This is a genomic window from Rhizobium sp. CFBP 13644, from assembly GCF_014842165.1.
Classification (GTDB): Bacteria; Pseudomonadota; Alphaproteobacteria; order Rhizobiales; family Rhizobiaceae; genus Agrobacterium; species Agrobacterium tumefaciens_C.
Map to the genome: position 1 here is coordinate 511,378 of NZ_JACYVF010000002.1, position 414,885 is coordinate 926,262.

386 protein-coding genes, 6 tRNA genes, 3 other RNA genes and 5 pseudogenes are annotated in these 414,885 nt (G+C 57.3%); 232 read left to right on the forward strand and 168 right to left on the reverse strand.

What is annotated here, in order from left to right; genetic code table 11:
- Positions 1-151: 151 nt before the first annotated feature.
- The 3 genes from IFT53_RS07565 to IFT53_RS07575 all read right to left on the reverse strand — a co-directional run bounded on the left by IFT53_RS07565 (position 152) and on the right by IFT53_RS07575 (position 2,597).
- The gene (locus tag IFT53_RS07565) at positions 152-1,048 is read right to left on the reverse strand and encodes a DMT family transporter (RefSeq protein ID WP_042617291.1); all 897 of its coding nucleotides are present in this window, start codon (positions 1,046-1,048) and stop codon (positions 152-154) included.
- A gap of 124 nt (positions 1,049-1,172) precedes the next feature.
- Positions 1,173-1,445: a hypothetical protein gene (locus IFT53_RS07570; RefSeq protein WP_155398778.1), complete on the reverse strand. Its 273-nt coding sequence runs from the start codon at positions 1,443-1,445 to the stop codon at positions 1,173-1,175.
- Between the two features lie 234 nt (positions 1,446-1,679).
- Positions 1,680-2,597 (reverse strand): EAL domain-containing protein, encoded by a 918-nt coding sequence (locus IFT53_RS07575; protein ID WP_042617289.1) that lies wholly within the window; start codon positions 2,595-2,597, stop codon positions 1,680-1,682.
- A 205-nt stretch (positions 2,598-2,802) separates the two neighbouring features.
- On the opposite strand from IFT53_RS07575, the gene IFT53_RS07580 reads away from it, so the two are divergent.
- Complete coding sequence (locus IFT53_RS07580) at positions 2,803-4,005, forward strand: pyridoxal phosphate-dependent aminotransferase (protein ID WP_042617288.1); 1,203 nt, start codon at positions 2,803-2,805, stop codon at positions 4,003-4,005.
- Between the two features lie 49 nt (positions 4,006-4,054).
- Here IFT53_RS07580 and IFT53_RS07585 read toward each other — a convergent pair whose 3' ends face one another.
- On the reverse strand, positions 4,055-5,170 hold the full coding sequence (locus IFT53_RS07585) for a calcium:proton antiporter (RefSeq protein ID WP_192064179.1): 1,116 nt from the start codon (positions 5,168-5,170) through the stop codon (positions 4,055-4,057).
- A gap of 187 nt (positions 5,171-5,357) precedes the next feature.
- Between IFT53_RS07585 and IFT53_RS07590 the strand changes: the two genes are divergently transcribed.
- Positions 5,358-5,609, forward strand: coding sequence for a DUF2188 domain-containing protein (locus tag IFT53_RS07590; protein ID WP_192064178.1), 252 nt, complete (start codon positions 5,358-5,360; stop codon positions 5,607-5,609).
- 99 nt (positions 5,610-5,708) lie between these two features.
- Here IFT53_RS07590 and IFT53_RS07595 read toward each other — a convergent pair whose 3' ends face one another.
- From IFT53_RS07595 to trxB, 4 genes are all read right to left on the reverse strand, one after another.
- Positions 5,709-6,821, reverse strand: a complete 1,113-nt coding sequence (locus tag IFT53_RS07595; protein ID WP_192064177.1) for an alkene reductase — start codon at positions 6,819-6,821, stop codon at positions 5,709-5,711.
- A 48-nt stretch (positions 6,822-6,869) separates the two neighbouring features.
- A complete protein-coding gene (locus IFT53_RS07600; RefSeq protein WP_192064176.1) occupies positions 6,870-7,160 on the reverse strand; it encodes an ArsR/SmtB family transcription factor in 291 nt (96 codons plus the stop codon).
- A gap of 583 nt (positions 7,161-7,743) precedes the next feature.
- Positions 7,744-8,640, reverse strand: a complete 897-nt coding sequence (locus IFT53_RS07605) for a LysR family transcriptional regulator VtlR (RefSeq protein ID WP_042617283.1) — start codon at positions 8,638-8,640, stop codon at positions 7,744-7,746.
- A 23-nt stretch (positions 8,641-8,663) separates the two neighbouring features.
- On the reverse strand, positions 8,664-9,638 hold the full coding sequence (gene trxB / locus IFT53_RS07610) for a thioredoxin-disulfide reductase (RefSeq protein ID WP_192064175.1): 975 nt from the start codon (positions 9,636-9,638) through the stop codon (positions 8,664-8,666).
- Positions 9,639-9,880: 242 nt separating this feature from the next.
- Here trxB and IFT53_RS07615 point away from each other — a divergent pair, with 242 nt between their 5' ends.
- The 6 genes from IFT53_RS07615 (at position 9,881) to IFT53_RS07640 (ending at position 14,872) form a co-directional block, all read left to right on the forward strand.
- The gene (locus IFT53_RS07615; RefSeq protein WP_192064174.1) at positions 9,881-10,348 is read left to right on the forward strand and encodes an Lrp/AsnC family transcriptional regulator; all 468 of its coding nucleotides are present in this window, start codon (positions 9,881-9,883) and stop codon (positions 10,346-10,348) included.
- A 51-nt stretch (positions 10,349-10,399) separates the two neighbouring features.
- Complete coding sequence (locus IFT53_RS07620; RefSeq protein ID WP_192064173.1) at positions 10,400-11,125, forward strand: glycosyltransferase family 2 protein; 726 nt, start codon at positions 10,400-10,402, stop codon at positions 11,123-11,125.
- Entirely contained in the window at positions 11,110-11,682 is a 573-nt protein-coding gene (locus IFT53_RS07625) for a hypothetical protein (RefSeq protein ID WP_192064172.1), read from the forward strand. Before IFT53_RS07620 ends, IFT53_RS07625 begins: the two co-directional genes overlap by 16 nt.
- A 324-nt stretch (positions 11,683-12,006) precedes the next feature.
- Complete coding sequence (locus IFT53_RS07630) at positions 12,007-12,825, forward strand: glycosyltransferase family 2 protein (RefSeq protein WP_192064171.1); 819 nt, start codon at positions 12,007-12,009, stop codon at positions 12,823-12,825.
- Positions 12,825-13,853 (forward strand): glycosyltransferase, encoded by a 1,029-nt coding sequence (locus tag IFT53_RS07635; RefSeq protein ID WP_192064170.1) that lies wholly within the window; start codon positions 12,825-12,827, stop codon positions 13,851-13,853. Before IFT53_RS07630 ends, IFT53_RS07635 begins: the two co-directional genes overlap by 1 nt.
- On the forward strand, positions 13,850-14,872 hold the full coding sequence (locus IFT53_RS07640; RefSeq protein WP_192064169.1) for a glycosyltransferase: 1,023 nt from the start codon (positions 13,850-13,852) through the stop codon (positions 14,870-14,872). The genes IFT53_RS07635 and IFT53_RS07640 overlap by 4 nt, the downstream gene beginning before the upstream one ends.
- Here the strand turns inward: IFT53_RS07640 and IFT53_RS07645 are convergent.
- Together IFT53_RS07645 and greA (IFT53_RS07650) are read right to left on the reverse strand one after the other, a co-directional pair.
- Positions 14,856-15,917: a glycosyltransferase family 4 protein gene (locus tag IFT53_RS07645; RefSeq protein WP_192064168.1), complete on the reverse strand. Its 1,062-nt coding sequence runs from the start codon at positions 15,915-15,917 to the stop codon at positions 14,856-14,858. The genes IFT53_RS07640 and IFT53_RS07645 overlap by 17 nt on opposite strands.
- A 24-nt stretch (positions 15,918-15,941) precedes the next feature.
- Positions 15,942-16,418, reverse strand: a complete 477-nt coding sequence (gene greA / locus IFT53_RS07650) for a transcription elongation factor GreA (RefSeq protein ID WP_042617272.1) — start codon at positions 16,416-16,418, stop codon at positions 15,942-15,944.
- A 222-nt stretch (positions 16,419-16,640) separates the two neighbouring features.
- Here greA (IFT53_RS07650) and IFT53_RS07655 point away from each other — a divergent pair, with 222 nt between their 5' ends.
- Positions 16,641-17,873 carry a putative DNA modification/repair radical SAM protein gene (locus tag IFT53_RS07655; RefSeq protein ID WP_192064167.1) on the forward strand — a complete coding sequence of 411 codons (1,233 nt, stop codon included), beginning with the start codon at positions 16,641-16,643 and terminating at the stop codon, positions 17,871-17,873.
- Positions 17,873-19,357 (forward strand): UdgX family uracil-DNA binding protein, encoded by a 1,485-nt coding sequence (locus IFT53_RS07660; protein ID WP_192064166.1) that lies wholly within the window; start codon positions 17,873-17,875, stop codon positions 19,355-19,357. Before IFT53_RS07655 ends, IFT53_RS07660 begins: the two co-directional genes overlap by 1 nt.
- Here IFT53_RS07660 and IFT53_RS07665 read toward each other — a convergent pair.
- Entirely contained in the window at positions 19,354-19,794 is a 441-nt protein-coding gene (locus IFT53_RS07665; RefSeq protein WP_192064165.1) for an SRPBCC domain-containing protein, read from the reverse strand. The genes IFT53_RS07660 and IFT53_RS07665 overlap by 4 nt on opposite strands.
- Before the next feature lie 103 nt (positions 19,795-19,897).
- Entirely contained in the window at positions 19,898-23,383 is a 3,486-nt protein-coding gene (gene carB, locus IFT53_RS07670) for a carbamoyl-phosphate synthase large subunit (protein WP_192064164.1), read from the reverse strand.
- A gap of 258 nt (positions 23,384-23,641) precedes the next feature.
- Here carB and IFT53_RS07675 point away from each other — a divergent pair, with 258 nt between their 5' ends.
- On the forward strand, positions 23,642-24,310 hold the full coding sequence (locus IFT53_RS07675) for a glutathione S-transferase (RefSeq protein ID WP_192064163.1): 669 nt from the start codon (positions 23,642-23,644) through the stop codon (positions 24,308-24,310).
- Positions 24,311-24,369: 59 nt separating this feature from the next.
- Positions 24,370-25,263 (forward strand): KPN_02809 family neutral zinc metallopeptidase, encoded by an 894-nt coding sequence (ypfJ, locus tag IFT53_RS07680; RefSeq protein ID WP_192064162.1) that lies wholly within the window; start codon positions 24,370-24,372, stop codon positions 25,261-25,263.
- A gap of 1 nt (position 25,264) precedes the next feature.
- On the opposite strand, the gene IFT53_RS07685 is transcribed toward ypfJ, so the two are convergent.
- Together IFT53_RS07685 and mcpU are read right to left on the reverse strand one after the other, a co-directional pair.
- Positions 25,265-25,744 (reverse strand): DUF2938 domain-containing protein, encoded by a 480-nt coding sequence (locus tag IFT53_RS07685; RefSeq protein ID WP_192064161.1) that lies wholly within the window; start codon positions 25,742-25,744, stop codon positions 25,265-25,267.
- Positions 25,745-25,885: 141 nt separating this feature from the next.
- Complete coding sequence (mcpU, locus tag IFT53_RS07690; RefSeq protein ID WP_192064160.1) at positions 25,886-27,970, reverse strand: methyl-accepting chemotaxis protein McpU; 2,085 nt, start codon at positions 27,968-27,970, stop codon at positions 25,886-25,888.
- 319 nt (positions 27,971-28,289) lie between these two features.
- On the opposite strand from mcpU, the gene IFT53_RS07695 reads away from it, so the two are divergent.
- Positions 28,290-29,687 carry an MATE family efflux transporter gene (locus IFT53_RS07695; protein ID WP_192064159.1) on the forward strand — a complete coding sequence of 466 codons (1,398 nt, stop codon included), beginning with the start codon at positions 28,290-28,292 and terminating at the stop codon, positions 29,685-29,687.
- A gap of 203 nt (positions 29,688-29,890) precedes the next feature.
- Here the strand turns inward: IFT53_RS07695 and carA are convergent, their stop codons facing one another.
- On the reverse strand, positions 29,891-31,096 hold the full coding sequence (gene carA / locus IFT53_RS07700; RefSeq protein WP_042617750.1) for a glutamine-hydrolyzing carbamoyl-phosphate synthase small subunit: 1,206 nt from the start codon (positions 31,094-31,096) through the stop codon (positions 29,891-29,893).
- A 324-nt stretch (positions 31,097-31,420) separates the two neighbouring features.
- On the opposite strand from carA, the gene IFT53_RS07705 reads away from it, so the two are divergent.
- The 4 genes from IFT53_RS07705 (at position 31,421) to IFT53_RS07720 (ending at position 37,711) form a co-directional block, all read left to right on the forward strand.
- Positions 31,421-31,873, forward strand: coding sequence for a GatB/YqeY domain-containing protein (locus IFT53_RS07705; RefSeq protein ID WP_042617262.1), 453 nt, complete (start codon positions 31,421-31,423; stop codon positions 31,871-31,873).
- Positions 31,874-32,196: 323 nt separating this feature from the next.
- Complete coding sequence (dnaG, locus tag IFT53_RS07710) at positions 32,197-34,176, forward strand: DNA primase (protein ID WP_042617261.1); 1,980 nt, start codon at positions 32,197-32,199, stop codon at positions 34,174-34,176.
- Between the two features lie 388 nt (positions 34,177-34,564).
- Positions 34,565-36,619, forward strand: a complete 2,055-nt coding sequence (rpoD, locus tag IFT53_RS07715; RefSeq protein ID WP_042617260.1) for an RNA polymerase sigma factor RpoD — start codon at positions 34,565-34,567, stop codon at positions 36,617-36,619.
- Positions 36,620-36,751: 132 nt separating this feature from the next.
- The gene (locus tag IFT53_RS07720) at positions 36,752-37,711 is read left to right on the forward strand and encodes a DUF930 domain-containing protein (RefSeq protein WP_192064158.1); all 960 of its coding nucleotides are present in this window, start codon (positions 36,752-36,754) and stop codon (positions 37,709-37,711) included.
- Between the two features lie 6 nt (positions 37,712-37,717).
- On the opposite strand, the gene IFT53_RS07725 is transcribed toward IFT53_RS07720, so the two are convergent.
- Complete coding sequence (locus tag IFT53_RS07725; RefSeq protein ID WP_192064476.1) at positions 37,718-40,270, reverse strand: HWE histidine kinase domain-containing protein; 2,553 nt, start codon at positions 40,268-40,270, stop codon at positions 37,718-37,720.
- Positions 40,271-40,685: 415 nt separating this feature from the next.
- Between IFT53_RS07725 and IFT53_RS07730 the strand changes: the two genes are divergently transcribed.
- Together IFT53_RS07730 and IFT53_RS07735 are read left to right on the forward strand one after the other, a co-directional pair.
- Complete coding sequence (locus IFT53_RS07730) at positions 40,686-41,108, forward strand: secondary thiamine-phosphate synthase enzyme YjbQ (RefSeq protein ID WP_042617748.1); 423 nt, start codon at positions 40,686-40,688, stop codon at positions 41,106-41,108.
- 140 nt (positions 41,109-41,248) lie between these two features.
- Entirely contained in the window at positions 41,249-41,590 is a 342-nt protein-coding gene (locus IFT53_RS07735; RefSeq protein ID WP_042617747.1) for a hypothetical protein, read from the forward strand.
- Positions 41,591-41,693: 103 nt separating this feature from the next.
- Here IFT53_RS07735 and IFT53_RS07740 read toward each other — a convergent pair whose 3' ends face one another.
- A complete protein-coding gene (locus tag IFT53_RS07740) occupies positions 41,694-42,431 on the reverse strand; it encodes an SIMPL domain-containing protein (protein WP_192064157.1) in 738 nt (245 codons plus the stop codon).
- Between the two features lie 185 nt (positions 42,432-42,616).
- Here IFT53_RS07740 and IFT53_RS07745 point away from each other — a divergent pair.
- Positions 42,617-42,692 (forward strand) — tRNA-Ile (locus IFT53_RS07745).
- A gap of 36 nt (positions 42,693-42,728) precedes the next feature.
- On the opposite strand, the gene IFT53_RS07750 is transcribed toward IFT53_RS07745, so the two are convergent.
- Complete coding sequence (locus IFT53_RS07750; protein ID WP_192064156.1) at positions 42,729-43,049, reverse strand: low molecular weight protein tyrosine phosphatase family protein; 321 nt, start codon at positions 43,047-43,049, stop codon at positions 42,729-42,731.
- A gap of 155 nt (positions 43,050-43,204) precedes the next feature.
- On the opposite strand from IFT53_RS07750, the gene IFT53_RS07755 reads away from it, so the two are divergent.
- The 3 genes from IFT53_RS07755 (at position 43,205) to IFT53_RS07765 (ending at position 45,692) form a co-directional block, all read left to right on the forward strand.
- Positions 43,205-44,272 carry a hypothetical protein gene (locus IFT53_RS07755; protein WP_192064155.1) on the forward strand — a complete coding sequence of 356 codons (1,068 nt, stop codon included), beginning with the start codon at positions 43,205-43,207 and terminating at the stop codon, positions 44,270-44,272.
- Positions 44,273-44,456: 184 nt separating this feature from the next.
- The gene (locus tag IFT53_RS07760; protein WP_042617255.1) at positions 44,457-44,909 is read left to right on the forward strand and encodes a hypothetical protein; all 453 of its coding nucleotides are present in this window, start codon (positions 44,457-44,459) and stop codon (positions 44,907-44,909) included.
- 222 nt (positions 44,910-45,131) lie between these two features.
- Positions 45,132-45,692, forward strand: a complete 561-nt coding sequence (locus tag IFT53_RS07765; protein WP_192064154.1) for a dual specificity protein phosphatase family protein — start codon at positions 45,132-45,134, stop codon at positions 45,690-45,692.
- A gap of 57 nt (positions 45,693-45,749) precedes the next feature.
- On the opposite strand, the gene IFT53_RS07770 is transcribed toward IFT53_RS07765, so the two are convergent.
- Complete coding sequence (locus IFT53_RS07770; RefSeq protein WP_192064153.1) at positions 45,750-46,997, reverse strand: AGE family epimerase/isomerase; 1,248 nt, start codon at positions 46,995-46,997, stop codon at positions 45,750-45,752.
- 189 nt (positions 46,998-47,186) lie between these two features.
- Between IFT53_RS07770 and metH the strand changes: the two genes are divergently transcribed.
- Entirely contained in the window at positions 47,187-50,957 is a 3,771-nt protein-coding gene (gene metH, locus IFT53_RS07775; protein WP_192064152.1) for a methionine synthase, read from the forward strand.
- Positions 50,958-51,147: 190 nt separating this feature from the next.
- Positions 51,148-51,528, forward strand: a complete 381-nt coding sequence (locus IFT53_RS07780; RefSeq protein WP_042617252.1) for a pentapeptide repeat-containing protein — start codon at positions 51,148-51,150, stop codon at positions 51,526-51,528.
- A 72-nt stretch (positions 51,529-51,600) separates the two neighbouring features.
- Here the strand turns inward: IFT53_RS07780 and IFT53_RS07785 are convergent, their stop codons facing one another.
- The 6 genes from IFT53_RS07785 to IFT53_RS07810 all read right to left on the reverse strand — a co-directional run bounded on the left by IFT53_RS07785 (position 51,601) and on the right by IFT53_RS07810 (position 57,757).
- Entirely contained in the window at positions 51,601-52,644 is a 1,044-nt protein-coding gene (locus IFT53_RS07785; RefSeq protein ID WP_192064151.1) for a zinc-dependent alcohol dehydrogenase family protein, read from the reverse strand.
- An 81-nt stretch (positions 52,645-52,725) separates the two neighbouring features.
- On the reverse strand, positions 52,726-53,784 hold the full coding sequence (locus tag IFT53_RS07790; protein WP_192064150.1) for an ABC transporter ATP-binding protein: 1,059 nt from the start codon (positions 53,782-53,784) through the stop codon (positions 52,726-52,728).
- Between the two features lie 11 nt (positions 53,785-53,795).
- Complete coding sequence (locus IFT53_RS07795; RefSeq protein ID WP_192064149.1) at positions 53,796-54,578, reverse strand: ABC transporter permease; 783 nt, start codon at positions 54,576-54,578, stop codon at positions 53,796-53,798.
- Positions 54,575-55,465: an ABC transporter permease gene (locus IFT53_RS07800; RefSeq protein ID WP_446737659.1), complete on the reverse strand. Its 891-nt coding sequence runs from the start codon at positions 55,463-55,465 to the stop codon at positions 54,575-54,577. Before IFT53_RS07800 ends, IFT53_RS07795 begins: the two co-directional genes overlap by 4 nt.
- 95 nt (positions 55,466-55,560) lie before the next feature.
- On the reverse strand, positions 55,561-56,667 hold the full coding sequence (locus IFT53_RS07805) for an ABC transporter substrate-binding protein (RefSeq protein ID WP_192064148.1): 1,107 nt from the start codon (positions 56,665-56,667) through the stop codon (positions 55,561-55,563).
- A gap of 205 nt (positions 56,668-56,872) precedes the next feature.
- Positions 56,873-57,757 carry a MurR/RpiR family transcriptional regulator gene (locus tag IFT53_RS07810; protein ID WP_192064147.1) on the reverse strand — a complete coding sequence of 295 codons (885 nt, stop codon included), beginning with the start codon at positions 57,755-57,757 and terminating at the stop codon, positions 56,873-56,875.
- Positions 57,758-57,935: 178 nt separating this feature from the next.
- Between IFT53_RS07810 and IFT53_RS07815 the strand changes: the two genes are divergently transcribed.
- The 8 genes from IFT53_RS07815 (at position 57,936) to IFT53_RS07850 (ending at position 67,769) form a co-directional block, all read left to right on the forward strand.
- Positions 57,936-58,709 carry an N-formylglutamate amidohydrolase gene (locus IFT53_RS07815; RefSeq protein ID WP_192064146.1) on the forward strand — a complete coding sequence of 258 codons (774 nt, stop codon included), beginning with the start codon at positions 57,936-57,938 and terminating at the stop codon, positions 58,707-58,709.
- Positions 58,710-58,883: 174 nt separating this feature from the next.
- Positions 58,884-60,398, forward strand: a complete 1,515-nt coding sequence (locus IFT53_RS07820) for an amino acid permease (protein WP_192064145.1) — start codon at positions 58,884-58,886, stop codon at positions 60,396-60,398.
- Positions 60,399-60,460: 62 nt separating this feature from the next.
- Complete coding sequence (locus IFT53_RS07825; protein WP_192064144.1) at positions 60,461-61,831, forward strand: glutamine synthetase family protein; 1,371 nt, start codon at positions 60,461-60,463, stop codon at positions 61,829-61,831.
- Positions 61,832-61,863: 32 nt separating this feature from the next.
- Positions 61,864-63,252 carry an aldehyde dehydrogenase family protein gene (locus IFT53_RS07830; protein WP_192064143.1) on the forward strand — a complete coding sequence of 463 codons (1,389 nt, stop codon included), beginning with the start codon at positions 61,864-61,866 and terminating at the stop codon, positions 63,250-63,252.
- Positions 63,249-64,394, forward strand: a complete 1,146-nt coding sequence (locus IFT53_RS07835) for an iron-containing alcohol dehydrogenase (RefSeq protein ID WP_192064142.1) — start codon at positions 63,249-63,251, stop codon at positions 64,392-64,394. The genes IFT53_RS07830 and IFT53_RS07835 overlap by 4 nt, the downstream gene beginning before the upstream one ends.
- Positions 64,395-65,065: 671 nt before the next feature.
- Positions 65,066-65,779: a ParA family protein gene (locus IFT53_RS07840; protein WP_042617239.1), complete on the forward strand. Its 714-nt coding sequence runs from the start codon at positions 65,066-65,068 to the stop codon at positions 65,777-65,779.
- A 66-nt stretch (positions 65,780-65,845) separates the two neighbouring features.
- Positions 65,846-66,490 (forward strand): TetR/AcrR family transcriptional regulator, encoded by a 645-nt coding sequence (locus tag IFT53_RS07845; protein ID WP_192064141.1) that lies wholly within the window; start codon positions 65,846-65,848, stop codon positions 66,488-66,490.
- A gap of 49 nt (positions 66,491-66,539) precedes the next feature.
- Positions 66,540-67,769 (forward strand): MFS transporter, encoded by a 1,230-nt coding sequence (locus tag IFT53_RS07850; RefSeq protein WP_192064140.1) that lies wholly within the window; start codon positions 66,540-66,542, stop codon positions 67,767-67,769.
- Positions 67,770-67,803: 34 nt separating this feature from the next.
- Here IFT53_RS07850 and IFT53_RS07855 read toward each other — a convergent pair whose 3' ends face one another.
- Both IFT53_RS07855 and IFT53_RS07860 read right to left on the reverse strand, forming a co-directional pair.
- Positions 67,804-68,454: a histidine phosphatase family protein gene (locus IFT53_RS07855; protein ID WP_244656247.1), complete on the reverse strand. Its 651-nt coding sequence runs from the start codon at positions 68,452-68,454 to the stop codon at positions 67,804-67,806.
- Between the two features lie 123 nt (positions 68,455-68,577).
- On the reverse strand, positions 68,578-69,927 hold the full coding sequence (locus tag IFT53_RS07860) for a L,D-transpeptidase (protein WP_192064473.1): 1,350 nt from the start codon (positions 69,925-69,927) through the stop codon (positions 68,578-68,580).
- A gap of 178 nt (positions 69,928-70,105) precedes the next feature.
- Between IFT53_RS07860 and IFT53_RS07865 the strand changes: the two genes are divergently transcribed.
- The 3 genes from IFT53_RS07865 to IFT53_RS07875 all read left to right on the forward strand — a co-directional run bounded on the left by IFT53_RS07865 (position 70,106) and on the right by IFT53_RS07875 (position 71,793).
- Positions 70,106-70,945 carry a DUF4432 family protein gene (locus IFT53_RS07865; RefSeq protein WP_192064139.1) on the forward strand — a complete coding sequence of 280 codons (840 nt, stop codon included), beginning with the start codon at positions 70,106-70,108 and terminating at the stop codon, positions 70,943-70,945.
- Positions 70,946-71,068: 123 nt separating this feature from the next.
- Positions 71,069-71,407 carry a TIGR01244 family sulfur transferase gene (locus tag IFT53_RS07870; protein ID WP_042617235.1) on the forward strand — a complete coding sequence of 113 codons (339 nt, stop codon included), beginning with the start codon at positions 71,069-71,071 and terminating at the stop codon, positions 71,405-71,407.
- Between the two features lie 44 nt (positions 71,408-71,451).
- Complete coding sequence (locus tag IFT53_RS07875) at positions 71,452-71,793, forward strand: RidA family protein (protein ID WP_042617234.1); 342 nt, start codon at positions 71,452-71,454, stop codon at positions 71,791-71,793.
- A 198-nt stretch (positions 71,794-71,991) separates the two neighbouring features.
- Here the strand turns inward: IFT53_RS07875 and IFT53_RS07880 are convergent, their stop codons facing one another.
- From IFT53_RS07880 to IFT53_RS07895, 4 genes are all read right to left on the reverse strand, one after another.
- Positions 71,992-72,765: a HugZ family pyridoxamine 5'-phosphate oxidase gene (locus tag IFT53_RS07880; RefSeq protein ID WP_192064138.1), complete on the reverse strand. Its 774-nt coding sequence runs from the start codon at positions 72,763-72,765 to the stop codon at positions 71,992-71,994.
- Between the two features lie 60 nt (positions 72,766-72,825).
- A complete protein-coding gene (locus IFT53_RS07885; RefSeq protein ID WP_192064137.1) occupies positions 72,826-74,478 on the reverse strand; it encodes a thiamine pyrophosphate-binding protein in 1,653 nt (550 codons plus the stop codon).
- Positions 74,475-75,680 carry a CaiB/BaiF CoA transferase family protein gene (locus tag IFT53_RS07890; protein WP_192064136.1) on the reverse strand — a complete coding sequence of 402 codons (1,206 nt, stop codon included), beginning with the start codon at positions 75,678-75,680 and terminating at the stop codon, positions 74,475-74,477. The genes IFT53_RS07885 and IFT53_RS07890 overlap by 4 nt, the downstream gene beginning before the upstream one ends.
- Positions 75,681-75,772: 92 nt before the next feature.
- Positions 75,773-76,714 (reverse strand): alpha/beta hydrolase, encoded by a 942-nt coding sequence (locus tag IFT53_RS07895; protein WP_192064135.1) that lies wholly within the window; start codon positions 76,712-76,714, stop codon positions 75,773-75,775.
- Positions 76,715-76,834: 120 nt separating this feature from the next.
- Between IFT53_RS07895 and ettA the strand changes: the two genes are divergently transcribed.
- The 3 genes from ettA to IFT53_RS07910 all read left to right on the forward strand — a co-directional run bounded on the left by ettA (position 76,835) and on the right by IFT53_RS07910 (position 83,608).
- Positions 76,835-78,484, forward strand: a complete 1,650-nt coding sequence (ettA, locus tag IFT53_RS07900) for an energy-dependent translational throttle protein EttA (RefSeq protein ID WP_192064134.1) — start codon at positions 76,835-76,837, stop codon at positions 78,482-78,484.
- 217 nt (positions 78,485-78,701) lie between these two features.
- Positions 78,702-80,978, forward strand: coding sequence for a methyl-accepting chemotaxis protein (locus IFT53_RS23700; protein ID WP_192064133.1), 2,277 nt, complete (start codon positions 78,702-78,704; stop codon positions 80,976-80,978).
- 299 nt (positions 80,979-81,277) lie between these two features.
- Complete coding sequence (locus tag IFT53_RS07910; protein WP_192064132.1) at positions 81,278-83,608, forward strand: methyl-accepting chemotaxis protein; 2,331 nt, start codon at positions 81,278-81,280, stop codon at positions 83,606-83,608.
- Between the two features lie 113 nt (positions 83,609-83,721).
- Here the strand turns inward: IFT53_RS07910 and IFT53_RS07915 are convergent, their stop codons facing one another.
- Positions 83,722-84,180 carry a VOC family protein gene (locus IFT53_RS07915; protein WP_192064131.1) on the reverse strand — a complete coding sequence of 153 codons (459 nt, stop codon included), beginning with the start codon at positions 84,178-84,180 and terminating at the stop codon, positions 83,722-83,724.
- Between the two features lie 99 nt (positions 84,181-84,279).
- On the opposite strand from IFT53_RS07915, the gene soxR reads away from it, so the two are divergent.
- From soxR to metF, 3 genes are all read left to right on the forward strand, one after another.
- On the forward strand, positions 84,280-84,729 hold the full coding sequence (gene soxR / locus IFT53_RS07920; RefSeq protein ID WP_192064130.1) for a redox-sensitive transcriptional activator SoxR: 450 nt from the start codon (positions 84,280-84,282) through the stop codon (positions 84,727-84,729).
- A gap of 144 nt (positions 84,730-84,873) precedes the next feature.
- A complete protein-coding gene (locus IFT53_RS07925) occupies positions 84,874-85,887 on the forward strand; it encodes an ArsR/SmtB family transcription factor (RefSeq protein ID WP_192064129.1) in 1,014 nt (337 codons plus the stop codon).
- Position 85,888: 1 nt separating this feature from the next.
- Positions 85,889-86,785 carry a methylenetetrahydrofolate reductase [NAD(P)H] gene (gene metF, locus IFT53_RS07930; protein WP_192064128.1) on the forward strand — a complete coding sequence of 299 codons (897 nt, stop codon included), beginning with the start codon at positions 85,889-85,891 and terminating at the stop codon, positions 86,783-86,785.
- A gap of 435 nt (positions 86,786-87,220) precedes the next feature.
- On the opposite strand, the gene IFT53_RS07935 is transcribed toward metF, so the two are convergent.
- The 7 genes from IFT53_RS07935 to IFT53_RS07965 form a co-directional block, all read right to left on the reverse strand.
- Positions 87,221-88,447 (reverse strand): lytic murein transglycosylase, encoded by a 1,227-nt coding sequence (locus IFT53_RS07935; protein ID WP_192064127.1) that lies wholly within the window; start codon positions 88,445-88,447, stop codon positions 87,221-87,223.
- 157 nt (positions 88,448-88,604) lie between these two features.
- Positions 88,605-89,396, reverse strand: coding sequence for a glycoside hydrolase family 25 protein (locus tag IFT53_RS07940; RefSeq protein ID WP_192064126.1), 792 nt, complete (start codon positions 89,394-89,396; stop codon positions 88,605-88,607).
- 147 nt (positions 89,397-89,543) lie between these two features.
- A complete protein-coding gene (locus tag IFT53_RS07945; RefSeq protein WP_192064125.1) occupies positions 89,544-90,221 on the reverse strand; it encodes a class I SAM-dependent methyltransferase in 678 nt (225 codons plus the stop codon).
- Positions 90,218-91,468, reverse strand: coding sequence for a DUF3419 family protein (locus tag IFT53_RS07950; RefSeq protein WP_192064124.1), 1,251 nt, complete (start codon positions 91,466-91,468; stop codon positions 90,218-90,220). The genes IFT53_RS07945 and IFT53_RS07950 overlap by 4 nt, the downstream gene beginning before the upstream one ends.
- A 205-nt stretch (positions 91,469-91,673) precedes the next feature.
- Positions 91,674-92,735, reverse strand: coding sequence for a lytic transglycosylase domain-containing protein (locus IFT53_RS07955; protein WP_192064123.1), 1,062 nt, complete (start codon positions 92,733-92,735; stop codon positions 91,674-91,676).
- Between the two features lie 122 nt (positions 92,736-92,857).
- Positions 92,858-93,493 carry a LysE family translocator gene (locus IFT53_RS07960; protein ID WP_192064122.1) on the reverse strand — a complete coding sequence of 212 codons (636 nt, stop codon included), beginning with the start codon at positions 93,491-93,493 and terminating at the stop codon, positions 92,858-92,860.
- A gap of 166 nt (positions 93,494-93,659) precedes the next feature.
- The gene (locus IFT53_RS07965) at positions 93,660-94,871 is read right to left on the reverse strand and encodes a pyrophosphate--fructose-6-phosphate 1-phosphotransferase (RefSeq protein WP_192064121.1); all 1,212 of its coding nucleotides are present in this window, start codon (positions 94,869-94,871) and stop codon (positions 93,660-93,662) included.
- Between IFT53_RS07965 and IFT53_RS07970 the strand changes: the two genes are divergently transcribed.
- The 19 genes from IFT53_RS07970 (at position 94,864) to murB (ending at position 114,953) form a co-directional block, all read left to right on the forward strand.
- A complete protein-coding gene (locus IFT53_RS07970) occupies positions 94,864-95,148 on the forward strand; it encodes a hypothetical protein (protein ID WP_192064120.1) in 285 nt (94 codons plus the stop codon). The two genes, IFT53_RS07965 and IFT53_RS07970, sit on opposite strands and share 8 nt — an antisense overlap.
- A 57-nt stretch (positions 95,149-95,205) precedes the next feature.
- On the forward strand, positions 95,206-95,946 hold the full coding sequence (locus IFT53_RS07975; protein WP_042617742.1) for a J domain-containing protein: 741 nt from the start codon (positions 95,206-95,208) through the stop codon (positions 95,944-95,946).
- On the forward strand, positions 95,943-96,710 hold the full coding sequence (locus tag IFT53_RS07980; RefSeq protein WP_192064119.1) for an N-acetylmuramoyl-L-alanine amidase: 768 nt from the start codon (positions 95,943-95,945) through the stop codon (positions 96,708-96,710). Before IFT53_RS07975 ends, IFT53_RS07980 begins: the two co-directional genes overlap by 4 nt.
- Positions 96,711-96,943: 233 nt before the next feature.
- Positions 96,944-97,480, forward strand: coding sequence for a lytic transglycosylase domain-containing protein (locus IFT53_RS07985; RefSeq protein WP_192064118.1), 537 nt, complete (start codon positions 96,944-96,946; stop codon positions 97,478-97,480).
- A gap of 70 nt (positions 97,481-97,550) precedes the next feature.
- Positions 97,551-98,738: an NAD(P)/FAD-dependent oxidoreductase gene (locus tag IFT53_RS07990; RefSeq protein ID WP_192064117.1), complete on the forward strand. Its 1,188-nt coding sequence runs from the start codon at positions 97,551-97,553 to the stop codon at positions 98,736-98,738.
- 119 nt (positions 98,739-98,857) lie between these two features.
- Positions 98,858-100,051: an NAD(P)/FAD-dependent oxidoreductase gene (locus IFT53_RS07995; protein WP_192064116.1), complete on the forward strand. Its 1,194-nt coding sequence runs from the start codon at positions 98,858-98,860 to the stop codon at positions 100,049-100,051.
- A gap of 59 nt (positions 100,052-100,110) precedes the next feature.
- An RNA gene (rnpB, locus tag IFT53_RS08000) (RNase P RNA component class A) lies at positions 100,111-100,512 on the forward strand.
- 398 nt (positions 100,513-100,910) lie between these two features.
- A complete protein-coding gene (gene mraZ, locus IFT53_RS08005; RefSeq protein ID WP_192064115.1) occupies positions 100,911-101,351 on the forward strand; it encodes a division/cell wall cluster transcriptional repressor MraZ in 441 nt (146 codons plus the stop codon).
- A 14-nt stretch (positions 101,352-101,365) separates the two neighbouring features.
- The gene (gene rsmH, locus IFT53_RS08010; RefSeq protein WP_192064114.1) at positions 101,366-102,391 is read left to right on the forward strand and encodes a 16S rRNA (cytosine(1402)-N(4))-methyltransferase RsmH; all 1,026 of its coding nucleotides are present in this window, start codon (positions 101,366-101,368) and stop codon (positions 102,389-102,391) included.
- Between the two features lies 1 nt (position 102,392).
- Positions 102,393-102,947 (forward strand): cell division protein FtsL, encoded by a 555-nt coding sequence (gene ftsL / locus IFT53_RS08015; RefSeq protein ID WP_042617209.1) that lies wholly within the window; start codon positions 102,393-102,395, stop codon positions 102,945-102,947.
- Positions 102,947-104,686 carry a peptidoglycan D,D-transpeptidase FtsI family protein gene (locus tag IFT53_RS08020; protein WP_042617208.1) on the forward strand — a complete coding sequence of 580 codons (1,740 nt, stop codon included), beginning with the start codon at positions 102,947-102,949 and terminating at the stop codon, positions 104,684-104,686. The genes ftsL and IFT53_RS08020 overlap by 1 nt, the downstream gene beginning before the upstream one ends.
- A 58-nt stretch (positions 104,687-104,744) precedes the next feature.
- Entirely contained in the window at positions 104,745-106,205 is a 1,461-nt protein-coding gene (locus IFT53_RS08025; protein ID WP_192064113.1) for a UDP-N-acetylmuramoyl-L-alanyl-D-glutamate--2,6-diaminopimelate ligase, read from the forward strand.
- Positions 106,202-107,635: a UDP-N-acetylmuramoylalanyl-D-glutamyl-2,6-diaminopimelate--D-alanyl-D-alanine ligase gene (locus IFT53_RS08030; protein ID WP_192064112.1), complete on the forward strand. Its 1,434-nt coding sequence runs from the start codon at positions 106,202-106,204 to the stop codon at positions 107,633-107,635. Before IFT53_RS08025 ends, IFT53_RS08030 begins: the two co-directional genes overlap by 4 nt.
- Positions 107,636-107,758: 123 nt before the next feature.
- A complete protein-coding gene (gene mraY / locus IFT53_RS08035) occupies positions 107,759-108,859 on the forward strand; it encodes a phospho-N-acetylmuramoyl-pentapeptide-transferase (protein ID WP_042617741.1) in 1,101 nt (366 codons plus the stop codon).
- A gap of 4 nt (positions 108,860-108,863) precedes the next feature.
- Positions 108,864-110,273 carry a UDP-N-acetylmuramoyl-L-alanine--D-glutamate ligase gene (gene murD / locus IFT53_RS08040; protein WP_192064111.1) on the forward strand — a complete coding sequence of 470 codons (1,410 nt, stop codon included), beginning with the start codon at positions 108,864-108,866 and terminating at the stop codon, positions 110,271-110,273.
- A gap of 4 nt (positions 110,274-110,277) precedes the next feature.
- The gene (ftsW, locus tag IFT53_RS08045; protein ID WP_042617204.1) at positions 110,278-111,432 is read left to right on the forward strand and encodes a putative lipid II flippase FtsW; all 1,155 of its coding nucleotides are present in this window, start codon (positions 110,278-110,280) and stop codon (positions 111,430-111,432) included.
- 4 nt (positions 111,433-111,436) lie between these two features.
- Positions 111,437-112,573, forward strand: a complete 1,137-nt coding sequence (gene murG / locus IFT53_RS08050; protein ID WP_192064110.1) for an undecaprenyldiphospho-muramoylpentapeptide beta-N-acetylglucosaminyltransferase — start codon at positions 111,437-111,439, stop codon at positions 112,571-112,573.
- On the forward strand, positions 112,570-113,985 hold the full coding sequence (gene murC / locus IFT53_RS08055; protein WP_192064109.1) for a UDP-N-acetylmuramate--L-alanine ligase: 1,416 nt from the start codon (positions 112,570-112,572) through the stop codon (positions 113,983-113,985). Before murG ends, murC begins: the two co-directional genes overlap by 4 nt.
- Positions 113,982-114,953 carry a UDP-N-acetylmuramate dehydrogenase gene (gene murB / locus IFT53_RS08060; RefSeq protein ID WP_192064108.1) on the forward strand — a complete coding sequence of 324 codons (972 nt, stop codon included), beginning with the start codon at positions 113,982-113,984 and terminating at the stop codon, positions 114,951-114,953. Before murC ends, murB begins: the two co-directional genes overlap by 4 nt.
- A gap of 589 nt (positions 114,954-115,542) precedes the next feature.
- On the opposite strand, the gene IFT53_RS08065 is transcribed toward murB, so the two are convergent.
- Positions 115,543-116,847 carry an MFS transporter gene (locus IFT53_RS08065; protein WP_192064107.1) on the reverse strand — a complete coding sequence of 435 codons (1,305 nt, stop codon included), beginning with the start codon at positions 116,845-116,847 and terminating at the stop codon, positions 115,543-115,545.
- Between the two features lie 525 nt (positions 116,848-117,372).
- Here IFT53_RS08065 and IFT53_RS08070 point away from each other — a divergent pair.
- From IFT53_RS08070 to recN, 7 genes are all read left to right on the forward strand, one after another.
- Positions 117,373-118,299, forward strand: coding sequence for a D-alanine--D-alanine ligase (locus IFT53_RS08070; RefSeq protein ID WP_192064106.1), 927 nt, complete (start codon positions 117,373-117,375; stop codon positions 118,297-118,299).
- Complete coding sequence (locus IFT53_RS08075; protein WP_446737660.1) at positions 118,287-119,216, forward strand: cell division protein FtsQ/DivIB; 930 nt, start codon at positions 118,287-118,289, stop codon at positions 119,214-119,216. The genes IFT53_RS08070 and IFT53_RS08075 overlap by 13 nt, the downstream gene beginning before the upstream one ends.
- Positions 119,213-120,544, forward strand: coding sequence for a cell division protein FtsA (gene ftsA, locus IFT53_RS08080; protein ID WP_042616082.1), 1,332 nt, complete (start codon positions 119,213-119,215; stop codon positions 120,542-120,544). The genes IFT53_RS08075 and ftsA overlap by 4 nt, the downstream gene beginning before the upstream one ends.
- An 89-nt stretch (positions 120,545-120,633) precedes the next feature.
- Positions 120,634-122,379, forward strand: coding sequence for a cell division protein FtsZ (gene ftsZ, locus IFT53_RS08085; protein WP_042616081.1), 1,746 nt, complete (start codon positions 120,634-120,636; stop codon positions 122,377-122,379).
- A 274-nt stretch (positions 122,380-122,653) separates the two neighbouring features.
- Positions 122,654-123,616 (forward strand): UDP-3-O-acyl-N-acetylglucosamine deacetylase, encoded by a 963-nt coding sequence (gene lpxC / locus IFT53_RS08090; protein ID WP_192064471.1) that lies wholly within the window; start codon positions 122,654-122,656, stop codon positions 123,614-123,616.
- 201 nt (positions 123,617-123,817) lie between these two features.
- Positions 123,818-124,684, forward strand: coding sequence for an outer membrane protein assembly factor BamD (locus IFT53_RS08095; protein WP_192064105.1), 867 nt, complete (start codon positions 123,818-123,820; stop codon positions 124,682-124,684).
- Between the two features lie 16 nt (positions 124,685-124,700).
- Positions 124,701-126,374, forward strand: coding sequence for a DNA repair protein RecN (gene recN, locus IFT53_RS08100; protein WP_192064104.1), 1,674 nt, complete (start codon positions 124,701-124,703; stop codon positions 126,372-126,374).
- Here recN and IFT53_RS08105 read toward each other — a convergent pair.
- On the reverse strand, positions 126,371-126,985 hold the full coding sequence (locus IFT53_RS08105) for a LysE family translocator (protein WP_192064103.1): 615 nt from the start codon (positions 126,983-126,985) through the stop codon (positions 126,371-126,373). The two genes, recN and IFT53_RS08105, sit on opposite strands and share 4 nt — an antisense overlap.
- Positions 126,986-127,099: 114 nt before the next feature.
- Between IFT53_RS08105 and IFT53_RS24125 the strand changes: the two are divergent.
- Positions 127,100-127,312: pseudogene (locus IFT53_RS24125) on the forward strand (hypothetical protein); the annotation flags it as partial.
- Between the two features lie 171 nt (positions 127,313-127,483).
- Entirely contained in the window at positions 127,484-129,703 is a 2,220-nt protein-coding gene (gene ligA, locus IFT53_RS08115) for an NAD-dependent DNA ligase LigA (RefSeq protein ID WP_192064470.1), read from the forward strand.
- A 6-nt stretch (positions 129,704-129,709) separates the two neighbouring features.
- Here ligA and IFT53_RS08120 read toward each other — a convergent pair whose 3' ends face one another.
- Positions 129,710-130,606, reverse strand: a complete 897-nt coding sequence (locus IFT53_RS08120; protein ID WP_446737665.1) for a DMT family transporter — start codon at positions 130,604-130,606, stop codon at positions 129,710-129,712.
- 155 nt (positions 130,607-130,761) lie between these two features.
- Between IFT53_RS08120 and IFT53_RS08125 the strand changes: the two genes are divergently transcribed.
- On the forward strand, positions 130,762-131,352 hold the full coding sequence (locus IFT53_RS08125; RefSeq protein ID WP_192064101.1) for a 3'-5' exonuclease: 591 nt from the start codon (positions 130,762-130,764) through the stop codon (positions 131,350-131,352).
- A gap of 68 nt (positions 131,353-131,420) precedes the next feature.
- Entirely contained in the window at positions 131,421-131,909 is a 489-nt protein-coding gene (locus tag IFT53_RS08130; RefSeq protein WP_042616075.1) for a CreA family protein, read from the forward strand.
- Between the two features lie 42 nt (positions 131,910-131,951).
- On the opposite strand, the gene IFT53_RS08135 is transcribed toward IFT53_RS08130, so the two are convergent.
- Positions 131,952-132,419: a chemotaxis protein CheW gene (locus IFT53_RS08135; RefSeq protein ID WP_042616074.1), complete on the reverse strand. Its 468-nt coding sequence runs from the start codon at positions 132,417-132,419 to the stop codon at positions 131,952-131,954.
- A 221-nt stretch (positions 132,420-132,640) separates the two neighbouring features.
- On the opposite strand from IFT53_RS08135, the gene IFT53_RS08140 reads away from it, so the two are divergent.
- The 4 genes from IFT53_RS08140 to IFT53_RS08155 all read left to right on the forward strand — a co-directional run bounded on the left by IFT53_RS08140 (position 132,641) and on the right by IFT53_RS08155 (position 136,424).
- Entirely contained in the window at positions 132,641-132,799 is a 159-nt protein-coding gene (locus IFT53_RS08140; RefSeq protein ID WP_192064100.1) for a hypothetical protein, read from the forward strand.
- A gap of 127 nt (positions 132,800-132,926) precedes the next feature.
- Complete coding sequence (locus IFT53_RS08145; RefSeq protein ID WP_192064099.1) at positions 132,927-133,526, forward strand: SCO family protein; 600 nt, start codon at positions 132,927-132,929, stop codon at positions 133,524-133,526.
- Positions 133,527-133,621: 95 nt separating this feature from the next.
- Positions 133,622-134,500 (forward strand): 50S ribosomal protein L11 methyltransferase, encoded by an 879-nt coding sequence (locus IFT53_RS08150; protein ID WP_342365791.1) that lies wholly within the window; start codon positions 133,622-133,624, stop codon positions 134,498-134,500.
- Positions 134,501-134,588: 88 nt separating this feature from the next.
- Positions 134,589-136,424, forward strand: a complete 1,836-nt coding sequence (locus IFT53_RS08155; protein ID WP_192064098.1) for an aminopeptidase P family protein — start codon at positions 134,589-134,591, stop codon at positions 136,422-136,424.
- On the opposite strand, the gene IFT53_RS08160 is transcribed toward IFT53_RS08155, so the two are convergent.
- Both IFT53_RS08160 and IFT53_RS08165 read right to left on the reverse strand, forming a co-directional pair.
- Positions 136,414-136,728, reverse strand: coding sequence for an AzlD family protein (locus IFT53_RS08160; RefSeq protein ID WP_192064097.1), 315 nt, complete (start codon positions 136,726-136,728; stop codon positions 136,414-136,416). The two genes, IFT53_RS08155 and IFT53_RS08160, sit on opposite strands and share 11 nt — an antisense overlap.
- Entirely contained in the window at positions 136,728-137,441 is a 714-nt protein-coding gene (locus IFT53_RS08165; RefSeq protein ID WP_192064096.1) for an AzlC family ABC transporter permease, read from the reverse strand. The genes IFT53_RS08160 and IFT53_RS08165 overlap by 1 nt, the downstream gene beginning before the upstream one ends.
- Before the next feature lie 144 nt (positions 137,442-137,585).
- Between IFT53_RS08165 and IFT53_RS08170 the strand changes: the two genes are divergently transcribed.
- Positions 137,586-137,837 carry a DUF2164 domain-containing protein gene (locus IFT53_RS08170; RefSeq protein ID WP_197980168.1) on the forward strand — a complete coding sequence of 84 codons (252 nt, stop codon included), beginning with the start codon at positions 137,586-137,588 and terminating at the stop codon, positions 137,835-137,837.
- Here the strand turns inward: IFT53_RS08170 and pncA are convergent.
- A complete protein-coding gene (gene pncA / locus IFT53_RS08175; protein WP_192064095.1) occupies positions 137,834-138,460 on the reverse strand; it encodes a bifunctional nicotinamidase/pyrazinamidase in 627 nt (208 codons plus the stop codon). The genes IFT53_RS08170 and pncA overlap by 4 nt on opposite strands.
- Before the next feature lie 430 nt (positions 138,461-138,890).
- On the opposite strand from pncA, the gene IFT53_RS08180 reads away from it, so the two are divergent.
- Entirely contained in the window at positions 138,891-140,156 is a 1,266-nt protein-coding gene (locus IFT53_RS08180; protein WP_192064094.1) for a DUF2778 domain-containing protein, read from the forward strand.
- A 62-nt stretch (positions 140,157-140,218) separates the two neighbouring features.
- On the opposite strand, the gene IFT53_RS08185 is transcribed toward IFT53_RS08180, so the two are convergent.
- Positions 140,219-140,641, reverse strand: coding sequence for a DMT family transporter (locus IFT53_RS08185; protein ID WP_192064093.1), 423 nt, complete (start codon positions 140,639-140,641; stop codon positions 140,219-140,221).
- Positions 140,638-141,120 (reverse strand): DMT family transporter, encoded by a 483-nt coding sequence (locus IFT53_RS08190; protein ID WP_192064092.1) that lies wholly within the window; start codon positions 141,118-141,120, stop codon positions 140,638-140,640. The genes IFT53_RS08185 and IFT53_RS08190 overlap by 4 nt, the downstream gene beginning before the upstream one ends.
- A gap of 140 nt (positions 141,121-141,260) precedes the next feature.
- Here IFT53_RS08190 and IFT53_RS23950 point away from each other — a divergent pair, with 140 nt between their 5' ends.
- Positions 141,261-141,392 carry a hypothetical protein gene (locus IFT53_RS23950; RefSeq protein ID WP_269082217.1) on the forward strand — a complete coding sequence of 44 codons (132 nt, stop codon included), beginning with the start codon at positions 141,261-141,263 and terminating at the stop codon, positions 141,390-141,392.
- Positions 141,393-141,474: 82 nt separating this feature from the next.
- Here the strand turns inward: IFT53_RS23950 and IFT53_RS08195 are convergent, their stop codons facing one another.
- Positions 141,475-143,955 (reverse strand): ATP-dependent helicase, encoded by a 2,481-nt coding sequence (locus IFT53_RS08195; RefSeq protein WP_042616119.1) that lies wholly within the window; start codon positions 143,953-143,955, stop codon positions 141,475-141,477.
- Positions 143,956-144,244: 289 nt separating this feature from the next.
- Here IFT53_RS08195 and IFT53_RS08200 point away from each other — a divergent pair, with 289 nt between their 5' ends.
- The 4 genes from IFT53_RS08200 (at position 144,245) to IFT53_RS08215 (ending at position 153,892) form a co-directional block, all read left to right on the forward strand.
- A complete protein-coding gene (locus tag IFT53_RS08200) occupies positions 144,245-145,399 on the forward strand; it encodes an efflux RND transporter periplasmic adaptor subunit (RefSeq protein ID WP_192064091.1) in 1,155 nt (384 codons plus the stop codon).
- Positions 145,396-148,548, forward strand: coding sequence for an efflux RND transporter permease subunit (locus IFT53_RS08205; protein WP_192064090.1), 3,153 nt, complete (start codon positions 145,396-145,398; stop codon positions 148,546-148,548). The genes IFT53_RS08200 and IFT53_RS08205 overlap by 4 nt, the downstream gene beginning before the upstream one ends.
- A 121-nt stretch (positions 148,549-148,669) precedes the next feature.
- Entirely contained in the window at positions 148,670-150,082 is a 1,413-nt protein-coding gene (locus IFT53_RS08210) for an FAD-binding oxidoreductase (RefSeq protein ID WP_192064089.1), read from the forward strand.
- Positions 150,083-150,172: 90 nt separating this feature from the next.
- On the forward strand, positions 150,173-153,892 hold the full coding sequence (locus IFT53_RS08215; protein ID WP_192064088.1) for an AsmA family protein: 3,720 nt from the start codon (positions 150,173-150,175) through the stop codon (positions 153,890-153,892).
- A 79-nt stretch (positions 153,893-153,971) separates the two neighbouring features.
- On the opposite strand, the gene IFT53_RS08220 is transcribed toward IFT53_RS08215, so the two are convergent.
- From IFT53_RS08220 to IFT53_RS08245, 6 genes are all read right to left on the reverse strand, one after another.
- Positions 153,972-154,181, reverse strand: a complete 210-nt coding sequence (locus IFT53_RS08220; protein WP_042616118.1) for a ribbon-helix-helix domain-containing protein — start codon at positions 154,179-154,181, stop codon at positions 153,972-153,974.
- A gap of 228 nt (positions 154,182-154,409) precedes the next feature.
- On the reverse strand, positions 154,410-155,960 hold the full coding sequence (locus tag IFT53_RS08225; protein WP_192064087.1) for a Do family serine endopeptidase: 1,551 nt from the start codon (positions 155,958-155,960) through the stop codon (positions 154,410-154,412).
- Positions 155,961-156,205: 245 nt separating this feature from the next.
- Entirely contained in the window at positions 156,206-157,144 is a 939-nt protein-coding gene (gene hflC / locus IFT53_RS08230) for a protease modulator HflC (protein ID WP_042616058.1), read from the reverse strand.
- Between the two features lies 1 nt (position 157,145).
- Entirely contained in the window at positions 157,146-158,297 is a 1,152-nt protein-coding gene (hflK, locus tag IFT53_RS08235) for an FtsH protease activity modulator HflK (protein WP_192064086.1), read from the reverse strand.
- Between the two features lie 147 nt (positions 158,298-158,444).
- Entirely contained in the window at positions 158,445-158,972 is a 528-nt protein-coding gene (locus tag IFT53_RS08240) for a dihydrofolate reductase (protein ID WP_192064085.1), read from the reverse strand.
- The gene (locus tag IFT53_RS08245) at positions 158,969-159,763 is read right to left on the reverse strand and encodes a thymidylate synthase (protein WP_192064084.1); all 795 of its coding nucleotides are present in this window, start codon (positions 159,761-159,763) and stop codon (positions 158,969-158,971) included. Before IFT53_RS08245 ends, IFT53_RS08240 begins: the two co-directional genes overlap by 4 nt.
- A gap of 175 nt (positions 159,764-159,938) precedes the next feature.
- On the opposite strand from IFT53_RS08245, the gene ssrA reads away from it, so the two are divergent.
- From ssrA to IFT53_RS08260, 3 genes are all read left to right on the forward strand, one after another.
- Positions 159,939-160,309: a transfer-messenger RNA gene (ssrA, locus tag IFT53_RS08250) on the forward strand.
- A 149-nt stretch (positions 160,310-160,458) separates the two neighbouring features.
- On the forward strand, positions 160,459-160,968 hold the full coding sequence (locus IFT53_RS08255; protein WP_042616054.1) for an SspB family protein: 510 nt from the start codon (positions 160,459-160,461) through the stop codon (positions 160,966-160,968).
- Positions 160,969-160,995: 27 nt separating this feature from the next.
- On the forward strand, positions 160,996-161,208 hold the full coding sequence (locus IFT53_RS08260) for a DUF4169 family protein (RefSeq protein ID WP_192064083.1): 213 nt from the start codon (positions 160,996-160,998) through the stop codon (positions 161,206-161,208).
- Positions 161,209-161,222: 14 nt separating this feature from the next.
- Here the strand turns inward: IFT53_RS08260 and IFT53_RS08265 are convergent, their stop codons facing one another.
- The gene (locus IFT53_RS08265) at positions 161,223-161,780 is read right to left on the reverse strand and encodes a GNAT family N-acetyltransferase (protein ID WP_192064082.1); all 558 of its coding nucleotides are present in this window, start codon (positions 161,778-161,780) and stop codon (positions 161,223-161,225) included.
- Positions 161,777-162,667 carry a phosphoserine phosphatase SerB gene (gene serB, locus IFT53_RS08270; RefSeq protein ID WP_192064081.1) on the reverse strand — a complete coding sequence of 297 codons (891 nt, stop codon included), beginning with the start codon at positions 162,665-162,667 and terminating at the stop codon, positions 161,777-161,779. Before serB ends, IFT53_RS08265 begins: the two co-directional genes overlap by 4 nt.
- On the opposite strand from serB, the gene miaA reads away from it, so the two are divergent.
- The gene (gene miaA / locus IFT53_RS08275) at positions 162,666-163,592 is read left to right on the forward strand and encodes a tRNA (adenosine(37)-N6)-dimethylallyltransferase MiaA (protein ID WP_192064080.1); all 927 of its coding nucleotides are present in this window, start codon (positions 162,666-162,668) and stop codon (positions 163,590-163,592) included. The two genes, serB and miaA, sit on opposite strands and share 2 nt — an antisense overlap.
- Positions 163,593-163,606: 14 nt before the next feature.
- Here miaA and IFT53_RS08280 read toward each other — a convergent pair whose 3' ends face one another.
- Positions 163,607-165,577 (reverse strand): ATP-binding protein, encoded by a 1,971-nt coding sequence (locus IFT53_RS08280; protein WP_342365790.1) that lies wholly within the window; start codon positions 165,575-165,577, stop codon positions 163,607-163,609.
- Between the two features lie 423 nt (positions 165,578-166,000).
- Between IFT53_RS08280 and IFT53_RS08285 the strand changes: the two genes are divergently transcribed.
- From IFT53_RS08285 to IFT53_RS08295, 3 genes are all read left to right on the forward strand, one after another.
- Positions 166,001-167,758 carry an acetolactate synthase 3 large subunit gene (locus IFT53_RS08285; RefSeq protein ID WP_446737666.1) on the forward strand — a complete coding sequence of 586 codons (1,758 nt, stop codon included), beginning with the start codon at positions 166,001-166,003 and terminating at the stop codon, positions 167,756-167,758.
- A 19-nt stretch (positions 167,759-167,777) separates the two neighbouring features.
- Positions 167,778-168,350: an acetolactate synthase small subunit gene (gene ilvN, locus IFT53_RS08290; protein WP_192064079.1), complete on the forward strand. Its 573-nt coding sequence runs from the start codon at positions 167,778-167,780 to the stop codon at positions 168,348-168,350.
- A 176-nt stretch (positions 168,351-168,526) separates the two neighbouring features.
- Positions 168,527-168,871, forward strand: coding sequence for a hypothetical protein (locus tag IFT53_RS08295; protein ID WP_192064078.1), 345 nt, complete (start codon positions 168,527-168,529; stop codon positions 168,869-168,871).
- Positions 168,872-168,950: 79 nt separating this feature from the next.
- Here IFT53_RS08295 and IFT53_RS08300 read toward each other — a convergent pair whose 3' ends face one another.
- Together IFT53_RS08300 and IFT53_RS08305 are read right to left on the reverse strand one after the other, a co-directional pair.
- A complete protein-coding gene (locus IFT53_RS08300) occupies positions 168,951-169,796 on the reverse strand; it encodes an aldo/keto reductase (RefSeq protein ID WP_192064077.1) in 846 nt (281 codons plus the stop codon).
- A 139-nt stretch (positions 169,797-169,935) separates the two neighbouring features.
- Positions 169,936-171,903: a methyl-accepting chemotaxis protein gene (locus tag IFT53_RS08305; protein ID WP_213014964.1), complete on the reverse strand. Its 1,968-nt coding sequence runs from the start codon at positions 171,901-171,903 to the stop codon at positions 169,936-169,938.
- A gap of 350 nt (positions 171,904-172,253) precedes the next feature.
- Between IFT53_RS08305 and IFT53_RS08310 the strand changes: the two genes are divergently transcribed.
- Positions 172,254-173,381 carry an ATP-dependent DNA helicase gene (locus IFT53_RS08310; protein ID WP_042616044.1) on the forward strand — a complete coding sequence of 376 codons (1,128 nt, stop codon included), beginning with the start codon at positions 172,254-172,256 and terminating at the stop codon, positions 173,379-173,381.
- Between the two features lie 30 nt (positions 173,382-173,411).
- Here IFT53_RS08310 and IFT53_RS08315 read toward each other — a convergent pair whose 3' ends face one another.
- Complete coding sequence (locus IFT53_RS08315) at positions 173,412-174,215, reverse strand: MerR family transcriptional regulator (protein ID WP_244656246.1); 804 nt, start codon at positions 174,213-174,215, stop codon at positions 173,412-173,414.
- Between the two features lie 144 nt (positions 174,216-174,359).
- On the opposite strand from IFT53_RS08315, the gene IFT53_RS08320 reads away from it, so the two are divergent.
- Both IFT53_RS08320 and IFT53_RS08325 read left to right on the forward strand, forming a co-directional pair.
- Positions 174,360-175,115 carry a pyridoxine 5'-phosphate synthase gene (locus tag IFT53_RS08320; RefSeq protein WP_192064076.1) on the forward strand — a complete coding sequence of 252 codons (756 nt, stop codon included), beginning with the start codon at positions 174,360-174,362 and terminating at the stop codon, positions 175,113-175,115.
- A 77-nt stretch (positions 175,116-175,192) separates the two neighbouring features.
- Positions 175,193-176,458, forward strand: coding sequence for an NAD(P)/FAD-dependent oxidoreductase (locus IFT53_RS08325; protein ID WP_192064075.1), 1,266 nt, complete (start codon positions 175,193-175,195; stop codon positions 176,456-176,458).
- A gap of 222 nt (positions 176,459-176,680) precedes the next feature.
- Here IFT53_RS08325 and IFT53_RS08330 read toward each other — a convergent pair whose 3' ends face one another.
- Positions 176,681-177,568, reverse strand: a complete 888-nt coding sequence (locus IFT53_RS08330) for an SDR family oxidoreductase (RefSeq protein WP_192064074.1) — start codon at positions 177,566-177,568, stop codon at positions 176,681-176,683.
- Between the two features lie 134 nt (positions 177,569-177,702).
- Between IFT53_RS08330 and IFT53_RS08335 the strand changes: the two genes are divergently transcribed.
- The 8 genes from IFT53_RS08335 to IFT53_RS08370 all read left to right on the forward strand — a co-directional run bounded on the left by IFT53_RS08335 (position 177,703) and on the right by IFT53_RS08370 (position 183,898).
- Entirely contained in the window at positions 177,703-178,110 is a 408-nt protein-coding gene (locus IFT53_RS08335; RefSeq protein WP_192064073.1) for a winged helix-turn-helix transcriptional regulator, read from the forward strand.
- 172 nt (positions 178,111-178,282) lie between these two features.
- Positions 178,283-178,939, forward strand: a complete 657-nt coding sequence (locus IFT53_RS08340) for a TetR/AcrR family transcriptional regulator C-terminal domain-containing protein (RefSeq protein WP_192064464.1) — start codon at positions 178,283-178,285, stop codon at positions 178,937-178,939.
- 46 nt (positions 178,940-178,985) lie between these two features.
- On the forward strand, positions 178,986-180,005 hold the full coding sequence (ilvC, locus tag IFT53_RS08345; RefSeq protein ID WP_042616040.1) for a ketol-acid reductoisomerase: 1,020 nt from the start codon (positions 178,986-178,988) through the stop codon (positions 180,003-180,005).
- Between the two features lie 367 nt (positions 180,006-180,372).
- On the forward strand, positions 180,373-180,723 hold the full coding sequence (locus IFT53_RS08350) for a helix-turn-helix domain-containing protein (protein ID WP_192064072.1): 351 nt from the start codon (positions 180,373-180,375) through the stop codon (positions 180,721-180,723).
- 174 nt (positions 180,724-180,897) lie between these two features.
- Complete coding sequence (locus IFT53_RS08355; protein ID WP_192064071.1) at positions 180,898-181,569, forward strand: hypothetical protein; 672 nt, start codon at positions 180,898-180,900, stop codon at positions 181,567-181,569.
- Positions 181,570-181,694: 125 nt separating this feature from the next.
- The gene (locus tag IFT53_RS08360) at positions 181,695-182,399 is read left to right on the forward strand and encodes a hypothetical protein (RefSeq protein ID WP_192064070.1); all 705 of its coding nucleotides are present in this window, start codon (positions 181,695-181,697) and stop codon (positions 182,397-182,399) included.
- Positions 182,400-182,621: 222 nt separating this feature from the next.
- Complete coding sequence (locus IFT53_RS08365; protein ID WP_192064069.1) at positions 182,622-183,158, forward strand: hypothetical protein; 537 nt, start codon at positions 182,622-182,624, stop codon at positions 183,156-183,158.
- Between the two features lie 92 nt (positions 183,159-183,250).
- Positions 183,251-183,898 (forward strand): hypothetical protein, encoded by a 648-nt coding sequence (locus tag IFT53_RS08370; RefSeq protein WP_192064068.1) that lies wholly within the window; start codon positions 183,251-183,253, stop codon positions 183,896-183,898.
- A 57-nt stretch (positions 183,899-183,955) separates the two neighbouring features.
- On the opposite strand, the gene IFT53_RS08375 is transcribed toward IFT53_RS08370, so the two are convergent.
- Positions 183,956-184,408, reverse strand: a complete 453-nt coding sequence (locus IFT53_RS08375; RefSeq protein ID WP_192064067.1) for an RbsD/FucU family protein — start codon at positions 184,406-184,408, stop codon at positions 183,956-183,958.
- Positions 184,409-184,646: 238 nt separating this feature from the next.
- Between IFT53_RS08375 and IFT53_RS08380 the strand changes: the two genes are divergently transcribed.
- From IFT53_RS08380 to IFT53_RS08405, 6 genes are all read left to right on the forward strand, one after another.
- Positions 184,647-185,891 carry an aminotransferase-like domain-containing protein gene (locus IFT53_RS08380; protein WP_192064066.1) on the forward strand — a complete coding sequence of 415 codons (1,245 nt, stop codon included), beginning with the start codon at positions 184,647-184,649 and terminating at the stop codon, positions 185,889-185,891.
- A gap of 138 nt (positions 185,892-186,029) precedes the next feature.
- Positions 186,030-186,860 (forward strand): PhzF family phenazine biosynthesis protein, encoded by an 831-nt coding sequence (locus IFT53_RS08385; RefSeq protein WP_192064065.1) that lies wholly within the window; start codon positions 186,030-186,032, stop codon positions 186,858-186,860.
- Between the two features lie 125 nt (positions 186,861-186,985).
- On the forward strand, positions 186,986-187,969 hold the full coding sequence (locus IFT53_RS08390) for an ABC transporter substrate-binding protein (protein WP_192064064.1): 984 nt from the start codon (positions 186,986-186,988) through the stop codon (positions 187,967-187,969).
- Positions 187,970-188,038: 69 nt separating this feature from the next.
- Positions 188,039-189,727, forward strand: coding sequence for an ABC transporter permease (locus IFT53_RS08395; RefSeq protein ID WP_192064063.1), 1,689 nt, complete (start codon positions 188,039-188,041; stop codon positions 189,725-189,727).
- Positions 189,715-190,743, forward strand: a complete 1,029-nt coding sequence (locus IFT53_RS08400; RefSeq protein WP_192064062.1) for an ABC transporter ATP-binding protein — start codon at positions 189,715-189,717, stop codon at positions 190,741-190,743. Before IFT53_RS08395 ends, IFT53_RS08400 begins: the two co-directional genes overlap by 13 nt.
- A gap of 60 nt (positions 190,744-190,803) precedes the next feature.
- Positions 190,804-191,913 (forward strand): endonuclease/exonuclease/phosphatase family protein, encoded by a 1,110-nt coding sequence (locus tag IFT53_RS08405; RefSeq protein WP_192064061.1) that lies wholly within the window; start codon positions 190,804-190,806, stop codon positions 191,911-191,913.
- Between the two features lie 140 nt (positions 191,914-192,053).
- Here IFT53_RS08405 and IFT53_RS08410 read toward each other — a convergent pair whose 3' ends face one another.
- The 3 genes from IFT53_RS08410 to IFT53_RS08420 form a co-directional block, all read right to left on the reverse strand.
- A complete protein-coding gene (locus IFT53_RS08410) occupies positions 192,054-192,323 on the reverse strand; it encodes a hypothetical protein (RefSeq protein ID WP_192064060.1) in 270 nt (89 codons plus the stop codon).
- A 171-nt stretch (positions 192,324-192,494) separates the two neighbouring features.
- A tRNA-Thr gene (locus tag IFT53_RS08415) sits at positions 192,495-192,570 on the reverse strand.
- Between the two features lie 101 nt (positions 192,571-192,671).
- A complete protein-coding gene (locus IFT53_RS08420) occupies positions 192,672-193,025 on the reverse strand; it encodes a nuclear transport factor 2 family protein (protein WP_192064059.1) in 354 nt (117 codons plus the stop codon).
- Positions 193,026-193,384: 359 nt separating this feature from the next.
- On the opposite strand from IFT53_RS08420, the gene IFT53_RS08425 reads away from it, so the two are divergent.
- Positions 193,385-193,987 carry a DnaJ domain-containing protein gene (locus IFT53_RS08425; protein ID WP_192064463.1) on the forward strand — a complete coding sequence of 201 codons (603 nt, stop codon included), beginning with the start codon at positions 193,385-193,387 and terminating at the stop codon, positions 193,985-193,987.
- Positions 193,988-193,997: 10 nt separating this feature from the next.
- Here IFT53_RS08425 and IFT53_RS08430 read toward each other — a convergent pair whose 3' ends face one another.
- From IFT53_RS08430 to hemB, 4 genes are all read right to left on the reverse strand, one after another.
- The gene (locus IFT53_RS08430) at positions 193,998-194,552 is read right to left on the reverse strand and encodes a DUF922 domain-containing Zn-dependent protease (RefSeq protein WP_192064462.1); all 555 of its coding nucleotides are present in this window, start codon (positions 194,550-194,552) and stop codon (positions 193,998-194,000) included.
- Between the two features lie 72 nt (positions 194,553-194,624).
- Positions 194,625-195,395 carry an arginyltransferase gene (locus IFT53_RS08435; protein WP_192064058.1) on the reverse strand — a complete coding sequence of 257 codons (771 nt, stop codon included), beginning with the start codon at positions 195,393-195,395 and terminating at the stop codon, positions 194,625-194,627.
- A gap of 127 nt (positions 195,396-195,522) precedes the next feature.
- The gene (locus IFT53_RS08440) at positions 195,523-195,981 is read right to left on the reverse strand and encodes an RDD family protein (protein ID WP_042616030.1); all 459 of its coding nucleotides are present in this window, start codon (positions 195,979-195,981) and stop codon (positions 195,523-195,525) included.
- A gap of 74 nt (positions 195,982-196,055) precedes the next feature.
- The gene (gene hemB, locus IFT53_RS08445) at positions 196,056-197,069 is read right to left on the reverse strand and encodes a porphobilinogen synthase (protein WP_192064057.1); all 1,014 of its coding nucleotides are present in this window, start codon (positions 197,067-197,069) and stop codon (positions 196,056-196,058) included.
- Between the two features lie 147 nt (positions 197,070-197,216).
- On the opposite strand from hemB, the gene IFT53_RS08450 reads away from it, so the two are divergent.
- The 12 genes from IFT53_RS08450 (at position 197,217) to IFT53_RS08505 (ending at position 209,761) form a co-directional block, all read left to right on the forward strand.
- Positions 197,217-197,654, forward strand: a complete 438-nt coding sequence (locus tag IFT53_RS08450; protein ID WP_042616110.1) for a DUF6163 family protein — start codon at positions 197,217-197,219, stop codon at positions 197,652-197,654.
- 232 nt (positions 197,655-197,886) lie between these two features.
- The gene (ldtR, locus tag IFT53_RS08455) at positions 197,887-198,396 is read left to right on the forward strand and encodes a transcriptional regulator LdtR (RefSeq protein ID WP_192064461.1); all 510 of its coding nucleotides are present in this window, start codon (positions 197,887-197,889) and stop codon (positions 198,394-198,396) included.
- Positions 198,397-198,709: 313 nt separating this feature from the next.
- Entirely contained in the window at positions 198,710-200,041 is a 1,332-nt protein-coding gene (locus IFT53_RS08460) for a L,D-transpeptidase family protein (protein ID WP_042616027.1), read from the forward strand.
- Positions 200,042-200,234: 193 nt separating this feature from the next.
- Positions 200,235-201,524 carry a serine hydroxymethyltransferase gene (gene glyA / locus IFT53_RS08465; protein ID WP_192064056.1) on the forward strand — a complete coding sequence of 430 codons (1,290 nt, stop codon included), beginning with the start codon at positions 200,235-200,237 and terminating at the stop codon, positions 201,522-201,524.
- A gap of 158 nt (positions 201,525-201,682) precedes the next feature.
- Positions 201,683-202,162 (forward strand): transcriptional regulator NrdR, encoded by a 480-nt coding sequence (nrdR, locus tag IFT53_RS08470; protein ID WP_042616025.1) that lies wholly within the window; start codon positions 201,683-201,685, stop codon positions 202,160-202,162.
- A 3-nt stretch (positions 202,163-202,165) separates the two neighbouring features.
- A complete protein-coding gene (ribD, locus tag IFT53_RS08475) occupies positions 202,166-203,245 on the forward strand; it encodes a bifunctional diaminohydroxyphosphoribosylaminopyrimidine deaminase/5-amino-6-(5-phosphoribosylamino)uracil reductase RibD (RefSeq protein ID WP_192064055.1) in 1,080 nt (359 codons plus the stop codon).
- Entirely contained in the window at positions 203,245-203,856 is a 612-nt protein-coding gene (locus IFT53_RS08480; protein WP_192064054.1) for a riboflavin synthase, read from the forward strand. The genes ribD and IFT53_RS08480 overlap by 1 nt, the downstream gene beginning before the upstream one ends.
- A gap of 614 nt (positions 203,857-204,470) precedes the next feature.
- Entirely contained in the window at positions 204,471-205,103 is a 633-nt protein-coding gene (locus IFT53_RS08485) for a LysE family translocator (protein ID WP_192064460.1), read from the forward strand.
- 127 nt (positions 205,104-205,230) lie between these two features.
- Positions 205,231-205,677: a 6,7-dimethyl-8-ribityllumazine synthase gene (ribH, locus tag IFT53_RS08490; RefSeq protein WP_042616021.1), complete on the forward strand. Its 447-nt coding sequence runs from the start codon at positions 205,231-205,233 to the stop codon at positions 205,675-205,677.
- Positions 205,678-205,681: 4 nt separating this feature from the next.
- Entirely contained in the window at positions 205,682-206,179 is a 498-nt protein-coding gene (gene nusB / locus IFT53_RS08495) for a transcription antitermination factor NusB (RefSeq protein WP_192064053.1), read from the forward strand.
- A 20-nt stretch (positions 206,180-206,199) separates the two neighbouring features.
- A complete protein-coding gene (locus IFT53_RS08500) occupies positions 206,200-207,435 on the forward strand; it encodes an MFS transporter (protein ID WP_192064052.1) in 1,236 nt (411 codons plus the stop codon).
- A gap of 187 nt (positions 207,436-207,622) precedes the next feature.
- Positions 207,623-209,761: a sodium-translocating pyrophosphatase gene (locus IFT53_RS08505; protein ID WP_192064051.1), complete on the forward strand. Its 2,139-nt coding sequence runs from the start codon at positions 207,623-207,625 to the stop codon at positions 209,759-209,761.
- 66 nt (positions 209,762-209,827) lie between these two features.
- On the opposite strand, the gene IFT53_RS08510 is transcribed toward IFT53_RS08505, so the two are convergent.
- A complete protein-coding gene (locus tag IFT53_RS08510) occupies positions 209,828-210,367 on the reverse strand; it encodes an outer membrane protein assembly factor BamE (RefSeq protein ID WP_042616018.1) in 540 nt (179 codons plus the stop codon).
- A 228-nt stretch (positions 210,368-210,595) separates the two neighbouring features.
- Here IFT53_RS08510 and IFT53_RS08515 point away from each other — a divergent pair, with 228 nt between their 5' ends.
- From IFT53_RS08515 to IFT53_RS08555, 9 genes are all read left to right on the forward strand, one after another.
- Positions 210,596-211,144 (forward strand): ubiquinol-cytochrome C chaperone family protein, encoded by a 549-nt coding sequence (locus tag IFT53_RS08515; protein WP_192064050.1) that lies wholly within the window; start codon positions 210,596-210,598, stop codon positions 211,142-211,144.
- Positions 211,144-211,707: a YceD family protein gene (locus IFT53_RS08520; RefSeq protein WP_192064049.1), complete on the forward strand. Its 564-nt coding sequence runs from the start codon at positions 211,144-211,146 to the stop codon at positions 211,705-211,707. Before IFT53_RS08515 ends, IFT53_RS08520 begins: the two co-directional genes overlap by 1 nt.
- A 101-nt stretch (positions 211,708-211,808) precedes the next feature.
- Positions 211,809-212,873, forward strand: coding sequence for a phosphate acyltransferase PlsX (gene plsX / locus IFT53_RS08525; RefSeq protein ID WP_042616015.1), 1,065 nt, complete (start codon positions 211,809-211,811; stop codon positions 212,871-212,873).
- Positions 212,874-213,845, forward strand: coding sequence for a beta-ketoacyl-ACP synthase III (locus IFT53_RS08530; RefSeq protein ID WP_042616014.1), 972 nt, complete (start codon positions 212,874-212,876; stop codon positions 213,843-213,845).
- A 145-nt stretch (positions 213,846-213,990) separates the two neighbouring features.
- Positions 213,991-214,329 carry an integration host factor subunit alpha gene (locus IFT53_RS08535; protein ID WP_042616108.1) on the forward strand — a complete coding sequence of 113 codons (339 nt, stop codon included), beginning with the start codon at positions 213,991-213,993 and terminating at the stop codon, positions 214,327-214,329.
- 165 nt (positions 214,330-214,494) lie between these two features.
- Positions 214,495-215,025: a MerR family transcriptional regulator gene (locus tag IFT53_RS08540; protein ID WP_042616013.1), complete on the forward strand. Its 531-nt coding sequence runs from the start codon at positions 214,495-214,497 to the stop codon at positions 215,023-215,025.
- 204 nt (positions 215,026-215,229) lie between these two features.
- Positions 215,230-215,937 carry a nuclease gene (locus IFT53_RS08545; RefSeq protein WP_192064048.1) on the forward strand — a complete coding sequence of 236 codons (708 nt, stop codon included), beginning with the start codon at positions 215,230-215,232 and terminating at the stop codon, positions 215,935-215,937.
- A gap of 432 nt (positions 215,938-216,369) precedes the next feature.
- Positions 216,370-218,961 (forward strand): DNA-directed RNA polymerase, encoded by a 2,592-nt coding sequence (locus IFT53_RS08550; RefSeq protein WP_192064047.1) that lies wholly within the window; start codon positions 216,370-216,372, stop codon positions 218,959-218,961.
- Between the two features lie 77 nt (positions 218,962-219,038).
- Positions 219,039-219,188 (forward strand): hypothetical protein, encoded by a 150-nt coding sequence (locus IFT53_RS08555; protein WP_192064046.1) that lies wholly within the window; start codon positions 219,039-219,041, stop codon positions 219,186-219,188.
- On the opposite strand, the gene IFT53_RS08560 is transcribed toward IFT53_RS08555, so the two are convergent.
- Positions 219,189-220,070: a hypothetical protein gene (locus IFT53_RS08560; protein WP_192064045.1), complete on the reverse strand. Its 882-nt coding sequence runs from the start codon at positions 220,068-220,070 to the stop codon at positions 219,189-219,191.
- A gap of 174 nt (positions 220,071-220,244) precedes the next feature.
- Between IFT53_RS08560 and IFT53_RS08565 the strand changes: the two genes are divergently transcribed.
- The 4 genes from IFT53_RS08565 to IFT53_RS08580 are packed head-to-tail and all read left to right on the forward strand — an operon-like array spanning position 220,245 to position 222,360.
- The gene (locus IFT53_RS08565) at positions 220,245-220,970 is read left to right on the forward strand and encodes a DUF2815 domain-containing protein (protein WP_113087803.1); all 726 of its coding nucleotides are present in this window, start codon (positions 220,245-220,247) and stop codon (positions 220,968-220,970) included.
- 2 nt (positions 220,971-220,972) lie between these two features.
- Positions 220,973-221,383, forward strand: coding sequence for an endodeoxyribonuclease (locus tag IFT53_RS08570; protein ID WP_192064044.1), 411 nt, complete (start codon positions 220,973-220,975; stop codon positions 221,381-221,383).
- Entirely contained in the window at positions 221,380-221,700 is a 321-nt protein-coding gene (locus tag IFT53_RS08575) for a DUF7768 domain-containing protein (RefSeq protein ID WP_113087801.1), read from the forward strand. Before IFT53_RS08570 ends, IFT53_RS08575 begins: the two co-directional genes overlap by 4 nt.
- Before the next feature lie 9 nt (positions 221,701-221,709).
- Positions 221,710-222,360: an N-acetylmuramoyl-L-alanine amidase gene (locus IFT53_RS08580; RefSeq protein ID WP_192064043.1), complete on the forward strand. Its 651-nt coding sequence runs from the start codon at positions 221,710-221,712 to the stop codon at positions 222,358-222,360.
- Positions 222,361-222,363: 3 nt separating this feature from the next.
- On the opposite strand, the gene IFT53_RS08585 is transcribed toward IFT53_RS08580, so the two are convergent.
- Entirely contained in the window at positions 222,364-222,879 is a 516-nt protein-coding gene (locus IFT53_RS08585) for a hypothetical protein (protein WP_192064042.1), read from the reverse strand.
- 164 nt (positions 222,880-223,043) lie between these two features.
- Here IFT53_RS08585 and IFT53_RS08590 point away from each other — a divergent pair, with 164 nt between their 5' ends.
- The 6 genes from IFT53_RS08590 to IFT53_RS08615 all read left to right on the forward strand — a co-directional run bounded on the left by IFT53_RS08590 (position 223,044) and on the right by IFT53_RS08615 (position 225,033).
- Positions 223,044-223,226 carry a hypothetical protein gene (locus tag IFT53_RS08590; protein ID WP_192064041.1) on the forward strand — a complete coding sequence of 61 codons (183 nt, stop codon included), beginning with the start codon at positions 223,044-223,046 and terminating at the stop codon, positions 223,224-223,226.
- 3 nt (positions 223,227-223,229) lie between these two features.
- A complete protein-coding gene (locus tag IFT53_RS08595; RefSeq protein WP_192064040.1) occupies positions 223,230-223,460 on the forward strand; it encodes a helix-turn-helix domain-containing protein in 231 nt (76 codons plus the stop codon).
- A gap of 160 nt (positions 223,461-223,620) precedes the next feature.
- Positions 223,621-223,797 carry a hypothetical protein gene (locus IFT53_RS08600; RefSeq protein WP_192064039.1) on the forward strand — a complete coding sequence of 59 codons (177 nt, stop codon included), beginning with the start codon at positions 223,621-223,623 and terminating at the stop codon, positions 223,795-223,797.
- A gap of 2 nt (positions 223,798-223,799) precedes the next feature.
- A complete protein-coding gene (locus tag IFT53_RS08605; protein ID WP_192064038.1) occupies positions 223,800-223,964 on the forward strand; it encodes a hypothetical protein in 165 nt (54 codons plus the stop codon).
- A 189-nt stretch (positions 223,965-224,153) separates the two neighbouring features.
- A complete protein-coding gene (locus IFT53_RS08610; RefSeq protein ID WP_192064037.1) occupies positions 224,154-224,840 on the forward strand; it encodes a DNA polymerase in 687 nt (228 codons plus the stop codon).
- Entirely contained in the window at positions 224,812-225,033 is a 222-nt protein-coding gene (locus IFT53_RS08615) for a hypothetical protein (RefSeq protein WP_113087792.1), read from the forward strand. Before IFT53_RS08610 ends, IFT53_RS08615 begins: the two co-directional genes overlap by 29 nt.
- Before the next feature lie 50 nt (positions 225,034-225,083).
- Here IFT53_RS08615 and IFT53_RS08620 read toward each other — a convergent pair whose 3' ends face one another.
- On the reverse strand, positions 225,084-225,428 hold the full coding sequence (locus tag IFT53_RS08620) for a hypothetical protein (RefSeq protein WP_192064036.1): 345 nt from the start codon (positions 225,426-225,428) through the stop codon (positions 225,084-225,086).
- Here IFT53_RS08620 and IFT53_RS08625 point away from each other — a divergent pair.
- The 5 genes from IFT53_RS08625 (at position 225,427) to IFT53_RS08645 (ending at position 229,623) form a co-directional block, all read left to right on the forward strand.
- Positions 225,427-226,575: a hypothetical protein gene (locus IFT53_RS08625; protein ID WP_192064035.1), complete on the forward strand. Its 1,149-nt coding sequence runs from the start codon at positions 225,427-225,429 to the stop codon at positions 226,573-226,575. The two genes, IFT53_RS08620 and IFT53_RS08625, sit on opposite strands and share 2 nt — an antisense overlap.
- 76 nt (positions 226,576-226,651) lie before the next feature.
- The gene (locus IFT53_RS08630; protein WP_192064034.1) at positions 226,652-228,310 is read left to right on the forward strand and encodes a phage tail fiber domain-containing protein; all 1,659 of its coding nucleotides are present in this window, start codon (positions 226,652-226,654) and stop codon (positions 228,308-228,310) included.
- On the forward strand, positions 228,310-228,735 hold the full coding sequence (locus IFT53_RS08635) for a hypothetical protein (RefSeq protein WP_192064033.1): 426 nt from the start codon (positions 228,310-228,312) through the stop codon (positions 228,733-228,735). The genes IFT53_RS08630 and IFT53_RS08635 overlap by 1 nt, the downstream gene beginning before the upstream one ends.
- 22 nt (positions 228,736-228,757) lie before the next feature.
- An RNA gene (locus tag IFT53_RS08640) (hammerhead ribozyme type II) lies at positions 228,758-228,825 on the forward strand.
- 249 nt (positions 228,826-229,074) lie between these two features.
- A complete protein-coding gene (locus IFT53_RS08645) occupies positions 229,075-229,623 on the forward strand; it encodes an antirestriction protein ArdA (RefSeq protein ID WP_192064032.1) in 549 nt (182 codons plus the stop codon).
- A 176-nt stretch (positions 229,624-229,799) separates the two neighbouring features.
- Here the strand turns inward: IFT53_RS08645 and IFT53_RS08650 are convergent, their stop codons facing one another.
- Entirely contained in the window at positions 229,800-230,780 is a 981-nt protein-coding gene (locus tag IFT53_RS08650) for a hypothetical protein (protein WP_192064031.1), read from the reverse strand.
- 14 nt (positions 230,781-230,794) lie between these two features.
- Between IFT53_RS08650 and IFT53_RS08655 the strand changes: the two genes are divergently transcribed.
- The gene (locus IFT53_RS08655; RefSeq protein WP_192064030.1) at positions 230,795-231,262 is read left to right on the forward strand and encodes a MarR family winged helix-turn-helix transcriptional regulator; all 468 of its coding nucleotides are present in this window, start codon (positions 230,795-230,797) and stop codon (positions 231,260-231,262) included.
- A gap of 3 nt (positions 231,263-231,265) precedes the next feature.
- Here IFT53_RS08655 and IFT53_RS08660 read toward each other — a convergent pair.
- Positions 231,266-231,350 (reverse strand) — tRNA-Leu (locus IFT53_RS08660).
- Between the two features lie 55 nt (positions 231,351-231,405).
- Between IFT53_RS08660 and IFT53_RS08665 the strand changes: the two genes are divergently transcribed.
- On the forward strand, positions 231,406-232,572 hold the full coding sequence (locus tag IFT53_RS08665; RefSeq protein WP_192064029.1) for a tyrosine-type recombinase/integrase: 1,167 nt from the start codon (positions 231,406-231,408) through the stop codon (positions 232,570-232,572).
- 218 nt (positions 232,573-232,790) lie between these two features.
- Here the strand turns inward: IFT53_RS08665 and IFT53_RS08670 are convergent, their stop codons facing one another.
- Positions 232,791-234,251 carry a TrkH family potassium uptake protein gene (locus IFT53_RS08670; RefSeq protein ID WP_192064028.1) on the reverse strand — a complete coding sequence of 487 codons (1,461 nt, stop codon included), beginning with the start codon at positions 234,249-234,251 and terminating at the stop codon, positions 232,791-232,793.
- Positions 234,252-234,340: 89 nt separating this feature from the next.
- Between IFT53_RS08670 and ilvA the strand changes: the two genes are divergently transcribed.
- Complete coding sequence (gene ilvA / locus IFT53_RS08675; protein WP_192064459.1) at positions 234,341-235,615, forward strand: threonine ammonia-lyase; 1,275 nt, start codon at positions 234,341-234,343, stop codon at positions 235,613-235,615.
- A gap of 62 nt (positions 235,616-235,677) precedes the next feature.
- Complete coding sequence (locus IFT53_RS08680) at positions 235,678-235,980, forward strand: HlyU family transcriptional regulator (RefSeq protein ID WP_192064027.1); 303 nt, start codon at positions 235,678-235,680, stop codon at positions 235,978-235,980.
- A 74-nt stretch (positions 235,981-236,054) separates the two neighbouring features.
- Here the strand turns inward: IFT53_RS08680 and IFT53_RS08685 are convergent, their stop codons facing one another.
- The gene (locus IFT53_RS08685) at positions 236,055-236,669 is read right to left on the reverse strand and encodes an FMN-dependent NADH-azoreductase (RefSeq protein ID WP_192064026.1); all 615 of its coding nucleotides are present in this window, start codon (positions 236,667-236,669) and stop codon (positions 236,055-236,057) included.
- 134 nt (positions 236,670-236,803) lie between these two features.
- Between IFT53_RS08685 and IFT53_RS08690 the strand changes: the two genes are divergently transcribed.
- Both IFT53_RS08690 and ilvD read left to right on the forward strand, forming a co-directional pair.
- Positions 236,804-237,772 (forward strand): LysR family transcriptional regulator, encoded by a 969-nt coding sequence (locus tag IFT53_RS08690; protein WP_192064025.1) that lies wholly within the window; start codon positions 236,804-236,806, stop codon positions 237,770-237,772.
- A 148-nt stretch (positions 237,773-237,920) separates the two neighbouring features.
- Entirely contained in the window at positions 237,921-239,756 is a 1,836-nt protein-coding gene (gene ilvD / locus IFT53_RS08695) for a dihydroxy-acid dehydratase (protein WP_192064024.1), read from the forward strand.
- 90 nt (positions 239,757-239,846) lie between these two features.
- On the opposite strand, the gene IFT53_RS08700 is transcribed toward ilvD, so the two are convergent.
- Positions 239,847-240,338 carry a GNAT family N-acetyltransferase gene (locus IFT53_RS08700; RefSeq protein ID WP_192064023.1) on the reverse strand — a complete coding sequence of 164 codons (492 nt, stop codon included), beginning with the start codon at positions 240,336-240,338 and terminating at the stop codon, positions 239,847-239,849.
- Between the two features lie 137 nt (positions 240,339-240,475).
- Between IFT53_RS08700 and IFT53_RS08705 the strand changes: the two genes are divergently transcribed.
- Both IFT53_RS08705 and IFT53_RS08710 read left to right on the forward strand, forming a co-directional pair.
- On the forward strand, positions 240,476-241,153 hold the full coding sequence (locus IFT53_RS08705; RefSeq protein WP_192064022.1) for an SDR family NAD(P)-dependent oxidoreductase: 678 nt from the start codon (positions 240,476-240,478) through the stop codon (positions 241,151-241,153).
- A 163-nt stretch (positions 241,154-241,316) separates the two neighbouring features.
- A complete protein-coding gene (locus tag IFT53_RS08710; RefSeq protein WP_192064021.1) occupies positions 241,317-242,312 on the forward strand; it encodes a serine hydrolase domain-containing protein in 996 nt (331 codons plus the stop codon).
- On the opposite strand, the gene IFT53_RS08715 is transcribed toward IFT53_RS08710, so the two are convergent.
- Positions 242,309-242,662: a lysozyme inhibitor LprI family protein gene (locus IFT53_RS08715; RefSeq protein WP_042616003.1), complete on the reverse strand. Its 354-nt coding sequence runs from the start codon at positions 242,660-242,662 to the stop codon at positions 242,309-242,311. The genes IFT53_RS08710 and IFT53_RS08715 overlap by 4 nt on opposite strands.
- 165 nt (positions 242,663-242,827) lie before the next feature.
- On the opposite strand from IFT53_RS08715, the gene IFT53_RS08720 reads away from it, so the two are divergent.
- Both IFT53_RS08720 and IFT53_RS08725 read left to right on the forward strand, forming a co-directional pair.
- Positions 242,828-244,234 (forward strand): DegQ family serine endoprotease, encoded by a 1,407-nt coding sequence (locus IFT53_RS08720; RefSeq protein ID WP_192064020.1) that lies wholly within the window; start codon positions 242,828-242,830, stop codon positions 244,232-244,234.
- Entirely contained in the window at positions 244,231-245,547 is a 1,317-nt protein-coding gene (locus IFT53_RS08725; RefSeq protein ID WP_192064019.1) for a replication-associated recombination protein A, read from the forward strand. The genes IFT53_RS08720 and IFT53_RS08725 overlap by 4 nt, the downstream gene beginning before the upstream one ends.
- 10 nt (positions 245,548-245,557) lie before the next feature.
- Here the strand turns inward: IFT53_RS08725 and IFT53_RS08730 are convergent, their stop codons facing one another.
- Entirely contained in the window at positions 245,558-245,881 is a 324-nt protein-coding gene (locus IFT53_RS08730) for a DUF1883 domain-containing protein (protein WP_192064018.1), read from the reverse strand.
- Positions 245,882-246,204: 323 nt separating this feature from the next.
- On the opposite strand from IFT53_RS08730, the gene IFT53_RS08735 reads away from it, so the two are divergent.
- From IFT53_RS08735 to IFT53_RS08750, 4 genes are all read left to right on the forward strand, one after another.
- Complete coding sequence (locus IFT53_RS08735) at positions 246,205-248,001, forward strand: methyl-accepting chemotaxis protein (protein WP_192064458.1); 1,797 nt, start codon at positions 246,205-246,207, stop codon at positions 247,999-248,001.
- 167 nt (positions 248,002-248,168) lie between these two features.
- Positions 248,169-249,359, forward strand: a complete 1,191-nt coding sequence (locus tag IFT53_RS08740) for an extensin-like domain-containing protein (RefSeq protein ID WP_192064017.1) — start codon at positions 248,169-248,171, stop codon at positions 249,357-249,359.
- Positions 249,360-249,471: 112 nt separating this feature from the next.
- Positions 249,472-250,410, forward strand: coding sequence for an ABC transporter ATP-binding protein (locus IFT53_RS08745; RefSeq protein ID WP_192064016.1), 939 nt, complete (start codon positions 249,472-249,474; stop codon positions 250,408-250,410).
- On the forward strand, positions 250,407-251,168 hold the full coding sequence (locus IFT53_RS08750; RefSeq protein ID WP_042615997.1) for an ABC transporter permease: 762 nt from the start codon (positions 250,407-250,409) through the stop codon (positions 251,166-251,168). Before IFT53_RS08745 ends, IFT53_RS08750 begins: the two co-directional genes overlap by 4 nt.
- A 75-nt stretch (positions 251,169-251,243) precedes the next feature.
- Here the strand turns inward: IFT53_RS08750 and tyrS are convergent, their stop codons facing one another.
- Complete coding sequence (gene tyrS / locus IFT53_RS08755; RefSeq protein WP_192064015.1) at positions 251,244-252,497, reverse strand: tyrosine--tRNA ligase; 1,254 nt, start codon at positions 252,495-252,497, stop codon at positions 251,244-251,246.
- Positions 252,498-252,643: 146 nt separating this feature from the next.
- On the opposite strand from tyrS, the gene IFT53_RS08760 reads away from it, so the two are divergent.
- A complete protein-coding gene (locus tag IFT53_RS08760) occupies positions 252,644-253,777 on the forward strand; it encodes an anhydro-N-acetylmuramic acid kinase (RefSeq protein WP_192064014.1) in 1,134 nt (377 codons plus the stop codon).
- Positions 253,778-253,882: 105 nt separating this feature from the next.
- On the opposite strand, the gene IFT53_RS08765 is transcribed toward IFT53_RS08760, so the two are convergent.
- The gene (locus IFT53_RS08765; RefSeq protein WP_042615994.1) at positions 253,883-254,560 is read right to left on the reverse strand and encodes an alpha/beta hydrolase; all 678 of its coding nucleotides are present in this window, start codon (positions 254,558-254,560) and stop codon (positions 253,883-253,885) included.
- Positions 254,561-254,774: 214 nt separating this feature from the next.
- On the opposite strand from IFT53_RS08765, the gene IFT53_RS08770 reads away from it, so the two are divergent.
- The 8 genes from IFT53_RS08770 to sufA all read left to right on the forward strand — a co-directional run bounded on the left by IFT53_RS08770 (position 254,775) and on the right by sufA (position 262,273).
- Positions 254,775-255,944, forward strand: coding sequence for a cysteine desulfurase family protein (locus IFT53_RS08770; RefSeq protein WP_192064013.1), 1,170 nt, complete (start codon positions 254,775-254,777; stop codon positions 255,942-255,944).
- 179 nt (positions 255,945-256,123) lie between these two features.
- The gene (sufB, locus tag IFT53_RS08775) at positions 256,124-257,593 is read left to right on the forward strand and encodes a Fe-S cluster assembly protein SufB (RefSeq protein ID WP_192064012.1); all 1,470 of its coding nucleotides are present in this window, start codon (positions 256,124-256,126) and stop codon (positions 257,591-257,593) included.
- 56 nt (positions 257,594-257,649) lie between these two features.
- Entirely contained in the window at positions 257,650-257,991 is a 342-nt protein-coding gene (locus tag IFT53_RS08780; RefSeq protein WP_192064011.1) for a GIY-YIG nuclease family protein, read from the forward strand.
- A gap of 114 nt (positions 257,992-258,105) precedes the next feature.
- Complete coding sequence (gene sufC / locus IFT53_RS08785; RefSeq protein ID WP_042615991.1) at positions 258,106-258,861, forward strand: Fe-S cluster assembly ATPase SufC; 756 nt, start codon at positions 258,106-258,108, stop codon at positions 258,859-258,861.
- 21 nt (positions 258,862-258,882) lie between these two features.
- On the forward strand, positions 258,883-260,154 hold the full coding sequence (sufD, locus tag IFT53_RS08790) for a Fe-S cluster assembly protein SufD (protein ID WP_192064010.1): 1,272 nt from the start codon (positions 258,883-258,885) through the stop codon (positions 260,152-260,154).
- Positions 260,147-261,397, forward strand: coding sequence for a cysteine desulfurase (locus tag IFT53_RS08795; RefSeq protein WP_192064009.1), 1,251 nt, complete (start codon positions 260,147-260,149; stop codon positions 261,395-261,397). Before sufD ends, IFT53_RS08795 begins: the two co-directional genes overlap by 8 nt.
- Before the next feature lie 11 nt (positions 261,398-261,408).
- Positions 261,409-261,792, forward strand: coding sequence for an SUF system Fe-S cluster assembly protein (locus IFT53_RS08800; protein ID WP_192064008.1), 384 nt, complete (start codon positions 261,409-261,411; stop codon positions 261,790-261,792).
- Positions 261,793-261,883: 91 nt separating this feature from the next.
- A complete protein-coding gene (sufA, locus tag IFT53_RS08805) occupies positions 261,884-262,273 on the forward strand; it encodes a Fe-S cluster assembly scaffold SufA (RefSeq protein WP_192064007.1) in 390 nt (129 codons plus the stop codon).
- A gap of 143 nt (positions 262,274-262,416) precedes the next feature.
- On the opposite strand, the gene IFT53_RS08810 is transcribed toward sufA, so the two are convergent.
- The 6 genes from IFT53_RS08810 to IFT53_RS08835 all read right to left on the reverse strand — a co-directional run bounded on the left by IFT53_RS08810 (position 262,417) and on the right by IFT53_RS08835 (position 269,401).
- Positions 262,417-263,334, reverse strand: coding sequence for an MYG1 family protein (locus IFT53_RS08810; RefSeq protein ID WP_192064006.1), 918 nt, complete (start codon positions 263,332-263,334; stop codon positions 262,417-262,419).
- Positions 263,335-263,409: 75 nt separating this feature from the next.
- Entirely contained in the window at positions 263,410-263,892 is a 483-nt protein-coding gene (gene greA / locus IFT53_RS08815) for a transcription elongation factor GreA (protein WP_192064005.1), read from the reverse strand.
- 66 nt (positions 263,893-263,958) lie between these two features.
- The gene (locus tag IFT53_RS08820; RefSeq protein WP_192064004.1) at positions 263,959-265,167 is read right to left on the reverse strand and encodes an ABC transporter permease; all 1,209 of its coding nucleotides are present in this window, start codon (positions 265,165-265,167) and stop codon (positions 263,959-263,961) included.
- Positions 265,157-265,876: an ABC transporter ATP-binding protein gene (locus IFT53_RS08825; RefSeq protein ID WP_192064003.1), complete on the reverse strand. Its 720-nt coding sequence runs from the start codon at positions 265,874-265,876 to the stop codon at positions 265,157-265,159. The genes IFT53_RS08820 and IFT53_RS08825 overlap by 11 nt, the downstream gene beginning before the upstream one ends.
- Before the next feature lie 12 nt (positions 265,877-265,888).
- Positions 265,889-267,184, reverse strand: a complete 1,296-nt coding sequence (locus IFT53_RS08830; RefSeq protein ID WP_192064002.1) for an efflux RND transporter periplasmic adaptor subunit — start codon at positions 267,182-267,184, stop codon at positions 265,889-265,891.
- Positions 267,185-267,451: 267 nt separating this feature from the next.
- Positions 267,452-269,401, reverse strand: coding sequence for a methyl-accepting chemotaxis protein (locus tag IFT53_RS08835; RefSeq protein ID WP_192064001.1), 1,950 nt, complete (start codon positions 269,399-269,401; stop codon positions 267,452-267,454).
- 346 nt (positions 269,402-269,747) lie between these two features.
- Here IFT53_RS08835 and IFT53_RS08840 point away from each other — a divergent pair.
- Positions 269,748-269,824 (forward strand) — tRNA-Pro (locus IFT53_RS08840).
- 103 nt (positions 269,825-269,927) lie between these two features.
- Here the strand turns inward: IFT53_RS08840 and IFT53_RS08845 are convergent.
- Positions 269,928-270,074, reverse strand: coding sequence for a hypothetical protein (locus IFT53_RS08845; protein WP_192064000.1), 147 nt, complete (start codon positions 270,072-270,074; stop codon positions 269,928-269,930).
- Positions 270,075-270,316: 242 nt separating this feature from the next.
- On the opposite strand from IFT53_RS08845, the gene IFT53_RS08850 reads away from it, so the two are divergent.
- The gene (locus tag IFT53_RS08850) at positions 270,317-270,622 is read left to right on the forward strand and encodes an ETC complex I subunit (RefSeq protein WP_192063999.1); all 306 of its coding nucleotides are present in this window, start codon (positions 270,317-270,319) and stop codon (positions 270,620-270,622) included.
- A 14-nt stretch (positions 270,623-270,636) separates the two neighbouring features.
- A tRNA-Arg gene (locus IFT53_RS08855) sits at positions 270,637-270,713 on the forward strand.
- Positions 270,714-270,981: 268 nt separating this feature from the next.
- On the opposite strand, the gene IFT53_RS08860 is transcribed toward IFT53_RS08855, so the two are convergent.
- Positions 270,982-271,374 (reverse strand): hypothetical protein, encoded by a 393-nt coding sequence (locus IFT53_RS08860; RefSeq protein ID WP_192063998.1) that lies wholly within the window; start codon positions 271,372-271,374, stop codon positions 270,982-270,984.
- Positions 271,375-271,544: 170 nt separating this feature from the next.
- The gene (locus tag IFT53_RS08865) at positions 271,545-271,814 is read right to left on the reverse strand and encodes a DUF982 domain-containing protein (RefSeq protein WP_192063997.1); all 270 of its coding nucleotides are present in this window, start codon (positions 271,812-271,814) and stop codon (positions 271,545-271,547) included.
- 186 nt (positions 271,815-272,000) lie between these two features.
- Here IFT53_RS08865 and IFT53_RS08870 point away from each other — a divergent pair, with 186 nt between their 5' ends.
- Positions 272,001-272,249 (forward strand): BON domain-containing protein, encoded by a 249-nt coding sequence (locus IFT53_RS08870; protein WP_042619021.1) that lies wholly within the window; start codon positions 272,001-272,003, stop codon positions 272,247-272,249.
- A gap of 44 nt (positions 272,250-272,293) precedes the next feature.
- On the opposite strand, the gene IFT53_RS08875 is transcribed toward IFT53_RS08870, so the two are convergent.
- Positions 272,294-272,743: a DUF192 domain-containing protein gene (locus tag IFT53_RS08875; protein WP_446737667.1), complete on the reverse strand. Its 450-nt coding sequence runs from the start codon at positions 272,741-272,743 to the stop codon at positions 272,294-272,296.
- A 35-nt stretch (positions 272,744-272,778) separates the two neighbouring features.
- Positions 272,779-273,357, reverse strand: coding sequence for a cold-shock protein (locus tag IFT53_RS08880; protein WP_192063995.1), 579 nt, complete (start codon positions 273,355-273,357; stop codon positions 272,779-272,781).
- 187 nt (positions 273,358-273,544) lie between these two features.
- On the opposite strand from IFT53_RS08880, the gene gloA reads away from it, so the two are divergent.
- Positions 273,545-273,985 carry a lactoylglutathione lyase gene (gene gloA / locus IFT53_RS08885; RefSeq protein ID WP_192063994.1) on the forward strand — a complete coding sequence of 147 codons (441 nt, stop codon included), beginning with the start codon at positions 273,545-273,547 and terminating at the stop codon, positions 273,983-273,985.
- A gap of 56 nt (positions 273,986-274,041) precedes the next feature.
- Positions 274,042-275,379, forward strand: coding sequence for a D-Ala-D-Ala carboxypeptidase family metallohydrolase (locus IFT53_RS08890; RefSeq protein ID WP_244656245.1), 1,338 nt, complete (start codon positions 274,042-274,044; stop codon positions 275,377-275,379).
- A gap of 121 nt (positions 275,380-275,500) precedes the next feature.
- Here IFT53_RS08890 and IFT53_RS08895 read toward each other — a convergent pair whose 3' ends face one another.
- Both IFT53_RS08895 and IFT53_RS08900 read right to left on the reverse strand, forming a co-directional pair.
- A complete protein-coding gene (locus IFT53_RS08895; RefSeq protein ID WP_192063993.1) occupies positions 275,501-275,746 on the reverse strand; it encodes a hypothetical protein in 246 nt (81 codons plus the stop codon).
- 190 nt (positions 275,747-275,936) lie between these two features.
- Positions 275,937-276,012, reverse strand: a tRNA-Lys gene (locus tag IFT53_RS08900).
- Between the two features lie 269 nt (positions 276,013-276,281).
- On the opposite strand from IFT53_RS08900, the gene IFT53_RS08905 reads away from it, so the two are divergent.
- Entirely contained in the window at positions 276,282-277,028 is a 747-nt protein-coding gene (locus IFT53_RS08905) for a cytochrome c biogenesis CcdA family protein (RefSeq protein WP_192063992.1), read from the forward strand.
- Between the two features lie 35 nt (positions 277,029-277,063).
- Positions 277,064-278,008, forward strand: coding sequence for an AEC family transporter (locus IFT53_RS08910; protein WP_192063991.1), 945 nt, complete (start codon positions 277,064-277,066; stop codon positions 278,006-278,008).
- Here the strand turns inward: IFT53_RS08910 and IFT53_RS08915 are convergent.
- A complete protein-coding gene (locus IFT53_RS08915) occupies positions 277,986-279,200 on the reverse strand; it encodes a UbiH/UbiF family hydroxylase (protein ID WP_192063990.1) in 1,215 nt (404 codons plus the stop codon). The genes IFT53_RS08910 and IFT53_RS08915 overlap by 23 nt on opposite strands.
- Before the next feature lie 210 nt (positions 279,201-279,410).
- Between IFT53_RS08915 and pcsA the strand changes: the two genes are divergently transcribed.
- The 8 genes from pcsA (at position 279,411) to IFT53_RS08955 (ending at position 289,386) form a co-directional block, all read left to right on the forward strand.
- Entirely contained in the window at positions 279,411-280,136 is a 726-nt protein-coding gene (gene pcsA / locus IFT53_RS08920; protein ID WP_042619029.1) for a phosphatidylcholine synthase, read from the forward strand.
- 180 nt (positions 280,137-280,316) lie between these two features.
- Positions 280,317-281,873, forward strand: coding sequence for an ATP-binding cassette domain-containing protein (locus IFT53_RS08925; protein WP_192063989.1), 1,557 nt, complete (start codon positions 280,317-280,319; stop codon positions 281,871-281,873).
- Positions 281,863-282,951 (forward strand): ABC transporter permease, encoded by a 1,089-nt coding sequence (locus IFT53_RS08930; RefSeq protein ID WP_192063988.1) that lies wholly within the window; start codon positions 281,863-281,865, stop codon positions 282,949-282,951. The genes IFT53_RS08925 and IFT53_RS08930 overlap by 11 nt, the downstream gene beginning before the upstream one ends.
- Entirely contained in the window at positions 282,951-283,871 is a 921-nt protein-coding gene (locus IFT53_RS08935) for an ABC transporter permease (protein WP_192063987.1), read from the forward strand. The genes IFT53_RS08930 and IFT53_RS08935 overlap by 1 nt, the downstream gene beginning before the upstream one ends.
- A 45-nt stretch (positions 283,872-283,916) precedes the next feature.
- Positions 283,917-284,990 carry a BMP family ABC transporter substrate-binding protein gene (locus tag IFT53_RS08940; protein ID WP_042619032.1) on the forward strand — a complete coding sequence of 358 codons (1,074 nt, stop codon included), beginning with the start codon at positions 283,917-283,919 and terminating at the stop codon, positions 284,988-284,990.
- Positions 284,991-285,229: 239 nt separating this feature from the next.
- Entirely contained in the window at positions 285,230-286,588 is a 1,359-nt protein-coding gene (glmU, locus tag IFT53_RS08945) for a bifunctional UDP-N-acetylglucosamine diphosphorylase/glucosamine-1-phosphate N-acetyltransferase GlmU (RefSeq protein ID WP_192063986.1), read from the forward strand.
- A 112-nt stretch (positions 286,589-286,700) separates the two neighbouring features.
- Positions 286,701-288,527 (forward strand): glutamine--fructose-6-phosphate transaminase (isomerizing), encoded by a 1,827-nt coding sequence (glmS, locus tag IFT53_RS08950; protein WP_192063985.1) that lies wholly within the window; start codon positions 286,701-286,703, stop codon positions 288,525-288,527.
- A gap of 172 nt (positions 288,528-288,699) precedes the next feature.
- On the forward strand, positions 288,700-289,386 hold the full coding sequence (locus tag IFT53_RS08955) for a DUF502 domain-containing protein (RefSeq protein ID WP_042619035.1): 687 nt from the start codon (positions 288,700-288,702) through the stop codon (positions 289,384-289,386).
- Here the strand turns inward: IFT53_RS08955 and IFT53_RS08960 are convergent.
- Positions 289,371-289,628, reverse strand: coding sequence for a hypothetical protein (locus IFT53_RS08960; protein ID WP_192063984.1), 258 nt, complete (start codon positions 289,626-289,628; stop codon positions 289,371-289,373). The two genes, IFT53_RS08955 and IFT53_RS08960, sit on opposite strands and share 16 nt — an antisense overlap.
- Positions 289,629-289,633: 5 nt before the next feature.
- On the reverse strand, positions 289,634-291,739 hold the full coding sequence (gene recG, locus IFT53_RS08965) for an ATP-dependent DNA helicase RecG (RefSeq protein WP_192063983.1): 2,106 nt from the start codon (positions 291,737-291,739) through the stop codon (positions 289,634-289,636).
- A 170-nt stretch (positions 291,740-291,909) separates the two neighbouring features.
- Here recG and IFT53_RS08970 point away from each other — a divergent pair, with 170 nt between their 5' ends.
- The 3 genes from IFT53_RS08970 (at position 291,910) to IFT53_RS08980 (ending at position 296,181) form a co-directional block, all read left to right on the forward strand.
- Positions 291,910-292,227 (forward strand): succinate dehydrogenase assembly factor 2, encoded by a 318-nt coding sequence (locus IFT53_RS08970; RefSeq protein WP_192063982.1) that lies wholly within the window; start codon positions 291,910-291,912, stop codon positions 292,225-292,227.
- Positions 292,224-295,721: a transcription-repair coupling factor gene (gene mfd / locus IFT53_RS08975; protein ID WP_192063981.1), complete on the forward strand. Its 3,498-nt coding sequence runs from the start codon at positions 292,224-292,226 to the stop codon at positions 295,719-295,721. Before IFT53_RS08970 ends, mfd begins: the two co-directional genes overlap by 4 nt.
- A 130-nt stretch (positions 295,722-295,851) precedes the next feature.
- Positions 295,852-296,181 (forward strand): hypothetical protein, encoded by a 330-nt coding sequence (locus IFT53_RS08980; RefSeq protein WP_192063980.1) that lies wholly within the window; start codon positions 295,852-295,854, stop codon positions 296,179-296,181.
- A 6-nt stretch (positions 296,182-296,187) separates the two neighbouring features.
- On the opposite strand, the gene IFT53_RS08985 is transcribed toward IFT53_RS08980, so the two are convergent.
- From IFT53_RS08985 to IFT53_RS08995, 3 genes are all read right to left on the reverse strand, one after another.
- Complete coding sequence (locus tag IFT53_RS08985; protein WP_192063979.1) at positions 296,188-297,144, reverse strand: EamA family transporter; 957 nt, start codon at positions 297,142-297,144, stop codon at positions 296,188-296,190.
- Positions 297,145-297,196: 52 nt separating this feature from the next.
- Positions 297,197-297,868: a DsbA family oxidoreductase gene (locus IFT53_RS08990; protein WP_192063978.1), complete on the reverse strand. Its 672-nt coding sequence runs from the start codon at positions 297,866-297,868 to the stop codon at positions 297,197-297,199.
- 87 nt (positions 297,869-297,955) lie between these two features.
- Complete coding sequence (locus IFT53_RS08995; protein ID WP_192063977.1) at positions 297,956-299,791, reverse strand: extracellular solute-binding protein; 1,836 nt, start codon at positions 299,789-299,791, stop codon at positions 297,956-297,958.
- A 412-nt stretch (positions 299,792-300,203) separates the two neighbouring features.
- Between IFT53_RS08995 and IFT53_RS09000 the strand changes: the two genes are divergently transcribed.
- Complete coding sequence (locus IFT53_RS09000) at positions 300,204-300,851, forward strand: invasion associated locus B family protein (protein ID WP_042619042.1); 648 nt, start codon at positions 300,204-300,206, stop codon at positions 300,849-300,851.
- Positions 300,852-300,924: 73 nt separating this feature from the next.
- Here IFT53_RS09000 and hspQ read toward each other — a convergent pair whose 3' ends face one another.
- The 4 genes from hspQ to IFT53_RS09020 form a co-directional block, all read right to left on the reverse strand.
- Positions 300,925-301,254, reverse strand: a complete 330-nt coding sequence (gene hspQ / locus IFT53_RS09005; protein WP_042619043.1) for a heat shock protein HspQ — start codon at positions 301,252-301,254, stop codon at positions 300,925-300,927.
- A 79-nt stretch (positions 301,255-301,333) separates the two neighbouring features.
- Entirely contained in the window at positions 301,334-302,245 is a 912-nt protein-coding gene (locus tag IFT53_RS09010) for a DMT family transporter (RefSeq protein WP_192063976.1), read from the reverse strand.
- Positions 302,246-302,363: 118 nt separating this feature from the next.
- Positions 302,364-303,773 carry a type I glutamate--ammonia ligase gene (gene glnA / locus IFT53_RS09015; protein WP_042619045.1) on the reverse strand — a complete coding sequence of 470 codons (1,410 nt, stop codon included), beginning with the start codon at positions 303,771-303,773 and terminating at the stop codon, positions 302,364-302,366.
- 65 nt (positions 303,774-303,838) lie between these two features.
- Entirely contained in the window at positions 303,839-304,177 is a 339-nt protein-coding gene (locus IFT53_RS09020) for a P-II family nitrogen regulator (RefSeq protein WP_007753933.1), read from the reverse strand.
- Between the two features lie 348 nt (positions 304,178-304,525).
- On the opposite strand from IFT53_RS09020, the gene IFT53_RS09025 reads away from it, so the two are divergent.
- Entirely contained in the window at positions 304,526-306,004 is a 1,479-nt protein-coding gene (locus IFT53_RS09025; RefSeq protein WP_244656244.1) for an NAD(P)H-hydrate dehydratase, read from the forward strand.
- Here the strand turns inward: IFT53_RS09025 and IFT53_RS09030 are convergent.
- Positions 305,998-307,038, reverse strand: a complete 1,041-nt coding sequence (locus IFT53_RS09030) for a GlxA family transcriptional regulator (RefSeq protein WP_192063975.1) — start codon at positions 307,036-307,038, stop codon at positions 305,998-306,000. The genes IFT53_RS09025 and IFT53_RS09030 overlap by 7 nt on opposite strands.
- 338 nt (positions 307,039-307,376) lie before the next feature.
- Between IFT53_RS09030 and IFT53_RS09035 the strand changes: the two genes are divergently transcribed.
- The gene (locus tag IFT53_RS09035; protein ID WP_042619048.1) at positions 307,377-307,805 is read left to right on the forward strand and encodes a response regulator; all 429 of its coding nucleotides are present in this window, start codon (positions 307,377-307,379) and stop codon (positions 307,803-307,805) included.
- 49 nt (positions 307,806-307,854) lie between these two features.
- Here IFT53_RS09035 and glgX read toward each other — a convergent pair whose 3' ends face one another.
- Positions 307,855-309,930 (reverse strand): glycogen debranching protein GlgX, encoded by a 2,076-nt coding sequence (gene glgX, locus IFT53_RS09040; protein WP_192063974.1) that lies wholly within the window; start codon positions 309,928-309,930, stop codon positions 307,855-307,857.
- 124 nt (positions 309,931-310,054) lie between these two features.
- Entirely contained in the window at positions 310,055-310,270 is a 216-nt protein-coding gene (locus IFT53_RS09045) for a hypothetical protein (RefSeq protein WP_042619050.1), read from the reverse strand.
- Between the two features lie 185 nt (positions 310,271-310,455).
- Between IFT53_RS09045 and IFT53_RS09050 the strand changes: the two genes are divergently transcribed.
- From IFT53_RS09050 to IFT53_RS09060, 3 genes are all read left to right on the forward strand, one after another.
- Positions 310,456-311,394, forward strand: coding sequence for a LysR family transcriptional regulator (locus IFT53_RS09050; RefSeq protein WP_192063973.1), 939 nt, complete (start codon positions 310,456-310,458; stop codon positions 311,392-311,394).
- A gap of 112 nt (positions 311,395-311,506) precedes the next feature.
- Positions 311,507-311,668, forward strand: a complete 162-nt coding sequence (locus tag IFT53_RS09055) for an entericidin domain-containing protein (protein ID WP_042619051.1) — start codon at positions 311,507-311,509, stop codon at positions 311,666-311,668.
- 141 nt (positions 311,669-311,809) lie between these two features.
- Complete coding sequence (locus IFT53_RS09060; protein WP_192063972.1) at positions 311,810-312,562, forward strand: phosphodiester glycosidase family protein; 753 nt, start codon at positions 311,810-311,812, stop codon at positions 312,560-312,562.
- 10 nt (positions 312,563-312,572) lie between these two features.
- Here the strand turns inward: IFT53_RS09060 and IFT53_RS09065 are convergent, their stop codons facing one another.
- Positions 312,573-312,926: a hypothetical protein gene (locus tag IFT53_RS09065; RefSeq protein ID WP_042619053.1), complete on the reverse strand. Its 354-nt coding sequence runs from the start codon at positions 312,924-312,926 to the stop codon at positions 312,573-312,575.
- Positions 312,927-313,589: 663 nt separating this feature from the next.
- Here IFT53_RS09065 and IFT53_RS09070 point away from each other — a divergent pair.
- Positions 313,590-314,993 (forward strand): L-serine ammonia-lyase, encoded by a 1,404-nt coding sequence (locus tag IFT53_RS09070; protein WP_192063971.1) that lies wholly within the window; start codon positions 313,590-313,592, stop codon positions 314,991-314,993.
- A gap of 65 nt (positions 314,994-315,058) precedes the next feature.
- On the forward strand, positions 315,059-315,493 hold the full coding sequence (locus tag IFT53_RS09075) for a DUF1489 family protein (RefSeq protein ID WP_192063970.1): 435 nt from the start codon (positions 315,059-315,061) through the stop codon (positions 315,491-315,493).
- 126 nt (positions 315,494-315,619) lie between these two features.
- Here IFT53_RS09075 and IFT53_RS09080 read toward each other — a convergent pair whose 3' ends face one another.
- The 3 genes from IFT53_RS09080 to IFT53_RS09090 all read right to left on the reverse strand — a co-directional run bounded on the left by IFT53_RS09080 (position 315,620) and on the right by IFT53_RS09090 (position 318,022).
- Positions 315,620-316,228, reverse strand: a complete 609-nt coding sequence (locus tag IFT53_RS09080; protein WP_192063969.1) for a transglutaminase-like cysteine peptidase — start codon at positions 316,226-316,228, stop codon at positions 315,620-315,622.
- A gap of 532 nt (positions 316,229-316,760) precedes the next feature.
- On the reverse strand, positions 316,761-317,372 hold the full coding sequence (locus tag IFT53_RS09085; protein ID WP_192063968.1) for a PilZ domain-containing protein: 612 nt from the start codon (positions 317,370-317,372) through the stop codon (positions 316,761-316,763).
- A 77-nt stretch (positions 317,373-317,449) separates the two neighbouring features.
- On the reverse strand, positions 317,450-318,022 hold the full coding sequence (locus tag IFT53_RS09090; RefSeq protein ID WP_192063967.1) for a PAS domain-containing protein: 573 nt from the start codon (positions 318,020-318,022) through the stop codon (positions 317,450-317,452).
- A 232-nt stretch (positions 318,023-318,254) separates the two neighbouring features.
- Between IFT53_RS09090 and IFT53_RS09095 the strand changes: the two genes are divergently transcribed.
- Positions 318,255-319,013, forward strand: a complete 759-nt coding sequence (locus tag IFT53_RS09095) for a rhomboid family intramembrane serine protease (protein ID WP_192063966.1) — start codon at positions 318,255-318,257, stop codon at positions 319,011-319,013.
- A 148-nt stretch (positions 319,014-319,161) separates the two neighbouring features.
- Positions 319,162-319,596: a CBS domain-containing protein gene (locus IFT53_RS09100; RefSeq protein ID WP_042619697.1), complete on the forward strand. Its 435-nt coding sequence runs from the start codon at positions 319,162-319,164 to the stop codon at positions 319,594-319,596.
- 25 nt (positions 319,597-319,621) lie between these two features.
- Here IFT53_RS09100 and IFT53_RS09105 read toward each other — a convergent pair whose 3' ends face one another.
- Both IFT53_RS09105 and IFT53_RS09110 read right to left on the reverse strand, forming a co-directional pair.
- Positions 319,622-320,536, reverse strand: a complete 915-nt coding sequence (locus tag IFT53_RS09105; RefSeq protein WP_446737668.1) for a patatin-like phospholipase family protein — start codon at positions 320,534-320,536, stop codon at positions 319,622-319,624.
- 159 nt (positions 320,537-320,695) lie between these two features.
- On the reverse strand, positions 320,696-321,265 hold the full coding sequence (locus tag IFT53_RS09110) for a TetR/AcrR family transcriptional regulator (RefSeq protein WP_192063964.1): 570 nt from the start codon (positions 321,263-321,265) through the stop codon (positions 320,696-320,698).
- Positions 321,266-321,322: 57 nt separating this feature from the next.
- Here IFT53_RS09110 and IFT53_RS09115 point away from each other — a divergent pair, with 57 nt between their 5' ends.
- Positions 321,323-322,825, forward strand: a complete 1,503-nt coding sequence (locus IFT53_RS09115) for an MFS transporter (protein WP_192063963.1) — start codon at positions 321,323-321,325, stop codon at positions 322,823-322,825.
- Between the two features lie 14 nt (positions 322,826-322,839).
- On the opposite strand, the gene hisI is transcribed toward IFT53_RS09115, so the two are convergent.
- Positions 322,840-323,289, reverse strand: coding sequence for a phosphoribosyl-AMP cyclohydrolase (hisI, locus tag IFT53_RS09120; protein ID WP_192063962.1), 450 nt, complete (start codon positions 323,287-323,289; stop codon positions 322,840-322,842).
- Between the two features lie 165 nt (positions 323,290-323,454).
- Positions 323,455-324,081: a GTP cyclohydrolase I FolE gene (gene folE, locus IFT53_RS09125; RefSeq protein WP_042619248.1), complete on the reverse strand. Its 627-nt coding sequence runs from the start codon at positions 324,079-324,081 to the stop codon at positions 323,455-323,457.
- A 263-nt stretch (positions 324,082-324,344) separates the two neighbouring features.
- On the opposite strand from folE, the gene IFT53_RS09130 reads away from it, so the two are divergent.
- The 4 genes from IFT53_RS09130 to thrS all read left to right on the forward strand — a co-directional run bounded on the left by IFT53_RS09130 (position 324,345) and on the right by thrS (position 327,721).
- On the forward strand, positions 324,345-324,785 hold the full coding sequence (locus IFT53_RS09130) for an iron-sulfur cluster assembly scaffold protein (protein ID WP_192063961.1): 441 nt from the start codon (positions 324,345-324,347) through the stop codon (positions 324,783-324,785).
- Positions 324,786-324,788: 3 nt separating this feature from the next.
- The gene (yidD, locus tag IFT53_RS09135; protein WP_192063960.1) at positions 324,789-325,145 is read left to right on the forward strand and encodes a membrane protein insertion efficiency factor YidD; all 357 of its coding nucleotides are present in this window, start codon (positions 324,789-324,791) and stop codon (positions 325,143-325,145) included.
- A 14-nt stretch (positions 325,146-325,159) separates the two neighbouring features.
- Entirely contained in the window at positions 325,160-325,591 is a 432-nt protein-coding gene (locus tag IFT53_RS09140; protein WP_192063959.1) for a DUF2267 domain-containing protein, read from the forward strand.
- A 111-nt stretch (positions 325,592-325,702) separates the two neighbouring features.
- Positions 325,703-327,721, forward strand: a complete 2,019-nt coding sequence (gene thrS / locus IFT53_RS09145) for a threonine--tRNA ligase (RefSeq protein ID WP_192063958.1) — start codon at positions 325,703-325,705, stop codon at positions 327,719-327,721.
- Positions 327,722-328,109: 388 nt separating this feature from the next.
- Here the strand turns inward: thrS and IFT53_RS09150 are convergent, their stop codons facing one another.
- Entirely contained in the window at positions 328,110-329,090 is a 981-nt protein-coding gene (locus tag IFT53_RS09150; RefSeq protein WP_042619253.1) for a hypothetical protein, read from the reverse strand.
- 109 nt (positions 329,091-329,199) lie between these two features.
- On the opposite strand from IFT53_RS09150, the gene IFT53_RS09155 reads away from it, so the two are divergent.
- The 3 genes from IFT53_RS09155 to IFT53_RS09165 all read left to right on the forward strand — a co-directional run bounded on the left by IFT53_RS09155 (position 329,200) and on the right by IFT53_RS09165 (position 331,671).
- The gene (locus tag IFT53_RS09155) at positions 329,200-329,781 is read left to right on the forward strand and encodes a nitroreductase family protein (protein ID WP_192063957.1); all 582 of its coding nucleotides are present in this window, start codon (positions 329,200-329,202) and stop codon (positions 329,779-329,781) included.
- A complete protein-coding gene (locus IFT53_RS09160) occupies positions 329,781-330,389 on the forward strand; it encodes a flavin reductase family protein (protein ID WP_192063956.1) in 609 nt (202 codons plus the stop codon). The genes IFT53_RS09155 and IFT53_RS09160 overlap by 1 nt, the downstream gene beginning before the upstream one ends.
- Positions 330,390-330,519: 130 nt before the next feature.
- Positions 330,520-331,671 (forward strand): DUF2336 domain-containing protein, encoded by a 1,152-nt coding sequence (locus tag IFT53_RS09165; protein ID WP_192063955.1) that lies wholly within the window; start codon positions 330,520-330,522, stop codon positions 331,669-331,671.
- Positions 331,672-331,689: 18 nt separating this feature from the next.
- Here IFT53_RS09165 and IFT53_RS09170 read toward each other — a convergent pair whose 3' ends face one another.
- Positions 331,690-332,100: a hypothetical protein gene (locus IFT53_RS09170; RefSeq protein ID WP_192063954.1), complete on the reverse strand. Its 411-nt coding sequence runs from the start codon at positions 332,098-332,100 to the stop codon at positions 331,690-331,692.
- Positions 332,101-332,214: 114 nt separating this feature from the next.
- Between IFT53_RS09170 and IFT53_RS09175 the strand changes: the two genes are divergently transcribed.
- The gene (locus tag IFT53_RS09175) at positions 332,215-332,670 is read left to right on the forward strand and encodes a GNAT family N-acetyltransferase (protein ID WP_192063953.1); all 456 of its coding nucleotides are present in this window, start codon (positions 332,215-332,217) and stop codon (positions 332,668-332,670) included.
- A 27-nt stretch (positions 332,671-332,697) separates the two neighbouring features.
- On the opposite strand, the gene IFT53_RS09180 is transcribed toward IFT53_RS09175, so the two are convergent.
- Positions 332,698-333,891: an AI-2E family transporter gene (locus IFT53_RS09180; RefSeq protein ID WP_192063952.1), complete on the reverse strand. Its 1,194-nt coding sequence runs from the start codon at positions 333,889-333,891 to the stop codon at positions 332,698-332,700.
- A gap of 224 nt (positions 333,892-334,115) precedes the next feature.
- Between IFT53_RS09180 and IFT53_RS09185 the strand changes: the two genes are divergently transcribed.
- Entirely contained in the window at positions 334,116-335,843 is a 1,728-nt protein-coding gene (locus IFT53_RS09185; protein WP_192063951.1) for an ABC transporter ATP-binding protein, read from the forward strand.
- 10 nt (positions 335,844-335,853) lie between these two features.
- Here IFT53_RS09185 and IFT53_RS09190 read toward each other — a convergent pair whose 3' ends face one another.
- Positions 335,854-336,087 carry a hypothetical protein gene (locus IFT53_RS09190; RefSeq protein ID WP_192063950.1) on the reverse strand — a complete coding sequence of 78 codons (234 nt, stop codon included), beginning with the start codon at positions 336,085-336,087 and terminating at the stop codon, positions 335,854-335,856.
- Between the two features lie 157 nt (positions 336,088-336,244).
- Between IFT53_RS09190 and IFT53_RS09195 the strand changes: the two genes are divergently transcribed.
- The 7 genes from IFT53_RS09195 (at position 336,245) to IFT53_RS09225 (ending at position 344,039) form a co-directional block, all read left to right on the forward strand.
- Entirely contained in the window at positions 336,245-337,504 is a 1,260-nt protein-coding gene (locus IFT53_RS09195) for a glycerate kinase type-2 family protein (RefSeq protein ID WP_342365789.1), read from the forward strand.
- Between the two features lie 1,060 nt (positions 337,505-338,564).
- Complete coding sequence (locus tag IFT53_RS09200) at positions 338,565-339,431, forward strand: TIGR02587 family membrane protein (RefSeq protein ID WP_244656242.1); 867 nt, start codon at positions 338,565-338,567, stop codon at positions 339,429-339,431.
- 7 nt (positions 339,432-339,438) lie between these two features.
- Positions 339,439-339,846, forward strand: a complete 408-nt coding sequence (locus IFT53_RS09205; protein ID WP_192063948.1) for a hypothetical protein — start codon at positions 339,439-339,441, stop codon at positions 339,844-339,846.
- Positions 339,847-339,988: 142 nt separating this feature from the next.
- Positions 339,989-340,300 (forward strand): hypothetical protein, encoded by a 312-nt coding sequence (locus tag IFT53_RS09210; RefSeq protein WP_192063947.1) that lies wholly within the window; start codon positions 339,989-339,991, stop codon positions 340,298-340,300.
- Positions 340,301-340,330: 30 nt separating this feature from the next.
- A complete protein-coding gene (gene ligD / locus IFT53_RS09215; RefSeq protein ID WP_192063946.1) occupies positions 340,331-343,003 on the forward strand; it encodes a DNA ligase D in 2,673 nt (890 codons plus the stop codon).
- A 14-nt stretch (positions 343,004-343,017) separates the two neighbouring features.
- On the forward strand, positions 343,018-343,818 hold the full coding sequence (gene xth, locus IFT53_RS09220) for an exodeoxyribonuclease III (RefSeq protein WP_192063945.1): 801 nt from the start codon (positions 343,018-343,020) through the stop codon (positions 343,816-343,818).
- A complete protein-coding gene (locus IFT53_RS09225; RefSeq protein ID WP_192063944.1) occupies positions 343,815-344,039 on the forward strand; it encodes a hypothetical protein in 225 nt (74 codons plus the stop codon). Before xth ends, IFT53_RS09225 begins: the two co-directional genes overlap by 4 nt.
- 56 nt (positions 344,040-344,095) lie before the next feature.
- Here IFT53_RS09225 and IFT53_RS09230 read toward each other — a convergent pair whose 3' ends face one another.
- The 9 genes from IFT53_RS09230 to IFT53_RS09270 form a co-directional block, all read right to left on the reverse strand.
- A complete protein-coding gene (locus IFT53_RS09230) occupies positions 344,096-344,392 on the reverse strand; it encodes a PRC-barrel domain-containing protein (protein ID WP_192063943.1) in 297 nt (98 codons plus the stop codon).
- A 72-nt stretch (positions 344,393-344,464) separates the two neighbouring features.
- Positions 344,465-344,794, reverse strand: a complete 330-nt coding sequence (locus IFT53_RS09235; protein ID WP_082249954.1) for a GCG_CRPN prefix-to-repeats domain-containing protein — start codon at positions 344,792-344,794, stop codon at positions 344,465-344,467.
- Between the two features lie 105 nt (positions 344,795-344,899).
- On the reverse strand, positions 344,900-345,220 hold the full coding sequence (locus IFT53_RS09240; protein WP_192063942.1) for a hypothetical protein: 321 nt from the start codon (positions 345,218-345,220) through the stop codon (positions 344,900-344,902).
- Positions 345,217-345,972 carry an exonuclease domain-containing protein gene (locus IFT53_RS09245; protein ID WP_192063941.1) on the reverse strand — a complete coding sequence of 252 codons (756 nt, stop codon included), beginning with the start codon at positions 345,970-345,972 and terminating at the stop codon, positions 345,217-345,219. The genes IFT53_RS09240 and IFT53_RS09245 overlap by 4 nt, the downstream gene beginning before the upstream one ends.
- Before the next feature lie 357 nt (positions 345,973-346,329).
- Positions 346,330-348,219 carry a TniQ family protein gene (locus tag IFT53_RS09250; protein ID WP_192064454.1) on the reverse strand — a complete coding sequence of 630 codons (1,890 nt, stop codon included), beginning with the start codon at positions 348,217-348,219 and terminating at the stop codon, positions 346,330-346,332.
- Positions 348,220-348,466: 247 nt separating this feature from the next.
- The gene (locus IFT53_RS09255) at positions 348,467-348,961 is read right to left on the reverse strand and encodes a Mov34/MPN/PAD-1 family protein (protein WP_197980172.1); all 495 of its coding nucleotides are present in this window, start codon (positions 348,959-348,961) and stop codon (positions 348,467-348,469) included.
- A gap of 10 nt (positions 348,962-348,971) precedes the next feature.
- Positions 348,972-350,762: a ThiF family adenylyltransferase gene (locus tag IFT53_RS09260; protein ID WP_192063940.1), complete on the reverse strand. Its 1,791-nt coding sequence runs from the start codon at positions 350,760-350,762 to the stop codon at positions 348,972-348,974.
- A complete protein-coding gene (locus IFT53_RS09265; RefSeq protein ID WP_192063939.1) occupies positions 350,759-351,898 on the reverse strand; it encodes an SMODS domain-containing nucleotidyltransferase in 1,140 nt (379 codons plus the stop codon). Before IFT53_RS09265 ends, IFT53_RS09260 begins: the two co-directional genes overlap by 4 nt.
- A 2-nt stretch (positions 351,899-351,900) precedes the next feature.
- Positions 351,901-353,403, reverse strand: a complete 1,503-nt coding sequence (locus IFT53_RS09270) for an SAVED domain-containing protein (RefSeq protein WP_192063938.1) — start codon at positions 353,401-353,403, stop codon at positions 351,901-351,903.
- Between the two features lie 744 nt (positions 353,404-354,147).
- Here IFT53_RS09270 and IFT53_RS09275 point away from each other — a divergent pair.
- Positions 354,148-355,041 carry a hypothetical protein gene (locus IFT53_RS09275; protein WP_192063937.1) on the forward strand — a complete coding sequence of 298 codons (894 nt, stop codon included), beginning with the start codon at positions 354,148-354,150 and terminating at the stop codon, positions 355,039-355,041.
- The gene (locus tag IFT53_RS09280; protein WP_192063936.1) at positions 355,038-355,712 is read left to right on the forward strand and encodes a hypothetical protein; all 675 of its coding nucleotides are present in this window, start codon (positions 355,038-355,040) and stop codon (positions 355,710-355,712) included. Before IFT53_RS09275 ends, IFT53_RS09280 begins: the two co-directional genes overlap by 4 nt.
- Here IFT53_RS09280 and IFT53_RS09285 read toward each other — a convergent pair.
- The 5 genes from IFT53_RS09285 to IFT53_RS09305 form a co-directional block, all read right to left on the reverse strand.
- Positions 355,672-357,567, reverse strand: coding sequence for a TniQ family protein (locus IFT53_RS09285; protein WP_192063935.1), 1,896 nt, complete (start codon positions 357,565-357,567; stop codon positions 355,672-355,674). The genes IFT53_RS09280 and IFT53_RS09285 overlap by 41 nt on opposite strands.
- Complete coding sequence (locus IFT53_RS09290) at positions 357,564-358,625, reverse strand: TniB family NTP-binding protein (protein WP_192063934.1); 1,062 nt, start codon at positions 358,623-358,625, stop codon at positions 357,564-357,566. The genes IFT53_RS09285 and IFT53_RS09290 overlap by 4 nt, the downstream gene beginning before the upstream one ends.
- Complete coding sequence (locus tag IFT53_RS09295) at positions 358,622-360,940, reverse strand: DDE-type integrase/transposase/recombinase (protein WP_192063933.1); 2,319 nt, start codon at positions 360,938-360,940, stop codon at positions 358,622-358,624. The genes IFT53_RS09290 and IFT53_RS09295 overlap by 4 nt, the downstream gene beginning before the upstream one ends.
- Complete coding sequence (locus IFT53_RS09300; protein ID WP_244656241.1) at positions 360,937-361,809, reverse strand: hypothetical protein; 873 nt, start codon at positions 361,807-361,809, stop codon at positions 360,937-360,939. Before IFT53_RS09300 ends, IFT53_RS09295 begins: the two co-directional genes overlap by 4 nt.
- A gap of 92 nt (positions 361,810-361,901) precedes the next feature.
- On the reverse strand, positions 361,902-362,315 hold the full coding sequence (locus IFT53_RS09305; RefSeq protein WP_192063932.1) for a hypothetical protein: 414 nt from the start codon (positions 362,313-362,315) through the stop codon (positions 361,902-361,904).
- A gap of 696 nt (positions 362,316-363,011) precedes the next feature.
- On the opposite strand from IFT53_RS09305, the gene IFT53_RS09310 reads away from it, so the two are divergent.
- Positions 363,012-363,749 carry a hypothetical protein gene (locus IFT53_RS09310; RefSeq protein ID WP_192063931.1) on the forward strand — a complete coding sequence of 246 codons (738 nt, stop codon included), beginning with the start codon at positions 363,012-363,014 and terminating at the stop codon, positions 363,747-363,749.
- Here IFT53_RS09310 and IFT53_RS09315 read toward each other — a convergent pair.
- From IFT53_RS09315 to IFT53_RS23715, 3 genes and pseudogenes are all read right to left on the reverse strand, one after another.
- Positions 363,705-365,831, reverse strand: a complete 2,127-nt coding sequence (locus tag IFT53_RS09315) for a DNA cytosine methyltransferase (protein WP_192063930.1) — start codon at positions 365,829-365,831, stop codon at positions 363,705-363,707. The genes IFT53_RS09310 and IFT53_RS09315 overlap by 45 nt on opposite strands.
- Before the next feature lie 199 nt (positions 365,832-366,030).
- Positions 366,031-366,594, reverse strand: coding sequence for a type II toxin-antitoxin system VapC family toxin (locus tag IFT53_RS09320; protein WP_192063929.1), 564 nt, complete (start codon positions 366,592-366,594; stop codon positions 366,031-366,033).
- Positions 366,595-367,265: 671 nt separating this feature from the next.
- A pseudogene (locus IFT53_RS23715) lies at positions 367,266-367,762 on the reverse strand (Y-family DNA polymerase); the annotation flags it as partial.
- Positions 367,763-367,867: 105 nt separating this feature from the next.
- On the opposite strand from IFT53_RS23715, the gene IFT53_RS23955 reads away from it, so the two are divergent.
- Entirely contained in the window at positions 367,868-367,993 is a 126-nt protein-coding gene (locus IFT53_RS23955) for a hypothetical protein (protein WP_274604070.1), read from the forward strand.
- A gap of 64 nt (positions 367,994-368,057) precedes the next feature.
- On the opposite strand, the gene IFT53_RS24035 is transcribed toward IFT53_RS23955, so the two are convergent.
- Positions 368,058-368,612, reverse strand: a complete 555-nt coding sequence (locus IFT53_RS24035; protein WP_192063928.1) for a response regulator — start codon at positions 368,610-368,612, stop codon at positions 368,058-368,060.
- The gene (locus IFT53_RS09330) at positions 368,573-369,031 is read right to left on the reverse strand and encodes an HWE histidine kinase domain-containing protein (RefSeq protein WP_244656259.1); all 459 of its coding nucleotides are present in this window, start codon (positions 369,029-369,031) and stop codon (positions 368,573-368,575) included. The genes IFT53_RS24035 and IFT53_RS09330 overlap by 40 nt, the downstream gene beginning before the upstream one ends.
- Between IFT53_RS09330 and IFT53_RS09335 the strand changes: the two are divergent.
- Positions 368,967-369,149, forward strand: a pseudogene (locus tag IFT53_RS09335) (transposase domain-containing protein); the annotation flags it as partial. The gene IFT53_RS09330 and the pseudogene IFT53_RS09335 overlap by 65 nt on opposite strands.
- 16 nt (positions 369,150-369,165) lie before the next feature.
- On the opposite strand, the gene IFT53_RS09340 reads toward IFT53_RS09335, so the two are convergent.
- Positions 369,166-370,065, reverse strand: a complete 900-nt coding sequence (locus tag IFT53_RS09340; protein ID WP_192063926.1) for a DMT family transporter — start codon at positions 370,063-370,065, stop codon at positions 369,166-369,168.
- 4 nt (positions 370,066-370,069) lie between these two features.
- Positions 370,070-370,774 carry an SDR family oxidoreductase gene (locus IFT53_RS09345; RefSeq protein WP_192063925.1) on the reverse strand — a complete coding sequence of 235 codons (705 nt, stop codon included), beginning with the start codon at positions 370,772-370,774 and terminating at the stop codon, positions 370,070-370,072.
- 107 nt (positions 370,775-370,881) lie between these two features.
- Here IFT53_RS09345 and gcvA point away from each other — a divergent pair, with 107 nt between their 5' ends.
- The 3 genes and pseudogenes from gcvA (at position 370,882) to IFT53_RS09360 (ending at position 373,379) form a co-directional block, all read left to right on the forward strand.
- On the forward strand, positions 370,882-371,766 hold the full coding sequence (gcvA, locus tag IFT53_RS09350; RefSeq protein WP_192063924.1) for a transcriptional regulator GcvA: 885 nt from the start codon (positions 370,882-370,884) through the stop codon (positions 371,764-371,766).
- Between the two features lie 487 nt (positions 371,767-372,253).
- A pseudogene (gene dnaE2, locus IFT53_RS09355) lies at positions 372,254-372,855 on the forward strand (error-prone DNA polymerase); the annotation flags it as partial.
- A gap of 5 nt (positions 372,856-372,860) precedes the next feature.
- A complete protein-coding gene (locus IFT53_RS09360) occupies positions 372,861-373,379 on the forward strand; it encodes a thermonuclease family protein (protein ID WP_192063923.1) in 519 nt (172 codons plus the stop codon).
- Positions 373,380-373,747: 368 nt separating this feature from the next.
- Here IFT53_RS09360 and IFT53_RS09365 read toward each other — a convergent pair whose 3' ends face one another.
- Positions 373,748-377,065, reverse strand: a complete 3,318-nt coding sequence (locus IFT53_RS09365) for a PAS domain S-box protein (protein ID WP_192063922.1) — start codon at positions 377,063-377,065, stop codon at positions 373,748-373,750.
- Positions 377,066-377,492: 427 nt separating this feature from the next.
- On the opposite strand from IFT53_RS09365, the gene IFT53_RS09370 reads away from it, so the two are divergent.
- Both IFT53_RS09370 and IFT53_RS09375 read left to right on the forward strand, forming a co-directional pair.
- Positions 377,493-377,942 (forward strand): DUF892 family protein, encoded by a 450-nt coding sequence (locus tag IFT53_RS09370; RefSeq protein ID WP_192063921.1) that lies wholly within the window; start codon positions 377,493-377,495, stop codon positions 377,940-377,942.
- Between the two features lie 159 nt (positions 377,943-378,101).
- Positions 378,102-378,701 (forward strand): alpha/beta hydrolase, encoded by a 600-nt coding sequence (locus IFT53_RS09375; RefSeq protein ID WP_192063920.1) that lies wholly within the window; start codon positions 378,102-378,104, stop codon positions 378,699-378,701.
- A gap of 41 nt (positions 378,702-378,742) precedes the next feature.
- On the opposite strand, the gene ku (IFT53_RS09380) is transcribed toward IFT53_RS09375, so the two are convergent.
- Both ku (IFT53_RS09380) and ku (IFT53_RS09385) read right to left on the reverse strand, forming a co-directional pair.
- Positions 378,743-379,558 carry a non-homologous end joining protein Ku gene (gene ku, locus IFT53_RS09380; protein WP_192063919.1) on the reverse strand — a complete coding sequence of 272 codons (816 nt, stop codon included), beginning with the start codon at positions 379,556-379,558 and terminating at the stop codon, positions 378,743-378,745.
- 11 nt (positions 379,559-379,569) lie between these two features.
- Positions 379,570-380,469 carry a non-homologous end joining protein Ku gene (gene ku, locus IFT53_RS09385; protein WP_192063918.1) on the reverse strand — a complete coding sequence of 300 codons (900 nt, stop codon included), beginning with the start codon at positions 380,467-380,469 and terminating at the stop codon, positions 379,570-379,572.
- A gap of 202 nt (positions 380,470-380,671) precedes the next feature.
- Here ku (IFT53_RS09385) and IFT53_RS09390 point away from each other — a divergent pair, with 202 nt between their 5' ends.
- The gene (locus IFT53_RS09390; protein ID WP_192063917.1) at positions 380,672-380,851 is read left to right on the forward strand and encodes a hypothetical protein; all 180 of its coding nucleotides are present in this window, start codon (positions 380,672-380,674) and stop codon (positions 380,849-380,851) included.
- Between the two features lie 118 nt (positions 380,852-380,969).
- Here IFT53_RS09390 and tnpC read toward each other — a convergent pair whose 3' ends face one another.
- Genes tnpC through tnpA form a run of 3 tightly spaced genes read right to left on the reverse strand, consistent with a single transcriptional unit; the run spans position 380,970 to position 383,380 of the window.
- A complete protein-coding gene (gene tnpC / locus IFT53_RS09395; RefSeq protein WP_192063916.1) occupies positions 380,970-382,562 on the reverse strand; it encodes an IS66 family transposase in 1,593 nt (530 codons plus the stop codon).
- A gap of 52 nt (positions 382,563-382,614) precedes the next feature.
- Complete coding sequence (tnpB, locus tag IFT53_RS09400) at positions 382,615-382,968, reverse strand: IS66 family insertion sequence element accessory protein TnpB (RefSeq protein WP_192063915.1); 354 nt, start codon at positions 382,966-382,968, stop codon at positions 382,615-382,617.
- Positions 382,949-383,380 carry an IS66-like element accessory protein TnpA gene (gene tnpA, locus IFT53_RS09405; RefSeq protein ID WP_192063914.1) on the reverse strand — a complete coding sequence of 144 codons (432 nt, stop codon included), beginning with the start codon at positions 383,378-383,380 and terminating at the stop codon, positions 382,949-382,951. Before tnpA ends, tnpB begins: the two co-directional genes overlap by 20 nt.
- 89 nt (positions 383,381-383,469) lie before the next feature.
- Here tnpA and IFT53_RS23730 point away from each other — a divergent pair.
- Positions 383,470-383,616: pseudogene (locus IFT53_RS23730) on the forward strand (exodeoxyribonuclease III); the annotation flags it as partial.
- Between the two features lie 212 nt (positions 383,617-383,828).
- Here IFT53_RS23730 and IFT53_RS09410 read toward each other — a convergent pair.
- Together IFT53_RS09410 and IFT53_RS09415 are read right to left on the reverse strand one after the other, a co-directional pair.
- Positions 383,829-384,278: a HEPN domain-containing protein gene (locus IFT53_RS09410; RefSeq protein WP_192063913.1), complete on the reverse strand. Its 450-nt coding sequence runs from the start codon at positions 384,276-384,278 to the stop codon at positions 383,829-383,831.
- Complete coding sequence (locus tag IFT53_RS09415; protein ID WP_192063912.1) at positions 384,268-384,627, reverse strand: nucleotidyltransferase family protein; 360 nt, start codon at positions 384,625-384,627, stop codon at positions 384,268-384,270. The genes IFT53_RS09410 and IFT53_RS09415 overlap by 11 nt, the downstream gene beginning before the upstream one ends.
- A 233-nt stretch (positions 384,628-384,860) precedes the next feature.
- Between IFT53_RS09415 and IFT53_RS09420 the strand changes: the two genes are divergently transcribed.
- Positions 384,861-385,100, forward strand: a complete 240-nt coding sequence (locus tag IFT53_RS09420) for a hypothetical protein (protein ID WP_192063911.1) — start codon at positions 384,861-384,863, stop codon at positions 385,098-385,100.
- 81 nt (positions 385,101-385,181) lie between these two features.
- On the opposite strand, the gene IFT53_RS09425 is transcribed toward IFT53_RS09420, so the two are convergent.
- The 16 genes from IFT53_RS09425 to IFT53_RS09500 form a co-directional block, all read right to left on the reverse strand.
- Complete coding sequence (locus tag IFT53_RS09425; protein ID WP_244656238.1) at positions 385,182-386,318, reverse strand: hypothetical protein; 1,137 nt, start codon at positions 386,316-386,318, stop codon at positions 385,182-385,184.
- Positions 386,319-388,235, reverse strand: coding sequence for a mechanosensitive ion channel family protein (locus IFT53_RS09430; protein ID WP_192063910.1), 1,917 nt, complete (start codon positions 388,233-388,235; stop codon positions 386,319-386,321).
- A 10-nt stretch (positions 388,236-388,245) separates the two neighbouring features.
- Entirely contained in the window at positions 388,246-389,262 is a 1,017-nt protein-coding gene (locus IFT53_RS09435) for an HAD family hydrolase (RefSeq protein ID WP_192063909.1), read from the reverse strand.
- A complete protein-coding gene (locus IFT53_RS09440; protein WP_192063908.1) occupies positions 389,259-390,236 on the reverse strand; it encodes a formylglycine-generating enzyme family protein in 978 nt (325 codons plus the stop codon). Before IFT53_RS09440 ends, IFT53_RS09435 begins: the two co-directional genes overlap by 4 nt.
- A gap of 57 nt (positions 390,237-390,293) precedes the next feature.
- Positions 390,294-391,622 carry a hypothetical protein gene (locus tag IFT53_RS09445; protein ID WP_342365788.1) on the reverse strand — a complete coding sequence of 443 codons (1,329 nt, stop codon included), beginning with the start codon at positions 391,620-391,622 and terminating at the stop codon, positions 390,294-390,296.
- Positions 391,619-393,172 (reverse strand): VWA domain-containing protein, encoded by a 1,554-nt coding sequence (locus IFT53_RS09450; RefSeq protein WP_192063907.1) that lies wholly within the window; start codon positions 393,170-393,172, stop codon positions 391,619-391,621. Before IFT53_RS09450 ends, IFT53_RS09445 begins: the two co-directional genes overlap by 4 nt.
- Entirely contained in the window at positions 393,169-394,158 is a 990-nt protein-coding gene (locus IFT53_RS09455; RefSeq protein ID WP_192063906.1) for a vWA domain-containing protein, read from the reverse strand. Before IFT53_RS09455 ends, IFT53_RS09450 begins: the two co-directional genes overlap by 4 nt.
- The gene (locus IFT53_RS09460; protein WP_244656237.1) at positions 394,145-394,654 is read right to left on the reverse strand and encodes a DUF4381 domain-containing protein; all 510 of its coding nucleotides are present in this window, start codon (positions 394,652-394,654) and stop codon (positions 394,145-394,147) included. Before IFT53_RS09460 ends, IFT53_RS09455 begins: the two co-directional genes overlap by 14 nt.
- A complete protein-coding gene (locus tag IFT53_RS09465) occupies positions 394,654-395,589 on the reverse strand; it encodes a DUF58 domain-containing protein (RefSeq protein ID WP_192063904.1) in 936 nt (311 codons plus the stop codon). Before IFT53_RS09465 ends, IFT53_RS09460 begins: the two co-directional genes overlap by 1 nt.
- Positions 395,586-396,563: an AAA family ATPase gene (locus tag IFT53_RS09470; RefSeq protein ID WP_192063903.1), complete on the reverse strand. Its 978-nt coding sequence runs from the start codon at positions 396,561-396,563 to the stop codon at positions 395,586-395,588. Before IFT53_RS09470 ends, IFT53_RS09465 begins: the two co-directional genes overlap by 4 nt.
- Before the next feature lie 57 nt (positions 396,564-396,620).
- Positions 396,621-398,261, reverse strand: coding sequence for an arylsulfatase (locus IFT53_RS09475; RefSeq protein WP_192063902.1), 1,641 nt, complete (start codon positions 398,259-398,261; stop codon positions 396,621-396,623).
- Between the two features lie 141 nt (positions 398,262-398,402).
- Complete coding sequence (locus tag IFT53_RS09480) at positions 398,403-399,635, reverse strand: alpha/beta hydrolase (RefSeq protein ID WP_192063901.1); 1,233 nt, start codon at positions 399,633-399,635, stop codon at positions 398,403-398,405.
- On the reverse strand, positions 399,635-400,615 hold the full coding sequence (locus tag IFT53_RS09485) for a SphA family protein (RefSeq protein WP_192063900.1): 981 nt from the start codon (positions 400,613-400,615) through the stop codon (positions 399,635-399,637). The genes IFT53_RS09480 and IFT53_RS09485 overlap by 1 nt, the downstream gene beginning before the upstream one ends.
- A 32-nt stretch (positions 400,616-400,647) precedes the next feature.
- The gene (locus IFT53_RS09490) at positions 400,648-403,248 is read right to left on the reverse strand and encodes an SH3 domain-containing protein (protein WP_192063899.1); all 2,601 of its coding nucleotides are present in this window, start codon (positions 403,246-403,248) and stop codon (positions 400,648-400,650) included.
- A gap of 86 nt (positions 403,249-403,334) precedes the next feature.
- Positions 403,335-405,050, reverse strand: coding sequence for a tetratricopeptide repeat protein (locus tag IFT53_RS09495; protein ID WP_244656236.1), 1,716 nt, complete (start codon positions 405,048-405,050; stop codon positions 403,335-403,337).
- Between the two features lie 112 nt (positions 405,051-405,162).
- On the reverse strand, positions 405,163-405,450 hold the full coding sequence (locus IFT53_RS09500) for a hypothetical protein (RefSeq protein ID WP_192063897.1): 288 nt from the start codon (positions 405,448-405,450) through the stop codon (positions 405,163-405,165).
- A 244-nt stretch (positions 405,451-405,694) separates the two neighbouring features.
- Here IFT53_RS09500 and IFT53_RS09505 point away from each other — a divergent pair, with 244 nt between their 5' ends.
- From IFT53_RS09505 to IFT53_RS09515, 3 genes are all read left to right on the forward strand, one after another.
- Positions 405,695-406,447 (forward strand): hypothetical protein, encoded by a 753-nt coding sequence (locus tag IFT53_RS09505; protein WP_192064449.1) that lies wholly within the window; start codon positions 405,695-405,697, stop codon positions 406,445-406,447.
- A 29-nt stretch (positions 406,448-406,476) separates the two neighbouring features.
- Positions 406,477-406,662: a hypothetical protein gene (locus tag IFT53_RS24040; RefSeq protein ID WP_342365787.1), complete on the forward strand. Its 186-nt coding sequence runs from the start codon at positions 406,477-406,479 to the stop codon at positions 406,660-406,662.
- 281 nt (positions 406,663-406,943) lie between these two features.
- The gene (locus IFT53_RS09515; RefSeq protein ID WP_192063896.1) at positions 406,944-408,218 is read left to right on the forward strand and encodes a diguanylate cyclase domain-containing protein; all 1,275 of its coding nucleotides are present in this window, start codon (positions 406,944-406,946) and stop codon (positions 408,216-408,218) included.
- Between the two features lie 375 nt (positions 408,219-408,593).
- Here IFT53_RS09515 and IFT53_RS09520 read toward each other — a convergent pair whose 3' ends face one another.
- Together IFT53_RS09520 and IFT53_RS09525 are read right to left on the reverse strand one after the other, a co-directional pair.
- Positions 408,594-409,010, reverse strand: a complete 417-nt coding sequence (locus tag IFT53_RS09520; RefSeq protein WP_192063895.1) for a hypothetical protein — start codon at positions 409,008-409,010, stop codon at positions 408,594-408,596.
- Positions 409,007-410,938, reverse strand: a complete 1,932-nt coding sequence (locus IFT53_RS09525; RefSeq protein ID WP_192063894.1) for a DNA cytosine methyltransferase — start codon at positions 410,936-410,938, stop codon at positions 409,007-409,009. The genes IFT53_RS09520 and IFT53_RS09525 overlap by 4 nt, the downstream gene beginning before the upstream one ends.
- Positions 410,939-411,238: 300 nt before the next feature.
- Between IFT53_RS09525 and IFT53_RS09530 the strand changes: the two genes are divergently transcribed.
- Genes IFT53_RS09530 through IFT53_RS09540 form a run of 3 tightly spaced genes read left to right on the forward strand, consistent with a single transcriptional unit; the run spans position 411,239 to position 414,659 of the window.
- Complete coding sequence (locus IFT53_RS09530) at positions 411,239-412,333, forward strand: ABC-three component system protein (protein ID WP_192063893.1); 1,095 nt, start codon at positions 411,239-411,241, stop codon at positions 412,331-412,333.
- On the forward strand, positions 412,330-412,815 hold the full coding sequence (locus IFT53_RS09535) for an ABC-three component system middle component 2 (protein WP_192063892.1): 486 nt from the start codon (positions 412,330-412,332) through the stop codon (positions 412,813-412,815). Before IFT53_RS09530 ends, IFT53_RS09535 begins: the two co-directional genes overlap by 4 nt.
- Positions 412,812-414,659, forward strand: coding sequence for a coiled-coil domain-containing protein (locus IFT53_RS09540; RefSeq protein WP_192063891.1), 1,848 nt, complete (start codon positions 412,812-412,814; stop codon positions 414,657-414,659). Before IFT53_RS09535 ends, IFT53_RS09540 begins: the two co-directional genes overlap by 4 nt.
- Positions 414,660-414,885 lie beyond the last annotated feature (226 nt).

Sequence of the window (414,885 nt, forward strand, 5' to 3'; positions counted from 1 at the left end):
TTCAAAGCGGTTTTTGCGGCCAATAGCAGATTTTTTCTCGTGCTTTAGCAGTTGTGAAACGAAAACATCGCAATCGATAGGATTTTACACAAAATTTCGCGCAAAAAGAGTAAAGCTTTTCGGAGTATAGGTTCGCGTGAAGCTGTGTATTTTAAGAAATGCCCGTGGGGTTTTTGCGTTTTGACAATTCAGGAACCAGTTCAACCAGCAATATTGCGGTGAAAATAATGGCGCAGCCAATATAGCCTGCGGGCGAAATTTTTTCCTGCAGGAACATTGCCGCAAACATGGCCCCAAACAGGGCTTCGGACGATAGAAAGATCGCTGCCTGAGGCGCTGTCGTATAGCGTTGACCGATGACTTGCAGCACGAAAGCCAGGCCCGAGGAGACGAGACCGACATAAAGGATCTCATAGATCGAGGATGCGATAGCCGTGTAGTTGATAGGCTCCACGAAAGCGCCCGCGAGCATGCTCAGCACTGCACAGACGGCAAACTGTGTGCAGGAGAGTGCAAGGGGCCGGTTGCTTTGCATGACGAACCGCCCCGCCAGCGTGATCTGGATTGCCCAGAAGAAGGCGCAGACGATGCTCAGCATGTCGCCGGTGGTCAGGCTGCTCATGCTTCCTCCCGACAGGAGAAAAATACCGCACAGCATCATCAACGCGCCGGGCCAGACGACCCAATGCGGGTAGCGTCGGTAAATGACGACGGCGATGACCGGCACGAAGATGACATAGAGGGCGGTGAGGAAACTGGAATTGGTGACGGATGTCGTCAACAGCCCGACCTGCTGGGTGGTTGCTCCCATGAGGAGGGCAAGACCGACGAGAATGAAAGCCTTGAACTCGCCCCGGCTCGGCGGTGACTTCAAGCGGCGTGTTTCCATCATGGCGAAGGGCAGCACGGCAAATGCGGCAATGGCAAAGCGCAGACCCACAAACCAGAGCGGGCCAATCGTATCCATGGCGGTGGATTGCGCAACGAAGCCGCCACCCCAGATCGCAGCGGCGAGCAAGAGAACGAGATTGGCTTGAATGCGGGTCATGGGTCACCAAAAGCAGGGGCCGTGCCACTGCATAACCCTTTTCAACGTGGCGCTGATCTATCAGCTAAGAATTGCCACGGCAAGAACAGGGAGGGGCCTTTGCAGATGGTTCGAAGCGGGCCGATCAGTCGCGGCGCTGGCGCTGGAATGTCTCGCGAATGCTGTTCACTGTCAGCATGATGCCACCAACGGCCAGGGTCGCAAAACCTGTGACCAGAAGAACGATCACGAATATGCGGTCGGATGCTTGGGAGATGGGCGCGGCGGCAATGGCGGATGTGTGGATGGGATCTACCATTTCAGCGGCATGGGATGATGTGGCCAGCCCGGCTGCCATGGTGATCATCACGATAAGGGCGGCCAGCGCCATCCATAGCGTGAAAAGTATCCGTTGCATTCTCAGCCGGTCTGCAGACTTCCGATCATTGAGAAACATCGTTGCGGTCCCTGTTGCACGTCGTTGCGTGTCGATTTTTTTTAAGAAATGGAAGTCATGCGTCGCTGCAATCAGATTGCGCGACGAGGCTTTAAAATTGGCTTGGAAGTGGACGCCATGGCGACCGAAATCGGACCGTCCGGCGTATTTATTGTGGCCATATCAAGGCAGTGGTTAACGGGGTTTAAACAGCGTTCAAATTCCGCGTTTTCCGAAGGTGCGAACCGGTTTTGGACCACGCGGCTCAACCGGTGCTTTCGGGCGTGAAGCCTCCTGGCGCGGAGCGGCATAAGCCGGTGATCGCGCTCCGGAGGCAAGCTCCGGGAACCGGTCGTCGAAGGTCGTCGGCGCCAGCTCGGGGCGGGCCAGCGCATAGCCCTGCATCAGCGAGACACCGAGGTCCCTGCAGATGGCGATTTCACGTTCTTCCTCGAGTGCTTCGAAAATCGGCTCGATACCTTCGCTCTCGAACTGTTTGACGATGACGCGCAGCAAAGCGGCCCCTGCCGAATTGCGCATAAACTCGCGCGCCCACGCTGCCTCGAATTTCACGTAATCGGGCTTGATCAGCTTCACGCGTTCAATATCGGTATCACCGGCCACGAAGCCGGGAAGGGCAACGCGAAAACCCATGGCGCGCATGTGCCCGGCAAAATCTGCAAGAAGGCTCGCCTCGGAAGCGCCATTCTCGGCGATTTCGCACACGATGCGATCCGCAGACATGCCCGCTTGATGGGCCGAGAGGCGCATACGCTCCACTTCCTGCCGCATCTTGGCCGGGGTGCGAAACAGGCCGGGATGAAAGTTGACGAAGATGCGGGCGCGTGTGCGTTCCAGGGCGCCGGTGTTCAATATGTGGATGGTGCGCAGAATGCTGTCTATGGCCTCGATATCGCCGGGGCGCACCTGGGCAAACAATTGGGCCGGTGGCACCAGCTCAAGCCCCTGATAGGGGCGAACAAGACCCTCGAAGGAATCGATGTCGAGACGCCCATCGGGCAGGCGCCGGAAGATCGGCTGAAGCGCGGATTTTAGCGTAAATGGCGCATAGGTCGTGGACCAGGAGCCATCAGCTTCGCGCACAAGATTGGAGAAAATGCTTTTCGGTGTCATGTCGGTGTACCCGGAAGATCATTTCAACCTGTACACAGTAACGCAAAAGCGTTTCGTGCTGGTTAAGCAGCTTATAAAATGCCGTTGGGTAACGTTTTGATGGCATTTGGTCTTGAAAGAGACCTTGTCTTTCTACATACCAAGTCGCGCAGAGGGCGACCGTCGCAGACCTCTGCCGATGTCAATTTCAACAGGACCGATAAAAATGGCCTTCCTTGCCGACATTCTTTCCCGCGTAAAGCCTTCCGCTACCATCGCCGTTTCCCAGAAAGCCCGCGAATTGCAAGCGCAGGGTCGCGATGTCATTGGTCTTGGCGCAGGCGAGCCGGATTTCGATACGCCCGACAATATCAAGGAAGCAGCCATTGCCGCGATTAACGCCGGCAAAACGAAATACACGCCGGTTTCGGGTATTCCCGAGCTGCGCAAAGCCATCGCTGAAAAGTTCAAGCGTGAAAACGGCCTCGACTACAAGCCAGAGCAGACAATCGTCGGCACGGGTGGAAAGCAGATTCTTTTCAATGCCTTCATGGCAACGCTTAACCCCGGCGACGAAGTTGTTATTCCAACACCTTATTGGGTCAGCTACCCGGAAATGGTGTCGATCTGCGGTGGCACGCCGGTGTTTGTTCAAACAACGCTGGAAGGCAATTTCAAGCTGACGGCGGAAGCCCTGGAAAAGGCCATCACGCCGAAGACCAAGTGGTTCCTGTTCAACTCGCCATCCAACCCATCGGGTGCAGCTTACACCCATGATGAGTTGAAGGCGCTGACCGATGTTCTCGTCAAGCACCCGCATGTCTGGGTTCTGACCGACGACATGTATGAGCACCTGACCTATGGCGATTTCAAATTCGTCACGCCTGTCGAAGTCGAGCCATCGCTCTATGACCGCACATTGACGATGAACGGCGTTTCCAAGGCCTATGCAATGACCGGCTGGCGTATTGGTTACGCCGCTGGCCCGTTGCAGCTCATCAAGGCCATGGACATGATCCAGGGCCAGCAGACGTCAGGCGCGACATCCATCGCGCAGTGGGCAGCCGTGGAAGCGCTCAACGGCACGCAGGACTTCATTCCGGCCAACAAGAAGATCTTCGAAGGCCGTCGTGATCTGGTTGTCTCCATGCTCAATCAGGCCAAGGGCATCAATTGCCCAATGCCTGAAGGTGCGTTTTACGTTTACCCATCCTGCGCTGGCCTCATCGGCAAGACAGCCCCTTCGGGCAAGGTCATCGAGACGGACGAGGATTTCGTGACCGAGCTTCTGGAAACGGAAGGCGTTGCTGTCGTTCACGGCTCTGCTTTCGGCCTCGGCCCTAACTTCCGCATTTCCTATGCAACATCTGAGAAGTTGCTGGAAGAAGCCTGCAACCGCATTCAGCGCTTCTGCGCAAACTGCCGCTAATCGCGATTTTCTAATATTGAAGGCCCGGTCCAGACCGGGCCTTTTTGATTCATAGCCCCAAAAACAGCAGCATCACGAAGGCTGCGAACAGAATGAAGTGCGTCATGCCCTCGATGGCGTTCGTCTCGCCGTCATTCAGGTTGATGGCGGCTGCGAACAGGGTGATAAACACCATCACCGTCTGCACCGGCGTCATGGCCATTATGAAGGGCTGGCCGGTGTAAAGCGCAATGCCCTCCATGACCGGCACGGTGAGGATGACGGTGGATAGCGATGCGCCCATGGCGATGTTGACGACCGACTGCATGCGGTTGCGAAGGGCAGAACGCATGGCCGTCATGATTTCCGGTGCTGCCGAAATGGTTGCCACCACAACGGCCATCAATGCCAGCGGCGCGCCGCTGCCTTCCAGCCCGTTGCTCAGGAATGCCGACATGAATTCCGCCAACGCGCCGATGATGACGACGCCGATCAGAATGATCGCAATCGAGTAGGAGGCGGGGCCGTTTTCATCGTGCTCATCCGCTTCCTGCTGCTGCTCGGCGGTGGATTTCTTGCGCTCGTTGCGCGGATAGCTGTAGCTGAAGAAGTAGCTGTGTGGACCGACCTGCATCTTCAGGAACAGCGCATAGAGCGTAATCATCGCACCGATGGTGAAGATTGAATAATAGTGCCACTTCGCCTGCGGAATGAATTCCGGCACGATCATCGAAATGCCCATGGCTGTGAGGATCATTACGACATAGGTGCGCGCCGAATCGTCATTGTAAGGCTGTTCGCCGTGGCGAAGGCCGCCCAGAAGGGCGGCGATGCCGAGAATGCCATTGATGTCGATCATGACTGCGGAATAGATCGTATCGCGCACAAGTGTGGGCGAGGTGGATTCCTGCATGATGATGGCAAGGATCAGCACCTCTACGGCCACGGCAGAAAGCGTCAGGATCATCGTGCCATAGGGGTCTCCCACCTTGGTCGCTAGAATTTCGGCGTGATGGGCAACCCGCATCGACACCAGAATAATGACGCCGATCAACGCTGCAGCGACGATAAAGGACAGTGTCTTGCTTTGCTCCATCACCATATGCTCGGCGAAATAAGCGGCAACGGCGCAAGGCACGGCTGCAAGCAGCATACGCTCCTGTTTCAGCCTGGTGGCAATCGACATATTCGGCCTTCCGTATCATGGACTGATCAAAACCAATGCTGCGGCAAGATGTGACATTTGCACATTGGGTGATTTGGTAGGATAGTGGTGTTCAAGGACCTGGCGATTGTGCCGCGATCTCGTTCTTCAAATGCACGTTAGCGGCAAAGGTTGCCACGCTCCTTCAATCTATCAGGAGGAAGTGCGCATGACCAAAGTGGTCTACGAGATTGTTGAGCATGATGGAGGCTGGGCCTACAGGATGAGCGGCGCTTATTCCGAGGCATTTCCATCCCACTCCGACGCCGTTCAGGCAGCCCGCATTGCCGCTGCCGAACAGCAGGTGGGCGGTGAAGACGAAGAAATCTACTATCAGGATGAACGCGGCCGCTGGCACGTGGAACACAGCCTTGGTGGCGATAGGCCAGAGGCCGAAGTGGTGGACCGTAGTCCCGGCTGACCGACGGGGCGTCAAATCGCCCATGCATCGCCCAAGTTTTCTCGATGGTGCGGTACGCCGCGCATCCCCATGGGAATACGCGGCGTCTGATATCTGCGTTTAGGCAAGCGCCGGGTAGTCGGTGTAGCCTTCTGCGCCGCCGCCATAGAACGTCTGCTGGTTCGGCTCGTTGAGCGGTGCGTTGTCCTTCAGGCGCTGCACCAGATCCGGGTTGGAGATGAACGCCTTGCCGAAGGCAACCGCATCAACCTTGCCGCTGTCCGTCGCGCTGATGGCTGTTTCCCGGTCGTAACCGTTGTTTGCGATCCACAGGCCCTTGCCGCCGGCATTGGTATAGGCGGCTTTCAGCGCGTCATAATCGAAGGGCTTGTCGCCCTGCTTGAAATCACGCGGACCACCCGTTGCGCCTTCGATCACGTGGATGAAGGCAAGGCCGCGGCTACCCAGTTCGCGTGCAACATATTCAAACAGCGGCTGAGGCTCTGCTTCGAAAATGTCGTTGGCAGGTGTGACCGGGGAGAGGCGAACGCCTGTGCGGCCTGCGCCGATTTCCTTGGCCACCACATCCACGATTTCGAGCAGGAAGCGTGCGCGGTTTTCGATCGAGCCGCCATATTCATCGGTACGCTGGTTGGTGCCGGATTTCAGGAACTGATCGATCAGGTAGCCATTGGCCGCGTGGATTTCTACACCGTCAAAACCGGCATCGATAGCGGCGCGGGCGCCCTTGCGGAAATCATCCAGAACGACCGGAATTTCGCTGAGGCCCAGTTCGCGTGGCTCGGACGTCTCGGCGAAGGTGCCGGTGCCGTCATCATTGATGATGTAGGTCTTGGAATTGGCCCTGATGGCAGATGGTGCAACCGGCTGGCCGCCGTGGGGCTGGAGCGATGTGTGCGAGACGCGGCCAACGTGCCAGATCTGAGCGACAATCTTGCCGCCAGCCTTGTGAACACCCTCGGTCACGGCCTTCCAGCCGTTGATGGATTCCTGCTTGTAAAGGCCGGGAACATCCGCATAGCCCTGTCCCTGCTGGGAAACGGGCGTGCCTTCAGTCACGATCAGGCCCGCCGTCGCGCGCTGCTCGTAATAGGTGGCGTTCAGGTTGTTGGGAATGGCGCCCGGGGAGCGGTTGCGCGTCAAAGGGGCCATGACGACGCGGTTTGCCAGGGAAATATCGCCAGCCTGGGCCGGTTCGAACAGTTTTGTCATGAAATTGCTTTCTCTTCTTGGAGGTCGAGAGCGCCGAAATAGGCGCGCTTAAAGCTTCTGGTTCAGATAGCTGAGAAACTGGGAGATATTCTCCTCGTCACGCTCATAAAAATTCCACTGCCCAACCTTTCGCGATCTGACCAGCCCGGCTGCCTGCAAGGCAGCGAGGTGGGACGAGACTGTCGATTGCGATAGGCCCGATATCTCGAACTGGTGCGCACACACGCCCATGGTAAAGGGATGTGCCTGATTGAAGTGCTGTTCCGGCTGCTTCAGCCATTCCAGAAACTTCAACCGAACCGGATGAGCAATGGCCTTCAAGGCGTCTTCGTGGTTCATATCTTTCTCGTATATCTGTCCATTACGATATTTATATCGGGGATGATCGATATCAAGGGGAGGGCGCAAATTTGTTTCCCCGGGCTTCCCAGGCCAAAAAAAAGGCCGCTGGATCTCTCCGCGGCCTGACAGTTTGAAGGTCGAGACCTCCAGAGGGGAACAGCTGATGGGGCCAACAGGAGCCCGCTACAGCTTTAGAGAATATGGAATTGCAAGCGTTCAAGAACAAGGGCCATTTGTTCAACAAACGGCTGTTCATCAGAAAATTATTGCGGGTAAAAAAAGAGGGCCACCGGATTACTCCAGGGCCCTTATAAGTGTGAAGGTTAAAAAACCTCCAGAGGGGAACAGCTGACGCGGCGGAACTGGGAGGAAAAGCCGCCGTGTGCATCAGCTGTGTGCGATATGATGCTTATTTGGGCATCGATCAACTGTTTTTTGTGCAGGCCAGCCCTGCGCCCCACGCATCGCTCGGAAATCTTGTCATATTTATTTCGCATTGCTTTACACAATGACATAGGCCAGCAAGGCGATATTGCCTGCTAATTCTCTGTTTCGAAACGATAAATACGAATTTTTGGAATCAGAAATTCCAGTTGCGCGCCTTGGCAACAACGAAATCCCGGAAGACTTTCAGCTTGGCCGCATTCTTCAATTCATCCGGGTAGCAGAAATAGGTATCGAATGACGGAATATCTGCGGGCAAGGAAAGTTGGATAAGGCCGGGGTCGCGGCCAACAATATAGTCCGGCAGGCAGGCGATGCCGATGCCCAGCAGGCAGGCGCGCTTGATGGATGTCTGGCTGTTGATCTGCAAATGCGCAAGACGGGTATTGTCCGATGAGCGCCCGGCATTTTCCAGCCAGTTCACGTCCAGAAGATAGTTCGGCGCTGGCTCTCCAAACGAGATGACCTTGTGGTTATCCAGATCCTCGATGGACTGAGGCTCGCCATAGCGGTTGATGTAGGACGGGGCTGCATAGACGTGCATGTGCACGGTAAACAGCTTGCGCTGGATCAGATCGGACTGCTGCGGCTGGCGCAGGCGAATGGCGCAGTCTGCGTGGCGCATGTTCACATCCAGCTCCTCATTGTCGAGAATGAGCTGGATCGACATTTCCGGGTAAAGCTGCAGGAACTCCTGCACCTTGTCCGTCAACCATCCCTGGCCAAGGCCAACGGTGGTGGTAACGCGCAATTTGCCGCTCGGCTTCTCCGTCGTTTCGGTCAGCTGCATCTTGACCGTTTCAAGCTTCAGCAGAACGTCGTGCGCCGTGCGGTAGAGCAACTCGCCCTGTTCGGTCAGGATAAGGCCGCGCGCGTGGCGGTGGAACAGCTTGACGCCGACATCCTGCTCAAGCGCGCTGACCTGACGGCTGATGGCAGATTGCGAAAGGTGCAGTTTGTCTGCTGCATGGGTGAAAGATCCAGCTTCGGCAGCCGCATGAAATATGCGCAGTTTGTCCCAGTCTAACGGCATAGGCATGCGGTGTGTCGCCCTTCTTATTCTGCGGCAACGGCAAGCGGCGCTTGCGCTGCGAGATATCTTTCGGCTTCAAGTGCAGCCATGCAACCCATGCCTGCGGCAGTGATGGCTTGGCGATAGGTATCATCCGTCACGTCGCCGGCGGCGAATATTCCGTCCACATCGGTCGCGGTCGAATCGGGTGCTGTCCACATGTAGCCGTTTGGCTTCAGCTTCAGCTTGCCTTCGAACAGCTCCACAGCTGGCGCATGGCCAATGGCCACGAATACGCCGTGGACCGGCATCTCGGTGATATCGCCGGTCTGCGTGTTGCGAATTCTAGCGCCGGTAACCGATGGCGGCATGGGGGGCTTGGCGGGCGTGCCGACAATCTCGGCAATCTCGCTGTTCCACAGAATGTTCACATTCTCCTTTGCGAACAGACGCTCTTGCAAAATCTTCTCGGAGCGGAAGCTATCGCGGCGGTGAACGACGGTGACTGACTTGGCGATGTTTGAAAGATAGAGTGCTTCTTCTACGGCGGAGTTGCCGCCGCCAACGACGATTACATCGCGGTTGCGATAGAAAAAGCCATCGCAGGTGGCGCAGGCGGAAACGCCAAAGCCCTGGAAATGCTGCTCGCTCTCAATGCCAAGCCACTTGGCCTTGGCGCCGGTGCAGATGATCAGCGTATCGGCTGTCCACACAGCGCCGGAATCGGTTTTGACCGTGAAGGGGCGGTGGGTGGTTTCAACCTCGGTCACGAGGTCGTTCACGATCTCTGTGCCCACATGGATTGCCTGTTTCAGCATCTGGTCCATCAGAAACGGACCCTGAATAGGATCGGCATAGCCGGGGTAATTCTCAACATCAGTGGTGATCATCAATTGGCCACCCTGTTCCATGCCGGCGATGAGAACAGGCTCGAGCATTGCACGGGCGGCATAGATTGCGGCTGTGTAGCCTGCGGGACCGGAGCCGATGATCAGGACTTTTGCGTGACGGGCAGACATGGAACATTCCTTTCAAAACAAGGTGGCAGATGGGGACAGCCATGTTCCTGGCTCTATCGCGATACACCTTTTCGTTGTCTGGTATTTAAGGGCGTCCTGCGCCGATATTCAAGGGCAGCCTTGCGTTTCCAACAGCCCATACGGAACTCTACACGTAATTTTGTGTCGTGCCATTGAACTATTATTGCGAATCCCGCCGTGAAGAGTAGAAGGAAGCATAAAGCCGAACAAGGAAGACCCGCGTGGCCAGCGTCGAACTCGATGCCATCGATCTGAAAATACTGCGCGAACTGCAGCGCGATGGGCGCATGACGAATGTGGAACTGGCAGACCGCGTTGGTATTTCCGCGCCGCCATGCCTGCGCCGGGTGCGCAAGCTGGAAGAGGCCGGTATCATCGAAGGCTATCACGCCATGCTGAATGCGCCTAAGCTTGGCTTTGACCTCGTGGCCTTCTGCATGGTTGGGCTTAAGCGCCAGTCCGAAACCAACCTCAAAGCCTTCGCCGCCGCCACAGAACGGTGGCCGCTGGTGCGCCAGGCATGGATGGTCTCAGGTGAAAGCGACTTCCTCCTCCACTGCGTCGCCGAAAACCTCACACGGTTCCAGGACTTCGTGATCGAAGTGCTGACTGCGGACGAGCATGTGGATACCGTGCGCACCATGCTGACGATACGCCAGGTCAAACGGGTTGGGCTGGTTGGGGTGTGATGCGAAATCTTTTAAAGTATTTGTCTTCGACTGTTGTTGAAAGCTGAGCATATGAATATCGACATTTCAATCGTAGCAGGCCGCCGCCCCGACCTCCTTGAAAGAACGCTGGAAAGCTTTTCGCAGAATGCTTTCCGCTTTCATAATGTCGTCAACGTCTATGCCAACATCGATCCCATTTTTGGCGATGCGGACGATGAGGCGAAATGTATTTCGCTTTTGCAGACCCACTTCAACGCCCCGGTCATCCAGACACCGGAAGTGGCGGGTTTCACGGCTGCGGTGAAAAGGTTGTGGCAGGGCACAACCGCGGACTATGTATTCCACCTTGAGGATGACTGGATTGCGCTCGACACCCTTGATCAGAGGGTCGAGGACTGCTTTTCAGGCGACGTCAAACAAGTCTCGTTTCACAGCGCCAACCAGAATTGGGATATAGGTCGAAAAGGCCATTTGCACCGGGGCAAACATTATCTGAAATTCCTCGGCCTAAAGCTGCCGACCGGCACATTTCCAAAATTCACAACGTCACCCTCGATCATTGACGGCAAGGTAGCGCGTAACTGCGCAAAGCTGATGGACGTGGCTTTTGATCCAGAAAAGCAGTTTTATTCCAATGTGAACAAAGACATGGAAACCTACATAAGCGGCTTTAACAACTACATATTCTCTCCCAAGGGTGTGCCTGTGGTGGAAGACACTGGGCGAGACTGGCGTGACCAGCGCGGCATACAAAAGAAGATTGTGAATTCGGCAAGTTCTTGGGTGAAGGAGTAGCATCACGCCCGAACAATTTTGATGACTGTTTGGATGTGAAGAGCCAGAAGAACTTTCTTCTTACCTGCGAAAGTACCACGGGATTTTTGCGCAGGGTGGATTTTACTTCCGCCGAAGAGGAGCTGAGTAATGTCACTATACGCAAACAAAAGACAATAATGTCACAAAGCGATTTTACTAATCTGTTTTTGTCCGTGGGCGCATTACTCCCTCCTTACGAAAAATCGGCCTACAGCGTTAAGGGGTCGGGTATCGTTCAAAATGCAGTCGCGGCGCGTAAACCAATAGTCTACAGGAACGGCATGTCGATGGCCGATTTCCTAGGTCATGGAAATGCCGTCGCCGCAGACCAGGATCTCGCTCGCGGCCTTATTGCCATAGCTTCCAACGGCAAGGCATTTTCACGCGCAGTCGATACTGCTGCCTCTTATTTAGAGAGGATCAGCAGTCAGAATCCATTCTTAAGGGCCCTAGAGGATAATTCGCCGGTTCGCTGTTTGTACATATATGTGATCACTTCCATCACAGTTTGGACTGAATCGGATAGCATCAACTGAGATCCAAAGTTGTCGAATACGGAGAAATTTCTATATCTCAGCATCTGTAAGCGACTTAGAGATATATTATATTTTCTGACGATTCCTGATTCTGAATGTCGCACTCAAAATATATATAGCAATGAGATTTTTCGAGTAATTTAAGGCTAGAGACACCAAAAAAGATGCAAAGTAAAACAGTGATTTGCCGGGCAAGTCACTATCATGGCCTACATTCCCGCATCTTGTCTTCAAGGCCATTGCAAATTTGGGCAGCTCGGTTTTAAAGACTGTTCGGTAGGCCGTCGGCCACAGGTCGCCGCACTTACAGATGTAGGAGAACGAATGCAAAAACAGGGTGTCTCCGCTTTCATCATTTGCCTTAATGAAGAGGCATATCTCGGCAAGTGCATAGAAAGCCTAGAAGGCTGCGCCGAAATTGTGATCGTCGATTCCGGGTCGACGGACGGTACTCAGGCTCTGGTGCAAAGCTATATCGACCAGGGCTGGCCTATCAGGTTCATGTTTGAGCCATGGCGTGGCTATGCTGGCCAGAAGCAGTTTGCGCTGGAGCAATGCACGCAGGCCTGGTGCCTGAATATTGATGCCGACGAGCGGCTGGATGCGGCGTTGCAACAGGCCCTACCGCAGCTCCTTGAAGCGCCCGATACCATTGTCGGCTGGAAAGTCGCACGTCGTCCGTATCTCATCGGCTATGGCTACACGCCGGAAAACGTGCGTGAACGCAAGAACCTGCGGCTTATTCGTAATGGCAAGGGTGCCTATGATCTTTTGCAGAAGGTCCATGAGGGTATCGTGCCGTCAGGAGCAGTGAATGCTTCGGAGAAGGGCAGTTTGCTGCATTACCGGCCGCTGATTATCGATGAGCAGATATTGAAAGAAAACAAATATTCGACGCTAAAGGCTGACCAGCAATTTGCAGAGGGTCGCAAGGCTCGTCTTTCGAGTTTGCTGGTCTCGCCGCTTCTCTATTTTCTGCGCCTCTATTTCAAAAATGGCCTCTGGCGCTGCGGCTTACCAGGCTTTATCGAGGCGGCGACAGGCGGGGTCTATGCGTTTCTGACCCAGGCCAAGATTTATCAGCGTCATGCGCTGAACCGTCGGCCCAACGTCGATACGATCGTGCGCGAAAGGAACACGTGATGAAAGTGCTGCACATTCATTTTGGAAAAGAGGGCGGTGCAGAACGTTTCTTTGTAAACCTCGTAAACGCATTGGGCGAGCAGGGCGTTGAACAGCGCGTGTTGATCCGTCCGGGGCGCAGTTGGCGGGCCGCTATCGAAAACGCAGCGGTTGTATATGAAGGTGTATTTCGCCGAATTTCGCTGTCCCGGTTTCTGTTGTCATGGCGCCTGAGAAGGATCGTCAAAGATTTCAAACCAGATGTGATCATGACATGGCAATTGCGTGCGAGCCGTTTCATGCCGAATACCAAAACAGCGCTTCGAGTTTCCCGGCTGGGAGATTACCCGGAGCATTTGGGTTATTACCGAAACTCGGAAGTGCTTGTCTGTATAACGCCTGATATGGCGGAACGGGTAAAGAGCCTGGGTTGGGAGCGACGCATCGATGTTATTCCGAATTTCAGCAACGCGACCCCCATTCCGCCGATCTCTCGGCGTGCGCTGGACACACCTGAGGATGCCTTCGTCGTTGTCGCCATGGGACGGTTCGTAAAGCGTAAGGGGTTTGCGCATCTCATCCGCGTCATCAAAGATATGGAGGGCGCCTGTCTCTGGTTGCTGGGCGATGGTCCAGAGCGAGAAGAGCTATCCAAACTGGTGGAAGAGCTTGGTTTGCGGGATAGGGTCAAGCTTCCGGGCTGGAAAACCGATGCATACGCTTACCTTGCTGCGGCAGATGTTTTTGCCATCACCTCTCTGCATGAGCCGCTGGGCAATGTTTGCTTTGAAGGCTGGGGAGCCGGAAAGCCGACTGTTGCGTTTCGCGCAGAAGGCCCGTCCTTCGCCATGACCAATGAGGTCGATGCCTTGATGGTGGATTGTGGAGACGAAAAAGGTCTGGCCGATGCCATCAACCGGCTTCGAAACGATCCGGCATTGCGCGAAAAACTGGTTGAAGGTGGGCACGCAACAACCCGCGAGAGGTTCTCCAAGCAGGCCATTACGGACGCCTATCTGAAGCTGTTCGAGAAGGCGTCGATCAAATGAGAGTCCACCATTTTCACTTCGGGAAGGATGGCGGCGCAGAGCGATTTTTTGTCCATCTTGTCAACGCTTTTGCCAGGCGTGGGGTAGAGCAGAGTTGCGTGATACGGAAAAATCGCGTTTGGCGGAGGGATATCGAAACGGTAGCAGATATTACAGAGAGCAATTTCCGTAATGTCTCGCTGGATCGGTTTCTGCTTCCCATCAAGGTCCACGCGATGGCAGAGTCTCACAAGCCGGATGCGATCATGGCATGGGCACCGCGTGCCAGCGAATTGATGCCAGCCTATAAGGGCTGCATCAAGCTTTCTCGGCTGGGGGATTATCCAACCAAGCTGGATTATTTCAAGAATACCGACATCATCGTCTGCAACACGCCCGGTATCGGCGAACGCGTTCGCAGCCTGGGATGGACCCGTGGCGTTGAGGTGATTTCCAATTTTACGGATACGCAGGAAATAGCGCCCATTGCCAAAGCTCTGCTTGATACACCGGAAAATGCCCCGGTGGTTATGTCGATGGGCCGTTTCGTCAAGCGAAAGGGTTTTCACACCCTAATCGATGCCGTCGCGGCTTTGCCTGGGGTCTATCTCTGGCTGGTGGGCGATGGTGAGGAGCGGGAAAGCCTTGAGGCGCAAGTGGATGCACGCGGCATGCGTGAGCGGGTGCGCTTCCTGGGATGGCAGGACGATACACGTCCTTACGTTTCGGCTGCGGACATCTTCGTCATGCCCTCAAGCCATGAGCCGCTGGGCAATGTCATTCTCGAAGCATGGGCGCAGAAAAAACCTGTGGTCTCGTCCAGATCGGAAGGACCCATGTGGTTCATGCGCGATGGAGAGAATGGGTTGCTGACGGATATTGGTGATGACGCCGGTTTCGCGGCTGCCATCAGCAGCCTTTTGAATGACAAGGCGCTGTCCCAGCGCGTAGCGGCTGGCGGACATGAGACCCTGATGCGGCAGTTTTCAGAAGAAGCCGTTTCCTCCGCCTATATCGAACTCTTCAAGCGCAAGCCATAAGAGCTTCGTAGACGCTTCCGAGTTTTGCCGCTTCGCCGTCGATGGTAAAATTCTGCGCCACGTGCTGGCGCGCAGCCAGCGATGCCTCGGCGCGCTTTTTGTCGTCGCTCATCCAGCTTGATGCGGCTTGGCTCATGGCATGCAGATCGTCACGTGGAATGGTGGTTCCGGTCGCATGTTCCACAATCAACTCAGGGAACGCGCCGACATCGGTCGCGATAACCGGCGCTGCCGTTGCCATTGCTTCCAGGGGCGTCAGGCCAAAGCCTTCCCAGCGTTGGGGAGCTATGAACAGGTCTAGGGTGCGATACCATTCATTGATGTTGGTGTGCTCGCCCACAAACAGAATGCGGTCTGCAAGGCCTGCAGCACGCACCTTTTCCTTTAGGCGATTTTCGAATTCCACATGCGGCCCGGTGGCGCGGCCAGCAATGATGGCAGACCAGCCCGGCTGTTGTGGCAATGTGGCAATCATCGCATCCACGAAAAGGTCCGTGCCCTTCTGCTTGCGCACCCTACCAAAGCAGCCAACATGTTTCTGGTTGGGATCAAGACCCAGAGCGCGTTTCGCCTGCGCCTTGTCTGCCGGTGGGCAGAAGCGGTCAGTATCGATGCCGTGCATGATGACGGTGCTTGGCAGGTCCATATAGGACGCCGTCTTGTTGCTGGTCGCGATGATGGTATCCATGCGCGAAATCAGAAACTTCGTCCAGCCACTATGCTTGCGCTGGGACGCGGATGTGAAGACCACTTTCAGCTTCATGCGCAGCACATCCCGCAGGATGATGGCGGGAAGCATTTCAATATTGCGCCGCGCATGCCAGACGCGGGGCTTTTGTTCAGGTCCCATTTGCCAAAGCTTCCATAGGTCACGAAAGCGAACATGCGGCAGGCTGCTAGGCAAGCCCGGGCCGATGGCCGCCACCTTCTGCCCCTGCCTGTTCTGGACAGGCAGAAGCTGAATGATCGTAGAGGTTACGCCAGAGAGCCTGCGCTTGAAATTCGGCGCAAGCACCTGGACATCGGCCAAGTCAACATAGGGCAAGATTGATAACTCGGGCAGGGGGGATCAACCCCAGTTTACGGAGAGGATCTCATAGCCGCGCGAACCGCCGGGTGCATTCACCTCGATGCTGTCGCCAACTTCCTTGCCGATCAGCGCGCGGGCGATTGGCGACGAGATGGAAATGCGGCCCTGCTTCACGTCAGCTTCCTGATCGCCCACGATCTGGTAGGTCTTCTGCTCGTTGGACTCTTCGTCGATGAGCTTGATCGTCGCGCCAAACTTGATGGTGGTGCCAGACATTTTCGAAAGGTCGATAACCTCGGCGCGGGCCGTCAGGTCTTCAAGCTCGGCAACGCGGCCTTCATTGTGGCTCTGCGCTTCCTTGGCAGCGTGGTACTCGGCGTTCTCCGAGAGGTCGCCATGGGCGCGTGCTTCGGCAATGGCTTCGATGATGCGCGGACGCTCCTCCTGCTGGCGGAAGCGCAGTTCTTCCTGCAACTTGATGAATCCACCCTGCGTCATTGGCACTTTTTCTACCATTTTTTCTTCCTTCGCATTCGATCTGCGGTACCCGCAGACACAAAAAGAAACAGGTTCCGGAGCAAAACTACGGAACCATGTCAAAATCACAATTTCCGACACTATATCAGAAGACCGGAGTGATTTGCCAGATAATTTGAAGCCATCCATTTCTAGCAGATTTACGGCCTGATCATATTCAGTTATTGACTTATATTGCAAGAACATATAGTGAACATATGCATGAAAAAGTCAATAAAAGAGCGTTTGGCAGTCCTTTCCGATGCGGCAAAGTATGATGCATCCTGCGCCTCCAGCGGCACGTCGAAGCGCAATTCATCCGCTTCCGGCGGGCTGGGTTCAACCGAAGGTTCGGGCATTTGCCACGCCTATGCGCCGGATGGGCGATGCATTTCGCTGCTCAAGATTCTTCTGACCAACTTCTGCATTTATGACTGCGCCTATTGCATCAACCGGTCCTCCAGCAATGTCGAGCGGGCGAGGTTTACGGTGGAAGAGGTCGTCTGGCTGACGCTCGAATTTTATCGCCGGAATTACATCGAGGGCCTGTTTCTGTCGTCGGGCATTATCCGGTCGTCAGATCACACGATGGAAGAGCTGGTTCGGGTGGCAAAAGAATTGCGCGTCACCCATGGTTTTCGCGGCTATATCCACCTCAAGTCCATTCCCGAGGCATCGGCTCACCTGATCGAGGAGGCCGGGCTTTATGCCGACCGCCTGTCGATCAACATCGAACTGCCGACGGATCGCGGCATCAGCCAGTTCGCGCCGGAAAAGCAGCCCGTGAATATCCGCAAATCCATGGCTGACATTCGCTTGAAAATCGAGGAGGCGGGTGAGCCAACACTTCAGACCAAACGGGTCCGAAAATTCGCACCAGCGGGCCAGAGCACGCAGATGATTGTAGGTGCCGATGGCGCCAATGACACCACCATCCTGTCAACCAGCGCGCGGCTTTATGGCAGCTACGGTTTGCGCCGTGTCTATTATTCAGCCTTCAGCCCCATCCCGGATTCGTCGAAAAACCTGCCTCTTATCAAGCCGCCCTTGATGCGCGAACATCGCCTGTATCAGGCAGACTGGCTCTACCGCTTCTATGGTTTCGACATCGACGAGATTGCCTCGACCCAGAAGGACGGCATGCTTGATCTCGATATTGATCCGAAGCTCGCCTGGGCGTTGGCAAATCGCCAGCAATTTCCTGTCGATGTGAACAAGGCAGATCGCGAAACGCTGCTGCGGGTTCCCGGCTTCGGCACAAAAACGGTGAAATCCATTCTCTCTTCGCGCCGGTTCCGGCAATTGCGGCTGGAAGATATTGCCCGCTTTGGCGTGTCGTTGAAGAAGGTCAAGGCATTCGTTGTTGCCGCTGGCTGGTCTCCGGGCAAGTTGACGGAACGTCCAGACCTGCGGGCCATGTTTGCCCCGCAGCCAGAACAATTGTCCCTCCTGTAATGTACCTGATTTCGCTGGAGGGGCGGGGGGATTTTAGCGAGTGGCGCGATGCCGCTCGGCGGTTCCTATCGGCAAGTGTCGCACCACACGAAATCGATTGGCGGTTTCGTGGTGAGGAAACAGGCCTGTTTGGTTTTGAAGAGGGCGACCGTGTTCCAGAGGTGGATAGCGCCGCCAGCGTGAACGTACCTTCGGCCTTCATGCCCTTGGCACAAACCATTATCTGTCACAGCGATCCCTCCCGTTTCGCGCTGCTCTACCGTCTCCTGTGGCGGCTTTCGAAGGACAGGGCCTTGCTTGCGTTCAAGGCGGACGCAGATGTGGCGGAAGCGCGCAAGATGGAGAAAGCGGTTCGGCGCGATAGCCACAAGATGACGGCTTTCGTGCGCTTCAAGGAAGTGCCGCTGGGTGAGGGCATCGCGGGCCGCCGACGGTTTATCGCCTGGTTCGAGCCAGATCATTTCATCGTCGAGCGCAAGGCATCCTTTTTCCAGCGCCGTTTCACAGATATGGACTGGATGATCCTGACCCCGAACGGCTCAGCGCGCTGGGATGGCGAAACTCTGGAAACCTCGCGGCTGGCGGCGTCAAAGCCCGATCTCTCAGACGAAACAGATGAGCTGTGGCGCACCTATTATGCCAATATTTTCAATCCGGCGCGGTTGAAGATCAAGGCGATGACAGCCGAAATGCCAAAGAAATACTGGAAGAACCTGCCCGAGGCAGACCTCATTCCCGATCTTATTCTGAACGCGGAGAGGCGGGTTCTGGAGATGGGCGCGAAGGCGGCAACCGAGCCGCAGCTTTTCCACCATCGCCTTCAGGCCGCGGCGGAAAACAGGCCACCACCAGTCCTGCCGGATGCCGATACGCTCGAAGGTTTGAAACATCATGCGCAAGGCTGCACGCTTTGCCCGCTGCACTGCAAGGCCACCCAGACCGTGTTTGGGGAGGGGCCAGCCCATGCCGATGTCATGATTGTTGGCGAGCAGCCGGGTGATACGGAGGATCTTGCCGGTCGGCCCTTCGTCGGCCCGGCGGGAAAGGTCTTCGATCAGGTGATCGGCGAGGCGGGCATCGACCGCAAGGCGCTTTACGTGACAAATGCCGTCAAGCATTTCAAATATGAAGCACGCGGCAAGAAGCGCATTCACCAGCGCCCGGATGCGGGCGAGGTGCAGCGCTGCCGCTGGTGGCTGACGCGGGAGATCGATCTTGTGCAGCCGAAGCTCATTGTCGCCATGGGCGCGACGGCTGTGTTTGCCCTGACGGAATTGAGGGAGAAGCTGTCAGACCTGCGGGGCAGGCCGATACCGATGGAAGGCGGCAGAACGCTGTTCGTCACTGTCCACCCGTCCTATCTTTTGCGGATACCGGATGATCAACGGAAAGCGGAGGAGTTTCAGCGGTTTCGTGACGATATGTTGGCTGTCCAACGGTTGATGGAAATGGGCGCGAGGTCTGCCACCGCTGTCTCAGTCTAAGAGGCCAGTTTCTCAAGGAGCGAGCCAAGGCGGTCGAAATTCTGCTCGTTGGCGGCGTGAATGAACAGTTTCAAGTCCAGCAGCTCATCCGTCGCATCAAACACCATTTGCCAACGCAATGTCGTTCCCTCTGGCTCTTCGATGAAGTCCATGGCCATCGTGTAAACATGGATGGGCTCGTGATGCTCAAAGGTGATCCGTTCCGGCACCACAACGTCGCGAAACGTCGAGACGTTGTGAAACTCGTTGCCGTCAGAGGCTGTCATTGTCAGCTTCCACGTTCCGCGCGCACGAAAATCGAATGCGGTGATGGCGTTGGTAAAGCCGTCTGGCCCCCACCATTTTTCCAATAGGTTGGGATCGGCAAACGTCTGGAAAAGCGTTTCGCGATCAACCGGAAACAGTCTCTCGTTCAGGATTTCTATTGTCTCGGTCATGGTTCTCTCTACACCCTCGTCGAAGGGCAAACACAGAACAAAAGAAAACCGGCCAACATAAATGCAGGCCGGTTTTGCTAAGATGGGGACGGTCTAGCCTGGATCAGAAATAGCTCTGCAATGGCCGTACATCGAGGCTGCCTGCCTTCAGCGCCTTGATGGCAAGTGCTGCGGATTCGGCACCCGAAATCGTCGTGTAATAGGGCACCTTCTGCATCAGCGTGGCGCGGCGCAGCGATTTCGAGTCCGAGATCGCCTTGTTGCTGTCGGTCGTGTTGATGACCAGCTGGACCTGACGGTTGCGGATGGCGTCTTCGATATGCGGACGGCCTTCCTGCACCTTGTTGATCTTTTCAGCGTTGATGCCCTGTTCAGCCAGGAAGCGCTGCGTGCCGCCGGTTGCGAGAACCCGGAAGCCGATCTCCACCAGCTGGCGGATGGCAGGCAGAACCCGTTCCTTGTCATCATCGCGCACCGAAACGAACACGGCACCGGAGCGTGGCAGGTCAACGCTTGCACCCAGCTGCGCCTTGGCGAAGGCCAGGGCGAAATCTGTGTCGAGGCCGATGACTTCACCGGTCGAGCGCATTTCTGGTCCAAGCAGAATATCGACACCGGGGAAGCGGGCAAACGGGAACACGGCTTCCTTGACGGCGATGTGCTTCAGGTTGCGTGGGTCAGGCTTCTCGCCATAGGCCGCAATGGCCGCATCCAGCTTTTCACCGGTCATGATGCGGGCTGCAATCTTGGCAATCGGTGCGCCGATGGTCTTGGCGACGAATGGCACCGTGCGCGATGCGCGTGGATTGACTTCCAGCACGTAGATCGTGCCGTCCTTGATGGCGTATTGCACGTTCATCAGGCCGCCGACGTTCAGCGCCTTGGCCATCGCTGTTGTCTGGCGTTCCAACTCGTTAAGCGTTTCCTCGGATAGCGAGCGTGATGGAAGCGAGCAGGCGCTGTCGCCGGAGTGGATACCGGCTTCTTCGATGTGTTCCATGATGCCGGAGACGAAGACGTTCTCGCCATCGCACAGCGCATCCACGTCCACTTCGACAGCATTGGTCAGGTAGCTATCGAACAGCAGCGGGTTCTTGCCCAGCAGCGTGTTGATCTGGCCGGTCTTGTCGTTGGGGTAGCGCTGCTTGATATCCTCAGGCACCAGACCGGGAACCGTGTCGAGCAGATAGGTCTGCAACTGGCCCTCGGAATGAATGATCTGCATGGCGCGGCCACCCAGAACATAGGAAGGGCGAACGACCAGCGGGAAGCCGATTTCCGACGCCACAAGGCGCGCCTGCTCAACCGAGTAGGCGATGCCGTTGTTTGGCTGTGCCAGATCCAGCTTCATCAAAAGCTTCTGGAAGCGGTCGCGGTCTTCGGCAAGGTCGATCATGTCAGGCGCTGTGCCGAGGATCGGGATACCGTTCTTTTCAAGTGCTTCGGCCAGCTTCAGCGGCGTCTGGCCGCCGAACTGCACGATAACGCCAACCAGCTCACCCTTCTCCTGCTCAGCACGGAGAATTTCGATCACGTCTTCGGCCGTCAATGGCTCGAAATAGAGGCGGTCGGATGTGTCGTAGTCGGTGGACACGGTTTCCGGGTTGCAGTTGATCATGATGGCTTCAAAGCCAGCATCCTTCAGCGCGAAGGCGGCGTGGCAGCAGCAATAATCGAACTCGATGCCCTGGCCGATGCGGTTTGGGCCACCGCCGAGAATGACGACCTTCTTGCGATCCGAAACCTGCGCTTCGGAGCGCAATTGGCCGACGAAAGGCGTCTCATAGGTGGAGTACATATAGGCGGTGGGCGAGGCGAACTCGGCAGCGCAGGTATCGATGCGCTTGAACACAGGGCGCACATTCAGGCTGTTGCGCAGTTCCGCCACTTCCTTGGGACGCTTTTTCGTCAGGCTGGCAAGGCGCGCATCAGAAAAGCCCATGGCCTTCAGCGACCGCAGGTTTTCAGCATCCGTTGGCAGGCCGTGCTCACGCACACGCGCTTCCATGTCCACGATTGCCTTGAACTGGGCAATGAACCATGGATCGATCTTGCTGTTCTCATGCACTTCGGCTTCAGACATCCCCATGCGCAGAGCCTGTGCCACCATGCGCAGACGGTCTGGCGTTGGCGTGCCGATGGCAGCGCGAATGGCGTTCTTGGAGCCTTCGCCTTCTTCGTAGCCGGGGATTTCGATTTCATCGAGACCCGTCAGGCCGGTTTCGAGACCGCGAAGCGCCTTCTGCAGAGATTCAGCGAATGTACGGCCAATCGCCATGACTTCACCGACAGACTTCATGGCGGTGGTCAGGATTGGCGATGCGCCGGGGAACTTTTCGAAGGCAAAGCGCGGGATCTTGGTGACGACATAGTCGATGGATGGTTCGAAGGACGCAGGTGTCGCGCCGCCGGTGATGTCGTTGTCCAGCTCATCCAGCGTGTAGCCGACAGCGAGCTTTGCCGCGACCTTGGCAATCGGAAAGCCTGTTGCCTTGGATGCGAGAGCGGAAGAGCGCGAAACGCGCGGGTTCATCTCGATGACGACGAGACGGCCATCCTTCGGGTTGACCGCGAACTGCACGTTCGATCCGCCGGTTTCAACGCCGATTTCGCGCAGAACCGCAATCGATGCGTTGCGCATCATCTGGTATTCTTTGTCGGTCAGTGTCAGCGCGGGCGCAACGGTGATCGAGTCGCCGGTGTGAACGCCCATCGGGTCGATGTTCTCGATGGAGCAGATGATGATGCAGTTGTCCGCCTTGTCGCGAACCACTTCCATCTCATATTCCTTCCAGCCGAGAACCGATTCTTCGATCAGCACTTCGGTGGTTGGAGACGCGTCGAGACCGCCGCCGATGATTTCAAAGAATTCCGAGCGGTTGTAAGCAATGCCGCCGCCCGTGCCACCCATGGTGAAGGAAGGGCGGATGATGGCTGGCAGGCCAACCACATCAATCGCCTGTGCGGCAATGGCCATGGCGTGGCTGATGTAGCGCTGCTTGCGGTCTGTCTCGCCAAGGTTCCACTGGTTCTCGAGGTTGTCGAGCGCCTTGTCCAGCTCTGCGCCGGAAAGCTTGGCTTTCAGCTCTGCGCGTGCGGCTTCATGCGTCTTGCGGTCTGCGTCCTTGATGTCGGTGGCGTTGGCCAGCATCGACTTCGGTGTTTCCAGGTTGATCCGCTTCATGGCTTCGCGGAACAGAGCGCGGTCTTCCGCCATGTCGATGGCTTCAGGCTTTGCGCCGATCATTTCAACATTGTAGCGGTCGAGAACGCCCATGCGCTTCAGCGAGAGGGCGGTGTTCAGCGCCGTCTGGCCACCCATCGTTGGCAAAAGCGCGTCAGGACGTTCCTTGGCAATGATCTTTGCGACCACTTCCGGCGTGATCGGCTCGACATAGGTCGCGTCCGCCAGGTTGGGGTCCGTCATGATGGTTGCGGGGTTGGAGTTGACGAGGATGACGCGGTAGCCTTCCTCTTTCAGCGCCTTGCACGCCTGGGTGCCGGAATAATCGAACTCACATGCCTGACCGATGACAATCGGACCAGCGCCGATGATGAGGATGGATTTGATATCTTGGCGCTTCGGCATAGCTCTCGTTCCGCTTTTCGTGTTGCGCAAAAAACGGCCAAGGTGAAACTCACCGGCCGGGGGCGCAATTCCAATCTTTTCAGGCTAGAAGCGGCTTATAGGCAAATGTTTTGGCGAACGGAACCCCGAATCTTCGCTTTCCGACAGGAAAGTGCAATGATCATGGAACTGTCTTGCGGATTGATCCTCTCAACGACTAAAACCGTATTTATATTAGAATGAAATAAAGTTTATTCCAGAACGATAGAACGAGGCATTATGATATCAGTCCATTATCTCGACAATTCCCGCGCACACCGCATCCTTTGGCTGCTTGAAGAACTTGGGCTTGAATACGACGTAAAGGTCTATGCACGCGGGTCTGACATGCGGGCGCCCAAAACCCTGAAAGACGTGCATCCACTCGGCAAATCCCCCGTGATAGAGGATGGTGGAAAAATCTACGCCGAAAGCGGTGCGATCATAGAGTATTTGATCGATACCTATGGAAAAGGCGCGCTCAGGCCAAAGCAGGGTACGGATGCCTACAGGCGTTATGTCTACTGGCTGCATTATGCCGAGGGCTCTGCCATGCCATTGCTTGTGATGAAGCTGCTGTTTTCCCGTATTCCCCGTCAGGTTCCCTTTCTGCTGCGTCCCGTTGCAACTCTCATTTCCAAAGGTGTGGCAAGCAAATTCATCAATCCGCAACTGAAAGACAATGTTGCCTTTTGGGAAAGCGAGCTTTCGAAAGATGGCCTGTTTACCGGCGGTGAACTGACTGGCGCAGACATCGCAATGAGCTTCCCGGTGGAAGCCGCCATGAGCCGCGTGGATGGCGTTGATGCACAGCCTGCTATTCGGCTTTACCTGGATACGATCCGCGCCCGTCCGGCCTATCAGCGCGCGCTTAAAAAAGGCGGCGCTTATGTCTATGCCAAGAGCTGACCTAACGGAACGCTTTGCTCCATCCAGCGTTTAGGCAGGTCATTCAAGGGGAGACACATATGCAGTGGAGAGGGCGTCGGCAATCCGACAATATTGAAGACAGGCGCGGAATGTCATCCGGCGGCTCTGGTGGCGGTGGCTTCCGCCTACCCACTGGCGGGCGCGGCGGCGGCATCGGCATTGGCGGTCTCGTCGTCATCCTTTTGATCAGCTGGGCGCTTGGTATCAACCCGCTCACACTCCTGTCTGGCGGTGATATCGGGTCTGATGGCGGCAGCCAGCAGACGACTGGCACGCGGCCACAGGGTCAATCCAGCGATGAGACCACGGCTTTCGTCCGCACGGTTCTGGCCGAAACGGAAGACACCTGGGGTAAGCTCTTCAGTGCTTCTGGCGAGAGCTATGAAAAGCCGACCCTTGTTTTGTTTGCAGGTCAAGTCCGCTCTGCATGTGGCACGGCGTCGTCTGCCAGCGGCCCGTTCTATTGCCCTGTCGATCGCAAGGTCTATCTGGATACGCAGTTCTTCCGGGAGCTGGATAGCCGCTTCGGCGCGTCGGGTGATTTCGCGCAGGCCTATGTCATCGCGCATGAGGTGGGTCACCACATTCAAAACCTGACCGGCGTTCTGCCTGAGTTCAACCGCCAGCGCCAATCCATGGGCGAGACCGAAGCCAACAAGATGTCCGTGAAGGTCGAGCTACAGGCAGATTGCTACGCAGGCATCTGGGGCAAGTCCACGCAGCAGAAGGGCATTCTGGAAGCGGGCGATCTGGAGGAGGCCATCAATGCCGCCCACCAGATTGGTGACGATACGTTGCAGAAGAAGTCGCAGGGCTATGTCGTGCCGGATAGCTTCAACCACGGCACATCGGCGCAGCGCGCAGAATGGTTCCGTCGTGGCTTCGAAAGCGGCCGGGTGGAAGATTGCGATACGTTCTCCGCTGATATCTAAGCTAGGCGAGAAGCAGCGCCGTCACATACATGCCGAGCGCGAATATGCTGTGCGCGACGATATTGAGGGCGCGCACCTTCCATGGGTTGGGCGTCTTTGATGCCGCCCAGCCAATGCCGAGGCCCGGCTGTAGCAGGAACCAGCCTGCGCCAACGGTCGCGATGCCCACCAGCCACGGCAGCAAGAATGTGGGTGCTGCAAACCATCCATCAGGCACGATGAGAGCAAGAACAACGCCATAGACAATGCCAACCGCATAGTGTGACGCCCAGCCAAGGGCGTTCTCATGCGCGTAGGGTTCAGCGTTTGCGATTGTGTCGTGGAAGACCTTGCCCTTGGGCAAATGCCAGAACCAGCGGCCTATCGGACCCCAGTTCGCGGCAGGCTGGTGGAAGAAGCGGTGAAGTATGATGGCCCACACGTCCATCAAGGCGGTGCCGCCAATACCCATTAAAATACCAGCCCAAATCATATCCGACATGATTACCCCCACTGTTTTGCTGGCGGCAACCTCTAGGCTTTTTTACCACTTCGACAAGGGCAGGAAGTGCGTGGATTGGCAGCATGATGTGGAAAACCGTGGCCGCGTTAGCGGCCACGGTGTTGTCGGGTCAGGTGCGCACTACGCGGCGCGGCTGTAGCGTTGCTCACGCTGCGCGTTGGCCAACTGGAACTGCGCCAGCAGGGCGTTGAGAGCGGCGGCTTCCGTCGCCAGTCCGTGGCTTGCTGCCGTCTGTTCTTCGACCATGGCCGCATTTTGCTGCGTGCCTTGATCGATGGTGTTGATGGCGGTGTTGATCTCCTGCAAGGCGGTGGACTGTTCACGCGACGCCAGCACGATGGCGTTGATGTGCTGGTTGATTTCCTGCACTTCCGCAACGATGGTGTCGAGCGCCTTGCCAGCATTGCCAACCAGCGAGACGCCGGATTCAACCTGTGTCGTAGAGGCGCTGATCAACACCTTGATTTCCTTGGCGGCGTTAGCAGAGCGTTGCGCCAATTCGCGCACTTCCTGCGCCACCACGGCAAAGCCCTTGCCGGCTTCGCCAGCGCGTGCCGCTTCCACACCCGCATTCAGAGCCAGCAGGTTGGTCTGGAACGCGATTTCATCGATAACACCGATGATCTTGGAAATGCCGGATGAAGACTGTTCGATGCCTTCCATGGCCTTCACCGCATCGCCAACAACCACGCCGGACTTTTCAGCATTGCTGCGGGCACGGGCAACCAGACGACCGACTTCTTCAGCGCGCTTGGCGGAGTCCTGCACTGTGGTGGTGATTTCTTCCAGTGCTGCTGCAGTTTCTTCCACCGATGCGGCCTGCCGTTCCGTGCGCTTGGCAAGTTCGTCGGCGGAATGGCGGATTTCGCTGGCACCGGCGTCGATGGCACGTGCATTCTGGCCAACATTGACCAGCGCGCCGTTTAGCTTGCTGATGGATGCGTTGAAATCTTCACGCAACCGATCGATGCGTGCCACGAATGGCGTGGTGATGCGGTAACCCATGTCGCCATCGGAAAGATGCGCGAGGCCCTTGGCGAGGGAATCGACGGCGAACTGAATGTCGGAGGCATCCTTTGCGGAGAGTTGTTCGCGCTCATTGCGCTCCCGTTCGGAAAGGGTGCGGGTCTGTTCCGCGTCACCTTCCAGGCGACGACGCTCCATGGCGTTGGTGCGGAAGACGGCAACGGCTGCGGCCATGGAGCCGATCTGATCCGTGCGCTCCTGACCGGGAATGGTCACATCCAGATTGCCAGAGGCGAGCTGTTCCATCGCCAGCGTCATCTGCGAAACGGGCTTGATGACAAGGCTGTTCACGAGGAATGCGAGGAAGGCGATCATGCCCGCGACGGCCAGAATGGTAGCGACAACGGCGGCGATGCGGAACTGCGTAATGGATGCGAAGGCCGTGTTTTTGTCGATGACGAGGCCGACCGACCATTCGACACCGGGAAGGCCGGGCACCGCGATAAAGCTGGTGATCTTGTCAGCATCGCCAATGCTGGTCTGGGAAACGGCCTGAGAAATTTTCGGCGTTGCGACCGGGAAGAGATCAGCAAGCGTCTTGTTGATCATTGCTTCGTTGGGATGGATCAGGATCTTGCCATCCTTGTTGACAAGAAACGCATAGCCTTCGTTGCCAGCATCAACGGAGGCGATCATGGAAACCAGCGTTGTCAGCAGGAAGTCGCTTGCGGCAACACCAACCAGCTTGCCATCGCGCTTGACGGGCAGGGCGGCGCTTACCACTAGCTTGCCGGTGGTGGCATCGGTGTAAGGCTCGGTCAGAACGGTGGCATTGGCCTTGACGGCAGCCTGGTACCACGGACGCTGGCGTGGGTCATAACCTTCGCGCATCTTGGTCGATGGGAAGTTGTTGAACGCACCGGTCTCATCGCCGAAATAAGCGGACTTGAATTCGCGCGCCAGCACATCGTTGTGCAGGGCAAGCTCCAGCTTTTCCTTCGTTGTTGCCGTTACCATCGATGCGCCGACCATTTCGGTCATCATCACGCGGCCATTCAGCCAGTTGGCAATGCTCAGCGCAGACTGTTTTCCGGCAGCATTGATCTTGTCTTCAACGAAATGGTTGGCGGCATCACGCTGCAAACCATCAATATAAAAAGAGAAACCTACGAAAGCCGCGACGACCACGCATGAGGCGGCAGCGACGATCCGCGTCATTAAATTGGATTTTTGAGACACTAGCTGACCTCGGAAAGAGACCGGTGGGACCGGGTTTAATGGAGACATGCCCAATGGCGCGTACAGCGTGCGTCATGCACCCAGAAAATTGCTTATCATCAAGAATCTGTAGTGTTGAACGGTAAACAAACCCTGCAAAATTGACATGGTGCGTGATGTTGAGACCGCAAACTGTTGTAATTTATAATATATTATATTTTGATGACAGTTTTTGCGGGCGATATCATTCTTGCGCCAAGGGCGCGAATATCATAATCAGGGCTCGCGCTTCCCACACAGGTTGTATTGGGCGGCGGTCTTGCATTTTTGAGGTGAGCTAATGTCTTCGTCTGTTGCGGTTGAACGAGCTCCGCTGGGTCTAAACTCATGGGGCGCACATCTGCGTGCAACGCTTGCGCTTGGAATTCCACTGATCGGTGCGCAGCTGGCGCAGCTTGGCATTCACACCACCGATATGGTGATTGTGGGCCAGCTCGGCGCTGAAAAGCTTGCTGCCATGGTTCTCGCAGGCCAGTTCTTCTTCGTGGTCTTCATCTTCGGCTCGGGCTTCTCCGTGGCCGTGGTGCCAATGGTCGCCAATGCCTACGGGCAGGGGAATGCCATACAGGCGCGGCGCGCCTTGCGCATGGGCATGTGGGTTGCCATCGCCTACTGGCTTTTGACCGTGCCACTGTTTCTGAATGCGGAGAAACTCCTTCTGGCGCTGGGTCAAAACCCGGCAGTCTCGGCGCAGACAGGCGAGTATCTGGCCGTCGCGCAATTCGGCCTTTTGCCAGCATTGCTGTTTTATGTCATTCGCGGCCTTGTCAGCGCCATCGGCCGTGCGGGCATTGTTCTCTATGCCACCATCGCCATGTTGGTGCTCAATGGCTTTCTGGCCTATGCGCTGGTGCTCGGTCACTTCGGTGCCCCGGCCTTCGGCATGATTGGTGCTGCCTATGCGGCTGTCATCGTCAACACCTTCAGCCTCATCTTCATCATCGTCTATATCCAGACGCGCGATGAAACACGCCGATATGAATTGTTCGTGCGCTTCTGGAGGCCGGACTTTCACGCTCTTTGGGAGGTGGTGCGCCTCGGCTTGCCCATCAGCATCACCATTCTGGCAGAGGCCACGCTGTTTTCTGCCGCCTCCATCCTCATGGGGCAGATCGGCACGCTTGAGCTTGCAGCCCATGGCATCGCGCTGCAACTGGCTTCCATCGCCTTCATGATTCCGCTCGGCTTGGGGCAGGCGGCAACCGTGCGGATCGGTGTCGCGCATGGGCAGAATGATTATCCCAACCTCGTGCGGGCGGCGATCACAGTATATGGCGTGGCCTGTGCAATCGCTGTGTGTGGTGGCTTGTTGTTTGCCATTGCGCCTGAATATCTCGCCAGCTGGTTCCTCGACCCCAGCCTGCCCGGTGCCGCGGATGTTCTGGCCTATGCCAGCACGCTGGTCATTATCGCGGGCGTGTTTCAGCTGGTGGATGGCATGCAGGTGGTTGCCGCCGGGCTGCTGCGCGGTTTGAAGGATGCGCGGGTGCCGATGATCCTTGCGCTGATTTCTTATTGGCCCATTGGCTTCGCACTTGCCTGGGTCGCCGCATTTCCGCTCGGCTTTGGCGGACCCGGCGTCTGGTTCGGTTTCGTCGTCGGCCTTTCGGCGGCAGCCTTGCTGCTGACGACCCGCTTTTACGTGATGGTGAAGCGCCAAATGCAAACGGCCCGCTAACAGAACCTTGGCGGGCCAGATTAAGCTGTTCTGCCGGGCATATTTCCATCAGGATCAGCAACGATTGTCTCGACCATACCTTTTGGTATGCTCTTCACCAACCATCGCCGCCCTGACGAAAATCTGCTCCGGCAAAACACCTCAATCTGACCCGCCAAGGTTCTATGGCGGGCCGTATATTCTCTACATTTCCTAGAGTCTTATCAGCGCTCTGCCAGCGCTGCTTCGCCCTTTTTCTCCCGCAGCAGGTTCACGAAGCGGCGGAACAGATAGTGGCTGTCCTGTGGGCCGGGCGATGCCTCGGGGTGATGCTGTACCGAGAACACGGGCTTGCCGACGATGCGCAGGCCGCAATTGGTGCCATCGAACAGAGATGTGTGAGTCTCTTCAATGCCCTCTGGCAAAGACTTCGCATCCACCGCAAAGCCGTGGTTCATGGAAACGATCTCCACCTTGCCGGTGGTGAAGTCCTTGACCGGGTGGTTTGCGCCATGGTGGCCCTGATGCATCTTTTCAGTCTTTGCACCAACGGCGAGGCCGAGGATCTGGTGGCCAAGGCAGATGCCGAACATCGGCACTTCCGTCTTGATCAGATCCTGAATAACTGGAACGGCGTACACGCCCGTTGCAGCCGGGTCGCCCGGACCGTTGGAGAGGAACACGCCATCGGGTTTCAGCGCCATGATGTCTTCAGCGGACGTCTGGGCAGGAACGATCGTGACCTTGCAGTCCAGACCGGCGAACAGGCGCAGAATGTTGCGCTTCACGCCGAAATCCACGCAGACGACATGATACTTGGCTTCGGTCTGCTGAAGTTCGCTGTAACCCTCGTTCCAGACCCAAGGCGTTTCGCTCCAGACGGAGGACTGGCCGGATGTGGCTTCGATGGCAAGGTCGAGACCTTCAAGACCGCTCCAGGCCTTGGCTTCTGCCTTCAGCGCGTCGATGTCGAAAACGCCGTTCGGGTCGTGGGCGATGACAGCGTTCGGCGCGCCATTTTCGCGGATCCAGGCTGTGAGTGCGCGGGTGTCGATGCCGCAAAGGCCGATGATGCCGCGAGCCTTCAGCCATGCATCGAGATGCTTGGCGGCGCGGAAGTTGGATGGCTCGGTAATATCGGCCTTGAAGATAACGCCGACAGCGCCGCGGCGTGCGGCGGGCGTCAGATCTTCTATGTCTTCGTCATTGGCCCCGACATTGCCGATATGGGGGAAGGTGAAGGTAACGATCTGGCCCAGATAGGACGGGTCGGTCAGGATTTCCTGATAACCGGTCAGCGCGGTGTTAAAGCAGACTTCCGCCTGAACCTTGCCGGTTGCGCCGATGCCGGTTCCCTCGATCACGGTGCCATCGGCCAGAACGAGCATGGCGGTGGGTTTGCGGGTGGTCCAGGGTGCTGTCTCGGTCATCTCGTTTCCCGTTTCTGCCACTTCGGCCCGCCTCTTGAAAAGCAGGGGTAAAGCGGTCATCTTTTTTCGCGGATAAGGGCGCGCGAAAGCCTTCGCGTCGTAACCTTCGTTAAAATCCTGTGCAGGTGCCGGAAAATAACGAAAGGGGGGCGAAGGGTCAACCACGCCCACGAGAAATCCTAGGAATTTAAAGGCATCTGAATCAATGGCTTATGCAAATGATTTGCCGATGCATGGTTGCTCGTTTATGCAGCGGGCGAAAATATGACGGAAACGCCTTGCCCGGATTTGCCGGTGGAGATGGCTTTCCCAAGGAGAAATGACATGATCCGCGATACCTTCGCCGACGCTATGAAAGACGCCATGAAAGCCCGCGATACACGCCGGCTCTCCACGATCCGCCTCGTTCAGGCTGCCATCAAGGATCGGGATATCGCCAATCGTGGTGTTGGCAAGGATGCGGTGTCAGACGAAGAGATCCTGCAGATTCTGGCCAAGATGATCAAGCAGCGCGAAGAATCGGCCGGGATCTACGATCAGGCCGGACGCGCTGAGCTTGCCGAGCATGAGCGCGAAGAAATCGCCATCATCAAGGGCTTCATGCCGGAAGAAATTCCGCAGGAAAAGGTGCGCGCCATCCTCGAAGGCGTCATTGCCGAGACGGAAGCCTCTGGCTTGAAAGACATGGGCAAGGTGATGGCCGTTCTGAAAGAACGTTATCCCGGCCAGATCGATTTCGGCAAGGCATCGGCTTTGATCAAGGAATTGTTGAAGTAGGCCATGCGCTCTTAAAAAGATAAAAGGCAGGGCATATGTGGATGCCCTGCCTTTTTTGTTGCTGGGAAACGCGCTCGGGGGAAAGCGCTTGTTCGACGGAACGGGGAATTTCGCTCGAACCTTCCAGCATGCGACGACGCCGACTTTGAGCCGGTGAGGAGAGATTGAGCCGTTTTTCGCTCTGCTTCAACTTACAAATAGGTAATGTTTCGCGAGCGCGCTGCCTGTGAATAACGGGTATCACCCGTTTCGGCGCTTGGTAATTGCGCGTTGGTGGGCTTATATAACAGACTGGCCAAAACAGGCACTGATCCCAGGTAACAATGCGCTTTTCAAACTCATTTCTCGACGAGATACGTGACCGAGTGAACATCTCTGATGTTATCGGCAGACGTGTGACGTGGGACAGGAAGAAGAGCAACGCCTCCAAGGGTGATTATTGGGCATGCTGCCCGTTCCACGGTGAAAAGAGCCCAAGCTTCCATTGCGAGGACCGCAAGGGGCGCTACCATTGCTTCGGTTGCGGTGTCTCCGGCGATCATTTCCGGTTCCTGACTGATCTCGATGGCATGGGTTTTCCCGAAGCCGTGCAGCAGATTGCCGATATGGCTGGCGTGTCTATGCCGCAGCCGGATGTGCAGGCGGAACGCCGCGAGCGCGAGCGCGCCACGCTGCAGGACGTCATGGAAATGGCGACGCTGTTCTTTCAGGACCAGTTGCAGACGGCAGCCGGTGCGCGGGCCCGTGCTTATCTTCGCGATCGTGGGTTGACCGGCCGCACCATTGAAACATTCCGCTTGGGCTTTGCTCCCGATAGCCGCAATGCGCTGAAGGAACATCTGGCTTCCAAGGGCATTGCCAAGGAACAAATGGAGGCCTGTGGTCTGGTGGTGCATGAAAATGTGCCGGTATCCTATGACCGCTTCCGCGACCGCATCATGTTTCCCATTCTGTCCTCGCGGGAAAAGGTGATTGCCTTTGGCGGGCGCGCCATGGCCGCCGATGCGATGGCGAAATATCTGAATTCCAACGAGACTGAGCTCTTTCACAAGGGCAATGTACTCTACAATTTTGCGCGTGCACGGCGCGCCACCCAATCCTCCGGCACTGTCATTGCCGTTGAAGGCTATATGGATGTCATTGCGCTCTATCAGGCGGGCGTCGAAAATGCCGTGGCACCGCTCGGAACGGCGCTGACGGAAAACCAGCTCGACCTGTTGTGGAAAATGTCCACGCAGCCGGTGCTGTGTTTCGATGGTGATGGCGCGGGCATCCGCGCCGCCAGCCGTGCGGCAGATCTCGCCTTGCCGCATATCAAGCCGGGGCGCTCAGTGAGCTTTGCCCTGTTGCCTGACGGTAAGGACCCAGATGATCTGGTGCGCCATGAGGGCAGGGCACCGTTTGACCGGGTGCTGGCCGAGGCCAAGCCGCTGGCCGCGATGATCTGGAGCCGTGAGACGGCAGCCGTCACATTCGACACGCCCGAAAAGCGCGCCGAGCTTGAAAACCGCTTGCGGCAGATCGTGTCTGTCATTGGCGATGAAACGGTCCGCCGGTTTTACCAACAGGACATGCGCGACCGGCTGAATTCGTTTTTCCAGCCGCAGTTCCAGCGCAGCAATGGGCCGAACGGAAATTTCCGGCGTAATGATGGCAACAATAATCGTCCCGGGCAGAGAACCCCGGCGCGTGGAACGACCACGGGTTCGGGTAGCATTTCAGATCGGCTCAGCCAATCCGGCCTGGTGAAGGGATATCTCGGCGCACCCGCCTTGCGCGAAAGCGTGCTGGCGTTAACCATCGTCAATCATCCGCAGCTTTTGCTGGAGGAATATGACGAGATTGCCGCCATCGATTATGAGAACCGCGATTTGCAAAAGCTCTGGTCGCAGGTTTTGACCTATGCGGGCGAATGTGCGGCGGAACTTTCCCGCGATGGTCTGGTTCAACGTCTGGAGGCCCAGGGTTTCGATGCGCTGCTGAAAGCGATGAACCAGCAGGTGCGCAATGCGCGTCTGTGGACAGCGACCGAACAGGCGGCGCCGGAAGATGCGCGTGAGGGATATACGCAGTCGCTTTCGCTTCACAAGCGCACCAAGGCGCTTCGCTGGCAAAAGATCGACCTTGAGCGTGAAATCGCGGAAGCAACGGAAGCGGGAGACGGCGAGCACATGGTTCAACTGATGCGCGCCCTCTCGGAAGTGCAACTGGAGATCGGGAGAATGGAAAATCAGGAAGCGATCATCGATGGTTTCGGCGTCATGTCCGGCAGGGTCAAGGGGCCGGCCTATGGGCACGGTTAAGTGTTTGATGGCGGCGCAGGCTTGTGTTTTGCGCAGATAGACCTAAATAGGGGTTAAGTTGGTGAAGGCCCGCAAAATGTCGCTGCAATGACGGCTTTTTTGGTTTTTGGCCCTCGGTCTGGCCATAAAGGCTTGACGTGAAGGGAAATAGCGGGAATCACCATTCCAGGAAAGTAAGGTGGAATGGGCCTTGGCGGATCGAAACTGCGTAGAGAAGCATTTTTGGATGCACTGTCTTGATATTCCGCCAGTGGGAGCCGTGATTAAGCGGCAATTAAAGATCATTCCGTTAGGTGTTTGACAGTGATTCGCGGCCATTGCCGGATGCTCCAAGGGGCAAACGGTCATGCGGCGAAGCGGATTAGCGTCAGGGAAAGCGACGAGATAGATGGCAACCAAAGTCAAAGAAAACGAAGAAGCTGAAAACGAACGCGATGCTGCGACGGATGGGCCGCTTCTCGATCTTTCGGATGACGCGGTCAAGAAAATGATCAAGGCCGCGAAAAAACGCGGCTACGTCACGATGGATGAGCTGAACGAGGTTCTGCCCTCGGATCAGGTCGACCCTGATCGCATTGAAGACATTATGGCGATGCTCAGTGAAATGGGTATCAATGTCGTCGAAGACGAGGATGCCGAAGAGGCAACCACCGAAACCGAAGACAAAGAAGCCGACGACGAAGAGTCCGAGGGTGGCGAACTTGCGCCGTCCGCTGGCACCGCTCTCGCCACCGCCAAGAAGAAAGAGCCAACCGATCGTACCGACGATCCGGTTCGCATGTATCTGCGCGAAATGGGCTCTGTCGAGCTTCTGTCGCGTGAAGGCGAAATCGCCATTGCCAAGCGCATCGAGGCTGGCCGTGAGACAATGATCTCCGGCCTGTGCGAAAGCCCGCTTACGTTCCAGGCGCTGATTATCTGGCGCGACGAATTGAACGAAGGCACGACGCTTTTGCGCGAGATCATCGATCTCGAAACCACCTATTCCGGCCCTGAAGCCAAGGCTGCGCCGCAGTTCCAGAGCCCTGAAAAGATCGAAGCAGACCGCAAGGTTGCCGAAGAGAAAGAAAAAGCCCGCCGTCTGCGCAATCCCGGTGGCGAAGATGATGTGACCAATGTTGGCGGCGAAGGCCTTCCGCATGAAGAGGAAGAGGAGGACGATGACGAGTCCAACCTGTCTCTTGCTGCGATGGAAGCTGAACTGCGCCCGCAGGTTATGGAAACGCTGGATACGATTGCCGATACCTACAAGAAGCTGCGCAAGCTTCAGGATCAGCAGGTCGAGGCTCGCCTTGCTTGCACCGGCACGCTGTCCACCGGTCAGGAACGTCGCTACAAGGAATTGAAGGATCAGTTGATCACGGCTGTGAAGTCGCTGTCGCTGAACCAGAACCGCGTCGATAGCCTTGTCGAACAGCTCTACGACATTTCCAAGCGTCTGATGCAGAATGAAGGCCGTCTGTTGCGCCTTGCCGAATCCTACGGCGTCAAGCGTGACAGCTTCCTTGAACAGTATCACGGTGCGGAACTCGATCCGAACTGGATGAAGTCGATTGCCAATCTGGCCGCCAAGGGCTGGAAGGAATTCGCACGCGAAGAAAACAACACGATCCGGGATATCCGTCTGGAAATCCAGAATCTCGCTCAGGAAACCGGCATCTCGATTGCCGAATTCCGCCGCATCGTTTCCATGGTCCAGAAGGGTGAGCGCGAGGCGCGTATCGCCAAGAAGGAAATGGTCGAAGCCAACCTGCGTCTGGTGATTTCGATTGCCAAGAAATACACCAACCGTGGTCTGCAGTTCCTCGATCTCATTCAGGAAGGCAATATCGGCCTGATGAAGGCGGTCGACAAGTTCGAATATCGTCGCGGTTACAAGTTCTCGACCTATGCGACATGGTGGATTCGTCAGGCCATCACCCGTTCGATTGCCGACCAGGCGCGCACGATCCGTATTCCGGTGCACATGATCGAAACGATCAACAAGATCGTTCGCACATCGCGCCAGATGCTGCACGAAATCGGCCGCGAACCAACGCCGGAAGAACTGGCTGAAAAGCTGGCCATGCCGCTTGAAAAGGTCCGCAAGGTTCTGAAAATCGCCAAGGAGCCGATCTCTCTCGAAACCCCTGTGGGTGACGAAGAGGATTCGCATCTGGGTGACTTCATCGAAGACAAGAACGCGCTTCTGCCAATCGATGCTGCCATTCAGGCCAACCTGCGCGAAACAACCACGCGCGTTTTGGCATCGCTGACACCGCGTGAAGAACGCGTTCTGCGCATGCGCTTCGGCATTGGCATGAACACGGACCACACGCTGGAAGAAGTCGGACAGCAGTTCTCGGTTACCCGCGAACGTATCCGTCAGATCGAAGCCAAGGCGCTGCGCAAGCTCAAGCACCCAAGCCGTTCGCGCAAGCTGCGCTCGTTCCTCGACAGCTAAGGCCTAGTGATACGACAGATTGAAACCCGGTCAGTTCTTTTCTGGCCGGGTTTTTGTTTTTCAGGATGGTATTTGCATGTGTGAGGGGCGATTGCTCTCACGATTTAAGGACATGATGTTCTGATGGAACCGATGGCTAAGAACAGATGGTGGCAGGGGAGCTGGACGATTCCGGTTTCGCTTCTGCTGCATGTTCTCGTCGGCGCGACCTATCTACTGTCTTCCAACTTCACGCCTGCGCCAGCTGAGCCTGAAACGGTGAGCGTTGAAATGGTGGAGCCGCCGAGGCAAGAGCCGCCACCAAAGCCTGAGGAAAAGAAAGCCGAAGAGCCACCGCCGCCGCCCGCGCCGGAAAAACCAGCAGAGCCGCCACCACCACCGCCTCCGCCGCCCCAACTGGCGCCTGTCGCCATCAGGCCCGGCCCGACGCAGTTGGATGAACGCGACGAGCCCGGCCAGCAGGATGCCGGTGGGCAGGAGCAGAAAGAGCCCGAGAAGCAGCCAGATGTGGCGCAGCCTGCTCAGACGCTGCCTGACGTGGCTGAGGAGAAGCCTGAGCCTGCTGCAGCGGCTGAGAAGGCCACTGCAGACGAGGGCGAGATTGCTGCGGCTGAAGCACCGCCGCTGCCTGACGTGGCAACCGTTGCCTTGCCTGTGCCCAAGCCTGAATCAAAGCCAGCGCCGGAGCCAGCAAAGGCAGCACCTGATGGTGAGGAGGGGCCTAACCTCAAGCCCGCCAAGAAGATATTGGTCGGGGCAAAACGCCCCGGTGCCATGTTGCGCCAGATCATGGGCAACCTGAAGCCAAAGGATCGCGTGGCGCAATTGTGCGTGGCCGAGGCGATGGCTCAGATCAAGCAGGAGCGAAACGGGCAATATGACGGCCTTGAGCCGCATACAGGCAAAAACTATCCAATTGCCGGAAACCTGATGAATGCGCAGGGCGCATTCAATGTCGGTACGCAATGGTTCCCGATCAACTATCGCTGCGAAGTCGATATCGACAACTACATCGTGACCGACTTCCGCTACGCGATTGGCGCAAAGCTGACGCCTGATGACGTCAAGCGCTTGAAGCTTGTCGTTCGCTAGCCCCTATCAGGCAGGAACCTGCTTGCCGACAAGCTTACCGATGGATGCCAGCAAAGCATCCTCATCATAGGGCTTGTGGATAACAGGCACGTGGGAAAATTCCGGCGGTATCATGATGCCATCGGCATAGCCGGTGGCGAACATGAACGGAATGCCACGGCGCAGAAACTCATGGGCAACGGGTATGGAGGTATCCGAGCCGAGGTTGATGTCGAGAATGCCCACATCAGGCGTCACATTCTTCAATTTCTCCAGCGCGGTCGTCGATGACGTTGCTGTCTCGATATCTGTAATGCCGTGCGCTTCGAGCATGTACTCGACGTCCATGGCAATCAGCATCTGGTCTTCGACAAGAAATACCCGCAATGGTTCCTCCGGGGAATAGGGTCTGGAATAGGGCCGCTCCGATGCCGCAACTGCCTCTGGAGAGGTCGTGGGTCCCGGCGTTGCGTGGCGGGCTGGCAGCAGGATTTCGGCTTCGATGCCGTGCGGTGTGTAGGTGATCTTGCTTTTTCCGCCGAGGTCATAGGGAACGCTGCGGTTGATCAGCGCCGAGCCAAAGCCTGTTCTGGTCGGTGGTGTCAGCGTGCCGGGCACTGTCTCGCGCCAGGAAACAACGCAGTCACCGATATCGTTCAGTTCCCACAGCACGGAAAGCTTGCCACCGGCTGGCGCAAGCGCACCATATTTCGCGGCATTCGTTGCCAGCTCATGCAGAACCAAAGCCATGACCGAAAAGGCGCGTGCGTCGAGAAGAACACTTGGTCCACGCGCCTCGACTTCGGCATTCGGGGACCGGTGCGGAGAAAGCTCGGCATCCAGCAGATCCCGAAACAGGCCGCCGCCTTCACCGCGAATGACCTGGTCATGCGCAAAGGACAAGGCCTGAATGCGCCCCTTCAGGGCCGAGACATATTCCTCGAGCGTGCGTCCTTCCTGCGTGGGGTTGCCCACCAGAGACTTGATAATCGCAAGCACGTTTTTGACGCGGTGGTTCAGCTCTTCGTTCAGCATGCGTTGACGCACTTCTGCCTGCGCACGTTCCCCCGCCATCAACTCGCTGTGGCGGAAGGCAACCTCCACGAGGGCAACGCGGGCTGCCTCGGCAATCTGCCGGTCATCCTCGGTCCATGGCTGTGCCTGTTTGTAAACGGTCTCCTTCCACAGCGCAAAGCTCTTGCGCGGCGTCAGGCGGTCGCCAAGTGGGCCGGTCTCGTAGGATTTTTCTGGATTTCCACCCCAGTTCAGGGTCTGCACCAGTTCGCGACGGAAGAACAGCAGATAGTCATCCTTGACCTGCGACAGCGGAACAGCCAGCACGCCTGCAATCTCTCCTGAGAGATGTTCGGCTTCCGGCAAGTTGTGAATGAGTGAGTGGGTTGCCCACACGCGCCCTTCCGCAATGGAACTGACCAGTCGCCCCAGCTGCGGCGCCATATCTTCCGAAGGCGCGTGACCCTGGCTGCACCAGCGCCCATTCATCCACACAGCCACACCATCGCAGGGAAGAAGCGACCGGAAGTCAGCAAGGTTCTCCACCACCAGTTCTTCGATATTGTTATGATGTGCGGCAAGACGCAGGAACTTGTCCAGCGAGGCATGCGCCTCCTGCGCTGTGATGAGTTTCCGCTTCTGCTTCAGTGCCTGAAGGTGGAGGGAGAAAAACTCCCCGAACATCTCCGCTGCAATGCGTATGGGCATCGGCAGGATGCGGGGCGAATAGTGGTGGCAGGCAATCAGCCCCCAAAGTTGACCATCGATGATAATCGAGATCGACATGGAAGCCGATACGCCCATATTGCGCAGATATTCGCAATGAATGGGCGAGACGCTGCGAAGATGCGCAAAAGAAAGATCGAGCGGCTCACCCGATAGATCCAGCACAGGCTCCACCGCAATGCGCTCGCCGTTGGAATTGGAAATGATCCGCAATGTGTTTTTGAGATAAAGCGTTCGCGCCTGCTGCGGAATGTCGCTGGCGGGAAAATACTGGCCCAGAAAGCTTTCCAGCGCCGGCTGCTTTGCTTCGGAAATTACCTTTCCGGCACCATCCTGCTCAAACCGGTAGACCATCACGCGATCATAGCCCAACATCGCCTTGACGAGCCGCGTGGCGCGGGAAATCAGGCTGTCCACGCTATCGGCTTCGCGGATGCGGTCGATCATCAATTGCGCCGTGTGCAGAGGCTGCGCTTCCTCGCTGGCCGGTTCCAGCTCGATGATGGTCACGGATTTGTAGCGATGGATTGCAATGTCGAACAGCGTTCCAGCGGGCAGCTTGACGCTTGGCAAGAGCGCAGGGCGGCTGCGGTTTGCGGTCACCGTCAGCGCATTTCTCAAATCGTGAACGACAGTGGCGCCGAGAAATTCCTCAATCGGCTTGCCCGTCATCGAGGCAGAAATTCCCAGCATCTCGGCGCAGTTGACCGAATGGCGAAGCACCGTGCGCATGGCACTGTCGCAGGCAATCAGGCAGCCATGCGGCTGTATGTAACCGGGAATATGGATGGGTTCCCTGTCGCAGTTGGTAAGATCGACCTGCTGGTTTGGCGACGTCATAAAGTAGTCTTTCGATTTGGGAGAGAGGCCGTATCTATCGAGTTTCGTCTCATCCATAACCGAATATGCGATGTCGAAGAAGCATTGAGCCTTTGTGTGGAAACTGCAAGGGGATTGGTGTGGCTGCGCACTTGAAGATCGTCATACATGCGTCGTGCCGTTCCCCGTTGTGCTCGGTGTCACGCCCAACGCTCGATATGAAGAGGGCGCGCACAACATCACCTGTGCAGTAGAACGACAAGTCTCGGGATTTTGTTCCAATCAGAAATGCTAAACTATGGGAAGATTTTGCGGCCAGCGTTAATCGACCCCGTACCTTAGCCTTTACGGTCAAACCGTTCCAAACAGGATTTTCGCCACAGATAATGATATGGGTCGCTGCCACCTCATTCCCGACCTGAAAGTGAACATCGCCATGCCACAGAAGTTGATCGGTATTTCCACACGCGGGCAAGGGCTTTACGAGTTTACGGATGCGGCGCTGGCTTTCGTCAGATCGGTAGACCCGGAGGAAGGGTTGCTCACCGTGTTTGTGCGCCACACCTCGTGTTCGCTTCTGATCCAGGAAAATGCAGATCCGGATGTGCAGCGGGATCTCAAGACGTTTTTTGCACGCATGGTGCCGCCGTCCAGTGATCCATCGATGGATTGGGTCGTCCATACTGCGGAAGGCCCTGATGATATGCCTGCCCATATCAAATCAGCGCTGACGCAGGTCTCCATCGGCATTCCTGTCACCCATGGCGAGCTTGTGCTGGGAACGTGGCAGGGCATCTATCTTTTCGAGCACAGAGACCAGCCCCATAACCGGCAGATCTTCCTTCATCTCTCAACTTGAGGGATGGCGTCGAAATTTAGCAATCATGAATACAATCTGAATGTCCGGTTCTGAAAACATTCACACCGCTCTGGATATCGTCAGGACAGTCGACCGGGCCTTCTGGCATCCCGGCGAATGACAGGAAACGGAGTATGACAATGATCAGCACATTTGCAAAAGCAGGCGTTGCGGCCCTCATCGCCATCAGTGGCATTTCTGCGACGGCATCCACCGCGTCGGCAGGTCCAGATGTTCGCTACGGAATTTACGTGCAGGATGGCTATCGCCACGGCGGCCACCACGGCTGGGGCCGTCCAGATCGCGGCCGCGATCGTTGCGCACCCTGGATGGCTGAAGAAAAGGCCAACCGCATGGGTCTTCGCCGCACACGCGTGGTTGATGTTTCCCCGCGCCGCGTCGTCGTTGCCGGCATCAGCCGCCATGGACGGGATCGCGTTGTTTTCGCCAATGTTCGCGGTTGCCCGGTTATCCGTCGCTAACGGCACCAAGTCTATTTGAAAACAAAAATCCCCTCGTCATTTCAGTGGCGAGGGGATTTTCTTTTGTGGGGTGATGAGGCGCTAAACTGCGCCTCATCAGATGTTACTGTTGCAGCGCAAAGGTTACGTTGACCGTCACCTTGTAGCTGTTTTCACCCGCTGCAATCGGCACGCTATCCGATTTTTCCATTGCCGCTGCGCGCATCATCGTCTGCGGAACGGGCAGGGGCCGGTGCATGTTTTCACTGATCTCGATGATCGGACCCAGCTTCACACCGGCAGCCTCGCTCAGCGTCTTGGCCTTGGCTATCGCATCAGCCACCGCAGCCTTGCGCGCTTCCGTTACCGTTGCTTCCGGCTTGTCATTGGTAAAGCTGATGTCTCCGCCCTGGTTGATGCCCAGCTTGACCGAGCTGTCCAGAATCGAGCCGAGCTTGGCAAGATCGCGCACCCGCACCGTCAGCCCGTTATTGACCTGATAACCGGTGATTTCAGGCGCGATATAGACGCCGTCTTTAGGCTCGAACTGCTTGTACACAGGCTGAACGGACAAATTGCTGGTCTGCAAATCCCTGTCTGCGATGCCTGCAGCCTTCAGCGCGGCCTGTACCTCGGTCATTGCCTTGCTGGATTCACTCATTGCAGCCGCTGCCGTTTCGGCCTGCTTCATCACGCTGAACGACAAAACCGCCATATCAGGCGCGACGGCGGCATCGCCTTCACCGGATACGCTGATGACCGGCTCGCGTTTCGTATTTTCCTGCGCCGAAGCAACAAGCGGCGAGGCAACCAGCGCGGTAAACGCACACAGCGCCATTGAGCGTACTCGTATCGATGTCATTAAGCTTCCTCTTCATCATGTCCCTGATACGTGTGTTGCAGGAGATTATGTAGCGAATACGGCATAGTTCACACGTCGCCGGTTACAACGGCTTGTCGCGTCCAGAAATTTACGTTAAAGCCAAATCCGCGTCGGGTTGAACCATTGCAACCCCCGCATTCCGGCAAGGCTTCACGCACCGGAAAGGGCCTGTAGCTCAATGGTTAGAGCCGGCGGCTCATAACCGCTTGGTTGGGAGTTCGAGTCTCTCCAGGCCCACCATTTTTCATTTTACGCTCTTGCTCGGACTGTTCTGGCTCAGAGATATCTGGGTACCTTTGCTTCCAGCAATTTGACAAGCGCTGGGTCCATGAAGGTGTAATTGTCTGGAATATCCATGCATATCAGCCGTTTACCCTTGAGGGCAGTTCGATATCGGGCCTGCACTTTCGTGCGATGAGCCTTTTCCATCACGAAGATGATATCGGCCCATTCGATCAGTTCGTTAGAGAGCGGGGTCTCGGCGTCGTTGTTGGTACCGGCGGAAGAGACTTCTATGTGCGGCCAGGTTGAGAACACCTGTTCGGCGGTTGGGCTGCGGAGTTTATTCTGGCTGCAAACGAACAGGACGTTTTTCAACCTGATGAGCCTTCTGTTGGTTGCTGCGCGCTATTATCGCGGCTGTGTTGTGATAATGCGACTGATATAAAGTTGCTGATTGAATTTTCGGTCGAAAATGTGTGACAGCTACTTTAGTGAAAATATCATCTGTGGTTGCGTAAGGAGAATGTCCAGTGAGTGTGATGGTTGATGATCCCAATAATCGTAGCACTGGTGTCTTCGGCATTGTCATGCGCGTCTTGCTGGTCTCGCTGGTGGCTATCATGGGGTGGAACATTCTGCTGCCGGGGCTGGATCCAACTTTCGTGGATACACGGATAGGAAATGACGGTGCGTCGCGGCTCTCCATTTTGGCGGTGGGTGTGGGTCCAGTCCTGAACGCACTGGCGCTCGGGCAAATTGTTCGACTGGTTGCTCCGCATCTCTACAAGAGCACCGCTCTGCTGATTGTCGAAAATGTTGTGGCGCTATTGCTGGGCTTCTATCAGGCCGCTGGCATCGCCCAATCATTTTCAATGATGGGTTTTCTGGTTGATGAAAGCGCTTTTGCCTATTGGGTCATCGTCGCATCATTGGTGGGCGGCGTTGCAATCTCCTTGTTGCTTGCGCGGTTGGTTGCTTTGCCAGGCCTTGTTGCGGGTTTCTGGATTGTGTGGGTTCTGCCCGCACTGATTGGCCTGCCCGGCGAAGTTTCGTCTTCATTCGAACTTTTACGCACAGGTGCGGCTGATGGTGGGCAACTGCTGCTGGTTTTGCTCGTAATCGTCATCGGTGTCGCGCTGAGCTGGTTCGCCGCGCACTCGGTCATGCGGATCTCACGAGAGCGGACCGACTTTGCGGGCATCAAAAACCATGTGCATGTGTTGAATGTCGTCGTGTGGCCACCACTGCTGGCTGCCATCGCCGGTAGTTATCTTTTGACACCACTTGCGTATATCGCGCCCTTCCTGTTCGAAAATGCCACGTTGCTGAACATCTACACATCCGGAATCATGCCCGTTCTCATCGTCGTTTTCGTCTTCGGCTATCGCCGCTTTTTTTCAAATGCAGGCGTCACCATGCCGGTGTCAGTCGCGCTCGTGGTCGCGGTAACGCAGATCGCCTTGTTGCTGGGGGGAGGGTTTGTAACAAGACAGATGCTGTTGCCGCTCCCTCTCAGCAGCACCACTTTGCTTGTGCTGGTCACCGTCATCTACGCCCTTGTCGATGCAATCTGCAGGCCGTCAGCGCAGGCTACTTGAGCAGTCACGAAAAGGTGTTGCCTGCGGAGCGGTGGCCGGTGTTTCCCCTTTTGGTGGATCGCAGGCGGTGCGTGTAACTTGACACGCCCTGCGGGCCGCCGCATCGATGGGATGACATGCAGATTGATGAGGGAGGCACTATGACGAAACAAACGGCCACAGCGATAACAGGCGTGCCACGCGCATGATTTTCGGCATTGTTCTCTCCGCGATCCTCATCTGTGCGTTGATCGCCTATCCCAAACATCTCAAGAAGATCGTTGCCGCGCTTGCCATCATCTGGGCAGCCACGGCGGCCTATGTTCTGTTTGACTGGCTGCGGGCGGGTGAGCGGGTTGAGGCCATCATCGCCACTGCCAGCTTTGATCCGACCTGCGTGGAAGCGAATGCGCCGATCCGGGTGACTTTTCACAACACCAATGATGTCGCCGTGCGGCGTTTGACCTATACGCTGGAGGGTTTTGAGGCAGCGTTCAGGGCTTCCGTGTCGTTTGATCCCTATCAGGTCAGTGAGCGACGGCTGGAGGCGCAGGAGACTTTTGCTGCGTGCAGACCATTCCGGTTGCGCAACAATGAAAATGTCGATCCCCGGAATTTGGAATGGCGGGTCACGGTCAACTCTGCAGAGTTCGAATAGGCGAGATTGGTCGTGCAAACGACGATGTTCACGGTTTTTTGAAGCTGCACGAATCGTTCGAAAAAATCAGCTTATATAAACTGGCTATCAATGCTTTCGCGTCATTATGCCTTTGGCCGGTGACGTCGCGTGCAAGCGCGTTACAACTTCAGAACCCTTGTCTGGCCATCTTCGCAGTGTCATGTGAACCCCCACGTCTTGCACTACCAAGAAGGTTTTCAGTTGGTTTCAGTATCACGCGTCCTGAAAATTGGCATTCTCTGCCTCATCGCCGTACCGGCAACAGTCGGTGCGCATATGGGGTTCAACCAGTTGACTGGTAACTTCCATGAGGTCCTGCCCGGTGAGCTTTACAGATCGGGCCAGCCCAGCGGCGATGATGTCCAGAAATACGCCCAGCAGTTCGGCATCAAAACGATCATCAATCTGCGCGATGAAAATCCCGATGGCTGGTACAGCGACGAAAAGAACGCCGCTGATCGCAACAACGTCAAGATGATTGATTTTCCTATGAGTTCCGCCCGGGAACTGCCACAGGCTCAGGCCGAAGAACTGGCGCGGATCATGAAGGATGCGCCAAAGCCCGTCCTCATTCATTGTGAACATGGTGCCAACCGCACTGGTCTTGCATCGGCGATCTATGTCGGTGCTGTCGCGAAAAAAAGCGAAGCGGATGCCGAGTTCCAGCTTTCACCCTTTTACGGCCATGTGCCCATTCCCGGTGTGGGCCGTTACGCCATGTACCAGTCCTGGGATGATTTTGAAGAGACGATCGGGTTCTGATCGAGACCCGCTTTCCGTTTCGTCACCCTCGGGATAAGCCCGAGGGTGACGGAGACTTTAAAACCGCCCGCCTTTTTCCGAAATAACCTTCGTCAAGCTGCCATCTGCTGGAAACAGCGGAATGAGGCAGGCTTGCAGCGCGTGGTAAATATCGCCCTTGCCGGGGAAAATCGTGTTGGCGGGTGCCAGATTTTCCGTCAGTTCCTCGTGCCAGCCGCCATGCTTGTGGTCGATAAAGCTGTTGGCAATGGTGCTCCACACGCGGCGATAGCTGTCTTCGTAGAACTCGTCAGCGGGCAGATGCTCATTGAGGAAGTGCGCGGCACCGGCTGCTTCGCACATCGGCCACCACAGCTTTTCGGTCTTTTTCGGCGTGTTGTCCCAGTCCAGCGTGTAGAAGAAGCCGCCCTTGGTGCGGTCCCAGCCGAGAGACATGGATTGCACGAACAGCGCCTTGGCCGCCGCTGGCATCCACTCATGCTTGCGCTCACCCAGCACCCAGAGCTGGAGAATGAGGCGTGACCATTCCAGCCAGTGGCCGGGGGTCGTGCCGGAAGGGCGGAACATTTCGTTGCCGCTGTAATCCTTGGTGAGCACCCAGTTCTCGTCAAAATGCTCGGGCACGCGAAAATCCAGAGCGCCCGCAGCGCGACGAATGACGAGATCGGCAATGCGACCGGCCTTGCTCAAGTAGGATGTGTCGCCCGTCACTTCGAATGCCGCCATCAGGGCTTCGGTCAGGTGCATGTTGGAATTCTGGCCGCGATAATTCTCGACAGGCGACCAATCACGGTGGAATTCCTCGTGGATCGCGCCGTATTTTTCTTCCCAGAACCGTGTTTCGAGAACCTCGGTAATATCCGCCAGCATCTGGTCGGCCAGCGGGTGGCCAACGGCCTTGGCGGAGGATGCGGCCAGCAGCACGAAGGCGTGGCCGTAACCCTGCTTGGTGGCATCGACGGGCCCGTTCTCATCCACCTGCCAGAAATAGCCACCATGCTGGGCATCGCGGTGGTTGTTCCACAGATAGGTCATGCCGTGGTCGATCACATCGCCACAGCCGGGTCTGCCCAGCAGGTGGCCGAGCGAAAAGCAATGCACCATGCGGGCCGACATGTGGATGCCGCGCACGGGATTTTCCGCCTGCAAGGCCAAGCCCTGCCGGTCCAGGTCGAAAAACCCACCCTTGGGGTTGATGGCGTTGTACTGGAAGAAATCGAACAGACCTTCCGCCTGCTTGGCCAGCCATTGCCGGTGCCAGGGCAGGGTGCTCCAGTTTGACTTGCCGTGATCCGCTTCGGTCATGTTTTCCTCCGTATGATATGCTCCAGCAATTCTCTATATCTTTGGGACGTAACAGTGTCATCCATAACGGAAATTTCGTATCCTTGGCGTAGAAGGGTCGTGAAACCTGGAAATGAATGATATATTGACATAAAGATATCTTTATGTGACTGACAAAAGACGAAACACATGGGAATGAGGAGTGTGCCGATGTTGGACGATCTGTTTGGCCCTACGGGCAACAAGCGTGACGGCGCGGAAATCCTGAAGGCGCTTCAGCAGGCGGCGCGGGAACGCATACTCATTCTCGATGGCGCGATGGGAACGCAGATCCAGGGGCTTGGCTTCGATGAGGATCATTTCCGTGGCGACCGCTTCATCGGCTGTGCCTGTCACCAGCAGGGCAACAACGATCTTCTGATCCTCTCCCAGCCGGATGCGATTGAGGAAATCCATTACCGTTACGCCATGGCGGGTGCGGATATCTTGGAAACCAACACCTTCTCCTCCACCCGCATCGCGCAGGCGGATTATGAGATGGAAGGCGCGGTCTATGATTTGAACCGCGAAGGCGCGTTCATCGTGCGCCGTGCCGCCCAGCGGGCTGAGCGCGAAGATGGCCGCCGCCGCTTTGTGGCCGGTGCCATTGGCCCAACCAACCGCACAGCCTCCATTTCGCCAGATGTGAACAATCCCGGCTACCGCGCCGTCAGCTTCGATGATCTGCGGCTTGCCTATGGTGAGCAGATCGACGGCCTGATCGATGGCGGTGCCGATCTCATTCTCATCGAAACCATTTTCGATACGCTGAACGCCAAGGCCGCCATCTTTGCCTGTGAAGAGCGTTTCGCCGCCAAGGGCATTCATCTGCCTGTGATGATTTCGGGCACGATTACCGACCTTTCGGGCCGCACTTTGTCTGGCCAGACGCCAACCGCGTTCTGGAATTCCGTGCGCCACGCCAACCCCTTCACCATCGGCCTCAACTGTGCGCTGGGTGCCAGCGCCATGCGCCCGCACCTTCAGGAATTGTCCGAGGTTGCCGATACTTTCGTCTGTGCTTACCCCAATGCGGGTCTGCCGAACGAGTTTGGCCAGTACGACGAAACGCCTGACATGATGGCAGCGCAGGTGGAGGAATTTGCCCGCGAAGGTCTGGTCAACATCGTCGGCGGCTGCTGTGGCTCCACGCCGGATCATATCCGCGCCATTGCCGATGCCGTTGCCGGCCACGCGCCGCGCAAGCTGCCGGAGCATCGCTCCTTCATGTCGCTGTCTGGCCTTGAGCCCTTCACGCTGACCAAGGACATTCCCTTCGTCAACGTGGGAGAGCGCACCAATGTCACCGGCTCTGCCAAGTTCCGCAAGCTGATTACGGCTGGCGATTACACGGCAGCTCTGGCCGTTGCCCGTGACCAGGTGGAAAATGGCGCGCAGATCATCGACATCAACATGGATGAAGGCTTGATCGACAGCCAGAAGGCCATGGTCGAGTTCCTCAACCTCATCGCTGCCGAGCCGGATATCGCGCGCGTGCCTGTCATGATCGACTCATCCAAATGGGAGATCATCGAGGCTGGCCTGAAATGCGTTCAGGGCAAATCCATCGTCAACTCCATCTCGCTGAAGGAAGGCGAGGAGAAGTTTCTGGAGCAGGCAAGCCTCGTGCGCAATTATGGCGCCGCCGTCGTCGTCATGGCGTTTGATGAAGTCGGTCAGGCCGATACCTATGAGCGCAAGGTGGAAATCTGCACCCGCGCCTACAAGCTTTTGACCGAAAAGGCAGGCATTCTGCCCGAAGATATCATCTTCGACCCCAACGTCTTTGCCGTCGCCACCGGTATCGAAGAGCACAATAATTACGGCGTGGATTTCATCAACGCCACCCGCACAATCCGTGAAACCATGCCGCTGGTGCATATTTCCGGCGGGGTTTCCAACCTGTCCTTCTCCTTCCGCGGCAACGAGCCGGTGCGCGAAGCGATGCACGCCGTGTTCCTGTACCACGCCATTCAGGCGGGCATGGATATGGGTATCGTCAATGCGGGTCAGCTGGCGGTCTATGAAAGCATCGACCCGGAACTGCGCGAAGCCTGCGAAGACGTGGTGCTGAACCGCCGTGCCGATGGCACGGAACGGCTGCTCGAAGTGGCCGAGAAATTCCGGGGCGGTCCGGGCCGTGAAGCCAGGGTTCAGGATCTGGCCTGGCGCGACTGGTCGGTTGAAAAGCGTCTGGAACATGCACTCGTCAACGGCATCACCGAATATATCGATGCGGATACGGAAGAAGCGCGCCTTCAGGCCGCCCGCCCGCTGCATGTCATCGAAGGTCCGCTGATGGCGGGCATGAATGTGGTGGGTGATCTGTTCGGCTCGGGCAAGATGTTCCTGCCGCAGGTCGTCAAATCCGCCCGCGTCATGAAACAGGCCGTGGCCGTTCTTCTGCCCTACATGGAAGAAGAAAAGCGCCTGAATGGCGGCGAGCAGCGCAAATCCGCTGGCAAGGTGCTGATGGCAACGGTGAAGGGCGATGTGCACGATATCGGCAAGAATATCGTCGGCGTCGTTCTGGCCTGCAACAATTACGAGATCGTCGATCTCGGCGTCATGGTGCCAGCCACCAAGATTCTGGAAACGGCGATTGCTGAAAAGGTCGATGTGATCGGCCTGTCCGGTCTCATCACCCCATCTCTGGATGAGATGGTGCATATGGCGGCTGAGATGGAACGCCAGGGCTTTAACATTCCGCTGCTGATCGGTGGCGCGACGACGAGCCGCGTGCACACGGCGGTAAAAATCCATCCGCGCTACGAGAAGGGTCAGGCGATCTATGTCACCGATGCCTCGCGTGCGGTTGGCGTGGTCTCGGCCTTGCTGTCGGAAGATCAGAAGCCAGCCTATATTGAAGGCATCCGCGCAGAATATGCCAAGGTGGCGGAAGCCCACGCCCGCAACGAGCGTGAGAAGCTGCGGCTTCCGCTCGCACGGGCGCGTGCCAATGCTCACAAGGTGGACTGGTCGGCCTATCAGCCGGTCAAGCCGCAGTTCCTCGGCACCAAGACCTTCGAGACCTACGACCTTGATGAACTGGCGAAGTACATCGACTGGACGCCATTCTTCCAGACATGGGAACTGAAGGGCCGTTATCCCGCTATTCTCGAAGATGAGAAGCAGGGCGAGGCAGCGCGCCAGCTTTTTGCCGATGCGCAGGCCATGCTGAAGAAGATCATTGACGAAAAGTGGTTCCGCCCACGCGCCGTCATCGGCTTCTGGCCCGCCAATGCTGTGGGGGATGATATCCGCCTGTTTACGGATGACACTCGTTCGGAAGAACTCGCAACCTTCTTCACGCTTCGCCAGCAGCTTTCCAAGCGCGATGGCCGCCCCAATGTCGCGCTATCAGATTTCGTGGCGCCACAGGATGGCGGCGTGACGGATTATGTCGGTGGCTTCGTGGTCACGGCGGGCATCGAGGAAGTGGCGATTGCCGAACGCTTCGAGCGCGCCAATGACGACTACTCCTCCATTCTCGTCAAGGCCCTGGCAGACCGCTTCGCCGAAGCCTTTGCCGAGCAGATGCACGAGCGTGTGCGCAAGGAATATTGGGGTTATGCAGCAGGTGAGAGTTTCGCGCCGGATGAACTGATCGGTGAATCCTACGCAGGCATCCGTCCAGCCCCGGGCTATCCCGCCCAGCCTGACCATACCGAGAAGGAAACGCTGTTCCGCCTGCTGGATGCGACCAACGAAACCGGTGTTGTGCTGACGGAAAGCTATGCCATGTGGCCGGGCTCCTCCGTCTCAGGCCTTTATATCGGCCACCCCGAAAGCTACTATTTCGGTGTCGCCAAGGTGGAGCGTGATCAGGTTGAGGACTATGCGCAGCGCAAGGGCATGGCCGTAACAGAGATCGAACGCTGGCTCGGACCGGTGCTGAACTACGTGCCGACCGAGGCCGCCAAAGAGGTGGAGCCTGCCTGATACTCCACGCGAGGTCGTTACCGGTCTGATTCCGGTTTCGGCCTTTAGCTGTTGATTTTAAAAGGAAAAGGCGGAAAGCGGCACTGCCAGATTTGAAGTATGCACTTTCTGTTTCAGACCCGGTGGTCGTCAATGTCTTCATAATCTGACATTCTTCGGGTCGCGTTATGATTTGACGGAGGATAGGGCAATGGCTGAACCCCAGGAGCACAATCAATTCGATGGCCCTCAGATGCATGGAGCGCATTACAAGAACGCTGATATGTCAGGCGCTAACTTTGATGGTGTAAACCTCGCAGGCGCGCAGTTTTACGCCGTCTTGACGAAGGCAAGTTTCACCGACACCAATTTAAGCGAAGCGGTCCTTGACGATATCAACATGGCAGATGCGCGCTTCAATAACGTCAATCTGTCGGGAGCCGTCATCACGAATGCCAACCTATCACGCCTCACGATAAGCGGCGTGACATTGGCAGACTCGGACATCAGAGACGCCGATCTAACCGGCATGCGGATCAATGGTGTTCTCGTAACCGATCTGTTCAGGGCTTATGAACAGGCAAAAACCTGACGGCCATTTATTCCCGAGGCGACAGTACGGGCGCGGATTGCTTCCAGCTAGCCAAAGGCCTATCGCCTGATGTCACTCGAACCGGTCGATAATGCTGATGCCGCTATCGGTAAACGTGTTCATCCCGGGCAGGGCGGTGACGGCGTCTGTGAGCGAGATGTGGCGGCCGATTAGCTTTTCGGGGGAGAGCTTGCCGCTGCGGATCATGGCCAGCATGTCGTCATAGCGCCAGGCCTGCATGCCGTGGCTGCCGTAAATTTCCAGCTCGTGGGCAATGACCCGCGCCATCGGAATTTGTGGCATGGAATGGTCCGCCAGCATCAACCCCACCTGCACGTGGCGGCCGCGACGGCGCAGATTGCTGATGGAGTTGCAGCAGGTCTGGGGATGGCCGAGCGCATCGACGGAGACATGCGCACCGCCGCCGGTAATCTCGCGCACGGCTTCGCTCACATCGGCAACCTCGCGGCTGTTGATGGTGGCGGTTGCGCCCAGTTGCCGCGCCAGCGCCAGCTTGTCTTCGGCAATATCGATGGCGATGACCTGCGCGCCAAGCCCCGCGCCGATCATGATGGCGGAAAGGCCAACGCCGCCGCAGCCATGCACGGCCAGCCATTCGCCACCCTTCAAGCGGCCCTGATCGACCACGGCGCGGAAGGATGTGGCAAAGCGGCAACCGAGGCTCGCCGCCGTATCGAACCCCATGTCTTCTGGCAGATGCACAAGATTCTGATCGGCATAGTCGATAGCGACATATTCCGCGTAGGAGCCCCAGTGGGTGAAGCCCGGCTGGAACTGTGTTTCGCAGACTTGGCTGTTGCCGGAGCGGCACTCCTGGCAATGGCCACAGCCGGACACGAAGGGAACGGTGACGCGATCACCCACCTTGAACCGCATGACGTTTTTGCCAACGGCTGAAATCACACCCGCAAATTCATGGCCCGGCACATGCGGCAGCTGAATATCTGTGTCATGGCCCATCCAGCCGTGCCAGTCGCTGCGGCACAGACCCGTTGCCTTCACCTCGACGACAACGCCGCCCGGCGTTGGTTCCGGGTCCGGCAGGTTGGCTATGCGGGGTGCCTCACCGAAGGTTTCGTAAAACAATGCACGCATGACTATTCTCCTGAGACGACTTGAGATCGCGTCCTTTAGCTGGAAACGATCTAGCCGGATTTCTGAGGACGAAACAGTGCGTCACTCTGCTACAATCATCAAATCTTCTGATGCAAATTTCAGCGTGATGCGCTCGCCAATCGCTGGCGGTGTCTTGCCGGGATCATTGAACATGTCGAAGGACAGCGTCGCGCCGCCCACATCCATGCGGGTGCGGATGACCGAGCCTAAGAAGTGGCTGGAGGTGACAAGGCCCGATATCGCGACATCGCCGATGCTGGCTTCGCCCAGCGAACCCGCCTCGGGGCGCAGCGCCACCGTCACCTGCTCGCCATCTTCCTTGTTCAACGGCTTTTTCAGCGAAACCTGCTGATCGCCAATGCGGATGGTGCTGGTGGAGGCATCCACCACGGTCGCGTCGATGAGGTTCAGCGTGCCGACGAAGGACGCCACGAACCGCGTGGCCGGTTTGTTGTAGATGTCGAAAGGCGAGCCGATCTGGTCGGCGCGTCCGGCATTCATCACCACGATGCGGTCGGAAATGGTCAGCGCCTCCTCCTGATCGTGGGTCACGAAAATGGTGGTGATGCCGAGCTTGCGCTGAATGCTGCGGATTTCCTCACGCAGCGAAACGCGGATCTTGGCGTCCAGTGCCGAAAGCGGCTCATCCAGCAGCAGAACCTGCGGCTTTGGTGCCAGCGCGCGCGCCAGCGCCACGCGCTGCTGCTGCCCGCCAGACATCTGGTAGGGGTAGCGGTCCGCCAGATGATCGAGGTGGATCAGCGCCAGCATTTCCTTCACACGCGCATCGATCTCGGCCTTGGGCTTGCCCGCAATCTTCAGACCGAAGGCCACGTTCTCGTAGACATTCATATTGGGAAACAGCGCATAGGCCTGAAACACCATGCCGATATTGCGCTGGTTGGGTTTCAGGCTCGTCTGGTTCTTGCCGTTGATGGTGATCGCGCCTTCGCTCGGCGTCTCGAAACCGGCAATCATGCGCAGGATCGTGGTCTTGCCGCAGCCCGATGGCCCGAGGAAGGAAACGAATTCGCCCTGCTCGATGGCCATGTTGAAATCATGGACGACCTGCACCGCGCCGAAGGATTTTCTAATGTTCTGAAGTGTCAAAAAGCTCATAAAATAAATCCTCAGGCCTTGGGAGGCGCGCCTTTGTGATAGCGCGAGACGAGTTGGATAAGGCCCAGGCAGCCCCATGTGATGCCGAAGGAGATAACGGCGAGCGCGGCAGGCTCATAGGCACGGTTGGCACCCAGCAATTGCATATAGGGGCCAAAGGCCGGGCGGTTCAAAAGCGCCGCCATGGTGAATTCACCGATGACGATGGCAAAGGTCAGGAACGCGCCGGAGAGAACGGCAACCAGAACATTCGGCAGAATGATCCGCGCCAGAATGGTGGTCCATCCGGCGCCCAGACTTTGCGCCGCTTCCGTGAGTGTGGCGATGTCGATGGTGCGAAGCCCGGTATCGACGGCGCGGTACATATAGGGCAGGGCAAGCGTCGTGTAGCCGAAGATCAGCAGCAGGTTGGTGCCGGATGTCGATCCCGTCAGCGGCAGCCAGCTGGAGGTGTTGTAAAGCCTGATATAGCCGAAGACGATGACGATGGCCGGAATGACGAGCGGCAAAAGCGTGATGAACTCGATGACGGGCCGAAGGGCTGGCAGTTTCAGCCGCACCCAATAGGCCGTTGGCACCACAAGCAGGATGCCGAAAATAATGGTGCACAGCGCCATCATGATGGAAAAGGTGAATGTCTCCTGAAACCGCGGGTCGCTGAGAACCTTGCCATATGCGTCGAAGGAATATTCGCCGCGCCGCATTTTGAGCGAGAAATTCGTCATTCCAATCAGCGGCAGGGCGAAGTAGAGGAGGCCGAACAGCAATGCGCCCCAGGCAAAAATACGCTTCATTTCAGCCACCTCTCGCTGCGTGTGCGCATCCAGATATAGAGCGTGTTGGCAATGCAGGTCACAAGGATCATGCCGAAGGCGAGCGCGTAACCGAGATGGGGATTGCCCAGAACGTCACCACGAATTTGCGCAAACAGCAGAATGGGCACGATGTTGAGCGAGGAGCCCGTGAGCGCTATTGCCGTTGCGACAGCACCGAAGGCATTGGCAAACAGCAGAGAGAAGGTGCCGAGAATGGAAGGCAGCAGAATGGGAAAGGCCACCATGCGCCAGTACTGGAAGCCGCTGGCGCCCAGAATTTCCGCAGCTTCGCGCCATTCGCGCTTCAGGCCATCCAGAGCGGGCGTGATGATGAGGATCATCAGCGGGATCTGGAAGAAGAGATAGGTGACGGTCAGGCCCCAGAAGGACAGGATGTTGAAACCCAGAAGCCGCAGATCAAGCCCGAGCTGGGTTTTCAAAAACACGGTCACCAAACCGACAGGGCCGAGTGTGGCGATGAAGGCGAAGGCCAGCGGCACGCCTGCAAATTGCGATGCGACACCGGAAAAAGTCAGAAGCGGCGAACGGATTTTCTGCGGCAGACCACCCAGAACAACAGCGGTGGCAACGCCAAAGCCGATGAGACAGCCGAGCAGGGCGGAGGCAACGCTGATCTTGATGGAAATCCAGTAGGCGGAAAGAATGGATTCGGTGAACAGGCCAGCAATGTTTTCAAGCGTGAAATCGCCTTCCGGGTTCTGAAAAGCGCCAAGGACGATCTTCATCGTCGGCATGATCAAAAAAAGAAGAATGAAAATTGCAAATGGCAAAACGCCAAGCCATTCCAGCTTCGGGCGAAACCGTCCTGGTGGTCGCGAGGGCGCGCCCATAGTGTTTGATGACATACCACGTTCCCGAACGCCGCTATCATAGCGGTCTTTTCATTGTATAAAACCATCTGCCCCGAACTTTGAAAAGTCCGGGGCAGATGTATTGGTCGTTACTTCACGTTCGCGCCGACAACCTTGTCCCAGCCGCCGGTAACAGCAGCCTTGTTGGCATCAACGTCTTCCAGCGTCGGGAAGACAGCCTTTTCATAGGCTGCTGCTGGTGGCAGGGCGTCCAGAAGATCCTTTGGAATCTTGTTGGCCTTGGCAAGAGCGTTGAAGCGGATTGGGTGGCAGAAGCCCTTCAACCAGCCGAGCTGACCTTCGTCAGAATAAAGGTGCTCCATCCACAGCTTTGCAGCGTTTGGATGTGGTGCGTAGGCAGAGATGCCCTGCACGTAAACGCCAGCCAGAACGCCGGATGATGGCACGACAACTTCTGTAGGCGGGTTGCCGTTCAGAGTTTTCGCCCATGACAGCGCGTTATAGTCCCATGCAACGACGATTGGCGTCGCGCCCTGGGCCACGGTGCCAGCCTTGCCGATAACAGGCAGGAAGTTGCCAGCCTTGTTCAGCTCGCCGAAGAACTTCAGACCAGCTTCGCCAGCTGCCTTGCCGTCCTTTGCACCGCTGGCAAGACCAGCTGCGAGAACGCCGAGAATGGCCTGGTTGGAGGCGCGTGGGTCACCAGCAAGAGCGACCTGGCCGGAATATTCAGGCTTCAGAAGATCGGCCCAATCCTTTGGCGTGTTGGTCACGAGATCCTTGTTCACGAACAGGGACATCACGCCGTAATAATCGCCGTACCAGTAGCCTTCGGCGTCCTTCACATTGTCAGGAATCTCGTCCCATGTGGAAACCTTGTAAGGCTGCAGAAGGCCTTCCTTCTTGGCCTGTGGGCCGAATGCGAGACCGACGTCGATCACGTCAGGAGCCTGTGGGCCCTTATTGTCCTTGTTGGCCTTGATGGCTTCCACTTCGTCGGCAGAGCCAGCGTCCGGGTTCAGTTCGTTGACCTGAATTTCAGGATACTTGGCCTTGAAGGAAGCGATCACGTCGCCGTAACCGCACCAGTCGTGGGGCAGGGCGATGGTCGTCAGCATGCCTTCCTTCTTGGCGGCTGCAACGAGTTCTGCGCTCGGTGCGGCAGAGGCAATCGCGGTAGATGCGATGACCATTGCTGTGGTCAACGATAGCAGTCGGCGGCTGTGCGAGATCACGGTTAGTTCTCCTCTGTGTCTAATGCGTCTGGCGACGCTGATACGTGGGTTGCATGAATGTTATGTGACGCTTTCCCCGGACGGTTTCCCGCCGTCATCATGGCCTCTGCCATTTTCTTGCCATCATTGCGCCCATTCGTCGCCATGATATTTAAGAAACGACATAAATAATTCGTGTTGCGCCTTTCCCCTCCGAAGCCGCTTCTCACTTCTCCTCATTTTTCGGTTTTCGAAAAAGGCGGGTCTGTTCGAACAGGCCTTCCAGCGAGTTCATGCGCTTGCGGGTCTCATCCCAACCATTGTTCTGCACCGCCTCGATCAGCGCCTCCACGACGAAGAGAGTCACCACCGAGCTGTCCCAGGCCGAGGGCGCTTCGATACGCACGCGGAATGTGTGTTCTGCAAAGCGCGAAACGGGGGAGGTCCACTGGTCGGTGAACAGCAGAATGCGCACGTCATTGTCATGCGCCACCTGCGCCAGCGTCACCATGTCCTGCTCGTATCGCCTGATGTCGAAGATCACCAACACATCGCCTGCATTCATGTTCAGCATATATTGCGGCCATGAGCTGGAATTGGATGACATCAGCGCTGTCTTTGGGCGGATGACCTGCATGTGGGTGAAGAAATATTCCGCAATGGCACCGGTAATGCGTCCACCGACGAAGTAGATGCTGCGTTTTCTGTCCGCCAGAAGAGCTGCGGCATTGTCAAAGGATGCCGTATCGAGATCGCTCAGTGTATCGCGTAAGTTTCCGGTGATGGCATCAGCAAAGCGGTTGAGAATATGCAGGCCGGGCGCGTTGCTGGCCCATCGGTCATGCTTGGTAATCGGGTTGGAAATGGTGGCGTCCAGCTCCTGATGCAGCCGTCCCTGAAATTCAGGGTAACCCTTGAAGCCGAGCTTCTGCACCATGCGCGCAACGGTTGGCGTTGAGACACCGGCATTCTCGGCAACCACGGTCATGCTGCCAAGGCCCGAAACCGGGTAATTGCCGAGAAGACTTTCCGCTAAGCGCTTTTCGGCACGCGTCAGGCTCTCGTAATGAGCCTGGATAACGTCCGAAACGGTCGCGGCTGAAGTGTGCAAATTTTTCCCCTAGCCGGTCTTTTCGCCGGTCTGTTAGCGCAGATTAAGATACGGGGGGCGAGCGGAGTCAATCAAAAAAATGAAGAGAATATTTCAAAAATCATTTGACACTTCGGCGTGTGTGAAGAATTCTTTCCCAACTGTCGGGGGACAGTGATGTTGGCAGCGGGGGTACACCATGACGGTGCAAACGACGTTTTTCACACATGACGAGCCTGCGCCCGTTGTCGTGGAAAATCCGCACGGTGCAGGCCGCATTCTCCTTGTCTGCGAACATGCCTCTTGCACCATGCCAGCCCGTTACGGCACCCTTGGCCTGAGCGAGGATGTGCTGAAAAGCCATATTGCCTGGGACCCCGGCGCATTGGCTGTCGCAAGGCTCCTGTCGCAAAGTCTGGATGCGACGCTGATCTACCAGAATTATTCGCGCCTGATTTATGATTGCAATCGCCCGCCGGAATCGGCCTCGGCCATGCCTGTCATCAGCGAGATCTACAATATTCCCGGCAATCTGGCTCTTGACGATGCAGAGCGTTTCGCCCGCACCGCGGCACTCTATATCCCGTTCCAGTCCGGCGTCCGCGACCTGATTGACGCTAAGGGCGAGGCGGCTCTCGAGACCGTTCTCGTCACCATGCACAGCTTTACCCCTGTCTATCACGGCAAGCACCGCGAAGTGGAAATTGGCCTTTTGCATGATGCCGATGCGCGGCTGGTGGATGCGATGATGGAGCATGCAGAGGGCAGCAATTTCCGGGTCGAGCGCAACGAACCTTATGGCCCGCAGGATGGTGTCACGCACACGCTTCGCCTGCATGCGCTGCCCTCAGGTCTGTTGAACGTCATGATCGAGGTCCGAAACGACCTCATCGAAAATGAGGAGGGGCAGCGGGCTGCTGCCGATTTTCTGAGCGGACTTTTGAAAAAGGCAATCGCCGCTCACAGCCCATGAGGACTTGAGGACAATGAAGACCGCTGCATATCCACAAGAAGGCCATGAGGCCCGGAATGCAGCGTGGGAACAGCAGACGTGCAGGGCGTGGTGGGTTTGCCCATCATGCCGAAACTGGGGCAAAATCGGCCATTCCGGCTGACAGCCTGTTTTTCTTGATCAGGAGAGAACGGCATGGACAGTTCATCATCAGGCGTCAGCTATAAGAAAGCTGATGCATCCTATTTCGAAAAAAGAGGGCTCTCGCGTTACGCGGGCGTCTGGTCGCTCTGGGCGCTGGGCGTCGGTGCGGTCATTTCAGGCCATTTTTCCGGCTGGAACTTCGGCTTTGCCACCGGCGGCTGGGGCGGCATGCTGGTTGCGGGCATCATCATCGCCATCATGTATCTGGGGCTCACATTTTCCATCGCGGAAATGAGCCCGGCACTGCCGCACACAGGTGCTGCCTATTCCTTTGCGCGCACGGCCATGGGCCCATGGGGCGGCTTTATTACCGGGCTATGCGAAAACGTCGAATATGTTCTGACCCCCGCCGTCATCGTCACCTTCATTACGGCCTATGTGAACTCCATTCTGGGGCTCGATCCCGTCTATTCTCCGCTCTTGTGGGTGCTGTTCTACGCCATCTTCCTCGCGCTGAACGTCTACGGGCTTGAACTATCCTTCAAAGTAACGCTTGTTATCACGCTGATATCGCTCGCTGTTCTCGTCTTCTTCTGGATCAGCGCCATCCCCAACATGGATTTCTCGCGCTGGGCGCTCAACATCGGCGTCGGGCCAGACGGTGCAGCGGTTGAACTTCCCGAAGGTAATGGCTCCTTCTTCCCCTTCGGCATTTCGGGCGTTCTGGCCTCACTGCCTTTTGCGGTCTGGCTGTTCCTCGCCATCGAGCAGCTTCCTCTGGCAGCCGAAGAATCGGTTGATCCCAAGCGCGATATGCCAAAGGGCATCATTCTCGGCATCATCACATTGATGGTTTCGGCTTTCATGATCGTGCTGCTCAACCCCTCGCTGCCCGGCATCGGCGCATTCCATCTCGGCTCGTCGTTGGAGCCGCTGCTGGATGGTTTCAAGGCCGTCTATGGTGATGGTGGCGTGGTTCTGCTCGGCTTCGTGGCTCTCACGGGCCTCATCGCCAGCTTCCACACCATCCTTTATGCGCAGGGTCGCCAGATCTACTCGCTCTCGCGGGCGGGCTATTTCCCAACGCTTCTGTCGGTCACACACCCCAAGTTCAAGACACCGCATGTGGCCATGCTCACAGGCGCGCTGGTTGGCCTTACTGTCATGATGATCATCTGGTTTGCGCTGGGTGCCACGCAGGGCGGCAGCATCATCGGCAGCGTGTTGCTCAACATGGCGGTGTTCGGCGCGATGTTCTCTTACATCATGCAGGCCATCTCTTTCATCATGCTGCGCCGTAACCTGCCAGATATCGAGCGGCCTTTCCGCTCGCCGCTCGGCATTCCCGGCGCGGTCCTCACCATCATCATTGCCGTCATAACCTTGCTCTATCAGGTGCAGGACCCGAACTTCACCAAGGGCGTCATCTGGGTGGCGCTGTGGTTTGCCGTCGCGATAGCCTATTTCGCGCTGGTTGGCCGTCACCGCCTCATCCTTTCGCCGGAAGAGGAATTTGCGCTGGAGCACAAGCAGGCCGCACTCAATGCGGCGGCGTCAAAAGCTTGAACCAACTCCAAAGGGCGACCGGCAACGGTCGCCCCATTTGAACAACAGGAAACGAGAAAATCATGACGACGACCTACACATTCGACGAATTGAAAAAGGATGTCGCTGAGCGGCGCATAGACACGGTTCTGGCATGCGTCGTGGATATGCAGGGTCGTCTGATGGGTAAACGGTTTCAGGCTGAGTTCTTCGTGGAAAGCGCTTACGAGGAAACCCATTGCTGCAACTATCTGCTGGCAACCGATATGGAGATGGAAACCGTTCCCGGTTACAAATCCGCCGGTTGGGACAAGGGTTACGGCGATTATACACTGAAACCAGACCTCTCCACCCTGCGACGTGTGCCGTGGCTGGAAGGCACGGCACTTGTTCTGTGCGATGCCTATGACCACCACACCCATGCCGAAGTGGCGCATTCGCCGCGCGCTATTTTGAAGAAGCAGGTGGCGCGGTTGGAGGCCATGGGCCTCAAGGCCTTCATGGCCACAGAGCTGGAATTCTTCCTGTTCGACCAGAGTTTCGAGAACGCCCGTGCCAGTGCCTACCGCGATCTCAAGCCCGCAAGCCCCTATAGCGAGGACTACCACATCTTCCAGACGACCAAGGAAGAAGAGGTGATGCGCGCTATCAGAAACAATCTACAAGCCGCTGGTATTCCGATTGAAAATTCCAAGGGCGAAGCCTGCGCCGGTCAGGTCGAGCTGAATGTACGCTACGCCGATGCGCTCACCATGGCCGACCGCCACGCCATCATCAAGAATGCCTGCAAGGAAATCGCCTGGTCCAAGGGCAAGGCCGTCACTTTCCTTGCCAAGTGGAATTACGATGCCGCTGGCAGTTCCTCGCACATCCACCAGTCGCTGTGGAGCCTGGATGGCAAGACGCCCATGTTCCTCGATAAAAACGGCGAATACGGCATGTCGGATATGATGCGCCATTACGTGGCAGGGCTTCTCGCCCATGCCAGCGAAACGACCTATTTTCTGGCGCCCTATATCAACTCCTACAAGCGTTACATGGCTGGCACATTCGCGCCCACCAAGGCTGTGTGGAGCCTGGATAACCGCACGGCGGGCTACCGCCTCTGCGGTGCCGATAGCAAGGGTATCCGCATCGAGTGCCGCATTGGCGGGTCAGATATCAATCCGCATCTTGCCATGGCGGCCTTGATTGCGGCAGGTCTTGACGGCATCGAAAACAAGTTGGAACTTGAAGCCCAGTTTGAAGGCGATGCCTATGGCGGCAAGAACATCAGGGAGATCCCCAAAACGCTGCGCGATGCGACCGAACACCTCAATGGTTCAAAGATGCTGCGCAGCGCGTTTGGGGAAGATGTTGTCGATCACTATGTTCGCGCCGCAAAGTGGGAGCAGGAAGAATATGACCGCCGCATCACCGATTGGGAAGTCGCGCGCGGTTTTGAACGGGCATAACAACACCTAAAGTTACAGAAAGAACCACCATCATGGTCATGATCCAGAATATTTCGCCGATCGACGGTTCGGTTTATGCCGAGCGCGAGGCGATGTCGCTGGACGCGGCACGGGCTGCCGTATCGAAAGTGCGCGCCGCGCAAAAGTCATGGGCGCGCCGCCCCTTGGAAGATCGCGTTCAACTGGTGTTGAAAGGCGTAGCACGGCTGAACGAAATGGCCGCAGAAGTCGTGCCGGAACTGGCCCATATGATGGGCCGTCCGGTGCGCTATGGCGGTGAGTTCAAGGGCTTCAACGAACGCTCCAACTATGTGGCGACGATTGCCGCCGATGCGCTTGCGCCTCTGGTCATCGAGGAAAGCGGTAATTTCGAACGCCGCATCGAGCGTGAAGCCCATGGCGTCGTCTTCGTCATCGCGCCGTGGAACTACCCCTATATGACGGCCATCAACACCATTGCGCCCGCGCTTATGGCTGGCAACACGGTTGCCATCAAGCATGCCGCGCAGACGCTTCTGGTGGGTGAGCGCATGGTCCGCGCATTCGTGGAAGCGGGCGTGCCTGAGGATGTGTTCATCAACCTCTTCCTCGACCACCAGACCACATCGGCGCTGATTTCCGAGGGCCTGTTCAACTTCGTCAACTTCACCGGCTCCGTCGAAGGCGGTCGCGCCATCGAGCGTGCCGCTGCCGGAACCTTCACCGGCCTTGGTCTGGAGCTTGGTGGCAAGGATCCCGGCTATGTCATGGAAGATGCCGATCTGGACGCGGCGGTCGATACGCTGATGGACGGCGCGACGTTCAATTCCGGGCAGTGCTGCTGCGGCATCGAGCGTATCTATGTCAACGAATCCCTGTTCGATGCTTTCGTTGAAAAGTCCGTGGCCTGGGTGTCCAACTACAAGCTTGGCAATCCGCTAGAGCAGGAAACCACGCTGGGGCCGATGGCCAACAAGCGTTTTGCCAAGGTGGTGCGCCAGCAGGTGGCGGATGCCGTTTCCAAAGGCGCGAAGGCGCTGGTCGATCCCAAACTCTTTGCCGCAGATGATGGCGAGAGCGCCTATGTCGCGCCGCAGATCCTCGTCAATGTTGATCATTCCATGGAATTCATGACGGAAGAAACCTTCGGCCCTGCCGTCGGCATCATGAAGGTCAAGAACGACGACGAAGCCATCGCGCTGATGAACGACAGCAAATACGGCCTGACCGCATCGCTGTGGACGCAGGACGCGGCAAGGGCAGGGCGCATTGGCCGCGAGATTGAAACCGGCACCGTGTTCATGAACCGCGCTGACTATCTTGACCCCGCTCTGTGCTGGACCGGCGTCAAGGAAACCGGTCGCGGCGGCTCGCTTTCGGTCATCGGCTTCCAGAACCTGACCCGTCCAAAATCCTACCATCTGAAGAAAGTCACCCAATGAACATCGTCGCAAACTGGAGCTATCCAACCCCGATCAAGATGGGACGCGGCCGCATCAAGGAACTGGCCGACGCCTGCAAGACGCTGGGCATGAAAAAGCCGTTGCTGGTCACAGACCGTGGCCTTGCCACCATGGCCATCACTGGCCACGCACTGGATATTCTGGAAGAGGCAGGCCTTGGCCGCGCTCTCTTTTCCGATGTCGATCCCAACCCCAACGAGATCAATCTCGATGCGGGCGTGAAAGCCTTCAAGGATGGCGGCCATGATGGCGTCGTCGCCTTCGGCGGCGGTTCGGGTCTGGATCTGGGCAAGGCCGTTGCCTTCATGGCGGGCCAGACGCGCCCCGTCTGGGATTTCGAGGATATTGGTGACTGGTGGACCCGCGCTAATGCCGATGGCATTGCGCCCATTGTGGCCGTGCCCACCACCGCAGGCACGGGCTCGGAAGTGGGACGCGCCAGCGTCATCACCAATTCCAAAACGCATGTGAAGAAGATCATCTTCCATCCGAAATTCCTGCCCGGCGTCGTGATCTGCGATCCAGACCTAACGGTCGGCATGCCCAAGGCCATCACCGTTGGCACCGGCATGGATGCCTTTGCCCATTGCCTGGAAGCCTATTCCTCGCCCTTCTTCCACCCGATGAGCGCCGGTATCGCCCTTGAGGGTATGCGTCTCGTCAAGGAATACCTGCCGCGCGCGCATAAGGACGGAACCGACATCGAAGCCCGCTCCAACATGATGGCCGCCGCCGCCATGGGTGCCGTGGCCTTCCAGAAGGGGCTTGGCGCCATTCATGCGCTCTCGCACCCCATCGGTGCGGTTTACAACACCCATCACGGCATGACCAACGCCGTCGTCATGCCCGCCGTTCTGCGCTTCAACCGCCCCGCTATTGAAGAAAAGATCGCCCGCGCCGCTGCCTATCTCGGCATCGAGGGCGGCTTTGATGGTTTCTACAATTACGTGCTGGAGCTTCGCCACGAACTGGGCGTTCCTGAAAATCTGACGGCACTCGGCATCAAGCCCGACCGCGTGGACGAGCTGACCGCAGAAGCCATCAAAGACCCAAGCTGCGGCGGCAACCCCGTGGCCATGACGGCTGAAAACACCAAGGCATTGTTTCTGGAGTGCTTCTAACGGTTGAACCTTGCTGGCGGGTGCTTTGCACCCGCTGGCGGCTTATGACCATGCGGCGAGAGACCGACGTGCGGCACGTCTTCTCCCCATCAAAAATAAAATAAAAAAGTTTTCTCAATCTCTCAAAGACCCATGCCTACAATCTGCGCATCTTCACTGTTCGCCATGTATCGCGAGACATGAACGAGCAGGTGAAGAGTGGTGGCTGGCCGCAGACGTGTGGCTATTCATCAGGTGATAGTACCTGTCGGCCCGACCATTTGGCCTCGAAATTCCATTAACGGGTTTCGAGCAGGCCAAGCGGGAAGGCGGCAGAGAATGCAATGAACGACAGTCCAGACCGGATCATTCACGATCCGGTCTGGATAGACTTTGAGACCTTGAGGCCACGCAAATGCGCAGCCAACACCAATACACCAAAGACAACACCGCATTTGCGTGGTTTCTCTTGGGGGCGATGATGGATCAATCACGGGCGCAACGCGCTGCGTGACCGGCGAAGCTTGTCCGGTTTTTTGATAGTTCTAAACGGACGTGAGTGACGGCACTGCCTAAAATTGCATCCATCGTTACCAATTCATTAACCATATTGGTTAACAATATATCACGCACCATGAATATGGCGGTGCGTTGAAGAGCGATGATTTCAGGCTCTGCATTCGGGGGGCCTTATGCCAGTTATTACATTCGCAAATACGAAGGGCGGCGCAGGAAAAACCACTGCCGTTTTGCTGCTTGCCACCGAACTTGCCCGCATGGGTCACCGCGTCACCGTGCTGGATGCCGATCCGCAATTGTGGATTTCGCGCTGGGCGGACATGTCTGGCCCCATGCGCAACCTCTCCATCATCTCCAACGTCACCATGGCGTCGATGGAGACCCATATTCGCGAGAACAAAGCCAACACCGACTGTTTCATCATCGATCTGCCCGGCACCAAGAACCCGCTTTTGACCATGGCGCTCGGTATTTCAGACCATGTGCTGATCCCCGTTCAGGGCTCTGCCATGGATGCGCGTGGCGCGGCCGAAGTGCTTGAACATCTCGAGTTTCTGGATCGCAAGATGGGCATCAAGGTGGAGCATTCCGTCGTGCTGACCCGCGTCAATGCCATGATCAGCACCCGCTCCATGCTGGTGGTCAAGGCACTCATGGCCGAAAAGAACGTGCGCGTTCTCAACACGCCCATCGCCGAGCGCGCCGCATTCCGCGATGTCTTCGACTGTGGCGGCACGCTTGAGGCGCTGGACTGTCACAAGGTCAGCAATGTCGACAAGGCGCTGGAGAATGTGCGCAGCTTCGCAAACGAGGTGCTGCGCCTGATGCCGGCACGCGTTATTCGCTCAGACCGCGATATGAAATTCTTCCGCCGCAGCGCGGCCTGAAAACAAAGCACTTGCATGCGTCCGACCCTTTGAGGAGCCGGGCGCATTATTTTGCTTGATTTGGAAATGATCGTTTCCTATATTGCCTGCATGAGCAACGCACAGGCATCCTCACCCTCCATGCGCCAACGCGGTCGTCCGCGTGAATTCGATGTCGATACGGCCATCGATAAGGCCATCGGCGTGTTCGCCGAACGCGGCTTTCACGCAACCTCGGTTGGAGATCTGAGTGAGGCGATGGAGCTGACGCAGGGCAGTCTCTACAAAGCTTTCAAGGACAAGAAGGATATCTATATCGCCGCTGTGGAGCGTTACCGTCTCGTGCAGACGAAGCGTTTTGAAGCCGCTGTTCAAACTGGCAAGACCGGGCGCGAAAAGCTTCTGGCGGGCATGAACTTCTACGCGGATGCTTGTGTCGGCCGCTCCGGCGGGCAGGGTTGCCTCGTGGTTGGTGCTGCTGCCGATCTCGCCTCTCTGGATGATGATATGGCGCGTGTGGTGCGCGGTGCCATTGAGGCGCGTGAGAAAATTCTGGCGCGTCTGGTGCGCGAAGGACAGGCGGATGGCTCTGTCTCAAAGGCAATGGATGCGGATGCGCTGGCCAGGACGGCCCTGTGCCTTCTCTATGGCATGCGCGTGGTCGGCAAGACGGGCCTTTCCAAGCAACAGTTAGACGGCATTGTCGAAGTCGCCATGAAGGTCTTCGACTGATTTTGCTGCACATTTTGGAAATGAATATTTCCTAATTAGGAGGCGTGAGATGACATCGACAGTGCTTGGCGCAGAGCCCGCACAGGAAGAGGCGATCTCTTCGGCCATGATTTTTCTGCTGGCGAGTGCCTGTGGATTGATCTGCGCCAATATCTACTATGCCCAGCCGCTTGCGGGCATGATCGCCGCAGAACTCGGATTGTCAGCCGGAGCAACCGGGTTGATCGTGACGCTGACGCAGATTGGTTACGGCCTGGGTTTGCTGTTCGTCGTGCCGTTGGGCGACCTGATCGAGAACAGGAAGCTGATTGTCATCACTGTTGCCATGGCCGTTGCGGCGCTGGTTGCGGCAGCGGTCGCACCGCATGCGGCACAGTTTCTTGTCGCCGTGTTTCTCATTGGCGTCAGCTCCGTTGCGGTGCAGATGATCGTGCCTTTGGCCGCGCATATGACGCCGCCTGCCACGCGAGGCCGCGTTGTCGGCAGCGTCATGAGTGGGTTGATGGTCGGCATCATGCTGGCGCGGCCTGTCTCCAGCCTGCTGTCTGAATTCATCTCATGGCGCGGCGTCTTCTTCATGTCGGCAGCTGTCATGGCCGTGCTGGCGGTGGTTCTCTACCGTCTTTTGCCGCGCCGCATGCCGGATGCGAAGCTTCCATACCGCAGCCTGCTGGCCTCCATGGGCAAGCTTGCCGTCAGCACCCCGCTGCTGCAACGCCGCGCTCTCTATCAGGCTGGCATGTTTTCAGCTTTCAGCCTGTTCTGGACGGTGACGCCTCTGTATCTCAGCGGCCCAGCCTTCCGGCTGTCGCAGGGTGAAATTGCGCTGTTTGCGCTGGCGGGCGCTGCCGGTGCGGTTGCCGCGCCGATCGCCGGTCGTGTGGCCGACCGTGGCTGGACGTGGGGTGCCACATTGGCTGCATTGCTGGCGGCAATGGCGTCGTTCCTCATCACCCACATCGCGCCGGAAGGCTCTCATCTGTCGCTGGCCCTGCTCGTCGTTGCAGCGATCGTGCTGGACTTCGCCGTCACCACCAATCTTGTGCTGGGCCAGCGCGCTATCTTCACGCTGGGGGCGGAGTTCCGCAGCCGTTTGAACGGCATCTTCATGGCAACATTCTTCATGGGCGGCGCGGCTGGTTCCGCACTCGGCGGCTGGGCCTATGCGACAGGACAATGGACTGCCGCCTCATGGCTCGGCTTTACCCTGCCAGCACTCGCCTTCGCCTTTTTCCTCACCGAGCGTCGGTCTGAGAAGCGCCGGATGCGCCTGGGGTAATTTCCCTTTGCCTGATACGCAGCCCTTACGAAACTCAGGAATTTCGTGAGGGTTCAAGCTTCAGATGGGAGGCGTCAGCCAGTGAGATCACAGCCCGGCTGCGGAAAAAGTCGTCTTGACGGAGATGCGTGATGCTTCCCGACTTTGCGGGGAAGCTCAGGAAGCCTGAGGCATCAATCGGTATCTTCATCCATGCGGCGATGACCATGCTCAGTGTGAAGCCGTGGGTCACAATAATTTGGGTTGCGCATGGCCGATCTAAAATCGCATCCACGCAGGGAAAGACGCGGGTCGCGACATCGCGTCGGGTTTCTGCGCCTTCGATGCCGCAATCGTAATCTAGCCGATCATCATCCGGTGCGGGCCTATAGCGTGCATCGAGCCATTCTTGCGGCTGCCCGCCGGCAACGCCGTAACTGATTTCTCGCAGATTGGCTGTTTCCACCACGTTTACACCGAGGCGTCGGGCAATAGCCTCGGCTGTCTGGGATGCCCTGAGAAGGTCAGAGCTGTGGATTTCCACCGGTCGCTGGCCTACGAGCATCGCCAGACGTTCAGCGGTGGCCTCGGCATCGCGCTGACCGCGCGGCGTGAGGTCAGTATCATACCAGCCTCCAACTTTGTTCTCCACATGATGGATGGACTCCGTATGGGTCACGACAAAGAGGTCTTTCAAGGATGCCATCCCTCAGGTTCCTTTCGCACAAGCCGAATTCAGACGTGAAAGGACTCGATCCTGATTCTGATGTGAATTCCACATAAAAAAAGCCCAGCGCTTGAGCCGGGCCTTTTTGGGTTTGAAAGCTACTTATTCGGCGAATTCCACAACCACGCCGGGGCGGACCATTTTAGCGAGTTCCGTGGCATCCCAGTTGGTCAGGCGGATACAGCCGTGGCTGTTGGTCTTGCCGATCTTGGATGGTTCCGGTGTGCCGTGAATGCCGTAGGTCGGCTTGGAGAGCGCGATCCAGACCGTGCCCACAGGGCCGTTGGGGCCGGGCGGTATCTGCAGGATCTGGGTGTTCTGGCCCTGCGTGAAGTTGATCTTCGGGTTATAGGTATAGCCGGGATTGAGCGCGATGCGCTCCACCGTGTGCGTGCCGGATGGCGATGGTGTATCCGAAGAGCCGATGGTGGCAGGGTAGGCGGCAATTAGCACACCCGTTTCATCATAGGCGAAAACCTGCCGGATGCCCTTATGCGCCACGATGCGCGCAACCTGGCCCTTTTTCGTATCGCCGGGGCTAACCACTTTGATGATGGTGCCGGGTACGGTGAAATCGACGCCGGGGTTCAGCTCTTTCAGATAGGTCTCATCCATGTGGAAACGCTCTGCCAGCGCTTCCGATGTGGAAGTGTAGGCCATGGCTGGAAGCTGCGCCTTTTCGGCGTAGTCATCTGGAATGGAGGCGACATAGGGGCCTGCCGCGTCGGCTGCCGTAATCGTATAATCCACGATGGCCATGCCACCGGTGTTGCGCAGGCGCTCCAGAATATCCTCGGTGTTGTTGGGGTCGAGGCGCTCGCCAGTCATGTCCTGCCAGGCGGCAATGGCCTTGTCGACATTATCGCCCATCTTGCCATCGATCACGCCGGGCGAAATGCCTTCGCGGTCGAGAAACACCTGAAGCGCCACGATTTCCTGACGCGAACGATTGACCGGCGCCGTGACCGGCTGGTTGCGCTCGATCAGGTGATCGGGCTGCGGCACGGCAGCCGTTGTGCTTTCACCGGGAATGGGTTCTCCCAACGGGCCGCTTTCAACCGCGCCGGGGCGGGAAACGGAGCCGGTATAGGGATCGATATCGCTGCCATCGCCGCGATATTCCCGGTAATCCTGACCACCAATGTTGCCACGGGCACCATATTCCTGCTGCGGCTCGCGCATCTGGCCGGGGGCAGGCGGGTAATAATTATCGTTCTGCTGCGGATAATAGGGATCGCGACGACCACCGCCGTTTGGCATCTCGGTCGCGACAAGATTGCCGTAGCGATCATAATAGACCGTGCGACCCATGCGGTCTCGGCTGATCACAATATCGCCACGCTCAGGCATGAACTCAAGCACACGACCATCGGGCGAAACCAGCATGGGTTGCTGGGCCTGTGCATGGACGGGCACAAGCAAAGGGGTCGCCGCGACAGCGAGAGAGAACATTGCGTTAATTAAAAGTTTCACGATTCTGCGATCCCTTGGGTTCTTGCCCAATACACACACGTTAATCTTGACCCTATTGTGAAAAAGGTGAATTCGAAGTTAACGCAATCTTAATTTTACAACACGGCGATAGCATTTGCGTGATCGCCATGTCGATGAATGATTGAAGGAACCTTCCATGCGTGCTCTGAAAGCCGGAAAATCCCCCACCATCTTGTTAGACGAAACGTCTGTGCTCGATATCGGCTCCTGCATCGTTGATGGCACCGATATCGCTCCCGGAAGAGCCATTCCCGATGATGGCGACCCACGGATCGACCATTCGCTTGAAGGCTTCCTGTTTACCTGTGGACCCGACCACATCCGCCATCCGCAGCCCATAGCGGGGGCGGCGAGTGGTGAGAAATACCCGTTGCACGGTTCATTTTCGTCGCATGCAGCCGAGATAACCGATTGGGTGGTGTCGGACGATAATGCGCTGGCAGCCGCAAGGGTTCCCGTGCGGCTGGCGGATGGTGGCACGGCGCTGCTGAAGCGCGAATGGCGGATTGACGGGGCGACCGGTGTGGTGAGCCTTGATGACGTGGTCACCAACACCAGTGAACGTGCTCAAGCGGTTTTTCACATGTATCATATGAATGTGGGTGCACGTTTGTTTGATGATGGCGTGAAGCTTTCCGGCGCCATGTTTGAAGGTGGCGGTTTTGGCTGGCGGTTTGGCGAGGAGCCGGGCGGTGCGTTCTGTGTTCCGGCAGGTGAGGGCACGCAAGGCTGGGCGGAGATGACGCTGGGGCCGATTGCCGCGATTGGCGGGAAGACGCTGAAGGTCGCATTTCGGACCGATACGCTGCCGCACCTGCAGATGTGGCGCAACCAGAGCGACCCGGCGCATGTGATGGGCATCGAGCCTGTTTCGCACCGCTGGGTGGACCGCGGCGAGTTGGAGGCTGCGGGTGAGTTTATCATGCTGCAACCGGGCGAAAGCCGCTCCTATGGTTTGCGGTTTTCCATTCTCTGAACAGCCTTCTATTTGGAAAGGCGCGTCATTGACGCACCGGTTTTAACCCCTTACACCGGGTTCGGAATTTGGGACGGTGAGGGTTGAGACACCCGATTGCCGCCATCACCGGAGGACATGAAAATGGATATCAGGCGCATTGACGACGAATATTCCGTAACCGGCCAGATCAGCGTTGCCGATCTCGACGAGGTCCAGGCGCTCGGCTTCAAATCCATCGTCTGCCACCGCCCCGACGGTGAAGAAGAGGGACAGCCGCAGTTTGCCGACATTGCAGAACGGGCCGAGGCGCTGGGCATTGCAGTTGCGCATGTGCCGGTTGGCCGGTTTGGCGTGGATGCCGATGCGGTTGCTGGCATGGTGGATGCTCTGGATGAGCTGCAACGCCCCATGCTGGGTTACTGCCGCTCCGGTGCGCGCTCCACAGCCATTTACGAAAAGACCCACCACCTGCGCGGCTGAGTTTCAGCCTTTTAGACATTAGACGATCAACAGGAGATTTCAGCATGAGCATCAAGCGTATCGAACCCGGCAAGCGCATGAGCGCCGCAGTCGTTCACGGCAACACCGTTTATCTCGCCGGTCAGGTTGGTGAAGGCACGTCCGTGACGGAGCAGAGCAAGTCTGCACTGGCTGAAGTCGATCGCCTTCTGGCTCTGGCTGGCTCCGACAAGTCGAAGATCCTTCAGACGATCATCTACATCTCGGACATGTCCACCTTCGGCGAAATGAACGCCGTATGGGAAGCTTGGATCGACCCTGCCAACCCACCAGCCCGCGCCACCAGCGAAGCAGCACTGGCAACGCCGGATTACAAGGTCGAGTTCATTGTGACTGCCGCTATTTGAGTGGTTTGAAATTTGCAGAAAGCCGGTCCTTTGGGCCGGCTTTTTTGTTTTCGGGGGGGGGCGTACAGCGCTCACTTTCGTCATGCTCGGGCTTGTCCCTGATATCTGCAGGGTTTCAATTGTGGCAATGTGGTTAGATCCTCGGGACAAGCCCGAGGATGACGATAGCAACGGCGTTTTGTGTTTAATTCTAATGTTTTAAGAGCTTTCACTCGTAGCCTGATTCAACGCCATGCCAAACTGATTCACATCCACCACCCGCTCATCAAACCACAGCCGCGCAAGGTCGCTTGCCGAGGTCAGATTGATGCCGTCCGGATCGATCGACGTGATTTTCCATGCTCCGGATTTTTTGCCTGCAAGGGCAGCGAGCCTTGAGGCTTCGCCCCTGATGGCGTTGAGGCGGGCGATTTCTGTGTCCGCGGCTGCCATCAGTTCTTCTGCGCCTGATAGATCGGTGCGCAGATCTGCAGGCGTGATGTTGCTGGCGTTGCGAGCCGGGCCGCCATTGATCTGCACGCCTTCCACCTTGAGGCGGTAAAGCTGCGTATCTGGCAAGGAGAGATAGAGCTTGGCTTTGGGGTAGCGGGCGATATAGCGCGCCTTGGCGAGCGGCACGTCTTCAGCGCCCATCAATTCGGCTTCTCCCACAAGCGTCAGTCTCGGCAGCGTCAGCGCATCACCCTTGGTGAAGGCGGCCAGAACAAGAGAGATACGCGCATCCGCCTCTATGTTGCGGGCATGGAGTGCCAAACGGGCGGTAAAGAAGAAGGGTGTTCCATCCGGCTCGATGGCGATGTTTGTGGCGGTGTTGTAGGGATAGCCGCTTTCAGGATCGAGCGTGGCAAGGCCTGCGACGCGGCAGGTGTGCAGCACATCGCGCGCCACGCGGATGGCCTCGAAGGGTGCACCGGCGGAAGGTTCGATTTTTGCGCCGCGTGGGGTGATTGCTGCAATCGTCTGCTCTGCCATGATGCTCTCCGTTTTCAGACACGGTTTACATCATGGCAGGGCAATTTCCATTGCCTGATATCAGTTGCCTTCGCGAATTTGCGTCAGCGTGCGGGCAGGGGTGATGGCCTCAGGGTCTAGCTTGATCTCGATGATCGCAGGCTTGCCACTGGCGCGGGCGCGCTCATAGGCCGGGCCGAAATCTTCCGTCTTCTCGACAATCTCGCCGTGGCCGCCATAGGCCTTGGCGAAGGCGACGAAGTCCGGGTTGACGAGATCCGTTGCGCTGACGCGACCGGGATATTCCCGCTCCTGATGCATGCGGATGGTGCCATAGGTGCCGTTATTGACCAGCACGGTGATGATGGGCAGGCCATAGCGCACGGCGGTGATGAATTCCTGCCCGTGCATCATGAAGCAGCCATCGCCCGCAAAGCAGATCACTTCGCGCTGCGGGAACAGATGCTTGGCGGCGACTGCGGCTGGCAGGCCATAACCCATGGAGCCGGATGTGGGTGCCGATTGCGTGTTGAAGCGGCGGAAGCGGTGGAAGCGGTGCACCCAGGTTGCGTAATTGCCAGCGCCATTGGTGAAGATCGTATCTTCCGGCACGTTGGCTTCGATCCAGTCCATGATCGGTCCCATCTGCACCGGGCCGGGGCCTGTCTTTGGCGGGGTGGACCATGTGCGATAGGTCGCATGCATCTCTGCGGTGCGCTCTGCCCAGACGGGGTTTTCAGGTGCTTCGAGCGTTGAAAGCGCTTCGACGAATTCGCCGGGGGCGGCGCAAATGGCAAGGTCTGGCCGGTAGACGCGGCCAAGCTCTTCGGCCTGCGGGAAGACATGCACCAGCGTCTGCGACGGGTAGGGAATGTCGAGCAGCGTATAGCCGGATGACGGCATTTCCGACAGGCGGCCACCGAGCAGAATGATGAGGTCCGACTGTTTGATCTCTTTCGAGAGCGCCGGATTGATGCCGATGCCGACATCACCCGCATAGGACGGGCTCAGGTGATCAAACAGCATCTGGCGGCGGAAGGAGCAGCCGACCGGCAGCTTGAAGCGTTCCGCAAAGGTCTTGAACTGGGCTACGGATTCTTCCGTCCAGCGTGTACCACCGAGGATGACCATGGGGCGCTGAGCAGTGGCTAGCAGCTCGGCAAGCTTTGCCATCTGCTGCGGGCCGGGGTGGTTTTCGACAGGCGTGTAGGGCTTGGCCGAGGGTGCTTCGACCAGTTCCACCAGCATGTCTTCCGGCAGGCTGAGAACCACGGGGCCGGGGCGGCCCGATGTGGCGACGGCGAAGGCGCGGGTGACGAATTCGGGAATGCGGCGGGCATCATCGATTTCGCCGACCCATTTGGCGAACTCGGTAAAGGCGCGGCGATATTCGACTTCCTGAAAGGCTTCGCGCTCACGCGCATCGCGCTGGACCTGACCGATGAACAGGATCATCGGTATGGAATCCTGCATGGCGATGTGCAGACCGGCAGAGGCATTGGTGGCGCCGGGGCCGCGTGTGACCATGCAGATGCCCGGTTCGCCCGTCAGCCGCCCCCAGGTGTCTGCCATCATGGCCGCGCCGCCTTCCTGCCGGCAGACGACGGTTTCGATGCCGCTTTCGTACAGCGCATCCAGCACGGCCAGATAGCTTTCGCCCGGCACACAGGCCACGCGGGAAACGCCATTGGCTTTCAGGGCTTCGACAATCAATTGTCCACCGGTTCTCTTCATGGCGTCAGGTTCCTTTCAATCTCGATCAACTCGGCCAGCACTTCCTGCTGATGCTCGCCAAGGCGAGGGCTTGGGCGGTTATAATGGAGCGGCGTTTCGGACAGCACGATGGGTGTGCGCACGCCGGGAATAACGGTGCCGTCTGCGGCCTCAAGATCCACCCGCAGGCCGCGTGCCTGCACCTGAGGATCAGCAAACATGTCCTCGATGGAATTGATCGGCCCGGCGGGCACGGCGTTGGTTTCGCAGGCGGTCAACAGGTCGCGTTTCAGCCATTTCAGTGTTTCGGTTGAAACAAGCTGCCGCACCTCGACCTTGTGGGCGACGCGGGCCTTGTTGGTGGCATAGCGTTCGTCATCGGCCACCGCTTCGATGCCGAGGATTTTGCACAGGCGGCGGAACTGTCCGTCATTGCCAACGGCCAGAATGAGGAAGCCATCGGCGGTGGGCACGACCTCGTAGGGGGAAATATTGGGGTGGGCATTGCCCAGCCGTGACGGTGCCTTGCCTGACATGAGGTAATTCATGTTCTGGTTGGCCAGCACGGCAGATTGCACATCCAGAAGCGCCATATCGATATGCTGGCCCTGGCCGGTGCGCATGGCGTGGATGAGGGCGGCCTGAATGGCTGTGACGGAATAGATGCCGGTGAAGATATCGGCCACCGCCACGCCCGCCTTCATCGGCTGGCCATCCGGCTCACCGGTGATGGACATGAAGCCCGACATGCCCTGCACGATATAATCATAACCGGCGAAATCCGCATAAGGTCCGGTCTGGCCAAAGCCGGTAATCGAGCAATAGATGAGCTTGGGGTTCAGCGCCCGCAGGCTCTGGTAATCCAGCCCGTATTTTTCCAGCCCGCCGCGCTTGAAGTTCTCGATGACGACATCGGCGGTTTTGACCAGACGGCGCACGGTTTCGCGGCCTTCGTCGCTTTTCAGATCGACGGTGATGGAGCGTTTGCCACGGTTGGTGGAGTGGTAATAGGCGGCGGACAAGTTGTCGCCATCCTTGCTCTCCACAAAGGGAGGCCCCCATGCGCGCGTATCGTCTCCGCCATCAGGGCTTTCTACCTTGATGACGTCAGCCCCCATATCCGCCAGCATCTGTCCGGCCCATGGGCCCGCCAGAACACGGGCAAGCTCAATCACACGAATGCCTGCAAGCGGCGGCTGTTTTTTGCTGGAAATGTCTGCCATGTTTTTCTCACATTTTCAGAAATCTATAGCCGTGCAAACTTCTGCGTGCATGTGAAATAATCTCATGGCCTTATTCCGTTTTGGAACTTCGATCAGCCCTCTGTCTCTGTCACCTTCCGCGTCCACGCCGCAAAATCTGCGGCGGGGACTTCCCAGCCGATTTCGTTCAGGGTTTCGTGGCGCATGCCGGGATAGATGCGGTCTTTGACATCCGTGAAGCCTGCGGAGCGGAATTGTTGCGCCAGCCAGACGATTTCGCGGCCATTGTTGGTGGCGGCGTCTTCATTGCCGCTGACGAGGAGGATGGGCATGGCTTTGGGCAGACGCGAGATGAGTTTGGGCCCGCGATAGGACATTTCAAACACATCCTGCCACAGCGAGACGCTGGCTTCGAACTGGCAGAGCGGGTCTTCGACATAGGCATCGACTGCTGCCTTGTCGTGGCTCAGCCAATCGGCAGAGGTGCGCTTTTCCGGCATCTTGCTGTTCCAGATGCGGAAGGTTGCCTTGGGCAGAATGGCGCTGGGAACGTCTGAGCCCTTGAGCATCTTCTCGGTGCGCAAAATGACCTGCGCTACACGCCCCATGATGCCGGGGTTGAGGTTGGAGTTCCACACCGACAGCGCATCGAAACGGTCCGGGTGGCTGACGGCGGTGTTGAGTGCGATGAGGCCGCCCATGGAGTGGCCGAAGAGAATGACGGGAAGGCCGGGGTGACGTTCGCCAACCATGGTCCTGATGGCCATGACATCGGCCATCACCTTTTGCACGCCGTCTTTCCATGCGAAGCGCCCGATGGGGGCGTCATCGGCCTTGGTGCGTCCGTGGCCACGGTGGTCATGGGCATAGACCTCAAGCCCCTCAGCCGCCATGGCCTGCGCGAAGCGGCGATAGCGCCCGGCATGTTCCACCAGCCCATGGCAGATCATCAAAACGCCGCGTGCCGTGCCCACGGCTGGCTCGTGCCGATAAGCGACCGATGCACCTGAAGGACTTGCCAGTCGATTGATTTCACTGAAGGCCATATCGTCCATTCATCTCTCCGCGGCTCACGCTTATTGTTGGGGTAGAGGTTGCTCCCGGCCCCTAATTACCTTACATAGCGGCAAATTTCCCATTCGAATTTTCAAATCTGACGCGGAGCATTCGCTACAATGGCACGTCAATTCATCTACCACATGTCGGGGCTGAACAAGTCTTACGGCGCCAAGAAAATCCTTGAGAACGTCAACCTGTCGTTCTACCCGGATGCCAAGATCGGTATTCTCGGACCAAACGGTGCGGGTAAATCCACCGTACTGCGCATCATCGCCGGTCAGGACAAGGACTTCACCGGTGAAGCCTGGTTGGCCGAAGGTGCGACCGTTGGTTACCTCGAGCAGGAACCGCATCTGGACGAAACCAAAAACGCGTTCGAAAACGTAATGGTGGGCGTGGCTTCCAAAACAGCCGTGCTGGACCGTTACAACGAACTGATGATGAACTATTCCGACGAAACAGCGGATGAAGGTGCCAAGCTTCAGGACATCATCGACAGCCAGAACCTGTGGGATCTGGAACAGCAGGTCGAGATGGCCATGGAAGCCCTGCGCTGCCCGCCAAAGGATAGCGACGTTTCGCTGCTGTCCGGTGGTGAGCGTCGTCGTATCGCGCTTTGCCGTCTGCTTCTGTCGCAGCCGGACCTGCTGCTGCTCGACGAACCGACCAACCACCTTGACGCTGAAACTATCGCATGGCTGGAAAAGCACCTGCGCGATTACCCCGGCGCTGTGATGATGATTACCCACGATAGATACTTCCTGGATAACGTTACCGGCTGGATTCTCGAGCTCGACCGTGGCCGTGGCATTCCTTACGAAGGCAACTACTCTGCCTACCTGACGGCGAAAGCCAAGCGCATGCAGCAGGAAGCCCGCGAAGATGCAGGCCGCCAGAAGGCAATTTCGCGCGAACAGGAATGGATTGCATCCAGCCCGAAGGCACGTCAGGCCAAGTCCAAGGCGCGTATCAAGTCTTACGAGCAGCTGGTGGATGCCGCCGACAAGCAGCGCCCCGGCGACGCGCAGATCATCATTCCCGTGTCCGAGCGTCTCGGCCAGGTGGTGATCGAGATGCAGGGCATCACCAAGGGCTTTGAAGGCCGCACGCTGATCAACGATCTCTCGATCAAGCTGCCACCGGGCGGTATCGTCGGTATCATCGGCCCCAACGGTGCCGGTAAGACGACGCTGTTCAAGATGATTACCGGTCAGGAAAAGCCAGATAGCGGTACAGTTCGCATCGGTGATACTGTTCAGCTTGGCTATGTTGACCAGAGCCGTGATGCGCTTGACGGATCCAAGACCGTTTGGGAAGAAATTTCCGGCGGCGCTGAAATCATCAAGCTCGGCAAGTTCGACATGAACTCCAGAGCCTATTGCGGTGCGTTCAACTTCAAGGGTGGCGACCAGCAGCAGAAGGTGGGCAACCTTTCCGGTGGTCAGCGTAACCGCGTGCACCTTGCCAAGATGCTGAAGGCAGGCGGCAACGTTCTGCTCCTCGACGAACCGACCAACGACCTTGATACCGAAACGCTCGGCGCGCTGGAAACAGCACTCGAAAACTTCGCTGGCTGCGCCATCATCATCAGCCATGATAGAATGTTCCTCGACCGCCTTGCCACGCACATTCTCGCTTTCGAAGGCGATGGCCATGTGGAATGGTTCGAAGGCAACTTCGAAGACTACGAACAGGACAAGGTCCGCCGCCTCGGTGCCGACGCACTGAACCCTGGCAGCCAGGCCTACAAGCGCCTGACGCGCTGATCCTAAAGTTGTAAATTGTCAAAAAGCCGCTGCATGTTTTTCGTGCAGCGGCTTTCTTTTTGTGCAGTATATTCCACTCATCTTGAGAAATAATTTTTATATTAGAAATAACAATTCGTATTTAGGCTTATTTAATCAGTCTCTCCCCTATTTATACTCCTGCATATGAATTGCACGTGTGACGGGCATGACGGTCCCGGACCGGGAGTGAAATGTCATGAAGTTGGTTGATGTTGCAATCAGTAAGCGCCTCTGGACTGCGGTCGCTCTGCCGATGATTGCTGCAGGTTATCTGTCCTGTGTCAGCTTGGTCGAGCGACTGGGTGACTACCGCGAGATGAACAATGTGGTCGTTATTGAAGGCCAGTTGAAGAAGCTCAGCGATATTGCTCACTCACTGCAGGTCGAGCGTGGTTTGACTGCCGGGTTTCTTGGCTCGAAGGGTGCGAAGAATGTTGCGGAGCTTTCTGCTGCGCGGAGCCAGACGGATAGCATCGCCAACCAGTTCGATTCCATTTTGAGTGTCCTTGGCGAATTGAGCGATGGAACCACATCCAGCAATTTCTCCACAGCCAGCACAAATCTGACCGCAGCCGTGAAGCTGCGCCCTTCCGTCGATGCCTTGTCTGCGACGGGTCCTCAGGCATTCAGTGCCTATACGTCAGCTATTGGCAATATCGTGTCCATTGTCGTGAGCATGACCGGTGAGGTGAGTGATCCCGATATCGCCCGCCAGATGGGGGCCTATTCCGAACTGATGAAGGCAAAGGAATTTGCGGGGCAGGAGCGTGGTCTTGGCAATGGCTTCATCAACGCGAAGAAAATGGACCCAACCCGCTTTGCGGAGTTTGCTGCGATGGCTGGTGGCCAGAAATCGCTGATCGATACATTCATTCTGGCGCAGCCCCGTGAGCGCGGCGCGAAATTCATTGAACTTCTTTCTGGGGTTACCAAGGACATATCGGATTTTCGCCAGCGCATTCTGGCGCAGGGGCAGGATGCCGATTTGAGTGGGCTGGATAGTGCCGCATGGTTTGCAATGGCGACGAAACGGATCGACGTCCTGAAGCAAATCGAAACCGAAAGCCTGGAGCAAATCCTAAACCTTGCGAAAAATCGCGCCCATGACGCGTACCAAAACCTGATCTTGATCGGAGCGCTGACGCTGTTGGGTGGCATTGCCATGGTCGTGTTGTCGAGCGTCATGGCCATGACTGTCGTCCGGCCCATCAGAAGCATGGTCGCCTCCATGGGCAGGCTTGCCAACGGTGATATTGACAAGACGGCTGCTCCTTCCGGTCGCAAGGACGAGATTGGCGATATGGAGCAAGCCGTTGAAATCTTCCGGCAATCTGCGCTGCGCAACCGTGAGCTTGAAGCTGCGGAAGCTGGAAGCCGTGCGCGGGCCGAAAGTGAGCGTGTTGAAATGCAGCGCGTGGCCGAAGCAGAGGCCCAGGAACGCCTCATTCAGGCCACCAGCGCGTTTGCTCAAAGCATGAAACGACTGGCGAGTGGCGACATGCTGTGCGAGTTGCACCAGCCTCTCGCATCGCAGTTTGAGACATTGCGCCAGGACTTCAACAGCTCAGTGCGCCAACTGCGCGAAACCTTGACCAGTGTGGGCCAATCGGTTTCGACGGTGACAAGCGGATCGCACGAGGTCTCGTCCGCATCTGGCGATCTTTCGAAGCGCACTGAACAACAGGCTGCCTCGCTGGAGCAAACGGCGGCGGCGCTGGAGCAGATTACCGTCAATGTTACCTCCACGTCGAAGCGCTCCGCAGAAGCCCGTGGCGTGGTGCGGAGTGCCCGTGAAAAAGCGGGTCGCTCCGGTGAAGTCGTGCGTGACGCAATTGCCGCGATGGGGAAAATCGAGGAGTCTTCCAAGCAGATCAGCCAGATCATCGGCGTTATCGACGAGATCGCATTCCAGACCAATCTTCTCGCTCTGAATGCGGGCGTCGAAGCTGCGCGTGCTGGAGAGGCGGGCAAGGGATTTGCCGTCGTTGCGCAGGAAGTGCGTGAACTGGCGCAGCGTTCTGCCAAGGCCGCAAAGGAAATCAAGGAGTTGATCAGAAACTCCGAGACTGCGGTGGGTGAAGGTGTCCGTCTGGTCAGTGATACGGGTGCGGGTCTTGGTGAAATTGCCGAACTGGTGCAATCCGTCAATTCGCACATGGAAGCCATTGCAACCGCCGCGCAGGAGCAATCTTCCGGCCTTTCCGAGATCAATTCCTCGATCAACCATATGGACCACACCACACAGCAGAATGCAGCCATGGTGGAAGAGATGACGGCAGCGGGTGCATCCCTTGCACGCGAAAGCGCAAATCTGAACGATCTGCTCTCGCATTTCCAACTCGGACAGCCCGCTCGTGCCAAGCCGATCGAGGTCGCGCCCCGTGCGGTGTCTCCGCGCCCGGCGCCACGCAGCGTGCCGATGAGCCACGGCAATGCCGCCCTGGCTGTGGCGAAGGATTGGGAAGAGTTTTAAGGCTCTCCATAGGGCTGCGGGTGGGGCGCGCTGCCGCGAAGGCAGTTAGCGCCTGTTCCGCAACCATCTCCAGCGTCCACGACGAGAAAAGGGCATCAGCGAAAGCTGGTGCTTCGGCCACCCTCAATTTTGAAAGCTTTAGAACTTTTACGAATTTTTATTTGGTGGAGCATAGGCTCTCAGAATGAGTCCTTATGCAGCGATTCGTCTGCACGGAGAGACCAATATTTATTGTCGTCAATTCCGGTAGATTTGGAATTATCAATTTTCAAAAAGCTGCTTTGTAATCCGGGGGTTACATGTTTTCGATTCGAAATATTCTTGTCAGCGCCTTTCTCATTGTGAGCATCCTGCTCTGTGGTCTTGTCGGGTCTTCGACATATTCCGCATTTTCGCAATATCAGGTCAGCCGCTCGGTGAACGAGTTGGCCAATCTGGATCGCGCTCTTTTCAACACTCTTCTCAATTTCCGCAGTGAGCGCGGTGACAGTGCGAGCGCACTGACGATGCCTCGCAGTGCGGGTGCGGCATCCTATGAGAGCGTTCAGAAGGCGCGGGCAAAGGTTGATGCTGCGCTCTCACAGGCGACTGGCGATTCCGACAGCGTCATTACCCCTGAAATCAGCAGCACGATGACCGCGATGCGCTCCGTCTATAGCCGTCTTCAGGAGCAGCGCAAAAAGATCGATCAGGCGGTAACGCTTGAACTGGACCAGCGTGAAAAGGGAATGGACAAGGTCATTCTCGATCTTGGCAACGAGTTCCTGAATTCGCTTGAGGCCACCTCGCTGGCGATTGAAAGCGAAATGCGCAGCCTCGACCCGAGCTCTGTCGCCCTCATTCAAATCCGCTCGCAAGCCTGGGCCGCACGTGCATTGGGTGGCAGCGGCGCTGTTGTTGTCAACGGCGTGGTTTCTGCCAATCGTGGCCTGAATGCTGCGGAGGTTAGCAGCATCATTGCAAACGACGCCGGTGTTGAGTTCGCCTGGAAATCGGTTCGTGTTCTTGTCAACCATCCCCATATCGCTCAGTCATTGAAGGACGAGCTGACCAAGGCTGACAACAGCTATTTCAAAGGCGATTTTGCCACGTGGCGCTCCGGCATTCTCGCCAAGTTGAAAGCGGGAGAGAGCGCTGGCGTGACCATTGATGAATGGCGCCCGAAGATTACCGCAGCGCTGGGCACGATCGCCTCTGTCGCTTCGCTGGCCATGGATGAGTTGAACCGTGTCGCCACGGCACAAGAAGCTGCCTATCTTCAGTCCCTGATCTTCTATTCCGTGCTTCTGATCGTTGCCATGGCAATCGGTATTGCGGGCATCTTCATCGTTGTTACCCGTGTGACACGGCCGATTTCGAGCCTGACGAGCTGCATGGGCAAGCTTGCCGATGGCGATCTGACCGTCGCAATTGATGGCGCAAGCCGCCAGGATGAAATTGGTGGCATGGCGCGCTCCGTGGAAGTTTTCCGTGAATCCGCTATTCGCAACAAGCAGTTGGAAGCCGATGCTGAGGTTAACCGCAAGCGCTCTGAAGAAGAGCGTGTGACGATGCAGCGGCAGGCCGAAGAAGAGGCTGAGGCGCGTCTTGTTCAGGCCACCAACACCTTTGCGGCCAGCATGAAGCGGCTGGCGGCAGGTGATATGCTGTGCGAGCTGAATGAGCCGGTGGCATCGCAGTTTGAAATGCTGCGCGGAGACTTCAACAGCTCTGTTCGGCAACTGCGTGAGACACTGGCAAGTGTCGGCGTCTCGGTTTCGACCGTTACAGGCGGTTCGCACGAAATTTCGTCGGCATCTGACGATCTGGCCAAGCGGACCGAACAGCAGGCTGCTTCACTGGAAGAAACGGCTGCCGCGCTCGAACAAATCACATCCAATGTGACAGCGACATCCAAGCGGTCCACTGAGGCCCGCAGCGTGGTGCGCAACGCCCGCGAAAAGGCCAGCAGCTCCAGCGATGTGGTGCGCAACGCCGTTGCCGCCATGGAGCGGATCGAGCACTCCTCCAAGCAGATCGGCCAGATCATCGGCGTCATCGACGAGATCGCTTTCCAGACCAACCTTCTGGCGCTGAATGCCGGTGTGGAAGCCGCCCGTGCGGGTGAGGCCGGCAAGGGCTTTGCCGTTGTGGCGCAGGAAGTGCGTGAGTTGGCGCAACGTTCGGCCAAGGCCGCGAAGGAAATCAAGGAGCTGATCAGCAATTCCGCGGTTGCGGTGGGTGAGGGCGTGCGTCTGGTGAATGATACGGGCACAGGGCTTGGCGAGATTGCCGAGCTGGTGCAGTCCGTGAATATTCACATGGAAGCAATCGCGACAGCCGCGCATGAGCAATCCGTTGGGCTTGCGGAGGTCAATACGGCGGTGAACCATATGGACCAGGCAACGCAGCGCAACGCGGCGATGGTTGAGGAAATGAATGCCGCAGGTGCATCGCTTGCGCAGGAAAGCGCAAATCTGAACGGTCTGCTCTCTCACTTCCAGTTGGGACAACCGGGTCGTGCCCAGCCTGTTGCGACAGCGCCACGAGCGGCTTCTGCCCGCCCGGCGTCTCCACGACCGGCGCCACGCAGCGTGCCAATGAGCCACGGCAATGCCGCGCTGGCCACGAAAGAATGGGAAGAGTTCTGAGGCAATCCTCTCCTCTTTGATCTGGCTTTTGAGCCTTAGAATAAAGCCGCCGCATCCCATGATGCAGCGGCTTTTTTGCGAGAAAATTTGAGACTATAGATCTGTCGCAGATCCTACGACCGCTCATTCCAAGCGGATAGCGTCATCACGCCCGGAATATCTGGCCGGGCTTGTTCTGGCAGGATTGCGATGTATTCCAATTGGTGGCCGTCCGGATCGTTGAAGTAGACGCTGGCGGCAGGCATCCATGGGAAGACGATGGGCTCATCGATTTCCGCGCCGGTCCCGCTTTGAGGGGTAATCCCTTTTGAGCGCAGGTAGGTGGGCGCGGCGATGACCTGATCCAGCGTTGTCTGGAATGCGATGTGCAGCTTCATCTGGAGCGGGCTGCTGTGGATGGACCAGAGGCCAAGCATGGAGGTTTCTCGGCTGCCGATCCAGAAGAAGGCGACGTTTCGCTCGGGGATGGTGTGTGCCAGCTCAAGCCCGACGATATCGCGGTAGAAATCGATTGATCGCTCAAGGTCCGTGACGGTCAGGTGGGTCTCATACAGTCCTTGGATGGATATCATGGGTCAACTCCTTTGGTCGTTCAAAGCGCCTTCGTGCGGTGCTTGATTGATGGGCTGACAAGGTCCATAGAACCTCAACCATAGTTGAGGTCAAGGGGCATGGCGGCAGAATTGAACATTCATCGGGAGCTGTCGGTTGGCGAGGTGGCCAAGCGGTGCGGCGTTGCCATTTCCACGATCCATTTTTATGAGGCGAAGGGGCTTTTGACGCCTTTGCGCAATGCCGGAAACCAGAGGCGCTACCCTCGAGAGGTGTTGCGTCGAGTGGCCATCATCAAGATTGCCCAGCAGGCTGGCATACCCCTTGCGGAGATTGGCAGGGAACTGGCGGCCCTGCCGAACGGTCGCACCCCCAATGCGCAGGACTGGAACAATCTGGCCACATCCTGGCGTGCTGCTCTGCAAAAGCGGATCGACAAGCTTATGCAGCTGAGAGATGACCTGGAGGGATGCATCGGGTGTGGATGCCTGTCAGTGGCAGATTGCCCATTGCGCAATCCCGGCGACAGACTGGGTGCTGAGGGGACGGGAGCTGTGCTTCTGAAATAGATCGCCGTTGCAGGCTGTTAACCCTGTGCGGACTTGCGGCAATGTCGGTCGGATTTTGTCGCTCTGTCGGTTTCTGCCATCTTGCATCTCCTCTGAAATCGTATAAAGATATCTTTATATGTTGATTGAGTTGAGGTTGGTGCATTGGCTCTAGGGCTTGATAATCTGGTGGGGCTTTTGAAGGCGGCGGGCGAGCCAACGCGGTTTCGGTTGCTTGCGCTGTTAGGCGCTGGCGACCTGACGGTGACGGATCTGACGGAAATTCTGGGGCAGTCGCAGCCGCGCATTTCCCGCCATCTCAAGCTTCTGGCTGAAGAGGACCTGATCGACCGTTATCAGGAAGGCGCATGGGCCTATTTCCGGCTGAAGCAGGATGGCATTGCTGCGGAGATGGTGAAGCAGTTGCTGGCGGCTGCATCGCGCAATGACGCCGTGCTGTTGCGGGATTCCGAGCGGCTTTCAGCCGTCAAACGGGTGCGAGCCGAGCGGGCGCAGGATTACTTTTCCCGCAATGCTTCCGCCTGGGATGAGCTTCGCCGTCTGCACGTGAGTGATGATGCGGTGGAAGGCGCGCTGCAGAAGCTGATTGGCACAACACCGGTTGATTCCATGCTGGATCTTGGCACCGGTACGGGTCGTATCTTGCAGCTATTCAGCGGCATCTACCGCCGCGCAATCGGCATTGATGCCAGCCGTGACATGCTGGCGGTTGCCCGCTCCAATCTGGACAAGGCCGGTGTGGCGCATGCGTCCGTGCGGCACGGCGACATTTTGAACCTGCCGCTTGAAAGCCAGGATTTCGACCTCGTGGTGGTGCATCAGGTTTTGCATTTTCTCGACCACCCGCAGATGGCACTTGCCGAGGCTGCGCGCATGCTGCGCCCCAATGGTCGTCTGGTGATTATCGATCTGGCTCCGCATTCGCTGGAATATCTGCGGGAAGAGCATGCGCATGTGCGCCTCGGCTTCTCCCACCAGACGATGGAAGAGTGGCTGAAAAAGACCGGTCTGAAGCCCGAAACGGCTGTTGACCTGCATTCGGGAAATGCGTCTGCCCAATCGCTTGACGTTACAATATGGGTCGCGCGCGATCCGCGCCTGCTGATGGCTGGCGAGGAGACGATGGACGCACCGCTTCTTTCCGCCGGGAGGGCATGAGATGACAAAGACCGACACAGACCGCCATGCGAACGAAAGCTTCAAGCTTTCCTTCGAGTTCTTCCCGCCTAAAAGCGCCGATATGGATGTTCAACTGTGGGAAACGGTTGAGGAACTGTCGCGCTGGAACCCGGATTTCGTTTCCGTGACCTATGGCGCAGGCGGCACAACCAAGGCCCCGACACTGCAAGCGGTGCAGCGCATGATTTCCGTTGCCGGACTGTCCACCGCATCGCACCTGACCTGCGTTGATGCCAGCAAGCAGGAAGTTCATGACGTGGTGGCCGAGTTTCGGGACGCAGGCGTGAAGCACTTCGTGGCGCTGCGTGGCGACCCTTCCACGGGCGTTGGCACCGATTACAAGCCGCATCCTGAGGGCTATGAGAATGCAGCGGCGCTAGTGCGCGGGCTGCGTGAGCTGGGTGATTTCGAAATCTCTGTTTCGGCCTATCCCGAGAAGCACCCGGAAAGCGAAAGCGATGCTGTCGATATCGATATGCTCAAGCGCAAGGCTGACAATGGTGCGACCCGCGCTCTGACGCAGTTCTTCTTCGACAATGATATTTTCGAACGCTACATGGAGCGCGTGACCAAAGCGGGCATCACCATTCCCGTAGTGCCGGGCATCATGCCAATCCAGAACCTGACGCAATTGAAGCGGTTTGCCGGTCGCTGCGGCACCAGTGTTCCGTCGTTTCTGGATGACCGTTTTGCCGGTTACGATGATGATGCGGCGGGCAGGGCAAAGGTTGCGGCAGAGGTTGCTGCCGAGCAGATCCTTGACTTGCAACGGCGCGGTATCAACGAATTCCACCTCTACACCATGAACCGCGCACCGCTGGTGAACGCTGTTCTGGAAAATGTGGGCTATCGTCCGCTGCGCAGGTCAGCCGCGTAAGCGGTTTGGCCTTTCAAATTGCTGAAATGACAAAAGCGCAGGTTTGGCAAAACCTGCGCTTTTTACTGTGATTGATAATCAACTGCTTGATGTTGGCGACAACCCCAAGGTGCGTGTCAGATGAATAACATCACTCCGATAAACGCGAACGCCACACCAACTGCTAAGGCATTAAGAGAATTTGTAAGTCCCATGCTCTGCCTCCTTTACGTTGACAGTAAGCATTATGACCCTTTTGTGTCGCTTGAAAAGCGAAATCTATATTGCGGCGCACACAAAAACGGCCACAATTTCAGAGCGTTGGAGCCAATCCATTGAAAAACAACTTATATTACGATCTGTAAAATTGAGTGCAAATTGTGAAAAAACGTAAACGGCCATGGTTAATGCCATGGCCGTTTGTCTTAATGGGTTAGAATCCGTGGTTTCGGCGTATCAGAGCGCGTCCAGCAGAGCGCGGGTTGGCCAGCCATCTGCGGGCAGACCGAGGCGCTGTTGCTCACGCTGGACCGCGATGCGGGTGCCAGAGCCGAGAATGCCATCGATCTTGCCGACATCATGGGTCTTGGCATCCAGCTTGGTCTGAAGTTCCTTCATTGCCGCATCATCAAGACCTGGCTCCGGGTTGCCCTTGGCATAGACAGGGGCGCCCATGAAGCGGGTTGCGAAATAGGCAGCCGAGGTGGTGTAGATGAAGGACTGGTTCCATTCCAGATAGATGTTGAAGTTGGGGTAGGTGAGGAAGGCCGGGCCCTTGCGGCCCTGAGGCAGGATGAGGGCTGCGGGCAGGGCGGCAAACGCCTTGTCACCGTTCTTAGGAGCAACGCCGAGGTTGAACCACTCGCCCGCTGTCATCGTGCCGCCGAGACCGGATTTTTCCCAAGGGAGGTTTTCCGGTACGGACACTTCCTCGATCCATGGCTCGCCCTTCTTGAAGCCGAGATGCTGGATGAACTTCGCAGCGGTCAGGATGGCATCCGGGCTGCTGGCCTTGACGTTGACGTGGCCATCGCCATCACCATCTACGCCGAAGGCAATGATGTCCTTTGGCAGCATCTGCACCTGGCCGATTTCGCCTGCCCATGCACCGGTGTTGGTGGCGGGATCGAGATCGCCGTGCTGAACCATTTCGGTCAGCGCGATGAGCTGCGGGCGGAAGAGTTCCGGGCGGCGGCAATCATGGGCCAGCGTGACCAGTGCGTTGCGGGTGTTGAAGTCTCCCTGAACAGCGCCGAAATCTGTTTCCATGGCCCAGAAGGCGGCGATGACGCCTGCGGGAACGCCAAATTCTTCTTCGGCGCGCTTGAAGGTGGTGTTGAATTCCTGGATTTTCTTGCGGCCCATATCCAGCCGTCCCTGACTGACGGTGCGCTGGGAGAATTCAAGGAAGGTCTGGCGGAAAACGCCCTGGGCGCGGTCTCGCGACAGCACCTTCTGGTCGATCTGCGCACCTGACAGAGCCTTGTCAACGGCGTCAGCGGATACGCCCTTGGCGACCGCATCAGTCTTTACGCCAGCAAGGAACGTTGCGAGATCGCCACCGCAGGCTACCTGCTTTGGATCATCGGGCGAGACCGCCGGGGTGACAGCGAGCGCAGAGCCGCAGGACAATGTAAGGAGAGTGGCAGCAAGTGCTAGGCTGCGGGGCGAAAAGCTGGACATTAAAATACCTCAAGTGAGCTTGTGACCCTGCGTTCGCCAAAATTTGTGGCAGAAGCGTGGGCAGACGCGGAGAAAAGCCCACCGCGCCATTTTGTTTCCCGGACATGCGAATATTTCACACGTGATCTGCCATAATTTCCAGGAAAATCAAGGTCACTTAGCCGCGCGGGTGGTTGGCTGAGGCCATCCATTGACGCCAGTTTTTCTCGGAACCGGCGAAGACGTTGATATCTGTGGGGGTGCTGATGCCGGGGATGACGCCGGTGCCGGTATATTGCCAGAAGGACCATTGCCGATCGCTGTAGATCTCAGCTGGGTGGGCGGCGGTGGAGCGGACCCAGAAAGGGTAGTTCTTGAACTGGCCGACCAGATTATCGCGGTGGAAATCCACGCTGGTGTAGATGATGGGCCGCTTGCCGTAATGCGCTTCGATGCGACGCATGAATTTCAGCATCTCAGAGCGCACCACTTCCGGTGCAGGGCGCGTCTTGCAGGTGGGGGAGGCGGGGTTCCACTCCACGTCCAGCACGGGCGGCAGCTTCATGGATTCCTTCGGAACGCTGCGAATGAACCAGTCTGCCTGCGCATCCGCTGTCGCGCAGAAATAATAGAAGTGATAGGGCGCATGCGGAATGCCAGCGGCTGCGGCCTCGCGCCAATATTCTTCAAAGCGGGCATCCAGACGGTCGGTACCTTCCGTTGCCTTGATGAAGGCGAAGGATACGCCGGATTTCCGTACGGTCTTCCAGTCGATTTCGCCATTCCACTTGGACACATCGATGCCATGCACCTCATGCTTATGGGGAGATCTGGAGCCGAATTCGTGGGGATCATTATCCTTGAAACGGGGCTGGGCCAAAGACGCCGTTTCGAGGAAATCGTAGCTGGTGGAAGTGCAGCCGCTGAGCAGCAGAACGGTCGATAAGATAGCCGGAAGAAGCCGCTGCATGATAATCCCAGAAATACGAATGGCAGTCCGCGCTGCCCGGAGAAGGGCGCGCCGTAATCTCTCATTTACCATAACAGGGTAAACAAGGTGTTATGGCAAGCGCCAGCCCCTTCGATTTCCGTCATCTCACGCGGATGTCAGGCCGTTTCATTCTTTGGGAAGTGTCAGAACTGCCCGCCAGGCATAGCCACGGGCAATGGGTTCGAATTCCAGTGTTGCACCGTGGCTGCCCGCAAGTGTTTCCAGCACGTAGCGCATATTGGCGCGGGGGGTAACGTGGAATTTGGCAAGCCATGCCTGAAGCAGGCTGCGGAACCAGGTTGGCAAATGCTCCTGCTGGCCGAAATCCACGATGTGCAGGGAGCCGCCGGGGGCAAGTGCCAGCAAGGCGCGCTCCACGGCCTTTTCCCAATCCGGGATCATCGAGACCGCATAGGAAATCATGATCCTGTCAAAGCCGGAGGCGCGGCCAAATTCTGATAGCTTGAAGGTGGTGGCATCCGACACGCGCAGGATTGGGCGCTCGCGGTGGCTGCCGAAGTTTTCGCTGGCGGTGGTCAGCATTTCGGACGAAATATCCAGACCATACAGTTTTGCCGTGGGGAAGAGCTTTGCGGCGCGCAGGAGGTTGCGCCCTGTGCCGCAGCCGACTTCCAGCAGGTTGCCATCCATCGGAACATCGAGTTTGTCGATGGTCGTATCGCGGCCCAGAAGGTAGTATTTTCGCGTCAGATCATAGATGTGGCGCTGGTGGCGGTACATCTTGTCCATGAGGTTGGCGTGGTTGACATCACCAAGGCTGATTGGATCGCCGATGCTCTTCATGCCGATGCCCTCTGATAGATGTGGAAGCCGCCATAGATGCCGGAGCGGTCGCTTGCGTTCAGCTCCTGCGAACGCTCGGCCAGATAGGTCCATTGCGCGCTGATGTCAGGCGACAGGCGGCCTTCGATGACGCTCTTCTCAGCGGCGGTGCGGAAGATGACGCGGGCGTCTGGTGCCGCCGTGCGGCTGATCTGCGACCACAATTCGTTGATCTGCGTGTCCGTCATCCAGTCCTGCGCATCCAGAAGCACGTAGCGGTCTACCGAGGAGGCGGGCTTGGAGGCCAGAAGCTCGGTGAAGGTGGCGTGGTGAACGGAGACGCGGGAGGCGTTTTCGCGGATGGCTTCGTAATAATCGCTGCGCAGATAATCCGGCAAATTCCCTTCCTGGGATTGCGGATAGCGGCGCGCAAAGGCCTGCCATGCGAAGTAGTTCTCCTTCAGCGGAAAATCGCAGGCGAGCTTTTCAAGGCGCTGGCGCAGAACTGGGGCAATGGTGTTGCCGTGCGAGAGGCTTGCCAGCTCATCATACTGGCGTGGCGGAATGCCGAGGCCGAAGAGCGAGCTCTTGCGCTTCGTCAGCCAGCGGATCATTGGCTTGTCGAACAGGGGCGCGACCTTCTGATCGAAAAACTGGCGCTGCTCATCCATGGAGCGGGCATTGGCCATATCCGTCAGCTTCACGCCGTGCAGGCGCGCCAGCACGTGGCCTACGCCAATAAAGCGGCCGAGAAGGCCGGTGCGATAGATATTGCGATCAAAGACAGTGATGCGGCGGCGGCCGCTCAAAGTGCGCTTGGACCAATAGGCGCGGGTCTGTGCATCGAGATTGGGGGCGATGAACTGGTCATAACCGGAGCTGTTGGAGCGGACATCGGCCACGCCGAACTGGCGCACGACATCGCCGTGGTTCGGAAGGTGCCGGAATGCGGCGAGCTTCAGCTTGTTAAGCGCGATATGATGGGGATTGAGATCAACCACATCGATGCGTGAAGGATTGCGGGAAAGATAGGCCAGAACGTTGCAACCGCCGGAGCCGATGGTGACGATGCTCTGGCCATCGCGCAGCTCCATGGCACGCATATCGACATCAGGGTCTTCCCAGATCTGCGGGTAGACCAGGCCGGAGAACAACACGCCGAACAGGCGTTCCGAAAGGCCGCTGGTGGACAGGGCCTTGTGCTGGAGGAGGGCACTCTTGAGCTTAACGTTTTTGCTGAAACCGGTCTTTGGCGCCACACTCGTCATCTGATTCCACCTCTCATTCGGTTCAGAGGCGTTTAGCGGCGGGACGCAACAGTTTGATGACGGGCGTGTATGGACAAGCCGGGCGTAGCTTCACGCAGCCGAACGCCTTCGCCACGGATGGGGCGACCGGCGGTCAATGGCTGAGCGGATGCGAAGAACCGATCTCCCGACCTGTGGGGAGATGCAGAAATATGGAGCGGCAGGATTACTTGCGCAGAACGTGCAGCATGCCCTTGCGCTTGGCGTCGTAATAATAGCCGCGCGCATAGAGGCGAACCGCGTTGTCGCGGTCGTTATCGGCAACCATCCATGCGCCGCGCAGGTATTTCACGGCATATTTAAGGTTGGTTTCTGCGTCGAAGAGGCCGGAGGCCGGGCCATCAAAGCCCATGGAGCGGGCTGTGGCGTGCTTGATCTGCATCAGGCCGAAGTGGCCGCCGTTAATGGCGCGCGGATTGTAACGGCTTTCACGCATGACCACACGGTGGACCAGATCTTCCGGCACATCATACATGGTTGCATATTTGGTGATGAGACCGCTGAGCTGCTGGCGTCCACCCATGGCGGTGGCCAATGGAGATGTTGTTAGACCTTCGCGGGTGCTGATGGCTGCAAGGGCGGCGTTTTGCGGTGCCGAGGCATAGGCCAGCATCGCGCCCTGCGGCTTCGGCACGGGAATGACGCTCTGCTGCTTCATCATTTCTTCCGTCAGCGGAATGGCGGCGGCAGAAGGCGTGCCGGGGGCGCTTGGCGCTGCCGGGAAACCGCCCTTGAGGGCAACGACCTGAGGAAGAGCGGCGCTGGTAGCGGCCTGCTGGGTGACGGCTGCGGCGGCAGACGTTGTTGCGGCTGGTGCCGCAAGCGCTACCTGCGTGACGGGTGCTTGTGCTTGAACCTGCGGCTGCATCTGCGCGCTGATGGCGGCTGCGGCTGCAATTTCGGATGCTGGTGGAAGTGCGACACGGCCACCCTTGATGGCGGTGGCAGTCGGCAATGGATTGGTGGTGGTTGCTGCGGCAAGCTGGGGAGCTGCGGGCGCCGTTGCTGATGCTGTGGTGGTGGCGGAAGCGGGTTGTGCTGAAGCTGTGGCTTCCTGCGTGGTAGCGGGTGTTTGGCTGGCGGTATTTTCAGATGCTGGTGTAACCGCTGTCATCTGCGGGCGGGGGCTGTATTCGACGCTGGTGCATCCTGCCAGTGTGAGCGCCACGCCTATTGTTGACGACAGAAACAGCGCCGATTTTCGACGAAAATTGCCTGAAATTTTCATTCTGCCGCCTTTAACTGCACTGCCGGTCTCAAGCCCAGATTCAAGCGAAACGGGCAGTCCCTGTGGCGCGATCATTAACCTATCGTAAGGTTTCGGGCAAGCGGGGACTGAGTAGCAAATTCTTATGCAGCGATTTTGCGATATCCCGCCGTGACGGCGCGACCGGCGATGAAGCTCTTACGCTTTGAATTTGCTGGTTTTTTGGAAACGGACATGCGCCGCACGGATGTAATGGTAAAGCGTGCGAATACCGCCTGCAAGCTAAGGCAGACAAGCGCGATGAGAAGAAGGACCGCCTGCATCTGCGTGACCATTTCAACCACATTGCGTGTGCCGTTTAAAAACTGCATGAGGAAGGCGACAAAAAAGCCGAAATACCGCAGGCGCAGGGCGGCTGTCACGAAGCAATCGGAAAACACGGTGCCGAAGGATTTTCCGCGCAGATTGTCGTTATCGGCATTGGCCTCACGAGCGGCGGGGGTGGCGATTGTCCAGAGAACGAACAGCATCAGCCAGGCGGTTCCGGTCCAGCGCAGGATATCGATGAGAGAAGACGGCATCAGCTCGACGCCGACCACGATGATGGACGCGGCGGTGACGGTGGTGACGATGCCAAGGGTTGCGCCTGAGACGGCGGCAAGCGTGGCGCGCTTGCCACGAATGGAAGCGTAGCTGGCGACCTTGAATGATATGAGTGAGGGCAGTGTGAAAAGAATGGCACAGGCCAAGCAGAACACGAGCCAGACTTGCACAGACATTGCTTTCCTCCTTGCCCTCCCTGCACGTATTTTTTGTTAACCTACAGCATTGCCCCAGAAACCGAAACGGATTTATGGGTCTGAAGGTTCATAACGTCAGAGCGGTGTGTTTGCGCCACACTGTGCTGTTTGCCGCATCATGTGGCGCAAAGAGGCGCTTTTATGCTCAGGCTGCCTTATAGGGCTGGCCGATGTGGTTCATGACTTCGTCGAACCATGGCGTGGACAGATCGAAGTGCTTGCCGCCCTTGATGCGCGGGAATTCGATGGTGCGCAGCTTGCCGCCCTGATCCTCATCATGGCCGGTGACGCCGGATACCTTGTTGAGCGCGCTTTCGACCGCCAGATCAACCATGCTCTGGATGAGGCGAAGGTCCTGACCGTTGGCAGGGGCGGAGCGGGCGTAGTAACCCGACTTCTGCACCATGGTGCGTTCTGCGCCGATGAGGCCGGCAAACTGCTTCTGGAACCAGCCGCCGACATTGATGGTGTCGATCTTGACGTGGCCGAAGGCATCGCGCTTGACGGTTTCGCCTGATGCTTCGCGCTCGGCAACGATCGAATCAAGGCCAGCGCCTTCCGACACGAAAAGCGTGACGAAGCCGGTCTTTTCCATTGTCTTCTTCAGGCGCTCGGCTTCGGCCTCGATATCAAAGGCCATTTCCGGCAGATAAAGGCCATCGATGCTTTTCAACTGCTCGCCCATGAGCAGACCCTCGACATATTCATTGCCGCTGGTCTTCTGAATATAGGCGCGCGCCGTTGCTGCCGTGAGCCAGCCGCAGTGGCGGCCCATGACTTCGTGAATGACGAAGGTCTTGGGCGCAGCACTCTGTTCATTGCTGACATTATCAAAAAAATTCGCGCCGACTTCAGCTGCTGTCCATGCGCCCAGCGACTGTTTGATGGGAACGACGTCATTATCAACCGTCTTAGGCAGGCCGACGACGGTGAGGTTATAGCCATTGGCACCGAGATAGGCGGCGAGGTCGGCCGCCGTGGTATTGGTGTCATCGCCGCCGATGGTGTGGAGAATCGTGACGCCATCTTTTGCCAGGCGATCTGCCGCAACCGCCAGCGGGTTCTCGCCTTCCTTGACGAGGCCGCGCTTGGCGCAGTCTGCGGCGTTGGTCAGCTTCACGCGGCTGTTGCCGATGGGCGAGCCGCCATAGCGGTGCAGAAGATGAGCCTTTTCGCGCATGCTGGCGGTGATTTCGACGCTATCGCCCAGCAAAACGCCCTGATAGCCGGACCGATAAGCCACGATATCGATGTCAGGCGCGATGTCGCTGTAACGCTCGATCAGGCCGCCCACGGCAGAGGAGAGGCATGGTGCAAGACCGCCTGCGGTCAACATTGCAACTTTCTGTTTGGCCATCGTGGCACTCCTTCGTGTTTGTTCAAACGATCTCGCCAAAGATCCGCTGGGGCAAATGGATGGAGCAGCCAATGGGGCATGTAAAGTGAATTTCTCAAGAAAATCGGGCATTTCGCGGCAATTTTCGAAGGCGCTGGGCGGCGTGGCCGATATAATCGTTTCAATTGGCTGGCAGCTGCAAAGGCGAGATACCAGCCTGTGGAAAACAGTGGTGCTGGCGTTCGCAGAGTGTTTCCGAGAGCCAGAAAATGGCGATCTGAAGATGAATAAAAGTTAATGACATGCGACCTTTATGTATATTGCATTCATGCGGTGGCATCGTATGATCGCACTCATGATGTACGATTTCGCCTGTTTGCAACTGACTTCGCTTTGGGAACGACTGCTCGGCGCAATTGGCGATGCGGCGGGCAACGTGCTTGGCCGTGTGATAGAGGCCGTCAGGACCGTTTTTGAAGGCGATCCTGAGACCCGTCGTCAGGTGTCTTTCTCCATTGCGATCATCGCTCTCTCTGCGAAAATGGCCAAGGCCGATGGCATGGTGAATGATGCGGAAGTGAAGGCGTTTCGCCAGATTTTCGACTTTCCCGAAGAAGAAGCTCAGAACGTTGCCCGACTTTATAATTTGGCGCGGCAGGACGTGGCTGGTTACGAGGCCTATGCCGAGCGCCTGTCCGGCCTTTGCGGTTCCGGCGAGCAGAATTGCGAGATGCTGGAAAGCGTGATCGACGGTCTGTTCCACATCGCCAAGGCGGATGGTTTGATCCATGAGCGCGAAATGGCGTTTCTGGGCCGAATCGCTGAAATCTTCCGAATCACGGACGATCATTTCGAAACCATCATGGCGCGGCATGTGCATATGGATGGGCGCGACCCGTATCGTGTTCTCGGCGTTTCGCCAGCGGATGATTTTCTGGATATTCGCAAGCGCTACCGCACGCTGGTGGCCGAACACCACCCGGACAAGCTGATTGCGCGTGGCGTTCCAATGGAGCTGCATGCCGCGGCCAATGAGCGTATGGCGGCGCTGAATGCAGCCTATGCGGCCATCGAGAAAGAACGCCGCGTCGCATGAGTGAATTCAAAGCCGATTATGCCGGTGCGCTTGTCGCGCCTTCGCCCAACCATGGCGAGCGGGTTGGTGTTGCCGGTCCCGACATGATTATTCTTCACTACACAGGCATGGGCACCGCCGACAGCGCGCTATCCTGGCTGTGCAATGAAGAGAGCCAGGTTTCCAGCCATTACTTCGTTTTTGAAGATGGGCGGATCTTGCAGCTCGTTTCCGAGGGCCAGCGGGCATGGCATGCCGGAAAAAGCTTCTGGGATGGTGATGTCGATATCAATTCGCGCTCTGTTGGTATCGAGATTGCCAATGCCGGTCATCCGGCGGGGCTGCCGGACTTTCCCGATGCGCAGATCGAGGCGGTGATCCAATTGTGTCGGGATTGTGCGCAACGGTGGTCCATTGCGCCTGAGAAGGTGCTGGGACACTCCGATATTGCGCCGGTGCGCAAGATCGATCCGGGTGAGAAGTTCCCATGGGATACTCTGTCGCAGCATGGCGTCGGGCACTGGGTTGAGGCGGCACCCATTGGTGGCGGACGGTTTTTCCAGCGCGGCGATAGCGGACAGCCGGTCGAGGCGCTTCAGTCGATGCTGTCTCTCTATGGTTACGGCGTTGAAATAACGGGCCTTTACTGCGAAAAAACAGAGGGCGTTGTTGCGGCTTTCCAGCGGCATTTCCGGCCTGTTCTGGTGGATGGTATCGCAGATTTTTCGACCATCGACACGTTGCACAGGCTGATATCGGCGCTGCCAAGGTTTAGCGGCGTCTGATGGAATGGCGGCCTCTCTACACGGATGCGTGACGCGGTTTTTTGCGTCTTGCCACAGTATATCCTCATTGAGCCACTTAATACGTCTCATTAACCGATGATCTGTTTCATTTTGAAACGGTCATTGTCAGTATCAATGATGAAGACGTGCGACGGATTGTTCCGATGACCTTCCTATGTGGCGCGCATTAACGCTGCCGTACGCAGTCTTCAGCCCGGAGACGTTTCATACCCATGAGAATTGCCTATATTGCTGTTTCGGCTTGCCTTGTTATGCTTGCCGTACAGAGTGGTCCCGCTTTTGCCGCAGAAGGGGTTAAAACCAAGACCGTCACGCTGGAAACCTTCATTCGCAAGCCGGGTTATCCCATCCCCGAAAGGGCGCTTCCGACAAAGCTTCACAATGGCTATTCCGAGCTGATCGTGAAATATGCCACGCGCTATGGTGTGCCGACCAATCTGGCGCATGCCGTGGTATCGGTTGAAAGCAAGTTTAATCCCAAGGCGCGTGGCAGTGCCGGTGAAGTGGGGCTGATGCAGATCAAGCCTGCGACTGCGCGCATGATCGGTTATCGCGGCACGACGAAAGCGCTCTATGATCCAGAGACCAATATTCGCTGGGGCATGCAATATCTGGCGATGGCGCACCAACTGGGCGGCGGGCAGGTCTGCAATACGATTTTGCGCTACAATGCCGGCCACGCCGCAAAGCGTATGAACCCGGTTTCCAAACAATATTGCGGCAAGGTGCAGGCGCTGTTGCAGGGCTGATGGCCGATTTGGCGCTTTTGCACGCGGCCTGACTTTGCTAGGCAGTGGCATAGCATTGCGGGAGCGGACCATGCCGGATTTCAAATATATCGTCGTCGGTGCAGGCATGATGGGGGCGGCTGCGGTGCGCCACCTTTCAGGCGCGACTGACGGCGTGGCGCTGATTGGCCCCGCCGAGCCCGTGGATCGCAAGAGCCATGAGGGCGTGTTTTCCAGCCATTATGACGAAGCCAGAATCACGCGCAGTTTCGATGGCGATCCCGTCTGGGCGGAACTGGCGAAACGCTCCATCGGGCGCTATGCGCAGATTGAAGCAGAGAGCGGCATCCGGTTTTATCACGAGGCGGGTTGCCTGTTTGCCGGTAACGGCAAGGGGCTGGGCGGTGATTATGTGACCGCTGCCATGGCTGCACGCCCGGCTGGAAACAGCGGGATCCATGTGCTGGACGGATCAGGCCTCGGCGCACGCTTTCCGATGTTCGATCTGCCTGACGATCACCATGGATGGTTTGAGGCGCGCAATGCCGGTTACGTCAATCCGCGTGCGCTGGTGAAGGCGCAGATCGCGATCGCCGAACGTCAGGGCACAAAGCTGATCCGCGAGACTGCGGTGCGGATTGCAGATACGGCTTCCGGTGTTGAGGTTGTGACGGATGCGGGCCAGCGCTACACGGCGGATAAGGTGATTGTCGCGGCGGGCGGGTTCACCAATATGGCTGATCTCTTGCCTTCGACAGTCGATATGGCGGCGACAGGCCGGACGATTGCGTTTTTCGAGCTGGATGAAGAAAAGCAGCAGGACTTTGCCGCCATGCCATCCACCATCGTGCTGGCGGAAAATGCCGATGACATTGTCTATATCCTGCCGCCGGTGCGATATCCCGACGGCAAGATCTACCTGAAAATTGGCGGTGAGAGCGAGAAGGGGAGGCTGGAGACGCTGGCTCAGGCGGTGTCATGGTTCCACTCCGATGGTACGGAAAGCGAAGTGGCGTTTCTGGTGAAACGTGCCATTAAGCTGATGCCGGGGCTTGAAGGTTGCCCTGTCACGTCAGGCTCCTGCGTCGCCTCCATTACCCGCACGGGTTATCCCTATATTGGCTACACGCAGTCTTCCAACATCGCCGTGCTGACCGGCGGCAACTTTGTTGCGGCGAAATCATCCGACGAGATCGGTCGGCTGGGGGCTGTGCTTTTGCTGGATGGGCAACTGACAGAAGATGATTTTGCGGCGCAGATGGTGCCGGTTTTTGTGTAAGTTTGGTGTTGGTGGGTTTGGCTTACCCCCACCAACCGATCCAACCCCAACTCTCTGGAATCGATTCAGCAAACTGCTACAACGTGTTGTGACGGAATCGAAAATCGGTGAGCGCGTTCATGGCAACACAGTTTCAATATATCGTGGTGGGTGCGGGTATGATGGGGGCTTCTGCTGCCCGATATCTTGCTGACGGCTGTGATGGCGTTGCCCTGATCGGTCCCGGCGAGCCGCAGGATATCAAGAACCACAAGGGTGTTTTCGCCAGCCATTATGATGCGGCGCGGATAACCCGGACGATCGATAGCAATGCGGACTGGGCGCGGCTCGCCAACCGTTCTATTGCGCGTTACGCAGAGATCGAGCGGGAGAGCGGCGTCGAGTTTTATGGGGAAGTGGGGTGCCTCATTGTCGGCAAGGCGCGGGGCACGGGCTATTCCTATATCGAGAATGTGTGTGCGGCGGCTGACACGCTGGGTGTTGCTGCTGAGGTGCTTGACGATGCAGCACTTGCGCAGCGCTTCCCCTATTTTTCCTTCGAGGGTGGATGCGAAGGCGTGTTCGAGAGGAACAATGCCGGTTTCGTCAATCCGCGTGAACTGGTACGGGCGCAGATCGCGATTGGACAAAAGCGCGGTGTGACGCGCATCGATGATATCGTCGTCAGCGTGCGCGAAGACGGCGGTATCGCGACGGTGACGACTGCTTCGGGTAAAAGCTACACCGCAGAAAAAGTGCTGGTTGCGGCGGGTGGGTTTTCCATTGCCGAGGGGCTGTTGCCGCAGCCGCTGGAGATGGTGGTGTGCGCCCGCACTGTTGCCTTTTTCGAGATACCGGAGACCGAGCTTGGTCGCTACGCCGGTATGCCTTCGCTGATCTATGAGCCTGCCGATGCCAGCAAGCACATCTATCTTTTGCCGCCGGTGCGCTATCCCGATGGGAAATTCTATCTCAAGATTGGCGGAGAGCCGGTGGACGTGCCGCTTGGCAGCGACCAGGCAATTCGTGACTGGTTCCGTTCTGGCGGAAATCCCGGGGTTCGCGATGATTTTTCAGATGTTATTGAAATGCTGATCCCATCCATCGACCGCTCACGCATATCCATGGCGGCTTGCGTTACATCCTACCCGCCGAGTGGTTTTCCTGCCATCGGCTATACGAGTGCGCCCAACATTGCCGTGCTGACCGGCGGCTGCGGCGCATCTGCCAAGAGCTGCGATGAAATCGGGCGTCTGGGTGCCAAGCTGATCGTTGACGGTGCGATTGGCGATGAAGGCTATGATGCGGATTTCAAGCCGGTTTTCGCGATGTAATTTGCCTGTGGCCGATTTTCTGTTGGCATTCGCGGTGGAACCCGTCTAAGGAGCCGGTGCCAGTTGGCCGGGCAGCCGCGCTTTACCAATGTCGAAAGACGGTAGGGTGAGGAAAGTCCGGGCTCCACAAAGACACGGTGCCGGATAACGTCCGGCGGGGGCGACCCTAGGGAAAGTGCCGCAGAGAGTAGACCGCCATCTATCAGATGGTAAGGGTGAAAGGGTGGGGTAAGAGCCCACCGCGCCGCTGGTAACAGGGGTGGCATGGTAAACCCCACCGGGAGCAAGACCGAATAGGGATGACGTGGGGTTCGCGCAAGAGGACCTACAGCCGGTTTTTGGGCGAGTCATCCGGGTGGGTTGCAAGAGGCGGTGTGCAAATGCCGTCCCAGATGAATGGCTGCCACGTTCCGGGTCAAACCGGGGCCATACAGAACCCGGCTTACAGGCCAACTGGCAAATTTCCTTTTTTAAATCAGGCCCTTGGTGCGTGCTCGGCGCGCGCGGTTAAGTATTTGAAATTGCTGATAAAGCAAGTTTTCATGGGCGGTTTCTGGTTGCCGCGCGCCAAGTGCTTGAATGGACACGGTAAACCATTCGTTAATCTTAACGGGATATGAATGTTCGATCCGAAGGCAGCATCCCGCTGGCTTCTCCCATTGACGCCCAAAGTGTCCCATGATATCCCAAATGCACACCACAAAGGGTCGTGTTTTTGACCCGCAATCAATGAGACGGAGAGGCCTGCAAGGGTCCGATGGGCATTATGTCCTACCGGTCAGCGATGTGTCGTGCGTAACGGTGTTGCCTGTCGAGGCGGGTTCAGGCCCTGCATTCGGCGGTTTTGGCGAGTTTAAAAATGGGTCGCTTTTTATCGAACGTGACGAACAGGATCGACGCCAAGGGGCGCGTTTCGGTTCCGTCGCTGTTTCGTTCGGTGCTGGCGGAGCGGGGCATTCAGGAGCTTTATTGTCTCCAGGATTTTGCATTTCCGGCCATCAGCGTGGGCGGTCCGGACTTGCTGGAACGATACGAACGGCAGATCGCCTCCATGGATGCGTTCTCGCCGGAAGCGAACGCGATGTCGCTGCTGGTTCACGGTGGCGGCGTTTTCATGAAGCTGGACGGCGAAGGGCGTCTGATGGTCACGGATTTCATTCGGGAATTCACTGCTATCAGCACGGAAGTTACCTTTGTCGGTCGGGCGGATCATTTTCAGTTGTGGCAGCCGGAAGCGTTTTACGAGGCGCAGAAGGCAGCAAGATCGGGGCGCGGCTTTACCGCTGTTCGCCCCGGATAGGACGGGGAAACGGAATGGCGGCGAATTCTGGCGGACGATCTTCTGAAGCCGGTGGCGGACCGGTTCGCCACATTCCGGTTCTTCTCCATGAAGTCCTAGGCGCGCTTGAGCCTGCGCCCGGCAAAATCATTCTCGACGGCACCTTTGGTGCAGGCGGATACACCCAAGCCATTCTGGACCAGGGTGCTGATGTGATCGCGCTCGACCGTGACCCCAATGCCATCGAAGGCGGGCAGGGGATGGTTGCGGCCAATGGCGGACGCCTCACGCTCATCCAGTCACAGTTTTCCAACCTTTCTGCCCATGTGCCTGCCGGTGGCCTCGATGGTCTGGTGCTCGATATCGGCGTGTCCTCGATGCAGATCGATGAGGCCGAGCGCGGCTTCTCGTTCCAGAGAAACGGGCCGTTGGACATGCGCATGTCCGCGTCTGGCGTTTCGGCGGCTGATGTGGTGAACCGCGCCAAGGTTTCGGACCTGATCCGCATTTTCGGTTTTCTGGGTGAAGAAAAGCAGCCGGGCCGCATTGCTCGCGCCATTGAGAAGAAGCGTGCCGAAGAGCCGTTTCGTACCACCCGCGATCTGGCCGGGTTGATTGAAATCGTTACCCCGCGCAAGGCCAAGGACAAGATCCACCCTGCAACGCGCGTGTTTCAGGCGCTGCGCGTTTTCGTCAATGACGAGCTGGGCGAGCTGGCGCAGGCGCTGTTTGCAGCCGAGCGTGCGGTGAAGCCGGGTGGCCGTCTCGTCATCGTGACCTTCCATTCGCTGGAAGACCGTATCGTCAAAAAGTATTTCGCGGATCGTTCCGGTCGCGCGGCGGGCTCGCGCCACATGCCGATGGTGGCGGATACGCCTGCGATTTTCGATGCCGTGGGCAAGTCGATGATTGCGGCGAGCGACGAGGAGGCAGAGATCAATCCGCGGGCTCGTTCCGCCAAGCTGCGCGCCGGTGTTCGCACGAACGCTGCCGCCCGGCCTGCCGATCTTTCGATCTTCGATCTGCCCGATCTCGCAAGTCTTGCAAAGATGGGAGGTTGATATGCTCAGAACCTTCGACTTCGTTCTGATGGGTGTGATGGTGGCTGCGGCTGTCGTGACCTATTCGATCAAGCATCAGGCCGATTTGAAGCTGGATTCCGTGCGCAAGCTGGAAGCCGAGATCAAGCTGGAGAAGGACACGATTGACCTCCTGCGTGCCGACTGGGCGCTGCTGACGCAGCCGAACCGTCTGCACCGGCTGGTCAACGCCTATCAGGGCGATCTGGCGCTGGCACCGACAATGCCGAACCAGCTTTCCCAGCCCAAGGAATTGCCGATGCTGCGCTCGCAATTGCCGCAGCCGCCCGAGCCGGTGGGCATGAGCGTGGAAGATGTAATTGCAGCCGCCATGAGTGGCTCCAAGCCTGGCGCAACATTGGGTGGTGTAAAACCCAAATCACCGCCCGCAGGTCAAATCGCGGTGAGTGGTGGGGTGCCTGTTCCGCAGCCACGCGCAAAGGTTGCGCGGTCAGCGCAGCCCATGCCGGTGGCGCGCGCCCAGCAGGGTGACGAAACCGGTGACATGGATGAAACGATAACTGGATCGGTGGACTGATGTCTTTTCTGTCTCGCGTCATGGTTCTGAAAAGCAGGGCTCATTTTTCCGCAAGCACCAGTGGCTTTGCCGACCATGCTGCCTTTGAAGGTGCGCGCAAACGCCGTGCCACCCAGGCCAAGACCCGTGTTGGCCTGCTGATTTTCGGCTTTATCGCATTTTATGGTGTGGTTGGCGGGCGGCTGATTCAATACGGACTGACACAGCCTGAAACCGTTTCCAGCATTGCGCCCGCAGACCGTTTGATGGCATCGCGCCCCGACCTGCTGGACCGAAATGGCGAGGTGCTGGCCACCGATATTAGGACCGTTTCGCTGTTTGCAGAGCCGCACCGCATCGTCGATGTCGATGAAGCGATTGAGAAGCTGCAAACGGTTCTGCCCGATCTCGATACGCGCGGCACCTACCAGAAGCTGAAATCCGAATCACGTTTCCAATGGCTCCGCCGCCAGCTGACGCCGAAGCAGCAGAGCCAGATTCTTGCGCTCGGCATTCCCGGCATCGGTTTCCGTCCGGAAAAGCGCCGCTTTTATCCCGGGGGTTCGACCGCTGCGCATGTCGTGGGTCACGTTAATATCGACAACCGCGGCGTTGCTGGCATGGAACGCTATCTCGACAGCCAGGGTCTGGCCGACCTGACGGCGCTCGGCATGACGTCTGACCAGCCGCTGGAGCCAGTCAAGCTTTCGATCGACCTGCGCGTTCAGGCCATCGTGCGTGAAGTCGTGGCCTCCGCCATCCAGAAATTCCAGGCGATTGGTGCCGGTGCCGTTGTTATCAATGTGCACACCGGCGAAATTCTCGCCATGGCATCTCTGCCGGATTACGATCCGAACAATCCTGCCGAAGGTGCGAAAGAGGGCTGGCTGAACCGCATGTCGAACGGCACGTTCGAGATGGGCTCAACCTTCAAATCCTTCACCATTGCCATGGGTCTGGATTCCGGCAAGGTTCACATCAACGATACATTCGATGCGCGTGCGCCGATCCGTATTGGCGGCTTCACCATCAAGGACTTCCACGGCAAGGGCCGCGTTCTCTCCGTTCCTGAAATCTTCCAGTATTCATCCAACATCGGTACGGCAAAGATTGCCGACACGGTTGGCATTGAAGGCCACAAGGAATTTCTGACGCGGCTTGGCCTGTTGACCAAGATGCAGACGGAACTGCCTGAGGTTGCCATGCCATCGCAGCCGCGTGTGTGGAAGAAGATCAACTCGGTGACCATTTCCTTCGGTCACGGCGTGTCCACCACCCCGTTGCAGACGGCGATTGCCGGTGCGGCGCTGGTGAATGGCGGCAAGCTTATCGAGCCGACTTTCCTGCCGCGCACGGTCGGGCAGGCGGATCAGGTGGCAAAGCAGGTGTTGCAGCCCGGTGCCAGCAAGGACATGCGTTTTCTGTTTGAATGGAACGGCGTGAATGGTTCTGGCCGCAATGCGCGTGTTGAAGGCTTCAATGTGGGCGGCAAGACCGGCACGGCCGACAAGGTCGTCAATGGTCGCTATGTGCACGACAAGAACTTCAACGCCTTCCTCTCGGCCTTCCCGATGGACAAGCCGGAATATGTGGTTCTGTCCTTCATCGACGAGCCGAAGACGGACAAGGGCAATGGCGCAGCGCTGGCTGGTTCTTCTGCCGCACCTATGGTGCATGACATAATCACCCGCTCGGCAGCCATTCTTGGCGTGAAACCCAAGTTCGGCAAGGACGGTTCGGCCTTGCTGGTGTCTTATTGATTGGTACAGCTTATGACGGACCGGCGAATCGCGCCGGGGGGACAAGACGGACACATCGATGAATTTGCGAGATCTCTCCGGGACTGAGTTCCCGGAACTGAATGAATTGCTTGGCACTGATGCCGGCGTGCTGAATATTACCGGGATTACGGCAGATAGCCGCAAGGCTGTGCCGGGATCGCTGTTCGTAGCGGTGGCAGGCACCAAGGCCGATGGCAGCACCTATGTGGCGGATGCCTTGGCAAAGGGTGCGGTTGCGGTTGTTTCCAGCCATGCCATCGATGCTAGCGTGCCGATTCTCGTTGTCTCTGATCCGCGCCGTTTTCTCTCCCTTGCCGCCGCCCGTTTCTACGGTAAACAGCCGGAAACCATGGTGGCCGTGACCGGCACTGCGGGCAAGACATCGGTCGCCTCCTTCACACGACAGATCTGGGCGATTGCTGGCCATGCCGCAGCGCAGATTGGCACCACGGGTGTGATTGCGCCGGGTCGCGAAGACTATGGTTCTCTGACGACGCCTGATCCTGTTTCTCTGCATGCGCTTCTGGCCGAGCTTGCATCTGAAGGTGTGACCCATGCGGCGATGGAAGCCTCCAGCCACGGCCTCGATCAGCGCCGTCTGGATGGCGTGAAGCTGGCGGCTGCTGCCTTCACCAATCTTGGCCGCGACCACATGGACTACCATCCTACGATGGAAGACTACATGGACGCCAAGATGCGGCTGTTCGATACGCTGCTTCAGAAGGGTTCACCCGTTGTCATCTATGCGGATGATGCGTGGTCGGACCGCGCTATCAAGGCCGCGACCGAAGCAGGCCATGAGGTGCGCACCGTTGGCCGCAAGGGCGATTATCTGGCGTTGAAGCGCGTCGAGCATTTCCGCCACAAGCAGATGATCGAAGTGCATCATCAGGGCAAGATTTACGAGGTTGATATTCCACTGGCTGGCGATTTCCAGGTGGCGAATGCGCTGGTATCCGCAGGTCTTGCGATTTCCACCGGCGTTCCGGCAGCGGTGGCGCTGAAGGCGCTGGAAAAGCTGGTGGGTGCCGCTGGTCGTCTTGAGCTGATCGGCCAGACGAAAAACGGTGCGCTGGCCTATGTGGATTATGCCCACAAGCCGGATGCGCTGGAAAATGTGCTGACATCCGTGCGGCCTTTTACATCGGGCCGTATCATTACCGTTTTCGGTTGCGGTGGGGATCGTGACAAGGGCAAGCGCCCGATCATGGGCGAAGTCGCGACACGGCTTTCCGATATCGTCATCGTGACGGATGACAATCCGCGCTCGGAAGAGCCGCAGACTATCCGCTCCGAAATTATGGCTGCGGCGCCCGGTGCGCTTGAAATCGGCGATCGCGCCAAGGCCATCAGCCATGCCGTTTCTCTTCTTGGTAATGGCGATACTTTGATCGTAGCGGGCAAGGGGCATGAGGAGGGTCAGATTGTTGGTGGCGTGACGCTGCCATTTTCAGACCATGAACAGGTGCGAACTGCGCTGGGAGGATTGAAGATTTGAACTGGTTATGGACAGTCCCGGATTTGGTCGCCGTCATGGCAGGCCGTCCGGTTGGCAACCTGCCGCAAGGCATTACAGGCATTTCCATCGATAGCCGCACGGTGCAGGCGGGCGAAGCCTTCTTCGCCATCAAGGGCGACCGGGTGGACGGCCATGATTATGCAAGCTTTGCCGTCGCCAATGGCGCGGGGCTTCTGGTGGTGTCTGAATCCAAGTTGCCCGCTCTCGGGCGGCTGACGGTGCCGATGATCGTGGTCGAAGACGTGCTTGCCGCCATGGTCAAGCTGGGCATTGCCGCCAGAGCGCGGACCTCGGCGCGTATCATCGCGATCACCGGTTCAGTCGGCAAGACGACGACCAAGGAAATGCTGCGGCAGGTTCTGGCCCCATCGGGCCGGGTGCATGCGGCGGTGTCTTCCTTCAACAACCATTGGGGCGTGCCGCTGACGCTGGCGCGCATGCCTGCCGATACGGAATTTGGCATTTTCGAAGTGGGCATGAACCACGCAGGTGAGATCAGCCCGCTGGTCAAACAGGTCAAGCCGCATCTGGCCATCATCACCACCATTGCTGCCGCCCATCTGGGCAACTTCAAAGATCTGGAAGAGATTGCCGCTGCCAAGGCGGAAATCTTCGACGGTGTGTTGCCGGGCGGTGCCGTTATTCTCAACCGCGACAATGAGCAGTTCGAGCAGCTGGAGCGCGCGGCTTTCGATGCAGGCATCGAGCATGTTCTGACCTTCGGACAGCACGCCAAGGCCGATTTCCGTCTTGCCGATTTTGAAAACACACCTGACGGTTCGACCATCTGGACTATCATCAATGGCGAGACCAGCGAGTTGCACATCGGTGCGGCTGGTCGCCATATCGCTGAAAACGCGATGGCGGCCTTGGGCACGGTCGCAGTCACAGGCGCTGATCTCGACAAGGCCTTTGCAGCACTTGGAACACTCGAGGCCGTCAAGGGCAGGGGGCAGCGCCATCGCCTTTCCGTCGGTGAAGGTTCGTTCCTGCTGATCGACGAGAGCTACAACGCCAACCCGGCCTCCATGCGTGCCGCGATTGCGCTTCTGGCTGCGGCTGAAGTGAAGGGCAACGGACGGCGCGTTGCGATTTTGGGCGACATGCTGGAGATGGGCGAGTTCTCGGCGCAGGTGCATGAGGAATTGTCCGGTCCGCTTCTGTCGGCTGGCATCGAGCATGTGTGGCTTGCGGGTGAGTCGATGGCTTTGCTTCGCGATGCCTTGCCGGAAAGCGTCAACGTCGCTTGGTTCCCCACAACGGCGGAACTGAATGAATTCGTGCTGAAATGGGTGCAGCCGGGCGATGTCCTGATGATAAAATCATCATTGGGCATTGGTTTTGGCAAGATCGTTAATGCACTTCTTGACAAGTATCCTGCATTCCCCGAGACGGAACGCCAAACATAGAGAGCATTGAGGGGCCGGGATGCACATGCATCCTTCCTTGAGATCTTCTGAAACAAAAACATGGAGCGGTGGCGGCTCAACCTATCTGCCCGCCGCTTCAATCGGCCTTTTGAAAGGGCATACATGCTGATCTGGCTCGTTGAACTGTCGGACCACGTCCAAATTTTCAATCTGTTCCGTTACATTACTTTCCGGGCCGGTGCGGCACTGTTTACCTCTGCCCTCATCGTTTTCCTGTTTGGCCCCGCCATCATAAATTCCCTGCGCATTCGCCAGGGCAAGGGCCAGCCTATTCGCGCCGACGGACCACAGACCCATTTCAAGAAGGCCGGTACGCCGACCATGGGCGGGTTGATGATCCTTGCGGGTATTCTCGGCGGCTCGCTGCTGTGGGGCGATCTGTCCAACGTCTATGTCGTTTCCGTGCTGATGGTGACGCTGGGTTTTGGTGCCATCGGCTTTTACGATGACTATCTGAAGGTGACCAAGCAGAGCGACAAGGGCTTTTCCGGCAAGGCGCGCCTTGGCATCGAATTCGTCATCGCAGCCATTGCCGTGTTCTTCATGATGAAGGTGGCACTTGCCACCGCGCCGCATGGCGGCACGCTGGGCAGCTCGATTGCCTTTCCCTTCTTCAAGGATTTCGTGGTCAATCTCGGCTATTTCTTCGTGCTGTTCGGTGCCTTCGTCATCGTTGGTGCTGGCAATGCGGTGAACCTGACCGATGGTCTCGATGGTCTGGCTATCGTGCCTGTGATGATTGCAGCAGCGACCTTCGGCGTGATCGCCTATCTGGTCGGCAACGCGATTTTCGCCAATTATCTCCAGATCAATTTCGTGCCCGGCACGGGTGAGCTTGCTGTCATTGTCGGAGCCGTTATCGGTGGTGGCCTTGGCTTTTTGTGGTTCAATGCGCCGCCTGCCGCCATCTTCATGGGTGACACCGGTTCGCTTGCGCTCGGCGGCCTGATCGGTTCCATCGCGGTTGCCGTCAAGCACGAGATCGTCATGATCATCGTTGGTGGCCTCTTCGTCATGGAAACGCTGTCCGTCATCATTCAGGTGTTCTGGTTCAAGCGCACCGGTAGACGCGTATTCCTGATGGCGCCGATCCATCACCATTTTGAAAAGAAGGGCTGGACGGAAAGCCAGGTGGTGATCCGGTTCTGGATCATCTCCGTCGGTCTTGCCATGCTTGGCCTTGCCACTCTGAAGCTGAGATAATCCGATGATCCCTGTCACCTCGCTTGCCGGTCAAAACGTTGCGCTCTTCGGTCTCGGTGGCTCCGGCCTTGTGACCGCACGGGCGCTGGTGGCTGGTGGCGCAAAGGTGACGGCCTTTGACGATAATCCCGGCAGTGTTGCGAAGGCGCAGGAGGAAGGCATTCCGACGGCTGATCTTCGCGGGCTGGACTGGTCAAAGCTTTCCGCGCTGGTTCTGGCCCCCGGCGTGCCACTGACGCATCCCAAGCCGCATTGGTCTGTTGATCTGGCCCGTGCAGCCGGTGTCGAGGTGATCGGTGATATCGAACTCTTTGTGCGAGAGCGCCGCGCGCATGCGCCCGATTGCCCGTTCATCGCCATTACCGGCACCAACGGCAAATCCACCACAACGGCGCTAATCGCCCATATTCTTAACGCATCTGGCCGCGACACGCAGCTGGGCGGCAATATCGGCACGGCGATCCTCAGCCTCGAGCCGCCGAAGGCTGAGCGGTTCTACGTTGTCGAATGCTCGTCCTACCAGATCGATCTGGCGCCGACGCTGAACCCGACCGCCGGTATTCTGCTCAATCTGACGCCTGACCATCTGGATCGTCACGGCACGATGCAGCATTACGCCGATATCAAGGAACGGCTGGTCGCGGGCAGCGATACGGCGGTTGTTGGTGTGGATGACAGTTACTGCACATTGATTGCTGACCGCATCGAGCGTGCGGGCGTCAAGGTTTCCCGCATTTCCAAACGCAACGTTGTGGCCAATGGTCTTTATGCCGAGGGCAGCCGGATCATGAAGGCCGAAGGCGGCACTTCTTCACTGCTGGCCGATCTGGATGGCATTCCGACGCTGCGCGGCAGCCACAATGCCCAGAACGCCGCCGCCGCCATTGCCGCCTGCTTTGCCGTTGGCGTTTCGGTTGATGAGGTGAAGGCGGGTCTTGCATCCTTCCCGGGCCTCAAGCACCGCATGCAGCCGGTTGGCCGTCGTGGCAATGTCACCTTCGTCAATGACAGCAAGGCGACCAATGCCGAGGCCGCAGCGCCCGCACTTTCCAGCTATGATCGCATCTACTGGATTGCCGGTGGCCTGCCGAAATCAGGTGGCATTTCCAGCCTTTCGCCGCTGTTTTCCCATATTGCCAAGGCCTATCTGATTGGCGAAGCGGCTGCCGAATTTGCCGCCACGCTGGGTGAGGCAGTTCCTTATGAAATTGCCGGAACGCTTGAGAAAGCTGTCGAACATGCTGCCGCAGACGCGCAGGTGGATGGCCGCGACGGCAATGTCGTGATGTTATCACCAGCTTGCGCAAGCTTCGACCAATATAAGAACTTTGAAATACGTGGTGATTCGTTCGTCTCGCATGTCGCAGCACTTGAAGGTGTGACGATGCTGATTGGGTTGAAAAAGGAAGGCTGACGAGATGGTAAGCCGTATAGACCGTGGACCGGTTGCGGAATGGTTCTGGACCATCGACCGTTTTTTCCTCACCGCGTTCATCGCGCTGATGGGTATCGGGCTGATGCTGTCCTTTGCCGCGTCTCCCGCGGTTGCGGAGCGCATCGGCCTCAACAGCTTCTTCTTTGTGGAGCGTCAGGCCATGTTCATGGTGCCATCTGTGGCCATCATGCTCGGGCTTTCCTTTCTGTCTCCACGGCAGGTGCGCCGCGTGGCGGTTATCATATTGATCTCATCACTGCTGATGATGATCTTTGCGCTGTTTTTCGGCATTGAGGTCAAGGGTGCGCGCCGCTGGATTTCGGTTGGTTCCTTCTCCATTCAGCCGTCAGAATTCATGAAGCCCGCCTTCGTGATCGTCTGCGCCTGGCTGTTTGCCGAGCGTGCCCGGCATCCTGAAATTCCCGGCAACCTGTTTGCCATCATCACCTTCGGTATTGTTGCAGCGCTTCTGATTGCCCAGCCGGACTTCGGCCAGACCATTCTGACGTCTGTGGTTTGGGGCGGCATGTTCTTCATGGCCGGTATTCCGTGGTTCTGGATCATCATGCTGGGTGGCCTTGGTGTGGGCGGTATCATTACCGCCTATCTCATGCTGCCGCACGTGGCTGGTCGTATCGACCGGTTCTGGACGGGTGAGGGCGATACGTTTCAGGTTGATACTGCCCGCGAGGCCATCATTCGCGGCAACTGGTTTGGCCAGGGTCCCGGCGAGGGCATCGTCAAGCGCATCATTCCTGACAGCCACACCGACTTCATCTTTTCCGTGGCGGCAGAAGAATTCGGCATTCTTTTCTGCATGCTGCTGGTTGCGATCTTTGCCTTTATCGTGCTCAGGGGCCTGAGCCACGCTTTCAAGGAAAAGGATGATTTCGTTCGCTTTGCGGTCGCTGGTCTGGTGTTGCAGCTTGGCATGCAGTCTATGATCAATATCGGCGTTAATCTGGAACTCATGCCCGCCAAGGGCATGACGCTGCCGCTGATTTCCTATGGTGGTTCGTCCATGATGGCGATCTGCGTGACAGCGGGTTTCCTGCTGGCGCTGACCCGCCATCGCCCGGAAAAGCGTGCGCAGGAGCGCAGTTTCTTCCGGGTCAATGCAGGCCTTCCTGCGGAGTAAAAATATGAGCAAGGGTATTGTTCTGCTAGCCGCCGGGGGAACCGGCGGCCATGTGTTTCCGGCCGAGGCGCTGGCCTATGAGCTGAAGGATCGCGGTTACGCCGTGCATCTGGTGACAGACAGCCGCGCCGAGCGCTATGCGGGCAAGTTTCCGGCCGATGAGATTCACGTCGTGCCATCGGCCACCATCGGCTCGAAAAATCCCATAGCGGTTGCGAAAGCGTTGCTGACCCTGTGGAAAGGCCTTCGCGCTGCGCGCCGTCTTGTCACGAAGTTGAAGCCTGTGGCTGTTGTCGGTTTTGGCGGATATCCCACCGTGCCGCCACTTCTGGCCTCAACGGGTCTTGGCGTGCCATCGCTGATCCATGAGCAGAATGCCGTGATGGGGCGCGCCAACAAGGCTTTGGCCAAGCGCGTGAAGGCGATTGCAGGTGGATTTCTGCCTGAAACGCAGGGGGAGTATGCAGTCAAGACAGTGGCGACAGGCAACCCCGTTCGCCCTGCCGTGCTGGCTGCCGCCGATGTTGCCTACACGCCATCCAACGCAGGTGAGCCGTTCCAGCTTGTGGTCTTTGGTGGAAGCCAAGGCGCGCAGTTTTTCTCCGCCGCTGTTCCCGCCGCAATCTGCCTTCTACCAAACGAGGTTCGCGCCCGCGTTTCCGTGACACAACAGGCGCGCCCGGAAGATAAGGACAGCGTCATCGCGTCCTACAAGAAGCTTGGCGTCGCCGCTGATGTTTCGCCGTTCTTTGGTGATATGGCAGAGCGCATTGCCGGCTCCGATCTCGTCATCAGCCGTTCCGGCGCTTCGACCGTTTCGGAGCTTTCGGTCATCGGTCGCCCATCAGTTCTGGTTCCCTATCCGCATGCCCTGGACCATGACCAGTCAGCCAATGCCGCAGCCCTTTCGGCTGCCGGTGGTGCTAGCGTCATCAAGCAATCTGAGCTTACGCCACAAAAGCTGTCTTCGCTGCTGCTGGAGGCCATGAACGATCCTGATCGTCTGGCGCAAACGGCGGCGGCTGCGAAAGCAACTGGCAAGCCGAATGCGGCTGGCGCTCTCGCTGATCTGGTCGAAGCCATTGCGCGTGGAGTGCCGGTCGCACAATTCAAAACAAAAAACAAAGGAGTGCATTCATGAAGATGCCGAAAGCCATAGGTCTTGTCCATTTTATCGGAATTGGCGGCATCGGCATGAGCGGCATTGCCGAGGTGTTGCACAATCTCGGCCACCGCGTTCAGGGCTCCGATCAGGCAGACAGCGCCAATGTGCAGCGTCTGCGTGACAAGGGTATTGAGGTTTTTGTCGGCCAAGCGGCCGGAAACCTTGGTGATGCCGAAGTTGTCGTGGTCTCGACCGCCATCAAGAAGAACAACCCGGAGCTGATTGCAGCGCGCGAAAAGTCCCTGCCGATCGTTCGCCGCGCCGAGATGCTGGCCGAGCTCATGCGCTTCCGCAATGCGATTGCCATTGGCGGAACGCACGGAAAGACGACGACGACCTCGATGGTCGCAACGCTTCTCGAAGCAGGCAATCTGGACCCGACCGTCATCAATGGCGGCATCATCAATGCTTATGGCACCAATGCCCGCATGGGTGAGGGTGAGTGGATGGTGGTGGAAGCCGACGAATCCGACGGCACCTTCCTGAAACTGCCCGCCGATGTGGCCGTCGTGACCAATATCGACCCTGAGCATCTGGACCACTACGGCAATTTCGATGCGGTTCGTGCCGCATTCCGTCAGTTCGTGGAAAATGTGCCGTTTTACGGCTTCGGCGTTTTGTGCATCGACCATCCTGAAGTGCAGACGCTGGTGGGTAAGATCGAAGACCGCAAGGTCATCACTTACGGTGAAAACCCGCAGGCGGATGTGCGTTTCTCCAACGTGCGTATCGATGGCACCAAGTCCATCTTCGATGTGGAAATCCGCCGTCGCCGCACGGGCAAGGTCTTTACCTTTACTGATCTGGTTCTACCCATGCCGGGCCGTCACAACGTATCTAACGCAACGGCGGCGATTGCGGTGGCAAACCGTCTTGGTATTTCGGTTGAGGACATCAAGAAGGGGCTTGCCTCCTTTGGGGGCGTGAAGCGCCGGTTCACGCTGACCGGTTCTTCCAACGGCGTTCAGGTGTTTGATGATTACGGTCATCACCCGGTTGAGATCAAAGCCGTGCTGAAAGCGGCGCGTGAAGCTTGCAGCGGCCGTATCATTGCGGTGCACCAGCCGCATCGTTATTCACGTCTTTCCAGCCTGTTTGAAGATTTTGCACATTGTTTCAACGATGCGGACACAATTCTCCTTGCTCCGGTCTATGCGGCGGGTGAAGATGCAATCGAGGGTGTGAACTCCGAGGCGCTCGTAACAGCTGCAAAGGCTGCCGGCCACCGCGATGCTCGCCATCTCTCCTCCCGCGACGATCTGGCCAGGACTGTCGCAGGCATTGCGAAATCGGGTGACTTCGTGGTTCTTCTGGGGGCTGGCAACATCACGCAATGGGCAGCCGCGCTGCCCTCGGAATTGGATAGCATTTCAGGAAAGTCTGCATGAGACAGGTGGATGGGGTAAAGTTGCTGGAGAGACTCGGCAATGGCGTGAATGAACTCAGGGGACGTTTGACACCGGATTCGCCGATGGACCGCGTGACGTGGTTCAGGGCAGGTGGTTTGGCGGAACTGATGTTCCAACCCCATGACGTGGACGACCTCATCGCTTTCCTCAAAATTCTGCCTGAAGACGTGCCTCTGACCGTTGTTGGCGTGGGTTCCAACCTGCTGGTGCGCGATGGCGGCATTCCGGGCGTTGTCGTGCGCCTGTCTGCCAAGGGCTTCGGTCAGGTTGAGCTGGCCGGGGAGAATCGCATCAAGGCTGGCGCGATTTGCCCCGACAAGCATATCTCGGCCATGGCAATGGATAACGGCATCGGCGGCTTCCACTTCTATTACGGCATTCCCGGCTCCATCGGCGGTGCGCTGCGCATGAATGCAGGCGCAAATGGCGGCGAAACGCGCGAGCGGGTTGTCGAGGTTTATGCCGTGGACCGACAGGGCAACAGCCATGTTCTGTCCAACGCCGACATGGGTTACAGCTATCGTCATTCTGACGCGTCGAAGGACCTGATCTTCACTGGTGCCCTGTTTGAAGGCTACCCCGAAGACCGCGCCAAAATTCGTGCGGATATGGATGCCGTGCGCCTTCACCGCGAAACGGTCCAGCCCATCCGTGAACAGACCGGTGGTTCGACCTTCAAGAACCCCGAGGGTCATTCGGCCTGGAGCCTCATCGATGAGGCAGGTGGTCGTGGCATGGTCATCGGCGGTGCGCAGATGTCGTCGCTGCACTGCAATTTCATGATCAATACCGGCCACGCGACCGGTTATGATCTGGAATATCTTGGTGAAGCGGTGCGCAAGCGCGTGTTCGAACATTCCGGCATTCGCCTGGAATGGGAAATCAAGCGTCTGGGCTTGTTCATGCCGGGCCGTGAGGTTGAGCCTTTTCTTGGGCACGCGCAGTAATGTCTGATGGCGGCGTGAGCGAGCAAGATCGTCGCAGGCATGATCTTGTGGCAAACGAGCGCAGGAAACTGTTGGCAAATGCACTGGACCGCCTCTCGACGGCGTTCCTTGCGATCGGTGTGGTGGGCCAGATATTGTCACTCACACCGACTTCCGCGACTATTTTGAACGTTTATGTGATGGCCGGTTGGATTTCGGGCGCTGCTATATTACATTTGATAGCTAGACGCGTCCTCGGAGGTCTGAAGGCATGAACTCTCAAGAGTTTTTCTGGTACGTTTTTCCCTGGTTGGTAACGGGATCCGGCGTTTGCTGGCTGATATACGACAAGTACGTCCACCGCGAGCGATAGCAGGCTATCGCTCTGCGCGATCCTCTCGTCCGGGAAATATCCGCCATGAATTCCGCGACTTTTTTCTTTCTCTATATTCTGCCTCTACTCCTTTGCGCTGGCGTCTGGTCGGCAATCTGGATCAGTGATGCGCACCGCGCCCGGCGGGATAAGCTGCAAAGTCGAATGATGCGAAGACACTAAAAAACCCGCGAAGCCAATGACTTCGCGGGTTTTTCTTTGGGTTTGATTCAAACCTCAGACTTCATCCTTGCGCGACAGCAGGATGCAGGCCAGCGTGATGATGGCCGCAGCGCAGAGGTAGTAGCCGACATAGGTCATGCCGTAATTCACCTGCAGCCATGTGGCGATATAGGGTGCGAGCGACGCACCGAAAATGCCGGCCATGTTGAAAGTGATGGATGAGCCGGTGTAGCGGACCGTGGTGGGGAAGGGAGCGGCGAGGGCCGTTCCGATAAGGCCATAGGTCATGCCCATCAGCGCCATGGCAAGAGCTGCGAACAGGAAGATCATGCCTTCACCACCGCTCATCAGGCCGGGCAGGAAGAAGGAGAAGCCTGCAATCAGCACCGTGGTGATGATGAGGATTTCACGACGTCCGAAACGCTCGGCAAGCTTTCCGGCAAAGGGAATGAAGAGACCGAAGACGATGGAGCCGAGGATCTGCACTTCGAGTGCGTCCAGGAACGGGATTTTCAGGATCTTGACGTTGTAGGACAGAAGGTAGGCGGTGCCGATGTAAAACAGCACGAAGGTAGCCAACGCCACGAATGTGCCAAGCGCCAGGCTGCGTTTGTGGTTGCGGAAAAGCTCCGCCACAGGCACAGCCACGCGCTCATCCTTGTCGATGGCTTTCTGGAATGCGGGTGTTTCCGTAATCGAAAGGCGAACCCACAGGCCAACGGCAATCAGGATGATGGACGCGACGAAGGGAATGCGCCAGCCCCAGCTGAGCAGGGCTTCCTGAGACATGAAGTGAAGCAGGATCCAGAACACGCCCGAAGACAGGAAGAGGCCGAGCGGCGCGCCAAGCTGCGGGAACATGCCGTACCAGCTGCGCTTGCCGGGCGGTGCGTTTTCCGTTGCCAGAAGCACAGCGCCACCCCATTCACCGCCAAGGCCAAAGCCCTGACCGAAACGGCACAGCGCCAGAAGCAGCGGCGCCAGAACGCCAGCTGTCTCGTAAGAAGGCAGCAGGCCGATGATGACGGTGGAAACGCCCATGGTCAGAAGGGCGGCGACAAGTGTCGTCTTGCGGCCAACGCGGTCGCCGTAATGGCCAAAGACCACGGCACCCAGCGGGCGGGCGAAGAAGGCGATGGAGAAGGTGGCGAAAGATGCCAGAAGCGCTGTCATCGGGTCATTGTTCGGGAAGAACAATGTTGGGAACACGAGCACAGCGGCGGTCGCGTAGACGTAGAAGTCGAAGAACTCGATGGTCGTGCCGACCACGCTGGCAGTAAGAACTCGTGCAGGCGAATTTGTCTTTACATCGTTCGCATTGTCAGCGGGCGGCGATATGGGAGATATCGCGTCGGTCATTTTTTGAATCCGTTGTTAAGTAACACTTATCACTCTTGGGAGGGATTGCGGTGGGTTAACGCAATTTTTTGTCCTTTGGAACGATCCAGACGCAATATTGCGAAAAAAAGCCCGATTTTCTGCAATGTTTCATATTGGCTCGCGCCGTAGGCGCGCTCAGCTGCGCTCTTCTGGGCCGGTTTTTGTCCCGATTTTCACCAGAAATGGCTGGGGAAAACGCGCTGCCGTTAACTGTTTGGCCTTGCTATTGCGGGCCATCGCTGGGGCGCATGCCGCGATTTTATTTTATCCAGCTGGTAATCTGAATCTTGCAATGGCCGCAACTCTCTGATTCCAAGGGAGGAATTCGCACCTCTAGTGATTCTTTAACAAAAATCACGTCATCGGGGCCATCGGTTAACGAAAGTAAACACTTCATTAACCTTAATGGCGCTTAGTGATTGGTGACGAAGCGGACGAGAGAATCGCAGAGCCAGCTAAGGATCTGCAATTTTTGTTCAGGTGATTTTTGTGTCAGAGGTTTTCATGAGCGGCAAACACGTAGCTGTTCTTATGGGTGGGTTTTCTTCAGAGCGGCCGGTCAGCCTCTCATCGGGAGAGGCTTGCGCCACAGCTCTGGAAGGCGAGGGCTACAAGGTTACGCGTGTTGACGTGGACCGGAATGTTGCCGCGACGCTTTCTGCGCTGCGCCCTGACGTCGTGTTCAATGCGCTCCATGGTCCTTACGGCGAAGATGGCACCATTCAGGGCATTCTCGAATATCTCGAAATCCCCTATACCCATTCCGGCGTTCTGGCGTCCTCTCTGGCGATGAACAAATCGCAGGCCAAGAAGGTTGCTGCCGCAGCTGGCATTCCTGTCGCTGTCGAGAAGGTGCTGAACCGTTTTGACATCGGCAACGAGCATCCGCTTGCGCCGCCCTATGTCGTCAAGCCCGTTAGCGAAGGTTCCAGCTTCGGTGTTGTGATGGTCAAGGAAGACCAGTCGCACCCGCCGCAGATCCTCGGTTCCAGCGAATGGCGTTACGGTGATGCCGTGATGGTCGAGCGCTATATTCACGGTCGCGAGTTCACCTGCGGCGTGATGAATGGTGAGGCTTTGGCCGTTACCGAAGTGGTACCGATGGGCCACGCATTTTACGATTATGATGCGAAATATGCGAAGGGTGGCTCAAAGCATGTCATTCCTGCGGAAATTTCACCAAAAATTTACCAAAAAATCCAATCATTGGCGGTGATGGCGCATCAGGTGATTGGCTGCCGTGGCGTAAGCCGTTCCGACTTCCGCTACGACGACCGTTTCTCAGAAGAAGGTGAATTGATCTGGCTTGAGATTAACACTCAGCCGGGCATGACGCCGACCTCCCTCGTGCCCGAAATGGCAGCTCATGCAGGACGCTCCTTTGGCGAGTTTGTCCGCTGGATGGTGGAGGACGCTTCGTGTTCGCGATAGCAGGCAAAAAGTCGTCAGTTAAAAAGCGCGAGCAATTCGCTGCTGCTTCCGGTGATGAACGGATGGTCTTGCCGCGCCGGTTGCGCAAGGCGTTTCGCTTCGGCGTTTCGCTGGCGACTGGGCGTGTCCACATTCCCGCACACACCGGCACGCTGGCTACGGCTTTGTTCTTTGCAAGCGTTGGCCTTTACGGCATGTCGCTGGGTGGCCACACAAACGTGGTAACGCAGGCAACGACATCTGCCGCTGGCTTCGCCATTGAAGACGTCAAGGTATCCGGCAATATTCAGACATCGGAAATCGATGTGTTCCAGCTTCTGGGCCTGGACGGCGCAACGTCGCTGATCGCGCTGGATGTGAATGCTGCGCGCAAGAAGCTGACGGAACTGCCCTGGGTGGAAGATGTGGATGTTCGCAAGATCTATCCCAAGACCATCGAAGTGCGCCTGAAAGAGCGTGAAGCCTTCGGCATCTGGCAGCATGGTTCGGAGCTTTCGCTCATTGAGAAGAGCGGCAGCGTCATCGCGCCTCTGCGTGACAACAAATATGCCGGTTTGCCGCTGTTTGTGGGTCGTGATGCTGAAACGGGTGCTGCTGGCTTCGTGGAAGAACTGGCCGACTGGCCGGAAATTCGCAACCGCGTTCGCGCCTATGTTCGCATTGCCGGCCGTCGTTGGGACCTGCATCTGGACAACGGTATCGTCGTCAAGCTGCCGGAAGAAAACGTGCCAAAGGCGCTGCAGCTTCTGGCGCGCATGGACATGGAAGAAAAAGTTCTCTCGCGTGATGTCGCCGCTGTCGATCTGCGTCTTTCAGACCGCACGACCGTGCAGCTGACAGAGGGTGCGGCTGAGCGTCGCCAGAAGGCTGTCGAAGCACGCACCAAGGCGATCAAACTGGCGGAGAAGAACACATGAGCTTTTTTGGTTCTTCCCAGTTCGGCCTCCCGCGGTTGAAGCCTTTGTCTTCCAAGCGCAGCCACGTGGTTTCGGTTCTTGATATCGGCTCCACCAAGGTTGTTTGCATGATTGGTCGCCTCACGCCGCGTGAGGAAACCGAAGTGCTGCCCGGACGCACGCACAAGGTTGAAGTCATCGGCATCGGCCACCAGCGTTCGCGCGGTGTGAAATCCGGCGTGATTGCTGATCTGGATGCGCTGGAAGGCGTCATTCGTCTGGCTGTCGATGCAGCCGAGCGCATGGCGGGCCTGACGGTCGATAGCCTGATCGTCAATGTTTCCGCAGGCCGTCTGGCCAGCGATATCTATACCGCCAGCATCGATCTGGGCGGCCAGGAAGTGGAATCGGGCGATCTGCGCAAGGTTCTGATTGCGGCCAGCCAGCAGTCCCTGCGGCAGGACCGGGCCATTCTGCACTCGCTGCCAACAGGCTATTCGCTGGATGGAGAGCGCGGCATTCGTGACCCATTGTCCATGTATGGCGATATGCTGGGCGTGGACATGCATGTGGTGACGGCTGAGCGCACAGCGCTGAAGAACCTGGAACTGTGCATCAACCGCGCTCACTTGTCAGTGGAGGGCATTGTTGCCACACCTTATGCCAGCGGCCTTGCGGCATTGGTGGATGATGAAGTCGAGCTGGGTTGCGCGGCCATCGATATGGGCGGCGGTACGACGACGATTTCGGTTTTTGCCGAGGGTCGTCTGGTTCACACCGATGCTATCGGCCTTGGTGGTCATCATGTCACCACGGATCTGGCGCGTGGTCTTTCCACACGTATCGAAGATGCGGAGCGGTTGAAGGTCGTTCACGGTTCGGCGCTGGCCAACGGTTCAGACGACCGGGACATGATTGCTGTTCCGCCGATTGGCGAAGATGACCGCGACCAGCCTTCCCAGGTGTCTCGCGCGCTTGTCAGCCGTATCGTGCGGGCCCGCATTGAAGAAACATTGGAACTGATCCGCGATCGTATTCAGAAATCGGGTTTTTCCCCGATTGTTGGAAAGCGTGTGGTTCTGACCGGAGGTGCCAGTCAGCTGACCGGCCTGCCGGAAACGGCGCGGCGCATTCTTGCCCGCAACGTGCGCATCGGCCGTCCCATGGGCGTGTCCGGCCTGCCGGTCGCGGCCAAAGGCCCGGCCTTTTCCACAGCCTGCGGGCTGATGATTTATCCGCAGATCGCGGACATAGAAATCCACGCGGCGCAGAGCGGAATGTTCTCGCCGTTCGGAACAGGTAGTGGCCGGATAGCCCGTGTCGGGCAATGGCTGAAGGAAAGTTTCTGACCTCTGTCTGCCCACAGGCAGGGGACTGAGCAAAGTTGAGATGAATTGGTCTGCGGGGCGATGCGGCCAGAGAAAGAAGGAATGTTAAAATGACGATACAGCTGCAAAAGCCTGATATCACCGAGCTGAAGCCACGTATCACCGTTTTCGGCGTTGGCGGTGGCGGCGGTAATGCTGTCAACAACATGATCACGGCAGGTCTTCAGGGCGTCGACTTCGTTGTCGCCAACACGGACGCACAGGCCTTGACCATGACGAAGGCAGACCGGGTCATTCAGCTCGGCGTCAATGTTACCGAAGGTCTGGGCGCAGGTTCGCAGCCAGAAGTCGGTCGCGCTGCTGCTGAAGAGTGCATCGATGAAATCATCGATCACCTGAACGGCACGCACATGTGCTTCGTAACAGCCGGCATGGGTGGCGGTACCGGTACCGGTGCTGCTCCAGTCGTTGCACAGGCTGCCCGCAACAAGGGCATTCTGACGGTTGGCGTCGTGACCAAGCCTTTCCACTTCGAAGGCGGTCGCCGCATGCGTCTGGCCGAACAGGGCATTGAGGAACTGCAGAAGTCCGTCGATACGCTGATCGTCATTCCAAACCAGAACCTCTTCCGTATTGCCAACGACAAGACGACCTTTGCCGATGCCTTCGCAATGGCTGACCAGGTTCTCTACTCCGGCGTTGCCTGCATTACCGACCTGATGGTGAAGGAAGGTCTTATCAACCTCGACTTCGCTGACGTTCGCTCGGTCATGCGCGAAATGGGCCGTGCAATGATGGGTACAGGCGAGGCTTCCGGCCAGGGCCGCGCAATGCAGGCTGCCGAAGCGGCCATTGCTAACCCGCTGCTGGACGAAACATCGATGAAGGGTGCGCAGGGCCTCCTGATCTCCATCACCGGTGGTCGCGATATGACCCTGTTCGAAGTCGACGAAGCTGCGACCCGTATTCGCGAAGAAGTTGATCCGGATGCAAACATCATCCTCGGCGCGACATTCGACGAAGCTCTGGAAGGCCTCATCCGCGTGTCGGTTGTTGCTACAGGCATCGACCGTGTTCCTGGCCAGATGGAGCGCAACGCAGAAGAACTGCGCCAGGCTGCTGCTGCAAAGCCACTTATCCGTCCTTCCGCGGCCGTTGCTTCTGCTCCGGCCGCAGTGCAGCCTGCCCCAGTGATGCAGGCACCAAAGACGACTATCGACCCTGTTGCCCAGACCATTCGCGAAGCCGAAATGGAACGGGAACTGGCACTGGCAGCTGCTGAACAGCGGCTTCGTCAGGCCCAGGCAGAAGCCGAATTCCGGCCTCAGAGCAAGCTGTTCGCAGCTGCTCCAGCGGAAGCACCGGTTGCTGCTCGCCCCGCAGCACCGGTGCACACTGCACCTGCGCCAGCCTACCATGCTCCAGAACAGGTCGCAGCACCTGCTCCTCGCATGCAGGCTCCGGCTCCGGTTTACCAGGAACCAGCTCCAGTCGCCCGTGCGCCTGAGCCAGTTCGTATGCCAAAGGTCGAGGACTTCCCTCCGGTCGTAAAGGCTGAGATGGACCATCGCGCCCACCCGGCTTCTGCTGTGCCGGAAGAGCGTGGCCCAATGGGTCTTTTGAAGCGGATCACCAATTCTCTTGGTCGCCGTGATGAAGACGAAGCCGTTCCATCCGACATGACGGACGCGCCGAGCGCTGCTGCACAGCGTCGCCCGCTGTCGCAGGAAGCCAGCCTCTACGCACCACGTCGTGGCAACCTGGATGACCACGGCCGTCAGACGCCATCGTCTGCCAGCCAGCATGATGACGACCAGCTCGAAATTCCGGCATTCCTTCGCCGCCAGTCGAATTGATCTGTCGATTCTTGATCTCAAGCGATACCCGGGTCCCAAAGGCCCGGGTATTTCGTTATAATGAGGTGAATTTGCTGCCGGTTAATTTAGCAATTTCAAACGTTTGGGTCTGTTACAAAGCGAAATCAACAGTGATTTGAGATAGCGTCTGACAGTGCGTATGTATGACCCTAAGGCGAGAGGGTAACGTGGCACAGCCTAAGGTTATCGTCCCCGGTTGAAATTTGGATCGTGCGGGTATATCGCGCAGGTTCACATGAAAAGGCTTACTCGCATGACCATCGGACTGCTCGGTTTCCAGACAACAATCGCCAACTCCGTTCAACTGAATGGCATTGGCGTGCATTCCGGCAACCCGGTTTCCATGACGTTCCAGCCGGCGGAAGCGGGCACAGGCATCGTGTTCAGCCGCCAGCATGACAATGGCGACATGACCGAACTGAAAGCCGTTTCGGCCAATGTCGGCAATACCGATCTTTGCACCGTCATCGGTCGCTCGGCAGCGCAGTCCGTTGCGACGGTTGAGCATGTGATGGCCGGTATCTATGCCATGGGCATCGATAACCTGATCGTCGAAGTCGATGGTCCAGAAGTTCCGATCATGGATGGAAGCTCTGCGCCTTTCATCGAAGCCATCGAATCAGTTGGCACTGTTAATCTTGGTGTGAAGCGCCGCTACATCCGCGTGGTGAAGCCTGTGCGCATCGAGGCTGGTGCATCATGGGCCGAGTTCCGCCCCTATGACGGCACGCGGTTTGAAGTCGAGATCGATTTTGACACGCCGTTGATCGGTCGGCAGACATGGAAGGGCGATCTGACGGCTGAGACCTTCAAGAACGAGCTTTCTCGCGCCCGTACCTTCGGTTTCATGCGTGATGTCGAGCGCCTTTGGGCTGCTGGTTACGCGCTGGGTTCGTCGCTTGAAAATTCCGTCGTGATTTCCGATGATCATACGGTCATCAACATGGAAGGCCTGCGTTACGAAAAAGACGAGTTCGTGCGCCACAAGACGCTGGATGCCGTTGGCGATCTGGCCCTGGCAGGCGCGCAGTTCATCGGCTGCTATCGTTCTTATCGCGGCGGCCACAAGGTCAATGCCAACGCGCTGAAGGCGCTGTTGAGCGATCCAACCGCCTATGAAATTGTAGAAGCGCCAGCCGCGCGCAGCCCGGTTGTTCGCGCACGGGAGTTTGTTCCTGTGCAGCAGCAGCTGGAATTTGCGCCCTGGTCTGCGTAAGCAGTGAATTGTTGAAAGAAGAGCCGTCCTTTGGGGCGGCTTTTTTCTGTGCGGGTCAAAGATAATCATCAACGACAGGGTGCCGCGCCATAAAAATGCGTTATTGCTTCATCATTGCGTTGCCCTACTAACGCTTTTATGGCTAGAAACGCCTTGTAGAAGCCGATGTTCTGTATTGACGCAGGAAGTGGGAACTGACGAATGAAGCGTGTAGTGTCTGGTGCAATGAATGGAACGGTACGGGGAGCACTCGTATCGCTAATGCTGATCGGCGCCGGAACGCTTGTAACGTCTTGCCAGTCCGATCCCGATATCGACATTACAAAGCTTGGCGTTGAGACTGATCCGCCTGACGTTCTGTACAAGCAGGGCCTTGCCAACATGAATGCTGGCAACATGACGGAAGCTGGTCGCAAGTTCTCCGCCATCGACAAGCAATACCCGTTTACAGAATGGGGCCAGAAGGCGCTTGTCATGAACACGTTCATCGCAACGCGCCAGAATCAGAACGAAGCAGCCATCACCTCTGGCTCGCGCTTTCTCAAGCAATATCCCCGCGCCAAGGATGCGGCCTACGTTCAGTACATGATTGGTCTGGCCTATTCCAAGCAGATCGCCGATGTGACGCAGGATCAGCGCGCTGCACAGCGCACGATTGACGCGATGAACAAGGTTGTGAACGATTATCCAACCTCTGAATATGTGCCGGATGCGCAGGTCAAGATTCGCTTTGCTCGTGACCAGCTGGCTGGCCGTGAAATGCAGGTTGGCCGTTATTATCTCGAGCGCAAGGAATATCTTGCTGCCGTTTCGCGCTTCCGCATCGTTGTCGAGCAGTACCAGAACACTAACCAGATCGAAGAAGCTTTGGCGCGTCTGACTGAAGCCTATTATGCCATGGGCCTGACGGATGAGGCACAGACAGCTGCTGCCGTTCTTGGCAACAACTACCCTGATAGCCAATGGTACGGCGATACCTACAAGCTGTTGAAGGGGCAGGGGCTTGAGCCACGCGAGAACAAGGAATCCTGGATTTCCCGCGCCGGCAAGAAAATCGTGGGTGCCTGAGAATAGAGCATAAGACATGTTGGTCCAGCTATCGATCCGCGACATCGTTCTGATCGAACGGCTCGACCTAGGGTTCGAGGCGGGCCTTTCTGTGCTCACCGGTGAAACGGGTGCGGGCAAATCCATTCTTCTCGACAGCCTTTCGCTGGCCCTTGGCGGGCGCGGCGATGGCGGCCTCGTGCGCCATGGCGAAGACAAGGGGCAGGTCACAGCAACATTCGAAGTGGGCATGGAGCATCCGGCCCGCCTTTTGATGCGTGACAATGGCCTCGATGACGATGGCGATCTGATTTTCCGTCGCGTTCAATCCGCCGATGGTCGTACCAAGGCCTATGTCAACGATCAGGCCGTTTCCGTGCAGCTGATGCGCCAGCTTGGCCAGCATATGGTGGAAATCCACGGTCAGCATGATGACCGCGCGCTGGTCGATACCAACGCACACCGCACACTTCTCGACGCATTTGCGGGTTTGACCGATGAAGTCGTCTCGGTGCAATCGCTCTACCGCACCTGGAAGGACGCCGAGCGCGGCCTCAAAGTTCACCGCGCCAAGGTGGAAGCCGCGGCACGCGAGGCGGATTATCTGCGCGCATCCGTTGAAGAGCTGGAAGTTCTGGCGCCGCTGGATGGCGAAGAGGACGAGCTTGCCGAACGCCGCGCTGTAATGCAGAAATCCGAGCGCATTGCGGGCGACATTGCCGAAGCGAGCGATTTTCTGAACGGCAACGCATCTCCCGTGCCAGTCATTGCCTCGATGATGCGACGTCTGGAGCGCAAGAGCCACGAGGCGCCCGGTCTTCTGGAAGAAACCGTGCAGTTGCTGGACGCGGCGCTCGATAATCTTTCCAACGCGCAGATGGAAGTGGAGAGCGCGCTGCGCCGCACCGAGTTCGACCCGCGCGAGCTGGAGCGCGTCGAGGAGCGTCTGTTTGGTCTGCGCGCTGCGGCCCGCAAATATTCCGTTCCCGTGACTGAGCTTCCGGCGCTGGCCGAGCGCATGGTGGCCGATCTTGCCGATCTGGATGCGGGCGAGGAAAAACTTGCTCAGCTGGAAAAGAATCTCGGCATCGTGAAATCAGACTTCGACCGGGCAGCCAATTCTCTCTCGGAAAAGCGCCACACCGCGGCATCGGCCTTGTCTGAAGCCGTGATGGCCGAGCTACCAGCGTTGAAGCTGGAGCGGGCGCGCTTTAGCGTTGAAGTGACCAGCGGCGAGGCATCTGCGACGGCTGATGGTATCGATGTCGTTGAGTTCCACGTGCAGACCAATCCCGGCACGCGCCCAGGGCCGATCATGAAAGTAGCGTCCGGCGGCGAGCTTTCGCGCTTCCTGCTGGCGCTCAAGGTCGCGCTGGCGGATCGCGGTTCTGCGCCCACGCTGGTCTTCGATGAAATCGACACCGGCGTTGGAGGTGCTGTGGCAGATGCTATCGGCCAGCGGTTGAGACGGCTTTCGAAAACCGTGCAGGTTCTGTCTGTCACCCACGCACCGCAGGTCGCCGCCCGCGCTGCGACGCATCTGTTGATTTCCAAGGGACCATCCGGCGATGGTTCTGAGCGGATAGCCACCCGCGTAACCACCATGCTCCCCGAACACCGCACGGAGGAAATCGCCCGCATGTTGGCCGGTGCATCCGTGACCGATGAGGCAAGGGCAGCGGCGGCGCGCCTGCTGGCGGCGAAAGACTAACGGCTGACCGCCACTGCCATGCCCGAACCTATCATCAGGCCACCAGCCGTACGGTTGACCCTGCGCACGATTTTAGGCGAGTGCAACAGCGTGCGGGCGCGCACGGCCAGCGCGACATGTCCGCCGATAACGACAGCTTCAACCGCGAGAATGACGAACGCCAGCGCGGCCAGATGATCCACGGTCAGTGATGCACCCACGACATTCGGGAGCAGGGCGACATAGAAGAGCGGCATTTTCGGGTTTCCAAGATTGAGCGCCATGCCGGTTGCGAAGATCGAAAACAGATTTCCACGGGCTTTGACGGATTGCAGATCCGGCACCACAGGTTCTGCCGTCCACAATTTAATACCCATCCAGATCAGATAGGCAGCGCCGCCATAGCGCAGCACGGTCATGACTGAACCCATTTCAGCTGCAAGCATCGATAGGCCAAAGGCGGCGAGTGTGAGGAAAACTAGGATACCCGCAACTGTGCCCGCGCCATAGGCCAAACCGGAGGCTGCGCCATGGGTGATGGTGCGGGCAACGATGGTCATATTATCGGGGCCGGGGCTTGCTGCAAATACGAAGAAGGTGGCAGCAAAGGCGAACAGCGTCATCGAATCCATCAGTGTGCTCCGCGTGAGAAACAATCTGAATTGTGATGTTACGCGAATGCGGGGCGTTGAAAAGTGGCCCGCCTTCGTTAAAAACGAAGTCTGTTCAAGCATGAGGCCCGTTCGATGTCGCAAGATCAAATCCCGGTGGAAAAATTGTCCGAGCTTGAGGCTTCTGCCGAGCTGGCATTTCTGGCCGCCGAGCTGGCGCGGCATGATGCGCTTTATCACGGCAAGGATGCGCCGGAGGTATCAGACGCTGAATATGATGCGCTGAAGCGCCGCAATGATGCGATCGAGGCGGCGTTTCCTGATCTGGTGCGCGCTGATAGTCCTAGCGCAATTCGTGCGACTTATCTGCCGTCCAAACAAGACTACGAGAAGGTTGAGCAAAAGATTAACTTAATAGCGGATGACTATTTATTCGTTGCTCAAAATTTAAACAAAGCGGACTTGGTTTCTGCACTCCGTACCTTTTATAACCAGGGCGGGCAGACAGTAATCGATGATATGTTCAAATTTCATGAACGAATTCAGGGGAAAAAGGGTGCTGACAAAGTAGAGGAGATCAGGCGTTTTATATCGTCTAAGTCATCCCGAACAGAAAAAGAACTTCGAACACTTCGAGACTTTGTACTATACGCTGACGATAAATATCATATTCATGATGATCCGATCCTCTCTGATTTTGAATTTGATAATATCAAGCGATTTTATGCTGGATTCTTGGAATTTAGCGACAAGTTTTCTGCCCTCAGAGACGAACTCCAAAACCGCGTTGGGGCATCGCCTGCACCTATTTTTCAGCAGATCCGTCATTCTCGACCTATGTTGTCGCTCGAAAATGTCTTCGCCGACAAAGATGTTATTGATTTTATCAGCTCCGTCTATCGCTTCCTCGGGAACCTGCCGGATGATTCGATTGCCTTTACCGCTGAGCCGAAGATCGACGGGCTTTCCATGTCGATCCGCTATGAGAACGGCAGGCTGAAAACGGCGGCGACCCGTGGGGATGGCACGACGGGCGAGAATGTGACGGCCAATATTCTGACCATCACCGAAATCCCCAATACCTTGCCCAAGGGGGTGCCTGATGTGGTGGAGGTGCGCGGTGAGGTCTATATGGCCAAGAGCGACTTTCTGGCGCTGAACGAGCAGATGGAAGCGCAGGGCAAGCAGACATATGTCAACCCGCGCAACACGGCCTCCGGCTCGCTGCGGCAGCTCGATGCCAGCGTGACGGCCAAGCGCAAGCTGCGGTTTTTTGCCTATGCGCTGGGTGAGGTTTCCAATGCCGGGCAGCCGACACGCATTGCCGATACGCAGTCCGGCATCGTGGACACGTTCCGGGAATGGAAGTTCCCCGTGAACCCCTTCATGAAGCGATTCACATCCGGCCAGGAACTGATTGAACATTATAACGAAATCGGGATCGCCAGACCCGATCTCGATTACGATATCGATGGCGTGGTCTATAAGGTGGACCGGCTGGATTTGCAGGAGCGCCTCGGTTTTCGTTCCCGCAGCCCGCGCTGGGCAACGGCACACAAGTTTCCGGCGGAACAGGCTTTCACGACCGTTGAGAAAATCGAAATACAGGTGGGCCGCACCGGTGCGCTGACGCCCGTTGCGCGGCTGACGCCCATCACCGTTGGCGGTGTCGTCGTGACCAATGCAACGCTGCACAATGCCGATTATATTGAGGGCATCGGCAACAATGGAGAGCGTATTCGCCCTGAGGATCACGATATTCGCGTGGGCGATACGGTGATTGTGCAGCGGGCAGGCGATGTTATTCCACAGGTGCTGGATGTTCTGGTGGAAAAGCGGGATGCCGGTTCAAAGCGGTACGAATTTCCAAAACAATGCCCGGTGTGCGGCAGCCACGCTGTTCGCGAGCGCAACGAGAAGACCGGCAAGCTTGATTCGGTGACGCGTTGCACAGGTGGTTTTGCCTGCTCGGCCCAGGCCAAGGAGCATCTCAAGCATTTCGTCTCACGCAATGCCTTCGATATCGAGGGGCTTGGTACCAAGCAGATCGATTTCTTCTTCGAGAGTGAAGACCCGGCGCTGATGATCCGAACGGCGCCTGACATTTTCACGCTGAAGGCGCGGCAGGAGAAATCGCTGGCCAAGCTGGAGAATATCGACGGCTTTGGCAAGACCAGCGTGAAGAAGCTGTTCGACGCGATTGATGCCCGGCGCGAGATCGACCTCCACCGGCTCATCTTCGCGCTCGGCATCCGCCATGTGGGGGAAACGACGGCGAAGCTGCTGGCGCGAACCTATGGCACTTACGAGCAGTTTGAAGCCGCGATGAAAGAGGCTGCCGACACGAGCGGCGATGCCTGGGCAGAGCTCAACAGCGTCGAAGGCATTGGCGAGGTGATGGCGCGCGCCATTGTGGAGTTCTATCGTGAGCCGCGCAATCTCGATGTGATCGACAGGCTGATGAGGGAATTGCGCCCCAAGGAGGCCGAAAAGCCATCGACTGAGGGAAGCCCGGTGGCGGGCAAGACGGTGGTGTTTACCGGCTCGCTTGAGAAATTCACCCGCGATGAGGCCAAGGCCCGCGCCGAGGGGCTTGGCGCGAAGGTCGCAGGGTCCGTTTCCAAAAAGACCGATTATGTGGTCGCAGGACCGGGCGCTGGCTCCAAGCTCGACAAGGCCCGCGAACTTGGTGTGCAGACGATGGATGAGGATGAGTGGCTGGCGCTGATCGGCGGATAGATCGCGCTATTGCGGGGCTTTCCTGCGAAACAGGCGCCCGTCGATGGCCACAAGGCCTGCCGCGATCATGGCCATGCCGATGACGTGCTTGGCTTCCAGTTGCTCTCCCAACACCAGCGAACCCAGAAGAATGGCGCTGACGGGAATGAGGAAGGTGACCAGCGCCAGGTTGGTTGCACCTGCGGATGACAGGATGCGGAAGAAGATCAGATAGGCGAGCGCGGTGGAGAGCAGGGCGATGCCAAGTAGCGCGGCCCATGCTGCCCCGCTTGGCATGGCGAGTGACCAAGGCTGATCGATGACAAGCGCCATCGGAATGAGAACCAGAGACGATGCGGAAATCTGGCCGGTAGCGGTGACGAGCGGAGGCACGCCCATGACCTTGAAGCGGCGGCCGAATATGCCCGCAAAGGCGTAGGAGATCGCAGCGCCGAGAATGGCGAGCTGGCCCCAGAGGCTGGAGCTCTCGCCCGTTAGCGCCGATGGGCCAATCATGGTGGCAACGCCTGCAAAGCCGATGATGATGCCCACAAGCTTGTTGATAGTGAGCTTTTCATCTGCAGTCAGCACATGGGCGACGATGACGGTGAAGAGGGGCGTGGTGGCGTTGAGAATGGAGGCGACGCCGCTCGCGATTTGGGTCTGCCCCCACACGATCAGGCAGAAGGGGATGATGTTGTTGAGCAGGCCCATGCCGAAGAAGGCAGGCAGGACGCGCTTATCCGTCGGCCAACGGTGGCCCATCAACCGGCAGATCAAGAGAAGTGCGACGGCAGCGATGGAGACGCGCAGGGTGACGATGGTCACTGGCGGCAGTTCCCTGACGGTGATGCCGTTGAAAAAGAAGGAGCCACCCCACAGGACCGAGAGAGCGACGAGCAACGCCCATTCGGTTGCGTTCATGTGTCTGTGCACTGCCATGTTCTTTATCCCCCAATGATCAGCCCGGATATTGGTCTAGTGTCGCCCTGTGCCCTCTACCACCCGTTTCCTGTGGCATGGTTCATTTTCGCGGCGTTTTCCTTTATGCCGTGGCAATACCAAACGGGAATCGCCTTTTGAAAACCATCGCCATCGATTTTGAAACCGCCAATGAAGAGCGGGGCAGCGCATGTTCCGTGGGTCTGGCCTGGATCGAGAATGGTCAGATCGTGCGGGTAGAAGAGCGGCTGATTCGCCCGAAGGATATGCGCTTTTCGCCTTTCAACGTCGCCATTCATGGCATCAAGCCACGCGATGTGGAAGACGCGCCCGAGTTTCCCGAGGTGATGGAAGAGTTCATCGACGATCTCAGGGATGCGACGATGATTGCGCATAATGCGGCTTTCGATTTTAGCGTCATGCGGGCGAGCTTCGACAAGTATCGCCAGACTTATCCGCAGCTTTCCTATCTGTGCAGTGTGAAGATGTCTCAGCGGGTGTGGCCGACGCTGCCATCGCACAAGCTCAACATCATCGCCCACCATCTTCAACTGCGCTTCGTGCACCACAATGCAGCGGAAGATGCCGTGGTGTGTGCCGCTGCGGCCATTGCGGTGGCGAAGGCGGTTGAGGTGGAACACATCCACCATATCCCCGAAAAGATCGGCATGGTGGCCGGGCGCTTGCATGCCTCAGGTTATGCGCCCTGCACGATGCGCAAACGCTGACCATAAGCTGGGCTTGTTGTCTGCGCCGCAGCACCTATCTCTATGTCATCTCAACGAGGGCTAGGGTTATGGTTTCAAAGGTACTTTGCGCAATGGGTGTCGCCGCTTCGGCTGTGCTGTCAACCGCCGCCTATGCTGAGGTTGTCGGCAAGGTGGGGGTGGACTGGACGGGCAACGACATCGTTGTCGAGGCTATTGCCGATCCTGAGGTAAAAGGTGTGACCTGCCACGTGACCTATTTCGATCGCGGCGTGATTGACCGGCTGAAGAACGGCAACTGGTTTGAAGATCCATCCAACAATGCTATTTCATGCAGCCAGACTGGCCCCGTGGAAGTGGGCGATATCGATCTCGGCACGAAGGGTGAGGAAGTCTTCCGGCAGGGGATGTCGCTGGTGTGGAAGAAAATGGTCGTCAACCGCATATACGACAAGGCCAACGATACGCTGGTCTACCTCGTGCACACACGCGAATTGACCGATGGTTCGGCCAAGATGGCGATTTCGACGGTGCCGCTTTATGGGCAGACCGTGACATGGAAAAACGGCAAGCCGTAAGGCTCGCCGTTTCTTCAAATACAATGATGATGCAGCGTTGCCTTAGGCGGCTTCGCGCGACAGTTCGTCTGCAATGACCGTATCGAGGTTGAGGAAGCAGACCATGCTCTTTTCCAGCGCGACGATGCCGCGGCAGAAATCGCGCTGCTCTTCTGGAATGATTTCCGGCGCAGGCTGCAGGTCTTCGGATTTGATGGTCATCATGTCGGAAACCTGCTCGACCAGAAGGCCGACAAGCTTGCCGCCGATATCGGTAACGATGATGGCGGAGCGCTCAGATGGCTCGGTCATTTTCATGCCAAGACGGCAAGCCATGTCGATGACCGGGATCACTGCGCCGCGCAGGTTGATGAGGCCGAGAACATATGGTGGTGTGTGCGGCATCGGTGTGACCGGCGCCCAGCCGCGAATTTCGCGGATCACCATGATGTCGATGCAGAATTCCTGATCGCCGAGATGGAAGGAAACGATTTCAAGATATGCGCCGGATTGCTTGATGGCGTTTGACATGTTCTGAACTTTTCCTGGCGGCTCTCTGGCAGGCCGCTTCGATTCTGGGAATATGCGGTGTCCGAAAAACTCCGGGTGACATCATGTCAGTGCTTTACCGACCGCTGGCGATCATATTGCACAAAAACCATTTAAACTTTCCCTAACGGCGCACCGCAAGAGCTAATACAAGCACATTATTTTTGTTTCGCGGCTGTTTGTTTGGCACTATAAGTGTGTTCATGAGATTTCTACTGACAGCACAGATGAAACTGCTTTACGCAGCGGTAGCCACCGTTGGTGTTTCGCTGGCTTTGGTGCTGACGTTTCAGGGCTGGATGCGGCATGGAACGGACATTTTTCTCGCCGCCGTGCAGAGTGGTGTTGCCTGGTGTTTCTGAAGCCCTGCGGGGTTTGAGACAAATCAGCGCGGCTTGCCCAATCGGGCCTTTCAACAATTGCCGAGACCAATGCGTCTGGGATAGAAGCATGGCCCAGATGCCGGGTTGTGGCTGATTGAGGAATGCTATGAAAAACATCCGTATTGCGCTTTGGGGCGCTGTCGCTGTCCTGCTTGGCGTTATGGGCTGGTTGACCATGGAGCTGACCAAGAGCCGCGACCAGATGGTCGAGGAAGTCTATGGTGTTCCGTTCCAGCTTGTTGCCCAGAATGGACAGCCCATTACCGAGAAGGCCTTTCAGGGTAAGCCGACAGCGCTGTTCTTCGGCTTTACCCATTGCCCCGAGGTTTGCCCGACCACACTGTTTGAGCTGAACGGCTGGATGGAGAAGGTTGACCCTGCAGGAACCAAGCTGCAGGCCTATTTCGTCTCTGTTGATCCAGAGCGCGATACGCCCGATATTCTCAATCAGTATGTCTCCAATGTTTCCAAGCGCATCACCGGCATTACAGGAGATGCTGACAAGATTGCGCAGACGCTGAAGGGTTACCGCATCTACGCCAAGAAAGTGCCGGTGGACGAAAAAGATCCTAATGGCGATTACACCATGGATCACACGGCATCCGTGATCCTGCTGGATGGCAAAGGCCGTTTTGTTGGCACCATTGCTTACGGCGAGAACCCTGATGTTGCCCTGCAAAAGCTGGAAAAACTCGCGAAAGGCTGATGTCGCATCAACAATATCGGCTGAAATCCATTGGACTATAGCCGCTTTTATGGCAAAGGCTGACGCTTGAAACATCTGCAGAGAGAGCCTCAGCCGTGAGCGAAATCCGTCTTTATGTGTCCACCACCGAAGTCCAGTCCGGTGAAGTTCTGGATTTGCTGTCTGAGGTGTTCGGCGAGGAAGATATTGCCATCGCCAATACCGAGGTGGATGAGAAGCGCGATATCTGGGAAACATCCGTCTATCTTTACGCCAACGATGAAGACGATGTTCGCGCCCGCGTGACGGAAGCTTTGGCATCCGCATTTCCGCAGCTGACCGTCGAGCGCGAAATCATTCCCGATGTGGACTGGATTGCCAAATCCCTCGAAGGACTGACGCCAGTGCGGGCAGGGCGCTTCCTCGTTCATGGTTCGCATGACCGCGACAAGGTTCGCATCAACGATCTGGCGATTGAAATCGAGGCCGGTCAGGCATTTGGCACGGGCCATCACGGCACGACGGCTGGTTGCCTTGAGATGATCGAGCAGGTGCTGCGCTCACGCACCATTCGCAATGCGCTGGATCTGGGCACGGGCAGCGGCGTGCTGGCGATTGCGGTTGCCAAGATGCGGCCGGTGCCGGTGCTGGCAACGGATATCGACCCAATCGCCATCCGGGTTGCAAAGGAAAATGCGAAGCTGAACGGCATCGTTTCCGGCATGTCTCTGGAAACGGCCCCCGGTTTTCATTCCGATGCGTTTCGCAAGCATGGGCCTTTCGACCTCATCATCGCCAATATTCTGGCCCGCCCGCTCATCAAGATGGCGCCGCAGCTGGTCACGCATCTGGCCCCTGGCGGCACGGTCATCCTTTCGGGCATTCTGGCATCGCAGCGCTGGAAGGTGCTTTCGGCCTATAATGGCATGAAGCTTTCCCATGTGCGCACCTTGTGGCGCAACGGCTGGGTTACCATCCATCTGCGTAAGGATTGAGTGTTGTAAAGACATGCCTTTCGGCTGGACGTTGGCGAGTGTGACGCGATAAGGTCCGCTTTGATATCAGGCGTTCGGAAAGCAGAGCATGTTCCAGTCATTCGAAAACAAATCCACTCCACAATTCGGCAAGGCACGTGTGGAGGCACTTCGCGCCACCTTTGACGCCCTTGGTATCGATGGTTTTCTCGTGCCACGTGCGGATGAATATCAGGGCGAATATGTACCAGCATGCGCTGAACGGATGGCGTGGCTGACCGGCTTTACCGGTTCCGCAGGCGTGGTGCTGGTTACCCGTCATGAAGCGATCGTGTTTGTCGATGGACGCTACACCACGCAGCTTGTCTCGCAGGTGGACCCATCCGCATTTCGGGGTGGTGATCTGGTTGGCGCGCCGCCTTCCAAGTGGCTGGCAGACCAGGCGCCGGAGGGTTTTCGCCTGGGGCTTGACCCGTGGCTGCACACCGGCGCTGAGCTGAAGCGTTTTGAAAAGGCCTTGTCGGACAAAGGCGGCTTTGTCGTTCTGTTGGAAAGTAATCCGCTTGATCCGCTTTGGGAAGATCGCCCTGATGCGCCGATGGAGCCTGTCACGATCCAGCCGGATAGCGTCACCGGCATTCACGCGCAGATGAAAATCGCAACCATCGGCGAGATCGTCTCAGTGCGCGGTGCCAATGCTGTTCTCATGACCGACCCGTCCTCCATTGCCTGGGCCTTCAACATTCGCGGCAATGATGTGCCGCACACCCCACACCCCTTGGCGCGCGCCATTGTCTATGCCGATGGCAGTGCCGACCTGTTTCTGGATGAACGCAAGGTGGGTGATGAGGTCAGAGCGCACCTCGCCCCGATTGCAACACTTCTGCCGCCGGAAGAGATTGAAGCGCGGCTGCACGCCATTGCCAGTGCGGCAGGCCGCGTTCTGGCCGATGCGGATGTTACGCCCATTGCGCTGACGCGTTCCATCACCGAAGCGGGTGGTGAGGTCGTTGAGGCTCCCGATCCGGTCAAGCTGCCGCGTGCCTGCAAGAACGAGGCGGAAATTGCCGGATCAGCGGCTGCCCATGTGCAGGACGGCGTTGCGATGGTGGAGTTTCTGGCATGGCTGGACAAGCAGCAGCCCGGCACGCTGACCGAAACAAAGGCCGTTACAGCGCTTGAAGAGGTGCGCACACGGGTGGGGCAGATGATGCAGAACCCGCTCAAGGACATATCTTTCGATACGATTTCAGGCGCAGGCGAAAACGCCGCTATCATGCACTACCGCGTGACGACGGACAGTGACCGTGCGTTGAACGAGGGGGAGATGTTCCTCATCGATTCCGGCGCGCAATATATCAACGGCACCACGGATATTACCCGCACGGTTGCCATTGGTGCTGTGCCAGAAGAGCAGAAGCGTTTCTTCACGCTGGTTCTCAAAGGCTTCATCGCCATCAGCGTTGCGCGCTTCCCGGTCGGCACACGGGGCTGCGATCTCGATCCGCTGGCGCGCATTGCGCTGTGGAAGGCGGGGGCGGATTATGCTCATGGCACCGGCCACGGCGTCGGCTCCTACCTTTCGGTACATGAGGGGCCGCAGCGTATTTCCCGCGTTTCGCAGCAGGAGCTGCTGCCCGGCATGATCCTTTCGAACGAGCCCGGATATTACCGTCCCGGCGCATTCGGAATTCGTATCGAAAACCTCGTCCATGTGCGGCCCGCAGAGGCAATCGAGGGTGGCGAGTTGCCGATGCTATCGTTCGAGACGCTGACATGGTGCCCGGTCGACAGTCGCCTGATCATCGTTCCACTGCTGACCGAGGAAGAGCTGGACTGGCTGAATGCCTACCACGCGCAGGTTCGGGAAAAGCTGACGCCGCTGATTGAGGATGCGGACGTGCAGCAATGGCTTGATGCAGCCACGCAGCCGCTTACACGATAGCGAAGTAGCGCAGAGCGACGACAAGCGCCCAGCCTGATGCCAGCATGATCAGGCCGGGGAAGCGCAGGCCGATGATCAGTGCAAAGACGATGCCGATCTTGACCTCGTATCCGCCTTCGAAAAAGGCGGGTGCGACTAGCGTGGTCAGCACCGCGACGGGAACGGCGTTGAGGCCAGCCTCCATGCGGGGAGGGATGGTCTTCATGCGCGTCATCAGCACATATCCACCCACGCGGGTGAAATAGGTGGCGATGGCGCCAGCGATGATGATGATCAATGTGTGAGGGTTGAACAGCTGTTCCATCAGATCGCCTCCACCTTGTCGATGCTGTCATCGGTCTTGGCCGGTGGCAGGATGACGGCCAGAAAAATGCCCACCACTGCGCCAATGCTGACATGCCAGGGAGAGCCGACGAAATGGTAGGCGGCAATTGCGCCCACGGCACTGGCCAGCATGACGGGGTAAAAATTGGCACGCATGCGAAAGCCCAGCAGCGTTCCCATGAAGTAGATGGGAAGCAGCACATCGAAACCGGCGGCCTTAGGATCGCCGATCAGATTTCCGAGTGACGCGCCGACGACGGTCGAGATCATCCAGAACGTATAAACAATGGCCGCATAGCCCATGTAGGAGTGGAAGCTTACGCGCCCCTCGGTTTCCTTCAAGCGCACCGATTCGGCAAATTGCGGATCGACCAGAAAGAAGAAACCGAACGCTTTTTGGGCGATAGACCATTCCGGCACGATGCGCACCATGGCCGCAGAATAGAGGATATGGCGAAAATTGACGGCGAAGATGGACAGCACGACCAGCCAGGCAGGCAGGTTCTGGTTGAAGAGGTCGATCCCCACAAGCTGGCTTGCCCCGGCATAGATGACGCCACTCATCAACGTTGCCTCAACCAGTGTGAGACCATTATCAATGGCAATGGCGCCGAAAAGCGCGCCAAAGGGAATAACGGTAAAGGCAACGGGCAATCCGAGCCGGATGCCGGACTGAAACGTAGTATGTGCCATGGGAGGATGCGGTCCAATGCCAATAGGAAACTATGGTCGCCGCTCGTACCATCGCGCGATATTTCAACACAAACGAATTTAAGGAATGATTAGATTGATTTCTTTGAAGCGTGATTTGCGCTGGAGCGCAGCGGGGAGGCCGGGATGGTGGACGTGGTGATCGATAAGCAGCACAAGGTTGTCATGGTTTCGACCACGCGTGCCTTTCTGGCCGATGAACTGGACCTCGATATCGGTGCGCTTCAGGCTGAGATGCTAATTGACCGGCTGGCTGAAATTCTGGGACCCGTCTTCTATAATCAGGGACTTCGCGATGCCCATGACGCGATCCGTAGGCGGATGGAGGACGCCGCCGCAGATATCGACGTGTTGGAAAAGTACGTTTCTATTCGCTAGAGATTCAGAATGTCGCTGCTGTTGAGGATCGCGACGCCTTTTTCGCGCATTGCGACCACGGCGTTTCGAATGCCTTCGGGATCGATCCCGCGGCTGGCATCTTCGATGAAGCGCACTTTGACATCAGGCAGCATCTCCAGCGCATCCTGCACTGAAAAGCTGACGCAATAGTCCGTGGCTATCCCGCAGATATCGAGCACCTCAACGCCCTGCCGCTCCAGATAATCCGCAAGGCCGGTGGTTGCCAGCTGGTCATTGTCGCGGAACGCCGAGTAGCTATCCACGGCCGGATTTTCGCCCTTCTGCTGGACGTAATCGAAGGCATCGGTGATCAAATCCGGGTGAAACTCGGCGTCTTCCGTGCCCTGGACGCAATGATCTGGCCAGAGGACCTGAGGTTTGCCGGAAAGCTCGCCCATCTCAAAAACGCGCTTGCCCGGATGCTGGGATGCGAAAGAGCCGTGATTGGCCGGATGCCAATCCTGCGAGGCGACGATGAGATCATAGCCGCCATTGGCGATGAGCGCATTAGCGATGGGCACGATGGCATCACCATCCGCCACGGCCAGATTTCCGCCAGGGCAGAAACCATTCTGGATATCGACCAACAGCAGCGCTTTCATATCGTGTCCTCCGAGATGGAGCGTGGAAGATGCCAAGCGAACCGACGCGGCGCAAGCCTAAACATGAGCGCTGTTGATATTGATCATGGCGCGCATTTGAGCCGCCGTAATAATATCCAAATCAGCAGATAGCCGGAGCATTATCGATGAGCGAATCGGTTGCCGTCCCCATCGAAATCAAGGCGATACGTTATCTGGCCGCAGCGACCGAATTTGGTGTGGTAAGCCGGTACTCGCTGCCTCGAATATAAACATTCAAGCTTCACAGACTTCAGTTTCAGGGGATTTGTAAAGACTTTGGTTACCATAATTCGGCATGCTCAAAACCTGTTCACCATGAAGTGGGTGCCCGCTGCACCTGGTCTTCATGGTCCTAACCCGATGGCCGGTCTTGTCCGGTCTTGCGTAACTGGTTTGAGTAAAGTGTATCATGGCGTCATTTTCCGTGGCCTGTAACGATGCGCGCGTTGGCAGCGCTTTCCCCAAGAAACGTAAGTCCGTGGGCTTGAGCAAGTTTTCGGCTCTCCTGGGCGGCGGTTTGCTGGCAAGCGTTTGCGCCGTAACGGCCTTTGCGTCGCTTCACGGCATGGCGCAGGCCTCCCACGGGGTGCAGCGCTTCGACAAGATGCTTGTTTCCGGTCTGGAGCGCACGACGCTCGACGTGGTCGAGCGCAATGTTCACATCCGCAAATTCTCCCGCCTTGCGGCAACCGGCCATGGCAGCCAGAAGGCCGTGCGTCTGGCCGCAGAACACCACATTGGCGCCAAGGCATTTGCCGACCGTTACGGCGCGACCGTTGCGATGAACGCGCATGCCCAGGCCACCGCGCAGGCTCTTGCCGCGCTGAAGCCTTCCGCCATCGTCGATTCGGCGTTGGGGCGCACGGCTGATGCGCCCGAACTCGCCATGCTGGAAACGCAGGCGAAGGAGCATCCGGCGTTTGAAGTGGCGCTTGGAAGGCCGCAAGCCACTGCCGATGCGGAGATCGATCTGCTGCCGGAAACCGTTCCGCTGCCGAGCTTCCGCCCCGAAATTGCGCGCGCTGCAGATGTGGAGCCAACACCGCGTCCAGCCAGATCCTCATCCGTAGACAATCAGCTTGTCGCTCCGGCTTCCGTTCCGGCGCCTGCGCCCAAAAGCCCACCAACCAACACGATGGTGGCCTTTGCGCGGCCTGATAATCCGATGCGCGAAACCAAGATGGATGCGGTTCCATGGCCTGATCGCGGCAATGGCACGGCGATCTATGATATTTCCGCAGGCGTGGTTCATCTGCCCAGCGGCGAGAAGCTGGAAGCGCATTCCGGCATCGGCAAGATGCGGGACAACCCGGATTTCGTGCATGTGAAGATGCGTGGCTCCACGCCGCCATCCAGCTATCGTCTGACGATGCGCGAAGCACCGTTTCATGGCGTCGAGGCCATTCGCCTGACACCGGAAAGCGGTGTGAACCCGCATGGCCGTGACGGACTTCTGGCGCATACCTACATGCTGGCACGGCGCGGCGAGTCCAATGGCTGCGTTGTGTTCAAGGATTACAACCGCTTTCTGGCAGCGTTCAAGCGCGGCGAGGTCAAGCGGATCGTGGTGGTGCCGAAGCTTTCCGGGCGTGCTGCCATGACGGCGAGTGGTGCTTCCAAGAGCAACAGCAAGACGCTTTTCGGCATGTTCTCACGCCGCGAAACCGATAGCTGACGCGACTATTTTTTTACGCAATTCCGGACGCAAAACCGGTTCCCACTTTTGCTGGAATTGCTCTAACGCTTGCGCTGCGTCAGTGCCATTCCGCACAAGATGAGAAAAACGCCTGCGGCGCTGGCCCATAGTTTCGGTGGGTGTTCGCTGAACAAATCCAGCACCACGCTCGATACCATCTGGCCGCTGATGACCAGAAGGGCGGTGTTGACCGCACCGATGCGGGGAATGAGCCAGCTTCCCGAAGCGATGAAGATGACGCCGATGGGGCCGCCGATAAAGGCGTACCATGGGGCATCGGCTGCGCCTTCCGGCCACAGGCCACCGAGCGCGAGTCCCAGTACCGTCAGCACGGCAAAGCCGACGATGTGGTTCCAGAAGGATGCGATGAGCGGTGAGTTGGAGAGGCTCAGCCGACCGTTGATCTGGCGGCTGAGCGCCACGAAAACGCCGCCCGCAAAGGCCATGGAAACCCAAAGGATCATGGTGCTCTCCCCACGAGTGTGATCAGCGCGCTGCCGCTGAGAATGAGGGCGACTGCACAGAGATCAATGGCATCTGGCCGGCGTTTGGGCAGGCCGAACATTCCCCAGAAATCGGCCAGCAGGCTGAAGATAACCTGACCGGCGAGCCCGAGAGCGATTGTGCCAGACAGGGCAAGCGGCGAATTGACCGCAGTGGAGGTCAGCATGACGATGGCTGCGCCGACGACACCGCCGAAATAGGCCCAGACCGGGGCTTTGGGCCGGACGGGCTTTTCGCCAACTTGCTTTTTCGAGAGGATGGCGAGGTAGATCACCGCCGCCACCGTTCCGGTGCCGTGCGCCGTCCAGGATGAAAACAGCGCGTTGCCATAATGGGCGAGCATGCCGTTGAAATGAACCATCAGGGTCAACAGGCAACCGCTGGCAAAGGCAGCTGCGATGTGGAGCGGGTTGAGGCGGGTGGGGGTATCGCTGGTCATGATGCGCCGAATGCTGAAGAGATGGGCGAGCCTTAACCGATATGGGTTTGAAGCGGAAATGATTTTCCTTGATGTATGACCCCAGATGCTGTGAACGAATTTTCGCTGGAACGAATACGCGTCTCGATCGTTATCGCGGCATGAAAAAAACGACCCGCAAGCCTCTGAACCGCATGACTGTTTTCGTCATCTCCATTTTCGCTCTGGCCATCGTGGTGGCCGCCGTTTACCTGATCGGCTTCACGCCCGGCGAAACGCCCATCGCGCAATAATCTGTTTTGAATAGTCAAAAGCCGCGCTCTGCATTTGTGCAAGCGCGGCTTTTGCGTGTTCGCTGGTTAGGCCTGAGCCAGATCAGGCAGGCTTTTCTGCCCGCTCCACAAAACCGTCGAGAACCCGTTTTTGCCCGGCGCGATCAAAGTCGATAGTGAGTTTGTTGCCTTCGACGCTCGCGACATTGCCATTTCCGAATTTCAGATGGAAAACGCGGTCGCCGACGAAGAATTTCGATGGCGTATCGGCCACCGATTTGGCGACGAGTTCGCCATCGATCGTGCGTGTTTTCGGGCCGCTTTCGCCGTAGCCGATGCGCTCGACAGCGTGGCCGGAACGGCTGCCCCAATTGTCGCGCGTCGCGTCAGATTTGTTGGCCTGCGCACGCTTCCATCCCGGTGTGGAATAGGTGTTGGTGAAGGGGTCGGCGGAATCAAAGCGAGACTGGCCGTAGCCGCCGCGCCCACCATAGCCGCCGTAATTGCTATCGGACGCCGAGACTTCGACGTGGTTGGGCGGCAACTCTTCCAGAAAGCGGGAGGGGATCGTGGCTTGCCACAGGCCATGGATGCGGCGGTTGGAAACGAACCAGATGTGGCAACGGCGCTTGGCGCGGGTGATGCCGACATAGGCCAGACGACGCTCTTCTTCGAGGCCGGAACGCCCACCTTCATCGAGGGAACGCTGGTGCGGAAACAGTCCTTCCTCCCAGCCGGGCAGGAAAACGGTTTCGAATTCCAGACCCTTGGCGGAATGCAGCGTCATGATCGAGACGGCATCCAGCTCGGCGTTCTTTTCGGTATCCATGACCAGTGCCACATGCTCAAGGAAGCTGCGCATGCTCTCATAGGCTTCCATGGAGCGGATCAGTTCCTTCAGGTTTTCCAGCCTGCCGGGGCCTTCGGCGGTCTTATCCGCCTGCCACATGGCGGTGTAGCCGCTCTCATCGAGGATCTGTTCGGCCAGCACCGTGTGCTCTGTGTTTTCCAGCAGGGTCTGCCAGCGGCGGAAATCCTGCACGACATCGAACAGCGCCTTGCGCGCCTTGGGCTTCAACTCGTCCGTCTCGATAATGTCAGCCGCTGCCGCCAGCATGGGGATGTCGCGGGCGCGGGCATAATCATGCAGGTTGCGAACGGTCGTATCGCCAAGGCCACGCTTTGGCGTGTTGATGATGCGCTCGAAAGCCAGATCGTCTGCGGACTGGCAGACGAGACGGAAATAGGCCAGCGCATCACGGATTTCGAGACGCTCATAGAAGCGTGGACCGCCGATAACGCGGTAGTTGAGGCCAAGCGTTACAAACCGGTCTTCGAACTCGCGCATCTGGAAGGACGCACGCACCAGAATGGCCATGTTGTTCAGCGGGTGCTTGGTGCGCTGGAGCTGTTCGATCTCCTCACCGACGGCGCGGGCTTCCTCTTCCGAATCCCAGGCCGCGTGAACAACGACCTTTTCATCGTCGGGTTCGCTTCGGTCTGTAAACAGTGTCTTGCCAAGGCGGCCTTCATTATGCGCGATCAGGTGACCGGCAGCGCCCAGAATATGTTCGGTGGATCGGTAGTTGCGCTCCAGCTTGATGACCTTTGCGCCGGGAAAATCCTTGTCAAAGCGCAGGATATTGTCCACCTCGGCACCGCGCCAGCCATAGATCGACTGGTCGTCATCGCCCACGCAGCAGACATTTTGCGGCTCGCCCTTGGGGCGCTGCGCCAGAAGCCTCAGCCACATATATTGGCAGGTGTTGGTGTCCTGATACTCGTCCACCAGAATGTAGCGAAACTTGCTGTGGTATTCTTTGAGAATGTCCGGGTGATTACGGAATATGGTGATGGGGTGCAGCAGCAGGTCGCCGAAATCACAGGCATTCAGTGTTTTCAAACGTGCTTGATAGGCGGCATAGAGTTCGCGGCCCTTACCGTTTGCAAAGGCGCGGCTATCGCCTTCTGGAATATCCGGCGGTGTCAGACCCTTGTTCTTCCAGCCATCGATCATGCCGGCGAACTGCTTGGCGGGCCAACGCTTGTCATCAAGACCTTCGGCCTGAATGAGCTGTTTCAGCAGCCGCACCACGTCATCCGTATCGAGAATGGTGAAATCCGACTTCAGGCCCATCATTTCGGCATGTCTGCGCAGAAGCTTGACGCCGATGGAGTGGAAGGTGCCAAGCCACGGCATGCCCTCAACCGCGCCACCGACGAGAACGCCGATACGTTCCTTCATCTCGCGCGCGGCCTTGTTGGTGAAGGTCACGGCCAGAATCTGGCTCGGATAGACGCGGCCTGTTGCCAGAATATGGGCGATGCGCGTCGTCAACACGCGGGTTTTGCCGGTGCCGGCACCCGCCAGAACCAGAACGGGGCCTTCCAGGGTCTCGACGGCTTCGCGCTGTTCCGGGTTGAGGCCTGCCAGATAATCGGGCGCAGCGCGCCCCTGATCGCGTGCTGCCATAGCACGCGCCGCGATGCCCAAACCGCCCGGCGCTGGAGGTGCGGCGGGCTGGCGGCGTGGCTCGGAAGGTTCCTCATCGAAGAACGGCATATCGTCGAAACTGTTGCTCATGCGGCCCAATGTAGTGATTCGGGGCGGAAAGGCCAGAACCATGTTCTGCTTTTATTCCTCTTTCAACTGTCAACGCGCCTGTTTCAGGGCATTTTCACTGAGGCCGTGGGAGCATCGAACCCGTATGGAGCGTGGCCGGAGGCTGTTTAAAAGCGTCGTAAATTACCATTATGTAAGAAACGGATTTGTGCGTTGCGTTGTTTAAGGTGAGCAAGGATACTGCTGTAAATACAAGGCGTCCGCACTAAAATGGAATGCGGAGACAGTCGAAATCAATTCGGAGACGTGTATGCGGGTTTGGAAGCAGCTTGGTGTCGGTCTGGCCGTCGTGGGGGCGGGGTTCTGTCTTTGGGCCTATAATTCACCAGACGGCAAAGTTTTGCTGGCCAAGGTTGGACTTGCAAGCCCGGAAAAGCCTGCTGCAGAGGCCGGTGGCACGGCAGCCGCTGGTGGTGGGCAGCGCGGGCAGGGCGGTGGAAGGGGCAACAGCGCAACGCTGGTCGCGCTCGCACCCGTCAAGTCCGGAACCGTGAATGACCGTCTGAATGCAATTGGCAACGGGGAGGCTATTCAGTCTGTCGTCGTCACGCCGCAGGCTTCGGGGCTGATTTCCGAAATTCTCGTATCATCGGGGCAAAGTGTCAAAAAAGGCGATGTGCTGGCGCGGCTGGATGATGATGAGCAGGTCATTGAGCGTGAAAAGGCGCAGGTCGCGCTGCGCAGCGCAGTCGAGAAGTCCACGTCCTACGCGAATTTGCGTTCGGTTGCGCGGCTTGATGTGCTGGATGCCCAGATTGCCGAGGAAGCGGCGAAGCTTGCGCTGAGCACAGCCGAACTCAATCTGAAACGGCGCAATATCGTTGCCCCTATCGACGGCATCGCCGGTATTGTTGCGATCAACATCGGCGATAACGCAACGACGCAGACCAGTATTGTCAGCATTGATGACCGTTCGAAAATTCTCGTCAACTTCTGGGCGCCGGAGCGTTTTACCACGGCCATCAAGGTTGGGATGCCGGTGGAGGCGACATCGATTTCCCGCCCGGGCGAGAAATTCTCCGGCAAGGTTGAGGCGGTCGATAACCGGGTGGACGAAGCCAGCCGGACGGTGCGTGTGCGCGCCGTTTTCGAGAATGCGAGAGACGATCTGCGCGCTGGCATGTCCTTTGCCGTCACCATGGGCTTCACCGGCGAAAATTATCCCTCTGTCGATCCGCTCGCCGTGCAGTGGGATGCCGAAGGCTCCTATGTCTGGCGCGTGAAGGACGACAAGTCTCACAAGGTTCGCGTTCAGGTCGTTCAGCGCAATCCGGATTCCGTGCTGGTCAAGGCTGACCTTGCGCCGGATGAGCCGATCGTGATCGAAGGCTTGCAGCGTGTGCGCGAAGGTGGCGCCGTGCGAACGGCTGGGCAGAAGAAAGCACCGGAGGTCGCCAGCCGATGACAGACCAGACCACGACCAGTGCAAATGATTCCAAGGCGACGTTTACAGCACTCTTCGTGCGCCGGCCCATCCTGGCAGCTGTGGTGAACACGCTTCTGGTGGTTGCCGGATTGGCAGCCCTTGTTGGCGTTGATGTGCGCGAATTGCCGGATGTCGACCGCCCGGTCATCTCCGTGCGCACGACCTATGACGGCGCATCTCCGCAGACCATCGATCAGGAGGTCACCCAGACCATTGAGGGCGCTGTTGCGCGTGTCAGCGGTGTGAAATCCATTTCTTCGTCATCGCAATTCGGCACAAGCCGCGTGACGATGGAATTCAACGACAGTGTCGATATTGCGGTGGCTTCGAACGATGTGCGCGATGCCATTGGCCGCATTGCCAACCAGATGCCAGATGATGCCGACGAGCCGCAGATCATCAAAGCGGATTCCGACAGCCAGCCCATCATGCGTCTTGCGGTGACTTCCACCAGCCTCAGCATGGAAGACCTGACCAAGCTCGTTGATGATGAAGTCATCGACCGGCTGGCCGCCGTGGATGGCGTTGCCGATGTGGAGCTTTATGGCGACCAGGAAAAGGTCTTCCGCATCGACCTCGATCAAAGCGCGCTGGCAAGCCGTGGTTTGACGGTGACGGATGTGTCCAATGCGCTTGGCACTGCCGCACTGGACGTGCCAGCAGGATCGCTGAAAAGCTCGACCCAGGACATTGTCGTGCGTGCGACAGCCAACCTGACGACGCCAGCCGAATTTGAAAATCTTATTGTCAGAGACCGTGTCCGCCTTCGTGATGTGGCCAGCGTGATGCTGGGCGCGGATGATGAAACCACGTCGCTGCGTTCAAACGGCGTGCAGGGCGTGGGCCTTGGCGTCATTCGTCAGGCCCAATCCAACACGTTGAGCATTTCGACCGGCGTAAAGGCGGCGGTTGAGGCCATGACGCCCAATCTGCCCGAAAATACGCGCATCGTCATTACCAGCGATGACGCGGTGTTCATCGAAGGTGCGCTGCATGAGGTGGAGCTTGCGCTTGGCCTTTCCGCGCTCATCGTCGTCGTGGTGCTTTACCTCTTCTTCCGCGATTGGCGCGCAACGCTGATCCCGGCCATCACCATGCCCGTCGCGCTGATCGGCACCATCGTTGCCATCTACATGGTCGGCTTTTCCATCAATATTCTCACACTTCTTGCCATTGTTCTGGCCACGGGCCTTGTGGTGGATGATGCGATCGTGGTGCTGGAAAACATCGTCCGCCGCCGGGCCGAAGGCATGGGGCCGCGTGCCGCAGCCGTTCTCGGCACGCAAGAGGTATTCTTTGCGGTCATCGCCACCACGGCAACACTGGCTGCCGTGTTCATTCCCCTGTCGTTCCTGCCCGGCCAATTGGGTGGTCTGTTCCGCGAGTTTGGTTTCGTGCTGGCATTCGCGGTCGGACTGTCTTCCATCGTCGCGCTGACGCTGTGTCCGATGCTGGCATCGCGGATGTTGAAACAGGAGATGAAGGAACCATCGGGCCCGCTGGCCTGGTTCGGCAATGTTTTTGCGTCCACCTACAAGACCACGCTCTCTGCCTGCCTCAACAATCCGCTGATCGTCGTCATCGTGGCTGTTGCCTTCGCGGGCGCGTCGTGGGTTGCGTTCGGCATGGTGCAGAACGAGCTGACGCCGCGCGAGGACCGTTCCTCGGTGATGCTGCGCGTGACGGCTCCACAGGGCGTGAGCCTGGAATATACTCGCGACCAGTTGCAGCGGATCGAGGAAAATCTGCAGCCGCTTCGCGACAGTGGCGAAATCCGCAATATCTATTCCATCTCCGGCATGAATGGTTCAACCAACACCGGCTTTGTGGTGCTGACGCTGGCCCCATGGGCAGACCGCGAGCGCACGCAGAACCAGATCGCGCAGGATATCAATGCTGCGGCGCAGACGGTGCCCGGCCTGCGGGCCTCGGCATCGCAGCCCAACAGCCTTCGTATTCGCGGTGCTGGCAATGGTCTCAGCATGGCGATGATCGGCACCAACTATGCGGCGCTGAACGAGGCCACGCAAAAGCTTCTGACCGGCATGGAGCAAAGCGGCCTTTTCGATACGCCGCGTCTGGAAAACGAACCCAATCAGGCGCAATTGTCGGTCTCGATCGACCGCGAAAAGGCGTCCGATCTCGGTATCGACATTACCGGCCTCTCCACGGCCATGCAGTCGTTGCTTGAAGGCCGCTCCATCGTTGATGTCTTTATCGATGGCGATGCCGTGCCTGTGCGACTTCTGTCGTCCACGCGCCCGATCGACGACCCCACCGACCTTGAAAACATCTTCATGAAGGCAAAAGACGGGCGAATGGTGCCGATGTCCACCATCGCTTCGCTGAAGGAAACGGCCGTTTCACCGCAGCTGAACCGTGAGCAGCAATTGCCATCGGTCGGCTTTACCGCAAACCTTCGGGAAGGTGTGTCGCTGGGAGAGGCCGTTGCGCGGGTCAATGAGATGGCGGCGACCGTGATGCCCGCGGGTGCGCGTTTGCTGCCGCTGGGTGAAGCGGCCACCTTGCAGGAAAACTCCAGCGGCATGTTGCTGACCTTCGGCTTTGCCATTGCCATCATCTTCCTCGTGCTGGCGGCGCAGTTCGAAAGCGTTCTCAGCTCCGTCATCATCATGTCGACGGTACCGCTTGGTCTGGCCTGCGCGGTCATCGCCTTGCTCGTCACCGGCTCCAGCCTCAACGTCTATAGCCAGATCGGCCTTGTGCTGCTGGTTGGCGTCATGGCCAAGAACGGTATTCTGATCGTGGAGTTTGCCAATCATCTGCGCGATCAGGGCGCCACGGTTCGTGAGGCCATCGAAAAGTCGTGCAGCATTCGCCTGCGGCCTGTCATGATGACCATGATCGCCACGATCTTGGGCGGTGTTCCGCTCGTCATGGCGCAGGGTGCTGGTGCAGAGGCCCGTATTGCGCTTGGCTGGGTCATTGTCGGCGGTCTGGGTCTGGCAACGCTAATCACCCTCTATATTACGCCAATCTCCTACCTGCTGATCGCACGTTTTGCGAAACCGCAGGCGGATGCCGACATTCGTCTGCACAGGGAGCTTGAAACGGCCATTCGTCGCCGTGCCCTTGAGGAAGACAAGCCGCTGCTTGCTGCGGAGTGATGAACTGACGCGCCGCCGTTTTGCCAAGCGGCGGTGCTGGACAATCTCAATGCCGTGGCACATATCAACCGGACTTGCCGTAAAAGGTTGAGTCCGGTTTTGCATTTCAGGGGAGAGAAACATGGCGTTGAAGGATGTGGTGGCTGGTGCGAGAAACGAAGCGGGCATTGCAGCCGTGCTGGACACTCTGAAACAGCAGCTCGGTGACAAGCTCCAGACCGGCCAGTCCTTTCGCGAACAGCACGCGCACACGACGACCTATCTCACCACGCAATTGCCTGATGGTGTGGTCTTTGCCGAAAATTCCGATGACGTGAAGGCCGTCGTCAAAGCCTGCGCTGCCCATAAGGTGCCCGTCATCCCGTTCGGGGTCGGCTCTTCGCTGGAGGGTCAGGTCAATGCGCCGATGGGCGGAATCTCGGTCGATTTCAGCCGCATGAACCGCATTCTTTCCGTCAATGCAGAAGATCTGGACGTAACAGTCGAGCCCGGCGTAACGCGCGAGCAACTGAACACCTATCTGCGCGATACCGGCCTTTTCTTCCCGATTGATCCCGGTGCCAATGCGTCCATCGGCGGCATGGCTTCTACGCGCGCCTCCGGCACCAATGCTGTGCGCTATGGCACCATGAAGGACAATGTGCTGGCGTTGACCGTGGTAACGGCCGATGGCGAGGAGATCAGCACCGGGCGGCGTGCACGCAAATCCTCTGCCGGATATGATCTGACGCGGCTTTATGTGGGTGCCGAGGGTACGCTTGGGGTCATCACATCGGTCACGCTGCGTCTTCAGGGTATTCCTGAAAAGATCGCGGGCGGTGTGTGCACATTCGATACGATTGCCGCGGCCTGCGATGCCGTGATCATGACGGTGCAGATGGGCATTCCCGTCGCCCGGATCGAGCTTCTGGATGCTGTGCAGATCCGTGCCTGCAATGCCTATTCGGGCTTGTCCTATGAGGAAAAGCCAACGCTGTTTCTGGAGTTTCACGGTTCTGAAGAAACAACGGCGCTGCAATCTGCGCAGTTTTCTGAGATTGTTGAGGAGTGCGGCGGCAGTGCTTTCCGCTGGACCAGCGATGCGCAGGAGCGCGCCAAACTTTGGAAGGCGCGCCATGATGCCTATTGGGCATCCAAGGCGCTCGCACCGCATCTCGATGCGCTTTCCACCGACGTCTGCGTGCCGATTTCACGCTTTGCCGAATGCGTGACCGCGACCCAGCAGGATATCGTCGACAACAACATGCTGGCACCGATTGTAGGCCATGCGGGCGACGGGAACTTCCACGTTCTTGTGTTGTTTGATGGCAAGGACCCGATAAGTGTGGCCCATACCGAAGCCTTCGTGGCACGTTTGAACCGACGGGCGATCGAGATGGATGGCACCTGCACGGGTGAGCATGGGATAGGGCAGGGCAAGATGAGCTTTCTGGCCGAAGAGGTTGGTGGCGCGCTGGATGTGATGATTGCCATCAAGCGGTCACTTGATCCAGATAACATCTTTAATCCGGGTAAGCTTTTTCACGCCCAGTAGGTGCAGGAATATGGGTGAAACCTGAAATGCAGCTTGCTCTGGCAGGGAAAAAAGATAGGTTTCATCGTCAGTTAAGGGAGACATCGGGTCGTGCTCGGACGCATATTGGTATTTCTGGGCGGACTGCTTGTGGTGGCACTGTTTTCAGCGCTGCTCATTCCTTATTTCATCGACTGGACGGATTTCCGGCGCGATTTTGAAGATCAGGCAAGCCGTATTCTGGGCAAGAAGGTCGTGGTGCATGGCCGTGTCGAAGCGCGGCTACTACCATTTCCCTCCGTGACGCTGCATGATGTGCGCGCTGGCACAGATTCGGACGGCTCGCCCCAGATTCAGGTCGCCCGCTTTTCCATGGATGCCGAGCTTGCACCGTTCCTGTCTGGCGAAGCGCGCATTTTCGATATGCGGATCGAGGAGCCGAAGGCCCGTATCCGTTTGTTGAAGGACGGCACGCTGGATTGGACACGCGGAAGCCGCGCCGTCATCCCGGCCAAAACCGTTGTTCTTGAAAATGTCAGCATCGATGGCGGGCAAATCGAGTTCATTGACGAGCAGTCGGGTCGCAACCGCACGGTAACTGGCCTCAGTGCCGATATGTCGGCCAAGTCGCTTGCCGGGCCATGGACCGCAAAAGGACGTGCGGCTGTTGATGGTCACGCAGGGTCGTTTTCTCTTTCCAGCGGTGAGCCGGAAGCCAATGCAGGGCGCATGGGCCTGCGCCTTCGCCTCATGCCTGATGAACATCCGGTTGAGATTGATCTGGACGGCGCCATTGCCGCCACTGAGGGACGTCCGGTTTACAGCGGCTCATTTGCCTTCAATTTCCGCCAGGATGAGAACCAGAAAAAAGACGCCAGCCAGTCCATCTTCACCGCGCCACGGACGAAGGGCAGCTTTGAGCTTACCAATGGCCGTGTGCGGGTGCCAAGTTACCGCATGGAACTCGGCGGCGAGACCAATCCGTATATCGTGACGGGTGAGGCGACGCTGGATACCGGAACCGCACCAGAATTCCTGCTGACGGCTGATGGTCAGCAGATCGATTTCAACCGCTTTGCGCCCGCACCTGTGCAGACCGGCAAAACATCGCGGGTTCCAACTGTGCCCGTGCGCCAGCGCATCGAGGCATTTGCGAGCCTGATTGCGCGCATTCCGGTGCCGCAGGTTCCGGGTAAGGCCAGCATCCGGCTTCCAGCACTTGTTTCCGATGACACGACCATCCGCGACATCCGTCTTGATATTAGGCCCAACGGTTCCGGCTGGCAGGTGGAGAATGCAGTTGCCGTGCTGCCTGGCCGCACCCAGCTTGAGGCCAAGGGCTCTCTGACGTTGACGGGTGGCCCAGCCTTCAATGGTGATATGCTCGTTGCCTCCAACCAGCCTTCGGGGCTTGCCAACTGGCTGTCCGGCACGGTCGATCCGGCCATTCGCCAGCTGAATGCTGCGGGTTTCTCGTCCACCGTTTCGCTGACAACGCAGGCGCAGCGCTTTGAAAACCTCGAACTTGCCATCGGGCAGGCATCGCTCAAGGGTCGCCTTGCGCGGCAGGCGGAAGCCAATGGCGCAAGCATTGATGTTGAACTGGCGGGTGACGAGATCGATCTCGATGCCCTGAAGGCGCTTGGTGGCCTTATTCTGGGCGATCAGGTCGGCAGCTCGGTTCTCGATCACCGGATCACCGCCAAGTTCAAGGCGGACCGCATCAACATGGCGGGCGTGACAGCCAATCAGGTGGAAACGGCGTTTACATCGGCGGGTGGCGTTCTTTCGCTGGAAACAATGAATGCCGGCAATATTGCCGGTGCCGAGGTTAGGGCAAAGGGCCAGTTGAAGGGCTCTGCCAATGATTTTTCCGGCAAGGGAACAGTCAATCTTCACGCTGCCGATATGCAGCCTTTGCTTGATCTCTTGCGGCAGAAAGTTCCAAGCCATCCACTGGTGGAGCGGCTTGTGCGAAGCGCGCCATGGTATGCGAATTCCGACATTGCCGTTGATCTCGCGGTCGATAAGAACAATGGCGGGGCAAACGCAGCCGTTTCCGGCACCATCAACGGCAGCCGCGTTTCTGCCGTGGTGAAGTTGCCTGATGTTCTCACAGACACTGACGATACGGCACTGACGCTTGAGGCTGTTCTCAAGAACCAGTCTACAGCCATTCTGTTTGGGCAGGCGGGGCTTGATCCCCTGCCTTTCGACGCTGATGGCGAGGGCCTGTTGTCCTTGAAGCTCAACGGGACGCTCGGCTCTCCGGTTCAGACGGAATTCCGCTTCTCGACGGAGCGCACGCATTTTTCTGCCAATGGCAGCTTTGGCCTGAAGCCGGAAAACTTCGCTCAGGGCAGCGCTGATGTGTCGCTGGAAAGCGCGGATATCGAGCCTTACCTCATTATGAATGCGGTTGGCCTGCCGCAGCTTGGTGGCGGCATGTCCACCAAGGCAACGGCGAAACTTAGCTCGGATAAGGACAAGACGACGCTTTCGGCTCTTTCGGGCCAAGCGGGCGGCAACGCATTTTCCGGTAATCTGGCTGTTGCGAAGGCTGCACCTTACAAGCTGACCGGCGATCTTGCACTGAACAGCGTCGATCTGACGTGGCTTGGCGATACGATGTATGGGCCGGTTATCGACCCTGAAACGGGCGCACTCAGCGCAAAGCCGGTTTCTCTTCCGGCCTTCCCCAAGCTTGATGCCTCCCTTTCCATCAAGGCCGCCAATTTCGACACGGGTTCGTTCGGAACGGTGACAGGCCTTTCTTTTGCGCTCAACCATGCCAATGGCACGCTTTCGCTTGACGACATGGTGGGTGACTGGATGGGCGGCAAGGTATCGGGCCGTCTTGCCATGGCAACGGGAGACGGTGCTGGCATTTTCCGAACCAAGATTGCTGTCTCGGGTGCCAACCCTGAAGCCGTGATGTGGAAAAGCGGAGAGAAGCCGGTGGCTAGTGGCCTCTTCGGTCTGGATTTGACTGCTGAATCCACCGGCAAGAGCGTAGCGGAGCTTCTATCGTCGGCGGGCGGATCCGGCGAAATGCGTGCCGGTAATCTTGTTTTGCGCGGGTTGAACGCATCGGCTTTCCAGCAGTGGCTTCAGGCTGCCAATGGCCTTGAGGGCAATATCGATGCGGCGAAAGTGCGTCCGCTGGTGGATGCCCATCTCTGGCAGGGAGAGATCCCGCTGGGGGATGTGTCCATGCCGTTCACGCTCGGCGATGGAAACCTGCGCATGCAGAATGTCACGACTTCCACACCACAGCTCGCCTTTGATGGTGACCTCATGCTCGATATTGGCGACAAGACGCTGACCGGTGGTTTGGGCCTTGCTTATAATGCCGGCAACGAGGCGTTGGCGGGCGCCGAGCCGTCCCTTCGCCTCAACTTTACTGGACCACTGGCCGAGCCAGCACTGACGACCGATGTGTCGGGTCTAACCGGATATCTGTCCCTGCGGGCCTTCGAGCGCGAACGCAGGCGGGTGGAAGCCTTGCAGGCCAGCGTTATGGAGAAGCAGAGACTGCGGCGTGAAGTGGCGCTTTACCGCTTCCGGGCCGCCGAGCGACAGGCCGCGATCAAGCGGGCTGAGGAAGCCGAAAAGGTGCGCAAGGCGGAAGAAGAGCGTTTGCGCAAGGCTGAAGAAGAGCGTATGCGTGCGATGGCGCAGGAACGGCTTGAGGCCGAGAAAGCCTCGCAGGAGCGTTTGAAGCGGGAGCAGGAAGCCCAGCCAAAGCCCGCGACTCCTCCGGTGTTCTCCGTACCCCCAACAGGCGACATCTTCAGCCAGCCTCCGGCACAAAACGCTCCCGCGCGGTAAGGCCCTGGACGCGCATTGATGACTTGTTCGCTCTGTGCCGTGATGCGGCACAGCTAGTGCTAAGTGGGACCTGTGGGAGCTACTGGCTCTTCAGCCAGTTCAGCACATAGACGCGCAGGGAAGAGGAAAGATTGCTGTCTTCCGGGCGGTTGTCATCAATCTCGGCAAGTAGCGCCGCAAAGCTCATCTTCCGCTTGTCTGCTATAATGCGCAGCTCGTCCCAGAAAGCATCTTCAAGCGAGATGCTGGTGCGGTGGCCGTGGAGTGTGGTGGAGTGCTTGCGGATCAAATTTGCGGCTTTCCAAACTGATTCAACGCGCTGCCATCCGGATTCATTTCTTGCGCGTAAGCTCATGATATTGAATCGGTTTCATTCCGGTGACGTCGGGTAACTCCGGTTAAGCCTGCGAGGTTCCGCAGGTGCGGAAATCTCCTGACGCCTCGCTTGGTTGCTCAGAAATGCGAGACACACAAGCGGTCGGGGAGCGTCAGGATAAGGCGCTCCCGCCAACCAGCACTATTCCAGCGGAACGGCAACGAAACGCAGATTGCCCTGCGCGTCTGCCACCATCATATGGGCATTCTTGCGCCCGGATGATTTCAGGCCGTTGACGCGCACCGCCACATCGCCGGGCACTTCCATGAAGTCCTGCGCAACCTCCACAATCACATCGCCAGCCTTGACGCCCTTCTGCTCGGCAATCGAGCCGGGTTCCACGCCTGCAACAAGCACGCCTTCGACGCTTTCCGCGATACTCTTTTCCGCGCGCAACTCGTCCGTGAGCACGACAAGGTTCATTCCCAGAACCGTTTGCGCAGCTGCGCGCTGGTCTGGTGCCTGCTGCTCTGTCGGATTGTCGTTGTTGTCCTGCGGTTCAGCCATTTCGCCGTTCTCGCCATCATCCGGCATGGCATCATCGCTGCTGGCGCCGGGCTGCTTTTCTTCGGCGGTATCCTGCAACTGGCCTAGCTTGACCTTGACGGTCTGCTCCTTGCCATCGCGAAGAATGGCAACATCAACTTCCTTGCCGACTGGGCTTTCGGCAACAACGCGCGGCAGGTCGCGCATTTCCTGAATTTTCTTGCCGTCAAATGTCAGAACGACGTCGCCCGGCTGAATGGGGCCGTTCTCGACGGGTCCGCCTTTGACCACGCCGGAGATCAGCGCGCCGCGGGCCGCGTCCATGCCAAGGCTTGTGGCGATATCGTCTGTGACAGGCTGAACGCGCACGCCGAGCCAGCCGCGGCGGGTTTCGCCAAACTCGATGAGCTGCTGGACGATGTTCTGCGCCAGTTCTGTCGGCACGGAAAAGCCGATGCCGATGGAGCCACCGCTGGGAGAAATGATGGCGGTGTTGATGCCGATCACCTCGCCCTTCATGTTGAAGAGCGGACCGCCGGAATTGCCCTTGTTGATCGCCGCATCCGTCTGGATGAAGTTGTCATAGGGACCGGCGTTGATGTTGCGTCCGCGCGCCGAAACGACGCCGACGCTGAGCGAGCCGCCAAGGCCAAACGGGTTGCCGACGGCCATGACCCAATCGCCAATGCGCATGGCGCGGGAATCACCGAATTTGACGGCTTTGAGTGGCGTCTTCGGCTCCACCTTCAGCACGGAAAGATCGGTCTTGGTATCGGTGCCAACGAGCTTTGCTTTCAGCTTGTTGCCATTTGGGAAGATCACCTCGATATCATCAGCACCTTCGATGACATGGTTGTTCGTCACCACATAGCCAGCCGGATCGATGACGAAGCCCGAACCGAGCGAGCTGACCTTGCCGCCGCTATCGGGGCTCTGGTTGTCGAAGTAATCCTTGAAGAATTCCTGAAACGGAGAACCCTCGGGAATATTGGGCGGTGTCGGGCCTTTCCCTTCCGCCTTGACGCTCTGCGATGTGGAGATGTTGACCACGGCGTCCATGAGAGGTGCTGCAAGATCAGCAACCGAAGCTGGTCCGGCGCTTTGGGCGCTGGCGCTCAACGGCATGGCCAGCCCGCCTGCTAAAACTGCAAATCCCGCGACCGCCGCGATGCTGCTGCGGAAAGGCGAAAGAGTGGTAACGGGCATACAGCGTCCTCGCATATTGCTAACCGGGTCTCTGCTTAATAGCCAAGCATAAGGCGGAATGATGAAGTGTAAAAATACCTTTTCGTGAATAAGCAGAAAATCAGGCTTTCATCCACGATTAAAGCGTGGATGGCGTCTGACCGCTTTTCATCTCTTGGTCAAACCCATCCGGGCTTGCAGAATGATGCCACAAAACAGCAAAAGGGCCGATGTTTCCACCGGCCCTTTCGCGTCACTCATTAAGGTCAGTTCGCGGGCGCAGCAGGTGCCGCAGGGGCTGCGGGCTGTGCCGGTTGCGCGGTTGGCGTACCTTCAATGTTATTGAAATAACGGAAGAAGGTTGAGTCTGGCGAAAGAACCAGCGTCGTGCCGTTGCCGTTCAGCGCGCTCGTATAGGCTGCCATCGAGCGATAGAACTCGAAGAAGCTTGGATCGCGCTGGAAGGCGTCACCGAAGATACGGTTACGTTCGGCATCGCCTTCACCCCGAAGCACTTCGGACTGACGATTGGCGTCGGATTCGAATTCGACGACCTGACGATCCGCGATGGCGCGGCGGCGCTGGCCTTCTTCGTTACCACGAGCGCGGATCAGTTCGGCTTCAGCCAGACGCTCGGATTTCATACGTTCGAAGGTCTGTTGCGAGACTTCCTGTGTGAGGTCCGTGCGGCGGATGCGAACATCCACGATGCTGAGGCCAAGTGACTCTGCGTCTGAACGCAGGTCGTCACGCACTTCCTGCATCATCGAGGCGCGAGCATCCGAAAGGGCAGCTTCGAAGCCACGAAGACCGTAGACGCGGCGCAGAGATGCGTCGAGACGTGTGCGCAGACGCATTTCGGCAGACAGCTGATCGCCGGATACCGTCTGACGGAAGCGGCGGGCATCGGTGATGCGGTAGACTACGAAGGCATCGACTTCATAGAACTTACCACCGGACACCTGAACGCGGATGTTGTCATGATCGAAACGCAGTGCGCGGTTTTCGACATATTGTACGCGGTCCGCATCCATGAACGCGAATGGCAGCTTGAAGTAGAGGCCCGGATCGGTCTTCACGTCCTGGATCTGACCGAAGCGAACGACGATTGCCTGCTGGCGTTCGTTGACCACGAAGAAGGACGAGTAGACGAAGAACATGACAACGGCGAGGCCGACGAGAATTGCGGTTAGACGATTACTCATATCAGTTGCCTCCCTGCTGCGCTGCGCCGGTATTGCCGCGCATGATCTCGTTCAGAGGCAGATACGGCACCACTCCCTGCTTTTCATCAATGATGATCTTGTTGGAATTCTTGAGAACCTGCTCCATCGTCTCGATGAACATGCGCTCACGTGTGACCTCAGGTGCAGTCCGGTACTGGTCGTAAATCGAGATGAAACGCTGGGCTTCACCCTTGGCTTCGTTGACGACACGGCCCTTATAGGCAGTGGCTTCTTCAACGATCTGTGCTGCCTGACCACGTGCGGCACCCAGTTTCTGGTTGGCGTACTGGTTGGCTTCCTGAACAAAACGATCCTCATCCTGTTCGGCACGCTGAACTTCGTCGAAGGCGTCCGCCACTTCACGTGGTGGGGCTGCATCTTCAATCGCCACGGCATTGATGGAAAGGCCTGCGCCATAACCGTCCATCGTAGCCTGAATAATGGCACGAACGTCAGCCGCAATGGCCTGACGGTTATCACGGAAGATGTCCTGAGCCGGACGACGGCCAACGACTTCACGCATTGCGCTTTCCGAAACCTGCTGAAGGGTCTGGGCAGGCGCATCGACGTTGAAGAGATAGGACTTCGGATCAGACACCGTATAAAGCACGGAGAACTGAACGTTCACGATGTTCTGGTCGCCTGTCAGCATCACGCCGGTTGCTGCTGTTGTCGATGTTGCACGCGCACCAATGTTTTGCTGCTGTTCCGTGACCTTGACGATCTCGACAGTTTCAATCGGCCAGAAGTGGAAATGCAGGCCTGGCATCGAGACTTCGTCCTTCGGCTTGCCGAAGCGAAGTTCTACGCCGCGTTCATCCGGCTGAACCGTATAGACGGACTGGATGCCGACAAATGCGAGGACAACAAGTGCGAGGATGGCGATGACGCCACCGTTGATGCCGCCCGGAAGCACGTTTCTGAAACGATCCTGACTGCGACGGATGATCTCTTCTAGGTCGGGTGGGCCGCCATTGCCGCCACCACCGCCGCCGCCACGCGGACGGTTTGGTCCCTGACCCCAGGGGCCGCCCTGGTTGTTTCCACCACCGCCGCCGCTGCCGCCGTTACCGCCGCCACCCCACGGGCCGCCGCCACCGCCGCCGCCGCCATTCTGATTGCTCCAGGGCATCCATACCTCTTATGCTAAAAAAACTCTCCCGCTCCCTCTCTGAAACGCTATCGCATGCCAGACGGGACTGTGCTCTCAGTTATAAGAAGGAGAAGGGTGCGTTTCAACGCAGACGCGGTAACTTAATACCCAATCACGGTAAATACTTCACTGATATGCGTGATATCTGCGGTACGTCGTGAATCTGACCGGATAATTGTCTTTTTCCCCGGCGAATAAGGCTATTTCGTCGATTTTTTCAAAAAGCGCGGGATCGATTTCTGGGAAAAACGTATCGCCTTCCAGAGAGACCTCAACATGGGTGACGGAAAGTTGATCGGCGAAGGGCATGGCCTGACGGTAGATTTCGCCACCACCGGCCACAAAAACCTCATTGACACCAAGCTCCGCTGCCTTATTCGCGGCAAGCGAAAGCGCATCTTCGAGCGACGACACCACGTCCACGCCTGCGGGGCGATAATCCGGGTTGCGGCTGATGATGATGTGTGGCCGGCCGGGCAGGGGGCGCTCGCCGACGGAGAGAAATGTCTTGCGCCCCATGATCATCGGCTTGCCCATGGTCAGCGCCTTGAAGCGCTTGAGATCTGTGGACAGCTTCCAGGGCATGTCGAGATCGCGACCGATAACCCCGTTTTCTGCAACAGCGGCGATGAGCGTGGTGCGCGGCTTGCTCATACGGCGATCGGTGCCTTGATGGAGGCGTCGGCCTCATAATTTTCCATCGTGAAATCCTCGAACTTGAAATCGAACAGGCTCGTCACGTCGGGGTTAAGGCGCATGGTGGGCAGTGGCTTCGGCGTGCGCGTCATTTGCAGCTTTGCCTGCTCGAAGTGGTTAGCGTAAATATGCGCATCCCCCAGCGTGTGGACGAAATCGCCTGGCTTCAGGCCCGTAACCTGCGCGACCATCATCGTCAGCAGGGCATAGGACGCGATGTTAAAGGGGACGCCGAGGAAAATATCCGCCGAGCGCTGGTAAAGCTGGCAGGACAGTTTGCCATCGGCCACGTAGAACTGGAACAGGCAGTGGCAGGGCGGCAGCGCCATGTCATCGACCAGCGCCGGGTTCCAGGCGGAGACGATGTGGCGGCGTGAATTCGGGTTTACTTTCAGGCTCTCGATCAAAAGCACGATCTGATCGATGTGGCGGCCATCGGGTGCTGGCCAGGAGCGCCATTGCGCGCCATAGACAGGGCCGAGATTGCCGTCCTCATCCGCCCATTCATCCCAAATCGAGACGCCGTTTTCCTTCAGATAGGCAATGTTGGTATCGCCTTTGAGGAACCACAGCAGTTCGTGGATTATGGAGCGCAGATGCAACTTCTTGGTTGTCAGAACCGGAAAGCCTTCCGACAGATCAAAGCGCATCTGATGACCAAACACCGAGCGCGTGCCGGTGCCTGTACGGTCGCCACGGTCGCTGCCAGCGTCCATCACATGCGCAAGAAGATCGAGATATTGCTTCATAACAGTCCGCCACCGATTCCATATATGTGCCCATTATAAGCTTTTGCGGCGGCGGGACCAGACTTAGAAAACCTCGTCCCCCGGATTCTGGTTTCGCAAATGCGTGCATCAGAGAGTGAGGAAACGCATGGTGTGTCGGGATTTGCGCTGATCGCTTCATGGAAATGTCACGAAGCCCCTTTTCTCGGGCGCGTTATGCGCCTATATGAGCCTTGCCGGGTGCAAATCCGGCTATGGCGATAAACGGTCGATGGAATAAGCCTATTGGACCCGGGGGCGGTACCCGGCGCCTCCACCAAAAACTGGCCTCCGCTTTGGGTGGCCCGCTTTTGATGGGGGCGAAATAGGATCGACAAGGGTGTAAAGATCGAACTTTTGCTCGGCATGATACCGCCGTTATCGGGTCACAAGTGTAGTTGCAAATGACAACAACGCTAAGGAATACGCTCTCGCTGCCTAATGGCGGTGTGGGAATTCCGACTTAAGCCCTTACGGTTAGCCCCGTAAGGCGGGGTTCGGAGGTACCTGGCAACAGAAACCTCCACCTTCTCCATTTCGCCAGACTTGTTTATAAGATAACCAGAATTGCTTATGTGGTGAAATGACTCGCGCAGCGCGGGGCTTTTCCGTTGCTGCGATGTAAGACATTGCGTATACTTGGTTAAAAGACGTTCGAATAGGAAAGACAGGACCGTATGGGGCAGGATCATATCCGTTACGACATTCTCGCACAGGATGCCCTTCGCGGCGTTATTCGCAAGGTATTGAGCGAAGTTGCGGCGACGACGAGGCTGCCGGGCGACCATCACTTTTTCATCACCTTCCTGACTGGCGCGCCGGGCGTTCGGATTTCACAGCATTTGAAGTCCAAATATGCCGAGCAGATGACCATCGTCATCCAGCACCAGTTCTGGGACATGAAGGTTACTGAAACACAGTTCGAAATTGGCCTGTCCTTCTCCGATACGCCAGAAAAGCTGGTCATTCCTTTCAATGCCATCAGAGGCTTTTACGATCCTTCGGTGAACTTCGAGCTTGAGTTCGATGTTCCCCTCGCTGACGAGGAAGAGGTCGTGGAAGCGGAAATCACCGCTTATCCCGTTTCAGCAGAAGCCAAGGCTGCACCTTCTGACGAGGCGAAGCCGGATGAGGAAAAGAAGGCTGGTTCTGTTGTTTCGCTGGACGCTTTCCGCAAGAACAAGTGATAGCACGGCGCGGATCAGGAGATTGTTTTGACAGGCGATATCGTCAATCTGCGCCAGTTTCGCAAACAGAAGATCCGATCTGAAAAAGAAAAGCAGGCGGAGCAGAACCGCCTGACTTTCGGTCGTACAAAGGCAGAGAAAAACCTGACATCTGCCTTGAATGACAAGGCTACTCGGGCGCTCGATCAAGGCAAGCTCGACAAGGGTGATGCAGAGGGCGACCACGACAACAAGGGCTGACGTCAGCCCATCATCTATTTCCCGTTCCACCCGTCCATGGTCTGCGCATAAGTAACATGCGGCATGAGGTGAGGGTGCGTATCCGGCACGCGGGGATGGATGAAGTCCCGCGAGGCGTCGCGGGTGAGGCCGATGCGCTTCATGACGGCAATCGAACGGTGATTGTCCTGAACCGCGAACGACACGATTTCCGGTATCCTCTTTTCATCGAACGCCATGGCCAGCAATGATTTGGCTGCTTCCGTAACATAGCCATGGCCCCAGAAGCGCGGTGCCAGCCGCCAGCCTATTTCCAGCGCGCTATCGGCAAATATGCCTTCCAGATTGGCGGGCGCGATGCCGCAAAAGCCGATGGCTTCACCCGTTTCACGCAGTTGAACCGCATAGAAACCATAGCCGGTGGCGTGGATCATCTCGTTGGTACGCACCATCGTGGCGTCTGACTCGGCATGGCTGCGGCAGGTGGGGAAAAATTCCATCACCTTGGGATCGGCATTGATGAGCCGAAAAAGATGACGATCAACCGGCTTCCAGTCGCGCAGAATCAGCCTCGGTGTTCCACAGATAATCATGGAGTGACGAAGTCTGACTTTCTGTAGCCCTGAAGATAAAGAAGTGCGGTGAGATCGCTGTGATCGATGCGGATTTTTGCTTCAGCTGCCACTGCCGGTTTGGCGTGAAGCGCAACGCCTGCACCTGCAAGATGCAGCATGCCCAGATCATTGGCGCCATCGCCCACCGCCATCGCGTCCTCAGGTGAAATGCCAAGCTTCGTGGCGATGTCGTTCAGCGCATCGACCTTGGCCTGCTTGCCGAGAATGGGTTCGGCAACGGTGCCATCCAGTAGCCCGTCTTTCTCGCCCAGAATATTGGCGCGGTTTTCATCAAAGCCCAGCGTGGCGGCGATGCGGCTGGTGAAGACGGTGAAGCCGCCGGACACCAGAGCTGTGTAATGCCCCTTGGCCTTCATGGTGGCGATCAGTTCCAAACCGCCCGGTGTCAGCGTGATCCGCTTTTCGATAACCTCATCCACGACAGAGATCGGCAGGCCCTTGAGCAGGGCGACGCGCTCACGCAGCGCTGGCTCAAACGCAATCTCGCCATTCATAGCGCGGGCCGTGATGATGGACACCTGTTCCTTCAAACCAACTTCGGCGGCCAGCTCATCAATGCACTCCTGCCCGATCATGGTTGAGTCCATATCTGCGATCAGGATTTTCTTGCGGCGTTGGTCCTGTTCCTGAATGGCGATGTCGATGGGTCTGTCGACGATGGCCATGCGCAGCACGCGTTCGGCTGCCGCCACATCCGTGCCATCGCGCAACACCAGGTCACAGGCAATTCCATCCGCCAGCCAATAAAGCCCGGATGCGTTGAGGGCACTGGCCGCGCTTTCCGCAATCGTTGAATTGAGAACAGGATTTGACGGATTGGCGATAAGCGTGGCAACGAGAGCCATGATGAGAAACCTTGATGACGACTTCGATGCGATCCTGATAACCGGCCCGACGGCAAGCGGCAAGTCCGCGCTTGCGCTTCAATGGGCGCGGGAGAACAATGGTGTCGTCATCAATGCAGACAGCATGCAGGTTTATGACACATTGCAGGTGCTGACCGCGCGTCCTTCTGCAGAGGAGATGGAGGGCGTGCCGCACCATCTTTACGGCCACGTCCCAGCCGCCCGGCTTTATTCCACCGGCGAGTGGCTGCGTGAAACGGCGGCCCTTGTTGAGAGGATGCGGGGCGAGAATCGCCTTCCGGTGATTGTTGGCGGGACCGGGCTGTATTTCAAGGCTTTGACGGGCGGCCTCTCAGATATGCCAGCCATTCCGGCTGATATCCGCGAGAGCTATCGGGCGCGTCTGGTGGAGAGTGGACCGGCTGCGCTTTACGAAGAGCTTACCCAGCGCGACCCGGAAACCGCAGCCAGCCTGCGACCGACCGACGGGCAACGCATCGTGCGTGCGCTGGAGGTTATGGCAGCAACGGGGCAATCCATCCGCACCTTCCAGCAGGCGCGTGGTCCCATGATTATCGATCCCGACCGGGCTAGGAAATTCGTAGTTCTGCCGGAACGAGCCGTGCTGCATGAGCGAATCAATCATCGATTCGGTTTGATGATGCAGAGCGGGGCGGTGGAAGAGGTGAAGGCGCTTCTGGCGCAGGAGCTTTCTTCCGACGCAACCGCGATGAAAGCCATTGGCGTTTCCCAGATTGCCGAGATGCTGGCAGGAAGGATGACGCAGGCAGAGGTGATTGAGAAATCCGCTGCCGCGACGCGCCAATACGCCAAGAGACAGATGACGTGGTTTCGCAACCAGATGGGTGAGGACTGGGAGCGGGTGGACCCGTTGCGCAGCGGCGGCGTGACACTGCGCAGGTAGGGAAGCCTGCCGTCTCAGTCCTTCTTATAAAGACTGCCGAGAGGTGTCTTCAGCAAGCTGTCACGTAAAGAAGGCCGCTGCTCCTGGCTGTAAGGTTGGGGCGCAATGGGAGCAGGCCTCGGCGCCGGTTCTGTCGCTGCCGTTCGCGGGGGCATCTGCGGCCTTGGGGCAAAGCCCGAACTTCGCGGCAGCATTTCTGGCCGGTAGGGTTCGTTGCCGCTGCTCTCTTCGTTGAAATTGCTTTTCCAGCTATCGAACTCTTCCTCGTCTGCATCCTGCGCCATTGTTGCGTCATAGCTCTGGCGGAAGCCGGAAATATCGGGGCCGGTAACGGCGCGCATGCGTTTGACGATGGAGCGAAGGTCAACCGTATCAGGCGTATCTTCTGCGATATGCGGCATGATGCCATTGGCCTTGGGAAGGCTGTGAGCGGCGACGCGATCGAACTTGATGCGCATCGGCACGCTGATGGCCTCACCAAAGGCGATGGCCTCACCATTGCCGATGGACGACAAAAAGCTGGTGGTGGAGACGGACGAATTGGGGATGGCCGAGCGAATGATTTCCTGATCGTTTTCGTTGGAAAGCCGCATGGCAAACACGGTGGAACACTGCGACAGGATCGTCTGGTCCAACTCTCCGGGGCGCTGGGTGATGATGCCGAGTGACACGCCGTATTTGCGGCCTTCCTTGGCGATACGAGCTATGGCCTGACGGGTTGGGAAGAAGCCGAGAGCGGGATCTGCCGGGACGTAACGGTGGGCTTCTTCGCAGACGACCAGTGTATGAATGGCGCCCTGGCTCCACAAGGCCAACTCAAACGCCATGCGGCAGAGGACCGAGGCGACGGAATTCACGACTTCGGACGGAATGCCCGCGAGCTGGAACACGGAGATGGGCTTGCCTTCTCCCGGCACGCGGAAAATATGCGCGACTGTTTCCATGATCGTATCGGTGATCGTGCTGTTGGAGAACATGAAGTGATAGCGCGGATCATTGATGGCGGCCATGATGCGCATCTTCAGGGTTCGCAGCGCTGGCTTTTCATCCCGGCCTTCCAGCCGCCCGATCCGCTCGTCGATCAGCGCCAGAAGATCGGCTATACGGTAGGGCACCGGCGTATCTGCCGTGAGCGAGGACTTTTCCGAGGCGCGGCGCATGACGGAGTTATCTGCGCCGCGAAAGGCGCGTTTGGCTTCCGGTATCAGATCGCGCAAAACGTCCAGCTCTTCGGCCACGGGTTTGCGGCCGCGATAGAGAACTTCGGTGAACTCCTCCAGCTTCATCAGCCAGAAGGGCAGGTCCAGCGTATCCGTATCGATGACGACTGAGGTCATCGGGAAGGCTGCGGCATATTCATTGTGCGGATCGAGAATAAGGACGCGCAGCTTCGGGTCCTTGGAAATCGCCTTGCTGAGCAGAAGGGACACGGCTGTCGATTTGCCGACGCCGGTGGAGCCGAGGACGGCGAAGTGCTTGGACAGCATCTGCGGAATGCTGATCGTCGCATCGATCGTGTCATCCTGCGTCAGGCGTCCGACGACGCATGCGCCCGCTTCCTGCGTTTCGTAAATCCGCATCAGATCGCTGGATCGGATGCGATGGGCGACGGCGCCGAGATAAGGGTAGCGCGAAATGCCGGTCGAGAAGCGTTCAATACCTTCCGCGGTTGGACGGATTTCGCCCAGAAGCTCCACCTCGATCAGGAGTGTATTGTGGCGCTCGTTCGACCATTCGACATTATCAGTTCTCATGGCGTAGGTGAGGGCGGCGACCCGTGTTTCGCCCAGATCAATGGAAATGAGCCGGCCCACCGACCACAGTTCCGCAAGGTCTGTCTTTCCGGGTTCGGTGGTGGCTGAAATTGTGGCACGGGAACCAGTGCAGGAAATGACGCGCCCGAGCAGGCGATTGGCAGCCATCAGCTCGTCGCGGCGATCATGCTCGCCCGCATGTGCCGATTTGCGAAGGTCGTCGTTGAACACGTTTCGCCCCTGTCATAGGTCTTGTCTATTTTTATCGTCTGGACGTTCCGGGTTCGTCCAGCCATTCCCCCTGAATTTAGATGGTTGCCTTTAACAACTTGTATAGGAAGGGCGAAATTTTGTTTCGCTTACGGATCGATTCCCGCAATAAATGAAATTTTTTCCGTAGCGTGCGTTGACGGACGTTAACTTTGTGGCTAACACTCCGACCCATGAAAAATCTTAACGTACTTATCGTGGTGGGACGGCGCATGGGCAGGATGGTGTAACCATCCGGCGAAAGCACCCATGCGCTGAACGAGGCTCCTCCAGGGGCCTTTTTTTATGTCTTTCACTCGGGCCAGATGGCCCAACGATATCCAAAGCCAAATCGGGATGGAACAGGCAATGACGGATAAGGACAATACGGAAAACAGCAACACCATGACGGGCGCGGAAATCGTTCTGCGTGCGTTGAAAGACAACGGCGTCGAGCATATTTTCGGCTATCCGGGCGGTGCAGTTCTTCCGATCTATGACGAGATTTTCCAGCAGGACGATATCCAGCACATTCTGGTGCGCCACGAGCAGGGTGCTGGCCACGCCGCTGAAGGCTACGCCCGTTCAACCGGCAAAGTTGGCGTCATGCTCGTAACCTCCGGTCCCGGTGCCACCAATGCCGTGACGCCGTTGCAGGATGCGTTGATGGACAGCATCCCGCTCGTCTGTATTTCCGGTCAAGTTCCCACATCGCTGATTGGCTCGGATGCCTTTCAGGAATGCGATACCGTTGGCATTACGCGCCCTTGCACCAAGCACAACTGGCTGGTCAAGGACGTCAATGAACTGGCTGGCGTCATCCATGAAGCGTTCCGCATTGCCCAGACGGGTCGTCCCGGCCCTGTTGTTGTCGATGTTCCCAAGGACATTCAGTTTGCGACCGGCACCTATACGCCTCCATCCGCTGCCGTCCAGCAGAAGAGCTACAAGCCGCGTGTTCAGGGTGATATCAACGCCATTCACGCAGCTGTTGAGCTGATGTCGAAGGCGCGTCGGCCTGTTCTCTACACCGGTGGCGGCGTCATCAACTCCGGTCCGGATGCGACACGCCTGTTGCGCGAACTGGTTCAGCTGACCGGTTTCCCAATCACCTCGACCCTGATGGGCCTCGGCTGCTATCCGGCATCGGGTGAAAAGTGGCTGGGCATGCTGGGCATGCACGGTTCCTATGAAGCCAATATGGCCATGCATGATTGCGATGTCATGATCTGCGTCGGTGCGCGGTTCGATGACCGTATCACCGGTCGTCTGAACGCGTTTTCGCCCAATTCCAAGAAGATCCACATCGATATCGATCCATCCTCCATCAACAAGAACGTCCGCGTGGATATTCCTGTTGTTGGCGATATTGCGCATGTTCTGGAAGATATGGTTCGCCTGTGGCGGGCGCTGCCGCAGCGCCCGGACAAGGCGCAAACGCAGGATTGGCACGAGCAGATCGAGCGTTGGCGTGCGCGCAAGTCCTTTGCCTACACCCAGTCCAAAGACGTTATCATGCCGCAATATGCGATCCAGCGTCTTTACGAGGCATCCAAGGGCCGCGAAACCTACATCACCACGGAAGTGGGCCAGCACCAGATGTGGGCGGCGCAGTTCTTCGGCTTTGAGGAGCCGAACCGCTGGATGACATCGGGTGGTCTCGGCACCATGGGTTATGGTCTGCCCGCAGCCATCGGCGTGCAGGTTGCTCACCCGGACGCGCTGGTCATCGATATTGCCGGAGACGCATCGATCCAGATGTGCATTCAGGAAATGTCTTGCGCGATCCAGTACAATCTGCCGGTCAAGATCTTCATCCTGAACAACCAGTATATGGGCATGGTGCGCCAGTGGCAGCAATTGCTGCACGGCAACCGCCTGTCCAACTCCTACACGGAAGCCATGCCTGATTTCGTCAAACTGGCGGAAGCTTATGGCGGCGTTGGCATGTATTGCGATGACCCGGCTGAACTGGATGGCAAGATTGCCGAGATGATTGCCGTCGACAAACCTGTCATCTTCGATTGCCGCGTGGCCAATCTCGCCAACTGCTTCCCGATGATCCCATCGGGCAAGGCACATAACGAGATGCTGTTGCCGGATGAAGCCACCGACGAAGCCGTTGCCAACGCTATTGACGCAAAGGGCCGTCAGCTAGTCTGATCGGGAGAGGAACACGGATATGAACGCACATCTACAGCCCACCGGTTCGGCCTACTTCATTCAGAAGGAAACCGAAACTGTTGAAAACCACACGCTATCGGTGCTCGTTTCCAACGAACCGGGTGTTCTTGCCCGCGTGATCGGCCTGTTTTCCGGTCGCGGCTACAACATTGAAAGCCTGACGGTTTCGGAAACGGAGCATGAGGCGCACCTGTCGCGCATCACCATCGTCACGCGCGGCACGCCGGGTGTTCTCGAGCAGATCAAGTCGCAGCTCGAGCGCATCGTGCCCGTTCACCGCGTCGTGGACCTGACCGTCCGCGCCCGCCAGAACGGCCAGGATCGCCCCATCGAGCGCGAAGTTGCGCTCATCAAGGTGGCCGCTAAGGGTGAAGACCGCGCCGAGACGCTGCGTCTTGCCGATGCCTTCCACGCCAAGGTGGTGGATGCCACGCTGGAGCATTTCATCTTCGAAATCACCGGCAAGTCGTCCAAGATCGACCAGTTCCTGACCATCATCAAGCCACTGGGTCTCATCGAGGTTTGCCGCACGGGCATCGCTGCGATGAATCGTGGTTCGCAGGGAATGTAATCTCTTTGATCGATTGATTGGGAGAAAGCCCGCGGCTTTGCTGCGGGCTTTTTTCGTTGGTCAGGCGGATAAGATGTTTATTGCAGGACTGCTACTATTGTAGAACAGCATCGCAATCCTGCACCTCCATGCGCGCATTTTTTTAAAGTGTGGATAGATTGCAAAATGAAATTAAAATGCCTTCGAAGGTTTTAGCCATGTCAAAACGTCTCCGGCAATTAGACCAAGCGCTGTTCTGGCGAAGCTACCTTTTGACCGTCGGCTTCTTGATGTTCTCCGGCGCTAGCGTCGTGGGTTATGCGGCTTGGAACGGATCACTTGAGTTAGAGTGGTGGGGTGTGCTGGTGACCTCCGCTATTATTCTCGGCGGTGCTTTGCTCTTCGGTTTCGGAATATTTGGCCGAAATTCCAAAATGGAAGGTTGGGCCGATGTTGCCTCGACGCACGAAGCAGCCATCATTCTCGTCGTTATCAGCTATCCGGTGTATCTGATCCTAAAGCTTTTTTATCGCCCGCGTTAGGCCGCAATGCCCGGGAGAGATGTTTCGTTTCAAGTCGTTGTGACTTTGAGTCTGGAAAACGGTCCAAGGAGCTGAATAATCATAGCATTTCCAGCGCGGTCTTTTTCACAGGCGGCGGAAACACCGCGTCGAGCGCTTCCCAATCTTCGTCGCTGATCTCAAGATCCGTCGCGCCTCGGTTTTCTTCCACACGCTGCGCGTTGGAGGATTTCGGGATGGCCATCACGCCGTCGCGCTCCAGCAGGAATGCGAGCGCCACTTGCGCAGGGGTTGCCTGATAGGCTTTGGCGATGCGGATGAGTTCGTGATTGGACAGGATGCGTCCCTGTTCGACGGGCGAATAGGCCATCACAGCCACACCATGGCTCTGGCACCAAGGCAGCAGGTCAAACTCCGGTCCTCGGCGAGAGAGGTTGTAGAGCACCTGATTGGCGGCGCAGTTTTTGCCTTCGGCAATCGAGAAGAGTTCTTCCATGTCATCGGTATCGAAGTTGGATACGCCCCAATCGGCAATCTTGCCTTCAGCTTTCAATCTTTCGAAGGCATCAACCGTTTCTTCCAGCGGGTAGGAGCCGCGCCAGTGGAGCAAATAGAGGTCGAGGCGCTCGGTTCCCAGACGTTTCAGGCTGCGCTCGCAGGCTTCAATCGTGCCCTTGGCGCTGGCATTGAACGGGTAAACCTTGCTGACGAGAAACACATCATCACGCAAATCTGTAATCGCCTTGCCGACGATCTCCTCTGATTTGCCGTCTCCGTACATTTCAGCAGTATCGATAACGGACATGCCAAGCTCCACAGATTTGCGGATGCTGGCGATCTCGTTTGCGGCTTTTGCGCTGTCGTCGCCCATATTCCATGTGCCTATGCCCAAAGCCGGAACAGTTCTGCCGGATGGTAGGGTGATGGTTGGGATGTCGTCATACATGTGAGCGCTCCGGGTTGATGTCATCTGCATCTTAAACCCACGAGCCACGAGGTCGATCCATAAAAATTGGGTGCTCGATCTCAGCGTGATATAAAAAAGGCCCAGGGTTTCCCCTGGGCCTTTTGTGGATTTGGATGGATCAAAACTCTTCCCAGTTGCTGTGAGCTGCGGCAGCCGACGCGCCGCCGCCGAAAGCGCCTGCGATCTTGCGGCCAAGTGCACGGGCAGGGGATGGTGCGGGTCTCGACGCGGTTGAGGCTGCTCTGACCGGGGCGCCCTGTGTCGGTGCCGTCCAGCTATTGCTGTCTGACGAAGCCAGGTTGAAGCGTGATATCAACTGGTTGAGAGATGCGGCTTCCTTCGCAAGGCTGTGGCTGGCCGCTGTCGATTGCTCGACCATGGCTGCGTTCTGCTGCGTGCCCTGATCCATCGTGTTAACGGCGGTGTTGATTTCCTGAAGTCCAACAGACTGTTCACGCGAGGATTCAACAATCGCGGTGATGTGGCGGTTGATTTCCTGAACCTCGCCGACAATCACCTCAAGCGCACGACCGGTTTCACCAACAAGGTTGACGCCAGAGCGGACATGCTCGCCGGATGTTGTGATCAGCGCCTTGATTTCCTTGGCGGCCTTTGCAGAACGCTGCGCCAGTTCACGCACTTCCTGCGCAACAACGGCAAAGCCCTTGCCTGCGTCACCCGCACGCGCGGCTTCTACACCGGCGTTCAGGGCCAGCAGGTTGGTCTGGAAGGCGATTTCATCGATGACGCTGATGATGTTGGTGATTTCACCGGAGGAGCGCTCGATCTCGTTCATGGCAGTGACGGCCTGACGAACCACATTGCCGGACTTTTCCGCACCTTCGCGAGCCTTGGAAACAAGGTGGCCGACTTCTTCTGCGCGGTTGCTGCTGTCTTTCACCGTCGTGGTGATTTCTTCCAGCGCGGCAGCTGTTTGTTCAACGGAGGCAGCCTGCTGCTCGGTGCGCTTGGAAAGATCATCGGCGGCGGAACGGATTTCGTTTGCACCGGCGTCGATGCCGCGAGCGTTTTTGCCGACGGAAACGAGTGCTTCATTCAGCTTTGCGAGCGAGTTGTTGAAGTCGCCTCTCAGCCTGTCGAGATGGGCGGCGAACGGAGCGGTGATGCGATATGCGACATTGCCATCGGACAGCTGGCCAAGACCCTTTGCCAGTTCATCGACAGCCAGCTGGATTTCTGCCGCTTCCTGCGCCTTCTGGGCTTCCTGTTCCTGACGCTGCTTGTCGCTCATGGAACGGTTTGCCTGCGCCTCGCGCTCCATGTTGATCTTGGCGATTGCGTTGTCCTTGAAGACCTGCACGGTTTCCGCCATCACGCCGATTTCGTCCTTGCGTCCAACGCCGGGAATTTCCACCTGCGTCTCGCCATTGGCAAGGCGCTTCATGGCTGCAGTCATCGCCAGCAATGGTCTGGAAATGCCGCTGCCAATCGCAAGACCTGCCATGAGCGCGATGACGATTGCGCCGACAATGCTGCCCCAGATCATGGTCTTGGCTGAGGATATGGACGCTTCGTTGGCGGCGTTGCGTTTGGCCAGCAGTGCGCTTTCCTCGCCCTGAAACTCCTTGATGAAGCCGCGGAGGCCATCAAAATAGGTCTTGCCCTGGGATGCGTCCAATTGCTTGTTCATATCGCCGAGGGTTGTCGTGTCAGCCAATGCGCCGCGCGCCTTGATCTGAGGTTCGGCGAACATCTTTTGCCAGTCACCGATTGCCTTCTCGATCTTGTCGAGGCGACCAACCTGAGTTGGATTATCGCTGACCGTCTTTTTCAGATCGCTGATTGTCTTGTAAATGGCCTGTTCGCCCTGGCGGTAAGGGGCCAGAAAGTCCTGCTTGCCTGTGATGATGAAGCCGCGCATGCCCGTTTCCATGTCAACGGCTGCAGCGGTGATGTCATCCGTTGTCTGCAAGACTTTATAAGTGTGTTCAACCCAGTGCGTGCTTTTGTCCATTGAAGCGATATTGTTCAGCGAAATAGCGCCAATAGCAATCGCAAGTATAACAGGTGCAGCTGTGCCTAAAACGACTTTCGACTTTGTCGAAAGATTTTGGAAAGAAAACATAGTTCGTCGACCCCTAATTCACGTTATGTCATTTCAATCAAAACGGCGTCATACCGAACAAGATCTGTCCAGAAATCTCGTTTGATGCGCGTATTCAGTCGCGCGATTTTGATCTTTGGAATGGCGTGAATAAACTATCCCTAATAGTTCATCCTTATAATCGGTAGTATATTAAACAAATTTATCGTTCGTTAATGGTCAATTATTGTATTTTAACGAATAAGGAATTACTTATATGGCGCTATATTGTTGCTTTGACTTGTAGGTGTGTGGTCGTCAGTGACCCTGCCATTTCCGTCATTCGTTCTTTTTTTGTTGCGCCTCACGCTCGAATCCTGCGAAGAGAGCGCATGCAATTATCTCCACAACAGGATGAAGCCCTGAAGGCTGTTTCGCGCTGGCTGAAGGAAGGCCGGACGCCGGTTTTTCGGCTGTTCGGTTACGCCGGAACGGGCAAGACGACGCTTGCAAAGCACTTTGCCGAACATGTAGATGGTGAAGTCCTTTTTGCAGCCTTTACCGGCAAGGCGGCGCAGGTTTTGCGCTCCCGCGGGGCAACAAATGCCCGCACGATCCATTCCCTGATCTATCGCCCCCGGGGCGAGGAAGCGGTGGAGGATGAAGAGACGGGCAAGACATCCATCTCGCCCATGTTCTCCATCAACCGCCAGAGCCCGCTTGCCAAGGCAGCTCTTATCATCATCGATGAGTGCTCGATGGTGGATGAGGCCCTTGGCCGCGACCTGATGAGCTTCAGCACGCCTATTCTCGTGCTGGGTGATCCCGGCCAGTTGCCGCCGATATCCGGTGGAGGGTTCTTTACCGAGCAAGAGCCGGATTTCCTGCTGTCTGAAATCCATCGTCAGGCGAAGGATAATCCCATCATCCAGCTTGCCATGGACGTGCGTGAAGGCAAGGAAATCATGCGCGGCGACTATGGTGCAGCCCAGGTCATTTCCAAGGATGAGGTGACGCAGGGGCTTGTGCTGGATGCGGATCAGGTTCTGGTCGGCACCAACCGGACCCGCAAGCGGTATAACCAGCGCCTGCGTGAGCTCAAGGGTTTCAGTGCTGATTATCCGCAATCCGGTGACAAGCTGGTGTGCCTGCGAAATGATCCCGCAAAGGGTCTGCTCAATGGCTCCCTTTGGCAGGTCATGAGTTCATCACGCGAGACCGTGAAGCCCGGCATCAACCTGATGATCCGTCCCGAAGACGATGATATGGATCGCGGCGCGGCCAAGATTAAGTTGCTCAAAGCTGCTTTCGAAGAAAGCGAGACCGAGATACCCTGGACCACGCGCAAGCGCTATGACGAGTTCGATTATGGCTATGCGCTGACCGTCCACAAATCGCAGGGATCGCAATGGAACAATGTTGTTCTGTTCGATGAAAGCTTTGCGTTTCGTGATTCCCGCGAAAGATGGCTTTACACCGCCATCACCCGGGCCGCTGAAACACTGACGATAGTTCGCTGACCGGCGGAAGCGCACTCACTACCGTGAGTGCTATTCCTCGTTCTGGCTGATCAGGCCCAGCTGCAGGCTTTTTGCGACTGCCTGATAACGGTCGGAAGCGCCGACTTTTTCCAGAATCACAGCTTCCAGTCGCTCATGCTCTTCCACAGGAACGCCCAATGTGCGCGCAAGCCTTGCGGGCGCATAGCCTTCAGCCATTAGCTCTAGGCATTCGCGCTCACGCGTTGTCAATCTGACGTCTGTTGCTGTTTTGGTTTGCGCTGCGCCAACGGGGTGCTGCTCTTCGGGCGCAAGTGCATCGTTGATCTTCTGCATTTGCACGCTGAGCTTCGAAAGCTCGGCATTCACTTCTTTTTTGCGCGCTGCAAGAGCGGCCTGAAAGAGATCATCGGCTTCAGCCTGCGTTGCAGCTGTAGAAAGATCCTGCATGATGAGCTGCACTGTGGCGATAGGGATGCCGATATCGCGGCAGAAGTTCACCACTGCCATGCGGCGTATATCGGCATGCGAATATACGCGCATGATGCCTGAACGGCGCGAGGCTATGATGCCTTTTTCCTCGTAAAAATGCAGCGTTCTATGGGTAACGTCGAACATTTTCGCCATATCGGCAATTCCGACCGGCTCAGGAGGCATATTTGAAGGCATACGGATGTCAGGGAGAAAATTCTTCGCACTGACAGCAGATAGATCCCTGTTTGGCATTTTTCTGGGCTTTCCTGCATCGCTCATGGGCGTCGCTTTCCAGCCGGCATTTTTCCCCGCTTCGATGACGACACCAAATTGGATATGTTTTTCGCGATCTATGACCGCATCAAAATATTCGTTAGACATAATACATTCCCAGCCCCAACTGCCTCTAGAATGCAGGCGGCAGAACTTGGTTCCGAAGTTTTCAATTATTTTCGGCAAGTCGCTTGCGGCAAACGGCAGAGTGGGGGAAACAGTGGGCTCCCACATTGAAAAAACGGTCCGACCATGCCAGCCAAACTCTCCGTCAATCTCAACGCCATCGCAATGCTTCGCAACCGCCGGGATCTGCCTTGGCCTGACGTCGCAAATTTTGGCCGCATCGCGCTGGCGGCCGGTGCCAGCGGGCTGACGGTCCATCCCCGTCCGGACCAACGCCACATCCGTTTTTCCGATCTGCCGGTCTTGCGCGCTTTGATCGATGACGAATACCCAGAAGCCGAATTCAACATCGAGGGCTATCCGTCCGAAGATTTTCTGTTGCTGTGCGAGGAAGCGCAGCCCGAGCAGGTGACGCTTGTGCCTGATGACCCATCGCAGGCGACATCCGATCACGGTTGGGATTTTCGAAAGCACTCTACTTTCTTGAAGGAAACAGTTGCGCGCCTGACCGCAGGCGGTATGCGCGTTTCCCTCTTTGCAGATGGCGATGGTGACAAGGACGCGGTGCAACTGGCCGCCGATACGCGTGCCGCCCGGATCGAGCTTTATACCGGCCCCTATGGCGGCGGTTACGATAAGCCCGAGGAAGCGCAGATGTGGCTGGAGAAATTAGGCGCGACTGCCGATCACGCCAAAGCCCTGGGACTTGGTGTTAATGCAGGTCACGATCTGACGGTTGCCAATCTGCCAGCCCTGATGGGGAGAATTCCCTATCTGGCGGAGGTTTCCATTGGCCACGGGCTGACGGCGGATGCCCTGGAATATGGCATGGGGGAAACGGTACGGCGTTTTTGCCGCGCCTGCGGTCAGTCTATTTCATAACTATCGTCAATTTTAGCGCCTATACTGCCAAGCCGTGCACCGTTTGCACGGCTTGTTTGTTTTGGAAGGCGGATATCATGCAAAATCATCACGTGGTCGTTGTCGGAGGTGGTTTTGGCGGCCTGCAAGTCGTTCACGGGCTTAAAGGAGCCCCGGTTCGCATCACACTGATCGACCGTCGCAACCACCATTTATTTCAGCCTTTGCTTTACCAAGTTGCGACTACGGCGCTTGCGACCTCCGAAATCGCCTGGCCCATAAGGCGGCTGTACCGCGACCGGGCAGAGGTCACCACGCTGCTGGCGGAAGTTGGCGGCATTGATCGCGAAAGCCGCACCGTGCTTTTGAAATCGGGTGAGGCCGTGCCTTTCGATACGCTGGTTCTGGCCACCGGTGCCCGCCATGCCTATTTCGGCAACGACGCCTGGGAAAAGCATGCCCCCGGTTTGAAAACGCTGGAGGATGCCACGACCATCCGCCGCCGTCTGTTGCTGGCATTCGAGCGCGCCGAGTTGGCCAAGACCGATGAGGAGATACAGGCACACCTGACCTTTGTCGTGATTGGTGCCGGGCCAACGGGTGTCGAAATGGCGGGCATGATCGCAGAGCTTGCCCACCGGGTCTTGCCACCGGAGTTTCGCAATGTGGATACGCGCAAGACCCGGGTTTTGCTGGTAGAGGCGGGGCCGCGGGTTCTCCCTGCCTTTACCGAAGACCTTTCGGCCTACACCAAGCGTGCGCTGGAACGGCTTGGCGTGGAGGTTCTGCTCGGCACGCCTGTTTCGGCTTGCACCGAAGATGGCGTGACGATTGGCGACGTGTTTACGCCCGCCCGCACCATGATCTGGGCCGCAGGTGTGCAGGCCTCACCAGCGGCCAAATGGCTTGGTTCGGACGCCGACAGGGCAGGGCGTGCGGAGGTTGGTCCGCATCTGAACATCGCCAGTGATCCGAATATTTTCGTTATCGGAGATACCGCGTCTGTCATGCAGGAGAATGGCAAGCCGGTTCCGGGTGTCGCGCCCGCCGCAAAGCAACAGGGCGCCTACGTGGCCGAGGTTATCAAGGCGCGGCTTGCGGGCAAGGCGGAGCAGCCTGTGTTCCGCTACCGCCATCAGGGCAATCTCGCCACCATCGGCAAGAGCGCGGCAGTGGCGGATTTCGGCAAGATCAAGCTCACCGGCGTGGTGGCTTGGTGGATATGGGGCCTTGCTCATATCTACTTCCTCATCGGCACCCGCTCGCGTCTGGCAGTGGCGTGGAGCTGGCTCTGGATCTATCTCAGCGGGCAGCACAGTGCGCGGTTGATTACGCAGAAAGAGACACTGAAGGACGAAGGGTGATTGGCGGGTTCGCCAATCTATTCGAGCCCATGATGACTGACTTCGATTCTGGTTAAAACCTTTCCCTCCGTCACCCTCGGGCTTGTCCCGAGGGTCTAACCACGTTTGCTGTTGGGGTGCGTTAGATCCTCGGGACAGGCCCGAGGATGACGTTGCGTGTGACGAATGTAGGTAACAAACATGCCCGATGATGGCCCATTTCCAGAGCCACTATCGCAAATCTCAGGCTGACAGCAATGCTGCCTTGTGCGCTTCAAAGAAAGCCTCGAGCGTCTGTGGCTTTTGCCCCGTGAGCTTTTCGTAATCATCTGTGACGATATCGAAGTTACCAGCAGCAATGTTGGCATCGGCTGATGCGAGCATCTGTGCAACGAAGGAAGGAAGGCCTGCGCCTTCTATGCCCTTTTGCAAATCGGCTGGTGAAACCTTGATGACGGCCAGCGGTTTGCCGGTGACCTTCGAGATCATCTCGGCAATCTGGTCGGCGTTGAGTGATTGCGGGCCTGTGATGTCGTAGGTCTTGTTTTCAGCCTTGCCTTTGGCCAGAACCGCAGCCGCAGCGCGTGCGCAGTCGTCGCGGGAAATGTTCGGAACCTTGCCGTCAGCCATTGCAGTAAACCACTGACCGGCCTCAACATTGTGCGGCATGCCATGCATGTAGTTCTCATGGTACCATGCGTTGCGCAGGATGGTGTAAGGCACGCCGCTTGCCTTGATGGCCTCTTCGGTGCCCAGATGATCCGGCGCGAAGGTGACCAGCGATGTGTCCGGCTTCTGCATGGATGTGTAGGCAATGTGCTTGATGCCAGCCTTTGTCGCCGCTGCCACGGCTGCCTTGTGCTGCGTCAGGCGCTGGCCGGGAACGGCAAGAGCATCTGTGGAAATAAGCAGGGCTGTATCGATGCCTGCAAAGGCTGCGTCGAGGGAAGCTGCGTCATCAAAATCGGCTGTGCGGGTTTCCACACCCTTTGCTGCTAGCGCAGAAAGTTTGGATGTGTCGCGGCTTGCAGCAACGATGTTGGATGCGTTTACGCCATAGGATTCCAACAGGTGGCGTATAACGGCCTGGCCGAGCTGGCCAGATGCGCCAGTCACAAGAATTTTGCTCATAACATATTCCTTTTTTGCAATTTGACGGAGTGCGGATTGCTGGTCTCAAAAAGAGAGTAAGTCTAAAATAGGAATTGACCGCTTTGTGTAAAGAAGGCATTTTTTAAGCCCTACGTTACCAAAAGGGAACCAGCATGAGTGCGACAATTGCCAGACTGAAGCCAACGGCTTCCGCGCCCCTGCCGGACTTCGCCAATCTGGATTTTGACAATTGCCCGGTGCGTGATCTTCTAAGTCATATTGGTGGCAAGTGGTCGACACTTCTGTTGCAAGCTCTCGCTGAGCGGCCCTATCGCTTCGGTGAGCTTCGCCGCATGGTGCCGGATATTTCCCAGCGCATGTTGACGCAGACATTGCGCGACCTTCAGCGCGATGGATACATTCACCGCGAGGTATTTCCGACCAAGCCGCCCAGCGTGGAATACAGCATGACCCCGCTGGGCCGCTCGCTTTACCGGCCTCTTTCAGAGGTCATCAACTGGGCGCTTGAGAACCACAATGCTGTTGTGGCTGCGCGAAAGCGATTTGAAGATCAGGCCTGATTGCTGGCTTGAATATCTCATCAAGAAAAACGCGTTCATTCGATGATGCTCACATTGCGACGCGTCAATTCGTCTTCTCCGTTCAAAAAAATGCTTGACCCTTAACGACGCTCCGCCTAAAACCACTCGAACCGTACGGTACGGTACATTTTGAGCAAATGGAGTGGGTAAGGTGGGGACCGATCCGATCACCGCGCAGGAGTTTTCGCCACGTCAGAACGCTGTTCTGGAGCAGGCTTTGCGTCTTCTGGTCGAGGGCGGAGAAAAAGCGCTGACGACTTCTGGTCTCGCGCGCGCTGCTAACTGTTCCAAGGAAAGCCTCTACAAATGGTTTGGCGATCGCGATGGCCTGCTGGCCGCGATGATCACTTTTCAGCAGAGCAAGGTCCGCACCTTCGAGAAGGCTGGCGACCGCGTTTCTGCCGCGCAATTGACAGAGCATCTCGAAGTTTTTGCCCATGATCTGCTGGACGTTCTGGCAGGCGATGTGTCGCTGGCGTTGAACCGTCTTGCCATCGGCCAGGCGAGCCGCGATGGCTCCAAGCTTGGCAATTTGTTGCTGGAGCGGGGTCGTCGCCAGATCGACAAGCGAGCACGCGGCCTCATCGAAGCTGGACGCCGTTCCGGTTATCTTCGCTTTGATGATCTCGAAGATGCTTATCGCAGTTTTTACGGCCTGATCGTCTCCGATCTGCATGTGCGCATGCTTCTCGGGGAAGCGCAGCAGGCCAAGGATTTCTCCGCCCGGGCGCGCAAGGCCGTATCAGCCTTTCTAACGCTTTACGGCACGGAGAAGGTACATTCGGAAACCGGCGGAAAAGCCGCCTGAGTTCCGGTCTAAACAACGTCACATATTTCAAGGAAGGACTACCGAAATGCGCGTCTATTACGATCGTGATGCCGATCTCAATCTCATCAAGGCGAAGAATGTCGCCATCGTCGGTTATGGTTCGCAGGGCCGCGCCCACGCGCTGAACCTGAAGGACAGCGGCGCGACCGGCGTCGTCATCGCGCTGAAGGCCGGTTCGCCGACCATCAAGAAGGCCGAAGCCGATGGCTTCAAGGTCATGACAGTTGCTGAAGCTGCCAAGTGGGCAGACCTTTTGATGATGGCAACGCCTGACGAACTTCAGGCCGACATCTACAAGGCAGAGATTGCCGACAACATTCGTGACGGTGCAGCGATTGCATTTGCGCACGGCCTCAACGTTCACTTCGGCCTTATCGAGCCTAAGGCTTCGCTCGACGTCGTCATGATCGCACCCAAGGGCCCTGGCCACACGGTTCGCGGCGAATACCAGAAGGGCGGCGGCGTTCCTTGCCTGGTTGCCGTTCACCAGAACGCTTCGGGCAACGCCCTTGAGGTTGCGCTTTCCTACGCTTGCGGCGTTGGTGGCGGTCGTTCCGGCATCATCGAAACCAACTTCCGCGAAGAGTGCGAAACAGACCTCTTCGGCGAACAGGTCGTTCTGTGCGGCGGCCTCGTTGAACTGATCCGCGCTGGTTTCGAGACCCTGACCGAAGCTGGCTACGCGCCTGAAATGGCCTATTTCGAGTGCCTGCACGAAGTGAAGCTGATCGTAGACCTGATCTACGAAGGCGGCATTGCCAACATGAACTACTCGATCTCCAACACAGCCGAGTGGGGCGAATACGTCACCGGTCCTCGCATCATCACTGCCGAAACAAAGGCTGAAATGAAGCGCGTTCTGACCGACATTCAGACCGGCAAGTTCACATCGGACTGGATGCAGGAATACCGCGCCGGTGGCTCGCGCTTCAAGGGCATCCGCCGCATGAACGACACCCACCAGATCGAAGAAGTCGGCGCCAAGCTGCGCGGCATGATGCCATGGATCGGCAAGAACAAGCTGGTCGACAAGGCTGTCAACTAAGCGTCAGTTCAAGACTGAATGAACGAAGGCCGGAGCGAAAGCTCCGGCCTTTTTCGTTTGCAACGGCAAGCTCTGAAAATGGCTGCATTTACAACTTGATACAACCTAGGTGTGCATAACTTTTTTTCCAGCTTTTCATATTTATGGCGCGCAACTAATGGATACGTAAATCAAAAGTAAATATCTGAGGTTGCATTTTGAGTATTTATTTAGAGAATTTGCAGCAGGACTTTGCGCTCACCCTGTCTGCGCGGGCGATTGTCCTGCCCAATATTTCCAGCGTCCGTTGCAAGGCCCGTCAGACTTCCAGTCGATGCACGATCAGGATGATGTCCAGCCGCATATGGCACGTGCAGGAGGCGCGGTGATGGCTCACGATCCTGCACGCGGCAAGCGTATACGCGAAGCCATTTCACAAAATAAGGTCCGCAAGATCCACGCGCTGGCTGCAGAGCTTGAGGTGTCTGTTGCGGCGGTGTCCCGTTGGCAGAATGGGGGCCATGCTTCGCTGGAAAGTGTCTGCTCCCTTGCCGAGGTGCTGGATGTGTCCCTCGATTGGCTGCTGCTGGGAAGGGGAACGATGGACTGGCACAGCGACAGGACGATTTCCGCGACGGAGCTGCAAGGGGTCATGATGTTGCGCAACAGGTCGAAGATTTTCCAGTCGCGCCTTCTTTCGCTGCTCGAAGCCATCTCTTTGGAACACGGAGAACGCTGAGCGCAATTCCACGCGAAAATTCACGCTCAGGTTAACAACTCAAGGTTGATATAGGCGTCAGATATCGCGATATTCGAGCGCAGGGACGCTGAGGTGGACTGGCACAAACCGAATACCAACAGGCCAGTCAGGCAGGTCCCTGAGTTCACTCTTAACACGCAAGGATTGCTATCAATGTCTACTCTTTTGACCATCAACGTTAAAAACATGCAGCCGCAGACGCAGGACTTCTTTTTCTTTCAGCAGCCAGCCGTCTATTCGGGCGGTGGTGACGTCTACACCAATTCTCTGTATTCTCAGGCTCTCGGTAATTTTAATGCGACTGGCTCCATCCTGACATTCCAGGTCAATCTCCAGTATTATGCTGGTATCCAGCAGGCTAGCACGACCCCGACAGAAGGAAATTCTTCCGGTTTCAACTCGGCCTCGCGGCTTATCGAGCTTGCCCCGGATTACGGAAGCACGGAGACACCGCCCGACACGACGACCGCGACGATTTCGCCTCTTGGTCTCAGCATACCGAAGAATACAACAGGCGTTCAGCCCGGCTCGTTTCGTATCAAAACGCCAAGCTTTACCTCGCCACCTTACTACAATGTTGGCTCGGCCGTTAACGTCAATGGCGGCATCGTCCTTTCCAACTTCGTTCAGGCGAACCCGCAGAACAACACAGATTGCCAGCCAATACTCAAATATTACGTTCAGACAGGTGTCTACACGCCGGGTAACGTCATGAACTTCTCCCAGTCCAGCTTGAATGCTGCGTTGGCGGATTTTACCGGCGGTTACACTACCTGCAATGTCAGCCTGCTACCGAACGGCGACTGGAAGACGGCTCTTCAGTAATCGTGGCGTCGCGACGGGGCTAACGGACGATAAACCTAAGCCGTTACCCTGTCTCCAGCGACGGGTGTCCGCCACGCGTTAGCTGTGGCGGGCAACCGATATGTTAATCTGGATGATTGAGCCCCATGAGCAGTGACTTTTACACGATCGTGGTTCGAAATATGTCGGCCACGACGCAATATTTCCATGTCTTTCAGCAGCAGGCAACATTTCACCCGGCTGTGGCTGCCAGTTCCATACTGAGTGGCAGCTTGGGTTGTCAGGCCGTCGGAAACTATGATGCCACGGGGGCTTCAATAGACTTCGAGATGGGGGCGGAAATCTATGCAGGTGCCATCAGCACAGCCCCGGCGGTACCGCCTTCGCGATCTGCACGGGCACGCACGATGGTGAAGGTTGCAAGTACCAATGTCGTTCGGGCGATTGACCTTGCTTCTGGATCGACGACTGCGCTGGATTGCACGACGTTGAGCGTCAGCCCGCTTGGAATGTCGAGCCCGGTCAACCAAACCGGCATAGCCGAAGGAGCATTTGGCGTGAATGTGCCGTCCTACACGCCGACACCAGATCCGCAGCTCTACTGCGGCCTAGCCACAATCAATGGTAATGGGTCGGTCCTTTTGTCGAGCTACATCGCACCGCCGCCCAACGCGACGATGACCTGCGCACCTACGCAGATTTTTTATGTGAAGACCGGTTACAAGGCCGATGGAGATGTTGTTGCCTATGACACAACCAATGCCGCGAGCTGTGATTTCACCACCGGATATACTCGCATGACCGTCACCTATAATGCGAATGGGACTTTTTCTACACAAGGTGGGTCTTAAGAAGAGATGCTACTTTTGACCTTTTGATTACTGGTTCTCTGAACCGCCATCGGCATGACGCCATGACGGGCGTCTGACAAGGCCAACCCACGATCTTCCAACCCTCATAGCCAGCGGCAAACACCGCTCGCAGCACCCGGATCCGTCGGCCGTCGCCGCCGGTCAACGCTCTTCGCATGGTGTGAGGAGCGGTCGTCTCTCCATGGAAAAAGGAAACGCCCCATGAACAGAAAGCTTCGTAATCGTCTATTGTCTATCAGCGTCGTTGCATTGGCGCTGGGTGCGGTCAGCCCGGCCTACGCCTATTCCGTCTACCGCAGTGTGACGGCGAACGCGGCAACCGGTGTGGTTGTTTGGACGAGAGACAATTTTGGTGTGAGTGGTAACCCGCCGACATTATCTTTTTTCTATTTCGACAACGACGATGATGCTCGCGCAGGCTTGCCGGCCGCACAATGCTTTGTGAAGGTTGATCTGCCTGATGATGCCCCAGCGCCGGGTGATGAGGCCAATGTTGGCAATGCCGATATCAAGTTCTACATCGATGACATTTTCAAGCCGAAGCCATTCCCCTGGGTCATTACATTTGACAACGATCCTCCCGGTCATTGGAGCATAGCAAGAAGCCAGATTACGGATGCAACGACCAACGCTGCCGCTAGCCGTGTTGCGGCGGCAGGCTTTCAGAGCCTTGCAACAACCGCTAACTCAGGCGTGACCGTGATCAACGGAACGCTTGAAAACTGCACCGCACAATAAACTTCCGCCGAGTAATCTCGGAGATTTTAGCGGAACACACGTCGCTGCCGGCTGTTACACGCCGGTGGCGATTTTTTGAGGGGAGCTTCAGAATGGCAGTACTTCATCATGCATTTCGCTGTGCGGTAACGGCTGATTTCGAACGGGATTTGCAAAATCTTATGCGGGAATGGGCGAGCGGCGACAGAGGGGTGTTTGCGGATGTGGCAAAGGCCAGATATGCCGGTTTGGCGCATCTGGAGAACATCAACACGGCTTTTTATCTTGGGCCGGGTGGCGCAGCACCTTCATGGCTGGAGCCTGCCTTCATCAGTGCCGGTCTTGCCGCTTTCGTTATGCTCGCCCCGGATTTAGAGCCTCTACCATCCCTCAGCGCTAGCCATGATACGAACCATGCGCTGCTTGCGAGGCATTTGCCCGCGCTTGGCTGGTCGGAAGATGAGTTCAGAGCCCTTATCTATGGATGGCCGATCGAGACAGTCCTGCAAAGATATGTGCGAGGAACTTCCACGGCGGTTGCTGGTGGTTTTGCCCACACCGGGGGCTGGACGCCGCCGGGCATGACCGACATTTTGCGGGAGCGGCTCGATATTCTGGCCTCAGGACGACCAGCAAAATCTCACAAACTGGCCGAGGAGGCGTTGCACGCACTGAAGGAAAACAACGCTTTTGAAGATGCGCAGAAAATGCTTGCGCATCTGGATCGTTATGACTGGCTTGTCATGGCCATTACACACTGAAGCGTGCCGCGCGGATATGTGCGACACCAGCGCGCTGCTGGCCATTTCTGGCCGGGCTTAGCCCTTCGGCGCAATGACGCCCTTGGTCAGAATGAAGCAGCCATAAAACCGCGTCTCGCCTGTCGTGATGACGCAGTAGGCATTCTTGGCCTGCTCATAAAATGCGAAACGCTCGATGCCATACATTGGCGCAGACTGGCCTTCTGCGGCATCGATTTCCGCCTGCACTTCGGCCTGAACCGGCTCGATCTGGTCGGGCGCGCCCATGACTTCCATGCGCCCGACTGAGGGCTGGATCGGGGTGTCCAGAGGGAAAACGGAGAGGATGGCCTTCATGGCGCGGGCGGCGGAGATGTTCTCCATCCGCAGGACCTGACCGACATTGGTGTGCTGCGCGATGCTGTCTGACGGAAAATTGGTATCCGTAATGACGAGCGTGTCTGCATGGCCCATGGCGCGCAGGGCGTGCAGCACATCAGCGTTCAGCGCGGGGTCGATATTCTTGAGCATTTCTTCTCCTCCATGCGGCAAATCAAGTTGGCGCACTCGAACCCGGAAAAGCCTTCGGCGTCAATCCGTCTCAGCGTCGATTGTAGACTCTTTTGCAAGCATGTATGCCTGTGCTGCGTCCGGGAGCATGCTCAGAAATATCGTGAAACCGTACCGAAACTCGATAAGTCAGCATTGCTGACCTATCGATGTTTCTATACATCTATGCGCAGAAGAACACATAAGAGGAAACGAACCCATGCTTGACTGGGAACAGATTTTCGCCACGCGCTCATCGCGCATGAAGGCATCCGAAATCCGCGAATTGCTGAAGCTTCTGGAGCAGCCCGACATCATCTCGTTTGCCGGTGGCATTCCCGATCCTGCACTGTTTCCGGATGAGGAATTCCGTCAGGCCTACGAAGATATCTTTTCCGGTCCGAAGGTGAGCTCGGCTCTGCAATATTCCGTCAGCGAAGGCTACAAGCCGCTGCGCGAATGGATTGTGCAGGACATGGCCAAGATCGGCATCGAATGCGCTGTCGATAACGTTTTCATCACATCAGGCTCGCAGCAGGCGCTGGATTATCTGGGCAAGCTGTTCATTTCGCCCAATGACACCGCATTGGTAACCTGGCCGACCTATCTTGGCGCGCTCTCGGCCTTCAATGCCTATGAGCCGACCTATGACCAGCTGAACCCCTCTGGCAACCGCACGCCGCAGACCTACCGCGACAATGCGACAAAGGCGGGTGGTGCCGTGAAGTTCGCCTATCTTTCGGCTGATTTCTCCAATCCAACAGGCGAGACTGTTGATCTGGCGGGACGTAATCGCGTTCTGGAACTGGCTGACGAGCTGGATATCGCCGTTATCGAGGACGGTGCCTATCAGAACCTGCGTTTTGATGGTGAGCCAGTCACGCCAATTCTGGCGCTGGATATTGCCCGCAGCGGCGGCATCGATCAGACTCGCACCATCTATTCCGGCAGCTTCTCCAAGACGCTGGCGCCTGGCTTACGCGTTGGTTTCGTGGTTGCCGCCATGCCTGTCATCCGCAAGCTGGTGCTGATGAAGCAGGCTGCCGATCTGCATTCCTCGACCATCAACCAGATGGCTGTCGAACATGTGGCTTCGCGTGGTTTTGACAAGCAAGTCGCCAAGATCAAGGCCGCTTACAGTGCGCGGCGTGATGCGATGCTGGTGGCGCTGGACAAGTATATGCCCAAATCCGCCCGCTGGGTTCGGCCAGAAGGCGGCATGTTCATCTGGGTAACGCTGCCGGAAGGCCTTGATGGAGCGGAGCTTCTGGCAAAGTCTCTTTCGACAGAGCGTGTGGCCTTCGTGCCGGGCAAGGCCTTCTTCGCAGATGGCTCTGGTCCCAACACGCTGCGCATCAGCTTCTCCTGCGCCAATGAGGAGATGATTGATGAAGGCATCAAGCGCCTTGGTCGCCTGATTGCCAGCGCGGAAGCGACCTCTTCCGCGACGATGCCGCTGGTTTAAGCGGTCCTTTTTACGTCATCCTCGGGCTTGTCCCGAGGATCTAACGCACCCCAACATCAAACGTAGTTAGACCCTCGGGACAAGCCCGAGGGTGACGACTAGTCTTGTTCTGCGCCATCCCAACGAGAGGATTCTTCCATGTCCAGTCAGCACGCATTTCAGCAGGTAGACGTCTTTTCCGAGCAGCCGATGAAGGGCAACCCGCTTGCCGTTGTATGTGATGCGGATGGGCTGACGGATGAGCAGATGGCGGCATTTGCCAACTGGACTAACCTCAGCGAAACGACATTCATTCTGAAACCAAGCGAGCCCGGCGCGGATTATCGCGTGCGCATCTTCACCCCGAACAAGGAGTTGCCTTTCGCCGGCCACCCTACGCTTGGCACGTGCCATGTCTGGCTGCGCCACAACAACAAAGCCGGTGTGCAGGAGGTAGTGCAGCAATGTGAGGCGGGTCTCGTTCGCGTTCGGATTGATCATGGCAAGCTATCATTCGCCGCGCCACCCTTGCGCAAATCCGGCCCGGTGGATGCTGAAACGCTGGAGAAGGTGAGGGCGGCACTTGCATTGTCTGCCGAGACCATCGTCGGCGCGAACTGGACGGATAATGGTCCCGGCTGGCTCTCGCTTCTGCTGCGCAATCGTCAGGATGTGCTGGCTATCAAGCCTGACTATAGCGCTCTTTACGCGGGGTTCCACGTTGGTGTTGTCGCGCCATGCGGCGGTGAAATCGATGCTGACTTTGAGGTGCGTGCCTTTACCGATGGCTATGAAGACCCTGTTACGGGCAGCCTGAATGCGGGCATTGCGCAATGGCTTATCGGTAGCGGCATCGCAGCCAGCAGCTATGTCGCAAGCCAGGGCACGGCGCTTGGCCGGGCAGGGCGCGTGAGTGTCGATAAGATTGGCGACGATATCTGGATTGGTGGCGCGGTGACGACCTTGATCGAGGGCGCCGTTACGTTGTGACGGCAAAGTGCCTGAGCTATTTCTCGAAATAACGACCTGTCGGCGTCGCCGCTAAAACTTGTCTGTCACATACGTGTTATGGATATGTGTTTTAGCGGTGGCAGCTATCAACAGGAACCGCATTCATGAAAACGCTCCTCTCCACTTTCACTGCCATCGTTTCGCTGGGTATTCTGGTGGGCAGCGCGCAGGCTGCTGATCTGGTGCTTTATACCAGCCAGCCGAATGAAGATGCGCAGGCCACGGTCGATGGCTTCAAGGCCGCAAACCCCGGCATCGATATCGAATGGGTTCGCGATGGAACGCCGAAGATCATGGCCAAGCTGATGGCCGAGATCGAGGCGGGCAATGCCGCGGCGGACGTTCTGTTGATTGCCGATACGGTAACGCTGGAGCGCATGAAGCAGAACAAGCAGCTGCTGGCCTACAAATCGCCGGAAGCGGCCCATTACGATGCGGCGCTTTATGATGCGGAAGGTTATTATTACTCCACGAAGCTGATCACCACTGGCATCATGTACAACACGCAGGCCGCCATGAAGCCGACCAGCTGGAAAGATCTGGAAAAGCCGGAAGCCAAAGGACTGGTGACCATGCCAAGCCCGCTGACCTCAGGTGCAGCCCTCATTCACGCGCAGACACTCGCCGGTGTCAGCACACTCGGCTGGGATTATTACAAGGCGCTCAAGGCCAATGGGGCGATTGCCGCAGGCGGTAACGGCGCGGTGTTGAAGTCCGTTGCATCAGGCGAAAAGGCCTATGGCGTGGTTGTCGACTACATGCCAATTCGTGAAAAGGCCAAGGGCGCGCCGGTGGAATTCGTATTCCCGGAAGAAGGCGTTTCGGCTGTGACCGAGCCTGTCGGCATTTTGGCGCACACCAAGCATGCTGATGCGGCCAAGAAGTTCGTGGATTACGTTCTCTCTGCCAAGGGCCAGGAAGGTTTCGTCAAGCTGGGCTACATTCCAGCCCGCAACGATGTGGCCCTGCCAGAAGGCTTCCCAGCGCGTGACAAGATCAAGGTTCTGCCCATCAATGCGCCTGATGCTTTGAAGAATTCCGAGAAAGACCTGAAGTCCTTCTCAGACATCTTCGATACCAAGGGCTGATAGGATTACATCGACGTCATTGTATCCCCGGGGCCGACCCGGGGATAACGTCGAGATGGAGTGCGACGCTTGTCATCGATCTCACAGAACAGCCAGCCGCGCTGGCTGTTTCCCTTTGTCATCACAGTGGTCTTCCTCCTCAGCGCACTGCCTCTGGGGCGGCTTGCCTATACCGGCATCCTGTCATCTCTAAGGGGTGACATGTGGCCGCTGCTGAGCGATCCTGCATTGTGGCAGGCAGCGTTGAACACGCTGTCCACATCCTTCTTCGGCATGGTCATTTCGCTGGTCATTGGCGGTGCCTTCGCGCTGGCGCTGACATTATGCGATATCCGGGGCAAATCGGTCCTCAGCTTCCTGTTCATGCTGCCGATGATGATACCGCCGCAGGTGACGGCGCTGGCATGGATTGGCATGACAGGGCCTTCCAGCACATTTTTGAAAGCCATCGGTCTCGCTCCGCCCTTGGGCTCGCCGCAGCCCCTCTATTCCATGGGTGGCATTGCGTTGCTGCTGGGTGTGCAGCACGCGCCGCTGGTTTATCTTTCGCTGCGCGCCGGTCTTCTGGCGCTGCCGCAGGATGGCATAGAGGCTGCCAAGCTTTCTGGCGCGACATCGTGGCGGGTGCTGAAAGACATCATCCTGCCGCTTGCCATGCCGGGGCTGATAGCGGGGGCCGCGATCTCCTTCGTATCCGGTGTCGGCAATTTCGGCATCCCGGCCATTCTGGGCATTCCCGCTTCGATCTATACGCTGCCGACACTGATCTACAGCCGCTTTTCCAGCTTCGGCACCAGCACATTTGGCGATATCGCCATGCTGTCCGGCATGATTGCCATCATCTCCGTCATTGGGCTTGCCATTCAGGAACGGGCAATGAAGGGGCGCGATTATCGCATCATCGGGCTTTCCGGCAAGGCTGCCACCTTCCGGCTCGGCGGCTTTCGCTTGGGTGCCGAATTTGCGCTTTGGCTCGGCATCTTCTTCATGCTGGTTGCGCCGCTGACCGCGCTGATCGTCAGTTCGCTTGCGCCTGCCTATGGCGTGCCGCTGACGTTCAAAACCGCAACGCTCCATGCCTATGAAGAGATTCTGCTGCGCCAGGCGGTCACGCGCACGGCCTTTGCCAACTCGCTGTTTCTGGGCACCGCCACATCCCTATGTCTCCTTGCGGTGACCGTGCTGACGGCCTATTTTCTGGTGCGGGGCAAAAGCCGTTTCATGTTCCTGCTTTCGGCGCTGGTCGATATTCCCTATGCGCTGCCGGGCGTTGTTATTTCCGTATCCTATGTGCTGCTGTTCGCCGCTCCCATTCCGCTGCTTGGCGTCACGCTTTACGGCACGTTGTGGATCATTCTGCTGGCCTATTTCTCCTCCTTCTTCGCCGTCAGCCTGAAGCCCATGGTATCGGCCTTCACGCAGTTCGATCCTGCGCTGGAGGAAGCGGCACGGTTGGCCGGTGCGGGGTTCAGGCGGCGCATGTTCGATATCATTCTGCCGCTGGTTGGGCCCGCAGCGGGCGCATCGGTCATTCTCGTTTTTCTCATCGCCTGCAACGAACTCACCGTTTCTGCGCTGTTGTGGTCTGCAGGCACCCAGACGCTGGGCGTCGTCATCTACAATCTCGATGACAGCGGCAGTTTCGATCTGGCCTCGGCACTATCGGTGCTGGTGGTGGCGATGGTCATTGTTCTCATGCTGCTTCTGGAAATCCTCGGGCGAAAATTGCCGAAGGGAGTTGTGCCTTGGCGAAACTGATACTCAACCGTCTGTCCAAAACATTCGGGGCAGGCAAACCGGCTGTAAACGATGTCTCGATCACGGTGCGCGATGGCGGGTTTCTGGCGCTGCTCGGCCCTTCCGGCTGCGGCAAGACCACGGTTCTCCGCATGATTGCCGGGTTTGAGCAGCCGACGGACGGTGCCATATTGCTGGGTGATCGGGTCTTGGCCGATGCTGGCAGCATGGTGCCGCCAGAGCGGCGCAACATGGCCATGGTGTTTCAATCCTACGCGCTATGGCCGCACATGACGGTGGCCGAAAATGCTGGTTATCCTCTCAAGGTCCGTGGCATTTCGGGTGAGCGCTATCGGCAGAAGGTGGCAGATGCGCTGGCCACCGTTCGGCTTGAGGCCTATGCGCAGCGGCGTCCATCCGAACTTTCCGGCGGGCAACGGCAGCGCGTGGCACTCGCACGTTGCCTTGTGACCGAACCGGATGTGGTGCTGCTGGATGAGCCGCTCGCCAATCTGGACCGGCATCTGCGGCAGGAAATGGAAGAAACATTCCGCGAGTTTCATGCCACCTCAGGCGCGACGATGGTCTATGTCACGCATGATCAGGCTGAAGCCATGGCGCTGGCGACCGATGTTGCCGTCATGTCCGAGGGCAAACTCTTGCAGATGGCAGCGCCTGCCGAACTCTATGCCCGGCCTGAAGGCAGGCTGGTGGGTGGGCTGGTGGGGCAGGGTGCCATCCTCTCGGTTCCCAAAGTGGAAGGTGCGGCCCGCACCCTCGACTGGACTGCCTTGCAGCCTCTTCTGACGGGTGACTCACTTCAGTCACCGACTAGTGACATTCTGGTCCGCCCGCAGGATGTGTTGCATGATGGGGAGGGCATTGCTTGCAGGGTGACGAATGTTCTTTATGAGGGCGAACGTTACGCCCTGCGGCTGACTCTGCCAGACGGGCAGGTGCTGCGCGCCTATTCCCGCGAACCCGCCGCCGTTGGCTCCCTCTATCCGGTCATCATCCGCTCTGCCTGGCGGCTGTGAAGCCTGCCTTGGCAAGTCTGATCGATTGTGGATATGGTGGGGGCCAACAGGGAATGACGTATGTCGCTGCGGCTTGCCACCTTCAACATCGAAAACCTTCTCACCCGTTTTGATTATAGCGGCTTTCGCAACCAGACGCGGCGCGACCGCGCCATGCAGCTTTTCGATGTTCGGGACGAGGTCGCCTATCAGGCGCTGGAAAGCGCAAGGATGCTCGCTTCCACAGATGATACGCGCCAGCTCTCTGCGCTGGCGATTGCAGATGCGGATGCCGATATTCTCTGCCTTCAGGAAGTCGACAACATGGCCGCTCTTCAGGCCTTCGAATATGGCTATCTCTACCGCATGGTGGGGAATGGGTACCGCCAGAAATACCTTATTGAAGGCAATGACAGTCGCGGCATCGATGTGGCCGTCATTATGCGCGAGGAAACGTTGGATGGTGAAAAGATCGAGCTTGTCGAGATCAAGAGTCACGCCGCGCTGACCTACCGCGAGCTTGACCTGTTTAACGAACCTCTGTCGCTGACCAACCGTATCGATGACAAGATATTCAAGCGGGATTGCCTAGAGCTCGACCTGCGGATCGGCGGCAAGCCGTTCAGCCTTTATGTCTGCCACCTGAAATCCATGAGCAACGCCCGGGAAGCTGGCGATGGCCGGCTCGGTACGATGCCCGTGCGCGAAGCCGAAACGCGCGCCATCCGCCACATCGTTGAAAGCCGCTTCAAGGACCTGCCGCGGGACGCCAGAAAGTTCGCCATATGTGGCGACATGAACGACTATCAGGAGCGCGTCGTCATTTCTGGAAACCGTCGCACCGGCTATACCTTCGCGCCTGTCAGTGAGGAACGCAGCGCGCTCGACATTTTCACCCATGATGATTTCGCGGTAAACCCCATGACGCGGCGCGATGCGATGGACCGCTGGACGCTGTACCACTCCCGTGGCCCGCAAGAGCAGCATCTCTGCCAACTCGACTATATCTGGCTATCGCCGCATCTTGCCGAACTCAACGCCGCCAGCGTCCCGGAGATCGTGCGCGCCGGTCAACCCTACCGAACCGTCTTCCCGCCCGGCCAAGACATAGAGCGCTACCCGCGCACAGGCTGGGACAGACCAAAGGCCTCAGACCATTGCCCCGTGGTCATGACGCTGGATTTGGGATGAAATGTGCGAGGGGAGAACAAGCAACTGCTGGCTCCCCGCAGCTGCAAGTTCATCAAACAGGAAAAAAAGTCGCTGTTTAAAAGTAACGCCTGCTCGGTGAGACCGAGGAGCGCTTGATTGCGCAAACGGAGGCAAATCCATCACTCGGCGGTTCTCCGGCTCGCCATGATCGACTGAAACATGTCAGCTTGGCGCTCTGAAGCGGCGCGGATGGCTTTGAGTTGGGAAAGCATATTGCCAAAAGCGGCAATGATAACGAAGCCGATGACTGCCGGCAAAGCCCATGTCATAGCGCCTAACAAGGCAAGCACTGCGTATTCGCCTTGTCCCGCTTTCGCCATGAGGGCGAGCAGGATCACGGTAACAATGCCTATACCAACCCAGCCGACCACTTGAAGAAACTTATCCATTTGCAACCTCCATGCTCAAGGCAGCAACCTGCCAGGGCGTGTTGCATGTTGCAAACAATGTCGCGTCTGATTGCCGATAGTCAGTGACGGCACCTACAAACCAGCCATTGTGGTTTGACATATACAGAGAAAAAGTTTTGGGGAGATAAGCACTTAAGTGCTTGAAAATACTGGTGCCCCCGACAAGGTTCGAACTCGTGACCCCCTGATTACAAATCAGGTGCTCTACCAACTGAGCTACAAGGGCATTCCAGTGCGGGTGGAATTATCAGATTCTCTGGTCGTGTAAAGTGGAAAAATGAATTTGATGCGGAAAAAGTTGTTGGAGGGTGATTTCGGGGCGTCTGGTTAGCCCTGGAGGTAATAGAGGCGGTGGATGATGGTCCAGTTTTTGTCACGCTGGAGGAGGGACAGATATTCGCCGAATTCTACGCCCGCCAGACGGGTGGTGAGTTTGACGGAGGCGGTGTCGCCGGTCTGGTCTATGCCGTGGATCTGGAAGTCCGGCGCGTTCTCTGCCGCGCTCGCATCAGCCGGGTGGATTTGGTGGATGAAATCTTCAAGCGAAAGCCAATCCGTGGCGCCTTCGTAATTTCCGACGATGGAGGCGCGTGGGTCAAAGACTTCGCGCAGGAGGCTTGCATTGGCATCAGTCACTGCTTGCACATAGTCTGTGATTGTCTGAGTGATTGTTTCCGACATGGTGGTGCCCTTCGCCAGAGTTATGGATGAGACTACAGCACGTTTTTAGAATACGCCAGAATCCTTTAAAACCAGTGGTTAACGCTCCTATTTAGCCGTGTTTTGCCTGTGCCGGGACCGTCCATGCCGACAGGCAATCCACATGTTTGTCGGCTGCGTTTTTTCCATTGCCATGCAGTGGACAAAATTGAGGGCGATGGCAGCATTGCTGCGGGTGCGCGGACCGATAAGTCGTTTTGCGTTCAAAACCGCAACAAAGGGGTGCCTAGGGCAGAGAAAATTTCGTATGATCTGTTTACGATCTCACCCGTTTGTTGCGGGTCAGGCCGATTTTTGTGAATGCGGGTACAGGTGTTTCGGTGATCGATCCTTATGTTTTGCTGGGTGTTGAGCGCAATGCGGATGATGCGGCGATCAAAGCTGCCTATCGCAAAGTGGCCAAAAGCGCCCATCCCGACAGCGGTGGCGACGCCGAACAGTTTGCCAAGCTGCAATTGGCCTATGACCTTTTGAAGGATCCCGTGCGACGCCGGGTCTTCGATGATACCGGATATGATCCGCAACTGGCTGATGCCAAGGATCTCAAGGGTCTGCTGATGCTGGAAACGCTGGTCAACGAGTTTATTCTGGATGAACGCGAACCCGGCAGCTTCGACCCCGTTGCCGCCATGCGCCGCAAGCTGACGGACGATATTCTCAAAAGCCGTTTTCACATTCTGGAACTGGAGCGCCACCGCGCCCGAGTGCGCAAGCACATGGACCGTCTTGGTCGCAAGCCGGAGACGGATGTTCTGGGCTCCATGCTGCGCGCTCGTAGCCAGTCCATTGCCGACGCCATCAAGAATGCCGAGACCCAGATCGAGGTCATAGAGCAGGCCTACACGATGCTCGAAGGCTATTCCTACGAGCTTGAGATGGTGATTCTGTCAGAGCCGGTGCTGAAGGGCGAGGCCGCGGAATAGTCTGCGCCGTTCAGGGGCCGTTGACCAGCGTGAGAATGAGTTGATGCACGGCACCGCCATTTGAAAGCTCGTCACGGTCAAAATCGCGGCCACGCTGGCGTTGCTCATTGGACAGTTCACCGAGACGCTTTTGCAGCACCTCGCGCACCTTCTGGCATTTGGGATCATTTTCGGCGCGAAGGCCCACGCTGAAGGCCTCGATTTTTTTGACCATATCCAGAATATGCGTGCCGTGCACACGCTCATGCGTCTCAACGCCGGATATGAAGCGCTGCCAGCTGGCAGCGACGGGTGAGGGCAGGTTCGCAGGTGCCTTGGGCCATGTGTAGATGATGACGAGGTTGGGCCGCGCCGTTGCCAGCACGCAGGCGCCATCCGGCTGAGGGCGGTAGTCACGCTTCCACGTCAGCTTGAAGGTGGTGTGGGCCACCGCCTGAACGCCTATCTGCGGGCCGCGCTCACCAATCGACTGGTAGAGTTCAAAGCCGGTCTGGCCGGTGATGGGATAGGTCTTGATCTGTTCGCTTGGGCTCCAGCCTGTCTGGGCACTCGCGCCGGAAGCCATGAAGGCGATCAGCGCGCCGGTGGCAAGAATGGTCTTAAATCGTATCGGCACGCTTTTTCCTGCTTGTGGTCATCATTTCGTGCCCGAACTGTCGTCCGGCACATATAGCTCCCAGCCACGCGGGGTTAGATGTTCTTGCGGGTGGTAGCGGATCTTGTAGCCCATTTTTTCAGAGCCGTTCACCCAATAGCCGAGATAGACATGGGGCAGGCCCAGCTTTTGCGTTCGGGCTACATGATCAAGGATGAGAAACGTGCCGAGTGAGCGCTTCTCATAATTCGGGTTGAAGAATGAATACACCATGGACAGGCCGTCACTCATTGTGTCGGTCAGCGCGACAGCGACCAGCTCACCGCGTTTGCTGTCATCGATCCCTGCGCCTGGTTCGCGCTTGCGGTATTCGATAACGCGGGTGTTAACGTGCGAATCTTCCACCATGACAGCGTAATCAAGAGCCGACATATCGGACATGCCGCCAGACTGATGGCGATGGTCAATATATCGGCGGAAAAGGGAAAACTGCTCGGTGGAGGGTTCCGCCTGGTGGACGGTCGAGACAAGATCGCTGTTGTGGCTCAAAACCCGGCGCATGGACTTTGTCGGTGCAAAGCCATCCACCAGAATGCGCACGGAAACGCAGGCGCGGCAGGTTTCGCAAGCCGGGCGGTAAGCAATGTTTTGAGATCGGCGAAAGCCGCCCTGCGTCAGCAGATCATTCATTTCGGGCGCGCGAGGGCCGACCAGATGCGTGAAGACCTTGCGCTCCAACTGACCTGGGAGATAGGGACAGGTTGCCGGAGCTGTCAGGTAGAATTGTGGTGAAGGCGTCGCCTGCGTGTTCATCGAACCCTGATCGCTCCCTTCGCCAGCCAAGCCTCTTGCATTAGAATGGCAAAAAGCTCCGAAACGTCAACTGGCAGATGTGGGTTGCACATCATTTTGACACAACCCACGCGGCTTTCCCCTGAGTTCAGGTTGTTCTGACGATAACCGTACCCAGCAGAAAGTCATGAAGCAGACGCGAGCGTTCGGTAAACAGGCCAGCCAGCAGAATCAGCGGCGTCAGAACCGAGTTGAGAATCCAGAACAGGGCGATGTGTACCGTCGACAACAGAAAATCGATTCGTCTGCCATCGACCCGTGCCATGGCAATGCCCGCAGCCCGCATGCCAGGCGTTGCCTGTGCGGAACTGCCGAGCGTCATGCCGAAATACAGGATTGCGACGATGAAGAACATGGCAGGGAACAGCACGAAGCCGAGGCCGAGCGTGAGAACGCCCAGAAAGAAGATGATGACCGCTGCAGGAATGCAGAGCAGCAGCACAATCATATAGTCAATGATGAAGGCGAAGACGCGACGGCTCAGCACGCCGCTATAGGTGCGCCAGTCATCGGTGGGAACGTATGTTGTGTTCGGGTCGAGGCTCATCGACGGTGTCTCCTGTTCGGAAAATTATATGGTGTTGAAACCGCATAATGCAATGATGAGCCAATCGACCCTTGTCATCCCCTTGCGAGTTTTTTGGCGGCCTCGATCGCGAAATAGGTCAGAATGCCGTCGCAGCCAGCCCGTTTGAAGCACAACAGCGTCTCCATCATCACGCGATCCCCATCGATCCAGCCATTCATGGCAGCTGCTTTGATCTGGGTATATTCACCTGAGACCTGATAGGCGAAGGTCGGCAGACCGAATGCCTCTTTCAGGCGCCAGCAGATATCGAGATAGGGCAGGCCGGGCTTGACCATCAGCATATCGGCCCCTTCCTCGACGTCGAGCGCGGCATCGCGCAGCGCTTCGGTGCCATTAGCGGGGCTGATATAATAGCTGTTCTTGTCACCCTTCAGCAGGCCGCTGGTGGAAATCGCATCCCGGTATGGGCCGTAATAGCCGGAAGAGAACTTCGTGGCGTAGGACATGATGCCCACATTCTGGTGGCCGCTCGCATCCAGCCCACGCCTGATAGCGCCGATGCGACCATCCATCATTTCGGATGGAGAGATGATGTCAGAACCCGCATCCGCCTGCATGATCGCGGCTTTGACGACCTGATCCACGGTCTCGTCGTTGATAATCTCACCCTCGCGCAGGATGCCGTCGTGGCCGTGGCTTGTGAAAGGATCGAGCGCCACATCGGTGATGATGCCGATGTTGGGGACCGCTTTCTTGATGGCCTGCGTGGCCACGTTGATCAGGTTGTTGGCTTCCAGAACCTGAGAGCCGGTTTCATCGCGCAGGCCCATCTCGATATTGGGGAAGGTGGTAATGGCGGGAATGCCGAGATCGGCAGCTTCCTTGATCGCTTCGACCGCTCTGTCCACACTCATGCGGTTGACGCCCGGCATGGACGGGATCGGCTCCAGAATATTGGTGCCCGGCACGATGAACACAGGCCAGATGAAATCATCCACCGTCAGCATGTTTTCGCGCACCAGTCGGCGGGTCCAGTCTGCCTTGCGGTTTCTGCGCATGCGGCGGTGGCCGGTGATGTGGTCCACGAGATGGGTCTTGTCGGTCATGTATATCTGCCTTTCCAAATATACCCTGCACATAACACAGGGAAAACGACATGCGAATGCGGCAGATCGTTGCGGGGTTTTGGCAGGCGAATTCCCGCAGATCAATATCTGCTGGTCGCGCCCACCACAGGCCACTATCCTGACAGCATGGAACCTGATTCTCTACCGCATCCCAAGATGTCGCTTGCCGAAATTCTCTACATCACCTTTCTGAGGCTGGTGGCGCTTTCGTGTTTCTGGTTCGGCCTGCAATATTGGGCTATGTTGACGGGCTACTCCCTAAGCGGGCTTGCGCGCTTCGATATGCTCAACATGCCATGGCGGGTTGCCGGCACCAGCCTTGCCGTCGTGTTTCCCGTTGCAGCGCTCGGACTTTGGCTTGGCGCGTCCTGGGGGGCGGTCATGTGGGTCATCGGTGCGGGCACCCAGATTGCCATGTACAAGGTCTGGCCGGATATTTACGGAAACAACACCATAGTGCCCGTCATGCACGGCATCGTGTCAACGGTTTATATACTATTCCAGGTCGCTTTTTGGCTGGATGCGCGCCAAAATGACGAGCGCTCAAGAATTGATTTACCATAAAATTAAAGCAATTCAGCCCTGATTTTCTCCGAAAATTTGACCTAACCTATTGAAATATATAGGGACGATTGTGTCTTATTTGGACGGGCGCCGGGTCGCACCAAATGCCGATCATGCAAGTAACGTTTCGTTAATCCTGCATTTTAAGTAGAATTTTATGCGCATTGCTTAGATTTCCTCTCAAGGCGGGAAACAAACAAACACCGCCAAACAAAACAGTGAGGCAGTCATGATCAATAGCAAAGCAAAGCCACAGGCCGCAGTTTCCGACACACAGGACGAAACCATCCGCTCTCTTTACATGGAATCGCTCCACCTGGTTGAGCGCCTCCACCGCCGCCTGCTCGATGTCATCAAGGACGAGTTCGACCGTCAGGGTCGCGATGATGTCAACGCAGTTCAGGCGCTCCTGCTTTTCAACATCGGCACATCCGAACTGACCGCCGGCGAGCTTCGTTCGCGTGGCTACTACCTCGGCTCCAACGTATCCTACAACGTCAAGAAGCTGGTAGACCTCGGCTTCATCAACCACCAGCGTTCCCGCATCGATCGCCGCTCGGTTCGCATCAGCCTGACCGAGAAGGGCCAGGCCATCGCAGAAACCGTTGCAGGCCTCTACGAGCGCCACATCGGCTCCATCGAAAAAGTCGGCGGCATCGGTACCGGCGAGTTCGCCGAAATGAACAAGATGCTTCAGCGTCTGGACCGTTTCTGGAACGACTCGATTGCTTACCGCCTGTAATCGCTGGCCATAAAACAGCCTTCAAGCAAAGCCGGACGCGTCTCGCGTCCGGCTTGTTGCATTATTACGTGTCCTCGTTGCAAAATCACAGGCTGACACAGCTTCGTGAGTGCGCTTTAGGTGACACGAATTGGCCATATTGGTATGGGACCGCCACATGCTAGGAGCCGGCGGTGTCTCCCGTGTTCGCGTCATGCGTCATCCAAAAGTTTCGCATCGAGTTCATCCTGCCGGCAGGCACGCTATACGTGTTTGTTAACGATGTTGTTTTAGGCGTTGTAAAAGATGCCTGATGAAGTGGCTGGTAGGTGAAATGACAAAGAAAATCGTCTCTGAAGTATTATCCCGGCGCGCCATGCTGCGCTCTGCCGTTTCTCTCGGTGCTGTGGCTCTTGCCGCGCCCGCATTCGCGCAGGATGCGTTCAACGATCTTATCGGATCGTCGCGTCGTGGTAACTGGGACGACCAGTTTGATGCAAACTCATCGCGCTCCACCGCCGGTGTTGCATCAAACACGCCAGTTCTCAGCCCTGAATCACCAGCCTATGTGCAGCAGGCCATGCTGCAGTATCAGCAGATCGTTTCGAATGGCGGTTGGCCTGAGGTTCCTGCAAGCCAGCAGAAGCTTCAGATCGGCGTCAGTGATCCGTCCGTTCAGGCACTGCGTCAGCGTTTGATGATCTCAGGCGACCTGCCGCGTGAAGCCGGTATTTCCAGCTCGTTCGATTCCTATGTGGATGGTGCGCTAAAGCGTTTCCAGGCACGTCACGGCCTTCCTGCCGATGGTGTGATCGGTGAGTATACGCTGAAGGCGCTGAATGTTTCGGCCCAGATTCGCCTCGCACAGCTTCAGACCAACCTTGTTCGCATCAACACGATGTCGGGCGATCTTGGTCCGCGCCATATCATGGTCAACATTCCGGCAGCCTCCATCGAAGCCGTTGAAAACAACCGCGTCGTGTTGCGCAACACTGCTGTTGTTGGTCGCGATACGCGTCCCACGCACATCATCAATTCCAAGATTTACGAGATCATTCTCAACCCTTACTGGACTGCGCCTCGCTCGATTATCGAAAAGGACATCGTGCCGCTGATGCGGAAGGACCCGACCTATCTGGAGCGGAACAACATCCGCCTTCTGGATGGCAGGGGACAGGAAGTGTCTCCAACGACAATCGATTGGAATGCGCCGAAGGCTCCGAACCTGATGTTCCGTCAGGATCCAGGCAAGAACAACGCCATGTCTTCGACCAAGATCAACTTCCACAACCCGAACAACGAATATATGCACGACACGCCGCAGCAGGGTCTGTTCAACAAGCTGATGCGCTTTGAATCGTCTGGCTGTGTGCGCGTGCAGAACGTTCGCGACCTCACATCCTGGATGCTTCGCGATACGCCGGGCTGGTCGCGACAGGAAATCGAGCGGGTCATTGCCAGCCGCGTCAATACGCCGATCAAGCTGGCGCAGGAAATTCCCGTGTACTTCGTTTACATCACGGCGTGGTCTACCCGTGACGGCGTCGTGCAGTTCCGCGACGATATCTACAGCAAGGACGGCAACGCCGAACTGGCACTGAACACGACCAACACCATGGAGCAGCCATCGGGTTCAATCGAGGACGACCTTATTCCTCGCAACTGATCCATTGTGCTGATGACATCTAAAGCCGCGTTTTCTTTGAACGCGGCTTTATCTTTTGGAGGGCGGCGGCGTCGGAAAGATCGAATTATTCTGACAAAGTCGCAGTTTGACGGGCAAATCTCGCAGGCTGTCTTGCTCTTGAAAGGGCAGGGCGCTAAGACGCCATCGCATTACTGTTTCAGGAGCTTTCATCATGACGAACACAGATGCCTTCTTCTCCAGTCCGCTCGCCGACGTCGATCCAGATATTTTTGGCGCGATCGAGAAGGAGCTCGGTCGTCAGCGCCACGAGATCGAGCTGATCGCCTCGGAAAACATCGTTTCCCGCGCTGTGCTTGAAGCGCAGGGCTCGATCATGACCAACAAGTACGCCGAGGGCTATCCTGGCAAGCGCTACTACGGTGGATGTCAGTTCGTTGACATTGCCGAGCAACTGGCCATCGAGCGGGCCAAGAAGCTCTTTGGCGTCAACTTCGCCAACGTTCAGCCTAACTCCGGTTCGCAGATGAACCAGGCCGTGTTTCTCGCGCTGCTTCAGCCGGGCGATACCTTCATGGGTCTGGACCTGAATTCCGGTGGTCACCTGACGCATGGTTCGCCTGTCAACATGTCCGGCAAGTGGTTCAATGTTGTGTCCTACGGTGTTCGTGAAGGCGACAACCTCCTTGATATGGAAGACGTGGAGCGCAAGGCACGGGAAACCAAACCAAAGCTTATCGTTGCTGGCGGCACGGCTTACTCCCGCGTCTGGGACTGGAAGCGCTTCCGTGACATCGCTGATGAAGTCGGCGCCTACCTGATGGTCGACATGGCGCATATTGCCGGTCTAGTCGCCGGTGGTCAGCATCCTTCGCCGTTCCCGCATTGCCATGTTGCCACAACGACAACGCATAAGTCGCTTCGCGGCCCACGCGGCGGCATGATCCTGACCAATGACGAGAGTCTGGCGAAGAAGTTCAACTCTGCCGTATTCCCCGGTTTGCAGGGCGGCCCGTTGATGCACGTCATCGCCGGCAAGGCTGTTGCATTCGGTGAAGCTTTGAAGCCTGAATTCAAGGACTACGCTGCTCAGGTCGTGAAAAACGCCAAGGTGCTGGCTGAAACGCTGATTGAAGGTGGTCTGGATGTCGTTTCCGGCGGTACCGACAACCACCTGATGCTGGTCGATCTTCGCAAGAAGAACGCCACCGGCAAGCGTGCGGAAGCTGCTCTTGGTCGCGCATACATTACCTGCAACAAGAACGGCATTCCGTTCGACCCTGAAAAGCCTTTCGTGACCTCCGGCATCCGTCTGGGTACGCCTGCTGGTACGACACGCGGCTTCAAGGAAGCGGAATTCCGTGAGATCGGCAATCTGATCGTCGAGACGCTTGACGGCCTCAAGGCTGCCAATTCCGATGAAGGCAATGCAGCCGTCGAAGCTGCCGTTCGTGAAAAGGTTGTCGCGCTAACGGACAGGTTCCCGATGTACCCGTACCTGTAACCGTCTATTCCATAATTGCCGCTGGTGGGCTGCAAATGGCAATTTCTGCGCTTCCGGTGCTCACGTACTTTAAGTACGCTGCGCTCCAGTTCTCGAAATCGCCATTTTCGCCACACCAGCAGCAATTCTTGAACAGACAGTGAGATGAGGATTAAGTAATGCGCTGCCCTTTTTGCGGCTCGGAAGATACGCAGGTCAAGGACTCGCGACCGGCGGAGGATAACACCTCCATCCGCCGGCGGCGCATTTGCCCGGATTGCGGCGGTCGCTTCACGACCTATGAGCGCGTGCAGTTGCGCGAGCTTATGGTCATCAAGAAAAGCGGCCGCAAGCTGCCGTTTGATCGTGAAAAGCTGGTGCGGTCTTTTGAGATCGCACTGCGCAAACGCCCTGTGGACCGCGATCGCATAGAGCGTGCCGTTTCAGGCATTGCGCGTCGTCTGGAAAGTTCTGGCGAGACGGAAATTCCATCGGAAGAAATCGGCTTGCAGGTGCTTGAGGCGCTGAAGGGTCTCGATGACGTGGCGTTCGTACGCTACGCCTCTGTCTATCGCGATTTCAGCCACGCTGAAGATTTCGAGAAGGTCATTTCGGAGATCAATGCCAAGATTGCGCGTGACACGGACGCCGGTGCGTAAGTTATGACGTCTCGCGCCGATGATGAGAAGTTTATGGCGCGTGCTCTCGAGGTTTCGCGCCTCCATGCGGGCCTCACCGATACCAATCCCTCCGTCGGCTGCATCATCGTCAAGAACGGTGAGATCATCGCCGAAGCCGTGACTGCCATTGGCGGTCGTCCCCATGCGGAAAGACAGGCGCTCGAAATCGCGGGCGAAGCCGCAAGGGGCGCAACGGCCTATGTGACGCTTGAGCCCTGTGCCCATTTCGGAAGAACCCCGCCCTGCGCAAACGCCCTTGTTGACTTCGGCATTGCTCGCGTCGTCGTCGCTGTCGATGATCCGGATGAACGAGTTTCCGGGCGCGGTAATCAGATTCTGCGCGACGCCGGGATAGAGGTCGAGACCGGAGTGCTGCGCCAGGAAAGCAAGCGGGCACTGGCAGGATACCTCACGCGAAAGCTGAAGAAACGACCGCATGTCATATTAAAGATTGCGGTTTCTGCTGACGGCATGATCGGCAGGCTCGGTGGAGGGCAGGTGGCAATCACCGGTCCTGAGGCGCGTCATGCTGTACATCTTTTGCGCGCGCGTTGTGATGCAATCCTTGTCGGTCTTGGGACTGCCGCAGTTGATGACCCCGAACTCACCGTGCGCATTTCAGGACTTGAGCATCGCTCGCCGGTGCGGATCGTGATGGATCGACGTTTGGAACTGCCGCTGAGTTCAAAGCTTGTGCGCACGGCGCGCGATGTGCCCGTCGTGGCGGTGGCAGGGATTGAGACAGACCTCGTATCGAGGCGCGAAGCGCTAATGGCTGCGGGTGTCGACGTTCTGGAAACCTCCTCACTCGCCGACCTCCTTGCCGTTCTCGCAGAGCGGGGAATGTCGGAGCTTCTGGTTGAGGGCGGCGCACGCGTTGCGAAAGCCTTCCTTGAGGCTGGTCTGGTGGATCGCATCCTTTTGTTTGAAGGCCGTGTCGTTGTTGGTGAGGGTGGGGTTGAAAGCCCGCTCCAGCGTGCCGATATCCCGCAGGAATATACCTTTGTCGGCGAGACCGCTTACGGGCCGGATCGCTGTTTTGAATTTGAAAGGCCGCTTTGATGTTCACCGGAATTGTCACCGATGTCGGAACCGTCGCTGAAGTTGAAGCGCTGCCAGAAGGTGTCCGCCTTCGCGTTGCAACGGCTTACGACCCCAAAACGATCGATATCGGCGCATCGATTTCCCATGGCGGCGTGTGCCTGACGGTAACGAAGCTGCCAGATGCTGGCAGCAATGAGCGCTGGTTCGAGGTTGAAGCCTGGGAAGAAGCCTTGCGCCTCACCACCATCGCGGGCTGGAAAAAGGACACGCGCGTCAACCTCGAGCGAGCGCTAAAGATCGGTGACGAACTCGGTGGCCACATCGTCTCCGGCCATGTGGATGACAAGGCTGAAATCCTCTCCATTGAGCCTGAAGGCGAAGCGGTGCGCATCCGCCTGCGTGCCCCTGCCCACCTTGCAAAGTTCGTGGCGCCCAAAGGCTCCATCGCGCTTGATGGAACGTCTCTCACGGTCAACGCCGTCAATGGCACGGACTTCGACGTACTCCTGATCCGCCACACGCTCTCAGTCACCACATGGGGCGACCGCCAGCCGGGTGATTTCGTGAATTTCGAGGTCGATACGATGGCGCGTTATGCGGCTAGATTGGCTGAGTTTCCTGCTGCATAAATGTCGGGCCTGATGTGTAGCTACATGTGGGCAGGCCCAATCGGCTGCGCTATAGCTTTATCCGCTTTATAGCTTCAGTTCCGCACCAAATCACGACGACTGAAAAGAATATTGATGCAGCAATCGTATAGTGATTGGACGAACCAGACACCAATTCACCAAATATACTGTACGCCGCGTAGAACGTTGGAAACATAAATATTCCCCAAGCACTCTCGCTAATAATTGCGTTTTTGTCTATGTGAATATCGGTAGCATATATCCGCCACTTTACATATTTCATCCGCAAATTAAATATCAATATTGATGATAAGATTGATAGATAGGGAGTTAACAGATATTCCGGAGTCAGTAGTGCGCTGATAAAAAGAGCCAATTGTGCTACTGAAGTGAAAAATATTGTTTTATTTCGCAAAATGATAACTCTTCAATATTTTAATCATGGATAAATACCGATCTGAATCCGCTGCAGTGCAGGCAATAAAACGTATATTTCTCTTGCCGTTTCGGCAATCGGTTTGTCGCAATGGTCACTCGATCTATTCGCTAGAGGCTTGACGCATAGACCTCGAGTCTGGCCTGATGGAACTGTCATGGGCAGTTGGGGGATCGATATGCCGTCTTATGAATTGCTGACTGCCTTTTTTATAACGACGGCACTGTTTGCCTATATTCCCGGCCCGGCCATGCTCTATGCAGCGGCGCAGACTATGGCGCGAGGGCGTTTTGCGGGGCTGATGGCCGTGCTTGGCATCCATGTGGGCTGCTATTTTCACATTATTGCAGCGGCAGCGGGTTTATCCGTGCTGTTTCAGGCCGTGCCGTGGCTCTATTTTGCGGTCAAGCTTTGCGGCGCGCTCTACCTGATCTGGCTCGGCTTTTCCATGCTGCGCAGCAAGATGGAGGGCAAGGACGTTGACCTGACGTTTCAACCGAAATCGGCGAGGCGAGCGTTCATCGACAGCATTATCGTTGATGTGCTCAACCCGAAAACCGCACTGTTCTTTCTGGCCTTCCTGCCGCAGTTCGTTGACCCGGCAGCGTCATTTCCAATCTGGCTGCAGTTTCTGATCCTCGGCATTGTCGTCAATATCATTTTTTCGTCGGCTGATCTGGTCGGTGCACTTCTGGCGGGCGCAATGGTCGGAAGATTGAAGCGTTCCAACGGTGTCCAGACCATGGTCCGGCGCGGGGCGGGCGCTGTTTTGATGGGGTTGGGTGTCCATCTTGCTTTTCAGAAAAGCTGATCTACGACGCCTCCCAGACAGCCAGACGCGGCTGCCATGTGTGAAAAATGCTTGCCAATCGGGGCTAGCCATGGTTTGACCGCGCCAAAAGCCGGGATGATCCGGCGCAGCCTTTCAGGAAAATCTTATGTCCAAGCCCCATCTTCTCATCGTGGAAGCACGTTTTTATGACGATATGGCCGATGCACTTCTCGATGGCGCGAAATTTGCGCTCGATGAAGCTGGCGCCACCTATGACATCATCACCGTACCCGGTGCTCTTGAGATCCCGCCTGCTATCGCAATGGCGCTTGACGGCGCAGACAATGACGGCGCGGAATATGATGGCTTCGTTGCGCTCGGCATGGTCATTCGCGGTGAGACATACCATTTCGATATCGTTTCCAATGAATCCTCGCGTGCGCTGATGGATCTGGCTGTCAGTGAATCGCTGGCCATCGGCAACGGCATCATGACCGTTGAAAATGAAGAGCAGGCCTGGGCGCGCGTTCGCCGGTCCGACAAGGACAAGGGTGGCTTCGCGGCCCGTGCAGCGCTGACCATGATTGAATTGAAGAAAAAACTGGGTGGCTGAGACCATGAGCAACACTGAAAACGGTTCCGAGCCCCGCCAGCCATCCACAAAGCCCGTCAACCAACGCGGTGCGGCGCGGCTTGCTGCCGTGCAGGCCCTTTACCAGATGGATGTAGGCGGCACCGGTGTGATGGAAGTCGTTGCCGAATACGAGGCGCATCGGCTTGGCCAGGAAGTGGATGGCGAGACCTATCTGAAGGCGGATCCATCCTGGTTCCGCTCCATCGTTGCGGGCGTTGTTCGGGATCAGACAAAGATTGATCCGCTGGTGCGCTCTGCGCTGCAGGAAGATTGGCCTTTGTCGCGCCTGGACACTACTGTTCGCGCAATTCTTCGTGCTGGCACGTTTGAAATTCTGGAGCGCAAGGACGTTCCAGTTGCGGTCATCGTCACCGAATATGTCGAGATCGCCCGTGCGTTCTTCGAACATGAAGAGCCAAAGCTGGTGAACGCGGTTCTGGACCGGATCGCCAAGCAGGTGCGCGGCGAGGCAAAACGCTGATCTAGGATATTGAGGAAGATATGAGCGCTGTTTCTGTTGTCGGTCTTGAATATCAACTGGCGCAGGCCAAGCGCAATGTCTTCCTCCTCATGGCGGCACAAGCCATCATGGGCTCTGCCGGGCCGCTCAGCTTTTCCGTTGGCGCGCTTGCGGGTTATCAGCTTCTGGACACCGACAAGGCTTTGGCCACAGCACCGCTGACCGGCTTCAACATCGGCGTGGCGCTTGGCGCCATCGCCGTTGCCATAGCATCACGCTATATGGGACGCAAAGCGGGTTTCATCTTCGGTGCACTTTTGTGCGCCACGGGTGGTGGCATCGCGGCTGTCGCACTTTTGCGCTCCGAATTCTGGCTGTTTGCCGCCGGTTTGATGCTGATTGGCATTTCGAGTGGCTTCACCCAGAAAATTCGTTTCGCTGCGGCTGATGCCTCACCTTCCTTCTACAAGCCGAAAGCTATCTCCTGGATCCTGGCGGGTGGCATCGGATCCGCCATCATCGGCCCGCAGCTGGCCATTTTTGGTAAGGATCTGCTGGCGCCGGTTACTTTTGCCGGTGCCTTCGTAGCACTCATACCGCTCGGCCTTGTTGCTGCCGCCATATTCTCTTTTCTGAAATTGCCTGAGCTGCACAGCGCATCTGCGACGGATGAACCGGCACGGCCGCTCATGGCCATCGTCAGCACCCATCGCTTCGTTACAGGCATGATCTGTGGCATCGGTTCCTATGCGCTGATGACGTTCATGATGGTGGGCGCGCCGCTTGCCATGGTCATCGGCTGTGGATTTCCAACTGAACTGGCGACGCTTGGCATCCAGTGGCACGTGCTGGCCATGTTCGCGCCCAGCTTTTTCACGGGCATGCTGATTGCCCGCTTTGGCGCAGAAAAGGTAGTGGCTGCTGGGCTGGTCATTCTGATGGCCTGTGCCGTTGTTGCGCATATGGGAATCGAACTCTGGAATTTCTGGGCAGCCCTCATTCTGCTTGGGGTGGGCTGGAACTTTGGGTTCATTGGCGCAACGTCGATTGTTTCGTCCAGCTACCGCCCGCATGAGGCCGACAAGGTGCAGGGCTTCCACGATATCGTGCTGTTTGGAACCGTGGCCATTTCGTCATTTGCCTCAGGTCAGGTGTTTTCCGCTTTGGGCTGGTCGTTCATGAATCTCGTCATCTGGCCCGTGGCCGGGACCTGTTTTCTCCTGGTTCTTTTTCTTTTGCTAAAACAAAAGCAGAACCACTCTGTATCAGAGACTTAAGATTTCCAGCTGACATGTTTCGGGCTTGACGCAGCGGGTTTCGGCAACGCATCCTCCGCGCGCAAGCCGTTGCTCCCGGGAGGGGAAAGGCGGCTTACCTCGGCGTAAGGGTCGTTGCACCCTCACGCCCCGCATGGTTTCGCCCACCGGGCAGGGAGTGAGCCCGGCACATTGGAGGTAAGTGCGAATGACTGTCATTGCATTGGTAATTTTATGCGGTGTCCTGTCCGTGGTGTACGCGGTCTGGGCAACGAAAAGCGTTCTGGATGCCGATCAGGGCAGCGAACGCATGCAGGAGATCGCAGGCTATATTCGTGAGGGCGCGCAGGCCTATCTCAGCCGCCAGTACTTCACCATCGCAATTGTCGGTATCATCGTCGCAGCCGCCGTCTGGTACTTCCTTTCGGCGGAAGCCTCCATCGGGTTCATTATCGGTGCCGTTCTGTCCGGTGCCGCAGGCTTTATCGGCATGCATGTTTCGGTTCGGGCCAATCTGCGCACTGCGCAGGCCGCATCCCACAGTCTGGCCGCCGGTCTCGATATCGCCTTCAAGTCCGGTGCCATCACCGGCATGCTGGTGGCTGGCCTCGCTCTGTTGGGCGTTTCCATCTATTACCTCGTGCTGACAGCAGGCATGGGTCATGCAACCGGATCGCGCGAGGTGATCGACGCGCTGGTATCGCTGGGCTTTGGTGCATCGCTGATTTCCATTTTCGCGCGTCTAGGCGGCGGCATTTTCACCAAGGGTGCTGATGTCGGTGGCGATCTGGTGGGCAAGGTCGAGGCTGGTATCCCAGAGGATGATCCGCGCAACCCCGCAACCATTGCCGATAATGTCGGCGACAATGTTGGTGATTGCGCCGGTATGGCGGCTGACCTATTCGAGACCTATGCCGTTTCTGTGGTGGCAACCATGGTTCTGGCTGCAATCTTCTTTGCCGGAGCACCGGTGCTGGAAAGCGCCATGCTTTATCCGCTGGCGATATGCGGTGTCTGCGTTCTAACATCGATTGCCGGAACCTTCTTCGTCAAGCTCGGAACCAACAGCTCCATCATGGGTGCGCTCTACAAGGGGCTGATCGCAACGGGCGTCTTTTCTGTCGCAGGCTTGGCCGTTGCAACATCTCTCACCATCGGCTGGGGCTCCATCGGCACAGTGGCGGGCATGGACATCACCGGCACCAATCTGTTTCTGTGCGGCATTGTTGGCCTTCTGGTGACGGCGCTCATCGTCGTCATCACCGAATACTATACCGGCACCAACAAGCGGCCAGTCAATTCCATCGCACAGGCCTCCGTTACTGGCCACGGCACCAACGTCATTCAGGGCTTGGCGGTCTCGCTGGAGTCGACAGCACTGCCCGCCATCGTCATCGTTGGCGGCATTCTCTCCACCTATCAGCTTGCAGGCCTGTTTGGCACCGGCATTGCGGTGACGGCCATGATCGGTATCGCTGGCATGATCGTCGCACTTGATGCGTTCGGTCCCGTGACCGATAATGCCGGGGGCATTGCCGAAATGGCGGGGCTTGATCCAGATGTGCGCAAAGCGACCGATGCGCTTGACGCGGTTGGCAACACCACCAAGGCTGTGACCAAAGGCTATGCTATCGGCTCGGCTGGCCTTGGCGCGCTGGTCCTGTTTGCGGCCTATTCCAATGACCTGTTCTACTTTGCGGCGAATGGCGATCTTTATCCCTACTTCAAGGATATTGGCGACATCTCCTTCAGCCTCTCCAACCCTTACGTGGTGGCCGGTCTGATATTCGGCGGCATGATCCCCTATCTATTCGGCGGTATCGCCATGACGGCTGTGGGCAAGGCCGCAGGCTCCATCGTGGAAGAGGTGCGACGTCAGTTCCGCGAAAAGCCTGGTATCATGCAGGGCACGGAAAAGCCTGACTATGGCAGGGCGGTCGATATTCTGACCAAGGCGGCAATCCGCGAAATGGTCATTCCATCGCTGTTGCCAGTTCTGGCACCGCTCGTCGTCTATTTCGGCGTGCTGCTGATTTCGGGCTCCAAGGCATCGGCTTTTGCGGCGCTGGGCGCTTCCCTGCTTGGCGTCATCATCAACGGCCTGTTCGTCGCCATCTCCATGACATCAGGCGGTGGCGCCTGGGACAATGCGAAGAAGAGCTTTGAAGACGGCTTTATCGACAAGGATGGCGTCACGCATCTGAAGGGCTCAGACGCACACAAAGCCTCTGTCACGGGCGATACGGTGGGTGATCCCTACAAGGATACGGCTGGTCCTGCGGTCAACCCGGCCATCAAGATCACCAATATCGTGGCGCTTCTTCTGCTGGCCGTTCTGGCCCACTGAACCTTCGCTACAAACAGAAAGGCCCGCGACACATGTCACGGGCCTTTTGCATGGATGGATGTTGGATCAGAAGCCGCTGCCGCCGCCGGCGCTCTGGCCGAGAATGCTCTTCGCGATGCCGGCACCAGCGGTTCCGCCAGACAGTAGCTGTTGCAGGAAGGTAAGATCCTTGCCGCCCGTTGGTGTGGTGCGTGAAATCGTATCGAAGACTTTGCCGTCCTGAAGCGTGTAGTTGGCCTTCTGGGAGACAACGCCGTTCTTGTCGAAATAGATCGCGAGAATATTTTGCTCGACCAGCGTCGGCTTCATGAAGGCCGCTTTGCGAACGCGCTTCTGGGAGATGTAATAGAACACCTCGTTACCAAAGGTCGCGGTCGTAGAGGGAGTGCCCATGGTCAGCAGAACCTGTTCACGGCTGGAGCCGACAGGGATGAGCTGGAGGGACTGTTCGTCAGCCACGTAACCGTTGTGGAAAACGTCGGTGGTGCTGGAGCAGGCCGTCAGCAGGCTGGATGCGACGACGATCGCAAGGGCGGTCTTGCTGAGAAATTTGGTCTGCGTTGCGGATTTCTGCTTGCTCACCTGCGTTTCCCCGACTGCGATCATGAATGGCACCTTCCGGCATTGCGTGTTGTACCGCTTCTGTACACACGATTATGTCAATCCGGGGACAGGAGTTCCCCGTTTCACAAAGGAAAGCAATGGCTGTCCGATCATCAACGTGACCTCAACGGCATTGCAATTCTCGGATGCTTCGGTAAACCAGCTTTGGCAATCATGCAACAAGTGCTAGGGGCGAGACGCGATTTCGCCGATCAATATTCGGAAATTTCGATGGTGTTTGGCCTTTTCAAGAAGAAAAACAACAATCGCGCCATCGTTAACAGGCAATATACAGCGCTGACGACTGTTGCGCGCCACCCTGATTTCTATCTGCATCTCGGTGTGCCTGATACCGTCATGGGGCGTTTCGAGCTGCTGTCCATTGTAATGATTCTGTATTTTCGCCGCATGAAGTCCGCCGCGACCAGCGGGCAGGAAATTGCACAAGAGATTATCGACGCTTTTTTTCAGGACCTCGATCACTCCATGCGTGAGCTTGGTATTGGCGACCAGGGCGTGCCCAAGCGCATGAAAAAATTCGCCGGAATGTTTTACGGGCGGCTTGAGGCCTATGCTTCAGCACTCGATACTCAGGATGGCGAGGCCCTTGCGGCAGCCCTTGCCCGCAATATATACCCAGAGCCAGACACGACCGCGCCCGATATGCGCGGCCTTGCCGATTGGATGATGGGGGCTGCCGATGCCCTGACTGCGCAGTCGGAAGAATTGATCGCGACGGGGCGCGTTAGCATGCCCATCCCGGATTTGAAGAGGTTTTAATGAATTCGCAACACGCGGCCAATGATGACGTTCCTTTTTCCTATCTCGTGAAGGTAGGTCACATTTCTGCCAATCCCGTCAGGATTGGTCTCACCGCAAGCCCGGAAGAACTGGCAGGGCTGGCAAAGTTGTGGGACGTCTTGTCTGTGGAGTATCTGAAAAGCGAATTGCAGGTCACACGCTGGAAAAAAGATGGGCTGAAGATTACCGGCGATGTGCGGGCCGCACTGACTCAGGCTTGCGTTGTGTCTTTGGAGCCGGTCTCAAGCGTGATTGATGAAAAGATCGAGCAGATTTTTGTGCCGGAAGGCTCCAAACTTGCGCGCCTGATGACCAACGAGCAGGGCGAGATCGTGCTTGATCCTGATGGTCCTGATAGTCCCGATCAATTCAGCGGTGACACGATTGATGTTGGTGCGGTCATTGCGGAATTTGCAGCACTTGCAATCGATCCCTATCCACGCAAGCCGGACGTCGACTTCACCGGCTTTGGTGATGAAAACGCCGAGGTAGAGAAGAAGCCATCGCCTTTTGCGGCGTTGAAGGACTGGAAAAAAGACTGAATCCCGTTGGTCATTGCCAATAATTCAGTTGTAAGAGAGCGCGGAAACGTTATTTTCGCGCAAAATTCCAACCGCACGGCGGTAAGAAGGATCAGGGACGAGTGATCAGAATAGCAATTGACGTCATGGGCGGAGACTTTGGCCCTGATGTTGCCATCGCAGGTGCTGCCAAGGCACTCGAGCGGCATACCGATGTAACCTTTCTGCTCTACGGGCAGAAGGCCATATGTGAACCTATTCTGGCGCAGTATCCAACACTTCGGAACAGATCGGAGTTTTTCGATTGTGAAGTGTCTGTCACCATGGACGAAAAGCCGAGCCAGGCCTTGCGCCGTGGCCGCTACGTTTCCAGCATGTGGCGCGCCATCGAAGCCGTAAAGGTTGGCGAGGCAGACGTCATCGTGTCCGCTGGCAACACAGGCGCGCTGATGGCCATGGCGAAGTTCTGCCTGCGGACCATGGCACGCATCGAGCGACCCGCCATTGCCGGTATATGGCCCACGCTGAAGGGCGAAAGCATCGTTCTGGACGTTGGGGCAACCATCGGCGCGGATTCCCAACAGCTTCTCGACTTCGCCATCATGGGCGGTGCCATGGCGCGCGCGCTGTTCGACATTGATCGCCCCACGGTCGGCCTGCTGAATGTTGGCGTGGAAGAGGTCAAAGGTCAGGATGAAGTTCGTGAAGCCGGTCGCCTCATCCGCGAGGCCGATCTCGGAACCATCGATTATCGCGGCTTCGTTGAAGGCAATGATATTGGCAAGGGAACGGTCGATGTGGTCGTGACCGAAGGTTTTACCGGCAATATCGCCCTGAAAACGGCCGAGGGTACGGCACGACAGATCAATACCCTGTTACGCGAGGCGATTTCCCGCAGCTTCATTGCCAAGATCGGTTATATCCTGGCGAAAAGCGCGTTTGATGTGCTGCGCGAGAAAATGGACCCCCGCAAGGTCAATGGCGGTGTGTTTCTGGGCCTGAACGGCATTGTCATCAAGAGCCACGGCAGCACGGATGCGCTTGGTTTCGCATCGGCGGTCGATGTTGGTTACGACATGGCGCATAACGGTTTGACCGCGAAAATAGAAAACGATTTGAAAGCATACCACGCAAGACGCCTTCCGCCTCCGGGCCCTGAAGCGCTCGTGGTCGATGAGGAAGAATAGATGATACGCTCAATCGTAAGAGGTTACGGTGCCGCTTTGCCAAAGCGCGTCATGACGAACCAGGACATTGAGGCGATCGTCGATACCACGGATGAATGGATCGTCCAGCGCACGGGCATCAAGCAGCGTTATATTGCCGGTGAGGGTGAAACGACCTCTTCGCTTGGTGAGCTGGCCGCACGTGCTGCGCTGGAGAATGCCGGTATCAAGCCGGATGAAATCGATCTCATCATCGTGGCGACCTCCACGCCTGACAACACGTTTCCGGCAACGGCGGTCAACATCCAGAGCCGCCTTGGCATTACGAGCGGCTTCGCGTTTGATGTTCAGGCTGTCTGTTCGGGCTTCGTTTACGCCATGGCCACGGCTGACCTCTATATCCGTGGCGGCATGGCCAAGCGGGTTCTGGTTATCGGTGCCGAGACCTTCTCTCGTATTCTCGACTGGACCGACCGCACGACCTGCGTGCTGTTTGGCGACGGCGCGGGCGCGGTGGTGCTTGAGGCGGGCGAGGGTGAGGGCAAGACCTCCGATCGCGGTATCTTGACGTCTAACCTCCGCTCCGACGGTTCCCACAAGGATAAGCTGTATGTGGATGGTGGGCCGTCTACGACCGGTACAGTGGGGCATCTGCGCATGGAAGGCCGTGAGGTTTTCAAACACGCAGTTGGCATGATCACCGATGTTATCGAGGCAGCGTTCGAGGCCACCGGCACGACTGCGGATGATCTGGACTGGCTCGTGCCGCACCAGGCAAACCGCCGTATCATCGATGGTTCTGCTAAAAAGCTTGGCATTCCTACTGAGAAGGTCGTGATCACCGTGGATCAGCACGGCAACACATCGGCTGCCTCCATTCCGCTCGCGCTGGCTGCTGCTGCTGCCGATGGTCGCATCAAAAAGGGCGATCTGGTCATGCTGGAAGCCATGGGCGGGGGCTTCACATGGGGTGCCGTTCTACTGCGCTGGTAAAGTTTTATGGATAATACCTTGTAAGCCATTGCCACTATTAATGGAAATGACTTAACTAATCCGGAAACTCTGCTTGACCGGTTGCAACAAGGGCAATAATCTCCGCGCTGTTCAGCAAGATAAAAAGAGAGCGGTGCGGGGAAATATGGCCGGGAAAACAGTGACACGTGCGGATCTAGCCGAGTCTGTGTTTCGTAAAGTGGGGTTGTCCCGAACCGAATCCGCCGAACTGGTCGAAACCGTGATTGACGAGATCTGTAATGCGATCACGCGCGGGGAAGTTGTCAAACTTTCCTCATTCGCAACATTTCAAATCCGCGAGAAGAACGAGCGCATCGGTCGCAATCCAAAGACCGGTGAGGAAGTGCCGATTTCGCCGCGGCGTGTGATGACCTTCAAGGCATCGAACGTTCTCAAGCAGCGCATTCTCAAGGCTCACTCTGCCCGCAAAGCCAAGCAGAAAACCCAGAAGACCAGCGCCTGAGTCTGGCGTGACATCTCCGGTTCACATGTTTCTGCACGCAGGGTGCCGTTTCTTCCTGTGAACATGATTGAATTTCAACCGCCTAGCCGTTGATATCTATACGATTCGCATCGTACCTTGAGCCTTGTTTTGGAATCCTGCCTATGGTGTGGATGGGAGTTGAACTTGGATAAGAGCCCCGACGCCTTTCGAACCATCAGTGAAGTGGCTGAGGATCTGGACCTGCCGCAGCACGTGCTGCGCTTTTGGGAAACCCGCTTCCCGCAAATCAAGCCTATGAAGCGTGGCGGTGGCCGCCGCTATTATCGTCCCGATGATGTCGATCTGCTAAAAGGCATCCGGCACCTGCTTTATGATCACGGCTATACGATCAAGGGCGTGCAGAAGCTGCTCAAGACCAATGGCAACCGCTTCGTGTCTGCCATTGCGTCAGGCGATATGGCAACGATGGAAGCCATCATGGCGGCGAGCGGCGAAACCGCCGAGCCACGCGTTGCCAGTGCGGAAGAGGACGAGGTTGTCGGCCGCCCCAAGGCAAAGCCGAGCGGCCGCTTTTTCGGTTTCGGCGGCGCTGCAGACGACACGCCGGAAATCTCTCTCGGAAAATCCAGTATCAACAAGGACGACCGCGCGCTGTTGCAGGAAGCCCTTTTCGATCTTCTTGAATGCAAGCGCCTGCTGGATCAGGTCCGCTGATCTCAAGAAAAGCTTGGGATAACTCGATTTTTTGATGGGCATTTATTTTAAATGCCAACCTTTCGGAAACTCCTTGCGCAGATAATGCGCCTGCGTGCCGGTAGAGCGAGCATTGTCTCCGTTTGCTCTATCAGCGCCTCGAAAAGCGAATTTGCTGCCGTTGCCAATTTCGATTGCAGCGCGCCGTAGACAAGGAGTTTCGCCGTGAGCAAGAAAAAGCCCGCCGCCCGCCGCCGTTCATCCGCCAAATCAGGTGGCTCCGGGCTGTGGTCATGGTTGCTGCTGCTGGGGGTGGCGGTTGGTGGGATTCAGGTTTACGAGCATCGCGATAGTCTGCTGCCCCAGCTGAAAAGCACGGTCGCCTCTGTTTCGAAACCAGCCTCATCGCCCCAAAAAACGGCCACACGTGACGTTTCGAGCGAGCGGCCAAAGTCTGCGCCCACACAGACTGCCGGCCTGCCTTCCAGCGGTGCTCCAGTGCCGCCGCGCTCCATCGCCATGCCAGCAGGAGCGGCTGCGATGCAAACGACATCCGCCACCCTGCCTGCGCCGCGCCCAGCTGTGCAAAATGTATCGCTTGGCGAAAAGCCGGCGGCCTTCGCCTTTTGCGGCCGTTCGGGCCTCAACAATTGCGTGGCCGATGGCAATACGTTCTGGATGAAGGGCGTGAAAATGCATCTCTCCGGTATCGAGGTGCCAAATACCGAGCAGGCTCGCTGCCTGGAGGAGCGCCAGAAGGGCTTCACTGCCAAGGTTCGCCTGCGCGACATGTTGAACGCGGGCGGTTTTCAGGTCGCATCCACCGGCAGCTCCTCCACCCTGTCGCGGGGAGGCGTCTCCTTCGCCGATCAGCTCGTCCGCGAAGGCCTCGCCCGTCGGACCGGATCACCAGCCCAATCCTGGTGCGGTTAAATCACACCGCAACCACGACGCCCGGTTGACCACAGCCGGTTGCACTGTGTAGATAAAAATCGCAAGCGGACGTGGCGGAATCGGTATACGCAGCAGACTTAAAAGATCATCCTAAGTCTAGTCATCCGTGGATAGATTAAGAATAGAAAGGCGTGGAACTTAGCGGTTCTGCGCCTTTTTTCTCGCCTAAAACTATCCACTAGTGGATATAGATCCACTTACGCATAGTGCAGTTTTCTGCCTGTGGCACAAGTCGTGGCAAATCCACGCCGGACGCACCTGAATTAGGTGCGACCTATGAGGAGCTACCGGCCACACGCCGATTACCCCTCACCATAGGCATCTCACAAAACCCCTCACCATAGGCCCAGTCCCCGGTTCACTTACTTAAGTGTTCCGAGGCGGGCCTTTTCCTTTTGGAAGGCTCTTCCCTTGATCGACATCGACCACACAAATGAAGTTTTTCTTGCTGCCCATGGATGCCTGCCGACCGAGCATGAAGCTTGGGATAAGCAGATTGCTCTCGAAGAAGAGATGCGCTCCGCTGGCATCGCCCGCTTTGAAAAAGGTTTGGAGAAGAACCGGGAGCGTAGCGCCGAGGCGTCTAATCTCTCATCTCGCCGCATGATCATTCATGCCCACGCCCAGGTCGTGACAGGGCTAGAAGCATTTCTGGCAGAGGCCAGTTCGGGCAGGGCAGGGAAGAAGCACACCGCTGTAGCGTACCTGAAGGAAGCCGACCTTGATGTGGTCGCTCATCTCACTCTTCGGAACCTCTTCGATTACGTCTCCATGCGTATGAAGCTGACGCCTTTGTCCATCCGTCTCGCGGCCATGGTCGAAGACGAGATGTTTTTCAATGCGTTCAAGGGTCACGATCAGGACGCATACGAATACGCAAGAAAGAAGATCACCGAGCAGACACAGAACGCGGTCCACCAGAAACGCGCCATGACGAAGCATGCCAAGCACAAGGGTGCTGAGTGGCAGGACTGGAGCCAAGACGTCAAGGCTAAGGTCGGCCTGAAGCTGATCGAGATCGCGGTGGAACAGACCGGGCTCTTTGAGATCGTCCGTCAGTCTGAAGGCGCACACAACACCAACATCTATGTGGTCGCAACCAAGGAAACTCTCGACTGGCTGGCCACCGAGAACTCCCGCCTTGCTCCCTTGTCGCCGGTCTACCTTCCGACCCTCGTTCCGCCACGTCCTTGGACCTCTCCATTTCGGGGCGGGTACTGGTCTGGCCGGGTTCGCAATCTCCGTCTGATTAAGACCGGGAACCGGCAATACCTCATGGACTTGGAAAGCGTGGACATGCCGAAGGTCTACCATTCGGTCAACGCCATGCAGAACACGGCTTGGAGCATCAACCACCGCGTCTATGACGTGATGGCTTCGCTTTGGGATAATCTATCCACCCTCGCATGTATCCCGCAGGCGGATGATATGCCTTTCCCGGAGAAACCCATGTGGTTGACCCCGGAAATGAAGAGGGAGGACATGTCCCCAGAGCAGCTCGAAGCCTTCTCCCGCTGGAAGTCTGAGCGGACCACGATCTATGAAGCGAATGCCCGTGCGGTCTCCAAGCGTTTGGCTTTCTCCCGAATGCTGGGTGTCGCAACCCGCTTCAGGGATGAAGAGGAGTTCTACTTCCCTCATCAGATGGACTTCCGTGGTCGCGTCTATGCCGTCCCGCTCTTCCTCAATCCTCAAGGTGACGATGCCTCCCATGGTCTCCTCCAGTTCGCCAACTCGGTTCCGATAACGAACCAAGAAGGTGCTGACTGGCTGGCCATCCATGGTGCTGGTCTTTGGGGCGTGGACAAATGCTCCATGGAAGAACGTGTTGCGTGGGTCGTGGCGAATCAAAGGGAAATCCTAGCATCCGCTGAGAACCCTTACGACAACCGCTTTTGGTTGACCGCTGAGAAGCCTTGGCAGGCTCTCGCATTCTGCTTCGAATGGCTGGGCTACGTGACTGAGGGGTTCGCCTATCATTCGCATCTTCCTGTCCAGATGGATGGCACATGCAATGGCCTTCAGAACTTCTCGGCCATGCTTCTGGATGAGATCGGAGGTGCTGCGGTCAACCTCGTACCGAGCGATAAGCCGAACGACATCTACGCAACGGTCGCTGAGGTCCTCATCGCCAAGCTCAACGTCATCTCCGAGGCTTGCCCTGAAGACACCGCGACCAAGGAGGTGAAGGATAAGGAGACCAAGAAGCCGAAGACCATCACCGTAGAAAGCGATGGTTCCATGGCTCGCAAGTGGCTGGCCTACGGCATCACCCGCAAAGTGACCAAGCGCCCGGTCATGACGCTGGCCTATGGTGCATCTGAGTTCGGCTTTAGGGAACAGGTGTTCACCGATACCGTCATCCCTTGGAAGCAATCGGCTGGCGATGCATTCCCCTTCGAAGGCACCGGGTTCTCTGCGGCTTCCTTCCTCGGTCTCCTCATTTGGGACTGCGTAGGTGAAGTCGTGGTTGCTGCTGCGGGTGCGATGGACTGGCTTCAGAAGGTTGCCAAGATCGCGGCAAAGGAAAGCTTGCCTGTGATCTGGAATACCCCGGCTGGCCTGAAGGTCATGCAGGAGTACACCACCAGCGAACAGAAGCGCCTTGAATTGACGTTCCAAAAGGTCCGCCTCCAGCTCTCCATCGACGTTGCCTCGAAGAAGATCGACAAGCGCAAGCAGGGTAGCGGCATTTCTCCGAATTGGGTCCACTCAATGGACGCAGCTCACATGCAGCTCACGGTGTCCCGTTGCCATGACGAGGGCATCCGTTCGTTCTCGCTCATCCATGACAGCTACGGCACTCATGCGGGCAACGCCTGGGCGATGGCTCAATTCCTTCGGGAAGAGTTCGTCAAAATGTACGGGGACCATGATGTCCTTGCGGAGTTTGGCCATGAGATTTCGGCCATGCTTCCTGAAGGAAACAAGCTCCCATCACTGCCGCGAAAAGGCTCCCTGGATTTGTCCCAAGTCCTTGAAAGCGCTTTCTTTTTCGCCTGATATATCCACTAGTGCAAACATTTGCACATGTGATTACCCCTCACCATAGCAATTCTCACAACTCGACAGGATTTCACATGAACACGAACGTCAACGAAATGCAGTCCACCCTTGGCAAGGCCATCGCGATCTGGAGGACTGGTCGCAACATCAACTTCGGCATGGCTATGGAGCTGCGGGAGCAGGGCTATGATGTAGCTGCCCTTGCCCAGGCTCACCGATGTTGATCACCCGAACATGCCTTGTTGCAAATCATCCATGACGTAGAAGCGCAACGTGATACTGAAGCTGTATGCCTCCAGGAGCTGCTGCTGCATCGTCTCTTGATATCGGGGGGCTACAGGTCTGTCGGTTACAACCGCCAAGATTAGCGAAAACTTGCGCTGCTCGATGCTTGACAGAGAGTAAAAGTAATTGGCGACATGATCAACTGAACGTCTGTAGAAGGACATAGGCTGCGGCATTCTTCGTGTATATTTGACTTCCAGAAGCGTAGTCTTTCCTTTTCCGTACTGCGCTCCATCAAAAATAAGCCTTGGGCGGTCAGCTGGTGATACATGCCTTCTGAAGGGGCCGAACTCCTCGGTGACCTTTAGAAACGCCAGTTCTTCTGCTGCAAGATACACAGCTGGAGCTGCCGAGTTAGGTGCTTCTCTCAAGGTTACTGCACTCTGTGGAGAAGGGGCCGCGCTTGGAGTAGGTGGTGCTTCGGTGGCGTCATCGGAAATCACAGGTGGAGTTGAATCCACTGTGTTTTCTGGCTCTCCAACAGGTGGTGTCCCAACACTTTCTGGTTGGGGGGTGCCCGGGCCCTGCGCAGCCGCGTCGATTACTTCTTCTCTGTACTTCCTCCGAATTGCGTCACCTGCAGCCGTGACCCAATTCTTTTCATCGGAAAAATCAGATGGTGCATACAGCTTTGTGTGAGCAAACCAGAGTGTAATGAAGAACAAACCCACCAGAAACGTGGGGAAGAGCATCAGAAACCAGACATAGGTCAGCTGCACTTCCCCCGCAAGAGTTGGCAGGACAACTGTTCCACCTAATTCAGCTAAGCTGGCAAATATTGCTATCACTGAAAGTGGATTTTTAACGTGCGAAACAGCCACCTAATTCCCCCTGATGCTTACCTATGCGCGCATATAGTATTCTCCGCCAATTTGGAATGACTTCTTTCGCGTAATTACCCCTCACCATAGCAATTCTCATAACTCCCCAAACTCGCCCCCTGCGCCACCTCGGCCAGGGGGGGGGTCTGTTTGGGCCACTCTCTAGGAAATTAAATGGCAAACGAAAAAAAGAAACGCGTCTCGATGGTGTCCCCACGCATCACGTTCCGCTTCCCCAAGCTGACGGAGCCGGACTACGGTACAAAGGAATTCCCGAAAGACGCAGGCGAATTCTCGGTCCAGGGTTTGATGCAGGCAGACAGCGCCGAGGCTCGTCAGTTCCTCGCAAAGCTTCAACCGTACTTCGATGAAGCGATCAGCGAAGCGAAGGCCGCGTTCAAGGGCCTGAAAGTTGAGACCCGTAAGAAGCTCGGGGATGTGAAGGTCAACGATCTTTACACAACGCTCTACGATCAGGAGAGCGAAGAGCCAACGGGCGAAATCTCGTTCAAGTTCGCGATGCCTGCCAGCTTCAAGATCAAGAAGGGCAAGGACGAGGGCAAGATTATCCACGTCAAGCCAGCTATCGTTGATGCGAAGGGCGTCAGCATGCGGAAGGTTCCGGCCATTTGGGGCGGCACAGTCGGTAAGGTCTCGTTCGAACTGAGCCCGTACTTCATTCCTGGCACGGCTGCGGCTGGTCTCAAGCTCCGTCTCGTGGGCGTCCAGATCATTGACCTGAAGACAGCCGGTGAACGCTCTGCATCCAGCATGGGCTTCGGTGTTGAAGAAGGCTTCTCTTCTGCTGATGTCGTTGACGAGGATGCAGACGGTGAGAACCCATACGATGGCGGTGATGACAAGGCCGCTGACGAAGAAGAATTCCCGCAGGACTTCTAATCATGGGCTTCCGCACCCCCGCCAAACAACTGGGCGATGTTGGGCTGCGTGAAGGTTTCCGCTCAGGGCTTGAAGAGAAGGTCGCAGACCAGCTCCGAGCCTTGGGCGTTGAAGTGCGCTTCGAACAGAAGAAGGTGAAATACACCAAGCCCGCACGGACCGCGACCTACACTCCAGACTTCGAACTTCCCAATGGTGTCATCATCGAAACCAAGGGCCGCTTCGTCACTGCCGATAGGCAGAAGCACATCCTCATCAAGTCCCAGCATCCCGAGCTGGACATCCGGTTCGTCTTCTCAAACAGCCGAGCCAAGATTTCCAAGACCTCCGCAACAACTTACGCCGACTGGTGCATCAAGCATGACTTCCAGTTCGCGGACAAAACCATCCCCCTCGGCTGGATCAAGCAATGAGATTGGTAATCCTCGAAAGCCCCTTTGCGGGTGATGTGGATAGCAATGTCGATTATGCCCGCGCCTGCGTCAGGGACAGCTTGAGTAGGGGCGAGGCACCTATCGCTTCTCATCTTCTCTACACTCAACCCGGCATCCTCAATGATGACGTTCCGAGCGAACGCAAATGGGGAATAGACGCAGGCTTGGCATGGCGATCAGTGGCCGACGCTTCCGTGGTCTATACCGACCGGGGCATCTCAACAGGCATGCAGTACGGAATTCAAGCCGCACTCGATGCTGGCCGCACGGTCGAGTACCGCAGCCTTTACCCCTGAAAGAAAATCATGAGCATGAAATCCCGTACCCGCACGGACTATATCGCCGTGCATTGTGCGGCCACACCTCCAGCGCTGGACATTGGCCGCGCTGAGATCGACCGGTGGCACCGCGCCAAAGGTTGGCTGATGATCGGCTACCACTTCATCATCCGCCGCGATGGTCGCGTAGAGATTGGCCGCCCTGTTGATGCAATCGGCGCACATGTCGAAGGCTATAACTCCATCTCCGTAGGCATCTGCCTAGTGGGTGGTGTCGATTCCAAGGGCCGCGCTGAGGACAATTTTACGCCTTCCCAATACGCCGCACTGGCTGAACTCCTCATCGAACTGAAGGCCAAGTATCCCGGTGCCACCATCCAGGGACACCGCGATTTCCCGAAGGTTGCCAAGGACTGCCCGTGCTTTGACGTGCGCAAGTGGGTCAACGAGACCGGCGTGTTTCTCACGAAGCAGCCGTTCGTTACACCCAAGTCTCCTGATGTCCCCCCGAAGAAGGGGCCGAAGGATAACGGCTGGGCGTACCATACGATTGTCGAAGGTGACACACTGTTTGCCCTGGGTCGCAAGTTCTCGACCTCGGTTGACCAACTCACCGCTCTCAATCCTGGCATCAGGGTAAAGGCGCTGAAGGTCGGTCAGACAATCAGAGTGCGCTGAGTGTTAGCTGTAGGGTCTAGACGCTTCCAAAAGTTTCGCAAAGTAAGTGGTAAGTTCCCTTTGGACGGCGGAATGATCCAACTCACCAATGGAAAAACTACCCATCGTCCCGCTCGACCCACCGTGGTTAGTCCCGATGGTGCTGGAATGAATGCTGATCTTTTGTTCATTCGCAGCACAATTGAATGAAACAAAAGGAACACTACTGCCCGAATACGAAGATGAGCCTCGGAAGAAATCGGCCTTGATGGAGTAGCCGCTAGAAGAAACACTACGAACAATTCCCGCCTCAACATGAGGGTCGTTCGTGGAAATTTTTGCTGTCCATCCGTTGGTTGAAATATAATCTGCGAACTCCTGTATCGCTGGTTTCAACACGCTCTCGCGGTGCGTCTTGAACAACTCGATAAATTCTTCTCGCTTGTCTCGCGCCTGTTTCTCCACAGCCTGTGACTTCTCTTTTACGCTGCGGTCATGGGCAAGCATCGCATCGAGTTTGTTCTTCAGTGATTCTTCCATAATACCCTCCTGTTTGTAGTTCCTAGGTAGGCGCATCCCGTCCCACTTCAAGGGTCAATTACCCCTCACCATAGCAATCCTCACAGAACACCCTCGGTCTTCACGGGCCGGGGGCTTTTTCATTTCCAGCGCCGATGCGCAATCAACAACCGATAGGAAATCAAGTGCCCGTTTCTCGTAACCGCTCCATGCCGGCAACCGCTGAGCGCGTCCTTCACCCAACCAAGGGATATCGCAAGGTGAGCGTAGAGCGTTCCCGTGCCGCCTTCCTCACCCAGCAGATTGCAGCCGGTCGTGTCCCCGCAGACCTCGGCTTGATGCGCAACTTCCTCATCAACGGAGCTTGAGTGATGACTAAGATCAAAGATGCCAACACCAAGATTGCCAAGGTCCGCGCTCACCTTCTCTCCGGTCGTTCACTCACGCAGCTCGAAGCGTTGGGTCTCTATGGTGCATTCCGTCTGGCCGCTCGTGTCCATGAGCTGAAGGCCGAGGGGATGAAGATCGACACCCTCATGAAGGAAGACCCGAACGGTAATCCTTATGCCGAGTACCGTCTCCGTTCGAAGAAGGTCCGCTGATGGACACCTCAAGTTTCCTACCGGACCCCGAGAAATTCTTCACATTCCTAATCGTCACCACGGTTGTCCTGGCATTCTACCTCTTGAGCGGATGCCAGCATCATCCGCCCGGTGAAAATCTCTGGCTCCTCGTTCGATGAAGAGCCCGAGGCCACCCCTTATGCGCCTCCCTGTCACCTCACTTCACGCCGTCCTCAGCATGATCGCTACCAGCTACGTCAAGGCGTTGGCTGGCGCTGTCTCGCGGCATGAACTCACCCAGGAGCAGGCGCTCAAGATCACAGACAATGCAAACCATCTGATGCCCGAAGGCATCCAAACTCTCCCCAAGGAATAACCATGGAATACCTCTATCGCTTTATCGGCTTGCTCATCGCTGGCCTGATTTGGGCTGGCCTCATCAAGCTCGGGGCTTGGTCGTTCGGCTACTCGGCTCCGTTCTTCGGCTCCTGGGTGCTGGGCTACGTGATCTCACTCATCATCATGACCCCCAACCGCCGATAACCACGCACGTATGACAGAAGACAGCTCCTTTCTTCACAAGGAGCCATGCCCGAAGTGCGGCTCCCGAGACAACCTCGGGCGCTACTCGGACGGCCACGGCCATTGCTACGGCTGTGGTTACTACGAGCCCGGCGATGGCTCCTCTCCAAAACAATCCAAACCCAAAGGCACGAATATGATCGAGTCAACGTGCTTGCCTTGGGCTTCGTCCCAGTCGGAACAGTGCGGGATGAGGACCACCATCCTATCCACAAGCTGTTCCGTGGTGGAGCCAAGACCTTCATCTACGGCTTCCTCTATGGAGCCGGTGATGCCAAGGCCGGGTCAATCGTGCTGGACATCGCAATGCGTGAGGTCCGCGATGGTCTAGGTTGCTCCGTTTACAAGCGGTACTTCCCGGCCAAGAACGACCTCGGTTACACCGCAAGTCCATCCGAGGAAGAACTGAAGCGGGTCGGAAAGCGGCTCAAGAAATCGTTCCTCGACAAGACCCCAGCTATTGCGAAGCTTCGCCAAGCTGTTTCTAAGGCGGCTGAACGTGGATACCTCATCGGCATTGATGGCCGGAAGCTCCACATCAGGTCACCTCACGCTGCCCTCAACACTCTCTTGCAATCCGCAGGGGCTCTAATCGCCAAGCAGGCGACCGTTTTTGCATATCAAGAACTATCCACCCGTGGGTACGTCTTTGGTCGTGACTTCGCTTTCGTGGCGCATGTCCACGACGAAATGCAGGTCGATGCCCGCGAAGCAATCTCAACCGAAGTCGGAGAAGTCCTCGTCAACGCGATGAGGGATTGCACCGCTCACTTCAATTTCCGCTGCCCAATCGACGGAGAGTTCAAAATTGGCAACAACTGGAAAGAAACTCACTGACGTTCTCAGCCGCGCTTGGCATGCACCCTTCAAGACCAAGAGCGACTTCGCCCGCGAATACGCGAACGAGATCGGCATGGCCGCTTCGGACGGCTTTATCACCACCCGCATTGCTACCGGAATGTATGGCCGCGAATGGCGCATCACCGCTGCGGGTATCCAGCATCTTCACACGCTGCGGGGTGAAGCTTGAGCCGAACCCTACTCATTGACGCTGACGTGGTGGCCTACAATGCCGCCGCATCAAAAGAAGTCGCCACCCATTGGGGTGACGGCTACTGGACTTGGCACTGTGACGAGAACGTGGTGAAAGCCGCCATTCTCGAAATGCTTGATCGCTACATGGACGAGCTGAAAGGTACGGACATGAAGCTTTGCCTGACCGATAGCGAAGGAAACTTCCGGTTCGGCGTTCTGCCTTCTTACAAGGGCAACCGAAAGAATACCAAGAAACCGTTGGTCCTCAGGTCTATCAAGCAGTGGCTCATTGACGAGCATCAGGCTTACTTCCGGCCAACGCTGGAGGGTGACGACTGCATGGGCATCCTGGCCACCGCGAACGGGTTTCGCCCAGCTCTCGGAAACCATGAACACGGTGTCCCAGCTCGGCCTCAAAGCTTCCTTCACCAACGTGCCGTCTTTCCGTTCTCTTTGGAGAAACGCTCGCACAGGGCAACTGGATGATGCTTTGGCGCAGGAGATTGAGGACATCACCGGCCTTGGAACTGACTGGGTTCGCCATGACACTCACCGCAGGCAGGACCTCTTTGATAACCCGCTCGACACATGGAATAGCTCGACCGTCCAAGGGATTGACGATGCTCTCCAGAAGGGCAAGCGAGCGGTGTCCGCTATGTCTGGCATGGCCCCGGTAAACACCATCCTCCAGCGCTGGACAGGTAGGGCGATCTTCAACAAGTTTGCCCACATGGCTCGGGATGAAATCAAGTTCTCACCTCGGCGTATGCAGGCCCTCGGGCTGGATGATGACAAGCTACAGGCCGTCCTCCAAGGCATCCGGGACAATGCGACCTTTGACGGTAAACGGCTCAAAGCCATGAACTTTCAGAAGTGGGCGGATAGGGATGCCGTGGCCAACTTCGAAGCGGCTTCGTTCCGCCTCGGTCGCTCCATCATCCAAGAGAACGATATCGGACAGATGGCCATGTGGATGTCCAATCCATTGGCGCGGACGTTCCTCCAGTTCCGCTCGTTCATGCTGGCATCGTACACGAAGCAGACGCTACAGGGTCTCAACTTCCGTGACACGACAACGGCAATGGCCTTCATCGGGACCACCTTCGCAGCGTCTTTGGCCTACACCGCGAGAACTTATCTGGCTTCGGTGGGCCGCAGTGATCGCGAGGAATTCCTAGAGAAACGCCTTTCGATTGAGCGACTGGCCGCAGCGGGTATCCAGAACTCCTCATGGGCTAGCATCATGCCTGTGGCGGTGGACACACTGGCGAGCCCCTTCAAGCAGGATGGGCCTATCTTTGATGCCAGAAACACCCAGCTCGGTTCCGATGCTCTTTGGGGAAACCCCACGGCTGATCTCGGGGACGGCATATTCAAAGCTATGTCCGTCATCGGTGAAACAGCCCACGGCAAGAGGTTCTCGCAAGCGGATGCCCGCAATCTCGCTCGTATACTTCCGTTCCAAAACCTCAACGGCATCACGCAGCTTCTCTCAACAATGATCAGTCCTCTCCCGGAGTGGTCGCCGAAGCGCTAACCGCACACAACAATCAAACCTCCTAGGTCCTCGTCACCTCACCGTGGCGGGGGCCTTTCTCGTTTTGGAGATCATAATGCCCCTTTCTTATGCCCACTCCCGTGGAGATGGCATCAATCGGAACTTCGATGTTCCATGCGAATATCTTTCGAAATCCCATGTCTCCGTAAGGGTTGATGGTGTTTCAGTCCCCTTTACATGGGTTGACACCTACCGGCTCAGGACAGCCGCAGCGCCCGCAAAGGACACTGTTGTCGAGGTACGGAGAACCACACCACGAGATAAACGACTTGTCACCTTCACTGACGGTTCCACCCTTGTTCAGTCTGATTTGAATACCTCGACTTTGCAGGCGTTCTTCCTAGCGCAGGAGGCATTCGACCAGGGTGCGGCTTCTATGGCCGTGACCGAGGACGGACAGTTCTCCGCTCTCAATCGCCGGCTCACGACAATGGCGGACCCTGTAAATCCACAGGACGCCGTTACGAAGTCTTGGGCGCTCAGCGTTGCAAACACAAACCTTACCGAAGCCGTGGCCGCTAAGAATGATGCAGTTACCGCACGGACAGGTTCCGAAACAGCGCGTGACGCCTCACAGGTTGCGCGTGGCGGTTCCGAAAACGCACGGGCAGGTTCCGAGGCAGCGTGTGACCTAGCGCTTTCCTATCGCAATACTGCGGAGGCCCATAAGAACGCTTCCGAAGCTGCGCGAAACCGCGCGGAAACGGCGAAAGCTGATATCGAAAACGCCAAGACGTTCACCTCACAGAAGGCTACGGAGGCTGACAATTCGGCAAAAGCAGCGGCCAAGTCCGCTCAAGACGCAGCCATGTTTGACCCTTCCAGCTATTATACAAAATCACAGGTAGACTTCGCCACCGTGAATAAGTCAGGCGACACTATGACGGGTGCGCTTTCAACCCGAGAGTTCACCGTAGATAACGGAGCGAACCGAGACGCGGTCTACTACTGGAAACAGAATAACGTCCAGCGTTTTTCGGCGTTCGCTGCAGGTGATGGCAGCTATCTTACTTTTGCAAGATACTCAAATGCAGGTGGTTACATTGGCCCCTCTTTGCAAATTTCCCGTGGCAACGGTTTTGTAGATATTTTCGGCGGTGCTGCCGTAGCTGGTGAGCTATATGTCAGAGCGGCGCTGGAACTAGGAAAAATGGACGGCAGTGCCGGTTTTGCCGTTATGGATTTCCATACGTCTGCGACCGTGCGCGACTATAACTGCCGCATCATCTGTGACAGCAACGCCAACGATGGCAACGGCCTTGGGACCATGAACATCCTTGCCGGGAACCTCATGTGGAACGGCAATCGCCTTATCAGCATGTGGGACAAGGCCACGGCTACAGATATCGTCAACAAGGTCGTTAACAAGTTTCCTGATGCGGAAGCTGTTGGACATGCCATCGCGACCATCACACCTCCAAGCCTCGGTGTCGGTCAGACATGGCAAAACATGCTTAGCCAGCGTGCCCTCAACACTACATACCAGAACACGACCGGCAGGGCGATTTCGATTTCAGTCACGATTGTCACAAGCAGTAATGGTCCACGGTTGTGGGTTTCGGCAGATAACAGCAATTGGGTCATTCTAAGTGATCATCAGTATCAAGGACGTTATACAGTAAGCGAAATAATTCCGTCCGGTTGGTACTACCGATTTACGCCAGTTGATGGGAATTTTTCTTCTGGCCCTCAATATTGGGCGGAGTTACGCTAATGAATCAAGAGTACGGGTTTTATCATCCTGATCGTGGCTACTGGCAGACAACCAACCAGCCACCAAAAGACATCCTAGACAGCTACCCGGAAGGTACGCCTGTTCCCGTAGCAATGAACCATGCCACAGTAATTGATGGCACATTCCCTCACTGGCAACGGGTTATCCCTAGAATTGACGCAGAACGCAGCTTCGGTTGCTTCTCCCCAAAGTTCCTGAACGATTTTGGCAAAGCTGCAATCGATCTCTACCCAGAAGGTAAGGGCGGTCTATCCATCTCCGCTAACGGCGATAATCCAGCCTTGATACGGTTCTGGGGCGTTGACCACGCTTTTGGTGTCCTGATGCCGTTCCTAAAATACACTGAAGGCAACACGCTACCGGCATTCCTTCACGCTGCACCGGCAATGGCTACTGCTGCCTAAATCTACCCACTAATGCATAAATAAGCGAAACCGGAGGCTTTCCTCTGGTCGTCCTAGGGTCGCGCCTAGGGCCTGATGAGCTAGCTGAACAGGTAAGGCGGGTGGCCCCGCTGATCTAGCCGGAAGGGGTGACGATAGAGCCCCACAATGCAGGAGAGATACCATGATTACATGGTCAATCACTCTTCGCTGGAAAACGAAAAAGGCCAAGGTCTCGATCACCTTGGCCCTATTCCTAACCCTCTAGCGAAGGGGCTTCACAGTCGAAAGGCTGTGAGGCTCCTGCATCTTAATCAAACCCTCACAAGCCTGCAAGGGCATCTAGCGAAGGAGAGACGGATGCGGTTCTATGCTGCGTGTCTAGCGAGTTACAATAATGGTGTGCTGCACGGTCGTTGGATTGACGCAAGCTCTGATGTTGATGAGATGCAGGCCGAGGTTTCCGCAATGCTGCGCGAGAGCCGTTTCCCGAACGTGACGGTAAAGCACCCCGAGACGGATGAAATGGTTCCTAGCGCGGAAGAATGGGCAATCCACGATTACGAGGATTTACCATCTTGCTTCGGCGAATACGCGGGCATCAAGGCAATCGCTGAGTTTGTGGAACTGACCGAAGAACACAGCATGGAAGCTGAAAACCTCTCTGCAATCGTCTCTCACTTCGGCTCTGTTGCCTACGCCAAAGAGGAATTGGCTGACCGCTTTGTTGGTCGTTACGAAAGCCTCCGTGCTTACGCTGATGAGATGGCGGACGAGATGCTAGCCGCCCATGACATCAAGAGCGATCACCCGCTTGCGCAGTATTTTGACTATGAGCAGTACGCCCACGAGCTGCGGCATTCGGTGACCGAAGTTGACCTGAGTGATGGAGTCGGGCTGTTCTGTTGAGGGGGGGGATGTAAAAAACCCCAGAACAAGACCCTCGGAGGCCAGGGTCTCGTTCACCTAAGCCCTCCATAACCATCTAGCGTAAGGGACCTGACGGTTCATAAGGCTTAGTCCCCACAGCATATCCAAGCCAGTCGCTTCTCGAAAGTCTGGCAATCCACACGCGGAGGCCAGACCTATAACTTAACGTTGCGTCCTCCACCTATATACCTCGCGCGAACAAGTCGATGAAACTCGTCAACTTCCATTGTGTCGTCAAGTCGGAGAAGTTCGTCGTTAGGCCAAGCCATCAAGCCAAACGTCCAAGCTGTTTTTGTCGCGCCACCTAGGTAAAGCTGCTTATGAACGTAATCTGGTGGAACCGGTCCGTCGTTAGAAAGATGAAGAAATTTGAGGTGAGGCCATGTGGTGACAGCAAGCTTAATTGCCTCGACCGCGTACGAAACTGGGACCAAAGAACCAATCCATATTGCTGCATGGGCATCAAAATCGTCCGAAGCCGAAGCCTGGTAGATTGAAGCATCAAAGCCAGCATTCACCAAGTTGCGATAGAGCATGTAATCCCCAGGCAACTGCGAAATAGACACCTGAAATTCGGATTTCGTCCAGATTGTTTGCTCAGCTTCGGCTTCTTGAGGCTGGACTTGCTGAAGTATCATTTCTGATACTTGGCTAGCCCTGAGAATCCCGTCCGAATATAAGCCCTTATCCTTCAACCACTCAGCATATTCTTTTGCTTCCTGCAAGTGTGGCCGAAATACTGTCAACATTGCCGCGACGAATATTAGGACTCCAGCAATCAATATTCCAGTCAGTATTATAAGAAAGGCAGAGGCCCACTCTGGACGGGTGATCCAGTGTGCGGCACCCAGTAGAGCGCTTACTAAAGCAACGAGCATAACGAACCACGTTGCCACCAATTGTATCGGGGTAGTAATTTTTTCAGGAAGTATTTTGGAGCCGGACACGATTACTCCGATCAGTTCGACATGCAACCACTTCAGATTGCGTACTTTGTAGCATTTTACAACACGCGCAAATCGCTTTTTAGTAGCAAGAAATGGTCTTAGCTTAGTTTTGATATAGGAAGTTGAGAAAAAAGATTGGACAACCAACGCCAACCTATCCATTATCGGATAGATTTTCACTTGTGACATTATCGGGTAGGCCCATGACGACCACTACTGAAACGACTAAACGCGATGCAGCTTTTACAGTGTCTCGCGTCATCAATATGCTCCGAACCCTCAGTCCTGACATGCCGATGCAACAAGCGGACATCCTGTTTCAGGTTGTTCTCCACCCCGGCTTAACAATGGCTGAATTGAGCAAGAGAACCGGACTGTCTCAGTCCTCAGTCTCGCGTAACATTCAAGCACTTTCGAAATTCCATCGCCTCGGAAAACCGGGGCTGGACCTCGTGGATGTCGTGATTGACCCTCGGGAGTCTCGTCGTCGTTTGATATTCTTAACCGCCTCGGGCAAGGCGTTCGTTACGAAGCTCTTGCGCAATGTCGATGCTGATTACTCATTCGACCGTGAGACAGATGCTCGTCTTCAAATCGAGCGGATGCACGAAGAAGCCATGGAGAAGGCCGAACCAGCCTCTACCCGTGGACGCATCAACAAGCCTCAGTAAAAGTGGTGCTCGCAGCCGGACTTGAACCGGCAAGCCGTAAGGCGACGCATTTTAAGTGCGGTGTGTTTACCAATTTCACCATGCGAGCGGCTGACCTCTCGGTATGCCGGATGCATTCCTATGTCAACTTCAAGGAGAACAGAATGGCGAAGAAAAGAGGTTCCTCATGGGAAGGAACCGTGACCCACAAAGGGGCTCGGCATCGCCGCAGCTTTGGGACGGAAAGTGAGGCCGAACTTTGGGAACTGGACAGCAAGGCGAAGCTCATAAAGGGCGAGCCCATCGATATGGGAGAGAAGGCTGCGAAACGCCGTGGTGACCTTCCATACACCCTCGGGGAGCTTGTTCAGCATGTCTATGAGACCCACTGGGCTCCCATGGCGTCCGGCTCGAAGCAACTCATCAACGCCAACCTGATCGTTGCTGAGATCGGCGCAAGCCTTCCGGTCGCAAAGTTGGGCAAGGCAGATGTGGACCGCGCTCGTGCAAAGCTCTTGGCTGCTGGCAACGCTCAGGGAACCGTGAACCGGAAGGTTGCGGCGCTATCTAAATGTCTCTCTGAGGCTGAGGACCTTGGCATCATCGAGCGCAAGCCGAAATGCAACAAGTACAAGGAGAGCGAACACCGCGTTCGTCGCTTCACGTCACATGAGGAGAAGAAGACACTCGCTTTCTTTGAGCGCATTGGCCACCAAGACATGGCGGATTACACCGTCCTGTCTCTGGACACTGGCATGCGTCAAGGGGAAGTCCTGGCTTTGCACTTCGAAGACATCCAGAATGGCCGCGTGACCGTTTGGGGTGTTGGTGCATCTGGACAGCGAACGAAGTCCGGCAAGAGCCGCACCGTGCCTTTGACAGCTCGTGCGCAGGCCGTCTTTGATCGTCGTCGGGATGACATCATGGGGAAAGCCGTGTTCCCGAACCTCTCCAAGAACTCGGTTGCTCACTACTGGGGCCGCTTGTCAGAGACGCTCGACCTCGAAGGGGACAAGCAGTTCGTTCCGCATATCCTTCGTCATGAGTTTTGTTCGCGTCTGGCCTCGAATGGGGAGAACGCTGCGGCCATCCAGAAGCTTGCCGGTCACGCAACCTTGCTCGTCACTCAGCGCTACGTTCACCTCTTTGGGGATGAGTTGGATGATGTCATTGGTCGCATGGAAAAGAAGGAAACACTCGCTGGAAATCGCGCCACACTCGCTATCGTGGACGAGATCGAGCATGACACCCAGGCACTCGCAAAGCTTCTCGCTCAGTTGCCACAAGATCAGCTCAAGGCAATCTTTAAGACTGTGCTTTCAACAAATTAAGTCGCACACCAGAAATAATCTTCTTGTGCGGCTTGTGGCTAAACCTGTGGCCACACCCACTACTTCAAGGTAAGTAGAGCTTCCCATTGAAACGAAAAGGGAAGCATTATCAACGGCTTGATCAGACAGTATCGTCACCCAAGGGGACTTAAAATCTGCCGACCCACGGTCTTGCGGGTTCAAGTCCCGCCGTCCGCACCATCACCCTCAAATTGCTCTCAAGCCTTCCAGAACAGCGGCATCAGCAGCACGAGTACGGTCAGTATTTCGAGGCGGCCCAGCAGCATCATCAGCGATAGAAGATAGAGTGCCGGGTCCTTGATGGTTGAGAAATTACCTGCGGGGCCGATGATGGGGCCGACGCCGGGGCCGACATTGGCGAGTGCGGTGGCGACTGCTGACGTTGCGGTCAGGAAGTCATAGTTCATGGCGCTCATGACAAGGCTGCCGCCGATCCACAGGGCGATATAGCAGCTGATGAAGAGAAAGACGTTGCGGATCGTTTCTGCGTCCACAACTTGCTTGCCATAGCGCACGGAATAGACGGCATCCGGATAGAGCAGTTTTTTCAGGCCGGTTTTCACGACGCTGAAGACGATGATGAAGCGGTATGCCTTGATGCCGCCCGCTGTCGAGCCAGAACAGCCGCCCATGAAGGTGGCGAGGAAGGCAACAACCACTACGAATGGACCCCAGAGCGTGTAGTCATCGCTGGCGAAGCCGCCTGTCGACAGAATCGATGCCATGTTGAAGAAGGAATGGCTGAGTGCATGATCGAGCCGCACGCCATTTGTGATGTGGTGGTAGATGGCGACCGCCAGCGATATGGCGCAGAGATAGCCGATGAAGACGCGTATCTGCGGATCATGCAGAATATCCAGGCGTCCGCGCACGGCCAGCAGGATCATCACAGAGAAGGGCAAGCTTCCGAGGATCAGGAAGAATGTGGCGATCCACAGAAGCGCGATATTGTTTCCGAAAAACGCAAAGGAGGCATCATGCGTGGAAAAGCCGCCTGTCGCGATTGTGGACATGGCGTGGTTCAGCGCATCGAAATGGGTCATGCCTGCGAAATCGAAGGCGATGGTGCAGGCCAGCGTCATGACTATGTAGATTGCAACAAAGGCTTTGGTGAAGCTCGCAAGGCGCGCGAAAGGGCGGTCGCTAGACGTGTCTGACGATTCCATGCGGAAAAAGGTCATGCCGCCAACGCGCAGCAGCGGCAGGATGAAGAGGCCGAGGGCAACAATACCGATGCCACCCAGCCAGCACAGCAACGAGCGCCAGAGCAGGATGCCTTGTGGGGCATTATCCAGCCCGGCGATAACAGTCGAGCCCGTGGTTGTGATTGCCGAAATGGATTCAAATAGAGCCTGGCCAAAGCTGAGATTGAGTTCAGACAGATACAGCGGTACAGCGCCGACGAGCGAGAAGACGAGCCAGAGGACATTGACCAGCAGAAAGCCGAACCTTTTGTTGAAAGTGGGCATGGGCGCACGGGTGGCGAGCGCACCGGCAAGTGCCAGCCCGCCACACATGAAACCGGATGTGGCAAACACCGCCCAATCACTGTTTCCATAATAAAGGTCGGCCATGGCCGGGATAAACATCGCCGTTGCCATGTAAAGCCCGAAGATGGAAGCGATATAGAGGACCGCGCGCAGAAGGTTGCTATTCAAGAAATGAAACCTTGATTGAGTGAGGCGTACCGAAGTTGCGCAAAGAGTCTTTGTCTCAAGCGTTTTCCTATGGCATAGCGGGAGCCAACCTGAAATTCAATGGATTGAAAATCGTGGATAAATTGCTTGTAGAAGCCGCACGGCGAGAAGTTCGGGAATTGTTTCCTGAAACGCCTTTGCAGTTGAATGAACATCTCAGCCGCCGCTATGGCGCGGAGATCTGGCTGAAGCGTGAAGACCTGACGCCTGTTCGTTCCTACAAGATTAGAGGCGCATTCAATTTTCTGCGCAAAGCCGTTGCCACGACGGGCAAGGACAAGATTTTCGTCTGCGCATCTGCCGGAAACCACGCGCAGGGATTCGCTTTTGCTTGCCGTCATTTCGGCGTTCATGGCGTGGTTTTCATGCCGGTGACGACGCCGCAGCAGAAGATCGACAAGACCCGCATCTTCGGCGGTGAATTCATCAAGATCCGCCTTGTCGGCGATATTTTCGACCAGTGCTATGCCGCTGCCCGCACGTTCGTCGAGGAAACATCGGGTTATATGGTGCCCCCCTTCGACCATAAGGACATCATCGAAGGGCAGGCGACTGTTGCCGCAGAGATTGCTGATCAGTTGCCGGACGGCCAACTGCCGGATATTTTGGTCATGCCTGTCGGTGGCGGTGGTCTCTCAGCCGGGTTGACCGGCTATTTCGCTGACGATCTCGCCAAGAGCAGTTTCGTTTTCTGCGAACCTGTTGGTGCGCCGAGCCTGAAGACCAGCCTTACGGCGGGCGAAGGGGTGACGCTTAACAAGGTCGACAATTTCGTTGATGGTGCGGCGGTTGCGCGCATTGGCGAACTCAACTTCGAGGCTTTGCAGCACTTTTCGCCGGAGCAGGTTGAGCTCGTCCCCGAAAACGCTATCTGCGTGACGATCATTGATATGCTCAATCTGGAAGGAGTTGTGCTGGAGCCTGCGGGCGCGCTCGCCATTGCCGCGCTGGAGCAGCTTGGCCGGGAAAAGCTGGAGGGCAAGCGCGTCGTTTGCGTCGTTTCCGGCGGTAACTTCGATTTCGATCGCCTGCCGGACGTGAAAGAGCGCGCGATGCGTTACACCGGCGTGAAGAAATATTTCATTCTGCGCCTGCCGCAGCGCCCTGGTGCGCTGCGTGATTTCCTCAATCTTCTTGGCCCGGACGATGACGTTGCGCGCTTCGAATATCTGAAGAAATCCGCCCGCAATTTCGGCTCGATCCTGATTGGCATCGAGACGACCGACCGGGAGAATTTCAGCGGTCTGTTCCAGCGTTTCGAAGATGCGGGCCTCGGCTATGAGGACATCACCGAAAACGAAATCCTTGCCAACCTCATCATTTGATGCGGTCGCAAAACGGGCAGGGTGATGCAACGCCCTGCCAACTCTACAAAGGAAGGTAGATCATGGCCTCGTTCTTTTCCAAACTCTTTTCCGCTTTCGGTTCATCCTCATCAGATGCTGCACCGAAGAAGGCTGAATCGGCAGAGCCGCATCCCTACAAGGATTGCGTGATCATCGCGACGCCGATGAAAGAGGGCGGCCAATACCGTCTGGCCGGACGCATCGAGAAGATGGTGGGGGAAGAGACGCTTGTGCATGAATTCGTGCGGGCGGATATGTTCTCCAGCCTTGAAGATGCCGTGGAATTTACCGTGCGCAAGGGCCAGCTGATTATCGATCAGAGCGGCGCGTCGCTGTTCAAATAAAAAACGGCCGCGAGAGGCTCGCAGCCGTTGGGTAGTCTATGGAAAGCGGCGTTTATAGCGCCGCTTTTTTCATATCAGGCAGCCTTGGCCAGATCTTCAATTTTGGCAGTTGCTGCGGCAATTGCCTTTTCAGCAGCTTCTGGACCGAAGGCCAGGCCTTCAACGCGAATGACTTCAACGTTGGTCATGCCCATGAAGCCGAGAACGGTCTTGAGGTAAGGAACAGCAAGCTCCAGAGGTGCTGCTGGGCCTTCCGAGTAGATGCCGGAAGAAGCCAATACGATGTAAACCTTCTTGCCGGTTGCGAGGCCAACAGGACCTGTTTCTGTGTAACGGAACGTCTGGCCAGCGCGGGCGATCAGGTCGATCCAAGCCTTCAGGCCGGAATAGATGCTGAAGTTGATAAGGCCGGTGCCGATGATGACCGTGTCGGCTGCAAGCAGTTCTGCAACGCGTTCGTCAGAATACTTGATGGCCTCTGCTTCTTCGCCGTTGCGATCAGCAGGTGCCGAGCGAATGGCTGAAATCGTTGTCGTGTCGAGGTGGTTGATCGGGTTCTGGCCGACGTCGAGATGCGTGATCGAGCCGTTTGTCTGTGCCTGAATTTTGGCAGCAAGTTCGCCAGCAAACTTGTTGGACATGGACTGGTCGCCGCGTGGGCTGGACGTTACGAGAAGAATTTTCGACATGTGCAATATCCTTGGGTCAATATAGAGGTTGGACGGGGCGCAGCAGCCCAATCGTTGGTGCTTGTATCGTTCAATGTTGTCATCTAGAAAACTGTGATAATCTGGAAGTCACCTATCGAGAAACTGGATGGACCATGGAAGCAAATCCGACACTGGACCAATTGCAGGTCTTTCTCTCCGTGGCAGAGACCGGCAGCTTTTCCGCCGCCTCACGCGCGCTGAACCGGGCGCAATCCGTTGTCAGCTATACGATTGCCAATCTTGAAGCCCAGCTGGAAGTCACGCTGTTTGAACGCAATGGCGTTCGCCAGCCCAAATTGACGGATGAAGGTGCGGCGATGCTGGAGCATGCGCGCCGCATCGTTTCCGGCCTCCAGGATTTGCGCGCCCGCGCCAAAGGCTTGAAGCAAGGCCTTGAGGCCGAAGTTTCGCTTGCTATCAGCACCATGGTGCCCGCCGAGGCGGTGGTCGATGCGCTGAGGGACTTTCGCGTTCAGTTCCCCACCGTCACGCTGAACCTCAGCGTTGGCGAGCTTGGCATGGTCATGGATATGGTTTTGAATCGGAAGGCCAATATCGGCATTGGCGGCGCCATGTTCCACCAGGATGATGGGCTTGTTATTGATAAGGTCGGCCACTCTTTCATGGTGCCGGTGGCCGCCGCTGACCATCCTCTGGTGCTCCTGAACCGCCCGCTGACGCTGGCAGATGTGCGCGAAGAGGTGCAGCTTGTGGTCACCGATGCGTCCGGCCTGACAAAGGGCAAGGATTTCAACGTGCTGTCCTATAAAAAATGGCGCGTCAGCGACATTGCCACCAAGTACCAACTTATCAAAGGCGGCCTCGGCTGGGGTGGTCTTCCCGTATCGGTGGTGCGCAACGATATCATCAACGGCAGTCTCAAAGCTCTTGAGCTTGATTCCTATGAGGGTGGCGAATACCCGCTTTATGCCCTGCACAAGGCAGATTCGCCCTGCGGACCCGCAGCGACATGGCTAATCGAGGCATTTCAGGAACGTCTGTCGCAGTGCCCCAACCACGACGGCTTTCTCCGCAGAATGACGCTGGCCCGCGAGAATAGCCTGAAGGATGCAGCGGAATAAACCGTACCGTACCGAACCGTACTGTTTTGCTTGAAGGTGGCAGTGACAGGCGGGCGGCTTTCGAGTAAAACCCACTCAAAAGCAGGGGCAGGGTGCAGCGGTGCTGTGCAAATCGGCCCTTGCGTGAGGAAAATCGAGGAATAAGCACATGCCAGTTTATCGCTCCAGAACGACAACCCACGGCCGCAACATGGCCGGTGCGCGTGGCCTTTGGCGCGCCACCGGCATGAAGGATGGCGATTTCGGCAAGCCGATTATCGCTGTCGTCAACTCGTTCACGCAGTTCGTGCCGGGCCACGTCCACTTGAAAGACCTTGGCCAGCTGGTTGCGCGGGAAATCGAAGCAGCCGGTGGCGTTGCCAAGGAATTCAACACGATTGCCGTGGATGATGGCATCGCTATGGGTCACGATGGTATGCTGTATTCGCTGCCATCGCGCGAGATCATCGCCGATTCCGTTGAGTACATGGTCAACGCCCACTGTGCCGATGCCATGGTCTGCATTTCCAACTGCGACAAGATCACACCCGGCATGCTAAATGCCGCCATGCGTCTGAATATTCCGGTCGTCTTCGTGTCCGGTGGACCAATGGAAGCGGGCAAGGCTGTGCTGCATGGCAAGACTGTTGCGCTCGACCTCGTAGATGCGATGGTTGCTGCTGCCGATGACAAGATGACCGATGAGGAAGTCGACACCATCGAGCGTGCTGCATGTCCAACCTGTGGCTCATGCTCTGGCATGTTCACGGCCAATTCCATGAACTGTTTGACCGAAGCGCTGGGCCTTGCCTTGCCCGGCAATGGCTCCACGCTGGCCACGCATTCGGATCGCAAGCGCCTGTTCGTTGAGGCGGGCCACCTGATCGTTGATCTGGCGCGCCGCCATTATGAGCAGGATGATTATACGGTTCTGCCGCGTTCGATTGCGACCAAGGCTGCATTCGAAAATGCGATTGCGCTGGATATCGCCATGGGCGGCTCCACCAATACCGTGCTGCACATTCTGGCCGCAGCCCATGAGGGCGGCGTTGACTTTACCATGGAAGACATCGACCGCATGTCGCGCCGGGTGCCATGCCTGTCCAAGGTCGCGCCTGCCAAGCAGGACGTGCACATGGAAGACGTGCACCGTGCCGGCGGCATCATGCGTATTCTGGGTGAACTGGAACGCGGCGGTCTTCTCAATACGGATTGCTATACCGTCCATGAGAAAACGCTGGGTGATGCCATCAATCGTTGGGATATCACACGTACCAACAGCGAAAGCGTGCGCGACTTCTTCAAGGCTGCGCCCGGTGGCGTGCCGACGCAGGTTGCTTTCAGCCAGTCCTCGCGCTGGGATGAGCTGGATACCGATAGCGAAAACGGCGTCATCCGCTCGGTTGAAAAGCCGTTCTCCAAGGATGGTGGTCTGGCTGTTCTCTACGGCAACATTGCTCAGGATGGTTGCATCGTAAAGACCGCTGGCGTGGACGAATCGATCCTGAAATTCAACGGTGTCGCCGTGGTTTACGAAAGCCAGGACGCTGCCGTGAAGGGCATCCTGTCCAACGAAGTCAAGGCTGGCGACGTTGTTGTCATCCGTTACGAAGGCCCCAAGGGCGGCCCTGGCATGCAGGAAATGCTGTATCCAACCAGCTACCTGAAATCCAAGGGTCTCGGCAAGGCTTGCGCGCTCATCACTGATGGCCGTTTCTCCGGTGGCACGTCTGGCCTCTCCATCGGCCACGCTTCGCCGGAAGCAGCCCAGGGCGGCGCCATTGGCCTCGTGCGCCAGGGTGATCCGATCGAGATCGACATCCCCAACCGCACAATCAACCTCAAGGTCTCGGATGCCGAACTCGCATCACGCCGGGCCGAGCAGGACCAGCTTGGCTGGAAGCCAGCGGAGCACCGCAAGCGCAATGTCACCACGGCATTGAAGGCCTATGCGGCATTTGCATCGAGCGCGGACAAGGGTGCTGTGCGGATACTGCCGGAGTAAGCCATCGTTCGGCAGTGAGACAAATTCTGCGTCATCCTCGGGCTTGTCCCGAGGATCTGACCACGTCCGAGAATGACGGGGTGAGTGAGACTAGCCCGTTTCCAAGTGAAATGGGTTTCTCAACTCGTACCTGACAAGCGAAACCATTCTGCTTCGCTGTGCGCAGAGAGATTGCGCTCTACCAATTTTCCTGAATCCAAGCTTCTGCATGAGACGGTGAGATGATTTATTGTCGCTGATCGGGTTAGCGTGAAGAACAGGCATGTTCATGTGCTTAAAGGCATGATCGATGACGAGCCGGGCTGCTTCTTCTCCATAGCCTCTGGCCCATGCGCTTCGCCCTAGCCACAGCCCAAACTCACCTGCAAGACCGATGAGGCCGATGAGTTGGCCGTTATCTATTGCCCACACGGGCAGATTTTTCCCTTGAAAGCGCAGGATCTTCGTTCGGGCATCGTCGACTGTGTAGGGACATGATGTTCGTAAGAGGTTGCGCAACACCAGCTGATCATTGGTGATGCGTGCCAGCGCTGGCGCGTCCGTAATCTTGAAGCGCCGAAGGGTCAGGCGGTTCGAAACCAATCTTGGTATTGTTCTGTCGACAGATCGCATGACATTCAACATGCGCAATTTGGGCGTGTCTGCCAACCGTGATTTTGAATCGGAACTGGTTTTGCTTCAGCACGTTGGCCGAATGTGAAAAATGAGGACCTGAATTCATGAAACGCGCAATTGTAACCGGCGGTGCCGGTGTCATCGGGACTGGGATTATCGAGAGGTTGCTGGCGGAGGGCTGGACCGTTGCATCCTTCGATATCAAGAGCAGCAAGACGACGGCACAGCATTGCCATTGCGATGTCGGCGATGAAAGCTCAGTAGCCGCCGCATTTGAGAAGCTTGGCTGGGATGGTCTTGAGCTTCTCGTCAACAATGCAGGCATTGCATCGCCCAACACTGGGCCTATCCATGAGTTATCGCTGGCCGATTGGCGCAAGGTGACGGACAGTCATCTGACCGGGGCGTTCCTGATGACGCGATCTGCGGTGCCGCTGATGGGGGAGGGTGCCAGCATCATCAATATGGTTTCCACCCGGGCTTTCATGTCCGAGCCGGAGACGGAAGCCTATGCGGCATCCAAGGGCGGGCTGGTGGCGCTGACCCATGCGCTTGCGGTTAGTCTCGGGCCGAAAATCCGGGTGAATGCAATTGCGCCGGGCTGGATTACCGAAGACACGGATCTGCGTGAGCAGGATCATTCTCAGCATCCGGTTGGGCGGGTGGGCAGGCCGAAAGATATTGCGGATGCGGTGGTGTATCTTACCGGGGCTGGCTTCATGACCGGGCAGGTCATGGTGCTGGATGGCGGCGTGACGAAGAAGATGATTTACGAGGAATGATCTCTTCATGCGATGATTCAAGGCGTTGGCAATTTGAGTCTCCAAAGCTGCGGAAGTCATTGTTTATTTTGGCTTTGTCACCGCTGGGTGAGTTCGAGGTGAGGGCTATTCACAAAGCGGTGACAGGCCTTCTGCTTGTTTTAAAGTTCACTAAATAATCTCTATGAAAAGACGCACAGCACTTGCCCTCATCGCTTCGCTCCCCTTGGCCTCGGTCGTTCGTGCCCAGACGCCGAGTGCGGGCTTACCGGAGCTTCTGGAAGATGCAGACGCGCTGCCGAGCCTGAAAGCCGTCATCGTCAGTCTTGACGGCAAGGAGGTCGCAAGCCGCGCCTATCATGGCGCGTCGTTGAACGGCTCCACCAACATAAAATCGGCCTCCAAATCCATTGTGTCCGCGCTGGTTGGGATGGCGATCGATCGCAAAATTCTTGAGGGTGTCGATCAACCAATCTCGTCGGTGCTTCGACCCGACTTTCCGGCGAAGCCCGATCCGCGTATTGAGCGCGTGACCATTGGTAATCTGCTTTCCATGCAATCGGGTCTGGAGCGGATGTCCGGCCCGAATTACGGACGCTGGGTTTCCAGCCGGAACTGGGTGCGCACGGCGCTCGGCTCCGGATTTGCGGGCGAGCCGGGTGGGGGTATGCTCTATTCCACTGGTTCAACGCATCTTCTGTCTGCCATTCTCACCAAGGCTTCTGGCAAATCCACGCTGGCGCTGGCCCGTGACTGGTTTTCCCCTCTCGATGGCTTTTCCATCGGTTCATGGGAGCGTGACCCGCAGGGCGTCTATCTGGGTGGAAACCAGATGGCGATGACAGTGCGATCTCTGCTGGCGTTTGGTGAGCTGTACCGACGCGGAGGCGTGACACCGGATGGTGAGCGTCTCGTTTCGCAGGCTTGGGTGGATCAGTCATGGGTTCAGCGCACCAATTCCGTGTTCAATGGCGATGGCTACGGCTACTGCTGGTTCATCAAGGAAATGGCAGGGGAGACGGTCTATTATGCCTGGGGCTATGGCGGGCAGATGCTGTATATCGTGCCGTCCAGAAAGCTCTCCGTGGTGATGACCTCACGCGAAGACGTGCCATCCGCCCGCACCGGCTATAGGGACCAGTTGCACGGGCTGATGGCGAGTATCATTTCTGCGGCTTAAAGCGGACGATTGATATTCTGGAAGGCTTCGCCAAGCTTTTTCATACGGTCATCGTAGGATTTGGTCAGGCATTCCGTGTCGGCAGCACAGGTTTCACGGGTTTTCAGCCACTCGCTTTGTTCTGTCTTCAGCGTGTCGCGCGCGCCCATTGCCATCAATTGCGTGAGAATGTCGAATGTAGTTGCCATGCGCACGTCCTGATCGTTCAAGGCGCGGTTTTCGCAAATGGTCTTCTCGTCCGCTTTCAGGTCTGTCTTCGTGCAATCGAAGCTGGCAGCGCCAACTGGCGAACCGTGAGAATAGGACGCGATAACAAGCAAACCAGCAAGAACATGCTTTTTAAAACTCATGTGGATCTCTTTTCCAAAACCGGACTTTATATGCCGTCTTAAGTCTGGAAGAGCATAAGTTGTTCCATTCCAGTCTTATGGCGCAGCCCGTCATTATCTTGCCGCCCTTTGATTTATAGGCTCAAGCGTTATAACTCCATCATATTGATGAGGATGAGGAATCACATGCCAAGCATGTTGAAGTATTTGACCACCGGCCTTTTGGCGACAATGCTCGTTTTGCCGGTTTCGGTGCGGGCGCAGGATAACAAGACCGTGCCCTCCAGCACCGCGGAAATGCAGCTCTCCTTTGCGCCGCTGGTAAAGCGCACCTCGGGAGCGGTCGTGAACGTCTATGCCGAGCGCATGGTGCAGAAACGCGGTTCGCCTTTCGCTGGCGATCCCTTCTTCGAGCAGTTTTTCGGCCAACAATTGCCAAACCGCACAGAAAAGCAGTCTTCGCTTGGTTCGGGCGTCATTGTTACAGCGGGCGGTCTTGTGGTGACCAACAATCACGTCATCGATGGTGCCGACGATATCAAGGTCGCGCTGGCTGACGGACGTGAGTTCTCATCAAAGGTGCTGATGAAGGATGACCGCATCGATCTCGCCGTCTTGCAGATCGACGCGAAAGAGAATTTCCCGGTTCTGGCGCTTGGCAATTCTGACGCCACGGAAGTAGGTGATCTCGTTCTCGCCATCGGTAACCCTTTCGGCGTGGGGCAGACGGTCACCAGCGGTATTGTCTCGGCACTGGCGCGTAATCAGGTGACGCAGGGTGATTTCGGTTTCTTCATTCAGACGGACGCCTCCATCAATCCCGGTAACTCCGGTGGCGCTCTCATGAACATGGCGGGCGAGTTGATCGGCATCAACACCGCAATCTTCTCGCGCGGTGGCGGCTCGAACGGCATCGGCTTTGCCATTCCGGCCAATCTGGTGCGCGTGTTCCTGGCTGCGGCTGAAAAGGGCGATACGACCTTCCAGCGTCCCTATGTCGGCGCGACATTTGATCCTGTGACATCAGAAGTGGCCGAGGCGCTGGGTCTGAAACGCGCACGCGGCGCGCTTGTCGTGGGCGTCGTCAAGGACGGTCCTGCGGAAAAGGCGGGCATCGAGCCGGGTCAGGTGGTGACAGCCGTCAATGGTATCGAGGTTGAGCATCCCGATGCGCTGGGCTACCGCCTGACCACCGCCGGTATCGGCAAATCCGCGACCATTACCGTGATCGACAAGGGCAAGGAAAAGAACCTCAACATCGCGCTGGATTCCGCACCGGAAACCGCGCCGCGTGACGAACGTCTGCTGGAAGGGCGTAATCCGTTTGCGGGAGCGACTGTCGCCAATCTTTCGCCCAAGCTTGCAGACGAGCTGCGGTTGCCGACAGGCGCTGCCGGTGTTGTCATCATGGATGTGAAACGCGGTTCGCCAGCGGCCCGGGTCGGTTTCCAGCCCAAGGACATCATTGTGTCTCTCAACGGTGCCGACATGGCGACCTCCGCAGATGTCGAGAAGGCATTGGATGACAATCCCGGCTTCTGGCGGTTGGAGCTTATTCGCGATGGCCAGCGCATTCGGCAATTTCTGCGATGAGCGGCGATCTCTTCGCACCACAGATACCGGCTGATGTCGCCAACCGGCGGCCTCTGGCTGACAGGCTGCGCCCGACCACGCTTGCCGAGGTAACGGGGCAGTCGCATCTGACGGGCGAAGAGGGCGTTCTGCGCCGAATGATAGAGAGCGGCTCCCTAGGCTCGATGATCTTCTGGGGACCGCCCGGTACTGGCAAGACGACGGTTGCGCGCCTGCTTTCGGGCGAGGCGCAACTGGCCTTCGAGCAGATCTCCGCCATCTTTTCGGGCGTTGCCGATCTGAAGAAGGTCTTTGAAGGTGCGCGTGCGCGGCGCATGAACGGGCGCCAGACGCTGCTGTTCGTGGACGAAATTCATCGCTTCAATCGCGCCCAGCAGGATAGTTTCCTGCCTGTCATGGAGGATGGCACCATCATTCTGGTCGGCGCAACGACAGAAAACCCATCCTTCGAGCTTAACGCCGCTCTTTTGTCACGCGCCCGCGTGCTGACCTTCAAATCCCATGATGAGGAAAGCCTTGGCGAGCTTCTGACCCGCGCTGAAAGCGTCGAGGAAAAGCCGCTGCCGCTGACGGATGATGCCCGTGCATCACTCATTCGCATGGCGGATGGTGATGGACGTGCGGTGCTGACGCTGGCGGAAGAGGTCTGGCGCGCTGTGCGCAAGGACGAGATTTTCGATACCGAAGGCCTGACGCATATCGTGCAGAGGCGCGCACCCGTCTATGATAAGGCGCAGGACGGCCATTACAATCTGATTTCGGCGCTGCATAAATCCGTGCGGGGATCTGACCCCGATGCCGCATTGTATTATCTATCGCGAATGCTGGATGCGGGCGAAGACCCGCTTTATCTCGGTCGCCGTCTTGTGCGTATGGCGGTGGAGGATATCGGTCTGGCCGATCCGCAGGCGTTGGTCATCTGCAATGCTGCAAAAGATGCCTATGATTATCTCGGTTCGCCGGAAGGTGAACTCGCTCTGGCGCAGGCCTGCATCTATCTGGCCACAGCACCCAAATCCAACGCAGTCTATACCGCTTACAAGGCGGCCATGCGCGCGGCCAAGGAAAACGGCTCGCTGCTGCCACCCAAGCATATTCTCAATGCGCCAACGAAGCTGATGAAAAGCGAAGCTTATGGAGATGGCTATCGTTATGACCACGATGAGCCGGATGCTTTTTCAGGGCAGGATTATTTCCCGGAGAAAATGGGGCGGACCACGTTTTATGATCCGCCGGATCGTGGTTTCGAGCGGGATATTCGCAAACGTCTGGACTGGTGGGCGAAGCTTAGGCGCGAGCGAAACGCCAAATAAGTTTCTGGAGCTAACGCACCGCCGCGACTTTTTCACGAGGCAGAGCCACATTGCGTGGCGGCAGCATTTTTACAGACGATTCCGCGAGCGCATGATGACCTTCGCAGTCAACAATGAGGTGCCAGTGCGACGTTTCGGGAATGGTCAAACGCAGCGGCGATTTCTTCGCAACACCGCCCATGAATTTGAAATCCAGCATTTCGGTGAAGCGCTGATAGTTGCCCGAGGTCATCAGCCGCACGTTGTTGACGGCGTTCAGTGATACCTCAATGACCGCACCGGCGCGTAATTCCTTGAGATCGTAATGTGTAAAGCGGAAGCTTGGCACGGCCATCTTCGAGCCCCCTCATGTTTAGTTGCATGCCATAACGATACGCAGGGATGATTAACGCTTCTTTATCGGTGCGTGAATTCTGTCATTTTTCAACTATAAAAAATAAATAAGATTTATTTTACTGTAAAAAATTAGTATATTCGAAGAAATATAAAATTTATACACTGATAACAGCGTTCTGAGAATTTCGCGCACTTCTGCAAGAGATCCGGGCTGTATTCGTTAAGACTGCCTGAATTATTAATAATGAATTTTTAATAACTATAGTCTCTCCTCATATAAAATTGGGGGACTGTAACGGCATGAAACACATGACCATTTCGATGCGCTTATATGCGCTTGTCGCTTTATTCCTGAGCATCATGGTGGCAGCTCTCACCTTCAGTTTGTTTGGCGGATACCAGGGGATGGAAGAGGAGCGCAAAGCCGGACTTGCATCCATGACCCAGACAGGCGTCGCTATTCTTGATAACTATTACCGCCTGGAGCAAAGCGGGGCGTTGACGCGCGAGGCTGCTCAGCAGCAGGCAAAAGCGACGCTCTCTGCCATGCGTTACGACAATGGCAGCGGATATTTCTGGATCAATGATATGGGTCCGAAAATGGTCATGCACCCGGTCAAGCCGGAACTGAATGGCACAGACCTCTCGGGCAACAAAGATCCGAACGGCAAATTTCTGTTCATGGAGTTTGTCAGCACCGTCAAGGCAAATGGCAAGGGCTTTGTCGATTATTATTGGCCAAAGCCCGGTTCGCCTGATCCCGTCGAGAAGTTTTCCCATGTGGCAGGATTTGCGCCCTGGGGCTGGATTGTCGGCACAGGCGTCTATGTGGACGACCTCAAAGCCGCCTTCTGGGATGAGGCGCTTTGGGTTGGTGGCATCTGTGCAGGCAGCGCCATCCTCGTCATGGGTGCTGCGGCTTTCGTCGTCGGTGGGGTTACCCGGCCCGTCGCATCGCTGAAGGAAAGCATGGCCCGTATCGCCGATGGTGATGGCAACGCCGATGTGTCCTATACTGATCGCCGCAATGAAATCGGCGCTATGGCCAAGACGTTGCTGATCCTGCGCGACTCCGTCAATCAGCGCAGCCAATCGCAATTGCGGGAAGCCGAGCAGCAGCGCGCTCTCGAAGAGGCCCGTATCAATAATGAGAAGATCATCAGTGCGACGACCCAGCAGCAATCCCATGCAATTGCTGAACTCGCGCGGGCACTCGAGCGCCTGGCGGGTGGTGATCTGACCGTTCAGGTCAGTGCCATTGGCCAGGAATATGAAAAGCTGCGGCATGATTTCAACAGCGCGGTTGGCGAGTTGCACAATGTCATCGGCGCCATTGCCCGCACCAGCCATGTCGTCAACGATAGTGCTTCCGATATCAGCCAGGCGACCGGCAATCTTTCCAAACGTACCGAACAGCAGGCGGCGGCACTGGAAGAGACCGCAGCGGCGCTGGATGAGATCACATCGACCGTTCGCACCTCATCTGAACGTGCCAACGAAGCGCGCCAGATGGTGACGGAGACGAAGAGCAGCGCAGACCGTTCCGGCCAGATCGTCCGCAACGCTGTGGATGCGATGAACCGTATCGAAGATTCATCCCAGAAGATCGGCCAGATCATCGGCGTCATTGATGAGATCGCGTTCCAGACCAATCTTCTTGCACTGAATGCCGGTGTCGAGGCTGCACGCGCGGGCGAGGCCGGTCGGGGCTTTGCCGTTGTTGCGCAGGAGGTGCGTGAGCTTGCGCAGCGTTCCGCCAATGCCGCCAAGCAGATCAAGTCGCTCATCAACAGCTCTGCTGAACATGTGGGCGGCGGTGTCTCGCTCGTTCGTTCCACGGGAGATGCGCTCGACGAAATCATGGTTCTGGTCAACCGCGTCGATGGTCACGTCAACACCATCGCCACCGCTGCCCGTGAGCAGGCGACTGGCCTCCACGAGATCAATGCGTCCGTGAACCACATGGACCAGATGACACAGCAAAATGCGGCGATGGTTGAGGAAACGACGGCTGCCAGCCAGACACTGGCGGAAGAAAGCCAACAGCTTCGTTCGCTTTTGTCGCGCTTTCAGCTTTCCGGCGATGAGTCCCGCCAGCGCGTTGCCCGCGCGGCCTGATCGTCAAACCCGATACTCTCTGCACGGGCGCTGCTTTGCGGCGCCCGTTTTCGTTATTTAAGCAAACCGAAAAGAACCTCACGCTCGCAAAGAGTTCGTTTACCAAATTTCTTTATGATTTGATTCGATTGCCACTCTTCGTGGCCGCTGAGGGTACGGGTTCTTGTATGGCGTATGTTTCCCTTCCGCGTCGTTTTGTGACGTTGCTGACGATCTCCACGGTGATTGCCTCCTGCTCTGCCGAAGGGCTGGTGCCGCCGGCTGAGGTGGACGGTGCCACACGGGTCAGTTCCATCCGTTCCGCGCAACAGCAGAATTACAGCGCGCCGCCCGCAGCCGGCGTTCCAAGCCAGCCGATGAGCGATGACTTGGCCATGTCTCAACCCATGCCGGAACAGCAACCGTCGCGTGATCCGCTTCTTCAGGCAGGACCGGGGCAGCAGTATTCGACGCTGGATGCCCAGCAACAACGCCTTGGTGGCCCTGATATCGCACCGCAGACCTCTGCCGACATGGCCGAGGGGCAGGGCGGGGTGAATATGGATGATGGCCTTGGCGTTGCACCCGTGCGCGGTTTGGCGGAAGAGCAGGATATGGAAGTATCCGGCCGATCCAGTCCTGCGACGATGGATCAGATGGACAGCCAGCCGCCCACTGCGCCCCCGCGCCGCCAGACGGCCAGCCAATCGCGTCTTCTGCCGCCACCCGGTGAGGGCCAGCAACGCCAGCCGGTGCAGGATGTGGCAATGCTGATGCCGCAAAACCCGATGCAGGAACGTCGCATGTCTGCTCCACCAGGCATGATGCCACAGGCGGAGGTGTCTTGCCGTTCTGAACTGCGCAGGCTCGGCGTTGCGTTTCGGGATGTGGGACGCGTATCGGATGGACCGACCTGCGGTATCGATTATCCTATTGAGCTTTCCGGCCTTGCCAGCGGCGTAGCGATCCGTCCTGCGGTGAAACTCAATTGCCAGGTTACGCTTGCCTTTGCCAAATGGGTCAAGTTCGAGCTCGTGCCATCGTCGCGCTTCCGTTATCTCTCCGGCGTGGAGCGCATTACGCCGATGGGTGGCTATTCATGCCGCAAGATGAATTCGCGCTCCAGCAACCCATGGTCCGAGCACGCACGCGGTAACGCCATCGATATCGGCACCATCACCTTGAAAAATGGCAAGGAAATCGATGTCCGTAAAAAGAGCCTGTTTGCCTTCCGGGAAAAGGGTCTTTTGAAAGCCGTGCGCAGTGATAGCTGCAAGTATTTCTCGACAGTGCTTGGCCCCGGCAGCGACCCAAACCACTGGAACCATTTCCACTTCGATCTTCGCACACGCAAATCCGGCTATCGCCATTGCGACTGAGAATAATCGGCCAACAGCCGGGTTAAATGGAGTATGATTTCGCAGCAGGGATGGTTTTCGCGCAAGCTGGAACCTATATGATATCCAGCAGGATTGTGTTGAAAGATGTCTTATGAACTCCCCCCAAAAGCCAATCGTTTCCATCCAGAACCTTACCAAATCCTACGCCAATGGATTTCAGGCACTCAAGGGCGTTACGCTCGATATTTACAAGGGTGAAATTCTGGCGCTTCTCGGGCCGAACGGCGCGGGCAAGACCACCCTCATTTCCATCATCTGCGGCCTCGTTAACCCCGGCGAGGGCAGGGTGCTGGTGGACGGGCATGATGTCGTCAGTGATTTTCGCAAGACCCGGGCCCTGATCGGGCTAGTGCCGCAGGAATTGACGACGGACCAGTTCGAAACGGTCTGGAACACCGTGAGCTTTTCCCGAGGGCTTCACGGCCAGAAGAAAAACCCTCAGCTCATCGAGAGCATTCTCAAATCCCTCTCGCTCTTCGACAAGAAGGACAACATGCTGCGGGAGCTTTCCGGCGGCATGAAGCGTCGTGTGTTGATTGCCAAGGCGTTGGCGCATGAGCCGCAAATCCTGTTTCTGGATGAGCCGACAGCGGGCGTGGATGTGGCACTGCGCCGCGATATGTGGAAGGTCGTGGAGGGGCTTCGCGCCACCGGTGTCACGATCATCCTGACGACGCACTACATTGAAGAAGCCGAAGAGATTGCCGACCGAGTCGGCGTCATCAGCGGCGGCGAGTTGCTTCTGGTGGAAGACAAGACCGCCTTGATGCAGAAGCTGGGCCGCAAGCAGCTTTCGCTGGAGCTGATCGAGCCGATCAAGGTTCTGCCGGATAGTCTTTCCGGCTTTCACCTTTCCCTTTCCGAAGACGGAACGTGCCTGACCTACGAATATGAAGGCAATGGCGAGCAAGGCCGCATCGCTGATCTGTTGGCCGCGCTTTCCGCTGCGGGCATTCACTTCAAGGATATTTCGACACGCCAGAGCTCACTGGAAGATATTTTCGTGGCGCTGGTGGGAGGTCAAAAATGAATTTCGAAGCCATCAAATCCATCTATCTGTTCGAAATGGCGCGCACGCGGCGCACCCTGTTGCAGAGCGTGGTGTCGCCCGTCATTTCCACCTCTCTCTATTTCATCGTCTTCGGCACGGCCATCGGCTCGCGCATTCAGGAAGTGGATGGCGTTTCCTACGGCGCGTTCATCACGCCCGGCCTGATCATGCTGACATTGCTCACGCAGTGCATCAGCAACGGCTCATTTGGAATTTACTTTCCAAAATTTACCGGCACGATTTATGAAATTCTATCGGCTCCCGTGGCCATGACGGAAATTCTGGCGGGTTATGTCGGGGCTGCGGCAACCAAGGGGCTGCTGATCGGCACGATCATTCTAATCACCGCCTCATTCTTTGTGGATGTATCGATTGCGCATCCCTTTGTGATGCTGCTCTTCTTCGTGCTCACCGCCATCAGCTTCAGCCTGTTTGGCTTTATCATCGGCATGTGGGCGTCGAATTTCGAGCAGTTGAATCTCATTCCCATGCTGGTTGTTCCGCCGCTGACATTCCTCGGCGGTAGCTTCTATTCCATCAGCATGCTGCCGCCTTTCTGGCAGACGGTCAGTCATTTCAATCCGGTTCTTTACCTCATCAGCGGCTTCCGCTGGAGCTTCTACGAGATATCGGACGTCAATCCGGTCTTGAGCCTTGTCATGATCACGGTCTTTCTGGCTGTCTGCCTTGGGATCATCAGCTGGATGTTCAAGACTGGCTACAAGCTCAGAAACTGATCGTTCAACCGCATACCGAAACGAAAAAAGGCAGCCCGAAGGCTGCCTTTTTGCATTGTGCGGCCGTTTGAAACCTTATGCAGGCCGAACGAGAATGTGCTTCTTCTTGCCCAGCGACAGCTTGATGACGCCATCTGCGGTGATTTCGCCAGCGCCGATGAACTGACGCTCATCCGACATGCTCTGGTCGTTGATCTTGACCGCACCGCCCTGAACATGGCGACGAGCTTCGCCGTTGGAGGTCGCAAGACCGGCGCGCACGATCAGCGACAGCAAGCCAATGCCCACCTCAAGCTCAGCCTTCGGCACCTCGATGGACGGCAGGTTGTCGGCCAACGCGCCTTCTTCGAAGGTCTTGCGGGCTGTTTCTGCAGCCTGTTCGGCATTCTCACGGCCATGCAGCATGGCGGTGATTTCTGTCGCGAGGATCTTCTTCACTTCGTTGATTTCAGAGCCGCCAAGCGCGGAGAGACGGGCAATCTCGTCCATGGGCAGCGTGGTGTAGAGCTTCAGGAAGCGCGAAACGTCTGCGTCTTCCGTGTTGCGCCAGTACTGCCAGAAATCATAGGCGGACAGCATATCCGGGTTCAGCCACACGGCGCCATTCATGGACTTGCCCATTTTGGCACCAGACGAGGTGGTCAGAAGCGGCGAGGTGAGCGCGTAAAGCTGCGGCGTGCCCATGCGGTGACCGAGGTCGATGCCGTTGATGATGTTGCCCCACTGGTCCGAGCCACCCATCTGTAAACGGCAGCCTGTGCGCTTGTTCAGTTCCACGAAATCGTAGGCCTGAAGGATCATGTAGTTGAATTCGAGGAAGGACAGCGACTGTTCACGATCCAGACGCGTCTTGACGCTGTCGAAAGACAACATGCGGTTGACCGAGAAGTGACGGCCGACATCACGCAGGAATTCGAGGTAGTTGATATCGCGCAGCCAGTCGCCATTGTTGATCATCATGGCAGGGGTGGTCGCGCGGTCGTAATCGAGGTAATTTGCAAACACGCGCTTGATGGAGGCAATGTTGCTTTCGATCGTATCGACCGTCATCAACTGTCGCGCCTCATCCTTGAAGGAGGGGTCGCCGACCATGCCGGTGCCGCCACCCATGAGGGAAATCGGCTGGTGGCCGGTCTTCTGCATCCAGTGCAGCATCATGATCTGGATCAGACCGCCGGCGTGCAGGCTGGGCGCGGTCGGATCAAAGCCGATATAGGCAGTCACGGTTTCCTTGGCAAAGAGTTCATCGAGACCTGCCTCGTCGGAGACTTGGTGAATGAAGCCGCGCTCATCAAGCGTGCGGAGGAAATCGGACTTGAACCTGGACATAACCTTTTTCTTTCTGGTTGGGTCTATTGCATCACCGAAAAGCCGGTGAATGCCGCGCCATTAGCATTGTTTTTTGTAAAATGCACCCGTTTGCGCCATGAATATCGGCAATCGGCAAGATGATTCCATCAGGTAGGAGAAGCGGCATGGGCGAGGTCAAAACAGCAATAGGGCTGATGAGCGGCACGTCCATGGATGGAATCGATATCGCCCTGCTGCGCACGGATGGGGAAAGCGTCGTCCGGCACGGCCCCACCGGCTATTTTCCCTATGACGCCACCCTGCGCGCCACATGGCAGAGGGCGCTCGTTACGGCAAAGGCGATCCGTCAGCGCAGCGAGCGGCCGCAGGATCTCGGTGAGGCAGAGAGAATGCTCACGCTCGCCCATGCGGCAACGGTCAAATCCTTCCTCTTACGTCATGGCCTAAGCGCCGATGCGATTGATGTCATCGGCTTCCATGGGCAGACCGTCTTGCACCGCCCGGATGATGCGCTGACGGTGCAGATTGGTGATGGTCCTCTGCTGGCTGAGGAAACCGGCATCGATGTGGTCTATGACATGCGTGCCAATGACATGGTGCATGGCGGGCAGGGCGCGCCGCTCATTCCGGTCTATCACGCAGCACTGGCGGCCAATCTACCAGCGCAGTTCGAAACGCCTGCCGTGTTCGTGAATATCGGCGGTATTTCGAACCTGACCTATATCGGCAAAAGCGGCGACCTGGCAGCCTTCGACAGCGGCCCCGGCAATATGCTGATTGACCAATGGATCGAAGCGCATACCGGCAAGGCGTATGACAGGGGCGGTGCGACGGCGGCGCGGGGTGCTGTCGTTCCGTCGCTCGTTTCGCGATATATGGAAAGCCCGTTCTTTTCCGCCAATATCCGCCGCTCGCTTGATCGATCCGATTTTATGCCACCTACAAAGGGTGAGGTTTCGCTGGAAGACGGCGCGCGGACATTGGCGCATCTAACCGGCGCGGCCATCCTCAAATCTGCAAGCTATCTGCCGGAAGCGGCGAAGACATACGTTGTCTGTGGCGGTGGTCGGCTGAACCCCGTCATCATGGCCGAATTTTCTGTGCAGGCAGCAACGCTTGGCGCAAAGGTGATCGCGGCAGAGGCTGCGGGTTTTGATGGCGGAGCGATGGAGGCGGAGGCCTGGGCCTATCTGGCCGTGCGGTCGCTCAGAGGCTTGCCGCTGACATATCCCGGCACGACGGGAGTGAGTGAGCCGGTGACGGGTGGTGTTTTGGCGAAAGCGTCGCGCACCACCTAGCAAGAGCGTCATGCTCGGGCTTGTCCCGAACATCTGCTAAGTCGCAATTTTGGAAACGTGGGTAGATCCTCGGGACAAGCCCGAGGATGACGTTGGTGCAAGTCTTCAGCGAATACGCTTCGCCGCTGGCTCTGGCACTAGTTCGCCGTTGAGGCGACGGTCCAGATAGTCTTCGCATTCGCCCATCAGCGTATCCACTTGGCCATTGAAGAAGTGGTTGGCGCCGGGAACGGTGCGGTGGGTGATGAGGATGCCCTTTTGCGTCTTCAGCTTTTCGACAAGAACATTGACGTCCTTTTCCGGCGCAACCTTATCCGCATCACCATTGATGATGAGGCCCGATGACGGGCAGGGTGCGAGGAAGGAGAAGTCGTAGGTGTTGGGCTGTGGAGCAATGGACATGAAGCCTTCAATCTCCGGGCGGCGCATCAGAAGCTGCATGCCGATCCAGGCGCCGAAGGAGTAACCAGCCACCCAACAGCTCTTTGAGTCCGGATGCAGGCTCTGCACCCAGTCCAGTGCCGATGCGGCATCGGAGAGTTCGCCAGCGCCGTGGTCAAACTCGCCCTGGCTGCGACCGATGGAGCGGAAATTGAAGCGCAATGTGGTGAAGCCACGCTTCTGGAACAGGTAGAACAGCTGATAAACGATCTGGTTGTTCATCGTGCCACCAAACTGCGGGTGTGGGTGCAGGATGATGGCAATCGGTGCGCTTTTTTCCTTGGATGGCTGGTAACGGCCTTCGAGGCGACCTGCAGGGCCGTTAAAAATGACTTCGGGCATTTGTACTCCGGTCGTGTTTTTCTGTTTCTGAACCTTTTCCATACGCAAGAAGACTTGACGCGGATGGTCAGCTTTTCTAAAACCTAGTTTAGAACTATTCGAAACTTCGTGTGCGGTTTGCACTGTTGGACGTGTCATAAGGCAAGCACGACGGAAATTTCAAGAAAAATGCGCTTTGGCGCATCAATCATAGGTTAGACAGAGCAGTTTCCCCATGAGCACGACAATGCGCACATATCTGGACTGGAACGCGACAGCACCCTTGCTGCCTGCCGTCCGGGATGCGCTTGTCTCCGCGCTCGATCTCTCCGGTAACCCGTCTTCCGTTCACAAGGAAGGTCGCGCGGTTCGCGCAGCTGTTGAAGCAGCGCGCCGCGATGTGGCCGCACTCGTCGGAGCCCAGGCTTCGCATGTGGTTTTCACCAGTGGTGCGACGGAAGCGTCCAATCTGGTTCTGTCGCCAGTTTTCAAGATGGGGCGTGCACCGCTTTCCATCAGTCATCTCTATGTTTCGGCAATCGAGCATCCCGCCATTCGCGAAGGTGGCCGATTCGATAAGGCTGATGTTACCGAACTGGCCGTGACGCCCGATGGTGTGATCGACCTGGCTGCGCTTGAGGCCGCGCTGGCATCTCATGACAAGGCCAGTGGCATGGCGATGGTTGCGCTGATGCTTGTGAATAATGAGACCGGCATTATCCAGCCCGTGGCGCAAGCGGCGCAGCTAGTGCATGCGGCTGGTGGATTGCTGGTGGTTGATGCGGTTCAGGCTGTAGGTCGGATCTCGGTTGATATCGAAGCGCTGGGCGCGGATTTTCTCATCGTCTCCTCCCACAAGATTGGCGGTCCCAAGGGTATGGGCGCGCTGATATCAAGAGGTGAGGTAATGATGCCGAAGCCTTTGATCCATGGCGGTGGCCAGGAAAAGGGGCATCGGTCCGGCACGGAAAACACATCTGCCATCATTGGCTTCGGAACGGCAGCCGTTGAGGCACTGAGGATTGTTGACACGGATGTGCCGCGCTTGGGTGCGTTGCGCACCACGCTGGAAGATGCGATGCGCGCGACAGCGCCGGATGTGATCATTCATGGTGCAGAGGCGGCGCGGGTTTGCAACACGACATTCTTTACCCTGCCGGGTCTCAAATCTGAAACGGGGCAGATCGCTTTCGATATTGAAGGCATTGCGCTTTCGGCTGGTGCCGCCTGCTCGTCTGGAAAAGTGGGCGAAAGCCACGTTCTGACGGCCATGGGGCGCGATCCAAAGCTGGGCGCTCTACGTATTTCTTTGGGAGTGGCATCGACCCAGGATGATATTGAGAAGGCAATTGCTGCTTTTGCGAAGATATCCGGGCGGCGAAAGCTGTCCGTACAGGCGGCATAGAGCCAAAACAATTGCGGAAAAGCAATTTTTCGCTTGCTGGAGAGTGTGAAAAGCGCGATCCGAACACTAAATAAGGCATAGCAAAGAAAGTTATGCTCGACACGAATGAAGGCGGGTCATCCGTCTTGATACGTTGACAAGCCACCGGACCTTGGATCCGGCGAGATTGGAGAACGAATATGGCTGCGGTTCAGGAAACGATCGATCAGGTCCGCCAGATCGATGTGGACCAGTATAAATACGGTTTTGAAACCGAAATCGAAGTGGACAAGGCTCCGAAAGGTCTTTCCGAAGAGGTTATCCGTTTCATTTCCGCCAAGAAGGAAGAACCGGAATGGATGCTTCAATGGCGTCTTGAGGCTTATCAGCGTTGGCTGACGATGGAAGAGCCCACATGGGCTCGCGTCAATTACCCGAAGATCGATTTCAACGATCTCTATTATTACGCCGCGCCAAAGAGCACGCCGGGACCTAAATCGCTTGAGGATGTCGATCCTGAGCTGTTGAAGGTTTACGAGAAGCTCGGCATTCCGCTGATGGAACAGGAAATTCTGGCCGGCGTTGAAAACCGCCGCGTGGCCGTGGATGCCGTGTTCGACAGCGTATCGGTCGTTACCACCTTCAAGAAAGAGCTGATGAAGGCCGGCGTGATTTTCATGTCTATCTCGGAAGCCATTCGCGAATATCCTGAGCTGATCAAGAAATACATCGGCTCGGTTGTTCCGACGACGGACAATTATTACGCGACGCTGAACTCTGCCGTCTTCACGGATGGCTCCTTCGTGTTCGTGCCGAAGGGCGTTCGCTGCCCAATGGAGCTGTCCACCTATTTCCGCATCAATGAGAAGAACACCGGCCAGTTCGAGCGCACGCTGATCATCGCGGAAGAGGGCGCTTATGTGTCCTACCTCGAAGGCTGCACAGCACCGCAGCGCGATGAGAACCAGCTTCATGCTGCCGTGGTTGAGCTTGTGGCTCTGGATGATGCCGAAATCAAATATTCGACGGTCCAGAACTGGTATCCGGGCGATAAGGACGGCAAGGGCGGCATCTACAACTTCGTGACCAAGCGCGGTGATTGCCGTGGCCACCGTTCGAAGATCTCGTGGACGCAGGTCGAGACCGGCTCTGCCATCACCTGGAAATACCCATCCTGCATTCTGCGCGGCGATGACAGCCGTGGCGAGTTCTACTCGATTGCCGTGTCCAACGGTCACCAGCAAATCGACAGCGGCACCAAGATGATCCACCTCGGCAAGAACACGTCGAGCCGCATCATCGCCAAGGGCATCGCTGCCGGCTTCTCGGAAAACGTCTATCGCGGCCAGGTTTCGGCTCACCGCAAGGCAACAAACGCGCGCAACTTCACGCAGTGCGACTCACTGCTGATCGGCGACAAGTGCGGCGCACACACCGTGCCTTACATCGAGGCGAAGAACTCGTCCTGCCAGTTCGAGCACGAAGCGACCACGTCCAAGATTTCCGAGGACCAGCTGTTCTACTGCCTGCAACGCGGCATTCCTGAGGAGTCAGCCATCGCTCTGATCGTCAACGGCTTCGTGAAGGACGTGATCCAGCAGCTGCCGATGGAGTTTGCGGTTGAAGCGCAGAAGCTGATCGGAATTTCGCTTGAGGGATCTGTCGGCTAAACGACCTTTCGTCATCCTCGGGCTTGTCCCGAGGATCTGCTGCCGTGGGATGTAGGATGAGCGGTTTCGTCTACATGATGTCCGATAAACCACGGGGTGTTATCTACACAGGTGTCACGAGCGATTTGCATGCACGTGTTTGGGAACATCGCAATGCAGTACAAAAAGGTTACACTGAAAAATACAGGGCCAAAAACCTCGTCTGGTTCGAAACCCACCCGAATATCGTGCTGGCGATCCAGCGGGAAAAATCGTTGAAGCGCTACATGCGTGATTGGAAAATCAGGCTGGTTGAAGAGTTAAACCCAACTTGGCTCGACCTTTTCGAGCGCATTGGCGAGATCGAAAATGCCTATATGCCGCATACAAATACGCTGGCGTCGGGTGACTATAATTGACGTGATTAGATCCTCGGGACAAGCCCGAGGATGACGGACTAAACTGTTGAGAGCGGGCCTGCAATATGGCCAGACAGGCGGCCTTTGAAACCGCTGTACGGATAGGAAACAAACATGCTTGAAATCATCGACCTGCACGCAAAGATCGCCGATACCGACACGCAGATCATCAAGGGCTTGAACCTGAAGGTTGCGGCTGGTGAAGTGGCGGCTATCATGGGGCCGAATGGCTCTGGCAAGTCCACGCTGTCCTACATTCTGTCGGGCCGTGAAGATTACGAAGTCACTTCCGGTGACATCCTCTATAACGGCGAAAGCATTCTGGAACTGGACGCTGCCGAACGTGCGGCCAAGGGCATCTTCCTTGCCTTCCAGTACCCTGTCGAAATTCCCGGCGTTGCCACCATGCAGTTCCTGAAGGTTGCCATGAACGAGCAGCGCAAGGCGCGTGGCGAAGCTGAGCTGACGACGCCGGACTTCATCAAGAAGGTGAAGGAAGCTGCTGGCGATCTTAAGATCGACATGGACATGCTGAAGCGTCCGCTGAACGTCGGTTTCTCCGGTGGTGAAAAGAAGCGCGCTGAAATCCTGCAGATGGCGCTGCTTGAGCCGAAGCTTTGCGTGCTTGATGAAACAGACTCTGGTCTCGATATCGACGCGCTGAAGATCGTGGCCGATGGCGTCAACGCGCTAAAGTCTCCGGACCGTGCGACCATCGTCATCACTCACTATCAGCGCCTGCTCGATTACATCGTGCCAGATAGCGTTCATGTTCTCTACAAGGGCAAGATCATCCGGTCCGGCGACAAGAGCCTTGCTCTTGATCTGGAATCCAACGGTTATGCCGACATCATCGGTGAAGCAGCCTGATTGGCTGAGGAGAGCGATGTCATGAATATGCAAACAACAAACCGGCAGACGCCAGCGGAAACCGCGCTGATCGAAGCCTTTACCGCCAAGTTCAGCGCCCTTCCGGGTGATGGAAACGTCGTGGCCGCACGTGATGTGCTGTTTGACGATCTGAAGACCGGTGGCCTGCCAACGCGGCGGGTTGAGGCCTGGCACTATACGGACCTGAAAACACTGCTTCGCGGCATTCCCGAAGATGCTCCAGCGCCTTTGATCGAAAAGGCTGCAGCACTCGTTGAAGGCTCACACATTGCCTATGTTCTGCAAGGCAAGGCAGCCGATTCCGAGATCGAAGGTTTCAAGGTCGAAAACTACGCGGAAAGCCTGACGGATGGCACGGCTGCTGCTGCACTCGTTGCCGCCAGCAAGGATGACGCGATTGGCCGCATCAATGGCAGCTTCGTGCGCGATGGCCTTTCGGTCGTCGTTCCAGACGATGCCATCTTGGTCAATCCGTTGGAGCTTCACGTCACTCATGGCGCCGGGCAGGTCCATAGCCGATTCCCAGTGCGTTTCGGCAAGGGCTCAAAGGCAACCGTTATCGAGCATCACCTGTCGGTGACATCAGATGCTGCATTTGTGTCTTCTGTTAGTGAGATCGAGGTTCAGGATGGTGCCGAGGCCACCTACGTGCTGTTGCAGCGCCAGGGTGCTGCCGATACGCATCTCGGCCAGCTGCGCATCGTGATGGGTGCAGATGCCAAGCTTGCGCTGTTCGTCATCAATGCCGGTGGCAAGCTGGTTCGCCAGGAACTGCGCGTTGATGTTGAGGGCGAGGGCTCCGAGCTTTCCATTCGCGGCGTCAACCTGCTGGGTGGCGAAACCCATACTGACGTGACCATGGTTCTGGGCCACAATGTGCCGAACACCAGCTCGACTGAGGTGTTCCGCAATGTGGTGTTTGATCGCGCCAAGGGCATCTTCCAGGGCATGATCCGGGTTGCCCCGGATGCCCAGAAAACCGATGCCAAGATGGCTTGCAACACGTTGCTGATGTCTGACGATGGCGAGTTTTCGGCCAAGCCGGAACTTGAAATCTTTGCAGACGACGTTCAGTGCGGCCATGGTGCGACCGTTGCCGATATCAGCGACACTCATCTCTATTATCTGATGGCGCGTGGCGTTCCACGGGCGAGAGCACGGGCCATGCTGGTCAACGCTTTCGTTGATGAGATCGTCGAAGAGCTTGAAGACGAAAACCTCGTAGCGGCGCTGGAAGAGATCATCGCCAACTGGCTGGAACAACATGCCTGATCGCGAACGCGCCGCAGTGGCCGCCCCTTATGACGTCGAAGCCGTGCGGAAGGATTTTCCGATTCTTTCGCGCGAGGTCTATGGCAAGCCGCTGGTCTATCTGGACAACGGTGCGTCCGCACAAAAGCCGCAGGTGGTGATCGATGCCATCTCGCACGCTTACGCCAATGAATATGCGAACGTCCATCGCGGCCTGCATTTTCTCTCCAATGCGGCGACCGATGCTTATGAAGCATCACGCGAAAAGGTTCGCCGCTTCCTGAATGCCGGATCGGTGGACGAGATCGTATTTACGAAGTCCTCGACCGAGGCCATCAACACGGTTGCCTATGGTTATGGCATGCCCAAGATCGGGGAGGGCGACGAGATCGTTCTGTCGATCATGGAGCACCATTCCAACATTGTTCCGTGGCATTTCATCCGGGAACGGCAGGGCGCAAAGCTCGTCTGGGTCCCGGTTGATGATGATGGCGCATTCCACATCGAAGACTTTGAAAAAAGCCTGACCGAAAAGACCAAGCTCGTCGCCATTACCCATATGTCGAACGCTCTTGGCACCGTGGTTCCGGTCAAGGAAATCTGCCGTATTGCACATGAACGCGGCATTCCGGTGCTGGTCGATGGCAGTCAGGGCGCGGTTCACATGCCGGTCGATGTGCGTGATATCGATTGCGACTGGTACGTTATGACCGGCCACAAGCTTTATGGCCCGTCCGGCATCGGCGTGCTCTATGGCAAGGCTGACCGTTTGAAGCAGATGATCCCGTTTCAGGGCGGTGGGGAGATGATCCTCGACGTGGGTGAAGACGTGATCACCTACAATGAGCCTCCACATCGTTTCGAGGCCGGTACACCGCCCATCGTCCAGGCCATCGGTCTTGGCTATGCGCTGGATTATATGGAAGGTGTTGGTCGTGCAGCGATTGCGGCGCATGAAGCGGATCTGGCGACCTATGCTGCAGAGCGGCTGCGGGCGATCAATTCTTTGCGCATCATCGGCAATGCGCCAGGCAAGGGCGGGATTTTCTCGTTCGAGCTTGAAGGCATCCACGCCCATGATGTCTCGATGGTCATCGACAGACGCGGTGTGGCGGTTCGCGCCGGCACCCATTGCGCCATGCCACTCTTGAAACGCTTCGGCGTGACCTCCACATGCCGTGCATCGTTCGGCCTTTACAATACGCGCGCGGAGGTGGACGCTTTGGCCGAAGCTCTCGAATACGCCCGCAATTTTTTCGCCTGAGGATCAGGACCATGACAACTGAAACAACAGAGCAGACCCCCGCCGTGACAGAAGCACCCGCCAAGGTGTCCTCCATCGCGCCGGACGAGTTGGCGCGCATCAGCGATGATGTGATTGCGGCTCTGAAAACCGTTTATGACCCGGAAATTCCGGCGGATATTTTCGAACTGGGTCTTATCTACAAGATCGACGTTGAAGATGACCGCATGGTCAAGATTATGATGACGCTGACCGCGCCGGGTTGCCCTGTTGCGGGTGAAATGCCGGGTTGGGTGGAAAACGCCGTAGGTGCCGTTGAAGGCGTATCGGGTGTGGCGGTTGAAATGACCTTCGATCCGCCATGGACACCGGATCGCATGTCTGAAGAAGCGCAGGTCGCAGTTGGTTGGTACTGATCCGGCACTTGATACCAACGGCTTATCAGACTAGATTCAATTCCATGAAAGCATCGGGCCTTGAACCCGATTGTTGAAGGAGAATGGGCCCATGGGCTTTGCAGTAATGACGATGACCGAGGCTGCGGCCTTGCGGGTCAAGGCAATTGTCGAAAATTCCGGTCCTGACGCCAAGGGCCTTCGCGTGGGCATCAAAAAGGGTGGCTGCGCGGGCATGGAATACACCATCGACCTCGTGACAGAGCCATCCGCCAAGGATGATTTCATCGAATTTCAGGACGCGAAAGTCTGGATTGAACCATCCGCCGTGCTTTATCTGCTCGGCACCCAGATGGATTTCGAATCGACCAAGATGCGTTCTGGCTTTACCTTCACCAACCCTAACCAGACATCGGCCTGCGGCTGTGGTGAATCGGTAGAGTTGAAGCCTGCCGATTTGGCAGCACTTGCCAAGCAGCGTCAGGAAACAGTCGGCGCTTGAACGCATTCTTAGTTTCGTCACGCTCGGGCGCGTCCCGAGCATCTTCCGCGTCTGATTTCTCGGAAACGTGGTTAGATCCTCGGGTCAAGCCCGAGGATGACGTTGGAGGAGGCGTTTAGTGACGCAACGGCCTTGTGTGTATTTTAAACGGCTTCCCGCACAGCAATCTCTGCCATGGTCAGTGCGGCTTCCCGTGTTTTTGCAGCAGCGATGAATCGGCCGTTGTGACAGAAGGTGGCACCCTCAACGCCGGATGCCGTTTCCAGCTCGCCGTTCGTCAAACCGGCCCATGAGGCGGGAAGATCGGCGCGCAGTTCAAAACCCTCATCGGCACGACGGATACCGGTCACGCACCAGTCCTTGTCACGGGGATGGACGACGAAGAGAAGGTGATCGGCGCCCGCTTTTACCACCGCAGGGCGGAATGGCATGCCGATGGGAAGTTCCAGAACGCGGTTTTCACCGGTTTTAGCAATGGCATCCAGCACCAGCGTTTCAGCACGAAGTTTTGCGGCCTTCTTGCCAATGCTGGCTTCAACGAAGCTGCGAGCAATCGAAAGCGCTGCATGAAAGGCCAGATCGTCGGCTTCGGGGTCGGTGTTGTCGAACGTCGGTTTCAGTGTTTCGAGCAGCACCGGCAGTGTCAGACCGGCCAACTGTCCAGCCGTGGCAGGGCTCAGCGCACCATTGTCCATGAGATCGATAGGCAGAACGAAGCCCGTATCGAATGATGCGTGGATAGCCTCGATATGCGCTTCCGGTATGCCGGACGCGGCGAGGTAAAGATGTCCGTAATGTTTCCAGATCAGGCCGAATGAACTGTAGGGTTGGCCATCTTCGCGAAGCGGCGCGCCGCGCTGGTGGTGGTCGAAAATGCGCGTCTGCTCATCATAGGCACCGCCGACGTCGTAGATGATCCGGTCTTCGGCTGGCGTAATCCATTCAGGCGCGCGGCTGCGGACGATTTTCGCCTGCGGAAAAAGCCGTGTGAGGACGACGCTTGAAAGCAATTCATCAGCATGAAAGCCACCCGAATGGGTAACTAAAAAATCCACGAGCATGGGTCGGCCTATCGATTGAAAAGAGATTAATTTTCCGATCAGATACCGTTTGTCCGCCAGCCCCGCAATACTCCATTAGGAGATTGCGGTGATTTCCAGCTCCTGATCGCCAACATACACAGGGTCTCCAACCGCTTTGCCCAGCAAGGCGCGGGCAACGGGAGATACGTGTGAGATCGAACCGACCTTGGGGTCTGCTTCGTCTTCGCCAACGATGCGGTAAGTCTGCACCCGCCCGTCATCGCGCTCAAAGGTGACCGTGCTACCAAAGGCAACGACGTCGTTGGTTTCAGGCTCCGGCATGGGCTGTGCCGTGTGAAGGCGCTCGGAAAAATAGCGCAGATCGCGCATGTGCGGGCCAGCCAGGCGGCGGCGCTCATTGATATCTTCAATGGCGTTTGCGTCGTCAAAAGCTTTGCGCGCCTCTTCCACCTGCCGGTGCAGCGCTTTCAAACCCTCTTCGGTTACCAGGTTGGGATGCGTTGAAACGGGACGATCCGGCAGCTGTGTTTCAGCTGCTGTTTCAGCACTCTCTTCTTTGACAAACGCGACGCTCACTTGCAAAACTCCTTCGATCAACTCTCCTCTATATGGAGATTGGCCGGAGAATGACAACCAGCAGCGTTATTCGTGCCGCAGCGCCTCTATGGGGCTTAGGCTTGCTGCGCGCCGTGCCGGGAAATAACCGAAGACGACCCCGATGGCTGCCGAAAAGCCAAAGGCAAGCGCGATAATGGCAGGGCTGGTGACGAAGGGCACGCCCAGAAAGCTGACGACGGTGTAGGCAAGACCAAGCCCCGTGAGAATACCGGCGACGCCGCCAAAGGCAGACAACATGACCGCTTCCACCAGAAACTGGGTCAGAACCTGCTTTTCCAGTGCGCCGATGGCGAGGCGAATGCCGATTTCGCGCGTTCGCTCCGTGACGGAAACCAGCATGATGTTCATGATGCCGATGCCGCCGACAAGCAGGCTGACAGCGGCGACCGCGCCGAGGAGGCCCGTCAACAGCGTCGTTGTGCCTGTCATCGCGGAGGCGATCTGCGCCATGTCGTTCACCGTGAAGTCGTCATCCCGGCCAATCGCTATCCGGCGGCGCTCGCGCAACAGGTTCTCGATATCCGATTGCACCTTGGCCGTTGAGACGCCGTCCTGCGCAGAGACCATGACGCTGGAAATGGTGGTGGTGCCACCGATGCGCCTTTGATGGATTTTCAGCGGCATGATGATCGTGTCGTCCTGATCGTCGCCCAGACCCGACTGCCCCTTGCGGGCAAGAACGCCGATGACAGGGCAGGAAATGTTGCTGACCCTGATCGTCTGGCCGACAGGGTTGGCGGAGCCGAACAGTTCCTGACGCACGGTTTCACCCATGATACAGCCAATCTGGCCACCACGATCTTCCGCGGGCAGAAAGTCCCGGCCCAGTGCCAGCGTCCAGTCTTGCGTCACCAGATAATCATTCGTGGTGCCGACAACGCTGGTGGCGTGGTTTTTGCCACCATAAATGACCGTCGCAGCCGAGCTGCGGTTGACAGGCGCGACGGCCCTGATGCCGCTGAGTTGGTCCCGCATGGCGATGATGTCATGATCGTTGAAGCGCTTGGCCTCGGTGCTGGCGCGGCCGGGGCCGAACTGGCCGGGGCGCACGAACAGCATGTTGGTGCCAAGGCGTGACAGCTCGGATTTCACCTGCGCTGTCGTGCCATTGCCAATCGTGACCATTGCAATGACCGCAGCCACGCCGATGACAACGCCAAGCACGGTGAGAAACGAGCGCAAGATATTGCGGCTGATGGCGCGCATGGCAAGGCGTGCGGTTTCAAGAAACATTAAGAGCCTCCTGCCGTTCGGTGGCGCTGTCGGACGCCAGCGTTCCATCCACGAAGCGCAGCAACCGATTGGCAAAGGCCGCTATGTCTTCTTCGTGCGTGACCATGACGACGGTGATGCCCTTGTCGCGGTTGAGGGAGGTGATCAACTCCATGATTTCGGTGCTGGTTTTCGTGTCGAGATTGCCCGTCGGTTCATCGGCGAGAAGAAGGGCAGGGCGGGTCACGATCGCGCGCGCAATGGCAACGCGCTGTTGCTGGCCGCCGGAAAGCTCTTGTGTGGTGTGATGTTCACGACCAGCGAGGCCGACCTGCGCCAATGCCTCCATAGCGCGGGGGCGTCGCTCGGCTGCTTTCATACCACGATAGATCAGGGGCAGTTCCACATTCTCGACGGCGGATGTGCGCGGCAAGAGGTTGAAGCCCTGGAAGACGAAGCCCAGCATGTGTCGCCGCAGCAGCGTCAACTGTTCGCTTTCAAACCCACTCGTCGGCACGCCCTGAAACAGATATTCCCCGGCACTTGGTGTATCGAGACAGCCGATGATGTTCATCGACGTCGATTTTCCCGAGCCTGATGGCCCCATGATGGCGACAAATTCGCGTTCGCGAATCGACAGGTTGACGCCATCGAGAGCCCGGATCGTCGCCTCGCCAACACCATATTGTTTGACGACATTTCGAAATTCGATGAGGGGACTTTCCGTCATGGTCATCTTATCTCAACTGCTGCGTTGGGTTGCGTCGGTGATGACCTGATCATCTGGCTTGATGTCGCCGGATTTGATGGCCGTAAACTGGCCATCGGTCGCGCCGGTCTCAACAGGCACGGAAACCGGCGCGTTGTTGCGCAACACCCACACGCTGCGTTTCGTCGTATCTTCAGCCCCACTGCCGCCACGCTGGCGCCCCATGCGGGGAGGGCGGAAAAGCCCCATCATGCCGCCTCCACGCGAGGCCGATTCGCGCGGTGGTGTATATCGAAGAGCGGCGTTGGGAATGAGGATTGCATCCTTGACCTGCTCCACCACAATATTGGCGGTGGCTGTCATGCCGGGGCGCAAAAGTAGCTCGGCATTATCAACCGTCAATATGCCTTTGTAAGTAACAACGTTCGAAACTGTTTCGGAAGCAAAGCGCACAGTTTGTATCTTTGCCGGGAAGCTTCGCTCGGGATAGGCGTCCACATTGAATGTTGCGGTCTGCCCAGTCTGGACCTTGCCGACATCTGCCTCATCGATGGCCACCTGAAGCTCCATCTGTCGCAGGTCGCCCGCAATGGTGAACAGAACGGGCGCGTTCAGCGAAGATGCCACTGTGGCACCGGGGTCCACATCGCGCGTCAGCACCACGCCGTTGATGGGCGACACGATCTTTGCCTTGCCGAGATTGAGTTCCGCAAGCCGCAGATCCGCCTCAGCCGACAGAACCGATGCGCTGTTGACCTCAAGCGTGGCGGCGGCGGCGTCATAGGTGAACTGCGCTACTTCAAGGTCCTGCTGGCTGGAAACACGGCTTTGGACCAGCGATCGCAGCCGGTCCATTGAGGATTTCGCAGAGCCAAGATCGGCCTTTGCCTTCAGGACACTGGCCTTGGCGGAGGAGAGCTTGGCGCGCGCGCTTTGCACATCGGCTTCCAGTTTGTTCGTATCCAGCTCCGCCAGAATGGCGCCTGACTTTACCTCGCTGTTATAGGTCACGTTGACCTTGCGGATGGTGCCGGAAAGCTCGCTGGATATGTCCACCTGATCGGTGGGTTGAACGGATCCTGTGGAGGTCACGATAACTGCCAGATCACCTTTCTTGGCGTCCAGCGTTGTGTAGGTATAGGCGACACTGGCGCCGCCAGCGACATAATAATACCCCCCGGCACCCGCCAGCACCAACAGCGCAACCGTTATATAAAGTGCGCGGCGTGACTTTTTCTTGCCGGTCCGTGACGTGCTGAGAATGTCCCTCAGGTCGGGCTGGGGAGCTGCGGCGTTTTTGCTTTTGCCAGCGTCATCGGGCGTGGTCATGTGGGGTACCTGCAAGACTTGGCCGAGTTCCAGCGATTTCCAAGGGCGATGCCTGAGAACAATGTCGCATATGATGTCGGCGATACGATTTCCATGGATGGGAAGTCGCACAGCTTTAAGGCAGGAGGAAGTGAAATCTTGGTAATGAAGCTGCGCAACCCCGGGTTTGCAGCGTGACGCGGAACACAATTCCGGCACTTTATCCCATTCGCGCGTTTCGCGAAGTGGAAAGCCGGGCGATGGTATCGCCCGGCTTCTTGTCGGTTATCAGAATTCAGACCACTCCGGCTCATGCTTGACGGCAGCCGCGCCGCCGCCAAATGCGCTGGCCAGCTTGCGACCGAGGCTGCGGGCAGGCGACGGCGCAGGTGTCGAGGCTTTGCTCGCCACACGTGGCTTTGTGGCAGTTACGTTGGGGCGCTGGGCAACGCCGGATTCACCAAGACGGAATTGGCCGAGCATTTCCGTCAGGCTCTTGGCTTCCTGTGCAAGTGCATGGCTGGCGGCTGTCGATTCTTCCACCATGGCCGCATTCTGCTGCGTACCCTGGTCCATCGTGTTCACGGCCGTGTTGATTTCCTGGAGACCCAGCGACTGTTCGCGGGAGGCTTCGGCAATCGCGTGGACGTGCTTGTTGATTTCCTGCACTTCCGCAGCAATCGTCTCCAGAGACTTACCAGTTTCGCCAACCAAGTTGACGCCGGTGCGAACCTGTTCACCTGATGTGTTGATCAGCGCCTTGATTTCCTTGGCGGCATTTGCAGAGCGGGATGCCAGTTCACGGACTTCCTGAGCAACGACGGCAAAGCCCTTGCCCGCGTCACCGGCACGTGCGGCCTCGACGCCCGCGTTGAGTGCGAGAAGGTTGGTCTGAAACGCGATATCATCGATGACGCCAATGATGTTTGCGATCTCTTTCGAGGACGTTTCGATCTGGTTCATCGCCTGGATGGCATTGCGAACGATCTTGCTGGAGTTTTCGGCGCCGTCGCGGGTGCGGACAACCAGTTTGCTGGCCTCATCGGCGCGCTTTGCCGCGTCCTTCACCGTCGTAGTGATTTCTTCCAGCGCGGCTGCGGTCTCCTCGACTGATGCAGCCTGCTGCTCCGTGCGGCGGGAAAGATTGTCTGCCGAGCCGAGAAGCTCGTTTGCACCGGCGCTGATGGCATGCGCGTTGCCGCCAACCGTATTCATCGCGGCATTCAGCTTTGCGATGGAGCTGTTGAAGTTGCGGCGCAGTCCATCCAGATGCGGAACGAATTCATTTTCGATGCGGAATGCCAGATCACCATCGGCCAGACGACCAAGGGCTGTTTCCAGTTCGGTAACAGCGAGCTGCAGTTCCTGCGATTCGCGGGCCTTCTGGCTGTCTCTTTCGGCACGCTCTGCTTCGGTTGCGAACTGTGCTTCATCGGCCTGTTGAGAAAGCTTGGCGCGCTCAATGGCATTGTCGCGGAATACAGCGACGGTCTTTGCCATCTCGCCGATCTCATCCTTGCGGGAGGTGCCAACAACATCGACGGCGGTTTCGCCATTGGCAAGGCTCGTCATGCGTTCACGCAGGCGCGCCATCGGGGTCGTGATGCCGGCATTCGTTACGTAAACAGCAAGGGCAAATGCGACCAGCACGCCAAGGCTGAGGCCGATAATGCTCCATTTGATGGTCGATTGGACGGATGCAGACATCCGGTCACCGCCAGAGGTCAGAATTTCCATCATGGCCGTGTTGTTGCCGCCAGTTTCGGCGGAAAGCTGCTTCATCAGCGAGTCGTTTTCTTTTAGAATAGCTGGGATTTCGGCGCGGTTGCCAGCTGCGGCAAGGGCAATGGTCTTATCCGTGTTGGCTTTGACCGAACGAAGAAGAGTGACAATCTTCTGCATCGTCTCCTGGCGGCTCGGCACCATAACGCCGATCGACTGGAACCGTTCAGCGGCGACCTGCATATCCTTTTCGTATTTCTCTTTGATCTCTTTGTAGGTGGTCGAGGTTGCATCTTGCTCGATCAGACGAAACGAAATTGCAACGGCCGTCCAGACCCCTGCCGATGCTCGTGCGCCGAGCACCGCAGCCTGACTCTCATTTGTAATGAAGCCACGATAGGCATCATTGGCCTGACTGAAGCGGACGGACATGTAAGCTATGCCAGATAACGAAAAGACGCCCAGAAGGACGAGCAAAGAAAGGATTTTTGTTTTGATTCCGAAATTCTCAAGCATTGAGTCCCCCCGTAACCGACGCCTGACAACAGCCGGGATCAGTTAACCGCCCAGTAAAATACAGTGTAATTGAATGGAATGCCGCGATGGCTTCGACGAATGCATCATGCTGTCGGCTCTGAACCGCATCGATTACGCAGACTTATTGGCTCAACCGTTAAAAAGCTCTAAAATGTGAGGTACTAGTTATTGCCCTGAACAGATATCCAGCTTTGGACAGGCATCTGATACTTGTCCGGCTAATTTTATTTCTGCTGAAATATATTGCGATGCAAAAAAATGAAAAATTTTTGATTTTCCTGTTGCAGGCCATGGGTGAACCGTGTATCTCCCCAGCATCGAAAGACGGAGTGTAGCGCAGTCTGGTAGCGCATCTGGTTTGGGACCAGAGGGTCGGGAGTTCGAATCTCTCCACTCCGACCACTTTCTTAAAAGTCATGATTTCAATGGCTTGCAAAAACCCCATAAAGTTTCAGTTTAAAATGAATGTCGATGAAGATCGGCGCTTGCGCATTAATATCTGGCTTTACGCCAGATATTGGAAGTAGCCCCATGCGGCAACGAAGAATGCGATGACAGCGGCAACGACCGCCAGTTTGCGCATTTGAGGATTTGGCTTGCGCGGCTGCTTTGGTGGCTCCGGCTTGCGAAATTTAATAACGTTTTCGTTCATCTATCATATCCTTTTCAGTGCTTGCCGATAGAATATGCTTCTCGGGCAGGGCGCAAGACTGGGCTGAAAAATTTCGAGACTTGTGGTTTTTATGGTTTCCGCAACAAGGGTGTAGCGAGCGGCTTGACTTCACGGATGAGTCGGTTCAATTGAGTTTTACACGCGTATCGTTATCGAGATATGATGCGTTGTGGCCAGAAAGAGCGGTAGACCGCTTGATCGCAAGACCGGAGCAGTTTGGAATGTCTGCAAAAATTTATCGCCCAGCCAAGACGGCCATGCAATCTGGCAAGGCAAAGACGAACCTGTGGGTGTTGGAATTTGACGCCGAGGTTCCGCGCAGAATTGATCCGATCATGGGATACACGTCTACGTCTGATATGCAGCAGCAGGTCAAGCTTTCGTTCGAAACGCAGGAACAGGCCGAAGCCTACGCTCAGCGCAAGGGCATCGAGTACCGCGTGATCCAACCCCAGGAGGCAACCCGCAAGGTCGTTTCCTACACAGACAATTTCAAGTACAGCCGCACCCAGCCCTGGACGCACTGAACTATAGAGATAAAGGCCCCTTAGCTCAGCTGGATAGAGCACCTGCCTTCTAAGCAGGTTGTCGCAGGTTCGATTCCTGCAGGGGTCGCCACCTTTCCAAACCTGGTCAGATAATCCATTCACAGTTTGATCTGGTTTTCAGTCAGCTAAAACCCGGTTGCCAATTCCATTGGCATTCTTAACATCTGAAAATTACAGCTTAGTCGACTTGCCGCGCTGACGGTCTGCCGATCAGCAGTGCCTCAGATAATTCTCCCAGGACATTGTGAACCTCCATGCTCCGATCGCAGAGCATGGAATTGCCGTTTCTACAGGCAATGCGATTCGCCATGGATTGATAGCGCCCATGGCGATTGCTGTTATTTTTTCGGCGCAGACTGCTTTGCGGGGGCAGACGAGAACTTCAGGCCGCAGCCTTTTCTTCTGGAGGCATCTTCCACGGCCTGCATTTCGCCCTTTAATCTGGCGACTTCAGCGGCAGAGGCTCCATCGCCGCTGTTGAAGAACAGGGCAGGCCAGAAGAGGACTATACCGACGGTTGTCAGGGCAGCATCTTGCCCAGCCTTCTTATTTTGCACGCCAGCTGCCATGGCGGCACGGCTGGATACCGCTTGAGCCTCATCAGCCAACTGAGCGCAAGACCGGTTGTTGTAAAGTGTCGGAGACACGTAGGACGCTGATATTGTTTCAGCCTTTGAAGCGCACAACGCTGCTGAGACGGCAATCAAGCCGACCGCTATTATATTTTTCATACCCCCCCCCCCATTTAACGGGAGCTATCAATCAGAACTTCAATCATGAGTCGAGTCAACGCGCGACGATAGCACCAGAAAACGGCTGAGTTTTCAGGCAGGCTGCACGCAATGTTAATCCGCGGTAGGCGGGAAGTTTCCAGCTGCGTCGTTCACATCGGTGGTCTGGCTTAGTTCACGTTCAGCACATGCGCGTGGCTGCTGGCAAGCATAAAGGATTCACGCGCTGTTTCGAGTTCGCCTTGGCCGGAGATGGCTGCCAGACATGTGCGCCGTGCCGCTTCATATTCCGGGCCATGATCGTCGGGCCACCGATACATCAGCATATCGAGCGCGATGAGGGGGCTGTAGATTTCCAGTGCGACACAGCGGGGCAGGTGCACGTTAACGGGCGTTGCCCACTGCGCATGGTGGCAGGGTTCTGTTCGTTGGATGAGCATTTAGGTAGTCCTCCCTAATATACTCTCACGAACAGCTATCTCACATATTAGTTCCTGTTCACGAAAAAAGTGAACGCGACAGGGGTATCTTTTTTCCAAGATGAATGGAAAATGAATGAACTGAAGATGAACGAAATCACCACACGGGCGTTATAGACCATATGCCCACATGAAGGAGGCCCGATCATGTTCAACCTATCTGGAATGCAGGAAAGCTTTTTCGGCGAACGTATGGCCGGTGTCTGCCAGGCAATTACATCCGCGCTGGCATTTGAGTCCGGGCTGGAGAAATCCAATATCTCCGCTTCTGCCGATAATGATATGATTTATCTTGAAGGCACGGCTGACTCGGTCGAAGCAATCGATATTGCGATCAATCTCGCATCTTCGATTTCGAATTGCCGGATCCTGAGCCACATCGAGCCTTGCTACTAAGCTAAGCGGATGCGCCGGGCGGTGACGCCCGGCATCGCATGCATTTATCGCATGTTCCCAATCTGTTTGCTGCGAACAGTATCGCCGCGATCAATTCCAAGCTGTCTGGCGGTTCCGCCGTTTAGCTCAAGCACGAAGCGCACCGGGCCGCGTGAGCTGATGATATCCTCTGAATGCGGAACGGCGTTCGCGTGAACATGCGTGACCTTCCCATCCTTTGAGATGAACACCATGTCGAGTGGGATCAGCGTATTACGCATCCACATCGTCACTTCGCGATCAATCCCAAAATCGAACAGCATTCCATCTGCGGGCGCCATGCTCTTGCGGAACATGAGACCCTGCTGTCGCTGTCCGTCAGTGGTCGCCAGTTCAGCCGAAAATTCCAGCTTTTTTCCGCTCGATGTCTCGATCGTCAGAGGCTCTTTCGAGAATCTCTCCTGAGCTTTCGATGAAGCGGTCGTCAAAACGAAAAAAGTGAGTATCGCTACGATACCCACTTTGTATTTCGAAAAAGATAGTCTTGATATCAATGTGACATTCCCACAGGCGCCGGATTATCCGGGTGAATTTCTGCGGCCATAAGGCCCTTGTCTCCGTCACCGAAGCGAACGAGAACGACCTGGCCGGGACGAAGTTCCGCAAGACCATAGCGGCGCAGCGTTTCCATGTGCACGAAAATGTCCTCAGTGCCTTCGCCGCGCGTCAAAAATCCGAAACCCTTGGTGCGATTGAACCACTTGACGATGGCGCGTTCCAGGCCGCTTGAGGCTGTTATCTGCACATGAGTACGAACTGGGGGAAGCTGTGAAGGGTGTACGGCTGTCGATTGATCCATCGAGAGAATGCGGAATGTCTGGTAGCCGCGGTCTCTGCGCTGAATGAGGGCAACAATGCGTGTTCCCTCGAGAATTTTCTGATATCCATCGCGTCTCAGGCAGGAAACGTGTAGAAGAACATCCTGCATGCCGTTATCCGGCACGATGAAGCCGAACCCCTTGGCAACATCGAACCATTTGACAACGCCGGTGATCTCGACCAGGTCTACCGCCTCGCTCGAGAGGTCTTCGAAATCGATTACATTTTTCGTCGATATCCTGTCAGCCATTTCCACCCAGCCCCTCTACGCACTTACCACTACCGGTTACTGATTCCCTAAGGATAGATTAACATCTTGGTAACCGTGTCGCGCAAGCCCTAGTTTTTGATTTATCCACCTGCTTTTATGTCTCTGGGCTTGCTCAGGGCTGACTTACCTGCCGTTACGGCAAGTTTAAAATGTGAAGGAGAAGTACATGCGCTATCTGCACACAATGGTTCGGGTAAAAGACCTCGAAAAATCCCTTAATTTTTATGGTTCTGTCTTCGGTCTGGAAGAAGTCCGCCGAATCGAGAACGAGAAGGGGCGCTTTACACTCGTGTTTCTCGCCGCACCTGAAGACGTTGCCGCCGCGCGGGATACTAAAGCTCCATGCCTGGAGCTGACTTACAACTGGGATGCTGAGGACTACACGGGCGGGCGCAATTTCGGCCATCTCGCCTATGAGGTGGATGATATCTATGAGACCTGTGCCAAGCTTCAGGCCAGTGGCGTTACGATAAACCGCCCACCGCGCGATGGTCATATGGCGTTTGTGCGCTCGCCGGACGGTATCTCGATTGAAATATTGCAGAAAGGCGCAAGCCTTGCACCAGCAGAGCCATGGATATCAATGGAGAATACCGGCGCCTGGTGATGTGATTCCTTTTTAAGGACATCGCAAACATCACGCTTGCGTTTCCGGGGCAGGGCATGCTCGTCATCGTACGGCGTGCCCGCTCATCCCGGATGTGCTGCGACAGTGGGTCGGTCACGTTGAAACGCATCTGCGGAGGCTTTGCCTTGAAAATCATCAACCGCAAGCCGGTCTCTCTGGCTCAAAGCTGTCTTGCCGCCGTTTTTATTCTGGCGCTGTCTGGCTGTGTCTCTGCGGTTCCTGAACAGAAAGACGCGTCTGCGACACCGACACCGGCTGCAAACTCGCCGCTGGCTGCCGGTCAGGCCACTGCGCAGGGCACTGCTGCGGCGCAAGGGGCTGTGGGCGGCTACGTTGATTCGGCGATGGTATCTGCGACATCGAGGTCCGCTTCCCCAGTCCAATCGAATCAGCCCGTCATGGCGCAGCAGGCGCAGGTCGCCGACCCTGTTTACGGGCAGGCTCCGCAAATTTCGGGTCTTTCCACCCAGCCAACCGGCATTTCCGCCAGCTCTCTCAGCATCTATGCCAACTCGGCGCCAGGAATGGTGAACACAGCCGCTGGCGCTTCAGCGGCGACAGCGCAGCCTGCCGCAGCGCCAACAAGTATTCCGGCCTATGCACCGCTGCCGAAGGTCTCACCGGCTTTGAACAGCGTTTATTCTGCGCCTGCGGCAGTGCAGCCCATGCCTGCCGCGCCCGCGTCATCGGGCCAGCAGCACTCAGCTACAACGGTACCAATGAACGCCGCCGAGCCCACACAGGCTCTAGCAGCACTTGGCGGGTCGCCGAAGGGAACTGTCCCGGGTGAACAGACAGGTGTCCCTGCCGCAGCTTTCTTGGCGGGTTTGCCTAAGAAGCGCGGTTCGGGTGCCGCAGGCGGCACTCAAGTCGCCGCTCTGCCCCTATCGGGAACGGCAAGGCAAGGCATGGGGCTGGCCGGGCGCACGTCGATGACGGATGAATTTGATGACACGCATGCTGGTGACGATAACAAGCCCGCGGGCCTGATGAAGCTTGCCTCGCTTTCAGGCCTCAGCCGCGTTGCGCCGAACGGTTTGCTGCTGCAGACGCAGGATGTGAACGTCGGCTGTTTCAAGCCGGAAATGATCCGAAGAATCAAAGAGGTTGAGGCGCATTTCGGTCGGCCCGCCATGGTGACCTCAGGTTACAGGCCAGCAAAGTCAACGACGCAGGGCTCCAAGCATTATACATGTGATGCTGCGGATATTCAGGTGAACGGCGTTTCGAGATGGGAACTGGCCAATTATCTGCGCTCTATTCCAGATCGGGGTGGTGTCGGCACCTACTGCCACACCGAATCCGTCCACATGGATCTTGGAGAGCCACGTGACTGGAACTGGCGCTGCCGCCGCACGCAGAGCAGCCTGTAGATCCTAATTTACTCTCGAAAAACCCTTTAAACGCTCAACGCCCCGACACTGTGTGGCGGGGCGTTGAGTTTTAACGCTATGTTGCCGGGTAGCCTCAGCTAAACCCAGGCATCAAGCAGCATTATGGTGCTGTTGGTGTTGCTGGAGCCGGTGTTGCAGGTGCTGGTGCCGGTGTGGATGGCGCGGTATCCGGTGTCGCTGGGGCAGGGGTGGCCGGTGCAGGAGCCTGAGTGCTTGGCTGCGATGTTGTCGCTGCTGGCGGCGTTGCGGGCGCGGTAGCCGGTGTGTTTGATCCCATCATAAAGAAAGCGAGCGCCAGAACTACGACGATACCTGCGATGACAATGGTCAAAGTACGATTGTTCATGAATTTTTCCTCCAAATCACCAATGTGCCGCTAATCGGCATGCCGGATGACCACATAACAATGTGGTATCAGCGTGATTGGTTGCAATTGGAGGGTATATTCGCCGACAAAACTGTCGCCCGCCGAATCAACATAGGCCAGCAATCAAAGCTCGGATTTTTGTTTCGGAGAAAACTGGGTTTTGGAAAAGTGGTGAGAGGCGTGGGACTCGAACCCACGACCCGCGCATTAAAAGTGCGCTGCTCTACCAGCTGAGCTAGCCTCTCTCACCATTTGGTCTTACGCATTTCAATGACATATCAACACGAACAATGTGTTAAAGTTCAATCGCTTCGAAAGCGGAATTGCGCTCCCCGGTGGCGGCGAAGCGCCCCTCGGAAGTGGGCGGAACATAGGTAGAGGCGGGTCTGCGGTCAACCCATAAAAACACAAATCATTCGACTTCCCGCGTTTTTTTGTCACGGGCGCAAAAAGGTGATTGGTCGTAAGGGGTTGGCGGCGTTACAAGCAGCTCCAGATCTGTTGGAGTTCTTCCTTGTTCATTGCCGATATCTCCCTTTTGACAGCGCTTCTTGCCGGTGCTCTCTCATTTTTATCACCCTGTGTGCTGCCATTGGTGCCGCCCTATCTGTGCTACATGGCGGGCATTTCGGTCGAGCAATTCCGCGATGAGCGCTATGAGGCCAAGCCGCAGGTGCGCAAAGCCGTGCTTTTGGCAGCCCTGTTCTTCACACTGGGGTTCGCCACCGTCTTCGTCGCACTGGGTGCGGGGGCGTCCAGCATCGGCATGGTGTTGAGGCAGAACCTCGATATTCTCGCCAAGATCGGCGGTTTCATCATCATTCTGATGGGCCTTAACTTCCTTGGCGTGTTCCGAATCGGCGTTTTCTCTCGTGAAGCGCGGTTCCAGAGCGGCGGCAAACCGGCCACGCTGTCCGGTGCCTATATTATGGGGCTTGCCTTTGCGTTTGGCTGGACCCCCTGCATCGGCCCGGTGCTGGGCGCGATCCTCGGCGTCGCCGCTTCGCGGGAGACTGTGGGTGAGGGCGCGATGCTGCTCGCCGTCTATTCGGCTGGTCTGGCCATTCCTTTCTGGATTGCCGCAGCCTTTTCCGGCACTTTCATGCGCTTTCTGGCCCGCTTCCGCCGTCACCTCGGCATTGTTGAAAAGGCCATGGGCGTGCTTCTCGTCCTCACGGGCATTGCCTTCATGTCGGGCTTCATTACCGATGTGGCGATCTGGTTTCAGGAGAGCTTTCCAATCCTGATGCAAATCGGCTAGACCCTTTCGGGCATTATAGACGGCGAGGGGTTGCCATGGCTGATATCGCCGGACTGCTGTTTCCGTTTTTCGGACTGATCTTCATCGGGTATCTGGCCGGACGCATAACGAAACAGCCAGCCGAGGCGCTTGGCTGGCTCAACACCTTCATTATCTACGCGGCTTTGCCTGCGCTGTTTTTCAAGCTCGTTGCAAAGACACCGATCGATCAACTGGCGCGCATGGATTTCGTCGGTCTGAGCCTTCTTGCGACCTATAGCGTGTTCGCGCTGCTGTTTGTGATTGGCTACGTCATCAGGCGCAACAGCCTGTCTGAATCCACCATTCAGAGCTTTGCGGGAAGCTATGGCAATATTGGCTATATGGGCCCCGGTTTGGCTTTGTTGGCCTTTGGAGACCGGGCGGCGGTGCCTGTGGCGCTGATTGTGTGTCTGGAAAATGCCATGCACTTCATCACGGCACCGGCGCTCATGGCGGTTGCGGGTGGAGACAAGCGCTCACCCTTGAAGCTTGCCGCAGACGTCGCAAAAAAGGTGCTGACGCATCCCTTCATCCTCTCCGTCATCGTTGGCTTTATTGCCGCCTTCATCGGCTGGCATCCGCCGCAGCCTGTACAGCAACTGGTGGATTATCTCGCGCAATCGGCGGCACCCTGCGCGCTGTTTGCCATGGGCGTCACGCTTGCGCTCCGTCCCTTGAAGCGTGTTCCTGTGGAGATTAGCTATATCGTGCCAGCCAAGCTGCTGCTCCACCCCTTGCTGGCTTACGTCATTCTCTCATCGTTTGGGTCATTCGATCCGGTGTGGGTATCGACGGCTGTTCTGTTGGCGGCGTTGCCGACGGCAACCAATGTCTTTGTCATCGGCCAGCAATATCAGGTCTGGCAGGAGCGGACCTCCGCTACCATCCTGATATCAACGGTACTGTCTGTTTTCACCGTAACGCTGGTGCTGTTTTTCATCCGCTCCGCGAGCGTTTGAAGCTGCTGGCCAGAAGCGAGGGCAGGGCCTTCAATCCGCGTCCGGGTTCAATGCCTTCCCGCATGACAAGACCGCGCAGCGGGCCGACATTGGACAGGATGTGAAGACCTGCTGCGCGCGCCACCTGCATGGGCAGGAAGCTTGAAAGCAGCGAGCGGTTGAGCAAATCGACGCTCAAAGTACGGCTGACGACATCGCCACGGCGGCGGCGATCGAAGGTTGAACCGGCATCGGCAGGAATTGGCCCGCCTGTCAGCGTGCCCAAAAGGTCTGTCAGCACGATAATATCCCGCAGGCTGAGGTTCAGGCCCTGTGCGCCGATGGGCGGAAAGCCGTGGCCTGCCTCGCCAACCAGCGCCACCCGGCCTTTGCCAAAGCGGCTGGCGGTCATGCTGGATAGCGGCCATGTCTGGACATTGTCTTCCACCGTCACAGTGCCGAGCATGGAGTGCATGCGCTCTTCCACGCGGCGGCTGATATCCTCTAATGAAAGCGCTGAGAGGTCCCGCGCCTGTTCCGGGGTAACGACCCAGACGAGGCTTGAGCGGTCACCCATCAGCGGGACCTGCGTGAATGGTCCGGTCGGCGTGTGAAATTCGGTTGAGACATTGCCGTGCGGGCGCGTGTGAGAAAAGTTGAGAACCACGGCTGTTTGCGGGTACGTCCAGGATCGCGCACGTATGCCCGCACATTCACGCACTTTCGATTGCCGTCCGTCTGCGCCGATCAGGAAGCTGGCCGCAATCTGCTCGCCATCCTGAAGCGTGATCCTGGCTTCTGTTTCGTCAATCTCGATGTCTTGCGCAGAGGCGTCGATAAGCTCGATGTTGCTCTCTTTGGAAATCGCCTCACCGAGCGCGTGATTGAGCGTCTCATTGGACATATTCCACCCAAAGGCGGAAAGTCCGATTTCGGACGAGCGAAAGGCAACGGTAGGCGCGCGCAAAAGCCGATCCGTGCCATCGATGATTTGCATGGTAGATAATTTGGCGGCTGACGGCTCTATCTGTGACCAGAGGCCAAGACGGTTCAGGAAGCGGATGGATTGATCCATCAACGCTGTGGTGCGCTTGTCCACCTTGTCGGTTTTCGGCGCAATCAAAGCTACGCTGCGGCCTGCGCGCGCAATTGCAAGCGCGGTGATCTGTCCTGCAAGGCCTGCCCCAACAACGGCGATCTCGACGTTCTTCATTTTTCCGCTCCAATTCAGCGCGCGCAACTAACTTCAACATAGTGAGTTTACATGGCCAAATCCAGAAGACTGACATGGCATCGATGTCATGCTACCCATGGAAAAAGAACTTTAGTCCCCGGATTAGAATTGGGGAATGGTTGCAAACAGCGATGAATGGTCGCATACCCGACTTGACAAAGCGAACGGAAACGAGGCCACTGCGCTGATATGAAGATATTCAAATATAAGCGCGTCCCCTATGCAGAGATGCGGGCGTTTTCGGTTCACATTCTCACTGCATCCGGTTCATTCCTTGCATTTCTGGGTGTTGTGGCCGCAGCAGAGCATCGTTTCGTCGATATGTTCTGGTGGCTTGGTCTAGCCCTTGCCGTCGATGGTATCGATGGACCTATCGCCCGCAAGGTCCGGGTCAAGGAAGTGCTGCCAAACTGGTCTGGCGATACGCTCGATAACATCATCGACTATGTGACCTACGTGCTGTTACCAGCTTTTGCTCTTTATCAGAGCGGGATGATCGGTGAGCCATGGTCCTTCGTGGCAGCAGGCATGATCGTGGTTTCCAGTGCGATTTATTATGCCGATATGGGCATGAAGACCGACGAATACTTCTTCTCGGGCTTTCCCGTGGTCTGGAACATGGTGGTGTTCACCCTGTTCGTGATCGATGCCAGTGCGACAACCGCCATGATTGTCGTCACGATCTCGGTCATTCTCACATTCCTCAACATCAACTTCCTGCATCCTGTGCGGGTCAAGCGTCTGCGGCCGTTTAATCTGGCTGTGTTTTTTGTCTGGTGCGCGCTGGGCGGCTACTCGCTTCTGTCGCATTTCGCCACGCCGGACTGGGTGGTGGCAGGTGTGGTGATCACTGGCATCTACCTCTATTGCATCGGCGCAGTCATGCAAGTTTTCCCCTCGCTCGGCGCGCGTTAAATTCAGTCGTTCAAAACCTTAGCCTATTCGTCATTTTGAGTTGTGCACGGCAATAAAACCGGTATTTAGTATCGATAACGGGCAGTGCCCAATTTTCGTGCATGATGATCGATCCGCTCGTTCAACACTTCGAAGAAAGTGCGGCGGCGGATTGGAAAAGGGGAACAGGTGACGGGATCGGTGACGTCTGAGGCTCTGCTTCTATCCGTTCGCCAGCTGACCAAGCTGTTTGGAACATTCGGCGCTTGCAATGCGATCGATCTGGATATTGCACCCGGTGAAATTCACGCGCTTCTGGGCGAGAATGGCGCTGGCAAATCCACGCTGGTCAAAATGCTGTTCGGTGTGCTGGCGCCATCGGCGGGCGAGATCATCTGGAACGGTGAGGCGGTTCGCATTGGCTCGCCCAGCGAAGCGCGCAAGCTTGGCATCGGCATGGTCTTCCAGCATTTTTCGCTGTTCGAAGCCCTGACGGTTGCCGAGAATATCGCTCTTTCACTCGACCCCAAGATTTCCCTCAAGGAAATCGCACGCGAAGCAGAGGCGCTGTCCAAGGCCTACGGCTTGCCGCTCGATCCTTATGCGCATGTGGCAGATCTCTCGGTGGGCGAGCGCCAGCGCATCGAGATTGTGAGGGCGCTGTTGCAGAACCCGAAACTCATTATTCTAGACGAGCCCACCTCGGTTTTGACGCCGCAGGAAGCGGACCGGCTGTTCGAAACACTGGCGAAACTCAAGGCCGAAGGGCGATCCGTCCTTTATATCAGCCACCGCCTGGAAGAGGTTCAACGCATCTGCGACCGCGCAACCGTTCTGCGCCATGGCGCGGTGACGGGGTCATGTGACCCGCGGGCTGAAACGACAGCATCGCTGGCGCGCATGATGGTGGGTTCGGATGTCGCGGGTATTCAGCGCGATGACGAATGCACCATTGGTGATATGAGCGTGGAAATCAGCGCGCTTTCCGTTCCGGCGCGCACGCCTTTCGCCGTGTCTCTCAAGAACATTTCCATGCAGGTTCGTTCCGGCGAGGTTCTGGCCATTGCCGGTGTAGCCGGTAACGGGCAGGGCGAATTGTTTGACGCCCTTTCCGGCGAATATCCTGTAGAACAGGACAAAACGATTGTTCTGCGCGGCAAGCCTGTCGGGCGTATGGGCATCAATGGCCGCCGCCTGCTCGGTGCCGGTTTCGTGCCTGAAGAGCGCCATGGCCATGCAGCTGTGCCTGCCATGACGCTGTCTGAAAATCTCCTCCTTGCCCGCTATCGCTCCGACGCCAAGGCGTTCCTTGCCGGGGGCTTTCTGAATGTCATCCGCAACGCGACGGTGAAGAACGCCGCCAAGCGGATTTCAGATGCCATGGATGTGCGCAAAAGTGGTGATGATCCGCTTGCTGGATCGCTTTCCGGCGGCAATCTGCAAAAATTCATCGTCGGGCGGGAGCTTGACCGGCAGCCCTCCATCCTCGTCGTCAACCAGCCGACATGGGGTGTTGATGCCGGTGCCGCCCGTAGAATCCGTCAGGCGCTGGTGGATCTCGCCAAGGCTGGCGGTGCAGTCATCGTTATCAGTCAGGATCTGGATGAGATATTTGAAGTTGCCTCCAGCATCGCGGTCATTTCCGATGGTCGCTTGTCGCAAGCCTATCCGGCCAACAGCATGACACGAGAGAAAATCGGCCTGTTGATGGGCGGCATCCATGGCGAACCCACGGAGGCCTCTGCCCATGCGCATTGAGCTTGAAAAACGCACCGGCGTCTCGAATGTTTTTGCCGTTCTATCCCCGCTGCTGGCGCTTGCGCTGACATTGATATCAGGCGCGATCATGTTTGCGCTGCTGGGCAAAAATCCGGTCGATGCGCTCTACAGCTTCTTTATCGATCCGCTGCTGGAAGTCTGGTCGTTGCATGAGCTGGCGATCAAGGCCGCACCCCTCATTCTCATCGCGGTGGGCCTGTCGGTCTGTTACCGCTCCAACACATGGAATATCGGTGCGGAGGGGCAGTTCACCATCGGCGCGATTACCGGCTCTATCCTGCCGGTGCTTTACCCGCAATGGCAGTCGCCCATGATCCTGCCGCTGATGCTGGTCATGGGTGCCGTGGGCGGCGCGCTTTATGCCGGTATTCCCGCATTGCTGAAAACACGCTTCAACACCAACGAAATCCTGACCAGCCTCATGCTGGTCTATGTGGCGCAACTGTTTCTCGATTGGCTGGTGCGCGGCATGTGGCGCGACCCTGCGGGTTATAATTTTCCGCAGAGCACGCCTTTCAATGAAAGCGCCGTGCTGCCGGAAATTCTGGAATCGGGCCGGGCGCATTGGGGCATTGTCTTTGCCATCATCGCCGCCGTCGCGCTGTGGTTCATGATGCGCTTCATGCTCAAGGGATTTCAGGTCACGGTGCTGGGCCAATCACCACGGGCAGGGCGCTTTGCCGGGTTTTCCTCACGCGGCATGGTTTGGTTCTCGCTGCTGGTATCGGGTGGATTGGCGGGATTGGCGGGAATTTCCGAAGTCTCCGGCTCCATCGGCCATTTGCAGCCGTCCATTTCTCCCGGTTACGGTTTCACGGCCATCATCGTTGCATTTCTAGGGCGGCTCAATCCGCTTGGCATCATCGCCTCCGGTTTCGTGCTGGCGCTGACCTATCTCGGTGGCGAAGCCGCGCAGCTTTCCATCGGTATTTCCGATAAGGTCACTCGCGTGTTTCAGGGGCTGATGCTGTTCTTCGTGCTGTCATGCGATACACTCATCATCTACAAAATCCGCGTCAGCTTCGGTCGCGGCACCGGCGCTGAAGGAGCTGCATGATGGATATGTTTCAGGCCATCCTTCTGACGGTCATCACGGCTGCCACCCCTTTGGTGATTGCGGCCCTTGGCGAGTTGGTGACGGAGCGCGCTGGCGTTCTCAACCTTGGTGTCGAGGGCATGATGATCATTGGCGCGGTCTGCGCCTTCGCCGTGGCGCATATGAGCGGCAATCCCTATCTTGGCATCGTCGCTGGCATCGTGTCGGGTGCTGCCTTCTCCTTGCTGTTCGGTTTTTTGACGCTGACGCTGGTCACCAATCAGGTTGCGACGGGCCTTGCCTTGACAATCCTCGGGCTTGGCGTTTCCGGCATGCTGGGAGAAAGCTTCGTCGGCCTTCCGGGCGTGAAGCTGCCACAGATCGTCTTTCCGGTTCTCTCCGATATCCCGGTCATTGGACCGGCGCTGTTCCGGCAGGATCTGATTTTCTACATGTCGATTGCGCTCGTTGTTGGCATTGGCTGGTTCCTTTTCAAAAGCCGCACTGGTCTGAAGCTGCGCGCCATTGGCGATAATCATGGCTCGGCCCATGCGCTGGGCATCAACGTCATCCGCACGCGTTATCTCGCCGTCATGTTCGGCGGCGCATGTGCAGGCCTTGCTGGTGCGCAACTGTCGCTGGTCTATACGCCGCAATGGGTGGAAAACATGTCTGCCGGGCGCGGCTGGATTGCGCTGGCGCTGGTTGTCTTTGCATCCTGGCGGCCGCTGCGCGTGCTGGCGGGCGGTTACCTGTTCGGCGCTGTCACCATCGGCCAGTTGCACGCGCAGGCTTTCGGCATCGGGGTGCCATCCCAGCTTCTTTCGGCAATGCCTTATATTGCGACGATTGTGGTCCTCATCATCATCTCCCATAATCGCCGCACAACGCTCATCAACACGCCGGCTTCGCTGGGCAAATCCTTCGTGCCGGATCGATAACACCACCACCAGAACCAAGATCAAGCCTAACCAACAGGGGTAACAATGAGAAAACTCATCATCGCACTGGCCGCATCTGCCGCCGCAGTTGTCGGTATTGTTCCGTCCGCGCAAGCCGCAGATGCCAAGAAGGTCTGCTTCGTTTACGTCGGCACAAAGACCGATGGCGGCTGGACACAGGCACACGATATTGGTCGTCAGGAACTGCAGAAGCATTTCGGCGACAAGATTGAAACGCCTTTCCTCGAAAGCGTTCCTGAAGGCCCTGATGCCGAGCGCGCAATCGAGCGCATGGCCCGTTCCGGCTGTGAACTGATCTACACGACATCGTTTGGCTTCATGGACGCGACCGTAAAGGTCGCGCAGAAATTCCCGAAGGTGAAGTTCGAACACGCAACCGGCTTCAAGGGTGCAGCAAACCTCGCGACCTACAATTCGCGTTTCTACGAAGGCCGTTACATTCAGGGCCAGATCGCTGCCAAGATGTCCCAGAAGGGTCTTGCCGGTTACATCGCTTCCTTCCCAATTCCTGAAGTTGTGATGGGCATCGACGCCTTCGTTCTGGGCGCGCAGTCGGTCAACCCAGAATTCAAGGTCAAGGTCGTATGGGCCAACACATGGTTTGACCCCGGCAAGGAAGCCGATGCCGCCAAGGCGCTGATCGACCAAGGCGTCGACATTCTGACCCAGCACACAGACACGACTGCACCGATGCAGGTTGCAGCAGAGCGTGGCATCAAGGCTTTCGGTCAGGCATCTGACATGATCAAGGCTGGTCCAAACACGCAGCTTACGGCCATCGTCGATACCTGGGGCGCTTACTACATCAAGCGCACACAGGCCCTTCTCGATGGTACATGGAAGTCCGAATCGGTCTGGGATGGCCTGAAAGACGGCATCCTGACCATGGCTCCTTACACCAACATGCCTGACGACGTGAAGAAAATGGCTGAGGAAACCGAAGCCAAGATCAAGTCCGGCGAGTTGCACCCCTTCACCGGCCCAATCAAGAAGCAGGACGGCTCCGAGTGGCTGAAGGCTGGCGAAAAGGCGGAAGACAAGGTTCTTCTCGGCCTGAACTTCTACGTCGCAGGCGTAGACGACAAGCTGCCGCAATAAGCTGTTTGTTCGCTCTCCATCGTCATGTTCGGGACAAGCCAGAGCGTGACGGTATTGAAGCTTCAATAAAGAAGCCGCGTCTGGAAACAGACGTGGCTTTTTTTCGGCTATTGCTCACGGCAGGTTTCCAACGTTCACGCAATTTCCATGGTTTCTTTATTCTTGAGTGTTTATAGCGGGTGCAAAGGGCCTGCCCAATGATTTGGCGGCCAGATGGATTGATTGAGTCGGAGATTTCAATGGAACGCAGTTGCCTTGCCGTCATTCTCGCCGCTGGTGAAAGCACACGCATGAAGTCGTCCATGTCTAAGGTGCTGCATCCCGTGGCTGGCCGGGCGATGATTGCGCATGTGATGCAGGCTGTGGCTGGTGCCGGTGTGAGTGCGGCAGCACTCGTGGTCGGGCGCGATGCGGAAAAGGTTGCGGAAGCCGCACGCGGTGCTGGCGTTAGCGTCGAGCCCTACCTTCAGAAAGAGCGGCTGGGCACCGGCAACGCGGTTCTGGCCGCGCGGGACGCCATCGAAGCTGGCTACGATGATATTCTGATCGCCTATGGCGATGTGCCGCTCCTCACATTGCAGACATTGAACAAGGCACGTCAGGCGCTGGCGGAGAATGTCGATGTTGTCGTCATCGGTTTCCACACGGATAAGCCAACCGGCTACGGCCGTCTGCTGGTTGAAAACGGCGAGCTTGTCGCCATCCGCGAAGAAAAGGATGCGACCGAGGAAGAGCGCAAGGTTACTTGGTGCAATAGCGGCCTGATGGCGGTCAATGGCCGTCGCGCGCTTGATCTTCTGACCCGCATCGGCAATCAAAATGCCAAGGGCGAATATTATCTCACTGACATTGTCGAGATCGCCCGTTCGCTTGGCGGCAAGGCCATCGCCATCGATGCGCCGGAAAGTGAGTTGACAGGCTGCAACAACCGCGCCGAACTGGCCATCATCGAAAAGCTATGGCAGGAGCGTGCGCGCCACCAGTTCATGATCGATGGCGTGTCGATGATTGCACCGGAAACGGTGTTCCTCTCCTGGGATACCAAGATCGGTCAGGATGCGTTGATTGAGCCCAATGTCGTCATCGGGCCCGGCGTCACAATCGAATCGGGAGCTATCATCCACGCATTTTCCCATCTGGAAGGCGCGCATGTCAGCGGCGGCGCCACTGTCGGCCCCTATGCGCGGCTGCGGCCCGGTGCCAATCTGGCTGCAAATTCCAAGGTCGGAAATTTCTGCGAGGTCAAGAAGGCCGAGATCGGCGAGGGTGCCAAGGTCAATCACCTCACCTATATTGGCGATGCCTTCGTAGGCGCTGGCAGCAATATCGGGGCAGGGACCATCACCTGCAATTATGATGGCATCAATAAGCACGAGACGCGAATCGGCAAGAACGCCTTTGTCGGCTCCAATTCCTCGCTGGTTGCGCCTGTGACCATCGGTGACGATGCCTATGTGGCCTCCGGCAGCGTGATTACGGATGATGTGCCTGCCGATGCGCTGGCCTTTGGCCGGGCGCGTCAGGAGATCAAGGAGGGGCGCGCTGGTGCTCTTCGCGCTCGCGCCCAGGCCATCAAGGACGCCAAGAAAAAGACCTGAATTGCGTCGTCAATATCGTAACGAATAGACATCGAAAGTGACTGCGACCGCGATTGCGGATTTCGCGGAAATCGCTAGGACTTCGGCTAGCGAGAACGTTTTGGAGAAGTGCATGTGCGGCATAGTTGGAATTGTTGGAACGCAACCGGTTGCGGGGCGCCTTGTGGAAGCGCTGAAGCGTCTGGAATATCGGGGTTATGACTCCGCTGGCGTTGCAACAATCCATGAGGGCGCGCTTGCCCGCCGCCGTGCAGAAGGCAAGCTGTTCAATCTTGAAAAGAAGCTGTTCGATGAACCGCTGGCAGGTTTGACCGGCATTGCCCACACCCGCTGGGCCACCCATGGCGTTCCCAACGAAACCAACGCGCATCCGCATTTCGTCGATGGCGTCGCCGTGGTTCATAACGGCATCATCGAGAACTTTTCGGAATTGCGTGACGAGTTGGCGGCGGAAGGCGCTGTCTTCACCACGCAGACGGATACCGAAGTCGTGGCGCAGCTGCTGGCGAAGTTCACCCGCGATGGCTTGGATCACCGCGCGGCCATGCTGGCCATGCTCAACCGCGTGACTGGTGCCTATGCGCTGGGCGTGATCTTTCAGGATGACCCCGACACCCTGCTGTCGGCCCGTTCCGGCCCGCCGCTCGCCATCGGTTACGGGCGCGGCGAAATGTTCTTAGGCTCAGACGCCATCGCGCTTTCGCCGTTTACCAATGAAATCACCTATCTGGTGGATGGCGATTGCGCCATTCTGAACCGCGATGGCGTTGAGATCATCGATTTTTCCGGCAAGCCGGTGCAACGTCCGCGCCAGATTTCGCAGGCCACCGCCTATGTCGTGGATAAGGGCAACCACCGCCACTTCATGGAAAAGGAAATCTACGAGCAACCGGAGGTCATCTCCCACGCGCTCAGCCACTACGTAGATTTCGCTGAAAAGCGCGTGAAGCCAGCCGATCCCGCCATTGATTTCGGGAAGCTCACGGGCCTTGCGATTTCCGCCTGCGGCACGGCTTACCTCTCTGGCCTCATCGGCAAATACTGGTTCGAGCGTTATGCGCGCTTGCCCGTTGAAATCGATGTCGCATCCGAATTCCGCTACCGGGAAATGCCGCTGCTGCCCACGCAGGCGGCCCTGTTCATTTCGCAGTCTGGTGAAACGGCAGATACGCTTGCTTCGCTGCGCTATTGCCAGGAAAACGGTCTGAAGATCGGCACCGTGGTCAATGTGCGCGAATCGACCATGGCGCGTGAGTCCGATGCGGTGTTTCCGATTCTGGCCGGCCCTGAAATCGGCGTGGCCTCCACCAAGGCCTTCACCTGCCAGCTTGCTGTTCTCGCATCGCTTGCCATTTCGGCAGGGAAGGCTCGCGGCACTCTGGATGCCGCGCAGGAAACCGAACTTGTCCGTCACCTGATCGAAATGCCGCGAGTGATGAGCGAAGTCTTGAACGCCATCCAGCCGCAGATCGAAACCCTGTCGCGAGATCTCTCGCGTTTCAAGGATGTGCTCTATCTCGGTCGTGGCACCAGCTATCCGCTGGCGCTGGAAGGCGCGCTGAAGCTCAAGGAAATCTCTTATATTCACGCCGAAGGTTATGCCGCTGGCGAGCTGAAGCATGGGCCTATCGCGCTGATCGATGAGAACATGCCTGTCATCGTTATCGCTCCGCATGACCGGTTCTTTGAAAAGACTGTCTCCAACATGCAGGAAGTCGCAGCACGCGGCGGGAAGATCATTTTCATCACCGATGAGACGGGCGCTGCCGCCTCCAAGCTCGAAACCATGGCGACGATCGTTCTGCCAAACGTCGATGAAATCATCGCACCGATGGTCTTCTCGCTGCCCATCCAGCTCTTGGCCTATCACACCGCCGTCTTCATGGGGACGGACGTTGACCAGCCGCGCAATCTGGCGAAGTCGGTGACAGTGGAGTAATCGGCATCAAGGGGACGCCGTCGGCTCGGCTGGCGTCTCCCTAACAAAGAATTCACAATCCTTTGCTTGCAGCAGGGAACAGCCTCCGGCATGATCCGTTATCATTATGGTCGGAGCGTTTCCATGGAAACGCTCTAGCTTGGTGATGCCGAATAACAGCCCTGCGGATTGTATGACAGATCACCCCCTCAAAGTTTCGTTTGCGACGCGGTTGCGCAACAATTTTCTGACTGGCATCCTCATTCTTGCGCCGGTCACGATTACCATGTGGCTCGTGTGGACGTTCCTGCAATGGGTGGATAGTTGGGTCAAACCCTATATTCCGGCGCGCTACGACCCGGAGCAATACTTCGATGTCGCCATTCCCGGTTTCGGCCTTCTGGTGGCCGTCATCGGCATCACGCTCATCGGCTTTCTCGGCAACAATCTCATCGGAAAATGGATCGTCGGCGTAGGCGAGTCGATCCTCAACCACATGCCCTTTGTCCGGCCCATCTACAAAAGCATCAAGCAGCTGTTCGAATCGGTTTTGAAGGAGCATTCCAGTTCGTTCAAGAAAGTCGGCCTGATCGAGTTTCCGTCGCCCGGCACATGGGCCATGGTGTTCGTCGCATCGGATGCGACAGGCGAAATGGCGCACCGCTTCAACGAGATGGGGCAGGAAATGGTCGCGGTCTTTCTGCCGCCAACGCCGGTTCCGACAGCGGGCTTCCTGCTGTTCGTGCCGAAAGACAAGATCATCATGCTGGATATGTCGCCGGAAGATGGCGCGAAGCTGCTGATTTCTGGCGGTCTGGTCGCTCCGGATTTCATTGCCAAGACGGCTGACCAGCCCGTCGTGGATCAATCGTCGTCGTAAACTTCGCTAGACGTCGCGGTCGAGTGAAAGACCGGCACGAAGACGCGCATATAAACGAATTTCACGCTCCAGCCTTCCTCCAAGGCCTTTGCCCATGCTTTCTTGCGCCCGGGTTTCTTGAAGCTTTTGGCTACGGCTTTCTTCTCGGTCTTTGCGAAAGTTTCCGGCTGAATAAGATTGGCCGGAGAGCAAAGCGCGTAGCCCTTTGAAAAGGCTGGCGGCGGAAGGGGCATGTCATTCATGGCGGTCAGCCTGCATGGAGGAAACGGATCGCTTCGTCGCGGCGATGGAGATAGAGCAGCGTTCTCAAATTGCGGCCACGGTCGCTCATCAGTTCCGCGTCGCGTTCTATGATGTAGGCGGCATCCTTGCGGGCAATCTCCAGCAGGTCGGCATGTGCCTCAAGACTGGCGATGCGGAAACCGGGTGTTCCAGATTGGCGGGTGCCCAGAAGCTCACCTTCACCACGCAGCTTCAGATCCTCTTCGGCAATCAGAAAGCCATCCTCACTGTCGCGCAGAATGGAAAGTCGCGCTTTGCCCGTTTCGCTGAGAGGCCCCTTATAGAGCAGGATGCAGGTGGAAGCTTCATCGCCACGCCCCACCCGGCCGCGCAACTGGTGAAGCTGGGCAAGGCCGAAATTCTCGGCGTGCTCGATGACCATGATCGTGGCATCCGGCACATCTACGCCCACTTCCACCACTGTCGTTGCCACCAGCAGGCGGGTTTCACCGCTCTTGAAGGCAAGCATGGCCGCGTCTTTTTCCGGCCCGGTCATACGGCCATGGATGAGGCCTATGTCTGCGCCCAGTGACTTCGAGAGGACGGCGTGACGTTCTTCCGCTGACATGAGATCGGATTCCTCCGATTCCTCCACCAGCGGGCAGATCCAATAGGCTTTCTTGCCGTCGGCAAGCGCGCTTTTCAGCCGCGCAACAATATCGCCGATGCGCTCGGTGGAAATCGTCACGGTCTGGATGGGTTTGCGGCCAGCCGGTTTTTCCGTCAGCTTGGAAACATCCATGTCTCCGAACGCAGCGAGAACCAGCGTGCGGGGAATGGGTGTCGCTGTCATGACCAGCATGTGCGGCGAGATGCCCTTGGCGGTCAGTCGCAGGCGCTGGTGCACGCCGAAGCGGTGCTGCTCATCCACCACCGCCAGCACGAGGCTCTTATAGGTCACGCTATCCTGAAACAGCGCATGGGTGCCGATCACGATCTGGGCCTCACCGGAGGCAATCTTTTCTTCTATTTCCCGGCGCTCTTTGCCCTTCGTGCGCCCTGTCAGCACCACGCAGGAAATGCCAGCGGTGGCGGCAAATTTCGAGATGGTCGCAAAGTGCTGGCGGGCGAGAATTTCGGTCGGTGCCATCAGCACTGCCTGTCCGCCAGCTTCCACGGCTGTGGCCATGGCCATCAGCGCAACCAGCGTCTTGCCCGCGCCGACATCACCTTGCAACAGCCGCAACATGCGGTCTTCGCCCGCCATGTCGGTCAGAATGTCCTTCACCGCTGCGCTCTGGCTTGCTGTCAGCGAAAATGGCAGATTGGCCAGAATCTTGGCAGCAAATTCTCCCTTGGCACGAATGGGCTGGCCGGTAACCTTACGAAGCCTTTGGCGCACCAGCGCGAGCGATAGCTGACCGGCCAGAAACTCGTCATAGGCAAGCCTTCGCCGCGCGGGCGCTTGCGGGTCGATGTCGGTTTCATCGCGGGGGTCGTGCAGATCGCGAAAGGCGGTTGCCACATCTGGAAAGCTCTCACGCTTCGCCAGCGCCTCGTCGATCCATTCTGGAAAGACCGGCATTTTGGAAAGTGCGCCATCGATGGCCCGTCTCAGAACCTTGGGCGAAAGCCCCGCCGTTAGCGGATAGACCGGCTCGACCAAAGGCAGGTTTTCGGCCTCGGAAACCTTCACCATGAAATCCGGGTGCACCATCGAGGCGCGGCCGTTGAACCAGTCGATCTTGCCGCTGACCATCACCTCTTCATCCACAGGCAGAGCCTTGGAGAGCCAGTCTCCCTTTGCGCGGAAAAAGGTCAGCGCCAGCTCACCGGTCTCGTCATGCAGAAACACGCGGTAGGGCGCTGCACGGTTGCCCGGTGGTGCTGGCTGGTGGCGGTCTATGCGGCCTTGAATGGTTACGATTCCGCCCTGGGGCGCGTGAGCAATGCCGGGGCGGTTGCGCCGGTCTATGATGTTGTAGGGCGCGTGGAAGATGAGGTCGATGACCCGGCTTTCCAAAGCGTTTTCCCGACCCAGAAGCTTAGCCAGCAAATCGGCAAGTTTCGGCCCTACGCCTGCAAGCGTGGCGACAGTAGCAAACAGCGGATCAAGGAGGGCGGGGCGCATGGCGAGCAAAATCATGGAAGGGCGGGCGCAATGCAAGGGCGACTTGCGGATAAACTCAGTTTATCACCGGCAGTTTTGCGAGGTCCGGCAATATTTTCCTAAAAAACCGGTTCCCAACCGTTCCTGTCCTGTTCTATAGGAAAGGCCACGTCAACAAACGGGTGAATGCCATGACAGGACTGGTGCGCACAAGCGCTGACCTCGATCCGAGGCGCAGGCGAATTCTTTATCGGTGCTGGCACCGCGGCATCAGGGAAATGGATCTGGTTCTCGGCCAGTTCGCGGAAGAAAACATCTCCGATCTTTCCGAAGAGCAGCTGGACGAGCTGGAAATCATCATGGATGAGGAAGATCAGGACCTCGTGCAGTTCGTGACGGGGGCACAAGCCATTCCGGAGAAGTTCCAGACGCCTCTGTTCATGAAAATCATTTCCTACCGCCCGGATTTTGATCTGGTCACCGCCCAGAACGGAAATAGCGCTCAATGATAGCTGGATTCGATGTCAGGCTGGTGGCATCGGCCAACACGCCGTTGACCATTGGTAATGTGCCTTCTGGCACGGAAGCCTTTCTGCTGGCCGATATGGCCCGCCAAGGCACGCCCGTGGCCTATGTTCTCTCCGACGGCCAGCGCGTGGCCGATCTGGAGCAGATGCTTGGCTTCATTGCGCCTGATATCCCCGTTCTGTCATTGCCCGCCTGGGATTGCCTGCCCTATGACCGCGTTTCGCCGAGTGCGCATGTGTCAGCGCGCCGTCTGGCCACGCTGTCGGGCCTGATTCACCACCAGAAGAAGCCCCACCCGGCCATCGTCCTCGTCACCGTCAATGCCATGTTGCAGAAGATGGCGCCTCGGGATGTGATCGAAAGCTTGGCTTTCTCGGCCAAGCCCGGCAACCAGATCCGCATGGAAGAGATTGCCGCGCGGCTGGAGCGCAATGGTTTCGACCGTGTGGCAACGGTGCGCGAAGTGGGCGAATTCGCCGTGCGTGGCGGCATTCTCGATGTTTTCGTGCCCGGCACGGAAGAGCCGGTGCGGCTGGATTTCTTCGGCGATACGCTGGAAAGCATCCGTAGTTTCGATCCCGCCAGCCAGCGGACCATCGGACAGGCCCGCTCGCTTGACCTCAACCCCATGAGCGAAGTGACGCTGACGCCGGATACGATCGGTCGTTTCCGCAAGAACTACCTGACCATGTTTGGCGCCGCCACCCGGGATGACGCGCTCTATCAGGCCGTTTCCGAAGGCCGCCGTTACGCTGGCATGGAACATTGGCTGCCACTGTTTTACGAAGAGCTGGAAACGGCGTTCGACTATCTCAAGGGCTTCCGCATCGTCACCGACCACACAGCCCGTGAGGCCGCTGTCGAGCGTGCCAAGCTGGTGAATGATTATTATGATGCACGCCAGACGTCGGGCGAGAAAAAGGGCTCCACGCAGGGTGCACCCTATAAGCCGGTCGCGCCAAGCCAGATCTATCTTGGGGCGAGAAGCTTTGAAACGGCACTCGATGCCGTCAATGCCGTTCGCCTGACGCCGTTTAACGAGCAAGACACGAAAGACAAGCCGGTTGCCTTGCTGGATGCCCATGTCGGGCCGCGCTGGGCAAAGTCGCAGACGGAGAGCGAAAGCGAAGACCGCGTCAACGTTTTCACCCTTGCCGTCAAACATATTGCCGAGCGCCGCTCCAAGGGCTGGAAGGTTCTGATAACCGGCTGGTCGGAAGGTTCGCTGGACCGCATGTTGCAGGTGCTGAACGAGCACGGTCTTGAAAACATCAAGACGGTGCAGTCGTTCAAAGAGGTCGATAAGCTCGGCAAGGGCGAGGCCGCTGCTGCGGTCTTAAGCCTTGAGGCGGGTTTCGAAACCGGCAATCTGGCCGTGATCGGCGAGCAGGATATTCTGGGCGACCGCATGGTGCGGCGCTCCAAGCGTCGCAAACGCGGAGCCGATTTCATCTCGGAAGTCGCCGGACTGGACGAGGGTTCGCTCGTCGTTCACGCCGAACACGGCATTGGCCGCTTTGTCGGTCTGCGCACCATCGAGGCGGCGGGTTCACCGCGTGATTGCCTTGAACTGCATTATGCCGATGAGGCCAAGCTTTTCCTGCCGGTCGAAAACATCGATCTTCTCTCGCGTTACGGGTCTGATTCGGCGGAAGCCAGCCTCGACAAGCTGGGTGGCGGCGCATGGCAAATGCGCAAGGCCAAGCTCAAGAAGCGCCTGCTGGATATGGCGGGCGATCTCATCCGCATTGCCGCAGCCCGCATGGTACGCCACGCACCAGTGCTGGCAGCGCCGGATGGTCTCTATGACGAATTCGCGGCCCGTTTCCCCTATGATGAAACGGAAGACCAGCTCAACGCCATCGAATCGGTTCGTGAAGACCTAGGCGCCGGTCGCCCGATGGATCGCCTGATCTGCGGCGATGTCGGCTTCGGCAAGACGGAAGTGGCGCTTCGTGCCGCCTTCCTGGCTGCCATGAATGGCGTGCAGGTTGCCGTCGTCGTGCCAACCACGCTTCTGGCGCGCCAGCATTTTCGCACCTTTACGGAGCGTTTCCGCGGGCTTCCCATTCGCATCCAGCAGGCATCGCGCCTTGTCGGGACGAAGGAACTGACGCTGACGAAGAAGGAAGTGGCTGAGGGCAAGACGGATATCGTTGTTGGCACCCACGCGCTTTTGGGCGCTGGCATCAACTTCGCCAATCTCGGCCTTCTCATCATCGATGAGGAGCAGCATTTCGGCGTGAAGCACAAGGAACGGCTGAAAGAGCTGAAAAGCGATGTGCATGTGCTGACGCTTTCGGCCACGCCCATTCCGCGCACGCTGCAACTGGCCATGACCGGCGTGCGTGAACTGTCGCTGATCACCACGGCACCCGTGGACCGCATGGCGGTGCGCACCTTCATCTCGCCATTCGATGCGCTTGTCATCCGCGAAACCCTGATGCGCGAGCATTACCGTGGCGGCCAGAGCTTCTATGTCTGCCCGCGTCTCGCAGACTTGGCTGATATGCACGCCTTCCTGCAATCTGACGTGCCGGAGCTGAAGGTTGCCGTTGCCCATGGGCAGATGGGGGCGGGCGAGCTGGAAGACATCATGAATGCCTTCTATGACGGCAAATATGATGTGCTTCTGTCCACCACCATTGTCGAGTCTGGCCTTGATGTGCCGACAGCCAATACGCTGATCGTGCATCGTGCGGATATGTTCGGCCTTGCGCAGCTTTACCAGCTTCGCGGCCGCGTGGGACGTTCCAAGGTCCGCGCCTTTGCCCTGTTCACCCTGCCAGTCAACAAGGTGTTGACGACCATGGCGGAGCGTCGGCTCAAGGTTCTGCAATCGCTGGATACGCTCGGCGCAGGCTTCCAGCTTGCCAGCCACGATCTGGATATTCGCGGCGCGGGCAATCTGCTCGGCGAAGAACAGTCCGGCCACATCAAGGAAGTCGGTTTCGAGCTTTACCAGCAGATGCTGGAAGAGGCCGTGGCCGAGGTGAAGGGTGAGGACGAGGTTCTCGATACCGGCTGGTCGCCGCAAATCTCGGTTGGCACATCTGTCATGATCCCGGAAGCCTACGTGCCGGATCTGCATTTGCGCATGGGTCTCTACCGCCGCTTGGGCGAGTTGACCGACCTCAACGAAATCGATGGCTTCGGTGCCGAGATGATCGACCGCTTCGGCCCTCTGCCGAAGGAAGTGCAGCACCTGCTCAAGATCGTCTACGTCAAGTCGCTCTGCCGCACGGCTAATGTCGAAAAGCTCGATGCGGGTCCAAAGGGCGTCGTTGTGCAGTTCCGCAACAAGCAATTCCCGAACCCCGCAGCGCTTGTCGGTTATATCGCCAAGCAGGGCTCCATGGCCAAGATCAGGCCAGACCACAGCGTGTTCCTGACCCGCGATCTGCCAACGCCAGAAAAGCGTCTGTCCGGCGCAGCCATGGTCATGACGCAACTGGCGGAATTGGCAAAAACCTGACCCAAATTAAATCGCCGTTCCTTACGGCGATTTAATCAAACGGACATGAAGCGGTATGGTCTGGAGGCATAGTCTCAGCTCATCGGCACGGCATTCTTCGCCACACGCCGTCAGATGAAGGAGCAAGACTATGTTGACCACCATGAACAGGTTTGTCACCGCTGGTCTGGTTGCCTTGACAATTGCGGGCACCACAATTGCCACCGCCAGCCAGGCAGAAGCACATAATAATTTCGGACGCGGATTGCTCGCCGGTATCGCCGGCACGGTTGTCGGGGGTGCGTTGATCAACAGCGCATCGCACAATTATAATAGTGGTCCGGTCTATGCCGCCACTCCGGTCTACAGCCAGCCTGTCTATGGCCCACCGGTCGTCTATCAGCCCGTTTACCCCCGCTGCCATGTTGCATGGAGACAGGATGGCTACGGCGATATGGACCGAGCCAGGGTGTGTGACTGATCAGGATCAGTTCGCGTGTGATTGATCTTCAGGACTGTCATCGTCGGGCGTCATTGCGACATTCACATTCTGATCTGCCGCCGCAACGGATGTGGGCAGGGGCACGTGCCTCTGCCGCTCACGGATCAGCGTAATCAGTCCTGAGCCGATGATAAGCGCAATGCCCACCAGCATCCAGCCATCCACATGGTCACCGAAAATCAAATAGCCGAACAGGATTGCCCACAGCATCTGGCTATATTGCGTCGGCCCGATCATGGCGGCAGGCGCATATTGGGCGGCATACATCACGAGCACATTGGCGAGAGCGCCGAGAAGGCCATAACCGGCCAGATACATCCATTGCTCGGCATTGGGCGGTGTGAAGGTCGATATCATCGCGATGCCGCAAATCACCAACGTGCCGATCAGCCCCGCCCCATAGAGCGAGATGTTCTTTTCCGATGGCCCCATAGCGCGGAGAACGACGATGGAAATCGCCCCGCAGAGACCAGCAATGATCGCCGCGATATGCCCGGTCGAAAGCTCGCGGAAACCGGGCCTTAAAATAACCAGCACCCCGGCAAAGCCGATGATGACGGCTGACCAGCGTTTGAACCCGACCTGTTCTTTGAGGAACAGCACGGACATGATGGTCACGAAGGCTGGCAGCAGGAAGATGAGCGCAAAGGCTTCCGCCATCGACAGATGGGTGAAGGCCGTGACCGAGGTTATGGCGCCCACGCCTGATGACAGAAACCGCAACAGCCACAAGGGGCGGTTGGTGGTGCGCACAATATCGCGCCAGTCGTCATTTCTCTTGCGGATGAAGGGCAGGGCGCAGAGCCCGAACAATGCGCCGAAGAAGGCGGACTGAATGGGCGATAATTGCCCTTCGATGAGCTTCACGCTCGCATCGCTCCAGGCGTAGGCCGCAAAGGCTGCAAATGCGAGCAGAATGCCCTTCAGCGTGTTATCGGACACGGAGACACCAGAAAAAGGGAGGGGCCGGGAATCGCGAGCGAGGCGCTGACGATCAGTTCATTGCCCTATGCTCTTCTAGCTTCATTCTGGCAATATCCCGCAGCGCATTAATCAGCACTTCCTTGCTCTGCGCGCCGCTGACCGCATATTTCTGGTCCAGAATGAAGAAGGGAACGCCCGATACACCCATCTGCTGGGCAGCGTCGATCTCGGCCACGATCGTGTCCTTGTCGGCATCGGATGCCAGTAGCTTGGTCACGACCTCGCGGTTCATCCCGGCCTTCTCGCCAATGTCGGCCAGCACGGTGTGATCGCCAATATTGAGCCCCTGTTCGAAATTCGCGCGGAACAGTTCGTTGACGACCTTGTCCTGAAACTCGCGTCCTTCGGCATGTGCCCAAAGCGAAAGGCGATGGGCGTCCAGCGTGTTGGGGCCAATTTTGATAGCGTCGAAATCAAAGGCAATGCCGACTTCCTTGCCAAGCTGTGTCAGCATTTCGTGGGCCTGCGCGACCTTGTCCTTGCCACCCAGCTTCTTTTCCAGCTCGGCCTTCTGGTCCACACCTTCAGGCGGGTAATCCGGGTTAAGACGGTAAGGGCGCCAGTTGATGTCGACGCTCACCTCGTCCAGAACCTCAGCGATGGCAAGATCAAGCCGGGCCTTGCCGACATAGCACCATGGGCAGACCATGTCCGAGACGACGTCGATAACAATGCGTTGCATGGTGCTTCCCTTTCGGACTTGAAAAATATCCGCTCCATCTAGGAGCGTTGAGAGGCATGCGCAAGGCGTTACCTCAAGAGAACAATGTCACGGGCTCTTCTGGGCGCGGGCATCCCACCAAGTCGTTTTCTGTGCGCCGAGAAGCGGTATGCCGTCTGGCCGCTCGATGTATTTCCACCGCGCCACCCATTGCGCGCCGATGTAATAGAGCGGGATGACGTAATGCCCTGCCGTTAAAAGCCGGTCGTAGGCGCGGACAGCTGCCTGAAAATCCTCGGTGGAGCGGGCCTGCAACAGCGCCTCCAGCATGCGGTCCACATCCGGGTCAGCCACACCTGCATAATTGAAGCTACCATTGGCATCACGGGAGGCGGAACCCCAACGGTTCAGCTGCTCGGCCCCCGGCGAAAGCGAGGAGGGAAGCGAGCGGATAATCATGTCGTAATCGAAACTGTTCGAGCGTGCCTGATACTGCCCGTCATCAACAGAACGAATCGCCATATCGACACCGATGAGACGCAGCGAGCGCTGATAGGCTAGCGCAATGCGCTCCTGCGCCGGATTTTGTGTCATGATTTCAAATGAAAGCTGGCGGCCTGAGGCATCAGACATCCTGCCGTTTTTGATGGTGTAACCGGCCGCCTTCAGCCGGTCGACGGCGAGTTTAAGCACAGTACGGTCAGCGCCCGATCCATCTGTCACCGGCATGGCGTAGGTACCGGCAAGAAGTGCTCGCGGCAGTTTTTTGGCGGCGTCGCCCAGCAGCGCCAGCTCACGCTCATCCGCCGCGTTGCCGAATGCGCCGAGGGTGGAATTCTGCCAGTAGCTCTGCGTGCGCTTGAAGGCCCCGCCGAGAATATTGCGGTTCATCCACTCGAAATCGAGGACATAGGAAAGTCCCTCGCGGACATTTTGATCGGCAAACAGCGGGCGGCGGGTGTTGAAGACCAAACCGAACATGCCCGATGGCATCCGGGTTTCGAAAACGTCTCTGGCAATCTCTCCGCGTTGAACGGCAGGGAAATTATAGGCCTGCCCCCAATGGGAGGTGTCGGACGTGCCATTGATGGCATCGCCCTCAGGGTAGATGTCGATATCACCCTTCTTGAAGGCTTCGAACATGGTCGTGACCTGCAGGAAGTAGAGAATGCTGATTTCGTCGTAATTGTCGAAGCCCACCTTGGCGGGAATGTCCTTGCCCCAATAATTCGGGTCTCGCTGCCAGACCACACGTTCGCCGGGCTTCAGGGTCTTGATCGTGTAAGGGCCAGAGCCGACCACGGGGCCAAGACCGCCCTGTTCGAATGTCGCCTGGTCGATGGCGTGTTTCGGCAGGATGGGGGTGGAGGAGGCGAGAATCAGCGGCGTTTCGCGATTGGCGTTTTCGTTGAAGGTGAAGCGCACGCCGTGCTCTCCAACCTTCTCCATTTTCGCCACGCCATTCAGGCGGCTGTTGAAGGGCGGGCGGCCTTTTTCCTTCAGCAGATTGAAAGTGAAGATCACATCATCAGGCGTTACCGGCTGGCCATCCTGCCACTTCGCCTTCGGGTTCATGTTGAACTGAATGTAGGTTCTATCGTCATCCCACTCGGCACTTTCCGCCAACAGGCCATACAGCGAAAACGGCTCGTCGCCAGATCGTTGCATCAGCGGCTCATACAGGAGATTGCCGAATTCCGGGTCCCACACGCCGCGCGCTGTCGTGCGCATGCCCTTCAACACAAAGGGGTTGAGGCTATCGAAAGTACCGACGACGCCATAGGACATGCGTCCGCCTTTTTTGACGTCAGGGTTCACATACGGAAGGTGCTTGTAGTCTGCGGGCAGAGCAACGGTGCCATGCATTGAAATCCCGTGGAGTGGTTCCGCCAGCGCCAAACTTGAAAAAAGAAGGGCGGGGATGAACGCCAAAAGGCTTCGCATATTAATGTCCTGTCGCATTCCGGCTGTCTGATCCCTGCGTTGATGCGGGCAACCCGTCTTGTATTGATTCCCGCGCAAATGTATCACAGACGACGCAACGGCGCGAAAATCGGTTTTGATTTTCGTAAAGCATGATGCGTAACTAAAATATGTTCGAGCGGTCTGAGTGTGTCGAATAGACACACAACGCTCGCGGGCAGGCATCCTGCGAGAGAAAATTTGTCGGGCTTCTTTAAAAACTCAAAGAAGTGCTGGATATCGTCCTCAACGGGATGTAACAGGTTTGCCGAAACACTCGGGTCACGCATTTGCCTCATTTAAACGACAGTTGAACGGGCAGACGGTTACCGGCGATGCCAAGCAGTTCGTACCGTTCTGCTTCGTCTAAGAAAATTCAGGAGACGGAACTCTTATGATGCATAACGCAAACACATTCAGCCGCGCAGCCCTGTCTGCCCTCGTTCTTTCGCTGGGTGCAGTGGCCGCACCGGCTGTGTCGCAGGCGCAGCAGGCTGCCGCTCCGGCCGGCGCACCGCCACTTGGCTGGTTCAAGACATGCAGCAAGCAGGAAGACAATGATGTTTGCGTTGTTCAGAACGTTGTTCTCGCGCAGAACGGCCAGATGATCACGGCTGTCGGCCTCATCAGCGTTGAAGGCAAGGTCAACCGCAAGCTGCTTCAGGTTTCCGTGCCAACAGCGCGTCTGTTGCCTCCCGGCGTCATGATGCAGATCGATGGTGGCAAGGGCCAGAAGCTGGATTACGCAGTCTGCCTTCCAGACAAGTGCACCGCAGAAGTGCCTTTGACGGATGCGATGATTGCCAGCATGAAAAAGGGCACGGAAATCGTCTTTACGTCGATCAACTTCCGCCGCGCACCGAACCCTATCAAGATCGCTCTGAACGGCTTCACCGGCGCTTACGACGGCCAGCCAATCACGCAGTCTCAGCTTGCTGAAAGCCAGCGTTCGCTGCAGGAAGGCATGCAGAAGAAGGCTGAAGAAGCGCGCAAGAAGCTCGAAGCCGCTCAGGACGCTGCCAAGACCAAGCCTGCGAACTAAGATATCGAATCATAAAAAAACCGGCCTGAGATTTCAGGCCGGTTTTTTGTCGCTCAGATTTTTGTGAGAATAATCAGTGCGTCATGGCTGACTTTGCCCGCAGCTCACCATTGGGAGTGGTGTCGAATATGCGGGAGATGTTCGGGTTGCGAAGTGGCTGGTCGCTCTCATCATGCACCAAGTTCTGCTCGGACACGTAAGCGACATATTCTGTCTCATCGTTTTCGGCTAACAGATGATAGAATGGCTGGTCGCGCTCCGGGCGTATCTCTGCGGGAATTGCGTTCCACCATTCCTCGGTATTCGCATATTCTGGATCAACATCGAATACCACGCCGCGGAACGGAAACATCTTGTGGCGAACAATCTCGCCAATCGTAAACTTAGCGTCTCTTTGTTTCATGGCATGCACATCCTTTCCCAATACAATTTGGGGTTAGAATGCAAAATATCAAGTTAATGTTTGGCTGATCTTCAAATTGTTACCGGCGTCCGATGGGTGCCGTTGCCAGCACCACTCCGCCTGTGACCAGCACGATGCCGAGCGCATGATAGGTCTCAAAGCTTTCGCCAAGAAACACCACGGCCATGACGATTGAGACCGGCGGCATCATGTAGAGCGTGATTCCCGCGGTGGAAGCACCGAACACGCGCACTGTGTGGGTGAAGCAATAGAATGCGAAGATGGATGCGAACAGGATGATTCCACCGATCTTGGCCCATGCCAGCGGTGTGTGGGGCAGCATACCGCCATGGGCAAGCTCAATCGCGGCCGGTGGCAAAAGAACGAGCGCGCCTGAGAACGCAATCAACCCGAAAAGGCTGAGAGATGCCATGTCCCGCGCCGCCGGATCTCGCAACAGCAGCGAATAGACCGCGAACGAAACCGCCGCGACGAGAATCGCGATATCGCCAAGATTGAATTTCAGGTGCAAAAGCGCGCTCGCATCGCCCTTCAGGACAATGGCTGCAACGCCCGCAAAGGCGATAGCCATGCCCACAACTTCCAGCCGTCTGATGCTTCGGCCATACAGCACGCGCTGAAACAGGATGATGAACAGGGACGACGTGGTGTAGATAAGCGTGCCATTGGCAGCCGAGGTCATGGTCAGGCCCCAATAGACAACGCCGCCGCATATGCCCATGCCCAGAATGCCGAGAATGAGCCACAGGGCGGTTTTCTGGCGGATGAAGCGTGCGCAGGCCCGCCAGTCGCTTGCGATGAATGGCGCCACGCAGAGCAGGGACAGAGACCAGCGCAGAAAGGCCGTCACGAAGGGTGAGACTTCGCCGATCACGCCACGCCCGAAAATCACATTGCTGGAAAAGAAGAAGGGCACCGCGAGGAAAATCAGCCAGTCACGCAGGCGAGGGGTCTTGTCTGTCGATGTCATGCTTATGTCAGCTTGGAGAAATTGGCCGGTGCGCTCGCAACGTATGTGTTGCGGGGGCTTCATCGGAATACCATGAAAAGAAAAAGGCGCCCCGGGAGGCGCCTTTCCGATGGGCTGATTAAGCCGAGTAGTACATGTCGAATTCGACCGGGTGAGGGGTCATTTCGAAACGCATGACTTCGTGCATCTTCAGTTCGATGAAGGCATCGATCTGGTCGTCATCGAACACGCCACCGGCTGTCAGGAACTTGCGATCCTTGTCGAGGCTGTCGAGAGCTTCACGCAGCGAGCCGCAAACCGTTGGAATCTTCTTCAGTTCCTTGGCTGGCAGGTCGTAGAGATCCTTGTCCATTGGCTTGCCGGGATGGATCTTGTTCTTGATGCCATCGAGACCAGCCATCAGCATCGCGGCAAAGCCGAGATATGGGTTCTGGGCAGGGTCAGGGAAGCGAACTTCGACGCGCTTTGCCTTCGGGTTGGAGCCGAATGGAATGCGGCAGGATGCAGAGCGGTTGCGGGCGGAATAGGCCAGCAACACAGGTGCTTCATAACCGGGAACCAGACGCTTATAGGAGTTGGTCGTCGGGTTTGTGAAGGCGTTGATGGCCTTGGCATGCTTGATGATACCGCCGATGTAGTACAGGCAGGTTTCAGACAGGCCCGCATATTCGTCGCCAGCGAAGGTTGGCTTGCCACCCTTCCAGATGGACTGGTGAACGTGCATGCCGGAACCGTTATCGCCGAAGATTGGCTTTGGCATGAAGGTTGCGGTCTTGCCGTAAGCATTGGCGACCTGATGCACGACATACTTGTAGATCTGCATCTTGTCGGCGCTGGAAACCATGGTGTCGAACTTCACACCCAGCTCGTGCTGCGCGGAAGCGACTTCGTGGTGGTGCTTTTCAACAACGACGCCCATTTCGCCGAGAACGGTCAGCATTTCAGAACGCATGTCCTGAAGGCTGTCGACTGGAGGAACCGGGAAGTAACCGCCCTTGACGCGCGGACGGTGACCCAGATTGCCTGTTTCGTAGTCCGTGTCGTCGTTGGAAGGCAGCTCGGACGAATCAAGCTTGAAGCCTGTGTTGTATGGGTCGGCCTTGTACTTCACGTCGTCGAACACGAAGAATTCAGGCTCAGGACCCACGAAAACCGTGTCGCCGATACCGGATGCCTTGAGGTAGGCTTCGGCCTTCTTGGCTGTGCCGCGTGGATCCCGGTTGTAGGATTCGCCAGAGACCGGGTCGAGGATGTCGCAGATGATGACCATGGTGGACTGCGCGAAGAACGGGTCCATATGAACCGTTCCTGTGTCAGGCATCAACACCATGTCTGACTCGTTGATGGCCTTCCAGCCGCCAATCGAGGAGCCGTCGAACATGACGCCATCGGCAAACATGTCTTCGTCTACACAGGCGATGTCCATGGTAACATGGTGCAACTTCCCCTTGGGGTCGGTGAAGCGCAAGTCCACGAACTTGACGTCGTTGTCCTTGATTTGCTTAAGAATATCGTTTGGGGTCGTCATTGAAAACTTTTCCTTGAGTGTTTGGATAACAAGGTGAAGCCCCGGCTTTCCCGGGTTCAGTCTTTTTATATGGCGTCTACGCCTGTCTCACCCGTACGGATACGGATGACCTCTTCAACATTGGACACGAAAATCTTTCCATCGCCAATGCGTCCGGTCTGCGCGGCGTTGCGAATAGCCTCAATCACGGCATCCGCATTTTCATCCGCAAGCACAACTTCGACCTTCACCTTCGGCAAAAAGTCGACGACATACTCTGCCCCGCGATAAAGTTCCGTATGGCCTTTTTGACGACCAAAGCCCTTGGCTTCTGTAACCGTTATTCCCTGAAGTCCGACTTCCTGAAGGGCTTCCTTCACTTCGTCGAGCTTGAAAGGCTTAATGATCGCTTCGATCTTTTTCATGAGAAAATATCTCTCCGCTTCTTCCGTTAAAGCGGTCTTTCCGCTCTTCGATAAGAATGCACGTATCGTGCCAGATCGGAAGTCGGTTTGAATAAAAAATCTTCAAAAAATGCGTGTCCAAGGTCAAAATCTGCCCTTCCTCACTGTTTTCTTGGGTGAAAATGCTGTCAGCTCGCAGAAATTTCGAGATTTTTTCACGATTTTGTCAAAATTCGCACCTGTTACTTATGGGTAAATGCACCATGTTAGACGCGTAAATAATAGTCGTTTGCCTGTTTTTTGTGCGTCGTAATGTGATTATTTTTGCGCCGGTTGCTTTTTGTGGAATTTTGAAGCGAATATGCAGTCATGACGTTTTCACCCGCCCATAATCTGATCGACCCAGCCGCCATGTCGCAGATCGATGCGAGCGCGATAGACAGCGGCATTCCCATCTATGCGCTGATGGAGCGCGCCGGGCAGGCCGTTGCCGCTTGCGCCATGAAACACTACCCACAAGCGCAGCGTTTCGTTGTTCTTTGTGGCATCGGCAACAATGGCGGCGACGGGTTTGTGGCCGCACGCGCTCTGAAGGCCTCAGGCGCCGAGGTCGTGCTTCACCTCTTGGGTGATGTTGGCAAGCTGAAGGGGGCGGCGAGGACAGCATTTGATGCGCTGGATATGTCGCCACTGCCGCTTCACGCTTACCAGCCCATTGCAGGCGATGTGCTGATCGATGCGATCTTCGGTGCTGGCCTTTCGCGGGATGTGCCTGCCGAGGTCGCCTCTGTCATTGATGCCGTTGCTAAGGCATCCATTCCCGTCATTGCGGTTGATCTTCCCTCCGGCCTATGCGGGCAGCGCGGCGTTCCACTCGGTCGTGCGTTCAAGGCGGCAAGAACAGTCACCTTCGTGGCGCGCAAGCCGGGACATGTTCTGATGCCCGGTCGGTCGCTCTGCGGAGATGTCGAGGTCTTCGACATTGGCATTCCCAACCGCATCGTAGAGGCCCATTCCACATCTGTCGTTGAAAATCACCCGGCATTATGGGCCAGTGCCGTGACGAGGCCGGATGATGATACGCACAAGTTCAAGCGCGGGCATTTGACCGTCTTCTCCGGCCCAGCCCATGCCACCGGTGCGGCCCGCATGTCGGCAATGGCAGGCTTTCGGGCCGGTGCCGGCATCGTCAGTATCGCCGCACCACACGATGCGCTTGGCGTTCTCTCCGCGACACTGACCGCCGTCATGCTATCACCCGTCGAGACCGGCGAGGAGCTTGAGGCGTGGATGAGCGACAAGCGCCACGCTACCTATATTCTCGGCCCCGGCTTTGGCGATCTGGAGCGCGCGCGCCGATTCGTTGCTGCGTTGAAAGACAAGGCACTGGTGCTGGACGCCGATGGCATCACGGCCTTCAAGCAAGCGCCGGGAGAACTCTTCGATTTTTTCGCGGCAGATGCGCCGCGAATTCTGACGCCGCATGAAGGTGAGTTCGGCCGGTTGTTTCCCGCCATTGCCGCTGATGCGTCGATGAGCAAGATCGAGAAGGCGCAGGCGGCGGCTGCCCTCAGCAACGCCGCCATTGTCTATAAGGGTGCGGATACTGTCATCGCAGCGCCGGATGGCCGTGCTGCCGTCAATACCAACGCGCCGTCCTATCTTGCGACAGCCGGGTCAGGGGATGTGCTGGCCGGAATTGCGGGCGGCTTGCTGGCGCAGCAGGTTCCGGCGTTTGAAGCTGCGGCAGCGGCGGTGTGGCTGCACGGCGAGGCCGCGCAACGTCTGGGTCCGGGCCTGACGGCGGAAGATCTGGCTTCCGCCGTGCGTCCGTTTCAGCCTCAGTGAACCGGCTTGCTATGGCTTCCAACGGTTGCCATGCGTGATGCGCTGACCACAAGCTTGCGCTCGGCGCGCTCCTGCTGCGGCGTGCGATTGTAAATTTCGCGATAACACTTGGAAAAATGCGATGCGGAGACGAAGCCGCACGCAACCGCAACTTCCACCACCGGCATGGCCGATTGCACCAGCAGATGGCGCGCACGGTCCAGCCGTATCTCCAGATAGTAGCGGGCAGGGGAACGCCCCATTTCCTGCCGGAACAGCCGCTCGACCTGCCTGCGGGAAAGATCAGCATCCTCGGCAATATCCAGAAGGGATAGCGGCTCGGACAGGTTGCTTTCCATCAGCTCGATGATCGACAGAACCTTGTCGTTCTGCACGCCTAGACGCGCGCGCAGCGGCAGGCGCTGACGGTCATGCGGGTTGCGCACCCGGTCCGTCAGTTGCTGCTCGCAAACCCGGTTCACAAGGTTCTCACCGAAATCCTGACCGATGAGGTTCAGCATCATGTCCAGAGATGCCGTGCCGCCTGCACAGGTGTAGATGTTGCCATCCACCTCGTAGAGATCGGCATAGACCTCCACCTGCGGAAAGGACTCGGAAAAGCCTGGAAGGTTTTCCCAGTGGATCGCGCATCGCTTGCCATTCAGCAACCCGGCCTGGGCAAGCACATGCGCGCCGGTACAGAGGCTGCCCACCGCAATGCCGCGATTATGGGCCTCTCGCAGCCAGGCATTCACCGACTTGTTGGAATATTGCTCGATGTCGATGCCGGAACAGATCAGCACCATGTTCGGGCGGTTCTCGCCGCTGACCGATTTGCGCTCCTCGGCCAGCGAGGTGTTCGCTTCCAGTGCAATGCCGCTGGAGGAGGCGACCTTTAGTCCGTCGCTGGATGCAAGCCGCCACTCATAGGCGGCATAGCCCAGCATTCGATTGGCGATGCGCAACGTTTCCACCGCAGCCGTAAACGGCAGCATGGTAAATTGAGGCACCATAAAAAAGACGACCGTGCGCTTCTTTGGAGGCGTTTTGCTCATCAAACCAATGCTCCATTGCGGAAACGCAATTCCTCGCTGGGAATTGGTCTAGTGTATATCGCATTTGCGACACTCTCAGCGCAAGATGCGACGCGCATGTTTTGACGTTAAAAAAAGCTTCGCGCAGGCCCCCTTGGAGGGTCGCAGACGGCAAAAGCTGCCAATGCAAATTAACGATCGCTTAAAAAGGAATTTCGCATTTTATTAATATTGTTTTCAATTTTCGGGCGCAGCCTCTCACCACTATCTCCACGTCGCGCGTTCTGGTGATGTGAGAAGGATGATCATGGGCAGCGTTGCTGCTGCTCCCATCCGGTGCTTTGAGCGGAGTATTGCGTATGTCTGAAGCTGGCTTGACCATTCTGGTCGTAGACGACGAACCGATCATTCGTTTGACCCTTGCCGATGCGCTGGAAGAAGCGGGTTATAGGGTTCTTGAAGCCTCAAACGTGTTGGAGGCAGTCGCCACCATTGGCAAGGTGACGGATATCTGCGCCATCGTGACCGATATCGATATGCCGGGCGGCCTTACAGGCATTGATCTGTTGCAGATGGTCAACAACTGTCAGAACCAAATTCCCGTCATTGTCACCTCTGGGGGACATGCGCTGGATACGCTTGACCTGCCTGAAAACACGCAATTTTTCAGCAAGCCCTACAATCTAGAAGACATTGTTCTTGCGCTACGCGCAACCATTGCTGCGAAGGCAAAGAGCAGAACCAACCTCGGCGTTCGCTGGAGCGGATTGCAGTTTGGCCAGCCCTAAAAAAGACGCCGCTGTTTCCAACGGCGTCCTCGTATCTTGGGTCTAAAGATCAGGCGGCGCGCAATAGCACGATGCTGCGAGCTTCGATCGTGTAGCTCTGCCCGTTTGCGATGCTGTTGGTGTCTGCATCCGGGTCCGCTGTCGTCAGCTCCGTCATCCAGCCATGTTCAGCATCCGGCAGGTTGAACTCCACCGAGCCATCATGCGGGTTGAAGAGAACCAGCACATCATCCCATTCATCCTGTGTCTCAACCGCGTCGCGGGATAGGCGCAGGCCAAGCGTCGTGGAACCTGCGTCATTCCACTGTTCTTCCGTCTGCTCGCCACCCACCGGGTTCAGCCAGGTCACGATCATGCCATCCCGCCAGTTTTCACGTCGCAGGATCGAGTGCGTCTGACGAAGCTCTATCAATCGGGCTGTGAACTTGCGCAGGGCCTCGGCGCTATCGGGCAGATTTTCCCAATGCACCCAGCTCAACTCGCTGTCCTGGCAGTAGCCATTGTTGTTGCCCATCTGGCTGCGGCCAAACTCGTCGCCGGCCAGAAGCATGGGGGTGCCGTGAGAGAGGAACAGCGTGGCAAGGAAGTTGCGCTTCTGGCGGTCACGCACGGCGATGATGTTCTCGTCATCCGTCGGGCCTTCAACGCCATAGTTGAAGCTTCTATTGTGGTCGTGGCCGTCCTTGTTGTCTTCGCCATTCGCATCATTGTGCTTCTCATTGTACGAAACAACATCGTTCAACGTGAAGCCGTCATGCGCGGTGATGAAGTTGACGCTCGACCACGGCCTGCGGCCACGCAGGTCATAGACGTCGCCGGAACCCATCACTCGGGCTGCAAAATCACCAGCGGTGCCGTCCTCGTCCTTCCAGTATTCACGAACGGTGTCGCGATATTTGTCGTTCCATTCCGCCCAGCCGGGTGGGAAGCCACCAACCTGATAGCCACCGGGGCCGATGTCCCAGGGCTCGCCAACCAGTTTCAGACGCGACAGGACAGGGTCCTGGCCCACCGCATCAAAGAAGCCGCTGCGCTGGTCAAAGCCCTCTGGCTCACGGCCGAGGATCGTGCCAAGATCGAAGCGGAAGCCATCGATGTGCATGTCGTCTGCCCAATAGCGGAGCGAGTCGGTCACCATCTGCAACACACGCGGATGCGAGGTGTTGACGGTGTTTCCGGTACCGGTATCGTTGATGTAATAGCGCGGCTGGTCCGGCATGGTGCGGTAGTAAGAGAAGTTGTCGATGCCCTTGAAGGACAGGGTCGGCCCAAGCTCGTTGCCTTCGGCTGTGTGATTATAGACCACGTCCAAAATGACCTCGATGCCGCCATCGTGGAATGCACGCACCATATCGCGGAAACCAGCCATGCCCTTGGGGCCGTAATAGCGGGATGCGGGAGAGAAGAAGCCGAGCGAGTTATAGCCCCAGAAATTCTTCAGGCCCTTGTCCAGCAGGTGGGAATCATCGGGGAAAGAATGGATCGGCAGAAGTTCGACGGAGGTAATGCCAAGGCTCTTGATGTAGTCGACGATCTGCTTATCGCCCAGACCTTCATAGGTGCCGCGCAGCTTCTCGGAAATACCGGGGTGAAGCTGGGTAAAGCCCTTCACATGGGTCTCGTAGAAAATCGTCTTCGACCACGGCACGTTTGGTTTCGTGTCACCTGCCCAATCATAATCCGAAGGGTCGATGACGCGGCACTTCGGCATTTTTGATGCGCTGTCGCTGTCGTTGAAGGACAGGTCCTTGTCTTCCGCATCGAGAATGTAGCCGAACTGCTCTGAGCCCCACTCGATATCGCCAACGAGTTCCCGCGCATAAGGGTCAACCAGAAGCTTGTTGGCGTTGAAACGGTGGCCGTTCTCCGGGTCGTATGGGCCATGCACACGGTAACCATAGAGCGCGCCGGGCTTCAGGCCGGGAATGTAGCCGTGCCAGATTTCATTTGTGAATTCCGGAAGCGTAATGCGCTCAATCTCGTTTTTGCCATCGGCGTCGAAGAGGCAAAGCTCTACTCGTTCAGCGTGGGCGCTGAAAATTGCGAAATTGACACCATCGCCGTCGAAATTCGCGCCAAGGCGGGTAAAATCGCCAGGCAAAATGGTGGAGCCGAACTGTGCCATTGATATCCTCGTGCTTGTTTGGGGCCGAGGAGAATGTGGTGGTCTGGTATTTGTTCCGCACCGCAAAAAAATGGCTCGCCGAGATCATTCCCGCGAGCCATTCATTCATCGTTGAAAACGGATATTATCGGCTGATAATCCGCGTCTGCTTGGCGTCTGTGGCTGGCCATCCAATATCCTTGAGTGTGTCTGCGGGCAGGGCTTCCAAGGCGCGGCGCGACTGCACGCGGCTCCATGTGTTGTCCAGTTCCCGAACAAGCTCAGTCAGGCGTGCCAGCCTGCTGCGTATGAACAGCCTTGCCCTTGATGGGCCTGGGCCGTGGTCTATGATCATGGTCATTTCAAAATCCTTTCATGCTCCATGTATGTTTCGACACCATCGATATGCGCTGCAATTCCACATCAATCAATTGAATGATTATGATGTGATTGATCGTAAATCGTGATGCTTCCACGTTGCGAAGCGGTTGTTGTTTCCGCCCCTGTTTTTGACAATCCGAACTTATTGACATTCAATCAAACGAAATGATATCGATCTATCGATCAGAAAAATTGAAGGCGTATGTCATGACAGTTTCCTTCCGCCAACCGCTGCCGCTGCTCGACAACGACATTCTGCGGACATTTGTCGCCATTGCGGAAACCGGCAATTTTTCAACTGCCGCTGAAGCTGTGTTTCGAACGCCCTCTGCCGTGTCCATGCAGATCAAGAAACTGGAAGAGCAGCTTAAGACAACGCTGTTCCTGCGGGATGCGCGCTCCGTCACGCTCACGGCCCATGGCGAGACATTGCTGACCTATGCCCGGCGCATGATTGCCTTGTCCAATGAGGCTGTCGCCCGTTTCGTCATGCCGGAACTGTCAGGCGTTGTGCGCCTCGGCGCGCCGGAGGATATCGGAGAGCGCGGGTTGTTGCCCGGCATTCTCAAGCGTTTCGCCGAAGCCTTTCCGGCCATCATGGTCGATGTGGTGATCGATTCCAGTTCCCAGCTGTATCGGCGCATGGATGAGCAGCGGCTGGATATCGCGCTCGTCAACTGCGCGTCGCTGCCACTGCGCGATACCGGCGAAGTCCTGATGCGCGAGCGGCTTGTCTGGGCGGGTGCCAAGTGCGGCACGGCGCATCTGCGCGAACCGATCCCGATTTCAATCTGGGAAGATGGCTGCATCTGGCGCTCCGAGGCCACATCCTCGCTTGAGCGGCAAAACCGTGCCTACCGCATCGCCTATCTCAGCGGGCATACAATGGCGCAAAAAGCGGCGATTGAAGCTGATCTTGCGGTCGCGCCTCTGCCCCGCTCCTATGTGCAAAACAACATGGTCATTCTGGGTGAGAAGGACGGAATGCCAGAGCTTGGCTGTTTCGATATCCGCCTGATTGTTGCCGAGAAACCGACGCGTCCCGTGCAGGCCGTGGCCGATAGCATCCGCAATGCTTTCAAGGATCTCGCACAGCCTCTCTAATTGTTGAAATATTTTTATCGGCGCGTTGGAACCAGATTGTCTACGTCGCGTTATCTGCCCGCTAATTCAATCGTTTTGTCGCTCATGCGCAGACATCCAGGGGAGTTTTAATATGTTCACACGTTTCGCCGCCACCACTGCCGCCGTCTTTGTAGCCCTCATCGCGCTGAGCTCTTGCGGCAACACCATCCGCGGCGTTGGCCAGGATGTTGCCGGCACTGTTGATGGCACACAGGCCGCAGGCCGCAGCGTTGATCGCGCAGCCAAGCGTTAATCCAATACTGCATATTATTTTTGAAAAGGCTGGCGCATTTGCCAGCCTTTTTTGTTTCGGCAGCACGTCGCGGCTGCGGCGCCATACTCTGGTCTTCCTCCCTCTGCTAAGCAAGCAAATGAAGATTCTTGATGAGGACCTATGAGGAAGCTTGCGCGATATATCCTGCCGTTTCTGTTTTCGGCATCGGCCAATGCTGCGGATCTTCCCGCCAACTGCAAGGCCGTGGAGCATATGGGCGGGCGCTACACCGTCTGCAGTTTCGATCCCGCGCAAAGCAATATCCGGCTCTATCAATGGGATCACGTTGCAGGAAAGCCCTATGGCTCCTTTGAAGCACTCTCATCGGCACTTTGGCGTCAGCACAGTTTCGTCACCTTCGCCATGAATGGCGGCATGTATCACCGGGATCTGTCGCCGGTGGGACTGCATATTGAAAACGGCGTAGAAGTATCTCAAATCAGCACCGGGGGTTGGTGGGGCAATTTTCACATGCAGCCCAATGGCGTGTTCTTTATGGATGGGAAGAGGGCAGGCGTGCTGGAAACCAGCGCCTACCTCAACGCCAACAGAAAGCCTGAATTCGCGACGCAATCAGGTCCGATGCTGGTCATCGATGGGAAGCTTCATCCGCGCTTTCTGCCGGAAAGCGACAGCCTGAACACCCGCAACGGCGTTGGCGTTTCCAGCGATGGCATGGTGCATTTTGCCATCTCGGAAACTGCGGTGCGTTTCTACGATTTTGCCACCCTGTTTCGTGACAGGCTGAATGCGCCCAACGCGCTCTACCTTGATGGCAGCATATCCAGCGTGGATATACCCGCCGCACAGCGGCGTGACCGGTGGTACCCGATGGGACCGATCATCGCCGTGGTGGAGCGGGTGCCGGATTAACGGCGAGGTCTCAGACGGGGGCTTTGGGGTAGGACTTTTCCAGACCACCTGATTTTGTCAGGCCTGCACGGAATGCAGTGAACGCGGCATGCTGGCTGCTCTTAGCGAGCTCATGAAGGCGGATCTGTAAGCGGGCCGGTGCATTGTTACCGAACCATTCTCCGCATTTTTCCAGCTTCAGCGAGTTGAGAAAGCGTGCCTGAGATTGCTGGTCGATGAAAAGGCGAAGGCCTTCCAGCAGATTTTCGTCCTGCAGCGCGTTTTCCAACAGCAATTTGAGCCAGGCTTCGTCTTCCGTGCTCATGGATGCAATTTTGGATGCGACCGTCTCACGATCGGGAAATGAAGAAGGAGTGGCCTGCATGATCTGTCACCGCTTTCTGAAATGTTCGCACTATACTTTGCCCGATAATCCAGATGCAGCATAGGTTCAAGCTGGCTGAGACGTCTCATATGGAGAAAGTCTTGTGGAGAGTGAGTTTATACACACCTGACTTTATCACGGTAAGGGAAAAGCTTCCGGCATTTACACTTTGGTCCAAATTGAGACAGGTGTTTTTCATGCGTTGTGTCGATACGAACAGGTAAGCTATTGTTATTTCATGTACCTATGCGCTGAGTGAATGGCAGATGGTCAAATGCGCCTTGCTTTAGCCGTTTTTTGCAATTGCGTTCGTCACAATTATTTAATAAATCCATCGCCACTGGGCCGCGGAAAACGCGCAGCCCGAGAGTGACACGCTGGAGTAACCATGGAAGAAACCGCACAGAAATCCTGCTGGGCCGTAACACTACGCGCACTTGCAGGCTTTGCCGCTTTTCTCGCTTTGACATATGTTTTTGGCAGCCCGTAATAATCTCTCTTAAAGAATTTCAGTTGAACAGCACGGCCTTCATCAAGGCCGTGCTGTTTGCATTTGTGCTTGGCCCATGTCGCAGTCAGCGCATTCCACGCCTATTTTGTGGTGGCGGATTGTTTCGGTTCGGATAGACTGGATCAATAAGTCTATACATAGGGCAGGTGCACATGTTTCTCTCGGTCTTCGACGTTTTCAAGATCGGTATCGGGCCGTCCAGTTCACACACCATGGGGCCGATGTCGGCTGCCAACCGTTTTCTGGAAACGGTGCTGTCGGATGAATGGCCGCGCCCATCAGGTGCTGTTGTGTCCGCCATCAAGGTCAGCCTGCACGGCTCCCTGGCCTTTACCGGCATCGGTCATGGCTCCGGTCGCGCCGTTCTGCTGGGCCTGATGGGAGAGCGCCCTGACAGGGTCGATCCAGATGCGATGGATGCCATGATTGCGCAGATCGAGACCACAGGCCGCGTGTCACCAGCCGGTCATCCCTCTTATGTTTTCCGTCCTGCGGAAGATCTCATCTTTGATAAGAAAAACCCGCTGCCCGGCCACGCCAATGGCATGACCTTCTCTGCCTTTGATAAGCAGGGACGCATGCTGCTCAAGCGCATCTATTATTCCGTCGGCGGCGGCTTTGTGGTGACCGATACCGAGCTTGAGGCCATGCGCCAGCGCGGCAAGACTGTGGATAACGGACCGAAAGTGCCTTATCCTTTCGCCACGGCCAAGCAGATGCTGGAGATGGCGCAACGTTCGGGACGCACCATCGCGCAAATGAAGCGCGCCAATGAAGAAACGGTCATCAGCCGTGAGGAACTGGACAGCCGCCTCGACCATATTTGGGAGGCGATGAATGGCTGTATCGAGCGCGGCCTCAAGGGCGAGGGCATCATGCCGGGCGGCCTGAAGGTCAGGCGCCGGGCACGCTCCATTCACGATAAGCTCAATGCCGAATGGAGAAGCAACCGGCTCAATCCGTTGTTAGCGAATGATTGGCTCAGCGTTTACGCCATGGCCGTGAATGAAGAGAATGCGTCCGGCGGGCGTGTTGTCACAGCCCCCACCAATGGTGCGGCGGGCGTGGTGCCTGCCACGGTCAAATATTTCCGCCACTTCCATGATGACGCGACTGTCGATGATGTTAGGGACTTCCTGCTGACGGCTGCGGCCATTGGCGGTATCATCAAGCACAATGCGTCCATTTCGGGTGCAGAGGTTGGCTGTCAGGGGGAGGTGGGTTCCGCTGCCGCCATGGCCGCTGCCGGTCTTGCCGCCGTCATGGGGGGGTCTCCGGCGCAGGTCGAAAACGCTGCCGAAATTGCGCTGGAACATCACCTCGGCATGACCTGCGATCCTATCGCCGGTCTGGTTCAGATTCCCTGCATCGAGCGAAACGCCCTTGGCGCGGTCAAGGCCGTCACGGCGGCATCTCTGGCCCTGAAAGGTGATGGCGAGCATTTCGTGCCACTGGATGCCTGTATCGAAACCATGCGCCAGACTGGCAACGACATGAGCGAGAAATACAAGGAAACGTCGACAGGTGGCCTTGCCGTGAATGTCGTGGAATGTTGATACGAAGCTGCGCCCTTCGCGCAGTGGTCGCTTGACGGTGCCATAAAAACCGCATTGATAGCGTCATGGCTCTTCATCTTATCAAGCTTTGCGTCGGTGCCGACTCAATCGACGACCTGCGCGAATGGGTTTCCCACCGCGCGTTGACCGCAATTGCGGCGGGTCTGGAACCGCACAGTGTCCACACCACCCGCATGTTTCCAAAACGGGTCGAGGAATTGCTGGATGGCGGCTCGCTCTATTGGGTCATCAAGGGGCAGGTCCAGGCACGTCAGATGTTGCTGGACATCCGCTCCTTCAAGGGAGAGGACGGGATCACGCGTTGCGATCTGATCCTCGGACCAGAGGTCATCGAAACCTCACCTGCGCCCAAACGGCCTTTTCAGGGCTGGCGTTATCTCAAAGCCGAGGAAGCTCCGCGCGATCTGGGTGGGGCAGGTCTGTCTGAAGACATGCCGTCTGATCTTCGTCGCGAGCTTGCCGAACTCGGCCTTCTGTAATAGGGAAAAGAAAGAGCCGGTTCCGGGGCAACAGAACCGGCTCTAGGCACGGTCTCGTCAACGGGGGTGACTTGACCGGGCCCACTCATGCGACGAGAGGGTGCCATGGCACCCCGCTCGCTTCATTCATTTGATGCCAGCAACTGCATTCACAGCGCGGCCATCCTGAATTTTTACCCACCGACCGGCATTGGTCGAGTCCTGGCGCTTGAGATAGGTATATTCCGTCTCAGACCACTCCATCACCTTGTTGCGCAGATTGTCGAGAACGAAGTCGCCCCGGTCTGTGCGTACGGTCAGCACCGCATGTCCGGAACCGTTCGGCTGCAGCACGACGGTAATCAGCAGGTCGGAAGCAGAGATGCCTTTGCCCATCAGCATCTTGCGCTTCAAAAGCACGTAGTCTTCACAGTCGCCAACCGTGGTCGGGTAAGCCCAGCGCTCTTCAACGCCATAGATTTCCAAATCCGTCATCGGCGTGATTGTGGTGTTGACAGTGTAGTTGACGTCCAGAATAGCCTTCCAGCTTTCTTCCGTCAGCTTGAGCGGGCCCCTGTCTGCCGAAGTCGACTGACATTCGCTCTGGTAGGTCTGGCAGAATTCATAGTGACCAATCGGCGGATTGGCTTTGCCCATAACGCGCATGGCAGCGGCTGGCGATGCTTGCGCCTGTGTGGCGAATGCACCTGCGATCATAGCTGCGATCAAAATTCCGAAACGGCTGATTTTTTTCATTTCTTGTCTCCCCGTTGTGAGGAGAAGAATGCCAGCTATATTTTGATCGGCTGCAAATAACGGTGCTCAAATTCGACGCTATATTTAGGAAAAGCTGATCTTTATTTGATTTATATTTGAGAAAAATTTGATTAAAATTGTTCCGATCGGCTTAGTATCTGAATCCGGAAGCGGACGTAATCTGTTGAAATATATGGGTATGTTTGGGTTTCTGGTTAATCGCTCAACGCGCCCTTTGGCGGTCATCGCAAATCTAAACTATTTCGTTACTATAGCTGAGTACTTGAAAGGGTGGTTTTCAGTCCCAAAACGCCTATTTCAGCCCTAGATTTTCATTGAAAATCGTCGTTTTCGCTTCATTTTCTGGCCAATAGTTGTGCCGATATCGGATTATTTTCGTTGGCTGTGTCGATTTTCACCAGTTTCTGGTCCTTACCGCGCTTTTTGAAGGCCATCCTGTCCCATCTGATAGCACAAAAAAACCGGCTGACGCGAGGCGTAGCCGGTTAATGGGATCGGTTCGAAAGCGTGCTTAGAGAAACTCGATCAGCGCATCGCGGGACTGGACGGCATCGAATTCGATTGCGACACCTTCCATGAAATGACGCACGATACGGCCGCCCATGTTGCCGAGGCGGACATTGGTGCCCATCTGCGGCCGCACGTCGGTTTCCACGGCAGCGCCCGAAAGCGAAAGGTCGATGATGCGGCAGGGTGCGATCGTGCCATCGTTCAACATCAGGTCCGCACGCGGGTTGCGGGGTGTCAAACGGTCATGGCGTCGGTCTTCCGGCAGGCCCAGTGCGTGGCGCTTGGCAATCCATGCCAGCTGCGCTGCAAGCTTCTCGCGTTTGCGCTCGGTGCCCATGATAGCGATGGTGAAGCCATCCGCCGTCAGCGCCTTGACGATGCCTTCGATGCGACCAATGTGCTGAAGGTAGGCAATAATTCTATCGCCGTTTCTCGGGCGCACAAAACAGGTAATGCGCGCCGTCTCAGCTGTCATCTCGTGGGCGGTGCAATCGAACTCGTCCTGAGAAGGCACCATCAATCGTCCCGTCAGCGCCACAGGGAGCACTTCTGCGGAGGGCGTCTCCACAGAGCGGGCTGCAAATGCGACGGTGGTTGAGCGAGATGAGAACATGTGAGGCACGGCATTGAGGAATGATCGCCCTTAATACCAGTTGCCGAGTTAACAGAAGGTTCTGCTTCTGACCGTAACTATTTGCAATTTTCTCGTAAAGAGACGGATCGGTTGATGGCGTAGCCAAAGTCCGACCGTTGCGCCATCAATTGCGATGATGAAACGTCCAGCAATCGACTTTTCGTCAGAGACAATGGCTTGAAGGACTGTCCAAAATCGCCCAGCGGCGGTTCTGAAATCAGGCAGCCCAGCAGTCGGGCCGGGAAGTATGGTTCGACCGCCAGCGGCAAAAGCAGCATCTCAAAGCCCCGCACCGCCAAACCGGTCACGGTCTCGGACAGGATTTCGAAAACGACAGGTCGTTGATGCTGTAGCACGCCGTTGGCGATGCGACATGCATCATGTGCGGCGTCCGGTTGCCATATGCCCGAAAATGGCGTGTCGCTGAGTTCCCGGCCAAACAGATTGTACAGGCGCGTGCCCGTTAAGCGAAACACAGGCGCAGAATCGGCGGTTTCTGTCAGCACGAAGAGGTCTGGCAACAGATGGCGAATAGGCGCGGGGTCGATCTCGCTGCGCAGAGGTGCCGCGCGATCACCGCGCAGTTCATCCCAATAGGCGAAGATATCAAGGCTTGCATTTGTCTTCATGACACGGTCTCCAGGCCGCGGGGCACATGTCTCGTTTTGAGACGTATACCGCCTTCATTTGCGGTGCTGGAGATGGTGAAGCGAATTCCATGCCACGCGTGTGGCTATCACAATCCGCGAGGTCGCTGATAGTTGCAGACACCGCCCCACGGCGATGCTTCTTTTTCTTAGAACCTTCCTATATTGCTGCATAAGAGATCACACAGAACACGACGCGAAGGAAGACGGCCTGATGACGCATGATGAAGGTGGATTGCCGGAAGCGGACGAGACGGCACAGAGCGGCACACCGCCCAAAGCCCCGGTTTTCAACCTGCCCGGCGCGCTTGTTGCTATTATGGCTGTGCTGATCGTGGTCCATCTCGTCTCGTTTTATGTGCTGTCTGAAGAGGGATATGGCTGGTTCATTTTCACCTTCGGCTTCATTCCCCTGCGCTACGCCACGGAACTGTCCCTACAGGGACTGGAATGGCTTTGGACGCCCGTTACCTACTCATTTTTGCATGGTGGCATCGAGCATATCCTTTTCAACGGCTTGTGGCTCATGGCGTTTGGTGCCCCGGTCCTGCGCCGTATCGGGACAGGCCGTTTCATTCTGCTCTGGTGTGTTTCCGCAGCCGTTTCCGCCTTCGGCCACGCTTTTCTGCATTGGGGGGATGTCACCGTGCTCATTGGCGCGTCCGGCGTGGTTTCGGCGCTGATGGGTGCCGCATGCCGCTTTGTCTTTCCGGCCAATGGCGGGCGCTACCATCCGGCCATCGGCCACCGCTTGCCGCGCCAGAGCATCCTGCAGGCCCTGTCTAACCGCACGGTTCTCATCTTCACGCTCATGTGGCTGTTCGGCAATGTGCTGATTGCCGTTGGCATTCCCTTGATGGGAGATGCGGGTGGAGAAGTTGCCTGGGATGCGCATATTTTCGGCTTCCTGCTGGGCTTCCTGTTCTTTGCCCTGTTTGATCGAAAGCCCGCCATCAGTCGTGAATTGGCCTGAGACATACAATCGATTGATATGTTTCCACCTCGTTAAACATATTGCTTTCCGGGTTGTGCTGGCGCACCATCGACGTCCAGCTAGACCGTGCGCTTGTGGAGGAGACGCACCGCGCGGTTATGAAAGCCGTTTGGACAAGGAGGGAAATATGCCTGTATTCGTGAAAGAACTTCTCGATTTGAAGGGCCGCAACGTTGTTACCGTCAGGCCTGATATGTCGTTGGGCGATGCGGCCATCACGTTGAATGAGCATCGCATCGGCGCTGTCGTGGTCACGGATGAGAAGGGCGCCATCCTTGGCATCTTTACGGAACGCGATATGGTCAAGGCCATTGCCACACAGGCGTCAGACGCACTCCAGTCACCCGTCTCCACCGTTATGACGAAGAACGTGACGCGCTGTCATGAGGGGTCAACCTCTGATGATGTCATGGAGCTCATGACCGGTGGTCGCTTCCGCCATGTTCCCGTCGAAGCCAATGGCCAGCTGGTCGGCATTATCTCGATTGGTGACGTTGTCAAAGCCCGCATGAGCGAGATCGAAGCGGAAGCCGAGCATATCAAGGCTTATATCGCCGGATAGTGCAGGGGGCATCCGCCCCCAATCCTCAACGCTGGAAGACCTGCTGCATGCGTTGCAGTTCCGGTATGCGTGCGCGCGCTTCTTCATATCCACGGTTAATCGATTCCGCCGCCCGGTGAAATTCCGAAAGGCCAATCGTGTTGATGCGCGGGTGCAGCGTCAGGTCCGGCGGGTCGCCAGCCAGACGTGACCGGGAAATCCGATCCTGAATGATGTTGAAGGCCTGAACCATAACACCCGGCAAGCCGACGGATGGGCGCTCGGTCGATTGTTTGGCTTCAGGGTCAGCGTTGCTGGGTCCGGCGCTGTGCTTGACCACCGCTGAGCGGCCGAAGATGTCATAGTTCAGGTTCACCGCAACCACCAGATTCTGCTCGTAGGCACGGCACACGGAAACCGGTACAGGGTTGACCAGCGCACCATCGATCAGCGTTCGTCCATTGCAGCGCACCGGCTCGAAAATACCGGGCAGGGCGTAGGATGCCCGCAGCGCCGTGATCAGATTGCCCTGATGGATCCACACTTCGTGGCCGGTCTTCAGTTCTGTGGCAACAGCGATGAACGGGTGTTCGAGATCCTCGATGTTGAGCCCGACAAGATGCTCCTGCATGCGCTTGGTCAGCCGCATGCCGCCAAACAGGCCGCCGCCGCCAATGGTCAGGTCCAGCAGTCCGGCAATCCGGCGCACCGTGAGAGACCGGGCGAAATCTTCGAGTTCGTCGAGCTTGCCAGCCAGATAGCAGCCACCGACCAGAGCACCGATGGATGTGCCGGCAATCATGCCGATCTGTACGCCCGCTTCATCCAGCGCCCGCAACACGCCAATATGCGCCCAGCCACGTGCAGCGCCGCCACCCAAGGCCAGCGCAATTCGGTTCGTCGGAATTTTAGGCAGGGTAGGCGTTGGCGCTTGCTGCTCGACCTTGTCCAAAGCCGCCATTGCGGCTGCATTTTCGCGGTTCAGACCCCAACCCAACATCCACTAAACTCCCACGCCAGAGGCACCCGGCTACCAGTCTACTGCGCCAACTCCTATAATTCTCGTAACAAAAGCAAGGAAAGGAGAAAGAAATAAGGCTCGCCGCATCTCCGCTTCGCGTCAGAGGAGTTGCAAAATGTCGGTGTGCATTTTTTCCCATTCCTCTTCCGTCAGCTGACAGAAGCCGAAATAGCGAAGCGTGAACGCGCCCTCGATGGCAAGGAAGGCAAGACGCGCATTGCTGCTTTTATCGCAGTGCGACTCAATCTGGCTTAGGCGATTGCGGTACCATTGCCGTGTCGGCTCCAGATGTTCTGGAGATTGCACAAGCGAAGCCAGCATTGCCGCAGCCTTGCTGTTATCGGCATGGCCGGATTTGAAGGTAATGTCGGCATGGGCGCGCAGAAATTGCGTCACCGTCGGGTTTTCCCCGGCAATCGCGGCAACCTGCTGATCGTAAGACGTGTTCCAGCGCTCAAACAGGGCATGGATCAGCGCCTCTTTTGTCCCGAAGGCATACTGCACGCCACCCTTGGTGATGCCCAATCGCTTTGCGAGTGCGTCGATGGTCAAGGCAGACGCCCCATCCTGCGCGATGATCGTCTCCGCCTCATCAAGCAGTTGCTGCCTGTCAATTTTACGTGGCCGCCCAAGTTTTCCAGAATTTGGACTCGATTTTTTATTTTCCATACGTATGTATTTAAAATAAGTCTGCGCATTGATCAATAAGGAATTCTGGAGAAGAAAATGCCCGTGGCACAAGCAGCCAATCGCTGGATCGTCCTGTCTATCCTGTCGAGTGCACTGTTTCTCATCACCATTGACGTGACGGTTCTCTACACTGCATTGCCGAGGCTGACGGCGGAACTGGGTGCCAGCGCATCTGAAAAGCTCTGGATCGTAAACGCCTACCCGCTGGTCATGGCGGGGTTGCTGCTGGGTGCAGGAACCCTGGGGGATCGCGTCGGCCACAGACGTCTGTTTCTCGTCGGCCTCGTTATCTTTGGCATGGCCTCTCTCGTTGCTGCCTTCGCGCCCAACCCGGCTGTCCTCATCGCCGCCCGCGCGTTGCTGGCCGTTGGCGCGGCTGGCATGATGCCCGCGACACTGTCCCTGATCCGCCTGATTTTCGATGATGCCCATGAGCGGTCTGTTGCTATTGGCATATGGGCGGCAGTCGCCTCAGGCGGTGCGGCCTTCGGACCTGTCCTTGGCGGCGCGTTGCTTGAATATTTCTGGTGGGGATCGGTGTTTCTCATCAATGTCCCCGTTGTTGTGGTCGCGCTGCTGGCGACCATCTGGGTCATCCCGTCCGTTCCCGGCAATCGGTCAAAGCCATGGGATGCAGTGGGTTCTGCGCAAATCCTTGTCGGTCTGGTCGCATTGACCTATGCCGTGAAGGAGCTTGCCAAGCAGGCGCCCTCCTGGTCGGCGCTGGTTGTCTCAGCTCTCATCGGGCTCGTCGCACTCGCTCTCTTCAAGCGCAGACAGGATAAGCGGGCCCACAAGCTGATCGACTTCACCCTGTTTCGTGATCGCCAATTTGCGTCCGGCGTGGTGGCGGCCATGGTTACGATGCTCGCACTCGTTGGTCTGCAACTCGTCCTTTCGCAACGCCTGCAATTGGTTCTCGATCTCACGCCACTTCAGGCGGGCCTCACGCTGCTGCCCATTCCGCTCGGCGCATTTCTTGCCGGTCCGATCGCGGGGTTGGTCGCTGCTCGTCTTGGCACCATAAATGTGCTGTGGATCGGATTGCTGCTCGCAAGCGCCGGGCTTATCCTGTCGCTTCTGGTTCAGGATGCATCCCAGTTCTCGCAGATCGGCAGCTTCTTCCTGCTCGGTTTCGGCCTCGGTGCCGCCATGACAGCCGCCTCTACGGTTATCATGGCCAATGTGCCGGCAGAGCAGGCGGGCATGGCGGCATCCATTGAAGAGGTTTCGTTTGAACTCGGCGGTGCCATTGGCATAGCTGTGCTGGGGTCCGCTCTGGCGGCTGTCTACGGCATGAGTATCGCACTGCCGCGACAGGCTGGCATCCCTGCAGAGGTATTTGACGGGCTGGATCAGGCTCTTGTCAGCGCAGCCACTGTGCCACCAGAAATGGGGCAGACCATACGCAATGCCGCACGTGCCGCGTTTGATCTGGGCTTCCTGAGCGTCATGATTTTTGTGGCGGTGGTTCTGGTGCTCAGCTCCGTCAGCGTCTGGTTCGTGTGCCGGTCGCCAAGTCTCGAGGCACGCGACTGAGAATGGAGACTGGCCTACTTCCCGTAGGTTTCAGCAGGGTCGAAATGGCGCGTGTCGTCGGTCACTGTCATCACCGCCTCGCCATTCTCAAGCGTCACGGTGCGGTAGAAGCAGGAGCGTCGACCGGTGTGGCAGGTCGCATCGTGACCGGCGACGGAAACCTTAAGCCACACGGCATCCTGATCGCAATCGGTGCGGAATTCCTGAACGGTCTGGAGATTGCCCGACGTCTCGCCCTTCTTCCAGATTTTGTCTCTGGAGCGGCTGTAATAGTGGGCAATGCCGGTTTCGAGCGTCAGAGACAGTGCCTGCGCATTCATGTGCGCCACCATGAGCAGCTCACCGTCTTTCGCATCCGTCACAACGGCGGTGACGAGGCCATTGGCATCGAATTTCGGCGAAAACGCACCGGCAGCCTCAAGCTTCGCCTTCTCTGTCGGGGCGGGCGGAAATGTCGATGACATCAGAACCTCCATGCTAGAGCAAGTCCAGCAAAAGTGGGAACCGGTTTTGCGTCCGGAATTGCGTAAAAACAAACAGATAGAGCGTTGAAGGTGAACTCGTGTTCACCGGAAAGGCTCTAGGACGGCGAGGCTGTTGCCCGCCACGCGCCGTCCTTCAGTGCCGGATTAGCGGCTATAGACCATGGTCATGAACCGGGCCTGATTGGTAGGTTCGGACTTGAACTCGCCGGTGAAGCTCGTCGTCAGCGTCGTGGAACCCTGCTTCTGCACACCGCGCATGGACATGCACATATGCTCTGCATCGATCATGACGGCCACGCCGCGTGGTTTCAGCGAGGTCTCAAGAGCCTGAGAAATCTGTGCGGTCATCGTTTCCTGGGTCTGCAAACGGCGACCATAAATTTCGACGACGCGGGCAATCTTGGAAAGGCCCAGCACGCGGCCCGACGGCAGATAGGCGACATGTGCCTTGCCGATGATGGGAACCATGTGGTGTTCGCAATGGGAATGGAACGGAATGTCACGCACGAGGATCATGTCGTCGTAACCGCCGACTTCCTCAAATGTCGTACCCAGAACGTCGCTGGCATCAAGCTGATAGCCGCTGAACAGTTCGCGGTAGGATTTGGCAACACGCTTTGGCGTGTCGAGCAGGCCTTCGCGGTCTGGATTGTCACCCGCCCAGCGTAGCAGAACCCGCACGGCGTCTTCCGCTTCGGCCTGTGTTGGACGTGTATCAACCGCACCACTCTGTGTGCCAGTACCGGGAAAATTCTTCACGATAGCATCCATCTTTTGGTCTCCCGGTACGGTTGAAGGTCCGTGCCCGAATATAGCATACGGCTAAATCATTGCGATGCCGCGCCTGCTATCTGGTTGTTTTTAGTCAATTTGGCAAGTCTGCCAACATGAAATCGATGTTTGATGGTTTAAAATCAATGCACCTTGATGACGTCAGTGTCCGATAGCATATAGTGGCGATGGATGGCAGAAAAGCTTTGCCTTGAGATGACGCAGCGTTTGAAACATCAAGCTTGCGCGATTGGACAATGGTCATGGACGATATTTACAGCAACCGGATTCTCGAATTTGCAGGCAATATTCCGCTCGCAGGCGCCATGGCGGATGCGGATGCAAGCGCGCAGAAACACTCCAAATTGTGCGGCTCCAAAGTCAAGGTCTATATCAAGCTGGCGGATGGCGTGGTGACGGACTTCTCCCATGAAGTACGCGCCTGTGCGCTTGGTCAGGCATCCTCATCCATCATGGCCCATCACGTCATCGGCGCAAGCAGCGCTGAAATCCGCGCTGCGCGCGATGAGATGGTCGCAATGCTGACAGATAGCGGCGAGGGGCCTGCGGGGCGCTTCGAAGACATGCGTGTGTTGAAGCCGGTCAAGGATTACAAAGCCCGCCACGCCTCCACCCTGCTCACCTTCGATGCCGTTTGTGACTGTCTTGACCAGATCGAGGCAGAGCACTCCGTCTCGGCCTGACCCATGTGCAACGCACCGGACTGCGACCACGCAAAGCCACGCTCGCGCAACTGGGCCGGTGCTTACCGCAAAACGCCCGGCCGCCTGCTGGGCATGGGCTTCATCCGGCTCTATCAGCTGTCGCTGTCCGGTTTCGTCGGAAACTCCTGCCGCCACATTCCCACCTGTTCCGAATATGGCTATGAGGCCATCGCCCGCCACGGCTTCTGGGCTGGTGGATGGTTGACGCTGTTTCGCGTTGCCCGTTGTGGTCCCGGCGGCACAAGCGGGCTTGATCCCGTCTGCGAGAACTTGCAAAAAAGGCAGGTCTGGTGGGCGCCTTGGTCCTACTGGTCGCGGGCGGGCCACAAGGTGGATTGAGGGGGAGTGACGACATGCCAATGCCGATGGAATATCGCCAGGCGTCGGTGGATTTCGACCGGTTCGTGGAGGACCTGAAAGAGGTCTCCATGTTGAGCACGTCCCATCAGGCCTACACCATGCTGCAAGCGGTGCTCCAGGTGTTTCGACGCCGTTTGCCGGTGCAGCAGGCTCTAGAATTTGCAAATGTCCTTCCCCCCGTTCTGCGCGCTATCTTCGTCAGTGATTGGGATAGCACCGAAGAGATGCGGGAATTCGGCACGGAAGCCGAGATGATGGCTGAGGTGCGGTCGCTTCGCTACAACCACAATCTCTCGACTGATTCTGCCATTCGCGATGTCGCGGAGGCCGTGCGCCGTAACATCGATCCCGTTGTTTTTGATCGGGCGCTTTCCAGACTGCCGCAAGCGGCCCGGGATTTCTGGCTGATGCCCGTTTCCGCTTAAAATTCTTTACTCACAACGCGTTCCGCATTATCACCCGCGCGTTCACACCCCGGCGCGAGCCGGCCAACACACCACCCGCATTCGTTGGCGGGACTGGTCAGGAGAATTATGATGTCTGAAGCCGTTTCCCTTACATTTCCCGATGGTTCCGTGCGCCAGTACCCGGTTGGTACAACCGGTCGCGATGTTGCCGAATCTATTTCCAAGTCGCTTGCAAAGAAGGCCGTCGCGATTGCGCTGGATGGCACCGTGCGCGACCTTTCCGACACGATTGTCGATGGCAAGATCGAGATCGTCACCCGCGACGACAAGCGTGCGCTTGAGCTGATCCGTCACGATGCCGCCCACGTCATGGCTGAAGCCGTGCAGGAACTGTGGCCCGGTACGCAGGTCACCATCGGCCCCGTCATCGAAAACGGCTTCTATTACGATTTCGCCAAGAACGAGCCCTTCACGCCGGAAGATCTGCCCAAGATCGAAAAGAAGATGAAGGAAATCATTGGCCGCTCCAAGCCCTTCACGCGCGAAGTCTGGTCGCGTGAAAAGGCCAAGGAAGTCTTCGCTGCCAAGGGTGAGAGCTACAAGATCGAGCTGATCGATGCCATTCCCGAGGGGCAGGACCTCAAGATCTATTATCAGGGCGACTGGTTCGACCTGTGCCGTGGCCCGCACATGGCCAACACAGGACAGATCGGCACGGCTTTCAAGCTGATGAAGGTTGCCGGTGCCTATTGGCGTGGTGATAGCAACAACCCGATGCTGACACGCATCTACGGCACCGCTTGGGCAACGCAGGAAGAGCTGGATCAGTATCTCCACGTCCTGGCAGAAGCTGAAAAGCGCGACCACCGCCGTCTTGGCCGCGAAATGGACCTGTTCCATTTTCAGGAAGAAGGTCCGGGCGTGGTGTTCTGGCACGGCAAGGGCTGGCGCATGTTCCAGACCTTGACGGCCTATATGCGCCGCAATCTCGAAGGCACCTATCAGGAAGTCAACGCGCCGCAGGTGCTGGATGCTTCCCTGTGGGAAACGTCGGGCCACTGGGGCTGGTATCAGGAGAACATGTTTGCCGTGAAGTCGGCCTATGCCTTCACCCACCCAAAGGATGAGGCCGCCGATAACCGCGTCTTCGCCCTGAAGCCCATGAACTGCCCTGGCCACGTACAAATCTTCAAGCATGGCTTGAAGTCTTACCGCGAACTACCTGTTCGCCTTGCAGAATTTGGCAACGTACACCGTTACGAGGCATCCGGCGCTCTGCATGGTCTGATGCGCGTTCGCGGCTTCACGCAGGATGACGCCCACGTTTTCTGCACGGAAGAGCAGATGGCAGCGGAATGCCTGCGCATCAACGAACTCATCCTGTCGGTCTATAAGGACTTCGGCTTTGAGGAAATCGTGGTGAAGCTGTCCACACGCCCTGAAAAGCGCGTCGGTTCCGATGACGTCTGGGACCGCGCCGAAAGCGTGATGACCGAGGTTCTGAAATCCATCGAAGAGCAGTCCGATGGCCGCATCAAGACGGATATTCTGCCGGGCGAGGGCGCGTTCTATGGTCCCAAGTTCGAATATACGCTCAAAGATGCTATCGGTCGTGAATGGCAGTGCGGCACAACGCAGGTAGACTTCAACCTGCCGGAACGCTTCGGTGCATTCTACATCGATCAGGCGTCGGAAAAGCGTCAGCCGGTCATGATCCACCGCGCCATCTGCGGCTCGATGGAACGCTTCCTCGGCATTCTCATTGAGAACTTCGCCGGTCACATGCCGCTCTGGTTCGCGCCGCAGCAGGTCGTTGTCGCCACGATCACATCGGATGCGGATGATTACGGTCGCGAAGTTGCCGAAGCCCTGCGCGATGCCGGTCTTTCCGTCGAAACCGATTTCCGCAACGAGAAGATCAACTACAAGGTCCGCGAACACTCGGTCACTAAGGTCCCGGTCATCATCGTCTGCGGCAAAAAGGAAGCGGAAGAACGCACCGTCAACATCCGCCGCCTCGGCTCTCAGGCCCAGACATCCTACGGTCTGGAAGAAGCGATCGCGAACCTCGTGGACGAAGCAACACCACCAGACGTAAAGCGCAAGCGCGCTGCCAAGGCTGCAAAAGCTGCCGTGAGCGCTGCTTGAACAAATAAGAAACGGCGCTTTAGGGCGCCGTTTTGATTTCGACTTTGGCTAAAGAGGCGAGTGCGTTGTTCAGCGAAAGTGACCTATGTTCTGTCAGAGACGTTGAGGATTTCTCAAGGCTTCACGCTTTGGCAGCAGACCTCGCCGCTCCTTTGCGGCACATAGTCGTCGCTGAGCTACGGCGTGGAAACAAGATTGTCGACGTGGGCAGGGACTATCCCGAGCAAGGTTCGGTTTACATCACGTTGCGAAACAGATTTGATGACAGGTATGTCTCAAAAGATGCCGTGTTTTCGCTATGCAATGACCCGCACTACTGGCACGCAGATTACACCACACTGACATCTCCGCAACATCTGCTGACTTGCTAATCTTCAAGCGGTTAGGCTTACTCGTAATCGCCCATCGTCTCTTCCGGGGCCTGATCTTTCATCAGCACTTCCACGTCTGAATCCTGGCCCGATGCGATCTTGAAGTTGCGTTGGTAGACCTTGTCCTTGTTGCGGGCGATGGCGGTGTATTCGCCGTCTGCCAGCACCATGGTGGAAAAGGCGCTGACGCTTTCGTTGACGATATCGCCAGAGCCTGTGAGCACGGACCATGCGGTATCGGCAATCGCTTCCCCACCATGTTCGGATACGAGCTTCAGCGTAACCTGTGCGGCGTGGTGTTGAAGCGTTGCTTCCGTCAGCTTGCCAGCTTCCACCTGAATATCGGCGCGCACAACGGCGTTGATGCCGCCATATTCTGACACCACATGGTAGGTGCCTGCATTCAGGCGGATCACCGTGTTTGGCTTGACATCGGACATCACAAGACGCCGCTCGCCATCTTCCTGCGTGTCGGAGGAATAAACCGAAAATTTGAGCTGGTTGGCCGAAATCCGTTTATCGGCGCCCACAACGGCGTTGAGAACGAAGCCACCGGCATCGAGAATCAGCACCTGCTTGTCGATCTTGCCGCTCGTCGGCACATTCAGTTTCTTGGTCACGCCTGCGCGGCCAAAGGAAACGTTGACGAAGTAATCGCCGGGCGACAAGTGGAATTGGGCCGTGCCACCATCGGAACTGGCCAGCATGGGCAGCTTTCCATCAGGGCCGGGAATGGGGCTGAACACACGCCATGCCAGCCCTTCCATCATGGGTTGGCCGTCATTGGTCAGCTTTGCTTCCATGACGATGTCGCGAGATGTGGATTTTGCCGCATCGGGCGCGGTTGGGGCGGTAAATGCGTTCAGCTTGGGCATTTTCTGCGTGCCGCCCAGCTGTTTGAAGTCCTTGAAGGCATCCTGCGAGAATGCAACACCCATTGGCGCGGCGCTCAAAGCCAGCGCCACACAAAGGCCAGTCGCAATTTTGATGAACGTCATTTCTCTTGACCGCATTGACTTCTTGTTTTTCTAGGACCACTTCAAACGTAACGCGGTGGCTATTTCAAGGCTCTTAATTTTACATGTATGACAATGGAACGGTTCTGTCATGAAAGACAACATCACCCTTATCGATTACCTGAATATTCGCCGGTCAACGCCTGCACCGCAGCTGACCGAGCCCGGCCCTGAGCGTGCTGAGATCGAGGAGATCCTGCGTCTCACCGTGCGCGTGCCGGACCATGGAAAAATCGCTCCTTGGCGCTTCATCGTTTATCGGGGTGGCGAGCGTGAGCGGCTGGGTGAGGCGGTTTTGGCCCGTGCGCTGGAAAAGACGCCAGACCTCAGTGCCGATCATCAGGCGGTGGAACGCGCCCGCTTTACCCGCGCACCCGTCGTCATCGCCGTTGTCAGCACGGCTGCGCCGCATGTGAAGATCCCTGAATGGGAGCAGGTCATGTCCGCCGGTGCCGTCTGCCTCAACCTGTTGTTTGCAGCCAATGCCAATGGCTATGCCGCCAATTGGCTGACCGAATGGGTCGCCTATGACAAAGCCATTTTCCCGGCACTGGGTGTGAATCCGGGCGAGAATATTGCCGGTTTCATCTATATCGGTTCCACCACCTTCCCGCCAGTTGAGCGTCCGCGCCCGCAGCTTGGCGACGTGGTCACATGGGTGGGTGAGGCCTGATGTTTTACGCAGCGGACGCAAACCTGCACGGCCTGGCGCACGATCCTTTCAAGGCCATCGTTGCGCCGCGCCCCATTGGCTGGATTGGCTCGAAGGGCAGGGATGGTTCGCTCAATCTTGCGCCGTACTCCTTCTTCAACGCCGTGGCGGATACGCCAAAGCTCATCATGTTCGCATCCAGCGGCCATAAGCACAGTGTCCGTAATGTCGAGGAAACCGGCGTCTTCACCGCCAATCTCGTCAGCCGCCACCTTGTGGAGCAGATGAACACATCATCCGCCCCGGTCGACTATGGTGTCGATGAATTCGAGCTTGCCGGGCTGACGTCGCAGCAGGGAACGATCGTGGATGCGCCCCGCGTCGCAGAAGCCTATGCGGCGCTGGAATGTCAGGTCACGCAAATCATGCGTCCTGTCGATGTGAACGGTCTGGAGGCGGAGACATGGATCGTCTTCGGTCAGGTCGTGGGCATCCATATCGATGAAGCGGTCATCGAAAACGGTCGCATCGATATGGCCCGCGCACGGCCCGTTGCCCGCATGGGTTACCGCGATTATTCGGATGGCGGCACGGATGTTTTCCAACTCACACGCCCCGCCGACCGGTGAGTGACGAAGCGCGTAAGTCGCTCAGAAATATGGTAAACCAAACGTAAACCATTTGCCCCTAGGTTTGGCAGTCAGAAGGCGGAAACGAGTCGCATGCGACCTCATCTGCCGGGACAGCCGGATTTGTCTGTTGGTGGGGCGCAGGGTGATCGTACAAGCATTTCTACGTTGGTCTGAAAAGGCTCGGTCTGGCGACAGATCCAAGGCGGCAACGGCTCTTGCCGAGGCTTACCTCCAGTCGTCACTGCCGCAGGATCGGCAGGAGAGCGCCTTTGATGCGATGACCTATCTGCTGGATGACCCATCGCCAAAGGTGAGGTCGGCGCTTGCAGAAACGCTGGCATATTCTCCCTTCGCACCCCGCTCCATCATTGTCTCGCTTGCCGAAGACAAGCCGGAAGTCGCCTGCGTTGTCATCATTCATTCCCCTGTTCTGCGTGAAACCGATCTGGTGGATCTCATCGGCAATGGCACAGCCATCACACGGGCAATGATTGCGGCACGACCGTTTCTGGAACCGGGCGCTTGCGGTGCCCTTGCTGAAATCAGCGATGTTCTTGAGCTATCCATTCTTCTGGAAAACAGCAGTGCCCGCATCACGCCGTTCACCTTGCGCCGCATTGCCGAGCGCCACGCCCATGACGCCGAAATTCGCGACCTGCTGCTAGACCGAGCCGATCTGCCAGCAGATGTGCGCTACGCCATCGTCGGTCATATCGGAGCGGCACTGGCCGCATCCAATCTGGTCTGCCACGCCGTGCAGCCAACGCGCCTGTGCAGCATCATTCGTGATGCCTCGGATGCCGCAACAGTCCAGATTGCTGGCGATGTCACGGCAGAAGCCATGCCCATGCTGGTGGAACGTTTGCGGGAGAAGGGTGACCTGACGCCTGCCTTCCTCATGAGCCTTTTGTGTTCGGGCAAGGTCGCGTTTTTTGCGCAAGCCATTTCGAACCTCTCCGGCCTCGGCGAACGTCAGGTCCGTTCCATCCTTGGCACAGGTCGCCACCACGCATTGAAAGCGCTGTTTCAATCGACTGGACTTTTTGGTCCGGTTCTGGACATCTTCATGGAAGCGACGCGTCTGTGGCGCGAGGCGGCTGAAGCACCTTATGCCGACCCGGTCGCAGAACTCTCGTCCGGGCTTCTTTCCAAATTTTCCAATGCCGATGCCGACGCCACCATGCGCGAGCTTCTGCATATGGTCGAGAAGCTGCAGATGGCCCAACAACGCCACCGCGCCCGTTCCCTCTCCACCACCATCACAGCCGAAGCTGCTTGACGGGCTCTGCTGAACTGCTCAGTTGGACAGGCGGCGGGCGATCCAGGAATAGCTGTCTTCCACCATGCGCACCGGCTTGCCCAGAACTTCCTTCACGCCCTCGGTAGAAGGCAGAATGCGGCGCACGCGGGTGATCGCCTTTTGCGTCAGCGTCTGTTCTTCCTGTGGCGCCAGTGCTGGTGCCAGGGTGGATGTATCTGGCGTTTGCGGATCGGCCTTGGCCAGCCCGCTCTGTGGCTCCTCCGGTGTCTGGCACACGGCAACAATCACCGGATAGGATGCGTTGACGAAGTCGCCCAGCTTGGTTTCGGATTCGGCATCGCAAAGCTCGATGCTGGTCCAGCGCTGCTGAAGCGTGGCGACATGCTGGCAATCTGTCGCTGTGTCATCGCAGCCGAGAATAGTCATCAATACAAGCGCTGTTCTCATGGGGTCACGGTTGCCTCTGCCGGATGAATTATCTTACAAGCCATCCTGATCTAGCGGAATTGCAGTCTTATTGCGACGCAGGATCGTGCTGTTGAAAAATAAATGGGAACCCGCATGCCAGTCGATATCAAGCTTGAACCGCCGCGCCAGCCCGAAGTCCTGCACCTTATGGATATGTCGAATGCCTATATGGCCTCGCTTTATCCGGCGGAAAGCAACCATATGGTGGATATCGACACGCTGGAAAAGCCGACAGTTTCCTTCTTCGTGGCGCGCAATGAAGGCCAGATCGTCGGATGCTGCGCTCTTGTCGAGGCCGGGGATGGCACGGGTGAAATCAAACGCATGTTTGTCGATCCACAGGCGAGAGGCCTCAAGATCGGTCAGTTGATGATGGACGCTATCATTGCCCGAGGGAGAGAGCTGCGCCTCGGCGCCATCCGCCTCGAAACCGGCATCAGCCAGCCGGAGGCCATCGGGCTTTATCGCAAGGCTGGTTTTGTCGAAATCGAAGCCTTCGCGCCCTATAAGCCCGATCCGCTCAGCATGTTCATGGAATTGAAGCTCTGAGCGGGGAAGGGCCTGGCTATGGTCACCTCACGTCGCTGTTTTTCGCAGCGGCGGCGGCTCTACGATGTCGGGCGTGGCTTCAATCGCTTCGGCTTCTATGGCCGCGATCTCGACTTCGCGCACCCATTCGCGCCACACCGCAACCAGCAGCGCCATCAGAACCGGGCCAATGAAGAGGCCGAGGAAGCCCATGGTCTTCACGCCACCGACCAGACCAAAGAAGGTCGGCAGGAATGGAAGCTTGATAGGGCCGCCGACGAGGCGGGGGCGGATGGTCTTGTCGACGATGAAGAGTTCGATGGATCCCCATGCGAAGAGCGCGATGCCTTCGGGAACCGAGCCACTGGCTACCAGATAGACCGACACAAGCGTGAAAGACAGCGGTGCGCCGCCGGGAATGAGCGCCATGACGCCTGTCAGAACGCCGAGTGTAACGGGCGAGGGAACGCCTGCAATCCAGTAGGCTACACCGAGAATAATGCCTTCGCCAATCGCGATCAGCGTCATGCCGGTGACGGTCGAGCTGATGGTGGCAGGCACCACGCGAGAGATTCTTTCCCAGCGGGTCGGCAGAATGCGTTCACCCACCAGATCGATCTGGCGTGCGAAGCTTGCACCGTTGCGATAGACGAAAAACAGCGCGATCAGCATGAACAGCAGCGTTAGAACCAGATGGAAGGCACCATTACCGGCGGCCACAATGGCGCGATAGATGTTGCCGATATTGGCGCCGCTGACGAGCTGGATCACTTCACCGATGGCGCCGGGTGTGCCGACATAGCGGATCCACTGCTCGCTCATCCATACGCCGACGCCCGGCAGGGCCGCGATCCATTGGGGAACGGGAGCGCCGACCTTGTTGACCTCCACCGCCCAGCCGAACCATTCGCGGATTTCGCTTGCGGTATAGGATGCTGCGATGAAAATCGGCACGATGAGGAAGGTGATGATGAGCAGAAGCGCAATGGTCGCCCCGACCGAGGTGTTGCCACCAACACGGCGCAGCAATTCACGATAGACAGGCCAGCTGGCAAAACCGATGACGAGTGCCGCCAGCACAGGCACGAGAAAGCCGTAGAAGAAGTAGATTCCGGCCAGAACAACCAGCACAAGAAGCCAGCGGGCTGCGGAAATGGGCGGCACCAGCGCGGTACGTCCATGTGAGGCGGGACCAAGCCATCTTGGTTCGCTGGTCTTTTTGTGATTGTCTGGCTTGTTCAACAACGTCTCTTTCGCATTCCCCGGACAGATTGGGTTCTGTCGCTATATGGTGTTCGGTTCACAACATAGTCTAGCAGCATTTCGTTTTTATATTGTTCGCACGCTTTATTGAACGAATTTCGTAAAAATATCGCAACGAGACTTGGCCAGCCCATGGAAATATGAGAGTTGGGGTAAAGTTTCAGCATTGAGTGGCCATGCCACACCATAGTGGACGATATCCCATGCTTCGCCGTTTTTTCTCATTCTACCAACCATACCGGCGCTTGTTCATTGTGGATTTTTCCTGTGCCGTGCTGTCGGGCATTCTCGAACTCGGATTTCCGATGGCGGTGAAAGCGTTTGTGGATGTGCTTTTGCCAGCGGGTGACTGGCAACTTATTCTGCTCGCCTCCATCGGCCTTCTGATCATCTATGTCCTCAATACGGGCCTGATGGCGATCGTCACCTATTGGGGGCATATGCTGGGCATCAATATCGAAACCGATATGCGCCGCCGCGCCTTCGATCACCTCCAGAAATTGTCCTTCGGCTTTTTCGACAATCAGAAGACCGGGCATCTGGTGGGGCGTTTGACGAAGGACCTCGAGGAAATCGGCGAAGTGGCTCATCATGGGCCAGAAGACCTGTTCATCGCCATAATGACTTTCCTCGGCGCATTCCTGTTGATGATGTCGGTCAACGTTCCCCTGGCACTGGTTACGGCTGCCATCGTGCCGATTACGGCTTGGGTGACGAGCCGTTATGGCAGCCGCATGACCAACAATTTCCGGGCTCTCTATGGCCGCGTCGGCGCGTTCAATGCGCGCATCGAAGAAAATGTCGGCGGCATGCGCGTCGTGCAGGCCTTTGCCAATGAAGACCATGAGCGCGCTTTGTTCGAAGAGGATAACCAGCGGTATCGCCAGACCAAGCTCAACGCCTACAAGATCATGGCTGCCAGCACGTCGCTCAGCTATATGAGCATGCGCCTGACGCAGATGATCATCATGATCTGCGGCGCGTGGTTGGTATTGACGGGCGACCTCACCGCTGGCGGTTTCGTTGGTTTCCTGCTTCTCGTCAACGTGTTCTTCCGCCCGGTTGAAAAGATCAATTCCGTCATCGAAACCTATCCCAAGGGCATTGCCGGATTTCGGCGCTTTACCGAGCTGGTCGATACTGAACCTGATATTGCCGATGCGCCTGACGCCATCGAGGCCCCAGCGCTTCGCGGCGAAATCACCTATGCCAATGTCAGCTTCGGCTATAGCGATGGCAAACAGGTGCTCGGTGGCATCGACCTCAGTATTCGTGCGGGGGAAACGGTCGCTTTCGTTGGTCCGTCCGGTGCGGGCAAGACGACGCTTTGCTCCTTGCTGCCGCGTTTTTACGAAGTTACTGGTGGTGCGATTTGCATCGATGGCATTGATATCCGCAAGATGACCTTGGCGTCGCTGCGCAGCCAGATTGGCATCGTGCAGCAGGATGTTTTCCTGTTCGGTGGCACGATCCGCGAGAATATCGAATACGGCCGCCTGGGCGCCAGCGAGGCCGAGATATGGGAAGCGGCGCGCCGTGCCCGTCTGGAAAGTGTTATCGAGGGAATGCCTGACGGCATGGACACGGTCATCGGCGAACGTGGCGTTAAGCTCTCGGGTGGTCAAAAACAGCGCATGTCGATTGCGCGCATGTTCCTGAAAAATCCGCCGATTCTCATTCTGGATGAGGCGACATCTGCGCTTGATACCGAGACGGAGAGGGCCATTCAGGCTTCTCTCAGCGAACTCGCGTCTGGCCGCACCACGCTGGTGATTGCCCACCGCCTCGCCACAATCAGAGATGCGACGCGCATCGTGGTGGTGGACGAGACCGGTATTGTCGAGACCGGCAATCATGAGGAATTGCTCGCATCCAAGGGGCCGTATAGCCGCTTGCACGATGCCCAGTTCGGCGCGCAGTTGCTCGTCTGACCCACCACAATCAAGGCTGAACTGGCTCTTCGATACCTACATTCGGCTCTGTTTTGCCGGGATGTGACAGGACAAGGTAGCTGACTGCCATGGCGCCCGCTGCGATGATCAGCGCAAGGATGGCGAACATGGTGAAACTCCACGGCTTGGATTTTTTGCGGGACCAGACGAAACGGCGTCCCTTTAAGCGGTCCTTATTCGGGTTGTTGTGATATTCCGGTCCTAGATTGTCGGTGTTCGACATTGTTGCCTCCGATGTCATTTCTGGATCTATGGGCCAACGTTTGGCCCGGGCAGAAGTTCAATCCCGACGCGAACCGAACCGGCCTTGCTTTTGCGGACTTGCAGACGGCCAAGGCGCAGCCCATTCTGTACCTGATGATTCCGAGGGGAGGACCGAGGTGATTGCTGATCCGCGTGCGTTTCTGGAGGCGCTGTTTTCCGAGGCTGTGAAGGCGGCTGATCCTTACGAGGCGATCCTGCGGCATTTGCCCGAGAAGCCGAAAGGCCGGACGGTGGTCATCGGAGCTGGCAAGGCAGCAAGCCAGATGGCGCAGGCTTTCGAGCGCGCTTGGCAGCACCCGTTCGAAGGGCTTGTTGTGGCGCGCCATGGAAGCATTGCAGATTGCGAGCGCACGACCATCCTGCAATCTGCCCACCCGGTGCCGGATGAGGCGGGGATTGTGGCCGCGCAGGCGCTGATGGCCAAAGTCAGCGGACTGACCGCCGACGATCTGGTGATCGCGCTGATTTCTGGCGGAGGATCGGCGCTGTTGCCGGCGCCGCCGGAAGGTTTTTCCCTTGCCGACGAGATCGCGCTTAATGAAGCACTGCTGGCCTCCGGTGCACCGATTTCCGGCATGAATGTGGTGCGCAAGCATTTTTCCCGCATCAAGGGCGGAAGGCTTGCCGCACTGGCTTATCCGGCGCGTGTCGTCTCCCTCGTCGTTTCCGATGTGCCCGGCGACAACCCCGCCTTCGTGGCCTCTGGCCCGACCGTGCCGGATGAAAGCGGAGCGCAAGAGGCGCTGCGGGCGATCCGCGATTACCGCATTGATATTCCTCAGCGCATTGTCGAAAGCATCGCTCACGCGCAGGCTCCAAGGCCCGGTGATGCCGCCTTCTCCGGGCACGAGGTTCATGTCATAGCCTCGGCCAGGGTTTCTCTGGAAGCTGCCGCAAACCTTGCCCGCAGCCACGGTGTGAATCCGCTGATCCTTTCCGACAGCATCGAGGGTGAGGCGAGGGACATTGGCCGCATGCATGCGGCATTGGTGCGGGAATTTGCTGGCAACGCTGCGTTTGAAAAGCCGATGGTGCTGCTTTCCGGCGGTGAAACGACGGTAACGATCGGGAGCGGTGGCTACGGCAAGGGCGGGCGCAACAGCGAGTTTCTGCTGTCTGCCGCGCTCGATCTGCAAGGTTTTGAGGGCTTTACGGCGCTTGCGGCAGATACCGATGGCATTGATGGATCGCAGGATAATGCGGGCGCCTTTGCCGATGGTAAGAGCGTTGCCCGCATTCTTGCCGCGGGCGGGGATGCGAGAGCATTTCTTTCGGGACACGACGCCTGGTCGGCATTTGACCTTTCGGGCGATCTGTTCGTGCCGGGAGCGACGGGGACAAATGTGAATGACTTCAGGGCGTTTCTGGTGGGGTGAGTGAGGGCAGGTTACGCTTCTCCCGCAACTCGCCTTTCATCATCCCGCTCATGTCAAAAATCCCGGCGACTCTCTGGCCAAGCTTCGCCGTTCACGCGGCAGCATCTGCCCGTGGCTTGATCTTTTCGTTCTGACCATCGCCTTTTGCGGCCATGGGTATTTCGGACGGGGCGCTGGAAGTTGCCTCGTTGGGTAGTTTTAGTATTGGCACCTTTCAGCGCCCCGTTCAGCGGTTTTTGTCCGCCCACGATCCTCTTGCCACGGCTGGCAATCCCGAATGGCAAAGGCTGTAACCTTGCCGCAGAAACGGTCGGACTTTTTCAAAGCCAAACCCTTAACCCTCCGGGCGAGGCATTCCGTTGAAAGAATGCCGCAGCCAGTTCAACCGCACCTGCCTTCGATACGCTACCGCCCCACCACCGGCAGGGCTGAAGGATCGATCTGTCCGCGCCATTGCTGGCGCGGGGCAGATGCAGCGTGTTCCTGTGTACCGCCTGACTTTCGCTTCAAGCACCTGATGGTCGCGTTCGACCGGTGCCGATGAGCTGTCGGTACACCCGGCGGCGGACAAACAGGATTGCCATGACCCGGATCTTGAACCCCGTAAGGGCATTCAAGGCAGGCACGTCAATCCGGTTCGAACTTTGGGAGGGTAACACCAGCCGGTCCGAAACCGGTGTTGCCCGCCACCCGTTGCCGCCGGGGGGATTCGCTGCCGGACCCCGACAATGGAAGGTTGCGTAGCCTTCCATCACCAGCGCCGGTTCCGCCTCGCCGCAACGCCTTGCGGTGTATCCGAGGGCGGAACGGACACAGTGTGCGCCCGGTTTTAGGAACATTGAGAAAGTGCAGATCGATTTTTTTCGGTTTTTGCAGTTTTTTATCTCAGTGCTGCGTCAGGCTTCGCCTCTTGAATAAGCAGATCACGATGAATGATGATTGGCACGGCGCGTAACACCTGCAAGATAGGTGGCCCTGCATGAGAATCACGCAATCAAGGCGTGGCAGGAATGACGGTGCCGCTGCGCGTGAGCGAGCATGTGGCCTGTGGAGGACGAAATTGGCAGCGGAAAGCAGCGCGGATCGTGACTTTGATACAGGAAAGTTCCTCGCGGGAATAGCGCGTGGAGGCGGGGGCGCACTGTTGTTTGCACTGCCTATGTTCATGACGATGGAGATGTGGGAGCTGGGCTTCTACATGGATCGCACCCGTCTCTTGCTTCTGTTGCTCATCAACCTGCCTTTGTTGATTGTTCTGTCTCACCGCATAGGGTTTGAGCAGACCACGGGTTGGCGGCAATCTGTGCGAGACGCCATTATCGCTTATGCTCTTGGCATGGTTGCCAGCGCGCTCATTCTCTCGTCCATTGGCGTGTTGCGTGCTGACCAAACGCCGCACGAGATTTCGGGTATGATCGCCTTGCTGGCAATCCCGGCGAGCATTGGTGCCATGCTGGGCCGTAGCCAGCTGGGGGGCAAGTCTGACGACGATGAAGACGGTGAGGGTGACGAGGACCCGGTTCAAAACCGTGAGACGACCTATGCGGGTGAGCTTTTTCTGATGGCGGTTGGTGCGCTGTTTTTGAATTTGAATGTGGCGCCCACCGAGGAAATGATCTTGCTGTCCTTCAAGATGACGCCCTGGCATGGCCTCGCCATTATCGCGGCATCGCTGATCGTCATGCACGGGTTCGTTTACGCGCTATCCTTTCATGGGAGCCACGATCTCGCGGAGGGTACGCCGAGCTGGCATGCTTTTGTGCGCTTCACACTGCCGGGCTATGTGATTGCGGGATCCATCAGCGCATATTGTCTATGGACATTTCACCGGGTTGACGATCTGGGGTCCACGCAGGTGCTGATGGCGATTGTGATCTTGAGTTTTCCCGGCGCTATCGGCGCATCCGCCGCTCGACTTATCCTCTGAGGGTTTCATGACCAAAACGATTGGCGACAAAAATCTCGAGGCAAAAAATCCGCACTGGGTGGAGTGGCTGACCGGACTCGTATCCGCCGTGATTGTGCTGGCGGTAATCGGCTGGATCGCGAAAGATGCGTTGGTAGATCACGATACAACGCCCGATCTTGCCGCAACCGTTCTGATGACTGAACGGCGCAGCAACGGGTTTCAGGTTTCGTTCGAAGTGTCGAATGGTGCAAGTGCTACGGCCTCGCAGGTGACAGTCGATGGCGAAATTCTGGATGGCTCCAACGTCGTTGAGAAAGCCAGCACGGTGCTGGATTATGTTCCCGGCAAATCCAAGGCCCTGGCCGGCCTGATTTTCAAGAATGATCCCGCAGGCCGGATCACTCTGCGTGTGTCAGCCTTCAACGAGCCCTGAGCTAACTAGGCACAGCTTTTCTCAAAATAACCAGCATATTTGCCTTTGGCGGCCTCAAGCGGGCCGCCAAAGGTGTTTTGTTGGAAACAAACCGCGCAGCAGGGAGTTTGGTTCGTAACTGCAGCGAATGAGGAGAGACACCATGGCTGACGACAGCACCAACACCATCAAAGCAACATTCGATACGCGCGCGGCGGCTGATCTCGCGGTTGAGCATCTAGTTCAGCAGCACGGAATTCCGCGGCCTGACATTTTCATTCAGTCTTCCACGGATGAGAACACGGCAGGGTCGGTTGCCTCTGGTGGTGATGTTTCCAAAACCGGCACTGTTCGCAGCGATGCGCCGCTTGAAGGGGAGATTGAGGTATCCGCAGATATTCCGTCTTCCAAGATTGCTCTGGTGCAGCGCAGCCTGGGCGAGGCGGGTGCGCTTCGAGTGTCTGGCGCTGCCTGAGGCTGATCGCGGCGAGTAGGGAAAGATGCCATGGCCGACCATTTGAGCAAATATCGATCCAAACGCGATTTCAAGCAGACGCTTGAGCCGAGTGGAGAGGTTGAGGTCAAGGCATCCAACCGCGGCCGTTTTGTGATCCAGAAGCATGATGCGACACGGCTGCATTACGATCTTCGGCTTGAGCTTGATGGCGTGTTCAAATCCTGGGCGGTGACGAAGGGTCCGTCGCTTGATCCAAACGACAAGCGGCTGGCTGTGGAGGTGGAAGACCATCCGCTGGATTATGGTGATTTTGAAGGCACGATACCCAAGGGGCAATATGGCGGTGGCACGGTTATGCTGTGGGATCGCGGTTACTGGGAGCCGGAGGGCAACAAGACGCCCGAGGAAGCGCTGAAAAAGGGTGACTTCAAGTTTACGCTAGAAGGCGAGCGGCTGCATGGCAGTTTCGTTTTGGTGCGGATGCGCAATGACCGCGATGGCGGGAAGCGGACGAACTGGCTGCTGATCAAGCATCGCGATGATGATGCCGTTGATGGAAATGGCGCTGCCGTGCTTGAAGATAACGAGACATCCGTTGCCTCTGGCCGGACCATGGAGGCCATTGCCGCTGGCAAGGGCAAGAAACCGAAGCCGTTCATGACTGAGGGCGAGACGGTAAAAGCAGATGCGGTGTGGGACAGCAATGAGGGGCTTGCGGCTGAGGAGCGTAAGGCTGGGACGAAGACCCCCGCAAAGGCAAAGGCCACGCGAACAAAGCCAACGAAATCCACCAGCCCGGCTTCTCAGATGCCGGGCTTCATCGCGCCGCAGCTCTGCGAGAGCCTGACGCGCCCACCCTCTGGAAAGGGGTGGATCCATGAGATTAAATTCGATGGCTACCGGGTTCAGCTGCGCGTTGAGGGCGGCGAGGTAACGCTGAAGACCCGCAAGGGGCTGGACTGGACGGATAAATGGCCTGCCATTGTAGAGGCTGCGTCTTCGCTGCCCGACTGTATCATCGATGGCGAGATCTGTGCGCTTGACGAGCAGGGCGCGCCGGATTTTGCTGCCTTGCAGGCGGCATTGTCGGAGGGAACGACAGACGATCTGGTTTATTTCGCCTTTGATCTGCTGTTTGCCGGTGATGAGGACTTGAGAGAGTTACCGTTGACGGAGCGCAAGTCCCGTCTTCAAGCATTGATGTCGGATGCGGGTGAGGACACGCGCCTGCGGTTCGTTGAACATTTCGAGACCGGTGGCGACGCCGTATTGAAATCGGCCTGTCGCCTTTCGCTGGAGGGTATCGTTTCCAAGAAGGGAGACGCGCCCTATGATTCTGGCCGCAGCAAGACATGGGCGAAATCCAAATGCCGGGCTGGCCATGAGGTGGTGATTGGGGCTTATGCCACGACGAATGGCAGCTTCCGGTCTCTGCTGGTTGGCGTCTTCAGCGGCAAGCATTTCGTCTATGTAGGGCGGGTTGGCACCGGATATGGTGCCAAGACCGTTGAAAAACTGATGCCGAAGCTTGAGGAAATGGAAACGTCCAAGTCTCCATTTACGGGGATTGGAGCGCCAAAGGCTTCTGACGATATTGTCTGGCTGAAGCCCGAGCTTGTGGCGGAAATCGAGTTTGCCGGATGGACCGCCGACGGGCAGGTGCGGCAGGGCGCGTTCAAGGGTCTGCGCGAAGACAAGCCGGCAGCGGAGGTGGAGGCGGAGGAGCCTGCCGCACCTGATGATGCGGATGTTCCTGACCCCGAAACGGACAAGCCGCCTGCAAAGCGCGCCCGCAAGGGTGCGAAGGAAGAGGTCATGGGCGTGATGATTTCCAGCCCAGACAAGGCGCTCTGGCCGGATGCGGGTGACGGGAAACCTGTGACCAAGGCTGACCTTGCGCATTACCACGAAGCTGTCGGGCCGTGGTTGATAGAGCATATCAAGGGCCGCCCATGCTCGATCCTTCGAAACCCCGATGGCATTGGCGGCGAGCAATTCTTCCAGCGCCACGCCATGCCGGGAACATCGAACCTTCTTGAACTGGTGAAGGTGTCTGGTGACAAGAAACCCTATCTCCAGATTGATCGCGTCGAAGGCCTTGCCGCCATTGCCCAGATTGGCGGCATCGAGCTTCACCCTTGGAACTGTGCGCCGGACCAGCCAGATGTGCCGGGCCGGTTGGTATTCGACCTTGATCCGGGTCCTGACGTCGATTTTTCAGCCGTTATTACCGCTGCCCGCGAGATACGCGACCGGCTGGAGGAACTGGGTCTGGTGAGTTTTTGCAAAACGACGGGCGGCAAGGGCCTCCATGTGGTGACACCGCTTGCCGTGCCCAAGGGAAAGAAGCTGAACTGGGACGAGGCGAAAAGCTTCGCGCATGATGTGTGCGAGGATATGGCGCGGGATAATCCAGACCTCTACCTCATCAAAATGGCGAAGAACCAACGGGAAGGGCGGATTTTTCTCGACTACCTGCGCAACGACCGGATGGCGACGGCAGTCGCGCCGCTATCGCCACGGGCGCGTCCGGGTGCGACAGTATCCATGCCGCTGAACTGGACGCAGGTGAAGGCTGATCTCGACCCGTCGCGCTTCACCATCCGGACCGTACCTCAGCTTTTGAAGAATAGCACTGCCTGGCAGGATTATGGTGAGGGCCACCGGGCATTGAATGAGGCGATCAAGCGGTTGAACAAGGCCCGTAAGGCGGTTGGTTGAATGGAGCATCTTTGGTGAAGCTCGCGACCTATAATGTCAACGGTATCAATGGCCGCCTCGACATTCTGCTTCGCTGGCTTGACGAAGCGAGGCCTGATGTTGTGTGCCTTCAAGAGCTTAAGGCGCCAGTCAACAAATTTCCGCGCAAGGCGCTGGAGAAAGCGGGCTATGGAGCGATCTGGCACGGCCAAAAATCATGGAACGGCGTGGCCATTCTTGCACGGGGTCGCGAGCCGATGGAGACGAGGCGCGGACTGCCTGGCGACGTGGATGACAGCCAGAGCCGCTACATTGAAGCCGTTGTTGATGGCATCATCATTGGCTGCCTTTATCTGCCCAACGGAAACCCGGTGCCGGGGCCAAAGTTTCAGTACAAGCTGGACTGGTTCCAGAGGCTACAATGCTACTCTGACGAACTGCTGGAGCTTGAGGTGCCAGTTGCGCTTGTGGGTGATTTCAACGTCATGCCGACCGAGCTTGATGTTTATAAGCCGGAGCGCTGGTTGGACGATGCGCTGTTTCGGCCTGAGGTGAGGGCGGCTTACGCTGACCTCGTGGCTCAAGGCTGGACGGATGCCGTGCGCAAGCTGTACCCGGATGAACGCATTTACACCTTCTGGGCCTATTTTCGAAACGCCTTTGCCCGAAATGCGGGCCTGAGGCTCGACCATTTCCTGCTCAGCCCTGACCTCGCAGAAAAGCTGACGGCGGCCCATGTCGATAAACACGTACGCGGCTGGGAACACACAAGTGACCACGCACCTGTGTGGATTGAACTTGGCGACAAACCCATCAAACAAAGGAGAAACGGATGACCGACAATTGGAGAGGCGAACTTCAAGGCAAGCTCGAAGCGCTCATTGATGAATTTGCGGTGAGGGGCATCAGCCATGGCGATGCTTGTGACGCCGTGGTGGAGGCGGCTGGTAATCTCAAAAACACCGGTGAGCGTGATCCAGATCCGGCAGATGATGTGGCTATTGAAGAGCCTGCGAATGACTGGCCAGCGGCTGATCAGTCTCGACCGATTGAATGAGGTGATGGCTTTACCACAAAAGAAGGGCCCGGTTTTTCAACCGGGCCCTTGCTCATTTAGTGATGATGTTCTGGCATTTCTTTGAGCTGATCTTTCGTCCAGGATGTTACGGCGTGCACATCGCCGTCTTCATCGCGCATGAAGTCGAGATCGCTGATGGATACTGCCACTGGCTTTGCGCCAATTCCGAGGAAGCCGCCGACATCGATGATGACCTGGCCGCCAGCGCCTGCACCATGGACATGATCCACCTTGCCAACCTTATGGTCATCCGCGCCGTAAACGGTTGCACCCTCCAGAATTTCCGAGGTCAACTCTGCTGTCGACAGGCGAACGTGGTTTGTATGATCCATTGGTTTTCTCCTTGTTGTATGAAGAGGTAACGGGATCAAAGGGCTCCGGGTTCCCGGCTAAGGCCAAAAGGGTTACCAGCGATAGTCACGCGGTCCACGCCAATCGCGTTGATCGTAGAAATCGCGGCGGGCGCGCCATTCACGACGTTCCTGTCTTTCGCGCCACTCACGTCTGGCTTCCCAGCGATCACGTCTGTCCCACCGATCACGATACTCGCGTGGTGGGCCGTTTGGACGGCAATAACCGCGTGGAGACAGATGAAAACCGCGTCCGCACGCGTAATCGACCTTCTGCACAAGGGATGCCGTTGGGACGGATGGCTGGGCCGATGGCATCGCATTCGCGACATTGGCGACCAGACTGGCTAGAACTATTCCCGCGCTTAGGATTATTTTGCGCATCTCACATCACTCCGTTTAGGGTGGCGTAATTTAGCGTTCCTTGTCGTGAACCGGTGCTGAATGAAGTTTGACGTTTTCGTGGCACTATGAGGCGATTGTGGCAGGTTATGTCTCATCCAATGACGCAAACCACGCCGCGTATGGCGTGTTCTTGGCGAGATATCGATTGAAATCCGGCGCGCCATCATCCCACCAGACGGTACCCCGTTCACCGAGTGCGACCTTGGCTGCATCCACTTGTTTGCGGGCTTGCGCCATCTCGGCTGACGGTGTTTTCGCTTTCCGAACAGCCCTCCGCGCGGCCATCAACTCCTGCACCAGCGCCGTTCGTGTGATCTCGTCAAGGTCTGGATTGCTACGACGCCAGAGCCTGCCCCTGACGACGAAGTAGCGGCCATCGGGTGTGTTGGGATATGTGTCGCTCATTCGAACCCGAGCGTTCTTTGGGCTGGCTCAGTGGCTTCCGACGGTTTGTCCTGATGCCGACGGGCGAGTTCTGTCTGCGCGCTGAAGCGTATGTCGGCATCCCTATCCGCCGCCAATGTGTTGAGCATCTCAATGCCAAGACGATCCCACGACTTGCCTCGTTCTGGTCCGGCAGGCACGCGCGGCAGGAGGCCCGGCTCTTTGCTCCACGCCAGGCAATCCTCAAGCGATGTCTCGTTCAACATATCGCGGAGGTGATGGGCGCTGACATAGGCGTCTGGCATGGCTCTGTGCGCGGGCAATCCGGTTTCATGTACCAACCCATCCGGCATTCGCTGATAGCGCAGCATCTGGTTGGAAAACCGGGGTAGTTGCGGCCAGACGCGCAGGGCGCATTTCCATGTGCAGATCCATGGCGTGCCGCCCGTAAACCGCGGCGTGCAGTACCTTTGCTCAAACGCTGCCCGGTGCGCGGCCAAGGCATCAATCTGGACGGGTGGGCGAAGAACGGTCGATGCGATTTCTTTCCAATACGGTGCATCTGCGACATGGGAATCGAGAATGTGATGAATGGCCATGGTGTCTGGTGAGATTGGGCGGCCAGGATTGACGAAGAGGGCTCCGCGCTCCTCGATGACGTCCCACTTGCCGTCCTCATTCAGAACCACATCCTGCCAGCCAATCTCGCAAACATCATTCGGGCCGTTGCCGCCCGTTTCTAGATCGATGACGCGTATTCTGGCTCTGGCCACTGGATTGCTGCCTTCCTCTGGAACTTCAGTGGTGGGGTAAGCGAGATCGATACCGGATGGTTCCGTGAGTGGAAAGCCGATCTCTGAAACGAGAAACGCCGCCCGAAGACTTCGGGCGGCGTTGTCTTATGTTTCTGTCACTATGACATGTGGATAGACTCTACTGAAATGTCATAAAACACGGTTTCAAAGAAGAATTAATCAACAAAAACAAGGGTAATAAGTCGCGGGTTTTTCGTTCATGTCACATTCTTCCCAACTGCTGAGTCACATTTTTATATTACTGAAGTACAGCCCCGAAATCTAAGCAAAGAAAAACCCGCCGAAGCGGGTCCTATTTACTGCGTGTTGCTCTTTTCAAATGTCTCGCGGCAGCTCACCTCGCCTGTAAAATGTTGCCGCGCCTTCTTCCTCGAAGACGGGATAGATCTCAGAACTGCTCAACCGCTTTTTCATCAACACGGGGTGGCATCGTCCCTTTGAGTATTCAAAAAGGAAGATGTAAGTTTGCTGGAATTCCTCAAGATCTGACGGCAGAATATATGTTTGAAGCTTGCGCTTGCTCGGGTTGCGGGCACTCACGGTTTTGAGCAGGCCCGAAGCAACAAGGCGTTTCACAGTCTTCGTGGTGGTCCGGATCGTTCGCTCTGCGTATTGCAACGTGATCCCCGGTGGGACGGCAACCTGAAAGGCTTCCTTGACCTCCAACGGATCAACAAAAATATGTTCAAACCCCCAAGGTTCTTCCGGATCAGCGGCGCGAACTACGTTCTTGATTTTTTTGCGCACCATCAAATTCACGATCTCGCCGTAGGTTCGACCAACCCTGCGGGTCATGTCCGTGAGACTTCTCATCCCTGGATCTGGAATTCCGGCGGGCAAGCTCTTCAGGAAATCCTCAAACAATTTGAAGGATCTTTGCCCCATCCTGCTTCGCCGACGAGGATCGTCGTCAATCTCAACGATGAGGCCTTGGCGAATGATCCCCTTCAGCGCACTTCCGCTGATATTGAACCGTGCTTTAGCCTCTTCGGCAGGGAGGCGTTCTCTCCAATCCGAGATGAGCTTGCCGAAAACATCGGCAGCAACGACAACTCGCCCATCAGTCTGTCCATTTGCTCCTTGCGGTAACATTCCGGCCGAATCTAAAATGCTTCTGAGTGTGAAACGATGGATGCCATGGGTCACTTCAGCCGTCCTGATACTATGTAGACGTCTCGGAAGACTTAATCCGATGAAGGTGTCCTCCGGACCGAGAGTGTGGTTGGAATACGCATGCTTCGCGACGAAGCGTCTCAAGTTGTCGTATGCTTCGGTGTCCACACGGCTCAACAGGAATTCCTGAAAACGACCGTAAAGGCCCCTGATGTTGCCGCGACGGGTTCCCTTCCAGTGGATCTGATCTCGCTTCTCGAGGAACTCGGACAAGCCGTCGTAACCACGACTGGTGATTTGATAGCCAGCGGAGACTGCGGCCTGACGTTCCTCGCCTGTGGCCGCGCCTCGGCTGTAATCGTCTCCGAACAGTTCCATCCCGCCAATTACTTCCGTGACCAGTAGTGCTGCCGTAATAGGAATCGAGTTGAGCATCTGCGGTCGCTCGTCGGTTCCGAGCTCCTCATTGTCCGAATAGGTGACGCGTGAGCCGACTGCGGTTGCAGCGATCCTGTCTTGGAAGTAGGCATCCGATTGTACAAGGGCATCCACGATCCCCGCACGAGCGTCACCAAGAGTGTTGCTCTCGTCGGCGTTTTTGCGATGACCTTCGATTTTCCAAGCCTGCTGGTGACTGGCGAGTGTCCCCGCAAAGTCACCATATGTGACGCTATCATAATCAGGTCCAATTTGGACGAAGGGCACCTTGTGGGTCGGGCAACGCCCTAGCGTGCGAAGCATCCAGCCGAACCTGAGCCGTGGTCTCGCCTCCATTCGCCCGCTACCGCGTTCGATGTCTTCTCGGATGCAGCAGGGGCAGGCACGCGCAGACTTTGCCCAGATGTCGTTGACGTCGAAAGTCATGTCGAAGACGGTAAACGTGCCTCCGATCTTGACGAGGTCGTGCCGTTTGAGCACTACGGGATCGATTTTAGTAACGTCCGACACGCGATCGTAATAGTGTTGCTTCTTTTTGTAGCGGGCTAGGATGCCGCCGTGGATGCGGAAGTCCCAGTGGTGAACACCGTGTAAGGCCGCTACGCGCGAGAGGTAGCTCGATAGAGGCTCATGAGGTTCCGTTGCTTGATGGATCCACGATCAGCCGCCTGACTGGTGAACTGGTATGGCGTGCGAGGCGAACCGTCGAAAATGGAGAGGTGACTTATTGGGACGGCAGGCACCTGTTCTACCCTTGGAACGGGGAACCGATGCATTTCGACTATGCGGATTAGTGTCGTACGGACGTTGCGCTCGGTATGTGAAGGTCTCCGGTGACGATCGATCTTATCACGGGATAAAGCGAGCTGTAATCCTTCCGTCCGATGACACTAGCGGCTCCTTATGCGGCGGCATCGTTGCTGGATGTCGGTGAACTTTTAAGCCGCACGAGCCTTCCGCCGTCGATCACGCTGACGGACAATTCGATGGCTTCTTCCGACGTACCTGCGATTATCAGTAGCGGCCTCTTACAGCGGTAGCTGCTGTCGATGGAGATGGATCTCATCTCTCGAAAATCACTCCCGCTTGGATCGGGAGGGCCGCCCGGATGGGAATGCCATTCGCCCAGGTAATGCTCTCCACGCCGCCATCGATCGCGGAGCAATTCCTTCAGTCCCCTCACACCACGTTGAAACCATATCTTGCCCGAAATGGAGTCGCTCGGACGCTCCGTTGCGCTGGTCACGAGGGCGACGTTGCCATCATCCTGGTAGCTCCCGATCAGAATTCCGCCGGTCTCTTTGTTCCCCGAACCCAACGCCTGCTTTCGGATGACTTCGAAGGCTGGCGCAGTAAGTCTGACTGCAACGCTCGCCGTCAAGTCTTCGAAGGTCATGGCGATCTCCTCAGCTATTGACCTTCTCCACCGTTCCGTCTGCCGACTGGCGGAAATAGTCGCATCTTCTTCCCGGCGATTCAATTGCTTTCAGAACGGCCTTTGAGCCGATCGCGCTCCAGAGCCTGACGTCGGCAGCGGTCGCCGGAAATACCGGGTGCCAGCAGCCAATCCCCTCCATCCGTGCATCGTCGAGGTCGGTAGGCGGGATGTCGAATTCCAGGAACCTCTCCTTCGCGTCGATTGCCGGGAAAGCCGTTTCCGAAGCGGTATAGACAAGCAGGCCTTCCGCGCGCCACGTCATGGCGAGACTGATGAAGGCTTTCTCGCCGCCCCAGTCGAATTCCGCCATCAAATCCAGAACAGAGTCGGCACCGGTGCAGTCCACGACGACATCGAACGAGCGGATCTGATCCGCGATCGAATTTTCAGAGGGCGGAAAGCTCGACGGTAAGCCGATGACGGTGGCATCGGGCATGATCATGTTCAGTGCGCTTGCAAGGGCATTGGCCTTGTTGTGGCCGACCGCGTCGACACCGAGCGCATGTCGGGTCAGATTACCAACATCCAGGCGATCCGGATCCAGGATCCCCATGTCCGTGATGCCCATGCGGACCAGGTTTTCAGCGAGTACGCTTCCGAGTGATCCGGCACCTATGAGCAGCACGCTTGCTGATGGGATCGTTTGGCCCGAACCCGAGCGCGTTCTCAGTTCGCGAGGCTCCCAATTCGCTGATCGGAGCCAGTTAAGGGTGGTGCCCGACTTCGCCCAGGAGTGGTCGATGAGCTGCCAAGCGCTTTCGACAGGACGGAAGCCGTTCTTCTGCGTTCCCCGCCCGGAAAGCTCAAGGCCGCTGAGCGCAATCCAATGAAAACGGGACGGGCGCTCGCCCAATGTCCCCGAAAGAGGAAAGCCGAGAAGCAGGGTCAGGACACTGTTATTCTTATCGCCCCGCCGCCGATCCGCCCCTGCGCATGCGAGGATGCCCGGCAGATCGACACCCGCCTCGGCGAGGCATTTGGAAAGCGCTGCCCACGTTCGCGGAAGTTGCCACGGAGCAAGGACTGGGAGACGGTCGAGCGCAATCCACAGCGCCGTCGCTGACGGTTTGGCCGAGGACACGAAAGATCCCCAGGTCACCGGAAATATCTCTTCCAGATTGCTGTCGCGGAAGACCTGAACGGCGTAGGTCTCCACCGCCCTCGGGATTTTCGCGAGGTCCGCCCATCCCCATTTCCTAGCCTGCGCGGGCCAGAAGGAGAGGTCGTCCTCGGTGCCGACGAATCCGATCACCGGGAAACTCGCCTGTCCCGGCCCGGAGGGTAGCTCGAACGGTTCTCCGGGAACTACCAGCTCGTTCGCGGCGGCCGCGTCGATCCACAACAGGAGGCGCTCGACGTACCACACGATCTTCTCGTCGATCGCATCAGGCTGTCCGTTCCACGAGACCCTGCCAAAGGCGGCTGTAGGGCGGTGAAGGCAGGGGTTGCCCGCGCGCCAAAGGATATCAGCGGGACCTCTGTCATTGAAGCTCTGATGCTGGAAGGTCGAGATGATACCGCCGGACTTTGAGGGGAAGATGGTGAAGGAGGAATTCGCCGCCTCGAACACCAGATACCACTCGGTCTCTTCGGAGATGGAAGCCGTCGCAGGTTCTGACAGGGATGCGCGGAACGGGAGCGACCATTGGCCGCCGCGCGTTGATTTCCAGCTCCCGACGGACAGAATCCTCGGGCGACTGGCAATCTGGGCGGCGGCAGACGCAAGAATTTCAGGTACGAACGACGACTGTTGCCTCACGCGAATCGATCAGTCCTTCTGGGCTCGGCAGGCTGGGTTGGTTGAACGAAGAAGCCCGCTTTCCGGTCTCCGCCATTCGGCCCCGGCAGCGGGAACTTCGCTCCGAACAGCTTCTGCCACAGCTTGCCACTCTTATGAGCGTCGTCCGATTCCAGCGCCTCGCGTGCCCGATCCGCGGTCGTCGATATTGCCGCGTAGAAGGACTGGAAGTCTTCCACCGAAAGCCGCTTGAGCACGTTGTGTTCAGGAACACCGTGATCGGCGAGCACCGGAACGCTTCCCAGGGCCGCGTTGTAGCGCCATGTCTCGCGCATTGTCTCCATGATCTGTACGAAGCCGGAAGCCATTGAGGCCGTGCCGTCGTTCAAGACGTGCCCGATCATATGCTCGAGAGGGTACCCCTTCGGATAGTTGGGCAAGGAAGAAACGTTCTGTTGTCGCCACCACTTCGTTGCCCTGACAAGCTTGACGTAGTGGCCATTGCACGCCCGATTCTTTGCGGCAGTCCATTGGATCTGGGAGAGAGGATGCGTTCGCCCCCAGTCGCCAGCGTCCCGGTCCGGAAGGAACAGTGGGTTCGGCCGCCAGTTTCCTGAAGGCTCGTCATCAAGCTGAAGCGGCTGCCGGCCGAACGGTGTGGGTTGCCACCGTTCATTCAGTCGCCAGGTCATATCGTCCTCGAGCGTGCTGGTCGTGAGCACCGAATTCGATCGATACAAGCGCTCCATCGCCTGGCGCGAAGCGGGATCTGTCGGGAGCGCGGTGATGACCAGATCGATATCGACGTAGGACATCTCGATTCCAAAGGAACGGCCCTGCGGCCGCCATTTGCCCGGATAGTGGCGCTCGAGAAAAGGGATGAACTTGTCCATCGCCTGCTGCGGCGTTGTCTTGTGATAGTCGATGTCGGTCACGACAACGACATCCACGTCGGGCCGCTTGTCTCCGGTCGGACGGATCGCGGTCGAGCGGCGAACACTTCCCTGCAGGAAGGTGGCGACGACGTTCGGAGACAGCTCCTTGTCCTCGGCAAGCCGCGACCGAAGTGTGTTCGATCCGGTCCTCCAGTCTTCCTTTTGCCGGTCCGTCGGTCGGATCTCACGCAGGAACGCGTCGAATTGAGATTTCAGTTCCATACTCAGCCAATCCTGAATGAGGGGTGGTAGCTTCCATCCACGGCACCCTTGAAGTCGAATTCGTATAAGGTGACAGGGCCCATTGAATCCCGATGCTGGCCCACAAAGAAGGTGAAGGCGTTCGGGGCAGAGATGAAGAAGTGCCGTCTGGCTCCGAAGGCGGGACGCAGAGCTTTGACCGCGGCGGCGACCTGATCTGCAAGGTCGGCAGCGTGCTCACCACCCGCCAGTGATTTCGGGCTCGGGCCATTCGCGGCGACGATGTGAAGGACTCGTCCCACGCTTGGAATAGTTCGCTTCAGATAATCCTGAACATCGTCGAAGGCATCCCTGGTGAGACTCACCACGATGCCAATGTCTTCGCCATCGCCGACCCTCGTCACATTGGTGGCTGCCGGTTGCCCGGTCTTGCCGTCGTCCGACCGCCAAATCGAGGTCGGCCCTCGACCCTTCTGGTTCAGCTCCACATGTGTGGTCGTCTTGAAGCCGAGCATTGCGCCCGCGAGGAACGCGATGGACGAATGGCTGTCGAGGAAAAGCCGGATGTCCTTGTCCGTCTGACGCACCCGGATGAGGAAGTCCTCGATCGCCGGGCGGACATCCGTGTTCCAGTCCGCGCCCGCCTGAAGATGCCGGACGCCGAATAGATGAAGGAGCGACAGCGTGTTTTCCGGAGCCGCGTCAAGGTAGTCGGTCGGCCCGTCTCCAAAGGAGCGGATGGATATGTTTTTCCGCTCCTCTGTCTGGGTCGACTTGATCCACCCTTGCTCGAGGCAGAGCTCCTCGAATGCTTCACGGGTCAGAATGTTGCGTTCGGTTGCCTTCAGGGCCCTAGCCGCGCCGTCGAACTTGAACTCGAGGCTATTCCCTCCGCTGACAAGGCCCACGATCTGGAAGCGCAGATCTACGTTCTCCCGCATGTCCTGCAGAGAGTGATAGCCCTCCATGATATGGAAGGTGTCGAGAATGGTGAACAGCTCTTCGTCGGTGTCGAGCGCGAGATGCTTGCGCCAGAGCGCGCGGACTTCTCCCATCTCGCTTCTCTCAGTCTTCCCGACTGCGAGCTTTTCGATATCAAGAGACTTGTCGGCTGTCTTTAGAAGCTTGGAGAGAGGATCATCGTCACGAACGCGGTCTGTCGTGACAAGGGTAAACGTCGAACGTGGCGGTGCTTTCCCGACGGCCTCTTTGAGACGTTGAAGGATTGAGAATGATGTAGCTCCAATAAATTCGGGCTCGACCAGATCCTTGAAGCCGAAGCGACCAGCCAGGTTGACGTGGAACTTCACCTGGTGATGTGCAGTCTCCACCATGAACGAACGACGGTTAGCCTGACCGGGGCTGTAGCGCACGACGACATCGTCGAATCCCTTTGGTCCGTCAGCCTCATAGGAGACCTCGACGATGTGAGGCTTTTCAGGATCACGGAGCCCTGAAGCGTGGATCCAGAAGAACCGAGCCTGGTAGTCGTGCCCGTCCCAGTTTGCAATTACTGCGTCTGCCATGCCCTTTCTCCTGTCGTAGTTGATTCCTGTTTTGTTCCTTCAGGCATTTCCCGGACACCGAAGTGCCCGGGAAGCGCAGAGTTCGAAGCGGCTGGCCACCTAGATCTACGTTTCAGTTGAGTGCTACCCGATCGCCAAAGCGATCGGATAGCTATTACAACGAGCTCTAAATCACTGATTAATGACGTCAGGACGATCTAATGACAAACACAGTAGATCCCTACAACCATGCTTGTTTCCAGTAGCCTGCAGACGCGAGCTAACCGCAGTTACCGGGGGCATTAGGTGGATATTACCCGACCACAGCGGTGGTCGGGTAACTATTGACGATCGCCCAAAATGGAAGAGCCAATGTCATCTTGGTGACGCAATGGCAAACCTAGTGTCGCGCTACACTGTAGACAGCCAATGATTATGTCGCAGCAGATTGTGGGATTTCAACAACTTGCCTCGGCGTCCGGCCAATCCATTTTGTCGCCACAGCCATGTGATTTTGACCGGATTGCTCAAGTCACTGTAACGGTTTAACTATTTCGACGACGAGGTTTCGTGTTCTATGGAACGTGGCGTTGCTTGCGGATGAACATTTCGATGACACGCTTCAGAAAGACGAGCGATCCTGTTTCTGTTCACGCCGACCTCACGGATAACTTCCCGCACCTCGCGACAATGCCTCCGCGCGGCTTCGATTTATTAATTGATAACCGATAGACGTCGGCGGACTTAGTCTGCAGCGAGGCGTCGATGGATACCGAAGATTATGTAAGGGAGCTCCTCGGTGAGCCCGCAGCTACCCGGCTCCGTCAGAAAATTACCGGCGGTCGATCGAACGACAAGGGTTTCAGATTCGAACTGTTCAACTGTCTTGTTGAGGTCGTCAATTATGCCTACGCCTGGGCCGAACGGGAGCCCTTGGAGCCCGACACCCAGTGCCACCATCCATCAACTGTCTTCCTCACCCAAGGTGCATTTGCGTTCGTCGATGACGTTGTAATCAACACCCCTGAGGTCACTCGCTTTCTGCAGGTGAAGTTTAGCGATGAGCAGAAATGGACTCCGGAGATCAAACTAGACTTCGACTATCAGCGGGACTGGCAGCGCGACGGCGAACCCTACAGGCTTGAACTCATCGTGCACACCTATGAGCGCGAGAAGTACCTGACGAAAAGCGTGTCGAGCTACAAACCAGATTCTCTGCTGGTTCAGGCGCGGCCTTTTGATGCAACGAGTGACACACTCTTCCAGAAAGTCGGCCTTCTTACAGCCGGGCCCCAGAGCGCGCGCAACAAGGAGCTCGCTCTTTGGCATTTGGAACTTGCTTGGTACAGATCGTCTCGGAGTGAACGAATTTCGGATACCTTGGAACGAGCCCGCGAGATATCGAGAGGAATGGTGCGATCATTCCAACCCGCACCAGATTTTGTAAATGGCGTCATTGCAAAACTACCTGCTGACGAAGATCGTTTCTTTCTCGCCGCCGATGGGAGAACACTGATTTTCGAAGTCGGCAACGAAGACGACATCTTTGAAGGCTGCGTGCTTATCAGAGACTGGTGCGATTTCGAGGAGCGTCTTCGAGAGACGCCTCCGTCAACGGTACGAGAGTTGATAGCGGTCGCGATGGAGGCGGTGGAATGATGCTTCATATGCAGCAACGGTGGGACAAGTATTCCGTCGAAGAGTGGCAGGCGTTGAGAACGTTGATCGAGTTTCGCTCAGGTCGAGACAACCTGGTGGGAGCATTGGAATATCTCGGCAGGAAGAGTGCGTTAGAGGTCAAGGTTCTCGAAAGCGATGAAACAGCTCGCGTGGTCGGACTATCACACGATTTCGACGAATTCGCTGGACCGTTGGTCGACAGATTAGGCGGACGTGACGGCATCGTGGGATACCATTGCGCCTGGATAAAACTGGTCGAAGGTCGACGGCCAGGAGCTACAGCAGCCTACATCGAAAAAGAATTTCGAAAGCGCCAAAGACTGGAGACTGACGTCACATACATCTCTACCGCACTCGCCACAGATTTCGAGACGATCGATACGCTCGTCGCTCGGTCAATTGAAATGTATGCTCCTTCACGGATTGAAGTTCGATGCGCGGTTGCTTCTCGCGAGGTAATGGAAATGAAGATCAAAGGCGTGACGATGAACGTTCATGCGTATTTTGTTCTTCCGGAGTATGGCTCCGGCCACACTCAAAACACCTTCGGCAGCATGTTGTGCCGCCTTCCGGACGTACGGCAACGTAGCACCTTCATGCCGACCTATGTTAGCGAATCCGCGTTGCCGGGCCTTCGCTTTGGCCGGTAACCGCTGAGATTTCATCACGTGCCACTGTGCGATCACCTGTGATCAGGTGACGCCGCTCGACGATCCCCTGCTTCACGCTCTCCATGGGGAAGGCTAGCTGTGCACCTCTCTCGCCAAGTATGCGTCCAAGCCCTCTGACGCCGACGCCCAGCTCCTTCGAAAGGCGCGCGAAGGTTACATACGTGGCATCGAACTCGGTGAAATCCGCTGCGGTCATAACCCAGGTCGGCGCACGGGCAATCCGGAGATGCCGTTGCTCGGCCTTGAGGTGGCCGGATCGAACCAGAAACGCGAAGGCTTCGGCTTGAAGTAGGAGCCGTTTGCACACCTCCGCTCGCTCGATGATTACTTCTGCGGGCTTCTCGATGAACGCCTCGATTTCATGCCAATCGAACCGGAGACCCGAGATGCCTTCCTCGTTGACCGATTTTCCAATGTTCTGAAGGCGTCCGTCCAACACCATTGTGAGGACGTCGACCAATCGTAGGCCGACCTTTCTCGCCGCCTTGGTCAGATTGATCCACTCACTTGGGAAGGACGGACGCGCGCGCTCGAGAAGTCTGTCCCGGAAGGCAGCGACCTCTGTTCGCGAGTAGCGATCAAGGAGGCGATAGTCCCGGCCGGTGGCGCCGTTGTCCTTGAACATCGGCAAGATCATTTGGTCATCGACCATGCGCTTTAGCGTCATGGTCGGCAGCCCTAGGATCGAGGCAGCTTCTTCGCGTGTGGCCATGTCGCGCATCTTGGCAATCACCTCTTCCGCTGCTGCGACCTTGACGAATTGGTCGCCTTTCGCCTGACGCACGCCGTCGATGTGGCCGAGGTGCACGAGGATTCGGCGCAGCGTCTGGTCGGCGTAGCCGGTAGTTTCCGCAATAGCGCCGACCGATGTCCAAGGGCTGTCGGTAACACGCCCGAAGAACTCCGTCCCGTTCAGCATTGGTACTCGCTCGAGGGTGAGTGTTCGGATCTTGCTCCGAAGAAGGTCATACTCGGGGAGCTCGTAGTTTTCGTTCAATGAAAGGTACAGCTTTCCATATAGAGCCTGGCCGCCTCTGATGTTTGCTCGCTGTTCCGTTGACCGGATTCGGTCGAGGAGAGATGAGAACCCGGAATTTCCTTCGAGCAGGCTTTCGAAGCCGTAATTCCGCGCGGCATGCATGTCTTCGTCGGACAGTTCACTGGCTTTCGCTTCCCTGCCAAATGCCTGGGCCACCCCGAACAACTCGCATGAAGACATCCCCGCCGCGAGACTGAGGCCGTCGAGGAAGTCGCCGTGGCCTAATACGCCAGCAAGGCGGTCGCGGACATACTTCTCGAAAGGAGTAGCAAGCCGGGGTCTACTCGCGTCGAGCCATTCGGGGAACTGATATGATATCATATCCAACTGGGTGATGATATCATATCGAAACCGGGCGTCGCCGTCGGTTTCGACAATGGACGCAGAATGCTCGGGGCAGGTGGGTACTTGAGGAAACATCCAATGAAGACGAGCATAGCGGCGCGCGCGCGGCATCCGGCTTTCATCGCGGTCGTCGTCAACGATGCAGTGGGGACAAAAACGGAGCTTTGATCTGCGAAGCATACGCTTTGGAAATGCCGATCCTTGGATGACGGCCCCGCCCGAGGAGTCGACGACGATAGCGCGGTCGAACAGTTGCTTGAACGGAATATCCAGGATGTACGAAAGACGTTTGATCTCATCCGTGCTCCCGCCGTTCAAAGCCGATCTGTTCAAGCCCATGTCTCTGCAGAAAATGCGGACGTTCCCTGCGCCATTGGCGTGAGACACCCGCGACAGAAAGCTTGTAAGGGGTTCTTCGGGAAGAAACGGCACTTTGTATAGTCCGCTCATTTGCTGCTGCTCCTTCGCCCCCGCCTGGATGCCGGATCGGCAAGTTGACCGGAGCCGTCGACTTCACGCTGAATGAGATGCCAGTCCTTGTTTCTGAGATCTAACACGTTGGTTTCGTCCGGGCAGTTGCGCGCCAGCCGTCGATAGCCTTGCGCGAAATGCTCGGCCGTGAGCAAGCCTCCTCCCGTACGCGACCAGTTCTTGTCCCAGAGAGCTTTTTCGATGGCGTTCTTGATGATGTGTACCGTGGTTCCGAACCGCCAGATCCCGCCATGCATCAGACGCAGTACGAAATCCCCCGTCAAGGCAAAGCCAAGCTCCAGCTTGCAGCTCTCCGCGAGCACATAGATCGTGTCTTCGACCCGGTCTCTGTCTTCCGCAACGTCAGCCAGATTTTCGAATTCGATGATCGGCGCCCGCCTGTCCAATTGCCCGCTAAGGTCGCGCGAGATAAAGTCCCTGATCTCCGGAATCCCGCAAATGATGAGCCAGATCGGCCAGCCCGCTTCCTGCGTGAGGTTCTTGATGCTGTTGCTAAGGTGCATGTACTTCTTGCTGGTCGGTGCATCCAGCACATGCTGGAATTCGTCGAGCACGAGGACCTTCGTCTGCATGATTTTCATGCGCCGGATCAAAGTGCGCCAGTTGTCGTCTTCATCGCCGGCTAGGGCCGCTTCATATCCGCTTACTTGAAGGAGCTCCTTCCCGAGGGTCTTTAATGTGGTGCTGGGCGGCGTGGTTGCACGGAGGCTGAGCGACAGGCGATTATATCGGCCTTCAAACGGGGCGAAGGACGGGTGAGCGTTAAGGCACCGGTTGAGGCTGGCCGACTTGCCAGCCCCGCTTTTGCCAGTGATCGTAAGGGCGTACGCAACGGAGCTTCCAGCTAGGATGCTGGCGACAAGCAGGTCGAGTTCAGCCTCAATCTTGTCGTCATCTGGCGTGACGATGTGGATCGACTTTAGATCGTCAAGGAGCCGAGATCGATACTCCGTGTCAGGGGAGACGGTCGCGCGAATGTGCGCGAGCATCTCAAGTTCTGCAGACGTGTCCGTCATTTTTCGTCCTTTTTCGTTCTTTCGATCCTGATGCCAGACTTTCGGCGCGGCAGCGGATGATGGAGGTCCGGTGTCAGCGTTGGCGGCGTCTCCTTTTGCACTGGCTTCGCTGAAGGACGGGGGGAGGGCGCCGAGGCCGGCGGCAAGACTTCACTCTCGGGATTGCCACCGATATCGCGCACATCGTGTGTATCCGACGTTGCCGGGGCAAATGGATCCGGTCGATCAAGCGTGTGGAAGTTCTCCAGCACCTTGCTGTCGCCGTAGTCGGTGGACGCCTCCCTCGCGATCTTGAAGCTGCCGACCAGCTCCTTCTCCCAATATTCGAGCGTTGCGCTCGTCATCGTGGGCGCGCCGATCCCGGCTGACGCCTTGCTCGACTGGGCCAGGTCGCGAGCGCGGGACAGGCCAGAGCGTGCAACTTCAACGCTAATGGTGGAAGAGGTGCCGAAGCGCTTCTTCAAGTACTTGAGCTGTTCCATCCAGTCCAACGCCCGAAAATTCTCCAGCCCGTCAAACGCGCAAGCCACTTCGAACCATTCCTGAGAGAAGGGATCCTTGACGAGGATGCGTGAAATATCAATTTCGTTGATCTTGACCGACAGCTCGAGGTCGTAACGGGTCTCCCGTCGGGACTGGAGCCATTCGTTAGAATATGGAAGGCCCAGGATAGAGATGCCGTCCTTGCCGACCTTGTAAGTTTTGATGACGCTGAACGCTTCCGCATAGGTACGAGGATCAGGGTAGCCCGCCACCGTTCCCTTGCCCTTTTGAGTCCCATGGTACCACATTTGCAACGGCGTGAGACCTTTGAGAGCACGATGTGGCGTGTTGTGGTAGCAGTCCACGATGAGCAGGACGAGAAATTCTGCGAGTTGTTCATCCGTCATATGACGGTGTTTTTGGGCGTCATACCGATCGCGGAGGAGAACGTTGCTGAAAGTCTGACCTGATAGCAGGTGAATGTAACGTTGGTTCAGCGTTCGAAAAAACCGTTCAACCCGGCCTCGCAGGTGCGGGTGTTTGGAGGCGGGTACCGAGACATGTCCGGTGTAGGAGAGGGCCGCCTGCTGAAACTCGTGGGAGGTGTAGCTTGAACCTGCGTCTACGTGGATGTATTCGGCTGTGCCACCCTGCGGCCATTGGGTCATGGTGCCGTAAAGTCTGGTTTCAAGCTGTTTGGACCTTGCGACCATCGCCAGGGTCGCGACCGCAGATGCGCCGTCCGGAGCGCCCCATAGAAGCTTGGCCCCGCAGACCGACCTTGAATATGCATCCAAAGCGACGGAAAGCCAGACGCGCCCGTCGTTAGTCGAGCCCATCTTGTTCTCGATTTTTTCACGGACTTCGGGGTGCAGCATTTCCCACATGCCGGTTTTCACAAGCATCCGGATAACGTCGAACTTGTGCTCGTCCATCTCCACGAATTCGAGTGGTCTCTGCGGCTGATAGCCACGGCGGGAGATCGAATATTTGCGAGTTACCCTCGACGGGTCGCCCGCCCTGGTCACCTCGTTCTTGTAGTCGCCAAGGCCGTCGATGATGCGTTGGAACGTCCGTAGGGAAGGAACTCTCATCGCGCTGTCCCCGCCTGCCTTTCGCTTCTGGTTGGCCTCTCCCATCTGCGCGTAGCAGTCGATTTTTGTCGGCCGGTCTCGTGACTGGTACGCCGTCGCGAATTCTACATGGAAGCCGAGCTCCTCCGGGGAGAAGTCCGTCTTCCTCCCGACGCCTCCGCGGTGGCGAGGAAGAAGCGACTGCGGGTCGTAGTTGTTTTCTTCATACCTCTTGACCAATCGGCCGAATTGGCGAGGTCCAGGGATGACCTCGCGCTTGCCTTTTTTTGTTGGGATGAGGTGTTCGTTTTCCTTCACGAAATCTTTGATGAACGCCTCATAACCGGAATCGGATCGGGTAACGAATGCGCCGGATTCGTATCGATCGATTTCCAGCTCGAGAAACTCCGCGACCATGCGGGCGCGGAAGATAGTCTCCGAAGGCAGGTCGAAGATCCGCACGGCTAGCTTCTGCCTGTAGATGGCATTGCGGGTGCTGAACCATCCTTTTTCCTGCTCCAGATGTCGCCATCGATGCATCTCGTCGATTTGCTCGAAGGTTCTGACCTCAGTCTTGGGGGGATCGAGATCATCGCACGTAACGAAGATGTAGCCGTGTTCCCACACTTCCGCTTCCAGATCCCCGCCTTCGTGCTTCCTTCGAGACTTTAGACACCAGTAGCGATTGTCGAACCGGATCCGGTCCTCGGGCCCGATACCGAAAAGGGAGAACTGCTTTGTTGAGGGGGCGGCTGTCATAGTTCGATTCCTTGATCGACGGCACGAACCCACGACGCCAAGGAGAAGACGACGTCCTCGGGTTTCGGGTGAGCGTAGGTGATGAGTCCCTTGTCGACGAGGTCGCAGACAGCCGTGCAGACTGCCGAGAGGTACAGGTCGGGTAGGCCTTCGGAGAGTTGCCAGACACGGGCTGCGCCGCCCATGCCCATTAGTGCTTCATGCACCCGCAAGGTATCGGAGTCATTGAGCACCCTGCGCGTGTGGAGAATGTTCCGCGCCAGGTTAACGCGGCCTTTCGTGATCTCCTCGTCCGTGACCAAAACGAACCGGTCGCGGCTATTCTTGGCAAGTTGGTTATTGAGAAGTTGCATCTCGCCACGAGTGCGCTTCGCCGTGCGTCCGCTAGGCTTTACCGCGTAGCGTGTAGTCGATCCGTCGCAGGCTTCACGGAGAACGTCGATCGTATGCTGGTGCCTCTTGCCCTCAACGAGGAAGCTATGCGGACCGTCCTGCGCCTTGATGCGTCTGGTATCGCCGCGAACGAGAAGGATCGTCACGAGGTCGGCCTCGAGGCCGCTTTCCATGCGATGATACGTGTTGGTCTCCCGATCGAGCATGGCGACCCGGCTTGATGCCAATGTCATCTGATGCTCGTCATCATAGTCGAATTCATCCTCCTCCTCGCGCTCGCTGCGACGAGCCTTCGGAGCGACATCGCGATCAGTCTCTGCCCGCTGGGGCGGCGCGCCGCGCCATGTTCCGATGCTCGCGTCATATTTCCCAGTCTCCTGGCTTGGCAGGAGCAGTCGAGATTGCGAAATGGGAACGCTGGTCGACCTCGCGACCGAAGAGGTCGTATCCCTGCTCGCGGAGATGCAAAGATTCAATCAGTTCTGCAATCATCACGTATTCCTCTGCTTACCAATGAAAATTCTTTCGGATACCCATTCCGGATCGTCAGCCTCGTGGCCTTTTTGAATCAGCCGGCCGCGCCGTCTTCCATGTCGTAGCGAGAATGCTGTCGGGCCTTCTCACGCGAGGCTGCCGAGACCGAGGCGTCGATTGCCGCTAAGCTGTGATGGTCTACCTTCTGTGCGAGGCACGCGGCATCCGAGTATTCCTCAAGAACATCGAACATCGTCGTCAGCGTCACCAACGCTAGCTGGTTCCGCTTCATATGTTTCCGCAGCTTATTCTCCAGACGGACGGATCTGCAGTACAGCGCGAAGGCTCGCACCGCGTCCGTACCCTCGGAGGCGAGCACGACGAATTGGAAGAGCGCGTCGAAGGAGTCTTCGTCGAGGCCGCAGCGCGACAGAGCGAAATAGACGGCGTCGACGTCGTGGGACTTTTCATCGACTGCTACGAGGTGAGGGGGGTGAACGAATGCCATTTCTGTTTTCTCCTTTGACAAGGCTTCGCCGCCCGCGTCCGCGACGCAGCGAATCCTCCGGTTGGTGATCTGGAACTTCCCCTGCGCATTTGCTGGGGCATCCCCGCCCGAGGCCCTGTGCGAGCCTTGGTCGGGAAGCCATCGCTTTCAGCGTCGGAAAACTGACCGGGAACCGAGGAATATCCACCCGAGGTTCTGTCGTTTTCCGCTTCACTGCTGCCAGCGACGACCAGAAATTTCTATGAGACGGTGGGCACGCTGTCACCGGCCGCCGCAAGTTTCTCCTTACGGAAGTTTCCGCCGAATTTTATGCAATGCTAAAGGGGGGCAGTCTTCGGACATGAGGAAAGCTGCAATGGCGCTGCTCACGAGGCTTCAGCCTATTCGTATGTGTCCTATTCGAAGACTTGTCATCGTGGTGGCCCGCTGTTGGCTGATGAATTGAGCGATTCTGGTAATGGACCATCGGCGAGGAGTCGATAGTAAAAAATAAGTAAACTTCTGAGAATTGACGCCGCACCTTACTTAATATTAAATAATCGCGCGCGCGACGAAAGATTAAGTCCAGAAATTGTCAACAATTATGAACTTAATGCGTCATGTTACTGTCTGGCAATATTGTCAACAATTATAAACCGCGGTTGTGGCTTGCGTGGCGGGATCGAATCCTTCTCTGAAGAAACATGGGAGAAATCGATGTCGCGCTACGTCGCCAACAGGCTTGCCGAAATCCGTCACCATCTTGGCGACCGTCTCGCCGAAATGAAGCTGAAGCCCAGAGCAAAGAAGGACTATCCGAAGGATCGGTTCTTCATCGAATTCATACCTTCCAGAAGCGGCGGCGACCGTTCTCCAATCAAGATCTACTTCGCGAATGAGAAAGAGACCGGCCTCACCGAAGCGTCTTGGGAGCACGCCGAGCTTCAGGTCGACGTCTTCGCGCGCAGAGAACTGGGCAACACCGGATGGGTCACCTGGAAAGATATAGATATCGCTACTCACCGCATAAGAGGAACTGGCGAGAAAATGTTCGACTGGATCTCGTTCGTCCTAGATTACAACGGGGTGATTCCGCCTATCATGCATTCCAGGCACTGCATCGCCAACCCTAAGTTCGGGGACATCTATCTGCAAGTTGAGCGGTGGGCTGATATCGAGATTTCTCAGGAATACGAATATCCAGGTTCGCCCATCGAGCATTTGAGGTTTACCGACATAAAAGGCCGCGAAGTCCATATTCCGGTGAGAAGGGGCACCTCGCATTACTCGGTTTTTGTCGATGGAGAACAGGTCGCGCGACTTGTTCAAGAGGATCTCGTTGGGATCAACGACATCGTGCGAGACCTTTGCCTCCAACCCATACCCAGCCAGAAACTTGGCAAGTATGGTCTAAGGGAGGAATCGATTTTTTATCGCGGCAGTTCCTCTCCGTAAGGCGTCAGCCTGGGCGGTCCTTATATCCTGGAGGAGGGGCTTCAGGACCTTGTCCCACCGTGTGCGGTTCGGTTCCACGACGCCGATCTGCTCCCCATCGAGCAGCCGATCGATCTGATGGAATAGCTCGGTGCCGGCAAAGCCGCGAGTTTTTCGAAGTGGCGGGCTGCGCCTTGGTCCAATGCCCAACAGTGACACATCCACAATGGGGGTGTTCAACTCCTCTTCCAGGTTGAACTTCCGACCCGTCAGCGCCGAGCAGATGGCAAGCCCGACCATTTTAGCCACCACCGGCGGAAGCGCGGCCTGGATCATGTCCAACTTGCCTGCCTTTTTTGATTGGAACTTCCAGCCGGGCGGAAAGCCCTGGGCAGCAGCAAGCACGTCGAACGTCATCTTGGGGAGGAAGTCTACAGAGACTACGTCCGAAACTGCAGGTGGATCGTCCACCACTTCCGAAACGAGAAACCCTGCCTTCGTCCACGCCTCAGGTTGCTTTTTCTCTTCCTTGGCAAGAGTGCCGGGCAGAAAGCCCGGACGGCGGACGGACCGCCAATGCTTTGCCCACCTGTCGTAACCCTGCTGTTGAGTAAGAGGTCCGATAGCACTGGGCATCGCCGACTGCGCAACGGCAGGACTTTCGTGCGGGGTCATCATATAAGACACTGCGGTCGCACGTTTCAGCGCCAGTTCGTCACCTCCTTTAACGGCTGGAACCACGAATACTCCAGAAATCTCGGATAGGATTCCAACCACGAAATAGCGCCGTCTCGACGACGGAATGCCAAAATCCATTGGGTCGAGGTTGAACTCCAACACTTCGTACTGAAGGTCACGCAACCTAGCTAGGTTGCGACCCCGCTCCAAGTGGTCAGTGTCCTGCCGCTGGCCGGCGTCATGCTCGAGCAGGAATGATCTCGGTCGGATGCCTTGGATTATCCGCGCCATTTCCGGCCAGAGGTCTTCTGCGTCGGTCCGTGACTCTCCGGGTCCACAGGGAAGGCCGGCGGCGAGGAGATCGATGCCGCGAAATTTCGCCAGAAAGTCGTCGCTCAGGGATTTGGCGTTTCGCTGTTTGACCGGCCACGTCGGCCAGTTTGTCTTAAGCGTGGCGGCGGCCTTTCGCTTCCGCTCGATCAAGGAGACATGTTCGAATCCTGCGGCCATCAAGCCCAGCGACGAACCGCCCGCACCGGCGCACAATTCCAATACCTTCAATGGAGCCTCTGGACGATCCCTCGTTACATGCGGCGATCCCTCAACGAAACTCTCCGAGGTCAGGTATTCCAGATCTGTCTGGATTGCTGTGAAGTCGGCTCCGCTGAGGGTGTCTGTGTCAAGCGTGGCGAGGGCTCTCAAAGTCTGTCGCGTTGCGCTCAGTTTGGCATTCTGTTCGTCGTACAACGTCGCCGCGTCTGCATCTACGCAGAACAAGGTTTCTAGCTTCAAGGCCGCTTCCAATGCGACCGCGCGTATCGCTTGGCCAGCTTTTTGAAATCGTGGATCTGCTGCGGGATTTGATTCCGACGACCCATCGTCCGGTTCTACGAAATCTAGAACAAAGCCGTGCAGAAGGTGTACGAGCCGATCGACCAGATATTGTAGGTCATCGACTGAGGACTCGATGTTTCTCCACGCACGCGCCTCAAGATAATCCGCCCGTCGTCGTTCGGCTCGCTCGGAGGGCGAAGCGCGGTCTTGCTTCCCTACGATGTTCGACAAATCCGAGCTCTTCAGCGTGCGGCCTCGGCTGATGAGGTCGAATGCTTCGATACGGACCACGTCCGAGGCTTGAGATAGCTGCTTCATGACGTCTATCGACAACGCAGCTTCTCTAGCTGCGTTCCGGTGACCCTCGAATGCCGCTGCGACGCCTTGGAGGACAACAAGGTCTTCGGTCTCAATGTTCGTGCGGGAGGCCAGGAGTGGAAGAAGGTCGTTCCACCCGTGAATCTTTCGCAACGCAGCGGCAGCGTCGGCGGCCTTCAGATAGCTATCGGCAATGACGCGCATCGAGTCTGTGATCGTCTTGGCTGCGTCTTTCAGGACGTCTTCGATGTCGTGTTTGTCGTAGGCTATCATTCCGCGCTTCCCGTGGTTCAACCTGCGATATCAAAGGCGGGTTGAGAGGATGGAAAGAGGCACGGTAAACAAAGTGTCTGCAGGATATTTCAGCGTTGGGAAAACGTACGGTCTGTCCAGACATCCTCTCGGCAAACGCGGCGCTTTTCTGGCGGGCAGTGCAGTCAGATTGCCTTCGGTCGGCCGCGTCGACATTGACCTATTGGGAGGAGGGGTAGGAAGCCGCTGAGCTGGGTTTCGGCAGGACGATCGGTATCGTCGGCTCGACCAACCAGACGTCGGCCAAAGGATTGTAGGCTCCGGGCAACTTGAAATGCCGATCGATCTGGGCGAAATCGTTATCTGTCGTGACTATTGGAGTTTGGTAGGTGATGGCCACCGCGGCAATCATGAGATCATGACTCACCCTTTGGTTCCTCTGTTTCGGGTTGGGATACCAGAATTTCCGAAGATCCGGCGACGCCATCATCTGCGCAAGTATGTCTTCCGTTTCGCGACCCAATACCAAATAGAAAAAATCCGATTGTTCAATGTCCTCTATTGCTCGTAGCACACGAGCTTTTGTGACCTCATCTCTTGAAAGATAAAGACCACGCTTTATCTCCATTAGAACTGGAAAGCATATGCACAGGTGGGCGACGTCGGAGGCTTCCGCAAGCCAGTCTCTCAAGCCGTCAGGTGGATGTCTCCTTGCACGAGCGCTGAGGATCGTCGTGTCCAGGAGCAGCATCCGCCTGTTGGATTTGTCATCCTGTTGTAGCATCGTCTTTCCAAAGATCGATTTGCCGTCGTCGGCAGAAAACAGTACAATTGAGCTGGCGTCAAAATATTTTGCTCTAAGGGCTTTGAAGGTACCTGCTCGTATGAATAACGTGTGGACTCGGCAGCAAGCGGAAAGCGACCCGACAGATCTGTTGGACGCTTCGAAAGACGCTCCGCAGATCATAGAGGATGTCGACGGGCACTTCGTTGTGACGTTTAGCCAAACAGGGAAGATGCCTGTAAAGGATTGGGCAAAACTCCCAGGTACCCTGGATGACGACGACGAGTTCTAGTGTGCGTTTTCGCGAAGACTTGCAAGAATTCCAGCGGTGTCTAGCCCGTCTACCTTCGGGTTTCTGCAAGGTGCAATTCGAAGGCGATCGGTGGGGTGTTACGGTGCGCCGATCCGACGATCAAAGGCGCATCTGGCTTTACGCCGAGCAGCTCTCTGGTAACGACGTTGTGTCGTTCAACTTCTATCTCGCCTCAAGGAGGCGTCCCACCCTGAAACCCTGCGAAATGTCTTCTGCGAAAGTGGTGAGTTTTGTGGTGAACCTTTGCCCTCAACCAGACGACGCGCCTTCAAACTAGAAGCGGTGGGGCAGTAGGCCTCTTTTAAGTAGTCTTCGACCTCGTTCAGCGATCATAGTCTGAGTTCTAGCTGTGGGGTTTGATGTCCTCGGCAAACGTATCTTCGGCACCGACAAATTTTCGGATGCGGTTGGCTTTGACTTGCCGCTCACCGATGCCGCGGGATCCAGGCCCGTTTCAATGCCAGGCCGTTTCATCCGCTTGGCCGTGGCAAGCCAAGCCCGTGGAATTTCTTGACGCGCAGGGCCTATATGAGATGCCAGCAGAGGCATTGAGACCTGCAACCGCTTTGATCTCCACACGGATTTCTAGCGATATCGGTGGCGATCTCCATGCCTTTCAGGTTCTCGGTAACGTCGAGATAAGCTGACCGAGTTATAGCGGTTCGATGACGGGTGTGTACTGCACAAAGATTTCGCGGATTTGCTGACAGACCTGACGATAGACTTCGAAACGTGGTACTACGAAAATCAAGTCAGGGCATTTCCGTTTGGTGCGATCGACGGCATGGCTGAATAGACGCCGAAGGCTCTTGCCCCGTAGCTGCCGGAGGCCACGGCACAACGAGTAGCAGATCCTAGTCGAAAGAGAACGCTTCATGACCCTTCGCTCGCGCAATTGCGCTCGCCATCTTGGCGGCAACCACATCTTCAGCCTTTTGCGAGGACGCACCGAAATCCGTAATGGACACGGAAGCGACCGATGGCCTTCCGGATAAGGTGACGCCGCTTGTGGCTCCCGTACCCAAACCGCGTCCAGACGACAGCAAGCTGGCAGACAGCATCGATTCCGGCGAACAGGGCGGCTGAACAAAATCAAAGGCGAATAATTCGTGGCCCGTGCCCGCTTCACCTCGGCGTCGGCGTACGGCTGTCAGTCAGCGATGACCTGCTGCAAGGCGATGGCGAGCGCCTTCATTGCAACAGGCTTTCGCACGACCGGGATGCCGGCGAAGCGATCAGGAATGCTCACGCTGTCGCGGTAGCCCGTTGCAAACACACAAGGCACTTTTCGACGATCGAGTTCGACAGCGACATCCTCCGACGAAGTGAAGCCGAGACTGAGGTCGAGCACGGCGCAGGCCGGAACTGTCTCTGCAATCTTGTCGAGAGCAGCGTCCACGTCGGCGGCCACAACGACCTCCGAAGCGCCCATGGTCCGGAGCAGTTCCTCCGTGTCCATCGCGATCAGCGCCTGATCCTCCACCAGCAAAACGCTGAGGCCAGCCAAGATTTCTTCATTCATAATTTGATCAGGATGTTCGCTGACAACACGCTCCGTGACCGCATGAAGGTGTTTCCCTGGGACGATGAACCGGGCACGAAGACCTTGCCGCGCATAGTCGATGTCGACCGATCCGCCGAGATCGTGAGAGATCGTCTTCTCAATCAGGTTCGTTCCGAAGCCCTGTCGGGTGGGCGGCTCCACTTCCGGGCCCCCGCTTTCGATCCAGGTAAGTTCGCAATCGCCATCGACGCCGATCTGCCATGAGATTCGAGCTTACCAGAAGGCACTGACAAGCTGCCGTATTTGGCTGAGTTCGTCATCATTTCGTGAAGCAGAAGCGCGAACACCCCGAAGGCCCGCTCGGTAAGCCCGACCAGATCACCACCAATCGTGATCCTGTCCGGCATCTGCGCGAAACGATGCATGCCCGCCTCGGCTTCGATGAGACCGCGCAGTTCGCCACCATCCGCGCCAGCGAATGACTGGTCGTGGGCAAAAGACAGCGCCCGGAGCCTTCCTTCAAATGACGTTGCGTAGTCATCGACAGACAGGGAGTCCCTCAATCGCAAGAACGCGCTCTTCGCGGGGCATGATATAGGGGCGGAGAACTGGGCGATCATCGCCTCGCTCAGCGAGACGTGCAAGCTCAATGCGGTTGATCCGCTGGCATACCTGATCGCCACACTCACAGTTCTCGTAAATGGCCATAAGCAGAGGCGGATCAATGGTCTTCTACCTCAGCGACCAGCACTAGCTAAGCGCGTTGCGCTTTGGCTGCCCTCATCGAAGACCACTGGATCAGTCCGACACCGGCCAGAATCGATACGAGTGCGATGTATCCCGAAAGCGGGACCGTTTCACCGACTAGCGCCACGCCGATTAGAAGAGCCACGACTGGCGGCACGTAAGTGACACTGGACGCAGCGAGAGCCCCAAGGTTTTCGACGATGTGGTAGTAGGCGACATAAGCGAGCCCCGTGCCACATAGCCCGAGACCGAGGATGAGGCCTGCGGCAACGCGATGGTCGTTGAAAACGGCACCAATTCCCTGCATCGGCGTTACGAGTGCCAGAAGCACCATCCCGATACCGATCTGCCATGTCGTCAGCGCTGCGGCCGGGAGCTTCAGCGGGCTGATGAACTTGCGTGCATAGACAAAAGAACAGCCGACGCTGAACGATCCACCGATCATCCACCCGATTCCATGAGCGTCAATCTCTCCCGTCGAGGACCACGGTTGCGCGACGAGGAGCACGCCAAGAAAGCCAAGGACCAATCCGGCCACCTTGCCCATTCCAAGCGGCTCTTCGCGCAGGAACAGGAAGGTGCAGACCAGCGTGAACAGCGGTATCGCTCCGCTGAGCATCCCGGCAACGCCGGAGGGCAGCAGCACCGTGCCACGGGCGAATGCATAGTAGTAAAGAGCAGTCGCCAGAAGGGCCATGATGACAAAGTGGTGAACGTGGCGAAGCTGGCTCCAGCTCAGATCGCCCCGCAATAGTGCGTAGAGGAAGACGGGAATGAAGCCGAAGATCACACGCAGCAGCGTGATCTGCACTGGCGCGATATGGACGGCGGCCCATTTGACGAAGATGAAGTTGCTCCCCCAAACGAGGCCGAGAAAGCAGAAGGCGAGAAGCGCGGATCTTTTCATTGGATTACACGGACCTCGTCACGCCGCCATCGACGCGAATGTTCTGGCCCGTGATGTAAGCCGCGCCATCCGAGGCGAGGAACGACACGGTCGCCGCGACCTCTTCACTGGTCCCGTAACGCTTCATCGGCACGCTGTCCCGCCGCTCTTGGGTGGCTGGAAGGCTGTCGATCCATCCTGGCAGGACGTTGTTCATGCGAATGCCTTCTGATGCGTAGGTGTCGGCAAACACCTTGGAGAAGGAGGCAAGACCCGCTCTTGCTACGGCCGATGTCGGAAACATCGCGCTCGGCTCGAAAGCCCAGGCGGTGGAGATGTTGATGATGGAGCCGGATTTCTGGCCCTGCATGACCGGCGTAACCAGACGCGTGGGCCGCACCACATTCAGGAAGTAGACATCGATCCCGGCGTGCCAGTCCTCGTCTGTGATTTCGAGGATCGGCTTTCTCGGTCCGTGGCCAGCGCTGTTGACCAGAACGTCGATGCGGCCCCAACGGTGCATGGTGCTGTCAACCAGTCGCTTGAGGTCGTCATTCAACTGGTTCGATCCTGTGATGCCCAGGCCGCCAAGTTCCTGTGCCAGCGCTTCGCCCTTGCCCGACGACGACAGGATTGCCACCTTGAAGCCATCGGTTGCCAACCGCCGGGCGGATGCCGCGCCCATGCCAGAGCCGCCAGCCACCACTACTGCCACTTTTTCTACAGACATGTCGATTTCCTTCACTGGAGTTGGAGTTATCTGGATGTGGTGATACCATTTCCTAAAAGCTCCGACGAACCAGAACGATGCGCATCATCCAGTAGAAAAACTATCTCATGGCTGACGATACCAAGCGACTTCCTCCTCTCAACGCTCTACGGGCTTTCGAAGCGGCATCGCGCCATCTGAACTTTCGGCTTGCCGCCGAAGAACTAGGGGTGACGCAGGGTGCCGTGGCTCAGCAGGTACGCCGTCTGGAGGCCGTTCTGGGTCTGAAGCTCTTCGACCGTCAGGCAAGGACAATTGCGCTTACCGAACCTGGGCGAAGCTACGTCAGCAATATCAGCCGGGCTTTCGAGTTGATCTCCGATGCAACAGATGCCTTGAAGCCTGAACCGCGCCACCTGACCATCAGTGTGACACCGACCTTCGCATCGCGCTGGCTGATCCCGCGATTGCCGGAGTTCACAGAAGTACATCCCGATATCGACCTGCGCATCCTAGCGACCGATAGGGTCTCTAACTTCCAGACGGATGCAGTGGACCTGGCAGTGCGTTACGGGCGTCCGCCTTTTGGCCCAGGCCTCGTTGCCGACCTTCTGTTCGAGCAAGTGCTCGTCGCTGTTGCCAGTCCGCTATTAATCGAGAAGCTGGGGCCGCCTGAGGAGCTTGAGAACCTCAGGAACTACGCTCTGTTGCATGATTCCCATGATTTCTGGCCGCAGTTTTTGGATGCCGCTTTTCCTGGGGGGGCGGTCGCGGCGGCTAAGAATATCCGGTTCAACCAGACTTCGTTGGCCATAGAGGCGGCGGTGGCGGGACAGGGACTTGCTCTCGCCAGCCTCTTATTCGTCAAGCACGATCTTGAGTCGCGCCGTCTAGTCCAGCCATTCACAATGGAAATGAGGACCGGCGCTGATTTCTATCTCGTTTCGCTGCGAAAACCCCGTTACCCGACTGCTGTCCGGGAGGTCAGGGATTGGATGAGCGCATTCCGATAAAGCGCACTCGCCCGTTCGCCTCGGAGTTCGCCATCGACTGAGATTGGCTGACAAGGTGTAAGCGGCACATCGCTTACGATGTATCGGGAACTCCACCATGTTTTTTGGTTAGATTTTGCGAGAATGCGGTGTGTCAATCGGACACGACGGAGATGGTGAATGCAGCGGTTTTTCCGATTTCTCGCTGCAGGCAACGAAACGCCAGACGAGCGCCCAACCTGTCCACCGCTTTCTCGCTTTGGGTTCTCAAAGTAGATATCGAAGTCTCGTTGTCTCAGCCACTTTTGCGATCTTCGACGTCTTCCAGGCAGGGGAAACGCGTTCCGCAGTGATCGCCGTTTGGATGGCAAAGGCGGTCGCATCCCATCGCCAGCCGTCGTCTCAATCGTGAGAAGCTGACCCCGGCTCCGAACTGTTCGACCAGTGCCTTTCGCTCCAGTAGGTCGCGACGACCACACGGTGCACATGTGATCTCGATCATTGGTAGGCGGCGATGGAAGATCGTCAGGTGATCGAATGGGACAGGGACGATGTCGAAGCATTGAAGATGATGAAGGTCGACGTGCTGGCCCTCGGCATGCTGACGTGCATGCAGAAGGCCTTCAACTTGATCCGGGAGCACAAGCATGAAGACCTCGATCTCGCCAAGGTTCGGCAAGAGGACGGCCCGACATACGCGATGATCCGCAAAGCCGATACCCTCGGCACCTTCCAGGTCGAGAGCCGGGCGCAGATGGCGATGCTTCCTCGGCTCAAGCCGCGCACATTCTACGATCTCGTCGTACAGGTCGCCATCGTTAGGCCTGGCCCCATCCAAGGCGATATGGTTCACCCCTACCTGCGTCGCCGGGAGGGCAAGGAGCCTGTCGAATACCCGACACCCGAGCTGGAGGCGGTGCTTGGCAAGACGCTGGGCGTGCCGCTGTTTCAGGAATCTGCCATGCGGTTGCGATGGTCTGCGCCGGGTTCACAGGCGGGGAGGCGGACCAGCTTCGCAAGTCGATGGCGACCTTCAAGTTCACAGGAGGGGTGTCACGCTTCAAAGACAAGCTTGTCTCCGGCATGGTGAAGAACGGTTACACGCCGGAGGAATCATGTCGTTCGGTAAACTTGTCGCTCTTGCTATGATCGGAGCATTTTCGGCTGGAGCTGGCTTCAGTTTCTACGCAGACAAACATATCTTGCCGCCGGGCGGAAGCGCGCGTGCCCAGAACCCATCGGCTGTGCAGGTGGTGAAATCGCCACAGACACAGAACGTTCCAGGTTTCAGGCCTTATTCCCTTTGCTCAGGATCAACTCGGTCTCACTGTGTCGTTGACGGCGATACGATCTGGCACGAGGGGACGAAGATCCGAATAGCCGACATCGACACACCGGAAGTCGGCGATCCGAAATGTTCATCGGAGGCGGCGCTCGGTGCAAAAGCGACAAAGCGGCTCCTTCAAGTCGTTAACGCCGGACCATTCCAGATGCAGGCATGGCAAGGTCGCGACGAGGACAAGTATGGTCGGAAGCTGCGGGTATTCGTGCGGGACGGCCGCAGCCTGGGAGATATCCTCGTTAGCGAAGGTCTGGCTAGGATATGGACTGGCCGTCGGCAGCCATGGTGTTGAACCACGGCTGTCTCAGCCAGACCGTTCATCATCTACCATGAACACGTGTGATCTGGGTTCATGTGGGCATTAGGTTGGTCGCATCCGCTTGCGCGGCGTGACATCGCGTGACACACCGACGATGAAGGCAACGGAACTCCACCTCGCAGGTAACGTTGATCCGATGACATTCTGTCATCGTGCGACCAAGAGGCTTACCATGAGCGACAAAAACGCCCGCTAGGCTATCGAAGAAAAAGATACGAAAGAAGAGGCGACGAGCGAAAAACCTGCCCGCCGGTCCGCATGCAAAGAACTGACCCCGCTCCGGCTGAACGATTTTCGAAGTTTTGAAAGGCAATGCCGCCGGATGCTCTCCGGCGGCATTTTCATGATCTGGTAACGGCCTCTATTGCCTTGGCGAGATCGGTGAGGCCATAGGGTTTCGAAATCATCGAAACGCCGTCCGGCACATCGACGCTTTCGGCAGCGTGGCCGCTGGCGAGAATGACGCGAAGACCATTCTTTTTCTGCTTCATCTCTACTGCGAGGTCACGCCCGGAAATATCCGGCAGGCCGATATCGGTCACCAGCAGATCGATTTTTTCTGAGGACACTATATCGAAGGCTTCCTTGCCGTTGCCAGCTTCCATGACGACATGGCCAAGTTCGCGCAACATCTCCGCCGTGTTCATGCGGATCAACGCATCGTCTTCCACCAGCAACACCTTCAGGCTTTGTGACTGCCCATCTATTTCAGGCGTCGCAGGTGCCGGGCGAATGGCGGCATGCATGCGCTGGCTGCGATTTGCTAGAACGTGGCGCACTTTTCGCGCCAGTGCCTCGCGCGTATAGGGCTTAGAAAGCAGCTCCACGCCCGGATCCAATCGACCCCCGTGAACAATGGAATTTTCCGTATAGCCGGATGTATAGAGCACGGCGATATCCGGCTGACGTTCCTTTGCCCTGCGGGCCAGTTCAGTGCTCTTCATGCTTCCCGGCATGACGACATCGGTGAAAAGCAGATCGATGGGCATGCCCGCTTCGACCACCACCAGCGCCGATTCCGCATTCGGAGCCTTCAGCACCTTGTATCCGAGATCCGTCAGGGTCTCGACCACGGTTGCGCGCACCTCGTCATCGTCTTCTGCGACCAGAATGGTTTCCGATCCGCCAACCACGGGGCCGATATTGATGGCGGTCTCTCGATCTTCCTTGGCGTGGGCGCGCGGCAGATACATCCGCACTGTCGTGCCATGGCCGACTTCCGAATAGATCTTGACGTGCCCGCCGGATTGCTTGACGAAACCGAAGACCATGGAAAGACCAAGCCCGGTGCCCTTGCCTTCCGCCTTGGTGGAGAAGAAGGGTTCGAAGACCTGTTCCAGCAGCCCGGAAGGAATGCCCGATCCGGTGTCGCTGACCGAAATCATCACATACTGGCCGGGCGTCACCTCATCGTGCTTTTCGGCATAATCATCATCGAGGAACGCGTTACCGACTTCGATGGTCAGCTTGCCGTGACCGTTTATCGCATCGCGCGCATTGATGGCGAGGTTGAGAACGGCATTTTCGACCTGCGCCGGATCGGCAAGACAGTTCCACAGACCGCCGCCGATGATCGTTTCGATATCGATGGCCTCACCGATGGATCGGCGGAGCATATCGTCCATATCTCGCAGGAAACGACCGACATTGATGACCTTCGGGTCCAGCGGCTGGCGCCGACCGAAGGCGAGAAGCTGGCTTGCAAGCTTTGCTCCACGCGTGACGCCCGCCATGGCGTTGACCACCCGGCGCTCGGCCCGTTCATTGCCCGAAACATCCTTCTGCAGCAGTTGCAGATTGCCGGCCACGACCTGAAGCAGATTGTTGAAATCATGCGCCACGCCGCCGGTAAGCTTTCCGATGGTTTCCAGCTTCTGGCTCTGGCGCAGACGCTCCTCGGAGGAGCGAAGCTGTTCCGTGCGCTGGATGATCTGCTGCTCGAGGCTTTCGGTGAGCGCCAGCAGCTCGTTTTCGGCACGCCGCCGCTCCACGGCATTGCGAAGCCGCGTTGCCATATCGCGCAAAAACGAGAGATGATCATCCGTCCAGTCAGTAATCTCGGCCCTGTTGACGAAAAGCACCGCAACCAGCCCGCTGCGTTCGCGCAGAGGAATGGAAATATTGGCGCGCGCAGAAATCGCATCCAGCGCTTCCCGCTGATCGCGCGTGCGGGGATCCGTGTGGGCGTCGGTGACGACAACGGTCTCGCCACGCTTGAGATTATCGATGAAGGCACCGTAATCGCGAAAACGCAGCACGCCGCGCAGGCTGGTTATGCCGCTTGCAGTCCAGTCGTGCTCGATGAGCACGGTTTCGCGCGTTTCATCGATCGTGCCATAACCGGCGCGCGCCACATTGAGAAACATGCCCACGGTGCGCACCGCAGCCTTGACGATATCGCCCGGCGCCTGAAGCGCCGATATTTCTTCTTCGAAAGCGAGAATTGCCGTGCGCTGCATCTCGGCGGTCTTCAGTTCGTGCACATCTGTGCATGTGCCGTACCAGCGGGAAATCTCGTCGTCTGCGTCGCGCACCGCATTTGCCCGACCGATGACCCAGCGATACCGCCCGGACCGATGCCGCAGCCGGTATTCGATATGGTAGGGCTTGCCCGTTTCCAGCGACTGTCGCCACACGGCCCATGCCCGTTCCTGATCCTCGGGATGGAATATGTCGTTCCATCCTGCCCCGTCGGTCGATCCGGCTTCCATTCCCGTGAAGTCGTACCAGCGCTGGTTATAGAAGTCGTGAAAGCCATCCGGGCGCGTGGACCAGACCATCTGGTCGATCGAATTTGTCAGCGCGCGAAATCCGCTTTCGCTGTCCCAGAGCTTGCGCTCCATCTCGTGGCGTTCATCGATATCGATGACCGAACCGATATAGCCCAGGAATACGCCTTCCGAGGAAAAGCGAGGCTCTGCCGCGTCCAGCGCCCAGCGATAGACGCCGTCATGTCGGCGAAGGCGATATTCCAGACGGAAGCCCTCGCGCTTTTCCAGCGCATCGAGAAAAATCCTGCTCGCCGTTTCCTTGTCGTCGGGATGCGTAGCGTCGAGCCAGCCGAAACCCTCCGCCTCCTCCACCGTCTGGCCGGTGAATTGGTACCATTTCGAATTGAGGTAAGTGCACTTGCCGCAGTCATCGACGACCCACATCATGACAGGTGCATTGTCCGCCAGGTTGCGAAAACGCGCTTCGCTTTCCTTCAGCCGCTGCTCGGCGCGCACACGCTCGGTGGTCTCGCTGACGATGCAGAGCACGCCTGCCGTTGCACCCGCCTCATCCGGCACTGCGGAATAGGAGATGTCGAAATTGACTGTTTCCGGACGTCCGTGGCGCTCGATGAAGAAGGGCCGATCCTTGACGAAGACGGCCTCGCCGCCGTGCCTGACCTGATCGAGCAGCGGCCTCAGGTCATCCCAAAGCTCGCTCCAGTACAGCCTTGCAGGGCGACCGAAGGCGTCAGGATGTTTCTGGCCGATGGTGGGCGCATAAGCTTCATTATAAAGCGCGATGTAATCCGGTCCCCAGAACAGCACGATCTGGTGCGGCGCGGCAATCATGCTGCCGAATGTCGTCTTGAGCGCGGCGGACCATTCTGCGGCATGCGGAAAATCCGTGGTGGGAAGACGGCTCAGCATCTCCTCGGCCCATTTCATCCATTCTCCTGCCGAAGACGTCATGTTTATCTTATACCTCTAAAGTAGCATCAACGCTGCGTATCGAAGCAGCCGAACCGAGTAAAGGGGGAACGCGGCGAAGTGGCATCTTTGTATCGCAAAGATTCCATCTCATGCACGGCCTTTCGTGTGTACGCATTATGGATGGCGCGCGATCGCAATTCTTTCTTTCCCATTCCGGAATGGTCATTATCTAGCCAAATCGGGTGCGGGTCTTAAAAGGTCTGCTTAGCTTTCCCATTGAGCGCAAAGCGCCCATCTCGCTGGGGGAAATACACCGCGCCCATGAGTTTCGCTCCGACGCGTGCGCGTCATAAGGTGCTCCGCGCACCGCGCGCCTCCGGATCGGGAACCATCGCGGGAGCGGTTGGTTACTAGGCTTCCACATCAATGAGGAGAAGAATTCATGGTCACCATGGTTGGGAACGAAGGAAGCATCGAGAAGCTGGTAAAGGATCTGCTCTATCTCGAACATGACGCTATCGCAGCATATGACTCATGCATCGAACGCCTCGACGACAAGGCGCTGGCTGCGAAGATCGATGAATTCAAGCAGGACCATCTCCAGCACGTTGCTGTTCTCAACGAGATCGCATTGGAGATCGGTATCGAACCTCCTGCGGAAGGCGACATGAAGCAGATGCTGACGACGGGCAAGATCGCGCTTGCTGATCTATTCGGCGATTCCGCTATTCTCAAAGCCATGAAGACGAACGAGGATGACACGGTAACCGCTTACGAGCGCGCGGCGAAACACAAGGATGCCATTCCGAGCACGAGGGCATTCTTCCTCACCGCTCATCAGGATGAGCTGAAACATCGTACCTGGATGGAAACAACCGCAAAGTCGATGTGACCTTGAAAAGCGCGTGGGCGGTGCTCATCTAAGGATCACCACCCACATATCGACGGCCTGCAGCAACCATGATGGTTGCGCGTTTGTCGTCGCGGGTGAAGAGGGCGCTCCCCATGATGGGTCGAGCGCCCTCTCTTTGTTTCCCAAGGCCGAGATCAAATGTTAGCATCCCACCTCATCATCCTCCTCCATGGCATCGGCGCGTCCGGCCAGCAGCTCGCGCCTCTGGCACCGTCGTGGAACGGTCGGTTGCCCAACGCGGTATTCGCGACTCCGGATGCGCCATATCGTAATGGATACGGTGGCCATCAGTGGTTCAAAGTTGATGGCATGCAGCTAGATCCCGGTCGAATACGCGATGCGCGAGAGGGTTTCGACCGTAAGATGCGGGATGTGATCGCGCAGGAAGGATTCGCGGACCGGCTTCGTGACGTTGCATTTGTGGGCGTGTCACAAGGCGCAATAATGGCTCTGGATGGTGTCGCATCTGGCCGCTGGAGCGTCGGCGCTGTGGTCGCGTTTTCGGGCCTTCTGCCTCCCACATCAATCTTGCCAGAAAGCAATCAGACCCCTGTGCTCCTTGTCCATGGTGCCGATGACCGCACTATTCCGTCGGTTGCTTCCACAGTCGCGGCCAGGCAGTTACGAGCGGCCGGGTTTCTGGTGGAACTGGAGATCGAGCCTCGGGTAGGGCACACGATCTCCGTGAGTGGCGCTGACACAGCCGTCGGTTTCCTGCGGAAGGTCTTGGCTCGATAAGCGCTCGCCTAAAGCATAAGGATCGGTGAACGGCGATCCCGTCAGCCTGATTTTCGGCTCTTGAGCTCGTCTGCGACCGACTTGCGTAGCGCGTCCATGATGTTGATCACGTTGGACTTGGGTTCGGCAGCCTCAGATTTCTTGCCCCTGGTCGCCTTCTTAGGCTTGAGCATCTTCTTCTTTTCGGCGATCAGTTTGAGCAGACTTTCCTGGATCGGGTCGCTGACCATTTCCGGTGACCACCTAGCTGTCTTCTGCTTGATCAGCCTCTGGACAAGAGGGATCAGATCCGGGTCGCCCTCGTCATCGATATCTTCAAAATATGCCTCCTCGGGTCGAACCTCGTCGCCGAAGCGAAGCGACCACAGGACGATGCCATCGTCGCGCGGCTCAAGGACGACTGCCTTTTCGCGACGCCCGATGACGAGCTTCGAGATGCCGACGACCTTGTCGGCCTTCATCGCGTCCCGGATGACGGCGAAGGCCTCGTGACCAACGGCGTCGTCCGGCATAAGGTAATGGGGCTTCTCCAGGTACACCCACTCTATGGATTCAGCGGGAGCGAATGTCTGGATGTCGATCGTCTTGACCGTGTCGAGCGCAACGTTGTCGAGGTCGTCGTCCGTAAGTATGACGTAGTCGTTCTCACCACGCGCGTATCCCTTTGCCTCGTTCTCGTCTTTGACAGGTTTTCCTGTCACGGAGTCGATGTACTGAGACACGACGCGATTTCCAGTCTCCTTATTGAGCGTGTGGAAACGGACCTTTTCCGATTCTGACGTTGCGGGCATCATGTGCACCGGACATGTGACCAGCGACAGTTTCAGATAACCTTTCCAGTATGGTCGAAGTGCCATGATCGGTTTCCTTAGCTGGCCTTGCGCTGTTGCGCGGTCTTGGAAGAGGTGGGCTTCGCCGCACTACGTGTTGAGCGCTGCCTGCTCACTCCGGCATTCGCGTTGGCCGCCGTGCGTTTCGGCTTCTCAGCGGCTTTCATCATGCCAGCGCTCTCGCGAAGCGCCGCAAGCAGATCGTTTGGCTTGGAAGCCTCGACCTTCCTGCGCTTCGGCATCGCCTTGCCTTCGATCTTGGCCTTCACCATCTCCTCGAGCGCGGTCTCATATCGGTCATCGAAAGTGGCGGGGTCGAAGTCGCCCTTCTTGGTGCTGATGATATGCTTCGCCAATTCCAGCATTTCGGCATCCACCTTGATCTTTGGCATTTCCTCGAAGGCCTTCTTCGAGGACCGAACTTCGTAATCGTAGTTCAGGGTTGTCGCGATCAAGCCCTTGCCGTGAGGGCGGATCAGCACAGTTCGCATCCGACGGAACAGAACGGTTCTGGCAATGGCCGCGACCTTCGATTTGCGCATGCCGTCCCGCAAAGCGACGAACGCGTCAGAACCCATCTTGTCCGGGGTGAGGTAGTAAGGCTTGTCGAAGTAAACATCGTCAACGTCCGAGCACGGGATGAACGCTTCAATCTCAAGCGTCTTGTTGCTCTCAGGGATTGCCGCTGCCACTTCGTCAGGGTCGATGATGATGTACTGGCCATTGTCGATCTCGAAGCCCTTGGTCTGGTGTTCCTTCTCGACAAGCTCTTCAGTCTCGCTGTCTATGAAGACGCGATTGACCCGGTTTCCTGTAGCCTTGTTGATCGTGTTGAAGGTAATGCGGTCGGAGGTTGACGCGGCTGTGTAGAGTGCCACTCCTGCCGCCACTTCTCCGAATTTGATGAAGCCCCTCCACTGTGCACGCTGGCCTGCCATTGAACTCTCCTACGCAACTAACGCAACTTAGGCGATTCAACCGAATCACCTGTGATTCGTTCCGGGGCGAAAAGCGACTCTTTTTCAATGACTTGATTCAGTTTTCCACTACAACCTGAAGAGTCGAACCAAGCCGCTGGAATCGATGCATCTTTTTGTCAGATCGCGAGTTATCGTCGTATCGCAACCACAGGAGAGTCCCATGAGCAAGCGAGAGCTGATCGATACCGGAACCGACAAGCGATACGTCCGCCGTGACGAAAAAGGCCAGTTCAAGGAATCTGTCGATGTTGGCAGATCGTTGTCCGCTGACAAGCGTCAAGAGGCAAAGCACGAGGCGAAGCCGGGCGAGGGTGACAAAGGCGACCACAAGCGCAAGTGAAGGTCGCCACATATAACGTCAACGGCGTGAACGGTCGGCTCAATGGTAAACGCGATTTTCTCCGCACGTTGACACGATCGTCGCCGGTATATCGCGAGTAGTGGTTCGGATTTGTTTGTTATGCTCGCAGTGTTTTGCTGCCGAAGTTGAACGGCATGAGGTCGTCAATTCCGGCGTCAGGAGCGCGCTGTGGCAACTCATGGAGCACGTGACGCAGCCAGGCGAGCGGGTCGACGCCACAAGCGCGGCAAGTCAGCATGAGACTGTAGATCACGGCGCTGGCCTTGGCACCCTCGACGCTGTCGCTGAACAGCCACGATTTTCTTCCGGTCGCAAAAACTCTGATATCGCGTTCAAGAATGTTGTTGTCGATCGGCATTCTGCCGTCACTGATATAGCGCGTCAGATACTCCCACTGGTTTAGAGTGTAGGACACGGCGTCACCGAGCTTGGTGTCCGGCAAGACCTTTGGCGCAATGGTGTCAAGCCACGCCTTTAGGGCGTTCAGGACGGGCAAGCTGTGCTGTTGGCGGAAACGGCGAATGCAGTCGGCCTTCGTCTCCCCAGGATCTGGGGCCTTGTCTCTTGCCTGCTTTTCGATCCGGTAGAGCTGCTCGAAGAACCTGAGAGCTTGCTCCGGCGGTCCGCCTCCATTCTTGCGGGTCTTGAGGGCCTCGACAAAACGCCGCCTGGAATGAGCCATGCATCCGACATGGGTGGAGCCATTGATGGTGCGCCAGGCTGTGTAGCCATCGCTTACCAATATGCCGCGATAATCACCGAGGAAGGTCTGCGGGTGGATCTGACCCCGGCCGGGCTGGTAGTCGAGAAGGACGATTGGCTCGTCACTGTCCTCACCGCTGCGGTATGCCCACATATACGACGTGCTGGTGGCTTCCTTGTTCTTTTCCTTCAGGACCTGAACGGTTGTTTCGTCACCATGGATGAGAGGATGCGACCGAAGCCGCAGCTTCAGGGCTTCATAGATGCGGTGCAGATGCTTCTCGCTTGAACCGATCACCCAGTGAGCAAGTGCGCCACGGCTGATCGGTACGCCGGCCCGCTCGAAGGTCTGGGCAACGCGGTACAGCGGTGTGCCATCGACGTATTTGTGCACAAGCGCGAAGGCCAGCGTTGAAGCCGTAGCAATGCTGCCCGGCAGGGGTTGTGTCGGCATAGGCGCGATTACGACGGGCGTGTTGATCCCGGTGCGGTCGCAATGGCGGCAAGCGTACTTGAACCGAACATTCTGCAGGACCTTTGCTTTGACCTCGATATGGAGCTGCTCGGTAACGGCCTCACCCATGCGATGCATTTGACCATGGCAGCATGGACAAGCCTTCTGATCCTCGGGAAGGTCATATTCGACCCGCTCGCGTGGCAGATCTTCCGGCAGAGGTCTGCGGCCCCGCTTCTTTCCCGCGGTCCTGTCGAGCGCTGGCAGGCCTGTATCAGGGAGATCGATGGCAGCATCGCCGTCGTCACTGCCATCTTCGTCCGCAGCAATTTCGGCTTCGTTGAACAGGCGATCAATATGCTTTTCGCTGCGCGGTGCAAAACGATGCAGCTTTGCGAGTGCCAGTTCCTCTTCGAGCTTGACGACGCGGCGCGAGAGCGCTTCCTTCTCGGCTTTCAGCGCAGCAATTTCGGCGGCATTTGCCGCCAACTGCGCCATCAGCACTGCAACATCAGGTTCACCGGCTCTGTTCATCACAGTTTTGAATCTGAACCGCCCGGCCGCGTCAACTGCTCAGATCGTCCCTTCAGCCGACAATCTCATATTGCGGCAAGGGATGGCGGACCATCGCGTCGATATCGATGCCGTCGAGAACCCAATGAAGCTGTTCTGTCGTCAGCGTCACCACCGGCACCTCGCGGCGCGGCCATCGGAACTTGTCTTCGGTCAACCGTTTCAAAACCAGCACAAAACCGGATCGATCAAAAAACAGGAGCTTCATCCGGTCACGCCGGCGATTGCAAAATGCAAAGACAGCAGGAGCGAACGGATCGATCGCCATCGTCTCCTGGACCAGGACCGCAAGGCTATTGATCCCCGCCCTGAAGTCGATCGGTTCACGATGCAGGTAAACCTGGATATCAGCGTTTAGCTTGAACATGAGCCAGCGCTCCGATGATCGTTGTCAAAGCGTCCACGTCATCGCATTCAAGCGACAGCATCACGCCATTTGGCAATGACGCACTCACCTTCGACGGGGAGCGGGTCCCGTGCACTCTGCGTGCCGGCTCTTCGTTCCCTGCATTTGGCATCTCAATATCGAACTTGCCGCTTGCCGCTGTGATCTGAACCGGCACGAACGCCGATGTCGATGACACAGATACGTGCCGACCATTCTTGATCCATTTTCTCACAAGGTTTGCGTTGACCCCGTGTTGAAGCGCCAGCCGTGATACCGAAACCCCCGGCTCTGAACACGCCTCGACCAGCCGCTGCTTCCATGCGGGATCATAGCGGCGCCGGCGGTCGCGATCTTGTTTTGAAGAGGGGAATGTAAGAGTGTCTTTGTCCATCAAGGTGTCCACCTATGTTAAGTGGAAACCTCCATGCCTGACAGCATTTAAGAGAGGAAGGCGTATAGAAACTCGCGCTTACGCTCAATGTGTTGCTTCGCTGGCTGGACGAGGCATCACCGGACGTTGTCGTGCTTCAGGAACTGAAAGCACCTCATGCCAGATTTCCGATTAAGGAGATTGGAAAAGCCGGATACGAGGCCGTGTGGTACGAACAGAAGTCCTCGAACGGGGTCTAATCCCAATCCCGCTGAAGATAACACGGTGATCGACGAGCCTGCGAACGACTGGCCTACGGCTACCTGAACATTTCAATTCTGCAAAGCTGGCTCTGAATGAGTTCGCCCCGATTGCGGTAAGGGCGAGTAGAAAGATGCGGAATGATGTCGCAAATACCACAACAGACGCTACTGCCCGTAAGCTCGCTTAAAATTAGGAGTGCAGGTCCTCAAACTCGGGGCGCAGCAGAGGACAGTGCAGGTACCCTATCGGAATCCGTAAGTTTGACACCAAAATGTGCGGCCACGTCGTTCAGTATTTCCCGGAGCGCTTCCATCGCCGGATCGAGATCATCCTTCTCCGCTCTAGCTGGCATACGGCCCGCATCCTTCGGGTAGCGGTAGGTCGTGGCGTAGGCGGTCAGAAACGTCAGTGGCGAAAACTTGCCTTTGAAGGCGTTTGCATCGGGCAACAGGTCTCGCAGTACATCTAGGCGATGCGAATCTCTCCGCTCTGCCTTGATGCCTTCGGAGATTAGAAGGGCGAGGAGAAGTTTCTCGGCAGCTTGCTGCGCATGATAGGCATCATTTCTGTTCTCCTTGGCGGCGAGCATTTCTGCCGCTTCGAGGTCCTCATGCGCCAATCGTAGCGTGTTGGCGATATGAAGCTCAGCGGACATTGAGAACTATACCGTCATCCAGCATGTGGCTGGCTGCCGAGTTCGCGACCACCAGATCGGCGCGAAAGTCAGACAGGCGCGTACACGACACATCCGCGTAGACACCAGACCCTTCCTGGATCCGCCACCCAAACATCGGTGAAAACACGCGTTCAGGAGCATCGTCGGGCACAATGACCTTCAGATCCCAATCGCTCTGAGCAGTTGCTTCGCCCCTCGCTCGGCTACCGTAGAGAATGATATCGATCGGATTGTACGCTTCTTTGATGCGAACAAGCAGCTTTCCCAACGCAGGAAATTTCCCTGGGGAGGCGATACGTCCACCAAAACTCTCTGAAAGAACGCTCATGGGGCCACTCCATCTAAACTTATCAGTTATATAGCCGGTTTGCTCGCTCTGTTTCAATCGCTATTTACAGAGCGGAACCTGCCTCACCAGTCACTGACGCATTTGCTACCTAGTTCCGGAGAGATGTGCAGCGGCACACTGTTCTAAAGGCTTCGACTTCGCAAGAGCCTCCATCCGCGGGACGTGCTGCTTCAACGAAACCTGCCGTGAAAACTCGGAAGAGGGCATATTCTTTGACCAAGGATCATAGCCTGCACTATTCCGACATTCGCTCTGGCGCAGTAGCGCTCGTGATCTTGGCGGCAACCACATCCTCAGCCTTTTGCGAGGATGCCCCGAAAACTGTGTTGGACACGGAAGCGACCGATGGCCTGCCGGATAAGGTGACGCCGCTTGTGGCTCCCGTCCCCAAACCGCGTCCAGACGACAGCAAGCTGGCAGACAGCATTGATCCCGGTGAACAAGGCGGCTAACAGAGTCAATGGCGGATAATACTCCTGCCAATCCCAAAAGGCCATGGCACGTTTTTCATCGATATCCGTTGCTGACGCTTTTCAAAGGAGCAGCAGTCGCTTCAAGATCGGCCCAAGCTGCGAAAACGGCAGATAGGTTGCTCCGACAACGAGCATCGGCAGAATGGCTTGCAGCAACAAGGGAAGGATGTTGCCCTTGTTAATCACCAGCGCAGAGGTTCTCATCGCGGCCAAATAAATCGACTTCGCGTCGCGGAATTCCGCCATCTCCGGCTCGCCTTCATCGACAAAAACATTCTCCCCCAACGTGGCGCGCTCGTTCCACCGCTCGAAGTCGCTCACTTTTGTGAGGGATGTCACCACAGTTCGCCGCTTTAGGCGGCAGATCTGCATGGCGATCGCAACTAGGGGCATGACGTAGTAGATCACGACGACCCCGAGCCACGCCACGCAGACGGCTGCGAACAGGCTCGGTGTGACCGTCACCCGCTGCATGACGTGGCCCACTCCAGCCGCGAACACCGAGCTTACCGCAAGCGTGAACAGCCCATAGCCCGCGGGATAGAACCCGAGGAAACCGAGTCCGGCATGACCATCGGGATGTGTGGCAACGAGACGAAGGTGGCACTTCCCGATCGAGGAGAGGAACCGCCACCATATGAGGTGTTTCCAGACAAGCCGCGTGAGTAGAAACCAATAGACCGCGTTGCCGACAAGGAGACACCATACGCCTGGGGCGGAAATGCCTTCCTCGGACAACGCCCAGTCTGGCCCGCTGCCGCCGAAAAACACACTGGCGTTGGTTGCGGTTGCCGCCATGGCTACCGCAGCACACACAATCTCGGGCATGCCAGCCGTTGTGCGGTCACGCGCATCTCGTAGCGCGTGCCGCGCGGCCTGCATAGACTGCGATGCCACCAGCGGGACGCGGAAGAAAATAGACAGGCATTCGTCAAGCGCGAAGCCGATAGGCTTCTCGGCTAGCGTGAGCAGCACAGGTGCGATCAGAAACTTCGCCCAAGCGCCCCAGTCGCGCAGAAAGACGTCGGCTCCGTCGATGCCCCGTGTCCAAACGACAAGAAGCAGCGGAACCACCCAGCACAGCAACACGAGTACGGCGGCCCGCCGACCGCGCCTGCGCATGCAGAGGCGCTCCATGAGGTCATAGAACGGACCGCCGTGCATGATCCGCAGGCTGTCGTCTTCGATAGGGGTCATCTAGCCCTCCGTCACCACAGCCTTGGCCTGCTGGGTACGGATCGCTGTTGCGGCCGCTGCGGCACCATCCCGGTCCTCGTTGCCGACCTGCACGGACGGCGTCGCGAACTCTATCCCGTTCTCCTTGAACGCCTCGCGGATCATCAGGTTGGCACGGCGGCGGATCATCGACTGAAGGCCGCTCGGGCGCAGCGTCATCCCGAAGCTCAGCACCATGCCGTAATCTCCGAATTCCTCGACCCCCTTCATTTTCAGGGGTTCGATGAACAGGGGCGAGAACTCCGGATCTTCAGCGAGCGCGGCTCCGATCTTCTTGGTCAGCTTCCTGGCCTTTTCCACGTCCGCATCGTAGCTGACAGAAATGCGGAACTTCACGATGCCCCAGTCACGGCTCATGTTCTGGACGGCGCCGAGTTCTCCGAACGGTACCGTGTATACCGGGCCGCGGTGGTGGCGCAGGCGCACCGAGCGGAGGCTGAATCCTTCAACCGTTCCCTTGTAGCTTTTTGCCTGGATGTACTCTCCAACTCGGAAGGCATCGTCGAACATGTAGAAGATCCCTGCGATAACATCCTTCACCAGTGTCTGCGAGCCGAAGCCAAGCGCCACGCCGAAGATTCCAGCACCCGCGATCAGCGGTCCTATTTCGACGCCCAGCTCCGAGAGGACGATCAGACCCGCGACGACTGCGACTGCGACGGCCAACACATTTCGGAAAATCGGCAGGAGGGTCCGAAGCCGTGCCTGGCGGGCCGCCTGTGATGCGTCGGGAAGCTGCTCGCCACGCACCAGGAGTTTTCGATCGATCCATGACTTCACGAGGTGCCAGGCCAGGTCTGCAAGGAGCAGCACGACCACGCTCTTGAGGAGGCCATAGGAAATGGCTGAAACGGCCGGGTCGCTGTGGACGAGCGAGTTCGGATCGAGGCGCCACACGAGGGCAAGCCACGCGACGGCCATCACCACCACGATCGCACGGATGCCTCGCACGAAAAGGACGCCCTTGATGCTGCCGCGGTCTGAGGCAGTAGCTTCCCCGGCGGCATGTCCCACAAAACGAAGCGCCGAGGGCAGGGCGATGGCATAGACCCCAAGCCAGAAGAGACCCCGGAGGCCCACGCACCAAAGCAACCAGACCACAACGAAGGCGAGGCAGAGTGCGATGCGTGTGCGTAGCGGCCAGACTGAAGTCGAGAAGACGCCCTCTATGGCCAGACCAAGCAGAATGACCGAAACGCAGAACGATACCGCCTGTGTCACCAGCGGATCGACCATCAGCGGCCTCCCGAGTGTTGCAGCAGCGATGCCGAAAAAGGTCATAGCCATGAAGATTTTTGCGCGCCGGCGGGCCGGAGCTACCAGCGAGGCCGCGTCTAGCACCGCCGCAGCCAAACGGTAGGCAGCGAGCGCCAGCAAGGCCACGAGCAGAACAATGCGGGGGAGCGGGGGCCAGTCAAATGCGAAGAATACAGCCGCTGCTGCCACCGCGAATACTCCGATTGCCAGCAGGCGTTCCTGCAAGCGCTGTCGGCCTTTCCTCCAGTGGACGAACAGACGCTCCACCAACATCCCGATCCCAGTCAGAACGATGAAGACGACGAAGACTGGCAGTCCGCTGTGCGACAGGGCGTCTGCCCTTGTGCGGGTCGCGGCTACCATCGCCTCGCCAGGAATCCTTGGGATTGCTTCGAGGATCCCGTTTATCCGCCCTCGCGCGGTAGCCTCCCAAGCCGCCAAACCGTCGTCTGGGTTGGAAGCGGTCGCCGTCGTGGCAGGTGCTTTCTCAAGCCATGTCCGGACTTCAGGGTCCTGCAACAAGTTTATGAGATCGTCGACCTTCTGCGGTCGCGGAGCATCCTGAGCGACAGCTCCGACGGTTATAGACAAGAACAGGAGAAGCGCGGAGATCCACTTCATACCGACGACCTCACTTGTCGAAAGCGAAGACCTTTTTCCAGTCCGCCTTCATGTCAACGACCAGCCAGTTGCGTCGCTCGGCTTCATCGAGAGCCTTGTCGAGCTTTCCGATCGGGCTCTTGCGATCATATGCGACTTCGCGCACGTCGTCGGTATGATGAACGATCATCGCAAAACCCGGTCCCTTGGCGGCGGTCACCCAGCGCAGCATCTCGTAGTCGCCGTCGGAATTGCCTGCGACGAAGATGGGCTTTCTTCCGATGAACTTGTTGATCCCCGCGGGCTTGCCCTTGCCGTCGTCGACGAAGTCGATCTTGGCCAACCGCCTCAGGACGGGCACGTCTCCGACGATGGCATATTCAGTGGTGATGGTGCTGCCGACAACCTGTTCAGGTGGGATGCCGTACATCTTCTCGGTCATGGGCCGCATGAACTCGACGCCTCCGCCCGAAACGATGTATGTCTTGAAGCCATTGGAGCGCAGATAGTCGAGAAGTTCCCGCATAGGAAGGAAGGTCATCTCGTCATAGGGCTTTCCCGTCTTTGGGTGCCTGGCACTAGCGAACCAGTCGGTGACGATCTTCGAGAACTGGTCCGTCGTCATGCCCGCGTGAGTGCTCATGGCGAGATCAACCGCGCCTTTTTCGCCAGACTTGAGAGCGCCCATCGGATTGCCCGACAGGACGGACTTGTACGGCTCCTTCGATTTCCAATCGGGATGCTGTGGTGCGAGCGTCTTCACACGGTCGAGCATGAAGGCGAACTGGAAATAGATCGGCTGCTCCGACCAGAGTGTGCCGTCGTTGTCGAACACGGCAATCCTGTCGTACGGCGCGACGTAACCGTCTCCGCCCTCCGTTACAGTCGCCTTGACGAAGTCCACGATCCGGGTTTTCGCTGCCGTGTCATTCCAGGACGGGAGCACCTCTTGTGCACTCGCCGGGCGGATCAGACCACTCAGCAACAGGACGGCCGCGACCGCAACTGCGGCGCAGATGGGTTCTATGGCGAACGTTAGTTTTCTCATCTCGGTGCTCCTTCATTGATCGACCGCTTCACGCAACGGAAGCCGACATGGCTGGTGGACGTGTCCTCCGCTTCCGCGTGACGGGCGGCAGGGCGATAGCGACGGCAATAGTTTGGCGCGCAGAGATGTGAGCCGCCCTTGAGCACTCTTCTCGCAATGCGGATCGTGGGCTGCCGGGGATCATAGCTCGCCTCGGTCAGGCCTCGTCGCGGATTGGTGGGAATACAGCATGAGCGCTTCGCGGGTTCTGGATGGTGGGTCGACCAGAAATCGCTGGTCCACTCCCAGACGTTGCCGATCATGTCGTAGAGGCCAAGCGCATTGGGCGGGAAAGATCGAACCGGGGATGTGCGCTCCTGACCCTTTGGTTTGTTAGACTGCGTCGGGAAGGTGCCGTTCCAGGTGTTCGCCATCGGAATTCCATCTGGTGCAAACTCGTCGCCCCACGCGAATTCAGTCTCGTCGGCACCGCCCTTGGCGGCCATTTCCCATTCTGCTTCTGTCGGGAGCGACATTCCTGCCCAGGTGGCGTAGGCGAGAGCATCGGCATAGGCGACGTGTACGACAGGGTGGTCGAGCTTGCCGCGCAGGTCGCTGAGCCCCCCTAGCGGACGCCGCCAGTTCGCGCCGAATTTGAAGTTCCACCATTGTGATATATCAGGTCCATCCAGCGATTTCGGCTGCGTGAAGACGAGGGAGCCCGCTCTCAACATCTCCGGCTTCGCACCCGGATATTCATTCAGATCAGGAGCCTTTTCGGCGACGGTGACGTGACCGGTCTTCTCGACGAACGCCTTGAACTGTCGGTTAGTAACGGGTACCGCTGATATCCAGAAACCGTCGACCGTTACGGGGTGTGCGGGGGCCTCCTCCGGATAATGACTGTCCGATCCCATCGTGAACGTCCGACCGGGAACCCATGCCAGCCCGTCCTCCGTTCCGGTATCTGCCGCGCTTTCGAATGCCAGTGCCATAGCCACCTCCGAACCGATACGTTGAACGTAGCGTTCACAACGCGCGTGGAAAGAATGTTACTGTAACAATGGGGGTAACAACGGGTGGTTGGCCGACGGGTTGAGCTCGGGAAGGGCATTCCTCGAGCGCTCGCCCGGTGGTGTCGGCAAAACGATCGCCGATGCGAGCGCCCGACGGTCCAGCTCAACATCGCATGAGCTGAAAAGGCGGCGTTCCAGGATGGCGACCTGCGCCGCGAGGGCAGGGTCCGTCGGTGTGCTGGTCCAAGCGGAAATGGTGCCGTAACCCAGCCGAAGACTCCAGTCATGAAGTGCCTGATAGACTGCATCGTCCGATCCGGTACGAACAAGGGCCCGCAGCCGTCGGAGCCTCCGTCGCGGGGAGTTGCGGCGCTGTCCAAGATACGTCTTCGCAGTCAGGCGGATGGTCGGATAGCGCCGCCATGCGAAGACCGCCAACGCGAGATCAATTGCCACGATCAGGAGCACCGCCAGCAATCCCCTTGTGGTCCAGCGAGAGGATCGTGGTTCCTGGTCGAGGACGGGAGCAATGCCTTCGCCCGTCGCCGCTTGCTGGACGACCAATGCGACGGCTGGAAGCGTCGCGATGGTGAGTTCCCGGCCTTCGATGTCGAACCACGGATAGGTGATCGGCGGAAGCGAGAAGCGGCCCTCGGTGGTTGTCGTGTAGACCACCGTCTCAGTTCTGGTGCTTCCGGTATCCACGCTGCGGCCGATACCACGCCTTTCGACGCCATCTGTGAGAACAGGCGGCTTTACGTAGCGCGCAGTGCCTGCCGCTTCCCCAAAGTCTACCGGAGGAATAAGCATGGCCTGTGTATTCGAGGCAAAGACGACGATCGTTCTCACAAGTGCGTCTCCTGCCTTGAGGGAGGCCGGATCCCGATCGAAGGACTGGGAGAGCATCAACCCCCGCGCCGCGAAAGGCGTCCCACTTTGTCCGGATGCAGCAACCACGTCGAATGAGGGTAGGCCTACCCGCACCGTTGCTCTTGTCGTCGTTCCGTCGGACGAGAAGCCGAGGTCTATACCGATCTCCGGGAGAGCGAAGGACCCCCGTTTTTCGGGAACCACGGCGTAGGTCTTCCTGATGCCGGAATACTGCACACCCTCGATCGTCTCGACCACGTTCTGCGCGCGGTCTTCGGAGAGAGTGACTAGAGCGTCCGGAACCTCGAAGAGCAGGAATTGCGGCGGAGTAGTGAAGAAGCCGGGCGCGTAGACTTCGACGACGACATGCACCTCTTCGCCGGGCACGATCCTGTCGGCCCGGTCGATGGAAGCGCGAGCGAAGGGGACAGCCGCGATGACCTGCCCGCATGTCAGGAATCCGACTATGATAACAAGCAGTCGAACGATGGTCACCGAGACATCCTCCCGGCCTCTATGGAGAACTTGCGCGCCATCAGGTCGGCCGGACTGACGGCGATGTTCTTCATCCAGGTTTCCGAAGCCTGCTCTGCAACTTCCACCGTGCCTTCTTTTCCCTGCTTCCCCTTTTCGTCGAACTGGACGCTGTCCGGGGCCTCGCTCGGCTGCTCTGGCTGATCTTCCTGCTTTTCCTGCTGAGCTTTGAGAAACCTTTGCGCAATGGCGAGGTTCGCTGTCGCTTCCGGCCAGTCCTTTCGCGTTTCCAGCGCCTTGCCGTAGGCCACAACTGCCTCATCGTACTTTGAAAGGTGCATAAGAGCATTGCCCTGGTCGTACCAGCTTTCCGGCGTGTCCAAGGTGGCGAGGGCATCTACCGCCTCCTGGAATTTTCCTGATCGATACAAGGCCACGCCCTTCCACACAGGATCGACGAAGCGCTCCGCTGCTGCCAGAGAGTTCCCTCGCTCGAACTGAATGCGACCCTGCTGGTCACGGGTCAGCCACATGTCGATGAGACTGTCGGCACGTGCGCTTTCGGCTGAAAACACATTGACTGCGAGAAGCAGGACGGCGGTTCGGACAACCCATCCTTTGCGGAACGTAGAGGCCATCGCGATCGCCAGCGGAATGATCAGCCACCAGCCGCGGTCGCGCCAACGGTCGCCGTCTGACGCTTCTCTCTGCGCGAAGTCGGATCGGACTCGCTGGGCTATCCACCGAACGTCCGTGTCGTCGTCCGTCGCCGTCGCGACCGCGGCCCCCGTCTGCTTACCGATCTCCTCCAGCTTCGCCATGTCGAGCTTCGATAACAGGCGAGACCCTGAAGCGTCGGATACGAACCCGCCTTGGGGCGTTCTCACCGGGCCGCCAGCCGCAGTGCCGATTCCGAGGATGACGATCGCGTTGGCACTCGATTTCAACGAGTTCGTCGCGACCTCCTCGATGCCGTCGGTCAGCAGTAGGATCGTCCCAGTTGATCCCTCCTTCCGGAGCAGGCTGTTCGAAAGTGTGATTGCCGAGGCCGTGTCCTTGCCTGATTTCGGCATGATCCGTGTCGCCAGCGCGTCGGAATAGCTCTCGAGCAGCGCAACGTCTTCCGTTGGCGGCAGGACGAGGTGTGCTGTCCCGGCGTAGGCGACGATCGCGGTGCGAGCGCCCGCCCGCGCGGCCAGGATGTCTCTGATCTTCAACTTGGCGCGCTCGAGCCGCGAAGGGGTCACGTCGATTGCGTCCATGGTCGCAGAAAGATCGACTGCGATGACCAGAGGCGCGGTATCCTGGACAAAATGCGGAGGCTCGCGCTGCCATGTGGGCCCGGCAACGCCGACGATCCCCAGGACAAGCATTCCGAAAAGCAGCCATGATGGTCTCACCCTGGAGCCCGGCGACCCGTCAACGATCAGGCTTTCGAGCAGATGCGGCGCGATCATGCCCTTCCAGCGGGAGCGCATGTCGCCCGACCGTGACGCCAGCCACAGGATCACTGCTGGCAGAGACAGCAAGAGCAGCAACCAAGGGCGGATGAAGTGGAAGTCTGAGATCATGCGGAGGCCCTCCGGCGAATAATGCCAGCCGCGCCAACAAGCGCATGATAGCCTGCGAGCAGCAGCACGGCAGCCAGCAGCGGCCAGTGGAACAGCTCGACGCGAGGTCGCCAGGACAGATTCTTCTGGTCTTTCGGGGTGATCCGGTCGAGTACCTGGTAGATTGCAGCGAGCTGCGTCTGGTCGCCGCCGAAGAAGTAGCGGCCGCCCGTCTTGCCGGCGATCTCCTGCAGCGTGGCAGTGTCGAGCTTATCTTCACCCGTTGCCTCCGGATCGCCGATACCGACGGCATGGACGATCACGCCCTTCGACTTCGCGATCTCCGCAGCTTTCAGAGGGGGCATCCGGCTCGCCGTGTCGTTGCCATCCGTCAGCACGATGAGCACCTTTTCGGGCACCGCCGTCTTCTCGAACATCTTGATCGCAAGTCCGAGTGCGTCCCCAAGTGCCGTCCTCGGTCCCGCCATACCCGGCACGGCATCGGCAATCATCGTCCCGATCAGCTCGTGATCCATGGTGAAGGGCGCGAGTGGGTAGGGTGCATCGCCAAAGGCCACGAGGCCGATCCGGTCTCCCGGTCTCCCGGTCACGAAATCCGCAACGACCTGTTTGACCGCGTCGACACGGGGGAGAGGCGCTCCGTCCGCGCCGGGGAAGTCCCTGGCATCCATTGACTGCGACAGGTCGAGAGCAAGCAGGATGTCCCGCTGCGGTTCGACCTTTTCGATGGGTGGCTCGACGAACTGCGGTCGGGCGAGTGCGAGCACGATGAGACACCAGGCCAGCGTCTCGCAGCCGAGCTGCGGCCAGGATCTGATCGCGGCGACTGAACCTTCGGAAGGAATAACACCGGCGGCCTCTGTCACCTGCGGGAAAAACGGGAGGCGTATCGACGCTGATGTTTCCCGGTGCGGTGGAAGCAGCCACCAGACAAGCACGGGCGCGGGGAGCACGAGAAGGAGCCATGGAAGTTCAAGCTGGTACATGATGCCGCTCGATCCAGGCCCGCGCGGTCGCCAGGACATCGTCGCGCACATGCGACGGCAGATGGGCGACCGCGTCCGCATCATGATACTCGAAGTCAGTCAGAAGCCATTCGAGCGTACGGGTATCGGTATCGCCGTGGTTTGCGAGAAATTCCGCCCAGTCCGCGTTCGAGAGGGAGGCGACCTCGCTGCGGGGCCATGCGGCCAGAGCGGTCCGCTTCAGCAGCACTCCCAGTCGAAGGACACCTTCGCGACGGGTCGTAGGGTGTTCGAGAAGATGACGGATGGTGCCGAGCATCGCCAGCGCCTCCCTCCGATACGCATCGGCCCGGTATCGTCTAACCCATCGAAACACAGCGATGGTGCACGCCGCCGTAAGCAACGCGGCAACGACCAGCCAGCCCCATGTCTGCGGCATCATCGAAACGGGGTCCGGGAGAACGATATCGTTAAGCGAGCGAAGCGCCGTCTGCAGCGCGGCGTCGGCGTGTTCCATCATCGCCTCCTCTGGGACCAGGCGGACTGTCCGAGCAGGCGGCGAAGCTGCGGTGCCGTCTCCTCGGCCGCCGAGATCGGAAGCATCGGCATGCCCAGCTCCTGTTGCCATTCCAGCAGCGCGCGGCCGCGATCGCGCGCGAAGGCGTCGATCGAGGATCGGGTAGCTGCTGAGTTGAACGCAAGCTCCGCCTGCGGCCCGCCGCCGCTGGCGACAATGCCCCCCGAAGTCGGAAGGCTCAAGAAAAACGGATCGAAGACGAGGAGGCACATCACGTCGTTCCGGGACGAAAGCATCAGAAGGAGGTCGCGGGTACGGTACGTATGACCCTCGAAGTCTGAGATGACGACAACGAGGTGGTCGTGGTGCGCCACGTTGGCGACGGTTTCAAGCACCGCCTCCAGGCGACTTGGTTTTGAGGTTCCGGCAGCATCGGCTTTCAACCCGTTGTTGCGCAAGGCGATACGGTCGGCGAGGGCTATGACCGCGTTGCGGCTGCGATGAGGTTTGATCTCGTCCGTGTCGGTGTCGCCAACCACGAAACCGCCGACCCTGTCGCCCGATCCGAATATCCGCCACGCGCAGAGCATGGCCGCCTCGGCAGCCGTGACCGATTTCATCGCTCGGCGGCTGCCGAAGAACATGTTGATCCGCTGATCGACAACGATAAGGGCAGGGCGTTCCTTCTCCTCGGAATAAACCCGCACGACGGGCTTGGTCGTTCTTGCCGTGACCCGCCAGTCGATCGAACGGATGTCGTCGCCCGGCAGGTAGTTGCGCAGTTCCTCGAAAGTCAGCCCGCGGCCCCGCGTCGCAGATTTCATGCGTCCGGCAAGCTGCTGGTGGCTACGAGCCTTCTGCACGAAACTCAGGTCGCGCGCCTGTGTCTCAAGCCTGACCAGTCCTTCGGTCGAGACGTAGACGCCGCCGCTCATGACACGGCTACCAGTTGGACAATCCGGTCGATCACCTGGTCCGGTGTGGTGTTCGAGGCATGCGCCTCGTAGGAAAGGATCAGTCTGTGGCGGAAGACACCATGGACAATCGCTTTCACGTCGTCGGGTGTCACGTAGTCACGGCCCTTGAGCCAGGCGTACGCTCTTGAAACCTTGTCAAGACCGATAACACCACGCGGGCTGACACCGACCTCGAGAAGCTTGGCCAACTCCTTGTCATAGCGGTCCGGGTACCGGGTCGCGAAGACCAGCGCCACCATGTATTTCTCGACCGGGTCGGAGACAGTGATCGTTCCGATCTCCTTGCGGGCGTCGAAGACGGCCTGCGGGCTGAGTTTGTGCGGCGGCTGCGGCTTCGCCCCGCCATGCGTCGCGTTCTCCTCATCGCGGTTCAGCCGCATGATCGCCGCTTCGGACCGCTCGTCGGGATAGCCGACCTCCACATGCATCAGGAAGCGGTCGAGCTGGGCTTCGGGCAGCGGATATGTGCCTTCCTGCTCGATCGGGTTCTGCGTGGCCATCACCATGAAGAGGTCAGGAAGGGGATAGCTCTTGCCGCCGACCGTCACCTGGTGTTCCTCCATGGCTTCCAACAGCGCGGACTGCACCTTAGCGGGCGCCCGGTTGATCTCGTCGGCGAGAATCAGGTTGGCGAAGATCGGCCCCTGCTGGAACCTGAACTCTCCCTTGCCACCTTCCGAGAAATAGATTTCAGATCCCGTTATGTCGGCGGGCAGGAGATCGGGCGTGAACTGTACCCGCGAGAGTTCTGCATCGAGGTTCTTTGCGAGGCTTTTGATTGCCCTTGTCTTGGCTAGGCCCGGTAACCCTTCGACCAGCAGATGCCCGTTTGCAAGCAGTCCCAGCAGGAGCCGCTCGACCATCTGGTCCTGGCCGATGATTGACTGGCCGATACGCTTGCCGAGTTCGATGATGTCGTCACGGGCAGCCATATTCGTCCCCTCGGAAAATGATGAGGGGCGCGCCGAAGCCAGCGCGCCCGTTGAGCTTTACTTCTCGATGCCTCGGTCCTTGAAAGACTGGTCGATCGCCTTGTCGACCTGCTCGCGGACGCCTTCAATGTTGAAGCTGGCAACGCGCTGGCTCGGCGGATACTTCACGAAGGTTTCGAGAAATGCTGCGCCTTGCAGTTGGCCCTTCACCAGCAGGAAATCGTTGCGCGTCAGCCAGTCGTTGTACTGGTCGGATACGACGTCGGCACGTTCGTAGGGGTCCATGCGTAGATTGAATAGCTTCGGAATGCGCCACGTCACGAACGGGGTCTGCCAGACTGCGAATCCGCCGGGCGCTGGCTGTTCCTTGAACACGACCTTCCAGTCGTCGTAGCGCGTGGCCACCAGATCGCCGTCGTCGTCGAAGTAGTAGAAGTCCTTGCGGGCGCTTTTTTCGGTCTTGCCCGTGATGTAGTCGAGTTGATTGTAGCCATCCAGATGGTTCTTGAATGTCGTGCTGCTTCCCGACGGCTGCCATCCCGATAGAAGACGAGTCTTAACGTCCGTGTCGCCCGCCGCCGCTAGAAGAGTCGGAAACCAGTCGAGTCCGGAGAACATCTCGTTTGAGACCTGGCCGGCGGCCACGTGGCCCGGCCATCTGATCATCGCGGGCACACGGAAAGCGCCCTCCCAGTTCGTGTTCTTCTCGCTGCGGAAAGGTGTCGTAGCCGCATCCGGCCAGGAGAACTGGTTGGGGCCATTGTCGGTCGTGTAGACCACTATCGTATTGTCCGCGATGCCGAGGTCGTCGAGAGCTTTTAGAAGCTTGCCGACGTCGCCGTCGTGTTCAAGCATGCCGTCTGCGTACTCGTTGCCGGGCATCCCGGCCTTGTCGCGCATCGACTCTCTGACGTGCGTCGCGAAGTGCATGCGCGTGGTGTTCATCCAGGTGAAGAACGGCTTGTTTGCCTTTGCCTGACGGCCGATGAAGTCGATGGCCGCGGCCGTCGTGTCGTCATCTATCGTCTCCATCCGTTTCTTTGTCAGCGGCCCGCTGTCTTCGATCTTGCCGTCCGCGGACGACCTGATCACGCCCCGCGGCGAATAAGCCTTGAGAAACTCGGCATCGTCCTTCGGCCACATCGCGGCCTCCGGCTCCTCTTCGGCGTTGAGGTGATAGAGGTTACCGAAGAACTCGTCGAAGCCGTGGTTGGTCGGCAGGTATTCGTCCTTGTCACCAAGATGGTTCTTGCCGAACTGCCCGGTAGCATATCCCAGTGGCTTGAGAGCCTGGGCGATCGTGATGTCGCCCGCCTGCAATCCGACTGGAGCACCCGGAGCACCCACTTTGCACAGCCCTGTTCGAAGGCAGGCCTGGCCAGTAATGAAGGTCGAACGGCCCGCCGTGCAGGAATTCTCGGCATAATAGTCGGTGAACATCATGCCCGCCTTGGCGATGCTGTCGATGTTCGGGGTCTTGTAGCCGACCACGCCGAATGAATAGGCGCTGATGTTCGTCTGGCCGATGTCGTCGCCGAAGATCACGAGGATATTGGGTTTGCTGTTGTCTGCTGCTGGCGGTGTCGTAGTCGTTGCGGGGGCGGGTTGCTGGGCGATTGCGGTACTGACAACAATCCCTGATGTCATTGCGATTGCGGCTGTGGCGGCAAGAAGTCTTCGATAGAAGGGCGTACTCATCACACGGTTCCTTTCTGCGTGCATCTGGCTTTCTGTTCGTCCGGCGTTGCGGCGCGATCATGCGTCAGGGTCGATGGAGGAGTAAGCTTGTAACGGTAACAATGGGCGTAGCAGGGGGTAACAATCGGCCCAAACGGACGACTATTGTGTCAGAGGACCCTGCTTCCCATCACTTTCCAGCTCGCCATCCAACTCCGACGCGCTGGATTGTCGTTTTCTTGCAGGCTGTTCGATAATCGTAAGGGGCGCAGCTACGGCAGCCCCCGCAACCGAGCCCACGGTACGCACCGTCCCGCCGACCACAGCGGCGACACCTTGTCCGAGAGAGACGTTGCTGTCGGTGAGAGCCTGACCCGTCATCAGCCGCTGACCGATGAGTTGTACGATCTCAGGGCTTTCGGCGAATTTGCCGTGATGGAGACTATCGCCTGTCTTCACCTTCGTCAGATCGATCGCGGTGATACCCGCTTTCTCAAGACGTGATCGGTACGGCTCCTTCGTCGGGTCAATCGCTCCGAGGCGTGAAACGTTCCCGGTGATGAAACTCGAAGCAGCCAGAGCGCGGTCGTCCTGGGACACGAAGATCGTGAACTTTGGCCTTGGCGCACCCATCTCGACGAACTGCTTGGCAAAGACCTGGATGTCGATGTCGGGCGAGGCGAGGATCACGTCCTTGATCTTGTTCTCCACACGCCCATCGCGAATACCCATCTGACGCAGCGATTCCATCGCGAGCCACGTTCCCATCGAATGCGCGAGGATCGTGACGTCCTTGACGGCGGGATCGGCTGCAAGCACCCGTAGCGACTGCTCGAGCGCAGTCCTTGAATAGTTGGTGCTCTCCTTGTCGTACTCGTAGCCGGTTAGCTGCGCCCGCGATGGCCATGTGAACAGGATCGGTGTGGCTACCATACCGCTGTCGTGAACGATCTGGGCGAGGCGAAATACGCTGTCTTCGTACCTGTTGTTGAAACCATGGATGAACACCAGCGCATGGCCACCCTCCATGTGCTGGCGGAACCATGCGCGACCCTCAGTAACGGTTCTGATTGGCCTGACACGAGTTACCGCGAAATCGGTGGCTGGATCCGGGGGCAGGCGAGCGGGCCATTGAACTGTTCCAGCTTCCCGCTTGGCGGGTATGGAGACAGCTACGTCGGTCATGTAGGTTCTGGGGCTTCGTTCGCCGTTGAACAGCGTCCTGGGATCACCCGATGGCTGGCGGGTCGTCGCAACTAGCATGTTGATGCCAGCCGTTTTCGAGGGCGTCGACAGTGCAACTGGCTGCATCACTCCAACTGGATGACCGCAGCCCGCGAGCATAGAAAGGCTACAGGTCAGGACCTTCCACCGCAGGGCTGACTGTGCAACCATCACTGCGCCGCGATGTTCGCTGGTTTCGTGATCGACAGCGGCATAGAGATGCTAAGGAAGACGACGTCGCCTTCCGCGCGGTTTTCGGCGCCGAACTCGTGGAAGTACTTGATCCTGGTAGAAATCGGAAGCTCGCCCGCCTTGAAGGTATATCCGATCGTCGCTCCGATTGCTGCAACCTGTCCCTTGAAGTCGCTTGTGGCTCCTGCACCGCTGTCTCCCGTCACCTGATTGTAATAGTAACCCACCAGACCAGCATCGAACTGCTCATTGAAATGCTGAACGGCGGCCCATTCGAAGTGGAACTCGTTGCCTGTCCGGTAGTCCGTCGCCGGGTTTTCGGCATTGAAGCTCATCCCGACGACTGCCGAAAGATCAAGGCCAACCGCGGGGTCGAGCCAGGTCAACCCTGCCGACACGTCGGCTCCCCAGTGGTGAAAAGCGACGTTTGATATCTCACCCTCCTGGTAGTCTCCGATCGGAACGTTGACGAGAAGACTGGTCTGCCAATGGAAGTTTCCTTCCTCCCATCCGAGAAGCCCGCCCAGAACCGGATCGCCGATCGTGAAGACCGAATCGGATGTGGAACCAGATGCGGAGCCACCGAGCGGACCTGCGAGCGTTACATCGGCTTTTGTTTTCTTCCAGCCGATCGGCAGGGTGGCTGTCAATCCGACATGTCCGCCCAGTATCTCTTCCGGCAGTACCCACAGCACCGTCGGAACATCGATGACCGCTGACCCGTCCACGCCCACTGCCAGACGGCCACCTGACGGCAGCGCGCGGCCTCCGCCAAGCTCGCCGGAATAGATGTAGACATCGTTGGAGAAGAACACGCCGGGTGGAGGGGTGATTGCAGCAGCGGGACCCTTTGAGCCGAGAAGGTAGAATCCTGCACCGCCCTCCGCCGCCATTCCGAGGGATGGAAGCAGCGCCGCCGCTGTAATGATGCAAAGTCCAAGTCTTGTATCGCAGGTCATCGATGTCCCCATCTTCAAGAAATCAAAAAAGCTCAGCGTCTGCGGAAATTGCCCCCGCCGTGAAAACCACCGCCGCCACGAAAGCCACCACCACCCCTGAACCCGCTGAACTCGCGGCCTCCGCCTGCACCTAAGTGCCTGCCGCCGCTGAACTGGCCGATATCGCGGCGACCGAAACTCCGTGACAGCTCGCGCTGGTTGCCGACGTGCCGCGCGACCCGATCAACACCGAGGTGCTCGGGAGCCCGATCGCGAACCTGCCGACGTGGGGCGTTCTGGCGATCTTGCACGCGGGTCTGGACCCGCTCCTGAACGGCGGGACGGTTCTGCACCCTGTTCTGGATGTTCTGCGCACGCTCGGGTGCGTTCTCCCGAATGCGGTCCGCTGCTTCCGGATGTCTGGAAGCGAAGTGCTCGCCTGCGTTCTTGAGATCGTCTGTCGAAGGGCGGTTGACGGGGTTCCACCCATCGGGTGTGTGTTTCTGCCACTCGCCGTTCTCGCGACGATAGACGTTCCCGTCGCGTCCGGCGTAGATGTCTCCACCTTTGCCTCCGGCGATGAAGCCACGGTCTCCCGAAGAGTTGCGCCAGCGCAGTCCGGCTGCATTCTGGGTCGATCCGCCACTGATGCGGGCGAACTCACCGCCTTGCTTCACGGCAGCCGTCCCCCAGGAGCCGTACACGTTGGAGCCGCCGCGCGCCGCCACCGCGTTGCCTGTTCTTGGATTGAAAGCTGCGACGAAGCCGCGGGAGCCTGCCGGACCCGAGATGGCGCCGCCTCTCATATAGGTTCCAGTCCGGGGATTGTACGCCGCACCGCCTGCAATTCCGCGATAGGGGCCGTAGGCATAACCGTAGCGCCCGAACGTTCCGAATGCAGGATTGTAGAAGGCTCCCACACCGTAGGTTACAGGGCGCGGATAATAGGGCCAGTATCCGCCGGACCAAGCGAAATCCCACCAAGCCGGGTAGGCCCACCCGGTTCCCCAGACAAGCGCATCCCATGCGAGATAGGCTCCCAGGTATCCTGCCGTGTAGCCGTACCAAACGGCGTCGGGCTCAGTGTCATAGACCCTGACATATGTGACGTTGTAGACGGGGGACGACGCGGGGATCTTGTAGATCTCGTCCGGTACCGCCTTTGCAAGTTCGAAAGGTCCCGCTGGCGTGTCGCCAACGAACCAGACGCCGTCCTTGAGCACGAAATACTTTTCCGCGACCTTGATAACCTGCTCGTTCGAGTTCACCGCGTAGGAGAGGGTGGTGCCATCGATCGGCTCGAATTTGGGATCGCCGCTGTAGGCGACCTCGACCTTGACCGTTCCATCCGTAGCGACCCGTGCCATCTGTGGAATGCTAGCCTTGAGCCGTGCCTCGGCGCTCTCTGAAGTGCCCGGTATGGATGCGCGGACCGCGTAGTACGGAGCGTCCTGCGGAATGCTCTGGAAACCCGAGGGAAGGTTCGGAGTGGCGAACGTCCATGGGCCATCCAACGAGGTCGCTGAGAACCAACGGCCTGACAGCAGCACGTACCAGGTCTTGTCCGCCGGATGGTAGAAGACGTCGCTGGTCGTATTCGACACCCACTGTAGGCCAGTGCCCGGTACCTTCTCCAGCGCAGGCTTGCCCTGGAAGACAAGCAACTCGGCTGGAACATCCGAGTAGAAGACCTTGGGCACGCCGCCATCGGCAAACTTCGTCCCAGTCAAGGAGCCCTTCACATCCTTCCAGGTGTCTTCCTCGGGTAGTTTGAATAGTTGCGACGGTAGGGTCTCGACCTCCGTCCATTCGCCTTCGAGGCTTGCGGCCGTCAGCCAGCTTTTCTCGTCGCGGAGATAGAAGCTTTTGTCGGCGTCGATCTGGAAGATGTCCCAGTTCGTGTTGACGACGAAAGAAAGCCCCTCGACCCCTTTCACCGGAGAGAGCACCGCCTTGCCGTCGGTCTGCACCAGCACTGCTGGAACGATGCTCGTGAATACGGGTGGTGCTTCAGCCTTCAGCCCGGACACATCGTTCAGTCGCTTGTAGTCAGACAGGCTCGCGGTCAGGCGATCCTGCGATACCGTGATGGGATCCGTCGGAAGAATACCGCCCACACCAAGTGACAGTTTCGAAAGCTGCTCCTTGTCGAGAGTGGAAAAGTTGACCTCGCTTAGTTCGACATCGGTCAAAACAACGTTCCCGGTCTCGTCGTCGGCGACCGCCTTCGCGGATATTCCTAGCACGCCGTAGATCGGCGATGCCTCCTTCGAGGTTTTGAGTTCTGCGGCGATCATCGCGTCGAGCTTCACGAACCCCGGCCAGTCGACCACCTGGGGCTGGAAGAGGGTGAGCGTCGCTCCACTGTCGGCGGTGAAGGTCTTTGGCCAGGAAGGTCCCTCGGCAGCGGACTGAGTGAGATATTTTCCGCTGACGAAGCCGTTCTCCTTGCCAAAGGCAACGGCACACCACGCGCCGCTCGCATCGCATTCCTTGAGATCGACCTGTCCGCCGTCCGGCACCTTTCCGATGGCGGCAAATCCCGTTCCCGGTCCAGAACGGAGGTTGACGCTGGCAGTAAGGGTCGCAGGATCGGCAAAGACGTTGCCCGCGAGAAACGTTGAGGCGACAAGAAAGACAAGCAATTTGCGCATCGTGACGATCCTTCGAATTCATCGCCCGCCATCCGCGGACGAATGAAGGGAAGGCCATCACAGCGTCCGACGCAAGCTTGTTACTGTTACATTGAGCCGTTGACAGCGACTACTGGCGCGCTCAGGCCCGCCTGGCGGAACCCTTCCCTTAGCGCCGCCTCAAGTTCAGGGTCGCAGCGTGTTCCCTCGAATATGGAAGCGACCATGCGGTCAAGGTTGGGATGCTGTAGTCTTGCTGAGGCGATCTCCTTGTCGGTCGCCGCGCGATCGCCAGTACGTGCCACTGCGGCGATCCTAATGGCCGCGGTTACGGTGTCTGCAGCCGGGACCTGACGGGCAAGAAAGACTGCCTGCGCATATTGACCCCGACGGTACGCGTCTAGCACCATGACGAAACTAGCGTCCTTGAGCGGCTGCCCCGCTACGTCAGCCGCTTGCTGCGCAAGTTTCAGGCCCTCATCCCACTGCCCGTTGAGAAAAGTGGCCATGGCTAGCTTGGCGAGAAGGTCCGCGTTCTCAGGATTAAGTGCGAGGCCGCGCCGAGCTGCCGCGATCGACATGTCGATCTGCCCAGCTTGGTACTGCGTCGCCAGTTGCGCCAGCGCCGCACGCACCGAGGTGGGAGACACCGAGGCAGCCCTGTTGGCCAGATCAAGAGCGGGACCGAAATAACTTTTGTCCCCGGTCATACGACCTGTCCACATTCTCACACGCGCCAGGGTGCCCATGGCGTCAGCATCGGAAGGGTCCGCTTCTATGGTCGCCTCCAGACATCCCCGAGCCGCGATGATGCCAGGTAGGTCGCGCAGTTCGACTGCCCTCTCGCCCCGCAACACGCAGACATTACCCGTAGTGCTTTTCGGAAGACCACGCCTTAGTTCGATAGCATTTATCGCGCCAGCCTGACCTGCGAGTTTACGGGACACGCCTTGGACCAAAGCGGTTATGTTGTCGGATGTGCTCCCCTCAGCACTTTCCCTGCGATCCTCATCAGTCCAGACGGCCTCTCCTGTACGGGAGTCCGACACCTGCCACCAGACTGAAACAAAGGAAGCTCCTTGCAAATAGCGAAGCCTGACTTCATAGGCTGTCTGCTCCGGCGCGGTTAGCGCACTTCGTGGCGCAGCAGATGCCGACTGGAGACGCATTGTGCCAAAACGTGCGATTGAGAGGGCCAGCTTCTCAAGGAGAGCCGCACCCGCCGGGTCGATATCTTGAGAGGGAGCCATCAACAGCGATACGAGGGGCTTGCGGGTGTAGGGTGGCGACTGCGTCATGTGCCCGATGAAAGCGTAAGCGCCTCCTGCCAAAACGAGTAGAAGCCCGACTGCGACGGAGAAATTGCGCCAACGTTCGCGGTGCGCTGGTGGCGCCGTGTCCGTCGGCTGGACCGCCAAGACCTCGGGCTGGGAGACATCCTCCTGGGCGTCCTCCTCCAGCGGGCAAGGTGGATGGTTACGTTCCACGAAGAATGGAACGTAACGCCCCCGCGGAATCTCGAGCCGTGCACCGGCCTCGCTGGCTATCTCCTGGTAGTACTTCTGGAGTGTTTCGCGAAGCCTGGTTGCTTCGATGCGCACGATCGGATCCGAAGAGGGATTAAAGGATGGCGGTCGGTTGAATACGTCGATTGCCACCGAGTAGGCTTTGACCGTGCTGGTGCGGCCTTCGAAACGAGCGTCGATTATGTATTTAAGAAAAGCCCGGTGCCGATCGGATACGTGAAGTCTTGGGTCTGCTAGAAGACGCTCGGCTTCCGCACGGGCATCATTCTCGGAGACTTCATGTTCCCCCATAATCATGCCGTTCGCTGCCATTGAGCAACCCTCACGTTCGCTCGCCTATTAGCGGTGTAAAATGTACGTTGCCGCACATTGCGTTACAACTGCAAAAGGTAGTGTTCATACCCTGAATTCAACCGGGTTCTTTATTAGGATGTCCGCTGCGCGCGAGGCAGCGCGAACGCACATCGCCCTCAAGTTCCAGGCACACGTTACGGTACTCCTCGAGAAGTGGATCCTGTCGATCTTCCTGCTTGCGATGCAGTCGGTCGAAGGTTGTCGTGGCATCCTGGTAGGCCTCGCAAAGAGCCTCAAGACCCGCGTCGGTCTGCCACAGGACTTGGAGCTCGCGGCGCAGCGAAGGCAGCCGAAGCATCAGTTTCAACATTCCGCGACGGGCAACTTCTCTGCTGCTATCCATGGCCTTCCAACGTTCCTCTCCTGAAGGAGGCGCGAGTGGGGCGAAAACGTCCAAGTTGCCCACATGCCAACGAAAAGCGAGGTTGTTACTGTAACAATAGCCAGGCCGACAAGCGATTTACGCGATTGTAACAGTAACACGGTGGGCTACATCCCAACTTCGTGCTGGACTGCTTCCGAACAACGAGGAGGTTCCCTTGATACGCTCTGTTGCCCTCGCGTCCACGCTCGCGTGGCTCGCCACCATGGCGTCTCCGGCCTTCGCCCAGGAAGCGCATGACTCCGTCAATGACGCGAACAATCCCCTGACCCCGAAAATCACCATCAATCTGCAGGACTACTTCATCCCGTCCTTCACCGACACGCCGGGCGACCCACACGCCAACCAGTTCCTTCTTAGAGGCTTGGTGCCTTCCGACATGTTTGGCGCGCCGCAGCTCCTGCGGTTTACGCTTCCCATCGCGACTTCGCCGGATGTCCCATCCGGTTATGTCACAGGTCTGGGCGATCTGACACTGATGGACATCTTCATTCTCCCCAAGCAGGGCGACGTGACATTCGGCGCGGGACCTCTCGTCGTTGTGCCGACCGCCACCGACGATTCTCTCGGAAGCGGGAAATGGCAGGTCGGCGGCGCGGGCATTGTCGTCGCCCCGCAGAAGTGGGGACTGCTCGGTGGACTCGTCACCTATCAGACCTCCTTCGCCGGGTCTGACGAGCGCGATGACGTAAACCTGTTCACCTTCCAGCCGATCCTCAACGTGAACCTTTCGGACGGCTGGTATCTGCGATCGTCCGCGACCTGGAACTTCAACCTCGAGAGCGGCGCGTCCTACATCCCGGTCGGGGCGGGCATCGGCAAGGTCTTCAAGCTCGACAAGGGGATCACGATGAACGCTTTCGTCGAGCCCCAGTACACGGTCTGGAGCGAAGGGGGTGGTGCGCCACGGTGGCAGATATTCGCGGGTCTCAACTTTCAGTTTCCCGTAGGTCGTTGATGAAAATGCGTTCGTGGAAGGAGAAGACTATGCGTAAGCTCTATTGGCAAAGAACGAACTCAATGCCTGCTCGCTCGACAACATCACTGCACAGAGGCGCGAACTACCTGCCGATCATGGCAGGTTGGAACTATACGGTGAGGCTTTATAGGGCGCACCCGGAAATCCTGGACGGGCAATGGAAGTTTCCAAAACCTGTCGCGATGCAGTGTTGACCACGCCAGAGCGTGGGCACATGAAAAGATGGCGGTTGCGTATGGAGATGCTGGAGACCCTCGGAAGGCCGAAACATGACCTCGTGGGATTTATAACGACCTTCCTCCGAGGCCTCCAGTCGGTGCCACGCGGCAGTTATCAGCCAACGCCTCGCTTTACGGCAACCTTAATTTCAGCACGACGTTTAACGGAGACAACTATGCCTTGAATGGAAAGGCTGGTCTGCGGTTGAACTGGTAGGATGCCCTCCACAGGAAGCAGGTTGGCTACGGGAGGAGCGATGCAGCCCAAGAATGGTTTAGACGAGGACAGTGCGGAGGTTCGCCTCGCCCTTTTTGACTTCGCGTTCGCCCATGCACCGATCGGCGTGGCTGTTGTCGACGTGGAAGGCCGCATCCTCCGTGCCAATGACGCATTCTCCAGGCTCGTCGGGATTTCTCAAGCGGCTCTGCACCGAATGCCATTTGCAGACTTTACGCACCCGGACGATCTTGAAGCCGACATGATCCTGTTCAGGCAGGTCCTGGCTGGAAAGCGGGACGGCTACACGATCGAGAAGCGCTACGTGCGCCCGGATGGACGGATAGTGGAGGTCGTCATCCATATAGCGGCGATGCGCGACACTTCTGGCAAGGTCATCCGTTTCCTGTCGCAGATAGAAGACATCACTGTTCACAAGGAGCATGAACGTCAACTGGCGGAGAAGGCGGCTCAACTAGAGCTCGCGATGGAGGCGGTACGAGGAGGGTTCTGGCACATGGACGTGTCCACTGATACGTTCGAGACATCCGACCGCTTGGCAGCATTCATAGGTGGCCCAGAGGCTGCCAGGCTCGATCTGCAGCGATACCTTGAGAAAGTGAACCCGGAGGATTCCTCGGCCGCAGATCTGACGCCCCTTCTGTCCGGCGCGGTCGATCAGTCGGTCGCGGAGTATCGCCTCGACACGGTCTTCGGCGAAAAATGGATGCGCTGCGATCGACGTCTGCTCAGGGATACAAACGGGAAGCCTCGAAGGATTGTCGGCGTCGCCATCGACTTTACGGACGAGCATCGTCGGCTCGAGGCTTCGGAACGAAATGCTGAGAGCGATACCCTGACCGGATTTCTGAACAGAAGAGGGCTAGCGAACCAATACGGGCGGATGACGACTGCTTCCGGTATCGGCGTTCTCGCAATCGACCTTGATGGCTTCAAGCAGGTCAACGACATCTTCGGTCATCCTGCGGGCGACGCAGTACTTGAAGAAACGGCTCGCAGGCTTCGCCTCTGCATTCGCCAGACAGATCTGGCAGCTCGCATCGGCGGAGACGAATTCGTTCTGATCATCGCGGGGGACCGGCAGGCAGTTGAGGATGTCGCCGAACGGGTCGTCCTCGCAATGCGGAAATCGATCAGTCTGGGAGATGCCCAGGCAGACGTCCGGGTCACCGTCGGGGGAATTTGGTCGGATGCCAAAATCAATCTGGCAAGACTGGTGTCTCAGGCGGACGCAGTTCTCTATGCCGCCAAGGCGGGAGGCAAGGATAGATGGGCCACTGAGGTTCCTCGTTAGATCAGACTTCGAATTGTAACCGGAGAACGCGACGTTCTTGAAAGCGGTGTCTATTTATACTTATCCTGCTGCTGAGAGAGCGACAACACCATCAAAGAAGTAACCACGGCGTGTGAGACGAAGATGATTGCAGTTGCGCCGGCGAAACGCCGAAAGCATCCTTGAAAAAAGGAGCGATCGATGCCCGTCAACTACCCGGAGTCCCGGCTAATAGCAGCATGCCTTCGATGTTTGCAAATTGGCTTGCGCACTCGAAACGCCGGCTACATGCGCTGGTGGCTTCGCAGAGCCGAATACCTGCTGCAGACCGGAGGTTCATCGGAACAGAGAGACCGGCTCAAAGCATACGAGGAGCGAATGAAGCTTCTGGAGGCGTCAAATCATCATTCCAGGTTCGGGATCGTCGTCTGAACGCCACTCCAAATCCTTCGGCTCAGGATATGAGCCATCCTCGGGCAAATCCGCGATGATTGGTTCGTTCGCCACGATAAGAACGGCAGTGCGCGGAACCTCCCCATGAGCCACGATCCGTTCGGTGAGATTGGCTAAACGCTCTGCGATAGCTTTCTTCTCGGCACCTTTGATCAGGCCGCGCCTCTCATCGATTACTCGCAACTGACCTAACGCCGTGTCCAGTTCTTCGCGTGAAGTGCCGCTGCCGATCAACAATCCGTCGGAATCATAGACCGCGAAGCGTATGCCTTGATGCTCGTTCAATACCTCTTCAGGTTCGCCATCTAGGTTGATCGTGAGGTATTGATCGTCTGGATCTGCTTCGATAACGACTGTCATATTATTCGTCCTTCTAAATGAGGTATGTGTGCAATCGTGGACGTAGATGCGGAGGAGGTGTTTGACGCACGATCAAGATGGTGGCATCGCATAACCAGCGAGGGTGCCTCGATGCTCAGGCGCGCTTCGGAACTGCGAAACATCGCGTCCCAGTCGATCTCCCACCCCTTTAGGGCAGAGACCATCGCCAACCCCATCGCTTGAGCTACCGCTGGCACAACCGCATTTCCGATTTGGTCGGCAACAGGCCCGTGACCGCCGATGAACTCCCATGTGTCCGGAAATCCTTGGAGCCTCGCGCGCATGCGATTCGTCAGGCCGGGCGCAAAACCTTCCCGCGAGCCTTCATCTTCCGTCGGCGCGGACTTCGCCGGAGGGGCGTAGCGAAGCTGCCTCCTGTCGGCACGGATCGCCTCTCCCTCGCGCGCGCTGCCTTGGTAGCCCCGGATTGTGTCTGCCCGGTAGTCGCGATCCCTCTTGGCCTGCAGCCAGGCTTCCGCGCCGGACCAGCCGTTTTCGCTCATAAGGTCAGCGAGGGCGTCGCCCACGTTCGAAGAGAGTTCCGGAAACTTTCTCGGCATTCGGAAGGCACCCGCCAGATCCTTGCGCATCCCCACCAACATGATGCGGGACCGGTTCTGCGGAACGCCATAGTCCTTGGCGTTGATCCGGTGGATTTCCGTCGAGTATCCTGCCTTGGAGAATTCGCGCAGTAGAAACGCAACGTAGTCCGCGTGGCGAGAGTGCAGGAGGCCTTCGACGTTCTCAAACAGGAATGCCTTCGGCGCAATCTCGCGCACAGCACGCACGCCTTCCATCATCAGGTTATTTTCGTCGTGTCGCCCCTTTTTCTGGCCGACCGTGCTGAACGGAGTGCAGGGAAGCCCACCCGTCAGTAGGTCGATCCGCTGGTCGTGGTACTGGCTGAAGTCGACCTTTCGGACGTCAGCCTGGACGACGTTCCAGTTCGGCCGATTGGCTCGCAGTGTGGCCACCGCATTCCTGTTCATTTCGATGAGAGCGACATGCTCGAATCCTGCGCGCTCCAGGCCTAGGGCGAGACCACCGGCACCGGCGCACAGCTCGACAACGCGGGGACGGTAACGCTGTGGTGGAATTTCGGCCAACGGCTTGCGAGAAAGTCCTACGAAAGACATCCGGCTTTGCCCTGTCAAAGTCGACAGTACGCGCGTCTCCATTGGGCCGATTTCGCCAAGCTGCCCGGAGGCGATGTCGCCAAGCATCTTGCGTGCCATCGCCATGCGATATGCCGGTGTCGCGGGTCGCAGCGAAGCGAGCGTGGGCTCCTCCTTACCAAACAGGATATCGCACTCAGCTTTAAGGATTCCCGCCTGATGGCGAAGGCCCTCCTTTATGATGGAAGCCTTCCCGTCAACGTGTCGGAAATACTGCCTTAGCTCATCCACGAAGGAAGCCGCACGCTCCTCGAAAGACGCAACCGCTGCCTTTGCCTGTCGACGCACGGCCGCCGCGACGGCTTTCCTGTTCGCAGCAGTCAATGCTTCAGCCGGCGTCAATCTAGCGTCGGCCAACCGCTTCTTAATGAGGGCGATGTCCTTCGTATCGATGCGCGCTCCGATCTCCATGCGCTCTAGGACTTCCTGCCGTGTATCCGGGTCGGCAGCTACCAGGGCTTTGACGACGGGAAACGATGCGCGCGCCTCTCGAAGGATATCTTCTGATCCTCTCAAGGACATCGCGACCCCCATGTAGGTCGACAGCTCGGTCGCAGGCAGATTGCACCGAGCTTTTAGGAAAGCCTTTGCTTCCGCGGCGGGAACAACGGTCGTCAGCTTTTCGATTTCGACGGCCATCGCCAGGACGCGATCGGTCATCTGCTGCTGCAGATCGGATATCCGCCTGAGCGCCGCGGAAAGCGCCTGTGCTTTCGGGTCAATGCCTGTCATTGAAGTGTCCCTGTTTGGGACGTGCATACGACACCGGATATTTCATCGCCGGTAATCGGATCGATAAAATGCGAGCAATTTCAGAGTATTCAGACGGATCAGCGGTTTTCCTAATTCTAAATTGTCGAAAGGTATCGGAGCGATCGCAAGCAGGGGAGAATGCGGTGCTCAACATTGGCTTCATAATCGCGCAGAATGCAGAACTTCCTGGCAAACATTCCTAGATCTTATCGTGAGTTGTAAGTCGTCACATCCACGACTAACACTCTCTTTCAGTTTATTGTGGAATCGGAAGTTGTCTTGCTCACGAAGATCAAACCCAAGGCTACGGATGCGGTGCCAACGGCAGCACAAATCGCAACTGGCATTCCTATCTCGCCGATCAGCTTGATCCGTGTACTATCGCCTAGCGACTGGGAGGATTTCACCCATGAGTGGCTGTGGTACTATGAGAATACAGGCGTCTATTCTGACGTAAATAAATTTTCTGGCGCCGGTGACCTTGGTCTCGACCTTATCGCCTTCACTGACCCAAAAGGATTCGACGCACCATGGGACAGCTTTCAGTGCAAGCGTTATGGGAATGCGCTGGAGCCGGGTGATGTCTTTCCCGAGGTCGCCAAGATCATCTTTCATTCGTTCACGGCCGTGCCTCCGTTCAATCAACAGGAACGTATTCCTCGTCGCCACGTGTTCGTTTCTCCATTGGGCATCGGCATTACGGTTAATCGGCTGATGAAAGACGCTGCGCGCTTCAAGACCAGGGTCCGGACAGACTGGGACAAGCTGGTACCCAAGATCTCGAGTGGACTGAACGCACCGCTCGTAGGCGAGTTGCTTGCGTGGTTCGAAGGCTTCGATTTCTCGATTTTCCAAACGGTTTCGGCTGTAGATCTCATCGCTACCCACAAGTTGACTGGCTTTCACGCCATGCGGTTCGGCGGCGGCCTTCCGCCGCGCGCGCCCGCGAGTCCACCGCCCCTGGCACCTAGCACAGGCGAGAGTGTGTACATCCGCAAGCTCTTCGAGGCCTACGGCGACATTCTTAGGAAGCCGGTAGCCTCTCCTAGTGACGCGGGCCTGGCCCTTGAACGCCACTATGACCGACAAAGGTCGTTGTTCTACAGTGCTGAGTCCTTGCGGAACTTCGCGCGAGATCGAAGCCTGAAAGGCACGTTTGATGCGCTACAACAGGATATCTACAACGGTGTGATTGACACTTGTGAAGACGATCATGAAAATGGATTCGCGAGGGTGAAAGAGGTCGTTAAAGAGGCGGGCAGGCTGCCGGCGCGTGGCAACGCGCTCTACTCTGTCTCGACGGTCGCGGACCTGCAGGGGATATGTCATCAGCTCGCGAATGAAGATCGCCTTCACTGGATCAAGAAGTCATGACGGAGCCATTCAACAGCCCCTTGGAGACCGGGATGAGAACACTCGTCGTTCTAGCGGCATCCTATCCTCGCACGCATGACCTTGGGCGCTTGGTGCAATACGATTACCTCGTGGTGCATTCCGCTGATGCCGATGGACCTCCGAGCCTGCATCCCCCACTTCCGCTGCGGTCCGGCGAACTGCTCGTCAGGCGAGGCCTTGTGGAAAGAGGCGTGCAGCTCTTAATGGGGCGCGGACTTGCCAAAAGAATTCTCACGAACGAGGGCATCCTGTACCAGGCCGAGGAAGCCGCTGGCGCGTTTCTCGACAATCTCGAGGCGCCCTACAGCCGCCACTTGCAAGCAAGGGCGGAATGGGTGGCCGAGACTTTCGATGAATTGACCGACCATGAACTCGATGATGTCATTCACGGCTTATTTTCAAAATGGACCGCCGAATTCCAACCATTCGAAACTATGACAAGCGAAGACGACAGCCTATGAATAATCTATTTCTTCGCTACCTCGGATACTATGGGCCCGGCCGGCAACCAGCCGAGATCGAGTTCGTTACCGGACTCAACGTCATCTGTGGGGCGTCCGAGACCGGGAAATCCTTCATTGCCGAAAGCGTTGACTTCATGCTGGGCAGAGAGCTGCCAGAGCGCAGCATCTCTGAACAGGTCGGCTATGATCGGATCAGATTGGCGATCGATAGCTCTGACGGCAGACCGTTGACAATAGACAGGAGCACCGAAGGGGGGGATTTTCTCGCTTATGACGAGCTTCTTACAGGTAGCATGCCGACTGGTGAGCAGCGAAAGCTGCGATGGAAACACGCAGGGACCCGGACCGACACCCTGTCGTTCGAACTGCTTGACAGGCTAGGGTACGCGGGACGGCGTCTTCGGCAGAACTCAAAGGGGAAGACACGTTCGATAAGCTTTCGCGACGTCGCACGTCTCTGCGTCGCGACCGAGGGGGATATCCAGCGAAAGAGCTCGCCCGCCTTGTCGGGGCAGTTCGTAACAGCGACCGCTGAGTACGCGGCGTTTAAGCTTCTCCTCACCGGAGTAGACGATAGCTCATTGGTGTCTCTGGACGACGATTCACCTCAACGCCAGCGCGACGACGGTAAAGTTGAACTTCTCGACCAGATGATAGCTGAGATGCAGGCTGAACTCGATGAAGCTGGCGTCGATGAGAACGAACTTCGCGAGCAGGAAGAAAAGCTTACGAATGCCTTGAACCTTCAGGCGAAAGTTCTTCTCTCGGCGCAAGCCGAGTTCGACGGTCTTTTGGAGAGACGGGGAACGGTGGCGACTGTAATTAGGTCTTCACGTGCGCGAATGAAGGAGATTGAGGAGCTGGTCGCACGCTTCAACCTGTTGGACACGCATTACAAAACCGATATCGAGCGACTCGGGTCGATTTACGAGAGCGGATCTTTTCTCGTCCACCTTACGGTGCTCTCATGTTCGGTTTGCGGAGCTCATCCAGGCGCTCAGCACCTCGAGTCCGATTGCGACGGCAACGTCGAGGCGGTTGTAAACGCCTCGCGGGCTGAGATTGCGAAGATCGAACGGCTTCGACGTGAACTTTCCGACACGCTCGAGGTCTTGCGAAAGGAGCATCGAGATCTCGGCCATAATCTCCCGGCAATCGCAACGGAATACAGGAACCTTGAATCCCAGTTGTCCGAGATCGTCTCGCCGAGCGTGGCCGACAAGCGAACTTCGTTTAACGAGTTGACCGCGAAACTCGCGGCGGTCCGAGGTTCGCTCGGCAAGCTGGCTTCGCTCGCACGCCTGATGGAGCGTAAGAGGACGTTGGTGGAGGAAGAAGATGTTGAAGGAAACGACAAGCAGAACACCAAGACCGTCATTCCAAAATCGGTGCAAGAGGAATTCGCCAAAGAGGTCCAGCAAATCCTGTTAGATTGGGATTATCCCGAGGCATCAAAGGTATTCTTTGATGAGGGATCCAGAGATCTAGTGATCTCCGGAAAGGGACGCGGAAGCACTGGGAAGGGGCTTCGCGCCATTACGCATGCCGCTTTCACAATCGGGCTACTGCAGTTTTGCAAGGAGCGAGATCTTCCTCACCCAGGGTTCGTGGTGCTTGATTCGCCGCTGCTTGCGTACTGGAAGCCCGAAGGCGAGCACGATGACCTTCGAGGTACTGATCTTAAAGCTAATTTCTATACTTACTTGGTCGGCATGTCCAAAGACTGCCAAGTGATCGTGGTCGAGAACGAACACCCCCCCGCTTTTGTCGATTATCAGGGGAAAGTGAGCGTGTTCACAAAAAATCCGATGGTGGGCAGGTACGGCTTCTTCCCGGTATAGCCGCTTAGAGAGATCCACGACATGGCCATCTATCGCGCGGCGGCAGGAGAGGCGATGCCTGAATAACTCACCCCTACGTCGAATGAACTGCCCCTTATACCACGACGCTTTTGCGTTAAGATTACATCAGCACCCCAATAGGAAAGTAAGCGCCGTTTTGATGGCACGTGGTTTTACGCTTGACGGAATGGAATGACGTTGTTGCCGCGCATGAACGCGAGGGCAC

Coding starts and splice junctions, on each gene's coding strand:
- IFT53_RS08530 (WP_042616014.1), top strand. CDS start 212,874: ATGATACGCTCAATCGTAAGAGGTTACGGTGCCGCTTTGCCAAAGCGC.
- IFT53_RS07885 (WP_192064137.1), bottom strand. CDS start 74,478: ATGAAGAGAACCGGTGGACAATTGATTGTCGAAGCCCTGAAAGCCAAT.
- IFT53_RS08565 (WP_113087803.1), top strand. CDS start 220,245: ATGGCAAACGAAAAAAAGAAACGCGTCTCGATGGTGTCCCCACGCATC.
- IFT53_RS07865 (WP_192064139.1), top strand. CDS start 70,106: ATGCGTGCTCTGAAAGCCGGAAAATCCCCCACCATCTTGTTAGACGAA.
- IFT53_RS07800 (WP_446737659.1), bottom strand. CDS start 55,465: ATGTCATCAAACACTATGGGCGCGCCCTCGCGACCACCAGGACGGTTT.
- IFT53_RS09290 (WP_192063934.1), bottom strand. CDS start 358,625: ATGACGGACACGTCTGCAGAACTTGAGATGCTCGCGCACATTCGCGCG.
- IFT53_RS09280 (WP_192063936.1), top strand. CDS start 355,038: ATGATGCTTCATATGCAGCAACGGTGGGACAAGTATTCCGTCGAAGAG.
- IFT53_RS07695 (WP_192064159.1), top strand. CDS start 28,290: ATGTCTTCGTCTGTTGCGGTTGAACGAGCTCCGCTGGGTCTAAACTCA.
- murB (WP_192064108.1), top strand. CDS start 113,982: ATGAGACAGGTGGATGGGGTAAAGTTGCTGGAGAGACTCGGCAATGGC.
- IFT53_RS08105 (WP_192064103.1), bottom strand. CDS start 126,985: ATGGATTCGATGACGCTGTTCGCCTTTGCTGCCACCTTCTTCGTATTT.
- IFT53_RS08225 (WP_192064087.1), bottom strand. CDS start 155,960: ATGCCCGTTACCACTCTTTCGCCTTTCCGCAGCAGCATCGCGGCGGTC.
- IFT53_RS07675 (WP_192064163.1), top strand. CDS start 23,642: ATGATATCAGTCCATTATCTCGACAATTCCCGCGCACACCGCATCCTT.
- IFT53_RS09415 (WP_192063912.1), bottom strand. CDS start 384,627: ATGAGCGTTCTTTCAGAGAGTTTTGGTGGACGTATCGCCTCCCCAGGG.
- IFT53_RS08750 (WP_042615997.1), top strand. CDS start 250,407: ATGAATTTCGAAGCCATCAAATCCATCTATCTGTTCGAAATGGCGCGC.
- IFT53_RS08200 (WP_192064091.1), top strand. CDS start 144,245: ATGCGGGTTTGGAAGCAGCTTGGTGTCGGTCTGGCCGTCGTGGGGGCG.
- rpoD (WP_042617260.1), top strand. CDS start 34,565: ATGGCAACCAAAGTCAAAGAAAACGAAGAAGCTGAAAACGAACGCGAT.
- IFT53_RS09130 (WP_192063961.1), top strand. CDS start 324,345: ATGGACGATATTTACAGCAACCGGATTCTCGAATTTGCAGGCAATATT.
- sufD (WP_192064010.1), top strand. CDS start 258,883: ATGAATATGCAAACAACAAACCGGCAGACGCCAGCGGAAACCGCGCTG.
- IFT53_RS09020 (WP_007753933.1), bottom strand. CDS start 304,177: ATGAAAAAGATCGAAGCGATCATTAAGCCTTTCAAGCTCGACGAAGTG.
- IFT53_RS09480 (WP_192063901.1), bottom strand. CDS start 399,635: ATGGTTGCACAGTCAGCCCTGCGGTGGAAGGTCCTGACCTGTAGCCTT.
- ribD (WP_192064055.1), top strand. CDS start 202,166: ATGACGTCTCGCGCCGATGATGAGAAGTTTATGGCGCGTGCTCTCGAG.
- IFT53_RS08390 (WP_192064064.1), top strand. CDS start 186,986: ATGAAAACGCTCCTCTCCACTTTCACTGCCATCGTTTCGCTGGGTATT.
- gloA (WP_192063994.1), top strand. CDS start 273,545: ATGCGCTATCTGCACACAATGGTTCGGGTAAAAGACCTCGAAAAATCC.
- IFT53_RS08300 (WP_192064077.1), bottom strand. CDS start 169,796: ATGTATGACGACATCCCAACCATCACCCTACCATCCGGCAGAACTGTT.
- IFT53_RS08760 (WP_192064014.1), top strand. CDS start 252,644: ATGGGCGAGGTCAAAACAGCAATAGGGCTGATGAGCGGCACGTCCATG.
- IFT53_RS09390 (WP_192063917.1), top strand. CDS start 380,672: ATGAGCAAGCGAGAGCTGATCGATACCGGAACCGACAAGCGATACGTC.
- lpxC (WP_192064471.1), top strand. CDS start 122,654: ATGACCATCGGACTGCTCGGTTTCCAGACAACAATCGCCAACTCCGTT.
- IFT53_RS08370 (WP_192064068.1), top strand. CDS start 183,251: ATGGCAGTACTTCATCATGCATTTCGCTGTGCGGTAACGGCTGATTTC.
- IFT53_RS09435 (WP_192063909.1), bottom strand. CDS start 389,262: ATGAGAAAACTAACGTTCGCCATAGAACCCATCTGCGCCGCAGTTGCG.
- rsmH (WP_192064114.1), top strand. CDS start 101,366: ATGGCGGCGAATTCTGGCGGACGATCTTCTGAAGCCGGTGGCGGACCG.
- IFT53_RS08420 (WP_192064059.1), bottom strand. CDS start 193,025: ATGTCGGAAACAATCACTCAGACAATCACAGACTATGTGCAAGCAGTG.
- IFT53_RS09045 (WP_042619050.1), bottom strand. CDS start 310,270: ATGACCATGATCATAGACCACGGCCCAGGCCCATCAAGGGCAAGGCTG.
- IFT53_RS07975 (WP_042617742.1), top strand. CDS start 95,206: ATGATGTACGATTTCGCCTGTTTGCAACTGACTTCGCTTTGGGAACGA.
- IFT53_RS09365 (WP_192063922.1), bottom strand. CDS start 377,065: ATGAAATGGGCCGAGGAGATGCTGAGCCGTCTTCCCACCACGGATTTT.
- IFT53_RS09110 (WP_192063964.1), bottom strand. CDS start 321,265: ATGGAAAATAAAAAATCGAGTCCAAATTCTGGAAAACTTGGGCGGCCA.
- greA (WP_042617272.1), bottom strand. CDS start 16,418: ATGGTAGAAAAAGTGCCAATGACGCAGGGTGGATTCATCAAGTTGCAG.
- IFT53_RS08135 (WP_042616074.1), bottom strand. CDS start 132,419: ATGTCAAACGCCATCAAGCAATCCGGCGCATATCTTGAAATCGTTTCC.
- IFT53_RS08245 (WP_192064084.1), bottom strand. CDS start 159,763: ATGAAGCAATATCTCGATCTTCTTGCGCATGTGATGGACGCTGGCAGC.
- yidD (WP_192063960.1), top strand. CDS start 324,789: ATGTGCAACGCACCGGACTGCGACCACGCAAAGCCACGCTCGCGCAAC.
- hemB (WP_192064057.1), bottom strand. CDS start 197,069: ATGACCGACAAGACCCATCTCGTGGACCACATCACCGGCCACCGCCGC.
- IFT53_RS08295 (WP_192064078.1), top strand. CDS start 168,527: ATGCCTTCGAAGGTTTTAGCCATGTCAAAACGTCTCCGGCAATTAGAC.
- hspQ (WP_042619043.1), bottom strand. CDS start 301,254: ATGAAACAAAGAGACGCTAAGTTTACGATTGGCGAGATTGTTCGCCAC.
- IFT53_RS08520 (WP_192064049.1), top strand. CDS start 211,144: ATGAATTCGCAACACGCGGCCAATGATGACGTTCCTTTTTCCTATCTC.
- IFT53_RS08730 (WP_192064018.1), bottom strand. CDS start 245,881: ATGGCCGTGCCAAGCTTCCGCTTTACACATTACGATCTCAAGGAATTA.
- trxB (WP_192064175.1), bottom strand. CDS start 9,638: ATGTCTGCCCGTCACGCAAAAGTCCTGATCATCGGCTCCGGTCCCGCA.
- IFT53_RS08480 (WP_192064054.1), top strand. CDS start 203,245: ATGTTCACCGGAATTGTCACCGATGTCGGAACCGTCGCTGAAGTTGAA.
- IFT53_RS08265 (WP_192064082.1), bottom strand. CDS start 161,780: ATGATTATCTGTGGAACACCGAGGCTGATTCTGCGCGACTGGAAGCCG.
- IFT53_RS07940 (WP_192064126.1), bottom strand. CDS start 89,396: ATGCAGCGGCTTCTTCCGGCTATCTTATCGACCGTTCTGCTGCTCAGC.
- IFT53_RS07720 (WP_192064158.1), top strand. CDS start 36,752: ATGGCTAAGAACAGATGGTGGCAGGGGAGCTGGACGATTCCGGTTTCG.
- IFT53_RS09255 (WP_197980172.1), bottom strand. CDS start 348,961: ATGACCTTCGAAGACTTGACGGCGAGCGTTGCAGTCAGACTTACTGCG.
- IFT53_RS07880 (WP_192064138.1), bottom strand. CDS start 72,765: ATGGCAGAGCAGACGATTGCAGCAATCACCCCACGCGGCGCAAAAATC.
- IFT53_RS08765 (WP_042615994.1), bottom strand. CDS start 254,560: ATGCCCGAAGTCATTTTTAACGGCCCTGCAGGTCGCCTCGAAGGCCGT.
- IFT53_RS08430 (WP_192064462.1), bottom strand. CDS start 194,552: ATGGCTTCCGGCGCGAGTGCCCAGACAGGCTGGAGCCCAAGCGAACAG.
- IFT53_RS07740 (WP_192064157.1), bottom strand. CDS start 42,431: ATGACATCGATACGAGTACGCTCAATGGCGCTGTGTGCGTTTACCGCG.
- IFT53_RS07965 (WP_192064121.1), bottom strand. CDS start 94,871: ATGGCCAAACAGAAAGTTGCAATGTTGACCGCAGGCGGTCTTGCACCA.
- IFT53_RS08450 (WP_042616110.1), top strand. CDS start 197,217: ATGGAACCTGATTCTCTACCGCATCCCAAGATGTCGCTTGCCGAAATT.
- serB (WP_192064081.1), bottom strand. CDS start 162,667: ATGGCTCTCGTTGCCACGCTTATCGCCAATCCGTCAAATCCTGTTCTC.
- IFT53_RS09425 (WP_244656238.1), bottom strand. CDS start 386,318: ATGACCCCTATCGAAGACGACAGCCTGCGGATCATGCACGGCGGTCCG.
- IFT53_RS07570 (WP_155398778.1), bottom strand. CDS start 1,445: ATGCAACGGATACTTTTCACGCTATGGATGGCGCTGGCCGCCCTTATC.
- IFT53_RS09265 (WP_192063939.1), bottom strand. CDS start 351,898: ATGGAACTGAAATCTCAATTCGACGCGTTCCTGCGTGAGATCCGACCG.
- IFT53_RS09150 (WP_042619253.1), bottom strand. CDS start 329,090: ATGACGTTCATCAAAATTGCGACTGGCCTTTGTGTGGCGCTGGCTTTG.
- mfd (WP_192063981.1), top strand. CDS start 292,224: ATGATAGCTGGATTCGATGTCAGGCTGGTGGCATCGGCCAACACGCCG.
- murG (WP_192064110.1), top strand. CDS start 111,437: ATGAGCAAGGGTATTGTTCTGCTAGCCGCCGGGGGAACCGGCGGCCAT.
- IFT53_RS08190 (WP_192064092.1), bottom strand. CDS start 141,120: ATGACCAGCGATACCCCCACCCGCCTCAACCCGCTCCACATCGCAGCT.
- IFT53_RS09485 (WP_192063900.1), bottom strand. CDS start 400,615: ATGACCTGCGATACAAGACTTGGACTTTGCATCATTACAGCGGCGGCG.
- IFT53_RS07875 (WP_042617234.1), top strand. CDS start 71,452: ATGAGCATCAAGCGTATCGAACCCGGCAAGCGCATGAGCGCCGCAGTC.
- IFT53_RS08625 (WP_192064035.1), top strand. CDS start 225,427: ATGAACACGGTGTCCCAGCTCGGCCTCAAAGCTTCCTTCACCAACGTG.
- IFT53_RS09175 (WP_192063953.1), top strand. CDS start 332,215: ATGCCAGTCGATATCAAGCTTGAACCGCCGCGCCAGCCCGAAGTCCTG.
- IFT53_RS08720 (WP_192064020.1), top strand. CDS start 242,828: ATGCCAAGCATGTTGAAGTATTTGACCACCGGCCTTTTGGCGACAATG.
- metF (WP_192064128.1), top strand. CDS start 85,889: ATGACAAAGACCGACACAGACCGCCATGCGAACGAAAGCTTCAAGCTT.
- IFT53_RS08725 (WP_192064019.1), top strand. CDS start 244,231: ATGAGCGGCGATCTCTTCGCACCACAGATACCGGCTGATGTCGCCAAC.
- IFT53_RS09225 (WP_192063944.1), top strand. CDS start 343,815: ATGACCGACAATTGGAGAGGCGAACTTCAAGGCAAGCTCGAAGCGCTC.
- IFT53_RS08745 (WP_192064016.1), top strand. CDS start 249,472: ATGAACTCCCCCCAAAAGCCAATCGTTTCCATCCAGAACCTTACCAAA.
- IFT53_RS09295 (WP_192063933.1), bottom strand. CDS start 360,940: ATGACAGCCGCCCCCTCAACAAAGCAGTTCTCCCTTTTCGGTATCGGG.
- IFT53_RS08065 (WP_192064107.1), bottom strand. CDS start 116,847: ATGACCGACGCGATATCTCCCATATCGCCGCCCGCTGACAATGCGAAC.
- IFT53_RS08645 (WP_192064032.1), top strand. CDS start 229,075: ATGCGGTTCTATGCTGCGTGTCTAGCGAGTTACAATAATGGTGTGCTG.
- IFT53_RS07840 (WP_042617239.1), top strand. CDS start 65,066: ATGCCAGTTATTACATTCGCAAATACGAAGGGCGGCGCAGGAAAAACC.
- IFT53_RS07855 (WP_244656247.1), bottom strand. CDS start 68,454: ATGGCATCCTTGAAAGACCTCTTTGTCGTGACCCATACGGAGTCCATC.
- IFT53_RS08680 (WP_192064027.1), top strand. CDS start 235,678: ATGGCCTCGTTCTTTTCCAAACTCTTTTCCGCTTTCGGTTCATCCTCA.
- IFT53_RS07730 (WP_042617748.1), top strand. CDS start 40,686: ATGCCACAGAAGTTGATCGGTATTTCCACACGCGGGCAAGGGCTTTAC.
- IFT53_RS08205 (WP_192064090.1), top strand. CDS start 145,396: ATGACAGACCAGACCACGACCAGTGCAAATGATTCCAAGGCGACGTTT.
- IFT53_RS08910 (WP_192063991.1), top strand. CDS start 277,064: ATGGCTGATATCGCCGGACTGCTGTTTCCGTTTTTCGGACTGATCTTC.
- IFT53_RS08405 (WP_192064061.1), top strand. CDS start 190,804: ATGTCGCTGCGGCTTGCCACCTTCAACATCGAAAACCTTCTCACCCGT.
- IFT53_RS07575 (WP_042617289.1), bottom strand. CDS start 2,597: ATGACACCGAAAAGCATTTTCTCCAATCTTGTGCGCGAAGCTGATGGC.
- glgX (WP_192063974.1), bottom strand. CDS start 309,930: ATGGCACAGTTCGGCTCCACCATTTTGCCTGGCGATTTTACCCGCCTT.
- IFT53_RS07725 (WP_192064476.1), bottom strand. CDS start 40,270: ATGACGTCGCCAAACCAGCAGGTCGATCTTACCAACTGCGACAGGGAA.
- hflC (WP_042616058.1), bottom strand. CDS start 157,144: ATGAGTAATCGTCTAACCGCAATTCTCGTCGGCCTCGCCGTTGTCATG.
- IFT53_RS09085 (WP_192063968.1), bottom strand. CDS start 317,372: ATGTTCTCATCTCGCTCAACCACCGTCGCATTTGCAGCCCGCTCTGTG.
- IFT53_RS07640 (WP_192064169.1), top strand. CDS start 13,850: ATGAGAGTCCACCATTTTCACTTCGGGAAGGATGGCGGCGCAGAGCGA.
- IFT53_RS08315 (WP_244656246.1), bottom strand. CDS start 174,215: ATGTCTAACGAATATTTTGATGCGGTCATAGATCGCGAAAAACATATC.
- IFT53_RS08145 (WP_192064099.1), top strand. CDS start 132,927: ATGAAAAACATCCGTATTGCGCTTTGGGGCGCTGTCGCTGTCCTGCTT.
- IFT53_RS23950 (WP_269082217.1), top strand. CDS start 141,261: ATGAAAAAAACGACCCGCAAGCCTCTGAACCGCATGACTGTTTTCGTC.
- IFT53_RS09515 (WP_192063896.1), top strand. CDS start 406,944: ATGCAGCCCAAGAATGGTTTAGACGAGGACAGTGCGGAGGTTCGCCTC.
- IFT53_RS09470 (WP_192063903.1), bottom strand. CDS start 396,563: ATGGCTGCCCGTGACGACATCATCGAACTCGGCAAGCGTATCGGCCAG.
- IFT53_RS07825 (WP_192064144.1), top strand. CDS start 60,461: ATGACGACGACCTACACATTCGACGAATTGAAAAAGGATGTCGCTGAG.
- ku (WP_192063919.1), bottom strand. CDS start 379,558: ATGGCACTTCGACCATACTGGAAAGGTTATCTGAAACTGTCGCTGGTC.
- nusB (WP_192064053.1), top strand. CDS start 205,682: ATGAGCAACACTGAAAACGGTTCCGAGCCCCGCCAGCCATCCACAAAG.
- thrS (WP_192063958.1), top strand. CDS start 325,703: ATGTCTGAAGCCGTTTCCCTTACATTTCCCGATGGTTCCGTGCGCCAG.
- IFT53_RS08195 (WP_042616119.1), bottom strand. CDS start 143,955: ATGAGCAACAGTTTCGACGATATGCCGTTCTTCGATGAGGAACCTTCC.
- gcvA (WP_192063924.1), top strand. CDS start 370,882: ATGGCTGACGATACCAAGCGACTTCCTCCTCTCAACGCTCTACGGGCT.
- pncA (WP_192064095.1), bottom strand. CDS start 138,460: ATGAAAGCGCTGCTGTTGGTCGATATCCAGAATGGTTTCTGCCCTGGC.
- IFT53_RS08310 (WP_042616044.1), top strand. CDS start 172,254: ATGCAATTATCTCCACAACAGGATGAAGCCCTGAAGGCTGTTTCGCGC.
- IFT53_RS07565 (WP_042617291.1), bottom strand. CDS start 1,048: ATGACCCGCATTCAAGCCAATCTCGTTCTCTTGCTCGCCGCTGCGATC.
- IFT53_RS07910 (WP_192064132.1), top strand. CDS start 81,278: ATGTTTTCGATTCGAAATATTCTTGTCAGCGCCTTTCTCATTGTGAGC.
- IFT53_RS09455 (WP_192063906.1), bottom strand. CDS start 394,158: ATGTACCAGCTTGAACTTCCATGGCTCCTTCTCGTGCTCCCCGCGCCC.
- nrdR (WP_042616025.1), top strand. CDS start 201,683: ATGCGCTGCCCTTTTTGCGGCTCGGAAGATACGCAGGTCAAGGACTCG.
- tyrS (WP_192064015.1), bottom strand. CDS start 252,497: ATGTCCAGGTTCAAGTCCGATTTCCTCCGCACGCTTGATGAGCGCGGC.
- murC (WP_192064109.1), top strand. CDS start 112,570: ATGAAGATGCCGAAAGCCATAGGTCTTGTCCATTTTATCGGAATTGGC.
- IFT53_RS09500 (WP_192063897.1), bottom strand. CDS start 405,450: ATGGATAGCAGCAGAGAAGTTGCCCGTCGCGGAATGTTGAAACTGATG.
- carB (WP_192064164.1), bottom strand. CDS start 23,383: ATGCCGAAGCGCCAAGATATCAAATCCATCCTCATCATCGGCGCTGGT.
- IFT53_RS09330 (WP_244656259.1), bottom strand. CDS start 369,031: ATGATCGCCCAGTTCTCCGCCCCTATATCATGCCCCGCGAAGAGCGCG.
- ilvN (WP_192064079.1), top strand. CDS start 167,778: ATGAACGCACATCTACAGCCCACCGGTTCGGCCTACTTCATTCAGAAG.
- IFT53_RS08685 (WP_192064026.1), bottom strand. CDS start 236,669: ATGTCGAAAATTCTTCTCGTAACGTCCAGCCCACGCGGCGACCAGTCC.
- IFT53_RS07795 (WP_192064149.1), bottom strand. CDS start 54,578: ATGAAGCGTATTTTTGCCTGGGGCGCATTGCTGTTCGGCCTCCTCTAC.
- IFT53_RS08570 (WP_192064044.1), top strand. CDS start 220,973: ATGGGCTTCCGCACCCCCGCCAAACAACTGGGCGATGTTGGGCTGCGT.
- IFT53_RS08025 (WP_192064113.1), top strand. CDS start 104,745: ATGAATTTGCGAGATCTCTCCGGGACTGAGTTCCCGGAACTGAATGAA.
- IFT53_RS08485 (WP_192064460.1), top strand. CDS start 204,471: ATGCCGTCTTATGAATTGCTGACTGCCTTTTTTATAACGACGGCACTG.
- ftsA (WP_042616082.1), top strand. CDS start 119,213: ATGAGCTTTTTTGGTTCTTCCCAGTTCGGCCTCCCGCGGTTGAAGCCT.
- IFT53_RS08795 (WP_192064009.1), top strand. CDS start 260,147: ATGCCTGATCGCGAACGCGCCGCAGTGGCCGCCCCTTATGACGTCGAA.
- IFT53_RS07980 (WP_192064119.1), top strand. CDS start 95,943: ATGAGTGAATTCAAAGCCGATTATGCCGGTGCGCTTGTCGCGCCTTCG.
- IFT53_RS08830 (WP_192064002.1), bottom strand. CDS start 267,184: ATGACCACGCCCGATGACGCTGGCAAAAGCAAAAACGCCGCAGCTCCC.
- IFT53_RS09050 (WP_192063973.1), top strand. CDS start 310,456: ATGATATCGATCTATCGATCAGAAAAATTGAAGGCGTATGTCATGACA.
- IFT53_RS09235 (WP_082249954.1), bottom strand. CDS start 344,794: ATGCGCAAAATAATCCTAAGCGCGGGAATAGTTCTAGCCAGTCTGGTC.
- hflK (WP_192064086.1), bottom strand. CDS start 158,297: ATGCCCTGGAGCAATCAGAATGGCGGCGGCGGCGGTGGCGGCGGCCCG.
- IFT53_RS09170 (WP_192063954.1), bottom strand. CDS start 332,100: ATGAGAACAGCGCTTGTATTGATGACTATTCTCGGCTGCGATGACACA.
- IFT53_RS08880 (WP_192063995.1), bottom strand. CDS start 273,357: ATGGCTGACAGGATATCGACGAAAAATGTAATCGATTTCGAAGACCTC.
- IFT53_RS08535 (WP_042616108.1), top strand. CDS start 213,991: ATGGCCGGGAAAACAGTGACACGTGCGGATCTAGCCGAGTCTGTGTTT.
- IFT53_RS09060 (WP_192063972.1), top strand. CDS start 311,810: ATGAGGAAGCTTGCGCGATATATCCTGCCGTTTCTGTTTTCGGCATCG.
- IFT53_RS09340 (WP_192063926.1), bottom strand. CDS start 370,065: ATGAAAAGATCCGCGCTTCTCGCCTTCTGCTTTCTCGGCCTCGTTTGG.
- IFT53_RS07660 (WP_192064166.1), top strand. CDS start 17,873: ATGTACCTGATTTCGCTGGAGGGGCGGGGGGATTTTAGCGAGTGGCGC.
- IFT53_RS09025 (WP_244656244.1), top strand. CDS start 304,526: ATGACGTTTTCACCCGCCCATAATCTGATCGACCCAGCCGCCATGTCG.
- IFT53_RS09285 (WP_192063935.1), bottom strand. CDS start 357,567: ATGAGCGGACTATACAAAGTGCCGTTTCTTCCCGAAGAACCCCTTACA.
- IFT53_RS08600 (WP_192064039.1), top strand. CDS start 223,621: ATGCGCCTCCCTGTCACCTCACTTCACGCCGTCCTCAGCATGATCGCT.
- IFT53_RS09160 (WP_192063956.1), top strand. CDS start 329,781: ATGTTTTACGCAGCGGACGCAAACCTGCACGGCCTGGCGCACGATCCT.
- IFT53_RS07945 (WP_192064125.1), bottom strand. CDS start 90,221: ATGAAGAGCATCGGCGATCCAATCAGCCTTGGTGATGTCAACCACGCC.
- IFT53_RS09035 (WP_042619048.1), top strand. CDS start 307,377: ATGTCTGAAGCTGGCTTGACCATTCTGGTCGTAGACGACGAACCGATC.
- IFT53_RS07780 (WP_042617252.1), top strand. CDS start 51,148: ATGGCTGAACCCCAGGAGCACAATCAATTCGATGGCCCTCAGATGCAT.
- IFT53_RS08020 (WP_042617208.1), top strand. CDS start 102,947: ATGTCTTTTCTGTCTCGCGTCATGGTTCTGAAAAGCAGGGCTCATTTT.
- IFT53_RS08335 (WP_192064073.1), top strand. CDS start 177,703: ATGAGTGCGACAATTGCCAGACTGAAGCCAACGGCTTCCGCGCCCCTG.
- IFT53_RS07830 (WP_192064143.1), top strand. CDS start 61,864: ATGGTCATGATCCAGAATATTTCGCCGATCGACGGTTCGGTTTATGCC.
- IFT53_RS09490 (WP_192063899.1), bottom strand. CDS start 403,248: ATGCGCAAATTGCTTGTCTTTCTTGTCGCCTCAACGTTTCTCGCGGGC.
- IFT53_RS09010 (WP_192063976.1), bottom strand. CDS start 302,245: ATGACATCGACAGACAAGACCCCTCGCCTGCGTGACTGGCTGATTTTC.
- sufA (WP_192064007.1), top strand. CDS start 261,884: ATGGGCTTTGCAGTAATGACGATGACCGAGGCTGCGGCCTTGCGGGTC.
- IFT53_RS08385 (WP_192064065.1), top strand. CDS start 186,030: ATGTCCAGTCAGCACGCATTTCAGCAGGTAGACGTCTTTTCCGAGCAG.
- IFT53_RS08895 (WP_192063993.1), bottom strand. CDS start 275,746: ATGAACAATCGTACTTTGACCATTGTCATCGCAGGTATCGTCGTAGTT.
- IFT53_RS07820 (WP_192064145.1), top strand. CDS start 58,884: ATGGACAGTTCATCATCAGGCGTCAGCTATAAGAAAGCTGATGCATCC.
- IFT53_RS08715 (WP_042616003.1), bottom strand. CDS start 242,662: ATGAGTTTTAAAAAGCATGTTCTTGCTGGTTTGCTTGTTATCGCGTCC.
- IFT53_RS08665 (WP_192064029.1), top strand. CDS start 231,406: ATGGCGAAGAAAAGAGGTTCCTCATGGGAAGGAACCGTGACCCACAAA.
- IFT53_RS08845 (WP_192064000.1), bottom strand. CDS start 270,074: ATGAACGAAAACGTTATTAAATTTCGCAAGCCGGAGCCACCAAAGCAG.
- IFT53_RS08515 (WP_192064050.1), top strand. CDS start 210,596: ATGGTGTTTGGCCTTTTCAAGAAGAAAAACAACAATCGCGCCATCGTT.
- ftsW (WP_042617204.1), top strand. CDS start 110,278: ATGGTAAGCCGTATAGACCGTGGACCGGTTGCGGAATGGTTCTGGACC.
- IFT53_RS08350 (WP_192064072.1), top strand. CDS start 180,373: ATGGCTCACGATCCTGCACGCGGCAAGCGTATACGCGAAGCCATTTCA.
- sufB (WP_192064012.1), top strand. CDS start 256,124: ATGGCTGCGGTTCAGGAAACGATCGATCAGGTCCGCCAGATCGATGTG.
- IFT53_RS09205 (WP_192063948.1), top strand. CDS start 339,439: ATGACCAAAACGATTGGCGACAAAAATCTCGAGGCAAAAAATCCGCAC.
- IFT53_RS09360 (WP_192063923.1), top strand. CDS start 372,861: ATGTCGTTCGGTAAACTTGTCGCTCTTGCTATGATCGGAGCATTTTCG.
- IFT53_RS08995 (WP_192063977.1), bottom strand. CDS start 299,791: ATGCGAAGCCTTTTGGCGTTCATCCCCGCCCTTCTTTTTTCAAGTTTG.
- IFT53_RS07770 (WP_192064153.1), bottom strand. CDS start 46,997: ATGACCGAAGCGGATCACGGCAAGTCAAACTGGAGCACCCTGCCCTGG.
- IFT53_RS08770 (WP_192064013.1), top strand. CDS start 254,775: ATGAGCACGACAATGCGCACATATCTGGACTGGAACGCGACAGCACCC.
- IFT53_RS09345 (WP_192063925.1), bottom strand. CDS start 370,774: ATGTCTGTAGAAAAAGTGGCAGTAGTGGTGGCTGGCGGCTCTGGCATG.
- IFT53_RS09270 (WP_192063938.1), bottom strand. CDS start 353,403: ATGGCAGACGCAGTAATTGCAAACTGGGACGGGCACGACTACCAGGCT.
- IFT53_RS07860 (WP_192064473.1), bottom strand. CDS start 69,927: ATGTTCTCTCTCGCTGTCGCGGCGACCCCTTTGCTTGTGCCCGTCCAT.
- IFT53_RS08460 (WP_042616027.1), top strand. CDS start 198,710: ATGACAAAGAAAATCGTCTCTGAAGTATTATCCCGGCGCGCCATGCTG.
- IFT53_RS09410 (WP_192063913.1), bottom strand. CDS start 384,278: ATGTCCGCTGAGCTTCATATCGCCAACACGCTACGATTGGCGCATGAG.
- mraY (WP_042617741.1), top strand. CDS start 107,759: ATGCTGATCTGGCTCGTTGAACTGTCGGACCACGTCCAAATTTTCAAT.
- IFT53_RS08380 (WP_192064066.1), top strand. CDS start 184,647: ATGCTTGACTGGGAACAGATTTTCGCCACGCGCTCATCGCGCATGAAG.
- IFT53_RS08890 (WP_244656245.1), top strand. CDS start 274,042: ATGCTCGTCATCGTACGGCGTGCCCGCTCATCCCGGATGTGCTGCGAC.
- IFT53_RS08850 (WP_192063999.1), top strand. CDS start 270,317: ATGTCTGCAAAAATTTATCGCCCAGCCAAGACGGCCATGCAATCTGGC.
- pcsA (WP_042619029.1), top strand. CDS start 279,411: ATGAAGATATTCAAATATAAGCGCGTCCCCTATGCAGAGATGCGGGCG.
- carA (WP_042617750.1), bottom strand. CDS start 31,096: ATGACCGAGACAGCACCCTGGACCACCCGCAAACCCACCGCCATGCTC.
- IFT53_RS08185 (WP_192064093.1), bottom strand. CDS start 140,641: ATGATCCTTTGGGTTTCCATGGCCTTTGCGGGCGGCGTTTTCGTGGCG.
- IFT53_RS09185 (WP_192063951.1), top strand. CDS start 334,116: ATGCTTCGCCGTTTTTTCTCATTCTACCAACCATACCGGCGCTTGTTC.
- IFT53_RS08375 (WP_192064067.1), bottom strand. CDS start 184,408: ATGCTCAAGAATATCGACCCCGCGCTGAACGCTGATGTGCTGCACGCC.
- IFT53_RS07685 (WP_192064161.1), bottom strand. CDS start 25,744: ATGTCGGATATGATTTGGGCTGGTATTTTAATGGGTATTGGCGGCACC.
- IFT53_RS08160 (WP_192064097.1), bottom strand. CDS start 136,728: ATGGAACAGCTGTTCAACCCTCACACATTGATCATCATCATCGCTGGC.
- IFT53_RS09310 (WP_192063931.1), top strand. CDS start 363,012: ATGTCGCGCTACGTCGCCAACAGGCTTGCCGAAATCCGTCACCATCTT.
- IFT53_RS08130 (WP_042616075.1), top strand. CDS start 131,421: ATGGTTTCAAAGGTACTTTGCGCAATGGGTGTCGCCGCTTCGGCTGTG.
- IFT53_RS09190 (WP_192063950.1), bottom strand. CDS start 336,087: ATGTCGAACACCGACAATCTAGGACCGGAATATCACAACAACCCGAAT.
- IFT53_RS07655 (WP_192064167.1), top strand. CDS start 16,641: ATGAAAAAGTCAATAAAAGAGCGTTTGGCAGTCCTTTCCGATGCGGCA.
- folE (WP_042619248.1), bottom strand. CDS start 324,081: ATGGATGCTATCGTGAAGAATTTTCCCGGTACTGGCACACAGAGTGGT.
- murD (WP_192064111.1), top strand. CDS start 108,864: ATGATCCCTGTCACCTCGCTTGCCGGTCAAAACGTTGCGCTCTTCGGT.
- soxR (WP_192064130.1), top strand. CDS start 84,280: ATGGCGGCAGAATTGAACATTCATCGGGAGCTGTCGGTTGGCGAGGTG.
- IFT53_RS09535 (WP_192063892.1), top strand. CDS start 412,330: ATGACGGAGCCATTCAACAGCCCCTTGGAGACCGGGATGAGAACACTC.
- IFT53_RS09115 (WP_192063963.1), top strand. CDS start 321,323: ATGCCCGTGGCACAAGCAGCCAATCGCTGGATCGTCCTGTCTATCCTG.
- IFT53_RS23700 (WP_192064133.1), top strand. CDS start 78,702: ATGAAGTTGGTTGATGTTGCAATCAGTAAGCGCCTCTGGACTGCGGTC.
- IFT53_RS08655 (WP_192064030.1), top strand. CDS start 230,795: ATGACGACCACTACTGAAACGACTAAACGCGATGCAGCTTTTACAGTG.
- IFT53_RS08595 (WP_192064040.1), top strand. CDS start 223,230: ATGACTAAGATCAAAGATGCCAACACCAAGATTGCCAAGGTCCGCGCT.
- IFT53_RS08930 (WP_192063988.1), top strand. CDS start 281,863: ATGCGCATTGAGCTTGAAAAACGCACCGGCGTCTCGAATGTTTTTGCC.
- IFT53_RS08305 (WP_213014964.1), bottom strand. CDS start 171,903: ATGTTTTCTTTCCAAAATCTTTCGACAAAGTCGAAAGTCGTTTTAGGC.
- ftsL (WP_042617209.1), top strand. CDS start 102,393: ATGCTCAGAACCTTCGACTTCGTTCTGATGGGTGTGATGGTGGCTGCG.
- IFT53_RS07985 (WP_192064118.1), top strand. CDS start 96,944: ATGAGAATTGCCTATATTGCTGTTTCGGCTTGCCTTGTTATGCTTGCC.
- glnA (WP_042619045.1), bottom strand. CDS start 303,773: ATGACGACCCCAAACGATATTCTTAAGCAAATCAAGGACAACGACGTC.
- IFT53_RS09090 (WP_192063967.1), bottom strand. CDS start 318,022: ATGAAGACAAATGCAAGCCTTGATATCTTCGCCTATTGGGATGAACTG.
- dnaG (WP_042617261.1), top strand. CDS start 32,197: ATGCGCTTTTCAAACTCATTTCTCGACGAGATACGTGACCGAGTGAAC.
- IFT53_RS07665 (WP_192064165.1), bottom strand. CDS start 19,794: ATGACCGAGACAATAGAAATCCTGAACGAGAGACTGTTTCCGGTTGAT.
- IFT53_RS09540 (WP_192063891.1), top strand. CDS start 412,812: ATGAATAATCTATTTCTTCGCTACCTCGGATACTATGGGCCCGGCCGG.
- tnpC (WP_192063916.1), bottom strand. CDS start 382,562: ATGAACAGAGCCGGTGAACCTGATGTTGCAGTGCTGATGGCGCAGTTG.
- IFT53_RS08650 (WP_192064031.1), bottom strand. CDS start 230,780: ATGTCACAAGTGAAAATCTATCCGATAATGGATAGGTTGGCGTTGGTT.
- tnpA (WP_192063914.1), bottom strand. CDS start 383,380: ATGGACAAAGACACTCTTACATTCCCCTCTTCAAAACAAGATCGCGAC.
- IFT53_RS08935 (WP_192063987.1), top strand. CDS start 282,951: ATGGATATGTTTCAGGCCATCCTTCTGACGGTCATCACGGCTGCCACC.
- IFT53_RS08580 (WP_192064043.1), top strand. CDS start 221,710: ATGAGCATGAAATCCCGTACCCGCACGGACTATATCGCCGTGCATTGT.
- IFT53_RS08690 (WP_192064025.1), top strand. CDS start 236,804: ATGGAAGCAAATCCGACACTGGACCAATTGCAGGTCTTTCTCTCCGTG.
- IFT53_RS08575 (WP_113087801.1), top strand. CDS start 221,380: ATGAGATTGGTAATCCTCGAAAGCCCCTTTGCGGGTGATGTGGATAGC.
- IFT53_RS08835 (WP_192064001.1), bottom strand. CDS start 269,401: ATGCTTGAGAATTTCGGAATCAAAACAAAAATCCTTTCTTTGCTCGTC.
- IFT53_RS08355 (WP_192064071.1), top strand. CDS start 180,898: ATGTCTACTCTTTTGACCATCAACGTTAAAAACATGCAGCCGCAGACG.
- IFT53_RS09320 (WP_192063929.1), bottom strand. CDS start 366,594: ATGCTACAACAGGATGACAAATCCAACAGGCGGATGCTGCTCCTGGAC.
- IFT53_RS08860 (WP_192063998.1), bottom strand. CDS start 271,374: ATGAAAAATATAATAGCGGTCGGCTTGATTGCCGTCTCAGCAGCGTTG.
- IFT53_RS08820 (WP_192064004.1), bottom strand. CDS start 265,167: ATGTTTCTTGAAACCGCACGCCTTGCCATGCGCGCCATCAGCCGCAAT.
- glyA (WP_192064056.1), top strand. CDS start 200,235: ATGACGAACACAGATGCCTTCTTCTCCAGTCCGCTCGCCGACGTCGAT.
- IFT53_RS09030 (WP_192063975.1), bottom strand. CDS start 307,038: ATGAGCAAAACGCCTCCAAAGAAGCGCACGGTCGTCTTTTTTATGGTG.
- IFT53_RS09460 (WP_244656237.1), bottom strand. CDS start 394,654: ATGGAACACGCCGACGCCGCGCTGCAGACGGCGCTTCGCTCGCTTAAC.
- hisI (WP_192063962.1), bottom strand. CDS start 323,289: ATGTCATCGACATTTCCGCCCGCCCCGACAGAGAAGGCGAAGCTTGAG.
- IFT53_RS07815 (WP_192064146.1), top strand. CDS start 57,936: ATGACGGTGCAAACGACGTTTTTCACACATGACGAGCCTGCGCCCGTT.
- IFT53_RS09430 (WP_192063910.1), bottom strand. CDS start 388,235: ATGAAGTGGATCTCCGCGCTTCTCCTGTTCTTGTCTATAACCGTCGGA.
- IFT53_RS09315 (WP_192063930.1), bottom strand. CDS start 365,831: ATGATAGCCTACGACAAACACGACATCGAAGACGTCCTGAAAGACGCA.
- IFT53_RS08870 (WP_042619021.1), top strand. CDS start 272,001: ATGTTCAACCTATCTGGAATGCAGGAAAGCTTTTTCGGCGAACGTATG.
- IFT53_RS09000 (WP_042619042.1), top strand. CDS start 300,204: ATGATGCATAACGCAAACACATTCAGCCGCGCAGCCCTGTCTGCCCTC.
- IFT53_RS09095 (WP_192063966.1), top strand. CDS start 318,255: ATGACGCATGATGAAGGTGGATTGCCGGAAGCGGACGAGACGGCACAG.
- IFT53_RS07605 (WP_042617283.1), bottom strand. CDS start 8,640: ATGCCGTTAGACTGGGACAAACTGCGCATATTTCATGCGGCTGCCGAA.
- IFT53_RS09140 (WP_192063959.1), top strand. CDS start 325,160: ATGCCAATGCCGATGGAATATCGCCAGGCGTCGGTGGATTTCGACCGG.
- IFT53_RS08800 (WP_192064008.1), top strand. CDS start 261,409: ATGACAACTGAAACAACAGAGCAGACCCCCGCCGTGACAGAAGCACCC.
- IFT53_RS07850 (WP_192064140.1), top strand. CDS start 66,540: ATGACATCGACAGTGCTTGGCGCAGAGCCCGCACAGGAAGAGGCGATC.
- IFT53_RS08705 (WP_192064022.1), top strand. CDS start 240,476: ATGAAACGCGCAATTGTAACCGGCGGTGCCGGTGTCATCGGGACTGGG.
- sufC (WP_042615991.1), top strand. CDS start 258,106: ATGCTTGAAATCATCGACCTGCACGCAAAGATCGCCGATACCGACACG.
- IFT53_RS23955 (WP_274604070.1), top strand. CDS start 367,868: ATGGACACGGAAGCGACCGATGGCCTTCCGGATAAGGTGACGCCGCTT.
- IFT53_RS08955 (WP_042619035.1), top strand. CDS start 288,700: ATGACAGATCACCCCCTCAAAGTTTCGTTTGCGACGCGGTTGCGCAAC.
- IFT53_RS07580 (WP_042617288.1), top strand. CDS start 2,803: ATGGCCTTCCTTGCCGACATTCTTTCCCGCGTAAAGCCTTCCGCTACC.
- IFT53_RS07950 (WP_192064124.1), bottom strand. CDS start 91,468: ATGACGAGTGTGGCGCCAAAGACCGGTTTCAGCAAAAACGTTAAGCTC.
- IFT53_RS24040 (WP_342365787.1), top strand. CDS start 406,477: ATGCGTAAGCTCTATTGGCAAAGAACGAACTCAATGCCTGCTCGCTCG.
- ku (WP_192063918.1), bottom strand. CDS start 380,469: ATGGCAGGCCAGCGTGCACAGTGGAGGGGCTTCATCAAATTCGGAGAA.
- IFT53_RS09305 (WP_192063932.1), bottom strand. CDS start 362,315: ATGGCATTCGTTCACCCCCCTCACCTCGTAGCAGTCGATGAAAAGTCC.
- IFT53_RS08500 (WP_192064052.1), top strand. CDS start 206,200: ATGAGCGCTGTTTCTGTTGTCGGTCTTGAATATCAACTGGCGCAGGCC.
- IFT53_RS07785 (WP_192064151.1), bottom strand. CDS start 52,644: ATGCGTGCATTGTTTTACGAAACCTTCGGTGAGGCACCCCGCATAGCC.
- IFT53_RS07760 (WP_042617255.1), top strand. CDS start 44,457: ATGATTTTCGGCATTGTTCTCTCCGCGATCCTCATCTGTGCGTTGATC.
- IFT53_RS07735 (WP_042617747.1), top strand. CDS start 41,249: ATGATCAGCACATTTGCAAAAGCAGGCGTTGCGGCCCTCATCGCCATC.
- IFT53_RS08710 (WP_192064021.1), top strand. CDS start 241,317: ATGAAAAGACGCACAGCACTTGCCCTCATCGCTTCGCTCCCCTTGGCC.
- ilvC (WP_042616040.1), top strand. CDS start 178,986: ATGCGCGTCTATTACGATCGTGATGCCGATCTCAATCTCATCAAGGCG.
- IFT53_RS08980 (WP_192063980.1), top strand. CDS start 295,852: ATGTTGACCACCATGAACAGGTTTGTCACCGCTGGTCTGGTTGCCTTG.
- IFT53_RS08780 (WP_192064011.1), top strand. CDS start 257,650: ATGAGCGGTTTCGTCTACATGATGTCCGATAAACCACGGGGTGTTATC.
- IFT53_RS08990 (WP_192063978.1), bottom strand. CDS start 297,868: ATGCAACGCATTGTTATCGACGTCGTCTCGGACATGGTCTGCCCATGG.
- IFT53_RS08620 (WP_192064036.1), bottom strand. CDS start 225,428: ATGGTTTCCGAGAGCTGGGCGAAACCCGTTCGCGGTGGCCAGGATGCC.
- IFT53_RS08940 (WP_042619032.1), top strand. CDS start 283,917: ATGAGAAAACTCATCATCGCACTGGCCGCATCTGCCGCCGCAGTTGTC.
- IFT53_RS09475 (WP_192063902.1), bottom strand. CDS start 398,261: ATGAGTACGCCCTTCTATCGAAGACTTCTTGCCGCCACAGCCGCAATC.
- IFT53_RS08635 (WP_192064033.1), top strand. CDS start 228,310: ATGAATCAAGAGTACGGGTTTTATCATCCTGATCGTGGCTACTGGCAG.
- IFT53_RS09525 (WP_192063894.1), bottom strand. CDS start 410,938: ATGACAGGCATTGACCCGAAAGCACAGGCGCTTTCCGCGGCGCTCAGG.
- ribH (WP_042616021.1), top strand. CDS start 205,231: ATGTCCAAGCCCCATCTTCTCATCGTGGAAGCACGTTTTTATGACGAT.
- IFT53_RS08155 (WP_192064098.1), top strand. CDS start 134,589: ATGTTCCAGTCATTCGAAAACAAATCCACTCCACAATTCGGCAAGGCA.
- IFT53_RS07990 (WP_192064117.1), top strand. CDS start 97,551: ATGCCGGATTTCAAATATATCGTCGTCGGTGCAGGCATGATGGGGGCG.
- IFT53_RS08810 (WP_192064006.1), bottom strand. CDS start 263,334: ATGCTCGTGGATTTTTTAGTTACCCATTCGGGTGGCTTTCATGCTGAT.
- IFT53_RS09495 (WP_244656236.1), bottom strand. CDS start 405,050: ATGATTATGGGGGAACATGAAGTCTCCGAGAATGATGCCCGTGCGGAA.
- IFT53_RS09210 (WP_192063947.1), top strand. CDS start 339,989: ATGGCTGACGACAGCACCAACACCATCAAAGCAACATTCGATACGCGC.
- IFT53_RS08320 (WP_192064076.1), top strand. CDS start 174,360: ATGCCAGCCAAACTCTCCGTCAATCTCAACGCCATCGCAATGCTTCGC.
- IFT53_RS07895 (WP_192064135.1), bottom strand. CDS start 76,714: ATGGACGATATGGCCTTCAGTGAAATCAATCGACTGGCAAGTCCTTCA.
- IFT53_RS09440 (WP_192063908.1), bottom strand. CDS start 390,236: ATGGCACTGGCATTCGAAAGCGCGGCAGATACCGGAACGGAGGACGGG.
- IFT53_RS09065 (WP_042619053.1), bottom strand. CDS start 312,926: ATGCAGGCCACTCCTTCTTCATTTCCCGATCGTGAGACGGTCGCATCC.
- ilvD (WP_192064024.1), top strand. CDS start 237,921: ATGCCAGTTTATCGCTCCAGAACGACAACCCACGGCCGCAACATGGCC.
- IFT53_RS08970 (WP_192063982.1), top strand. CDS start 291,910: ATGACAGGACTGGTGCGCACAAGCGCTGACCTCGATCCGAGGCGCAGG.
- miaA (WP_192064080.1), top strand. CDS start 162,666: ATGATGAGAAACCTTGATGACGACTTCGATGCGATCCTGATAACCGGC.
- IFT53_RS07705 (WP_042617262.1), top strand. CDS start 31,421: ATGATCCGCGATACCTTCGCCGACGCTATGAAAGACGCCATGAAAGCC.
- recN (WP_192064104.1), top strand. CDS start 124,701: ATGTTGGTCCAGCTATCGATCCGCGACATCGTTCTGATCGAACGGCTC.
- IFT53_RS08330 (WP_192064074.1), bottom strand. CDS start 177,568: ATGAGCAAAATTCTTGTGACTGGCGCATCTGGCCAGCTCGGCCAGGCC.
- IFT53_RS07595 (WP_192064177.1), bottom strand. CDS start 6,821: ATGACAAAACTGTTCGAACCGGCCCAGGCTGGCGATATTTCCCTGGCA.
- IFT53_RS07630 (WP_192064171.1), top strand. CDS start 12,007: ATGCAAAAACAGGGTGTCTCCGCTTTCATCATTTGCCTTAATGAAGAG.
- IFT53_RS08960 (WP_192063984.1), bottom strand. CDS start 289,628: ATGAATGACATGCCCCTTCCGCCGCCAGCCTTTTCAAAGGGCTACGCG.
- IFT53_RS08555 (WP_192064046.1), top strand. CDS start 219,039: ATGAACACGAACGTCAACGAAATGCAGTCCACCCTTGGCAAGGCCATC.
- IFT53_RS08360 (WP_192064070.1), top strand. CDS start 181,695: ATGAGCAGTGACTTTTACACGATCGTGGTTCGAAATATGTCGGCCACG.
- IFT53_RS08510 (WP_042616018.1), bottom strand. CDS start 210,367: ATGATCGCAGTCGGGGAAACGCAGGTGAGCAAGCAGAAATCCGCAACG.
- IFT53_RS09070 (WP_192063971.1), top strand. CDS start 313,590: ATGTTTCTCTCGGTCTTCGACGTTTTCAAGATCGGTATCGGGCCGTCC.
- IFT53_RS09230 (WP_192063943.1), bottom strand. CDS start 344,392: ATGGATCATACAAACCACGTTCGCCTGTCGACAGCAGAGTTGACCTCG.
- IFT53_RS07620 (WP_192064173.1), top strand. CDS start 10,400: ATGAATATCGACATTTCAATCGTAGCAGGCCGCCGCCCCGACCTCCTT.
- IFT53_RS09105 (WP_446737668.1), bottom strand. CDS start 320,536: ATGGCGGCTTTGGACAAGGTCGAGCAGCAAGCGCCAACGCCTACCCTG.
- IFT53_RS07955 (WP_192064123.1), bottom strand. CDS start 92,735: ATGAAAATTTCAGGCAATTTTCGTCGAAAATCGGCGCTGTTTCTGTCG.
- IFT53_RS08740 (WP_192064017.1), top strand. CDS start 248,169: ATGGCGTATGTTTCCCTTCCGCGTCGTTTTGTGACGTTGCTGACGATC.
- IFT53_RS08825 (WP_192064003.1), bottom strand. CDS start 265,876: ATGACGGAAAGTCCCCTCATCGAATTTCGAAATGTCGTCAAACAATAT.
- IFT53_RS07935 (WP_192064127.1), bottom strand. CDS start 88,447: ATGTCCAGCTTTTCGCCCCGCAGCCTAGCACTTGCTGCCACTCTCCTT.
- IFT53_RS09520 (WP_192063895.1), bottom strand. CDS start 409,010: ATGACAGTCGTTATCGAAGCAGATCCAGACGATCAATACCTCACGATC.
- IFT53_RS09275 (WP_192063937.1), top strand. CDS start 354,148: ATGGATACCGAAGATTATGTAAGGGAGCTCCTCGGTGAGCCCGCAGCT.
- IFT53_RS08240 (WP_192064085.1), bottom strand. CDS start 158,972: ATGAGCAAGCCGCGCACCACGCTCATCGCCGCTGTTGCAGAAAACGGG.
- IFT53_RS08095 (WP_192064105.1), top strand. CDS start 123,818: ATGAAGCGTGTAGTGTCTGGTGCAATGAATGGAACGGTACGGGGAGCA.
- mraZ (WP_192064115.1), top strand. CDS start 100,911: ATGGGTCGCTTTTTATCGAACGTGACGAACAGGATCGACGCCAAGGGG.
- IFT53_RS07890 (WP_192064136.1), bottom strand. CDS start 75,680: ATGGCAGACATTTCCAGCAAAAAACAGCCGCCGCTTGCAGGCATTCGT.
- glmS (WP_192063985.1), top strand. CDS start 286,701: ATGTGCGGCATAGTTGGAATTGTTGGAACGCAACCGGTTGCGGGGCGC.
- IFT53_RS09055 (WP_042619051.1), top strand. CDS start 311,507: ATGTTCACACGTTTCGCCGCCACCACTGCCGCCGTCTTTGTAGCCCTC.
- IFT53_RS08435 (WP_192064058.1), bottom strand. CDS start 195,395: ATGAACACGCAGGCGACGCCTTCACCACAATTCTACCTGACAGCTCCG.
- IFT53_RS07870 (WP_042617235.1), top strand. CDS start 71,069: ATGGATATCAGGCGCATTGACGACGAATATTCCGTAACCGGCCAGATC.
- IFT53_RS08865 (WP_192063997.1), bottom strand. CDS start 271,814: ATGCTCATCCAACGAACAGAACCCTGCCACCATGCGCAGTGGGCAACG.
- IFT53_RS09375 (WP_192063920.1), top strand. CDS start 378,102: ATGTTAGCATCCCACCTCATCATCCTCCTCCATGGCATCGGCGCGTCC.
- IFT53_RS09505 (WP_192064449.1), top strand. CDS start 405,695: ATGGCGTCTCCGGCCTTCGCCCAGGAAGCGCATGACTCCGTCAATGAC.
- IFT53_RS08630 (WP_192064034.1), top strand. CDS start 226,652: ATGCCCCTTTCTTATGCCCACTCCCGTGGAGATGGCATCAATCGGAAC.
- IFT53_RS09155 (WP_192063957.1), top strand. CDS start 329,200: ATGAAAGACAACATCACCCTTATCGATTACCTGAATATTCGCCGGTCA.
- IFT53_RS07915 (WP_192064131.1), bottom strand. CDS start 84,180: ATGATATCCATCCAAGGACTGTATGAGACCCACCTGACCGTCACGGAC.
- IFT53_RS08605 (WP_192064038.1), top strand. CDS start 223,800: ATGGAATACCTCTATCGCTTTATCGGCTTGCTCATCGCTGGCCTGATT.
- IFT53_RS07845 (WP_192064141.1), top strand. CDS start 65,846: ATGATCGTTTCCTATATTGCCTGCATGAGCAACGCACAGGCATCCTCA.
- IFT53_RS07600 (WP_192064176.1), bottom strand. CDS start 7,160: ATGAACCACGAAGACGCCTTGAAGGCCATTGCTCATCCGGTTCGGTTG.
- ettA (WP_192064134.1), top strand. CDS start 76,835: ATGGCACGTCAATTCATCTACCACATGTCGGGGCTGAACAAGTCTTAC.
- IFT53_RS08365 (WP_192064069.1), top strand. CDS start 182,622: ATGAACAGAAAGCTTCGTAATCGTCTATTGTCTATCAGCGTCGTTGCA.
- IFT53_RS08915 (WP_192063990.1), bottom strand. CDS start 279,200: ATGAAGAACGTCGAGATCGCCGTTGTTGGGGCAGGCCTTGCAGGACAG.
- IFT53_RS07790 (WP_192064150.1), bottom strand. CDS start 53,784: ATGAGCTTTTTGACACTTCAGAACATTAGAAAATCCTTCGGCGCGGTG.
- metH (WP_192064152.1), top strand. CDS start 47,187: ATGTTGGACGATCTGTTTGGCCCTACGGGCAACAAGCGTGACGGCGCG.
- IFT53_RS08170 (WP_197980168.1), top strand. CDS start 137,586: ATGGTGGACGTGGTGATCGATAAGCAGCACAAGGTTGTCATGGTTTCG.
- ypfJ (WP_192064162.1), top strand. CDS start 24,370: ATGCAGTGGAGAGGGCGTCGGCAATCCGACAATATTGAAGACAGGCGC.
- ligD (WP_192063946.1), top strand. CDS start 340,331: ATGGCCGACCATTTGAGCAAATATCGATCCAAACGCGATTTCAAGCAG.
- IFT53_RS08120 (WP_446737665.1), bottom strand. CDS start 130,606: ATGAACGCAACCGAATGGGCGTTGCTCGTCGCTCTCTCGGTCCTGTGG.
- IFT53_RS08410 (WP_192064060.1), bottom strand. CDS start 192,323: ATGGATAAGTTTCTTCAAGTGGTCGGCTGGGTTGGTATAGGCATTGTT.
- IFT53_RS07635 (WP_192064170.1), top strand. CDS start 12,825: ATGAAAGTGCTGCACATTCATTTTGGAAAAGAGGGCGGTGCAGAACGT.
- IFT53_RS08070 (WP_192064106.1), top strand. CDS start 117,373: ATGAGCGGCAAACACGTAGCTGTTCTTATGGGTGGGTTTTCTTCAGAG.
- IFT53_RS08505 (WP_192064051.1), top strand. CDS start 207,623: ATGACTGTCATTGCATTGGTAATTTTATGCGGTGTCCTGTCCGTGGTG.
- IFT53_RS08325 (WP_192064075.1), top strand. CDS start 175,193: ATGCAAAATCATCACGTGGTCGTTGTCGGAGGTGGTTTTGGCGGCCTG.
- IFT53_RS07585 (WP_192064179.1), bottom strand. CDS start 5,170: ATGTCGATTGCCACCAGGCTGAAACAGGAGCGTATGCTGCTTGCAGCC.
- IFT53_RS08735 (WP_192064458.1), top strand. CDS start 246,205: ATGCGCTTATATGCGCTTGTCGCTTTATTCCTGAGCATCATGGTGGCA.
- tnpB (WP_192063915.1), bottom strand. CDS start 382,968: ATGTTCAAGCTAAACGCTGATATCCAGGTTTACCTGCATCGTGAACCG.
- IFT53_RS08140 (WP_192064100.1), top strand. CDS start 132,641: ATGAGATTTCTACTGACAGCACAGATGAAACTGCTTTACGCAGCGGTA.
- IFT53_RS09450 (WP_192063907.1), bottom strand. CDS start 393,172: ATGATCTCAGACTTCCACTTCATCCGCCCTTGGTTGCTGCTCTTGCTG.
- IFT53_RS07960 (WP_192064122.1), bottom strand. CDS start 93,493: ATGTCTGTGCAAGTCTGGCTCGTGTTCTGCTTGGCCTGTGCCATTCTT.
- glmU (WP_192063986.1), top strand. CDS start 285,230: ATGGAACGCAGTTGCCTTGCCGTCATTCTCGCCGCTGGTGAAAGCACA.
- IFT53_RS08285 (WP_446737666.1), top strand. CDS start 166,001: ATGACGGGCGCGGAAATCGTTCTGCGTGCGTTGAAAGACAACGGCGTC.
- IFT53_RS08440 (WP_042616030.1), bottom strand. CDS start 195,981: ATGAGCCTCGACCCGAACACAACATACGTTCCCACCGATGACTGGCGC.
- IFT53_RS09240 (WP_192063942.1), bottom strand. CDS start 345,220: ATGAGCGACACATATCCCAACACACCCGATGGCCGCTACTTCGTCGTC.
- IFT53_RS08180 (WP_192064094.1), top strand. CDS start 138,891: ATGGCGTCATTTTCCGTGGCCTGTAACGATGCGCGCGTTGGCAGCGCT.
- IFT53_RS07590 (WP_192064178.1), top strand. CDS start 5,358: ATGACCAAAGTGGTCTACGAGATTGTTGAGCATGATGGAGGCTGGGCC.
- IFT53_RS09370 (WP_192063921.1), top strand. CDS start 377,493: ATGGTCACCATGGTTGGGAACGAAGGAAGCATCGAGAAGCTGGTAAAG.
- IFT53_RS09100 (WP_042619697.1), top strand. CDS start 319,162: ATGCCTGTATTCGTGAAAGAACTTCTCGATTTGAAGGGCCGCAACGTT.
- IFT53_RS07835 (WP_192064142.1), top strand. CDS start 63,249: ATGAACATCGTCGCAAACTGGAGCTATCCAACCCCGATCAAGATGGGA.
- IFT53_RS09080 (WP_192063969.1), bottom strand. CDS start 316,228: ATGAAAAAAATCAGCCGTTTCGGAATTTTGATCGCAGCTATGATCGCA.
- recG (WP_192063983.1), bottom strand. CDS start 291,739: ATGCGCCCCGCCCTCCTTGATCCGCTGTTTGCTACTGTCGCCACGCTT.
- IFT53_RS08165 (WP_192064096.1), bottom strand. CDS start 137,441: ATGGCACATACTACGTTTCAGTCCGGCATCCGGCTCGGATTGCCCGTT.
- IFT53_RS08585 (WP_192064042.1), bottom strand. CDS start 222,879: ATGGAAGAATCACTGAAGAACAAACTCGATGCGATGCTTGCCCATGAC.
- IFT53_RS08210 (WP_192064089.1), top strand. CDS start 148,670: ATGGCGTTGAAGGATGTGGTGGCTGGTGCGAGAAACGAAGCGGGCATT.
- IFT53_RS09075 (WP_192063970.1), top strand. CDS start 315,059: ATGGCTCTTCATCTTATCAAGCTTTGCGTCGGTGCCGACTCAATCGAC.
- IFT53_RS09465 (WP_192063904.1), bottom strand. CDS start 395,589: ATGAGCGGCGGCGTCTACGTCTCGACCGAAGGACTGGTCAGGCTTGAG.
- IFT53_RS08255 (WP_042616054.1), top strand. CDS start 160,459: ATGGGGCAGGATCATATCCGTTACGACATTCTCGCACAGGATGCCCTT.
- ligA (WP_192064470.1), top strand. CDS start 127,484: ATGTTCAAATTTCATGAACGAATTCAGGGGAAAAAGGGTGCTGACAAA.
- IFT53_RS07995 (WP_192064116.1), top strand. CDS start 98,858: ATGGCAACACAGTTTCAATATATCGTGGTGGGTGCGGGTATGATGGGG.
- ftsZ (WP_042616081.1), top strand. CDS start 120,634: ATGACGATACAGCTGCAAAAGCCTGATATCACCGAGCTGAAGCCACGT.